Source organism: Curtobacterium sp. MCBD17_030, assembly GCF_003224255.1.
Lineage (GTDB): Bacteria > Actinomycetota > Actinomycetes > Actinomycetales > Microbacteriaceae > Curtobacterium.
This window is the reverse complement of the sequence record NZ_QKLI01000001.1, coordinates 1-461,373: the sequence shown is the minus strand read 5'-3', so window position 1 is coordinate 461,373 and position 461,373 is coordinate 1. Positions and strand designations below refer to the sequence as shown.

The following is a 461,373-nucleotide window of genomic DNA, read 5'->3' as shown; positions in this document are numbered from 1 at the left end:
CCTGGTGATGCTCGCGACCACGGTGAGCGCGACGACGGTCACCGCGGTGCCGGCCCTCGCAGCGGCGAGTCCGAAGGTGTCCGTGTCGTGGAAGAACAGCGCCGTGACGGCCACCGGCTTCCGTTCCACGGTCGGTGTCACGAACGGGTCCGGTGCCACCTGGCGTGGATGGACGATCGAGTTCGCGTAGGCGTCCGACGCGCGGACGTTCCGCGACGTCCGCAAGGTCTCGAGCGCGAAGGGGTCGCTCACGGTCGCCGGGGTGACGGCACGACCGGACATCGCCAAGGGTGCGACGGCGTCCTTCCGGATCGACTCGCGGAAGGTCGCGAAGGCGACGACGGTGCCGACCTCGTGCACGGTCATCGGAGCGGCCCTGCCGTGCTCGGTCAACGGTGGAGTGGCGACGCCGGGCAAGCCCCCGGCAACGCCGACACCGACACCGACGCCCACGCCGGCGTCAGCACCGACGCCCGCTCCCACGCCGAAGCCGGCCACCGGGCGGGACGGCACGGTCGCGGTCGGTTGGCTGGACAACGCCACCTGGACGACCGGCAGCCAGTCCTCGGTCAGCGTGACGAACCGGACCGCTCTGCGTCTGGCTCCGTGGCGGATCCGGTTCACCTACGCCGCCACCGTCGACACGATCTGGGACGCCACCGCGAGTGCCACGACCGGCGGCTTCATCGCGTCCGCCCCGTCCTACGCCCGCTCGCTCGACGCCGGAGCTGCAACGTCGTTCGGGCTCACCTCGAAGACCGCAGGCGGCGCCGGTGTCGTCCCGACCGGGTGCACCGTGCTCGACCTGCCCACCGGCACGGACGTCGCCTGCACGGTGAGCGGCGGCCCGTCCGGCACGCCGGCCACGAGCACCCCCGCGCCTGCGCCGATCGCGGTCCCGGCACCCCTGACACAGCCCCGTGCCGGTCGGACCCTGATCGCCCCGTACGTCGACCTCGGGCTGTGGCCGACCGCCGACCTGCGGGCCTTCGCGGCGCAGACCGGCATGCGTGCCTTCACGCTGGCGTTCGTCGTGTCGGACAACGGCGGCAGCGCCTGCACGCCGGCCTGGGCCGGCTTCGACGCCTACCGGATCGGCGGCCCGCAGGACTTCCATGCGAACATCGCCGCGTTCCAGGCGAGCGGCGGCCAGGTCGTGGTGTCGTTCGGCGGCGCGGTGAACAGCGAGCTCGCCCTGCGGTGCACCGACCCGGTGAAGCTGCAGGCCGCCTACCAGCAGGTCGTCGACCGGTTCGGCGTCGACCGGATCGACCTCGACATCGAGGGCACGGCGCTCGGCGACACGGCGGCCAACCAGCGCCGTGCGACGGCGATCGCCGGGGTCGTCGCCGCGCAGGCCGCGAAGGGACGCCACCTCGACGTCTCGCTCACCCTGCCGGTGATGCCGACCGGACTCCTCGGCGAGGGCGTCGCCGCCGTCCGGGGGCTCGCCGTCGCCGGTGTCCGTCCGGTCGCCGTGAACCTCATGGCGATGGACTACGGACAGGGGGCCCAGCCGATGGGTGCGGCCGCGGAGTCCGCCGCCCTGGCGACCGCGAGCCAGCTCGCCACGATCCCCGCCTACGCCGCGCTCAGCGCTCCGGCCCGACTGTCGATGATCGGCATCACCCCGATGGTCGGTCTGAACGACACCGGCGAGGTCTTCACCCGCACGGATGCCCAGGACCTGGCGGCCTGGTCTGTGGCGAACGGCATCGAGGTGCTGTCCTACTGGGAGGCCACCCGCGACCAGCCCTGCGACCCGTCCATCGGCGCCTACATGTGCTCCGGGGTCCGGGACGCGCAGTGGTCGTTCGCGCATGCGGTGGTCACCGGCGCGACACGCTGAGCAGGCGGAGCGGCACCGACAGCGGCGGCACGCGGCCCGTCACCACGGCGGCACGCGGCCCGTCACCGCAACGCGTCGGCGAGTTCCTCGAGCAGGAACGCGATCGAGGCCGCCCCGTCCAGCAGCATCTGCACCTCGATGCTCTCGTCACTCGAGTGCCAGTGGTCCTCCGGCAGCCCCGTCCCGATGAACAGCACCGGAGCGTCGAGCACCCGTCCGAGCAGTTCCGCGGGTCCGCCGCCGGCATTCCCCATCCGTCCCGCGGTCTCGGTGCCGTGCCCCCGTTCCATCGCTCGGACCAGGGCCTCGGCGGCCGGACCGGACGGTGTGACGTAGGGGTCCTGGCCGGACTCCTCCGGGATGTCGAGTTCGTAGGTCACCCCGTCCGGCATCTGCTCAGCGACGAAGGCCCGCAACTGCTCGGCGACACGGGCGACGTGCTGACCGGGGACCGTCCGGATGCTGATCTCCGCGGTGGCCTCGCTGGGGATGACGGCCCGGGGGAACCCGGTGGGGTCGCCGGCGAGCAGCGTCAGGACCTCGATCGACGGGCGCGCCCAGAGTCGCTCCTCGATCGTGTGTCCGGGCTCGCCGACGACGCTCCGGGTCTCGGTCCGCTCGAGCCACACGTCGGTGTCGAAGTCCAGGTCACGCAGCTCCTGCTGCCGCTCCTCGGTGAGCTCGTCGACGTCGTCGAGGAACCCCGGGATGGCGATGCGACCCTCGTCGTCGTGCATCGCCGCGAGCACCGAGACGAGCGCGTGCACCGGGTTGGGCGCCGGACCGGACACCGCCCCACTGTGCACGTCTCGAGCCGGGCCGGTAACGGTCAGGGTGGCTCCGGTCATGCCGCGCATCGAGGTGACGACCGCCGGGTTGCCGCTCTTCCACTGCAGCGTGTCCGAGAAGACGACGACGTCGCAAGCGAACCGCTCCGGGTCGCTCTCGAGCAGCGCGGCGAAGTGCGACGACCCGAGCTCTTCCTCGCCCTCGACGAGGTACTTGAGGTTCACCGCCGGCTGGCCGTCGTCCCGGGTCCCCAGGTGTGCCCGCAGCGCCCAGAGGTGTGCGATGACCTGCCCCTTCGCATCCGACGCGCCGCGGCCGTACAGTCGGCCGTCGCGGAGCACGGGTGCGAACGGCGCCGTCTCCATCCACTCCTCGGGCTTCGCGTGCCGGACGTCGTGGTGGCTGTAGACCAGGACGGTCGGCAGCGACGGGTCGACCAGCCACTCGCCGTACACCGCGGGCGACGGTCCGGCCCGCAGCACCTCGGTCCGGAGTCCCACCTCGCGCATCGCGCCGGCGAGCCACCGCGCGGAGCGCTCGACGTCGAGCGCCCGCTCCGGTTGCGAGGCGACGGACGGGATCCGCACCCACTCCGACAACTGGTCGATGATCGTGTCCTGCGCGGCCTGGAGGCTCGTGGTGACGTCCGCCTCGCCGCTGTCCGTTCCGTGTTCCACCAGTCCGACCGTAGGGACCGGACGGTCGGAGGCAACTCCGGATCCGCGCACACAGGACTTCGTCCGGAGGTCCGCTCAGTCGATCGGGCGGCGCAGCGTCACGATGCCGTCGTGGAGCGGCTCCGTCTCCCACCTCGCCGCGGCGGTGCCCGCAGCCAGGTCGCACCGGACGTGCAGCAGGTGCGGTGTCTCCACGAACCGGACGTCGATCGACACGACGTCACCGGAGCGTCCGCCGCTGGTCGCCGTCGAACCGGAGACCGCCCACGTGCCGTCGCGGACCGGGGCCGTGACCTCGCCGGAGGCGTCGCGGAGGGTGAGTACCCACCCGCGCTCGGCGTCCTGGGTCAGGTGCAGGGCCTCCAGTCCGGCTCCGACGCCCGTCGACCCGGACGCGGCGGAGAAGGCGCCCTCGGGCAGCGCGCCGAGCACGCCGAGCGCGTCACCGGCGAGCGGGGGGAGTGCGAGCCGGGCGAGTCGCTCGCCCAGGGCCGCGTCGGCAGTCTCGGCCCCCTGCCGGTCGATCGCCGGCAACAGGTGTTCCCACACCGCGTCGAGGACGGCCTGCATGTCGGGGCTCTGGCCGGTCATCACCACCACGACGTCGTGTTCGGGCAGGACGACGCAGAACTGGCCGTAGGCGCCGTCGCCGCGGAAGCCGTGCCGCGCCATCCAGAACTGGAACCCGTAGCCCGCCGACCAGTCCGGGTTCTCCTCGTCGGGGTTGGCGACCCGGACGCTGGTGGCCTGGTCGACCCAGTCCTCGTCGAGCAGACGCTGCCCGTCCCACACCCCGCGCTGCAGGTACAGCTGGCCGAGTGCGGCGACCGCGTCGGTGGTCGTGTAGCCGCCGCTGTACCCGAGTTCCGCGCCGGAGTCGTCTCGCCGCCACGCGAAGTCGTCGATGCCGAGCGGCGCGAACAGCCTCGGACGCAGGTACTCGAGGAGCGATGTCCCGCTGATCCGCCGGACGATCTCGCCGAGGGTGTACGTGCACGGCTGGTTGTAGGCGAAGACGCTGCCGGGCTCCTCGTCGGGCGGGAGGAGCAGGAACCCGCGGACGGTGTTCGTCGGGTCGATCGCCTCCGCCCGGTCGATGGTCTCGGTGCGGTGTCCGCTCGCCATCGCCAGCAGGTGCCGGACCCGCATCCGCCGGGTGCGCTCGTCGGTCACCTCGGCGTCGAGCTCGGGGAAGTGGCTGACGACCGTGTCGTCCAGGTCGATCAGCCCCGCGCGCACGGCGATGCCGACGGCTGCGGCGGTGAAGCTCTTGCTCAGCGAGTAGAGCAGGTGCGCCCGGTCGGCGGCGAACGGGGCCCACCAGCCCTCAGCCGCGACCTCGCCGTGCCGGAGGACCATGAGGCTGTGCGGCTCGACGCCGTCCGCGCCCTCCAGCGCGGAGACCAGGCGGTCGAGCCCGGTCGCGTCGATGCCGAGGGCGGACGGGGAGTTGCGTCGGAACGTCGTCGTCACGGAGCAGACCCTAGTCCGGTCGTCGCTGGCGACGTCCGGCGCGCCCGACATCCGGACAGGAGGCCCGGATCACGCCGGTCGTCGGGTACAGTGGTCGCTGTTGGTCACCCCGGTGGGCAGCGTGCGGATGTGGCGCAGTGGTAGCGCATCACCTTGCCAAGGTGAGGGTCGCGAGTTCGAATCTCGTCATCCGCTCGGAACGCAGAACCAGAACCCCTCGGCCGATCGGTCGGGGGGTTCTGTCGTCGGTGGGCGACGAGCACGTCAGTGGCGACGAGCACGTCAGCGGGCGCAGGGTTCGGGTCCCCGCGCCCGCCGGCGTGGAGGCACCGTCGCCTCGTCGTGGCCCCCGGATGGGTGGTCCGGACGCGGGCCCGGGGATCTCTTCGGAGCAGCAGGGCCAGCGGGAGGGTCCCGCTGGCGGGTCGTGCGGCTTCCCGCACGATCCGCCGCCCATCGGCCTGTCGACTTGCGCGGCGGGCTCAGGCTGTCGCGACGGCTCTCGTGCCCGGCATGCCGACCCACAGCGACGCGCCGGCGTCGACGACGGTCACGAGCACCGTGTCGCACCCACGGCAGCGGGCGACACTCCCCATCGCCGTCCGATGGACCCGGGTCACCGCCAGGAGGCCCGTGGTCCCGCAGCCCGAACAGCGCAACCGGGCGGACGTCGCGTCGCCCCCGAGCACCTCGGCGAGGTCCCCGGCCAGGGCGTTGCCGTCGACGAGCGTCATCACGAGCCTCCGAACCGTTCCGCACGCACCTCGGTGGTGTCGTGGCCGAGTTCACCGAGCCACCGCAGCACCTGTTCGACGAAGGGTGTCGAGCCGCACACGTACACCAGGGCCCCGGCCTCGGGCGGCAGGACCGCCGACGCCAACCGCTCCCGGGTCAGTCGTCCGGCCGGGGTCGTCACGCCGTCCGGCACCCGGCGGCTGTAGACGATGTCGAGGACGAACGGTGCGTGCTCGGCCGCGGTCACCGCTGCTTCCAGTTCCTGCCGGAAGAAGACGTCCTCCGGGGTCCGGACGGCGTAGAGCATCCGGAACGGTGACGGATCGCCGGCGGTTGCGTGCGCGGTGACCATCGGCAGGAGCGGCACGATGCCCGACCCACCGGCGATCAGCTGCACCGGGCGCGGCTCGGACGCCGCGGGGCCCGGACGCCAGACGAACCACCCGCCGAGGGGCCCGTGCACCTCGAGCGCGTCCCCGACCTCGACGGCGTCGACCAGGAACGGGGACACCTCGCCGTCCTCGACCCGGTCCACCGCGAGCGTGACCCGCGGGTCGTCGCCGGAGGAAGCGATCGAGTAGGACCGGGTGGCCTGGTAGCCGTCCTCCGCCGTGAGCCGCAGGTCCAGGTGCTGCCCGGGGTCGTTGCCCGGCCAGGTCGGCACGTCCAGCACCAGGCGTCGGGCGTTCGGCGTCTCCGGGGACACCGACGCCACCGTGGCGGCGTGCCAGGCGGGACGCCGGAGCGGGCGGACGGGGGCGACACCGGGCCCGGCCGGTGCGGCACCGGGCCGGTCCGGCCGGGCGGACGGGGGACGGGCCTCCAGGCCGGGGGTACCGTCGGCGGTGGAGAGGCTCACCAGTACCGCTCTTCCTTCCACGGGTCGCCGTGCATGTTGTAGCCGGCGTTCTCCCAGAACCCGGGCTCGTCCTCGGCGTGCATCACGATGCCGCGGACCCACTTCGCGCTCTTCCAGAAGTACAGGTGCGGGACGAGCAGCCGTGCGGGGCCGCCGTGCTCGGGGGTGAGGGGTTCGCCGTCCGCCTCGAACGCGATCCACGCCTGCCCCTCGAGCAGCTCGTCGAGCGGCACGTTCGTGGTGTAGCCGCCGAAGCTGTGCACCATGCAGAAGTCGAGCGACGTCTCGATGTCGGCGAACAGCTTGTCGAGGGGTACCCCGCGCCAGGCCATGCCGAGCTTCGTCCAGTGCGTGACGCAGTGGATGTCGACGGTGATGTCCTCCAGCCCGAGTGCTCGGACCTCGTCCCACGTCCACGAGTGCAGGCCGGACTCGGTGCGGATCGAGAAGCTCCACTCGGAGGGCTCGATCTCGGGTGTGGCGCCGGCGGAGAGCACGGGCCAGTCGTGCACCAGGGTCTGCCCGGGCGGGATCTTGCTGTCGTCGGCGTCGCGGCGGCGTCCGCCGAACCCGCGGGTGAAGGTGGCCATGTCACTCCTCGTCGGTGTCGCCTCCCATCTTGGCCCGAGCGGGCCTCCCGCGTGTGACGGTCGTGTGACGAGCGTGCTGGTTCCGAACCGTCGGACTGGCGGTCGGCTGGGATGCCCCCTATCGTTCACCGGAACGATTACAGGAGGGGTCACCCCGAATGCAGACCATCGTCCGATCAGACCGCGGCCGCCCCGAGGCCGCTCACCAGGGGCCCAGCCGACGGACCGTCCTCGCCGGCGCCGCAGGGCTCGCCGGCCTCGGCCTGCTCACGCTCACCGGGTGCAGTTCCGGCGCGGGTGCCACCACCATCCCGGAGCAGGCGGCGACCGGCGTCACCCGTCGCGGCGGCCGCCTGCGCATCGCGCGGCCTGCCGCTTCGGCTGCCGAGACCCTCGACTCCGCGAGCTCCCTCTCCGCCTACGAGTACCTCGGCGCGCTCTACAACCGCCTGGTCAAGCTCGACGAGTCCGGCCAGACCGTCCCCGACCTGGCCCACGAGTGGTCGGGCAACGCCGACGGCACCGTCTGGACGTTCCACCTGCGCCGCGGGGTCCGGTTCCACGACGGCTCCCGCTTCACCGCGGACGACGCCATCGCGAGCATCCTCCACATCCTCGACGAGACGACCGCGTCACCGCAGGCCGGGGTGCTCGGCGAGGTGATGGACTCGAAGTCCATGCGTGCGGTCGACCCGTACACGCTGCGCTTCGAACTGACGAAACCGAACGCCGAGTTCCCGTCGCTCCTGACGGCGTACCAGTGCTACATCGTGCCGGCGGCGGCCATCGAGACGATCGGTCGCACCGGCATCGGCACGGGACCATTCCAGCTCTCGTCCTTCACACCGGCGGGTGCCGGCAGCATCGAGGCTTTCGACGACCACTTCGCCGGCCGCCCGGCCCTCGACGGCATCGACTTCTTCTCGATCCAGGACACCACCGCGCGGGTGAACGCCCTGCTCGCGGGCCAGATCGACCTGATCTCGCAGACGAACCTCGACTTCGCGACCGCCCGGGTCGTCGCCGCATCCCAGCGTGCCACCGTCGCCCGGGTCGTGAACGCGCAGTGGTACACGATGCCGATGCTCGCGACGAGCGACGAGTTCTCCGACCCGCTGGTGCGACAGGCCATGAAGCTGGCGTACGACCCGAGGAAGATCGTCGACACCGCCGTCCAGGGCACGGGGGCGCCCGGCTGGGACAACCCGGTCCCGCCGCAGCTTGCCGCGTTCCTCGACGAACCGCGCGAGGTCGACCCGGACAAGGCCAGGAGCCTGCTCAAGCGGGCCGGCCACGAGCGGTTCCAGGCTGCCATCCACACGTCGGCCTACGAGTCGGTCTTCACGCCCCTGGCCGTCGCCTACCGCGACCAGGTCAAGGCCGCCGGCATCGACCTGACCGTCAAGAACGCGTCGGCGGACTCCTACTACACGCAGATCTGGATGCAGAAGCCCCTCATGGTGAGCTACTTCTTCACCGGGCGGCCGATCGACCAGCTGCTCAACCAGATCTTCCGCTCCGGCTCGTCGTACAACGAGAGCGCGTGGTCGAACCCGACGTTCGACGCCCTGCTCGACGACGCCCGTGCCGAGATGGACGACGCCAAGCGGCTGACGCTCTACCAGGACGCGCAGCGGCTCGTCGTCCGGGACGGGGCGGACATGACCCCGATGTTCGGCGACCGCCTGGTCGGGCTGTCCCGGGACGTCGTCAACTACGCGGAGTTCGGCTTCGAGTTCGACTACCTGAAGATCGGACTGGCCCGATGAACGTCCTCCTCCCCGTGCTCCGGCGTATCGGCATCGCCCTGCTGACGGTGGTCCTGGCGTCCCTGTTCGTGTTCCTCGCCGTGCAGGCCCTGCCCGGCGACGTGGCCCAGCAGCTCCTCGGGCAGAACGCCACCCCTGAGGCCGTCAAGCAGCTCCGCCAGACGCTCGGGCTCGACCAGAACGTGTGGCTCCGCTACGGCCAGTGGCTCGTCGGTGCGGTGCACGGTGACTTCGGCACCTCCCTCGTCGGCGGGGAGCCCGTCGGACCGACGCTCTTCACCGCGTTCCGCAACAGCATGCTCATCGCAGTGCCCGCGATGCTCGTCGGCGTGACGGTCTCGCTCACGCTCGGGGTCCTCGCCGGCGTGCGCCGCGGGCGTCCGACCGACCGGGTCGTCTCGATCGTCAGCCTGGTCGTGATGAGCGTCCCCGAGTTCATGGTCGCGACGGTGCTCGTGCTGTTGTTCGCGATCGGCATCCCGCTGTTCCCGGCCGTGGTCCTGCGCGGCAGCGACGCCACCGTGGGGGAGCTGCTGCCGACGATCTGGCTGCCGATCATCGTGCTCACCCTGGCGATGGCGGCCTACATCGTGCGCACCGCCCGGTCCTCGACCATCGACGTGATGGCGTCCGAGTTCGTGACGACCGCTGAGCTCAAGGGCCTGACCATGCGCCGGGTGGTGTGGAAGCACGCCGTGCCGAGCGCGCTGCTCCCGACGCTCACCGTCGTCGCGCTCAACGTCGCGTGGCTGCTCGGCGGCGTGGTGGTCGTGGAGAACGTCTTCAACTACCCGGGGATGGGCAAGCTCATGCTCGAGTCCGTCTTCAACCGGGACCTGCCGACGATCGAGGCGATCGCGCTCCTCAGCGCCGTGGTCTACGTCGTCTGCAACCTCGCCGCGGACCTGGTGGCGCTCGCGCTCGACCCACGGCTGCGCACCCGGCAGCGCCGGACCCGCGTCCGACCACCGGCACGACGACGCGCACCCGTCCAGCCGTCGGCAGCCGTCGACGCACCCGAAGGGAAGGTCTCCGCATGACCGCCGTCGCCCCGCGCTCCCGGAGCGTCATCGGCGCCGCCGTCGCGCCGCTCCGCAGTTCGACCGCCCTCGCCGTCGGCCTCGGGCTCATCGCGCTCCACCTCGTGCTCGCCCTCCTCGCCCCCGTGATCGGCGTGCACGACCCCGTCGCCACGGACTCCGCGAACGTGCTCGCCGGCCCCGAGTGGACCCACTGGCTCGGCACCGACCAGTACGGCCGGGACATCCTGTCCCGCACGCTGAACGGGGGCCGGTACGCACTGCTCGTGACCTTCCTGGCGACGACCATCGCCGTCGCGGTCGGGACCGTGCTCGGCGCAGTGACCGCGTACGCCGACAACTGGTTCGACGAGGTCGTGATGCGGGTCGTCGACGCGCTGCTGAGCGTGCCGTCGATCCTGGCCCTGCTCGTCGTGGTGACCGTCTTCGACGCCGGACTGTGGGTCATCGTCCTCGCCGTCACCGTCGTGTACGCGCCAGCCGTCACCCGGGTCGTCCGCGGTGCCGCCCGCACCGTGATCACGCAGGACTACGTCACCGCGGCCCGCGCCCGCGGCGAGACGCCGCTGTCGATCGTGTTCCGCGAGATCCTGCCGAACGTGCTCGACGTCGTGCTCGTCGAGTACGCGATGCGGGCGTCGTGGATCGTGCTCCTGGTGGCGTCGCTGTCCTTCCTCGGGTTCGGCGCGAACCCGCCGACGCCGGACTGGGGCCTCATGGTGCAGGAGAACCGCACCGCACTGACCGTCGTGCCGCTCGGCACGCTGGCGCCCATCGTGGCGTTGGCGACGCTGGTGATCGGCCTGAACCTCGCCGCGGACGGCCTGAGCAAGTCGCTCGGCGTCGACCGTGCAACGCAGGGAGCGACCCGCGCATGAGCCCGACCACCCCGACCGCCGGCACCCCTACCACCGGCAACCCGACCGGCACCGCCCCCGCCGTGCGGGTCGAGGACCTCGCGATCTCGTACGCAGCGGGACGCACCGAGGTCCCCGTCGTCCGCGGCGTCTCCTTCACCATCGCAGCCGGCCGGACCCTCGGCCTGGTCGGCGAGTCCGGCAGCGGCAAGTCCACGGTCGCCCGGACCCTCCTCGCACACCTGCGCACCGGGTCCCGCATCGTGCGGGGCTCCGTCGTCGTCGCCGGGCAGGACGTCTTCGCCCTGTCGCCGTCCGCCACCCGGGCGCTCCGTGGCGGGACGGCCTCGGTCGTCGCCCAGAACGCCGGCCAGGCCCTGACGCCGTCGATGCGCGTCGGCGCACAGATCCGCGAGGCCCTCCGCGCCCACGGTGAGCCGGACTCCCCGGAGCGCCTCGCCGAACTCGTCCGGCTCGTCCGGCTGCCCGACCCGGACACGATCGTCCGGCGCTACCCGCACCAGCTCTCCGGCGGCCAGCAGCAGCGCGTCGCGATCGCCATGGCCGTCGCCGCCCGCCCCCGCGTGCTCGTGCTCGACGAACCGACGACCGCGCTCGACGTCGTCACGCAGGCGGCCGTCCTGGACCTCGTCGCCGACCTCGGCCGCGAGCTCGGCATGGCCGTCCTGCTCGTCAGCCACGACCTCGGCGTGGTCTCGGCGATGGCCGACGAGATCGCCGTGATGCGTGACGGCGAGGTCGTCGAGCACCGCGACACCGCGGCGCTCTTCGCCGACCCGCGCCACGAGTACACGCGCGCCCTGTTGGCAGCGGTCCCCGACGGTGGGGCCCGCTCTGGGCCCACGCCGCCGGTTCCGGACCGGCGCGCCAGCGGCGGGTCGACCGAGCCGGTGGGGGGAGGCCCGGATCACCACGACCGCCCGGCCACCGTCCCGGAGACGGTCACCGCCGCGCCTGCGCGCACCGAGCCTCCCGGCCGGCCCGTCGTGACCGCGCGCGACCTGGTCGTCCGGTACGGACGCGGCCTGCCGGCCGCGGTCGACGGGGTGTCCTTCGAGATCGGCGCCCACGAGACGCTCGCCGTCGTCGGCGAGTCGGGCAGCGGCAAGTCCACGCTCGCGACGGCGATGGCGGGTCTGGTGCCGGCCGAGTCCGGCACCTTCACCTACGCCGACGGGACCGCGACCGGGGACCTGCGCGAGCCCGTCGCGGCTCGGTCCCCGGAACTGCGCCGCGCCGTGCAGCTCGTGTTCCAGAACGCCGACACCTCGCTCAACCCCCGACGGACGGTCGGCGCGGCGATCGCCCGCCCGCTCCGGCTGTTCACCGGGTCGTCCTCCCGCGCCCGGGTGGCCGACCTGCTGACCCAGGTCGGACTCGGTCCGGAGTTCGCGGGCCGCCTGCCGGCGCAGCTCTCGGGCGGCCAGCGGCAGCGTGTCGGCATCGCCAGGGCGCTGGCCGCGGGTCCCCGACTCGTGATCGCCGACGAGATCACCACCGCGCTCGACGTGCAGGTACAGGCCGGCATCCTCGCGCTCCTGGCCGACCTGCAGCGCGAGAACGGTCTGAGCTGCCTGTTCATCAGCCACGACCTCGCCGTGGTCCGCGGCGTCGCCGACCGCGTCGCCGTGATGACCGGCGGACGGATCGTCGAGATCGGACCGACCGAGCGGGTCTTCACCGGCCCGAACCACCCGTACACGCGGACCCTGCTCGCCGCGACGCTCGAACCCGGTGTCACCGACCTGCCGGACGTCGACGACGGGGTGCAGCACTGGGTGCACGCCGACGGCTGGACCGACCACGGGGACGGGCACCGGATCCGGAACTGGGAGGACGCATGACCGACGGCACGTTCACGGCGATCGGGGTGCCGGTCGGACTGCCCGACGGCGTCGAGGTCCGCGACGAGTGGATCCCGATGCCGGACGGCGTGCGGTTGCACACCCGCATCTGGGCTCCTGCCGCCGCCGGCCCGGACGCCCCCGTCCCGGTGCTGCTCGAGTACCTGCCGTACCGGCTCGACGACTGGACGGCGCCGCGGGACTCCGAGCGGCACCCCTGGTTCGCCGCGCACGGGTACGCCTCGGTCCGTGTCGACATCCGCGGGACCGGCTCCTCCGACGGGTTCTTCGACGACGAGTACAGCGAGCAGGAACTCCGTGACGGCGAGGCCGTGATCGCCTGGCTGGCCGCGCAGGAGTGGTCGACCGGGGCCGTCGGCATGTTCGGCATCTCGTGGGGCGGGTTCAACGCGCTGCAGCTCGCGGCCCGTGCCCCGGCGGCCCTCAAGGCGATCGTCACGGTGTGCTCGACGGACGACCGGTACGACAACGACGTGCACTACGTCGGCGGGGCCGTGCTCGGCATCGACATGGCCGCGTGGGGGGCGACGATGTTCGCGTTCAACTCCCGGCCGCCGCGGCCCGAGGTGGTCGGCGGGTCCTGGGTGGAGCAGTGGCGGCAGCGCCTGGCGTCGAACCGACCGATGACCCCGGTGTGGCTGGCCCACCAGGAGCGTGACGACTACTGGCGGCACGGCAGCGCGGCCGAGGAGTACGGCTCGATCAGCGCCGCGGTGCTCGCCGTCGGCGGCTGGGCAGACCCGTACCGGGACGCCGTGCTCCGGCTGGTGGAGCACGTCGGCGCCCCCGTGAAGGGCATCGTCGGGCCGTGGTCGCACCAGTACCCGGACCGCGGGCTCGCACCCGGGCCGTCGATCGGGTTCCTGCAGGAGTCGCTCCGGTGGTGGGATCGGTGGCTGCGCGGGGTCGACACCGGCGTCGAGCGCGAGCCGGCCCTCCGCGCGTGGATCAACGACCCCGAGCCGCCGGCGACGTACTACGCCGCGCGGACCGGGCGCTGGGTCGGCGCGACGTCGTGGCCCTCCCCGGACACCGACCCGCGCGTGCTGCCGCTCGACCGGTGCCGCGGCGGAGCCGACGGCGTCGTCGTCGTCGCCTCCCCACAGGAGACCGGGGTCGACGCCGGGCGGTTCTTCCCCTTCGGGAACGCGACGGACCTGCCGCCGGACCAGCGTGCCGAGGACGGACGTTCGGTGTGCTTCGACCTGCCCGTCGAGGAGTCGTTCGACCTGCTCGGCAACGTCCTGGTCGACCTGTCCGTCGTCAGCGACCAGGCGCGCGCGACGGTCACCGTCCGGCTCTGCGACGTCGCACCGGACGGCAGTTCGACCCTCGTCACCCGCGGGGTGCTCAACGCGGCGCGGCGGGACGGCATGGACCGGTCCGATCCGCTCGTCCCGGGCACGCCGGCGACGCTGCCGGTCCGGCTCGTGTCCACCGGCCACCGGTTCGTCGCCGGACACCGCCTGCGGCTCGCCGTGTCGACCTCCTACTGGCCGTGGGTGTGGCCGCACGGCACGACGGCGACGGTGGTCCTCGACCCCGCCGCGAGCACGGTCACGCTGCCGGTCTGGACCCGCAGTGACGATGACGGGGTCGGCTTCGAGGCACCCCAGCGCTCCACGCCGCTCGCGATCGCCCGGGTCGCACCGTCGGAGCCGCTCCCGCAGCGGACCGTCACGCACGACGTGGAGACCGGGGAGTGGGCGCTCGACGTCGACCCCGGGTACGGCGGTGGACGCGTCTACCCGGACGGTCTCGTGTTCCGCGAGGACGCGCGGGAGACCTACCGCATCCGGACCGACGACCCGACCTCGGCCAGCGCCCGGTCCCGCTGGTCGATCGGCCTCGAGCAGGCGTCGTGGGCCGCCCGGCTCGAGACGACCTCGAGCGTCACGGCGTCGGCCGACGCGTTCCACGTCGTGAACACCGTCCGCGCCTGGGCCCGCGACGGCGACCGAGACGCACCTGAGGAGCTCGTTGCCGAACACACCTTCCGCGACGACGTGCCGAGGACGTCCGCGTGAGCGGAGGCGGTACGACGAAGCCCCGGCAGCGTCCGGAGGTGCGGCGGGCGATGATCGTCGCGGCCGCGCGGACCGTCATCGTCCGGAAGGGCCTGGGCGCGACCGGTCTCCGGGACATCGCTGCCGAGGCCGACGTGTCGGTCGGGACGGTGACTTACCACTTCGGTAGCGTCGCGGAGATCCTCAACGAGGTCGTCGTGCTCGAGACGGAGCGGTTCTACGGCGTGATCGTCGCGGCTGCCGACGCCGAGGCGGACGTGGTCACGGCCCTCCGGATGCTCGTCGCGCCGCTGTTCGACGACAGCGAGGAGGTCCGGCAGCACTGGCGGATCTGGTCGGACTACTGGACGGCGGTGGCACGCCGACCCGAGGTCGCCGAGGAGTACGCCCAGCGCATCCGCGTCTGGGAGTCGTGTCTCGTGCGCATCATCCGCCGCGGGGTGGCGGACGGCACGTTCCGCTCCGGCACGACCGGACCCGGGGCTGAGCCGATCGACGCGTCGGTCGTCGCCCTGAAGCTCGCCGCCTACAGCGACGGCGTCGCCACGCAGCTCGCGCAGAACGCGCCGGGACTCACGAACGCGGTGGCACTGCAGTGGATGTGGCAGTTCCTGATGGCGGAGCTCGGCGTGGCGGTCCGGAGGTTGCTCGACGGCGACACGGCGGCGGACCCCGCCTGACCGGAAGGGACGCCGTCGGGGCCGCGCAGACGCCGTCAGGGTCGTTGCTGGACCTGCTCGTGCGGGAACTCGTCGGCGAACACGACGTCGGGAGCGTCGACGGAGCGGTCCGTCACCGTCGTCGGCGCCTCGAGGTGCACGGCCCCGGACGGCACGATGCCGGCGCCGCCGAAGCGCTCCATCACCCGCCATTGCGCGACCACGTCCTCGCCCGCGTGCCCGATCGGCAGGGTCTCCCAGAACCCGAAGCCGCCGACCGCCTCGAGCGCTGCCCGGTCGTACAGCGCACAGGCGCCGACCCACGCGACCCGGTAGGGCAGCCAGCCGCCCGGCTCGACGTCGAGCTCGGCAGCGACGTGGGCCAGGTTCGCGGCGTTGTGCAGGGACCAGCGGTCGAAGCCGGGCGTCCCGCGACGCACCACCTCGGGAACGACGGGGCCGTCCCAGACCGCGAACGGAGCGGTCTCGTGCGGGCGGCGGTCCTCGAGGTACGACAGGCCCTGGACGGCGCTCCCGACGAAGCCGGTGCCGAGCGAGCGCAGGGCGTCGAGCATCCGGTGCACGGACCCGGGTTCCAGCCAGACGTCGTCGTCGAGGAACAGGACGGCGTCCGCGGTGGCGTTGGCGAGCAGGAAGTGCCGGTGCTCAGCGAGGCCGCGCCGCTCCGGGTGGGTGAGCAGCGTGACGGGCCGGCCCTGGGCCTCCAGGACGCGGAGCATCGCGGCGACCGCCGGCTGTGCGACGGCGTCGCCCGTCGCGGACTGGTCGCTGAGCACGAGGCGGAAGGCGACGTCGGTCTGGGCGGCCAGGCCGGCCAGGGTCACGGCGAGTTCGGCGGTGCGCCCGACCGTCGGGACGAGGACGTCGACGTCGACGGGGGCGCTCTCCACCGCCGGGTCCGCGGTCGGTCGACCCCACTCGCCGGACCACCGTGCGCCGCGCGTCATGCGTCCCCCGACACGGCGGTCGGGTCTCCCGTCGCCGCTCCGGCGCCGGTGCCGGTGCCGGCCGCGGTCTCGCGGATCCGGCGGACGACCGCGCTCGTGGAGTGCTCGGCGACGTAGTCGACCATGACGACCTCGCCACCGTGCGCGCGGACCACCTCGGTCTCGCTGAGCATCTCGGGGGAGTAGTCACCGCCCTTGACGTAGACGTCGGGGCGGATCCGCTCGATGAGCGGGATCGGGGTGTCGGTCGCGAACACCGTCACCAGGTCGACGCAGGCCAGGGCGGCGAGCACACCGGCACGGTCCTCAGCCGTGTTGATCGGACGCTCCGGTCCCTTCAGGCGACGGACCGAGTCGTCGTCGTTCAGCGCCACCACGAGCAGGTCGCCGAGCTCGCTCGCCTGCCGCAGGTACGTCGTGTGCCCACGGTGGACGACGTCGAAGCACCCGTTCGTGAAGACGATGCGACGACCGGCGCGCCGGGCCTCCTCGACCGCGTCGGCGAGCTGGTCGTGGTCGACGACGGTCTCGGCGGGAGCCGACACCGACGCCACCAGGGCCTCGGCGGTGCACACGGAGGTGCCGGCTTCGCGCACGACCACGTCGGCTGCTGCCTGAGCGAACGAGACGGCCTCGCGCACGGGGGTGCCGACCGCGAGGGCGACCGAGGCCGCGGCGCAGAACGTGTCGCCGGCACCGGAGGCCTGCTGCTCGGAAGCCGGGGTCGCGCGGGTGCGGTGCACGTCGGTGGCCGGGGCCGTGGTGTCCTCGAGCAGGACCGTGCCGTTGCGGTCCAGCGTCACGACGGCGTTCCGCGCACCGGTGACCGTGAGGACCTCTTCCCGAGCGGCGACGACGGTCTCGGCACGTCCGGCACCCTGGCCGAGGTCGCGGCCGAGCAGTGCGGCGGCCTCGCCGGCGTTCGGCGTGACGAGGTCCGGCTGCAGGGCACGCCAGCGCCCGAGGTCGTGCGCGTCGACGACCACGGTGGTCGGTCGGTCCCGCTCGAGGACGGGGACGATCGCGGCGGCGTCGACGCCGAGGTCGTAGTCGCAGACCACGACGGCGTCCGCGGCGGCGGCTCCGTCGACTCCGGCGATGGTGTCGGGGGTGCCCGGGATGCGTCCCTGTACCGCCGCTGCCGTCGCCTCGGCGAGCAGGGCCGTGTCCGCCGCACTCGGCGGCCCGGCCAGGTCGTCGACCCGGACGACCACACGGTCCCCACCGACGATCCGGTCCTTGCTCGTCGTCGTCGCGCCCGGCACCGCGACCAGCCAGCGGGTGTCGACGCCGGCGGCCTCCAGGCGGTCCCGCAGGACCCGGCCGGTCTCGTCGTCGCCGATCAGGGCGACCATCCGGACGTCGGCACCCAGGGCCCGGGCGTTGACCGCGGTGTTCGCCGCGCCTCCCGGGACGGCGATCGTCTCGGTGACGCGGACCACGGGGGCCGGGGCTTCGCGGGAGACCCGCTCGGCTGCGCCGACCGTCCAGCGGTCCAGGATGACGTCCCCGACGACCACGACGACCGGCTGGCGCGCGGCGATCGTGTCGACGACGCGGCGGACCATGCGGACGTCGGCGGTCATCGGACGTCCTCGGCCGTCGCGGTGTCGGTGCCGTGGCTGCCGGCGGTGGACGGGTCGACGGCCGTGCCGGTGCCGGTGCTCGCGGCGGCCGAGCTCGTCGTGCGTCGCGGGGCGGCCTCGAGGTGCACGACCGTGGTCGTCGTCATCTCGTCGAGCAGGTGCGGGCCGTAGCCGAAACCGGAGCCCGACGCGCCGCGCGGCTCCGCGCTGCCGCCGGGTGCGCCGCCGAACACGGCGTTGACCTTCACGGTGCCGACCGGCAGTTCGGCCGCGGCCTGCAGCGCGGTCGCGGTGTCGGCGGTCAGGACGGTCGCGGCCAGGCCGTAGCGGTCCTCCGCGGCGAGGCGCAGCCCCTCGGCCATGTCCTCGACGACGCGGATCGGGGCGATCGGGCCGAACGTCTCCTCGGTGAGGACGAGCATGTCGTCGGTGCAGCCGGTGAGCACCGTCGCCGGGTAGAAGGTGCCCGTGCCCGCGGGGACCGCCCCGCCGGTCAGGACCTGCGCGCCGGCGGCGACGGCCTGGTCGACGTGCTGCTGGACGGTCGCACGGAGGCGCTCGTCCACCAGGGGGCCGAAGTCCGCCGCCGCGGCCGCGGTCTTGCGCTCGGCAGCACGTACCAGGGCAGCGGTGAACTCCTCGGCGATGTCGCGGTGCACGTAGACGCGCTCGACGCTCGTGCAGATCTGCCCGGTGTTCGCGAAGGCCCCGAGGGCGACCTGGTCGGCTGCCCAGACGGGGTCGATGTCGGCGTCCACGACGGCGGCGTCGTTGCCGCCGTTCTCGCGGATGACGTGCGCGCGGGTGCGGAGCGCGGCCTCGGCCAGACGGTCGCCTGTCGCCGTCGAACCGACGTGGGCGTAGACGGCGATGCCGTCCTCGGCCAGGAGCTGCTCACCGGTCGTGGCGTCACCGTCGACGCCGATGAGCACGCCGTCGGGAAGCTCGGCGGCGAGCAGGCGGTTGAGCAGTGAAATGGTGCCCGGGCTCCGCTCGCTGCCCTTGTGGACGACGGTGTTGCCGGCGGCGATCGCGGCGCCGAGGATCCCGCACGCGACGGCCACCGGGTCGTTCCACGGGGTCAGGGCGAGGACGACGCCCCGGGGGTGCGGGACGGCGAAGTCGGCGGCACCGTGGTTGCCGCGCAGGGCTTCGCCGCGGTGCAGGGGGCCGAGCTCGGCGTACTGGATGAGCGTGTTGATGCCGGCCTCGACTCCGCCGAGGGCGTCGCCCGGGACCTTGCCGGTCTCGCGGGTGTTCATCGCGGCGAGCTCGTCGGCGTGGTCACGGAGCCGTTCGGCCGCTGCCCGGAGGAGCGCCCCACGCTCACCGGGAGCCGTCCGGGCCCATCCGGTCGCCGCTGCCCGCGCACGCGCGACCGCGTCCCGCACCTCGTCCGCCGTGCTCCGGCGGGTCTCCGAGGCCACCTCGCCGGTCACGGGATCGAGCACCGTGATCGTGTCCGCGGACGAGTCGTCCGACGACGGAGCGGTGGTGGTGGGGGCATCGAGCGTCATGTGCGTCCTTCTCGTGGTGGTCCGGTCACGTACACCGGGGTTCCCCACGCTGCACTCCTCCTGCTGGACGCGCCCACGGGTCGCGCCGTGGTGTCCACGGGACGCAGCTGGTCCGCGGTCTCGGCACCTGCACCGGCTCCGGTCGGTAGGAACGAAGGGACGCGCGACGGGACACCGGGCAGCGTCGGACGACGAGGAGGACGACAGGCGTGGTGCAGATCGGACGTGGCGGCGATCGCTTCGAGGGGGTCCGCGAGATCGCGGTGCTCCGGGGCGGGGGACTCGGCGACCTCATGTTCGCCATGCCGGCGATCGAGGCCCTGGCCGCCGCGTACCCGGAGGCGCGTATCACCCTGCTCGGCACCCCGATGGCCCGGGTGCTGCTCGCCGGCCGTTCCGACGTCGTGCACGCCGTCGAGGAGTTGCCCGTGTCGCCGGGCGTCCGGGACGGCGGCGACGACGCCCCGGACACAGAGGACTTCTTCGCCCGCCTGCACGGCCGGTTCGACCTGGCGGTGCAGCTGCACGGCGGTGGCCGGAACTCGAACCCGTTCCTGCTCCGCCTGGGCGCCGCGCACTCGATCGGCACCGCCACCGAGGACGCCACCCCCACGGAGCGCTGGGTCCGCTACGTCTACTACCAGCACGAGGTGCTCCGCGCGCTCGAGGTCGTCGGGCTCGCCGGTGCCGAACCCGTCACGCTCGACCCGCGCCTCTCCGTGACGGACGACGAGCGGGCCGCGGTCCGGCAGCGCCTCGGCGTCACCGGCCGACTCGTCGCGATGCACCCCGGTGCCACCGACCCCCGCCGGCGCTGGAGCCCGGAGCGGTTCGCTGCCGTCGCGGTCGCCCGACTCGAGGCCGGCGACGACGTCGTCCTCGTCGGGGACGACTCGGACCGGCCGGCCGCGACCACCATTCGGGCGTCGGTGTCCGAGGCGGTCGGGCCCGAGGCTGCCGCCCGCCTGCACGACCTCACCGGCACCCTGCCGCTGCCGGAACTGCCCGCCGTGCTCGGTGCCGCCGACGTCATGGTCGGCGACGACTCCGGTCCGCGGCACCTCGCCGTCGCGGTCGGCACCCCGACCGTCGGCGTCTTCTGGTTCGGCAACGTCATCAACGCCGGGCCGCTCGACCGCGGACGGCACCGGGTCCTGATGAGCTTCGTCACCCGGTGCCCGGTGTGCGACGTCGACGTCACGCAGGTGGGGTGGAGCGCCGAGCGGTGCGAGCACGACCCGTCGTTCGTCGACGAGATCACCCCGGACCGGGTCCTGGCGGACGTCGAGGACCTGCTCGCCACCAACTGACGGCGGTGGGCCGGTCCGTCGGGGCCGGTGTGGGCCTCCCGAGGTCGCACGACGTGCCGCGCGCCCCTCGCCGAGGGTGCACGATCGGCTGCCGGTAGGCCGTCCGGGCAGCAGCTCGTGCGACCTCGGCGGCGGGCTGGCGGGCGGCGGCACGGCGCGACCGCAGACGGACGGGAGGCCCGGTACCAGCTGGTACCGGGCCTCCCGTCCGTCAGGCGCATGCGCCGGTCGTGTGCACGGCTCAGGGCCAGCTGGGCTCAGTCGCCGGCATGATCGACAGCTCGCGGATCTCGCACCCGGCCGGCTGCGAGAGGGCGAAGATGATCGAGTTCGCGACGTACTCCGGTTCGATGAGCTGTGCGTCCGGACCCGGCTTGTACTGCTCGGTCCGGTCCGCGAAGAAGTTGGTGCGCATGCCGGCGGGGATCACGTTGGTGACGCCGACGCGGCCGGCGGTCTCCGCGGCGAGGGCCTGCGAGAACCCGCGGACGCCGAACTTCGACGCCGAGTAGGCGGTGCCGTGGCCGACGCCGCGCAGGGCGAGCGACGACGAGATAGTGACGACCCGGCCGTGCGTCGCCTCGAGCGCAGGCAGTGCGGCGCGCACGGTCGACGCGGTGCCGATCAGGTTGACGCCGACGATCTTCTCCCAGTTGCCCGACGAGATGGCGTCGATCGGAGCGGGTGTGTCGATCCCCGCCGCGGTCACGACGGCGTCCAGGCCACCGTGGCGCTCGACCGCTTCGGTGACAGCACGTTCGACGGCGTCGGTGTCCGAGACGTCCACGGCGACGGCGTCGACGCCCTCGGGGACGGCGTCGATGCGCAGGTCGAGGACGATCGGGGTGCCGCCGGCCTCGGTGACGGCGGCCACGACGGCTGCGCCGAGTCCGGAGGCGCCGCCCGTGACGAGGACGCGGCCGATGGGGGTGGTGGGGACGGGCATGGATGTCCTTTGCTGTGGTGGGGCAGATGGAGAGCGGTGGGGCTCAGCCGACACGTTCGATCGCGGCGGCGAGCCGGGTGGTGGAGCGGCCTGGGTGGAACGGCACGGTGACGACCCGTCCACCCCACTCGGCGAGGGTCACGGACTCGGGCAGTTCGTCCGCGGTGTAGTCGCCGCCCTTCGCCCAGACGTCCGGGCGGAAGCGACGGAGCGCCTCGTCGGGGGTGGACTCGTCGAACACGACGACGGCGTCGACGCAGTCCAGTGCGAGGAGGAGTTCGACTCGGTCGTCCTGGCCCATGATCGGCCGGTCCGGGCCCTTGAGCCCCCGGACCGAATCGTCCGAGTTCAGGCACACGACCAGGCAGTCGCCGAGTGCCCGCGCTGCCGACAGGGTGCGCGCGTGTCCAGCGTGCAGCAGGTCGAAGCAGCCGCCGGTCGCGACGACGACGCCGCCGGAGGCACGGACCTCGTGGACGACACGCAGTGCGTCCCGGTCCGCACCGGGCACGGCGATCGGTGCCGGTGGCGCGCCCTCGACGAGCGAGGCGACGCCACCGGCGGCGAGGTACGCGGACGCGGCCTCGACCCCGGCCGTGACGGCGTCGGCGATCTCCGCTCCGTCGGCGAGGGCGACGGCGACCCCGGCAGCGAGCCGGTCGCCGGCACCGCAGGGGTCGCCGGCCGTGACGGACGGAGCGGGGACGAACCGGGAGTCGGCGCCGCGGGGCGTGCGGCTGCCGACCAGTGCCCCGCGGTCGCCCATCGTGACGGCGACGGCGCGGACGTCCCAACGGGCGACGAGGTCCGCGGCGGCGTCCGTCGCGAAGGCGACCCCGCTGCCGACGATGCCGGTGAACCGGTGCGCCTCGCTGGCGTTCGGCGTGACGACGGTGGTGCCGGCGACGGGGGTGGCGCCCTTCGGGTGCGGGTCCCAGACGACGGGCGTGTGCCCGACGACCGCAGCGAGCGCGGCACGCATCTCGGCCGCCTCGGTGAGCCCGCGTCCGTAGTCGGCGACGATGACCGCGTCGGCGCCGTCGAGGGCGTCGCGCATGGCGGGCGTCACGGCGGGGACCGGCGGGGTGTCGCAGCCCTCGTCGATCCGGACCAGGGCGTGCTCGCCGACGCGGACCCGGGTCTTCACCGGGGTCGGCGCGCCGGAGGGGCCGTCGACGATGCGGACGCCGGGGAGCAACGACCGGAGCTGGTCCGCGTGGGCGTCGTCACCGAGCACGGTGACCAGCGAGACGTCGTGACCGTCCTTCGCGAGCATGGTCGCGACGAGACCGGCACCACCGGCGCGGCGCTGGTCCGAGCGGACGTCGACGACGGGGACCGGCGCGTCCGGGCTGAGACGATCGCTGGTGCCGCTGACGTCGACGTCGAGCAGCGTGTCGCCGACGACGACGATGCGGAGTCGACGGTCGGTCATCGGGTGCCTCCTCGGCGGAGCGCGGGCTCCATGGCCCGGCAGAGGGCGTGCACGAGGACGAGCTGCGCCTCCTGCACGTTGGCGGACGGGCCGTCGATGGCGATGACGTCGTCCACTGCGCTGGCGAGCGGGTTCGGCAGCGCACCGGTCATCGCGATCGACCGCGCTCCGGCGTCCCGGGCGGCTGCCGCGGCGGCGAGCAGGTTCGGGCTCTTGCCGCTGGTGCTGAGGAGGACGACGACGTCACCGGCGCGGGCGTGTGCGCGGACCTGACGGGCGAAGACCTGCTCGAAGCCGTAGTCGTTCCCGATCGCGGTGACGGCGGAGGTCTCGGCGTGCAGCGAGATCGCCGAGTACGCGGGTCGGTCACCGTCGAAGCGGCCGGTGAGCTCGGAGGTCAGGTGCTGCGCTTCGGCCGCCGAACCGCCGTTGCCCGCGGCGAGCAGGCGACGCCCGGCCACCAGACGGGCGGCGATGTCGTCCGCCCAAGCGGCGATGTGGTCGCTGTGGTCGACGAGGGACGCGATGACGGGCACGGACGCCGCGATGTGCTCGAGCACCGCGCGGGTGCTGGTCGAGGCGTCGCTGGGCGGGGCGTCGACGGTTGGGGTCTCGGTCGTGCCGATCCCGGTCTGCTCGATGGTCATCGGGCGTTCCTCTCGGTGATGGGGAGCGCGGCCTCGGCCAGCGCGTCCTCGGCGGGTCGGACGGCGTCCGGGATGCGGGTGGTGGGTGCGGTGCCGATGCCGCCGACCGGACGGACGGGACGGACCCGACCGCCGGCGACGAGCCGTTCGTAGACGCGCTCGGTGTCGGTGGCGACCTTCTGCCACGTGTACCGGGACTCGGCGCGGCGGCGACCGGCGCGGCCGTAGGCGGCACGGCGCTCGGGGTCATCGAGCAGGCCGCCGAGGGCTGCGGCGAGGCCGTCCTCGTCACGGGGTTCGACGTGCAGCCCGGTGGCGTCCTCGACGACCGTGTCGATGAGCCCACCGACGCGGGAGGCGACCACCGGCACGCCGCAGGCCATCGCCTCGAGCGGGACGATGCCGAACGGCTCGTACCAGGGCGCGCAGACGACGACGTCGGCGCTGCGGTACACCGAGCCCATCGCCTCCTGGGCGAGCTGCCCGCGGAACGAGACGTGGTCGCGGATGCCGAGGTCGCGGGCCAGCGCGTCGAGGCGCTGGTACTCGGGGTCGTCCGGCAGGTCGGCACCGGCCGTGCCGGCACCGCCGACGATGACGAGTTCGACGTCTCGACCGGCCGCGACGAGCTGGGCGACGGCCGCGATCGTGGTGCCGACGCCCTTCCGCTGCACGAGGCGGGAGGCGGTGAGCACCCGGAAGGTGCGCCCACGTTCCTCGACGGGGCCGTCCGGTCGGAACAGCTCGACGTCGACGCCACACGGGACGACGGAGATGGACCGCAGCGGCACGCCGAGGCTCTTCAGCTCGAACGCCTCGTCGGAGCACGTGGCGACGACCTGGTCGGCGCTCCGGCCGACGGCGGGCTCGAGCCACTCGCGTTCGACGGGGCTGGTGTCCGCGGCACCCTGGTGTCGACGCTTGACGACGCCGAGGGCGTGGAAGGTCTGCACGACGGGGATCCGCGTGCCTCCGGTGCGCACCTGCACCTGGCCCACGGCGTCGATGGTCGCCTGGCCGGACATCCAGAAGTGGCCGTGCACGACGTCGGGCCGGTCGACGAACCACTCCGACGCCAGGACCTGCGCGAACGTGCCCATGTAGGGGAGCAGGTCGTCCTTCGGGACGTGCCGGGCCGGTCCCGCGTCGACGTGGACGACGTCGACGCCCGGTCGGAGCGGCACGCGCACCGGCAGCGACGCGTCGTCGCGCCGCGTGTAGACGGTCACGGTGTGGCCTCGGTCGGCCAGTGCAGCGGAGAGCGCGGCGACGTGGACGTTCTGTCCACCGGCGTCCACCCCGCCGAGGGTCGCGAGCGGACTCGCGTGTTCCGAGACCATGGCGATCTTCATCAGATGCTCCTTCCCTGCGGTGCCGCAGCCCCCGCACCGACGGTCGTGGCTCCGGTCCGGGACCGGTGTCGTGACCGCACGTCGTCCAGCAGCTCGTCCCAGTCCGCCAGGAACCGGGGCAGCGCGTGGCGCGCGAGCACGGCCTCCCGGGCGACGAGGCCGCGTCGGCGAGCCTCGTCCGGGTCGTCGACCAGCGTCCGGGAGACCCGCACCAGCTCCTCGACGTCCGTCCCGATCGCGCCGGCCTCGGCGGGCACGGTTCGTGCGGCGTCGGTGGTGGCGAGGACCAGCACCGGCATCGCCATGTGCATCGACTCGATGAGCGAGAGCCCGAGCGAAGTCCACCGGTTGGCGTGGACGTAGGCCCGGCGACGGGCGAGGGCCGCGTGCATCGGGTCGGGCTTGACGTCGCCCATCCCGACGAGCAGGTCACCGTGGCCGAGGTCGTCGAGCTTCTCGGTGCCCATCCCGAACACGTCGACCGGTGCCACCGCGCCGAAGCGGGGGAGCAGGTCGGTGCCCACGACGCGGTTGCGTCGGACGGGTTCGTTGATGACGGCGCCGAACCGCTCGAGCTCACCGGTGTACAGCGGACCGGGGTCGACGACGCCGTGCTCGACGACGGTGGTGCGGGTCGAGCCGCAGTCCCACATCAGGGCGTTCCAGTGCGTGACGTGCGCGATGGTCACGTCGTCGCGGTCCCGGAACGGGTGCAGGCTGTTCGGCACGTCGACACGCGGGGCGTTGTGCTCCACGAAGACGACGGGCACGTCGCGCCCGCCGAGCAGGTCGCGGGCGACCTCGAGCTCCTCCGGTCGCTGCAGGACGACCAGGTCGACCTCGGCGTCGGCGACGTCCTCGGGCGCGATCTCGACGGCGTTCGTGCCCCAGCTCCGGCCACCGCGACCGAGGCCCCAGCCGTCACGGGCGGGGGTCGTGGGGATGAGGTACTCGTGCGGGCCGCGGACGAAGGCGTCCATCCAGCCGCCGTGCACGTGCCACACGAGGATCCGCATGCACTGCCTTTCGGTCGCTGTCGATCAGGAGGAGGAGGAGCAGAAGGAGAAGCAGTGCCGCACGCTACGCACGGGTCTCTGGTGCTGCTCGCAGGGAGTCGTCGTTCGTCCGCAGAGCGCATCCGACGAGCCGTTCGTGGGCCGCGAGCACGTCGTCGACGGTGACTCGGGCCAGGCATGGGTGTCCCGGGACGGGGCACTCGCGGGCCCGTGAGAGCCGGCAGGGCGCGTCCTGGTCGCCGAGCAGTTCCACGTGTTCGGCGTACGGCGCCCACTTCACGGCCGGCACGACGGGCGAGAACAGCGAGACGATCCGGGCACCGACGGCAGCGGCGAGGTGCGCCGGGCCGGTGTTGCCGACGACGACGACCTCGGCCCCGGCCAGGACCGTGGCGAGCACCGCGGGGGTGGTGCGACCGCCGAGGTCGATGCCGGTGGTGCCGGCCACCTCCGCGGTGAGGTCCTTCTCGCCGGGCGAACCGGTCACCACGACGGGGACACCGAGTCGGTCGTAGGCGGCCACGAGCTCGCGGTGGGCGGAGGGCGGCCAGGAGCGGGCCTCCACACTGGCGCCGGGGTGCACGACGACGTACCGGTCGAGTGCCGCCACCTCGTCGGGCAACACCGCGTCGTCGTCGTGCCGCACCCGGAGCCGACCGTCGTCGCCGTCGGGGAGCACGAAGCCCGCGGCCGCCACGATGCGCAGCGCCCGTTCGGGTTCGGGGACGTCCTCGGGCAGGTCCTCACCGGGCCGCAGTCGGACGTCGAGCAGCGAGCCGGGGTGGTCGACCGAGGCACCGGACACCCGGCGGACCCCGGCGAGCCGCAGGAGCATCGCGAGCGGCAGCGGCGACTGGTGGAAGGACGTCAGGACGACCGCCTCGTCGGGTCGCTCCTCGGCGACGAGCGCGCGGAACTCGGCGAGGACGGCGTCGTCGAGCGGCCGGACGGTCTCGGTGACCCAGGGCGCCGCCCAGACCCGGAGCGAGTCGACGCCGGGCAGCAGTGCGCCGGCGGGGGAGCCCTGCGGACCACACAGCAGCGTGACGTGGTCCGCCCCGGCGGCGACGGCTCGGACGGCGGGGCCGGCGACCAGCACGTCCCCGAACGAGTCGAGCCGCGCGACGAGCACACGGCGACCGCTCGGCCCGCTCACGAGGCCCCTCCCGCGGCCCGTGCGAGCACCAGGGCCACGGCCTCCTCGATCGAGCCGGCGACGGTGGTGGCGGCCTCGACCTCGGCGGGCATGGTGCGGTCGGTCGGCACGAGGATCCCCTGGGCACCCGCAGCCACGGCAGCACCGACGTCGGCACCGATGTCCCCGATCACGACCAGGTCGGCGGCGTCGAGCCCGAGCCGGTCCGCCGCGGCGAGCACCATGCCCGGTCGCGGCTTCCGGCAGGCGCAGTCATCGCCGCGGTCGTGCGGGCAGACCTCCCACACGTCGAAGGGCCCGACGAGTTCGTCGACGCGGGCGTTCGTCGCGTCGACCTGGTCCCGGGTCGCCAGGCCCTTCGCGATCGCGGACTGGTTGGTGACGACACCGACGGCGAGGCCGGCGGCGCGGGCCGCGGCGACCGCGTCGGCCGCACCCGCCACGGGCACGACCCGTTCCGGATCGGCGTTGTAGGGAACGTCCACCACCAGGGTGTCGTCGCGGTCGAAGAGCACGCCGCGGAGCGGACGGTCGGAGAGAGCCACACCCCTTCTCTACCGGCACGGCGGCGCTCGTGCCCAACCGGTGCCGGAACCGTGGCGAGCCGTGGCGCGCGGTGGACAGGGTGCTGCCTCCCGCGGACGGGACGGTCTCGTCCCGGTAGCGTCGGTCCACGTGACCGCCGTACCCACCCTGCCCCCGTCCGACGGCCGCCCCGAGCTCGTCGTGCTCCGGGCGATCAAGCTCGGCGACCTGCTCGTCGCCGTGCCCGCGCTGCACGCCCTCCGCCGGGCCTTCCCGGGGCACCGCATCACCCTCGCCACGACCGCCTGGCTCGCCCCGGTCGTCGAGCTCGTCACCGACGTCGACGTCCACCTCGCCCAGCACGGCCTGGACCACCCGATCCACGTGCCGACCGGCGTCGTCGACGTCGCCGTGAACCTGCACGGTGCCGGACCTGAGTCGGGCGACCTCATCGACGCGCTGCAGGCGCGTCGCGTGATCGGCCACGGCGCCCCCGACGGTCCGGAGTGGCGGCACGACGTCCACGAACGCGTCCGGTGGGCGGGTCTCATGACCGCCCACGGCATGCCCGCCGACCCGGACGACGTGTCGATCGCGGTCCCGGCCGTCCCCGCTGTCGTGCGTGGTGCCGCGGTCGTGCACGTCGGCGCCTTCCACGGCGCCCGACACTGGCCAGTCGACCGGTTCGCCGACGTGGTCCGCGGACTCGTCGCCCGCGGGCACCACGTGGTCCTGACGGGAGGCGCGGACGACGTCGAGCGCGCGCTGGCCGTCGCCGAGCTGGCCGGGCTCGACGACTCGGCGGTCCTCGCCGGACGTCTGGACCTGCAGCCGTTCGCCGCCGTCGTGGCCGCCGCGAGCCTCCTGGTCACCGTCGACACGGGAGCGGCGCACCTGGCCTCCGCCTACCGGATCCCCTCGGTCGTGCTCTTCGGCCCGGCGCCACCCGAGGCCTGGGGGCCGCCCTCCTCGGGCCCGCACGTGGTGCTCACCGACGCGTCCGTCCGCCGCGGCGACGTCTTCGCCGAGGACCCGGACCCGGCCATCCTCGCCGTCAGCGCGGACGACGTCCTCGCTGCGGTCGACGGACTGCGCGTGACGCCCGCCGTCACCGCACCCAGCGCCGATCGGTAGCGTCGATCCGACGGCACGGACGGTCCGGCCGTCGAAGGGAGCCGCCGTGTTCGAAGCAGCCAACATCCGGGACTGGATCGGCCTGCCGGTCGTCGACGCCCAAGAGGACAAGATCGGCAACCTCGAGAGCATCTACTACGACACCGCGACGCAGCAGCCGGCCTTCGGGGCGGTGACCACGGGCGTCGTGGGCAAGAAGCTCGTGTTCGTGCCGCTCGTCGGCGCCACCGTCGCGCCGAAGCACCTGCTCGTGACGTTCGACAAGAAGACCGTGAAGGACGCGCCCTCGATCGCGACCGACGGCGAGCTCGACGCGGCGACCGAGCCGGAGCTCTTCCAGCACTACGGCCTCGACTACCAGGTCGGCGTCGGCGGCGAGCGTCGTCTCGGGCGGCGCTGAGTCCTGTCCACCGGACCGGCGTCGTTCCAGGGAGGGTCGAGCGTGACCGGCTAGCCTGGTCCGCTCGACCCTGACCCGAACCTCCCGGAGCCCACCCTGCGCCGTCCGTCCCGTGCCCGCGAGCGCGCCACCCGTGTGGTGCACACGCTCGTGGTGTCCGTCGTGCTCACGGGTGTGGCCCTGGTGGGTGGGCCGGGGTCTGCGCTCGTCCCGCAGGCCGCGGTCGCCGCGCCGCAGTGGCCGGTCCCGCAGCCCTTCCCGGCGACCGAGGACCCGCCCGAGACACTGACGGACCTGCCGCCGGGCAGCGAGTACGTCGCACTCGGCGACTCGTACTCGGCCGGGTACGGGCTGGCGAACCCGACGGGTCTGCCGGTCGGTGCCTGCGCGCAGTCCGGCCGGGACTACCCGCACCGCATCGCAGCACGGTTCGGGCTCGCCCTGACGGATGTCACGTGCGCGGGAGCGACCAGCGAGGACGTCCGGGAGCGCACGCAGTGGCGTGGCGCACCGCCGCAGATCGAGGCCCTGTCCGATTCCACCCGGCTCGTCACCCTGACCATCGGTGGCAACGACGCCGACCTGTTCGGCACCGCTGCATCGTGCATGGCGCTGTCGGCCTCCGGGCCGGTCTTCTCCGGCAAGAACGCGCCGTCGTGCCGGAGCACGCTCGACGTCGACGGGGTCGACACCCTCCGGGCGAAGATCGAGAGCCGCGTCGCCCTGGGCATCGCGGAGACGCTGGCGGACATCCGTCGGGCGGCTCCGAACGCCACGGTCCTCCTGGTCGGGTACCCGGCGATCTTCCCGGATGCCGATCACACCCCGGAACGCGGGTGCTTCCGGCCTGCCGTCGACCTCGGCACCCTCGCCGGTCGGTTCCCTTCGGACACGTACCCCTTCACCGACACCGACGTCCGGTGGCTGCACGGGATCCAGGAGCAGCTCGACGAGGTCGGGCAGTCCGCCGCCCGCGCCGCCGGGGTCCGCTTCGTCGACGTCTTCGACACGACCCAGGCCCACTCGGCCTGCGCCCGATCCGGCGCGTACGTGTCGGGGGTCTCGCTCGACTCGTTCGGCGGGTTCAGCAGCATCGACCTCGAGCCCGGAGCGCTGCACCCGAACACCGCCGGTGTCCGGTACCTGACCGGCCGGCTCGACGCGGAACTCCGCGAGCTCCTCGGCTGACGTCCTGCTGCTGCAGGACGGGTCGCGGCGCCGTCGGGCATCTCAGGCGCGCAGGACCTCGGCGAGGCGGTCCATCAGCGTCGGCACCGTCGACAGGACCGCGATGTGGCCGTCGTCCGGACGCTCCTCGTACGCCGCCCCGGGCATCGCCTCGGCCAGCGCTCGGCCGTGCGCCACCGGGACGACCCGGTCCCGCCTGCCGTGCACCAGGAACGTCGGCACCGTGACCGCCGACAGGGCGAACCCCCAGTCCGTCACGAACGCCACGTCGTCGTCGACCCCGCCCTGGAGGCCCGACCCGCCCGCCGCCGTCGCGTCCTTCCCCAGTGCGGCCCAGTCACCGTCGAGGGCGGCCCAGTCGGTGTCGACGAACTGGGACGGGTCGAAGGCGGCGGAGGCTGCCCAGGTGATGCGGGCCTGGCGTCCGGCGGTGGCGGCGCGGAGGCCGCCGTCGTCCGCCATGCCGTCCCACCAGGTGGGCGAGTCGTCGAAGGGAGCGGGCGAGGCGAGGGTCGCGACCGCGGCGACCCGGTCCGGCAGGAGGGCCGCAGTGGCGAGGGCGTGCGGTCCGCCGCCGGAGCCACCGAGCGCGGCGACGCGGTCGATGCCGAGGGCGTCGAGCACCTGCTCGAGGTCGTGTGCGCCGTCGGCGACCCGCCGACCCGGCAGCGGGTCGGCCCCGCCGTACCCGGGGCGGGTGACGGCGACCAGGCGCAGGCCGCGGTCGGTGGCGGCGCTCCGCAGCGGTTCGAAGAGCACACCGGTGTGGGGAGACTCGTGGTGCCAGACGAGCGTCGGCCGGCCGCCGTCGACGCCGTGGTCGGGAGCGGTGTCGTCGACCAGGACGGAACGGCCGTCGCCGAGCTCGATGGTCTGCATGCGCGCGAGGGTAGTCTCCGACCGTGCCCCCTCGCTCTGCCGGACTGCTGCTGCACCGCGGCACCGGCCCGTCGCTCGAGGTCTTCGTCGCTCACATGGGCGGCCCGTTCTGGCGTCGACGTCCGCGCGCGTGGTCGATCCCGAAGGGGGAGATCGAGGCGGGGGAGGACACGCAGGCGACGGCCCTCCGCGAGTTCGGCGAGGAGATCGGCATCCCCGCCCCCGACGGCACACCGGAACTGCTCGGCGACTTCCGGCAGGCGTCCGGCAAGGTCGTGACGGTGTGGACGCTCGACGCACCGGACTTCGTGGTCGAGGTCGTCCGGAGCAACACCGTGTCGCTGGAGCTGCCCCGCGGATCGGGCCGTTTCGTCGAGGTTCCCGAGGTCGACGATGCCCGCTGGGTGCCGCTCGCCGAGGCGCGGGGACTCGTCGCCGCCGGTCAGGTGGCCGCGCTCGACGCCCTGGCGTACCGGGGCTGAGCGCTGCCGGCTACCGCTCGCGGACGGTCCGAACCGACCCCGTGGCGATCTGGATGGACGCGGTCGCGGCACGGTGCACCGTGGCGACGGACCCGGTGACGGTCTGGATCGCCCGGCTGACGGTCGGGATCGAGCTCGTGACGACGGCGAGCGACGACGTCAGCACGTGGATCGACGACGTGCTGAGGTGCGGCTGCGTCGTGGCGTGCACCGGGAAGCCGCGCTTGGCGAAGGCCACGACGGAGAGCCCCGCGACCAGGACCAGCGCGCCCGCGAACGGCAGCGTCTGCAGTCCGGACAGGCCGAGCACCTGACCGCCGATCGCGGCGCCGCCGGCGATGCCGATGTTCGAGGCCCCGTTGACCAGGGCACCTGCGATCTCCGGACTGACCCCACCGGTGCGGATGGCGGCGGCCATGAACAGCGTGCCGGTCGTGCCGTTCGCCGCCATCCAGACGCCGGCGACGACCATCGTGCCGACCAGGGATCCGTGCGCGAACGGCATCACGACGAACGCGGCGGCCATCGCGGCGATCGCGGCGATCAGCGTCTGGCGGGGAGCCCGGTCGACGAACACCCCGGCCAGCCAGAGGCCGATCACGCCGGTGCCGCCGAGGACGAGCAGGGCGCCCGAGACCATGCCGACGTCGAGTCCGGCGTCGATGACGTAGGGACCGATGTACGTGTAGACGACGTAGTGTCCGGCGAAGAGCAGCAGGTCGGCGACGACGACCGACAGCAGTCCGGTGCGCGCCCAGGCCTTCGGCGAGCCGACGTGCGGCGACGCGGCTCCGCGGACGGCGGGCAGGCACACCGCGGCCACGACGGCGAGCAGTGCGGCGCACGCCGCGACGCCACCGACGGCAGGGCGCCACCCGACGGACTGCCCGACGCCGGTGGCGAGGGGAACGCCGATCACGAAGCCGAGTGAGCTGCCGGAGTAGACGAACGCGATGGCGCGGCCGGCGAGCCGGGGCGGAACGATCCGCGTGGCGTAGGCCGAGGCGACCGAGAAGAACAGGGCGTGCGCGATGCCGCCGACGACCCGTCCGGCGCAGACCACGGCGAAGGACGGGGCCAGGGCGACGAGCGCGTTCGACACCGTGTAGCCGACGAGGGTCGCGACGAGGACCGTCTTCCGGGGGAGCTTCGCGGTGAGCGAGGTCAGGGGGAGTGCGAGCAGGGCGACGGCCGCCGCGTACACCGTGATGACGATGCCCATGGTGGACTCGGTGACGCCGAGGTCCTCGCTCATGGTGCCGAGCAGGCCGACCGGCATCAGTTCGGTGGTGATGGCGAAGAACGTGGCGAGGCCGAGGACGGCGATCCCGATCACCGACGACGTCGTGACGGTGATCGGCGTCGTGTGCGGCTGGACGGTTCGGTTGCTGGTGGTGGACACGGCGGCTGACCTCCTCGAGGACGTGCGAGGAGCGCGCGGGAACGACGGGGTGTTCGACCGGTCGGGGCGCGCTCGCGGGTGGTGGGCGGGGATGTGGAGATGTGGTTCTGGCCACTCCACGGCGAGTGCGCTCCACCCAGTGTTGCACGGCCCGCGTCGATCACGCGAGGACCCCCAGGTCGTTCTCGCGATGCTCTCAGGAGCGCTCCAATGCCCGGCCTCTCGGGGGGTTGGGGGGGGGGGGGGAGCGGAGCGTGCCCGCGGATCAGTACAGCGGCGCGGGCGAGCTCGTCACGGTGCCACGGACCGCGCCGCCCACGACCCGCAGCCAGAGCGTGCCGCTCGACGAGGTGTCGGACAGCGAGACCGCCCCGTGCAGGGCGTCGTCCCGGGGGTAGCAGGCGCTCGTGCCCTGCCGCCGGTCGGCCGTCGCCACGAGGCAGATCGTCGAGCTGTCCCGTCCGACGCCGGCCCAGACGTTCCAGGGCGTTGCTGCGTCATCGCCCGCCAGTGACCGGTTCGTGAACACGAGTCGGGTGGTGTGCAGCGACACCGGCGCGTCGATCCCGCCGGGCAGTTGGTCGGCGTAGGTCTGCGGCAGGTCGAGCATCTGCTCGAGCGTCACCGTCCCCGCTGCGGGCGTCGTCACCGTGGTCGCCGGCTCGGCGGTGCTGCGGGTCCCGATCGACAGGCCGACGCCCGTCCCCGCGACCAGGCCGATCACGACGGCGGCGCCCCCGAGCGCCCACAGCACGGTCCGGTCGGTCCGCCGGACCCGCCCGAACACCACCCGGGCGCGGCGGGCGAGGCCGCCGGCCGGGAGGCCCGCCCCGCGACGTCCGTCGGCGGTCGCCCCGGACGGCTGGTCGCGCTCGACACCGTCGGTCACCGACGACGGGGCGTCTCCGGCGTCGCCGGTGTCGTCTCCGGGCTCCGTCCTCCCGGTCGGGTGGACGTCGGGCCCGGCGGTCCGGATCGTCGGCGCGACGTCCGGGGTGGTCGCGACGTCCGGGGCGGGGGCAGCCTCGGGAACGACCGGTGCCGCGCTCGGAACGCCCGGTGCAGCAGCCGCGACGACCTGCGCACCAGGACGACGACCCCGACGCGGCCCCGCGGCGGGGGCGACGGTCGTGACGGGCCGTCTGCGTGCCTCCCGGTCGAGGTCCGCCAGCGCGATGCGGGCGCGCGCCGCGTCCGCCGGGGTCGACCCTGCGCCCCAGGCGATGTGTTCGAGACGCGCTCGTGCTGCCGCGTCGTCGTCGGTCCGGCTCATGCGCGCTCCTCGTCGTCACGCCTGCTGTCATGCTGCCACCGGTACGGCGACGGCGCGCACCCAGACCTGGGGGAGTACGCCCGAGGGATGACCGATGCGCAGAACGACCAGGCCGCCGACCAGACAGACCCCGCCGTCCCCGCCGACGCCACCGGTTCGACACCGCAGGACGTCGACGAGGAGACGCTCGAACCGCTGAGCCACGACACGCAGTCCGGCGAGGCCGACTACGTCGCGACGAGCCCGGGTGGCAGCGGCACCGAGCGGCACGTCCCGCTGCCGGAGGAGGAGCAGGGCCGCGACACCGAGTACGACCCGGTCGACCAGGGGCCGCAGCAGGAGGGCCAGGGCGGCTAGAGCCGACCGGGCCGCCGGGGCGGCCGCGGCAGGGCGGCCGGTCCGACCGCGCCCACGCCCGCTACCGGAGCACCCGCCGCAGCACCGCCCGCTCGCCGAGCGTCCACACCGCACTCGTCAGGACGTACAGGGCGGCGGCCAGGGGCGCGATCGCGGCGAACCCGACCGAGACGAACGGCACCCACCGGGCGATCCCGGTCATCGCCGCCGTGCCGGGCAGACCCGGATCGACCGGGCCGGCCGGGGGGACCGGGTTCCAGTGGAGTTGGGCCCGCCGGGTCAGCTCGACGACGACCGCCAGGGCGAGGAGCAGCAGGAGCACCACCCAGGCGTGGACCCACAGCGGCGACGTGACGACCGCCACCGCGGACTGTGCCAAGGGGATGCCGGCCAGGGTGGCCCGCAGCAGGGTGTTCACGGTGCCGTCGATGCTCGCGTGGGTGAACAGCGTGTACAGCAGCGACACGACCGGCGCCTGTGCGAGCACCGGCAGGCACCCGGCGAGTGGCGACACCCGTTCGCTCGTGTACAGCTCCTGCAGGGATCGCTGGAACCGGGCGGTGTCCTGCCCCGCCCGTCGGCGGAGCTCCGCGATCCGGGGTGCCAGACGACGCCGATCCCGTTCGGCGCGCACCTGCAGGACGGCGAGGGGGACGAGGAGCACCCGGACGGCCACGGTCAGCAGGACCACGGCGAGCGTCGCGGCGGCCGTCCCGGCGACGGGGGTGAGCAGGTCGGTGAGGCTGGTGACGAGTGCGGAACCGGCGCGCAGCAGTGTGCTGAGGCCGGGCAGGGTGGTGATGTCCATGACGGAGGTCCTTCGATCGGAGGGTCGGGAGCGTCTGCGGCCCCGACACCGATCGGTGTCAGACCGCCGGGGCGGCTCCCGGTGCCCGCGGTCGCGGGTGCCCGTCGGCGTCGGGGTCGCTCCAGGCGATCCGGGTCACGAGGTCCGGCGTCGTCCGGGAGGCCCGCGGTGCGCCCGGAGCGCCGACTCCCGTCAGGACCGCGACCAGTCGGAGGACGAGCAGTGCCGCGGCGAGCGCGGCGACCGCGGTCACGGTGATGCCGACCGCGCCGAGCCCGAGTGCGGCGGCGGTCAGCGCCGGCAGCGAGCCGAGTGCCGCGGGGTCGAGGCCGTGCACGGCGGAGAGCCCGCGGAGCAACACCTCGATGACGGTCATGGTGCGGCTCAGCGTAGCGCCCGCGTGGCTCCGAGGCCGTGACGGTCGACCGGGGCAGGATCGGGGCATGAGCGCAGCTTCCCCGAGCACCCCGGCGACGCTCGCGCTGGAGCGGGCGGGCGTGCCGTTCACGCCGCACGTCTACGAGCACCACGAGAGCGCGACGAACTTCGGGGAAGAGGCTGCCGCGGCGCTCGGGCTCCGCGAGGAGCAGGTGTTCAAGACGCTCGTCGTGTCGGTCGACGGCGACCTGGCCGTGGCGATCGTTCCGGTGGCCGACCGTCTGGACCTCAAGGCGATCGCGGCGGCGGTCGGCGGCAAGAAGGCCTCGCTCGCTGACCCGTCCCTGGCAGAGCGGCGGACCGGGTACGTCGTCGGTGGCATCAGTCCCGTCGGGCAGAAGACGCGCCTGCGCACGGTGCTCGACGCCTCGGCGTCCGAGCACCCGACGATCTTCGTGTCCGGGGGTCGCCGCGGCTTCGACATCGAGTTGTCGCCGGCGGACCTGGTGCGGGTCACGGATGCGAGCACGGCGCCCATCGCCCGGAGTTGAGTCGATCCGCCGCAAGTTCTTCCTCTGACCGGGAATGAGCACGGTCCCCCTGCGTTGCATTGAGCCGAAGGCACTCAAGTTCCTCAGGAGGTCCCTTTGCCACAGACGTTCGGCCCGACCGGCGGCAACGACTCGTTCGACGAGTTCCTCGCACGACTGCTCGCGGCCTCACAGAACCCCGGCCAGTCCCAGCGGTCCATGCCGTTCGGACGACCGGTCGACATCACGCGGCTCCTCAGCCGTCGTACCCACGAGCTGCTCCAGCAGACGGCGACCTACGCGGTCGAGCAGGGGCAGCACGAGATCGACGCCCTGCACGTCCTGCACGTGCTCGTCGGCACCGAGCCCTTCGCGGCCGTCCTGCGCTCTGCGGGCGCCGACCCGGAGCGCTTCGCCGCCGAGGTCGAGCAGCGCCTGCCGATGCCCTCGGGCGAGGCGGTCGAGGGCCGTCCCGCACTGACCTCGTCCGCGCAGCGGATCCTGCTCGAGGCCACTCAGGCGGCCCGCGGGTTCGGCAGCACGTACACGGACCCCGAGCACGTCTTCTTCGCGCTCGTCACGGACCAGGACACGGTCGCGGGCCAGTTGCTCGCGAGCGCCGGTGTCACCCCGCAGGTGATGCAGTCCTACGCACAAGAGGCGGCCGAGGCCGCACGAGAGGGGCGTCCCATGCCCGGCACCACCGCCCAGCAGGACCAGCAGTCGGAGACCCCGACGCTGGACCAGTACGGCACCGACCTCACCGCCCGCGCCCGCGAGGGTCGCATCGACCCGGTGATCGGCCGAGCCGACGAGATCGAGCAGGCGGTCGAGATCCTGCTCCGCCGCACCAAGAACAACCCCGTCCTCATCGGTGAGCCCGGCGTCGGCAAGACCGCCATCGTCGAGGGTCTCGCCCAGCGCATCGTCGAGGGCGACGTCCCGGCCCTGCTGCAGGGCAAGCGCGTCGTCGCACTCGACCTGCCCGGCATGCTCGCCGGCACCCGCTACCGCGGTGACTTCGAGGAGCGTCTGACGAAGGCCATGGACGAGATCGCCGCGCACTCGGAGGAGCTCATCGTGTTCGTCGACGAACTCCACACCGTCGTCGGTGCCGGTGGCGGTGGCGAGGGCGGGTCGATGGACGCCGGGAACATCCTCAAGCCGCGTCTGGCCCGGGGCGACCTGCACCTGGTAGGCGCGACGACGCTGAACGAGTACCGCCGGATCGAGAAGGACGCGGCGCTCGAGCGCCGCTTCCAGCCGGTCACGGTGGGGGAGCCCAGCGTGGAGGACGCCGTCGCGATCCTCACCGGCCTCAGCCCCCGCTACGCCGAGCACCACGGCGTGACCTACGCCGACGACGCCATCCGCGCCGCCGTCGAACTCTCCCACCGCTACGTCACCGACCGGCACCTGCCGGACAAGGCGATCGACCTCATCGACCAGGCCGGTGCCCGCCGCCGTCTCGCCCGCTCGGGCGACGTCGACGTCGACACGCTCCGTACCCAGGTCGCCGAACTCACGGCCCGGAAGGACCGCGCCGTCGCCGAGGAACAGTACGAAGAGGCGTCCGACCTCCGCGACGAGATCGCCGGACTGGAGGCCCGCATCGCCGCCGCCACCACCGGTGGCGTCGCCGCCGCCACCCGTCCGCAGCCGGTCGACGACGTGATCACCGAGGCGGACATCGCCGCCGTGGTGTCGCGTGCCACCGGCATCCCGGTGAGCCGCCTCGGCTCCGCCGACAAGACCCGACTCGCCGCCCTGGAATCGGAACTGCACGACCGTGTGGTCGGTCAGGACGACGCCGTGCGCGCGATCGCGAAGGCGGTCCGGCGCAGCCGGACCGGCATGGGCGACCCCCGTCGTCCGGTCGGCAGCTTCCTGTTCCTCGGTCCGACCGGCGTCGGCAAGACCGAACTCGCCAAGGCGCTGGCCTCGTCACTGTTCGGTGACGAGTCGGCGATGCTCCGCTTCGACATGAGCGAGTTCGGCGAGCGCCACACGGTCTCGCGGCTGGTCGGTGCCCCTCCGGGGTACGTCGGCTACGACGAGGCCGGACAGCTGACCGAGCGTGTCCGTCGGAACCCGTACTCGGTGATCCTGCTCGACGAGGTCGAGAAGGCACACCCGGACGTGTTCAACCTGCTGCTGCAGGTGCTCGACGACGGACGGCTCACCGACGGTCAGGGCCGGACGGTCGACTTCCGGAACACGGTCGTCATCATGACCTCGAACATCGGATCCGAGTTCTTGGCGTCCCGCTCGGGTGCGCTCGGCTTCTCGGTGGCGGCCGACGGCGGCACCGACCCGTTCGGCTACCAGGAGGACGACCTGCGCAAGCGGGTGATGGGCAAGCTCCGCGAATCGATGCGACCGGAGTTCATCAACCGCATCGACGAGATCGTGCTCTTCCGCAAGCTCGAGCGCGGACAGCTGCGGTCGATCGTGTCGCTGCTCCTGCAGGACACCGCGTTCCGTCTGGCCGCGCAGGGCATGGTCCTGTCGGTCTCCGACGCGGCCACCGACTGGCTCGCCGAGCACGGGTACGAGCCCGAGTACGGCGCCCGTCCGCTCCGCCGGCTGATCCAACGCGAGGTCGACGACCGGATCGCGGAGCTCGTGGTCGACGGGTCGGTCGACGAGGGTGACACCGTCCGGGTCGACGTCGTCGACGGGGCGCTCGTCGCACTGGTCGGCACGCCCGCCACGGTCTGATCCGATCCCGGTCCTGACGGCCCGGTCCCCATGCGGGGGCCGGGCCGTTCGTCGTCCCGACCGTTCGTCGTCCGGGCCGTTCGTCGTCCGGGTCGTTCGTCGTCCGGCGGGGTGCGCCTCCCGGCCGGTGTCGACTACTGCCGCGCGTCGGCGACCAGGTCGACCGCGTACGCCGCGAACCACGAACCCGCGGCAGGCCCGCCGTTGCACGTCCCGTCGCTCGCCCCGGGCGTCTTGACCCAGAGCAGTGCGTCCAGTGCCGTCGTGCCGCCGGTCGCGTGCGGTACCCGGCCGAGACCGGCACCCGGCGGGTTGCACCACGACCCGGACCACCCGCGGCCATTGCGCGAGGTGTCGATGACGTAGTGCGACCCACCCGTCAGGGCACTCACGCGGTCGGCGTAGGCCCGCTCCCCGTCCACCCCGTAGAAGTTCGACACGTTCGTGAAGAACCCGCGTGCGTCCGCGACCCCGGCCTCCCGCAGGTACGAGGCCTGCAGTGCCGGCGTGTTCCAGTTCTCGTTGCCGCCGTCGAGGTAGGTCGGAACGCCGGCGGCCGTGAACGCACGGACGGCGGACGCGATCAGCCCGGGTCGTGTGTCACGCTCACTCGTGCACGTCGCGAGGTGCGAGAGCGAATCCGGCTCGACGAGCACGACCGCCCGGTGCCCGCGGAGGTCGGCGGCGATCTGCTGGTTCCACGCCGTGTAGTCGGCGGCACCGAGCCCGCCGGCGGAGTGACCGCCGCAGTCCCGGTTCGGCACCGCGTAGGTCACGAACACCGGGGTGGTCCCGGCCTTCTCGGCGACGGCCAGGTTGCGAGCGACGACCCGGTCGAGCAGGCCGCCGGTGTACCACTCACCGAGCCAGGTCGCGATCGGTCGGGCGGCGATCGTGCGGGCAGCGGCCGCCTCGGTGGTCCGCCCCTCGGCGGCGAGCTTCGCCGCGGCCAGGGCGGGCTGGCTGTCCGGCTGCACGGTGAGGCCGCCCGCGAAGACCTCGGTCGTGGCCGCGGTCCTGATGGTGGCGCTGGTGAGCGGTGGCACGGCGGCGACGGCTCCGTCCGAAGTGCGCAGTGCGATCGTCCCGGTGATCGTGGCCGTCGCGATGAGCACGGCTGCGACGCGTGCTCGGATCCTGGTGTGCATCGGTTCCCCTCCGAGGTCGGGGGGACGCCCTGCACGTCCGTACCGCCGACCGTGGACCACCGGAACCCGTGCTGCGCGTGGCGGTCGATCTCCAGAACGAGGGGTTGACCCGGGCGCGAGCGCCGTGCTCGTCCGGTGGTGCGGGCGGGTCGGAGCTGGCTCAGGTGTTCCACCATGCAATTCCGCACGAGAATTCCGGAAAGGGTTGCGCGTCACTCGCGGACATGGATAGTGTTCACTCGTCGCGAACGCCCGAACGGATGTGTTCCGATGAATGCAGAGCAGTACTGATTCAGATCGGTACTGATTCAGATCGGTACCGATTCAGAGCAGTACCGATTCAGAGCAGTACCGCAGAGACCTCGCCGAAAGGGGGCCGACAATGATCACCATGCAGACGCCGTACCGTGCAGTCCGTGGAACCACCGGTCCCGTCCTCGGTTCCTGCTGATCGGTCTCCCTCGCCCCAGCACGGCGCTGAGCCCAGCGCCGTGCTGGTCTCGTTCCGTGCTGAGTCCTGGCGGGCCCTGAGCCTGAGCCTGAGCCGGGACTCCGACCGGGCCTGAGCCTCGGCGCGCTGGAGCCCGGCTGGTGCGCTGGACCGCGAGCGGTGCTGGTCCGGCCGTGGCGCGCCTCCGGCTCGGCAGCAGGTCCGGCACTCGTGCACGACCGTCCCGGCCGGGTCGCACTCTTTCCGACAATGCGTCCGGAATGCCCTGACGACATTCTGCGAGGTCGCACTGTCGCGCCTTCCGGGACATCGCCACGGTGTTCTCCGGTCGATTCGTCGACCCTTTCTCGAGCACTCGAATCCATTCTCCGAACAGGAATCCACCATGTCATCGAAGACCCTCCTCCGACCCGTGCGGCCGCCGACGGGACGACCCCACCGGGTGTCGTTGCCGGACCGGATCGCCCTCCGGATCGGACTCGCCCTCATCGTGTGGAGCCGTCGCACCCGGCGGCAGCCGCACGAGGTCGACCCGGCCGACGAGCTCCGCCGGCACCGCGAAGAACAGGCCCGCCTGCGCCGAGAAGCCGAGTGGGTGATGCTCGGCGCCGCCATGCACATGTGGCGGTGACGGACGTGGGCAGCCGTCGCGACCAGCGCCGGACGGGAGGCACGGCACCAGCCGGTGGCGAGCCTCCCGTCCGGCGCCACCCGTGCAAGCGCGCCGGACGGCGGGACGCTGCCAGCCCCGTACGGTTGAGTGCATGACCGACTCCGCGGCTGCTCTCGTCGAGCGCCTCACCACGATCGTCCCCGACTTCCCGAAGCCGGGCGTGCTCTTCCGCGACGTGACGCCGGTGTTCGCCGACCCGATCGCCTTCGGCCGCGTCTGCGAGGCCCTCGCTGCGCCGTTCGCGGTGGGTGCCGGTTTCGAAGCCGTCGCCGGGATCGAGGCCCGCGGGTTCGCCCTGGCCGGCGGCATCGCCGCCCAGCACCAGGTCGGCGTGCTCACCGTGCGCAAGGCCGGCAAGCTGCCCGGCGAGGTCCTCAGCGAGCAGTACGCGCTCGAGTACGGCGAGGCCGAACTCGAACTCCGCCCGGGCCAGCTCGAGCCCGGCACCCGCGTGCTCGTCGTCGACGACGTCCTGGCCACCGGCGGCACCGCGGCCGCGACGGTGACCCTGCTCGAGCGTGCCGGGTACCAGGCGATCGGGTTCGCCGCGCTGCTCGAACTCGACGGGCTGTCCGGCCGGGAGCGCCTCGAGCCGCGCCTGCCCGTGACCACGCTCGGCCGCGTGCCCGCCTGACCCGGCCCGCCACTACCATCGACGTACCACCAGACCGAGGGAGCCCCACCATCGTGACCGAGTCAGTCGCCGCAGCATCCGCCGAGCCCGCCGACCTGCCCCAGGCACCCGAGCCCCGCACCGCGACGACCACCACGACGGGGACTGAGCTCTTCGACGGCGTCCGCGGTGTCGTCGCCATCCGTGTCGACGGAGTGCTCAAGGACCTCGCCGCCGACGTCCAGGCGGGGGAGACCGCCGAGCCGGTGACGCTCGACGAGCAGGACGGCCTCGACATCCTCCGCCACTCGGCCGCGCACGTGCTCGCGCAGGCGGTGCAGCAGATCAACCCGGACGCCAAGCTCGGCATCGGTCCGCCCGTCACCGACGGTTTCTACTACGACTTCGACGTCGCCGAACCCTTCACGCCGGAGGACCTCAAGGCGATCGAGAAGGGCATGGACCGCATCGTCAAGCAGGCCCAGCGCTTCCGTCGCCGGGTCGTCACCGACGATGAAGCCCGCGAGCTCATGACGGGGGAGCCCTACAAGCAGGAGCTGATCGGCCTGAAGGGTGCCGCGTCAGAAGGCGACTCCGGTGAGAGCGTCGAGGTCGGCGCCGGTGAACTCACCGTCTACGAGAACGTCGACCCGAAGTCCGGCGACGTCGTCTGGCAGGACCTCTGCCGTGGCCCGCACGTCCCGCACACCCGCTGGATCGGCAACGCCGCCAAGCTCATGCGCGTCGCCGCGGCGTACTGGCGCGGCTCGGAGAAGAACCCGCAGCTGCAGCGGGTCTACGGCACCGCGTGGCCGGACAAGGACCAGCTCAAGGCGTACCTCGTGCGTCTCGAAGAGGCAGCGAAGCGCGACCACCGCAAGCTCGGCGCCGAACTCGACCTCTTCTCGTTCCCGGATGAGATCGGTTCCGGCCTGGCGATCTTCCACCCGAAGGGCGGCATCATCCGCCGCGAGATGGAGGACTACTCGCGTCGTCGGCACGAGCAGGAGGGCTACTCGTTCGTGTACACGCCGCACATCACCAAGGGCGACCTGTTCGAGCAGTCCGGGCACCTCGGGTGGTACAAGGACGGCATGTTCCCGCCCATGCACATGGACGAGGCCCGCGACGAGGACGGCAACGTCACCCGCCAGGGCGCGGACTACTACCTCAAGCCGATGAACTGCCCGATGCACATCCTGGCGTACCGGTCGCAGGCCCGGTCGTACCGCGACCTGCCGCTGCGCATGTTCGAGTTCGGCACGGTCTACCGCAACGAGAAGTCCGGCGTCATCCACGGCCTCACCCGGGTTCGCGGGCTGACCCAGGACGACGCGCACATCTTCACCACGCAGGAGAAGATGAAGGAGGAGCTGACCACGACCCTCCAGTTCGTGCTGTCGCTGCTCCGTGACTACGGCCTGGACGACTTCTACCTCGAGCTCTCCACGAAGGACCCGGAGAAGTACGTCGGCGACGACGAGGTCTGGGAGGTCGCGACGAACACCCTGCGCGAGGTCGCCGAGGAGTCCGGGCTCGAACTCGTCGCCGACCCCGCAGGCGCGGCCTTCTACGGCCCGAAGATCTCGGTGCAGGCCCGTGACGCCATCGGCCGCACCTGGCAGATGTCGACCGTCCAGCTCGACTTCAACCTGCCGGAGCGCTTCGGCATCGAGTACGCCGCCGCCGACGGCACCCGGCAGCGCCCGGTGATGATCCACCGCGCCCTGTTCGGGTCCATCGAGCGGTTCTTCGGCGTCCTCACCGAGCACTACGCCGGGGCCTTCCCCGCCTGGCTCTCGCCGGTCCAGGTCGTCGCGATCCCCGTTGCCGAGGAGTACGGCGACTACCTCGACGAGGTCGTCGCGAAGCTCCGCGCGAAGGGCGTCCGCGCCGAGGTCGACCACTCCGACGACCGCATGCAGAAGAAGATCCGCACGCACACCAAGGCGAAGGTGCCGTTCCAGCTCATCGCGGGTGGGGACGACCGCGACGCCGGGGCCGTGAGCTTCCGCTTCCGGGACGGCCGTCAGGACAACGGCGTGCCCGTGGACGAAGCGGTGGAGCGCATCACGACCGCCATCCGCGACCGCGTGCAGGTCTGATGACCGGCCCGCTCGACGACGAGGGCGACCCGCTGGTGATCCGGGACGCCGCCACCCAGGCGGCGGTCCCGGACGCCTTCCAGCGCCTGTGGAACCCGCACCGGATGGCCTACATCGACGCCGGTCGCGCGGGCGAGGGCCGCGGACACCGTGACGACTGCCCGTTCTGCGAGGCGCCGCGGAAGTCCGACGAGGACGCCCTCATCGTCGCGCGCGGCGAGCACGCGTACGTCCTGCTGAACCTGTACCCGTACAACAACGGACACCTGCTGGTCTGCCCGTACCGACACGTCCCGCTGTACGACGAGACGACGCCGGAGGAGCTGCAGGAGATCGGCGAGCTGACCCAGACGGCGATGCGGGTCCTCCGGCGGGTCTCGCACTGCGACGGCTTCAACATCGGCATGAACCAGGGCGAGGTCGCCGGAGCCGGGGTCGCCGCGCACCTGCACCAGCACCTGGTCCCGCGGTGGGAGTCGGACTCGAACTTCTTCCCGATCATCGCCCGCACCAAGTCGATGTCGCAGATGCTCGGAGACACCCGGGTGCTCATCGCGGACGCTTGGGGCGAACAGCGCTGACGCCTGCTCCGCACTAAGATGGGGGGATCATGAGCGACAGCACCCCCAGCACCGTCAACGCCACTTCGACCACCGGGTCCTCGCGCGTCAAGCGCGGTCTCGCGGAGATGCTCAAGGGCGGCGTCATCATGGACGTGATCGACGCCGACCAGGCACGCATCGCCGAGGAAGCCGGCGCCACCGCCGTCATGGCCCTCGAGCGCGTCCCCGCCGACATCCGCGCCCAGGGTGGTGTCGCCCGCATGTCCGACCCGTCGATGATCGAGGAGATCATCGCCGCCGTGTCGATCCCGGTCATGGCGAAGGCCCGCATCGGGCACTTCGTCGAGGCCCAGGTGCTGCAGGAGCTCGGTGTCGACTACATCGACGAGTCCGAGGTCCTCTCGCCGGCCGACTACGTGAACCACATCGACAAGTGGGGCTTCACGACCCCCTTCGTCTGCGGCGCCACCAACCTCGGCGAAGCCCTCCGTCGCATCACCGAGGGTGCGGCGATGATCCGCTCCAAGGGCGAAGCGGGCACCGGTGACGTGTCCGAGGCCACGCGCCACATCCGCACCATCTCGAAGGAGATCGCGGCGCTGCGGAACCTCAAGGAGGACGAGCTCTACGTCGCCGCCAAGGAACTGCAGGCGCCGTACGACGTGGTGAAGGAAGTCGCCCAGACCGGCGCACTGCCCGTCGTGCTCTTCACCGCCGGTGGTGTCGCCACCCCCGCGGACGCCGCGATGATGATGCAGCTCGGCGCGGACGGCGTGTTCGTCGGCTCCGGCATCTTCAAGTCGGGCGACCCCGCGAAGCGTGCCGCCGCGATCGTCAAGGCCGTCACCTTCCACGACGACCCCAAGGTCATCGCCGAGGTCTCCCGTGGTCTGGGTGAGGCGATGGTCGGCATCAACGTCGCCGACGTCCCAGCACCGCACCGCCTCGCCGAGCGTGGCTGGTAAGGCCGCCCCCCGGATCGGCGTCCTCGCACTGCAGGGCGACTTCCGCGAACACATCGCCTCGCTCACCGAGCTCGGTGCGGACGTCGTCCCGCTCCGCCGCCCGGAGGAGATCGACGCCCTCGACGGTGTCGTGATCCCCGGCGGCGAGTCGAGCGTGATGGACAAGCTCTCCCGCGCGTTCGGCGTCGCCGAGCCCCTGCGTGACGCCATCCGTGCCGGACTCCCGACCTACGGCACGTGCGCGGGCATGATCATGCTCAGTTCGCGGATCACCGACGGCATCGCGGGGCAGCACACGCTCGACGTCCTCGACACCACGGTGCGGCGCAACGCGTTCGGCAACCAGAACGACTCGTTCGAGATCGACATCCCGATGCCCGACCTCGGTGCCGACCCGGTGCACGCGGTGTTCATCCGCGCGCCGGTCGTCGAGCAGCACGGGTCCGGCGTCGACGTCATCGGTGCGCTGCCCGACGGCCAGGTGGTGGCCGTGCAGCAGGGCAACGTGCTCGCGAGTGCGTTCCACCCCGAGGTCGCGGGCGAGGACCGGTTCCACCGTCGCTTCCTCGACATCGTCCGCCGCGCCTGACGCGGGCTCCGTGGCGCGCCGGTACCGCCCGTGTGGGCCCAGCCGGTAAACTGTCGGAGACTTTCCGCACGACGCAAGGAGAACCGTGTCCGGGCATTCCAAGTGGGCGACGACGAAGCACAAGAAGGCCGTCATCGACGGTCGCCGTGCGAAGTCGTTCGCCAAGCTCATCAAGAACATCGAAGTCGCCGCGAAGATGGGCGGGGCCGACATGTCGGGCAACCCGACCCTCGTGGACGCGGTCCAGAAGGCCAAGAAGACCTCGGTCCCGAACGACAACATCGACCGCGCCATCAAGCGCGGCGCCGGCCTGACCGGTGAGTCGATCGAGTACACGACCATCATGTACGAGGGCTACGGGCCGAACGGCGTCGCGCTCCTGGTGGAGTGCCTCACCGACAACAAGAACCGTGCCGCGGCCGAGGTCCGGACGGCGATGAGCCGCAACGGCGGCACCATGGCCGACCCGGGCAGCGTCGCGTACAACTTCAACCGCAAGGGTGTCATCTCGGTCACCAAGACCGACGACCTGACCGAGGACGACGTGATGACGGCCGTGCTCGACGCCGGCGTCGAGGACGTCATCGACCAGGGCGGCGGCTTCGAGGTCATCACCGAGGCGAGTGACCTCGTCGAGGCCCGGACCGCCCTGCAGGCTGCCGGCATCGACTACGACGCCGCGGACGCCGAGTTCGTGCCGAACCTCAAGGTCGAGGTCGACGCGGACACCGCCCGCAAGGTGTTCAAGCTCATCGACGCGCTCGAGGACAGCGACGACGTCCAGAACGTCTACGCCAACTTCGACGTGCCGGCGGACGTCCAGGCCGAACTCGACGAAGACGAGGACTGATCACGGCCAGGTCCGGCGCGGCGCTCCGGGTCCTCGGGGTCGACCCCGGGCTCACCCGCTGCGGCGTCGGCGTGGTCGAGGTCACGCCGGATCGCCGGGCGCGGCTGGTGCACGTGACGGTCGTGCGGACCCCCGCCGACATGGCGCTGGAACTGCGACTGCTTGCGATCGCCGAGGGCATCGCCGAACAGATCGACGCACACCGTCCGGACGCGGTGGCGGTCGAGCGTGTCTTCGCGCAGGCGAACGTCCGCACCGTGATGGGGACGGCGCAGGCGTCGGGCCTGGCCCTGCACGCGGCCGCCGCGCGCGGGCTGCCGGTCGGTCTGCACACCCCGTCCGAGGTGAAGGCCGCCATCACCGGCTACGGCAACGCGGACAAGCGGCAGGTCCAGGCGATGGTCGCCCGGGTCCTCGGGCTCGCCGAGGCGCCGAAGCCCGCCGACGCCGCCGACGCGCTCGCCCTGGCCGTCTGTCATGCCTGGAGGCTCGGCTCGCCCGACGCCGTCAGCTCCGGTCCGTCGACGCTCACCCCGGCACAGCGGGCCTGGCGGGACGCGCAGGCCGGTGCGGCCGGACGCAGTGCCGCGTCGCCCCTCGTGCGGAGCGGCGGCGCGAGGACGTCCCCGGCCCGCCCTAGGCTCGGGGCATGATCGCGAGTCTCCGGGGCACCTGCATCGACGTCGCCGGATCGACCGCCGTGGTGGAGGTCGGGGGAGTCGGGTACGCCGTCACGGTCACGCCCGCGCACGCCCTGACCATGCGCCATGGATCCGAGGTCTTCGTCCGGACGGCCCTGATCGTGCGCGACGACGCCTTCGAGCTGTTCGGCTTCGAGTCGACCGATGCACTGCGCGTCTTCGACCTGCTCCGGAGTGTCTCCGGCGTCGGCCCGAAGTCGGCACTCGGGGTCCTCGGGCAGATGACCGCGGCCCAGGTCGCGAACGCCGTCGCGAACGACGACGACGGGGCGTTCCGCAAGGTCTCCGGCATCGGACCGAAGACGGCCAAGCTGATCATCGTCGCCCTCGCCGGCAAGCTCGCCGCATTCGAGGCGCCCACGACCACGGCAGCGGCCGCCGCAGCCGTGGCCCACCCCGCGTCCGAGGACGTCGTCACCGCGCTCGTCGGTCTCGGTTGGCGCGAGGACGCTGCCCGCAGTGCCGTCGACGATGCCGTCGCGAACGAACCCGGGGTCGAGCAGATGGGCACCCAGGCGCTGCTCCGCGCCGCACTCGGGACCCTCCGACCCACCGGTGCCGGACGGTGAGCGGCGGGATCACCGCCGCCGACGCGCAGTCGCCGGAGGAGCTGGCGTTCGAAGGGGCGTTGCGGCCGAAGTCGCTCGACGAGTTCGTCGGACAGCGCAAGGTCCGTGGGCAGCTCGACCTGCTGCTCAAGGCCGCGGCGATGCAGGACCGGACGCCGGACCACATCCTGATGGCCGGGCCTCCCGGACTCGGCAAGACCACGCTCGCGATGATCGTCGCCCACGAGTCGGCGCGGCCGCTGCGGATGTCGAGCGGACCGGCGATCCAGCACGCCGGCGACCTCGCCGCGGTGCTGTCGTCCCTGATGCCCGGTGACGTCCTGTTCATCGACGAGATCCACCGGATGGCGCGCTCGGCCGAGGAGATGCTCTACCTGGCGATGGAGGACTTCCGCATCGACGTGATGGTGGGCAAGGGCGCCGGGGCGACGAGCATCCCGCTCGATCTCGCGCCGTTCACCCTCGTCGGGGCGACCACCCGTGCCGGGCTCCTGCCGAACCCGCTCCGCGACCGGTTCGGCTTCACCGCACACCTCGAGTTCTACGAGCGTGACGAACTCGAACAGGTCCTGATCCGTGCCGCGCACCTGCTCGAGCTCGACTTCGACCGGTACGCCCTGCGGGAGATCGCCGGGCGTTCCCGGGGTACCCCACGCATCGCGAACCGCCTGCTCCGTCGTGTCCGGGACTATGCCCTGGTGCACGGCACCCGCGACGGCATGGCTGCCGTCCAGGGGGCACTGGAGCTCTACGACGTCGACGAGTACGGCCTCGACCGGCTGGACCGCGCGGTGCTCGAGACGATGCTCACCCGCTTCGACGGCGGACCCGTCGGTCTGAACACCCTCGCGGTGTCCGTGGGCGAGGAGTCCGAGACCATCGAGTCGGTCGTGGAGCCGTTCCTCGTGCGGATCGGTCTGGTCACCCGGACCCCCCGCGGGCGCATCGCGACGCCGCAGGCCTGGCGACACTTCGGTCTGACACCCGGCCAGGCGGCCGCGCAGCCCGGTCTCTTCGGCGCCGACGATGCGTGAAGTACTGCACATGTGCGTGCTCTAGACTGCTCGCGCCCGAAACAGCTCGACCGACCGAAGGCTCCCATGGACCAGTACTTCCTCATCATCATCGTCGTGGCGTTCGCGGCCTTCATGTTCTACAGCAGCCGCAAGCGCAAGAAGCAGCAGACGGAGACGGCCAGCCAGATGGTCCCGGGCGCACGCGTCATGCTGTCCTTCGGCCTGTACGGCACGCTCGTGTCGGTCGATGACGAGAAGGTCACGGCGGACGTCGAGATCGCACCCGGCACCGTCATCACGGTGCACCGCCAGACGCTGTCCCGCGTCGTCCCGGAAGAGACCCCGGAGGCCGTGGACACGACCGTCACGACCGAGACGGAGTCGGACTCCCACGTCACCGAACTCAACGGCGAGCCGATCTACGGCGAGCGTGTCGAGGACGTCGACATCACGAAGCGCAAGACCGAAGACTGACCTCCGACGCCGCCGGCTGACCGGCGGTGCGACACCATGAGCCCCGTGCGTTGCGACGTGCGGGGCTCACGACAGAAAGACGAGACGACCGGTGGCACGATCGACACCCGTCAAGAAGGCGCTCCGCTCGCTCACCTGGTTGGTGATCCTCATCGCGGTCCTCGCGGGGTTGAACACCGCCGCATCGGTCCTCGCGAGCACCACCAAGGACGCCTCCGACAAGTGGTACGCCGGCGCGAGCTGGCTCCCCGAGCTGGCACTCGACCTGCAGGGTGGCACGCAGATCACCCTCGCGGCGCAGAGCACCGAGGGCTCGGCAGTCACCTCGCAGCAGCTGCAGCAGGCGGTGAACATCATCCGCCAGCGCATCGACGCCACCGGTGTCTCGGAGTCCGAGATCAACACCCAGGGCGCGAACAACATCGTCGTCTCGATCCCGGGTAAGCCGGACCAGCAGACGATCCAGCGCATCGAGGCCGCGGCGAAACTGACCTTCCGGCCGGTGCTCTACACCGAAGCAGCGTCGGACAGCGCCGTGGGGGACTCCGGCTCGGGGTCGTCCGCCTCGCCGACGCCGTACTCGCCGCCCGCATCGCTGCAGGCGACGCCGAGCGCGAAGCCGACGAACGGCAGTGACCTGGCCTGGGTGACGCCCAAGCTGCAGGACCTCTACACGAACTACAAGTGCACGGCTCCGGACGACGTCACGTCGGCTCCGGATGACGAGCCCCTGGTCACGTGCGACAACGACGGTGCGGCGAAGTACATCCTCGGCCCGGTCGAGGTGTCGGGTGCCGACATCAGCAACGCCACGTCGGGTCTCGCGTCGAACTCGCAGGGCACGACGACCGGCGAGTGGGCCGTCAACCTGTCCTTCAACGGGGCCGGCACGAAGGACTTCGGCTCGGTCACGAACCGCCTGGTCAAGCTCGCTCAGCCGCAGAACCAGTTCGCGATCGTCCTCGACGGCACCGTCATCACGGCACCGACGACGAACTCCGCGATCACCAACGGCAAGGCGCAGATCACCGGCAACTTCACCGCAGACTCGTCGAAGACCCTCGCCGACCAGCTGAAGTACGGCGCGCTGCCGATCAACTTCCAGGTCCAGTCGAACGAGGTCATCTCCTCGACGCTCGGCACCGCGCAGCTGGTCGGTGGCCTCGTCGCCGGTCTCATCGGTCTGATCCTCGTGGTCATCTACTCGGTCATCCAGTACCGGTCCCTGGCGTTCGTCACCGTCCTGTCGCTCGGTGTCGCCGCAGCGCTCACCTACCTGGTGATCGCGATCATGTCGTGGCGCGTCGACTACCGACTGTCGTTGGCGGGAGTCGCGGGTCTGATCGTGGCGATCGGCATCACGGCGGACTCGTTCATCGTGTACTTCGAGCGCATCCGGGACGAACTCCGTGACGGCCGAGCCCTCGAGAGCGCGGTCGAGTCCGGTTGGAAGCGTGCACTCCGCACGATCCTGGCGTCCGACTCGGTGAACTTCCTCGCCGCCGTGACCCTCTACGTGCTCGCGGTCAGCGACGTGAAGGGATTCGCGTTCACGCTGCTCCTCACCACCCTGATCGACGTCGTCGTGGTCGCGCTCTTCACGCACCCGATGATGCAGCTCATCGCCCGGACGCGTTTCTTCGGCGAAGGGCACCGCTTCAGCGGGCTCGACCCGGCAGCACTCGGTGCGGTGTACCGCGGCCGAGCGCAGTTCCGGGCCCCGATCGTGGACGGCAAGCGGCAGCGCAGTGCGCGTGAAGCCGCCCGCCGCCAGACCATCGCCGAGCGCAAGGCCGCCGGCACCGACAACGGCACGGGCAACGGCACCGGCAACGGGAAGGACAGCTGATGGCGAGCTTCAGCCAGTTCGGCAGCGACCTCTACACGGGCAAGCGGTCCTACGACATCGTCGGACGCCGGAAGACCTGGTACGTCATCGCGGTCGTGTGCATCGTGCTCTCACTCGCGATCCCGTGGCTGCGCGGCGGGTACCAGCTCGGCATCGAGTTCACCGGCGGCTCCGAGTTCACCATCTCCGACGCGAAGTCGACGGACCAGGGCCTCGCGACCGAGACGGTCGAACGCGTCGTCCCGGACGTCATCCCGCGCGTCTCGCAGCTCGGCCAGCACGGCATCCGCGTGCAGACCGGTCAGCTGACGACCGCCCAGACCGACGAGATCGCCTCCGAGCTCGCTTCGGCGTACGGGGTGCCGGACGACAAGGTCGCCGCGACCTTCATCGGTGCGACGTGGGGTGCCGACGTCCTGGCACAGGCGATCCGCGGTCTCGTGATCTTCCTGGCCCTGGCAGCAGTGTTCATGGCGCTGTACTTCCGCACCTGGAAGATGTCGCTCGCGGCGATGACCGCACTGATCCACGACCTCCTCATCACTGCGGGCGTCTACGGCATCGTCGGACTCGAGGTCACGCCGGCTGCGGTGATCGGCTTCCTCACCATCCTCGGGTACTCGCTGTACGACACCGTGGTGGTGTTCGACAAGGTGCGCGAGAACACGAGCATCGAGTCGATCCGCACGTTCAAGCAGTCGGTCAACCTGGCCGTGAACCAGACGCTGGTCCGGTCGATCAACACCTCGATCGTCGCGCTCCTGCCCGTGGCGGCGATCCTGTTCATCGGGTCGTACGTGCTCGGTGCCGGAACGCTCCGGGACATCTCGCTGGCGCTGTTCATCGGCATCATCGTCGGGACGTACTCCACGATCTTCCTGGCCTCGCCGATGTACGCGCACCTCCGTGAGAAGGAGCCGAAGATCGTCGCGGCCGACGCGAAGAAGCAGCAGGCGGCCGCGAAGAAGCGTCCGGTCGAGGCCGGGGCGGAGGTCTGATGGCCGCCGCCGAGGTCGACCTCACCGAGGCGCTGGCGCGCCTGGAGGCCGGCGCACCGCTGATCGACGTGCGCGAGCAGTCCGAGTGGGACGAGGTGCATGCACCGCAGGCGACGCTGTTGCCGATGTCGGAGCTGCAGGCCCGTTGGGCCGAGGTCCCCGTCGACGACGAGCACCCCGCCGTGGTCGTGTGCCACAGCGGGTACCGCTCGGCGCAGGTGGTCGCGGCGCTCGAGCGCGCCGGCGTCCCCGCCGTCAGCCTGTCCGGCGGCATGGTCGCCTGGGAGCAGTCCGGCGCCCCGGTTGTCCGGCCCGGCACGGCCGCCGCCGCTGACGGCGAACGTGGTCACGAGCACTGACACGACACGCGTAGTGTTGTCGGATCGAGTCCCGGGAGGCGCAGCATGACCGACACGCGTGAGTCCTCGCAGCCGGATGCCGGCGCAGCCTCCCGGTCCGGCGGTGCTCCCGAGTCCAGCGGTGCGTCTCGGCCCGGCGACGGCTCGCGGCCGGGATCGGCACCGCGGCCGTCCAGTCCACCGCTCGGTGCGAACACGACGGGGAACCTCGGTTCACTCCGCTCCCTGTTGCCGCGGCTGTTCTCCCGCGCACAGCCCGCGGGTGCCGTCGACACCCTGATCCGCACCGTCCGGTCGCACCACCCCAAGGCGGACACGACGCTCATCGAGCGCGCGTACTCCGTCGCCGAACGCGCGCACGACGGGCAGAAGCGGAAGTCGGGCGAGCCGTACATCACCCACCCGGTGGCCGTGGCGCAGATCCTCGCCGACCTCGGCATCGGCACGATCACGATCGCGGCCGCGCTGCTGCACGACACGGTGGAGGACACCGACTACCAGCTGGACCAGTTGCGCGAGGACTTCGGCGACGAGATCGCGATGCTCGTCGACGGCGTCACGAAGCTCGACAAGGTCAAGTACGGCGACAGCGCCCAGGCCGAGACCGTCCGCAAGATGGTGATCGCGATGTCGAAGGACATCCGGGTACTCGTCATCAAGCTCGCCGACCGCCTGCACAACGCCCGCACGTGGGGTTTCGTGGAGTCCGCCTCCGCGTCGCGCAAGGCGAAGGAGACGCTCGAGATCTACGCGCCGCTCGCGCACCGCCTCGGCATCCAGATGATCAAGCTGGAGCTCGAGGACCTGTCCTTCGCCGTGCTCCACCCGAAGCTCTACGTCGAGATCGACAGCCTGGTCAAGGAGCGGCAGCCCAAGCGCGAGCAGTTCGTGCAGAGCGTCACCGGGACCCTCAAGAAGGACCTGAAGGCCGCCAAGATCCGGGGCGACGTCATGGGCCGCCCGAAGCAGTACTACTCGATCTACCAGAAGATGATCGTGCGGGGGCGCGAGTTCGACGAGATCTACGACCTGGTCGGCATCCGCGTCCTCGTCCCAACAGTCCGCGACTGCTACGCGATGCTCGGTGCGGTGCACGCGCGGTGGACGCCGCTGCCCGGTCGCTTCAAGGACTACATCGCGACGCCGAAGTTCAACCTGTACCAGTCGCTGCACACGACGGTCCTCGGGCCGCAGGGCCGCGCGGTCGAGATCCAGATCCGTACGCACGAGATGCACCAGCGTGCCGAGTTCGGTGTCGCCGCGCACTGGAAGTACAAGCAGCGCGTCACCGGGCGCGACGCCGAGAGCTCGAGCCAGTCCGACCAGGACATGGCGTGGCTCGCGCACATCACCGACTGGCAGGCAGAGACCAGCGACCCGGCCGAGTTCCTCGACTCGCTGCGGTACGAGATCGGTGCGAAGGAGACCTACGTCTTCACCCCACAGGGCAAGGTCATCGGCCTGCCCGCCGGGGCCACCCCGGTCGACTTCGCCTACGCCGTGCACACCGAGATCGGGCACCGCACGATGGGCGCCAAGGTCAACGGCCGGCTGGTGCCCCTCGAGAGCGCGCTGTCGAGCGGTGACGTCGTCGAGATCTTCACGTCGAAGAACCCCGACTCCGGGCCGAGCCAGGACTGGCTGACCTTCGTCCGCAGTCCGCGAGCGCGGAACAAGATCAAGCAGTGGTTCACGAAGGAACGTCGCGAAGAGGCGATCGAGCAGGGTCGTGACGCGATCGCGCGGGCGATGCGGAAGCAGAACCTGCCGCTGCAGCGCATCATGAGCCAGGACACCATCTCCGAGGTGGCGTCGGCGATGCGGTACGACGACGTCGCTGCGCTCTACGCGGCTGTCGGCGAGGGCCACGTCTCCAGTCAGTCGGTCATCGAGAAGGCGCTCGGCAGCATCCAGACGGAGACCGAGACCGACGAGCCGGAACTCTCGTTCCCGCGTCACGTCACGAGCCGACAGCTGCGCAACAGCGACAGCGGCGTGCTCGTCCGCGGTGCGCCGGACATCCTCGTCAAGCTCGCGAAGTGCTGTACTCCTGTGCCGGGCGACCAGATCGTGGGCTTCATCACCCGCGGCCAGGGCGTCTCGGTGCACCAGGCGTCGTGCACGAACGTCAAGTCGCTGATGAACGAGCCGGACCGGATGATCGAGGTCGAGTGGGCCCCGTCGTCCAAGTCGGTGTTCCTCGTGCAGATCCAGATCGAGGCGCTCGACCGCTCCGGCCTGCTCAGCGACGTCACCCGGGTGCTCACCGACCACCACGTGAACATCCTGTCGGCCACCGTGTCGACGTCGTCCGATCGCCTGGCACTGTCGCGGTTCGTGTTCGAGATGGGCGACACCACGCACCTCGACCGCGTGTTGAACGCCGTCCGTCGCATCGATGCCGTGTACGACGTGTACCGGGTCAGCGCGGGCTGACCCGGGCAGTGCCGGTCAGGCCGGGCAGTGCCGGTCAGGCCGGGCTCCGATCGGTCCGGTCGAACCCGGTGTCGCGGAACCGCCGCTGCGCCTGCCGTCCCATCGGCGCCCGTTCCGCCCGCTCGAGGCAGCGTCCGACGGACGACGGGTCGAGGTTCGCGGCGACCACCAGTCCGCGGAGGGCTTCGGCGTCCCGCATGCCGAACCGACGTCGGACCCGGAGCAGGTCGAGGGCGGTCGCCTCGGGCGTGAGCACCCGCACCCCGGCGCACGTGGTGACGTCGTCGTCGTCCAGAGCGATCTCGCGCACGGTCGTCCATGCACCACGCCGACGGAACCGTTCGTCGGCGGGGACGCAGCCGTCGTGGGGGACGGGCGGGCGGGAGCACCCGCCCCAGATCCACGCGGCGCTCAGGCCGCCGGCGACGACCCGCGGATCGCCGACGCTCCACCCGTACGAGGCGGCACGGAGGGCAGCGTCCTGTGGTTCGGCGACCGACGCCCAGCAGGCGCCGACCGCGACGAGGTCACCGGCGAGGACGGCGGCGTGCAGTTCCGCCGCTGGCCAGTCGTCCGTGGTGACGAGGCGGGAGGAGGGCACGAGCACATGATCCCGTACCGGGCGTCACCGGGGACGCGGGTGTGGACAAGCGGTGGACCGGCTCGGGACCGGCGTCAGCGCAGGACGTCGGCCCGGTGCACGAGCGCCGCCGCGCCGATGAGCGGGCCGTCCTGCGACAGCCCGGTGGGCACGATCCGCACCTTCGTCACGAACGGGAACTCGACCCGCTCCGCCACCGCCTGTCGGGCGTACTCGAACAGGTCAGGGGAGACGTGTGAGAAACCGCCACCGATCGCCACGACCTCCAGGTCGACCAGGCTCGTCGCGGCCGCGATGGCCTGACCGAGCGCGCGACCGCTCCGCTTGACCGCGGCCACGGCGACCTCGTCCCCGGCCGCGTAGGCGGCCGCGAGCTCTTCGCCGGTGCTGCCGGCGAACCCCTGACGACGCGCCCAAGCGACGGTCTTCGGGCCGCTGGCGACAGCCTCCAGGCAGCCGGTGCCACCGCAGGCGCAGGGGTCCTCGTACCCACCGCACTCGACGTGTCCGATGTGGCCGGCGTTGCCGGTCGGCCCGCTCACGGTCCGACCGTGCAGGATGAGCCCGCCACCGACGCCGGTGGAGACGATCATGCCCATCACGTGGTCAGAGCCCTGCGCGGCACCGACCCAGTGCTCGGCGAGCGTGATCGCGAGCCCGTCCATGCGCAGCGTCACCGGGACGCCATGCGGCACGTGGGCGGCGACGCGGTCGCGGAGCGGGTAGCCGCGCCAGACCGGCATGTTCAGCGGGGAGACCAGGCCGTTCTCCTCGTCGACCGGGCCGGCCGAGCCGATCCCGACGCCGACCAGGGTCGCGTCGTCCGGCAGGCTGGCGAGGGCCGCGACGACGACCTCGTCGACCGCGGCCTGCAGCTCCTCGGACGTGCGCCCGGGGCCGGTCGGGCTGCGGTGCCGGGTGGCGGGCAGGACGACGCCCTGGTCGGTGACCAGCGCGGCCTCGACCTTCGTGCCGCCGAGGTCGACGGCGAGGGCCAGGTTCGAGGACTCGGACGAGGTCGTGGTGCTGGACATGCGCACTCCGGTGTGGCGGTCGGGAGGCCCGGCAGCGGTCCGGGACGTGTCGTCACGTCCGGACGCGGCCGGCCAGGTGAGGTCGGTCGGGGGAGAGGGGCTCAGTAGGACGAGGTGTCGTCGCCGCGATCCGAGGCCGCACCGGTGGCGACGCGGTGCGCGACCTCGTCGAGGATGCGAGCGGAGGCGCTGGTGCCGATACGGTTCGCGCCGGCCCGGACCATCTCGAGCAGGGTGTCGAGGCCGCGGACGCCGCCGGAGGCCTTCACACCGGTGTCGGGACCAACGGTCTCGCGCATCAGACGGATGTGCTCGGCGGTCGCGCCACCACCGGCGAAGCCGGTCGAGGTCTTGACGAACGCGGCACCACCGGCGACGGCGGCACGGCTGGCGGCGACGATCTCGTCGTCGGTGAGGTACGCGGTCTCGAGGATGACCTTGACGACGGTGTCCCCGGCGGCATCGACGACGGCGCGGACGTCACGCTCGACGCGCTGCCAGTCACCGGACTTCGCGGCGCCGATGTCCTGCACCATGTCGAGCTCGAAGGCCCCGTCGGCGAGGGCCTGCAGCGACTCGGCGACCTTGGCCGCGGTCGAGGTGGTGCCGTGCGGGAAGCCGATCACGGTGCCGACGCCCACCCCGGTGCCCTGCAGGCGCTCGACGGCGTGCAGGACGTCACCCGGACGGACGCACACGCTGAACACGCGGTGCGCGGCGGCCTCGTCGAGCTGCGCATCGACCTCGGCGCGGCTCAGCTCGGGCTTGAGGACCGCGTGGTCGATGAGTCGACGCACGGCATCAGCAGTGACGGCTTCGGTGTTGTCGGGGAGCGCTGCGTTGTCCACCCGGCAAGCCTACAAGCAGGCGTGAGGCGTACCGTGCGGAGCATGCGCGTCCTCGTCACCGGGGCCACCGGGTACATCGGTGGTCGACTGGTCCCCAGACTCCTCGATGCCGGGCACGACGTCCGGGTGCTCGTCCGCAACCCACGGAAGCTCCAGGACGTCCCCTGGGCGGACCGGGTGACCGTCGCCGAGGGGGACCTGCAGGATGCCGACGCCGTCGCCGGCGCCGTCGACGGGATCGAGGCGGTCTACTACCTCGCCCACGCCATGGGAGCGGACGGCGACTTCGAGCAGGCCGAGCGCGACGCCGCCCAGACCATGGCCCGTGTCGGTCACGAGGCCGGAGTGCAGCGGTTCGTGTACCTCGGCGGTCTGCACCCGGACGGCGACCTCAGCAAGCACCTGCGCAGCCGGAAAGAGGTCGGGGAGATCCTCCTCGGCTCCGGTGTGCCGACCGTCGCGCTGCAGGCCGGCGTCGTCATCGGTTCAGGCAGCACGTCGTTCGAGATGATCCGTCACCTGACGGACGTCCTGCCGTGGATGCCCGCGCCGCGCTGGGTGCGGAACCACATCCAGCCCATCGCCGTTCGCGACGTCCTCTACTACCTGGTCGAAGCACTCACGATCCCCGCCGACGTCAACCGCGCGTTCGACATCGGCGGGCCGGACGTGCTCCGGTACGGGCAGATGCTCAACGGCTACGCGGTCGAGGCGAAGCTGCCGCAGCGGCCGATCACGGTCCTCCCGGTCCTCACCCCGCGACTGGCGGCGCACTGGTTCAACGTCGTGACGCCGATCCCGCGGAAGCTCGCGACCCCGATCATCGAGTCGCTGCAGTTCGAGTGCGTCCAGCGCGAACACGACATCGACGACGTCATCCCGCCGCCGGAGGGCGGACTCACCTCGTACCGCCGAGCGGTCCGGCTCGCGCTGGCGAAGATGCGCAAGGGCGACGTCGAGACGAGCTGGCGGAACGCGACGCTCTCGAGCGGGTCGGCCGATCCGCTGCCGAGCGACCCGGACTGGGCAGGCCACACCGTCTACGTCGACGACCGCAAGCGGCACTCGTCCGCCCCGCCGGAGGCCGTGTGGAGCGTCGTCGAGTCGATCGGGGGCGAGAACGGGTGGTACTCCTTCCCGCTCGCCTGGGTCGCGCGCGGTTGGCTCGACAAGATCGCCGGTGGCGTCGGCCTGAACCGCGGCCGTCGCGACCCGAAGCGTCTCGAGCAGGGTGACGCGCTGGACTGGTGGCGCGTCGAGCGGCTGGTACGCGGTCGGTACCTGCGCCTCCGGGCCGAGTTCAAGTCGCCGGGCCGCGCCTGGCTCGAGATGACCGTCACCCCGTCGGACGACGGCGGCAGCGACTACCACCAGCGAGCGATCTACTTCCCCCAGGGCCTTGCCGGGCGGCTCTACTGGTACGGCATCCTGCCGTTCCACGGGGTGATCTTCCCCGGCATGGTCGAGCGGATCACCGCCCGGGCGGAACGGGAGGCGCACCGCACGGACTCGACGCAGCGCAACTCCACGTACCAGAATGACGACGCGCAGCCAGCGCACGAGGAGGCGGCATGAGTGACGACGGCACGGACGGCGGCAGCACGGGCGGCGACCGCTCGGACGGCGGCGGTGTCCTGTTCCTGGGTGACAGCATCACCGCGGGCGGCGCATGGGAGCAGTGGCTGCCGGACGAACGGACGATCAACCTCGGCGTCGACGGCGACACCACCGATGGCGTCCTGGCACGCCTGGACGAGGTCGTGCAGGCCGCACCCGAGGTCATCGTCCTCCTGATCGGCACGAACGACTTCGGCCACCACCGTGCCAGCGCCGAGCACGTCGTGCGGAACGTCGAGTCCGCCCTGGTGAGCCTCCGTCGTGCGCTGCCGGGCGTCCGACTGCTGCTGGTGTCGATCCTTCCGCGGCAGGCCGAGTACACGCAGAAGATCGAGCAGGCGAACCGGCACCTCCGCCAGTTCGTCGCCACCTGCCACGCCCAGTACCTCGACGTCTGGCCTGCCCTGGCCGACGGGGACCACCTCGACGAGCGGTTCACCGACGACGGGTTGCACCTCGACGAGGACGGGTACCGCGCCTACGTCGCCGAGCTCGTTCCGGCGCTCGAGCGTGTCCGTGAGTTGCCGCCGATGTCCCGGCCGATCTCGCTGGCGGACCTGCGCGACGCCCAGGACCGATGACGGGACGGAAGGGACGGCCGGCGATCGGGTCCTCGCAGCAGGCGACCTCGTCTCCGAAGGCGTCGTCGCGGCAGGCGTCGTCGCAGTCCAGGGCTGCTCGCCCGTCTCCCGGCGCCACTCGCAGGAGCGGGTCGGACCGCGACGGACGGACCCTGCCGGACTTCACCCGGCCGGCCCTCGCACCGTCGCTCCTCGCGGCCGTGGTGCTCCTGGCCTGCGTGGCGTTCCTCGACTCCTCGGCGTTCGTGTTCGCGCGATGGGGCGTCACGGTGCTGGCACTCATCGTCCTGGTGTTCGCGATCCGCGGACGCGTCTGGTGGGCGGCAGTCCTCACGGCCGCCGTCGCCGTCTGCTGGAACCCCGTCGTGGTGCTCCCGATCGCGGGGCAGCTGTGGGCGGCGCTGCAGCTCGTGGCGGCGGCGCTCTTCATCGTCGTCGGGATCGCGGTCAAGGTCCCGCGCTCGGCGGACTGACGCCGCGCCTCCCGGTAAGATCGCACATGCTGTGCATCGAGTACGGCGGCGTGACCTGGAAGGCATGGATGAGCAACGAGACCGAGCCGGTGACCGAGAGTCCTCTGCTGACCCCTCGACCGTCCTCCGGCGGTCTCGACCGTCCTGACGTCGTCCTCCGCAAGGGACGCCTCACTCTCATCAACGGGCACCTCACGCCCCAGCAGTCGATGATCGAGGACCTGCTGTTCCTCGACGACGCCCTCACCGCCGGCGACGTCGACCACCTGCTCATCCGCGGGAACGACCAGCGTCCGGTCATCGCCGTCGACGAGCGCGACCGCCAGCGGGCCGAGAGTGCCGTGATGGACGCCGCCGCCGGCGAGCCGTTCTACGCGAAGCCGCCGGGCAAGGCCGCCCTGCTCGTCGTCGACGACGGCTTCGGAGCGGCCGACGAGCCCGTCCTCCGCCTGTTCCGTCCGCGCCTCGAGCCGATGGGCCGCCTGCGGTACGGCGCCGAGACGAGCGTGCAGCTCGAGTTCTGGCGTGTCACCGAGACCGAGGTCCTGGCACCCGTCGAGAACGCCCTGATGCGACGCAGCCTGCCGATCGAGGAGTTCGTCCTCGTCGACATCGAGCGCTACGGACGCGGCTGGTCGACCGTCGAGCACATGTTCGACGACCACGTCTCCGACATCCGGTTCCCCATCGACATCGTCTTCTCGTGGGTGGACGGCAACGCGATCGAGTACCAGCGCGCCCGTCAGGCCGCGCAGGCGAACGCCGTCCTGGGGGAGGGCGACGACGCCCCTGCCCGCTTCCGGCAGATCAACGAACTGAAGTACGCGCTCCGGTCGGTCCACATCTTCGCGCCCTGGATCCGGCGCATCTACATCGCGACCGACTCTCCGGCTCCCGAGTGGCTGGCTGACCACCCGAAGGTGCGCATCGTCCGCAGCGAGGAGTTCTTCGCCGACCCCTCGGTCCTGCCGACCCACAACTCGCAGGCCGTCGAGGCGCAGCTGCACCACATCCCGGGGCTCAGCGAGCACTTCATCTACTCGAACGACGACATGTTCTTCGGGCGCCAGGTCGACCCGTCGATGTTCTTCAGCCCGGGATCGGTGACGAAGTTCATCCTCGCGACCACCCGGATCGGGCTCGGGACGAACAACCCGGCACGCAGCGGGTTCGAGAACTCGGCACGGGTGAACCGGAAGCTCCTGCAGCAGCGGTTCGGCGCGGTCACCACGCGACACCTGGAGCATGCCGCCACGCCGCTGCGGAAGAGCATCATGACCGAGATGGAGCACGAGTTCGCGGCGGAGTTCGCCGCGACCGCCGGCTCCCGGTTCCGTGCGGCGGACAACATCTCCGTGACGAACTCGCTCTACCATTACTACGCGCTGCTCACGGGACGGGCGATCATCCAGGAGAACGCGACCGTCGGGTACATCGACACGACGATGGAAGCGGGGCTCCGGGAGCTCGACGAGCTGTTGAAGAAGCGGAACGTCGACATGTTCTGCCTGAACGACGGCAGCTTCCCGGAGGTGAGCGACGAGGAGCGTACCGAGCGGGTCACCGACTTCCTCGAGCGCTACCTCCCCTTCCCGGCCCCGTGGGAGCGACCGGGCGCTTAGGACGCGCCAGCGGCCTTCCCGGTCGCTCCGGGCGAGCCTGCGAGCACGGCGCCGGAGCCCAGCCACTTCCTGAGGGGCGCTCCGGGCGAGCCTGCGAGCACGGCCGGACCCCCGCCATCCCCGGAGCGTCGCTCCGGGCGAGCCTGCGAGCACGGCGCCGGACCCCAGCCATCTCCTGAGTCGTGCTCAGGGCGAGCACGGGGCCGGGGCCCAGCAATCTCGTGGGCCCGCTCCGTGCACGGCCTCCAGGCGCCCACCCACGCCCTCACCGGTGGATCGGGGACACCGGTACCGAGTCGAGGGTGAACACCGGCATGGAGGCCGTGACGGGCGCCGGCTCGACGGCTGTCGGGATGACGACCCCGGCAGCAGCGAGGCGCGCTTCGACCTCGACGGAGGACACGGCTTCGCCGACCGTCGCGTAGGTGCCGATCGGGACGACCGAGTGCACGACCTGGTGTCCGTAGACGTGCATGAGGTTGAACGACTGGGCGCCGTCCCGTCCACGGGTGCCGCCCTGGAACTCGTTGAGGTCCTGCGTGTAGCAGGTGGCGCTCGCGACGGAAACGGGGATGCCCGCGAACACGGCGCTCGTCGAGTAGTGCAGGTGCCCGGCGATGATGGTCAGGATGTCGCTGCCCTCGACCACTTCGGCGAGAGCCGGCTGGTCGCGGAGCTCCACGAGGACGGTGAGGTCCTGGACACTCGGGACGGGCGGGTGGTGCATCGCGAGGATCGTGCCGTGCGGTGCTGCTTCGGAGAGGACCTCGGCGAGCCAGTCGAGCTGTTCCGGGGAGACCTCGCCGTGGTGGTGTCCGGGGACGCTCGTGTCGAGGGTGATGATGCGGAGACCGTTGACGTCGTAGACGAAGTCGACGGGACGGTCGGTGGGCTGCAAGCCGAAGAGCTCTTGCCGGAAGGCGCCGCGTTCGTCGTGGTTGCCCATGGCCCAGATGACCTGGGCGCCGAGGCGTTCGGCGGCGGGTTCGATGATGTCTCGGACCTTGACGTAGGCACCTGGTTCCCCCTTGTCCGCGACGTCGCCCGTGATGATGATCGCTTCGGGGCGTGCTCCGGAGGCTTCGATCTCGGCGATGATCTGGCCGAGCCGTGCGGTGGAGTCGACGGCTCCGTACAGCGCGCCGTCGCCGGCGATGAGGTGGGTGTCGCTGAGGTGGAGCAGGAAGTGGTTCGGCCTGGGGTGTTCGGCCGTCCGGGCGTCCATCGGTCTCTTCTTCCGTTGGCAGCGGGTGCGTGGTGCAACACAGTGCCACACCGTCCTCGACGATTCCAGCACCCACGTCTGAACGCCCCGTGAACCGGGGCGGCGTGTCCGATGTCCGCGGGGTGATGCGAACGCGAACACCCCCCGACCACGAAGTGGACGAGGGGTGTTCGCGTTCTTGCCGAGGAGTGTTACCGAGGAGACTAGTGCGACCCGGCACCGACCTGTGGGGCCTGGTGGGTCCCCTCCAGGTCGGGACCGTGGTGCGCGGCGTGCGCGGCTTCGAGCTCGTTCTTCGACACCGGCTCGATGCGGTCTTCGAAGAAGAAGCGGGAGGCGCGTGCACGAGCCTTCTGCAGCGAGGTGATGCGACCACGGGAGTCCGGGCGGATCATCAGCGGCTTGTAGTCGTTGAACTCCAGCAGACGCCAGCGCTCGTACTCGTCGAGCTGCTCGTGCACCTCGATGTACTCACCGTGCGGCAGTCGGACGATGCGGCCCGACTCGTACCCGTGCAGGACGATCTCGCGGTCCTTCTTCTGCAGTGCGAGGCAGACACGCTTGGTGATCCAGAAGGCCACGAACGGACCGAGGACCGTCGTTGCCTGGAGCACGTGGATCACGTGGTTGATCGACACCATGAAGTGGGTCGCGATGAGGTCGGACGACGCCGCGGTGAACAGCGCACCGTAGAGCGTGATGCCGGCGACGCCGAGAGCGGTCCGGGTCGGGGCATTGCGCGGGCGGTCGGCGATGTGGTGCTCCCGCTCGTCTCCTGTGACCCAGGCCTCGATGAACGGGTACACGAAGATCGCGATGATCAGACCCATGAGGATCGCGATCGGAACGAGGATGTTGAACGAGATCGTGTAGCTGAACCAGTTGACCTCCCAGTGCGGCGGCACCAGACGGAGCGCACCGTCCGCGAAGCCGATGTACCAGTCGGGCTGGGTACCGGCGGACACGGGGGAGGGGTCGTACGGGCCGTAGTTCCAGATCGGGTTGATCGTGAAGAACGACGCGATGGCGGCCAGGATGCCGGCGACGATGAAGAAGAAGCCACCGGCCTTCGCGGCGAACGCCGGCAGGATCGGGACGCCCACGACGTTGTCGTTGGTCTTGCCCGGGCCCGCGTACTGGGTGTGCTTGTTGATCACGACGAGCACGAGGTGGACACCGAGCACTGCGACGAGGATCGCCGGCAGCAGCAGGATGTGCAGCGTGTAGAGACGGCCGACGATGTCGGTGCCGGGGAACTCGCCGCCGAAGAGCAGGTAGGCGATCCAGACACCGATGACCGGCACACCCTCGATCATGCCGACGATGATGCGCAGACCGTTGCCGGACAGCAGGTCGTCGGGGAGCGAGTACCCGGTGAAGCCCTCGGCCATGGCGAGGACCCAGAGCACGAAGCCGAAGACCCAGTTGAGCTCACGCGGCTTGCGGAACGCGCCGGTGAAGAAGACGCGCGCCATGTGGAGCATGACGGAGGCCACGAACAGCAGGGCCGCCCAGTGGTGGATCTGTCGGACGAACAGGCCGCCGCGGATCTCGAAGGAGATGTTGAGCGTGGACTGCAGAGCGGCCGACATCTCGACGCCCTTGAGCGGGACGTAGGGACCGTTGTAGACGACCTCGGTCATCGACGCCTGGAAGAAGAACGTCAGGAAGGTCCCGGAGAGCAGGACGACGACGAAGCTGTAGAGCGCCACCTCACCGAGCATGAAGCTCCAGTGGTCGGGGAAGATCTTGCGACCGACCTCCTTCACCAGTCCGGAGATGCTCGTGCGCTCGTCGATGTAGTTCGCGGTGTAGTTGATCAGGCGCGAACCACGGTCAGGAGCCGGCTTGTTCGCCGACTCGGTGGTGGGGGTGGTGGTCGTTGTGCTGCTCATGAGCGGGCACGCTCCCAGAAGGACGGGCCGACCGGCTCGTGGAAGTCGCTCTGTGCGACCAGGTAGCCGTCGTCATCGACCGAGATCGGAAGTTGGGGAAGGGGGCGGGCCGCCGGTCCGAAGATGACCTCGCAGTTGTTCGAGACATCGAAGGTGGACTGGTGGCACGGGCACAGCAAGTGGTGCGTCTGCTGCTCGTAGAGCGCGACCGGGCATCCGACGTGGGTGCAGATCTTGGAGTAGGCGACGATGCCGTCGTAGCCCCAGTTCTCGTGGCCCTTGGCCGGGTTGAGGTCCTTCGGGTCCAGGCGCATCAGCAGGACTGCCGCCTTGGCCTTCTCTTCGAGCATGTGCTCGGAGTCGAGCATGCCCTCGGGGATGACGTGGAAGACCGAACCGATGGTGACATCGGACGCCTTGATCGGCAGACCCGTCGGGTCCTTGGTGAGGCGGAGGCCCGACTTCCAGAAGGTGTGACGGAGCAGCTCGTTCGGGTCTTCCTTCGGCGCGAGGTCGCGCACCAGGACGATGCCGGGCAGGGGGAAGGCCACCAGGGCACCGATGAGTGAGTTCCGGATCAGCTTGCGACGGCTGAACCCGGACTCCTTGTCGGCGAGCTGGAACGCTTCGACCGCCTTGGCGCGGGTCGCGTCGGAGCCGCGCGTGGTGTGGCGCATCTCGGTGATCTCGCGGTCGGAGACGAGCGTCTTCGACCAGTAGACGGCACCGATGCCCAGCGCGAGCAGGGCGAGCGTGATGGCGAGCCCGAGGAAGAGGTTCGCGGTGCGGACCGAGCCGAAGTCGTCGGAGTCGATCGGGAAGGCGATGTACGCCGCGATCGAAAGGACGCTCGCGACGATCGACACGTAGAAGAACGTGGCGACCTGGCGCTCGGCCAGACGCTGCTTCTTCGGGTCGACGTCCGTACGGCGGCCACGGTGCGGCGGCTCACCCGGGTTCTCGAACGGGTCGTGCGGCAGGACCGCGGTCCCGACCGGCTGGTTCGCGTCGTGCCTCTCGACAGCCGAGGACGAGTTCAGTGCCTCGTCGTCGTGCTCTGCCATGGTGTTCCCTTCAGTGTCGTGCGACACGGACGATCAGTTGGTCTTCGCGGTCAGCCAGACGGTCATCGCGACGACCGCGCCGAGTCCGAAGATCCAGATGAACAGACCCTCGGCGACCGGGCCGAGGTCTCCCAGGGCGAAACCGCCGGGAGACTTGTTGTCCTGCACGTACTTCAGGTACGTGATGACGTCGGCCTTCTGGTCCGGGGTCAGGTTCAGGTCGTTGAACACCGGCATGTTCTGCGGGCCGGTGAGCATCGCCTCGTAGATGTGCTTGCCGGACACGTCGCGCAGGTTCGGTGCGTACTTGCCCTCGGTCAGCGCGCCACCGGCACCGGCGACGTTGTGGCACATCGCGCAGTTGATGCGGAAGAGCTCGGCACCTTCGGCAGCGTCACCCTCTGCGCCGTCGGTGAGCTTCGACGACGGGACCGACGGGCCCGGGCCGAGGGAGGCGACGTAGGCCGCCATGGCGTCGACCTGCTGGTCCGTGAACTGCTCGGGCTTCTCTTCACCCTGCGGGCCCTGGGCGGCGAGCGGCATGCGGCCGGTCCCGACCTGGAAGTCGACCGCTGCCGAGCCGACACCGATGAGGGACGGGCCTTCGCTGGTGCCCTGTGCCGACAGCCCGTGGCACGTGGCGCAGTTCGACGCGAAGAGCTTCTGACCCTCGTTGACCTGGGACTGGCTGGATGCGGCAAGCGTGGTGTTGGTGCTGTCGTCGGCGTTGGCCGACGTGCTGAACAGTGCGTACGCACCACCGGTCGTCATGAGGGCGACGGCGAGCAGGGACACGGTCGCCAGGGGGGAGCGACGGCCCTTCTTGTTCTTCTTCGATGTGTTGAACATGCTGTGGGGCTGCCTGATTCTCACTTGAGGAGGTAGATGACGGCGAAGAGACCGATCCACACGACGTCGACGAAGTGCCAGTAGTACGACACCACGATCGCGGTGGTGGCTTCCTTGTGCCCGAAGTTCTTCGCGGCGAACCCACGCCCGAGCGTGAGGAGGAAGGCGATGAGACCGCCGGTCACGTGCAGACCGTGGAAGCCGGTGGTCATGTAGAACGCGGAGCCGTAGGCGCTCGAGGAGAGCGTCATGCCCTCGTGCCAGAGGTTGGCGTACTCGAAGATCTGCCCACAGACGAAGATCGCGCCCATGCAGTAGGTGACGAAGAACCACTCCGTCATGCCCCAGTCCTTGGGGTTCCAGCTGGTCCGGTGCACCTGGAACCGCTCGGCGGCGAAGACCGCGAACTGGCAGGCGAAGCTCGACAGCACCAGGACGATGGTGTTCACCGATGCGAACGGCACCTCGAGCTTGGCGCTCTCGGTTGCCCAGAGCTCGGGGGAGGTGCTTCGCAGCGTGAAGTAGATCGCGAACAGGCCGGCGAAGAACATGACCTCGCTGCCCAGCCACACGATCGTCCCCACGGCAACGGGGTTCGGCCTGTTCAGGACCGGACCGCTGACGGATCTGGAGAGAGGGGTGCTTGTCACGTCTTCCATTATGGCGGAAACCCCCGACAGTGTTTTCGCAGGCAACTGGCGGGTCCTCCAGAATCAGTACGATCGAGCCATGTCTGACGCACTCTCCTGGCCCTCGGTGATCAGCGCGCTCATGGCGCGCGAGGACCTCTCGATCAGGCAGTCCACATGGGCCATGGAGCAGATCGTGCAGGGCAAGGCGACCTCCGCCCAGATCGCCGCCTTCGCCGTGGCCCTCCGCGCGAAGGGCGAGACGGTCGACGAGGTCGTCGGTTTCCGGGACGCGATCCTCGACGCCGCCGTGCCGCTCGACGTCGACCCGATGGCCCTCGACATCGTCGGGACGGGCGGGGACGTCGTCGGCACCGTCAACATCTCGACCATGGCCGCGATCGTCATCGCCGCGGCGGGTGTGCCCGTCGTCAAGCACGGCAACCGGGCGAGCTCGTCCAAGTCCGGGTCGAGTGACGTGCTCGCCGCCCTCGGCCTCGACCTCACGATGGACGCCGCGCGTGTCGCCGAGACGTTCCGGCGTGTCGGTCTGACCTTCGCGTTCGCCAGCGCGTTCCACCCCGGATTCGCCCACGCAGGCCCGGTACGCCGCGAGATCGGCGTACCGACGGTGTTCAACTTCCTCGGCCCGCTGGTCAACCCGGCGCGCTGCGAGGCGAACGCCGTGGGCGTGGCGCAGCTCGAACTCGTGCCGATCATCACCGGCGTGTTCCAGACCCGGGGTGCGACCGCGCTCGTGTTCCGCGGCGACGACGGACTCGACGAACTCACCACCACCGGCCACAGCCACATCTGGGAGGTGTCCGGCGGGCGGATCACCGAGCACGACCTGGACCCGCGCGACCTGGGCATCGCCCGGGCCCGGATCGAGGACCTGCTCGGCGGCGAGCCGGCGGAGAACGCGGCGATCGTCCGGACGGTGCTGGCCGGCGAGACCGGACCGGTGCGCGACATCGTCCTGCTGAACGCGGCGGCCGGCCTGGTGTCCTTCCGTCTCGCGCAGGACCCGACCGAGGCCGACCGTCCGATCCTGCAGCGCTTCCGCGAGCAGCTGGTCGTCGCGTCGGGTTCGATCGACTCCGGCGCCGCCACGCGCAAACTGGACGAGTGGGTCGGCGTGGCCCCCGCCTCCGGCCCGGCCTGAGACGCCGGCGCCGACGCGGGACGCCGCCGAGTACCCGAGACGCCGAGGCGTCTCGGCAGGAGGCGCACACGCACGCACACGCAACGACGGGAGGCCCGTACCGGTTCTGCGGAACCGGTACGGCCTCCCGTCTGGAGCGGTCAGGCGACCCGCGTCAGCGGACGTCCTCGTCGACCCAGTCGAAGGTCTTCGTGACGGCCTTCTTCCAGAGGCGGAGGGTGCGCTCACGCTCGGCGGCGTCGAGCTGGGGCTCCCAGCGCTTGTCCTCCTGCCAGTTGGCGCGGAGCTCGTCGAGGTTGGCCCAGAACCCGACGGCCAGGCCGGCGGCGTAGGCGGCCCCGAGCGCCGTGGTCTCGGCGACCACCGGGCGGACCACGGGGACGTCGAGGATGTCGGCCTGGAACTGCATGAGCGCGTCGTTGGCGGTCATGCCGCCGTCGACCTTGAGCTCCGTGAGCTCGACGCCGGAGTCGGCGTTGACGGCGTCCAGGACCTCGCGGGTCTGGAGTGCCGTCGCCTCGAGGGCCGCACGGGCGATGTGCCCCTTGTTGACGTACCGGGTGAGGCCGACGAGCGCGCCGCGGGCGTCCGGACGCCAGTACGGCGCGAAGAGCCCCGAGAAGGCCGGGACGAAGTAGACGCCGCCGTTGTCCTCGACCGTGGTGGCGAGGGTCTCGACCTCGGGCGCGCTGCCGATGATGCCGAGGTTGTCGCGGAGCCACTGGATGAGCGAGCCGGTGACGGCGATGGAACCCTCGAGCGCGTAGTGCGTCTCCTGGTCGCCGAGCTTGTACCCGACGGTGGTGAGCAGCCCGTTCTCCGAGCGGACGATGTCCGTGCCCGTGTTGAAGATGAGGAAGTTACCGGTGCCGTAGGTGTTCTTCGACTCGCCCTGGTCGAACGCCGCCTGGCCGAAGGTCGCCGCCTGCTGGTCACCCAGGATGCCGGCGATCGGGACCTCGCGGAGGAGGCTCGAGGACTCGACGTGGCCGTAGACCTCGGAGGAGCTGACGATCTCCGGGAGCATCGACTTGGGCACACCGAAGTCAGCGAGGATGTCGTCGCGCCACTGCAGCGTCTCGAGGTCCATGAACAGGGTGCGCGAGGCGTTCGTGACGTCGGTCTTGTGGACGCCGCCGTCCGTGCCACCGGTCAGGTTCCAGAGGACCCAGGTGTCGGTGGTGCCGAAGAGCAGGTCGCCGGCCTCGGCCTTCGCACGGGCACCCTCGACGTTCTCGAGGATCCAGGCGATCTTCGTGCCGGAGAAGTACGTCGCCAGGGGCAGGCCGACGATGGCCTTGTAGCGGTCGGTGTCACCGTCGGCGAGCTTGTCGACGATGGACTGGGTGCGGGTGTCCTGCCAGACGATGGCGTTGTAGACCGCCTTGCCGGTGGTGCGGTCCCACACGACCGCGGTCTCGCGCTGGTTCGTGATGCCGACCGCTGCGACGTCGTGGCGGGTGATGTCGGCACGGGACAGGGCCTGGCCGATGACCTCACGGGTGTTGTCCCAGATCTCCGCCGGGTCGTGCTCGACCCAACCGGCGCGCGGGAAGATCTGCTCGTGTTCCTTCTGACCGACGGAGACGATCGACCCGGAGTGGTCGAAGACGATCGCTCGCGTGCTGGTCGTGCCCTGGTCGATGGCGACGATGTAGTCAGCCATTGGTGCTCCTTACGACGGTGTTCGGTGCTGCGGTCGGGACGGGTCGACCCGGCCGCGGGGGTTCGGGTGGTGCAGCGCGGGGCGGCCGCGCGGGTGGTGGGACGCGGCCGCCACGAGGGAGGTGCAGCGTGGCGGCCGCGTCGGTGGTGCAGAGGTGCTGGTGGTCCGGTGACTACGCCATCGGGAGCAGCGCGCCGGAGAGGATCGCGGCGAGTGCGCCACCGACGAGCGGGCCGACGACCGGGACCCAGGCGTAGGACCAGTCGCTGGTGCCCTTGCCCTTGATCGGCAGGAGGGCGTGCGCGATGCGCGGGCCGAGGTCACGTGCCGGGTTGATCGCGTAGCCGGTGGGGCCACCGAGCGAGACACCGATCGCGATCACGAGGAACGCGACCGGGATGGCGCCGAGTTCGGACGGGGTCTTGCCGTTCGTGAAGGCGAGGACCACGAACACGAGGACGAAGGTGCCGATGATCTCGGTCACCAGGTTCCACCCGTAGTTGCGGATCGCGGGGCCGGTGGAGAAGACGCCGAGCTTCGCCGCGGCGTCGGGCTCCTCGTCGAAGTGCTGCTTGTAGGCGAGCCAGACGATGACGGCACCGATGATCGCGCCGATGAGCTGCGCGAGCCAGAAGAGGAACATCTCGCCGACCGAGATGTTGCCGATGATGGCCTGCGCGAGGCTGACCGCCGGGTTCAGCTGTCCACCGGACTTGTACGACACGGTGACGCCGGCGAAGACCGCGAAGCCCCAACCGATCGTGACCATGAGGAAGCCTGCGCCGAAGCCCTTGGACTTCGTGAGCGAGACCGCGGCGACCACGCCGCCACCCAGGATGATGAGCATCGCCGTGCCGACGAGCTCAGACAGGAATTTGACGCCGATGTCGTCCACCGGTACCTCCGATTTGCTGTGGTCGGGGGCCCCGGCTGAGCACCGGCACTCCCCGTCGAGTGATTGAGCCCGAGCATAGTGCTGGGAATTTCCGGAGGGCGATGGACTCGAACCGCAATCCCGCGAAAGTGAACGGACGTGCACGGGTCCTGGATGCCGAGAGTCGCGGCGACCGGGTCGGAGGGTAGGGCCGGTGCACGAACGTGCACAACGGCGGCACACGTGCCCGCAACTGCCCCTGGTGAGGACACCTCACGGCGGTACAGTGAGCCGAACTCCGGACGACGTCGGCGGTGTGCAGGCGATGGACCCGTGCCGGACATCCGTGTCGTACCCGTGGCACGACCTCGTCACACTCCCGGAGGCGCAGCATGAAGAAGCTCATCAACGACCCGCAGGACGTCGTCATCGAGACCGTCCGGGGGTTCGCCCTCGCCCACGCCGAGCACGTCGTGCTCGTCGAGGACCCGGTCCACCTGTACCGCCGTGACGCCCCGGTGTCGGGCAAGGTCGGCATCGTGAGTGGTGGCGGCAGCGGACACGAGCCCCTGCACGCCGGCTTCGTCGGGTACGGCATGCTCGACGCCGCCGTCCCGGGCCCCGTGTTCACCAGCCCGACGCCCGACCCGATCGTGGCCGCCACCAAGGCCGTCGACGGGGGAGCGGGCGTCCTCCACATCGTGAAGAACTACACCGGGGACGTCCTGAACTTCGAGACCGCCGCCGAACTCGCCGCGATGGACGACGTCCGGGTCGAGAGCGTCGTGGTGGACGACGACGTCGCCGTGCAGGACTCGCTCTTCACCGCCGGTCGTCGCGGGGTCGCCGGCACCGTCGTGGTGGAGAAGTGCGCGGGTGCCGCCGCCGAACGTGGCGACGACCTGGACGCCGTCGCGGCCGTGGCCCGCCACGTCAACGAGGTGACGCGGTCCATGGGGCTCGCGCTGGCCTCCGGCACCGTCCCGCACGCCGGGGAGCCGTCCTTCACGCTGGCCGACGACGAAGCCGAGCTGGGCATCGGCATCCACGGCGAGCCCGGTCGGGAGCGGATCCCGATGGCACCGGCCGACGAACTGGTCGACCGGGTGCTCGAGCCGATCCTGACCGACCTGCACGCACCGGCCGGGGCGCAACTGCTCCTGCTCGTCAACGGTATGGGCGGGACGCCGCAGTCCGAGCTCTACATCGCCTACCGACGGGCCGCCGAGGTCCTCTCGGACCGCGGCTACACCGTCGCGCGTAGCCTGGTCGGCAACTACGTCACCTCCCTCGAGATGCAGGGGTTCTCGCTGACCGTCACGGTGCTCGACGAGGACCTCACGGCACTCTGGGACGCGCCGGTGGAGACGCCGTCGCTCCGCTGGGGACGCTGACACCGCACGACGACTCCGCTCACGACGCCGACCCCCCGGTCGGCCGCACGAAGGGACACACCTTGTCGCTCGACACCGCCTGGGCCATCGACTGGGTCCGCCGCACCGCCGCCACCATCGACGAGCACCGGGCGGAGCTGATCACGCTCGACCGCGAGATCGGCGACGGCGACCACGGTGAGAACCTCGACCGGGGGTTCCGCGCGGTGGTCGTCGCGCTCGACGACGCGGATCTCGAGACCCCGGGTGCGGTGTTCAAGCTCGTCGCGACGAAGCTCATCTCCACCGTGGGCGGCGCGGCCGGTCCGCTGTTCGGTACGGCGTACCTCAAGGCGGCCCAGGCAGCAGGCGACGCCACCGAGCTCGACGCCGACACGCTGGTCGCCGTCCTGACCGCCGCCCGCGACGGCGTCGTCTCCCGCGGCAAGGCCGAGGTCGGCGACAAGACGATGATCGACGCGTGGACGCCGGCCGTCGACGCCGCAGCCGCAGCCGCCGCCGCGGGGGAGACGCCGCAACGGGTGCTCGCGGCCGCGGCCGACGCCGCAGCGAACGGTGCCGAATCGACCGACGAGCTGGTCGCCCGGAAGGGCCGCGCGAGCTACCTCGGCGACCGCGCGGTCGGGCACCGTGACCCCGGGGCCCAGTCGAGCGCCTACGTCCTCCGTGCCGCCGTGGACGCGGCATGAGCGTCGGCATCCTGGTCGTCTCGCACAGCGCCGCCGTCGCGCAGGGCACGGTGGACATCGCACGACAGATGGCCGGCGACGTGCAACTCCTCGCGGCCGGGGGGACCGAGGAGGGCGGCATCGGCACCTCGTTCGAGGCGATCACCGCCGGCATCGAACAGCTCGCCGGGACCGACGGCGTCGTCGTGCTGTGCGACCTCGGGTCGGCCTACCTGACGACGGACACAGCGCTCGACTTCCTGGACGACGAGTTGCGTGCCCGCGTGCACGTCTCGGACGCCCCGCTCGTCGAGGGGACCGTCGCGGCGGCCGTCGCCGCCCAGACCGGGGGCGACGTCGACGCGGTCCTCGCGGCCGCTGCGAGCGCATCCGGGACCACGGTCGGGACCGGCGCCGGTGCGGACGACGCGGCCACGGGCCTCCCGGGAGGCACGCCGCCCGTCTCCGACGCCGGTGCGGCCGACGGGACCAACGTGACCGCCATCGTCGAGCTCGTCAACGCGTCGGGCCTGCACGCCCGTCCCGCTGCGGAGTTCGTGAAGACGGCCGCGAAGCACGACGCCTCGGTCCGGGTGAACGGGGTTGACGCGAAGAGCCTGCTCGCGATCATGGCGCTCGCGCTGCCGAAGGGCGCGACGGTGACGATCGAGGCGTCCGGCCCCGACGCCCGCGACGCGGTCGACGCCCTGGCGGACCTGGTCCGTTCCGGCTTCGGCGAGTAGTCCCTCCCGCAACACGCACAGTCGGCGGATCCTCGCAGCGGTACTGCTCGCGCGGGGCCGCCGACGTTGCGTTCCGCGGGAGGTCAGACGCGCTGGAGGCCCGTGACCCGAAGCAGGTCGAGTCGCGAGGCGTCGTCACTGCCGGGCACCACGGTGTAGACGACGATCCGCAGGTCGCTGCCCGGCACGGAGAGGGTGTCGCAGTCGACCTCGATCGGGCCGACCGGGGTCTGCAGGGTCTTCCGGCTGGTCCGGTGCTCGGCGATCCGCGCCTCGCCCCAGCGCCGTTCGAACTCGGGACTCGCCGACCGCAGGTCCCGCACCAGCTCGGCGAGGCGCCGGTCGTCCGGGTAGCGGCCGAAGGCAGTGCGGAGGTCGGCGGCGAGGTCGGACGCGAACGCCTCGGCGTGGTCGTCGTCGAACTCCACGCCGGCGTGCCCGTCGGTGAAGAACTGCCAGACGAGGTTCACGGAACGACCCTGCCACCGGTCGCCGTCCCCCGTCGCTGCAGCCCACAGGTCGTTGCGGTACAGCAGGTCGTGGCTGGCGGTGAAGACGGCGAGTGGCACGTCCGTCAACCGGTCGACGATCCGCTGAACTCCCGGTGTGATGTGCCGGGGGACGAGCCCGCGCGTCGGGGGAGCGGCACCGGCGACGCGGAACAGGTGGTCGCGCTCCTGCTCGGTCAGGCGGAGCGCGGTGGCCAGAGCGGCGAGCAGCTGCGGTGACGGGTTCGTCGCGCGGCCCTGTTCGAGCCGCACGACGTAGTCGACGCTGACCCCGGCGAGGGCGGCCAGTTCCTCACGTCGGAGGCCCGCGGTGCGTCGTCCGGGGCCAGCGGGCAGGCCGACCTCGGCTGGGGTGACCCGGTCGCGCCAGGACCGCAGGACGTCGGCGAACTCGCTCATGCACACATCCTCGCGCGCTTCGGCCAGCGGACCGTGGTACTGCCAGTCCCAGGGTCCGTGGGACAGCACGTCGAGCGGGGCCTGGGGGACGGCGCGCGGAGCGAGCACGATGGTCCCCATGACCACCACACTCATCACCGGGGCGAACCGCAGCCTCGGACTCGAGACCACCCGCCGCCTCATCGAGGCCGGCCACACCGTCTACGCCGGCGTCCGGAACCCGGAGGACGCCGACGCCGTGCGTGAGCTCGGCGCCACCGTCGTCCGCCTCGACGTCACCGACCAGTCCAGCATCGATGATGCCCTCGCCTCGATCCCCGCGCTCGACGTGCTCGTCAACAACGCCGGCGTCCTGGGCACCTCGTTCGGCGTGGACGACCTGACGGCGGAGGCGATGGCGTCCGTCCTCGACGCCAACGTCACCGGCATCGTCCGGGTCACGCAGGCGGCACTGCCGCTGCTGCGCGCCTCGGAGAACCCCGTCATCGTCAACGTCGCGTCCGGTGTCGGCTGGCCGCGGTTCCTCAGCACGCCGGGCCACGACGAGTTCCACGTGCCGAGCATCCCGTACGCGGCGTCGAAGGCCGCGGTGATCACGCTCACGGTGCAGTACGCGAAGAACCTGCCCGGGTTCCGCGTGAACGTCAGCGACCCGGGCTACACCGCGACGGACTTCAACGGGCACTCCGGCCACCAGACGGTGACCGAGGGGACCGACGCCACGGTCATGCTCGCGCTCCTCGGCCCCGACGGGCCGACGGGGGAGTTCCACAACCGGCACGGGCGCGTCGACTACTGACGTGTCCTGCTGGTGCTGACGAGACCGGTCGGTCCTGACGTGACCGGCTGGCGGGCGTGCCGACTGACGGACGGGAGGCCCGTGGCGACACCGCCACGGGCCTCCCGTCCGTCAGGGCGTCGGTCAGGGCATCAGCACGGCCAGTGGGACGGCCGCTGGAACCCGTCGTCCAGGCGGGTGCGCGCGTCGCCGCGGGCGGCGTTCACCTGCATCTGCGTCAGGTACACGGCTCCGCGGAGGTCGGCTCCGGAGAGGTCGGTGTCACGGAGGTCCGCACCGATGCACTCGCACCGGCGCAGGTCCGCGCCGGTGAGGTCGGCGCCGATGAGGAGCGCACCGCGGAGGCTCGCGCCGCGCAGGTCCGCCTGCCGCAGGTCGACGCCGAGCAGGTCCGCACCGGGACCGACGCGCACGCGCCCGACCCGGCGGTCGTCGCCGGCTCGGGCGACGCTGCCTCGGACATCGCCGGCACCGACCCGGGCGTGCCGGCTGGCGGTGAGGAGGAGCGGTCGAGCTGCGTCGTACTCGGCGTCCACGTCCACGTCCAGCAATGTGCGCGGGTCGGCGTCGCTCAGGTCCCGGACCCGGTCGAACCGTTGCGTCAGCTCGGCAGCCGCATGTGGGTCGCGCGTGATGGTGATCGCCTCGTCCAGGTAGCGGAGCAGCTCGTGGAGTCGGCGGACGACCGGGAAGACGGCGAACATGGCGTCCCGGGTCGCCGTGTCGTCCCGCCAGGAGCGGCCCGCGAAGGTGTGGCGGGACACCTTCTGCCCGGCACCCGAGCAGTCGAAGACCGTGCAGCCGCGGAACCCCTCGACCCGCAAGCGTGGGTGAATCGTGCAGCCGTCGGCGGCGTCGAGGTTCCCGCACGGGTCGCCGGCGTCCTTGTCGACCGGGAAGTCGACCGACCGGGTGAACGCCAGCGCGACGCAGCACAGGCCGAAGCAGTTGGCGCAGTCGGCCCCGAGGTCCTCGCGGCGGCCGAGGGTGACCCGGGTGCGTGTCGTCATCGCCGACGAGGCTAGCCCAGCGCTCGGTCGCGCTCACCCACCGGTGCAGTGGTAGCGACGGCTCTCGGTGCGGTCCGGGTCGGCGCGGACGTCGAGGACCGCGGGAGTGCACTCCTGATCGACCGCGGCGCTCCGCCCCACCCGCTCCTTCTAGTTGACATAATACGCATTATCGGCGCACTGCTCGAGGTGCCCGAACGGCTGTGCGGGACGGCTCACATCGGCTGCGCACAACGGAAGCCCACCGGAACCGCGGCATCCGACGGTTCCGGCCGGCTTCGGTTGTGCGGCGCCCTGGCGGAACTGGCCCTGTTCGTGGTGCCCGGGAACGAACCGGCGCTCCGGGCGTAGCGGCGGTCGGGCTCAGCCGGTCGGACCCCGACCCGGAGCACCCGGAGTACGTGCGTCTCACCGGTCGCTTGTCCGGCACGATGGACGTATGACCGAAGCGCCCGAACGTGACGAGCACGACCCTCGCGACCAACACGACCAGCACGACCAGCCCGACCAGCACGTCCCCCGCCCCGCCGTCCTGTTCGTCTGCGTGCACAACGCCGGCCGGTCGCAGATGGCAGCGGGCTTCCTCCGCGCGATCGCCGGTGACCGCATCGACGTCTTCTCCGCCGGCTCCGAGCCCGCCGACCGGGTGAACGAGGTCGCGGTGGCCGCCATGCACGAGGTCGGGATCGACATCGTGGGCCGGACCCCGACTGTCCTCACCACCGAGGCCGTCCGTCACGCCGACGTCGTCGTGACCATGGGCTGCGGCGACGCCTGCCCCGTCTTCCCCGGCAAGCGGTACGAGGACTGGGAGCTCACCGACCCGGCCGGCCTGCCGCTCGAGGCCGTCCGTCCGATCCGCGACGACGTCCGCGGACACGTCGAACGCCTGGTGTCGACACTCGTCTGAGTGCCGTCACCAGGCGTCCGGCGTGGTGTGCGAGCGCGCTCGCGTCAGTTCGACGAGTCGTCGGACGTGGTCGGGACGTCCGAGCTGTCGATCTCGAGGGCTGCCTGCTCCCCGCCCTGCTCGCCGACGGTGGACTGCTCCGTGTCGGGCTGCTCGGGCTCTGCCTGCGTGGTCTCTTCTGCCGGATCCGGCTGGCTGTACGTCATGGCCGCGACGCTACGCCGGAGACCGGTCACTGCTCGCAGGGACCGTGACGGTCGACGGACGGGAGGACCGTGGCGGCCTGGCCACGGGCCTCCCGTCCGACCACAGGGTGACGATCAGTCGCGGTGGCGACGCACCAGGTCCGGCAGCTCGGCGGGCTCGTACGACTCGTCCGTCGCGTCGAGTTCGTCGGCGGTCCACCAGCGCGACGCCAGGATGTCCACCCGTTCGTCATCGGTCCATCCCGTATCCGACAGCTCGAACCCCGGGGTCCGCACCACGTAGAACTCGGCGTGCCCGCGGTCGTGGTCGGCCTGGTCCCAGCCGACGGTGAAGTCCCACGACCACACCGGCTCGCCCGGGTCGGTGATCTCGATGCCGGTCTCCTCGCGGAGCTCGCGGATCGCCGCGTCCCGGTGGGACTCCCCCGGGTCGACGCCGCCACCGGGCGTGATCCACCGGTGTGCGCCGTCGGACGACGGTGCCTTCGTGTCCATCAGGAACACGCGGCCCGCCGGGTCGAGCAACAGGATGCGGGAGGTCCGGCGCAGGCCGGGTGAGGCGGTCACGGTGTCAGGCCGTGAAGGAGCTGACGTCGCCGACGAGCTTCGTGTGGTCGGCAGGGATCGGTTCGACCGCGGCGAGGGCGATCTCGGCGGCGAACTCGGAGACGCTGTAGAGCTTGCCGACCGCGTCCCGACGACCCTCGATCGCGCCCGGGTTCAACCGGTTCAGCAGGGTCGCCGTGATGGTGCCCTCGATCATGTCGCCGGAGACGGTGACGAACTCGATGCCCGCGGCCTCGAGCTGGGGCAGGAGCTCGCGGAGGGCGAGCTCGCCGGCGCGCTTGCTCTTCGCGACCGGGACGTACTCGGGCATGGTCTCGGCGGTCTCGACGAAGTGCGCCTGGTGGCTCGTGACGAAGACCACGCGGGAGCCCGACGGCATGTGCGGCACGGCCGTCTGGAGCATGTCGACCTGGGCGTCGCGGTTCAGGCGGAGCGCGTAGTCCTCGCCCATGCCGGACTCCATGCCACCGGAGGCGTTGAGCACGAGCAGGTCGATGCCACCCCACTCGGCGACGACCGCGTCGACCATGGCCTGAACGGAGTCGTGATCCGTGAGGTCGGCCTGCAGTGCCAGGGCCGATCCCCCGGCGGCGGCGACCTTCTCGACGATCTGCTCGGCGCGACGGGCCTTGTTGCGGTAGTTGACGACGACCTTCGCACCGGCCTCGGCCAGGTACCCGACCGTGTCCGCACCGATGCCGCGAGAGGACCCGGTGACGAGGGCGCGCGTGCCGTCGAGGGATCCGGGGGCGAGGGGGCTGCTCACAGTGGTGACTCCTGTCGTCGGGCGGCGCCGGTCCTGGTCGTCCCGGGCGGCATCGAGCCTAGCAAGGGGCCCGCGCCACGTCGGCGCGTCAGTGGTGGCTGATACGTTGGACGCAACAGGACCGGACGTCGCGATGCTGCGGATGCCGTGCGCGATGCAAGGGGAGGGAGATCGCGTGAACGTCTCGGAATGGACCCAGGTGATCGTGTGGATCGCCCTGGTGCTCGTGTTGGGAGTGGTCGAGGTCTTCACGCTCGACTTCATCTTCCTCATGCTCGCGGCCGGTGCCGCCGGCGGGTTGATCGCCGCACTGCTCGGCGCCCCGTGGTGGCTCAGCGCCATCATCGCCGCGGTGCTCGCGCTGCTGCTGCTCGCCGTCGTCCGCCCCCGCGTGCTCCAGGCGCTGAACCGTGGTGCCGACCCGCACCGCACCGGCGTCGAGGGCCTGGTCGGCATGGCCGGCACGGTCGCCCTCGCGTTCACGCCGTCCGCCCCCGGCCAGGTCCGCCTGGCCAACGGTGAGACCTGGAGTGCCCGCTTCGCACCCGGCGCCGTCGACCGCACGCCACCGCTCGGCACGCGCGTGGTCGTCGAGTCCATCGAAGGTTCCACCGCCGTCGTCCGCATCGAACAGAAGGCAGCCCAATGACGCTCTCCACCGGGACGGTCGTGCTCATCGTCCTGATCGTGGTCATCGTGATCTTCGTGATCACGGTCCTCGCGAAGGCCATCCGGATCGTTCCCCAGGCCACGGCCGGTGTCGTGGAACGGCTCGGGAAGTACCACAAGACCCTCACGCCCGGGCTGAACCTGCTGGTGCCGTTCATCGACCGACTCCGCCCGCTCATCGACATGCGTGAACAGGTCGTCTCGTTCCCGCCGCAGCCGGTCATCACCGAGGACAACCTGGTCGTCTCGATCGACACGGTCGTCTACTTCCAGGTGACCGACGCCCGCGCGGCGACGTACGAGATCGCGAACTACCTCGGTGCCGTCGAGCAGCTCACCACGACCACCCTGCGCAACGTCGTCGGTGGTCTGAACCTCGAAGAGGCGCTGACCAGCCGCGACAACATCAACGGCCAGCTCCGCGTCGTGCTCGACGAAGCGACCGGCAAGTGGGGCATCCGCGTCGGCCGCGTGGAGCTGAAGGCCATCGAGCCGCCCGTGTCGATCGTCGACGCCATGGAACAGCAGCTGCGCGCCGAGCGGAACCGTCGTGCGGCGATCCTGCAGGCCGAGGGCACCAAGCAGTCGCAGATCCTCGAGGCCGAGGGGCAGCGGCAGGCCGCGATCCTCGGTGCCGAAGGTGATGCGAAGGCCCAGGTCCTCCGGGCCGAGGGTGAAGCGCAGGCCATCGCCACGGTGTTCGACGCCATCCACCAGGGCGACCCGGACGAGAAGCTGCTGTCGTACCAGTACCTGCAGATGCTCCCGAAGATCGCCGAGGGCAACTCGAACAAGCTGTGGATGATCCCGAGCGAGTTCACCGAGGCGCTGTCCGGCATCGCCAAGGGCTTCAGCGCCCAGCGGACCGGTTCCGGCGGGTCGGCTGCCGGCGGCGCTGCCGGATCGGACTTCCTGTCCCGCATCTCGAAGCTCGCCGACGAGAGCCTCGCGAACACCCAGGCGCGGGACGGCGCCGGACGCTCCGGCTCCCCCGCGGCCGACGCCTCGGTCGCGGACATCGTGCCGCCGTCGGAGCTCGACGACCGCCTGGCCCAGTCGGACCGCAGCGTGGACGAGCGCCTCTCCGCCGCCGACCAGGAGGCCGACACGGCGTTCGGCACCCACCGGACGCGCGACTGACCCCGTCCGCCGCCGGACACGACGACGGCCCGCTCCCCTGCTGGGGGGCGGGCCGTTCTTTGTTCGGGTGCTGCGCCGCTCTGGTCTAGGCGCCGCGACGGGCTCGGAGGACCTGGAGACGTTCCTCCAGCAGTTCCTCGAGCTCCTCGCGGGAGCGCCGTTCGAGCAGCATGTCCCAGTGGGTCCGCGGTGCCTTGACGTCCTCTGCAGCGATGTCGACGGGCTTGCCGTCCTCGCCGAGCAGACGCCCTTCCCAGCCGCTTCGCGGGTCCGACCACACCGGCGGGACCTCCGCGTCGGCGGAGAACACCACGTCGAAGGTCTCGCCCGATGCCGCCTGGTAGACGGCGCGCTTCCGTTCGGAGAGCTCGACACCGTCCTCGCTCTGGAGGCTCTGGCTCCCGAGCCGCATGCCTCGGAGACTCCGATCAGCCATGTCCGACTCCTCTCGCTCGTTCCCCCGGTCCAACCCACACCACCCGGGTTTCGTTCCGAGGGCGCTGCATTCACAGTCGCTTCCCAGTGCGCAGGATCCGACGGGCACCCGTCGGACGGCGTCAGCCGTGCCGGCGTCGCCAAGGAGCGCAGGCCAGCAGCACGAGCAGTCCACCGAGTGACAGCACGAGCGTGACGTCCCTGGAGGCGACCGTGGCGGGCGTCGTCGAGGTGCCCAGCGGGACGTCGGTCACCATCGAGGTCGCCGTGTACGCGGGCACCCGGTCGATGGTGCGCCCGTCCGGGTCGATCACCTGCGACGCCCCGACGGTCGAGGTGTTCACGAGCGAGCGCCCGGTCTCGACGGCCCGCATCCGCGCGATCTCGAGCTGCTGCAGGTTCTCGTCGGTCCCGTCGAAGTCCGCGTTGTTCGTCTGCGCCAGGATGACCTGCGCTCCCCCACGTGCCAGGTCGGCGGTCAGTCCGTCGTCGACGACGTCGAAGCAGATCATCACACCCGCACGGATGCCGGCGACCGGCAGCACGTTCGGCTTCGTCCCGGGTGTGTAGTCGCGCTGCAGCAGGCCGATGAGCGAGGGCGCGAGCTTCGAGTAGAACCAACGGTCGGGCACGTACTCGCCGAACGGCACCGGGCGCTTCTTGTCGTAGGAGGCCTGCCAGCCGTCCGCGCCCCAGACGAACGAGGTGTTGTGGAGCACGCCCGACGACGTCTGCGTCACGGCCCCGGCGACGAGGGGTGCGCCGACGCTCTGCACGACCGCGTCCAGGGCCCCGGCGATGACCGGTTCCCGGCGCGGGTCGTACTCGGCGGCCGCCTCGGGCCAGACGACCAGGTCCACGCCCCGGGCGTCGACGTCGGTCGCGGCGACCTGTGACCGCAACACGTCACCCGGCTGCGCGCGGTCGAAGTACCCCGCGGGGCCGTTGCCCTGCACGGACTCGACGCGCACTGTCCCGTCGACGGCCGTCGGCCACGCGGGCACGGCCAGCACCGCGGCCACGAGCAGTCCCGCCGTCGCGATCCGCATCGGCAGCCGGACACCGCCGACCAGTCCGAGCGAGACCACCACGGCGACGCAGTACACGACGACGAAGCTCAGTCCGAGCACGCCGACGTACGCGGCGAGGTGTGTGAACGGACCCTGCGACTGCGACAGACCGACGCGTCCCCACGCGAAGCCGCCGTACGGCCAGCTGCCCGAGAACCACTCGCGTCCGGTCCAGAGCGCTGCCACCACTGCCGGGAGGCCCCACACCCGCCCGGCGGTCGAGGGCACCACGCGCGCGACCCAGCGGTAGGCCAGTGCGATCGCCACCGTGCCGACGGCGAAGAGCGCCGCCTCGAGCAGCGCCAGCGCGAACCAGGGCACCGGTCCGAGGTAGCGGCCCGCCCACGAGATCGCGGGCACCCAGAACGTCGCTCCGGCGAGCAGTCCGAGCCAGGCCGCCCGACGAGCGCGCTGTCCCATCGCCGCGAGCAGGAGGCACGCCACGGCCGGGTAGGCCAGGAACCACCAGCCGGGCGACGGGAACGACAGGGCGAAGAGGAGCCCCCCGATCACCGACAGCGGCAGCGCCTGGCCGAGCGGCAGCGCCGCGAACACCGACGTCGACTCCGCGACGACGGGCGTCGTCGTCCGGGTCGCACGGCGGACGTCCGCATGTGCCGGGCGCACGGCTGTCACGGGGACCGACACTGGGCCTCCCGTCAGACCGTCGCGTACGCGACGATGCCGCGGCGGACCGCGTCGGTGGCGCGTCGGGCGGTCTGCGCGAGGTCCGGGTCGCCGGCGTTCCGGATCTGGTCGAGGAGGTCGATGACCTGCTTCGACCAACGCACGAAGTCCCCTGCGGCCAGGTCGAGCGAGCGCAGGACGTCGTCGAGCGGCGAACCCGACGCCCAGCGGAACATGCCGAGCGCGATCGCCGGGGTCGGCGGCTCGGATCCGGCCAGCCGGGCGTCCCGCTCGACGTCATCCAGGCGGGACCAGATCGTCAGCGTCTCGTCGAGCGCCGGCCGGAACGCCCCACGCGGGACGGCGTGCTCGGTGCCCGGAGCGTCCTCGCGACGCGGCTGGTAGACGATCGTCGCCGCCATGCCGGCGAGCTGCGCGGGGGTGAGGTCCTTCCAGACCCCGGCCTCCAGGCACTCGGCGACCAACAGGTCCCGGTCGCCGTAGATGCGCTGCAGTCGGCGGCCACCGGCGGCCACGGTCACGTCGCCCTGCTCGTCCTGCACCAGGTAACCGAGGGCGAGGAGCACGTCGGTGACGCGGTCGAACGTCGTCGCGACCGCACCCGTGCGGGAGCGGATCTGCTGCACGAGCTTGTCGTTGGTGCGCTTGAGCTTGTACCAGCGCTCGGCCCAGCGGGCATGCGCCTCCCGGTCGGGGCAGGCGTGACAGGGGTGCCGCTGGAGCTGGCGGCGGACCTCGCTGATCGCTGCCTGACGCTCCTGGCGGGCACCGTGCGACGCCTCGCGACCACCGGGCACGTTGGTGCGCTCGAGGTCCGAGAGTCGCCGACGCAGCGCCGCGTACTCGGTGAAGTCACCGAGGTGGCACTGCATGGCGTCCTGGTAGCCGTCCAGGGACTCCTGCTGCGACCGCACCTTGCGCGCCAGGTCGACGACCGAACGGTCCGCCTGGAACTGTGCGAACGAGGTCTCGAGGACCTCGCGGGTGCGGTCCCGACCGAACTGCTCGATCAGGTTCACGGCCATGTTGTAGGTCGGCTTGAACGACGAGTTCAGCGGGTAGGTGCGACGGCTCGCCAGCGACGCGACGGCCTGCGGCTCGAGCCCGTCCGTCCACTGCACGACCGAGTGCCCCTCGACGTCGATGCCGCGGCGACCCGCGCGACCGGTGAGCTGCGTGTACTCCCCCGGCGTGATCGGGACCCGGGCCTCGCCGTTGAACTTCTCGAGCTTCTCCAGCACGACGGTGCGCGCGGGCATGTTGACCCCGAGCGCGAGGGTCTCGGTGGCGAAGACGACCTTCACCAGCTTGCGTTGGAAGAGGTCCTCCACGACCTCCTTGAAGGCGGGCAGCAGGCCGGCGTGGTGCGCGGCGACACCGCGCTCCAGGCCCTCCAGCCACTCCCAGTACCCGAGCACGGCCAGGTCCTCGTCGAGCAGGGTGCGGCAGTGGTACTCGGCCGTCTCGCGGATCTCCCGGCGCTCGTCGGCCGTCGTCAGGGACAGCCCGGAGCGGACGACGTGGCGGACGCCCTGGTCGCAGCCGTTCCGGCTGAAGACGAAGAAGATCGCCGGCAGCAGCATGCGCTCGTCCAGCATCTTCGCGATCTGTTCGCGGTGTGCCTTCTCAGTACGCGGACCCCGACGCTCCGGGAACCCGCCGCGGCCACCGCGTCGACCCCGCGGACCACCGGACCCCCGGGAGGCGCTGCCCACCAGACGGAGCAGCTCCGGGTTGACCCGGTTGGTCGCGGCGGCACCCGACGAGTCGAACAGGTCGACCATCTTGTTGCCGACGAGGACGTGCTGGTCGAGCGGGACCGGACGGTCCTCGGAGACGATGACGTCGGTGTCGCCGCGGACCGTCTGCAGCCAGTCACCGAACTCCTCGGCATTGCTGACCGTGGCAGACAGCGAGACCAGCCGGACCTCGGTCGGCAGGTGCAGGATGACCTCTTCCCACACCGCGCCGCGGAACCGGTCGGCCAGGTAGTGCACCTCGTCGAGCACGACCCACGCAAGGTCGTCGAGCAGGTCGGAGTCCGCGTAGATCATGTTCCGCAGGACCTCGGTCGTCATCACGACGACGCGGGCCCGGGGGTTGACGTTCGTGTCACCGGTGAGCAGGCCGACCTCGGTCTCCCCGTAAGCCTGGACGAGCTCGGCGTACTTCTGGTTGCTCAACGCCTTCATCGGCGTCGTGTAGAACACCTTCGCCGTCGGCTGCCGCATCGCCAACCAGATGGCGAACTCGGCGATGATCGTCTTGCCGGCACCGGTCGGCGCTGCGACCAGGACGCTCCGGCCCTGGTCGACGGAGTCGCACGCCGCGAACTGGAACGGGTCGAGGTCGAAGCGCAGGTCGGTGCGGAACAGCTCGAGGTTCCGGGACCGGGAGCGGACCTTCGCGGCGGCGAACCGCTCGGCGGGGCTGAGGCTGGTCTCGGTCACAGGCCGTACTCCTCGTCGAGCTTCGCCTGGCGCTTCGCCACGCGGCGGTCGTGGATCCACGTGACCAGGCAGGCCGCGAAGTAGAGCACGACCATCGGGATCGCCAGGATGAACATCGACAGGATGTCCGCCGACGGGGTCACCAGTGCGGTGAAGATCAGGATGAGGACGATCGCGACCCGCCACGAGCGGACGATCGCCGCCGCCGACAGGACGCCGACGAAGTTCAGCAGCACCAGGAAGACCGGCAGCACGAAGGCGATGCCGACCGCGACGATGAGCTTGATGACGAAGTCGTAGTAGGCCTTCGCATCGACGATCGAGGTGTCCTGTGCGGAGACGAAGCTGCCGAGGATCCCGACCACGTGCGGCAGGACGTACCAGCCGAACGCGCAACCGGCGAAGAACAGGGGGATCGCGGTGCCGAGGAAGCCCCACACGTACTGCTTCTCGCGGCGGACCAGGGCCGGGACGATGAACGCCCAGATCTGGTAGAGCCACACCGGGCTCGCGATGACGACGCCGATCGTGATCGCGATCTGCAGCCGGAGGTCGAAGGCGCCGGTGATCATCGGGAAGTTCAGCTCGGCAGTGTGCCCACCGACCCGGGCGAGCTGCGTCACCGGGGCACGGAGCGAATCGAGCACGAAGGGGGTGAGGAACCAACCGCCGATCGCGCCCACCAGCACCGCGACGACCGCCTTGAAGAGACGGTTGCGCAGCTCGATCAGGTGCTGCCCGAGGGACATGCGGCCTTCGGGCTCCTTCGGCCGGCGCCCTTGCCGCTTCTCTCGCCCGCTCGCGGTCGTCGAAGCCATGGTCCGATCCTACGGCAGCGGTCTCTCAGTGCACGTCGAGAGCGGCGGCGGCGAAGTCGTGGACGGCCTGCCGGGCGGCCGGCGGGTCGAGCACCACGGCACGGCCCGGCAAGCCGGCGACCAGACGGACCACTCCGTCGAACCCGGCCGAGGCCGCGAGCCGGATGCGCACCCGTCCGTCGTCGTCCGGCGCGTCCGCGGTGTCCGCGAGGAAGTCGGCCACCAGCGGCAGCGACGACCCGTCGAGCTCCACCGTCACGATGACGTCCTGGGCGCTCTGCTGGAACAGCGTGTCCGGCAGGACCACGTCGTCGATGGTCCGTTCCGCGGGACGGCCGTCGACGCGCACGCCGGACATCCGGTCCAGTCGGAAGGTCCGGATCGCGGCACGGTCGAGGTCCCAGGCGCGCAGGTACCAGTCCGCGTCGATCGACTCCACCCGGAGCGGGTCGACCCGGCGTGTGCTGCCCTGCGTCCGCGGTCCGGCGTACTCGAACTGCAGACCGCGACGGCCCGACATGGCCTCCCTGATCACCGTGAGGGCGGCGTCGTGCAGGTCCTGGCCGACGGCGACGTTGCCCGCCACACCGCCGGCGCCACGGGACAGCTTCGCCATCAGGGCACGGATCGCGTCCTTGTCCGCGGCCTCGGGCAGCGCCGACAGGTACTGCAGCCCGGCGATGAGCGCCGAGGCCTCGCGGGCGGACAACCGCGGGGCGTCGTCGATCGCCACCAGGTTCGTCAGGACGATCATGTCGTTCTGGTCGAAGTCGTCCCACGCGATGTCGAACAGGTCACCGTGCTGGTACTGCATGGTCTCGCCGGGGACACCGGAGACCGCGATGAGCTCGACGGCACGGCGGATCCGGGACTCCGGGACGCCGAAGTGCCGTGCCGCCTCGGACACGGAGACGCGCTCGCGGTCGATCAGGTACGGCACGAGGGCCAGCAGGAACGCCAGTTTGTCCTGCGCCTGCAGCGGTTGGGCGTCAGCCATGTGTCGCTCCGTCGTTCCCCGTGGTCGCGCCCGCGACGCCGCTGTCCGGTGCACCGGTGTGGTCCTCGACGAGCACGCGGAGCCGGTCGACCACACGCTGCCGCAGGTCCTCGGGTTCGACGACGCGGACCTCGGGCCCGAAGGCCGCCAGTTCCTCGGCCAGGATCTGCGGGTCGACGTGGTGGATCACGAGTTCACCCTCGGTGGTCGAGGTCGTGTCCCGGCGTCGGGTCAGTCGTCGCTCAGCATCGGAGCCCGGGACGACGTGCACGGTCGCCGTGCGCTCGGCCCAGACGCGGTCGAGGCCCGCCAGAGCCCGCTCCCCGGCGTCGGCCGGCGCCGGGTGCTGCCCGACCTCGTACTGGGTGACCGGCCCGACGATCCGGGCGAGCAGGTAGTTCTTCTCGGAGCGGGTCGCGAACTCGTGCGCGGCGAGCATCCACCGGCCGCCGTGCTGCACGAGCGCGAGCGGGGCGAGTTCGCGCACCTGCGCCTCGTGGTGCCCCGGTGTGATGTACGAGAACCGGACGGCCGCCGCCCGGTCGAGGGCCGAACGCAGCGGCTCGAAGGCAGCGTCCCGGGTGCGCAGCCGCGGAGCGTACGCACCGATGGCAGAGGCGCCGTCACCGGCGTCGTGCTCCGACCCGTCGTCGTCGGACCCGGCGGAACGGACCTTCAGCAGACCGCGGCGGGAGTCGGCGGACAGTGCGCCCTCGCGCCAGGCCATCGCGGCCAGGGAGAGCAGCGCGGACTCGTCCGGGGTGAACCGGACGTCCAGAGGCAGGTCGTACTCGCCCTTCGGGATGCGGTAGCGCAGCGTCTGGTTGTTACCGGCGGCGCCCGGGGTCTCGATCGTCTCGAGCGGGATGCCGAGCTCGCGGACGTCGTCCTTGTCGCGCTCGAACTGTCGCTCGAGCGAGGCGTTGTCCCCGCCGGCGCTGTACCGCTGCCGGTAGCCCTGCACGTTCGCGAGGATCTCGGACTTCGTCAGCCCGGACTCCGTCGACAGCAGCGCGAGGACCAGGCTGAACAGCCGTTCCTCAGCGGGCACACGGGGAGCACGAGTGGTGGGCACGTGCCGATCCTACGCAGCCTGTGGTGCGGGTCAGCGCGGCATCACGCCGAGCACGTCGATGACGTACGCGTACGCGGCACCCTGCTCGTGCACGATCGCCAGTACCTGGTCACCCACGTGGCGGCGGAGCAGGGCGTTCCGGATGCCGTCGACGACCTGCCCCTTCGCCAGCGGCAGCGGCTGGGAGCCCGAGCCGTCGGTCCAGCTGGAGCCCGCGACGGTCGAGTCGGCCGTGCTGCTCCCCCAGGTGACGGCGGTGTACTTCACCACGGCGGTGTCCTTCGCCGTGAGGGTCGCACCGTCGCCCTTGCGGAGCAGGTGCTGCTCGTCCTGCTTCGGGGCGGACCACGACGGGATCGTGATGCCGGGCGCGCCGTCGGGTGCGAGCACGACGGCAGGCATGCCGTCGCCCGCGAGCTGTGGCGTGCCCGTGGCGCGGGCGTCGAAGGCCCGCTTGACGTCGACGACGAAGACCGCGGCGTCCTCGGCCTTCGACCCCGAGCGACCCCGGTCCGCAGCGGTGCCGGAGAGCGCGGACTTCGGCAGTGCCACGGCCAGGCGGTCGCCCACCTGGGCGCACTCGAGCGCCTCGCCGAGCGCGCCGCCGTTGGTGGAGCCCGCCGTCAACGGCGCGGTGCTGCCGGTGTAGCCGCTGGTCTGGGCCACCGCCCCGGTGGCACCGTCGACGAGCGTGTACTCGAGCACCACGGGGGTGCCGTCGCCGATCGTGCGGCCCTCGCCCTGGCGGAGCACGGAGACCTGCGTGCCGCGGACGGTCAGACCGGCCGGCACGGTGACCTTCGGCTCGGAACCGAAGGCGCCCTTCGCCGACACGGCCTGGGACGCGGCGCCGGACGGGGCGCACGTGCTGGCCGATCCCGCACCGGGCGTGGCGCACGCGGTCAGCGACGCGAGGAGTCCGATGGTGACGACGAGTGCGGGGATGGTGCGCACGGATCCTCTTTCCGGTCGATGCAGGACGGGCACGGGGGGAAGCCTACCGGTCGCCGTCGGAGGGACCGGACGCCCCGACGACGGCTGCCGTGGCCTCGGACGCTGCCGCGACGGCGGCCTCGGACGCCGCTTCGGCAGCCGCGACCTTCCGCGCCTGGGCCGCAGCCTGACGGGCGACCTTCCGGAGCTTCTTGTCGCTTGCAGCGCGTTCGCCGACGGCGCCGGGGGTCCAGGCCTCGACGTCCTCGTCGGAGAACTCCGCCTTGCCGGCTCGACGCTTCAGGTTCGGCAGGACGACACCGTCGGCCAGTCGACGGGCCGTGATGAGGAAGCCGGTGTGCGCCACCATGCGGTGGTCGGGTCGGACTGCGAGACCCTCCACGTGCCAGGTGCGCACCAGGGTCTCGCTCGACTGCGGGTCGGTGAAGCGTCCGGTGTCGCGGAGCGCCTCGGCCGTGCGGGAGAGCTGCGTCACCGTGGCGACGTAGCAGACGATGAGACCACCGGGCGCGAGGGCGTCGGCCGCCTCGTCGACGCACTCCCAGGGCGCGAGCATGTCGAGCACGACGCGGTCGATGCTCTGCGGCTCGACGGCCCGCGGCAGTTCCTCGACCAGGTCGCCGACGGTGACCGACCAGTTGTCGGGGACGGCTCCGAGGAACGTTCCCACGTTGCCACGGGCGATCGCCGCGAACTCCTCACGTCGCTCGAAGGACTGCAGGCTGCCGCTCGGGCCGATGGCGCGGAGGAGCCAGAGCGACAGTGCGCCCGACCCGACGCCGGCCTCGACCACGCGGGCACCGGGGAAGACGTCCGCGAAGGCGACGATCTGTGCCGCGTCCTTCGGGTAGACGATCGCTGCACCGCGCGGCATTGACATGACGTAGTCGTTGAGGAGCGGGCGGAGGGCCAGGTACTCGTCGCCCGTGCTGGCCCGGATGACCGAGCCGTCCGGCTGGCCGATGACGTCGTCGTGCGCGAGCATGCCGCGGTGCGTGTGGTAGACCACGCCGGGCTCGAGCGAGAGCGTCGTGAGCTTGCCCTTCGGCCCGGTCAGCTGCACCCGGTCGCCAGCGCGGAACGGACCGCGGGGCGGGGTGTGCGGGGCACCGCCGGCGGTGTGCGGCAGCTCGACATCCGGAGCAGCAGCGGCGTCGTGCACGGTGGTGTCGTCGCTCATCGCGCGTCCCCTTCGATGGCGGGGGCCGACGTCGGGACGGAGGTCGGGCCTCCCTGGCGTTCGGCTGCCCGCGCGCTGAGCGCCGGGCCGGTGAGTTCGAGCAGGCGGTCGACGTCGACGCCGCTCAGCGTGGTGAGGTGGACGTCGCTCGCGCCCTCGGCGATCGGGACGATGTGCTCCACCGCCACGGTGACGGCGCCCGAGGCCCGGGCGGAGGCGACGCCCGTGGCCGAGTCCTCGATCGCGACGCAGGCGGTGGGTTCGACCCCGAGCTGTGCGGCGGCGGTCAGGTACGCGTCCGGGTGCGGCTTCGGACGGTCGACGTCGTCACCGGCCACGACGACCCGGAAACCGCGGGCACCGAACGCCTCGGCAGTCACGAGCGCCATCGTGCGACGGGACATCGTCACGAGGGCCGTCGGGATGCCGCGGTCGTGCAGTTCCTCGACGAGTTCACGGGCGCCGGGACGCCAGGGCAGGTCGTCGCCGTGCAGCCGCTCGACCACGAAGTCGGTCATCCACTGGACGATCTCCTCGACCTCCAGGTCGACGCCCTTGTCGCGGAGGATCTCCCCCGACCGCTCCAGGCCGCTGCCGACGAGCGACAGACCGTCCTGGTGGGTCCACTCGGCGCCGTAGCGGGCGGTGAGCACGACCTGCGACTCCTGCCAGATCGGCTCGGTGTCGATGATCGTGCCGTCCATGTCCCACAGCACGGCTGCGGGCAGCACCGATGCGGGCTGGGCGGGGGTGGGGGGTTGCGCGGTCACGGGCGACGAGTCTACCGGCGGCGCGGTCGGTGGACGGCGGCCTGTGGAGAGCGGGACTATCGTGGATGCCTGATCGTGTCCGGTCGGCACGCGCGTGAGCGCGGCGGACCACTCCACCACCAGGAGGCCCTGCCGTGCCACAGCACTCCCCCTTCAGTGACGGACGGCTCCTCGTCGTCGCGTTCGAGGGCTGGAACGACGCGGGAGAGGCCGCGAGCGGTCTCGCCCGACGCATCGTCGACTCGCTCGAGCTCGACGAACTGCGCGAGATCGACGGGGAACGCTACGTCGACTACCAGTTCAACCGGCCCGAGGTCGGTTTCGACGACGACGGCGAACGCGGAGTGCAGTGGCCCCGCATCGTCCTGCACGGCCCCAGCGCCGAGGGCCGCCCGGTGATCGGGGCGACCGGTGCCCCGACCGAACGCGACGTGTTCGTCCTCGTCGGCCCCGAACCGTCGCGCACGTGGCGCGGCTTCTGCGCCGAGGTCATCGACCTGGCCGACGTCTACTCGATCGACGCCGTCGTGTTCGTCGGCGCGATGCTCGCCGACGTGCCGCACACCCGTCCGATCTCGGTCTTCGTGTCGAGTGAGAACGCCGGCGTCCGGGCCGCGTTCGACGTGGACAAGTCGACGTACGAGGGGCCCACCGGCATCCTCGGGGTCCTCGCCGACTCGATGGACAAGGCCGGGCTCACGACGCTCTCGCTGTGGGCGTCGGTCCCGCACTACGTGCACAACGCACCCTCCCCCAAGGCCACGCTGTCGCTCCTCGACAAGATGGAGGAGCTCACCGACGTCACCGTGCCCCGCGGCACGCTGCTCGACGACGCCGCGCAGTGGGAGGAGGGCATCGACGCCCTCGCCTCGGACGACGAGGACATGGCGTCGTACATCGGGCAGCTCGAGCAGGCGCGTGACACCGTCGACTCCCCGGAGGCGTCGGGGGACGCCATCGCGCAGGAGTTCGAGCAGTACCTCCGGCGTCGCGAGCACAAGGACGGCAAGGACGGCAACGGGGCGGCCGGCGAGGGGCCGTGGCGTCCGCCGCAGCCGCCGCAGTAGGCGCGAGACCCTGACGGACGGGAGGCCCGGGACCAGCTGGTCCCGGGCCTCCCGTCCGTCAGGTGCGTGCGACAGGAACGCGACCCCGCTCGCCGAGACGGCGCGACTCGCCGCCCGCCGGTCACCGAGGTGCCGGGACACCCGCACCCCGGGCCCCGGGGCACCGGCGTGTCGGCACCTCGGCGAAGCGGGTGGGCTTGCGCGCACGCGGCACCGCGCCGCCGCTTCAGCCGATGCGGATGCCGAGGAGCGCGTCGACCAGGTCGACGAGCTCGGGCGTCGCCGCCGTGCCGGCCGCGATCGCGGTGTCGACGACGGCGACGGCGCCCGGCGTGTCGAGGTCGTCCGCGACGCGGGCTCGGAGGCGGCCGATCACCTGGTCGGCGTCGTCCTGCTCGCCGCGACCGTCCGCAGCCCAGGCGTCCCAGGACGCCAGCCGGCGCTCGGCGTCCTCGAGGTCGCCGTCGAACCACTCCCAGTCGTCCGAGTAGCGGTGCGACAGCAGCGCCAAGCGGATCGCCCGCGGATCGGCGCCGGCGTCCAGCAGACCGCGGACCGTGACCAGGTTGCCGAGCGACTTCGAGATCTTCGTGCCCTGGTAGGCGACCATGCCGGTGTGCACGAACGCGTTCGCGAGCGGCTGCTGGGCGAGGGCTGCGGCGTGCCCGGCGCTCATCTCGTGGTGCGGGAAGACCAGGTCGCTGCCGCCGCCCTGCACGCTGATCGGCAGCCCGAGGCGGTCGCCCGCGATGACGCTGCACTCGATGTGCCAGCCGGGGCGCCCGGGGCCGATCTCGGTGTCCCAGCTCGGCTCGCCCTGTCGCTCGGCACGCCACAGGAGCGGGTCGAGGGGGTCGCGCTTGCCGGGGCGGTCGGGGTCGCCGCCGCGTTCGGCGGAGAGGGCGAGCATGGTGTCGCGGTCCAGACGACTCTCGTCGCCGAGCGTCCACACGTCGTTCGCCCGGTTCACGTCGAAGTACAGGTCCTCGCCGTCGGAATCGGGCGTGGGCACGGTGTAGGCGGCGCCGGTCTCCTCGAGGTAGGCGACGGCCTCGGCGACGCGGTCGACCTCGTCCGTGACGGCCACGTAGTCGTCCGGCGGCAGGACGCGGAGGGCCTCCATGTCGCGGCGGAACAGGTCGATCTGGGACGCGGCGAGCTCCCGCCAGTCGACGCCGTCGCGAGTCGCGCGCTCGAGCAGCGGGTCGTCGACGTCGGTGGTGTTCTGGGCGTACTGCACCTGCAGGCCGGCGTCGCGCCAGACCCGGCCGAGCGTGTCGAACGCCAGGTAGGTGGCGGCATGGCCCAGGTGCGTGGCGTCGTAGGGCGTGATGCCACAGACGTACAGCGCCGCCCGGTCGGCACCGCGCGTCGGGTCGACGGGCTTGCCGGTGGCGGTGTCGTGGACGACCGGGCGGGGACCGGCGCCGGGGACCTCCGGGACGGACGGTGCCGACCAGGCCCTCATGCCTGCACCACCCCGAGCGAGAGCAGCACGATGAGGACGATGCCGAGCAGGATCCGGTAGACGACGAAGGGCATGAAGCTCCGCTTGCTGATGTAGTTCATGAAGGCGGCGATCACGACGAAGCCGACGACGAACGCCACCACGGTCGCGATGAGCGTGTCCGCCAGGCCGAACGGTGCGCCGGTGTCACCGAGGCTCGTCGCTGCCTCGTACAGGCCGGACAGGAACACCGCGGGGATCGCCAGGAGGAACGCGAACCGCGCCGCGGCCGGCCGCGTGTACCCGAGGGCGAGCCCCATCGACACGGTGGCTCCGGAGCGGGAGACACCCGGCACGAGCGCCAGGACCTGTGCCAGGCCGATCAGGATGCCGCCGGTGAAGGTCATCTGCTCGATCGGACGGACCTTGCGGCCGACGCGGTCCAGCACGCCCAGGACGACCCCGAAGACGATGAGGACGATGGCGACGATCCACAGCGACCGGAACGTGGTCTCGATGGTGTCCTGCAGGAGCAGCCCGATGACGCCGATCGGGATCGTGCCGATGATGACGAGCCATCCGACGCGGACGTCCGGGTCGTTCCGTGGCACCTTGCCGGCCAGGGCGCCGAACCACTTCCGGACGATCCGGACGATGTCCTTCCAGAAGTAGATGAGCACGGCGGTCTCGGTGCCGAGCTGCGTCACCGCCGTGAAGGCCGCGCCGGGGTCCTGTGCGTCGGGCAGGAACAACCCGACGATGCGCAGGTGGGCGCTGGAGGAGACCGGCAGGAACTCCGTCAGCCCCTGGACGAAGCCGAGGAAGATCGCTTCGAAGATGTGCACGTGTGCGGCCTTTCGCCGGTGCTGGACTCGGTTGTGCCGTCACCGACGACGACCATGCACGGTATCAGTAGGTCGCGAACAGGTCCCCGAGGACGCGGCGGCCGAACGCCAACGACTCGAGCGGGACGCGCTCGTCGACGCCGTGGAACATCGCGGGGAAGTCGACGCCGGCCGGCAGCTGCAGCGGCACGAAGCCGTACCCGGCGATGCCCAGTCGCGAGAGCGCCTTGTTGTCGGTACCGCCGGACAGCAGGTACGGCAGCACCGGAGCGCCCGGGTCGTGACGCTCGAGGACGTCCCGGACGGCGTCGACGAGCGGGCCGCCGAAGTCCTGCTCGAGCCCGACGTCCTGGTGCGTCATCGTGACCTCGACGTCGTCGCCGGCCAGTTCGCGAACCCGGGCCAGGACCGCGTCCTCGTCACCGGGCAGGCAGCGGATGTCGACGAGCGCGGTGGCCTGGTCGGGGATCACGTTGTGCTTGTACCCGGCGCTCAGGACGGTCGGGTTCGTCGTCGTGTGCAGGGCGGCGTGGATGAAGCGGGCGGCCGACCCGGTGGCGAGCGCGACCTCGTCCGGTCCGGTGGCGACCGGGTCGACGCCCAGGAACCGGGCCACCTCGGCGACCATCGCTGTGGTCGTGTCGGACAGCCGGACCGGCCACTCCTCGCTGCCGATCCGGGCGACGGCGGCGGCGATCGTGGTGACCGCGTTGTCCTTGATGACGTGCGAGCCGTGTGCCGCCGTCCCCCGCGCGGTGAGCTTCACCCACATCAGGGCCTTCTCGCCGGTCTGCAGCAGGTACGCGCGCCGGTCACCGACCGTGATCGAGTAGCCACCGACCTCGCTGATCGCCGCGCTGGCGCCGTCGAAGACCTCGGGGTGGGTGTCGACCACGTGGTGGGCGCCGAGGATGCCGCCCGCCTCCTCGTCGGCGAAGTACGCGATCACCAGGTCCCGCTCCGGGGCGCCCCGCTGCTCGATGACGTCCGACAGCGCGGTGAGCATCATCGCGTCCATGTTCTTCATGTCCACGGCGCCGCGGCCCCAGAGGGACCCGTCGCGCACCTCGCCCCCGAACGGGTCGACGGACCAGTTCGCCGGGTCGGCGGGGACGACGTCGAGGTGTCCGTGCACGACGAGTGCCGGTTTGCTGCGGTCACGGCCGGGCACGCGGGCGACGACGCTGACGCGGTCCGGTTCGGACTCGAACAGCTGCGGCGCGAGCCCGAGCTCCTGCAGCGCGGACTCGACGTAGTGCGCCGCCTCGGTCTCACCGCGCGACTTCCCCTCACCCCAGTTCGTCGTGTCGATCCGGATCAGGTCCCGCGCGATCGCCGCGGTGCGTTCCAGCTCGGACGTCATGGTCCAACGCTACCGGCGAAGCCGCTCCGACTGCGCCGCGCCCGGGATGCGCGACCGTGTTCAGCGCGCGTTCACACCCGTGCTAGTGTCTTCTCTCGGCAGGAACGCCGGGGAAACCCGGTTGAACGGCCCGGTGCGAGCATCATGTGCAACGCATCACACCCAGTCCGGGTGGCGGAATTGGTAGACGCGCTAGCTTGAGGTGCTAGTGCCCGTATTAGGGCGTAGGGGTTCAAGTCCCCTCTCGGACACGCAGTACCCGCTCTTCGGAGCACGTACTCGAACACTTGTGTTGAGACAAGCGGCGAACGGCCCTCCTTCGGGAGGGCCGTTCGTTTTGGTGCGCCCGTGATTTTGGTGCGCGTGACGGGGGCTCTGCGTTCTCCGGCCGCGACGTCACGGACGGGAGGCCCGTCACCACGTGGGCTCGCGCCTCCCGTCCGTCCCGTACGCCCTCACGGACACTGGGCCTCACGGACCAGCTCGTCAGCGCCGCGCGCGCCGCACCACCCACACGGCCACGCCGCCGATGAGCAGGTAGGGCCACATGGTGACGACCGGGTCGAGCACCCCGTGCCGCCAGTCGCTCCGGGTCGACCCGAGTCGTGCACCGATCGGACTGTCGGCCTGCTCCGCGGCGATGCCGGTCTCGCGGATCAACCGGTCCGGCCGCCCACGCAGCGCGTCCGTCACGCGGTGGGTGGCCACGTCGAGCCGGTCGCCGACGACGAGCAGCATCCAGTGCGCCAGGCGCCCCTCGCTGAACCGCCGGTACGCGTACCGCTTGACGATCCCGGCGGGACCGGCGAGCGGCTGCGCGGTCCCGAACACGGGCGTGACGTGGGCGTGCTCGATCGACCGCTCGCGTCCCTCGGCTCCGGCCTGCTGCTCGGGACGCTCCCAGTGGGCGTTGGTGGCGGAGCCGGCCTCGCGGGACAGTTTCGGCACGCTCGGCCGGTCGGCCAGGTCCAGGTCGCTCCCCCACCCCGGGATCCGTGCCCGGAGCTCGTCCGCGGACGGCAGGTCCCGGGGCTTGTCCGCCACGTAGGCGATGTGGTCGTCTGCGTTGCTCATGCTCTGCTCTCCGTTCCCGGTCCCGCTCACGGCACGATCACCGGCTTGATGCACCCGTCGAGCTTCGACGAGAACAGGTGGTAGGCCTCACCGATGTGCTCGAGCGGGATCCGGTGCGTGATGACGTCGCTCGGTTTGAGGTGCCCGGCCTGGATGTGCTCCAGCAAGCGTGGCCACTGACGCTTCACCGGCGCCTGGTTCATGTGGATCGTGACGCCCTTGTTCATCGCGTCGCCGAACTTCACGAGGTTCGGGATGGGCCCGTAGGCGCCCATCGCCGACACGGTGCCGCCCTTCCGGACGCCGTCGATCGCCCAGTTCAGCGCGACCGGCGACCCGCCCTGCATCTTCAGCTTCGCGCTCGAGACGTGCATCAGGAAGTTGCCGTCCGCTTCGGCACCGACCGCGTCGATGACGCTGTCCGCTCCGAGGAAGTCCGTCTGCTTCTTGATCTCGACGACGACGTCGTCCACCTCGGCGAAGTTGATCGTCTCGGCCTGGGCGAACTCGCGCGCCTTGGCCAGGCGGTACTCGAGCTGGTCGATGACGATCACCCGTCCGGCACCCATGAACCACGCCGACTTCGCTGCGTACAGCCCGACCGGTCCGGCACCGAGCACCACGACGGTGTCGCCCTCCCGGATCGAGGCGAGCTGCGCTCCGAAGTACCCCGTGCCCAGGGCGTCCGTCATCATCAGCGCGTCCTCCGGGTCGAGCCAGTCCGGGATCACCTGCGGGCCGACGTCGGCGAACGGCACCCGGACGCGTTCCGCCTGGCCGCCGTCGTAGCCGCCGGTGGTGTGCGAGTAGCCGAAGATGCCGCCGACCGCGGTGGCGTTCGGGTTCACGTTGTGGCAGTTCGTGAAGAGACCGCGGGCGCAGAACCAGCAGGTGCCGCAGGAGATGTGGAACGGCACCATCACCCGGTCTCCCACGTTCAGGGTCTCCACGGACGACCCGACTTGTTCGACGACCCCGATGAACTCGTGGCCGAAGGTGTGGCCGACGCGGGTGTCGGGCATCATGCCGTGGTACAGGTGCAGGTCCGACCCGCAGATCGCCGCCCGTTCGACGCGGATCACGGCGTCGTTCGGGTGCTCGATGCGGGGGTCCGGCTTGTCCTCGACGCGGACCCGGTAGGGGCCGCGGTAGGTCATGGCGCGCATGGCGCTCCTCTCGGTCGTGCCGTCCACGCTGACGGTCGGCGGATGGGAGGAGGTCCAGGGTCGCGTTCCCTGTCCCAGCCGGTAGCAGCGCACACCAGGACCGGTGGCGGACCGACGGGAGGCCCGGTACCAGCTGGTACCGGGCCTCCCGTCGGCAGGCAGTCGCGTCGCGACGCGTGCGCTAGCTCTTCGCCGCGTCGACGAAGGTGCGACGCGGGTCGGTCTCCTTGATGAGGGAGGTCGCGTCGCGGCCGGACACCGCACCGGTGACCCAGCCGATCACGATGCGCGCCTTGCGGTTCAGCGTCGGCATCGCGTACACGTGGTACGCCCGGTGCGCGAGCCAGGCCAGCAGGTTCGTCATCTTGATGCCCTTGATGTTCGCCGCACCCTTGGCGACACCGTACGAGGCGACCGTGCCGATCGACGGGTGGCGGTACTCCTCGAGCGGCTTGCCGGTGATCGACGCCACGATGTTGTCGGCGACGACGACGGCCTGACGGACGGCGTTCTGGGCGTTCGGCGGGTAGTAGGCCGGCTGCTTCTCGGCGGTCAGGTCGGGGACCTGGGCGACGTCTCCGAGGCCCCAGACACCGGGGACGACCTCGTGGGTGTCCTCGGACTCGACCTGGAGCTTCGCGTTGGCGGCGAGGTGCCCCTTCGGGCCGCGCGGAAGGTCGGTGGCGTCGAGGAGCGGGTTCGGCTTGACGCCGGCGGTCCAGACGAGCAGGCCGGTGGCGAACTCGTCGCCGTCGGACAGCTTGACGACGCCGCCCTCGCAGCTCGGCATGGTCGTCTTCAGGCGGACGTCGATGCCGCGGGCCCGGAGGGACTCGAGGGTCCACTTCGACAGCTCCGGCCCGACCTCGGGCGCGACGCGGTCGAGGGCGTCGATGAGCACCCAGCGGGGCTGCTCGCCGGCGAGGGACGGGTAGGTGGCGATCGCGGCCTGCGAGACGTCGAACAGCTCACCGATCGCCTCGACGCCGGTGTAGCCACCGCCGATGAAGATGCTGGTGAGGAGACGACGACGCTCGTCCTCGTCGCGGGTGGCGGCGGCCTTCGCGATGTTGTCGAGGAGCTTCGCACGCACGTACGCGGCTTCCTCGACGGTCTTGAAGCCGACGCCGACCTCATCGAGGCCCGGGGTCGGGAAGGTGCGGGTGACCGAACCGAGCGCGACGACGAGGTGGTCGTAGCCGAGGGTGCGGTCGTCGCCGCCGGCCGTGGCGACCGCGACGGTCTTGTCGGCCGAGGAGATGCCGGTCACCTTGCCCTGGATGACCCGGGTCTTGCGGAGCGCGCGTCGGAGTTCGACGGTGACGTCCTTGGGGGCGATGTGACCGCCGGCGACCTCGGGCAGGAACGGCAGGTACGTGTAGTACGTGTTCTGGTCCACGAGGGTGATGCGCATCGGCACCGTGGCGGCGTGCTTCTGCAGCTGCTTGACGGCGGTGTAGCCGGCCGAGCCGCCGCCGAGGACGAGGACGTGAGGGATGGAGTCTGCCATTCCTCCGGTCTACCCGATCCTGCCCGTCCCCGTCACCAGCGCCGCACCTGTCCGGGCGATCCGTACCGGATCCTGGTCACTTCCTGCCGTCCCGGAGGCGCCACCAGGCGGTCTCGGCGATCTCCCGGCCGGTGTAGACGCCGTACTGGGTGCGGCGGGACTCGTGCAGCGAGAACCGCCGGAGCCGGTAGCCGCCGCCGAACCGGTCGATGATCGCCTCGGGTGAGGAGTCCGCGTCGCGCTTGACGTACCAGGTGCGGTCGTCGTCGACGGGCTCGATCACGCGCGGACCGTCTTCACCGACGACCGCCGATGCGGGACCGCAGGATGTCGATGCGCTTCTGGATCTGCTCGATGCTCGCCTGCGCCACGGCGGGTCCCCCGCTGATCCGACGGAGTTCGGCGTGGATCGACCCGTGCGGCTCGTTCGCGTGCCGGGACCAGATCGAGACGAGGCGCTGGAGTTCGGAGCGCTGCTCCTTGATGGTCATGTACATCGGCCGGTTCTCCGGCTCCGGCGCCTTCGGCAGCCCGTCCTTCACCACGCGCCCCTTGGACCGCTTCGCCTGGGTCGCCTGGCGGGCACGGAGCAGGTCCCGCACCTGGTCGGGTTCGAGCAGCCCCGGGATGCCGATGAAGTCGAGTTCCTCGAGCGACCCGACCTCGCCCCCGGTGCCGAACTCACCGCCGTCGTAGAGCACCCGGTCGAAGGACGCCTGCGAGTCGAGCGCCTCGAACGGCTGCATGTCGAGCAGGCTCTCGGAGGCACGTTCGTCTTTGTTGGCCTCGGCGACCATGGCGTCTTCGGGGTTGTACATGCCGTCCTCGGCGTCCTTCGGACGGTCGAGTGCGTGGTCCCGCTCCAGCTCGAGGGTGGCGGCGAGGGCCATCAGGCCGGGCACGCTCGGCAGGAACACCGACGCGGTCTCACCACGACGACGGGCGCGGACGAACCGGCCGATGACCTGGGCGAAGAACAGCGGTGTGCTCGCACTCGTCGCGTACACGCCGACGCACAGACGCGGGACGTCGACGCCTTCGGAGACCATGCGGACGGCGACCATCCAGCGCGAGGTGTCCTCGGCGAAGGACTGGATGCGGCTGGAACCGGCGGCCTCGTCGGAGAGCACGACGGTGGGGCGCTCCCCGGTGATCCGCTGCAGGATGCGCGCGTAGGCCCGGGCGGTGGTCGTGTCGGTCGCGATGACCAGCCCACCGGCGTCGGGGACACCGCGGCGCACCTCGGTGAGGCGTTTGTCGGCGGCCGAGAGCACGGCGGGCATCCACTCGCCCTCGGGCGACAGGGCGGTCCGCCAGGCCTGCGCGGTGATGTCCTTCGTGACGGCTTCGCCGAGGGACGCCGACATCTCGTCGCCCATCCGGGTCTTCCAGCGCATCTGGCCGGCGTACGCCATGAACAGCACGGGTCGGACGACGCCGTCCTTGAGCGCGCGGCCGTAGCCGTAGTTGTAGTCGGAGATCGAGGTGCGGATGCCCTGCTCGTCGGGGGCGTACTGCACGAACGGGATCGGTGCAGTGTCGGAACGGAACGGGGTGCCGGAGAGCGAGAGGCGCCGGGTGGCCTTCGAGAACGCGAGCCGGATGCCGTCACCCCAGGTGAGGGCGTCGCCGCCGTGGTGCACCTCGTCGAGGACGACCAGGGTCTTGCCGCCGGCGGTGATCCGTTCGTGCACCTCGGGGTTCATGCCGACCTGGGCGTAGGTGATCGCGACGCCCTGGTAGTGCCGACCGAACATGCCGTCGCCGTTCTTGAACATCGGGTCGAGTCGGATGTTCACGCGGTCGGCGGCGTCGGCCCACTGCCGCTTGAGGTGCTCGGTCGGTGCGACGACGACGAGCCGGTCGACGGTGCCGCGGGCGAGCAGCTCGGTCGCCAGCCGCAGCGCAAAGGTCGTCTTGCCCGCGCCCGGGGTGGCCGCTGCGAGGAAGTCGCGCGGTTCCTTCTCGAAGTACTTCGTCAACGCCTCGACCTGCCAGGCACGGAGCTTCGAGGCGGTGCCCCATGCGGCTCGTTCCGGGAACGCCGGGGAGAGGTGCTCGGCGGCCGCGTTGCCCGCGACCTCGGCGATGGCGGCCGGTTCGGTCGGAGCCGGCTGGCTCGGGGCGGTCCCGTTCGCCGACGGCCCGTCCATCGGGAGTTCGGCGGGTTCCTGGTGCTCGATGTTCTCCGCTGCGCTCACTCCACCCGAGTGTACCGGCACGCTCAGTCCTGTCGGGCGTGCGGGGCACGCTGCTCGGGCGTCGCGCGGACGAGCGAGGCGGGTCGCAGCACGCCGGCGCCGAAGCGTGCGGTGACGGCGTCGACGGTGGTCTCGGTCTCGCGCCACGGCGCGTCGTCGTCCCACAGGGCGTTGCTCGCGGCTGCCGGCACCAGGTTCTCGCCGCGGACGCCGATCAGTCGGATGCGGTTGCCCGGCCGGTGCAGGACGTCGTACAGCTCGACGGCTTCGCGGTGGATCCGCTTGGCGACGTCGCTGGGTTCGGCGAGCGTGCGGGACCGGGTGAGCGTGGTGAAGTCGGTGTACCGGACCTTCAGCGCGACCGTGCGCGCCTGCACCTCGGCGCGGCGGAGCCGGACCGCGACCTTCTCGGCCAGGCGCAGCAGTTCCCGGGCGACGTCGTCGCGTTCGGTGAGGTCGCGGCCGAAGGTGACCTCGTGCCCGATCGACTTCTCGCCCACCCCGGCCTCGACGGTGCGCGGGTCGCGGCCCCACGCGAGGTCGTGCAGCCGCTGCCCGCCGGACGGTCCGAGCAGGGCCACGAGCGACGGCAGCGGCGTGGTGGCGAGGTCGCGGACGGTGTGGATCCCCCGGCGCTCGAGGGTCTCCTGCGTCTTGCCGCCGACGCCCCAGAGCGCGGAGACGGGCTGCGGGTGCAGGAACTCGATCGTGTACGCGTGCGGGACGACGAGCAAGCCGTCGGGCTTGGCGCGGCTGGACGCCAGCTTCGCCACGAACTTCGTGGACGCGGCACCGACCGAGCAGTGCAACCCGGTCTCGGCGAACACGGTCCGTCGGATCTCGGTGCCGATCTGCCACGGCGTGCCGTAGAGCCGGAGCGCACCGGCCACGTCGAGGAACGCCTCGTCGATCCCGAGGCGCTCGACCCGCGGCGTGAACCGGTCGAAGATCCGCATGACCTGGGCGGAGCGCGCGCTGTACTTCTCGAAGTGCGGCTCGACGATCACCGCCGCCGGGCACCGACGTTTCGCCACGGCCATCGGCATCGCGGAGTTGATGCCGTACCTGCGCGCCTCGTACGTGGCGGCCGTGACGACCGAGCGGTCCGAGTCGTGGCCGACGATGACCGGCAGACCGACCAGGTCGGGGCGGTCGAGCAGTTCGACGGAGGCGAAGAAGGCGTCCATGTCGACGTGCAGGACCGTCGCCGTGGCGTCGTCGACCGGCGCGTCGGTGACGAGTCGGTTCCGTCCGTCCTGCTTGCTCACCGGGTCATGCTCGCACGGACCGGCGACACCCGGACCGACGGCGCCCGCGACACCGGACCCCGCGCGACCGGGCCCGACTCAGCGGGGCAGCGGCCCGAACTCCGCCGCCGCGATCGTCCGCATCGCCGAGTCCCGCGTCGACGGGTGGTACTGGCCGGCGCGGACGTCCCGGGCCAGGCGGGCGAGTTCGTCCGACGCCCGGAACGCCGATCCGCCGACGACCCGCAGCGCCTCGTCCACCACGGACTGCGCCGTGTCCACCGCACGGGCCTTCGTGCCGACGAGCAGCGGGAACCACCGGTCGTGCTCGACGAGCTCGTCGGCGTCCCGGGCGAGCGCGTCGACCTGCAGCGCGATGGCGTCGGTCGCACTGCGCATCGCGGCGACCGCGCGCCGGACGTCCGGGTCGGCCGAGCGCCGCGTCCCGTCCATGGCGACCCGCTCGGCGACCCGCTCGACCGCCAGGGTGACGGCGCGCGAGGCGATCCCCACGTACACCGACGCCACGAGCAGTTCGAAGGCGGCGAAGATCCCGAACACGAGCGGGTCCGCCACCGGACCGACCGGCAGCACCCGGACGATGCGCTCCGCCGGCACGTGCAGCCCCTCGAGGATCGTCGTCCGGCTCTGCGTCGCCCGCATGCCGAGCGTGTCCCAGTCGTCCAGGTGCCGGACCCCGTCGTCGGCACGGACCGCGAAACCGTGCACGAGCCGCGGTTCGGTGCCCGAGGTGTCCTTCCCGAACACGCTCAGCAGGTCCCACGCGGGTGCGAGCGAGGTCGACACCTTCGTGCCGGTGAACCGGTACCCGCCCGCGCCGTCCGGCTCGGCTGTCGTCAGCGAGTCGAAGAGGACGGCGTCGTTGCCCGGCTCGCTCACCCCGAAGGCGAGCAGCCGGTCCGCCGCCGCTGCGTCCGTGACGGTCTGGAGGAACGTCCCACCCCGGACGGACACGCTGCGCGCCGCCTGCACCCAGACCTGGTGCATGCCGAGCCCGAGTGCCGTCGCCGGTGCGGCGGTCGCGAGGGTCCGCTGGACCGCAGCGGTCTCGCGGAGACCCAGCCCCGAGCCTCCGTCCCGGATCGGCACCCCGATCCGGAGGTACCCCGCCTGCCGGAGCTCCGCCAGGTCCTCCGCGCAGAAGGCGTTGTCGGTGTCGTAGCCGGGGGCGCGTGCGGCGATGCGTGCCAGGAGGTCGTCCGGAACGGTCCAGGGACGTCGCTTGCCGGGAGTGGACTCGGTCATGGGACGAGAGTACGGTCGCCTGTCGTGTCAGACGAGCATCCCTGGACCCGGTACGTCGCGATCGGTGACTCCTTCACCGAGGGGATCGGTGACCCGGACCCGCACTCGGTCGGCGGTCACCGCGGCTGGGCCGACCGCGTGGCCGAGACCCTGGCCGACCGCACCGACGAGGACTTCGGCTACGCCAACCTCGCCGTTCGTGGACGTCTGCTCGGGCAGATCGTCGACGAGCAGGCCGAGGCCGCCGTCGCCCTCGCTCCGGACCTGATCACCGTGTCGGCGGGCGGCAACGACATCATCCGACCGGGCTCCGACCCGGACGCCCTGGCGGAGCGCTACGACCGGATGATCGCGACCCTCCGTCGTGACGGTGCGACCGTGGTGCTGTTCACCGGCCCCGACGTCGGCATGACGCCGGTCCTCGGCATGGTGCGCGGCAAGACCGCCATCTACAACGAGCACCTGCAGGCCATCGCGCTGAAGCACGGGGCGCTCGTCACGAACCTCTGGGCGCTCCGGGTGCTGCGGGACCCGCGGATGTGGGCCGCCGACCGTCTGCACCACTCCCCGCTGGGACACGCCACCGTCGCCGCCGCCGTGCTCGACACGCTCGGCGTCGCCCACGAACTCGGCGCCGCGGTCCCCGAGCCGCTCGCCGCTCGGCCCTGGCGGGAGGCCCGCGTCGAGGACCTCGGCTGGGCGAAGGAGTACCTCGTGCCGTGGGTGGTCCGACGCGTCCGTGGGACGTCGTCGGGCGACGGCATCACGGCCAAGCGGACCTCGCTGCAGCCCGTGGCACCGCGCGACTGAACGCTGCCCCAGGCCAGGCCAGGTCAGGTCATGTCAGCCGGCGAGTGAACGGTCGAGCTCGACACCGCGGAACGGGTTCGACCACCGCCACCAGACTCCCGGGTCCTCGATGGACCGGTCGAGCTCGAGCGGAACCGTCACCGGGTCGTGGTGCGACACCGCGAACCGCACCGACCCGACCCGCTCCCCCGCCGACCCGAACGTCAGCGGTTCCAGCGTCGTCTTCGCGGTCACGTCGGTCCGTCCCCAGACCAGGAGCGATGCGGCCCGGCTCGCCGTCGCGTCGACCTCTTCCTGCCAGGGCGCCTGGTACGTGCCGAAGGTCTGCCCGGCGTTCGTCAGGGTGATGGTGTGGAAGTCGTCCGCCACCGAGTGCAGCAGCTTCCGCACGTCGCCGTCGAGCGAGTCGTGGTCCACCCCGCCGAGCATCGCCCCGATCACCGTCACGGTGCGGCCACCGCGCTGGTACGTCGCCGCGAAGAGCAGGCACGCTCCGGCCTCGTCGAGCGTGCCGGTCTTGATGCCCTCGACGCCGTCCATGCCGAGCAGCTTGTTCGAGTTCTCGATGTCGCCGACGCCCGGCACCGTCGCCGTGGCGGTCCCGACGACCTCCTTGACGAGCGGGTCCGCCAACGCCAGCCTGCCGAGGTCGACCAGGTCCGTCGCGGTGCTCTGGTTCCGGGGGTCCAGGCCGGTCGGCTCCACGATCGTGGTGTCGTCCAAGCCGTGGCCGTCGAGCCAGGTCGCCGCGGCCTTCCGGTAGCCGTCCATCGACCCGAACGCCCAGAGCGCCAGCGAGCCGGCGTAGTTGTTCGCCGACTTCATCAGCATCACCTGGAACGCCCGGTACTCGGACAGCCGCAGGTTCGTCGGGAGCGGCGCCACCTCACCGTTCTGCGCCGCGTACTGGCCGTACAGCGCCTCCATCTGGGGCGTGAACCGCACGTCCGGGCCCTGGTCACCGGGCTGCAGCGGCTTCTCCTCGAGCACGACCAGAGCCGTGACGACCTTCGAGATGCTCGCGATCGAGCGGGCCTTCCGGTCCCCGCTGGTGGTCAGGCTCTCCGGGAAGCCGTCAGCCTCGACCGCCGTCGCACCGTAGTCCGGGAACCGGACGTCCGCGGCGCTCGCGGTCGGCGGCCGGTACGTCGCCGTGCTGGCCGTCGCGGGTGCGAACGGCACGACCGCGGCGGCCACCAGGAAGGCGACGACGAGCAGGAGCACCGCGACGACGACAACCGTCACGGGCCTCCGGATCGCGGAGCGGGGGCGGCGGACGACGTTCGGCACGAGACCGGATCGTACTGGAGGCCCGGGGCGGGTCCCTGGGTCTGGTGCGGCTCGTCGCGGGGCCGGAGTGGGCCTCCCGGCACTGTGCCGTCCTGCTCTGGAGGAGCGCGTCGGTGTGGCTAGACTCCTGCCGGGCGCAGCGGTGCGCCCGGCAGCCAGAGGGGGCAGCAGCATGACGAGTCGGTACCGGGGGCGTCTGACGGCGCTCCTCGCAGGGGTGGCCGCAGTCGTCGCGCTCACCGGGTGTTCGATGGCGGACCAGGCTGTGCCGCCGGCTCCGGCGACGACCGAGCCGACCCTCAGCGCCCAGGCGCGGGCCGACATCGCCGCCGCACAGGCACAGGCCGACGCGGCACACGCGACCGCCGCGCCGACCGCCGTGGCGACCGACACCATCCGGACGTGGCCCGCGCTCGACCACGGCACGCGCCCCCACGCCACCGGTCCGGCCAGCAAGACCGCTGCCGGCGTCTACACCTACACGGTGCAGCCGGACGACGTCGTCTCCGTCATCGCCCTGCGGTTCGGACTGTGCAACGCGGACCTCACGTACCCCGCGTCGGACACCGGTGTGCTGACGCCCGGGGAGGTCCTCACGCTCGAACGCCGCATGACACAGGACGGCGTGAGCCAGCAGGACGCCGACGCCGAGCACTCGGGCTGGCGCTGCAACTACCCCGGCTGACCGCCAGGGCGACGGACGACCGCAGGGAACGCCCGCTCGCCGTCTACGCCTTCTCGTCGACCAGCGCGACGAACCGGCTGCCGACACCCTCGACCTCGTGCCGCACGAAGCCCGCCGTCGGCTCAGGAGCCTGGTACGGCGCGTGGTAGTCGCACATCAGGTGGTCCCAGTCGGGCCACCACTTCTTCGGCCGCGCCTCTTCCCAGTAGCCGCACACGACGCACTCCAGGCGCACCCAGACCTTCTTCGCACCCGTGCGGTTCGCCCGCGACTGCACCAGCCAGGCGGGCGGGTCCTGCTCGATCGCTGTCAGTTCAGCCTCGCTGAGGCGCGACGGGATCCCGTGGTGGGTCGCCATCTCGAGGGGGATGTCGAGGCGGACGGCGGCGTCGCGTCGGGAGAGCATCCGGCAAGCCTAAAGGAGGGGATCAGCGTGCACGTTGCGCGTGCGCGACCGCCCACAGGCCGACGGCGCTCGCCGCGGCCACGTTGAGTGAGTCGACGCCGTGGTGCATGGGGATCCGCACCGTGGTGTCGGCCGCCGCGACCGCGGCCGGAGTGAGGCCCTGTCCCTCGGTGCCCATGACCAGGGCGACCCGCTCCGGCACGTCGGCGACGAACTCCTCCAGGTCGACGGAGCGGTCGGTGAGTGCCATCGCGGCGACGTGGAAGCCCTGCGCGCGGAGGTCCTCCCCAGCGGCCGGCCACTCCCCGATCCGCGTCCAGGGGACCTGCAGCACGGTGCCCATGCTCACCCGGACACTCCGTCGGTAGAGCGGGTCGGCGCAGCGTGGGCTCACCAAGACCGCGTCCGCACCGAGACCGGCGACGCTGCGGAAGACGGCCCCGACGTTCGTGTGGTCGACGATGTCCTCGAGGACGACGACGAGCCGGGCGTCACGCACGACGTCGGCCACCGAGGGGAGCTCCGGACGGTGCATCGCCGCGATCGCGCCGCGGTGCATCCGGAAGCCGGTGAGCTCCTCGAGCAGCGCGTCCGATCCGACGAAGACCGGCCCGTCGTGCTCGGCGACCAGCGGCAACACACTGTCCAACCACTTCTCCTGCACCAGGACACTCCGCGGCACGTGCCCGGCACGGACGGCGCGCTCGATGACGGTGTTCGACTCGGCGATGTACAGCCCACCCTCGGGCTCCGTCACGCGGCGGAGTGCCACGTCGGTGAGCCGGGCGAAGTCGTCCAGGCGCGGGTCGTCGAGGGAGTCGATGCGGACGGGGTGCACGGTGCTCGTTCCGGTCGGGAGGATCGTGGTCTGGTCGCGGACGTCGGCCCGGGGAAGGACCGGGGACGCTCGGCGGTTGAGGGTACCGTGGACACGATGGCGACGAGCGACGGCACAGCGACCGACGGCACGGTGACGGACGGCACGGCGACCGACGAGACCGTCACCGACGTCGACCGAGCGGTCGCGGTCCTCCGCGGCAAGCGCATCGCCGTCCTGACGGGTGCAGGTGTCAGCACCGACTCCGGCATCCCCGACTACCGCGGCGCGGGACGTGTCGTCCGGAAGCCGATGACCTTCCAGGAGTTCCTCTCAGACCCTGCGAAGCGCCAGCGCTACTGGGCGGGCTCGCACCTGGGGTGGCGGACGTTCGCCGCTGCCCGGCCGAACGACGGACACCGGGCTCTGGCCGCCCTCGAGTCCGCCGGGGTCGTCAGCGGCATCGTCACCCAGAACGTCGACGGCCTGCACCTGCGAGCCGGGTCCCGTCGGGTCGTCGAGATCCACGGCTCGATGGACCGCGCCGTCTGTCTGACCTGCGGGCAGGTGTTCTCCCGCGCCGACCTGGCAGCCGTGCTGGACCGCGAGAACCCATGGATCGACGAACCGGGTTCGGTGCAGCTGCAGCCGGACGGCGACGTGGAGATCAGCGACGTCCAGCGGTTCCGGGTGCCCGACTGCACCGTGTGCGGCGGCGTCCTGAAGCCCGACGTGGTGTTCTTCGGCGAGTTCGTCCCCGCCGAGAAGTTCCGCGAGGCCGTGTCGATCGTGGCCGAGGCGGACGCGTTGCTCGTCGTCGGCTCCTCGCTGACCGTGAACTCCGGCGTCCGCCTGCTCGACCACGCGACCCGGCGGAAACACCCGGTCGTGATCGTGAACCGCGGCGTGACCCGCAGCGACCGTCGTGCCGCGGTGAAGATCGACGCCGGCACGACCGAGACCCTCGTCGAACTGGCGGCGCGGCTGTCCGCGTCTGCGATGATCGACGGGTGACGACGCTCCTCTACCTGGTCCGCCACGGCGAGACCGACTGGAACCGGCAACGACGCATCCAGGGTTCGACGGACGTGCCGCTCAACGACACCGGCCGCCGACAGGCCGCCGAGACCGCTGCGCTGCTCACCCGCCGCCGGTTCGACGCGGTCGTCTCGTCGCCGCTGTCCCGGGCGCTCGAGACGGGCACGATCATCGCCACGCGCCTCGGCCTCCCCGAGCCGTCGACGTACGACGGGCTGCGGGAACGCTCCTACGGCGACGCCGAAGGGCTCACACACCCGGAGATCGAGTCCCGCTGGCCGCACGACGCGGTGCCCGGTCGCGAATCCCGGGCGGCGCTGCTCGACCGCGTCACCGAGACGCTCGCCGAGATCGCCGTCCGCTTCGACGCCGGCTCGGTCGTCGTCGCGACCCACGGCGCGGTCATCCGGACCGTGGTCGACGCGGCCGCTCCGGGCACCATCGAGCGGTCGACCGTACCGATCCGGAACGGTTCGGTGCACTCGTTCCGCTGGGACCCGGAGCGCTTCCGTGCGGAACTCGTCCGCTCCGACGACCCGATCGAGGATGTCTCGGACGCCCCGGGTCGCTACGCCTTCGAGTACCAGAACCCGCTCGAACGCCGGAACTGACCCGGGTCAGATGCCCGAACCGCCCGTGTAGCCGGTCCCACCCGCGGTCCGGGCGGCCTGCGCCTCGGCCACCCGCAGGTCGTGGCCATCCGGACCGCTGCCGTGCAGGACGCCGGCGTCCGGCAGGTCGCGGAGCAGACGCGCTCGGCGGCGGTCGGCGACCGCCATCCCGACGGCGATCGCCACGATGACGACGCCGACGGCGATGAGTGTGAAGAGCATGGTCCCCCCCGTCCGACGGGAGGCCCGTGCCCCCGTCGAACTCCACCGTAGCGTGACCGAGAGCACACGCCCAGTGCGCGGACTACGCTCCGGTGGACGACGCGGCCCGACGCTCGGGCCGCCCGCTGCGAGGTGACGTTGTGAGCGCTGGTGGACGGCACACCGACCCTCCTCGCGGCCGCGATCCGTGGGATGACGACGACGACCTCGACACGGCGTTCGGACCGGACACGGCGTCGATCCGCTCCCGCTCCCGTCCCGAGCGGGTCCGGGCTGGAACGGCGATCGTCCTCGGCGTCATCGGCGTCGCGGTGGTCCTCGTCGTGGTGCTCGGCGTGATCCTGTCCGGCGTGCAACGCGGCGTCGGGGGCGTGTTCCCGCAGCCCGAGGCCGACCGGGCGCGGTTCGTGGCGGCAGCGTCGGCGCTGCCCGGGGTGACGGCCGTCGAGCGAGCCCGCAGTGAGAAGACCTCGTTCGCGGGCTACGACGTGACCGCGCTCGTGCGTGCCGATCCGGCGCTCGGTGCCGACGACCGCCGCGCACTCGTCTCGGCCGTGAGCGCCGCTGCGGCCGATGCCTCGGGTTCCGGCGTCCGCATCTGGGCCGACGTCGACTTCGGATCGCAGCAGGTCGGGGTGTCGGACTCCGAGGATGCCAGCCAGCGACGACTGCGGATGGCCGGACAGCTCGACGCGATCGGTGGCGTGGTCGGCGTCAGCTGCACGTTCGCAGCCGGCTCCGACGGGCGCTCCGACGAGCCTGCGGCGCAGCAGGTGACGGTCCGGTCAGCGGGTACGGGCACCGGGTTCGACGCGGTCGCGGCTGCCGCCGAGCAGGTGGGCGACGACGTCTTCCCGGGCGTGCAGGTCCGGACCGTCCAGCCCTGAGGTCCGGACGGCGACCCCGTCAGCGGCGGTGGGCAGCTCGGTCCGAGACGGCGCGCTCGACGGCACGGACGACCTGCTCGGCGGAGTCCTGCCAGCGGAACCGGGCCGCCTGCGCGACCGACGCCTGCGAGGCGGCGCTCCAGCGGGCCTCCAGCCGGCGGACGGCAGCCGCGACGGCAGAGGGCGACGAGGGGTCGAAGTACTCGGCCACCTCGCCCCCGATCTCCCGGAAGATCGGGATGTCGCTGACGACGACCGGTGTCCCGACACCCATCGACTCCACCAGCGGGATCCCGAAGCCCTCGTCGTACGAGGCGGTCGCCAGGGCCGTGGCGGACCGGAGCACCGACCGGTACTCCTCGTCGCTCGCGCCGTCGTGGAAGACCACGGCGCCGGCCGGCGCGAGACGGCCGATGCGCGCCCGGTCGGCGTCCGACACGCGCGACATGCAGTGCAGGGTCCAGTCCGGCCCGAGCAGGGGCAGGGCGGCCGCCAGCGTCTCGACGTTCTTGTACGGCATGAACGAGCCCATGTAGACGAGCGACTTCTGCCGGGGAGCGTCGGCGTCCCGGGGCTCGGCCGGGTCCGCGGCGTTGTACGCGACCGTCACGGGACGATCGGTCAGCCGGTGCTCCCGGATCAGCCCGGCGGTCGTCTCCGAGACCGTCACGACCCCGTCCGCGCCGTTGAGCAGCATCCGCTGGGGCCACCAGGCCAGGTGGAACGCACGCCAGCCGAGGCGCAACGGCCACGAGAACTCCCGCGGAGGTGTGCGGTTCCGGTAGTAGATGAGGTCGTGGAGCGTGAGCACCAGGGCGTACCGGCGGCCACGGGAACCCATCGTCTGCATCGGCGAGAACACCGCGTCGAGGCCCAGGCGGTTGACCCGCCGCGCCACCAGCGGCTCCCCCGCCTCGGTCGGCGCCGGGACGAGTTCCCACGGCAGGTGTGACGGGAGTGATCCGAGCTGCCGTTCGTCGGACACGAGCAGCACGTGGTCGTGTCGGTCCGGCAGGTGCGCGGCGACGCCCGCCGTGAAGCGGCTGATCCCGTCATGGCGGCCGATGCGGACGTAGCGGCAGTCGATGCCGATCCGGAGGCGGGTCACGAGGTCTGCATCCGTCGGAGGACCGCGCTCGCGGCCGCGGCGGGCGTCTCGTAGTGCACCAGGTGGCCGACGCCGGGGACGACGACGAGTTCCGCGTCGGCGAGGCGCTCCGCCAGGGCACGCTGCTCCGGGACGGCCGTGATGTCGTCGTGCTCGGCGGCGACCAGCAGGACCGGCACCGGGATCCGGTCGGCGAACTGGGCGACGTCGTGCGTCACGGACGTCCGGAACGCCTCCATGACGCTGGTGCGGTTCGCGAAGGCCGAGAAGTAGCGGTCGTGCTGGTCGTGCACCCACCGCCGGAGCGCCGGCCGGCGCGACTTCAGCATCGCGATGCTCATCGCCCGGACGATCGCCCGGTTCCGCAGGAGCCCGAGTCCGAGCGGGCGCGGCAACCAGGCGCCGAGACGGTAGTACGCGATGGCGATGCCGGTGCCGACCGCCCGGGGACCCTGCAGCGCGGGCGCCGCGATCGGGTTCACCAGGACGAGCAGCCGGGTGTCGAGCCCGGCGGCGGCCGCAGCCGACACGACGATCGACCCGAAGGAGTGTCCGAGGACGACGGTGTCACGGTCGAGCCCGAGTGCCGTCCGGAAGCCCTCGAGCCAGTGGACGTAGCCGTCGAGGTCGGAGGTCGGGAGCGGGTCGGACACGCCGAACCCGGGCAGGTCCGGCACGATCACCCGGACGCCGGTCGGGTGTCCGGACACCAGGTGCGCGGCGATCGACTCGAGTCCGTGGTGGTCGCCGCGGAACCCGTGCACCGCGAGGACGGTCGCCGGGGCGGTCCCGGCGTCGGCGGGGCCGTACTCCCAGAAGTGCGTGGTCCGGTCCGCCACCAGGACCGAGCGGTGCACGACGGGGGTGGCAGCCATCAGCGACTGGTACGGGGACAGCACGGGCGGTTCCATCCGCGTCAGTCTAGGGAACGTCCCCGGCGACGTGGTGTGCGCGTCGGGGGTCGCCCGGCTAGCGTGTCCGGGGCGGCCCTCCTGCTCTGGAGGCCGCCACGACCTCCGAGGAGCACGGTGTCCTTCACAGCCCCGATCCAGCAGCCCGGACTGACCCTCGACCCGCTCTGGTACAAGCGTTCGGTCTTCTACGAGTGCATGATCCGCTCGTTCGTCGACTCCAACGGCGACGGCACCGGAGACCTGCAGGGCCTGATCAGTCGGCTCGACTACCTGCAGTGGCTCGGCGTCGACGCCCTCTGGCTGCCGCCGTTCTTCCGTTCACCGCTGCGCGACGGTGGCTACGACATCTCCGACTACAAGGCGATCCTGCCCGAGTTCGGCACCCTCGACGAGTTCCGCGAACTCGTCACGAAGGCGCACGAGCGCAACATGCGCATCGTCATCGACATGGTCATCAACCACACGAGCGACCAGCACGAGTGGTTCCAGCAGTCGCGCGAGGACCCGAACGGCCCCTACGGCGACTTCTACGTCTGGCGGGACACCGACGAGGAGTACTCCAACATCCGCGTCATCTTCGTCGACACGGAAGAGTCCAACTGGACCTTCGACCCGGTCCGACGGCAGTTCTTCTTCCACCGGTTCTTCTCCCACCAGCCGGACCTCAACTACGAGAACCCGGCCGTGGTCGAGGCCGTGTACGACGTCGTCCGGCACTGGCTGGACCTCGGCGTCGACGGCCTGCGGCTGGATGCGATCCCGTACCTGTTCCAGTCGGAGGAGGGCAACGGCGAGGGCGAGCCGGAGACGCACGAGTGGATCAAGAAGCTCCGCACGATGATCGACGACGAGTACCCGGGTCGCGTGCTCATCGCGGAGGCGAACCAGTGGCCCCGGGAGACCGCTGCGTTCCTCGGCACCGACGAGGAACCCGAGTGTCACATGGCCTTCGACTTCCCGGTGATGCCGCGCATCTTCTACTCGTTGCGGGCCCAGCACGCCAAGGAGCTCCAGGCGATCCTCTCCGAGACGCTCGACGTGCCGGAGACCGCGGCCTGGGGTGTGTTCCTCCGCAACCACGACGAACTCACCCTCGAGATGGTGAGCGAGGAGTACCGGCAGGCGATGTACGGCTGGTACGGCTACGACCCGCGGATGCGGTCGAACATCGGCATCCGGCGACGGCTCGCACCGTTGCTGGACAACTCGCGCGCCGAACTCGAGCTCGTGCACGCGCTGTTGTTCTCGCTCCCCGGCTCGCCGTTCCTGTACTACGGCGACGAGATCGGGATGGGCGACAACATCTGGCTGCCGGACCGCGACTCGTCCCGCACGCCGATGCAGTGGACCCCGGACCGCAACGCCGGGTTCTCGTCCGCCGACCCGGGCAAGCTCTTCCTGCCCGTCGTGCAGTCCCTGGTGTTCAACTACGCCCAGGTGAACGTCGAGGCCCAGCTGGCGCAGTCGCGCTCCCTGCTGCACTGGATCCGCAACGTCATCCACGTGCGGAAGGCGCACCCGGTGTTCGGCATGGGGTCGATCGCCGTGCAGCAGACCTCGAACGACAGCGTGCTGGCGTTCGTCCGGTCCTGGGCGGGCTCCGGCTCGGACCAGCAGTTCGGGCCGAGCGCCGAGGACGTGCTCTGCGTGTTCTCGTTCGCGCACAACCCGACCTCGGTGACGATCACCGCGCCCGAGTACGCGGGCCGGCCGCTGGTCGACCTCTTCGGTGGCGGCGCGTTCCCGTCCTTCGACGCCGAGGGCACCGTGACGCTGACGCTCGGCACGCAAGCGTTCTACTGGCTGCACGTCGGTCGGGGTGCGGAGAACACGAGCGCGCCTCGCGGGGCTGTCGGTGCCGTTGGCTAGCCTGACCGCGTGACCTCCCCCGCTGCCGCGCTCGACCCGGCGACCCGGCCCCCGCAGGACCTGACCACCCGACCGTGGTGGCACGCGCTCGGGGTGTTCGACCTCGAGACGACCGGGATCGACGTCGAGACCGCGCGGATCGTCAGCGCACACGTCGGCCTCATCGACATGACCGGCCGCTCCATCGTCGAGGGCAGCTGGCTCGCCGACCCCGGCGTCGAGATCCCCGAGCAGGCCGCGGCGGTGCACGGCATCACGACCGAACGCGCCCGTGCCGACGGACGCCCGGCCGGCGAGGTCGTGGCCGAGATCGTCGCCGCGGTCGAGGCCGTGTTCGCGCGCGGCATCCCGCTGGTGATCTACAACGCCCCCTACGACCTGACGCTGCTCGACCGGGAGGCCAAGCGCCACGGGATCGCCTCCCCCGTGATCGGCAACGTGGTCGACCCGTTGGTGATGGACAAGGCGCTCGACACCTACCGGAAGGGCAAGCGGACGCTCGAGGTGGCGTCGCAGCTCTACGGCGTGCAGCTCGACGACGCGCACGACGCCGGTGCCGACGCGATCGCCGCCGGTCGGGTCGCGCAGGCGATCGCCGCCAAGTACCCCGACGAACTCGGCATCAGTGCCGAAGAACTGCACCGCAAGCAGGTGACGTGGTGCTCCGAGCAGGCTGCGTCGTTCCAGGAGTACATGCGGGGCAAGCGCGACCCCTCGTTCACCGCCGACGGCCGCTGGCCCCGACGGCACTCGGCCCCGAGCATGTAGCATTCCGAGAGGGGGAGGGCCGGATCGCGCCGTCCCCTCGACGACCGCACTGCAGGCACCGCCTGCACCGCTCAAGGGGAGATCCGCGCACGTGTTCCTGAAGACCTTCGGGTGGTCCCTGGCCATCACCGTGCTCGCACTGGCCATCGCGCTGGTCTACGGCGGATGGAGCGCGGTCATCATCACCGCGATCCTCGGCGTGCTCGAGATCAGCCTCAGCTTCGACAACGCGGTCGTCAACGCCCGCATCCTCGAGCGGATGAACCCGTTCTGGCAGAAGATGTTCCTGACGGTGGGCATCGTCATCGCCGTCTTCGGCATGCGCGTGCTCTTCCCGCTGCTCATCGTCGGCGTCACGGCGTCGCTGAACCCGGTCGAGGCCGTGCAGCTCGCGCTCGAGAAGGGGCCGATCGACGAGCCCGGCACGTACGCGTACCTGCTCCACGAAGCGCACCCGCAGATCGCGGCCTTCGGCGGCATGTTCCTGCTGATGATCTTCCTGGACTTCATGTTCGAGGAGCGCGACATCCTCTGGCTGCGCTGGCTCGAGCGCCCGTTGCTCTTCATCGGCAAGCTCCCGATGGTCAACGTCATCGTCGCCCTCGTGCTGCTGGCCGTCGCGGGCACCACCGCCGGCGAGCACCAGTCGACGGTCCTCATCGCGGGCATCGCCGGCCTCGTCACGTACTTCCTGGTCACCGGACTCGGCGGGCTGTTCGACGTCGACGACCCGGAGGACGACGGCAACTCGTTCGAGAGCACCGGCGAGATGGTCGCCGAGGCGAACCGCATCAGCAACAAGCGCCGCGTCGGCAACGTCGCCGGCAAGGCCGCGTTCCTGCTGTTCCTCTACCTCGAGGTCATCGACGCGTCGTTCTCGTTCGACGGGGTCATCGGCGCCTTCGCGATCACCGCCGACCCGATCATCATCGCGCTCGGTCTGGGCCTGATCGGTGCCCTGTTCGTGCGTTCTCTCACCGTCTTCCTGGTCCGACAGGGCACGCTGGACGAGTTCGAGTACCTCGACCACGGGGCGCACTGGGCGATCGGTGCTCTCGCGGCGATCCTGCTCGTCACGATCACCACCGAGGTGAACGAGGTCGTCACCGGCCTCATCGGCGTCGTCTTCATCCTCGCCGCGTTCATCTCCTCGGTGGTCCGCAACAAGCGCAAGGCCGGCGACCACGAGCCGGCAGACGACCACGCAGCCGTCGCCTCCTGACGGTCGCGACGACTGCACCACCGACGAAGGGTTCACCGCAATGGGTCTCAGCCTCCAGAAGGGCCAGGCGCTCTCGCTCACGAAGACCGACGGCAGCGCACTGACGCGCGTCCGTCTCGGTCTCGGGTGGGACGCCGTGGCGACGAAGCGCGGCCTGTTCGGCGGCAAGAAGTCCGCGGACGTCGACCTCGACGCCTCGGCGGTCTTCTTCGGCGCCGACGGCCAGCCCGTCGACTACGTCTGGTTCAACCAGCTCCGCAGCAAGGACGGCTCGGCGCAGCACACCGGTGACAACCTCACCGGTGAGGGCGACGGCGACGACGAGGTCATCCGCATCGACCTCAGCGCGGTGCACGGCGCCGTGCAGCAGATCGTCTTCGTCATCAGCAGCTACAGCCGGCAGACGTTCGACAACGTGCAGAACGCGTTCTGCCGGGTGGTCGACGACTCGACCGCCGGTGCGCCCGAGGTCGCCCGCTACCAGCTGACCGACTCCGGCCAGCACACCGCGATGGTGATGGCGAAGGTGTCCCGCACCGGAGCAGGATGGACCTTCACGGCGATCGGCGAACGTGCCGACGGCCGGACGGTGCAGGACCTGGTCGGTCCCGCGGCCGCCGCGCTCTGACGGCACCCCACCAGACGGAAGGACGACCGATGGCGACCCTCTCGCTCTCGAAGGGCAACAACCTCTCCCTGACCAAGACCGACCCGGGGCTACGACGCGCCATGATCGGCCTCGGCTGGGATCCGCGGACGACGGCCGGCGAGCAGTTCGACCTCGACGCCTCGGCCCTGCTCGTCGGTGCGAACGGCAAGGTCCGCTCGAACGACGACTTCATCTTCTACAACCAGCTGCAGTCCGTCGACGGTTCGGTCGTCCACCAGGGTGACAACCGCACCGGCGAGGGTGACGGCGACGACGAGCAGATCCTCATCGACCTCGACCTGGTCTCCGCCGACGTCGCCCGGGTGGTCATCGTCGTCACCATCGACCAGGCCGACGCCCGCCACCAGAACTTCGGGCAGGTGCGTGGCGCCTTCTGCCGGGTCGTCAACGACGAGACCGGCAACGAGGTCGTCCGCTTCGACCTCACCGAGGACGCCGCGTCGGAGACCGGCATGATCTTCGCCGAGATCTACCGGTACGACGGCGAGTGGAAGTTCCGCGCGGTCGGCCAGGGCTACGCGACCGGCCTCCGCGGCGTCGCGACCGACTACGGCGTCGTCCTCGACTGACGGTCAGACGACCTCCCTCCCCCACAACCGAAAGGACCCGATCATGGCCGGACTCTCCCTCAGCAAGGGCGGCAACCTCTCCCTCACGAAGACGAGCCCCGGGCTCACCGTGGCCACCGTCGGCCTCGGCTGGGACCCGCGCACCACGGCCGGCGAGGCGTTCGACCTCGACGCATCGGCGCTCCTGGTCGGTCCCGACGGCAAGGTGCGCTCGGACGCCGACTTCATCTTCTACAACCAGCCCAAGAGCGCCGACGGATCCGTCGAGCACAAGGGCGACAACCGCACCGGTCAGGGCGACGGTGACGACGAGCAGATCGCCATCGACCTGCAGAGCCTGCCGGCCGACGTGGACCGTGTCGTCGTCGTGGTCTCGATCGACCAGGGCGAGGCTCGTCGGCAGAACTTCGGCCAGGTCCGCAGCGCGTACTCCCGTGTGCTCGACCAGGACGGCGCCGAGATCGTCCGCTTCGACCTCTCCGAGGACGCCGCCCCCGAGACCGCGATGATCTTCTCGGAGATCTACCGCAGCGGCGCCGAGTGGAAGTTCCGCGCGGTCGGCCAGGGCTACCAGTCCGGTCTCGCCGGCGTCGCGACGGACTTCGGCGTCAATCTCAGCTGACCCAGCGCCACCAGCAGCACCCAGCAGTCCCCAGCAGCGCCCAGCAGCACCCAGCAGTTCCACCTCGTCACAGGAGACCACCGATGCCCGGACCGCTCGCTCCGCCGGAGCCCACCGACCCGTCGCAGGACGCCCTCGTCCTGCGTGCTGCCGACGCTGCCGAGGTCGTCACCCCGGACGACGCTCCGGGCATGGTGCCGGTGGACGCGGACCGGCAGGCGCAGATCGCGGCCCAGGCCCGGGAGTTCGTCGACGAGGTCGCCCGGCTCGACCCGCGGTCCCCCGCGTTCACCGAGAAGGTCGACGGCATCAACGCGATCGCCGGGTCCGAGATCGCACGGTCCGGCGGGTTCTCCTCGCGCATGCTCGAGCGCTCCCAGTCGTCGGTCGCCGGCGCCAAGCGGACCGGGGACGGCACGCAGGTCAAGGTCGCCACCACGCTCGGCGACCTGCGGTCCACGGTCGAGGACCTGACGCCCAACGCGGCCGACCTCAGCACCGGCCGGAAGATCCTCGGCATGATCCCGGGCGGCAACAAGCTGGCGAAGTACTTCCAGCGCTACGAGTCCGCGCAGACCCAGCTCGACCACATCATCAAGTCCCTGATGGCCGGGCAGGACGAGCTCCGCAAGGACAACGCGACGCTCGCCGACGAGAAGGTCCAGCTGTGGGAGACCATGCAGCAGCTGAGCGAGTACGCGGTGTTCGCGAAGGCCCTGGACGCCGCGACGGTCACCAAGATCGAGAGCCTGCGGAACGGCGGCCGCGTCGACGAAGCGCAGAAGCTCGAGTCCGACGTGCTGTTCCCGGTGCGGCAGCGCCACCAGGACATCCTGACCCAGCTGGCCGTGTCGGTGCAGGGCTACCTGGCGATGGACCTGGTCCGGAAGAACAACACGGAGCTCATCAAGGGTGTGGAGCGCGCCCGCACCACGACGATCGCGGCGCTCCGGACGGCCGTCGTCGTGGCCCAGGCACTGGCGAACCAGAAGATGGTCCTCGACCAGATCGACGCGGTGAACAACACCACGAACGCGATGATCCTGCAGACCAGCGAGATGCTGCGTGACCAGACCACGCGGATCCACGAGCAGGCGACGAACTCCGGTGTCAGCGTCGAGACCCTGCAGAAGGCGTTCGACAACGTGTTCCAGACGATGGACGCGATCGACTCGTTCCGCTCGCAGGCGGCACAGAACATGTCCTCGACGGTGTCGGCGCTCGAGTCCGGCATCCAGCGCGCCAAGCCGTACCTGGAGCGCGCCCGCCAGACCGACGACGACCCCCGGTCGGTCACGCGATGACCCCTGCGGTCGGCTGCCGTGCGTGATCGCCTGCGCGCGCTGTTCGGCCGCGACGACGACGACCAGGACCGACGGGTGCCCGACCCGGACGCCGAGACGCCGTCGTCGGCCGCAGCTGCTGCTGCGGCCCGCATCGACGTCCGGGGTTCGGGTGGCGCGGCCGACGACGCTGCAGCCGCGGCCGGGCTCGACGACCTCCGGACCATCGTGCGCGCGGCCGGAGCCGATCTGCCGACCGTCGTTTCCTCGCGCGTCCGACACGTCGAGGACCTCCTCCGGGAGGCCGCCGGCACCGTCATCGCGCGTGGCGCCTCGACCGAGCAGCGGTACCTCTTCCAGGCCATCGTGAACGACTACCTGCCCACGCCCGTCCGGACGTACCGCTCGCTGCCCGCGGCGGACCGCACCCCGGAGAGCGCCGCCACGGCGACCCTCGCCGGCCAACTCGACGTCGTCGCGGAGACGGTGGAGGACATGCACGAACAGATCAGGAGCGGTGCCATCGCCGAACTCTCCTCGCACGGCCGGTTCCTGCGGGACCGACTGGGCGACGGCGACGAGGGCCTGCGCCTCCGCGGAGCCGACTCGTGACCGGGCAGCTCGTCCCGGGAGCGAACGCTGCGCTGACGGCCGAGAACCCCGGCCTCACCGCGGTCGTCGTCGGCATCCACTGGGACCAGATCGCCAGCCGCGGGCCCTCGGCCGAGCTCGTCCCGGTGGCGATCGTCTGCGGCCCGGACGGGCACGTCCTCTCCGACGAGGACCTCGTCTTCTTCAACCAGATCGAGAGCGCCGACGCGTCCGTCCGGTACCTGGCCGAGTCCGACCAGGAGGAGATCGACGTCGACTTCGCCTCGATCCCCGACGCCGTCGACAAGATCGTCTTCGCGGTCTACCTCGACCCTGACCCGCGGTCCCCGAAGGACCTCGGCTCGGTCCGGTCGATGTCGGTCCGCGTCTGCGCGCCCGACGGTCGCGAACTCGTCGCGTTCCCGCTGCCGTCGGAGCGGAACCACCTGATCGACGCGGTGATCCTCGGCGAGCTCTACCGCCACCGGTCGGAGTGGAAGTTCCGCGCCGTCGGCCAGGGGTACACGACGGGTCTGACCGGCCTCCGCACCGACCACGGCATCGGCCGCGCGCGATGACGACGGGGCACCCGTTCCTCCGCCGTCGCGTCCGTCCGACCCCGCCCGGCCAGGAGGCCCGCCCGACCGCCGCCACGTCCGGCACCGCCACCACGTCGGGCACCCCCGCCACGTCGGGCACCACCGCCACGCCCGGCGTGCCGCTCCGTCGCCCGACCCCGCCCGCCGGACCGCCCGTGGCATCGGTACCGGCCGCGCCCGCCAGCTCCGGCGGCGGGCTGAGCCTGTCCTCCGGGCGGCAGCCCGCACCGTCGGCGGTCCGGACGCCGGCCCAGCGCAGCTCGACCGCACCGTCGGCCTCCGCGGCCGAACCCGGCGCGACCCCGCCCCGTTCCGACCGTGTCGCACGCCGACTGCGGGAACGGGCCTCCCGGATCCGACCGTTCCCCGCACCAGACCCCCGCGACGTCCGCGTGCTCGGACCCGAGGACCCGGTGGTCCGCATCGACCGCCGCCGCTCCGCCGTCGGAGCACTCCGGATCACCGGTTCGACGAGTGCTGCGTGGGAGTCGGTCGACCACGTGGTCGGCGCGGCGACCGCTGACGGCGCGACCGCCGGGCGCGCCGTGACGACCCGTGGCAACCGCCCCCTGGTCGGCTACGACGGCTCCGACGTCCTGGTCGCCCTCCGCCACGTCCGCGAACTGCGGCGGGCACTCGTGATGGGCCGCGGGTCGGACCGTCTCGTCGTCGCCCTGCACGACGGCACCACCCTGGCGGTCGACCCCGGCGACGCCGACACCACCACGATCCTGGCGCTCTCCGTCATCGACGGTGAACTCGAGCTCCGCGCCGAGCCGTTCCCCCGGGCCACCCACGACGGTGACGTGTTCGCCGCGTTCGGGTTCGTCCTGTCCGCCCCGACCGTCGGAGTCTGATCCGTGCGCCACTTCGCCAACATCGCCGATCAGGAACCGCTCTTCCTCCGACCACCCGAGGACGTGACGCGGGACAGCCCGCAGGACCTCCGCGCGGTGGCACTCGGGGCGACCCTGTACACGCCGGGGGTCCGTCCGGACCTGGTGCGTGACGTCCGTCGGCAGACGGAGCTCGGCGCGGGGTCGATCGTCCTCTGCCTGGAGGACTCCGTCGCCGACGACGACCTGCCCACGGCCGAGGCGAACGTCGAGGCCGCGCTGCGGATCCTCGCGGAGGACCTCGACCCGGCGATGCTGCCACAGCTGTTCCTCCGGGTCCGGACGCCGGAGCACTTCGCACGGCTGCTCGACCGCTTCGGCAGTCGAGCGCTCGACGTCCTGGCCGGGATCGTCCTGCCGAAGTTCGAGGACCCCGACGGTGCCGGCGCAGCGTGGTTCGCGGTCCTCGACGCCGCGAACGAGGGGCGGGCACCCGGCCGCCGTCTGCTCGTGATGCCGATCCTCGAGTCCCCCGCGATCATGCACCGTGAGTCGCGCACCGAGGCCCTGGCCGACGTCCACGACCTGCTGCTCGAACGACGGGACGACGTCCTGGCGGTGCGCATCGGGGCGACGGACCTCTCGAGCGTGTACGGCCTCCGGCGTCCCTCGCACCTGACCGTGTACGACGTGCAGGTGTTGGCGTCCGTGATCGGCGACGTGGTCAACGTCCTCGGTCGGGCGAGGGACGGCTTCGTGGTCGCCGGGCCGGTGTGGGAGCACTACCCCGACTCCGACCGGGTGTTCCGCACGCAGTTGCGCACCACGCCGTTCCAGGAGGCCGGGGACCTGGCGCTCCGCCGGCAGCTGCTCCTCGAGGGCTTCGACGGGCTCCTCCGCGAGGTCACCCTCGACCGCGCGAACGGCCTGACCGGCAAGACGGTCATCCACCCGCGCCACGTGCCCCTCGTCCACGCGATGTCGGTGGTCAGTGACGAGGAGTTCTCCGACGCGTCCGACGTGCTCGCGAACGCCACGGGCGGGGTCGCCGCCTCCCGCTACGGCAACAAGATGAACGAGATGAAACCGCACCACGCCTGGGCGGAGCGCACCATGCTCCGCGCCCGGGCGTTCGGTGTGGCGGCCCCGGACGTGACCTACGTCGACCTGCTCGAGCGGAGCCTCCCGTGACCACGACCACCTCGACGACCGCGACGACGGAGGCCGCCCTGCCGAGCCCGGACGAGCTCGGCGTGGTCCTGACCGACGCGCCGATCGTGCCCACTGCACCCGGCGTGCCGCTGGCGTCGCTCGTCCGGCTCGCACTCCGTCGGAACCCCAGACGGGCGCATCTGCTCGTGTCCACCGTGCTCGCGAAGCACGTCCCGACCGTGCCCGCGGTCGCGCTCCTCGCCGGTGAGGCGCTCGGCGCCCGGGTCGCCGACGTCCTGGACGGCGGCGCGCGGCTCGACGCCGGAGCCGCCGCGCGCCTCCGGGCCGTCCTCGACCGGCAGCAGGCGACCGACACCGCGACGGATGCGGGCGACGGGTCCGACGCCCTGCACCGAGCCGCAACGACGCTCCGCACCGACCTGGCCGCGGTCCGGCCGACCCTGCCCGACGTCCTCGTCCTCGGGTTCGCGGAGACCGCGACCGCCCTCGGCGCGACGGTCGCCGAGGCCCTCGGTGCCGGGTACCTGCACTCGACGCGCCACGACCCGCCCGGGGCGACGCCGGCCGCCGGCTTCGACGAGGCGCACTCGCACGCCACGGCGCACCGCCTGCTGCCCGCGGAGGACGACTGGCTGCCGGCCGACGGCACCGTGGTCCTGGTCGACGACGAGCTGAGCACCGGAGCGACGGCCCGCGCCACGATCCGCGCCCTGCACGCCGTCGCACCGCAGCGACAGTGGGTCGTCGCCGCGCTCGTCGACCTCCGCTCCGACGCGGACGTCGCCGCCACCGAAGCCCTCGCGACCGAGCTCGGCGCGCCCGTCGCGGTCGTCGCCCTCGGACGCGGCCGCGTCTCCCTCCCGGACGGCCTCACCGACACGGCAGCGGAGCTCGTCGCCTCGGCCGCGGCGCCCCTCACCACGACGACGCCGGACAGCACGACGTCACCCGACGGCACGACGTCACCGGACGGCACGACGGCGCTCGACAGCGGACCGACCGCGGACGGGAGGCCCGCACCAGGCCCGGCACGCGCCTCCCGTCCCGACGCGGTCACCGTCGTCGCCGCCCCGCCGACCGTCGTCGACCGCACCGGGACGCCCGCCGCACGCGTCCGCACCCCGCGGACCGACGTCGAGGGCATCGCGGCCGACCTCGCCCGGGTCCTGACCGACACGTCCGGCCGGGTGCCGGACCGGGTCCTGGTCCTCGGGACCGAGGAGCACATGGCGACGCCGCTCGCCGTCGCGGACGCACTCCGCCGCCGGACGACGGCGGACGTCCGGTCCTCGACGAGCACCCGCTCCCCCGTCGCGGTGTTCGACGCCCCGACCTGGCCGATCCGGTCCGGCATCCGGCACCGGTCCCACGACGTCACGGTCGACGGTCCCGGCGAGCGGTACGCGTACAACGTGCACGGCTTCGACGCGGTCGTCGTCGTCCCCGAACCGGGGACCGAACGGGCGACGCTCGAGGGACCCGGCGGCCTGCTCGACGTCCTGGCCACCGTGATGCCCCGGGTGCTGCTCGTGGACAGCGCCCTCGAATCCGCCAGTGCTGCCGCGTCCTCGCCTCGTCCGCTCACCGGGCCGTCCTTCGGGTCGTACGAGCCGGACGAGGTGACCTGGCTGCTGCAGGACCTCGCCGACGCCGCCCTCGAGGCCGACACCGCCGACCGGGAACGCGCCATCCAGCTCGAGGGCGCCAACTACGCGGAGTCGCTCCCCGTCGAGTACGTGCCGTCGGAGTCCTACGAGGAGCTGTACCGGGAGGCCCTCGCGCGGTCGGCGGATCGGATCGCGGAGGCGGTCGGGATCGTCACGGACCTGGTCCTCCGCGACCGACCGGACGCGGTGCTCGTCTCCCTCGCCCGCGCGGGAACGCCCGTCGGCATCCTCATGCGCCGCTGGGCCGAGCAGCAGCGCGGGATCCGGCTGCAGCACTACACGGCGAGCATCGTCCGCGGGGTCGGCATCGACGAGACGGCCCTGCGCTGGCTCGCCGCGCACCACGACGCGACGCAGGTCGTCTTCGTCGACGGATGGACGGGCAAGGGCGCCATCACGCGGGAGCTGACCGACGCGCTCGACCGGTTCGCGGCCTCCGACGGCGTGCGCTTCGGCGACGGACTCGCGGTCCTCGCCGACCCGGCCGGCTGCACCCCGCTGCACGGCACCCGCGACGACTACCTGGTGCCGTCGGCATGCCTCAACTCGACCGTGTCCGGGCTGGTGTCCCGCACGGTGTTCAACCGAGCGTGGACGCCGGCGGGCACCCTGCACGGTGCGAAGCAGTACCGGGAGCTCGGTCCCCGCGACCACTCCCGCTCGTTCGTCGCCACCATCGCCGACCGGTTCAGCGCCGTCCGTCCCCGCGTCGATGCTGCCGTGGCAGCCGACGGCGGACCGGCGTCACGGGCCGTCGACTGGCGGGGCATGCGGACGGTCGAGGCGATCGGTGCCGAGTACGGCATCACCGACCTGCACCTGGTCAAGCCGGGGGTCGGCGAGACCACCCGGGTGCTGCTCCGCCGCGTGCCGTGGCAGGTCCTGGTGCGCGACCCGGAGGACGTCGACATCGCGCACGTCGTCGCGCTGGCCCGTGAGCGTGGCGTGCCCGTCGTGACCCGCCCCGAGCTGTCCTACAGCTGCGTGGGGCTCATCCACCCGCTCGGCAGTCGGGTGTCGGACACCGGGACCGCTGACGGCACCACCGGGAGCGTCGCGTGAGCGCGCTCGTCGGGTTCGACCTCGACCGCACCGTCGTCTACTCCGCCGCCGCGCTCATGCTCGACGGCCCTGACGAGGACGCACCCTCACTCGTCGTCACCGAGGTGTACCAGGGCCTGCCGCTGTCGTTCATGACGCGCACGGCGGAGCGTGCACTCGCGGCGCTGGCCGAGACGTCCGTCGTCGTCCCGGTGACCACCCGCACGGTCGCACAGTTCCAGCGGATCCGTCTGCCGCTGCCGACGACCGGCTGGGCCGTCACGACGAACGGCGCGGTCGTGCTGCACGACGGCACACCGGACGAGTCCTGGACCGCAACGCTCCGCGAGGAGATCGCGGTGACGTCGGCACCGCTCCCCGAGGTCGAGCACCGCCTGGCCACCGCTCTGCCCGAGGGCGCCGTCCTCCGCACCCGGCGCGCCGAGGACCTCTTCGTGTACGCCATCGTCGAGCGGGCCGAACTGCCCGATGCCGCTGTGGAGGGCTTCGCGGCCGAACTCGCCGACCTCGGCTGGCGGGTGTCGGTGCAGGGGCGGAAGCTCTACGCGGTCCCGGTGCCGATCCGGAAGGAACGGGCCCTGGCGGCCGTCGCAGAGCGCACCGGAGCGACCCGCACGGTCGCCGCGGGCGACTCGCTGCTCGACCGGGAGATGCTGGCCTGGGCGGACGTCGCGATCCGCCCGGCCCACGGCGAGCTGCACGCGGTGGGGTGGACGGCACCGAACCTCGTCGTCACGCAGGCGCGCGGGGTCATGGCCGGTGAGGAGCTCGTCGGGCTCGCAGCCGCCGCCACGGTCCAGACGACGACCTGACCGGACGCAGAACGGGCGGTCCTCCCACAGGAGGACCGCCCGTTCGAACTCCCAGAGGGAGCAGAGCTGCTTACTTGCTGAAGCCCTTGAAGCGCTGGTTGAACTTCTCGACGCGGCCGGCCGAGTCGAGGATGCGCTGCTTGCCCGTGTAGAACGGGTGCGAGGCGGACGAGATCTCGACGTCGATGACCGGGTAGGTCGCACCGTCGAGCTCGATGGTCTTGTCGCTGTTCGCGGTCGAACGCGTCAGGAACGTCTCACCGGAAGCCAGGTCGCGGAACACGATGGCGCGGTACTCGGGGTGGGTTTCGGTCTTCATGGGGATTCCTCGGTGGATCGCGATGACGGAAGATGGGAAGTCGTGTGGCCTACGCCAGCGGACCACGTTACCAGACCACGGCCCTGATCGGGAGCGTCCGGAGCCGTGTCGCGGCCGGCCGGAGTCGGGCCCCGGCGGATCAGACGGCGCGGGCGGTCCAGCGACCGGCGTCCTGGGACACCGTGAGTTCGACACCGAACGCCGCGGAGAGCGTCTCCGCGGTCAGGACCTCGGCGATCGGACCGGCGGACTGCACGTGGCCGTCGGCGAGGACGAGCGCGTGGGTGAAGCCAGCCGGGATCTCCTCGACGTGGTGGGTGACGATGACGATCGCCGGCGAGTCCTGGCTCTGCGCGTAGCCGCCGAGCGTCCGCACCAGACTCTCGCGGGCGCCCAGGTCGAGCGACGCTGCCGGCTCGTCGAGGAACAGCACCTCGGGGTCGGTCATCACCGCACGGGCGATCTGGACCCGCTTCTGCTCGCCGTCGCTGAGCTCCCCGAAGCTGCGCTCGGTGAAGGCACCGAGGCCCCACTCCTCGAGCACGCGCTGGGCACGGCGGACGTCGAGCTCCTCGTACTCCTCGTTCCACCGGCCGGTGACCGAGTACGCGGCCGTCAGGACCACGTCGATGACCTTCTCGGTCATCGGGATGCGACGCGCCAGGGCGGTCGACGCGAAGCCGATCCGGGGGCGGAGTTCGAACAGGTCGGCGCCGCCGAGACCGGTCCCGAGGACCTCGACGTCGCCGGAGGTCGGGAAGGTCTGCGCACCCGCGACCTGCAGCAGCGTGGTCTTGCCGGCACCGTTCGCGCCGAGCACCACCCAGCGCTCGTCGTCCTGCACCTCCCACGAGATCCCGTCGAGGATGGTGGACCCGTCACGGACCACGGAGACGTCTGACAAGCGCACGACCGAGGGCATGCCGCCAGCCTAGACGAGCACGGTCGGCTCCCCCATCAGCGCCGCGCGCCCGGCTGTCCAGGGGCGACGGACGGAAGGCCCGGTGCCGGTCTCGGGGACCGGCACCGGGCCTCCAGGCCGTCAGTCGGCGCGACGCGGTCAGCGCCCGGCGAGCACCTCGTCGTACACGGCGCGGGTCTTCGTGGCGATGGCGCCCCAGGTGAACTCGCTCTCGACGCGGAGCCGGCCGGCGCGGCCCATCAGCTTGGCGAGCCCGAGGTCGTCGAGCACCTCGTTGAGGGTCGCGGCGAGGTCGGCGACGTACCGGTCCGGGTCCGTGGGGGTACCCGTGCCGTCGGTCGCCTGGTCGATCGGGACGATGCGGCCGGTCAGGCCGTCGGCGACAACCTCGGGGATCCCGCCGGTCTTCGTGCCGACGACCGGGATCCCGCAGGCCATGGCCTCGAGGTTCACGATGCCGAGCGGCTCGTAGATCGACGGGCAGACGAACACGGTCGCGCTCGACAGGACGTGCACGATCTCGCGGTGCTCGAGCATCCGGTCGATCCAGATCACGCCGTTCCGACGGGTCCGGAGGTCTTCGACCAGCCCCGTGACCTCGGCGAGGATCTCGGGTGTGTCGGGCGCGCCGGCGCAGAGCACGACCTGGACGTCCTCAGGCAGCGACGCCACCGCGCGGAGCAGGTAGGGCAGGCCCTTCTGGCGGGTGATGCGACCGACGAAGACCACGCTGGGGCGGTCCGGGTCGATGCCGAGCGCGCGGACGGCGTCGTCGTCGCGGTCGGGAGCCCAGTCGTCGATGTCGATGCCGTTGTAGACGACCTTCACGCGGGACGGATCGATCGACGGGTACGAGCGGAGGATGTCCGCACGCATCGCCTTCGACACCGCGACGACACCGTCCGCGTTCGTGAACGCCTCGCGTTCCATCCAGCTGGACAGGCGGTACCCGCCGCCGAGCTGCTCGGCCTTCCACGGACGGAGCGGCTCGAGGCTGTGTGCCGTGACGACGTGCGGGATGCCGTGCGTCAGCTGCGCCAGGCGTCCGGCCGAGTTCGCGTACCAGGTGTGCGAGTGCACGAGGTCGGCACCCTCGACGTCGGCCGCGATCTGCACGTCGGTGCCGAGCGCCTGCAGCGCGCCGTTGGCCTGTTCGAGGCCCGCCGGGGTGCGGTAGGCCCACACGCCCTGTTCGTCACGGAACCCGCCGAACGCCCGGACGCGCACGTCGGTGTCGGTCCCCGACCGCAGCGCCGCGGTCAGCTGGGCAACATGGACTCCGGCACCGCCGTAGACCTCCGGCGGATACTCCCTGGTCAGTAGATCGACTCGCACGGGTTCAAGGTAACGGTTTCCCAGTGCTGACGCCTACTGTGAGCGACATGGCAACGAAGAAGGTATTCGGCATCGTCCTGGCCGGCGGCGAGGGCAAACGACTCATGCCGCTCACCGCGGACCGCGCGAAGCCGGCCGTGCCGTTCGGTGGGAACTTCCGCCTCGTGGACTTCGCGCTGTCGAACCTGGTCAACTCCGGGCTCCAGCGCATCGTCGTCCTGACGCAGTACAAGTCACACTCACTCGACCGGCACGTCTCCCAGACCTGGCGCATGGAGGGGCTGCTCGGCTCCTACGTCGCCTCCGTCCCCGCACAGCAGCGGCTCGGCAAGCGGTGGTTCGCCGGCTCCGCCGACGCGATCCTGCAGTCCCTGAACCTGATGCGGGACGAGCGGCCCGACATCGTCGTCGTGGTCGGCGCCGACCACGTGTACCGCATGGACTTCTCCCAGATGGTGGAAGCGCACATCGCCTCCGGACGCAGCGCCACCGTCGCGGCGATCCGCCAGCCGATCGAGCTCGCGGACCAGTTCGGCGTCATCAAGGTCGACGACGCGGACCCGACGCGGATCGAGGCGTTCCTCGAGAAGCCGAAGGACGCCACCGGTCTGCCGGACTCGCCGAACGAGGTCCTGGCATCCATGGGCAACTACGTCTTCGACGCCGACGCCCTGGTCGACGCGGTGCTCCGAGACGGCCAGATCGAGTCGTCCGACCACGACATGGGCGGCGACATCATCCCGGACTTCGTCGCACGCGGCGACGCCGGTGTGTACGACCTGCAGCGCAACGAGGTGCCCGGGTCCAACGACCGTGACAAGTACTACTGGCGCGACGTGGGCACGATCGACTCGTTCTTCGACGCGCACATGGACCTCATCGCCCCGGTCCCGGTCTTCAACCTGTACAACCAGGACTGGCCGATCTTCAACCAGCAGACGAACCTGCCCCCGGCGAAGTTCGTGCGCGACGCCAACGGCAACACCGGCGCGACCGTGGACTCCATCGTCTCGCTCGGCTGCCTGCTCTCCGGCGCCCAGGTCGAGCGCAGCGTCATCGGCCCCTGGGCGACGATCGACTCGCAGGCGAAGGTCCTGGACTCGATCGTCTTCGAGCGCGCGACCATCGGTGCCGGCGCGATCGTGAACCGGGCCATCCTCGACAAGGACGTCGTCCTCGCACCGGGTGCGCACGTCGGCGTCGACCGTGAAGCCGACGAGGCCCGCGGGTTCACCGTCACCGACTCGGGCATCACCGTCGTCGGGAAGGGCGTGCGCGTCGAGGCCTGAGCGAGCAGCCTCCGCACGTCGCGTCAGCACGACGTCACGGGGCACCCGACCCCGCTACCGTGGTCGTGTGCCCCGTTTCCTCGTCGTCCTCGATGCCGACTCGACCCTGCTCGAGGACGAGGTCATCGAGCTCCTGGCCGACGCGGCAGGGACCCGGCCACAGGTCCAGGCGGTGACGGAGCGTGCCATGCGCGGCGAGATCGACTTCGCCGAGAGCCTCCGGGCGCGGGTCGCCACGTTGGCGGGCCTCCCGGTCGACACGTTCACCCGTGCGCAGCAAGCCGTCCACGTCACCCGCGGAGCCGACGAGTTGGTGCGCCGGGTACACGCCGCTGGCGGCACGGTCGGCGTCGTGTCGGGGGGCTTCCACGAGGTGCTCGACCCCTTCGCGGCCGGTCTCGCGCTCGACCACTGCCGGGCGAACCGCCTCGACACGCAGGACGGCGTGCTCACCGGGCGTGTCGCGGGCGCGGTCGTCGACGCGCAGGCCAAGGCGGACACGCTCCGGACCTGGGCCGCGGCGGACGGGGTCCCGCTCGCCCGCACGGTCGCCGTCGGTGACGGCGCGAACGACCTCGCGATGATGGCGATCGCCGGTCTCGCCGTCGCGTTCGACGCCAAGCCCCGGGTGCGGGCGGAGGCGGACGTCGCCGTCGTCGACCGCGACCTGTCCGTCGTGCTGGCGGCCCTCGGCCTGCGCGGCTGACTCCCGCCGCCACTCCGGCGGCTCAGCTGCTCAGTGGCCCATGCCCAGGCCGCCGTCGACCGGGATGACCCCGCCGGAGATGTAGCCCGCGCCGTCGCCGGCCAGGAACAGCGTGGCGTCCGCGACGTCGTCGACGCTGCCGTACCGTGCCGCGGGGATCGCCTTCTTGAACTCGGCCTGCAGCTCGTCCGAGAGCGCCGCCGTCATGTCGGTCTGGATGAAGCCCGGTGCGACGACGTTCGCGGTGATGCCGCGGGAGCCGAGCTCGCGCGTGATGGACCGGGCCATCCCGACCAGCGCGGCCTTCGACGACGCGTAGTTGACCTGGCCGATCTGCCCGTACGCCCCGACGACGCTCGACATCAGGACGATGCGGCCGAACTTCGCCTTCATCATCCCCTTGGTCGCGCGCTTGACCACCCGGAAGGTGCCCGTCAGGTTGGTGTCGATGACGCTCGTGAAGTCGTCCTCGGACATCCGGAGCAGCAGCTGGTCGTTCGTGATGCCGGCGTTGGCGACCAGGACCTCGATCGGCCCGAGCGCTGCCTCGACCTCGGTGAAGGCGCGGTCCACCGAGGCGGTGTCGGTGATGTCGGCCTGCACGGTGAGCGCGCCCTCGGGGCCGCCCTGACCGCTGCGCGACGTGACGGCGACCCGGTGCCCGGCTGCGACGAACCGTGCGGCCAGCGCGTGGCCGATGCCGCGGTTGCCGCCGGTGATGAGGACGGTACGGGGGGTGGTCATGGTCGCTCCGTTCGCTGGTGGTCGCTGGCGTGCCAGGACCCGCGGGTCCGGACACGCCCGGACGAGCCTACCGGTGCGCATCCCCCGGCGGCCGGTCTCCGCACCACCGGCCGGATGTCGGTACCCGGGCGTAAACTGGAGGTCGGCAGACGGAGACCCACCGCATGAACCGCAAGAACCAGCAGAACCCGAGCGGCCCGCGCATCCAGCTCCAGCGTTCCGCGCCGGAACACGTGATCGCAGAGCCGATGTCGGCCCAGAACATCACGACGCTCCCGGACAACCCGGAGATCGACCGTGCGCACCGGCTCTCTCGCTACGTGTGGCAGATGGCCTTCCGCGTGGTGTGCTTCGTCGCGGCCGTACTCATCTGGAGCGCATGGCACTCCTGGATCGCTGTCCTGCCCATCGTCGCCGCCGCCGTCGTCCCCTGGGTCGCGGTCGTGCTGGCGAACGCAGGCAACCGCACCGGTGGCGACGTGGTCCGACCGGGTGGCGCCATCGAGCTGTACGACGCCGTCGACCCGCACCTCCGTGACGAGCAGGAAGAGGCCCGAGCCCAGGCCTACCGTGCCGAGCAGGAGCGTCTGCGCGACCAGGCCCAGCGCGCCCAGGAGGACTGGCAGCGCAACGGCGACCGCTCGCGTGTCTGGTCGCCCCGGAACGGCGGCCGCCGCTGATGGGATCGACCTTCGACCTGTTCACCGAACCCGGCGCGACGCCGGTGTGTTCGCGGGCCGGTTGCTCGTCGACGGCATCGTGGCGGGTGAACTGGCGGAACCCCCGCATCCACGCGGAGGACCGGGTGAAGATCTGGGCCGCCTGCGACGACCACTGCGACTTCCTCGCCGATTACCTGCGGTCGCGCTCGTTCCCCGTGCGCGTGACCGGCATCGACGACGACGTGGAGGACCTCGACGACACCACCGCGCGCGTCGCGGGTGACGGGCGATGACCGAGGGCTTCGACCCCGGCTCCCGGTACGGCCGGCGCCACGCGGCCCGGATCCGCCGGGCGGGCAACGACGCGACGACCGACGTCGCCACTGCGGACGATCAGGGCGATCAGGGCGATCGCCCCTCCGAGCCCTTCGTCGGCTGGCACTTCGTCCGCAGCCGTCGGTGGCTCGGCTACTTCGCGATCGCCGTGGCGTTCGCGGTCGTCTGCGCGCTGTTCGGCATGTGGCAATGGGACCGTCGGAACGAGGCCGTCCGCCAGAACGACCAGATCGCTGCGAACTACGACCACGCTCCCATCCCGATCGACCAGGTGCTCCCCCGCTCCGCGACGTGGAGCAACGACCTGACCTGGCTTCGCGCGAGCGTCACCGGCCGGTACGACACCGACCACCAGCTCCTCGTCCGCAACCGCGTGCACAACGGGCAGCCGGGGTTCGAGGTACTCACTCCCCTGGTCACTGCCGAGGGTCGCGCCTTCGTCGTCGACCGCGGTTGGGTGCCCACCGGCAACGAGCAGGACGCGCCGGACAGCATCCCGACTCCCCCGACGGGGACCGTCACCGTCGTCGTGCGTCTGCAGCAGTCCGAGCCACGCATCCCCGGCCGCACCGACCCGGCGAACACCGATCAGGTGCAGTCCGTCACGCTGCCCGACGTCGCCGACAAGGCCGGCCATCCGATCTGGACCGGCGCGTACGGCCAGCTCGACAGCGAGACGCCCGCTCCGTCGGAGCGGGCGCCCCTCGGCTGGGACCGCCCGAGCGCCGACACCGGCCTGCACCTCAGCTACTTCATCCAGTGGTTCCTGTTCGCCGTCGGGGGCTTCGGCTTCCTGGCGTACGTGATGGTGCAGGAGTACCGGAACCTCAACCAGGACGACCCGGAAGAGCGCGAGCGGGCCTTGGACCGGCAGCGCCGCAAGGACGCGAAGCCGAAGTCCGACGCCGAGATCGAGGACGAACTGCTCACGTCCGGTCGCTGACGGGCTGACCGGACCGACGGGAGGCCCGTGGCGACGTGGCCACGGGCCTCCCGTCCGTCTGTGTCCCGGTTCCGCATCCGCGGGCCGCGCTCACGTCATGCGAGCTCGATGAGCTCCGCGTAGTCCTTGTTCCAGTGGTCCTCGGTGCCGTCCGGCAGGAGCAGCACGCGCTCCGGGTTCAGCGCCTCGACCGCACCGGCGTCGTGGGACACGAGGACGACCGCGCCCTCGAAGCCCGCCAGCGCATTGAGGATCTCCTCACGCGATGCCGGGTCCAGGTTGTTCGTGGGCTCGTCGAGCAGCAGCACGTTCGCACCCGAGACGACGATCATCGCGAGCGACAGGCGCGTCTTCTCACCGCCGGAGAGCACGCCGGCCTTCTTGTAGCCGTCGTCGCCGGTGAACAGGAACGAGCCCAGGACGCGGCGCGCCTCGGTCTCGTTGAGGTCCGTCGACGCCGAGACCATGTTCTCGATCACCGTGCGGTTGACGTCGATGTTCTCGTGCTCCTGCGCGTAGTACCCGATCCGCAGACCGTGCCCGGGCAGGATCTCGCCGGTGTCAGGTGCGTCCGCGCCGGCGAGGATGCGGAGCAGCGTCGTCTTGCCCGCACCGTTGAAGCCCAGGATGACCACGCGAGAACCGCGGTCGATCGCCAGGTCGACGCCCGCGAAGATCTCGAGCGACCCGTAGGACTTCGACAGTCCCTCCGCCATCAGCGGCGTGCGACCACAGGGAGCCGGGGTGGGGAAGCGGATCTTCGCGACCCGATCGGCGACGCGCTCGTCCTCGAGGCCCGCGAGCAGCTTGTCGGCGCGCGCCACCATCTGATGGGCCGCAGCCGCCTTCGACGCCTTCGCGCCGAACCGAGCAGCCTGGTCCTTGAGCGTCGCGGCCTTCTTCTCGGCACCGGCCCGCTCCTTGCGACGGCGCTCCTCGTCGGCCGCACGCTGCCGCTGGTAGAGCTTCCAGCCCATGTTGTAGATGTCGATCGCCTGGCGGTTCGCGTCCAGGTAGAAGACCCGGTTGACAACCTCGTCGACGAGTTCCACGTCGTGGGAGATCACGATCACGCCGCCCGGGTAGGTCTTGAGGTGCTCGCGCAACCACACGACGGAGTCCGCGTCGAGGTGGTTCGTCGGTTCGTCGAGGATCATCGTGTCCGCATCGGAGAACAGGATGCGCGCGAGCTCGATGCGGCGCCGCTGCCCACCGGACAGCGTCTTCAGCTGCTGATCGAGGATGCGGTCCGGCAGCTTGAGGTTCGACGCGATCGACGCTGCCTCCGCCTCGGCGGCGTAGCCGCCCAGGGCGTTGAACTCGTCGTCGAGCCGCGAGTAGCGCTTCATCGCCTTCTCGGCGACGGCCGGGTCCGTGCTGGCCATGTCGAGCGTGGCCTTGCGGATGCCGTCGACGAGCTCGCCGAGGCCGCGGGCGTCCAGGATGCGCTTGCGCGCGGTGTCCTCGGGGTTGCCCGAACGGGGGTCCTGCGGCAGGTAGCCGATCTCACCCGACCGCTCGATCTTGCCGTCGGTCGGGGCAGCTTCACCCGCCAGGGCCTTGGTCATGGTGGTCTTCCCCGCGCCGTTGCGGCCGACGAGGCCGATCTTGTCACCCCGCTCGACGCGGAAGGACACGTTCTCCATCAGGAGGCGAGCCCCGACGCGGATCTCGAGGTCGTGCACGGCAAGCACAGTGGTGGTCCAATCAGTTGGTGGAAGTGCACAACGGTGTGTGCGGGAGGTGCACCGCTACGCTGACGGGACCGATGGTCCGAAGAGGACCAGCAGTCCATTCTAGGAGAATCCATGACGAACGCCACCGGGTTCGCTCCCCGCGCAGTCCTCGCCGACCGTCTGCGCACGCACGGTCTCGCCACCGACGCCGCCCTGATCGCCGGCGGCGCGCTGTTCACCGCCGTCCTGGCGCAGGTCCAGGTGCCGATGTGGCCGGTCCCCGTGACCGGTCAGACGCTCGCCGTCGTGCTCGTCGGCGCGACCCTCGGTGCCCGCCGAGGTGTCCTGTCGATGCTCGTCTACGCGGTCGTCGGACTGGCCGGCGCGCCGTTCTTCGCCGACGCGCAGGGCGGCCTGCAGGCCCTCGCCCTGCCGAGCTTCGGGTACGTCATCGGCTTCATCCCGGCCGCCGGGCTCGTCGGGTGGCTCGCGCGTCGCAACTGGGACCGCAAGGTCGGGCGCGCGGCGGTGGCGATGCTGCTCGCGAGCGCGATCCCCTTCGTCACCGGCCTGCCGTACCTCGCCGTCGCCCTCGGCGCCCTCGGGGCCCCGAACGACCTCCAGTCGGTCCTCGCGGCGGGCCTGTACCCGTTCGTCGTCGGCGGCGTCGCGAAGGCGCTCATCGCGGCCGGCGTGCTGCCCCTGGCGTGGAAGGCGCTCGGCCGCCGCTGAGCGCACTCCGCACCACGCACGGACGGGAGGCCCGGTACCAGCTGGTACCGGGCCTCCCGTCCGTCTCGGGCTCTCGTGGCTAGATCGAGAAGCCGAGTGCGCGCATCATCTCGCGACCGTCGTCGGTGATCCGCTCCGGACCCCACGGCGGCATCCAGACCCAGTTGATGCGGAACGCGTCGACGATCCCGTCCAGCGCGTTCGCGGTGTCGTTCTCGATGACGTCGGTCAACGGGCAGCCGGCGCTCGTCAAGGTCATGCTGATGATCAGCGCACTCGCCTCGTCGTCCCAGGCCAGGTCGTAGATGAGGCCGAGGTCGACGATGTTGACGCCGAGCTCCGGGTCCTGCACCTCTTTCAGGCCCTCGACGACCTCGTCGAACTTCTGCGGTGCCAGTGTGGTGATCATCGTCACTCCGCCGGTGCGGCAGCGGCGGCCTGCACGTAGCGGTCGTAGCCCTCGTTCTCGAGGCGCTCCGCCAGTTCGGGGCCACCCTGCTCGGCGATCTTGCCCGCGACGAACACGTGGACGAAGTCCGGGCGGATGTAGCGGAGGATGCGCGTGTAGTGCGTGATGAGCAGCACCCCGAGGCCCGTCGCGCCCTTGGCACGATTGACACCCTCGGACACGATCTTCAGCGCGTCGACGTCCAAGCCGGAGTCGGTCTCGTCCAGGACGGCGAACTTCGGCTTGAGCAGCTCGAGCTGCATGATCTCGTGGCGCTTCTTCTCGCCACCGGAGAAGCCCTCGTTGACGTTGCGCTCGGCGAAGGCCGGGTCCATCTTGAGGTCCGCCATCGAGGTGCGGAGTTCCTTGATCCAGCCACGGAGGGCCGGAGCCTCGCCGTCGATCGCGGTCTTGGCGGTGCGGAGGAAGTTCGACACCGTGACACCGGGGATCTCGACCGGGTACTGCATGGCGAGGAACATGCCCGCGCGGGCACGCTCGTCGACGCTCATCGCCAGGACGTCCTGGCCGTCGAGGGTGATCGAGCCGCCGGTGACGTGGTAGCGCGGGTGACCGGCGATGGTGTACGCCAGGGTCGACTTGCCCGAGCCGTTCGGACCCATGATCGCGTGGATCTCGCCCTCGTTGATCGTCAGGTCGACGCCCTTGAGGATCTCCTTGACGCCCTGGTCGGTGTCGATGGCGACCTGCAGGTCACGGATTTCGAGAGTGGACATTGCGTTCCTTCGGTTGCAGCTGTGGTGCGGCGTCAGCCGCGGGAAGAGTGTGGGGTGGCGCTCAGTCGACCGGGACCGGCTCGTGCACGTCGACGTAGACGTCGCCGTCACGGACCTCGACCCGGAAGACCGGCACCGGCTCGTACGCCGGGAAGTTCTTCGGCTTGCCGGTCGTCAGCGAGAACTGCGACCCGTGCGCCCAGCACTCCAGCGAGTCGCCCTCGACGAAGCCCTCGGACAGCGAGATGTCGCCGTGCGTGCAGGTGTCACCGATGGCATGCACGGTGCCGGCCGAGTCCTTCACGATCGCGACGGCGGTGCCGTCGACGACCGCACGCATCGGGCTGTCCACCGCGATGTCGCTCTCGGCGCAGACCTTCTCGGCCATCAGGCGTCGACCCCGGCGGCAACAGACCCGGCGGCAGCAGCCTCGGCGGCGGGCGCGGCGAGGACCGTCCGGCCCTCCATGAGCTCCTGCTCGACGGCGGCGATGAGACGCTCCTCGAGCTCGGGCGCGCCGATCTTCTGGATCACCTCGACCAGGAAGCCCAGGACGACGAGACGACGTGCCTCTTCCTCCGGGATGCCGCGGGCCTGCAGGTAGAAGAGCTGCTCGTCGTCGAAGCGACCGGTGGCGCTGGCGTGGCCGGCACCGGTGATGTCGCCCGTCTCGATCTCGAGGTTCGGGATGCTGTCGGCGCGCGTGCCGTCGGTCAGGACCAGGTTGCGGTTCTGCTCGTACGAGTCCGTGCCGGGAGCCGAACGTCCGATGAGGACGTCGCCGATCCACACCGTGTGCGCACCCTGGCCCTGCAACGCGCCCTTGTAGTTGACCCGGCTGCGGGTGTTCGGCGCGTCGTGGTCGACGTAGACCTGCTGCTCGATGTACTGGCCGGCGTCGGCGAAGTAGACGCCGTACATCTCGACGTCGCCGCCCTGCGCACCGAGGTGCGTGGACGGGTTGACGCGGATGACGTCACCGCCGAGCGAGACCACGACGTGCTTGAGGAAGGCATCGCGGCCGACCTCGGCGAAGTGCGTCGAGACGTGCACCGCGTCGTCGTCCCAGTCCTGGACCGAGACGACGGTGAGTCGTGCGCCGTCGCGGACGACGACCTCGACGTTCTCGCTGAGGAGCGCCGTGCCACGGTTGTCGATGACGACGATGCCCTGCGCCTGCGGCTCGGCCGTGATGACCGTGTGCGCCGCGCGCGCCCGCGAGCCGAAGTCGGAGCGGGTCACCGTGATGAACTCGTGCTCGTCGGTGCCCTTCACGGTGATCGCCAGGACGGCGTCACGCGCGCTCCAGGCGGCCGCGGCCGCCCGGTCCTCCGGCAGTCCGGCGCCGCCGACGCGGGGGTCGTCGCTACGACCCCACTCGACGTCGGCGCCCGCGGACTGGGTCGCGAGGAAGGGGTACGCCGAGCCGTCCAGCGGGCCGTCGAGCAGCGGCTGGATCTTGGCGAGCGGGGCGAACTTCCAGTTGACCTCTCGGCCGGTGACGACGGGGAAGGCGTCGACGTCGCCCGAGCGGAACCGCTCGGAACGCGTCTGCACCGGCACCTTGGTGTCCCAGCCGCCGTCGGAGTGCGCCCGGGCGCCGTGCTGGTCCGTACCGCCCGACGAGAGCGTGCTCGCGGGCTCCGTCGGCTGGTCGATGTGGGGAGGAGGGGTGGTGCTGGACATCTAGCCGACGGATCCTTCCATGCTCATCTCGATGAGCTTGTTGAGTTCGAGTGCGTACTCCATCGGGAGCTCGCGGGCGATGGGTTCGATGAAACCGCGCACGATCATCGCCATGGCCTCGTCCTCGGCCATGCCGCGGGACATGAGGTAGAACAGCTGCTCCTCGCTGACGCGGGAGACGGTGGCCTCGTGGCCGAGCTGCACGTCGTCGACACGGATGTCGATCGCCGGGTAGGTGTCGCTCCGCGAGACGGTGTCGACGAGCAGCGCGTCACAGCGGACCGTGTTGGCCGAGTGGTGTGCGCCCGGGTCGACCCGGACCTCACCGCGGTACCCGGCACGACCGCCACCACGGGCGATCGACTTCGAGACGATCGACGACGTCGTGTACGGCGCCATGTGGATCATCTTCGCGCCGGCGTCCTGGTGCTGGCCGGGGCCGGCGAAGGCGACGGACAGGGTCTCGCCCTTGGCGTGCTCACCGGCGAGGTAGATGGACGGGTACTTCATCGTGACCTTGGACCCGATGTTGCCGTCGATCCACTCCATGGTCGCGCCCTCGTGGGCGATCGCACGCTTCGTGACGAGGTTGTAGACGTTGTTCGACCAGTTCTGGATCGTCGTGTAGCGGACGCGGGCGTTCTTCTTCACGATGATCTCGACGACGGCCGAGTGCAGGGAGTCCGACTTGTAGATCGGGGCGGTGCAGCCCTCGATGTAGTGGATGTACGAGTCCTCGTCCGCGATGATCAGCGTCCGCTCGAACTGGCCCATGTTCTCCGTGTTGATGCGGAAGTAGGCCTGCAGCGGGATCTCGACGTGGACCCCCTTCGGGACGTAGACGAACGAGCCGCCGGACCACACGGCCGTGTTCAGCGCAGCGAACTTGTTGTCGCCGGCCGGGATCACGGTGCCGAAGTACTCCTCGAACAGCTCCGGGTGCTCGCGCAGCGCCGTGTCGGTGTCCATGAAGATGACGCCCTGCTGCTCCAGGTCCTCGCGGATCTGGTGGTAGACGACCTCGGACTCGTACTGCGCGGCGACGCCGGCGACGAGGCGCTGACGCTCGGCCTCCGGGATGCCCAGGCGCTCGTACGTGGTGCGGATGTCCTCGGGGAGGTCCTCCCACGACTCGGCCTGCTTCTCGGTCGACTTCACGAAGTACTTGATGTTGTCGAAGTCGATGTCCGACAGGTCGGCGCCCCACGAGGGCATCGGCTTGCGGTCGAAGAGCTTCAGCGCCTTCAGCCGGTTGGCACGCATCCACTCGGGTTCACCCTTGCGGCCGGAGATGTCGGTGACGACCTCTTCCGACAGGCCACGGCGCGCAGAGGCGCCGGCCGCGTCGGAGTCGGCCCAGCCGAATTCGTACTGGCCGAGCCCTTCGAGTTCTGGACGGTCGATGAGCACGTCGGACATGGTCTCCTCGTTTCCTTCTCGCAACAGCGTCTCCGGTACAACCCGGTGGTGTCGGACACCATTCCACCGCAGGCCGCCGACACGGCGGTCCATGGTGTTGCTGCCTCGCAACGTCGATGCTTCCACGCAGTCGCGGGACCGATCGGCGATCACGGCTCATTCGGAGCCGGCGCCTGCCTAGACTTGACTGCTGCTGAACCCTCGAATCCTACAGGTCCAGGGCCCGGAACAACAGGAAGGCACCACCCTCGTGACTCGCGTCGGCCCCACCGTCGAGCAGGACGTCCGGACTCCGACCACCTGGTGGTCACTCCCCCGCACCGTCGACCCGCGCGTCGTGGTCCTCGCCTGGGCGTCCTTCGTCGTCGAGGTCGTGCTCATCGGCACCGGTGGGCTGGTCCGCCTGACCGCCTCCGGCCTCGGCTGCCCCACCTGGCCGAAGTGCACCACCGACTCGCTCGTGTCCACGCCCGAGATGGGCATCCACGGCGTCATCGAGTTCGGCAACCGCCTCCTCACCTTCGTGCTGGTCGTCGTCGCGATCGCGATGTTCCTGGCGGTCGTCCGGATGCGGAAGACCCGGCCGGAGCTGTTCTGGCTGGCGTTCGCCCAGGGCGCGGCGATCCCCGTCCAGGCCGTCATCGGCGGCGTGTCGGTCATCTCCGGCCTCAACCCGTTCGTCGTCGGACTGCACTTCGTCGTCTCCGCCGTCCTGACGAGCATCACCGCCGCACTCGTCTACCGCTCGGTGAACGGCCCGCGTGTCCGCGACCGCATCGTGCCCCGCTGGTACTTCGCCGTCGTCCGCAGCACCGTGGTCGCCGTCGCCGTCACCGTCCTGGTCGGCATCCTCACCACCGGCAGCGGTCCGCACGCCGGCGCGAGCGAGCGGGTGGACGGCGGCGCCGTGCACCGGACGGGCTTCGACACGCAGCTCATGGAGCACCTGCACGCGATCCCCGCTTACGCGACCTTCGCCCTGACGCTCGTGCTCGTCATCGGAGCGGTCCGCCTCGGCATCTCCAGCAGGAGCGCGCTGCTGTTGCTCGTCGTCGAGTTCGTCCAGATCGCGGTCGGGCTCACCCAGGCCCGCACCGGCCTGCCCGTCGGCCTGGTGGGCACCCACATGGTGCTCGCCGGCCTGCTCGTCGCGGCGGTGACCGCGGTGGTGCTCTCCACCCGCTCGAGTGCCGGTCGGGACGCCGTCCGGGCCTGACCCGGCTCGGCCCCACCGCGGCTGCGGGCCGGCCACCTCCCTCGTCACGGCAGCCGTCCGCGAGTGGCGATCCGTGCCTCCCGGACGGCCGCGGACCCGGTCCTGGCCCCGGACGCAACACGTCTGCGTGCACCTTCGGCCGAACGGTCGCTTCCGCGCAGGAGTCCGCCGGCACCGCGCCCCGCACGCCGCTGCCGTCTGGCCACGGGCGCGAAAGCGACAGATGAGCGCGGCCACGTTGCGGTGAACTGTCGCCCGCCGCGCCCGCCCCCGAAACGACGACGGGCCCGACCTCCGAGGAGGCCGGGCCCGTGGTCACACCGGGTGGATCAGATCGTGAACGTGAACACCTGCGGGAGCAGCGGATCGATGCCGACCGCGATGAACAGCAGCGTCAGGTACGTGATCGAGCTGCGGAACACGCGCATCGGGTGCACCTGCTCCATGTGCTGGATCGCCCGGTTGTAGAGCAGGTGCGACTCGACGACGAACCAGATGCCGCCAGCGAGTGCGACCACCGTGTACAGCGGGCCCATGTTCGCGACCGGGACGAGCAGCAGCGAGCAGACCAGGGTCGCCCAGGCGTAGAGCACGACCTGCAGCCCGACGACGGTCCGCCCGCGCACGACGGCCAGCATCGGCACGTCGGCGGCGTCGTAGTCGTCGCGGTACTTCATCGACAGCGGCCAGTAGTGCGGCGGCGTCCAGAGGAAGATCACCATGAAGAGGACGACCGGCGCCCAGGTCAGCGAGCCGGTGACGGCCGCCCACCCGATGAGGACCGGCATGCACCCCGCAGAGCCGCCCCAGACGATGTTCTGCGGGGTCCGGCGCTTGAGCCAGAGCGTGTAGACGAACACGTAGATGAGGATCGCGGCGACGCTCAACGCAGCCGCCAACCAGTTCACGAAGACGACGAGGACCGCGGTCGACACGATGCCGAGGATCCACGAGAACACCAGCGCTTCGCGGTCCGAGAGCTCACCGGTCACCAGCGGACGTGTGCTCGTGCGCTTCATCAGGCGGTCGATGTCGCGGTCGATGTAGCAGTTGAACGCGGACGCCGAGCCGGCCGACATCGCGCCACCGAGCATCGTCCAGAACACGAGCCACAGGTCGGGCACGCCGCGCTCGGCGAGGAACATCGTGGGCGCGGTGGTGACGAGCAGGAGCTCCATCACGCGCGGCTTGGTGAGCGAGACGTACGCCCGGACCTTGCGGGACAGCATCGACCGACGAACGGTGTCTGGCCTGGTCACGGTGGCAGTCGGCAAGGGAACCTCAGTCTGTTTCGCTGCAGCTCGCACGCTCGGGAGGACGTCACCGTCGGCGTCCGGGCGCGCGTGTCCGCGGAATGGTCGCGGATCACGATCAGTTTACGCGATCGAGGGCACCACGACGATGTCCGGCCGCATCGCAGCGGGTCCGGGACACGCCCGGACGGCGACCGGCCACCGAACGGCCACCGAGGCCCGTCGGTCACCTGGGCACCTTCTGAGTGCCGGTTCACTATGCTGGAGAGGCCCTCCCGCAGCGTGCCCCGAAGACGTCGGCCGCGATCGAGCCGGTCGGCCGCCGGCAACGGCGCCGCGACGGAGCCCCGGGTGGGCACCATGTCCGTGCGATGGCACGAGCCCTCGCACATGTCGCATCAATGAAGGGTCAACATCCAAGTGGCTGAATTCACCTGGGACGCCATCGACCGGAAGGCCGTCGACACGGCCCGCGTCCTCGCCGCCGACTCTGTCGAGGCGGCCGGCAACGGTCACCCCGGCACCGCGATGAGCCTCGCGCCGCTGGCTCACCTCCTCTTCCAGAAGGTGATGCGTCGCGACCCGAGCGACTCCACGTGGATCGGCCGCGACCGCTTCATCCTGTCGGCGGGTCACGCATCGATCCTGCAGTACGTGCAGTTCTACCTGCACGGGTACGGCCTCGAGCTCGACGACCTCCAGCACCTCCGCAAGTGGGGCTCCAAGACGCCGGGTCACCCGGAGTACGGCCACACTGACGGTGTCGAGATCACCACCGGACCGCTCGGCCAGGGCCTCGCGTCCGCGGTCGGCTTCGCCTACGCGCAGCGCTTCGAGCGCGGCCTGTTCGACCCGGAGACCCCGGCCAGTCAGTCGCCGTTCGACCACTACACCTACGTGATCGCCGGTGACGGTGACATGCAGGAAGGCGTCACGAACGAGGCCGGTTCGCTCGCAGGTCGCCAGCAGCTCGGCAACCTCATCGCCTTCTACGACTCGAACCAGATCTCGATCGAGGACGACACCGACATCGCGTTCTCCGAGGACGTCCACGCCCGCTACGAGGCGCTCGGCTGGCATGTCCAGGTCGTCGACTGGAAGAAGACCGGCGAGTACCACGAGGACGCCGAAGCACTCTTCGCCGCCGTCGAGGCCGCCAAGCAGGTCCACGACAAGCCGTCGCTGATCGTCATCAAGACGATCATCGGCTGGCCGTCGCCCACCAAGCAGAACTCCGGCAAGATCCACGGCTCGGCCCTCGGTGCCGACGAGCTCAAGGGCCTGAAGGAGGTCCTCGGCTTCGACACCGAGAAGACCTTCGACGTCGACCCCGAGGTCCTCGACTACACCCGTGGCGCGATCGCCAAGGGCCAGGCCGAGCACGCCGAGTGGCAGAAGACCTTCGACGCGTGGGCCGCGGCCAACGCCGACAAGAAGGCACTGTTCGACCGGGTGCAGGCGAAGCAGCTGCCCGAGGGCCTCGAAGCCGCCCTCCCGGTGTTCAGCACCGAGAAGGCCGTCTCGACCCGCGCCGCCTCCGGCAAGGTCATCAACGCCATCGCGCCGCTGATGCCCGAGTTCTGGGGTGGCTCCGCCGACCTCGCCGAGTCGAACCTCACCACGATCGAGGACGGCAAGTCCTTCGGTCCGGCCGAGGCCTCGACGAAGACCTGGACGACGGACCCGTTCGGCCGCGTGCTGCACTTCGGCATCCGCGAGCACGCCATGGGCTCGATCCTGAACGGCATCGTCCTGCACGGCAACACCCGCCCCTTCGGCGGCACCTTCCTGATCTTCAGCGACTACATGCGTCCGGCAGTCCGTCTCGCCGCCCTCATGAAGGCGCCCGCGATCTACGTCTGGACGCACGACTCCATCGCCCTCGGCGAGGACGGCCCCACGCACCAGCCGATCGAGCAGATCACCGCCCTCCGTGCGATCCCGGGTCTCGACGTCGTCCGCCCCGCGGACGCCAACGAGGTCGCGTACGCCTGGCTCGAGATGCTCAAGCACCAGGACCGCCCGGCCGGCATCGCGCTCAGCCGCCAGAACCTGCCCGTCTTCGAGCGTGGCGACGGTGACGCCTCGGGCGAGGTCTTCGCCTCGGCGAAGAACGTCGCCAAGGGTGCGTACGTCCTCGCCGAAGCGCCGAACGGCACTCCGGACGTCATCCTCATCGGCACCGGCTCCGAGGTCCAGATCGCGGTCGACGCCCGTGAGCAGCTGAAGAGCGAGGGCATCAACGCCCGCGTCGTGTCCGCCCCGTCGCTCGAGTGGTTCTTCGAGCAGGACGAGGCGTACCGCGAGTCGGTCCTGCCGAAGGCCGTCAAGGCCCGTGTCTCGGTCGAGGCCGGGATCGCGATGAGCTGGCGCGACATCGTCGGCGACGCCGGCCGCAGCGTGTCGATCGAGCACTTCGGTGCCTCGGCCGACTACCAGAAGCTGTTCGAGGAGTTCGGCTTCACCACCGAGCACGTCATCTCGGCTGCCAAGGAATCGATCGCAGCAGCGTCCTGACCCACCGGGCCGGGTCCGGACATCCGGGCCCGGCCCTTCCGCACGGGAGGCCCGTGGCGGTCCCGCCACGTCCCTCCCGTGCCGGGGGCTCGACCCCCGCACAGACCACGGCTCCCCGGAGCCGACGAACGAAAACGAAGCAGAGAAGAAGCGAATGACTGACACCACCCCCACCGAAGCCCTCTCCGCCGTCGGCGTGAGCATCTGGCTCGACGACCTGTCCCGTGAGCTGCTGGAGACCGGCCGTCTCGAGAACCTCATCGCGGACCGCAACGTCGTCGGCGTGACCACGAACCCGACGATCTTCGCCTCGGCCCTCGCCAAGGGCGAGCGCTACGACGCGCAGGTCAAGGAGCTCGCCGCTGCGGGCACCGACGTCACGAACGCGATCTTCGAGATCACCACGCGCGACGTCGCCGACGCGTCCGACATCTTCGCCCCGATCTACGCCTCGTCCAACGGCTTCGACGGCCGCGTCTCCATCGAGGTCGAGCCGGGTCTCGCGCACGACACCGCGAAGACCATCGAGCAGGCGAAGTTCCTGTTCGACAAGGTCGGCAAGGAGAACGTCCTCATCAAGATCCCGGCGACCGTCGACGGGCTCGAGGCCATCACCGAGGTCATCGGCGCCGGCATCTCGGTCAACGTCACCCTGATCTTCTCGCTCGAGCGCTACCGCGCCGTCATCGACGCCTACCTCGGTGGCCTCGAGAAGGCCAAGGCCGCCGGCCACGACCTCTCGAAGATCCACTCGGTCGCGTCGTTCTTCGTCTCGCGCGTCGACTCCGAGATCGACAAGCGTCTCGACGCCGTCGGCTCGGACGAGGCGACCGCGCTCAAGTCGAAGGCCGGCATCGCCAACGCGCAGCTCGCCTACCAGGTGTGGACCCAGGCGTTCGCGACCGAGCGTGCCCTCGGCCTCCTCGAGTCCGGCGCGAACACGCAGCGCCCGCTCTGGGCCTCGACCGGTGTCAAGGACCCGTCGCTGCCCGACACCCTCTACGTGACCGAGCTCGCGGCCCCGAACACCGTCAACACGATGCCGGGCAAGACCCTCGAGGCCACGTTCGACCACGGTCAGATCCACGGCGATGCCATCGCCGGGACCTTCGACGACGCGAACCAGGTCATGGACCAGCTCGCCGCCGTCGGCATCGACTACGACGACGTCGTCGACCTCCTCGAGAAGGAGGCCGTCGAGAAGTTCAACGTCTCGTGGGGCGAGCTCGTCGACACCGTCAAGACGGCCCTCGAGAACGCCAAGTAAGAGTGACCGTCTCCATCGCCGCCAGCGGTGACGCGGCGCGGGCCATCGACACGGTGGTCCCGCGCCTCGTCACCGACCTGGTGGCGTCCGGGATCACGGCCCAGGACGCCGCGCTGTGGGGTCCTGCAGCCGAAGCCGAGGCGTCGAACCGCCTCGGCTGGGTCGAGGCCGTCTCGGTCTCGCGCCCGCTCGTCGCCGAGGTCGTGGCACTCCGCGACCAGCTGCACGAGCAGGGCGTCGACCGGGTGGTCCTCGCGGGCATGGGCGGATCGTCGCTCGCGCCGGAGGTCATCGCCCGGACCGCCGGCGTGCCACTGGTGGTGCTCGACTCCACCGATCCCGCGCAGGTCCGGGCCGCGCTCACCGACCTCGAGCGCACCGTGCTCGTCGTGTCGTCGAAGTCGGGCTCCACGCTCGAGACCGACTCGCAGCGCCGGGTGTTCGAGCAGGCGTTCCAGGACGCCGGCATCGACCCCGCCGGGCGGATCGTCGTCGTGACGGACCCGGGCTCCACGCTCGAGTCCGCGGCGCAGCAGGCCGGGTACCGCGCCTTCACCGCCGATCCGACCGTCGGCGGCCGCTACTCCGCACTGACCGCCTTCGGGCTGGTCCCGGCCGGGCTGGCCGGCGCCGACATCGCGGAGCTCCTCGACGAAGCCGACGCCATCAGTGTGCTGCTCGCCGTCGACACCGACGAGAACCCCGGCCTCGTGCTGGGCGCGGTCCTCGGCGGGACCGCTCCGCTGCGCGACAAGATCGCCATCGTCGCGGACGGCACCCACATCCTCGGCTTCGGTGACTGGGTCGAACAGCTCATCGCCGAGTCGACCGGCAAGGACGGCACGGGGCTGCTCCCCGTCGTCCTCGACGTCGACGCCCCAGAACTCGGCGCGGGTCTGCCCGACCTCCAGGTCGTGCGGCTCGTCGGGTCCCGCGAGGACGAGCGCCACGTCGCCGACGGCGAGCTGGAGATCACCGGCACGCTCGGTGGTCAGTTCCTCGTCTGGGAGTACGCGGTCGCGGTCGCCGGGCGGCTGCTCGGCATCAACCCCTTCGACCAGCCCGACGTGGAGGCCGCCAAGGTCGCCGCCCGCACGCTGCTCGACGGTCCTGCGTCACCGGACGTCACGCCGGCCTTCGAGGAGCACGGCATCGCCGTGTCCGCGACGGGTGGAGTCGACGTCGGGACGACGCTCGCCGAGGCCGTGTCGGGCCTCCTGGCCGGTCTCGGTGCCGACGGCTACGTGGCCGTCCACGCCTACGTGGACCGCGCCGCCGGTGCCGGCCTGGTGTCGCTCCGCGACCAGCTGGCCGCTCGCACCGGTCGGCCCGTCACCTTCGGCTTCGGGCCCCGGTTCCTGCACTCCACGGGCCAGTACCACAAGGGCGGCCCCGCGAACGGAGTGTTCCTGCAGATCGTCTCCGACGAGCAGGACGACCTCGCCGTCCCCGGCCGCCCGTTCACGTTCGGCCGGCTCATCCGAGCCCAGGCAGCCGGTGACGCGAGTGTCCTCGCCGAGCACGGCCGCCCGGTGCTGACCCTGTCGACGCGGGACGTCCCCGCGGCGGTGGCGGTCATCGCGGCTGCACTCACCACCTGATTCAAAGGAGTTCACCGACATGTCACCGGTGGCGATCACCCCGGAGCACAATCCGCTCCGGTTGCCCGCGGACCGTCGACTGAACCGGATCGCGGGTCCCAGCACCCTCATCATCTTCGGGGTGACGGGAGACCTCTCCCGGAAGAAGCTGATGCCCGCGGTCTACGACCTCGCGAACCGGGGGCTCCTGCCCCCGGGATTCGCGCTGGTCGGGTTCGCTCGGCGCGACTGGGAGGACCAGGACTTCTCCCAACTCGTCCACGATGCCGTCAAGGAGCACTCGCGGACCCCCTTCGACGAGGACGTCTGGCGTCAGCTCGAACAGGGCATCCGCTTCGTCCAGGGATCGTTCGACGACCCGGAGGCGTTCCGGCTGCTCAAGGAGACCGTCGACACGCTCGACGCCGAACGTGGGACGCTCGGCAACCACGCCTTCTACCTCTCCATCCCGCCGAAGATGTTCCCCGTGGTCACGGAGCAGCTCAAGGTCTCGGGCCTCACCGAGAAGCGCGACGGCTCCTGGAGCCGCGTCGTGGTCGAGAAGCCGTTCGGCTCCGACCTCCGCACCGCACGTGAGCTGAACGCCATCGTCGAGAGCGTCTTCGCTCCCGACGACGTGTTCCGCATCGACCACTACCTCGGCAAGGAGACCGTCCAGAACCTCCTGACGCTGCGGTTCGCGAACCAGATGTACGAACCCATCTGGAACTCGAACTACGTCGACCACGTGCAGATCACGATGGCCGAGGACATCGGCGTCGCCGGACGAGCCGCGTACTACGACGGGATCGGCGCGGCGCGCGACGTCATCCAGAACCACCTCCTGCAGCTCCTCGCCCTCACGGCGATGGAGGAGCCCGTCTCGTTCAAGGCCGGACACCTCCGTGCCGAGAAGGAGAAGGTGCTCTCCGCGGTCCGCCTGCCCGAGGACCTGTCCACGGCGACCAGCCGCGGGCAGTACGCCGGTGGGTGGCAGGGCGGCGAGAAGGTGCTCGGGTTCCTCGAGGAAGCGGGCATGAACCCCGAGTCCACGACCGAGACCTTCGCGGCCATCCGTCTCGACATCGCGACCCGCCGCTGGCAGGGCGTCCCGTTCTACCTGCGTGCCGGCAAGCGACTCGGTCGTCGGGTGACCGAGATCGCGATCGTGTTCAAGCGCGTGCCCGAGGACGTCTTCGGCATCGAGCAGTCCCCGCTCGGCCAGAACGCCCTCGTGATCCGCGTGCAGCCGGACGAGGGCGTCACGCTCCGCTTCGGTTCGAAGGTCCCGGGCGTCGGGACGCAGGTCCGCGACGTGACGATGGACTTCGGCTACGGCCACGCGTTCACCGAGGCCTCTCCCGAGGCCTACGAACGGCTCATCCTCGACGTGCTCCTCGGTGACCCGCCGCTGTTCCCGCGGCACCAGGAGGTCGAGTTGTCCTGGAAGATCCTCGACCCGATCGAGGAGTTCTGGCGGACTCAGGGCCAGCCCGAACAGTACCGTCCCGGCACCTGGGGCCCGGCTTCGGCCGACGAGCTCCTGGCCCGCGACGGTCGGACCTGGAGGCGTCCATGAAGATCGACCTGCCGAACACCACGGTCTCGAAGATCCAGAAGACCCTGGTGCACATCCGCGAAGAGGGCGGCGCCGTCGCCCTGGGCCGCGTCCTCACCCTCATAGTCTCGACCGCCCTCGGTCGCGAGGAAGAGGCGATCGAGGCCGCGAACCAGGCGTCCCGCGAGCACCCGATGCGCGTCGTCATCGTGTCGAAGAACGAGGGGGACGTCGCGTCCCCCGGCCGGCTCGACGCGCAGATCCGCGTGGGTAGCGACGCCGGAGCCAGCGAGGTCATCGTCCTCCGTGCCTACGGCGAGACCGCGGCGGACGAGGAGAGCCTGGTCACCGGGCTGCTGCTGCCCGACGCGCCCGTCGTGGCCTGGTGGCCGGAAGCCGCGCCGGAGAAGCCCTCGGCGTCCCCGCTCGGCCGGATCGCCCAGCGTCGCATCACGGACGCAGCCGCTCAGAAGGACCCGAACGCGGCGATCATGGCGCTGGCCGACTCCTACGCACCGGGTGACACCGACTTCGCGTGGACCCGCCTGACCCTCTGGCGGAACCAGCTCGCCGCCGCGCTCGACCAGCCGCCGTTCGAGCCGATCACCGCGGTGGAGGTCTCGGGCGCGTTCGACAGCCCGTCGACCGTCCTGCTCGCGGCCTGGCTCGGACTGCAGCTCAAGGTCCCGGTGGAGGTCACCACCTCGCCCCGGGCGACCGGTTCGAGCGGCATCCACGGCGTCAAGCTGATCCGCGAGTCCGGGACCATCGAACTCGAGCGGTCCCTGGTCGACGTGGCGACGCTGTCGATGCCCGGTCAGCCGACGCACGACCTGTCCCTGCCCCGTCGGAACCTCCGCGACTGCCTGGCCGAGGAACTCCGTAGACTCGACCCGGACGTCCTCTTCGGAGACGTCGTCAAGCACGGGGTGGCCAAGCTCCGCGAACGCATCGCGGGCTGAACCACCACGGTCCGGCCGCCCGTCCTCCCCCACCCGCACGGTGGACGGTCGGACGGCCGGCCGGACCGGCCCGCGGGCACACCGACCGCACACGAACACAGGAGTCACGTGACCAACGAACGGCGGGTGCTCGTGCACCCCGACAAGCAGGCCCTCGGCGCCTCCGTCGCCGCACGCTTCATCACGAAGATCATCGACGTCCTCGACGAGCAGGGGCGAGCCGACATCGCGATCAGCGGGGGCTCCGTCTCCACTCTCGTCCTGGCTGCGATCGGTCAGTCGCAGGCGAAGCAGAGCGTCGACTGGTCGAAGGTCCACGTCTGGTGGGTCGACGAGCGCTGGGTGCCGGAGGGGGACGCGGACCGCAACATCACCGGCACGCAGACGGACTTCCTGGACCACGTGAGCATCCCGCCGGAGAACATCCACCCGATGGCTCCGTCGGACGCCGGCATCAGCATCGACGAGGCCGCCGAGCAGTACGAGCGCGAACTCCTCGCCGCTGCCCCGGACTCCGCCGAGACCCCCCGGTTCGACATCACCCTGCTCGGCGTCGGACCGGACGGCCACACCGCTTCGCTGTTCCCGGAGTTCCCGCAGCTGCGCATCACCGACCGCAAGGTCGTCCCGGTCGACGACTCCCCCAAGCCGCCGGCACAGCGCCTGACGCTCACGTACCCGGTGATCAACGCCTCGCAGCGCGTCTGGGTCATCCTGTCCGGAGCCGAGAAGGCGTCGGTCCTCGGGCTGGCACTCGCGGGCGCTTCGGTCGACGAGGTCCCCGTCGGCGGCGTGCGTGGTCGGAAGCGCACCGTCTTCTTCGTCGACCAGGACGCCGCACGCGACGTCCCGGAGAACCTCATTGCGTCGACGTACTGACGCACGGGGCGCGTGACGCGCCTGCACACGGACGGGAGGCCCGGTACCAGCTGGTACCGGGCCTCCCGTCCGTCGTCCGCTCCCGGACCGTCACGGCGATGACAGAGAAGGCCCCCGCGCCGATCGGTGCGGGGGCCTTCTCTGTACCCGGTGGTGGTCTACTTGGCTGCGGTCCCGCGGCGCTGGCGCAGCTGCTGGAGCGCGTCCTCGAGGAGCTGCGCTGCCTCTTCCTCGGTGCGACGCTCCTTCACGTACGCGAGGTGCGTCTTGTACGGCTCGGTCTTGGCGACCTGCGGCGGGTTCTCCTTGTCACGACCGGCCGGCAGACCCGTTGACGGCGAGTCGACCGTCTCCGGGATCTCGTCGTCGGGCAGGTTCGCGGCGAAGTACCGGACGACCTCGTTGCCCATCGCGTCCCAGTAGGAGATGGCCACACGCTCGGCCTGGACCCCACGGTCCTGTTCGCCCATCGGGCCCGCGCCGACGCGCGACCCGCGGATTGCGCTTCCTCCGGATGCCATGTCAGCTCCCTGCCGTGAACTTGTTGATGAGACCGAGCACGATGATGCTGGAGATCCAGAGGAGCCCGAGGATCACCGTGATGCGGTTCAGGTTGCGCTCGGCGACGCCAGATGCCCCGAGGTTGCTCGTCACACCACCGCCGAACATGTCGGAGAGACCGCCACCGCGGCCCTTGTGCAGGAGGATGAGGAGCGTGAGCAGGAGGCTCGTGATCGCGAGCAGGACCTGCAGCACGACGGAGAGTATCGCCACGACGTACCTTTCGTGTCAGTCAGCCATCCGAGTATACCGGTCACGCGGAGCGCGGTCGGGACCCGGACGTGCTGGGCGGTTCGGGAGGGGCACAGCACGAGGCGCGACGGGCGATGCCCGTCGCGCCTCGGCGGTGCTGGTCTAGAGACCGACGTGCTGCTGGAACCGCGCGATCGCGGCGAACTCCTGCACGTCGAGGGACGCGCCGCCGACGAGGGCGCCGTCGACGTCGGGCTCGCGGAGGAAGCCGGCGATGTTGCCCGACTTGACCGAACCGCCGTACAGCACCCGCGTGTCGGCAGCGGCCTGGTCACCCCAGGCGGCGGCGATCCCGCGGCGCAACGCTGCACATTCGTCCTGCGCCTGCTCTGCGGTCGCTGCCTGGCCGGAACCGATGGCCCACACCGGCTCGTACGCGACGACGATCTCGGACGGCTGCACGGAGCCGAGGACGACCTGGAGCTGCTCGACCGGCACGACGCCGGCCCCGCGCTGCTCCCGCTGCTCGCCGGTCTCGCCGACGCAGACGACCGGCACGAGACCGTGCTTCAGGGCAGCGGCCGTCTTGGCAGCCACGACCTCGTCCGTCTCACCGTGCATGGTGCGACGTTCGGAGTGCCCGACGATGACGTACTTCGCGTCGAGTGCCGCGAGGAAGGCGCCCGAGACGTCACCGGTGTAGGCGCCCGAGTCGTACTGCGAGAGGTCCTGGGCACCGAACGCCAGCGGCAGCTTGTCCGCCGAGATCAGGGTCTGCACGCTTCGCAGGTCGGTGAACGGCGGGAACACCGCGACCTCGACGTCCGCGTGGTCGTGCCGGGCGTCCTTGAGGGTCCACGCGAGCTTCTGGACGGTCGCGATGGCCTGGAGGTGGTCAAGGTTCATCTTCCAGTTCCCCGCGATGAGCGGCGTGCGGCTCATGCGGACCACCCCAGTGCTTCGAGACCCGGCAGCGACTTGCCCTCGAGGAACTCGAGGCTCGCTCCACCACCGGTGGAGATGTGGCCGAACTGGTCGTCCGTGAACCCGAGCGACCGGACCGCGGCGGCGGAGTCGCCACCGCCGACCACACCGAGACCGTCGACCTCGGTCAGCGCCTGGGCGACCGTCTTCGTGCCGGCGGCGAAGGCCGGGAACTCGAACACGCCCATCGGGCCGTTCCAGAAGACCGTCTTCGACGCGGAGACCGCTGCCACGAACCGCTCGGCCGTCTCCGGTCCGATGTCCAGGCCGATGCCGTCCGTGCCGAACGACGACGACTCGATGGCGTCCGCGGCGACCGTCACGTGCTCGGCGTCCGCGGCGAACCCGGAGGCCACCACGACGTCGGTCGGCAGGTCGATGGTCACGCCGAGCTCGGTCGCCCGCGAGAGGTACTCGCGGACCGTGTCGAGCTGGTCCTGCTCGAGCAACGACTTCGCCACGCCGTGGCCCTGGGCCGCGAGGAAGGTGAAGAGCATCCCGCCACCGATGCAGATCGTGTCGACCCGAGGCAGGAGGTGGTCGATGACACCGAGCTTGTCGCTGACCTTCGAACCACCGAGCACGACGGTGTACGGCCGCTCCGGGTCCTTCGTCAGCCGCTCGAGCACGGTCAGTTCCTGCTCGATGAGCTGACCGGCAGCGCTGGGGAGCGCCGACGCCAGCTCGTAGACGGAGGCCTGCTTGCGGTGCACGACACCGAAGCCGTCGGAGACGAAGGCGTCCCCGAGTGCGGCGATGCGCTCCGCGAAGGCGGTCCGCTCGGCGCCGTCCTTCGAGGTCTCCTCCGGGTTGAAGCGGAGGTTCTCGAGCAGCAGGACGTCACCGTCCTCGAGGGCCTCGGCAGCCGCGGTCGCGTCGTCGCCGACCGTCTCGTCGACGAAGGCGACCGGCTTGCCGAGCAGCTCGGACAGGCGCTGGGCGACGGGCGCGAGTGAGTACTCGGGCTTCCGTTCGCCGTCGGGCCGGCCGAGGTGGGACACCACGACCACGCGCGCACCGGCGGTGATCAGGGTGTTCAGGGTGGTGAGCGACGCCCGCACGCGGCCGTCGTCCGTGATCGTGCCGTCCTTGAGCGGGACGTTCAGGTCACAGCGGACGACGACACGCTTGCCGGCGAGGTCGCCGAGGTCCTCGAGGGTGCGGAGAGCCATCAGGTCAGAGCTTCTCGCCCACGAACTCGGTCAGGTCGACCAGGCGGTTCGAGTAGCCCCACTCGTTGTCGTACCACGAGGTGATCTTGACGAGGTTGCCCATGACCTTGGTCAGGCCGGAGTCGTAGATCGAGGAGTGCGGGTCCGTGGTGATGTCGGTCGACACCAGCGGGTCCTCGCTGTAGAGCAGGATGCCCTTCAGCGGACCCTCGGCGGCGGCCTTGTACGCCGCGTTGATCTCGTCGACGGTGACGTCGGCCTTGGTCTCGAGCGTGAGGTCCGTGATCGATCCGGTCGGGACCGGGACGCGGAGCGCGAAGCCGTCGAGCTTGCCGGCGAGCTCCGGCAGGACCAGGCCGATGGCCTTCGCTGCACCGGTGGAGGTCGGGACGATGTTCAGCGCGGCCGCACGGGCACGACGCGGGTCCTTGTGCGGGCCGTCCTGCAGGTTCTGGTCGGCGGTGTACGCGTGCACGGTGGTCATGAGACCGCGCTCGATGCCGAACGCGTCGTGGAACACCTTGGCGAGCGGCGCGAGGCTGTTCGTGGTGCACGAGGCGTTCGAGATGATGTGGTGGTTCGCGGCGTCGTAGGTGTCCTCGTTCACGCCGAGGACGATCGTGACGTCGTCACCGGTCGCCGGGGCGGAGATGATGACCTTCTTGGCACCGGCGTCGATGTGCTTCTGCGCATCGGCGGCCTTCGTGAAGAAGCCGGTCGACTCGATGACGATGTCGACACCCAGCTCACCCCAGGGCAGGTTGGCGGGGTCGCGCTCGGCGAGGACCTTGATGGCCTTGCCGTCGACGACGATGTTGTCGCCGTCGAGCTCGACGGAGACGCCGAGCTTGCCGGTGATCGAGTCGTACTTGAGCAGGTTCGCGAGGGACGCGTTGTCGGTGAGGTCGTTCACCGCCACGATCTCGAGGTCGCTGCCCTTGGCCAGAGCGGCGCGGAAGAAGTTACGGCCGATCCGGCCGAAGCCGTTGATGCCGATCTTGACGGTCAATGGATCTCCTGTTGGGTGTGGAGCGCCTCGGGAGACGCTGCTTTTTCGGAGTGTGGAGGCGTCGTCGCGGACGACGGCCGACCCACGCACGGGGACGATGGGCCCCGTGACGTCGCCGTACCGACCCTAGCAGTCGGACCCCCGCGGACGGCCTGCATGACGCCGTCCTGGGGACGGGGCGGGTGCGGCGGCCACGGGGGTCCGACGGTGGGTCAGCTGACTGCCCGGCCCGGGCTGCGGTCAGGCGCCCTCGAGCTCTTCCGGGACGCTCGCCTCGGTGCCCGGGATGCCGAGGTCGCTGGCACGCTTGTCAGCCATCGCGAGCAGTCGGCGGATGCGCCCGGCGATGGCGTCCTTCGTCATGGGCGGGTCCGCGTGCTGGCCGAGCTCGTCGAGCGAGGCGTCGCGGTGTTCGAGGCGCAGGGCACCGGCGTACTGCAGGTGGTCGGGCACCTCGTCGCCGAGGATCTCCAGCGCCCGCTCGACCCGGGCGCACGCGGCCACGGCGGCCTGCGCGGAACGGCGGAGGTTCGCGTCATCGAAGTTGACCAGGCGGTTGGCGGTGGCCCGGACCTCCCGGCGCTGGCGCATCTCCTCCCAGTCGGCGGTGGTGCGGGCGGCGCCCATGGCCGTGAGCATCTGACCGATCGCCTCGCCGTCACGGATCACGACGCGGTGCACCCCGCGGACCTCACGGCCCTTCGCGGCGATCCCGAGGCGGGAGGCTGCACCGACGAGCGCCATCGCGGCCTCGTTGCCCGGGCAGGTGACCTCGAGCGCGGCGGCACGGCCCGGGTCGGTCAGGGTGCCGGAGGCCAGGAACGCCCCGCGCCAGATGGCGGCGAGGTCCTCGCGGTTGCCGGTGGTCAGCCGGTTCGGGAGGCCCCGCACCGGACGACGACGGGCGTCCATCAGGCCGGTCTGGCGGGCGAGCGTCTCGCCCGCCTCGAGCACACGCACCAGGTAGCGGGTGCCGCGACGGGACGACGCGGTCGAGCCGACGGAGGCCTCACTGCGGACGCCGTAGAGCTCGGCCAGGTCCTTGCGGACCCGGTGCACGATGATCCGGGTGTCGAGCTCGACCTCGACCGCGATGCGGCCGGAGATGACGTGCAGGCCCCCGGCGAAGCGCAGGACGGTCGCGAGTTCGGCGGCGCGGACCGTGTTCCGGTTGACGACGACCCTGGCCAGCTCGTCCTTCACCTCGGCAGTCAACGGCACGGCATCATTCCTTACGTTCTTCGGGGTGGGGTTCTGCGGTCCCGGGGCGCACACGTGTGGAGGCGGCCGGTGGGACGGTCACTCCCGGCCGAGATCTCGGTTCTTCACACGCACGGCGACGTTGGGCATCCCGCGGAGGAGGCTCGCCAACTCGGCGACGATGGCGACCGAACGGTGCTTGCCGCCGGTACAGCCGATGGCGATCGTAGCGTGTCTTTTGTTCTCGCGCTGGTACCCCTCGAACACGGGCTCGAGGACCGAGGCGTAGCGGTCGACGAACGGACGGGCTCCGGACTGCTCCATGACGTAGTCGGAGACGGGCTTGTCGAGCCCCGTGTGCGGCCGCAGTTCCGGCACCCAGTAGGGGTTCGGGATGAAGCGCACGTCGGCCACCATGTCGGCGTCGGCGGGCAGGCCGTACTTGAACCCGAAGCTCATCAGCGTCACCTGGACTCCGACGAACCGGTCCTCTGCGAACTTCTCGGTCACCGAGTTCGCGAGTTGGTGGATGTTCAGGTCGGACGTGTCGATGATCAGGTCGGATGCCTCGCGGAGGCCGAGCAACCGAGTGCGCTCCCGTGCGATGCCGTCGAGCAGCGTGTCCTCGCCCTGCAGCGGGTGCGGCCGGCGCACCTGCTCGAAGCGCCGCACCAGGACCTGGTCGGTGGCCTCGAGGAACAGCACCCGGACGCGGGCGCTCGTGCTCTCGCGAAGCGACTGCACGGCACGCTCGGGATCGGTGAAGAACCGGCCGCCGCGGACGTCGACGACGGTGGCGATCTTCGGGATCGACTCCCCCGCTCGGTCCGCCAGGTCGGTGAGCGGCCCCAGCATCTGCGTCGGCAGGTTGTCGACGACGTACCAGCCGAGGTCCTCCAGCGCCTTGCCGACCGTCGACCGCCCCGCGCCGGACATGCCCGTCACGATGAGGACGTCGTGCTGTTGCTGCGAGGTGGTGTCGGTCATCTGCGAAGGGGCTCCATCGTGGTCTGGCCGGGCGGGTCGCCCGTCGTCGCCGTGCGCGGTGCGCTCGGCAGGGGTCGGCCCGCGGACCCTCGGGCTGCACGCCCCGGGTCCGCGTCCAGGCTACCGTCCGGCCGGGAGGCCCGTGCCGGGGTCACACAGGCCGGTGCGGACCGTCCGGGGTCGGCTCGGGCACACGCACCGGGCCTGCCGGCGCGGGAGCACTGACGGGCTCGGGCGGCTCTGGCGCACTGGTCAGTCCAGGTGCACCGGTCGGTCCAGGTGCACTGGCCGACTCTGGCGCACTGGCCGGCACCGTCGTGAGCTTCCGGACCACCGCGGCCGCGGTCGCCGGTCCGACGCCCGGGACCTCGGCGACCTCTTCCGGCGTCGCCTGCCGGAGCCGGGCGACGGACCCGAAGTGCTTGAGCAGCGCCGAGACGCGGTTCGGTCCGAGCCCGGGGATCTCGGACAGCTGCGAGCGCACGTCACGCTTCCGACGTGTACGCTGGTGCGTGATCGCGAACCGGTGTGCCTCGTCACGGAGGCGCTGGATGAGGAAGAGCGCCTCGGAGTTGCGCGGCAGGATCACCGGGAAGTCGTCGTCCGGCAGCCAGAGCTCCTCGAGGCGCTTCGCGATGCCGACCAGGGCGATGTCCCGGACCCCGGCCTCGTCGAGCGCACGCTTCGCCGCCGCGACCTGGGGCTGCCCGCCGTCGACGACGAGCAGCTGCGGCCGGTACGCGAACCGCTTCGAGGGCTTCGATCCCTCGACAACGCCGTCCCCCGTCACGTCCGGGACGTCGGGTACTGCCGCGTCCTCGTCGAGCCGCGCCAGGCGCCGTGTGAGCACCTGGTACATGCTGTCGGTGTCGTCGGTGGTCTCGGCGATCGTGTAGCGGCGGTACTGGTCCTTGCGGGGCAGGCCGTCCTCGAACACGACCATCGAGGCGACGACGTTCGTGCCCTGCAGGTGCGAGATGTCGTAGCACTCCATCCGCAGTGGTGCCTCGCTCATGCCGAGGGCCTCTTGGATGTCGGCCAGGGCTGCGGCCCGCGTGGTGTAGTCGGCCGAGCGCTTGGTCTTGTAGAGCATCAGCGCCTGCTGGGCGTTCTGTGACGCGGTCCGGGCCAGTCCGGCCCGGTCACCGCGCTGCGCCGTGCTGAGCTTCGTGCCACGACCCCCACGGCGGTCGCTGAGCCACTGCTGCAGCGCGTCGGCGTCGTCCGGCAGCACGGGCACGACGACCTCACGCGGCGGGCCGTCGTTCGCGACGCCCGGGGTGGGGTCTGCGCTCGCCTGCGTGAGCAGGGCACCGTCGGCACCGGTCGAGAGCCCGTCGTCGGCGTACACGCCCTGCACGATCTGCTCGACGAGGTCGCCGGTGCTGATGTCGAGCTCCTTGTCGACCACCCAGCCGCGCACACCGCGGATGCGGCCGCCACGGACCGAGAACAGCTGCACGGCCGCGGCCAGTTCGTCCTCGGCGATGCCGAAGAGGTCGAGGTCGACCGAGTCCTTGAGCACGACGGCGGACTTCTCGAGGACCGCTTCGAGCGCCTCGACCTGGTCACGGAAGCGCGCGGCCTGCTCGTACTGCATGGCGTCCGCCGACGCGGCCATCCGCTGCCGGAGCTGCGTGATGACGCGTCGGTCGTAGCTGCCCATGAAGCGGACGAACTCCTCGACGAGCGCGCGGTGCTCCTCGATGGTCACGCGCTGGGAGCACGGGCCGCCGCACTTGCCGATCTGCCCCGGGAAGCAGGGCTTGCCGGTCTGCATGGCCCGCTTGTACGAGGACTCCGAGCACGTGCGGATCGGGAAGACCTTGATCATCAGGTCGATCGTGTCGTGCACCGCCCAGATCTTCGGGTACGGCCCGAAGTACTTGGCGCCCTTGATCTTGCGGTTCCGGGTCACCATCACGCGGGGCGCCTCGTCCGCCATCGTGATCGCCATGTACGGGTACGACTTGTCGTCCCGGAACTTGACGTTGAACGGCGGATCGAACTCCTTGATCCACGTGTACTCGAGCTGCAGCGCCTCGATCTCGGATCCGACGGTGGTCCACTCGACGCTCTTGGCCGTCAGGACCATCCGCCGGGTGCGCTCGTGCAGGGTCGGCAGCGGCGCGAAGTAGTTGCTCAGGCGGGCGCGGAGGTTCTTCGCCTTGCCGACGTAGAGCACCCGACCGTTGCCGTCGCGCCATCGGTAGACGCCCGGGTCGGTCGGGATCTCACCCGCCTTCGGCCGCCAGGGGACGGTGTCGGCCACCTAGCGAGCACCTGCCTTCTGTGCACCTGCTCGACGCGCGCCGACCGACCGCTCCTTGCCCACGCGGGCGTCCTGCGCCTCGAGGATCTCGCGGAGGAAGACACCGGTGTGGCTCTCCGGGACGTCGGCGACGTGCTCCGGGGTGCCGGTCGCGAGGACCGTGCCACCACCCGAACCGCCTTCGGGACCCATGTCGATGAGCCAGTCGGCGGACTTGATGACGTCGAGGTTGTGCTCGATCGTGATGACGGTGTTGCCCTTGTCGACCAGCGACTGCAGCACGAGCAGCAGCTTCCGGACGTCCTCGAAGTGCAGACCCGTGGTCGGCTCGTCGAGCACGTACACGGTGCGGCCGTTCGAGCGACGCTGCAGCTCGGTCGCGAGCTTGACGCGCTGCGCCTCGCCACCCGACAGGGTCGTCGCGCTCTGGCCGAGTCGGACGTAGCCGAGGCCGACGTCGACCAGGGTCGCCATGTACCGGTGGATCGCGGAGATCGGCTCGAAGAACTCGGCCGCCTCGCTGATCGGCATGTCCAGGACCTCGGAGATGCTCTTGCCCTTGTAGTGGACCTGCAGCGTCTCGCGGTTGTACCGGGCGCCGCCACAGACCTCGCACGCGACGTAGACGTCGGGCAGGAAGTTCATCTCGATCTTGATCGTGCCGTCGCCAGAGCAGTTCTCACAGCGCCCGCCCTTGACGTTGAAGCTGAAGCGACCGGGCTGGTAGCCACGGGTCTTGGCCTCTTGCGTCTCGGCGAAGAGCTGACGGATGCGGTCGAAGACGCCGGTGTACGTCGCCGGGTTCGAGCGCGGGGTGCGGCCGATCGGTGCCTGGTCGACGTGCACGACCTTGTCGAGCTGGTCGAGGCCCTTCACGCGGGTGTGCTTGCCGGCGATGTGTCGGGCACCGTTGAGCTGGTTGGCGAGCACCTTGTAGAGGATGTCGTTCACCAGCGTCGACTTGCCCGAACCGCTCACGCCGGTGACCGCCGTGAACACCCCGAGCGGGAAGTCGACGTCCACGTCCTTGAGGTTGTTCGCCCGCGCACCCTGCACGCTGATGACGCGCTTGCGGTTCACCTTCCGGCGCTCCGACGGCATCTCGATCGCCCGACGTCCGGCCAGGTAGTCACCCGTGATCGACTCGCGGTTCTCGATCATGTCCGCGTAGGAGCCCGAGTGCACGACGTTGCCGCCGTTGACGCCCGCGCCCGGTCCGATGTCGACGACCCAGTCAGCGGTGCGGATGGTGTCCTCGTCGTGCTCGACGACGATGAGGGTGTTCCCGAGGTCCTTGAGCTTGACCAGGGTGTCGATGAGCCGGCGGTTGTCGCGCTGGTGCAGACCGATGCTCGGCTCGTCGAGCACGTAGAGTACGCCGGTCAGGCCGGAACCGATCTGCGTCGCCAGACGGATGCGCTGCGCCTCGCCGCCGGAGAGCCCGCCTGCTCCGCGCGCGAGCGTCAGGTAGTTGAGGCCGACCTCGAGCAGGAACTCGAGACGCGCCCGGATCTCCCGCAGGACGGCCGCGGCGATGTGCGCCTCGCGATCCGTGAGGGCGATGTCCGCCATGAACGCGTAGGCCTGGTCCAGGGCCATGCTCGTGACGTCGGCGATGCTGCGACCGTCGACGGTCACGCCGAGCACCTCGGGCTTCAGGCGGGTGCCGTCGCACACCGGGCAGGGCACCTCGCGCAGGTAGCCCTGGAAGCGCTGGCGCTGCGAGTCGGTCTCGGCCTCGGCGAACTTCCGCTCGATGTAGGGCATGACGCCCTCGAACCCACTCGTGTACCGCATCTCGCGGCCGAAGCGGTTCCGCCAGGACACCGAGACCTCGAAGTCCTTGCCCGTCAGGATCGCCGCCTGCACCGACGACGGCAGCTGGCTCCACGGGGTGTCCATGCGGAACCCGAGCTCCTTGCCCAGACCGGCGAGCAGCTTCTCGAAGTAGGAGTACAGGCCGCTGGTGCCGGTCCAGGGCAGCAGCACGCCGTCCTTCAGCGAGGCTTCGGGGTCGCCGAGCACCAGGTCCGGGTCGACGGACATCCGGGTACCGAGGCCCGAGCACTCCGGGCAGGCGCCGAACGGGGCGTTGAACGAGAAGGTCCGCGGCTCGATCTCGGTCAGGGCCAGCGGGTGGTTGTTCGGGCACGACAGGTTCTCGGAGTAGGTCCGGACGGCGCCGGGGCCCTCGTGGTCCACGAGGTCGATCGCCACGGTGCCGTTCGTCAGGCGCAGGGCGGTCTCGAGCGAGTCCGTCAGGCGTCCGAGGATGTCGTCACTGGCGACCAGGCGGTCGACGATGACGGAGATGTCGTGCTTGACCTGCTTCTTCAGCGTCGGCGGGCTGCTCAGCTGGATCCGCTCGCCGTCGACGATGGCGCGCGAGTAGCCGGAGGCCGCGAGCTCCTGGAAGAGGTCGACGAACTCGCCCTTCTTCTTCGACACGATCGGCGCGAGCACCTGGAAACGGGTGCCGCTCTCCTGCGTCATCAGCTGGTCGGCGATCTGCTGCACGCTCTGCTTGCTGATCACTTCACCACAGACGGGGCAGTGCGGGATGCCGATGCGCGCCCAGAGCAGACGCATGTAGTCGTAGACCTCGGTGATGGTGCCCACCGTGGAACGCGGGTTGCGGTTCGTCGACTTCTGGTCGATCGACACCGCCGGCGACAGGCCCTCGATGAAGTCGACGTCGGGGCGGTCGACCTGGCCGAGGAACTGGCGGGCGTACGCCGACAGGGACTCGACGTAGCGCCGCTGGCCCTCGGCGAAGATCGTGTCGAACGCGAGCGAGGACTTCCCCGAGCCGGACAGCCCGGTGAACACGACGAGCGAGTCGCGCGGGATCTCGAGGTCGACGTCTCGGAGGTTGTGCACGCGCGCACCACGGACGCTGAGCGTCGACGTGTCGTGCGGGGCCGTCCCGCCGGGCAGGTGCAGGTCCGACGGCTCGTCGAAGTCGTCCGGGCCGGACATGGCGGTTCCGCGGTCAGAGGTGATGGTCATCGCAGACGATTCTACGAAGCCGGTCCGACAAACGCCCGCTGAGCCGGCTCAGCCGAGTGCGTCGAGAGCGAACGTGACGCCGGAAGCCGTCTCGCTGGCGGCCCAGAGTCGCGCGGCCTCGTGGCGGTCGTGCGCCCGGGGTTCCGCCGGGACGACCGTCGCCCGACCGCGGAGCTGGAACCAGCCGTCCGGTCCCCAGTACTCGCCGGACCGGACGTCGTCGCCCACCGAGGCGTGGACGAGCGGGACCGCGCCCGCGTCCTTCCCCTGCGCGACGAAGCGCTGCCCGGGCCCGATCCACGCGGGTTCGGGTCGCGACCGGCCGACTGCCAGGGTGCCGGTGACGGCCTCCTGCGTCAGGGAGTCGAGGGCGAGGCCCGGGTGCGCCACGACGCTGGACACCGGGGACCCTGCGTCTGCCAGACGCTGGGCCAACTCGAACCCGAACAGCATCACCGCGAGCTTGCTGCGCGCGTACTGCCGGTAGCCGTTGTAGTGCCCGGCACCGAGCGGGTCGTGCCGGTCGAGCGTCACCCAGCGGTGCGAGATGGATCCGAGGTGGACGACCCGACCGCCGGTGTCCCGGAGCAGCGGGAGCACCAGGCCCGTCCAGGCGAAGTGCCCGAGGTGGTTCGTCCCCATCTGCAGTTCGTGGCCCTGCGCCGTGGACCGACGCTCGCGAGACCCGACGACCCCGGCGTTGTTGAGCACCGCGTGCACCGGCCCGAGCGTTCCCAGCGCTGCCGCAGCCGCGCGCACCGAGTCGAGGTCCGCCAGGTCGAGGTGCACGTGCTCGAGCTGCGCGTCGGGCACCACCGAGCGGATGCTGCGCTCGGCAGCCGCGGCCTTGCCGGAGTCGCGCGTCGCCAGGACCACCCGGTGTCCGCCCACGGCGAGCTGTTCGGCCGCCTGGTACCCGAGCCCCGCACTGGCGCCGGTGACGACGACCGTGCGAGGTCCGGCCGGGGCGCCGGGATCAGACGACATGTCCGGCCGACTCCATCTGGCGCAGCGCCTTCTTGAGGTCCTGGACCTCGTCGCGGAGTCGTGCTGCGAGCTCGAACTTCAGCTCGGCGGCCGCCTGCAGCATCTGGTCGTTGAGGTCGGCGATCGTCGCTTCGAGTTGCGTCGCACCCTCGCCGGCGATGCCCTCGCGGCGGAGCGACGGGGTCGGGGCACGACGACCGTCACGGACGCCACCACCGCGGCGCTCCAGGAGTTCGCGGGTGTCGTCGCTCTCGCGGTTGAGGACCTCGGTGATGTCCGCGATCTTCTTGCGCAGCGGCTGCGGGTCGATGCCGTGCTCGAGGTTGTACGCCACCTGCTTCTCGCGGCGGCGGTCGGTCTCCTCGATGGCCTGCTTCATCGAGTCGGTCATCTTGTCGGCGTACATGAGCACCTGGCCCGACACGTTGCGCGCTGCACGACCGATCGTCTGGATGAGCGACGTCGACGAGCGCAGGAAGCCCTCCTTGTCCGCGTCGAGGATCGCGACGAGCGAGACCTCGGGCAGGTCGAGGCCTTCGCGGAGCAGGTTGATCCCGATGAGCACGTCGTAGACCCCCTGGCGCAGCTCCGTGAGGAGTTCCACACGCTTCAGGGTGTCGACGTCCGAGTGCAGGTACCGCACCCGGACCCCGGCGTTGCCGAGGAAGTCGGTGAGCTCTTCGGCCATGCGCTTCGTCAGCGTGGTGACGAGCACGCGCTCGTTCTTCTCGGAGCGCTGCTTGATCTCCTCGAGCAGGTCGTCGATCTGACCGTCGCTCGGCTTGATGATGATCTCGGGGTCGACGAGGCCAGTCGGGCGGATGATCTGCTCGACGACGCTGTCCGTGATGCCGAGCTCGTACTTGCCGGGCGTCGCCGACAGGAAGACCTTCTGCCCGACGCGGTCGAGGAACTCCTCCCACTTCAGCGGGCGGTTGTCCATCGCGCTCGGCAGACGGAAGCCGTGCTCCACCAGGGTGCGCTTCCGGGAGGCGTCGCCCTCGTACATCGCACCGATCTGCGGCACGGTGACGTGCGACTCGTCGATGACGAGGAGGAAGTCGTCCGGGAAGTAGTCGATCAGGCAGTGCGGTGCTTCGCCCGGCCCACGGCCTTCCATGTGCCGCGAGTAGTTCTCGATGCCCGAGCAGAACCCGATCTGCTCCATCATCTCGATGTCGAACGTGGTGCGCATCCGCAGCCGCTGGGCTTCGAGCAGCTTGCCCTGACCTTCGAGCTCGGCGAGCCGTTCGGCCAGTTCTTCCTTGATCGAGCTGATCGCGCGGTGCATGACGTCGGTGTCCGCCACGTAGTGGGACGCCGGGAAGATCGAGACCGCGGGCAGGTCGTCGATCACGTTGCCCGTCAGCGGGTGCAGCGAGGAGAGCGCTTCGATCTCGTCGCCGAACATCTCGATGCGGATCGCGTGCTCTTCGTACATCGGGATGATCTCGAGCGTGTCGCCGCGGACCCGGAAGGTGCCGCGCGCGAAGTCGACGTCGTTGCGCTGGTACTGCATGCTGACGAACTTGCGGACGAGCTGGTCACGGGAGATGTTCTGCCCGATGTGGAGCGCGACCGAGGCGTTCATGTACTGCTCCGGCGTGCCGAGGCCGTAGATGCAGGACACGGTCGACACCACGACGGTGTCGCGCCGGCTGAGCAGCGAGTTCGTCGTCGAGTGGCGCAGTCGTTCCACCTCGGCGTTGACGGACGAGTCCTTCTCGATGAAGGTGTCCGTCTGCGGGACGTAGGCCTCTGGCTGGTAGTAGTCGTAGTACGAGACGAAGTACTCGATCGCGTTGTTCGGCATCAGCCCGCGGAACTCGTTCGCGAGCTGCGCCGCCAACGTCTTGTTGTGCGCGAGCACCAGCGTCGGCCGCTGCACCTGCTCGATGAGCCAGGCCGTCGTCGCCGACTTGCCGGTACCGGTCGCGCCGAGCAGCACCACGTCGGTCTCACCCGCGTTGATGCGCCCGGCGAGTTCGGCGATCGCCGCGGGCTGGTCACCGCTCGGCGAGTACTCGCTGATGACCTCGAAGGGTCGGATGGCACGCGTGGGCTCGATGGCAACTCCCATGGCCTCAACAGTAGGCGCGGCCCCCGACATCCACGTGCTCTGCTCGCCCTGGGCGTACTGTCTCCCGATAGCGCACTCAGAGGTCCCTGATCGAATCCGGTCGTAGCCTCCGATCCGTTCAGCAACCCGACCGAAGAGGCCCCATGACCACGGCCCCCGCTGCAGCACCGGCGAAGGGCACCCCGTTCCGCGGACGCATCCGCGGACGGGTGCTGCTGCTCCTCTGCTGCATGTACGCCATCTCGTACATCGACCGTACGAACATCTCCACCGCCCTCCCCCACATCACCGACGAGTTCGGGCTGACCGAGACGGCCGCCGGCTTCATCGTGTCCGCCTTCTCGTTGCCGTACGCCCTGCTCCAGGTGTTCGGCGGCACGATCAGCGAGAAGTTCGGGCCGAGACGGGCCCTCTTCGTGATCACCGTGGTCTGGGGAGTCGCGACGCTGTGGACCGGGCTGTCGCTGGGGTTCTGGACGCTGTTCGCGGCACGCCTGCTCCTCGGCCTCAGTGAAGCAGCCGCGTTCCCGTCCGCCACCCAGGCGATGAGTCGGTGGATCCCGCGGGACCGGAACGGCTTCGCCCAGGGCGTGGTGCACTCCGCCGCCCGGCTCGGCAACGCCCTCGCGCCGTTGCTCGTCGCCTACTTCATCGCGATCAGCGGCTGGCGCCTGGCGTTCTTCGCCACCGCCGTGCTGTCCGTGGCCTGGGGCATCGCCTGGTTCTTCCTCTTCCGGGACCGTCCGGAGGACGCCCACGGGATCACGAAGGCCGAACTCGCCGAGCTGCCACCCGTCGAGACCCGGGCCACGCGTCCGCCGGTCCCCTGGCGCGCCCTGGCGAAGCAGATCCTGCCGGTGTCCTTCGTCGACTTCGGGTACGGGTGGACACTCTGGGTGTTCCTCACCTGGATCCCGACGTTCCTGAGCGACCAGTACGACCTCGAGATCAATGCCTTCGCATGGTTCACGACCGCGGTCCTCCTGGCCGGTGTGGTCGGTGACACGGTCGGCGGGATGCTCAGCGACCGGATCATCCACCGGGGCGGGGACTCCCGTCAGGCCCGTCGTCTGGTGCTGGTGATCGGCCTCTGTGGATCCCTGGTCTGCCTGCTGCCGCTCGTCGTGGTCGGGCAGAGCCTGACGGTGGCGACGGTGTCGCTCGCGCTGTCGTTCTTCTTCCTCGAGCTCTGCAACGCGAACCTGTGGGCCATCCCGATGGACGTGGCGCCGCAGTGGTCCGGCACCGCCTCGGGCTTCATGAACACCGGGTTCGGTGTGGCCGGCGTCGTCTCGCCCATCGTGTTCGGGTTCCTCATCGACACCTCCGGCTGGCAGCTGCCGTTCGGGATCTCGTGTGCGCTCCTCGCCGGTGCGGCGGTCGTGGCGTGGGTGATGAAGCCGCAGCGGCTCACCGTGACCGACGGCGTGCTCGAGGTGGGCGTCCCCGCAGTCGAGCGCGACGCGACGCACTAGCGATCGAGCGGCGGACCCGCCGGCGCAGCCGTCGGTCGGTCAGCGTCCCGTCGGACCTGTGGCGGGCCTCCAGGCCGGGAGGCCCGCGACCGTCCGTCCTGACCGGACCGCCGTCAGCCCCTCGCCCGTGCCCGGCGCGCCCGCGACGGCCGTCCGGTCAGCGGCACGCTGAGCGGCGTCCACCGGAACGCCTCGGTCACCGCGACCGACAGCACCAGCACGAGCACGTACGTGACGAGTGTCAGCCACGGCTTCGGCACCGCGCTCTCGAGCCAGCTGTCGCCGTACAGCAGGATCCAGATCATGAACGGGTGGCTGAGGAAGATCCCGAAGGACCGGTCCGATCCGTAGTCGACGACCCGCGCCAGCGCCGAGCCGGCCCGACGGCGGTCCGCCCAGGCCGCACCGATCGCCAGGAAGCCGACGAAGACCGCCGTGCTCCAGAGGACCTGGACGGGCTGCAGCGGGGTGCCGGCGGCGTACAGGGACTGGCCGAGCCCGACCTGCAGCCACCACACGCCCAGGGTGAGCGCCCCGGTGCCGGCGAAGGCCCAGAGGACGGCCCGCCGGTGCTCCCGGATGAACCGGAGGAACGGGTCCGCGTGGTCGGCCGCCACCGCCCCGGAGACGATGAAGAACACGTACGAGAAGAAGAACTGCTTCTGGTAGCCGTGCAACCAGTCGATGGAGTGCGGCCAGTACTTGTACGCGGCGAAGACGGCGAGCTGCAGCAGGAAGGCGACGACGAGCACGGCGACGTGGTGGCGCCGGGTGACCCGGACGAGCCAGATGATCACCGGCAGCAGCAGGTAGACCTGCATCGTCACGAGCAGGAAGTACAGGTGGTACCAGGACGTCCCGGTGACGATCCCCTCGGCGTACGTCGTCACCAGGGCCGGCACGTCACCCCGCGTCGTGGAGCTGAGGAGCCACGACGCGGTGACGTACACGGACGACCACGCCAGGTAGGGCACGCCGACGAGCAGGAACCGGCGTGGCCAGAACTGCGCCAGCGGGCGCGGGCGGAGCGACCAGCTGTAGACCAGCACGAACGCCGTGAGCGAGAAGAACACCAGGCGGGTGAAGTGCAGCAGGCCGAGCAGGGCGTTCAGTGGGACGTCGTCGGACGCGATGGTGTGGCTCGTGGTGTGCACGCCGATGACGCACGCGAAGGTGAGGATGCGGAGGACGTCGACCTCGTACAGGTGCCGCGGCTTGCCGGAGGCAGTCCGGGTGGGGGTCTGCACGCCCGGCGTGGTGGTGGCGGCGCTCACCGCGACTCGGTCATCGCTCGGACGCGGGCGCGCTGCACCTTGCCCGTCGGGGCCCGGGGCAGGTCGAGGACGACGGTGATCTCGGACGGACGACGGAACCGGGTCAGGGCGGACTCGGCGAGGGCCCGCAGGTCCTCGACGAGCCCGTCGGTGTCGGTGTCGGGCTGGGGGATGACGTACGCCACCGGCACCGCCCCGAGGACCTCGTCCGGCCGGCCGACGACGACTGCCTCGAGCACGCGCGGGTCCCGGAGCAGGACGTCCTCGACCTCGGACGGGTAGACCTTCTCACCGCCACGGTTGATGACGTCGTCGGACCGGCCGGCCAGCGAGACCCAGCCGTCGACGGCGATGGAGCCGAGGTCGCCCGTCGCGAGCCAGCCGTCAGCGTCGAACCGGTCGGCCGCCCGACCGCCGAGGTAGGAGCGCACGATGCCCGGACCGCGCACCCACAGGGCACCGACCTCGCCCGCGGGCAGGAGCGCGCCGTCCTCGCCGCGGACCTGGACCTCGGACCCGACGGGCAGCCCGACTGTGCCCGGTCGGGGCGGCGCGTCGAGCGGCGTGGCGGTGATCTGGCTGGCGCCCTCCGTCATCCCCCAGCTCACCACGAGCGGCAGGTCACCGAGCGCGGCCCGCACCGGGTCGGGCAGCGGCGCAGAGGCGCTCCGCACGAACCGCAGGCTCGCCGGCGGCCGCAGGGGGCCGGTCTTGGCGAGGACGGCCAGGACCGCGGGCACGGCGTTCAGCCACGTCACGCGGCGGGCCTCGAGCAGTTCCCAGAACCCGGTGCGTCGGAACCGGCGGTCGAGCACCAGGGTCGCCCCGGCGACCAGTGTCGCGAGGAGACCGACCACCTCGGCGTTGACGTGGAACAGCGGCAGCGAGTTGAACCCGCGGTCCCGCTCGGTCAGGCCGTTGTGCCGGGCGATCGCGTGCGCCACGAACCGGAGCTGCGACTCCGGCAGCTCGACGCCCTTCGGCGTCCCGGTCGAGCCGGAGGTGAACAGCACGACCGAGCCCTCGCCGGGGCCGTCGATGGGTGCGTCCGGCACGTCGCCGTCCCGGACCCCGACCGGGAGGCCCGTGGCCGCGTCCACCCGGGCCGACGGGGCTCCGGGGACACTCGCCGCTCCGGCCTCCGCACCAGGGTCAGGGTCTCGGTCCGACACGACCATCGCGGCCCCGCCCAGGAGCGCCGCCAGCCGAGCGGGTTCGGAGGCCGGCTGCCCGGTGTCGACGGGGACCGACCGACGGCCGGAGGCGACGGCCGCGAGGTGCACGGCGGCGAACGCGATCGGGTCCCCCACGTCGACGAGGACGCCGCCGGAGGGCGGGACGCCGATGGCGTCGAACGTCCGCGACCAGGCCGTCACGGCGGCGTCGAGACCGCCGTACGTCAGCGTCCGGTCGGAGCGGGCGTCCTCGAGGTAGACGTGGTCCGGGGTGCGCTCGGCGCGCTGCCGGATGAGCGCGGCCAGGGTCGTCGCGTCGCTGTGTCCGTCGATGTGTCCGTCGTCTGGCTCGTCGATGGTGACCGCCGTGCGGTCGGGGGTGGGGCGTTCGCCGTCGTGGTGCACCGCCTCATCGTATTTCCGCTGGCTATGACCGTCCGGAGGGAACGGCAGGAGTCGGGAACCGGTGCAGCATCCACTGCCAGATCCGGAGCATCCGCGGGTCGCCGTGCTCGTCGAGCGGGGTCGAGTCCTTGATGATCCGCGAGTGCGCCCAGCGCGGGTCGCCCACCGGCAGGTCGGTGAGGATCGCGTGCGGGTCGGCGGCGGGCGGCGGTGGCGCGGTGTCGGTCCGCCACGGGCCGTCGGTACCGGCCGGCCCCTCGGTCCCACGAGCGCCGTCGAGTCCCATCGCCGACCACGACCCGGTGATGCGCGGGCCGAACTCGTCGCGGACGTCGTCGAGCGCGTACATCCGGCTCGCCGGGGTCTGACCGGGGTGGTCCATCCACGCTGCGTGCACCGGGCCGACGGACTCCACCGGCGACGAGAACATCAGTGCACCGAGCACCGGCCGGATGTGGGCGATGTACGCGGCCTCGCCCCCGCCCTGTGAATGCCCGGCGACGACGATGTCCTGCCACCGGATGTCCTCGTCGGCCTGGACGAACCGCCCCCATCCCCCGGCGGGGTCGACGTCGTCGAGGTGTGCGACGGCGTCCCGGAACCGCGACACGATCGAGCCCGCCGGGCTGACGTCGCTGAACGTCGAACCGCGGGTGCCGTCGAACCGGTTCCGCTGCACCTGCCCGTAGCACCGCGCGTCGGCCTCGCACGTGCCGGACAGGGTCCTGCCGAGGTTCCAGTAGTCGAGCCCGAGCACGTGGTACCCGTCGTCCAGCGCCGTCGTGAGGAACCGCTGGTAGTCGGCCGGCTTCGCGCGGGTGGCCGGCAGGAAGAGCAGCAGCGGACCGTTCGGCGAGGTCCGGGCCGCGAAGTCGTCGCGGTTCGGGGCCAGGCGCTCCCCGTCGATCGCGCCGAGCCGGAAGCGGTGGAAGTCGCCGTGCGGTGCCTCGCCCGGCTCGAGCGTCCGGTGCGGTTGTCCGGGACGACCGCCCTCCGCCACACGCTGACCACCGAGGACGTTCGCCCCGACCAGCGCGGCGAGCCCCATGGCTACGAGGACGAGGACCGCCACGACGAGCAGCCGGTGGTGCGTCCTCATCGGACGAGGCGCGCCCATACCTCGTCGGCCGACCGGATCGTCTGCTCGAGCGTGCCGGTGGCGTCGACCACGTGGTCGGCCAGGGCGAGTCGGTCCGCGTCGGAGGCCTGTGCCGCCACTCGGCGTTCCGCGTCGTCGCGGCGCATCCCCCGGTGCTCGACCAGGCGCCCGATCCGCACCGCGGCAGGGGCGTCCACGACCACGACGGCGTCGAACCGCAGCGGCCGCGTCCCCTGTGCCTCGGCGAGGAGCGGCACGTCGTAGACGACGACGGCATCCGGGTCGGCTGCCTCGGCAGCGTCGAAGCGCTGCTGCGCCAGCCGCCAGACCTCCGGGTGGGTGATGGCCTCCAGGGCTTTGCGCGCCTCCGGGTCGGCGAACACGACGGCACCGAGCGCGGGACGGTCGAGGCTGCCGTCGGGGGCGATCACCGCGTCGCCGAAGCGTTCCCGCACCGCCTGCAACCCCGGGCTGCCGGGTGCCACGGCGTCCCGCGCGAGCCGGTCGGCATCGACCACGACCGCGCCGTGATCCGCGAACCGCCGGGAGACCGTCGACTTGCCCGCGGCGATGCCGCCCGTGAGTCCGATGATGCGCACGGGGACAGCGTCGCACGGCCTGCTCCACGAATGCTCCCAGCGACGCACGCCGAGCGCTCCGGCACGACGCCGAAGAGCCCGGCCCCGGCCGTCCCCGGGGGACGATCAGGACCGGGCTCCCGGTCGATGCGACGGATGATCAGCTCACCCGGTCACATCCGTTCAGCTGTTGCTGAGCTTCTCGCGCAGCGCGGCGAGGGACGCGTCGTCGGCGAGGGTGCCGGCTCCGGTCGTCTCGCTCGTGAACGTCGAAGCGGCGGCCGGGAGGTCGAAGCCACCCTGCGCCTCCTCGGTGAGGGACTTGGCGACCTGGGCCTTGTGGGCCTCCCAACGCGCCTGGGCGGCCGCGTACTGGCCCTCCCACTCGGTGCGCTGGGTGTCGTAGCCCTCGAGCCACTCGTTGGTCTCCGGGTCGAAGCCCTCGGGGTACTTGTAGTCACCCTTGTCGTCGTACTCGGTCGGCATGCCGTAGAGCGCCGGGTCGAACTCGGTGCTCTCCGGGTCGACGCCCTCGTTGGCCTGCTTGAGGCTGAGCGAGATGCGGCGACGGTCGAGGTCGATGTCGATGATCTTGACGAACACCTCGTCGCCCACGGACACGACCTGCTCGGCGAGCTCGACGTGCTTGTTCGAGAGCTCCGAGATGTGCACCAGGCCCTCGATGCCGTCCGCGACACGGACGAAGGCACCGAACGGCACGAGCTTCGTGACCTTGCCCGGCGCGATCTGACCGATCGCGTGGGTGCGGGCGAAGACCTGCCACGGGTCTTCCTGCGTGGCCTTGAGCGAGAGCGACACGCGCTCGCGGTCCAGGTCCACCTCGAGGATCTCGACGGTGACTTCCTGACCGACCTCGACGACCTCGCTGGCGTGCTCGATGTGCTTCCAGCTGAGCTCGGAGACGTGGACGAGACCGTCGACACCACCGAGGTCGACGAACGCACCGAAGTTGACGATCGACGAGACGACGCCCTTGCGGACCTGGCCCTTGTGGAGGTTGTTCAGGAAGGTGGTGCGCGACTCGGACTGCGTCTGCTCGAGCAGGGCGCGACGCGAGAGGACCACGTTGTTGCGGTTCTTGTCGAGTTCGAGGATCTTCGCCTCGAGCTCCTGACCGAGGTACGGCGTCAGGTCGCGGACACGGCGGAGCTCGATGAGCGATGCCGGGAGGAAGCCGCGGAGGCCGATGTCGACGATCAGACCGCCCTTGACGACCTCGATGACCGTGCCGGTCACGACGCCGTCGGACTCCTTGATCTTCTCGACGTCGCCCCATGCACGCTCGTACTGTGCACGCTTCTTCGACAGGATCAGGCGGCCTTCCTTGTCCTCCTTCTGGAGGACCAGGGCCTCGACCTCGTCACCGACGTTGACGACCTCGTTGGGGTCGACGTCGTGCTTGATCGAGAGCTCGCGCGAGGGGATGACACCCTCGGTCTTGTAACCGACGTCGAGGAGGACCTCGTCGCGGTCGATCTTCACGACGGTGCCGGAGATGAGGTCTCCGTCGTTGAAGAACTTCAGGGTCTTCTCGACCTCGGCCAGGAAGTCATCAGCCGAGCCGATGTCGTTGATGGCGACCTGCTTGGGAGCCTTGGTCGTGGTGGTTGTCATGTAGAGATTGCTCCGAACGGACATGAGTCGGGCCGTGGCGGCGAGGGAGCGACCCCCGGTCCGCGTGCCGGTCGAGCGACCGGTGCGAGCCACCATGGCGATGAGTGTTGTTGGCGCGGATTGCGCCGCACAAGTCTATCCAGCAGGCGGGACGCCCACAACCGGGCGTGTCCGCTCAGCCGACCAGCGCACTCCGCAGGGTGTCGAGGCCGACGCCGCCGAGCGCGAGGGCGCGGTGGTGGAAGGCCTTGAGGTCGAACGACGAACCCTCACGGGCCGCCACGTCGTCGCGGATCGACTCCCAGACGCGCTGCCCGACCTTGTACGACGGCGCCTGTCCCGGCCACCCGAAGTACCGCGCCACCTCGAACTGCACGAACGCCGGGTCCATGTTGACGTTCCGCCCCATGAAGTCGAGGGCGTACTCCCACGTCCAACCGCCGCCGTCCGGGTTGGTCTTCTGCAGGTGCACGCCGATGTCGAGCACCACGCGGGCGGCCCGCATCCGCTGCCCGTCGAGCATGCCCAGGCGGTCGCCGTCGTCGTCCAGGAACCCGAGCTGCTCCATGAGCCGCTCGGCGTACAGCGCCCAGCCCTCGACGTGGCCGGACGGCCCGGCGAGCTGCCGACGCCAGGTGTTGAGCTCGCCGCGGTTGTAGACCGCCTGGCTGATCTGCAGGTGGTGGCCCGGGACACCCTCGTGGTAGACGGTGGTCTTCTCGCGCCAGGTGCCGAACTCGGTGACACCCTGCGGGACGGACCACCACATGCGGCCGGCACGCGAGAAGTCGTCGGACGGGCCGGTGTAGTAGATCCCGCCCTCCTGCGTCGGGGCGATCCGGCACTCCAGGCGCTTGATCGGGTCCGCGATGTCGAAGTAGCGACCGTCCATCGCCCGGATCGACTCGTCGCTGGTCTCCTGCATCCAGGCCCGGAGCGCATCGGTGCCGTGCAGCACCCGCGCCGGGTCAGCGTCCAGGACCTCGATCGCGCGGGCGACACTCGCACCGGACTCGATGCGGTCGGCGATGCGCTCCTGCTCGTCGCGCATCCGGGCGAGCTCCTCGATGCCCCACTCGTACGTCTCGTCGAGGTCGACGACGGCGCCGAGGAACCGGCGGGAGTGCAGCGTGTAGTCGTCCCGGCCGACGGCGTCCACCGGGGTCGAGAGCGGCAGCACGTCGTGCTCCAGGAACGCACCGAAGGACCGGTAGGCGGCCGCGGCGACCTCGGCTCCCCGGGTCAACTCGGCGCGCAACCGGTCGGGGACGGGAGCGCCGCCCTCGAGCACGGCACCGTCGGCGAGCTGCCGGAAGAACCCGTCGGGCGCGCCGTTGCGGGCGGCCTGCTCCGCGATGAGCTCGACCTGGCGCTTCGCCGCGGTGACGCCCTCGCGCGTGCCCTCCAGCAGGGTCTCGCGGTAGCCCTCCAGCGCGTCGGGCAGCGACTGCAGGCGGCCGGCGACGTCCTGCCAGTCCTCCGCCGTCGCGGTCGGCATCAGGTCGAAGACGTCACGGAGCGACTGCGCCGGGCTCTGGATGACGTTGAGGTCGCGCAGGTGCAGCTTCCGCTCGTACGACTCGACGGTCAGGTCGAGCTCGGCACCGAGGTCGGTCTTCGTCACACGGTCGACGTCGTCGCGAGCGTCGGCGGCATCGAGCGCGCGGCGTGCCGTGCGAGCGGCGTCGGCGAGGGCCGCAGCACCGGCCGGCGAGGTGTCGCCGTACCCGTCGGTGCGACCCGGCACACCGATGTACGTGGCGACGGTCGGGTCGAGGTCCACGAGCGTGGTGACCCACTGCTCGGCGACCTGGTCGACGGCGGACGGCTGACGGACGGGACGGTCATCGCTCATGTCCCAGACACTACCCACCAGCCCGACCCTACCCACCAGCACGGAGTGAGCGGCGGGACGGACGGGAGGCGCGCCTCCCGTCCGTCCCGCCGCTCACCCGGGTGCGATCGCGCTCAGTGCGCCGCCGCCGCCCAGTTCGTGCCGAGCCCGACCGACACGTCGAGCGGGACGGTCAGTTCGGCTGCGCCGCCCATGCGGGTGCGGAGGATCTCCTCGACCCGGTCCTGCTCCCCCGGCGCGATCTCGAGGATCAGTTCGTCGTGCACCTGCAGCAGCAGTCTCGAACCGAGGCCACCGTCGCGCAGGTCCGCGTCGACACCGAGCATCGCGATCTTCATGATGTCCGCCGCGGACCCCTGGATCGGAGCGTTCAGCGCCGCGCGCTCGGCGTTCTCGCGGAGCACCCGGTTCGGGCTCTTCAGGTCCGGGAACGGACGGCGGCGACCGAAGATCGTCTCGGTGTAGCCGTCTTCGCGGGCCTGCTCCACGACGTTCCGGAGGTAGTCGCGCACCGCGCCGAAGCGGGCGAAGTACTCCGTCATCAGCGTGCGGGCTTCACTCTGCTCGATGCGGAGCTGCTTCGACAGGCCGAAGGCGCTGAGGCCGTACGCCAGGCCGTAGGACATCGCCTTGACCTTGGTGCGCATCTCCGGGCTGACGTCGGACGGCTCCACGCCGAAGACCCGGGCGCCGACGAAGCGGTGCAGGTCCTCGCCCTCGTTGAACGCCTGGATGAGTCCCGCGTCTCCCGACAGGTGGGCCATGATCCGCATCTCGATCTGCGAGTAGTCCGCGGTGAGGAGCGTCGTGTACGGCTCGGCGACCGCGAAGGCCGACCGGATCCGGCGACCGACGGCGGTCTTCACCGGGATGTTCTGCAGGTTCGGGTCGGTGGAGGACACGCGCCCGGTGCTCGTGCCGGTCTGCTCGTACCGGGTGTGGATGCGGCCGTCGACCACGGCGGCGTCGAGGGTGTCGACGATCTGGCGGAGCTTCGTCGCGTCGCGGTGCTGCAGCAGCAGGCCGAGGAACGGGTGCGGGTGCTGCTCCTGCAGGTCGGTGAGGCTCGCGGCGTCGGTCGAGAAGCCCGTCTTGGTCTTGCGGGTCTTCGGCATCGCGAGCTCGGTGAACAGGACCTCCTGCAGCTGCTTCGGCGACCCGAGGTTGACCTCGTGCCCGATCTCGGCGAAGGCCTGCTGGGCGAGGTCCGCGGCGCGCTCCCCGAGCTCGTGCGAGAGCCCGGTGAGCACCGGGCGGTCGATGCCGACACCGGTGGTCTCCATGCGCGCGAGCACGGACGTCAGCGGCAGCTCGATGTCGTCGAGCACCGTGAGCGAACCCGGGTCGACGCGGGAGCGGAGTGCCGTGGTGACCCGGAGGACGTACCAGGCGTGCACCCCGACGTTCACCGGGTCGGTCTCCGGCACGAGCTGGTTCGGGTCCGCCGTCGGCAGTTCCTCACCGAGCTCCTGGTAGACGAGGTCGGCCAGGGGCTGACCCTGCTTGCCCGGGTTCGCCAGCCATCCGGTGATGCGGGCGTCGCCGGCGATGCCCGCGACGGTGAAGCCTGCCGTCCCGAGCGCCTTGATCGCGGCCTTGGCGTCGTGGAAGTGCTTCGGGGCGTCCGAGGCGAACCACGCGGCGAGCTGTTCGTAGTCCTGCGCCCCGCTGCCACCGGGGACCAGGACGGCGTCGTCGTGGGTGGCGATGCCGATCGCGCTGAGACGACCGTCGATGACCTCGACCGCGACGCCGAAACCGTTCTCGGCGTCCGCGGCGTTCTTCCGCTCGAGCCAGTAGCCGAGTTCCTCGTCGATCAGGGTCTTGACCGGGGGCGGTGTCGGCCCGGCGTCCTCGACGCTGCCGTCGGTCGTCGACGGTTCGGTCGGTTCGCCGCTGCCGACGACCTTGAACACCCGGTCGAGCAGGGTCCGGAACTGCAGCGTGGCGAAGAGCTCGCGCACCGCGGCTTCGTCGAGCGGGCGGAGGGCGACGTCCGCCGGGCCGACCGGCAGTTCGACGTCGGTGACGAGGCGGTTCAACCGACGGTTCCGGATCGCCCGGTCACGCTGCTCGCGGAGGTTGTTGCCGACGACCCCCTTGATCTCGTCGGCGTGTTCGAGCACCCCGTCGAGCGAGCCGTACTGCGTGACCCACTTCACCGCGGTCTTCTCGCCGACCTTGTCGATACCGATCAGGTTGTCGCTGGTCTCCCCCACCAGGGCCGCGATGTCCGGGTACTGGTGCGGCTCGATGCCGTACCGCTCGTAGACCTTGTCGCGGTCGTAGCGCGTGAGTTCGGACACACCGCGGACCGACGGGTACAGCAGTGTGACGTCGTCGTTCACGAGCTGGATCGAGTCGCGGTCGCCGGACACCACGTAGACCTGGAATCCCTGGTCAGCACCCTGCTTGGAGAGGGTCGCGAGGATGTCGTCCGCCTCGAAGTCCTCCTTCGTGACGGTCGTGATGCCCATCGCCTCGAGCGCCTGCTGCAGGAGCGGGATCTGGCCCTTGAACTCGGCCGGGGTCTCCGACCGGGTGCCCTTGTACTCGGCGTACTCGCGCGTGCGGAACGAGAACCGGGAGATGTCGAACGCGACCGCCAGGTGCGTCGGCTTCTCGCGCTGCAGCAGCATGAGCAGCATCGAGATGAACCCGTGGATGGCGTTCGTGTGCTGCCCCTCGCGGTTCACGAAGCTGTCGACCGGCAGGGCGTAGAAGGCCCGGAAGGCGAGCGAGTGGCCGTCGATGACCATGAGGGTAGGCTTTGCGGAGTCCGACACCCGGACAGCCTACCGACGGCCCCCGACAGGGTGCGGCCGCGGTCCGGGCGGAACGACCACGCGGAAGGCCGACGCGACGTGACCGACGAACAGACCGTCCGGGGATCCGACGAGGGCGTCGCGGAGTACCTCGCGCGCGGCGCCGGGCAGCTCGCCGAGAAGATGGGCATGGAGTTCACCGAGCTCTCCGCCGAGCGGTCGGTCGCCAGCATCCCCGTCGAGGGCAACCGACAACCCGCGGGCCTGCTGCACGGTGGCGCCTACGTCGTCCTGGCCGAGAGCCTCGGGTCGATGGCGGCGAACATCCACGCCGGTGCCGGTCGCTACGCGGTCGGCATCGAGCTCAGCGCGTCGCACACGCGGAGCGCGACGAGCGGCCGGGTCACCGGCACCTGCACCGCGATCCACCTCGGCGGCACGCTCACCACGCACGAGGTCGTCCTGACCGACGACGAGGGCCGGCGCTGCTCGACCGTGCGCATCACGAACATCATCCGCGACGCCCGCTGACGCTCGGGTGGGCCTCGGGCGCTGCACCTCGAGCTCCGGAGCTGGTCCGCCAGGGCTCAGGCCTCTGGCGGACGCTGCAGCAGGAGCGGGGTGTCCCCGAACCCGAGCCGCCGGTAGAGCGTCTCGCCGTCGACGCTCGAGTGCACCGACGTCCGCTCCACCCCGGCGTCGTCGGCGAGCTCCAGCAGTGCCGTGACCAGTCGTCTCGCGACACCCCGGCCGCGCAGGTCCGGGTGCACGTAGACGGTCTGCACGTCACCGGTCACCCGACGCTCCGGTCGGTCCGGCGTCGGCGGTCGCTCCGTCAGGGCCAGCCAGCCCATCCCGAGCACGACGCCGTCCCGCTCCGCGACCACGCACCGGTGGCTGTCCGGGTGCGCGGCCGCGAAGGCCGTCGTCGCGTCGCGGTACCGCGCGGCCGACACCGCGGGCGTCGCACAACCCTCGTCGACGCTCCACCGCCAGCGCAGGTCGGCCACCGTCGGCAGGTCGGCCGGTCGGGAGGCCCGGATCACCACGTCGTCCATGCCCTCACCCTGCCACGTGGCACGGCGGAACCGGCATGTCCGCGCCGACGCCTACTTCTTCGCGCTGAGCTGCTCGATGATCGCCTTGGCGACGTCGTGCATGGTCAGCCGGCGGTCCATCGACGCCTTCTGGATCCAACGGAACGCCTCGGGCTCGGTCAGGCCCATCTTCTCGTTGAGCAGGCCCTTGGCCCGGTCCACGAGCTTGCGGGTCTCGAAGCGCTCGACGAGGTCCGCGACCTCTGCCTCGAGCGTGATGATCTGCTGGTAGCGCGAGAGGGCGATCTCGATCGCGGGGAGCAGGTCGTTCGGGGTGAAGGGCTTCACGACGTACGCCAGCGCGCCGGCTTCGGTCGCTCGCTCGACGAGCTCCTTCTGGCTGAACGCCGTGAGGAGGACGACCGGAGCGATGTGGTTCTTCGACAGCCGCTCAGCTGCGGAGATGCCGTCGAGCTGCGGCATCTTGACGTCCATGATGACGAGGTCGGGGCGCAGGTCGGTCGCGAGCTGCACCGCGGTCTCGCCGTCGCCGGCTTCACCGACCACGTCGAACCCGTTGTCGCGCAGGATCTCGACGATGTCGAGGCGGATGAGCGACTCGTCCTCGGCGACGACGACGCGACGGGGTGCGGCTGCGGTTGCTTCTGTGTCACTCACGACGGAGAGCCTACTAGACGCTCGATCCGACCGCGGCAACCCGCCCGACGGAGCTCCGGTACTCGGAGCTCCGGTACTTGTACGAGTGGCGGGACTCGAACCCGCACGCCAGAGGCAGAGCATTTTGAGTGCCCCGTGTCTACCATTCCACCACACTCGCGAGCCGTGCCAGCGTAGCAGTCGCGCCCGCCGACGCAGGTTCCGGCCAGGCCCCGGCACACCGCGACGCGGGTGGCCCGGTCACGGTACGGTCGGAGGTCCGGCTGACCTGTCAGGGAGGAGCCCCGTGGACTCTCGTGCCGTCCGCACGTTCCGCGCGTTCGTCGTCGTCACCGCGGTCGTCGCGATGATCGCCGGCGTCGTCGCCGTCGTCTGGCCGCGACCGACGCTCGTGCTCGTCGCGCTGCTGTTCGGGGTCTACCTGGTCGTCGCGGGGGCGATGCGGGTGTTCGCCGCGGCGCGCGGGTACGGCACGCCGGCCGTGTGGCGCTGGACCTCGGGCGTGGTCGGCACCCTCGTCGGCATCGCCGGGCTCGTCACGCTCCTCGACCCCGCGGTGCCGCTCGTCGTGTACGCGGTCCTGGCCGGGGTCGGCTTCCTGGTCGAGGGCGTCGCGGCGCTCGTCGGGGCCCTCGTCGGGCACCCCGGCTCCTCGCGGGCGCCGACCGTCGTGAGCGGTGTGCTCTCGGTGCTCTGCGGTGCCGCCGTGTTGCTCGCACCCACGACAGCACTCGAGGTGTTCACGGTCCTGGCCGGCATCGCGCTCGTCGGGGTCGGCAGCGCGGCGCTGCTCCTCCTGCCGGCCCGCGCGGCCGCCCGCCGTTGACCGGCCGCTGACGGCCGCTGACGGCCGCTAGCCGCTGCTCGTCCCGAACAGCAGACCGAGCAGGTACGTCACGGCGGCGGCGCCGAAGCCGATGCCGAGCTGCCGCAGGGCGCGCCGCAGTGGCGAAGCACCACTCAGCACACCCACCACCGCGCCGGTGCCGAGCAGGGCGAGGCCGACCAGGGCTGCCGCCAGGCCGATTGCGGGCCAGCCCTCGAGCCCGAACAGGTAGGGCAGCACCGGGATCACCGCACCCGACGCGAAGAAGCAGAAGCTCGAGAGCGCCGCGCTCGTCCCGGTGCCGATCGCCTCGTGGTCGTCCCCGTCTTCGGTGACGCTCGGTCGGGGCAGGGCCGACCGCGACCGGACGACGGGCACGCCGCCCGTGGTCGGGGCGACGAGCAGCGAGGCGATGACCTCGTCGGCGTGCGCGGCCGCCTCGTCCTCGCTCATCCCCCGCGCCCGGTACACCAGCGCCAGTTCGTTCACGTCGACGTCCAGGTCCGCGACCGCGTGCTGCGCCTCCGGGTGCGGTGCCGAGGCTTCGAGCAGCTCCCGCTGCGACCGCACCGACACGTACTCCCCCGCGCCCATCGACAGCGCCCCGGCGAGCAGGCCGGCGATGCCGCTGAGCAGGACGAAGTGCCGGTCCGCTCCGGAGGCACTGATGCCGATGATGAGCGCCAGGTTCGACACGAGGCCGTCGTTCGCCCCGAAGACCGCGGCGCGGAACGTCCCCGACAGACGCATCCGGCCACGGTTCGCGAGCCCCCGCACCACTTCGCCGTGGATCCGCTCGTCGGCGGCCATCGTCGCGGTGGCGTCGGCGTCGTCCGCGTACGGCGAGCGGTCCTCGGCCCGCTGCATGAGTGCGAGGACGAACACCGACCCGAACCGCTTCGCCAGGGCGGCGAGGACACGGGTCCGCAGGCTGCCTGCGAGCGGACGGCCGACGTCGTCGCCGAGCAGGTCGCGCCAGTGCTGTTCGTGTCGGCCCTCGGCCTCGGCGAGGGCTGTCAGGATCTCGCGCTCCTCGCCGATCCGCCGCGTGGCCAGGTTCCGGTAGACGGCCGCCTCGGCACGCTCGTCCGCCAGGTAGCGGCGCCACCGCTGCACGTCGGGGCGGGAGCGCGTCGGGCCGTCGGACGGTGCGCTGTCCGACGGTGGGCGGTCGGACTGGAGGCTCGGGTCACCCATGCGACGCTCCTCGCGTTCTCGGTCAGTCGGGACGGGACCACGCTACCGACGCGGCCGGCGTCGAGGACGCACCACGGGCCTCCCGGCCACCTGACCAGCCGAGCGGCACACGACGCGAGGCCGCCACCCGGTCCGGGTGACGGCCTCTCGTCGGATCGGTCCGGGTTCAGTCGCGGACGTACGCCGGCGCGGCCTCGGCGTGCGCGTCTCCGACGCGGTGCACCCGGAGGTCGTTCGTCGAGCCCTCGAGTCCGGGAGGGGAACCCGCCGTGACGATGACACGGTCGCCGGGGATGGCGAGACCGTTGCCGATGAGGACGTCGTCGACCTGCGAGAAGAGCTCGTCGGTGTGCGTCTTCCGGTCGACGAGGAAGGAGCGCACGCCCCAGGTCAGCGCCAGGCGGCGACGGGTCGCCTCGTTCGGCGTGAACGCGATGATCGGCAGGCCGTGGCGGAGGCGCGACATGCGACGCGCGGAGTCACCCGACTCGGTGAACACGCAGAGGTACGACGCCTCGGTGAACTCGGCGATCTCGACGGCCGCGAGGGTGATCGCACCACCGAGGGTGCGCGGCTTGGTCCCGAGGGGCGCGATGCGCTCCAGGCCGTGGTCCTCGGTCGACTCGACGATGCGGGCCATCGTGCGGACCGTCTCGACCGGGTACTCGCCGACACTGGTCTCGCCGGAGAGCATGACCGCGTCGGCACCGTCGAGGACGGCGTTCGCGACGTCGGAGGTCTCGGCGCGGGTCGGGATCGGGGACGAGATCATCGACTCGAGCATCTGCGTCGCGACGATGACCGGCTTCGCCATCCGGCGGGACAGCTCGACCGCGCGCTTCTGCACGATCGGGACCGCCTCGAGCGGCAGCTCGACGCCGAGGTCACCCCGGGCGACCATGATGCTGTCGAAGGCGTCGATGATCTCCTCGAGCGCGTCGACGGCCTGGGGCTTCTCGACCTTCGCGATCACGGGGAGACGCTTGCCCTCTTCGTCCATGATCTCGTGGGCGCGCACGACGTCCGAGGCGTTCCGGACGAACGAGAGCGCGATGAGGTCGGCGCCCTGGCGGATGCCCCAGCGCAGGTCGGCCTCGTCCTTCTCGCTCAGTGCGGGGACGTTCACCGCCACCCCGGGCAGGTTGATGCCCTTGTTGTTCGAGACGGTGCCGCCGACGACGACCTCGGTACGGACGCGCACGCCGTCGGTGTCGAGGACGCGCAGGCGGACCCGACCGTCGTCGATGAGCAGCGGGTCGCCGGGCTTGACGTCCTGCGGCAGGCCCTTGAAGGTCGTGCCACAGACGTCCTTCGTGCCGGGGACGTCCTCGGTCGTGATGGTGAACTCGTCGCCGACGGCCAGCTCGTGCGGGCCGTCCGCGAACTTCGCGAGACGGATCTTCGGACCCTGCAGGTCGACGAGGATCGCGACCGGCTTGCCGAGCTCCTCGGCGGCACGACGGACGTTCTCGTAGTTGGCCTCGTGCACGCTGTAGTCACCGTGGCTGAGGTTCAGGCGGGCCACGTCGACCCCGGCCTGGATGATCTGCTTGACGACCTCGTAGTCGGCGGTTGCAGGTCCGAGCGTCGAAACGATCTTTGCGCGTCTCAATGGATTCCTTCGTGTGGTGGTGTGGCTTCGGGAACGACGAGAGGCCACCAGCACCCTATCGAGTGCGGGTGGCCTCTCGTCTACGGGGAGGGGACCATCAGACCGAGATCGCCCGGTCCGTCGCTTTGACCGGGGACGGCAGGATCGTCGAACCCTCGAGGTACTCGTCGACCTTCGCGGCAGCGGCGCGGCCCTCGGCGATCGCCCAGACGATCAGGGACTGACCGCGACCGGCGTCACCGGCGACGAACACCCCCGGCTCGTTGGTCGTGTAGTCGGCCTGACGGGCGACCACGCCGGAGACGCTCGTCGGCAGGCCCAGCTGCGGCTCGATCGTGTCGGTCTCGGGACCGGTGAAGCCCAGCGCGATGAGCACCAGGTCCGCCGGGATCTCCCGCTCGGTACCGGCCTTGGGGACGCGACGTCCGTCGAGGTACTCGGTCTCGGCCACGCGGAGTGCGCGGACCTCGCCGGCCTCGTTCGGCAGGAACTCCACCGTCGAGGCGAGGAACTGTCGCTCCCCGCCCTCCTCGTGCGCGCTCGTGACCTCGAACACGGTCGCGAACATCGGCCAGGGCTGCTCCGACGGACGCTCCAGCGGCGGCTGCTTGCCGATCGCCAGGTTCGTGACACTGAGCGCTCCCTGCCGGTGTGCGGTGCCGATGCAGTCCGCGCCGGTGTCACCGCCACCGATCACGACGACGTGCTTGCCCTCGGCCGTGATCTGGTTGTCGACGACCGTGCCGGCGTTGGCCCGGTTCTGCTGGACGAGGTAGTCCATGGCGAAGTGCACGCCGGAGAGGTCGCGTCCCGGGATCGGCAGGTCACGCGGCACGGTGGCGCCGGTCGCGACGACGACCGCGTCGTAGCGGGACTTCAGGTCGTCCCACGTGATGTCCCGGCCGATCTCGACACCGGCGCGGAAGCGCGTGCCCTCGGCCTGCATCTGGGCGAGGCGGGCGTCGATCTGCCGCTTCTCCATCTTGAAGTCGGGGATCCCGTAGCGGAGGAGACCACCGATGCGGTCGTCACGCTCGTAGACGGCGACGGTGTGGCCGGCACGGGTCAGCTGCTGCGCGGCGGCGAGGCCGGCAGGGCCGGACCCGACGACCGCGACGGTCTTGCCCGTCAGGCGCTCCGGCGGGTGCGGGGTGACCCACCCCTTCTGGTACGCCTCGTCGATGATCGAGACCTCGACCTGCTTGATCGTCACCGGCGGTTGGTTGATCCCCAGCACGCAGGACGACTCGCACGGGGCCGGGCAGAGCCGACCGGTGAACTCGGGGAAGTTGTTCGTCGCGTGGAGCCGCTCGATGGCCTGACGGCCCTCGCCGCGCCACATGAGGTCGTTCCACTCCGGGATCAGGTTGCCGAGCGGGCAGCCCTGGTGACAGAACGGCACGCCGCAGTCCATGCAGCGGCCAGCCTGTCGCTTCAGCGCGCCGGACTCCTGCTGCTCGTAGACCTCTTTCCAGTCCATCAGCCGGACGGGCACGGGGCGGCGGGGCGGCAGTTCACGTTCCTGGACCTTCAGGAACCCCTTGGGGTCAGCCACGGGTCACCTCCTGGGTGAGGGTGCGGGTCGAGCGGGTGCGGGTCGAGCGGATGGCGGGGTCGCCGATGTGGATGTCGTCAGCCACCGGTGACCTCCAGGATGCGGTTCCAGACGACGGTGCCGTCCGGGTCGAGGCCCTCGTCGACGGCCTGACGACGCGTCTCGAGCACGGCCGCGTAGTCACGCGGCAGCACCTTGACGAACTCGGAGAGGTCGCCGGAGTCGAGCAGCCCCGCAGCGATCGTCGAACCGGTCTCGTCGGCGTGCCGTCGGAGCAGGTCGGTGACGATCTCGACGTCGGCGCTGTCGAGCGGCTCCAGCCGGAGCTCCCCCGAGGCCAGCGCGTCGGTGTTGACGAGTTCGCGACGGAGGCCGCGGACGTACGCCGTGCCTCCGGACATGCCGGCACCGAGGTTCCGGCCGGTCTCGCCGAGGATGAGCGCGAGGCCGCCGGTCATGTACTCGAGCGCGTGGTCGCCCACACCCTCGACCACCGCGGTCGCACCCGAGTTGCGGACCAGGAAGCGCTCGCCCACGATGCCGCGGATGAACATGCTGCCCTGGGTCGCGCCGTAGCCGATGACGTTGCCGGCGATGACGTTCTCCGCCGGGTCGAACCCGGCGTCCTCGGCCGGACGGACGACGATCTCGCCGCCGGACAGCCCCTTGCCGACGTAGTCGTTGCTGTCGCCGACCAGGCGGAGCGTGATGCCGGCCGGCATGAACGCGCCGAGCGACTGTCCGGCCGACCCGCGGAGGGTGATGTCGATCGAGCCGGTCGGCAGCCCGTTCTCGCCGTGGCGCAGCGTGACCTCGTGGCCGAGCATCGTGCCGACCGCGCGCTCCGTGTTGCGGATCGGCAGGTCGAGCGACAGCGTGCCGCCGTGCTCGAGCACGTCGGACGCCTCGGCGATGAGCCGGACGTCGAAGTGCTGCTCGAGTTCGTGGTCCTGGGCGCGGCGACGGCTGCGCGGCTCGTCGGGGGCGAACTCCGGTCCCTTGAGCACGGGCCCGAGGTCGAGACCCGACGCCTTCCAGTGCTCGACCGCACGGTCCACGTCGAGGGCGTCGGCGTGACCGATCGCCTCGTCGAGGCTCCGGAACCCGAGCTCGGCGAGGAGCTCGCGGACCTCCTGTGCGACGAACTCGAAGAAGTTCACGACGAACTCCGGCTTGCCGGAGAAGCGCTTGCGGAGCTCCGGGTTCTGCGTGGCGACGCCCACCGGGCAGGTGTCGAGGTGGCAGACGCGCATCAGGATGCATCCCTCGACGACCAACGGAGCGGTCGCGAAGCCGTACTCCTCGGCGCCGAGCAGTGCGGCCACGACGACGTCGCGCCCGGTCTTCATCTGCCCGTCGACCTGCACCGTGACGCGGTCGCGCATGCCGTTGAGCATGAGCGTCTGCTGCGTCTCAGCGAGACCGATCTCCCACGGGGTGCCGGCGTGCTTCAGTGAGTTCAGCGGGCTGGCGCCGGTGCCGCCGTCGTGGCCCGAGACGAGCACGACGTCGGCCAGGGCCTTCGTCACGCCGGCCGCGACCGCACCGATGCCGGACTGGCTGACGAGCTTGACGTGCACGCGCGCCGAGGGGTTGGCCCGCTTCACGTCGAAGATCAGCTGCTTGAGGTCCTCGATCGAGTAGATGTCGTGGTGCGGCGGCGGCGAGATGAGGCCGACACCGGCGGTCGCGTGCCGGGTCCGGGCGACCCACGGGTACACCTTCTGCGGGGGCAGCTGGCCGCCCTCGCCGGGCTTGGCACCCTGCGCCATCTTCAGCTGGATGTCGGTGGCGTGCGTGAGGTACATGCTCGTCACGCCGAACCGGCCGGAGGCGACCTGCTTGATCGCGCTGCGGCGCTCCGGGTCGAGCAGGCGCTCGACGTCCTCGCCGCCCTCTCCGGTGTTCGACCGTGCGCCGAGACGGTTCATCGCGATCGCGAGCGTCTCGTGCGCCTCCTGCGAGATCGACCCGTAGGACATCGCACCGGTGTTGAACCGTTTGACGATCTCTGCGATCGGCTCGACCTCGTCGAGGGGCACCGGGGTGCGGTCGCCCGTGGTGAAGCCGAACAGGCCGCGCAGCGTCATCAGCTGTTCGGACTGGTCGTCGACCGCCTTCGAGTACTCGCGGAACACGTCGTACCGGCGGGCACGGGTCGCGTGCTGCAGGCGGAAGACGGTGTCCGGGTTGAACAGGTGCGGCGGTCCTTCGCGGCGCCACTGGTACTCGCCGCCGGTCTGCAGGCGCTCGTGTGAGAGCACCGCACCGTCCTGCGGGTACGCCTGCGCGTGCCGCTCGGCGTTCTCCGCCGCGATCACGTCGACATCGACACCGCCGAGGATCGACGAGGTCCCGGTGAAGTACCGGTCGACGAACTCCTGGCTGAGGCCGACCGCCTCGAACGCCTGGGCACCGGCGTAGCTGGACACCGTCGAGATGCCCATCTTCGACATGATCTTCAGGACGCCCTTGCCCAGCGCCTTGATGACGTTCTTGACGGCCTGCTCCGGCGTGAGACCGGTGATCATTCCCGACCGTACGAGGTTCTCGCAGGTCTCCATGGCGAGGTACGGGTTGATCGCCGAGGCGCCGTACCCGATCAGGGTCGCCACGTGGTGCACCTCGCGCACGTCGCCGGCCTCGACGATCAGGCCGACCTTCATGCGCTGCTCGGTGCGGATCAGGTGGTGGTGCACCGCGGCGAGCAGCAGGAGGCTCGGGATCGGCGCACTCTCGGCGTTGCCGTCGCGGTCCGAGAGCACGATGAACTGCTTGCCCGACTCGATGGCCGCGTCGACCTCGTCACAGACGGCCTGGAGGCGCTGCTCCATCGCCGTCTCGCCGGCGTCGACCCGGTAGAGCCCGCGGATCGTCACGGTGAGGTGCCGGCCCGAGGCCGTCTCGAAGTGCTGGATCTTCGCCAACTCGTCGTTGTCGATCACCGGGAAGTCGAGCACGATCTGCTTCGCGTGCTCGGGCCCGGCGCTCAGCAGGTTGCGCTCGGGACCGAGCCCGAGGCCCATCGACGTGATGACCTGCTCACGGATCGAGTCGAGCGGCGGGTTCGTGACCTGTGCGAACTGCTGCGTGAAGTAGTCGAAGAGCAGGCGCGGACGCTGCGACAGCACTGCGATCGGTGTGTCGGAGCCCATCGCGCCGAGCGGCTCCGCCCCGGTCTGCGCCATCGGACGCAGCAGGATGCGGACCTCTTCCTCGGTGTAGCCGAAGGCACGCTGACGACGGGTCACCGACGCCGGGGTGTGCACGATGTGCTCGCGGTCCGGCAGGTCGTTGAGGTTGATGCGCCCGGACTCGAGCCACTCGGCCCAGGGGCCGGACGTCGCCAGGTCGTGCTTGACCTCGTCGTCCTCGATGATGCGGCCGTTCTCGGTGTCGACCAGGAACATCCGGCCCGGACGCAGACGGCCCTTCCGGACGACCTTCGAGGCGGGCACGTCGATGACGCCCGTCTCGCTGCCCATCACGATGAGGCCGTCGTCGGTGACCAGGAACCGTCCCGGACGCAGGCCGTTGCGGTCGAGCGTGGCGCCGACGAGCGTGCCGTCGGTGAAGGTGATCGCCGCCGGGCCGTCCCACGGCTCCATGAGCATCGAGTGGTACTCGTAGAACGCCCGGAGCTCGGGGTCCATGTCGGTCTGGTTCTCCCAGGCCTCCGGCACCATCATCGACATCGCGTGCGGCAGGGACCGGCCGGTCAGCGTGAGGAGTTCGAGGACCTCGTCGAACGAGGCCGAGTCACTCGCCCCCGGGCTGACGATCGGCAGCAGCGGGCCCATGTCGCCGAGCAGTTCGCTCTCGAGTTGCGACTGGCGGGCGCGCATCCAGTTGCGGTTGCCGCGCACGGTGTTGATCTCGCCGTTGTGCGCGAGCGAACGGAACGGCTGGGCGAGCGGCCACGACGGGAAGGTGTTCGTGGAGTACCGCGAGTGCACGATCGCCAGACGGGACGCGAAGCGCTCGTCGCTGAGGTCGGGGTAGAACGGCTCGAGCTGGAGCGTCGTGACCATGCCCTTGTAGACCATGGTGCGGCTCGACAGCGACATGAAGTAGAGCTCGCTGCCCTGCTCCGCACGCTTGCGCAGGCGGAACGCCTGGCGGTCGAGTTCGATGCCGGAGCGCAGTGCACCCTGCTCGTCGTGGTGGGTGGACGCGACGAAGACCTGCTCGAAGGCGGGCATGGCGGCGCGGGCGAGGGTGCCGAGCACCTCGGGACGGACCGGCACCTCGCGCCAGCCGAGGACGCGGAGCCCCTCGGCAGTGGCGAGCTGCTCGACCGTGGCCTTCACGTCGGCACGGGCGTCGGCGTCGAGCGGCAGGTAGGCCGTGCCGACGGCGTACTGACCGGTGTCCGGCAGGTCGAAGTCGACGACGTCGCGGAGGAAGGCGTCGGGAACCTGGCAGAGGATGCCCGCGCCGTCACCGGTACCGGCGTCCGAGCCGACGGCACCGCGGTGCTCGAGGTTGCGGAGCGCACCGAGGGCGGCGTCGACGATGTCGTGCCCGGCCGTCCCGCGGAGCGTCGCGACCATGGCCAGGCCACAGGCGTCCTTCTCGTTCGCCGGGTCGTACATGCCGGCGGCATCGGGGATCGCGGAGAACCGTCGGTGCGGCGAGCGGAGCCCGGTCCGTGACGACGGGTCGTTCGCGCCGTTCGGGACTGCAGAGGGCTGGGGTGGCAGGAGCGCCATGGGGAACCGTCCTCACGAGGAAGTGGAACAGGGACAGCGATGGCCCGGTGGTGCGTTCCGCCCGAGCGGGCGGGACTGGTGCCCGTGCTCGCCGTCAGGCTGTGCCCTGACGGCGTGCGAGGAGTGGAGTCCGCTTGTGGCGGACGGCAAGCGCGGTGTGGTGCTGCGTTCGGGAGAGGCTGGGGACCTCAGTGTCGGTCGGCGACGACGGCGACCGGCTCCGGATCGGCGACACCGGTCGTGGTGTCGTGCTCCGAGTAGGTGTCGTCCGAGTCTACATCGGACTTCGAGCGCGGCTCGCGACCCGGCAGGTACGGGCTCGGTTCCTTGCCGACGTGTCGTCGGGACTGGATCGCGAAGATGATGATGCCGAGCAGGATCGCGGCGAAGGACATCCAGACGTTGGTGCGGATGCCGGCGAAGGTCTCGCTCGTGTCGACGCGGATGGACTCGAGCACCGACCGGCCGACGCCGTACCAGATCAGGTAGAGCGCCATGACGCGGCCCCACTGCAGGCGGAGCCGGCGGTCGATGAGCAGGATCAGCACGGCGCCCACGACGTTCCAGATGATCTCGTAGAGGAACGTGGGGTGGAACAGCACGCCTTCCGGCAGCCCCTTCGGGTAGGCCGGGTTCGTCGCTTCGATCTGCAGACCCCACGGCAGGTTCGTCGGCATGCCGAAGAGCTCGTGGTTGAAGTAGTTGCCGAGACGACCCGCGGCCTGGGCGAGCAGCACACCGGGAGCGGCGGCGTCGATGAAGGCCGAGAAGCGGAGGCCCGCCATGCGGCAGCCGATCCACGCGCCGACCGACCCGAGGATCAGCGCGCCGAAGATGGCGAGACCGCCCTCCCAGATGTAGAAGATCGAGAGCGGGTCGATGCCGGGACCGAAGTAGTCGCTGACGTGGGTGAAGACGTGGAACAGGCGACCGCCGATGATGCCGGCCGGCACCGCCCAGATCGCGATGTCGATGATGATCCACCGCTCGGCACCACGGGCGTTGAGCCGGCTGTTCGTGAGCAGCACGCAGATGACGATCCCGATGAGGATGCAGATCGCGTACGCGTGGATCCGGAAGTCGAGCGGCAGGGTCAGACCGGACACGCTGTGCAGCCAGGCGGTGAGGTCGAAGTACTGCCAGGCCGTGCTCGGGCTCGGGATGCTCAGGAGGGGCATGTGCGACTGTCGCCTTTCACGTGTGGAGCTGGGCAGTCGATGGGGCTGGCCCCTTGCCCTGCGGGCTGGTCGGCCCGGATCACTGTAGCGCGGGTCAGCGCCGCGCTGCGCCGGACGACAGGTCGGCGGCGCGGTCCGCGACCCCGGTCACGCCGAGGTCGGCGAGTGCACGGACGAACGCCGAGCCGATGATGGCACCGTCCGCGTACTCGAGCACCTCGGCGACCTGGTCGGCGGTGGAGATGCCGAGACCGACGCAGGTGCGCTGGACGCCGGCGTCCCGCAGGCGGGAGACCACCGTGCGGGCGGCGGTGTCGACGCCCAGCCGGGCGCCGGTGACGCCCATGGTCGAGACGGCGTAGACGAACCCACGGCTGCGGTCCACGGCCTGGCGCATCCGGACGTCCGTCGAGGACGGTGCCGCGAGGAACACCCGGTCGAGACCGGTGCGCTCGGACGCGTCGATCCACTGCTGGCCCTCGTCCGGGATCAGGTCCGGCGTGATCAGGCCGGCGGCACCCGCTGTGACCAGGTCGTCGGCGAAGCGGTCGACGCCGTAGCGCAGGACCGGGTTCCAGTAGGTCATCACCAGGACCGGCACGTCGACCCGCTCGGTGATCGCGTTGACGGCGTCGAACACCTGCGCGACCTTGAAGCCGTTGGCCAGGCTCTCCTCCGCGGCGCGCTGGATCACCGGGCCGTCCATCACCGGGTCGGAGTACGGCAGACCCAGCTCGATGACGTCGACGCCGTTCTCGGCGAGGGCGACCGCCGCGTCCACGCTCGTCTGCAGGTCCGGGTAGCCGGCGGGCAGGTAGCCGATGACGGCTCCGGCTCGCTCGGCGTTCGCGCGGTCGATGGTCGCGGCGACGGTCTTGTTCGTGCTCACGACTGCACCGCTGTCTCGTCGAGGATGCCGAAGTAGCGGCTGGCCGAAGCCACGTCCTTGTCGCCGCGGCCGGAGAGGTTCACGAGGATGACGCCCTCGGGTCCGAGTTCCTTGCCGAGCTTCATCGCCCCGGCGAGGGCGTGCGAGGACTCGATCGCGGGGATGATGCCCTCGGTCCGGCTCATCAGCCGGAAGGCCTCCATCGCCTCGGTGTCGGTGATCGGCTCGTACTGCGCACGGCCGATCGACGCCAGGTACGCGTGCTCCGGACCGACGCTCGGGTAGTCGAGCCCGGCCGAGATGCTGTGGCTCTCGATGGTCTGGCCGTCCTCGTCCTGCATCAGGTACGACTTCGCGCCCTGCAGCACGCCTTCGCGCCCCAGGGTGATGCTGGCGGCGTGGCGACCGGTCTCGACACCGTCGCCGCCCGCTTCGAACCCGTGCAGCCGGACCGATTCGTCGTCGAGGAACGCCTCGAAGATGCCCATGGCGTTCGACCCGCCGCCGACGCACGCGGCGACGGCGTCGGGCAGGCGACCGACGCGGTCCAGGACCTGCTGCCGAGCCTCTTCACCGATCACCTTGTGGAACTGGCGCACCATCTCCGGGAAGGGGTGCGGACCGGCGACCGTGCCGAGGAGGTAGTGCGTGGAGTCGACGTTGGCGACCCAGTCGCGGAGGGCGTCGTTGATGGCGTCCTTCAGCGTGCGCGATCCGGTCTCCACCGGGATGACCTCGGCGCCGAGCAGGCGCATCCGGGCGACGTTGAGGGCCTGTCGCTCGGTGTCGACGGCGCCCATGTACACGACGCAGTCCATCCCGAACAGGGCCGCCGCCGTCGCGGTGGCGACGCCGTGCTGGCCGGCACCGGTCTCCGCGATCAGCCGCGTCTTGCCGAGCCGGCGGGCGACGAGCGCCTGACCGAGCACGTTGTTGATCTTGTGCGACCCGGTGTGGTTGAGGTCCTCGCGCTTGAGGATGATCCGGGCACCACCGGCGTGCTTCGCGAACCGCGGCACCTCGGTGATGATCGACGGCCGTCCGGTGTAGTCGCGCTGGAGGGTGTCGAGTTCCTCGCGGAAGGACGGGTCCGCCCAGGCCGAACGGAACGCGGTCTCGAGTTCGTCGAGCGCCAGCACGAGCGACTCGGGGACGAACCGCCCACCGAAGTCGCCGAAGTAGGGGCCTTGCAGGTCACGGAGTGAGGTCACGGTGGTGCTCCTGGGTGTCCGGCGTGCACCGGACGGGTTGTCAGCCGTCGATGAACGACGCGAGCGTGGCGGCGGGGTCGGCGCCGGTGACCAGCGCCTCCCCGACGAGGACGACGTCGGCACCGGCGGACCGGTAGTGGGCCACGTCGGCGGGGGTCTTCACGGCGGACTCGGCCACGCGGACGACCCCGTCCGGGATCCGGTCGGCCAAGGACCCGAAGAGGTGGCGGTCGAGCGAGAAGTCGGTCAGGTCGCGGGCGTTCACACCCAGGATCCGTGCGCCGGCGTCGAGGCCACGCGCGACCTCGTCCGCGGAATGCGCCTCGACAAGGACGCGCATGCCGAGTTCTTCGGCGAGGATGTGGAGCTGCACGAGCGTGGACTGGTCGAGGGCCGCGACGATGAGCAGGACGATGTCCGCTCCGGCCGCACGCGCTTCGACGACCTGGTACGGGTCGGCGATGAAGTCCTTGCGGAGCACGGGGATGCCGACACGGGCCTTGACCGCCTCGAGGTCGGCGAGCGTGCCGAGGAACTTCCGGCCCTCGGTCAGGACGCTGATCGCGGAGGCTCCGCCGCGCTCGTACTCGGCGGCGAGGGCAGCCGGGTCCGCGATCGGGGCCATCGACCCACGGGACGGACTCGCACGCTTGACCTCGGCGAGGACCTTCACCCGGTCACCCGGGGCCAGGAACTGCAGCGCGTCGAGCGGCGAGGCGACCCGGTCGAGGTCGCGTTCGACGTCCGCGTACGGGCGGTCGAGTCGACGAGCAGCGGCGTCCTCGAGCGCACCGGCGACGAGGCCCTGCAGCAGGTCGACCCCGGGCACCGGAGGAACGCGCACGGTGTCGGTGGGCTCAGCCGACACGGGCTCAGCCGCCGTGGTGCTTGGTGACGTACTTCGGACCGTTGACGCCGTAGCCGGCCTTGCCCATCGCGAAGCCCACGATGAGACCGATCACGACGACGGCAGCGGACGCCCACACGCCCCAGGCGATGTCGAACCAGAAGCAGAGCGTCCCGGCCGCGAAGCCGATCAGCATGATGACGACGGCCGTCCAGGCCGCCGGCGAGTGGCCTTCGCCGAGTTCTGCGGGCTCAGTGTTGCTCACGGTGCTCCTCGTGGTCGCTGGCGCCACCGGTCGGGCGGCGCTCCGTCGATCCTACCGTGTCCGGGGTGTCGGACTGCCCCGCGACGGCGTCCCCCGCGGTCGGGTCGACGCCCGCGCTGAGGTCGTCCCAGTCGACGACCGCGTCGCGTACGACGGGTCGGCGCGGAGCACCGTCGACGGACGCGGGACCGCCACTGGCCCCGGCCGCGGAGGCCGCTCCGGGCGTGGCGGCATCGCCGTACCTGCGGCTCGGACCGGGCCAGGACCGCTGCAGGAAGAGCACCGCGACGCCGAGCAGCGACGCGAGGACCCCGCCGATGATCCCGATGACCGGCCAGACACCGACGTCGACGCCGGTGACGACCTGCCGGACGGCGCCGATGTCGCTGACTCCGGCGACCGAACCGATGGCGCTCCGCGCGGCGGCGACCGGATCGGACAGTGCCGTGACGCCGGTGACGACGACGGCCACCCCGAGCAGGACCTGCACCACGGCGAGCACGACGCGGACGACACGGCCGGCGATCGTCATCGCGAGGAACAGGGCGAGGCTGGCGATCGCGACTGCGGTGTACTGCGGTACGACGGTGGCTCCGTCCGCGTCCACGGTCTTCACGACGGCCGCGGTGTGGTCGAGGTGCACGGTGAACCAGGTCTGCGTCCACGACAGCATCACGAGTCCGGCGACCAGGAGCCCGAGGACGACGACGAGCGGTCGGGAGCGCTTCACGGGGCGACCCCGGTCATCCGGTTGGCGGTCGCGACGGCACGCAGCGGCGCGGCGGCCTTGTTGACCGACTCGAGGTGTTCGCTCATCGGGTCCGAGTCGGCGACGAGCCCGGCACCGGCCTGCACCCGTGCGACCCCGTCCTGGATCAGGGCGGTGCGGATCGCGATGGCGACGTCGGCGTCCCCTGCGAAGTCGAAGTACCCGACGACCCCCGCGTACGCCCCGCGCTTCGCGGGTTCGAGCTCGTCGATGATCTGCAGCGCGCGCGGCTTCGGCGCACCCGAGAGCGTGCCGGCCGGGAAGGTCGCCCGGAACACGTCGATGGCCGACATCCCCGGGCGGATCGCCCCCTCGACGCTGGAGACCAGGTGCATGATGTGGCTGAACCGCTCGACCGTCATGAACTCCGTCACGGCGACGGTCCCCGGCTCGCACACCTTCTGCAGGTCGTTGCGGGCGAGGTCCACCAGCATCAGGTGCTCGGCGCGCTCCTTCGGGTCCTGCAGCAGCTCGTCGCCGAGGCGCACGTCCTCTTCGGTCGTGGCACCGCGCGGCCGGGAGCCGGCGATCGGGTGCGTCATCGCGCGACCGTCCTGCACCTTCACCAGGGCCTCCGGCGACGCTCCCACGATCCAGAACGGCCGGGCGTCGGTGCCCGCGAGCGACAGGAAGTACATGTACGGGCTGGGGTTCAACGTGCGGAGGACCCGGTAGACGTCGAGGGGGTCGGCCGTGACCTCCTGGTCGAACCGCTGCGAGATGACGACCTGGAAGACGTCGCCGTCGCGGATGAACTGTTTCGACCGCTCGATGGCGGCCGCGTACTCCTCCGGAGTGGACCGGGAGCGTGCGGTCGGTTCGGCGATGTCGAACGCCTCGGCGACGGTCGCGATGCTCGGCTGCACGAGGTCGGCCTGCATCCGGTCGAGCCGGGCCTGCGCGTCCGACCACAGGGTGTCGGCATCGTCCGTGCCGTCGTTCAGCGCCGTCGCGACCAGGAGCACCAGTCCGGTGCGGTGGTCGAGGGCGGCGAGTTCGGCGACGAACGACAGCGCCTGTCCGGGCACGTCGAAGTCGGCGGGCGGCGCGTCGGGCAGGTGTTCGAGCTGGCGGACCGCTTCCCACCCGATGAAGCCGACGGTGCCGCCGACGAGGGGCGGCATGCCCGGCACGCGGGGCGTCGCCCAGCGCTCGTGCAGCCGGGCGAGGACCTCCAGCGGCTGCCCGTCGAGCGAGCCGACGGCCCGTTCGGCCGACATGCCGGTGTCGATCCAGGCGGCGCGGTCGCCCTCCTGGGTCAGGACGCCGAAGCTGCGGACACCGACGAACGACCAGCGCGACCAGAGGCCGCCCTGTCCGGCGGACTCCAGGAGGAACGACCCGGCGCGACCGTCGGCGAGCTTCCGGTAGACCCCGACCGGCGTCTCACTGTCGGCGAAGAGCGCGCGGACGACGGGCACGACACGGTGGCCGTCGCGGACGAGTCCGTCGAAGTCGTCGCGGAGCGTGGTGCGGGGCGAGTCGCTCATCGAGCCGCCCCGTCCGCAGCCGCGGTGTCGGGCGCCGAGGCGGTCACCGGCTCGAGCGGGTCGACGTCGAAGCACCGGTGGGCACCCGTGTGGCACGCGGCTCCGACCTGCTGCACCGTGACGAGGAGCGTGTCGTCGTCGCAGTCCAGGGCGGCGGCACGGACGTACTGGGCGTGGCCCGACGAGTCCCCCTTGCGCCAGTACTCGCTCCGGGACCGCGACCAGAAGGTCACCCGGCCCTCCGTCAGGGTGCGGCGGAGGGCTTCACGGTCCATGTAGCCGAGCATGAGGACGTCCTTCGACGATTCCTCCTGCACGATGGCGGGGAGCAGTCCGTCCGTACCGAAGCGCGCGCGGTCGAGGACCGCTTCGGTGCTGGTGCTGGTGCTGTCGGTCATGAGGGCACCAGCCTACGGCCCTGCCCGGCGCGCTCGCTGCGGACGGACACGCCGGACGGGAGGCCCGAGCCGGCTCGCCGGGACGGCGTCAGCGGACGACGTGGCCGGTCGCGCGGAGCGCCCCCTTGACGTCGCCGACGGTCATCTCACCGCGGTGGAACACGCTCGCCGCGAGGACCGCGTCGGCACCGGCGTCGACGGCGGGGGCGAAGTGCTCGACGCGCCCCGCGCCTCCCGAGGCGATGACCGGCACCGTGGAGACCGGACGGACCGCGGCGACGAGGTCGAGGTCGAAGCCGTTCTTCGTGCCGTCGGCGTCGATGGAGTTGACGAGGAGCTCCCCCGCGCCGCGCTCGACGGCCTCGCGCGCCCAGGCGATCGCGTCGATGTCGGTCTCGGTGCGACCGCCGTGCGTGGTGACCACGAAACCGGACGGCATCCGGTCGGAGCGCTTGACGTCGAGCGACAGGACGACCGCCTGGGCACCGAACCGGTCGGCGATCTCGGACACCAGCTCCGGGCGGGCGATCGCGGCACTGTTGACGCCGATCTTGTCCGCGCCGCACTGCTGTAGGCGAGAGACGTCGTCGACGGTGCGGACCCCACCGCCGACGGTGAGCGGGATGAAGACCTGCTCGGCGGTGCGGGTGACGGTGTCCCACATCGTGGCGCGGTTCTCGACCGTCGCGCCGACGTCGAGGAACGTCAACTCGTCGGCGCCCTGCTCGTAGTACCGCGCGGCGAGCTCGACGGGGTCCCCGGCGTCCTGCAGGTCGAGGAAGTTGACGCCCTTGACGACCCGGCCGCCGGAGACGTCGAGGCACGGGATGACACGGACCGAGACCCCGCCGAGTGCTGCGCCCGGTGCGGTCGCGTCGGGTGCGCCGGTCACAGGCGTGCGGCGTGGATCGGGCTGACGAGGATCGCCCGGGCGCCGAGGTCGTACAGCGCGTCCATGATGAGGTTGGCGTCGTCGCGCGGGATCATCACGCGGACGGCCGACCAGGCGCGGTCGTGCAACGGCGAGACCGTCGGCGACTCGATGCCCGAGGCGATCGCGGTCGCCTGCTCGAGCAGGTCGGACGGGATGTCGTAGTCGAGCATGACGTAGCCGCGGGCCACCAGGACGCCCTGCAGCCGGCGCCGGAGCACGTCGATGCCGGAGATGGTCTCGTCGGTGGTGATGAGCACCGCGGTGGACTCCAGGATGACCGGGCCGAAGATCTCGAGCCCGGCGGCGCGGAGTGTGCTGCCGGTCGAGACGACGTCCGCCACCGCGTCGGCGACCCCGAGCCGGACGGCGCTCTCGACAGCGCCGTCGAGCTTCACGAGGGTCGCGGTGACGCCGTGTTGTGCGAGGAACTCGCCGACGAGGCCGGGGTAGCTCGTGGCGACGCGGACACCCTCGAGGTCCTGCAGCACGCTGTACCGGCCCGGGGCGCCGGCGAAGCGGAAGGTGGAGTCCGCGAACCCGAGCGCGTCGACCTCGTGCGCGGTCGACCCCGAGTCGAGCAGCAGGTCGCGGCCGGTGATCCCGACGTCGAGTGCGCCCGAGCCGACGTAGGTGGCGATGTCCCGCGGACGGAGGAAGAAGAACTCCACCCCGTTGCGCTCGTCGATGAGGTGCAGCGCCTTCGGGTCACGGCGGCCGGCGTACCCGGCCTCCCGCAGCATCTCGGAGGCGGTCTCGGACAGTGAGCCCTTGTTGGGCACGGCGATGCGGAGCATCAGGTCTGCTTCCTGGAGGAGGGGTCGGTGACGGATCTGCGGTGCGCGGGGTGACGCGCTCCCTACAGATGTCGCCAGACGTCCGCCGGGGTCAGGCCCTTCGCGATCATGAGGACCTGCAGGTGGTACACGAGCTGCGAGATCTCTTCCGAGGTGCGCTCGTCGCCCTCGTACTCGGCCGCCATCCAGACCTCGGCGGCTTCCTCCACGATCTTCTTGCCGATCTGGTGCACGCCGGCATCCAGTTCGGCGACGGTGCCGGAGCCGTCCGGGCGCGTGCGCGCCTTCTCGGTCAGCTCCGCGAACAGGTCGTCGAACGTCTTCACGTTCCCAGGCTACCGGTCTGCGAGCGCACGCTGTGCCGCCGCCCGGAGATCGGTGATGCGGGCGGCGGGCTCGCCGCCGTAGACCGCGGAGCCGGCGACCAGGGTGTCCGCGCCGCTCCGGACCGCCTCCGGCACCGTGTCGACCGCGATGCCACCGTCGACCTCGAGCCAGACGTCGAGCCCCGACGCGTCCACCGCGGCGCGTGCGTCGGCGAGCTTCGGCATCACCGAGGTCATGAACGCCTGACCACCGAACCCGGGCTCGACGGTCATCAGCAGGATCATGTCGTAGGCGTCGAGGTGGTGCAGCACCCGGGTGATCGGGGTGCCGGGCTTCACGGCGACCGCGGCGCGGGCCCCGTTCGACCGGATGGCGGCAGCGGTGGCGACGGGGTCGGTCGCGGCCTCGACGTGGAAGGTGACGCTGGACGCACCGGTCTCGGCGTACTTCGGCGCCTCGGTGTCGGCGTCGGTGATCATGAGGTGCACGTCGAGGGGCACGGGCGACACCTGCTGCAGGCGCTGGACGATCGGCAGGCCGAGCGTCAGGTTCGGCACGAAGTGGTTGTCCATCACGTCGACGTGCACCATGTCGGCGGTCTCGATGCGCTGGAGCTCGCGCTCGAGGTTCGCGAAGTCGGCGGACAGGATGCTCGGCGAGATGCGGATCGTCACCCGTCGAGCCTACCGGCCCGGACCCGGCCGGCCACCGAGCCGACAGCCCGTCAGGCGGTCCGGCGGAACAGTGCGATGAACATCGCGTCGGTACCGATCCGGTGCGGCCAGAGCTGCACGGTCCGGCCGTCCGCGACCTGCGGGTCACGCGCGGCGACCGAGCGGACCACGGATGCGGTGTCGAGCTGCTCGAGCAGGTCCCCGTGCCGACGCATCAGGGCGTCGACCTGGCCGCGCGTCTCGGCCAGGTGCGGCGAGCACGTCACGTACGCCAGGGTGCCGCCCGGTGCGAGCACGCGGACCGCGGCCTCGAGCAGCTCCTCCTGCAGGACGGCCAGTTCGGCGACGTCCTCCGGCTGCTTCCGCCAGCGGGCCTCCGGACGGCGACGCAGCGCGCCGAGGCCGGTGCACGGGGCGTCGAGCAGGACGCGGTCGTACGTGACACCCGAGCCGTCGTGCCCGTAGCGGCGACCGTCGCCCTCGACCACGGTGACGGTGTCACGGAAGTCGCGGAGTGCCTCCCGGACGAGTCCCACCCGGGCCGGGACGAGCTCGTTGGCGGTGAGGGTCGCACCAGCCTGTGCGGCCTCGGCGGCCAGGAGTGCGGCCTTGCCACCCGGGCCTGCGCAGAGGTCGAGCCAGCGTTCGCCGGCCCGTACCTCGGACGAACGGGACAGCGCGAGGGCCGCGAGTTGCGAGCCCTCGTCCTGGACGCGGAGCCGGCCGGCGGCGACGCCGGGGACGCGGGCCGGGTCACCGGTGACGCCGCGGATCCCGACGGGCGAGACCGGCAGGTCGGGAGCGGCCGGGGCGGGCTCTTGCGCCGCGTCGGCCTGGTCGGCCTCGGCCTCGGCCACGTCGGCTGCGGCGTCGTCGCCCGGACCGACGGGAGGCACGTCCCCCGTCTCGTCGTCGTCCGCCGCCACGCGGGCGGTCGCCTGCTCGACGTCCTCGGCCGACGCGACACCGGGCAACGCCGCGAGCTGGACCCGCGGTGCCTCGTTGTCGGCGGCGAGGAGCGCGACGAGTTCGTCACGGGACCGCTCCGCGGCCAGGGCGTCCCGGAGTGCCGACACGACCCACACCGGGTGCGACCAGCGCGTCGCGAGGAGTGCGTCCCCGCCGAGGCCCGCCGTCACCAGGGCGTCCCACTCCTCCGGCGTCTTGCCGGCGACCTTGCGCATCACGGCGTTGACGAAGCCGGTGGCACGGGTGACGCCGACCTCGCGGGCGAGCTCGACCGTCGCGGAGACCGCCGCGTGGGTCGGGGTGCGCATGCCGAGCAGCTGGTGCACCCCGAGGCGCATGACGTCGAGCACGTCGGCTTCGATGAGGTCCGCCCGACGTCCGGACGCCACCGCGACCACCACGTCGTAGCGGCCGATCATCCGGATCGTGCCGTAGGTGAGCTCGGTGGCGAAACCGGCGTCCCGCGCGCTGAGCCCGGCTCGTCGGATGCGCGTCGGCAGGAGCAGGTTCGCGTACGCGTCGTCGACCTGGACGGCACGGAGGACGTCGAACGCGACCCGCCGGGCGCTCATCTGCCGGGGCTCGCGGGGTCGACCGCCGGGGCGCCCGCCCGGGCGCCCGACACCGCTGCCGCCGCCGCGGCCACCGCGCTGCGCTCCGCGTGACCGTGCCTGTTCCGCGCTCATGCGAGCACCTTCCCGTCGAGCGGTCCGAGCCCTCGGGCCCAGGCCGCGGCGTCCATCGCCTTCTTGCCGGCCGGCTGCACCTCGGTCAGCACGAGCGGTTCGTCCGCCGTCCCGACCAGCAGGGCACCGTCCACGAGCCGGAGCGCACCCGGCGCGAGGTGCGGGGCGGAGTCCTCCGGGCCTCCCGGCCGGCCACCGACTGCACCGTACCGGCGCGCCCGCAGCAGCTTCACCCGGGTCTCGCCGAGGTGTGCGAACGCACCAGGCTCCGGGGTGACGCCACGGAGCCTGGCGTGCACCGCGGCCGCCGGGGCGGCGAAGTCGGTCCGGCCGTCCTCGAGGGTGAGCTTCGGGGCCCACGTCGGAGCGCCGACCTGCTCGGTGGCGACGGCGGTGCCCGCGGCCATGGCGTCGACGACCCGCACGACGACGTCGGCACCGGTCACCGCCATCGCGCTGAGGACCTCGCCGGAGGTGGCCTCCGGGTCGATCGTGAACGGCTCGGCCGCGAAGACCGGGCCCGCGTCCAGGGCCGCGACCAGCTGGAACACCGTCGCGGCCGTGGTCGTCGCACCGGCCATCACGGCACGCTGCACGGGGGCGGCACCGCGGTACGCCGGCAGGTCGGAGAAGTGCAGGTTGACCCAGCCGAGCCGCGGGGCGTCGAGGGCTGGGCGACGGAGGAGTGCGCCGTACGCGACGATCACACCGAGGCCGACGTCGAGCGCCGCGATCCGGGCCGTCACCTCGTCGTCCACACGGGAGGCCTCGATCACCGGCAGCCCGAGCTCCGCCGCTGCCTGCGCGACCGGCGTGGGCGTCAGCACGCGCTTCCGGCCCTGCGGCGTCGGCGGGCGGGTCAACACCGCCGCGATCTCGTGGTCGGACGCCGCCAGAGCACGGAGGGTGGGGACCGCGGCAGCGGGACTGCCGGCGACGACGAGACGCATCGGACCAGTCTCCCACGAGCCGCGGCCGCGCCCGGGCGGACGCCGTCCGCGCCGGGCCTGGGGACGCGCTGAGGCGTGCCTGCCTACGGTCGCTGGCATCTCGACGGAAGGACCACCATGACCACCGACGCACTGCCGCTGCCGGACTTCGACCACCTGCCGCTCGGCAACCTCGCCGAGCACGTCCGCCCGCTCGACCGCGACCAGCTGCAGACCCTGCTCGAGCACGAGCGGGCCCACGGGAACCGGCTGCCGGTCGTGGAGGTGCTGACCTCCCGGATCGCCGCACTCGAAGCCGGGGCCGAACCGACCGGCTCGGTGCCCGAGCACCTCCCGGAGGTCCAGCAGGGCACCGGCGGTTCCCCCGCCGTCACCCCGGCCACGTCCGGGCCGGTCATCAACCCGCCGTCACACGGCGACCCGACCAACCCGGCCCAGCCCCGCTGATCCGCGGACCCGGCTCGCCGGCGTCGTGCCGGACGAGCTGTGCCCTCGCCTCCGGACAGCGCGGAGACCGACGGGTACGTTCACAGGCGATTCCCTGAAAGGAACGAACATGTCAGACCGACTCTCCACCCCCGCTCCCACGAGCTTCGCCGAGACGCCCGTCCAGAAGGGCGCGCTCGTCGTCGGCATCGTCTTCCTGCTCGTCGGCCTGGCGGGCTTCATCCCCGGCCTGACCACCGGTGACCTCGGTGGTGCCGGCAACGACTCGATGGGCATGCTGCTCGGCATCTTCCAGGTGTCGGTCCTGCACAACATCGTCCACCTGCTCTTCGGCATCGTCGGCGTCCTGGCGGCCCGACGCGCCAGTGGTTCCCGGCTCTACCTGGTCATCGGCGGCATCGTCTACTTCGTGCTCTGGATCTACGGCCTGTTCACCGCGAACAGCGACAGCGCCGCGAACTTCGTGCCGCTGAACTCGGCGGACAACTGGCTGCACCTGGTCCTCGCGATCGGCATGGTCGCCCTCGGCGTCGTGCTCTCGCGCGGCCGCCGTGCACCGGTCGGCGCGGAGCGGACCGCGCGCTGACCCGGATCGGTGACCTCGGTCGGTGACCTCGGTCGGTGACCTCGGTCGGCGACATGACGGGAGGCCCGTGGCGGGATCGCCACGGGCCTCCCGTCATGTCCGGGCTCGGCTCTGCAGCGACCGGTTCAGACCTCGGAGAACGGCTCGGCGTCGTCCATCCGGACGCGGAGGGCCGGAGCCGCGCGACGCTTCGCCCCGCCCTTGACCACCCGGCGCGTCGACGACCGGCGGATCACCTCGGCCTTGAGGGTCGCCGCCACCTCTGTCCCGTGGCCGTAGGGGAAGCGCACGATCGCGCGGACCGTCCCCGGCGTCGGGTCGTCGACGGGGACCGGTCCGAGGACCGGGCCCACCGGCGCGTCGCCGAGCGCCTCGATCGCGCCGGTCACCGCCTCGTCCGTCCCGGTCAGCGTGGCGACCCGCACCGCCGGCGGGAAGAACAGCTCACGCCGGTCGGTGAGTTCGTCGTGGGCGGGCACGTCGAGCCGCCAGAGTGCCATCGCGTTCGCGAGCTTGCCGCCGATGCCGACGAGGTACACCGGCGCTCCGGGAGCGCCCTTCGCCGCGGCGTTCGCCCAGATCCGGAGGACGTCCTCCTGGACTCGCAGTCCCTCGCGCGCCAGCATCCGTTCGCCGTCCAGGAGCAGTACGCAGGCGTAGCCGCCGGCGACGTCCGGTTCGGCGCCGCGGGTCGCGACGACGACCGCGGGACGGGCCGGTACCTCGTCGATCGGGCGCGATCCGTCGGCCACCACGATCCGGGTGTTCGGGAAGGCGCGGCCGAGTTCGTCGGCGGTGCGCTGGGCACCCTGGCCGACGGGCTTGAGCTTCCCGTTGCCACAGGTCGGGCAGCGGTACCCGGCCGCGAGCGCGCCGCAGAACCGACACTGCGGGGTGGACCCGGCGTGCGGACTGCCGAGTGGACCACCGCACACCCGGCAGTGGGCGCGCTCCCCGCACTCGGTGCAGACCAGGCCGGTCCCGAAGCCGGGGTTCGACACCTGCACGAGCACGGGTCCGTCGTGACTGGCCTCGCGGGCGGCCCGCCAGGCACTGCTCGGGATGCGGGCCTGTGCGGCGTACCCGTCGGCGTTGGTCTGGTGGGCCGTCGGGACGACCTTCGGCACACGGGCGCGGTGCGGACCGATCTCCTGCAACCATCCGAGCTCGACGAGCCGCTGCACGTCGGTGCTCCGCGCGTGCGACACCATCAGGAGCGCGGCCCCGGACTGGGCGGTCCGTACCAGCGCGACGTCACGGGTGTGCACGTACGGCGCGCGCTGCTCGGCGAAGGACGGGTCGCCGTCGTCCCAGAGGGCGATGAGGCCGAGGTCCGACGCCGGTGCGTACACGGCGGCACGATTCCCGATCGCGACGACCGGGTGCGTCCGGGCGGTGAGGAGTGCCCGGGCGCGCTGCCCGTTGGTCTGCTTCGCGTCGAACCGCACCACCCGCTCGGCGGGCACGAGGACGAGCAGGGCGCGCTCGAGGTCCGTGACGTCGCGGAAGTCGGGCACGGCGATGACGGCCGACCGCTCCCCCGCCAGGGTGTGTGCGGCGGCCTGCGCCAGGGTCGCGGCCCAGCCGGGCACCCAGGCGGGAGCAGGCCCGTCGGCGTCGTCGGCCGGGATCGCTCGGGCCGGGGCGGCGAGCAGGACCGGGTGCGGGATCGCACCGACGGCCGCGCGTCCGCCGGCGTCCATCACCGCCTCGACGACCGCGTCGCCGTACCCGTCGACCGGGACCGCCGTCACGCGGGGCGGCACGTGGTCCGGGTCACGAGCGAGCCAGGCCTTCTCCGGCCGGACCTGCCGCGTCGGCACCGCGAGGCGCAGCACGTCGCTGGCGACCCCGGCGGCACGGTCGGCCACGGCGCGGGCCAGCTCCCAGACCTCCGGCGCGAGCACCGGCACCGGGCTGACGAGCTCCTCGACGGCACTCAGCTCGCCCGGGAAGTCGTTCTCCGGCGAGAGGGCGTCGTCGGCCACGACCTCCACCACGTAGGCGTCGGTCATCCGGGCGCCGGAGCGCAACGGCACCCGGACCCGGACCCCCGGCACGCAGTCGTCCTCGATCTCGGCCGGGACCCGGTAGTCGAACAGACGGTCGAGTTGCGGGAGCGGTGAGTCGAGGACGACACGCGCGACGTTGGCCACGAAGGGCCTCAGACGGTGACGGAGACGAGTCCTGCCGCGGTGCGGAGCTCCTCGACGCGGTCGAGCTGCTCCCAGGTGAAGCCGGGCAGTTCGCGACCGAAGTGCCCGTAGGTCGCGGTCTGCGCGTACTTCGGGGTCAGCAGGTCGAGGTCACGGATGATCGCGGCCGGTCGCAGGTCGAACACCTTCGTGATCGCGGCTTCGATCGTCGCGTCGTCGACGTGGCCGGTGCCGAAGGACTCGACGTACAGGCCGACGGGCTTGGCCCGACCGATCGCGTAGGCGACCTGGACCTCGAGGCGGTCGGCGAGACCCGCCGCGACGGCGTTCTTCGCGACCCAGCGCAGGGCGTAGGCGGCCGAGCGGTCGACCTTGGACGGGTCCTTGCCGCTGAACGCGCCGCCGCCGTGCCGGGAGGCCCCGCCGTAGGTGTCGACGATGACCTTGCGCCCGGTGAGTCCGGCGTCGCCCTGCGGGCCGCCGATCTCGAAGCGTCCGGTCGGGTTCACGATCACGTCGACGTGCGACGAGTCGAGCTCCACCAGGTCGAGCACCGGGCGGATGACGTGCTCGGTGATGTCCGCGGTCAGCTGCTCGAGCGAGACGCTCGGCGCGTGCTGGGTCGACAGGACCACGGTCTCGACGGTCTTCGGCGTGACGCCGTCGTACCCGACCGTGACCTGGGTCTTGCCGTCCGGGCGCAGGTACGGCAGCTCGCCGGACTTGCGGACCGCGGCGAGCTTCTCGGCCAGGCGGTGCGCGAGCCAGATGGCGACGGGCATGTACTCCGGCGTCTCGTTCGTCGCGAAGCCGAACATGATGCCCTGGTCACCGGCGCCCTGGCGGTCGAGCGGGTCCGTGCCGGCACCCGAGCGGGTGTCGAGGGACTCGTCGACACCCTGGGCGATGTCCGGGGACTGCGCGCCGATCGAGATCTCGACGCCGCAGGTGCGACCGTCGAAGCTCACGTCGGACGAGTTGTACCCGATGCCGGTGATGACGTCGCGGACGAGCTGCGGGATCTCGACGTAGCCCGAGGTCGTGACCTCTCCCGCGACGTGCACGAGCCCGGTCGTCACCATCGTCTCGACGGCGACCCGTGCGTTCGGGTCGACCGTGAGCAGGGCGTCCAGGATCGCGTCCGAGATCTGGTCGCAGATCTTGTCGGGGTGGCCTTCGGTCACCGATTCCGACGTGAACAGGCGGAGCGCACTCACCGGGATCAGGCGGAGGGCTGCTGCTGCTTGGTGACGGTCAGCTTGTCCTCGTTGATCTCGTGGAGCGCGACCGAGAGCGGCTTGTCGTCGATCGTCGAGTCGACGAGCGGGCCGACGTTGTCGAAGAGCGAGCCTTCGTGCAGGTCGGCGTAGTAGTCGTTGATCTGGCGAGCGCGCTTCGAAGCGAAGATCACGAGCGCGTACTTCGACTCGACCTTGCTGAGCAGGTCGTCGATGGGCGGGTCGATGATGCCCTGGGGGTTGGCCATGGGGTTGCTCCTCGTCGTCGGTGCACCGGTCAGGGCGCAGAGAACAAGTCTACGACCTCGCGTGCCGCCGTGCTGACATCGGAGTTCACGATCCGCACGTCGAACTCGTCCTGGGCCGCGAGCTCCACCTTCGCGGTCTCGAGTCGGCGGGTCTGCTCCTCGGGCGTCTCGGTGCCGCGGCCGATGAGCCGACGGACGAGTTCGTCCCACGTCGGCGGCAGCAGGAACACCAGGACGGCCTCGGGCATCGCGTCCCGCACCTGGCGGGCGCCCTGCAGGTCGATCTCGAGCATGACCTTCTCGCCGGCGTCGAGCGCGCGGTCGATCGGCGGGCGCGGGGTGCCGTACCGGTAGGAGTTGTGCACGGTCGCGTACTCGAGCAGCTCGCGGTCGCGGATCATCCGGTCGAACTCGGCGTCGTCCACGAAGTAGTAGTGCACGCCGTCGACCTCGCCCGGGCGGGGCTTCCGGGTCGTCGCGGAGACGCTGAGGTTCACCTCGGGGTACTGCTCACGGATGTACGCGCTGACCGTGCCCTTGCCGACCGCGGTGGGTCCGGCGAGCACGACGAGCTTCGACGCCGCGCGCTTGCGTCCGCGCTGGGCGAGCCAGTCCGCCAGTTCGGTCCGCTGCCGGCTGCCGAGTCCCCCGAGGCGCTTCGACGGGGCGATCCGCAGCGCACCCATCACGGCCTCCGCCCGGGCCGGTCCGACACCGGGCAGACTCGTGAGCAGGTCACGGACGCGGAGCGAGCGTTCGGCCGCGGTGGTCGCGACGACGGACTCGTCCTCAGACCAGGCGGAACGGGCGACCTCGAGCGGCGACCGCTCGCCGGTGGCGATCGCCGACTTGACCGCGGCGCGTGCGCGTCGTGCGGCGACGGCGGCCTTCGCGGCCGCGACCCGGTCGACCTCCGGCGGGTTGCGGTGCGCCGGCAGGGCCGAGCGGCCGGGATCGGTGTCGTCGGACCGGACGTCCGCCTGCTCGTCGCTCACGCCGCCGTCCCCAGCGCGCGTGCGATCCGGTCGGCACGGTCGGCGACGAGTGCGGCGACACCGTTCGGCCCGTCGCCGAGCAGCCCGCGGGACTCGCTCACGAGGACCTGCTCCGCCCGGCTGCCGTACAGCGCGCGGAGGTCCTGGATCCGGGCCCCCTGCGCACCGAAGCCGGGTGCGAGGACCGGGGCGGTGCCGATCTCGTCGGCCGTGATGCCGAAGTCGTCGAGGTCGAGGGTCGCGCCGAGGACCAGCCCGACGTCCCCCAGGGGCTGGTCGGCGCTCGTCCGGTTGTCGTCTGCCACGTCCACGACGATACCGGCCGCCACGGTCCGGCCGGCACGCGGGCCCTCGGCGAGCACCGCTGTCTGCAGCACACGCGCCTCCGGGTTGCTCGTCGCGGCGAGGACGAACACGCCCGCACCGTTCTCGCGGGCGACGGCGACGGTCCCGGACAGCGAGCCGTACCCGAGGTACGGCGACACCGTCATCGCGTCCGCCGTGAACGGGCCGTCACGGTCCAGCCACGCCAGGGCGTAGTCGTCGCCGGTCGAACCGATGTCGCCGCGTTTGACGTCCGCGACGACCAGGAGGCCCGCATCACGCGCGCGACCGATCGTCGCCTCGAGCGCTCGGTACCCGGGCACCCCCGCCGCCTCGAAGAACGCGATCTGCGGCTTCACGACAGCCGCTCGCCCCGCGGCGGCGTCGACCAGGGCGGCGCCGAAGGCGGTGAGACCGGCCTCGTCGCGGCCGAGCCCCCACGCCGCCAGGGTGGCGGCGTGGGGGTCGATCCCGACGCAGAGCGCCGACCGCGACTCGATGGCGGCCGCGAGCCGGACGCCGAACGGGGTCGGGCCTCCGTGCAGACCTGGGGTCACCAGCCCGCCCGCTCGAGCGCGTAGTCCTGCAGGCTCCGGACACTGTGCGGCGTCCCGATCGTCTCGATCGCCGCGACGGCGGCGCCGAGCTGCGAGATCGTCGTGAACAGCGGCTTGTCCGCCGCCACGGTGGCCGCGCGGATCTCGTACCCGTCCGCGCGACCGGCGGCACCGCTCGGGGTGTTGATGACGATGTCGACCTCGTTGCGGGCGAGCAGGTCGACGACGCTCTCCTGCCCCTGGCTGTACTTGCCGACGGTGCCGACCAGGATGCCGTTGCGGCGGAGCACCTCGGCGGTGCCCTCGGTGGCGATGATCGTGAAGCCCAGCTGCTGCAGGCGGTGCACCGGCAGGACGATGGCGCGCTTGTCGGTGTCCGCGACGCTCACGAACACGGTGCCGCTGGTGGGCAGACCACCGTAGGCGGCCTCCTGGCTCTTGAGGAACGCCCGCGGGAAGTCGCGGTCGATGCCCATGACCTCTCCGGTGGAGCGCATCTCGGGGCTGAGCACCGAGTCGACGACCTGACCCTCGCGGGTGCGGAAGCGACGGAAGGGCAGCACGGCCTCCTTCACGGCGATCGGGGCCTCCATCGGGACGAAGGCGCCGTCGCGTGCCGGCAGCAGTCCCTCGGCGACCAGGCCGTCGACACTCGTGCCGGTCATGATGCGTGCCGCGGCCTTGGCCAGTGCGATGCCGAGCGCCTTCGAGACGAACGGGACCGTGCGGCTGGCGCGGGGGTTCGCCTCGAGGACGTAGAGCACCCCGGCGGCGATGGCGAACTGCACGTTGAGGAGTCCGCGGACGCCGACCCCGCGCGCGATCTTCTCGGTCGCGTCGACGACGGCCTGGATCTCGGCGCGGCCGAGGCCGACCGGGGGCAGGGTGCAGGACGAGTCGCCGGAGTGGATGCCGGCCTCTTCGATGTGCTCCATGATGCCGCCGACGTAGAGCCGCTCGCCGTCGTAGAGCGCGTCGATGTCGATCTCGACCGCGTCATCGAGGAACCGGTCCACGAGCAGCGGCAGGTCCGGGCCGATGATCGCCTGGTCGGCCATCCGGTCGAAGTAGTCGGCGAGGGTGGCGGAGTCGTAGACGATCTCCATGCCGCGGCCGCCGAGCACGAAGGACGGACGGACGAGCACCGGGTAGCCGATGCCCTCGGCGACCGCGGTGGCGCTGGCCAGGTCGTGGGCGGTGCCGTTCTTCGGCGCGAGCAGGCCTGCTTCGTCGAGGATGCGCGAGAACGCCCCACGCTCCTCCGCCAGGTCGATCGCGTCCGGCGTGGTGCCGAGGATCGGGATGCCCGCGGCCTCGAGGGGCTTCGCCAGGCCCAGTGCGGTCTGGCCGCCGAGCTGCACGACGACGCCCACCACCTGGCCGGACGCCTGCTCGGCCTCGATGACCTCGAGCACGTCCTCCACCGTGAGCGGCTCGAAGTAGAGCCGGTCCGAGGTGTCGTAGTCGGTCGAGACCGTCTCCGGGTTGCAGTTGATCATGATCGTCTCGAACCCGGCGTCGCTCAGCGCGAAGGACGCGTGCACGCAGGAGTAGTCGAACTCGACGCCCTGGCCGATGCGGTTCGGACCGGAGCCCAGGATGACGACCTTCTTGCGGTCGCTCGGGGCGACCTCGGTCTCGGTGTCGTAGGACGAGTAGTGGTACGGCGTCAGGGCGGGGAACTCGCCGGCGCAGGTGTCGACCGTCTTGAACACCGGGCGGATGCCGAGCGCGTGTCGCTGGTCGCGCGCCTCCTGCTCGGAGACCCCGCGGAGCGCCGCGATCTGCGCGTCGCTGAAGCCGTGCTCCTTGGCCCACCGGACGGTGTCCGCGTCCAGGGTCTCGGCGGCACGGACCTCGTCCGCGACCTCGTTGATGAGCACGATCTGGTCGATGAACCACGGGTCGATCTTCGTGGCCTCGAAGACCTCTGCCGCGGTGGCGCCAGCGACGAGGGCCTGCTGCACCGTGACGATGCGGCCGTCGGTCGGGACCGAGGACTTCTCGAGCAGGGCGGCCTTGTCGAGCTGGTCGGCCGGCACGTCCCAGTGGAAGCTCGACCCGCGCTTCTCGAGCGAGCGGAGCGACTTCTGCAGCGCGGTGGCGTAGTTGCGGCCGATCGCCATCGCCTCGCCGACGCTCTTCATCGTGGTGGTGAGCGTGGCGTCGGCGGCCGGGAACTTCTCGAACGCGAAGCGCGGGGTCTTCACGACGACGTAGTCGAGCGTCGGCTCGAAGCTCGCCGGAGTGACGCGGGTGATGTCGTTCTGGATCTCGTCCAGGCGGTACCCGATGGCCAGCTTCGCGGCGATCTTGGCGATCGGGAAGCCCGTCGCCTTCGACGCGAGCGCCGAGGAGCGGGAGACGCGCGGGTTCATCTCGATGACGATCAGACGGCCGTTCGCCGGGTCGACCGCGAACTGGATGTTGCACCCGCCGGTGTCGACCCCGACGCGGCGGATGATGTCGATGCCGATGTTCCGCATGTTCTGGTACTCGCGGTCGGTCAGCGTCAGCGCCGGGGCGACGGTGATCGAGTCGCCGGTGTGCACGCCGACCGGGTCGACGTTCTCGATCGAGCAGACGACGACGGTGTTGTCGGCGTTGTCCCGCATCAGCTCGAGCTCGTACTCCTTCCACCCCAGGATCGACTCCTCGAGCAGGACCTCGGTCGTCGGGCTGGACTGCAGACCGTCGCCGACGAAGCGCACGAGTTCCGACTCGTCGTAGGCGAAGCCGGAGCCGAGACCGCCCATCGTGAAGGACGGGCGGACCACGAGCGGGTAGCCGAGGTCCTTCGCGAACTCCTTCGCCTCCTCCAGGGTGTGCGCGATGTGGCTGCGGGCGACGTCGGCACCGGACTCGAGGACGAGCTCCTTGAAGAGCTGCCGGTCCTCACCGCGCTGGATGGCGTCGACCTTCGCGCCGATGAGCTCGACGCCGTACTTCTCGAGGATGCCTGCTTCGTCGAGGGAGATCGCGGCGTTCAGCGCGGTCTGTCCGCCCAGGGTCGGCAGGACGGCGTCCGGCTGCTCGATGCGGATGATCTCCTCGAGCGACGCGTTCGTGATCGGCTCGATGTAGGTCGCGTCGGCGAAGTCCGGGTCGGTCATGATCGTCGCCGGGTTCGGGTTCACCAGGATGACGCGGACGCCCTCCGCGCGGAGGACGCGGCAGGCCTGCGTGCCCGAGTAGTCGAACTCGGCGGCCTGCCCGATCACGATCGGGCCGGAGCCGATGACCAGGACGGAGCTGATGTCGGTGCGCTTGGGCATCAGTTGCCCTCCTTCGTGATGTCGGCGGCAGGCGTGGTGGCGTCGGTGGTGGCCGCGTCGAGCGGCGCTCCCTGCCGTCGGGCGAGCACCATGTCCCGGAAGCGGTCGAAGAGGTACATGCTGTCGTGCGGTCCGGCGGCGGCCTCGGGGTGGTACTGCACGCTGAACGCGGGGATGTCGAGCGCCCGGAGGCCCTCCACGACGTTGTCGTTCAGTGAGTAGTGCGAGACCTCGACACGACCGAAGCCGACCGGGGACTCGAGGACCTCACCGACGGGCGCGTCGACCGCGAAGCCGTGGTTCTGGCTCGTGATCTCGACCTTGCCGGTCGTCGTGTCGAGCACCGGCTGGTTGATGCCGCGGTGACCGAACGGCAGCTTGTACGTGCCGAAGCCCAGGGCACGGCCGAGCAGCTGGTTGCCGAAGCAGATCCCGAAGAACGGCCGGCCGTCGCGGAGGCTCTCCTGCAGCAGGGACACCTGCGCGTCGGACGCCGACGGGTCGCCGGGGCCGTTCGAGTAGAAGAGCGCGTCGGGGTCGAGTTCGCGGAGCCGCTCGACCGTGACGTCCTGCGGCAGCACGTGCACCTCGAAGCCGCGCTCCGACAGGTAACGGGTCGTCGACGACTTCACGCCGAGGTCGAGGACGGCCAGCGTGCCGATCCGCTCGCCGACCGGCTCGACGACGTACTCCTCGGCCGTGGAGACCTCGGCGGAGAGGTTCTTCCCCGCCATGCCGGCCTGCTCGGTGACGATCCGGAGCTGCTCGTCGGCGTCGAGCGTGGCATCCGCCCCGCTGAACACGCCGCCCTTCATGGCACCCGCGTCGCGGATGCGACGGGTGAGGGCGCGGGTGTCGATCCCGGAGATCCCGACGATGCCGTCGCGCACCAAGTGCTCGTCGAGCGACGCGTCCGCGCGGTGGTTCGACACCACGCGGCTCGGGTCGCGCACGACGTACCCCGCGACCCAGATGCGCCGGGACTCGGGGTCCTCGTCGTTGACACCGGTGTTGCCGATGTGCGGCGCGGTCTGCACCACGATCTGCCCGGCGTAGGAGGGGTCGGTGAGCGTCTCCTGGTAGCCGGTCATGCCGGTCGCGAAGACCACCTCGCCGAGCGTGCGCCCACGGGCGCCGTAGGCCCAGCCGTCGTACCGGGTGCCGTCTTCGAGGACCAGTACGGCCCGTTCGCGTGTCATGAGTTCGTCCCTTCGCCCGCAGTGTGCGGGGAGTCGTTCGTCGTCGCCAGTCCCTGCAGGGCGGTGAGCGCTTCCGCGTCGCCCTCCGGGAACCGGAAGTAGGTGTCGAGGTCCGTCGCAGCTGCGGCGCCGGTCGCCGTCCATTGCAGTCGGACCAGTCCCCCGGGCTCGACCACTCGGTCGATCGCCCACGTGGCCCGGTCGGCACCGCGGACGGCGCTCCGGGCGATCCACCGGTCGTCCACGCCGGCGTGGTGCAGCACGACGCCGGTCGCGTGCACGGTCACGCCGCCGCGGCCGCGGAAGCCGAGTCCGCCGGCGGTGATCCGTTCGAGCGGTTGGTCCGCTCGGGTCGTCGCGACGGTGAACCCGTCCCACGACCCGGCCGCCGGACCACGGTCGGCCGGCACCGGGACGGGAGGCACGGCCTCCGCCTGCCGTCGGCTCCGCGTCCGCCACGTGCGCGCCATCGCGACGTACAGCGCGGCCACCGCGAGCAGGATGACCCCGCCGAGCAGCCAGCGCGCCGTGTCACCGCTCATGCCGTCGCCACCCGTGCCGCTGCAGCCCGGGCCGCGACGGTGTCGGCGTCGACGAGCTGCCCGTCGAGCACCGTCGGCTCGCCGTGGTGGAAGGTCGCGACGACCCGGCCGGGCAGCCGCATCCCGACGTACGGCGAGTTCTGCGACTGCCCGTGCAGGTCGGCCACCGAGAACTCGCGGCCCGCCGCGGGGTCGTAGAGGGTGATCTCGGCCGGCGCACCCGCGGCGATCGCGTGGCCGTGGCCCGTGACCTGGCCGATCCGGGCCGGCGCGCTCGACAGCACACGGGCGACGTCGGCCCAGTCCAGTCGGCCGTCCTCGACCACGGCGGCGTGCACCACGCTCAACGCGGACTCGAGCCCGACCATGCCGTTCGCGGCGGCGGGCCACTCGCAGTGCTTGGCCTCGGCGGGGTGCGGGGCGTGGTCGGTCGCGACGATGTCGATCGTGCCGTCGGCCAGGGCGGCGCGGAGTGCCTCGACGTCCTCGCGGCGGCGGAGCGGCGGGTTCACCTTGTACCGGGCGTCGTAGCCCGGGGTGCCGTCGTGCCCGGCGATCAGGTCCTCCGTGAGCAGCAGGTGGTGCGGTGTGACCTCGGCCGTGACGTCGATGCCGCGGGACTTGGCCCAGCGGATCACCTCGACGCTGCCGGCGGTCGAGACGTGGCAGACGTGCAGCCGAGCTCCGACGTGGTCTGCGAGCAGGACGTCTCGCGCGATGATCGACTCCTCCGCCACGGCCGGCCAGCCCGCCAGACCGAGTTCGGACGACAGTCGGCCCTCGTTCATCTGCGCGCCGACCGTCAGACGGGGCTCCTGCGCGTGCTGTGCGAGCACGCCGCCGAAGCCCTTGATGTACTCGAGCGCCCGGCGCATCAGCAGCGGGTCGGCGACGCACGAGCCGTCGTCCGAGAACACCCGGACCTTCGCGCGTGAGGTCGCCATGGCACCGATCTCGGACAGGTGCGTGCCCTGCAGCCCCTGCGAGACGGCACCGATCGGACGGACCGTGACGTACCCGGCGTCGTCCCCGAGCGCCTGCACCTGCTCGACGACCCCGGCGGTGTCCGCGACCGGCGAGGAGTTCGCCATCGCGTTCACGGCCGTGAAACCGCCGGCGGCCGCGGCCCGCGAGCCGGAGAGGACGGTCTCGGACTCCTCGTGCCCGGGTTCCCGGAGGTGGGTGTGCAGGTCGACCAGGCCCGGCAGGGCGAGCAGCCCGTCGGCGTCGACCACCGTCGCACCAGCCGCGTCGAGACCGGACCCGACCGCGGTGACGAGCCGTCCCTCCAGGCGGATGTCGGCACGCGAGCCGTCGACCAGCTGCGCGCCACGGATGAGGTGTGCGGTCATGCGACGGTCTCCTTCTGGTGGTCACCGGTGAGGGCGAGGTAGAGCACGGCCATCCGGACCGAGACGCCGTTCGCGACCTGTTCCACCACGGTCGAGCGAGCGTCGTCCGCGGCGACCCCGGCGATCTCGAGGCCCCGGTTCATCGGTCCGGGGTGCATCACGAGCGTCCGCTCGGGCAGCCGGGCGAACCGCGCGGCGGTCAGCCCGAAGTGCCGCGTGTACTCACGCGGGTTCGGGAAGAAGGCGTCGTCCATCCGCTCCTGCTGGATCCGGAGGGTCATCACGACGTCCGGGTCCTCGGCCAGTGCGGCGTCGAGGTCGTGGTGCACGGCGGCGCCGAAGGGACGGTCGACCGCCGGCAGCAGTGTCGGCGGGGCGGCGAAGGTGACGTGTGCACCGAGCGTCCGGAGCAGCCAGGCGTTGCTCCGGGCGACGCGGCTGTGCAGCACGTCGCCCACGATGAGCACCCGGACCCCGTCGAGCCCCTGCCCGCGGCTGTCGGTGCCGTGCAGACGGCGGCGCATCGTGAAGGCGTCGAGGAGCGCCTGCGTGGGGTGCTCGTGGGTGCCGTCACCCGCGTTGACGACGGGCACGTCGATCCAGTCCGCCTCGGCGAGCACGCGCGGAGCGCCGGAGGCCCCGTGGCGGATGACGATGCCGTCGATGCCCATGGCGTCGAGGGTCTGCACGGTGTCCTTGAGGGACTCGCCCTTCGAGACGCTGGAGCCCTTCGCGGCGAAGTTGATGACGTCCGCGGACAGCCGCTTGGCGGCGGCCTCGAACGAGATGCGCGTGCGGGTCGAGTCCTCGAAGAAGAGGTTCACGATCGTCCGACCGCGGAGCGCCGGGAGCTTCCGGACCTCTCGTGTGTTGACCTCGGCCATCTCCTCGGCGACGTCGAGGATCCCGATGGCGTCGTCGCGTGACAGGTCGGCGGTGGAGAGCAGGTGCCTCACGACGCACCACCCTGTTCGGTACCGCCCTGTTCGATGACGACGTCGTCGACACCGTCCGTCTCGGTCAGGTGCAGCGTGACCCGTTCGTCGCCCGCCGTCGGCAGGTTCTTGCCGACGTGGTCGGCGCGGATCGGCAGTTCGCGGTGGCCGCGGTCGACGAGCACCGCCAGGCGCACGGCGCGGGGCCGCCCGATGCCCTGCAGCGCGTCGAGTGCTGCCCGGACCGTCCGGCCGGAGTACAGCACGTCGTCGACCAGGACGACGACCCTGCCGTCGACGCCGCCGGCCGGGATCACCGTCGGGTGTGGCGCACGACCGATGCCCCGGCGCAGGTCGTCCCGGTACATCGTGACGTCGAGTGCGCCGACCCGCTCACTGCCGATCCCCGCGGCGGCGGACTCCCACCCGGGCTCGATGTCGGCGAGGATGCGACCGAGGCGCTCGGCGAGGACGGCCCCACGGGTCGGGATGCCGAGCAGCACGAGTTCCGAGCCACCGTGGTTGGCCTCGAGGATCTCGTGCGCGATGCGCGTCAGAGCACGCGTGATGTCGGGTTGCTGCAGGACCGTTCTGGTACCCACGCCGACCTCCTTCCCCGCCTCTCTGGACGGCTCCCGTCTCTCTGGACGGCTTCAAGGATGCTGACGGCTTCGAGCCTAGCGGGACTCCTGGTCCTCCGCGACAGTCCGACCGGACGGTCCGCGGCCGCTCGCGACGGCGCCGAGGACACCGTTCACGAAGCCGGCCGAGTCGTCCGTGGAGAGCGACTGCGCGAGCTCGACGGCTTCGGCGATCGCGACCGCGTCGGGGACCTCCGGGTTGAACCGCAGCTCCCAGACCCCCATGCGCAGGATGCAGCGGTCGAGCACCGGCATGCGGGCGATCGACCAGCCCTGCGCGTGGTCGGCGATCACGCCGTCGATCTCGTACCGGGCTTCGTCGATGCCCGTGACGATCTGCCGCGCGTAGTCCCAGCTGGAGGCACGCTCCGGCTGGTCGAGGTGGCGGACCGTCTCGGTCGCCAGGACGTCCGCGATCGGCAGCTCGCGCACCTCGGCCACGTAGAGCATGTCGAGGGCGCGCTTCCGCGCCTTGGAACGAGCACTCATCCGGTCAGCGCCTAGTCGTTGACGCGGCCGAGGTAGTTGCCGTCACGCGTGTCGACCTTGACCTTCGTGCCGCTCTCGAGGAACAGCGGGACCTGGATCTGGTAGCCCGTGACGATCGTCGCCGGCTTGGTGCCGCCGGAGGAGCGGTCACCCTGCAGGCCCGGCTCGGTCTCGATCGTGGTGACGATCGAGGTCGGGAGCTCGACGTAGAGCGGGTTGCCCTCGTTCATCGCGATGGTGACCTGCGCGGACTCGAGCAGGAAGTTGCGCGCGTCACCGACGACGGCCGCCGGGACGTTGACCTGGTCGTAGGTGTCCTGGTCCATGAAGACGTACGAGTCGCCGTCCTCGTAGAGGTACTGGAAGTCGCGACGGTCCACCACGGCGGTCTCGATCTTCGCGCCGGCGTTGAAGGTGCGGTCGACGACCTTGCCGGAGACGACCTGCTTGAGCTTGGTGCGCACGAAGGCGCCGCCCTTGCCCGGCTTCACGTGCTGGAACTCGACGACCGACCAGAGCTGCCCGTCGATGATGAGAACGGCGCCGTTCTTGATGTCAGTGGTACTCGCCATTGGTCTTCCGTTCGATGGTGTTGTGAAGGAGTCCGGGCTCGTGGAGCCCCGGACGAGTGTAGCGGACGGGCTACTGCCGTCGGCGCGCGAGCCAGGCGTCGATCGCTGCCCAGGCGAGCAGGACGACGCAGGTGCCGCCGAGCAGGGCGCCGGCCACGAGCGTGCTGATCACCGCGGTCGGTCGCGCGGGCGTCGCCAGGTACACCACGGCCAGGAGGCCCGACCCGGCTCCCAGGAGCACGAGCAGCACCCGACGGATCATGCCCGACACCGTCTGCCTGTCCCGTCGATCGCTGAGCAGGCGGATGTTCACCGACAGGCGGCCGGCCTCGACCGCCTCGGTGATCTTGTCGATGCGTCGTGGGAGCCGACGTGCCGAGGTGACGAGGCCGAACAGTTCGCGCACCAGCACGTTCCGGATCGCGGCCGGACGGAGCTGGTCGCGGATCTGCTCCGCAGCCAGGCCGCGCGACTCCTCGAGCAGGTCGAACGACGGGGTCAGCGTGCGGAGCGTGCCCTCGAAGATCGCCAGGGCCCGGGCCGCCGCCACGAAGTCCGCCGGCGCACGGAGCCGGTACCGCCCGAACACCGCGACGGCGTCGTCGACCGTCTCGACCCCGATCCGTGCGCCCGGACCGAGCTCCTCCGCGACGAAACGGGCCATGTCCCGACGGAAGTCGGACTCGTCCTCGGCGTTGCGGACCGGGGCCATCCGGAGCACCGCGTCGGCGATGCGCGAGGTGTCGTCCTGCAGGTAGGCGGCGAGGAGTTCCTGGACCGTGTCCCGGAGACCCGGGTCGAGCCTCCCGACCGAGCCGAAGTCGATGAGGGCGGGCCGACCGTCGGGTAGCACCAGGACGTTCCCCGGGTGCAGGTCCGCGTGGTAGACCCCGTCGAAGACGACCTGGCGCAGGAACGACCGCAGGATCGCCCGCATCGGCTCGTCGAGGTCACGGTCGGAGCGCTCTGCTCGGATGGCGCTGAGCGTGTCCCCCTCGAGGAACTCCATCACGAGCACGCGACGGCTCGACAGGTCGCGGTACGGCTCCGGGAACCGGACCTCGTCGGGTCGGGCGCTGCGGGCCTGGGCGGCGCGGAGGGACTCGAGGTTGCGGAGCTCGGCCGAGAAGTCCACCTGGCGGATCAGGTCCGCACCGTACTGCTCGGCGACCTGCACCACCCCGAGCTGACGAGCCTGGGCGGAGGTCCGGGTGAGGAACCGCACGACGCGGAGCGCGATGTCGACGTCCCGCCGGACGGCTGCGTCGATGCCGGGGCGCTGGACCTTCACGGCCACCGCGGTGCCGTCGGTGAGCCGGGCGCGGTGCACCTGCGCGATCGAGGCCGCGGCGACCGGTTCCGAGTCGAACGACGCGAACACCTCGGACACCGGCGCGCCGAGTTCGGCCTCGAGCAACGCCGCGACCTCGACCGGGTCCGCGGGACGGACGCCCCGCTGCAGGTGCGCGAGACCCTCGGTCCACTCCTCGGGCAGCAGGTCGTCGCGGGTCGACAGGAGCTGGCCCATCTTCACGAAACCGCCGCCCGCTTCCTCGAGTGCCCGGCGCAGGTGGTCCGCCTGGTCACGGCGCAGGTCGGCGGTGGCCGGGTCCCGGGAGAAGTCCAACCGACGGAACGGCAGCAGCGCGTGCCGACGGGCGATCCCGAGCACCTCGGTGAAACGGCGGCCGCGGCTGCGGAGACCCGAGGGCTCCTGGCGCTGCTGGGTGGAGAAGTCGCTGAGGCGGGGCGGGTTCGGCACGCCGTCAGTCTGCTCCGCGGGCCTGGGGCCGACCGGGGTACAGCTCTTAGGCACCCACCTCTTGGTAGGCGGTGAAGAGCAGGTGGTCCTCCGGTCCCTCGAGCGTCACCGGCTTGCCGACGGCATCGAGGATGATGAACCGGAGCATGCCGGCGCGGGCCTTCTTGTCGCGGCGCATCGTCGCCAGGAGGCTCTGCCACCGGCCGAGCGGGTAGGTCGTCGGGAGCGACAGCGAATCCAGGATCGAGCGGTGCCGGTCGACCGTGGCGTCGTCCAGGTGCCCGGTGAGGCGTGCCAGCTCGGCGGCGAACACCATGCCGACCGCCACCGCTGCACCGTGTCGCCACTGGTACCGCTCGGCGTGCTCGATGGCGTGGCCGAGGGTGTGCCCGTAGTTGAGCACCTCGCGGCGGCCCTGCTCGGTGAAGTCCTCGGACACGACCTGGGCCTTCAGCTCGATCGCGAGTTCGACCACGCGGCGGAACTCCGGCGTCGTCGGGTCGGTCACGCGGTCGACGTCCGCCTCGATCACGTCGAGGATCTCCGGCACGGCGATGAACCCGGCCTTCACGATCTCGGCGAAGCCCGCCAGGATCTCGTTCCGTGGCAGGGTGCGGAGCAGGTCCAGGTCACCGACCACGGCGCGCGGGGCGGCGAAGGCCCCGACCAGGTTCTTGCCCTCGTTCGTGTTGATGCCGGTCTTGCCACCGACGCTCGCGTCGACCAGCCCGAGGACCGTCGTCGGCATCGACAGGTACGGCACACCGCGCAGCCAGGTGGCGGCGACGAAGCCGGCGAGGTCGGTGACGGCACCGCCGCCGAGGCCGATCACGGCGTCGGTGCGGGTGAAGTCCGACTGCCCCATGACCTGCCAGCAGAACGAGGCGACCTCGATCCGCTTCGCGGCCTCGGCGTCGGGCACCTCGGCGATGAGGGCCTCGAGCCCCGCGCCGACGAGCAGCTGACGGAGGTCCTCGGCGCGGGCACCCAGGGTCGGGGCGTGCACGATGAGGACCTTCGCCACTCGCGGACCGAGCAGGGCGGGGACCGACGCGAGCAGGCCGTTGCCGACCGCGACGACGTAGCCGTCCTGGCCGCCGACGCGGATCTCGGTGGTGCCCTCGGGCAGGGTCGACTCGGTCACGGTGCTCCTTCGTCGGAGGTGGGGGGAGGTGGGGTGTGGGTGCCGGCGGGTGCGCTGTCGCGGACCCAGGTGACGACGTCGTCGGCGACCCGGGACATGGGTCGGCGCGAGGTGTCGAACACCACGTGGGCGAGCTCGGCGTACGTCGCCGCCCGCTCGTCCAGGATCGCCTGCCAGGCGTCGATGCCACCCGAGGCGATGAGCGGGCGGTCACTACCGGCGATCCGCGCGGCGACCGCCTCGGCCGTGACGGTGAGGAGCACGACGTGCGCGCCCGCCATCGCGGCGCGGGTCTCCGGGTGCATGACCGCTCCCCCGCCGACCGAGACGACGCCGCCGATCTGCATGGCGCGACGGACCGCCGCGGCCTCGAGTTCCCGGAAGGCCGGCTCGCCGCGTTCGGCGAAGAGCTGCGGGATCGGACCGTGTTCGCGTGCGATCACCCGGTCGGTGTCGGTGAACGGCACGCCCAGGGCCTTCGCGACCCGGCGCCCGACGCTCGACTTGCCGGCACCCATCGGCCCGATGACGACGACGGGCGGGACCGCGGCCCCGGCCTGGACTGCCCCGGGCGGGACGTCGGCCCCGGTCACCAGGCGGGGGTCTGCGCGGACGACTCGGTGCGACGCGTCCGGAGCGTGTCCGGGATCGCGGCGAGGTAGCCCTCGAGGTTGCGCTTGGTCTCGGCGACGCTGTCCCCACCGAACTTCTCGAGCACGGCGTCGGCGAGCACGAGTGCCACCATCGCCTCTGCCACGACCCCGGATGCCGGCACCGCGCAGACGTCCGAGCGCTGGTGGTGTGCGGCCGCGTCCTCGCCGGTGGCGACGTCGATGGTCTGCAGGGCGTGCGGCACGGTGGCGATCGGCTTCATCGCGGCACGGACGCGGAGCACGGTGCCCGTGGACATGCCGCCCTCGGTCCCGCCGGCGCGGTCGGTCCTCCGGACGATCTCGCCGTCCTCGCGCTGGAGTTCGTCGTGGGCGGCTGAGCCACGTCGGGCCGCGGTCGCGAAGCCGTCCCCGACCTCGACGCCCTTGATCGCCTGGATCCCCATGATCGCCGCCGCCAGTCGGGCGTCGAGACGACGGTCCCACTGCACGTGCGAGCCGAGCCCCGGTGGGACGCCGTAGAACAGGACCTCGACGACGCCGCCCAGGGTGTCGCCGTCCTTCTTGGCCGCCTCGACCTCGGTCACCATGCGCTCGGAGGTCGCGGGGTCGAAGCAGCGCAGCTGGTCGTCGTCGAGGCGGTCGACGTCCTCGGGCACGGGCAGTGCGGCGTCGTCCGGCACCCGGACGGTCCCGACCTGCAGGGTGTGCGCCACCGAGGTCATGCCGAGTTCGGCGAGGAAGGACTTCGCGACGGCGCCGAGGGCGACCCGCGCGGCGGTCTCACGGGCGGACGCGCGCTCGAGGATCGGCCGGGCCTCGTCGAAGCCGTACTTCTGCATGCCGACCAGGTCGGCGTGCCCGGGCCGCGGACGGGTCAACGGTGCACCTCGGCCACGCGACGCGTCGGTCTGCTCGACGGGCTCGGGGTTCATCACCTCGACCCACTTCGGCCACTCGGTGTTCCCGATGCGGATCGCGATGGGGCTGCCCATCGAGAGGCCGTGTCGGACGCCGCCGGACAGGTGGAGCTCGTCCTGCTCGAACTTCATGCGCGAGCCACGCCCGTAGCCGAGCTTGCGGCGCGCGAGGTCGGCGCGGATGGACTCGTACGACACCGGGACGCCGGCCGGGAGGCCTTCCATCATGGCGATCAGTTCGGGTCCGTGGGACTCACCAGCGGTCAACCAACGAAGCATGACGACATCCTCCCACAGCGACGGGCGGCGGCCGGTGTACCGCGAGGTGCACCGACCGCCGCCCGTCGCGCGAGGTCCTGCTGGTGGTCCGACCGACTACTGGTAGGCGGGGTGGGCGCGCAGCCAGGCCTGGAAACGCTGCACGGCCTGCTCGTGCTGCGCGAGCGTGTCCGAGAACACGGTCTCACCGCTCTCGAGGTCGACCGTCACGAAGTAGTGCCAGTTGCCGGTCGCCATCTTCGTCACCGCGTTGATGGCGAGGTCGCCCGGGTTGGAGATCGGTGCGGGCGGCAGCCCCTCGTGCTGGTAGGTGTTGTACGGGTTGGACCGGTCCGCACGTTCGGCGTCCGTCGTCGTCACACGGTGCGTGTTGCCCGTGCCGTACGCCACCGTCGCGTCGGACTGCAGGAGCATGCCGTCGTCGAGTCGGTTCTGGAAGACCCGCGCGACCTTCGGGTAGTCGGCTGCGAGGCCGGCTTCCTTCTGCACGAGCGACGCGAAGACGACGACGCGCTCCTGATCTGCGGCGGCGACACCGGCGGTCTCCAGGTGCTGCTTCATGGTGTCGACCATGGTCTGGAAGTACTGCTTCGCCGTCCACTTCGGGTTGATCGGGTAGGTGGCGGGGAACAGCCAGCCCTCGAGCGTGGTGACACCCGACGGCAGGCCGTACGCGGAGACGTCCTCGGCTGCAGCCTCGACGTCGGCCTTGCTCAGCCCGGCCTTCGAGACCATGCCGGCCTCGATGTCCTGCAGCGCCGTGCCCTCGGGGATCACGATCGACGGGTCCTCGACCCGGTTGGCCTTGTCCTGCAGAGCCGTCAGCGCGGCCTTCGAGCTCATCTTCTTCTTCAGCGAGTACGAGCCGGGCTGGAACTGCACGTTCGGCGACGAGAGCAGGAGCTGGTAGAAGACCTTCGAGGTCTTCACCACACCGCTCCGCTGCAGCGTCGCGGCGACGTCCTCACCGATGTCGCCGTCCTTGATCGTGATCGTCACCTTCGAGGTGCCGTCGCCGGTGTAGTCGTCGCTCTCCTGCGACCCCGAGATCGCGCTGGCGATGGCCTGGATCTTCGGTGCCGCGAAGTTGTAGGCGACCGCACCGCCAGCGACCACGATCGCCACGATGACGATCCCGGCGATGAGGGGCCCCTTGCGTCGCGGCGGACGCTCGTCGCGCGGCGGCCGGGAGACTCCCCCACGTCCGCCACGTCGCCCGCCACCGTCGCCACCACGGCCACTTTCGCCGCCGGTGCCACCGGCACCACTCGTGCTCGCCAGGGCGTCGCCGTCCACGGGGTCGCCGTCCGGGTCGTCGCCGACCCGCCCAGTGCCGTCCGGGAGAGGCGATCCGACGTCGACCCCCTGCCAGGTGCCGCGTCGTCGGGGCTGCTGCCCGTGGTCCTCGTCGACGCCGTCGGCCGGGCCTCCGTCGGCCGGGCTTCCGTCGGCCGGTGCCGCGGTGCCGGGCACCGGACCGCTGTGCAGCGAGCCACCGAGGAGGGCGTGCACGTCGGGGTGGACGTCGTCACCTGCGGGAGCGGCGCCGACGCCGGGACGGGGGGCGGGCCTCCCGGCAGCGTCGGGACGCTGGTCGCCGTCGTCGTCGGGTCGGTACGCGGTCGGATCGACGGCATCGTCGGCCGATGCCGATGCCGATGCAGCTGCTGCGGCTCGTGCACGCGCAGCACGGGCTTCCCGACGCGACAGCGGCGGGTCGTCCGTGGGCGTCTCGGTGGGTCCCTCGCCTCGGCGGGTCCCCGTGCGGTCACGGCGTCCGGCGTCGCTGCCGGTCGCGATGATCGCGTTCCAGTCCAGATCGTCTGCCAACGGTCCTCGGTCTCTCGGTCGGGAACCCCGCGCGGCTCCGGTCCGCTGGGGCGGGTCCGGGAGGGCAGCTGTCAGGGGAGTTCGGCCCCGGGTGGGGCGCCGGCTGCGCGCTCGTGGTCGAGCGCATGTTGCAGAATGATAACAGCGGCCGCTTGGTCGATCACGGCCCGCGACTTCTTCGTGTTCTTCCCCGCCTGGTGGAGCCCGCGCTGCGCTGTGACCGTCGAGAGTCGCTCGTCGACGAGCCGGACCGGCCGGTGCGCCGCGATCCGGGCGGCGAAGTCCCGGGCGTCGGTCGTGGAGGGGGTGTCCCCACCGGACATCGAGAGCGGGAGTCCGACGACGATCTCGAGGACGTCGTACTCCTCCGCGATCGCCAGGATCCGCCGGAGGTCGGCCGAGTCGTCCCGACGGACGGTCTCGACCGGGGTGGCGAGGAGCCCGTCGCGGTCACACACCGCCACCCCGATCCGGGCGCGGCCGACGTCGATGCCGAGCCGGCGCCCGGAGCGGACCGTCACCGTCAGGCCGCGATGCGGTCGGACACGGCGCGGAGGGCCGCGGGAAGCGCCGACGCGTCGGTGCCACCGCCCTGCGCGAGGTCCGGCTTGCCGCCGCCACCACCGCCGAGGACACCGGCGGCCTCCTTGGCGAGCGGCCCCGCCTGGACACCGGCGGAACGGGCGGCGTCGTTGGTCGCGACGATGACGACCGGCTTGCCGCCGATGACGGCACCGAGCACGACCACGGCGGCGTCGGAGCCGATCTGACCCCGGACACCGGTGGCGAGGGCACGGAGGTCGTCGCCGGAGGAGAGCCCGTCGACCACCTGGGCGACGAGCGCCACGGCACCCACGCGCTCGGCGGTCCGGGCGATCGCCGGCACGCGCTGCTGCAGGTTCGCCGACTCGAACTCGGCGATGCGCTTCTGGGCCGTCTTCAGGTCCTCGAGCAGCGACTGCACACGGCCCGGGAGGTCGTCACGCGGCGCCTTGAGTGCGCTCGAGAGCTGGGACACGATGGTCCGCTCGACGGCGAGCTCGCGGAAGCCCTCGAGGCCGACGAGGGCCTCGACACGGCGGTTGGTCGACCCGACGCTGGACTCGCCGACGAGGTTGACGAGGCCGACCTGGGAGCTGGAGGCCACGTGGATGCCACCGCAGAGTTCCCGGGACCACGGGCCGCCGATGTCGACCATGCGGACCTCGGCGCCGTACTTCTCGCCGAACAGCGCCTGGGCCCCGAGGGCCTTGGCGTCGTCGATGGGCAGGATGCGCGTGGAGACCTCGAGGTCGGAGCGGATCGCGGTGTTCACGACCTCCTCGATCTCGGAGCGGGTCTCGAGCGACACCGGCTGGCTCCACGAGAAGTCGAGGCGCATGTAGCCGGCCTTGTTGTACGAGCCGGCCTGCAGTGCCTCCGGGCCGAGGACGTCGCGGAGCGCCGCGTTCACCAGGTGCGTGGCCGAGTGGGCCTGGGTCGCACCACGGCGGTACTCGGCGTCGACCAGGGTCGTCGCCGGGTCACCGACACCGACCTCGCCGGAGCGCACCTGGACGGTGTGGCTCCAGAGGCCGGACACCGGGCGCTGCACGTCGAGCACCTCGAGGTCGAAGCCGTTGCCGACGATCGCCCCCTGGTCAGCGTCCTGGCCACCGGACTCGGCGTAGAGAGAGGTCTCGCCGAGGATGACCTCGGCGATGTCGCCGACGACCGCACGGTCGACGCTCCGGCCGTCGACGATCAGACCGAGGATCCGGCTCTCGGCCTGCAGGGCGTCGTAGCCGAGGAAGACGGTCTCCCCCGCGGCACGGAACGCGCTGTAGACGCTGAGGTCGGCGAGGGCGGTCTTCTTGCTCTTCGCATCGGCCTTGGCACGCGAGCGCTGCTCGGACATCAGCGTCTCGAACGCGGAACGGTCGACGTGGACGCCCGCCTCCTCGGCCATCTCCATGGTCAGGTCGATCGGGAAGCCGAACGTGTCGTGCAGCAGGAAGGCGGTGTCCCCGCCGATCGACGGACGGCCGTCCTGCTTGGCGCGGTCGACGGCGACGTCGAGGATCGTCGTGCCCTGCGCGAGCGTGCGGAGGAACGTCTCCTCTTCCGCGTAGGCGATCCGGGCGATGCGGTCGTACTGCTCGCCGACCTCGGGGTAGGCGTCGCGCATGGCGTCGCGCGACGCCGGGAACAGCTGGGGGAAGGTCGCACCCTCGACCCCGAGCAGCCGCATCGCGCGCACGGTGCGACGGAGCAGGCGACGGAGGATGTAGCCACGACCCTCGTTGGACGGCGAAACACCGTCGGTGATGAGCATGAGCGCCGAACGGACGTGGTCCGCGATGACGCGCATCCGGACGTCGTCCTCGTGGTCGGCGCCGTAGCGACGGCCCGAGACCTCGGCGGCCTTGTCGAGGACCGGGCGGACCTGGTCGATCTCGTACATGTTGTCGACGCCCTGCTTGATGAAGGCGACGCGCTCGAGCCCCATGCCGGTGTCGATGTTCTTGTTCGGCAGCTCGCCGGTGATCTCGAAGTCGTACTTCGACCGCACGTCGGCGATCTGGTACTGCATGAACACCAGGTTCCAGATCTCGACGTAGCGGTCGTCGTCGGTCGCGGGACCGCCGTCGACGCCGTACGCCGGGCCACGGTCGAAGAAGATCTCCGAGCAGGGGCCGGCCGGACCAGGCTGCCCCGTCGACCAGTAGTTCGTGTCCTTGCCGAGGCGCTGGATGCGGTCGTCCGGCAGCGTCGAGTGCCGCTTCCAGAACTCGATCGCCTCGTCGTCCTCTTCGTAGACGGTGACCCAGAGGTCGTCCGCCGAGAAGCCGAGCCCGCCGTCGGACTCCGGGTCGGTCAGGAACTCCCAGGCGTACTGGATCGCCTGCTCCTTGAAGTAGTCGCCGAACGAGAAGTTGCCGTTCATCTGGAAGAACGTGCCGTGCCGCGGGGTCTTGCCGACCTCTTCGATGTCGTTGGTGCGGATGCACTTCTGGACGCTCGTGGCGCGGGGGTACGGCGCCGGGATGAGCCCGGTCAGGTACGGGATGAACGGCACCATGCCGGCCACCGTGAACAGCAGCGACGGGTCGTCCGAGACGAGCGACGCGGACGGGACGACGGTGTGGCCGCGGTCACCGAAGAACTGGAGCCAACGACGGCGGATCTCTGCGGTCTGCATGGTGCTTCCTGTAGGGCATGTGGCGGGGACGGGAGGCTCGGAGCGAGTCAGGTGGGACGGTGCGGCAGGCGGACCCAGCGTCCGGAACGGGGCTGCGTCAGTCCGTGTGGGCGGTCGGGCGCAGCTCGGCTCCGCGTAAGCGGTACCCCTCCGCCACCGCGCCCGTGAAGGCCTTCGCGCGGGCGTCGACCTGGGCGAGGAGGTGTGCGGCGGACGGCGTCCGGCTGACGCGCTGCGCGGCGACGAAACCGATCACCACGCCGACGGCGACGAAGAACAGCTGCTTCACGATGCCTCCCTCTCGGGCACGCCGGGGCGTGCGTCCGACAAGCGTAGCGCGGGCACGAAGAACGGCGGGCCGCCCTCCGAGGAGGACGACCCGCCGTTCACACAGGCGCTGGGATCAGCGGGCTGCGTAGTACTCGACGACGAGCTGCACTTCGCAGGTCACGGGGACCTCGGCGCGCTTCGGGCGACGGACCAGGCGGGCCTGGAGCTTGTCGATCTCGACCTCGAGGTAGCCCGGGACCTTCGGGAGGACTTCCTGGTGGCCACCGGCAGCGGCGACCTGGAAGGGCTCGAGCGACTCGGAGCGCTGCTTGACGTGGATCAGCTGGCCCTCCTTGACGCGGAAGGAGGGGCGGTCGACGAGCTTGCCGTCGACCAGGATGTGGCGGTGCACGATCAGCTGGCGGGCCTGCGAGGTCGTGCGGGCGAAGCCGGCGCGGAGCACGAGGGCGTCCAGACGCGTCTCGAGGGTCTCGACGAGGTTCTCACCGGTCAGACCGGCCGCCTTGCGGGACTCTTCGAAGACGATGCGGAGCTGCTTCTCGCGGATGCCGTACTGGGCGCGCAGACGCTGCTTCTCACGGAGGCGCACCGCGTAGTCGCTGTCCTGACGACGGCGGGTACGACCGTGCTCACCGGGGCCGTAGGGGCGCTTCTCGAGGTAACGGGCCGCCTTCGGCGTCAGCGGGATGCCGAGCGCGCGAGACAGGCGGGTCTTGCTGCGGGTGCGTGACTTGGTAGACACAGGGTCCTTTTCTCTGTACTGAACTGAAGGTGTCACGGGTCTCGGAGCGCGCACGCGCCGACGGACCCCGTGACGGGATCCAGAGGGATGAGCCTGTGGGATCGGGCGGCTACAGCCCGAACCTCTGCCCCCGTGCCGGTCAGGTCCGTTCAGGACGTGTCCGACACTGTGTCCTCGACGCAGCCGCACGCGAGGACCAGGACGTAGGCCCGTCAACGATAGCAGCATCCGGTCCCGATGTGGCCCTCACGGCGCCCGCGCGTCGCGCCCGGGGGTCAGTCGCCGCGGATGATCCCGCGGAGTCGGTCGAGCCGCGGGCCGATCTCGCGCTCGAAGCCGTTGCCGGTCGGGGTGTAGTACTCCGTGCCGTCCAGCGCGTCGGGCAGGTACTGCTGCGTCGCGACCCCGTGCTCGGCGTCGTGCGAGTAGATGTACCCCTTGCCGTGCCCGAGCCGCTTCGCGCCGGCGTAGTGCGCGTCGCGGAGGTGGTTCGGCACGACGCCCATCCGGCCGGCCTTGACGTCGGCGACGGCCTGGTTGACGCCGTTGTACGCCGCGTTCGACTTCGGCGCGGTCGCCAGGTAGACGACGGCCTCGGCGAGCGGGATCCGACCCTCGGGCATGCCGATCAACTGCACGGCCTGCGCGGCGGCGACGGCGATCGGCAACGCCTGCGGGTCCGCCATGCCGATGTCCTCGGACGCCGAGATGATGATCCGTCGGGCGATGAACCGAGGGTCCTCACCGGCCTCGATCATCCGCGCCAGGTAGTGCAGCGCCGCGTCGACGTCACTCCCCCGCACCGACTTGATGAAGGCGCTGATCACGTCGTAGTGCTCGTCGCCCTGTCGGTCGTACCGGAGGAGTGCGCGGTCCACCGCCGCGGCGACCGTGTCGGCGTCGACGACCGGAGCGGTGCCGGCCGCACGCTCGTCGTCGTCCTGGGCCGCCACGGCGGACGCCGCCGCTGCCTCGAGCGCGGTGAGGGCCCGGCGGGCGTCACCGGAGGCCAGACGGACGATCGCAGCCCGCGCTTCGTCGCCGAGGACCACCGCACCACGCAGGCCCCTGGCGTCCTCGACCGCGCGGTCGACCAGCATGCCGAGGTCGGCGTCGGTCAGCGGCTTGAGCGTGAGGAGCAGCGAGCGCGAGAGCAGCGGCGAGATGACCGAGAAGGACGGGTTCTCGGTGGTCGCGGCGATGAGGATCACCCAGCCGTTCTCGACCCCGGGCAGCAGGGCGTCCTGCTGCGCCTTGCTGAACCGGTGGATCTCGTCGAGGAACAGGACCGTCGTCGCCCCGTAGAGGTCCCGGTGCGTCAGGGCCTTCTCCATGACCTCCCGCACGTCCTTGACACCGGCGGTCACCGCGGACAGCTCCACGAACTCGCGGCCGGACTGCCGGGCGATCGCCTGCGCCAGGGTCGTCTTGCCGGTGCCGGGCGGTCCCCACAGGATCACCGAGACGCCGCCTGGGCTCTCCCGTGAGCCGGTCGCCAGCTGCACGAGCGGTGACCCGCGTCCGAGGAGGTGCTGCTGACCGGCCACCTCGTCGAGACTGGTCGGACGCATGCGGACGGCCAGCGGTACCGAACCCTGGGCCAACCCGGTCCGGCCACCCGTCGTGGGCGCGTTCATCCCCGACCGGTCAGTTGCCATGCGTCGATCGTAAGCGCCAGCACCGACGGGCCGGTGACGGGCGAACCGGTACGCTCGTCGGACACCGCGACGAGAGGTCAGAAGAGCACCGTGGCACCGAAGAACCAGAGCCGTGAAGCCCGCGAGCGTCTCCGTCTCTACCAGGCCAGACAGGGCCTCCACGAGCGTCAGCGTCGACGTCGTGTCCGTGACAACGTCATCGGGGCCGGTGCCCTCGTCCTCGTCGCCGCCCTCGCCACCGGGTCACAGCTGGTGCACGCGTCGACGCAGGATGACGACCGCGCCTCCGCTCCGGCCAGCGCGACCTCCACGGCCACCCCGACGCCTTCGGCCAGCGCGACCGCCGGCAACACCGGCGACGTGCCGAGCAAGCGCATCGCACAGGGCACGACGTGGACCGGCACGCTCACGCTGAACAAGGACATCCGCCTGGGCATCGAACTCGACGGGGCGAAGGCCCCGCAGGCCGCGAGCGTCGAGATCGACCTCATCCGCAAGCAGTTCTACGAGGGCACGAAGTGCCACCGCCTGGCCGACAGCACCGGCTTCCACTTCCTGCAGTGCGGATCGGCGAACGGCGACGGCACGGGCGACGCCGGGTTCCAGTACGGACCGCTCGAGAACGTGCCGAGCGACGGCACCTACGCGAAGGGCACGATCGCCATCGCCCGCGGCGCGACGCCCGCGTCCCAGACGACGCAGTTCTTCATCGTGACGGACGACACCACGCTCGACCCGTCGACGGGCGGCTACACGGTGGTCGGCAAGGTGACCAGCGGGCTGTCGGACCTCGTGTCGAAGGTGACGTCGAAGGGCATCGCCGACGCGGGTTCCGACGGGTCCGGTGAGCCCGAGGTCGCCACCGAGATCACCGGCGCGACCATCGCGGAGCAGAAGTAGTCCACAGCGAAAGCGCACACGCCCGTCGTACGGCGCGGCGGTGCAATAGGCTGACGACCTGACCGTGCCGACGGTGACGTCGGTGATGCACGACCACGATCGAGGCGAGACCTGTGGCATCTGACGAAGCAACGACCTGGGGCCGGGTTGACGAGAACGGGACGGTCTACGTCCGGTACGAGGACTCGGAGCGGGTCGTGGGTGAGTACCCCGACGCCTCCGCGGAAGAGGCGCTGGCCTACTTCGCCCGCAAGTACGCGGACCTCGAAGGCCAGGTGAAGATCGCGGAGCAGCGCGTCAAGGGCGGCGCGTCCGCCAACGACGTCGCCCGGACCGTCGAGCACCTGCGCAGCCTGGTGGCCGAAGCCCGCGTCGTCGGCGACATCAAGTCGCTCGAGGACCGCATCGGCGCCCTGACCGACCAGGTGGGCTCGCTCACCAAGGAGCAGGCCGCCCAGGCGCAGGCCGCCCTGACCGAGGCGCTGGCTCACCGCACCGCCCTGGTGGAAGAGGCCGAGGCACTCGCCGCGGTGGACCCCGCCCGTGCGCAGTGGAAGCAGGTGACCGCGCAGCTCGACGACGTGTTCGCCCGGTGGCAGCAGCACCAACACGACGGGCCCCGGATCCCGAAGAACGACGCGAACGACCTCTGGAAGCGGTTCCGCACCGCCCGCTCCACGGTCGACCAGCACCGTCGGGCCTTCTACTCGGAGCTCGACTCGCAGCACCGCGACGCCCGGGCACGCAAGCAGGAGCTGGTCCAGCAGGCCGAGGCGCTCGCTCCCCGCGGTTCCGACGCCATCCCGGCCTACCGGGAGCTGCTCGACGAGTGGAAGAACGCCGGCCGCGCCGGCAAACGCCACGACGACACGCTCTGGGCCCGTTTCAAGGCGGCCGGAGACGTCCTCTTCGAACAGCGCCACGCCGAGAACACGGCCGAGAACGAGGAGTACTCGGCCAACCTCGAGGCGAAGCTGGCACTCCTGACCGAGGCCGAGCCGATCCTGCAGATCAAGGACCGGATCGCCGCGCGCAAGGCCCTCACCGACGTGCAGCGCCGCTGGGACGAGATCGGACGGGTCCCCCGCGCCGACGTCCGTCGCGTCGAGGACCGCATCCGTGCGGTCGAGGACCACGTGCGCAGCCTCGAGGACAGCCACTGGAAGCAGTCCGACCCGGAGCGCAAGGCCCGTCAGACGGGTCTGGCCAGCCAGCTCGAGGACGCGATCGCCAAACTGCAGTCGGAGCTCGCCGACGCGCAGGCGACCGGCGACGCCCGCAAGATCAAGGACGCGCAGGAAGCGCTCGACGCCCGCAAGATCTGGCTCGACGCGCTCGGCGGCTGAGCACGAGCTGCACCCACGAACGCCCCGCGACCAGATCGGTCGCGGGGCGTTCGCGTTGCGCTCGAGTGGATCAGACGGAGCCGACCAGGCGCTGAGGGTCAGGCGGAGACGGGCATCCCGAGGAGCAGTCGGATGTCCAGATCGTCCTGTCGCATCTGGGCGGCGAGTTCGTCCATGCCGCGGAAGGCGACCATGCCCCGGACGTAGGCGACGAACAACACCGAGATCGTCTCGTCGTACAGGTCGAGGTCGACGTCGAGCAGGTGCGCCTCGATCTGCTTCGCCGGGACTCCCTCGAACGTCGGGTTGTTGCCGACCGACACCGCGGCCGGGTACGTCACACCGTCGTGCAGCACCCGGGCGGCGTACACGCCGTCAGCGGGCACGAAGCCCTCGCAGGCCGGCGCGAGGTTCGCCGTCGGGTACCCCATCGCCCGGCCGCGCTGGTTGCCGTGCACGACGACGCTCCGGACGGCGTGCTCACGACCGAGCAGACGAGCGGCCTCGGCGACCCGACCGACGGACAGGAGTTCGCGGATCCAGGTCGACGACACGCGGCGCTCCCCCACCGACCGGACGTCGTCGGCCAGGTCCACGTCGTCGATGAGCTCGACCTGGAAGCCGTGCCGTTCGCCGAGCTGTCGGAGCAGGGTGACGTCCCCGGCACCGCGGGCACCGAACCGGAAGTCGCTGCCGACGAAGACGAGCTTCGCGTGCAGGGTGTCGACGAGGATCTCGGACACGAACGCCTCGGCCGGCTTCGCCTGGAGCGCTGAGTCGAACCGCAGCAGCAGCGTCGTGTCGACACCGACCGCGTCGAGGAGTTCGCGCCGCTGGGCCGTGCTGGTCAGCGCCGGCGGCACACGCAGAGGGTCGATGACGTTGAGGGGGTGCTGGTCGAACGTGACCACCGTCGAGACGAGACCGCGGGCCCGTGCGGCGTCCTCGAGGTGGGCGATGACGGCGCGGTGGCCGACGTGGACACCGTCGAACTTGCCGATGGTGACCGCGCTCGGACCGAAGTCGTCGGGGACGTCGGCGACGTCGTCGTAGAAGTGCATGCGCAGGTCCTCCGTCCTCACTCTGCCGACGCCACGGACGCGGTGGCCCGGTGGTGCTTGCGGAGCCACCAGAGTCCGGCGATCGGCAGCACGAGCGGGGCGAAGGCGTAGCCGAGGCCGTAGTACGACCAGATCGTGTCGTCCGGGAACAGCTGCCGGTCGAGCAGCGAGAGCGTGCCGATCACGAGCACGCCGGTCATCTCGAAGACGATCGTCACGCAGGCGACCCGGTACCAGGCGCGGCCCGGCACGATGAGGGCGACCATGGCGACGATGTACACGACTGCGGCGATGGCGCTGAGCGTGTACGAGAACGGCGCGAAGGAGAACTTCTCCGCGATCTGCACGACGCTCCGGCCCGTCGCGGCCAGGGCGAGGATGCCGTAGACGGCGATCAGGACCCGTCCGACACCGCTCGCCAGGGTCGACGTGCGACGGCCCCGGGCCGGGCGGTCGGTTCCTGCGGGGGACTTGATCACCATTGCACCGATCCTACCGACCGTCGCAGCGTCGCGAGCACGGGGAGCGGACCGCGGACGACGTCACCGGGGACGTCCGGACAGGAGGGCCGGCGTCAGTTCAGCGCGAACCAGATCTGGTACATCCGGTACACCATGACCGCTGCGGTGAAGGCCCCGGCGCCGAGCACGACGGTGCTCCAGCGCGTCCGGTCGACGAGCGCCCAGACGATCGTCGCCGGCGGGACCAGGACCACCGACACCGCGTAGACCCAGAACTCGAGCATGTTGCCCTGCGGCGGGTTCCCGACCGCCGGGGCGACGAGCGAGACCACCAGCTGCGCGAGGAGCAGCAGTTCGACGAGCGCGAGCCCGCCGACGGTGTAGTCGTTCGGCTTCCGTCCGATCAGGCCGAGCACGACCGCGGCCAGCCCGATGACGCACGCGATGCCGAACTGCACCCACATGAACCACTCGATCACGTGTTCGCTCCTGTCGCGGTCGGGAAGTTCGTGATGACCCGGAGCTGTCCACGCCGGACGGCGACGAGGCCGACGAGCCGGTCGGCACCTGTGGCGATCGCCGCGACCGGGCCGTCGGTGTCGGGGTGGTCCGCAGTGATCCGCTTGCCGTCCCCGAGGTCCTTCGCCTGGGCACCGTCGAGCTGCACGACCGGGAACAGGCGACGGGCGACGTCGGTCGGTCGGGCGAGGGCGGCGCGGACGTCGACGGCGTCGTCTTCGAGGTCGACGGCGTCCTCGACCGCGAACGGGCCGACGACGGTCCGACGGAGTGCGGTGAGGTGGGCGCCGGTGCCGAGGGCGGCGCCGACGTCACGCGCGAGCGCACGGATGTAGGTACCGGACGAGCACGAGACGACGACGTCGAGGTCGATCACGGCGACGTCGGCCCCGTCCACGGAGACGACACGGTCGGCTCGGCCCCGCACGTCGAACCGGTCGACGGTCACACGTCGGGCCTTCAGCGTGACCGCCTCACCCTTGCGCGCCAGGTCGTAGGCACGTCGGCCGTCGACCTTGATCGCGCTGACCGTCGACGGCACCTGGTCGATCGGACCGCGGAGCGCCGCCACAGCGGCTTCGATCGCGTCGTCGCTCACCGTGCCCGCGGGGGCACCGTGGGCCGTGATCGGGTCACCGTCGGCGTCGTCCGAATCGGTGCCGACACCGAGTCGGATGGTGGCCGTGTAGGTCTTGCCGAGGCCGACGAGGTGCGTCAGGAGGCGTGTCGACGGGCCGACGCCGAGGATCAGGAGCCCGGTCGCCATCGGGTCCAGGGTCCCGGCATGACCGATCTTCTTGAGGTCCAGGCGTCGTCGGGCGATCGAGACCACGCGGTGGCTCGAGATGCCCTGCGGCTTGTCGACGAGGAGGATGCCGTCTGGAGGGATCACGAGCACCGGACGAGACTAGCAGCGGGACGGTCGCGCAGCGCCGATCAGCAGGCGTCGTTCCACTCGCGCCGGGGGTGCTCCGGATCCGTGACGTCGAGCACCGCGGAGGCGGCGATCTTCACGTCGGCCCGCCGCTCGAGCCGACCGGTCTCCTGCTCCACCCACAGGGACCACCGCCACAGGGTGCGGGTGCTCGGAGCGAGGAGCCCCTGGCCGTGGACGACGAGCACGCCCTCCCCCGCCCCGGTCGTGCGGAACGGGGTCACCAGATCGTCCCGCAGCGTGTCCGCGTGGGTGGACGGGGCAGCCGCAGCCATGGCCTGGACGCCGCGCTGCTCGAAGCCGGCGACGAGCGCCGCCGCGACGTGCTCGAGGTCGGTCCCGTCCTGCCCGTCGACGGCGATGACCGTCCGGTTCGTCCCGACCTGCGCGATCACCTCGCTCGCGATCGCGGCCATGGTGTCGATCTCCTGCGGTGCCCAGCGTGCCATGCCACCACCGTAGGCTGTCGTGGTGAACGTGGGCAGAGCCTCCAGTCCGTCCGTGGACGACGCGACGATCCACCGGGCTGCGGCGATCTCGTCCCCCTTGTTGGCCTGGTACCGCCGGGAGGCCCGTGACCTGCCCTGGCGTCGTGTCGGCTTCCCTGCCTGGGGCACCCTGGTCAGCGAGATCATGCTCCAGCAGACGCAGGTCGCGCGGGTCGTCCCCCGACTGGAGGCATGGCTCACCCGGTGGCCGACCCCCGCGGACCTCGCGGCGTCGCCCCCGGCGGACGCGGTGCGTGCCTGGGACCGGCTCGGCTACCCGAGACGGGCCCTCGCCCTGCACGCGGCCGCGACGGTCATCGCCGAGCGGCACGGCAACGTCGTCCCCCGGGACGTCGACGATCTCCTGGCCCTCCCCGGGATCGGGGACTACACCGCCCGTGCGGTCGCGGTGTTCGCGTACGGCGACCGGCACCCCGTCGTCGACGTCAACGTCCGGCGTGTCCTGGCACGTGCCGTCCTCGGCCAGGGCGAACCCGGGCCGGCGAAGGCCAAGCAGGACCTGCCGCTGATGGAGGCGACCCTGCCCGCCGACCGCGACGACGCCGCGGCGACGAACGCCGCGGTGATGGAGCTCGGAGCCCTCGTGTGCGTCGCGCGGTCCCCCGCCTGCGACGCCTGCCCGATCGCGGACCGCTGCGCCTGGCGAGCGGCCGGGTACCCGGAGCACGACGGACCGCGCGCGCCGAAGCAGTCCCGGTTCGCCGGGAGCGACCGACAGGTCCGCGGGATGATCATGGCCGAACTGCGGGCGAGCGACGTCCCCGTCACGCCGACGGAGATCGCGATGGTGTGGCCGGATGCCGGTCAGCGGGACCGGGCGCTCGCGTCCTTGCTGCATGACGGACTCGCCGAGGGCGACGACCTCGAGGGCTACCGGCTGCCGCGCGGCTGATCCCCCGGCGCCTCCGGCCTCGCACAAACGCGAGCACCTGCCACACGAGAGAGCCTGCCACGCCAGAGCACCTGCCAGGCCAGAGCGCCTGCCACTCCGAGCGCCTGACACGCCAGAGCGCCCGCCACCGGGGTGGTGGCGGGCGCTCTCGTGGTCGATCGGGTGTCAGACGCGAGCGTCGGGCCCGGACGGCGCTGTGCCGTCCACGTCCTCGTCCTCGTCCTCGTCCTCGTCCTCGTCCTCGTCCTCGTCGTGCTTGTACGGGTCCGCATCGCCGGCGTAGGTCGCACCGACCGCCGCCTGCTGGACCTGCAGGTCACGCATCTGGGCCTGCGCGAGCAGGTCCTCGAGGTGCGCCGACGTGTCCGGCAGGGCGTCGGCGATGAACTCCAGCGACGGGGTGAGCCGCGCCGTGATGTTCTTGCCGACCTCGGTCCGGAGCATGCCGGTCGCGGCCTTCAGCGCCGCGGCGGAGTCCGCCCGCTCCTCGTCGGAGCCGTACACGGTGTAGAAGATCGACGCGTGCTGCAGGTCCCCCGTCACTCGGACGTCGGTGATCGTGACGAAGCCGAGCCGCGGGTCGCGCAGGCCCTTGTCGAGTCGACGGGCGACGACTTCCTTGATGCGGTCCGCCATCTTGCGGGCACGCTGCGGGTCAGCCATGGGTTCCTCCTTGCGGAACGGGGTGAGGCCCCGCCTCTCCGGTTCGGGAGAGGCGGGGCCCAGGGTACTCAGTGCGATCAGTCGCGCGGCTTCTCGACGAGCTCGGTGGTCTCGATCTCGTCGCCGTTCTGGATGTCGTTGAACTTGCCCAGACCGATACCGGCTTCGAAGTCCGTGCGGACCTCGGTGACGTCGTCCTTGAAGCGGCGCAGGGACTCGATGGCGAGTCCGTCTGCGATCACGACGCCGTCACGGATGACGCGCGCCTTGGCGTTGCGCGTGATCGTGCCGGACCGGACGATGACACCGGCGATGTTGCCGAACTTGGAGGAACGGAACACCTCGCGGATCTCCGCCACACCCGACTGGACCTCTTCGTACTCGGGCTTCAGCATGCCCTTGAGCGAGTTCTCGATGTCCTCGAGTGCGTTGTAGATGACCGAGTAGAAGCGGACGTCGATGCCTTCACGGGCAGCACGCTCGCGGGCCTTGACGTCCGGACGGACGTTGAAGCCGACGACGATCGCGTTGTCGATCGTGGCGAGGTCGATGTCCGACTCCGTGATCGCACCCACACCGCGGTGCAGGATGCGCAGCTGGACGCTGTCGTCCACCTCGATGTCGAGGAGCGACTGCTCGAGTGCCTCGACGGCACCGGAGACGTCACCCTTGATGATGAGGTTGAGCGAGTCGACCTTGCCCTCTTCGAGTGCGCGGGTGAAGTCCTCGAGCGAGATGCGCTTGCGGGCCTTGGCCAGCTGGGCGTTGCGCTGCGCGGCTTCACGCTTCTCGGCGATCTGACGGGCGGTGCGGTCGTCCTCGGTGACGAGGAACGTGTCACCGGCGCGGGGCACCGACGACAGACCCTGCACCTGGACCGGACGGGCGGGCGTCGCGGCCTCGACCAGGTTGCCGTTCTCGTCGGCCATCGCACGGACACGGCCGTACGCCGTGCCGGCGACGATCGCGTCACCGACGTGCAGCGTGCCGGACTGGATGAGGACGGTGGCGACTGCACCACGGCCCTTGTCGAGCCGTGCTTCGATCGCGACGCCTCGGGCGTCCTTGTCGGGGTTCGCACGCAGGTCGAGACCGGCGTCCGCGGTCAGCAGCACCGCGTCCAGGAGGTCCTGGATGCCGATGTTCTGACGGGCGGACACGTCGACGAACATGACGTCGCCGCCGTACTCCTCGGCCACCAGGTTGTACTCGGTGAGCTGCTGACGGACCTTGGCCGGGTTCGCCCCGTCCTTGTCGATCTTGTTCACCGCGACCACGATCGGCACACCGGCCGACTGGGCGTGGTTCAGCGCCTCGATCGTCTGCGGCATGATGCCGTCGTCCGCCGCGACCACCAGGATCGCGATGTCCGTCACCTGTGCACCACGAGCACGCATGGCCGTGAAGGCCTCGTGACCCGGGGTGTCGATGAAGGTGATCGGGCGTTCGATGCCCTCGTGCTCGGTGACGATCTGGTACGCACCGATGTGCTGCGTGATGCCGCCGGCTTCGCCCTCGACGACCTTGGAGTTCCGGATCGCGTCGAGCAGTCGGGTCTTACCGTGGTCGACGTGACCCATGACGGTGACGACCGGGGGACGCTGCTGCAGGACGGAGTCGTCCTCGTCGGCGTACTCGGCGTCGATGTCGATGTCGAAGCCCTCGAGGAGCTCCTTGTCCTCGTCCTCGGGCGAGACGACCTGGATCTTGTAGCCCAGCTCCTCGCCGAGGACCTCGAAGGTCGCCTCGTCCAGGGACTCGGTCGCGGTCGCCATCTCACCGAGGTGGAACAGCACCGTCACCAGGTTGCCGGGGCTCGCGTCGATCTTGTCCGCGAAGTCCGAGATGCTCGCACCGCGACGGAGTCGGATGACCGTGTTGCCGTCACCACGCGGGACCTGCACGCCGCCGAGGGACGGTGCCTGCCGCATCTCGTACTCGGCGCGCTTCGTCCGCTTCGACTTGCGGGCACGGCTCTTGCCGCCACCACGACCGAACGCACCAGCGGTACCACCACCGGGGCCACGACCACGGCCGCCACCACCTGCGGGGCGCGGGCCGGTGAACGCGGGACGGGCGAAGCCGCCACCTGCGCCGGCACCGGCACCACCGGGTCGGCTGAAGCCACCACCGGGGCCACCACGGCCGCCGCCACCCTGGCCCGGGCGCTGCCCGAAGCCGTTCGGACGGTTGTTCTGGCCGGGACCACCGGGGCGCGGAGCACCCGGACGGGGAGCACCGGGACGCGGCGGCTGAGGACGCGGGATGCCGTTGCCGGCACCGGCGGCCGGACGCTGGCCCATGCCCTGGTTGGAGGCGAAGGGGTTGTTGCCGGGGCGCGGCGGACGTGCGCCCATGCCCTGGCTCGACGCGTAGGGGTTGTTGCCGGGACGGGCTCCGGGCTTCGGCCCACCGGGCTTCGGGGCGGAACCGGAACCGGACGGCTTGGTGCCGCCGGGCTTCACGGCGTCGCTGGGACCGGAGTCCTGCTGGTCGCCGTCGGTCTGCTGCGCAGCTGCCTGCTGCTCAGCGGCCTTCTGCTCGGCCGCGGCCTTGCGTGCCGCCTCTGCCTCGGCCTGCCGCTGCGCGACGGACTTCGGGGCGGCGGGAGTCGGCGCGCCGTCGACTGCCTGGGCCGCGGGTGCTTCCTCGACGACGGGCTCGGGTGCCGGGGTGGGGCGCTTCGGGCCGGGCTTGGGGCCGCCGGGCTTCGGGGCACCGGAACGCGGTGCCGCGGGAGCCTTGGCGGCGGGGGTCGTCGGAGCGGACGACGCGGACGCGCCCTCCGCCTGCAGTGCTGCACGGAGCTTCCGTGCGACGGGGGGTTCGATGCTCGAGCTCGGGCCCTTGACGAATTCGCCGAGTTCCTTGAGCTTCTCCATTGCGGTCTTGCTGTCGACGCCGAGCTCGCTTGCGATCTCGTGTACGCGTGGTTTCGCCACTGTTCTCCTTCACGGGTCCCACCCCGTCAAGGGGCAGGACTCAATGGTTGACGGGTCTCATTTCGAGCCGCTCATCAGTTGTCCATAAGCCGTTCAGCCTGTTCTGTCATGTCCTGGCGCTCGGGAGCTGTGCTGTTCGGGCCATCGGGCCCCAGCCCAGCGAGGTACTCGCGCACCGCGGACGTGTCGGGATCACGCTCCAGCCGGAGCGCACGGCGGAATGTCCTGCGCTTGACGGCCAGTTCGTACGCTTCGACGGTCGGTGTGAGCCATGCACCCCGGCCCGGCATGACTGCCTTCGGATCCGCTACCACGGAGCCATCGCTGCGAGCGACGACACGGAGGAGGGAGGATCGGGTTGCACGACGACGACTGCCGATGCACGTTCTGACGGCGTCCACTCTACTCCTTGACTCCGACGACCGCGATCCGGCGCGCCCGAGGCCTCTCGCCACGAGCGAACCGGACCGCTCCGATGGGGGTGCTGCTCAGTCGTCACCGTCGAGGATCGAGTCCGGCTGGATGTCGATCCGGGCGCCGGTCAGCTTCGCGGCGAGGCGGGCGTTCTGCCCCTCCTTGCCGATCGCGAGCGACAGCTGGTAGTCCGGCACGAGTGCGCGGACGGCCTTCGTCGAGGCGTCGAGCACGAACGCGCTCGTGACCTTCGCGGGCGACAGGGCACTGGCGACGAAGGTGGAGAGGTCAGAGGACCAGTCCACGATGTCGATCTTCTCGGCGCCGAGCTCGTTCGTCACCGCACGCACGCGGGCGCCGAGTTCGCCGATGCAGGCACCCTTGGCGTTCACGCCGGGCTCGTTCGCCTTGACCGCCATCTTGGTGCGATGCCCGGCTTCACGCGCCAGCGAGGTGATCTCGACGACACCGGAGGCGATCTCCGGGACCTCGAGGGCGAACAGCTTCCGGACCAGGCCCGGGTGCGTCCGCGACACGGTGATCTGCGGCCCCTTGTGGCCACGACCCACGCTCGTCACGTAGACGCGCAGGCGGGTGCCGTGCGCGTAGGTCTCCCCCGGTACCTGCTCTTCGGGCGGCAGGATCGCCTCGACGGTGCCGAGGTCGACCATCACCATCTTCGGGTTCGGTCCCTGCTGCACGATGCCGGCGACGATGTCGCCTTCCTTGCCGCGGAACTCGCCGAGGATCTTGTCGTCGCCGATGTCGCGCAGACGCTGGTTGATCACCTGCTTGGCGGCGAACGCCGCGATCCGGCCGAAGTCGCTCGGCTGATCGACGGACTCGCCGATGACGTTGTCGTCCTCGTCGCGCTCGGGCACGAACACGGACACTTCGCCGGACTTGCGGTCCAGCTCGACCCGGGCCTGGGCGTCGACGGGTTCGTCGTTCTCAGCACGGTGCTTCTGGTAAGCGGTCAGGATGGCAGATTCGATGATCTGGACGAGCTCGTCGAACGGGATCTCCCGCTCACGCTCCATGAGTCGCAGGACTGCGAGGTCGATCTTCACCGAGGTGCCTCCGTATTCAGATGAGTCACTCCCGCGGATGGAACCGCGCGGAAGCCGTCGTCGATCGTACCGCAGGAATGGCGGAGGCCCGTGGCGGATCCGCCACGGGCCTCGCTTCGGACGCCGGTGTGTCAGATCGCTCGGACCGCCTCGAGCAGTTCCGCGACCGGCAGGTCACGACGCTCACCGGTCGCCCGGTTCCAGAGCTCGACGACGCCGTCGGCAGCGCCGCGACCCGCGACGACGACGACCGGCATGCCGAGCAGTTCCGCGTCCCGGAGCTTGACGCCCGGCGACACCTTCGGCCGGTCGTCGTAGACCACGTCGAAGCGCTCGCCCTCGAGTTGCGCGACGATCGACTCCGCCAGGTCGTACGCGGTGGCGTCCCGCCCGGTGGCCACCACGTGCACGTCGAACGGGGCGACGTGCTTCGGCCAGGCCAGGCCCTTCTCGTCGTTGTGCGCCTCGGCCAGGATCGCCAGGATGCGGGTCACGCCGATGCCGTACGAGCCCATCGTCACGGTCGCGAGCTTGCCGTTCTCGTCCTGCACCTTCAGTCCGAGCGCCTCGGCGTACTTCCGGCCGAGCTGGAACACGTGACCGATCTCCATGCCCCGAGCGGTCTCGAGCGGACCGGAGCCGTCGGGCGCGGGGTCACCGGCACGGACGTCGGACACCTCGGCGACGCCGTCGGCGACGAAGTCCCTCCCGGCCACCAGGCCGGAGACGTGGACGCCACGCTCGTTGGCACCGGTGACCCACGAGGTGCCGTCCACCACGCGCGGGTCCACGAAGTAGCGCAGACCGGTCGCGCTGTCGGCGCCGAGGACCTGCGGGCCGATGTAGCCCTTGACCAGGCCACGGTGCTTGCGGAAGTCGTCGTCGCCCGCGGCTTCGACCTCGGCCGGAGCGAAGGCGACCTCGGCGCGCTTGAGGTCGACGTCGCGGTCGCCGGGCAGGCCGACCACCACGATCTCTCGGGTGCCGTCGAGGTGCGTCAGTGCCAGGACGACGTTCTTCAGCGTGTCCGCCGCCGTCCACGGGGCGCCGTCGCGCGGGGCGACCGCGTTGGCGTGCGCCACGAGCGACTCGATCGTCGGCGTGTCCGACGCCGGCAGCAGCACGGGCTCCGGCAGGCCGTCGACCGGCTTCGCGTCGGGCACCGGGGTGACGTACGCCTCGACGTTGGCCGCGTAGCCGCCGGCACTCCGCACGAAGGTGTCCTCGCCGACCGCGATCGAGTGCAGGAACTCCTCGGACTTCGAGCCGCCCATGGCGCCGGCGTCGGCCTTGACGATGACGTACTCGAGGCCCAGGCGCGCGAAGATCCGCTCGTAGGCGTCGCGCATCACCTGGTAGCTGCGCTCGAGACCAGCGTCGGAGACGTCGAACGAGTAGGCGTCCTTCATCGTGAACTCACGGCCGCGCAGCAGCCCGGCGCGCGGACGCGCTTCGTCGCGGTACTTGTCCTGGATCTGGAAGAGCGTGACGGGGAGGTCCTTGTAGGACGAGTACAGGTCCTTCACGAGGAGCGCGAACATCTCTTCGTGGGTGGGCGCGAGCAGGTAGTCGGAGCCCTTGCGGTCCTGCAGGCGGAACATGCCGTCGCCGTACTCGGTCCAGCGGTTCGTGGCCTCGTAGGGCTCGCGCGGCAGGAGCGCGGGCAGCAGGACCTCCTGCGCACCGGCCGCGACCATCTCGTCGCGGATGATGCCCTCGATCTTCGCGCGGACGCGGAGTCCGAGCGGCAGCCAGGCGAAGATGCCCGGCGACTGGCGGCGGACGTAGCCGGCGCGGACGAGCAGCTTGTGACTCGTCACCTCCGCGTCGGAGGGGTCGTCGCGGAGCGTGCGGAGGAAGAGATGAGAGAGCCGTGTGACCACTCCGTCAGCCTAGCGGCGCGCGGTCACGACGCGACCCGCCTGTGGACGGCGGGGCCGCGGCGCCGGACCTGTGGCGGAACGGACGGGAGGCCCGTGGCGGTGTCGCCACGGGCCTCCCGTCCGGCAGTCGGCCGCGAACCGCGACCGCGCGGCTGCTAGGGAGTGACGACCAGCGGCTTGCCGGTGCCGGCGGCGGGACCCATCTCGTCGGCGAGACGGTTCGCCTCCTCGATGAGGGTCTGGACGATCTCGGCCTCGGGCACCGTCTTGATGACCTGGCCCTTCACGAAGATCTGGCCCTTGCCGTTGCCCGAGGCGACGCCGAGGTCGGCCTCACGAGCCTCGCCCGGGCCGTTCACGACGCAGCCCATGACGGCGACACGCAGCGGCACGGTCATGCCCTCGAGACCCGAGGTGACGTCGTTCGCCAGCTGGTAGACGTCGACCTGCGCGCGGCCGCAGCTCGGGCAGGAGACGATCTCGAGCTTGCGCTCGCGGAGGTTCAGCGACTGCAGGATCTGCAGGCCGACCTTCACCTCCTGGGCGGGCGGAGCCGAGAGGGACACACGGATGGTGTCGCCGATGCCCTCGCCGAGCAGGATGCCGAACGCGGTCGCGCTCTTGATCGTGCCCTGGAACTCCGGGCCCGCCTCGGTCACGCCGAGGTGCAGCGGCCAGTCGCCGCGCTCGGCGAGCTGGCGGTACGCCTTGACCATGATGACGGGGTCGTTGTGCTTGACCGAGATCTTGAAGTCGTGGAAGTCGTGCTCCTCGAACAAGGACGCTTCCCACACGGCCGACTCGACGAGCGCCTCGGGCGTGGCCTTGCCGTACTTCTGCATCAGGCTGGGCTCCAGCGAACCGGCGTTCACGCCGATGCGCAGGGACACGCCCGCGGCCTTCGCGGCGGCCGCGATGGCGCCGACCTGGTCGTCGAACTTCCGGATGTTGCCCGGGTTCACGCGAACCGCGGCGCAGCCGGCGTCGATGGCCTGGAAGACGTACTTCGGCTGGAAGTGGATGTCCGCGATCACCGGGATCTGGGACTTCTTGGCGATGATCGGCAGCGCGTCGGCGTCGTCCTGGCTCGGCACGGCGACACGGACGATGTCGCAGCCCGACGCGGTCAGCTCGGCGATCTGCTGCAGGGTCGCGTTGATGTTCGTGGTCGGCGTCGTGGTCATCGACTGCACCGACACGGGGGCGTCGCCACCGACCAGGACCTTGCCGACCCGGATCTGCCGGGACTTGCGACGAGGGGCCAGGGTTTCGGGGGCCTTCGGCATTCCGAGGTTCACTGCGGGCACGTCCCGAACTCTACGCGCTCGTCTGGACAGCGCGGTCCGCCGGGACTCAGGCTGGGTCGGCGGCAGCGGCCGTGTGCGCTGCCCGGGTCAGCGTCAGAGCGTGTCGACGACGGTGACGAGCGGGGCGTACAGCCGCATCGCGTCGAGTGCCCGGGCGTGGTCGACGTCGCTCGCGCCGGCACACGCGTCGGCCACCACGGTGACCCGGACGCCCGCATCCGCGGCCGCCAGGGCGGTCGAGAGGACGCAGCAGTCCGTGGAGACCCCGGTGAGCACCAGGTGGCGTCGCTCCGGCCCGGCTCCGGTGTCGGTGTCGGTGTCGGTGTCGGTATCGGTGTCGGTGACGGCCTGGAGGCTCGTCCCCCACTTCCCGAAGGTCGGCTCGGTGACGACGGGGACGGACGACGTCGTGACCCCGCCCGGCGTCCCCGTCGCCGCCAGCGCGGCGAACGGCTCGGTGAGTGCGTACAGCTCGTCGTCGTCCGGGACGAGCGCGAACGGCCAGTCGCGGTAGTACGGCACCCAGGCGCCTGTCGGCTCCGCGGGCGCGACGAACCGGGTGACGACGGTGCGACCCGCGAAGCGCGGCAGGAGCCGCTCGATCGCGGCCGAGGCCTCGGCGAACCGCGGTGCCGCCCACGGGCTGTCGCCGGTGAAGACCCGCTGCATGTCGATGACGACGAGCCAGGCGTTCGCCGTGTCCACCGCCACGTCCGCTGCGGTCACGGGCGGAGCTCGGCATCCGGCACGCGCGACACCGGCTCGGTGACCGGCAGCGCCTCCTGCCGACGGACGGCGCGGCCGCCGGACAGCAGCGTGCCGAGGAACCCGACGACGAGCGCCACGAGGACCCCGAGGTTGGCGTACGCCCAGGGCCCGGTCACCCCGCCGAGACCGAACGGTCCCAGCAGGAAGCCCTGCCAGTGCACGAGTTCCGCCCCCGGCGTCGAGTTCGTCACGAGCCCCCACCCGAGCACCGAACCGATGACCACCAGCGCGATGGCGGACCACCGGACGCTGCCGTAGCGACCCCGCGGGGTGTCGAGCTCGCCCTCGGCGTAGGCGCGTCGACGGAGCAGGACGTCCGCGACGAACACCCCGCACCATGCGGCGATCGGGACGCCGAGGGTGATGAGGAACGCCTGGAACGGACCGATGAAGTCCGTCGCGAAGAACACCACGAAGACCGCCCCGGCGACCATGAGCACGCCGTCGACACCGGCGGCCACCGGTCGCGGGATCCTGACCCCCGCGCTGAGGAGCGCGAGCCCCGAGGAGTAGATGTCGAGGACGGCTCCGCCCACGAGCCCGAGGATCGCGACCACCGCGAACGGTACGAGGAACCAGGTCGGCATCACCGTCACCAGGGCACCGATCGGGTCCGCCGAGATCGCTGCGTGCAGTTCCTCCGAGGACCCGGCGAGCATCACCCCGATGACGACGAGGACTGCGGGCGCCAGGGCACCGCCGAAGGTCGTCCACCCGACGACCCCGCCGGTGGAGGACGATCGCGGCAGGTAGCGCGAGTAGTCCGCCGCCGCGTTCACCCAGCCGAGACCGAAGCCCGTCATGACGAGGACCAGGGCACCGATGACGTTCTGCGCGCTCCCCGCCGGCAGGGCGGCCAGCGTGCCGAAGTCGATCGAGGGGAGCGCGAGCACCACGTAGACGATCGTCAGCACGCCGGTGACGACGGTGATCCAGGTCTGCATCCGCATGATCACGTCGAAGCCCGCGATGCCGGCCCCGACCACGAGCGCCGCGACGACGACCAGGGCGACGAGCTTCGTCAGCACCCCGTCGTCCCAGCCGAGCGCCTGGAACACCGTCGAGGTCGCGAGCACGGCGAGGGCGGCCAGCGCGGTCTCCCACCCGACGGTGAGGACCCAGCTGAGGAAGGACGGCAACCGGTTGCCGTGCACGCCGAACGCGGCACGACTGAGGACCATCGTCGGGGCGGAGCCCCGCTTGCCGGCGATCGCGACCACGCCGCACAGCAGGAACGAGAAGACGACGCCGATCACCGAGACCACGGTCGCCTGCGCCAGCGAGATCCCGAAGTCCAGGACGAACGACCCGTACGCCAGGCCGAGCACGGAGATGTTGGCGGCGAACCACGGCCAGAACAGCCCGCGCGGACGGCCCTTCCGCTCCGACTCGGTGATGACGTCGATGCCCTGCCGCTCGACGGCGCGGGTCTGGTCGGCGATCGGCCGCTGCGGGGCCGTCGGCTCTGCACTCATGGGGTGAGCGTAGTGGGCGCCGGCGGCCTCGTCGTTCCCGGCTCCCCGGAGCGGTCGACGCTGCGCGAGGAGGTCGCCGCTGCGCGAGGAGGTCGCCGCTACCCGAAGAGGTCGACCGGTCGGACGATGTCGGCGTAGATGAGGAGCGCGCTCATGCCGGCCAGCAGCACGACGACGACCATCGTCAGCGGCATCGTCTTCGCCAGGTCGATCGGACCAGGGTCGGCCTTGCCGAACAGGCGGAAGGTCCGGCGTTTCACGGCCTCCCAGAGCGCACCCGCGATGTGGCCGCCGTCGAGCGGCAGGAGCGGCACCATGTTGAGCACGAACAGGCCGATGTTCAACGACGCCAGCAGGCCGAGGATCGTGTAGACCTTGTCGACCACGGGGACGCCGCTCATCGACGAGACCGTCCCGATCGCCCGACCGACACCGACGACCGACACCGGGCTGTCCTGCGACCGGGCCTGCGAACCGAAGGCCGCGTTCCACACCGCGACCAGGCGCTGCGGCAGGTCGATGATGAGGTGTGCGGATGCGCCGATCTGTGCGCCCGTCGCGGGCAGGACCGCCGCCGGGGACTGCCGGACCAGGGTCTGCCCGATGCTCACTCCCACCACGCCGACGCGCTGGGTCTTCGTCGTGCCGTCGCTGTTCTCCGCGACCGTCCCGTCTGCGTCGTAGACGTCGCGGGTGGCCAGCACCGGCGTGACCCGCAGCGTGCGCTCGGTGCCGTCGCGTTCGACGACGACCGGGACGGCCTTGCCGGCGGACCGCTGGAAGGTGTCAGAGACCTGGGTGATGGTGGGGTTCGGCACGCCGCCGACGGACAGGACGACGTCGCCGGAGCGGAGGCCGGCCTGCTTCGCAGGCGACACGGCGTCACCGTCCGTGCACGTCGTGCGCGCACTGGTCGGCAGGACGCAGTCGACACTCGACGTGAACGTCGTGGTCGGGGCACCGAACCCGACGAGCAGGATGCCGAACAGCACGACGCCGATCACCAGGTTCATCGCCGGTCCGGCGACCATCACGATGATCCGCTTCCACGGCGTCAACCGGTAGAACGCGCGGGAGTCGTCACCGCCGGACTCCGCGATCTGCTCGGCGCTGGCCGCCCGAGCGTCCTGCACGAAGGCCGAGTACATGCCGGTGTTCGTGATCTCGCGTCCGGAGGCACGGGGCTTGAGCATCCCGACCATCGAGATGTAGCCGCCGAGCAGGATCGGCCGCAGGCCGTACTCGGTCTCGCCGCGCCGGAAGGACCAGATCGTCTTGCCGAATCCGAGCGAGTACTGGGTCACCTTCACCTTGAAGAGCTTCGCGAAGGCCAGGTGGCCGAGTTCGTGGAGGCCGATCGACACCAGCAGACCGATGACGAAGACGACGACGCCGAGGACGAAGAGCAGGACGGTTCCGACGGTCACCGGCAAAGAGTACGGGACGCTGGCCATGACGGAGCCGTACGCGGGCTGGGTGGTGATGTGAGCCTCCAGAGCGGTGCCGCCCGGGAGGCACGGATCACGTCGTGCGCGACAGGATCCGGTCCGCCGTCCGCCGTGCCCACCGCTCCGCGGCGAGCACGCCGTCGAGCGACCGCTCCCCCGCGGTGTGCTCGTCGACGACCCGTGCCACCGTGTCGACGATGTCGAGGAACCCGATCGCGCCCGCATGGAACGCGGCGACGGCCTGCTCGTTGGCGGCGTTGAAGACCGCCGGGAACGTGGCGCCGAGGACACCGACGCGCTTGGCGAGGTCGACGGCGCCGAAGGCCCGGGTGTCCAGCGGTTCGAAGGTCCAGGTGCTCGCGGTCGTCCAGTCGAGGGGGACGCCGACGTGCGGCACACGGTCCGGCCACGCCATCCCGAGCGCGATCGGCAGGCGCATGTCCGGCGGCGACGCCTGCGCGATCGTCGAACCGTCGACGAACTCGACCATCGAGTGCACGATCGACTGCGCGTGCACGGTGACGTCGATGCGGTCGTAGGGCACGCCGAACAGCAGGTGCGCCTCGATGACCTCGAGTCCCTTGTTGACGAGCGTTGCGGAGTTCGTCGTGACCACGAGGCCCATGTCCCACGTCGGGTGTGCCAACGCCTGCGTCGGCGTGACGTCGGCGAGCTCGGCGCGGGTCCGCCCGCGGAAGGGGCCACCGCTGGCGGTCAGGACCAGGCGTCGCACCTCGGCATCGCTGCCCGACCGGAGCGCCTGCGCGATCGCGGAGTGCTCGCTGTCCACGGGGACGATCTGCCCCGGAGCGGCCGCTGCCTGCACGAGCGGACCGCCGACGATCAGACTCTCCTTGTTGGCCAGCGCCAGTGTCGCGCCCGTCTCGAGGACCGCGAGGGTCGGGCCGAGTCCCACCGAACCGGTGATGCCGTTGAGGACGACGTCCGCCTCGACGCTCCGGACCAACCGCTCGGCGTCGGCGGCCCCGAGGGCGGTCTCGCGGACCCCGAACCGGGCGGCCTGCTCCGCGAGGGCACCGGCGTTGCTGCCCGCCGTCAGGCCGACGACCTCGAAACGTTCGGGATTCCGTTCGATGACGTCGAGCGCCTGGGTCCCGATCGATCCGGTGCTGCCGAGGAGGACGACGCGGCGGCGGGGGGTTCTGGGGCTCATGGGGGAAACCTACCGGGAGCAGGCGGATGCCGACCGTTCCGCCTGGAACATCAGATACCACTAGCGTGGTGATCTCCATCACCGACGAAGGAGACCCCATGACCAAGCAGTTCCTCGCCTCCACGGCCGTGCTCGTCGCCGTCACCGCGGCGACGTTCGGACCGACGCCCGCGTCCGCCCAGGAGTCAGGCGACCCCTACGCGGCGGTCGACGCACGCCTTGCGACACTCGAGGGCACCCGGTCACCCGCGGAGCTGAACCGCATCTTGACGGGCGGCGGCGCCGTCCAGGCACTGGTCGACAACGAGTCGGGCGACGTCGTAGCGGCGTTCCGAGCGACGACGCGCACCTTGACCCCGGTCTCGCCGGGGTGCACGACGACGAGCGCGTGCATGACCACGTCGGCTGGGCTCCCCTACGGCCTCGCCGGCAGCGGCACCCGGACGGGCAGCTGGAAGAAGATCGTCCGAGTGGCAGCGGGTGATCGCCGAACCAGTTATGCGGCGTCGAACGGCGCCGCGTACAACTACAGCGCCGGCGTGAGCATCGCGTGGAAGAACCCGGTGACCGTGGTGAAGGTGTCTCGCTGACACGACGTCCATGACGAAAGCGGGTGGTGCGCCGACACGCACCACCCGCCTTGTCTCTCGGGACCAGGACGGACCTGGTCGGGCCGTCAGCCCTTCGCCAGCAGGTCGACCACGAACACCAGCGTGGCGTTGGCCGGGATGCCGGAGCCCTCGCGCGGGTTGGCACCGTAGCCGTCTTCCGGGGTCACGACGATCAGGACCTGGGAGCCGATCTTCTGGCCGACCAGACCCTTCACGAAGCCGGGGATCAGACCGCTGTTCGAGATCGTGAAGGTCGTCGGGGAACCCTTCGACCACGAGGAGTCGAACTCCTTACCGCCCTTGTAGAGCACGCCCTTGTACTGGACGAGCGCGGTGTCGCCGTCCTTGATCGTGTCGCCGTCGCCCTGTTTGATGACCTCGGCAGTGGTCTTCGTCGGAGCGGCCGTGTCGGGGATCGTGATCGTCGGCTCGCCGTCGGCGGCGTCCTTGACGGTCGGCAGTTTCGGGTCCTGGTCCTGCGGCGTACCGGTCGACTTGGTCGGGGTCTGCTCGACGACGTCCGCGACGACGACGATGGAGCCGCTCGTGTTGAAGCCGAGTGCCGCCGCCTGACCGACCACGGCGACGCGGTCACCGACCTTCGCACACGACAGGATGGCGCCGAAGCCGGTGCCACCGACGGAGAGGACCTGCGGGTTGCCCTGGTCGAACCCGACCGTGACGAGGTTCTTCGCGTCCTTCGCGTTGTAGGCGCTGTAAGCGACCTGCACGAAGTCACCCTCGGCGAGGGAAGCGCCTGTGCCCTTCACGACCCGGGTGGCCTGCGGCGGATCAGCCGTCAGGCCCTTGTCGAACGTGACCTTCGGTGCCGCCGAGCCACCGACCGCTCCGGTGGCCTCCACGGAGCCCGAGGCCTTGCCGGGCTTCGGGCACGAGGTGATCGGCGTCGGGGTCGAACTCGGGGCGGAGGTGGCTGATGCCGAGGGGTCCGACGAGCCGGAGCCGGAGCAGGCCGCGAGGCCGAGGATCACGGCGGGCACGAGGGCGAGGGGGAGCAGACGGAGACGCTTCACGCGTCTCATCCTGCCGCACCCACTGATGCGTCGGCTCCGAGTACCAGGATCTCGGCCTCGTGATGGACCGGGAACGCGACGGAGCGGGCGATGAAGCAGAGGCGGTTCGCCTCGGCGTGCGCCGCGCGGGCATCCTCGACGCGGTCGTCCTCGCGGATCGTGACGACGGGGCGCAGGACCGTCCCCGTCAACTCGCCGGAACCGTCGCGGTGCACGTCGAGGCTCGCCGTGGCTCGGTCCTGGTAGCCGACCACCGTGATGCCGAGGGTCGAGGCGACGTACAGGTAGCTGAGCATGTGGCACTGGCTCAGTGCCGCCAGGAGCATCTCCTCCGGGTTCCACCGGTCTCGGTCACCACGGAAGGTCGGGTCGGCACTGCCGAGGACGTCGGGCTTGCCCAGAGCGGTGACCACGTGGTCTCGGCCGTAGTCGCGGTACCCGCTCGTGCCGGTCCCCCGGTCGCCGGTCCAGCGCACGGACACCTCGTAGGAGTGGTCGGTCATCGGCGGTCCCTTCGTCGCGGTGCGCGGTCCGTTGGTCGGTAGGCTCGCGGGATGCGCGCGGCTCCCAGCACCGACCGTCATCCTCTCACCGTCGACGGGTCCGTCGAGCTGGCGGTCCTCGACCGTTCCGGCTTCGACGAGAGTCGGCACATCGGGGCCGGAGTGGTCGTGGCTGCCGACGGCACGGTCATCGACGCGGTCGGTGACGCCGCGGCGAGCATCTACCCTCGCTCGACGATGAAGCCGTTCCAGGCGCTGGCGATCCGCCGTGCCGGGGCGCTCTTCGCTGGGGACGAGCTCGTGATGACGACCGCGAGTCACGCCGGGACCCCGTCCCACCAGTCACTGGCGCTGCGCATGCTCGAACGCTTCGACCACCGCGAGGACGACCTCGGGTGCCCACCGGACCTGCCCTTCGACCGGGAGACCGCGCGCGGCATGGACGGTCCGCGACGTCTGGCGATGAACTGCTCCGGCAAGCACGCCGGGATGCTCGCTGCCTGCCGCGTGCACGGATGGGACGCGGCGACGTACCTGGACATCGACCACCCGCTCCAGCGCGCGGTGCGCAGCACCGTCGAGGACGTGACCGGCGAGGTCGTCGACGTCGTCGGTACCGACGGGTGCGGCGCGCCGGTGTTCCCGCTCACGCTCACCGGCCTGGCGCGCGGCATCGCGGGTGTGGTGGCCAGCGCGGACGACGACACGGCAGCGCTGACCGACGCGGTGCTGGCGAACGCGTGGGCGATCGACGGCGTGGGCCGGGCGAACACCGTGACGATCGAGCGGCTCGGCGTCCTGGCCAAGCTCGGCGCCGAGGGCGTGATGGTGATGGGGGTGCCGCAGGGACCCGCCGTCGCGGTCAAGGTGCTCGACGGTTCGCTCCGCGCCGGCACGCTGGCGGCGCTGACGCTCCTCGTGCGCAACGGACTCGTCGACGCCGCGGCCGCGGACGAGGTCCTCGCCACGACCGGCGAACGGGTGCTCGGCGGCGGCGTGCCCGTCGGCGCGGTCCGCGTCGGCTCGGGTTTGCGCTGAACCGGGATCCACGCTGCGTCGTCCGCCGGGTCAGGGGTGCGGGGGACGTCGTGACGGTCCGGGATGACGAGCAGCGGCAGCGTCGGGGTCACCGCGACACCCACGGCTTCCGCCGAACCGTCGGACAGTCGACGCCGGAGGCGGCACCCGTACCGCGTGACGTCGACGACGGCGGTCCACCGACGTGGTGACGTCGCCGTGCTCGGGACCAGGACGACCGATGCCCGACGGCGGCCGTCCGGGTCCAGGAGCGCAGCCGCTGCGGTCCCCTCGGGCATGCCGCTGCGCACGACGCGCCTGCCGAGGACACCGACGTCGGCGCTGACGCGCAGCGACGCCGAGCCGGCGAACGGGTCGACGAGTTCCCGGTCGAAGCGCCGACGGCGGAGCTGGTCGAGCTGGTCGACCAGGCCGGTGAAGACGGCCCGGGCGAGCGCGCCGGTGCCGCACACGACGATCCCGTCCGTGGGGTCGACCCGGACGAGCGCCCCGCTGCTCGTGCGACCGACGACGACGCAGCCATCCCCTGCGTCGTCCTCCACTCGACCGTCGGGCAGGTCCTCGTCCCGTGCTGGGCCGGGACTCGCGACGGCCTCTTCACGGGCACCGACGGACTCGCCGCGCTCGGCACCGGCACCGGCACCGGGCGGGACGACGACCACCGGAGGCTCACCGTCGTGTCCTCGAGACCGCACCGAGAGCCCGACGAGCGTGCACACCGCCGCCGCGCAGCACAGGGCCGGCACACTGCCGATCGGCACGACCAGCGTCCCGGCGAGGATGAGGACCGCCACCGTCACGGCCACGCGACGTGCTCCACGAGGTTCCATGTCCCCCATCCCAGCGCGAACACGCACCCGCCAGCGGTCACCGACCAGGACTGTGGAGAACCGGCGGGCGAACGCGTCACTGTGGAGAGGCCGCCGCGGACGTCACTGCAGCAGGAAGAACTGCTCCCCCACGTCCACACGAGCACCACGCTCGACCCGGTACCGGCGCCCCGGCTCGCAGCGGCGGATCGACCCGTCGATGTGCCGGACCACCGTGCCGTTGCCCGAGTAGCGGTCGGACACCCAGAGGTCGTCACCGTCGCGCCCGAGTTCCAGGTGCGTCTTCGACACGGACTTGCCGGGGTCGCGGATGGTCAGCAGGTCGTCGAACCGTTCACCGGCCTCCGGGCGCGGCAGCCGCCCGAGGAGCGCCGACCCGTGGACGCCGAGCCGCTCGCCGGTGCTGAAGTGCAGCAGGAACGGGGCGTGATCGGCGGTACGGGACACGATGCGCGTCTCTTCGACGTCCTCGTCCTCGTCCGCGTCGAACACCGGGTCGACCGGCGCTCCGCCGTCCGCAGCCTCGTCCGGGAGTCGGACAGGGGGCAGGGGTGCAGCAACCGGCGGCTGCCGGGGTGCGACGGGCGGGAGCGGCGCCGCGGAGGGGATGGGGGCCTCCTGGTCGACCGTGAGGTCGCTGCTGTCGCTGTCGCTGTGCGCCGGATCGGAGTCCTGCGCGTCGGCGAGAGCACCACCAGCGTCGTCGACGACGGGCTCGCCGGCCGCGGTCTCGACCGGGTCGTGCTGATCGGCAGCAGGTCCGTCCACCACGGTCTCGTCAGGAACGGGCTCGTCGGCGACGGGCTCGTCGGCGACGGGCTCATCGGCGACGGGCTCATCGGCGACGGGCTCGTCGACGACGGGCTCGTGGGTGCTGGGGGCACCCGCACCGTCGCGGTCCTCGGTCAGCTCGTGCGCGTCGGAGACTGCGCTACGGAGGGCGTCCTCGTCAGCGGCCCAGTCCGGCCGGGTGAGCGGCAGGGGCATCACGGGACCGGTGAACGCCGCGGTGACGGCGGGTCGGACGGATCCGCACTCCTCGCAGAAGATGTCGTCGGGCTCGAGAGCGTGCCCGCACACGTGGCAGGTCGCACTCTGGCTCCCCGGCGCCACGAGCGGAGCGGGGCGGGGCGCGCGCCGCTCGAGGACCGGCTGGAACGCCGCGGTGTCACCGGGCCGGGGAGCGTCGTCGGCCTCGCCGGCACTCGATCCGTCAGCATCGTCCGAGGACGTCTGCGTGGCCGCGACCGCAGCCGAGGGGGCACGACCGACCCACCAGGAGGGTCCGGCCGGCGGAGCAGCCGTGGTCGTCTGCGGTTCCCAGACCGGGACGTCAGCAGAGGGACCGGCTGAGTCCGCGGCGTCCGTCCCCAGGGGGGCCCAGGCGGCGGTGCGCTGGACCTCCGGGTCGTCCTGCGGAGCGACGGCCTCGGAGGGGAAGGCGTCGGGATCGAGTGTCGGCTCCGTGGGCGTCTCTGCACCGGCGGGGCGTCCGGTCCAGTCGCCGAGACCGGTGCCGGCACCGTGCACGTGGCTGGGGGCACCGCGCGGCGTCAGGTCGGGGCGCGGAGTGATGGAGCCGGACGACGCGTCGGGGGCGTCACCGGCACCAGCACCAACCGAGCCGGCCGCTGCCGGCGCGGGACGCGCACGATCGGCGCCGGTCAGCCAGGCGCGGGTCGCGGGGTCGAGCGTCGACTCCGGGAGCCAGGCGTCGTCGCCGGTCTCGGGCACGCGGCCGTGCGCGTCGGGTTGCTGCAGCGGTGGCGGGGTCGCACGGTCGGCGGCTTCGACGGGTGCAGTGCGGCGAGCTGCCGAGGTCGTGACGGCTCGTCCGCACTCACCGCAGAAGATCGCTCCGTCCGGGAGCGCCGATCCGCAGTGTTCGCATCTGATCACAGGGTGCCTCTGTCCTCGTCCGGCCGTCCGCGAGGTGCCTCCGGCCTCGGGACATCGTAGTCACCGCCGATCGGAGCACTCTCCGACCGCTCCCGACGGCGACGTGGCACTGCCCCTCACCGCCGGAACGACCGCCGGAAGGACCGCAGCGACGTCGCCGCGCGGAACCGGTCGCGCCGACCGCGCCCAGCGCGCAGGGCGGCGATCGCCCCGTCCGCCGCCGCCCAGGTCCGGTCGGCGACGGCGTCGTCGACGTCGCTCGGACCGAAGACGGCCGCATCGGCGTCGGCTGCGATGACCGCGCCGGCCTCGCCGGGTGCGGCTGCACCGACCTCGCGGCGGGTCGCCGACGGGGTGACGTCGTGTCCGCCGTCGAGCAGGGCGTCCCGGTACTCGTCCCAGGCGCCGACCACGCGCGTCCGGGGCTCCGGTGCTCGTCTCCGCCGTCGACGCCGGAGACGCTTGGCCAGCACGACGGTGGCGATCGGGAGCAGCACGAGTGCGAGGAGCCCGAGGACCCCGAGTGCCCACGGCAGCACGGCGAGCAGGATCTGCAACCACACCGGCTGCGTCGGCGGGGTGTCCCGGTCCGCCTGCGGCGGTGTCTGCTCGTCCTGGTCGAGCTGCTGGGCTGGCGGCGGCGGGACGACGGTCTCCGGCCGTGTCACGGGCTTCGGCGTCTGGTCGGACTGGTCCGGGATCTCGCGGACCGCCGGGTTCGGGTCGAGCATGACCCATCCCCACTGCGCCGTGTCGACCTCGATGCGTGCGGTGACGTCCGAACCGCGGAAGGTGGTCCGGCCGGTGGTCGCCCCGCTGGTCGTGTCCCGCGCACCGGAGTCGCCACCGGCCGTGAACCCCAGGACGACCCGCGCGGGGAAACCGATCTCCTGGGCCATGAGAGCAGCGGCGACGGCGTACTGCTCCTGGTCCCCCACCATCGGCACCGCGGTGAGGAGTTCCGCGATCCGGTCGGCGCCGTGTCCGCTCCGGCTCGGACGGTCGTCGCCGACGCCGTGACTGACGTAGCCGTTGCGCTGCAGTGCCTGCAGGGCCGCGAGCAACTGCGCCCCGTCGCTGGTGTCCGCGTCGCTGTCTGCCCGCACGGCGTCCTGCACCGCAGCGGGGACGTCACGCGGAGTCGGGACGACCGCATCACCCGGTCGTGCGTCGCGCAGTTCGTCTTCGGTCGGCTGGTCGGGGAGCACCGCCGACAGCGTGTACCGGGTGCGGTCGCTCACGCCGTCGACGACCGCTGCGGTGCCGGTGGAGCGGTTGTAGAAGAAGGCGGTCCGCTCGCGATCGGCGTCCGGGCCGCGGAACGACACCGACGTCAGTTCCCCGACCGTCGGCAGCCAGACGCCCCGGTACCCGTCCACGGTCACCACGACCCGGACGGCGGTCCCCCGGACGTCACGTGTGTCCACCGCGGTCGGGACGCGCTCGAACGAGCCGGATGCCGCGTCGCCGTCCGGCCCACCGACGCGGTAGACGACGCCGTCGTAGCTGTCGAGGGTGGCGATCCGCATGAACCCGCCGGCGGGCAGTCCGGTGACGGTGAGCTGCGGCTGCTCGGCCCGACCGCGTTCCTCGTAGGCGCGGAACCCGCTCAGCGGGCTGACCTGGTCTCGCGGGTCGAAGGGCTTGACGACGCCGCTCCGCGCGACCGTACGGGTGCCGGCAGGCGGTGCCACGAAGCCGAGTCCGGTCGCGACGACCGCCGCCGCGGCGATCGTGGCCGTGCCGACCAGCGCAGGCCGGACGACGGCACGGGCGATCCGGATGCGGGTACCGGTGGTCGCCGCGACGGTCGCCGCACGGCGGAGGTGCCGGACGGTCAACGCCCACACGAGCGCGATCCCCGCCAGCAGGACCCCGAGCCAGACGGAGGTCTCGAGCCGGGTCGGACCGAAGACCGTGCCGGTCACGAAGAGCGCCAGCGCCGGCAGGCTGGCCAGTTCCGGACGGGAGGCACGGGTCGCGATGCTCACGCCGACGACCGTCACGAGGAGCACGGACACGAAGTACGGCACGAGGAGCGCCTCGTAGGACCCGACCGGCAGGCTGATGGTCAGGAGCTGCCGCCACCCGAGGGCGACGCCGCTGAACAGGTCCACCAGCCCGGGCACCGTCGGGAGCGGACCGTCGGCCGCACCGGGCACAGCAGCGGGCACCCCCGTCGCCGCGAACCCGACGACGGTCGCGATCGACACGACCGCGGCCGGGAGGCGCATCCCCGCTCCCAGGAGCGCCATCACCGAACCGACCACCACCGCGGTGGCCCCCGCGGACACCATGCTGGCGTCACGGTGGATCGGCCACCAAGCCGTACTCGCGAGCGCCACGAGGAGCCAGACGGCCAGGGTGCCCGCGACGAGACGCAGCGGTGCCGCGCGACGTCGTCGGGCTGCGCGCGCGCCGGAACGAGGACCGGAGCGGGCCACGGGAGGACGCGGGGACCGGCGCTCGTCGGCCGTCACACGGAGACCGATCGCTGCAGTGCGTGGCGGAGGTCCTCGAGGTACCCCACGGTCATGATCGTCAGGCCACCGACGCGCACCGACCGGGGCACGGCCTCCGGCTCGCAGACGACGGCGACGACCTCGACCCCGATCGGGAACCGGGTCGCCGCGAGGCGGAGGGCCGGCACGCCGACGGTCGACCCGACGACCAGGAACGCGACCGAGATCCCGGGGGTGTCGCGCCCGACGATGCGCGCGACCTCGGCGACCGGCAGGCAGGCGTCCGCCAGTCCGACCCGGGCGAACGCGTCGAGCAACCGGGTCGGCGTGACGGTCGGCATCGGGTGCACGGCACGGACGGCGCGCTTGGCGAACTCCGGGGTCCGTTCCGAGACCACCACCGTGACCTCACGGCCATCCCGGACGGCGCGGGTGCCGAGCGACGCGGCCACGCTGACCGCGAGCTCGAACTCGTCGTCGTCGGCGAACTCCGCGCGGGCGACGCCGAGCGCGACGACCAGGTGCGAACGTCGGGTGTCCTCGAACTGTCGCACCATGAACGCGCCGGTCTTCGCCGTCGACTTCCAGTGGATCGTCCGCGGGTCGTCGCCCGGCATGTACTCGCGGATCGCGTGGAACGCGATGTCCGCGGGTGAGAGGTCGGTGGTCGCCTGCCCCTCGAGGTCGCGGACCAGCCCGGTGCTCGTCGACGGGATCGCGATCGTCCGCGGGTGCACGATGACCTGCTCACGCGTGGTCCACACGACCTCCCGGCGGACCAGGCCGACCGGGTCCGCACGGACACCCGTCACCGGGCCCACGTCGAGGACCCCTCGGCGGACGGTCGGGACCGCGACGTGCTGCTCGAAGGTGCCTCGCGGCGGTACCGCGGGGATCGTGACGTCGACGAGTCCGACCCCGACCGGCACCTCGACCGTCGTCGGGACGGTCGGCAGGCGCGTGGGGTTCTCGGCGGTGATCGTCACCCCGGCGTCGGCCCCGACGACCACGCGGTGCTGCGGTGGGGTCATCCGGATGAGCAGCCGGGACCGGCCGAGGAGCGCGATCGCCGCCACCACCACCAGGACCGCCCCCGCCCACCCGACGACGACGACCTCGCGGAGCCCGCAACGGTACCCCGCGACGAACGCGACGATCGTCAGGACGACTGCGGTCCATCCGAGGCCCGTCACGACGGAGGCGACGTCGTCCCGGACACGGATGACGAGCCTCCCGGCCGTACGCCACGCGCGGACCACACCGACCACGGCGTCAGCGGCGACGTCCTCGCGGTCACCGACCAGACGGGTCCGGACGTTGGTGGGTCCGGCGACCGTCCGGGCGCCCTCCTGGGTGGCCGCCCGACGCGACCGTGTCGCGAGGGGCCGCCGGGAACGCGTCCCGGTGGGACGGTGGTCCGTCACCGCGGGACCCGGTCGGCCGGTGGTGGCGTGTCGACGAGCAGCTGCGCGACGACGCTCGAGGCACTGACGCCGTCGAACTCGGCCTCCGGATCGAGCACCATGCGGTGCGCGAGGACCGGCTCGGCGAGTGCCTTCACGTCGTCGGGCGTGACGTAGTGCCGACCGTTGACGGCGGCGAGGACGCGGCTCGCGCGCATCAGGCCCATCGCTCCGCGCACACTGACGCCGAGTCGGACCTCGGTCGCGCCACGGGTGCCGTCCACCAGGCGCGCGACGTAGTCGGCGATCACCGGGTCCACGTGCACGGTACGGGCGAGAGCGGCCATCTCGGTGACCGTCGCCGCGGGCACCACGCTCGCGACGGGGACCGCTGCGGACGGCGCCGCGGACGTCTCGAGGATCCGGACGGTCGCCGCATGGTCCGGGTAACCGATGGACGTCTTCATGAGGAACCGGTCGAGCTGCGCCTCGGGCAGGCGGTAGGTGCCGGCCTGCTCGATCGGGTTCTGTGTGGCGACGACCATGAACGGCTGCGCCAGCCGGTGGGTGACGCCGTCCACGGTGACGGCGGACTCCTCCATCGCCTCGAGCAGCGCCGACTGGGTCTTCGGGCTCGCGCGGTTGATCTCGTCGGCCAGGACGATGTTCGCGAACACCGGACCACGGTGGAACTCGAACGCCTGCGCACGCTGGTCGTACACGCTGATGCCGCTGATGTCGCCGGGCAGCAGGTCCGGGGTGAACTGGACACGGTTCGTCGACCCCTGCACGCTCTGGGCGAGGGCGCGCGCCAGGCTGGTCTTGCCGGTCCCGGGGACGTCCTCGAGCAGCAGGTGCCCCTCGCTGAGCATCGCGGTGACGGCGAGGCGGATCACGAACGTCTTCCCGAGGAGCACCTGCTCGACGTTGGTCACGATGCGGCCGGCGACGTCGGCGAACCAGGTGGCCTGCTCCGGGGTCATGCTCATGCGGGTGTCGTTCCTTCGGTGGTGGGGACGGCGTCGGCGGTGCTGGCGGTGCTGGCGGTGCTGGCGGTCCTGGCGGTGCTGGCGGTCCTGGCGGTGCTGGCGGTGCTGGCGGTCACGATGTCGGCTCGGAGGGGTCGCCAGCACCGGGTGCGGGGTCAGCCGGAGGGTCCGCCGGTGGGTCGGCGGGCGGTGGGTCCGCCGCTGCGACGGGTGACGTCGGCGAGGACCTGCCGGTGGTGGCCGAGAGCCTGGGGTCGGCGTCCAGCTGCACCGTGACCAGGATCCGGACGGCCCGAGCGCCAGCTGGTGCTGTCGGGGCCGTGCTGCCGGGTTGCCAGGTGTCCGTGTCCTGTGGCGTGATCGCGACCGTGCCGTCGGCGTCGCTGTACCACCGGGCCGTGTACGACGTCACACTCACCCCGCTGCCGACGGTCGGACCGCTGACCACGATCTGCTGCCCCTCCTGCGCGCCGTCCACCGAGCTCGACGTGTCGAAAGCGACACCCGCCGCAGACCACGAGCCGTCCTCGCCGGTGCAGAAGGCATCGCCGGGCGCCCCGCACGCCTGGAGCGTGAGGGTGGCCGGGGCGTTCCGCGCGCCGGTCCCGGGCACCCCGGTCCAGGCCTGGCCGGGCTGGAGCGAGACGACCGATGTGCCGGTCTGGAGGCGGTAGTGGTCGACCTCCGCACTCGGGGCGGTGACCCGGAGGTCGGACTGCGTGGCGGTCGACCCGGAGACGATCGCGACGGCCGGGGCAGCGGTGCCGCCCGGCGTCTCGTAGGCGACCGCGCTGGCGGAGGCGACGTTGCAGAACAGGCCGTTGTCGGACACCACCGCGTACCGGACGCCACCGCCGCCGACACCCGCGTCGGTCGTCCCGGATTCCGCGCCGAGCGACGTCTGGCCCGACAGGGTGTCGCAGCTCGGGCTGCTCCCCGGTGCGACCCGGTACACCCGGTAGGTCGGACCGGAACCCCCGGCACCGTCCGCGGGCGACCAGGTGATCGTCACCGTCGACCTGCCCTGGTCGTCCGGCTGGTCACCGGTGACGGCCCGGACGTCCTGCGGCGCGCCGGGGGTCCCGACAGCGGTTCCGGACGCCGTCGCGCTGTTCCACTGCACGACCGTGCCGTCCCGGGCCGCGTCGTTGCGGGGCGAGACGGTCACGACGTAGACCGCGCCGCTCGTCGCGCCGCTGAACGACGTGGTCGTCGCGGTGCCCGTCCGTCTCGTGTCGCTGAGACCAGGGCCGGCGATCGTCACGACGTGGTCGTCGACGGCGCTGCCCGTGGCGGGTCGGGGCACCGCGTTCCACGAGACGTCGAGCTGCCCGGGGTTCGTCCGGTCAGGCACGACCGAGAGCCCGGTCGGTGCCGTCGGGACGAAGTCGGCGCTCATCGTGGCGGACTGCGGCGAGGGCTGCGAACTGCCGAGTTCGTTCTCGGCCAGGACGCTGAACCGGTAGGACGCGGTCGGGTCCAGCCCGGTGACGGTGCAGACGGTGGCGGTGCCGCAGTCCTTCGTGACGCCGCCGGTCCCGGTCACGCGGTAGCCGGTGATCGGTGCGTTGTTCGCACGGGGGGTGGACCAGTTCAGCGTGACCTGCCCACCGGCCTCGGTGCCGGTCCGGGTCGGGGTACCCGGCGCGTCCGGGACGTCCTGCACCGAGATCGTCACGTCGCCCCACGCGGATCGGTCGGTGTCCCCCGTCGCGTCGACGACCCGGTACTGCAGGTGTGTGTCGAGCGGCTTCGCGTCCGCGGCGACGCTCACCCGGAGGCGCGACCGGTCGGCACTCGGGGTGATGGTCACGCCCGCGGGGATGCCGCCGGCGAGACCGCGGATGTCGACGACCCGCAACGGCTGCCCCGGGAAGGGGTTCGTCTGTCGGTCGTTGGCGAGCACGTCGACCGTGGTCGACGTGCCTCGTCGTACGACCGCGCTGTCCGGCCCGGGCTGCACCAGCGGTCGGGTCGACGCGACGACCTCGATGGTGATGCGGCCCGACCGCCCCTGGTTCGTCGAGTCGGCGACACCGACGCCGACCGTGGACCGCTCGCCCGGTGACGCCGCGTCGTCGACCACGACGGCCAGGCGCTGCCCGGAGATCGTCGCCGTCGTGCCGTTGCCCGGTCGCTCGACCACGGACCACCGCAGCTCCGGCAGGTCAGCCGGGTACGGGTAGTCGGTCAGCTTGGTGAGGTCGAGCACGCGCTGGTCGCCGGGCTGCATCTCGAGGGTCGTCCCCGTGAGCGCTGGCGGCTGGTTCGAGCGCGGCGTCACGGTGATCGGCAGCACGAGGGTCGCGACGCGCCCGGTCCCGCCGTTCGCCGCCGACCCGTCCGTCACCTCGAACGAGATCGACGCCTTGCCGAAGTAGAGCTTCGACGAGGTGAACTGCAGCGTCGAGTCGTCGACCACCAGGGAACCACCGTCGGCGTGCGTCGCCTTCACGGCCCCGCGGTCGGTGATGGCCGCGGTCTTGCCGTTCGCGGTCACGACGTATCGGGACAGCGGGATCCGGACCGTCGACTCACTCCGGACGGAGACGGCGGGAGCGGTCCGGTCGAGTTGCGGGAGCGCGTCGTCAGTGCCCGGGACGTGGACGAAGCCGTAGGACACCACGTCCGGGTGGTCGCGTCGTGCGACCGCGAACGGGATCACCTGCGACGTGTCCGAGACGCGGACGACGAGGCGGTCGTCACCTGTGACCGACGCGGTGCCGTGGTAGCCGTCGACCACGCCGACCCGGAGGTCCGCGTCCGTGCCCTCGGCGAAGAAGACGTTCCGGAGGACGTCGACGGTGACGGTCTGCCGGCCGAGCACGTCCTGGAGGTCGAGCACGGTGTCGTCGACCTCGGGGCGCAGTGGGATTGCGTCCTCGTCGACCGTCACGGTGACGAACGCGGTGCTGGTCGCACCCTGGTCGTCGGCGACGGTGTACGCCACCGCGAAGTCGCCGCGCCGGGCGGACGGCGGCGGGGTCACCTGGACGGTCTGGCCACCGACGACCCGCGCGCGGACGTCCGGCGCGGTGGGCTCCACCGCGGTGACGGTGAGGCGACCGCCCTCGGGGTCGGAGTCGTTCTGCAGCACCCGGACGGACACGGATCCGCCGGGCCGGATGGTGACGCGGTCGGCCTCGGCGACGGGACGGCCGGCCGCGTCGGCACGCGGGGCGATGCCGACGCGGACCGTGCCCGTGGCGCGGGCCCCGAGGGCATCGACCACGGTGTAGGTGAACTCGTCCGTCCCCGCTGAGTAGTCACCCGCTTCGTAGGTGAGCGAATCGGCGGCGACGTCCACCACCGAGCCCTTCTCCGGGTTCGATGCCACGCCGACGAGTTGCACGGAGTCGCCGTCCGGGTCGATCCCGCTCAGGGGCACCGAGACGCGCACGGACTGACCGGCGACCACGCGCGCGGTCACCGTCTGCGGGACGGGTGCGCCGTTCGTCGCACGGTCGCGGTCGCGGACGGACACCGAGACGGTCGCGTCAGCGATCTGCCCGTCCGGTCCGGCGACCCGGTACGCCGCCGTGTAGGTGCCCGGGGTGTTCGGCGCGAGGTAGCGCAGGTGGTCGCCGGAGACGAACAGCAGACCGGCACCACGAGGGAGGTCCTGGACGAGGTCGGGCAGCAGCGAGACAGCGCCTCCCTCCGGCTGGGTGTCATTGGCGAGGACGTCGATGTCGGTGACGGCACCGACCCGGACGGTCGCCGTGTCCGGCTGGGCGACGGGCGGCTGGATGCGGTCCGGCTCGGGGATCTCGACGACCGTGATCGTGCCCGTGGCCGTCGCGAGTCCGTTCGACACCGAGTAGCCGAAGGACACCGGGCCGTCGAGCGGTGCGGTGAGGCTGACCCGGACGATGTGCTGGTCGACCACGTCGGCCTGGACGCCGGAACCGCTCGGCGGCCCGTCCAGTCCGGTGACGAGGAGGACGCCGCCGGCCGGGTCGAAGTCGGTCGCCGTCACGTCGGTGTCCTTCGACGAGAGCGTGGTGACGAAGACGGTCTTCGGCGTCGTCACCGGCGCGGCCGAGGCGTCGGGCGGCGCGAGCACGGTGATCCGCACCACGCCGCTGGCCGTCTTGGTGCCGTCCGAGACGGTGTACTCGAGCTGCCAGTCCCCCGGCGTCCGCGCTTCGACGCGCACGGTCCCGCTGTCGTAGCTCGGCGTCACCGTCAGGCCCGGCGCTGACGACACGCTCGTGAGGGTGACGGCACCGTTGCCCCCGCGGACGTGGTCGAGCGGTTCCACCGTGAACGGCTTGTCGGCGTACCCGCTCACGGGGAAGCCCTGGGCGCGCAGCGGCACGTCGCCCTGCGCCGCCACCGTCACCGTGACCGGACCGCGACCGGTGTCCCGGCCGTCGCTGACGGTGACCTGCTGGACCCGGTCGCCGGTGCGACCGCTGTCGTTGCGGTAGTCGAGCAGGCCGTCCGGCGTGGTCGAGGTGTGGTCGCCCTCGGACGGGTCGGCCGACTCGAGGTACACCGGGTCGCCGTCCGGGTCGATCCAGTCGCCGAGGACGTTCGTCGAGACGTGCCCGCCCCGGACGACGTCGGCCCGGGTCGCGCGGACCTGCCGGGGCGGCTCGTTCTCGGACTCCGGCCTGACGGTCACCCGGACGGTCGCCGTCGCGGACCCCCCGTTGCCGTCGGTGATCGTGTACGGGAACGTCACGACCCCGGTGGCCGCGCCGGGCAGGGAGACCTGCAGCTGTTGGCCGTCGGTGACGATCGTGACGCGCGCCGCCGGGTCGTCGACGTCGCCGACGTCGCTGACGACCAGCGGGTCGCCGTTCGGGTCGTGGTCGTTGAGCAGGACCGGGAGGGTCGTGGTGCGGCCCGGACGAGCGCCGAGGTCGTCGTCGACCGCGACGGGCGGGGCCTGCTCCTTCTCGACCTCCGGGTCGTCGTCCGACGCCCGCTCCTGCTGCCGGTCGTCCTGCTCGTCGACGAGCTGCGCCCAGTTGTCGATGAGCTGGCCGCTGCGGCCGACGGCCCAGGAGCGCCCGGTCTCCGGGTCGTTGGCCACCACGGTCCGCCCGTTGTGGACCACCTGGAGCGCCGCGCCGCCCGGCACCCGGTCGAGGTCCTGCACGGCACGACCGTCGCAGGTGTCGATCGCTTGCCCGCCGCTCCACGCTCCGAACGTGCACCCGTCGTCGGTCCATGGTCGGGCAGCGCGTCCGGACACGGCGAGGGCGGACTGCTGGACGGCGCCGGAAGCGGACACACGGACGAGGCCCGCAGTGCCCGCGACCGTGACGTCGTCGCCGGTGCTGGCCGACTGCTGCAACGCCGGTGCCGAGCCGACGCGGTCCCCCAGGTCGACGGTCCGTCCGTCGATCGAGAGCACGCCGTCGGTGCGGTCGAGGACGGCGATGTGGTCACCGACGGTCGCGACCTGGAAGGCGTGCGTACGGTCCATCCGGACGGATGAGCGGCGTTCGACGGTCGGGGTCGAACCCAGGGCGACGAGCGAGGCGGTGCCGGTCCGCGGCGAGTACACCGCGACGTGGTCGGCCGACGCGTCGAACACGGCATCGGCACCCAGGGTCAGTTGCGGGTCCGTCGAGGCGTCGAACTCGTCGAGGGAGTCCGCGGGTGTGGACCAGAGGCCGCCGGTGTCCGCGTTGCCGATGACGGCGGTGTCCCCGGCGAACAGGACGGTCGGCGAACCCGTGGGCAGCGTGACGGCGTCGCCCAGGGTGGCATCCGCGACGTCGACCCGCGCCACCGTGCCCTTCGTCTGGTCGACCGCGTAGACCGTCGATCCGTGCTGCAGCACGGAAGTGGCGTCCGAGGAGGTCTCCACCGCGGTGTTCAGTTCGAGCACCTGTGGATTGACGCGGCCCACCGCACCGTACTGCGCCGACGGCACCCAGACCGTGCCGTCGCCGAGGTCGACGCGCTGTGCGTGGTAGCCGTTCGACACGAGCGCCGTCCCGGCGACGACCGCCCCGACGACGACGGCCACCGCGGTCGTCACGGTCGCGGAACGTCGGGCAGCGAGCAACCGCCGGATCACCGGGCCCCGCCGATCGTGCCACACCGCTCGACGCTGTCCGCCCCGGTGCGGCCGTCACGGTTCACCGCGACCCGGATGCACTGCTCGACGCCGGGTCGGCCGGTCGCGACGAACGTCGTCCCGGTCTGCTGGCTCGTCACACCGTCGGTCGTCACGACGAAGGTGTCGCCCTGCTGGAGGCCCGGATCGGTCCAGCGGAACGTCACGGCGGACGCACCGGCGGTGGCGCTGACGTCCGACACGACGGGTACGGCGTCATCACCGCCGCGGGTGAGGACGGCCACGGTGGTCACGGCCAGCGCCACCACCACGACCGAGGAGAGGACCGTCGCCCAGACCAGAGCAGACCGCGATCCGCGGCGTCCGCGCGCGGTCGAGGCGGACCGGTGGACGGTCCCGACACTCTCTGACGCGCTCGCCACCGCGCCGCCGCGCAGGGTGGAGCGGGTCCGACGACGACGGCCCGACCGCGCTCCGACCCCGCTGCCACCCGCACCGACCGCCGCGATGACGGTCCGTTCGCCGGGGCGCGACGGTGTGGCGACCGCCCAGGCCTCGACCGCGACCTCGGCCGGGGTCTGCGGGAGACCGAGTTCGGCCTCGACCTGCTGGAACCCACGCACGAGTTCCATGACCGTCGAAGGTCGGTCCCGCGGACGCCGCGAGAGCGCGGCGCCGAGGACTCGTTCGAGTGTCGGTGGCACGTCGGGACGCCCGGTGGGCAGCGGTCCGCCCTTGTCGATCCGCGCCATGAGGTCGGCGGCGCCGTTCTTGCCGCCGGGCACCTCGAACGGACTACGCCCGGCCAGGAGCGAGTACACGGTCGCTGCGAGCGAGTAGACCTCGGACTGGATCGTGCCGCGCGACTCGTCGCCGAGCACTTCCGGTGCCGACCACGGGATCGACATGCCGACGGGCTCGTCGGCGTCGGCCCCTCCCAGGGTCGCGGCGATCCCGAAGTCCGACAGCACCGGGTTGCCGTAGGCCGTGAGCAGGATGTTCGACGGCTTCACGTCACGGTGCAGCACGCCGTCGCGGTGTGCGGTCTCGAGCGCCGAGCCGATCCGCACGCCGACCGAGAGGACCTGCGACACCGGGACCGGTTCGTGACGGTAGCGCTCGCTGATCGACGCCGAGCAGAGCTCCATCACGAGGTACGGGCGGCCGTCCGCGGCGACGCTCGCCTGGAACACGGTGAGGATCGAGGGGTGGGTGCTGAGACGTGCCATCAGGTTCGCCTCGGCCTGGAACATCTGGCGGACGCGGTCGTCCACGACCTCGTCGAGCAGGACCTTGACCGCGACCTGGCGTCGGGGCATGTCCTGCTCGTAGAGGAACACGTCGGCGAAGCCACCGGAGCCGAGCACGTGCACCGGACTGAAGCCCGGGAGCACGGGAGGGCTCGACGGCAGTCTGCGGGCCATGGACGCTCCTTCCCGGCTGAGTGGCGTGGTCACGACGGCGTTGCGGGATTCTACCGGGCCTGGTCGTCCAGACCCGTTCGCAGCACGTCCCGTCGAGGTCAGTGACGCGGGAGGGTGTCCTCGATGTCGTCGGGCACCGCCGGGGCCTCGTCGACCTGCAGCACGACGACCGTGACGTTGTCCCGACCGCCGGCGATGACGGCGTCGCCCACGAGCCGCTCCGCGAGCTCCTGCGGGTCGTCGACCTTCGCAGCGATGCGCGAGATGCCGACGTCGCCGATCTCCTTCGTCAGGCCGTCCGAGCAGACCACGTAGCGGTCGCCGGTCCGGAGCGGGATGGTCCACCAGTCCGGCTCCGGCGGCTCGCCGAACCCGACGGCCCGGGTGATGACGTTGCTGTCCGGGTGGGACTCGGCGTCCTCGGCCCGGAGGACACCGGCGTCCACCATCTCCTGCACCACCGAGTGGTCGATCGTCAGTCGCTTCAACGGTGCTCCCGCATCGCTGCGGTACGTGCGCGAGTCACCGACGTTGAACACGAGTGCCGAGGGCTGTCCGTGCGTCGCGACCAGCGCCACGCCGGTGACGGTCGTGCCTGCCCCGATGGCGTTGCCGCCCGCTGCCCGCTCGATGTCGGCGGTGGCGAGCAGCAGTGCCCGCTGGATGGTCTGCCGCGAAGCGAACGGTTCGGTGGTGGAGTCGCCGAGGCGGCGCACGACCGCGTCGGACGCCCGGTCACCCGCCAGGTGACCACCCATGCCGTCCGCCACCACGAAGTAGGGGGCGTCGACGATGTAGCTGTCCTCGTTGTGGTCACGGCGGCGTCCGACGTCGGTCGCGGCCCCCCACGACAAGGTCAGCGTCGCACCGTTGCCGTCGGGCAGGTCGATGGCGTGGGAGGAGGCAGCACGGCCGAGTTCGGTCACGGTTCAGGGTCGCTCTCTGGGGGTTCGGGACGGACCGGTGGTGGACGGTGGAGACAAGAGGGGTCCGGACGACTCGCGACCGCCGGGAGGGACGGACCGCAGGTACGGCGACAGCACCTCGATGGTGGCGCCGTCCCCGATGTCGACAACCGTACCGGTCAGCACGACCATCGAGGCACCCGAGGGCATCCGGTGCGGCGGGGCGCCGGGAGCGCGGACGACCGTACCGTTCGTGGCGTGCAGGTCGTCGACGACGGCGGTGGACCCGGCGGCGTGGAACAGGACGTGGGAGGAGGAGACCACTCCGCCCGGCGAGGGCACGGTCACGAGTTCCGGCACCGAGCCCTGGACGACCCGCGGGGGCCCGGGCCGCCGGCCGACGACGACGGGACGATCCAGGCGGTACACCCGTGCCCCGATCCGGATCGAGGGGACGGCCGTCGGGAAGTCGGCCTCCTGGTCCGGGCGAGACGACGCCGGAGTCCGATGACGCCCGGGACGAACGAGGGTGTCGTCGAGCGGACCCGGAGCGGTGGTCGCCCGACGCCGGTCCGACGCACGCAGCACGGTGTCGTCGAGCTGGTCCTCGTCGTCCTGCACGTGCGGCTCCTCCGGTCGGCACCACAACCGTAGACGATGCGGTGCACCCGGTCTCATCCACGCCACGCCGCCCGGATGCCCAGCGTGCAACCGCGGAGCACCAGTTGCGCGAGCGGGTCGTCAGCGCGCAGGTCGAGCGCGTACCGCGCCCGCGTCTCGGCACGGAGCTCCGCGCCCAGCGCCCACGCGCACCACGCGCCGAGACCGAGTGCTCCCCCGACGCCGACCACGGACTGTCCGGAGTCGCGTTCCCCGGACCACTGACGCCAGGCGTCCACACAACGGTCGCCGGCCCGTCGCACCCGGTCGCGGTCGGGCTCCGGACCGGATCCGAGCAGCGCCGAGGGCATCGGGTCGGTGAACGGATCGTGCCCGCTGATGCCGATCGGGTCGTCGGCGTCCGGGTCGGCCAGAAACCCGAGGAGCGCCACGCGGGTCGACAGCGCGCCGCACGCCGTCGTGAGCGCGATGCCGCCCGCCGTGGTCAGCGGGCCCGGTGCGACGAGGGCGCGAGCAGCGCTCGGCAGCGTGACGGCAGCGGCGATCTCGTGACTGTGGCGAGGGGAAGTCGGGGTCGTGGGTCCGGTCGTGGTGTCTGTGGTTCGCATGCAGGCGAGCCTGACGTGGGTCGGGCCTCCAGGACGGCTGCTCCAGCGACCCGTGGACTGCCCACCGTCGTGACCGCCCTGTGGAGGAACGGACGTCAGACCGCCACGGGCTCGAGACTCTCGGCGACCAGGTCCCAGCCGTTCCCGTCCTGCTCGATGACGACTCCGTGCGCGGCAGCCCAGGCGGCGAGTTCCACCATGGAGGAAACCGACACCCCGGTCCGCCCGAGCAGCGAGACGAGCCGCCCCTTCGCCGTCTTGTTCCAGTGGTTCAGCGCCTTGCGTCGACCGTCCCCAGCGACGCTGACCACGCGCAGGGGCACGCTGTCCGGCACCGGCGCGAGCGCCCGGTAGCCCTCCGACCGGAGGTCGAGGACCAGCCCCGGCGGACGGGTCGCCAGCGCCGCTCCCGCCGGAACAGACCAGTGGGACGCAAGCCGGATCCCGGGCAGCCGGGAATCGTGCGACAGCCGGTACGCGGGGATGGGGTCCCCCGCGCCCACGGGTCCGAACATCGCGGACTGCACCACGACGTGACGATCCCACCAGGCGCGCGTCGCCGCGTCCGCCGTCAGGGCGTCCAGCGGGTCGTAGAGCACGCCGGTGTACCGCTCGACGGCCGGCATGGTGGGGCTGGTCTCGAGGACCAGGTTGCGGAGCCGCTCAGCGACCGACTTCGGCCCGAGCTTCAACGCCGTCCGCGCGGAGGTCTCCTCGGAACTGACTGAGCGGGCCGCGGTGATCACCGCGGCCCGCTCAGTGGCCAGTTCCGGGAACGAGAGCGCACCCAGATCGAGGGTGCGCTCCGTGTCCCCGCCCTCCCGCTTCGTCTCGGACGGCGGGAGGAGGACGGTCAGTCCGGTCAGGACGCCAGCGCGGCCTGCCGCGCCACGATCGTCACCGTGTCGTGCTCGACGGAGAGGAAGCCGTCCTCCGCGTCGACCGCGACGGTGGAGCCATCGGCCCGCGTGATGCGGACCTGACCCTGCGCGAGGATCGCGAGCATCGGCTCGTGTCCCGCGAGGATGCCGATCTGGCCCTCGGTCGTGCGTGCGACGACCATGGTGGTGTCGCCCGACCAGACCTCGCGGTCAGCCGAGACGACGCTCACGGTGAGACCCGCCATCTCAGCGGTTCTCCTTCTGGATCTGAGCCCACTTCTCTTCCACGTCGTTGATGCCACCGACGTTGAAGAACGCCTGCGTCGCGACGTGGTCGAACTCGCCGTCGGCGATGGCGCGGAAGGACTCGATGGTGTCCTTGAGGGGCACCGTGGAGCCCTCGACACCGGTGAACTTCTTCGCCATGTAGGTGTTCTGGGACAGGAACTGCTGGATGCGACGGGCGCGCTCCACCGTGATCTTGTCCTCTTCGGAGAGCTCGTCGACACCGAGGATGGCGATGATCTCCTGCAGCTCCTTGTTCTTCTGGAGGATCTGCTTGACGCGCGTGGCGGTCTCGTAGTGGTCGGCGCCCAGGTACCGGGGGTCCATGATCCGCGACGTGGAGGTCAGCGGGTCGATGGCCGGGTAGAGACCCTGCGACGCGATCTCGCGGGAGAGCTCCGTGGTGGCGTCGAGGTGGGCGAACGTGGTCGCCGGCGCCGGGTCGGTGTAGTCGTCAGCCGGCACGTAGATCGCCTGCAACGAGGTGATCGAGTGGCCACGCGTCGAGGTGATGCGCTCCTGGAGCACACCCATCTCGTCAGCGAGGTTCGGCTGGTAGCCCACCGCGGACGGCATGCGACCCAGCAGCGTGGAGACCTCGGAACCGGCCTGCGTGAAACGGAAGATGTTGTCGATGAAGAGCAGGACGTCCTGCTTCTGCACGTCGCGGAAGTACTCCGCCATCGTCAGCGCCGACAGGGCGACACGGAGGCGCGTCCCCGGCGGCTCGTCCATCTGGCCGAACACGAGGGCCGTCTTGTCGAAGACCCCCGCCTCTTCCATTTCACCGATGAGGTCGTTGCCCTCACGGGTGCGCTCACCGACACCGGCGAACACCGAGACGCCGCCGTGGTCCTGCGCGACGCGCTGGATCATCTCCTGGATGAGGACGGTCTTGCCCACGCCCGCACCACCGAAGAGGCCGATCTTGCCACCCTGCACGTACGGGGTGAGGAGGTCGATCGACTTGATGCCGGTCTCGAACATCGAGGTCTTGGACTCGAGCTGGTCGAAGGCCGGGGCCTTGCGGTGGATCGGCCAGCGCTCGGTGATCTCGATCTTCTCGTCCGAGTTCAGGACGTTGCCGAGGACGTCGAAGACCTTGCCCTTGGTGACGTCGCCGACGGGGACCGAGATCGGAGCGCCCGAGTCACGGACTTCCTGACCACGGACGAGGCCGTCGGTCGGCTTCAGGGAGATGGCACGGACGAGGTCGTCGCCGAGGTGCTGCGCGACCTCGAGGCCGATCTCCTGCGACGACTCACCGATGGTGATGGTCGTGAACAGGAGGTTGTACATCTCCGGGATCGCGTCATGCGGGAACTCGATGTCGACGACGGGACCCGTGACACGGGCGATCCGGCCGACACCGGGCGCCGACGACGTCTCGACCGCGGTGGTTGCGGTGTCGGTCATGGCTGGTGCCTTCCTGGGGTGGGTGTCTGTCCGCGCACGCGGCGGACTACTTCTTCTTCGACGAGAGGGCGTCGGCGCCGCCGACGATCTCGGAGATCTGCTGCGTGATCTCGGCCTGTCGCGCGTTGTTCGCGAGACGGGTGAAGTCACGGATCAGGGAGTCGGCGTTGTCGCTCGCCGCCTTCATGGCCTTCTGACGGGCGGCGTGCTCGGAAGCAGCCGACTGCAGCATGGCGTTGAAGATGCGGCTCTCGATGTAGACCGGGAGCAGCGAGTCGAGCACCGCGTCGGCGTCCGGCTCGAACTCGTAGAGCGGGAGCGGCTCGTCGCCCTGGGGCTCGTCCACTCCGTCCACGACCTCGAGCGGCAGCAGGCGGACGACCTGCGGCTCCTGCGTGGCGAGGCTGAGGAACCGGTTGAAAACGATGTGGATCTCGTCCACGCCGCCCTCTGCGGTGTCCTGCAGGAACTTCGCCACGACGGCGTCGCCGATCTCCTTGGCGGTCGAGAACTCCGGCTGGTCGGTGTTGCCGACCCACTGCTGCTCCGACGCGCGCTCACGGAACGTGAAGTACCCGACGGACTTGCGCCCGACCAGGTAGTACACGATGTCCTTGCCCTCACTGCGGAGCAGGGAGGCGAGCTCCTCGCCCTGCTTCAGGACGTTGGTGCTGAACGCGCCGTTGAGACCGCGGTCCGAGGTGAACAGCACCACGGCCGCGCGGGTGGAAGTCGTCGGCTCGGTGGTCAGCACGTGGTCGACGTTCGAGAACGTCGCCACGGCCGACACGGCCCGGGTCACCGCACGGGAGTACGGACCGGACGCGGCCATGCGGGCTTGCGCCTTCTGGATCCGCGACGCCGAGATCAGTTCCATGGCGCGCGTGACCTTCTTCGTGGTCTTCGCGGACTTGATCCGCTGACGGTAGACCCGGACCTGCGCTGCCATCTAGCGACGACCCTTGACGATCTGCTCCTGGTCGACGTCCTCGGAGTCCGCGGCGTCGAACTGCTCCGAGCCGAGCGTCTTGCCGTCGCTCGTCTGGAAGCTCTTCGTGAACTCGTCGATCTGCTTCGACATCTCGGCGACGGTGTCGTCGCTGAGCTGGTTCGTCTCGCGCAGGGTCGTGAGCACGTCGGAGTTGCGACGCAGGTGGTCGAGCAGCTCAGACTCGAAGCGCAGCACGTCCGGCACGGGGACCGTGTCGAGCTTGCCGTTGGTGCCGGCCCAGATCGAGACGACCTGCTCCTCCACCGGGTACGGCGAGTACTGCGGCTGCTTGAGCAGCTCGGTCAGGCGGGCACCACGGTCGAGCTGACGACGCGACGCCTGGTCGAGGTCGGACGCGAACATCGCGAACGCCTCGAGCGAGCGGTACTGCGCCAGTTCGAGCTTCAGCGTGCCGGAGACCTTCTTGATCGACTTCACCTGGGCGTCACCACCGACGCGGGACACCGAGATGCCGACGTCGACAGCCGGACGCTGGTTCGCGTTGAAGAGGTCCGACTGCAGGAAGATCTGGCCGTCGGTGATCGAGATCACGTTGGTCGGGATGTACGCCGAGACGTCGTTCGCCTTGGTCTCGATGATCGGGAGGCCCGTCATCGATCCGGCGCCGAGCTCGTCGGACAGCTTCGCACAACGCTCCAGCAGACGGGAGTGCAGGTAGAAGACGTCACCCGGGTAGGCCTCGCGCCCCGGCGGTCGACGCAGGAGGAGCGACACCGCACGGTAGGCCTCGGCCTGCTTCGACAGGTCGTCGAAGATGATCAGGACGTGCTTGCCCTGGTACATCCAGTGCTGGCCGATGGCCGAGCCCGTGTAGGGGGCCAGGTACTTGAAGCCGGCCGGGTCAGAGGCCGGAGCGGCGACGATGGTCGTGTACTCCATCGCGCCGGCGTCCTCGAGCGCACCCTTGACGGAGGCGATCGTGGAGCCCTTCTGACCGATGGCGACGTAGATGCAGCGGACCTGCTTGTTCTCGTCGCCGGAGTCCCAGTTGGCCTTCTGGTTGATGATCGTGTCGATGGCGATGGCCGTCTTGCCGGTCTGGCGGTCACCGATGATCAGCTGACGCTGGCCGCGGCCGACGGGGATCATCGCGTCGATCGCCTTGATGCCGGTCTGCATCGGCTCGTGGACCGACTTGCGGGACATGACGCCCGGCGCCTGCAGCTCGAGGGCACGACGACCCTCGGCGGCGATCTCGCCGAGACCGTCGATCGGGGCGCCGAGCGGGTCGACCACCCGGCCGAGGAACGCGTCGCCGACCGGGGCCGAGAGGACCTCACCCGTGCGGGTGACTTCCTGGCCCTCTTCGACGCCGGAGAACTCGCCGAGCACGATGGCACCGATCGAGTCCTCGTCGAGGTTCTGGGCGAGGCCGAGCGTGCCGTCCTGGAAGCGGATCAGCTCGTTGGCCATGACGCCGGGGAGGCCTTCGACGTGGGCGATGCCGTCACCGGCGTCGGTGACGTGCCCGACCTCGGCCGTGGAGGCCTTCGTCGGCTCGTAGTTCGAGACGAAGTCCTTCAGGGCATCACGGATCTCATCGGGGCTGATGGTGATGTCTGCCATGGGATTTTCCTTGTTGGTTTCCGGGGCCCTTCGGCTCCGAGAGGGTGATGCTGCCGGGCGGGGCAGTTCCCGTTGTGGACTTGGAGGGACGAGTCCGACCGTACGCTCAGCCGGCGAGTTGCAGACGGAGGTCTGCGAGCCGCGTCGCGACGGTGCCGTCGATGACGTCGCCGCCGACCTGCACGCGGACCCCGCCGATGACCGAGGGGTCGACGACGCGGTTCACGGTGATGTCCCGTCCGTAGCGCTGCGCGATCCCCCGGGCGACACGAGCCGCCTGGTCGTCGGACAGCGGCGTCGCCGTGATGACCGTGGCGACGAGCTTGTCCGCCTGGTCCGCGACGATCCGGGAGGCGTCACGCACGATCTCGCCGATGCGGCGGCCGCGGGGCTGCTGCACGAGGTTCGACACGATGGTGATCGTCTGCTGCGACACCTTGCCGGCCAGCAGACGCTCCGCGAGGGAGCCCTTCTGGTCGGCGCTGCCGAGCTTGGTCCCGAGCGCGAGCTCGAGTCCGGCGTCCGAACGGACCGCGGTCTCGAAGGCGAACAGCTCGGCCTCGATCGAGGTCGACTGGTCGGCCGTCGCGGCCACGGCGCGGACCGCTGCGTCCTCGATGCCGGCGAGCAGGTCACCCTGCGACGACCAGCGCGAACCGGCTACGGCGGCCAGGACGGCGCGCGTGGCGTCGCTCTGTCCGGCGAAGACCCGGTCGATGAGGACCTTCTTGCCCGCGGTGTCGGCTGTCGGGTCGGCGAGCAGGTTGAGCAGCTGCGGCGCCCGGGCGATCGCTCGCCCGGAGGCGAAGATCTGTGCTCCGACGCCCAGGTCGACGGCACTGCCGAGGTCGGCGAGCACCGCCCTGGTGGACGTCATCGCTTCACGGGTGGCGCTGCGCATGCTCAGTGCTCCGTTCCGGCCGACGTCTGGGCACCCTGCGACGACTCGAGGTCGGCGAGGAAGCGGTCGACGACGGCGGTCGCCTTGGCGTCGTCCTGGAGGGACTCGCCGATGACACCCGACGCGAGGCCGAGTGCGAGCGTGCCGACCTCGGAGCGGAGCGACTGGAGCGCGCTCTGGCGCTCTGCCTCGATCTGCGCCTGGGCGTTCGCGGTGATGCGTGCGGCGTCGGCGCTGGCCTGCTCGCGGACCTCGTTGCCGATCGCAGTGGCGTCGGCGCGGGCCTGCTCACGGATGCGCGATGCCTCGGCGCGCGCATCAGCCAGCTGCTTGTTGTACTCGTCGAGCGCAGCAGCGGCCTGTTCCTGGGCGGCTTCGGCCTTCTTGATGCCGCCTTCGATGGCCTCGGTGCGCTCATCGAGCATCTTCGTGATCCGCGGCGTGACGACACGCCACATCACGATGAAGATGATGACGAAGGCCACCGCGGACCACACGATGTCGTACACCGGTGGGATCAGCGGATTGTGGGTCTCCTCCGCCGCGATGATGAGTGCAGTCTGCATCGAGATGCCTTACTGGGCGGTGAAGATGAAGTACGTCGCGATGCCGATGAAGGCAAGGGCCTCGGTGAAGGCGATACCGATGTACATGAGGGTGGTGAGGCGACCCTGGAGTTCGGGCTGGCGGGCCACGGACTCGATGGTCTTGCCGACGACGATGCCGACGCCGATGGCCGGGCCGATCGCAGCGAGGCCGTAGCCAACCGTCGCGATGTTGCCGTTGATCTCCGCGAGAACGGTCGTTGCGTCCACGTGTTTTCCTTTCGAAGTGCGGGTCCGACGAGTGTCGGTCCCGTAGGGGGTCAGAAGGGTGTCAGTGCTCGTCAGCCAGCGCGAGCTGGATGTAGACGGCCGTCAGCAGCATGAAGACGTACGCCTGGAGCAAGCCGACGAGGACTTCGAAGAAGCTGAAGGCGATGCCGAACGCGAGCGTCCCGACACCGAACAACTTGAAGAGGCTCTCCGTGTCGAAGAAGAAGAACCAGGTCGCCGAGAAGAACAGGACGAGGAGCAGGTGCCCGACGACCATGTTCATCAGGAGTCGCAGCGTCAGCGTGATCGGACGGAGCACGAAGGTCGACACGATCTCGATCGGCGTCACGATGATGTACAGCGGCCACGGCACCCCGGGCGGGAAGAGCGAGTTCCGGAGGAACGTGCCCGGGTGCTTGCGGAGGCCGGCGTAGATGAACGCGACGTAGGCGACGATCGCGAGGATCATCGGCATCGCGATGCGGCTGGTACCGGCGATGTTCATGAACGGGACGAGTCCCGTGAGGTTCATGAACAGGACGCCGAAGAAGATCGTCGCGAGGAGCGGCAGGAAACGCTTGCCGTCCTTCTCACCCAGGTTGTCGAAGGTGTTCCGACGGACGACGTCGAAGGCGTACTCGATGAATGCCTGTCCACGGTTGGGGACCAGCTTGAGCGCGCGGGTTCCGGCGAACGCGAAGACGAGGAGCACGGCCACCGCGAAGAAGCGGATGAGGACGATGCGGTCCATCTCGAACGCAGTACCGGCGAAGAAGATCGGGTCCGGGAAGAACTCGTTGATCGACGGACCATGGAACTCGGCGGCCTTGCTGCTCCCCGCCGCGACGGGGTTACCCGCAGCGATGAGGGACAGGGGAAGAGCGTGGGATAGCAGCGCTGTCTCCTGTGTCGGGGCGCGCACGCATGGCACGCGGAGGTGGACTGATGTGGAGGCTTGCCCGTCCGAGCTCATGCTCCGGCAGCGGGCTCCCGAAGCCTATCAGGTGTGTGCGGCTTCTCGGGCTCTCAGGCAGCGGGGCCGTGATCCTCAGCGTCCGTTCGGTCTCCCGGCAGGCTGACGCCGATCGGGACGCGCGCCCGTGCGATGACGGTGACGTCGATCACGAGCGAACCGATCACCCCGATGATGATCGCGATCGCGAGGACGGGCGTGTTGACCCAGTCGCGGTCCTTGAGTGCCACGAGCACGACGATGAACAGGACGAACTTCACCAGGAAGGTGCCCATGATCGTGCCGAAGAAGGCGCCGGAGATCATCTGACCACCGGAGAACCGGATCGCCAGGAGCACGCTGACCGCGGTGAGCCCGCAGAACACGACGCTCATCACCGCACCGATCAGCCCGCCGGTCAGACCGGGGCCGCCCGCGACGAACCAGCCGACGACACCCCCGACGATGGCGAGGGCAGCGGCGAGGACCGCGCCCTGCAGGAGGATGCGGCGGAACACCGGCCGGACGTGGTCGAGGCCGTTCGGGGTGGTCACGAGGGGTCTCCAGAGATCGGGTGGGACGAGGGGCGGGTGGGTGCGTCACGAGTTGAGGCGGCGCGGTCCAACGGGTCGAGACTGGCGTCCACCGCTCCCCCGTTCCGGGCGGTCGTCTGCGCGGCGATCTCCACGCGCTTGCGTCCGAGCGGCGCGAACGTGGCGATGGCGCACACCGTGAAGCCGACGGCGACGAAGGCCGTGACCCACCACCAGTTGACGAAGAGGAACAGCAGGCAGCCGAACGCGACGGTCGCCGTCCACGCGTAGAAGACCAGCACCGCGTGGAAGTGCGAGTGCCCCATGTCCAGCAGGCGGTGGTGCAGGTGCTTCCGGTCGGCGGAGAAGGGTGACTTGCCGGCACTGACGCGCCGGACCACGGCGAGGGCGAAGTCCAGGATCGGCACGACGAGGATCGCGAAGGGCAGCAGGATCGGGATGAACGCCGGCAGCAGGTCGGTGCGGGTGCGCACGGCGGCCGGGTCGATGTTGCCCGTGATCGACACCGCACTGGTGGCCATCAGGAACCCGACGAGCAGTGCGCCGGCGTCACCCATGAACAGCTTCGCGGGGTGCCAGTTGAGCACGAGGAACCCGGCACAGGCACCGACCAGCACCGCGGTCAGCAGCGACGGCAGGTTGAAGAAGAACTCCGTCTCGACCACCACGCGGTTGATGAAGAACGTGTAGAGGAAGAACACCCCACCGGCGATGATCGCGACGCCGGCGACCAGACCGTCCAGGCCGTCGATGAAGTTGACCGCGTTCATCACCAGGACGACGGCGAGCACCGTGAAGATCAGGCTCATGTAGGACGAGCCGACGCCGAGCGTGTTGCCGATCGGCAGTGAGACGATCGCGACGCCCTGCCACGCGAGGATGCCGGCGGCGATGATCTGGCCCGCGAGCTTCGTCATCCAGTCGAGGTCCCAGATGTCGTCCGCGACACCGAGCACCACGATGATCGTCGCCCCGGCCAGGACGGCCAGCACCCGCCCCGGTTCCGCGAAGACGAGCCGGAAGTAGTCCTGCCCGGCGATCGCCGGGAAGAGGAACCACGCGCAGAGCAGCGACACGATCACGCCGAGGAACATCGCGATGCCGCCGAGTCTCGGCGTCGGAGTGCGGTGCACGTCCCGTTCGCGGACCTTCGGGTACCACCTGTACTTGACGCCGAGCTTCCAGACGAGCCAGCTCACCAGGAAGCTCACGACCGCCGAGATGACCCCCGCGAGCAGGTAGAACTTCACCGCACGAGGTCGTCCCCGACGACCCGCCTGATCTCGTCGTCGGAGATCACGCCGTGGCGCACGATCCGCAGGCCGTCGCCCGCGGCCAGGCCGGTGGCGTCGACGATCGTGGAGCCGGTCGAGGAGGCGGCGCCCTCGTGCACGGGGATCGCGCCTCCGTCGAGGTACACCGCGATGCTGTCGCCGAGCATCCGTTCGGCGTCGTCGATGTCCATCGCGGCGGGGTCACCGGTCGAGTTCGCGGACGACACTGCGAGCGGTCCCACTTCCTGGAGGAGCTCGAGGGCGATGCGCGAGTCCGGCATCCGGAGCGCCACGGTGCCGCGCGTCTCGCCGAGGTCCCAGTCGAGGGACGGCTGCGCGCGGAGGATGACGGTGAGACCGCCGGGCCAGAACTCGTCGACGAGTCGTCGCACCGCTTCGGGGACCTCGCTGGCGAGGGCGTCCATCGTCGCCACGCCCGGGATGAGCACGGGCGGTGGGGACTGCCGTGTCCGACCCTTCGCGTCCAGGAGGCGCTGCACGGCCTGCGCGCTGAACGCGTCCGCGGCGACGCCGTACACGGTGTCGGTGGGGACGACGACGAGTTCACCGCGACCGAGGGCGGCTCGGGCGAGCCGCATCCCGGTGAGGAGCCCGTCGGGGTCGGAGCAGTCGTATCGGGAAGCCATGACCTGCACGATGATAGTGCGCGAGGATGGGGGGCATCGTGAACGAGACGCCCGCGCCCCCACTCCTGTTCCTCTTCGACATGGACGACGTCCTCGTCCGCTACGACTGGAAGACCCGCATGGCCGGACTCTCCGAGCTGACGGGACACGACTTCGTCGAGCTCCGGCGCCGCTGGTGGGACACCGGCAGCGAGCAGCGCGCCGAGGCGGGGCACTTCGCGGACGGCGACGAGTACCTGGCCGCCTTCCAGGAGGCCATGGGCTGCGACGTCGACGAGGCCGAGTGGGCCCGGGTCCGCGGCGCCGCGATGACCGAGCTGCCCGACCGGCTCGAAGCGGTCCGGATCGCCAAGGAGCACGGCCGGGTGGCGCTCCTCACGAACAACGGTCCGTTGGCCGGACGCTGGCTGCACGAGTGGGTGCCGTCCCTGCCTCCGCTGTTCGGCGAACACCTGGACACGTCGAGCAGGTTCGGTGCGCGCAAGCCCGAGCAGGACGTCTTCCGGCGGGTGCTCGAGCACCACGGCGTCCCCGCCGAGCGGACGTTCTTCGCCGACGACATGCCGGAGAACGTCGCCGGCGCTCGGAGTGTCGGCATCACAGCCGTCCTGGTCGAGCACGACACCGACCTGCGGCACGCGGTCCGCACCTTCGTCGCGGCACACGAGACCACGCCCGTCCCGGCGAACGCCCAGCCGGCCCCCGCCTGACCGCCGACCGGGAGGCCCGACCCGCGTCCGCCTAGCGCGTGGCGGTGGTCGTGCGGTCGCGTCCGGTGAGGTCGACGTGCGTCTCCGGTGATCGGAAGCCGCGCGCGGCGAGGACCGCTCGGACCCCGGCACCCTGCTGTTCGGCGTGCTCGACCACGACGAGACCACCGGGGACGAGCAACCGCCACGCGGTCTCGGTCAGGGCGCGCACGGCGTCGAGGCCGTCGGGTCCGCCGTAGAGCGCGAGTGCCGGGTCGTGGTCGCGGACCTCGGGGTCGATCGGCACCGCGTCGTCCGGGACGTACGGGGGGTTCGACACGACGACCGAGACCTGTCCGTCGAGCTCCGGGAACGCATCGGCGAGGTCGCCCTCGACGAGTCGCACGGTGGCGCCGTGGGCGTCGACGTTGCGGCGGGTCCACGGCAGGGCCTCGGCCGACCGCTCGACGGCGTACACGACGGCGTTCGGGACCTCGGTGTCCATGGCGATGGCGATCGCACCGCTCCCGGCACCGAGGTCGACGGCGATCGGCTCGGGGACCGCGGTGGCGCGGAGCGCGTCGATGCCGAACTGCACGACCGACTCGGTCTCGGGTCGCGGCACGAACACCCCCGGTCCGACGGACAGGGTGAGCGCACGGAAGTGGGCTTCGCCGGTGACGTGCTGCAGTGGTTCGCGGGTGACACGACGCGCCACCGCGTGCCGGAAGCGTTCGACGTGCTCGGCGGCGATCGCTCCCCCGGTCAGCGCCCGGGCCTGCACCGCGCCACGGGAGGTGTCGGTCGCCCACGCCAGCAGCAGCTCGGCGTCGACCTGCGGCGTGGGCACACCCGCTGCCGACAGCGCCGCGACCGCCTCACGCAGGAGGCGGTCTGCGGCGAACGTCGGCTGCGGGAGGTCCACGCCGCTCAGGCGTCCTGGTCGCCGATGGCGGCCAGTCGAGCCTCTTCGTCCGCTGAGATGGCGGACTGGATGACCGGCTCGAGCGCTCCGTTCATGACGCGGTCGAGGTCGTACGCCTTGTAGCCGGTGCGGTGGTCCGCGATCCGGTTCTCCGGGAAGTTGTACGTCCGGATGCGCTCCGAACGGTCCATCCCGCGGATCTGCGACTTGCGCGCGTCCGACGCCAGGGCGTCGAGCTCCTCCTGCTGACGAGCGAGGATCCGGGCACGCAGGACGCGCATCCCCGCCTCTCGGTTCTGCAGCTGCGACTTCTCGTTCTGCATCGCGACCGTGATGCCCGTCGGGAGGTGCGTGATGCGCACCGCGGAGTCCGTCGTGTTGACGGACTGCCCACCCGGACCCGACGACCGGTACACGTCGATCTTCAGGTCGTTCTGGTTGATCTCGACCTCTTCGGGCTCGTCGACCTCGGGGAAGACGAGCACCCCGGTGGTCGAGGTGTGGATACGACCCTGCGACTCGGTCTGCGGCACCCGCTGCACACGGTGCACCCCGCCCTCGTACTTCAGGTGCGCCCACACGCCCTGGGACGGGTCCGTCGTGTTCGACTTGATCGCGACCTGGACGTCCTTGTACCCGCCGAGGTCGGACTCGGTGCGCTCGAGGAGCTCGACCTTCCAGCCCTTCCCCTCGGCGTAGTGCGAGTACATCCGGAGCAGGTCGGCCGCGAACAGCGCCGATTCCTCGCCGCCCTCGCCGCCCTTGATCTCCATGATCACGTCGCGGCCGTCGTCCGGGTCGCGCGGGATGAGGAGTCGGCGGAGCCGCTCCTGGCGTTCGGCCAGCTGCCCCTCGAGCCCGGGGACCTCTTCCGCGAACGCCTCGTCCTCACGCGCGAGTTCCCGGGCGGCGGCGAGGTCGTCCCCCGCCGCCTGCCAGGCTTCGTACGCGGCCTTGATCTGGCTGAGTTCGGCGTAGCGCCGGTTGACCTTCTTGGCCCGGGCCGGGTCGGCGTGGAGCGCGGGGTCCGACAGCTGCTGCGTCAGTTCCTCGTGTTCCGCCAGCAGCCCTGCCACCGACTCGAACACGCGTTACTCCTGGTGGCCGTTGCCGTGGTGACCGCTGGTCGCCGGCACCGACTTCTGGATCTGGACCAGGAACTCGACGTTCGACTGCGTCTCCCGGAGGTTCCGCAGCACCACGTCGAGCGCCTGCTGCGGGTCGAGCCCGGCGAGGGCACGACGGAGGCGCCACGTGATCGCGACCTCGTCGGCGGAGAGCAGCTGCTCCTCCCGACGGGTCCCGGAGGCGTTGATGTCGACGGCGGGGAAGATCCGCTTGTCGGCCAGGTGACGGTTGAGGCGGAGCTCCATGTTGCCGGTGCCCTTGAACTCCTCGAAGATCACCTCGTCCATCTTCGACCCGGTCTCGACGAGAGCGGTGGCGAGGATGGTCAGCGAGCCGCCGTTCTCGATGTTGCGGGCGGCGCCGAAGAAGCGCTTGACCGGGTAGAGCGCAGCCGAGTCCACGCCACCGGAGAGCACGCGGCCCGACGGCGGGGTGGCGAGGTTGTACGCGCGGCCCAGACGGGTGATGGAGTCGAGCAGCACGACGACGTCGTGGCCGAGCTCCACCAGGCGCTTGGCACGCTCGATGGCGAGCTCGGCGACCGTGGTGTGGTCCTCGGCGGGGCGGTCGAAGGTCGAGGCGATGACCTCGCCCTTCACCGTGCGCTGCATGTCGGTGACCTCTTCGGGACGCTCGTCCACCAGGACGACCATCAGGTGCGCCTCCGGGTTGTTCTTCGAGACGGCGTTCGCGATCGCCTGCAGGACGACGGTCTTGCCGGCCTTCGGCGGGGAGACGATCAGGCCGCGCTGGCCCTTGCCGATCGGCGACACGAGGTCGATGATCCGCGTCGACAGCTTCGCCGGCTCGGTCTCGAGGCGCAGACGCTCGTTCGGGTACAGCGGTGTGAGGTCCTGGAAGTCGACTCGGCCGGCGGCCTCGTCGGCGGTCTGACCGTTGATCGTGTCGATCTTGACCAGTGCGTTGTACTTCTGACGGCTCTGCTGCTCGTTGTCACGCGGCTGCTTGATCGCCCCGACGACGGCGTCGCCCTTGCGCAGGTGGTACTTCTTCACCTGGCCGAGGGAGACGTAGACGTCCTCCGGCCCCGGCAGGTAGCCCGTGGTGCGGACGAAGGCGTAGTTGTCGAGCACGTCGAGGATGCCGGCGATCGGGATGAGGACGTCGTCCTCGGTGACCTCGGGCTCGAACTCGTCGTTCTGGCCGCCGCGACCGCGCTTGCGGTCACGCTGCCGGCGGGTGCGCCCGTTCTCGGCTTCCTGCTCGGCGGCGCGCTGCTGCTCGCCACGCTGCTGGTCGCCACGCTGCTGCTCGCCGCGCTGCTGTTCCGGCTGCTTCTGGTCCTGCTGCTTCTGGTCGCGCTGCGCGTCGCGCTGGTCCTGCTGCTTCTGCTGGCCGTTCTGCTGCTTGCCGTTCTGCTGCTGGGCCGGCTTCTGCTCGGGCTCGGTCTGCTGCTGAGCGGGCTTCTGCTCGCCCTGGTCGGCCTGGTCGGCGTTCTGCCCGCGGCCACGACCGCGGCCACGGCTGCGTCGGCCACGACGGGCGCCGCCCTCGGTCTGGTCGCCCTGGTCGGCCTGGTCGTTCTGCTGGCCCTCGTCCTGGCGGGCGTCGTCCTGGACGGCGTCCTGGTCGCCCTGCTCGACGGCGTCTGCGACCGGGACCTGGGTCTCGGCGGTGGCACCGCGCGACTCCTGGGTGTCGGCCTGCTGCGCCTGACGGTCGCGGCCGCGACCACGACGCTGGCCGCTCTGGGCGGCTTCCTGGGCGTCCTTCTCGGCACGGACCTGGTCGAGACCGGCGAGGAGGTCCTCGGTGCCGGTGTGCCCGGCGTTGGTGTGCGAGACCGCAGCGGTCGGCTCGGCGGTGACCGTGCCTCCCGAGGTGACGCGGCGGCTGCGACGGCCGCGCGGTGCGGACTCGGCGGGGGCATCGGTGGTCTGCGCGGCCGGAGCCTGCGCGATGTCGACCTGCGTGGCGGGCACCTCGGCCGCTGCCGGTGCGACCTCGGCAGCCGGGGTGCCGGTGCCGGCACCGTCGAGGACCGGCGTCTCCGAGGCGGACGCCTCGGCCGGTCGCTTGTCCTCGATCGATGCGATCAGGTCGCCCTTGCGGAGCTTCGAGAGCCCGGTGATGCCGAGGGACGAGGCGATGCGCTGGAGCTCCGGGAGACGGAGCGTGCGCAGGTCAGTGGGGATCTCCACCGAGGTGGAGGTGGTGACGTCGGTCACGATGCTGTTGTTCCTTCCGACCGCAGAACGCGGAGAGTTTCCACCGGACCCGTGGCAGCGTGCAACGGCCGTCGTTCAGACGACGGACCGGGAACGGTGATCTGGCCAAGAACGGTGATCTGGAGAGAGTGCCCCACGCACCGGATCAGGCTGGCGGTCGACCGTGGATGGTCGAGGCCTGCGCGAGATCGGCTTCGAGCGTCGGGAGCGCTTTCACTGTAGCACCACCCAGATCGACGGCCAGCATGAGCGGGCGCCACGTGGATTCGGCGTGTCGCTCGACCAGTTCCGCGGCGTCGAGACGCTGAGCCGGATCACTGCCCATGACCAGGAGGCTCGGTCCGGCACCCGAGACGACGGCGGCCAGACCGTGCTGCCGGAGCAGGCCGATGAGGGCGTCGGTCTCCGGCATCGCACTCGCCCGGTAGGCCTGGTGGAGCCGGTCCTCGGTCGCGGCGAGGAGCAGTTCCGGGCTCTGGATGAGTGCCGCGACGAGCAGCGCCGACCGGGAGACGTTGAAGGCCGCGTCCTCGTGCGGCACCGTCATCGGCTGCAGGGAGCGAGCGAGCTTCGTCGAGAGCGTCGACGTCGGCACGAACACGACCGGCGAGACACCGCGGTGCACGAGCAGCCGCTTGTGTGCCGGACCGTCCGGGGTCATCCACGCGATCGTCAGGCCGCCGAACAGGGCCGGGGCGACGTTGTCCGGGTGACCCTCCATCTCGGTCGCGAGTGTGAGCAGGGTCGCGGCGTCCAGGTCGACCATGCCCTCGAGCAGGCCACGAGCCGCCATCAGCCCGGCGACGATCGCCGCTGCCGAGGACCCCATGCCGCGTCCGTGCGGGATGGCGTTCGTGGCGTACAGCTCGAGCCCCGGCTGCGCGACCCCGGCGTGCTCGAGGCCTCGGCGGACGGCCCGGACGACCAGGTTCGTGTCGTCCGTCGGGACCTCGCCCGCGCCGACACCGTCGATGGTGACGGTCGCGCCGGGTTCCGGACGGACGCGGACGACGACCTCGTCGTAGAGGGAGAGCGCGAGCCCGAGGGAGTCGAAGCCGGGTCCGAGGTTCGCCGACGTCGCCGGGACGCGCACACGCACCGCCCGTCCGGCCGGTACAGCATCGTGGGCGGTCATGCCCTCCCCCGGTCCGGACGAGCGGTCGGCGTTCACCGCGCGCTGACCAGTCCGAGCACGTCGGCGATCGCCGCGGTGTCGACGGGGACGCTCGTCGGAGCGACCTCGCCACCGTCCTGGGTGCGGAGTGCCCACTGCGGGTCCTTGAGGCCGTGACCGGTCACCGTGATGACGACCGTCGCCCCCTTCGGGATGACGCCTGCATCGGAGCGCTCGAGGAGCCCGGCCACGCCGATGGCCGAAGCGGGCTCGACGAAGACGCCGACCTCGGCCGACAGCAGGTGGTGCGCCGCCAGGATCGCCTCGTCCGAGATGGCGCCGAAGTAGCCGTCGGTCTCGTCACGGGCCTCCAGCGCGTACTTCCACGACGCCGGGTTGCCGATGCGAATGGCGGAGGCGATCGTCTCCGGGTGTCGGACGACCTCGCCGTGCACGATCGGGGCCGAGCCCGCCGCCTGGAAGCCGAACATGCGCGGCATCTTGGTGGAGCGGCCCGAGGCCACGTCCTCGCGGTAGCCGCGGGAGTACGCCGTGTAGTTGCCGGCGTTGCCGACCGGCAGGAAGTGGAAGTCCGGCGCGTCGCCGAGGACGTCGACGACCTCGAAGGCGGCGGTCTTCTGCCCCTCGATGCGGTCGTTGTTCACGGAGTTGACCAGGTGCACCGGGTAGTTGGCGGACAGGTCACGCGCGATGTCCAGGCAGTCGTCGAAGTTGCCCTGCACCTGCAGCAGCTGGGCGTCGTGGGCGACCGCCTGGCTGAGCTTGCCCATCGCGATCTTGCCCTCGGGCACGAGCACGGCGGCGGTGATCCCGGCGTGCGTCGCGTACGCGGCGGCCGAGGCGCTGGTGTTGCCGGTCGAGGCGCAGATCACGGCCTTCGCGCCGTGCTCGACGGCCTTCGAGATCGCCATCGTCATGCCGCGGTCCTTGAAGGAGCCGGTCGGGTTCATGCCCTCGTACTTCACGTACACGGTCGCGCCGGTGCGCTCGGAGAGTCGACGCGCCGGGATCAGCGGGGTCCCGCCCTCACCGAGCGTCACGATCGGGGTCGCGTCGGTCACGTCGAGTCGGTCGGCGTACTCGCGCAGGACTCCCTGCCACTGGTGGGCCATCAGGCTTCTCTCTCTGTCCGGTGGATCGGTGTGGATGGGTCTGTCGGGAGGCGTGTGCCGGCGTCAGGCGCCGACGAACCGCAGGACGCTGGTCACGTCCATGACGACGTCCTCGCCGCGGAGTGCGGCCACGGTGTCGGCCAGGTCGGCTTCGCGCGCCAGGTGCGTGCCGATGACGAGCGTCGCGGTCCCCTCGGTGGCGCCCGTGGTGGTCTGCTCGACGGTCTCGACACTGACGCCGTGGGCCGCGAGCACCCCGGCGACGGTCGAGAGCACTCCGGGTGCGTCCGACACGTGCAGGGAGATCTGGTAGCGGGTACGGACGGTCCCGATCGGGAACACCGGCAGCGCCGACCGCGTCGACTCGGCGACGCCCGGACCACCGATGACGTGCCGTCGCGCCGCGGACACCAGGTCGCCGAGGACCGCGGAGGCCGTCTCGACCCCGCCGGCTCCGGCACCGTAGAACATGAGGTCACCGGCGGCCTCGGCCTCGACGAACACCGCGTTCTTCGCGCCGTGGACGCTCGCCAGCGGGTGCGACTCCGGCACCAGTGCCGGGTAGACACGGGCGCTGACGCCTTCGCGGCCGTCGGCGTCAGTGAGGCGCTCGCACGTGGCGAGGATCTTCACGACGTAGCCGGCCTTGCGGGCGGCGCGGACCTGCTCGATCGTGACCGAGGTGATGCCCTCGCGGTGCACGGCGGCGAGCGGGACCGAGGTGTGGAACGCGATCGAGGCCAGGATCGCGGCCTTCTGCGCGGCGTCGTAGCCCTCGATGTCCGCGGTCGGGTCGGCCTCGGCGTACCCGAGTTCCGTCGCGGTGGCCAAGGCGTCCTCGAACGTCGCGCCCTCGCGGTCCATCAGGTCGAGGATGAAGTTCGTCGTGCCGTTGACGATGCCCATGATGCGCTCGATGCGGTCACCCGCGAGCGAGTCGTGCAGCGGTCGGATGATCGGGATCGCCCCGGCGACGGCGGCCTCGTAGTAGAGCTGCGCGCCGACCTGCTCGGCAGCGGCGAAGAGCTCCGGGCCATGAGTGGCGAGCAGCGCCTTGTTGCCGGTGACGACGTCCGCACCGGACTGCAGCGCCTGCAGCACGAGCGTGCGGGCGGGCTCGATCCCGCCGATGAGCTCGACGACGATGTCGGCGCCGAGGATGAGCGAACCGGCGTCCGTCGTGAACAGCTCCCGCGGCAGGTCGACGTCCCGCTGGGCGTCGACGTCGCGCACGGCGATCCCGACGAGTTCGAGGCCGGCGCCGGCACGCGTGGCGAGCTCCGGTCCGTGCTCGAGCAGGAGTCGTGCGACCTGGGAGCCGACCGAGCCGGCTCCGAGCAGTGCGACGCGGACGTTGCGGTATTCGATCATCTGGTGGGGGTCTCTCCGGGTCGGGTTCTCAGGCGTCCGTACCGGTGTCGGGTACCGGCACGACGCCCGTGTCGCGGGCGAGGAGGTCGTCGACGCTCTCGCCCCGCACGAGGATACGGGCTGCCCCGTCGGCGACTGCGACGACCGGCGGACGGCCGACGTGGTTGTAGTTGCTCGCGAGGCTCCAGCAGTAGGCACCGGTCGCGGCCACGGCGAGCAGGTCGTCGCGGTGCACGTCGCCGGGCAGGTACTCGTCGTGGACGACGACGTCACCGCTCTCGCAGTGTTTGCCCACCACCCGGGTGAGCACCGGGTCGGCGTCCGAGGTCCGCGCGAGCCGCGCCGTGTAGTCGGCACCGTAGAGCGCCGGCCGGACGTTGTCGCTCATCCCGCCGTCCACCGAGACGTAGGTGCGCGTCGCGGCGGATCCGTCCTCGGAGTCGACCGTGACGGGCTTGATCGTGCCGACGCGGTAGAGCGTGACGCCGGGCGGGCCGACGATGTACCGGCCGGGCTCCACCGCGATCTCGGGCACCGGGATGCCTCGGGACGAGCACTCGTCCGCGATGATCGCGGCCAGGGCGTCGGCGACGTCCTCGGGTTCGAGGGCGGAGTCGGCCTCGGTGTAGTCGATCCCCCAGCCACCGCCGAGGTTGAGCTCCGGCACCGGACCCGACTCGACGAGCGTGGCGTGCACGTCCATGAGCCGACGAGCGGCCTCGCGGAACCCGCTGTCGTCGAAGATCTGCGATCCGATGTGCGAGTGCAGCCCGACGAAGGCGAGCGAGGGCTCGGCCCGGACGGCGGTCGCCGCCTGCACCGCCTCGGACAGCGGGATGCCGAACTTCTGGTCCTCCCGCGCGGTGGCGAGGAACTCGTGTGTCGAGGCGTGCACGCCGCTGTTGATCCGGATGCGGACCCGCTGCGTCACCCCGGCGTCGGCGGCGATCCGGGCGACCCGGCCGATCTCCTCGTGGCTGTCGAGCACGATCGTGCCGAGGCCGACCGCGACGGCGCGCTCGATCTCGGCGTCCGACTTGTCGTTGCCGTGGAAGCCCATCCGTGCCGGGTCGACGCCCGCGGCCAGTCCGACGGCGAGTTCGCCCATCGTGCAGACGTCGAGCCGGAGGTCCGCGTCGGCCATCCAGCGCGCGACGTGCGTCGTCCAGAAGGCCTTCGCCGCGTAGTAGACGTGTGCCCGCGTCCCGATCCGGGTGAACGCGTCGGTGAAGGCGTCCCGCACGCGGACGGCACGCGACTGCACGTCACGCTCGTCGACGACGTAGAGAGGAGAACCGAAGCGCTCGACCAGCGCGTCAGCAGCGACTCCACCGATCGCGAGCATGCCCTCGTCGGTACGGGTCGCGGACGCGGGCCAGATCCGGTCCACCAGTTCGGAGGCGTCCGCCGGGTACCGCAGTCGCGGCGGCGCAAGGGGGTTCTCGCTCACGGGACCCGATCCTATCCGGCCGGGGCGTCCCTCCCGGCCATGTGACGCCGCCTGTGGACGGCCGTCGGACACGGCACCACGCGCCCGGTCAGCAGCGACCGGTGGTGCGGAGGCCCGCCTCGTTGAGGGGCAGTTCGTCGGCCGTGATCCGGACCGTCGCCGCCGCCGAGGTCACCCGGAGCGAGCGCACCCGGAGCTGCTCCGGCAGGAACTGCGCCGTGCACACCGGCACCGGGACGTCCGAGACGCCGGGGATGTCGTCGACGTCGAGCCCCAGCGAGGAGTTCGTGATCCGCACCGTCTTCGGCGTGATCGTCACCCCGCGCCCGTCGGACTGCGCCGTGACCGAACCGTCCGCCGCGTAGCCGATCCGGAAGCCGAGCACCGAGGCACTCCCCCGCAGCTCGACCCCACCGTTGATCAGGCGGACCCGCTCGAAGAGGGGCGAGTACTTCGCCAGGTCCTTCACCGCACCGGAAGCGAGCCGGACGGTGCCGTCGACGTCGTGCACCGCCCCCTTGCCGTCCACCGGCAGGTCGTGCGCCGTGACGTCGGCGGCGAGCGGGATGCCCTCCACCGTGAGTCGGTCCGACGTGATCCGGACGTCGTCGAGCGTGCCGCGGAGCAGCTGCGGGATGACGACCCCCGGCACGTGGGCGTCGACCGTTCCCGTCGTGCCGTCCGGCAGCGACTGCTCGACCTGCGACGCGACCGTCCGATCCACCACGCCGCGGAGCACGAACTCCGCCACCACGACGAGCACGGCGAGGACCACGAGGACGACGACCAGCACGATCGCGACCGTCCGGCCGCGGCGCTTCGGGCGTCGGCCCGCTGCCGGCGCTGCTGCGGTCGACACGACTACATCCGGTCGGGCGCGCTGACGCCGAGCAGCCCGAGACCGTTGCGGACGACCTGCCCGGTGGCGTCGTTCAGCCACAGGCGGGTGCGGTGCAGGTCGGTCACCGGCTCGTCGCCCAGCGGGGTGACGCGGCAGGAGTCGTACCAGCGGTGGTACAGCCCGGCGAGCTGCTCGATGAAGCGCGCGATGCGGTGCGGTTCGCGGAGCTCGGCGGCCTGACGCAGCACGCGCGGGTACTCGGCGAGGGCACCGAGGAGCGAGCTCTCCGACTCGTGCGTGAGCAGCGACGCGTCGAACACCGACCGGTCGACACCTGATGCCGCGGCGTTCCGCGCGACGGACTGCGTGCGGGCGTGGGCGTACTGCACGTAGAAGACGGGGTTGTCGTTCGTCCGCTTGGTGAGCAGGTCGAGGTCGATGTCGATCGCGGTGTCGCTCGCGAACCGGACGAGGGCGTACCGACCGGCGTCGACACCCACCGCGTCCACGAGGTCCTCCATCGTGACGACGGTGCCGTTGCGCTTCGACATCCGGAGCGGCTGGCCGTCCTTGAGCAGGTTCACCAGCTGACCGATGAGGATCTCGAGGTTCTTGCCCGGCTCGTCCCCGAACGCAGCGCACATCGCCATCATCCGACCGACGTAGCCGTGGTGGTCCGCGCCGAGCATGATCAGGTTGCGCTCGAAGCCGCGCTCGCGCTTGTCGAGGTAGTAGGCCAGGTCACCGGCGATGTACGCGGGCTCGCCGTCCGACTTGATGACCACACGGTCGCGGTCGTCGCCGAAGTCCGTGGTGCGGAGCCACAGTGCGCCGTCGGCCTCGTACATCCGGCCCTGCTCCTGCAGTCGGGCGATGGCGCGGTCGACGGCCTTCGACTCGTGCAGGGAGTTCTCGTGGAAGTAGACATCGAAGTCCACCCCGAAGTCGTGCAGGGAGCGCTTGATGTCCGTGAACATGAACTCGACGCCCTCGCGCCGGAACAGCTCCTGCGCCTCGTCGCGCGGCAGGTCCGTCACGTCGAGCCCCGGCTCGAGCGTCGCGAGCACCCGGGCCGAGATCTCGCCGATGTAGGCGCCGCCGTAGCCGTCCTCGGGCGTCGGCTCGCCGAGCGCGGACGCCAGCAGCGACCGGGCGAACCGGTCGATCTGGTTGCCGTGGTCGTTGAAGTAGTACTCGCGGGTGACCAGACCACCCTGCGCCTGGAACACGCGGGCCAGGCTGTCGCCCACCGCAGCCCAGCGGACCCCGCCCATGTGGATCGGGCCGGTCGGGTTCGCCGAGACGAACTCCAGGTCGATCCGCACCCCGTCGTACAGGTCACCGTGGCCGAAGGACTCGCCCTGGTCGACGACGGTGCGCGCGACCTCGCCCGCCGCGGCGGCCTCGAGCGTGATGTTGATGAAGCCCGGACCCGCGACGTCCACCGACGCCACACCGTCGAGCTCCGTCAGCTCGCCGGCGATCTCCGTGGCCAGCTCCCGCGGGTTCGTGCCCAGGCGCTTCGCGAGCTGCATCGCCGCGTTCGACGCCCAGTCGCCGTGCGCCCGGTTCTTCGGACGCTCCAGAGCCACGTGCGAGTCCTCGATCGTCACCGTGTCGGCAGCACCTCGTCGCTCGACGATGCCCGTGAGGATCGACAGGTACGCTTCGGAGAGTTCGGCAGGAGTCACGGCGGACGAGTCTACCGGGACACCCAGGCAGCACCCGGACCACGCCGGGCAGCATGCAGCAGGATGGTGCGTCATGACCTCCCGCAGCCTCCGGGCGATCAGCATCGCCGCCCTCGTGCTCCCCGCCGCCCTCGTCCTCGCCAGCTGCTCCGGTGGCGACGGCGACGGCGACGGCACGACCGCCTCCGCGTCGGCGACCGCCGGCGTCGTGGGACGACCCGTGACGCAGACCTGCGACGAGCTCGTGCCCGCCGACACGTTCAGCGTCTACGGGCAGCGGTTCGACCGCGTCCGGTCCCCGAAGCCGACGAAGGGCTCCCCCGTCGCTCAGATCGCCGCCCAGGACGGTCGGGTCTGCACCTGGCGGTCCACCACCGACGACAGCGTGACCGTGACCGTCGCCGTCGCCCACCTGCCGCAGGAGCAGCTGACGCAACTCGAGGACGCCCTCTTCGAACAGGGTGGTTCCGTCCCCACCTACACGGTCGAGGGCTACTTCAGCCTCGCCGGCAGGACCGGCCGCGCTGACGCCTTCGCCGACCGCTCCTGGATCCACACCTCGTCCTCCCTCTACACCGAACCCGGCACCGCGCAGCCCGTCGTCGACGCGGTCCGGGCAGCGGTCGCGCCCGACACCACGGCCCCGAGTGGGTCCCCGACGCCCTGATCGGACCGCCCGGCGGACCGCCGTCGGACGGGAGGCGCGGGGCGGGCCCGGCACGGGCCTCCCGTCCGGTGGGGCGTCCTGTCCGGAACGGCAGGCCGGAGGCCGGACACGCGTACGGGGGCGCGGTCCGGACCTGCTACGGTTGATGTCACCCCGGGCCCCCATAGCTCAGGGGATAGAGCACTGCCCTCCGGAGGCAGGGGCGGAGGTTCGAATCCTCCTGGGGGCACAGTGAAATTCCCGCGCAAGCTGTGGTCGACATCTCCGCGCAAGCTGACGTCCTCGCTGCGCTCGGTCGGCAGCGCGCGATGTCGGCTTCGCCGACTGATCCCCCGTGGTGACCCCGGTGGGTCGGCGCGCCTCGTCGTGGTGACTCCGACAGGTTCACGCACCTCGTCGTGACGACTCCGACAAGGGACGCGCCTCGTCGTGACGACTCCGACGTGTGAGCGTCACCGCTGTTTCCGAGGAGGACACCTCGGGGCCCTAGTATCACGCGGCGTGACGCACTCCACGCAGCGGGAACTCGACCGGGGCAGCCTCGCGGCACCCGCCCGGACCCTGCTCGACGTCCTCGCTGCCACCGCCGCGACGCACCCTGACGCCCTGGCCCTCGAGACGCCCGAGGGGCCGCTCGACTACCGCGCGCTCGTTGCCCTCGTGCACGAGGGCGCCGACGACCTGGCACGGCACGGCGTCCGCCGCGGCGACCGGGTCGGCATCCGCATCCCCTCCGGCGGCCGCGACCTCTCGCTCTCGATCCTCGCCGTCCTCGCCGCCGGTGCCGCCTACGTCCCCGTCGACGCCGACGACCCCGAGGAACGCGCGACCCTCGTCTTCGGTGAGGCCGGTGTCGTCGGCGTCATCGGGGCCGGCGGGGTGCTCCGCGACCGCGACGGCGCAGCCCTGCCGGTCACCGACCCCACGGCGAGCGCCGAACCCCCGACCACCGACGACGACGCGTGGGTCATCTTCACCTCCGGGTCCACGGGGGTGCCGAAGGGCGTCGCCGTCACCCACCGCTCCGCTGCCGCGTTCGTCGACGCCGAGGCGCGGATGTTCCTGCAGGCCGCTCCGATCGGTCCGGCGGACCGGGTGCTCGCCGGGCTCAGTGTCGCGTTCGACGCGTCGTGTGAGGAGATGTGGCTGGCCTGGGGGCACGGCGCCTGCCTGGTCCCGGCGCCCCGGTCGTTGGTGAAGAGCGGTGTGGACCTCGGGCCGTGGCTCATCGCGCACGGGATCACCGTCGTGTCGACGGTCCCGACGCTCGCGGCGCTGTGGCCGGACGACGCGTTGGAGTCCGTGCGTCTGGTGGTCTTCGGCGGTGAGGCGTGCCCGCCCGAGCTCGCCGCCCGCATCGCGTCGCGGGACCGGGAGGTCTGGAACACCTACGGACCGACCGAGGCCACGGTCGTCGCGTGCGGGGCCCTGCTCGACGGCAGCACCCCGATCCGGATCGGGCTGCCGCTCGACGGGTGGGACCTGGCCGTCGTGGACGCCGAGGGGCAGCGGGTCGCGCCGGGGCAGGTGGGTGAGCTCGTCATCGGGGGTGTCGGGCTCGGCCGTTACCTCGACCCGGCGAAGGACGCGGAGAAGTACGCGCCGTTCCCGACCCTCGGGTGGGCGCGGGCGTACCGGTCCGGCGACCTGGTCCGCTACGACCCGGAGGGGCTCGTCTTCCAGGGTCGTGCGGACGACCAGGTGAAGCTCGGTGGGCGGCGCATCGAACTCGGCGAGATCGACGCCGCGCTCCAGGCGCTCGACGGAGTCGCGGGTGGTGCTGCCGTGGTGCAGCGGACCCCCGCCGGCAACCAGGTGCTCGTCGGGTACGTGGCCCCGGTCGCCGGCACGTCCATCGACACGGCCGCGGCGAACGAGCGACTGCGACAGGAGCTGCCCGCCGCGCTCGTGCCGCTCCTGGCCGTGGTCGCCGTCCTGCCGACGCGCACGTCGGGCAAGGTCGACCGGGCGGCCCTCCCCTGGCCGCTCGAGGGTGTGACCGGCACCGACCTGCCGCCGACCGTCGCGTGGATCGCCGAACGGTGGTCCGCGATCCTCGGCGTGCCCGTCGCGGACGTCGACGACGATTTCTTCGCGCACGGTGGCGGCTCGTTGACCGCTGCGCAGCTGGTCTCCGCGATCCGCGAGCGGTACCCGACGACGACCGTCGCCGACGTGTACGACCATCCCCGCATCGGTGCACTGGCGGACGCGCTGGACGAGTCCGGTCCGGTCGCCGCGGTCCGCCGTGACGTCGTGCCGGTCCCGCCCGCGACCGGTGCGCTGCTGACCCTCCTCGGGCTGCCGCTCCAGGTGCTCCGCGGACTGCGGCTGCTCAGCTGGACGGCGCTGGTCGCACAGGTCCTGCACGCCACGACCATGCCGTTCCTACCCGTGCTGCCCTGGCCGGCGCTCGTGGTCGGTCTCCTGCTGTTCGTCAGCCCCGCGGGCAAGATGACGCTCACGGTCGTCGCGGCCCGTCTGCTGCTGGCCGGCGTCCGTCCGGGCGACCATCCCCGTGGTGGGTCGGTGCACGTGCGGGTCTGGCTCGCCGAGCGGATCGCCGAGGCGGTGGACGGTCCCTCCACGGCGGGCGCGCCGTGGATCAGCTACTACGCCCGCGCACTCGGCGCGACCGTCGGTCGCGGCGTCGACCTGCACACGCTGCCGCCCGTGACCGGCATGCTCACGATCGGCAAGCGGGCCTCGGTCGAACCCGAGGTGGACCTCGCCGGGCACTGGGTGGACGGCGACGTCTTCCGGCTCGGCCGGGTGCACATCGGAGCGGACGCGGTCGTGCACAGCCGCTCGACGCTGATGCCCGGCGCCCACGTCGGTGACGGCGCCGAGGTCGAGGCCGGTTCCGCCGTCGCCGGGCCCGTCCCCGACGGCGAACGGTGGGCTGGTTCTCCCGCCGGACGCGTCGGCTCGGCACGTCACGGCCGGGAGGCGCGCCCCGCCTCCCCGAAGCGTTGGCTGCTCGCGTACGGGGTCGGCTCCGTCGCCGTCGCCGGGCTCCCCGTGGTCGGGGTCGCCGCCGGGCTCGCCGTCGTCGCCGCGGTGGTCGGGCGTCCGGACTCGCTCGGCGCCGTGGTGGGTCCGGCCTTGGTCGCCGTCCCGCTCGGCACGGTCGTCGCCGGCGTCGTGTACGCGGGGCTCGTCGTCGCCGCGGTCCGGCTCCTCGGACTCGGACTGGTCGAGGGACGACACCCGGTGCGTTCCCGGACCGGTTGGCAGGTGTGGAGCATCGAGCGGATCCTCGACGCCGCCCGGACGCTGCTGTTCCCGCTGTACGCGAGCCTCGTCACGCCGCTGTGGCTCCGGCTGCTCGGTGCGCAGGTCGGTCGGGACACCGAGATCTCCACCGTGCTGCTCATCCCCGCGCTGACGCAGATCGCTTCGGGTGCGTTCCTGGCCGACGACACGATGGTCGCCACGTACGAACTCGGCGGTGGACGGGTGAAGATCGGCCGCTCGAAGGTCGGACGTCGGGCGTTCCTCGGCAACTCGGGCATGACCGGTGCCGGTCGCTCGGTCCCCCGCGAGGCACTCGTCGCGGTGCTCTCGGCCGTGCCGAAGAAGGCCAAGCGCGGGTCGTCCTGGCTCGGCAGCCCGCCGGTCCGCCTGCGCCGGGCCGCCGCGCAGTTCGACGAGGAGCGCACCTTCCGGCCGCCGACCCGCCTCAAGGTCGCCCGCGGCGCGTGGGAGCTGCTGCGTCTGCTCGCCCCGATGGTGTCCGCCGCCATCGCCCTCGGCGTCGCGTTGACGCTCCTGGCGTCCTGGAGCACCGTCGGCATCGGGTGGACGGTGCTGCTCGCCGGCCCGGTGCTCATCGTCGCCGGAGCGGTGGCCGCGGCCGTGTCGACCCTGGCGAAGTGGGCCTTCGTCGGTCGGATCACCGCGACCGAGCACCCGCTGTGGTCTTCGTTCGTCTGGCGCAACGAGGTGCAGGACACCTTCGTCGAGACCGTCGCCCGTCCCTGGTTCGCCGAGCAGGCCATCGGCACGCCCGCCCTGTCCGTCTGGCTGCGGAGTCTCGGCGCGACGATCGGCCGCGGCGTGTGGTGCGAGACGTACTGGCTGCCCGAGGCGGACCTCGTCACGATCGGCGACGGCGCGACGGTCGCCCGCGGCACCGTCGTCCAGACCCACCTGTTCCACGACCGCGTCATGCAGCTCGACGCCGTCACCCTCGACGCGGGGTCGACGCTCGGCCCCCACGGCGTCGTCCTGCCCGCCGCCGGCATCGGCGCGGGTGCGACCGTCGGACCGGCGAGCCTCGTCATGCGCGGCGAGCAGGTCCCCGCCGGGACGCTCTGGGCCGGCAACCCGATCGCGCCGTGGGGACGCCCGCCGTGGCGTGACGCCCCCGGGGCCGTGACAGACTGACCGGCACCGTGAAGCAGACCGACCCCGCCGCCGACCCGTACACCCCGCACAGCGGCGACCGACGCTGGTCGAGCCGCCACCACGACCTGCACCTCGACTACCGCGTCGCCACGAACCGCCTGGACGCGACCGCGACCCTCACGGCGGTGGCGAACGAAGCGCTCGACCGGGTCCTGCTCGACCTGCACGGGCTGTCCGTCGACCGGGTCGACGTCGACGGTGTCCGCGCGAAGAAGGTCTCCGTCGGCACCCACAAGACGACCGTCACGCCCGCGACGCCGATCGCCGCCGGAGCCGAGTTCACCGTGCACGTCCGCTACCGCGGCGCACCCCGACCGCTCCGGAGCCCCTGGGGCACGCTCGGGTGGGAGGAGCTGACCGACGGCGTGATCGTCGCCAGCCAGCCGATCGGTGCGCCGTCGTGGTTCCCCTGCAACGACCGGCCCGACGACAAGGCGACCTACCGGATCGAGCTCACCTGCGAAGCCGGGTACGACGTCGTCGCGAACGGGGCACTGCTCGGCCGTGACCGCACCGCACGCGGCAGCCGGTGGACCTTCGCCGTCACCGAGCCGATGGCGTCGTACCTCGCCACGGTGCAGATCGGCCGCTACCGCACGACGACGATCCGCGGCGGCGACGTCCCGGTCACGCTGCACCACCCGGCCGACCTGACCGCGGCGGTGAAGACCGACTTCGGCCGGGTGCCGGACATGATCGCCCTGTTCACCGACCGCTTCGGCCCGTACCCGTTCGCGGAGTACGGCGTCGTGGTCACCGACGACGAGCTCGAGATCCCGCTCGAGGCACACGGCCTGGCCGTCTTCGGCCGGAACCACGTCGACGGCGAACACGGGACCGACCGGCTGATCGCCCACGAACTCGCCCACCAGTGGTTCGGGAACTCGGTCACCCTCGGGCAGTGGCGGGACATCTGGCTGCACGAGGGCTTCGCCTGCTACGCCGAGTGGCTCTGGTCCGAGCACCGCGGCGATGCCTCGGCGGACGTGCTCGCCGCCGAGCACCGGGCCGGCCTGCTCGACCAGCCGCAGGACCTGGTGGTCACCGACCCGGGCGCTCGGGACATGTTCGACGACCGCGTCTACAAGCGAGGGGCGATCGCCCTGCACGCCCTCCGTCGGACGATCGGTGACCAGGCCTTCACCGCCGGGCTCCGGACCATCACCGAACGGCACCGCCACGGAACGGTCGCGACGACCGACGTCGTCGGGGCGTTCGCCGCGGCGGCCGACAGGACGCCCGGAGACGTGCTGCTCGCCATCGGGCCGTGGATCGACGAGCCCGGGGTGCCGGAGCTGCCCTAGTCGCGGGGCCGCGTCTCCCCCGCGAGCATCCGGGCCAGGACCGCGTACAACTCCTCGGGGTCACGGGCGAGCATCTGCTTGACCAACGCCGTCTGCTCGTCCACCACGACCTCGAACACGCCGCGCTCCACCCCGTCGAGGGTCGCGCGCGCCACGTCCGCCGGGTCGGTCTTGGCCAGCGGGACTCCCGCCGCCATGTCCGTGTCGGCGATGCCGAGGTGCACGGACATCACCGATGTCCCCTGTCCGGCCAGCTCGTGGCGCAACGCGTTGCCCATGTTCCACAGGGCAGCCTTCGACACCGCGTAGGCGGAGGCGCCCGGCATGGCCAGCCAGGAGGCGCCCGAGGCGATGTTCACGATGCTCCCACCACCGTTCGCGGACAGGACGGGTGCGAACGCCCGGATCACGGACAGGGTGCCCCAGACGTTCGTGTCCATGTCGGCGTGCGCCGCGTCCAGATCACCCAGCAGGGTCGCCGTGGTGGCGATCCCGGCGTTGTTGATCAACAGGTCGACGTCGGTCGCGACAGCGGCGGCGGCTGCGACGGACGCCGGGGAGGTGATGTCGAGGGCGAGCGGCTCGACGCCCTCGAGGTCGATGAGTTCAGGCCGGCGGGCGGTGGCGTACACCGTGGCCCCGCGTGCGACCAGCTGGGCGGCGAGGTGGCGTCCGATCCCGCGGTTCGCGCCGGTGACGAGGGCAGTGGCTCCAGAGATGTTCATGCCGCTACGGTAGAACCTGACATCAGCGTGAGGATCAAGCCCGGGAGTCGAGGATGCGGATCGGTGCACTCGCGGAACAGGCCGGCGTCAGCGTGCGGTCGCTGCGGTACTACGAGGAACAAGGCCTCCTCGCGTCCGAGCGGACCGCAGGAGGACACCGGGAGTACCGCGAGTCCGACGTCACGCGTGTGCGCTTCATGCAGATGCTCTACGCAGCGGGCATGCCGAGCCGCCGGATCATCGAACTCCTGCCCTTCCTCGACACCGGGGTCGCCACGTCGACGATGCTCGACCACTTCGACGAGGAGAGCGATCGCATCCGACGCCAGATCGAGGACCTCACCGCTACCCACGATCGCCTCGCGCGCCTCCGCGGCATCGCCGCGGAGTCAGTCGCGGGACGGCCGCCGGAGGAGTGTCGCTCCTCAGCGAACGCCGCCGCCGCCTGATGGCCGGGGTCGTTCCCGGGCGCTGAGCGCCACCACTCGATGGGCATTCTCTCGGTCGGTGACCAGCCCGACGCGTCGGTCCTGGACCGTGACCGGAGCGCTGCCTGCCGCGACGGCGAGCACGAGGTCGTCGTCGAGCCGGAGGACCGTCACCGGCTGCACGAGGCCGTCGAAGCGGGCGGTGTGCCCGCTGGGCTCGGGCGTGATGCACCCGAGCACCGCGTCGACCTCGGTCGGGTCGACGCGGAGGCCCCGACCGTCCTGTTTCAAGACGGCCTCCTTCACGGCCCAGCACGCGGTGAGGTGGACGGCGGCGGACCCGGACCGTTCGGCCCGCTGACGCTCCCCCGGCGTGAAGGCGTCGAGCTCGGCGGCGGTGACGCGGGAGGGGCGTTCGACGTCGACGCCGATCCCGCTCGGGACGATCGTGTCGGGGCTCGTCGTGCTCGGGACGGCGGCCAGTGCGAGGACGCCCGTCGTCCGCGACAGGCTCACGCGGATGTCGTGACCGTCCACGACGGCTGCCGGACGGCCGTGGTCGGCCGCCCCACAGTGCGCGCACCGACGCACGACACGCACCAGCGCCTCGGCGGTGTCGGTGACGTCCGCGACGAACGCGACCAGGGCCTCCCGGTCGGCGGCGCGTGTCCCACGTCCGGTCAGGACGCGGACGACGACACCGTCCGACACGGAGCCCTTCAGGCGTGCGTGAGGGCGATGAGTGCGACGTTCATCGTCGCGTACTTGCCTTCGGACCGGGTGGCCTGGCGGACGCGGCCACGGAGGACCTCGTACCGGCCGTCGCTCTCGCGGACGAACCCGATCACACCGCTCAGCGGTGTCGACACGCGGTGGTACCCGTCCTCCAGTGGGACGACTTCTGCGGTGGTCGCTCGCTCCATTGCTGGACCCCTTCCTCGTTGACGTGGACTCACCATACCCCGTTTCGGGGGACACGCCTCCCGGATCGTCCGCATCCGGCTCGGAGCCACGGAGGCGAGACGGGGTACAGGTCGACGCCTCCTGACCGAGTTGTCCACAGCCCGGGCCGGTCCAGCGGGTGCCTGGATAGACTCCGGGCGACGGCCACGGACCAGGTCGACAGGACCACGGAAAGAGGACGGATGCGCGCGGTCGGAAGCAGGACGGACCCCGGTTCGGCGAGGGTGACGCGGCTGCTGTCGGGGATCGTCTCGGCGGTGGCCGCGGTGGCGCTCGTCGTGCTCCCCGCAGCGGGAGCGCAGGCCACGGCACCGGTCGACATCGGCAGCGCCTACGTCGTCGACGACGCCGGCGCACTGACCGACGCGCAGCAGGCCGACGTCGAGCAGGCCGTGCAGGAGCTCTACCAGGACACGCAGACGCAGCTCTACGTGGTCTTCGTCCCGTCGTTCACCGACCCGACCGACCACACGGCATGGGGCGCGGCGACGCTGCAGCGGAACCAGATCGAGACGGACGGCATCCTGCTGTCCGTCGCGGTCGACGAGCGGAACTACGACGTCCAGCAGACGAACGAGACCGCCATCAGCTCCGGCGACGTCGAGACCGCGGTCGACTCGGACCTGCTCCCCCGGCTGAAGCAGGGGCAGTGGGCCGCCGCCGCGACCGCGTTCGCCGCCGGACTCCAGCAGAGCCAGCAGCCCGCCGACCTGACCTGGCTGTGGATCCTGCTCGGCCTCGCCGTGCTCGCCGCCGTCGTCGCGGTCCTGGTGATCCGTACCCGCACCAGGCGCCGCACGGCCGCGGCACGCGAGCAGCAGGAGCAGACCCTCGCCGAGCTCGAACGCCGAGCCGGTGGCGCCCTCGTTACGATCGACGACGAGATCCGCACCGCCGAGCAGGAGGTCGGGTTCGCCGCGGCCCAGTTCGGCGACGACGCCGCGAAGCCGTTCGCCGACACCGTCGCGATCGCCAGACGCGAGGTCCGCAAGGCCTTCGCCCTCCAACAGCAGCTCGACGACGAGGTCCCGGACAGCGCCCAGCAGCGCGTCGACTGGTCGAACCAGATCATCGCGACGTGCGAGCAGGCCCACGCGGCGATCGAGTCCCAGACCGAGGCGTTCGACCAGCTCCGGGCGCTCGAGGAGACGGTGGACACCGCCTCCGCCGAACTCACGACGTCGCTCACCGCGGCTCCCGCCGCCATCGACGCAGCCCGTGCCGCTCTCGAGCGCGTCCGGAGCGCCTACACCGGCCGGACCCTCGCGACCGTGGCCGACAACGTCGACCAGGCAGGCGAGGTCCTGCGGTACGCCGACGAGCGCGCCGCCGCAGCCCGGACGGCCCTCGCCGCCGGTGACCGTGGCGGAGCGGTCGTCGCCGTCCGCGACGGCCAGCACGCACTGGCTCAGGTGCAGCAGCTCACCGGTGCCGTGACCGCGGCCGAGACCACCTTCGCCGACGCCGCGAGCCGCGCCGAGGCCATGCGCGCCGACATCGAGGGGGACCTCGCCGCCGCCGGCACCCTCACCACCGGTGGTGCAGACCTGGCCGCCGCCGTGGCGCGGGCGCAGCGGGTCCTCCGCGCCGACGTCGACCCCCGCGACCCGGTCGGCGCCGTCGACGCACTGACCAAGGCGAACACCGACATCGACGCGGCCCTCGCCAGCGCCCGCACCGCCGAGGAGCAGCACCGCCGCGCGACCCAGGCCCTCGACGCCGCACTGCGGGACGCCCGGAGCCGGATCACCCAGGCCCGCCAGTACGTCACCGTGCACCGCGGTGGTGTCGGCTCGACCGCGCGCACCCGTCTGTCCGAGGCCGAACGCGCGCTCGACGACGCCCTCGACCTCGCTGTGACCGACCCACAGCGTGCGCTGCAGGCGGCCCGTGCGGCCGAGCAGTACGCGGCCGCGGCCGTCGACGAGGCGAACAACGACATGGGCGGATGGCCCGGTGCCGGCGGGGGCATGGGTGGCGGCCGCGGTGGCGCACAGCTCGGCGGACTCGTCACCGGCATCGTCCTCGGCGGTCTGCTCGGCGGGCGTGGCGGCAGCTACGGTGGCGGCAGCTTCGGCGGCGGCGGCGGCTTCGGCGGCGGCGGCTTCGGTGGTGGCGGCGGCGGGGGCGGCGGCTTCTCCGGCGGCGGCCGGTTCTGACCAGACCTCTCGACCAACCAGCAGTCCATCCACGAAAGGGAACCAGCAATGGCAAAGCAGTCCATCTTCGGCCGCATCTCCACACTCGTCCGGGCGAACATCAACCAGCTGATCGACAACGCCGAGGACCCGCAGCTGATGCTCGACCAGCTCGTCCGCGACTACTCGAACAACATCGCGGACGCCAAGAGCGCCATCGCGCAGACGATCGGGAACCTCCGCCTGCTCGAGCAGGACAACGAGGAGGACGTCCGCGCCGCGCAGGAGTGGGGTCAGAAGGCCGCGAACGCCTCCGCCGCTGCCGACCGGTACCGCGCCGAGGGCAAGGCCTCGGATGCCGACAAGTTCGACAACCTCGCGAAGATCGCGATCGGCAAGCAGATCGCCGCTGAACAAGAGGTTCAGGACAACGCCGCACCACTCGCCACGCAGAACGAGCAGGTCGAGAAGCTCAAGCAGGGTCTCGCCGGCATGGAGCAGAAGCTCGAGGAGCTCCGGTCGAAGCGGAACACCCTCGTCGCCCGTGCCAAGACCGCCGAGGCGCAGTCGAAGGTCAACGACGCCCTGGGCAACATCGACATCACCGACCCGACGAGTGACCTGGCCCGCTTCGAGGAGAAGGTCCGCCGTGAAGAGGCGAAGGTCATCGGTCAGCAGGAGCTGCAGGCCTCCAGTCTCGACGCACAGTTCGAGAGCCTCGAGGACGTCGGCCGTGACGCCGAGGTCGAAGCCCGTCTCGCCGCCCTGAAGTCCGGCGGCCCGACGGTCTGACCCCGACGGGCCGGCACACGCACGACGACTGCTCCGGACGACGTCGGACCCGCCTGACAGACTGACAGGATGCGCTTCATCGTGGTCGGTCAGTGGCAGGGTTCGGCGTCGTCGCGCGCCATGCGGCTCGCGGATGGAGCAGCCGCCGTCGCAGCGGACCTCCCCCGCACGGCGACCACCACGATCGACGTGCCGACCGGTGCCGGCGACCGCCTCGACACCGCGGTCGCGCGGTACACCTCGGTGCTCACGGTCTCCGGCTCCGTCGCCGCGGAGGCGGCTGTCGCCACCGAAGCCGTCCTCGTGATCGGCGGCGACGGGTCCAGCGTGCTCGGCGCCTCCGTCCTGGTCGGGGCGGACACGGCCGTGGTGCGCCTCTCCGGGTCGAGCGGGTTCCGGGCGTTGAACCGCGCCCAGCCGGTCGCGGCCGAGACGGCCGCGCTGCGCCTCCTGGTCGACAGGCCGTCGGATCTGTTCCCGGACCTGCCGGTCGTCCCGGCGTCGTCGGTGGTGGTCGCGGGCACGCGCGGCACCGAGCCCGCCGAGGCGGCCGCTCTGGACCGGGCCGGGATCACCCACCTCGACGTGGACGCGGCGACCCCGGACACCGTCCGTGCCGCGGTCGAGCGCACCGGTGCCGGCAGCGTGTTCGTGCACGTCGACCTCGACGTCCTCGACCCCTCGCAGGTCGACGGGCTGCTCGAACCGGTCCCCTTCGGCATCGACGGCGCAGCCCTCGTCGCCCTGGTCCAGGCGGCCGCGGACGGACGACGGCTCGTCGGAGCAGCCCTGACCGGGTTCGCCCCGGTCGACCCGAGCCGTGCCGTCGAGGACCTGGGCGTGATCCTGCGGGTCGTCGGCGCCCTGACCACCGCGGCGCGCGCGGCCTGACGCACCCGTCGGGTCCGGTTCTCCACCGGGCGCACCGCTCCCGGCCGATGACCGCCCGGCGAAGGCTACGCTCGGCCACATGACGGACTACGACCTCATCGTGATCGGAGCCGGCGCTGTCGGCGAGAACGTGGCGGACTACGCCCACAAGCGCGGCCTGACGGTCGCCGTGGTGGAAGCCGAACTCGTCGGCGGTGAGTGCTCCTACTGGGCCTGCATGCCGTCCAAGGCACTGCTCCGCAGCAGCCACGCGGTCGCCGCCGCCAAGCGCGTGGCTGGCGCGGCGGAAGCCGTGACCGGTGACGTCGACGCGGCCGCCGTGCTCGCACGCCGCAACTCGTTCACGAGCAACTGGGACGACGCATCGCAGGTGCAGTGGCTCGAGTCCGCCGACATCGCACTGATCCGGGGCCGTGCCGTGATCACCGGCGAGAAGACCATCGAGGTCGACGGCACCACGTACACCGCACACGCCGTCGCCCTGGTCACCGGTTCGGTGCACACCCTGCCGCCGGTCCCGGGTCTGGCCGAGGCGAAGCCGTGGGGCACGCGGGAGGGCACCAGTGTGCAGGAGGTCCCGGAGAGCCTGCTCGTCATCGGTGGCGGCGTCGCCGGTTCCGAGCTGGCGACCGCCTGGGCAGCCCTCGGCGCGAAGGTGACGCTGGCCGCCCGCCACGGTCTCCTCGGCGGCATGGAGCCCTTCGCGGGCGAACTCGTCGCCGACGGCATGCGGGAGCTGGGCATCGACGTCCGCACCGGTGTGAACCCGACCCGCGTCGACCGCGACGAGCACGGGCTGGTCACCACCACCTTCGACGACGGCACGACCCTCGTCACGAGCGAGGTCCTCGCCGCGACCGGCCGCGCGCCCGGCACCGAGCACCTCGGGCTCTCCTCCGTCGGGCTGACCGACGGCGAGTGGCTCGACGTCGACGACACCATGCTCGTCACCGGCACCGACTGGCTGTACGCCGTCGGCGACGTCAACCACCGAGCGCTCCTCACCCACCAGGGCAAGTACCAGGCCCGCGCAGCCGGCGAGGTCATCGCGGCACGGGTCCAGGGCCGTCCGGTGCACGCCGAGCCGTGGGGCGCGCACGTCGCCACCGCGGACCACGCCGCGGTCCCGCAGGTCACCTTCACCGACCCCGAGGTCGCGAGCGTCGGCCTCACCGAGGAGCAGGCGCGTCAGCAGGGCATCGACGTCCGCGCGGTCGAGTACGACCTGGGCAGCGTCGCCGGCTCGGCACTGCAGGCGGACGGGTACACCGGCCGGGCGAAGATGGTCGTCGACGAGTCCCGCGGGGTCGTCGTCGGGGTCACCTTCGTCGGGCAGGACGTCGCCGAGATGCTGCACGCCGCCACCTTCGCGGTCGTGGGCGAGGTCCCGGTCGACCGGCTCTGGCACGCGGTCCCGGCGTACCCGACCATGAACGAGATCTGGCTGCGCCTGCTCGAGACCTACGGCCGCCCCGAGTAGCCGATGCGGAACCCGTTCGTCGACTCGCCGGTGTCCCGCGCGGGATGGCTCTTCGCGACCGCCGTGGGCCTGGCGATCGGGTTGCCGCTGTCGTCCGGACCCGTGCGGGTCGTCGACGGCTTGATCGTCTGCCGGGGACTGCCGCGCTGGGTCTTCCGGCGCGGTGGGACCTGCGTCGGCTCGGTCTACCTGACGCGGGACAACGACGGCGACCGGGTCCTGCGGCACGAGCGTGTGCACGTCGACCAGTGGCGCCGCTACGGCATGCTCATGCCCCTCCTCTACGGGATCTCCGGGCGGGACCCGCTCCGCAACCGCTTCGAGGTCGAGGCCGGGTTGGAGGACGGCGGCTACCGCTGACCCGCGTTGCCCGCGCTCGGCACCCGGCTCGGCTGGCGCCGCCTGGCGCCCGGCGCCCGGCGCCCGGCCCCCGGAGCCCGGCGCCGCCCGGCCACGCACAACAGCAACCGGCTCGAACCACGGGATCCCCCGGTTCGAGCCGGTTTCCGTTGTGCGGCGCCGTTCTGCGCCGCCGATCCGATCGAGCGCCCGGCAGAGGACAACCGGGCATCGTCCTCGCGCCGAACGGTCACGACAACGGATCCGCCGTTCGGTCACGTTCGGTCGTTCCGCGGCGCTGAGAACGACGATGTGGGACCACTCGACGGACCCGAGCCGGGCGCGGCAGCCCGTCTCAGCGCACGCGGCGGCCCGGCTCAGCGCACGCGGCGGCCCGGCTCAGCGCACGCGGCAGCCCGGGTCAGCGCGCGCGGCAGCCGGGCCCGACGCACGGCAGCCCGGCAGCCCGGCAGCCCGGCTCAGCGCACGCGGCGGCCCGGCCCGACGCACGCGTCAACCCGACTCAGCGCGAGCGGCGCGGGACGACCAGCGGCGTCCCGGTCTCCGGATCCGGCACGACCACGCACGGCAGCCCGAAGACGTCCGCGACGAGTTCCTCGGTGACGACGGACTCCGGCGTCCCCTGCGCGACGATCACGCCGTCCCGCATCGCGATCATGTGCGTGGCGTAGCGGGCCGCCTGGTTGAGGTCGTGCAGCACCGCGACGACCGTGCGCCCGGCGGCGTGCAGCGTGGACGCCAGTTCGAGCACGTCGTACTGGTGCGCGATGTCGAGGAACGTCGTCGGCTCGTCGAGCAGCACGATGTCGGTCTGCTGCGCGAGCACCATCGCGATCCACACCCGCTGCCGCTGCCCGCCGGAGAGTTCGTCGACGCCACGGTCGGCGAGCCCCAGGATGTCGGTCTGCGCCAGGGCCGCCTGCACGACCTGTCGATCGGTCCCGCTGGAGGGGTGCAGCAGGTCCTGGTGGGGGAACCGTCCGCGCGCCACGAGGTCCCGCGCGGTGATGCCGTCCGGGGCGATCGGCGTCTGCGGCAGCATCGCGACCCGCCGGGCGACGGCCTTCGGGCGGTACGACGTGATCGGCCGACCGTCCAGGTACACGGTGCCGGCCGAGGGCTTGAGCGTCCGGGCCAGGGCCTTGAGCAGCGTCGACTTGCCGCACGCGTTCGGCCCGACGATGACGGTCAGTTCGCCGTCCGGGACGTCCACGTCGAGGTCCTGCACGACGACCCGGTCGTCGTACCCGAGCCGGAGACCCCGGGCTCCGAGCGCGGTGACCGGTGCCTCCGGCGTGAGGACGGTCGCCGGACGACCGGCAGGACTCAACACTCCGCCTTGCCGTGCCGCCAGTACCCCATGAACGCGACCTGCTTCCGGTCCAGGCCGATGCTCCGCACGAGGTGACGACGGAGCTCCTTGACGCAGCCGGCCTCCCCCGCGATCCAGGCGTACACGGGCAGGTCGTCGTCCTCACGCGGGACGTCCCAGAGCACCTGCTCGTCGACGTCCACGTCGACGAGTTCGGCCGTGGCCGCAGCGCGTCGGTCGGCGACGAGCGGGTCCGGTGCCACGGTCGAGGCCCAGGCGTGCACGTGGTCCGTCATCCGGGCCCCGTGCGAGGCGCCGTTGCGGGCGATCCAGCGGACCTCGACCCCGGCGGGCGCCGTCACCGGCAGCCGGTCGGCGTCGGTCGGGACCTCGATGAAGACGTGTCCGACGGCGCTGACGTCGAGGGCTTCGAGGATGGCGCAGATCGCGGGCGCGGCGGTCTCGTCCCCGGCGAGCAGGATCCGGTTCGCGGACCCGGGCGAGAACTCGGCAGCGCCGGACGGCAGGTCGGCCGGCGATTCCGGGACGCTCGGCCCGACGATCCGCAGTTCGTCACCGACGCGGCACGCGGACACCCACCGCGATGCGGGGCCGGCGTCCCCGTGGGCGACGAAGTCGATGTCGAGCTCGTGGGCGTCGGGCCGGAACGAGCGGACCGTGTAGGTGCGGATCGGGTTCCGGGTCGCGTCCGGCAGGGCACGCCACGCGGCGAACCAGTCCTGGCCCTCGGGCAGGTCCGAGAACCCGTGGCCCTCGAGCGGCAGGAGCACCTTGATGCGCTGGTCGAGACCGACGGCGGAGAAGTCAGCGAGCTCGTCACCCGTCAGCGTCACCCGGACGAAGTGCGGGGTGAGCGACGTGACGGCGGCCACACGGACGGAGAAGACACGGTACCGGGCTGCCACACCTCGAGTATGGCATGCCTAACCTAACGAAGAAAGGGCGCGAGGCACTGCGACACTGGTCGGGTGTCCGAGCACGATGACGAATTCGCCGACGTCCCCGCCCTGGCAGCTGCGAGCGGCGTGACCGAGCCGCTCCGCGCCTCCCGTCAGGAGGTCCCGACCGACGACGGTGGGGCGGTCTCCGCGATCCGCTGGTCGCGCACCAGCCCGCCGGCAGTCGGACGGGAGGCGCGGATCACCTACCTGCACGGGCTCGGCATCGACGCACACAGCTTCGATCAGACCGCGGTCGCGATCGACCAGCCGGCCGTCGCGCTCGACCTGCCCGGGCACGGCCGCTCGGCCTGGCGGGAGGACGCGGACTACGCGGCGACCGCAACGGCGCCGACCGTCCTCGCCGCCCTGGACACCCTGGACGTGCCGCCCGGGCTGGTCGTCGGCCACTCACTCGGCGCGATCCTGTCCGCGCGGCTCGCCGCCCTCGCACCCGAGCGGGTCACCGGTCTCGTGCTCGTCGACATGTCGCCGGACTTCGCGCAGCGGGCCGTCGACCGGATCGCCCGGGCGCTGGAGTCCGAGGAGCCGTTCGCGAGCCTCGACGAGGTCGTCGAACGGGCGATGGCGGCCCGCGTCGGTGGGGACGAAGCGACGCTCCTCCGCGAAGCGCGGCACTCCACCCGGGTCGGCGCGGACGGACGACTCGTGCGGCGGCACCACTTCCCGCACCTCGGCGGTCGCACGTCGTCCGTCGGGCGGTTCGCGGACGCGTGGCCGGACCTCGAGCAGCTCGACGTCCCGCTGCTGCTCGTCCGCGGCGACCGGGGGTACGTCTCCCCCAAGCTGCACCAGGCGTTCGCCCAGCGGCTGCCGGACGCCACGATCGTGACGGTGGAGTCGCGGCATTCCGTGCAGACGCAGGCGCCGCTCGCCCTCGCGGACGCGATCCGGGAATGGGCGACGGCTCACGGCTTGTTGGATGGCGTCGAAGAACCCCCCGAGACTTCGTCCGAGACCTGACACCGCCGGTGCCCGGCCGCCCGGTAGCCTCGTGCGAGCGTCGCTGACGACCGTCGTCGCGCCGCCCTCGTCCCGGCCCTCGTGGGTCTGGCTCCGGGAAGGAACCCAGCATGCGTCCGCTCCACCGCACCGCCCTGGCCGCGGCAGCCCTCGCCGTCGCGACCTCGGTCGCCCTGACCGGCTGCTCCGGCGGCTCCGACGACACCCGGGGCGGCGCCGACGGGACGGTCCGGGTCGGCCTGGTGCTCGAACCGACCAGCCTCGACATCCGCACCCAGTCCGGCAACGCGCTCGATCAGGTGCTCATCGACAACGTCTACCAGGGGCTCGTCGGACGGACCGCGGACGGGAAGGTCCGCGACGTGCTGGCGTCCTCGCACGAGGTGTCCGACGACGGCCTGACCTACACGTTCACGCTGCGCGACGGTGCGACCTTCCAGGACGGCGAGCCGGTCACCGCGAAGGACGTCGTCTGGTCGTTCGAGGACGTCAAGGCGCACGAGTCGTACGTCGACGCGGACGACCTCGCCGCGGTGGAGACCGTGGCCGCCACCGGGGACGACACCGTCACACTGACCCTCTCGAAGCCGGACTCGGACCTGCTCTGGAACCTCACCGGCCGCGCGGGCCTGGTCCTCGAGCAGGCGGCCGACAACGACCGGACGAAGACCGCCAACGGCACCGGGCCGTTCGAGGTCGCCAGCTGGAAGCAGGGCGACTCGCTCACCTTCCGCCGGAACCCGGACTACTGGGGAGCGAAGGCGAAGGTGGCGAAGGTCGTCTTCCGGTACATCACCGACCCGTCGACGGCCGTCAACGCGATGGCCGGCGGGGACCTCGACGTCGAGACCGCGGTCGACGGCACACTGAAGAGCCAGCTGCAGGACACCTCCGGCGTCACACTGCACACCGGCAAGACGACCGACAAGTACACGCTCGCGTTCAACGACCAGAAGGCACCCTTCGACGACGTCCGCGTCCGCAGGGCGATCCGGCAGGCCATCGACCCGAAAGCCGTGATCAAGGCCATCGGCGGCGGCGGCGTGGAGCAGGGCGGCCCGATCCCCGCGCTCGACCCCGGCTACCAGGACCTGACCGACATCGACGCGTACGACCCCGCCGCGGCGAAGAAGCTCCTGCGGCAGGCCGGCGTCACGAAGCCGACGCTCACCCTGACCTACGCCAACGTGTACCCCACGGCGATCGGCGATGTCCTGACCTCCGAGCTCGCTGAGGTCGGCATCACGCTCAAGGTGCAGCGCGTCGACTTCGCGACTTGGCTCGATTCGGTGTTCGAGAAGAAGGACTTCGACCTCAGCATGGTGAACCACACCGAGGCGCGGGACTTCGGCAACTGGGCGAACCCGGACTACTACTTCGGGTACGACAACCCGGAGGTCCAGCGGCTCTACGCGGCCTCGCTGGTGACCACCGACCAGGCCGAGAAGGTGCGCGCCCTGCAGCAGGCGGCGAAGATCGTCAGCGAGGACGCCGCAGCCGAGTGGCTCTACACGGCGACCACCACGACGGCGGTCCGCGACGGGGTCACCGGCTTCCCGTTCGACAGCACCACGACTCGCTTGGACCTGGCGGACCTCGCCGTCTCGTAGCATCGGAGTCGTGACCCGATTCCTCGTCGGGCGGGTGCTCCTGCTCGCCGTCGGACTGCTCGTGGCGAGCCTGATCGTCTTCGCGACGCTCCGCGTGCTCCCCGGTGACGTCGCGCAGGTCGTCGCGGGCGCCGAGGCGACGCCCGCCCAGGTCGCCGCGCTCCGCGAGCAGCTCGGGCTCGACCGGCCCGTTGTGCTGCAGTACCTCGACTGGATCGGCGGCCTGTTCCGCGGTGACCTCGGCGACTCGCTGGTCACCCGTGGCCCGGTCGCTCCGGAGATCGCGCAGAAGCTCGCGGTGACGCTGCCGCTCGCCGGCATGTCCCTCGCGGCAGCGCTGGTGATCGGCGTCCCGCTCGGCGTCCTCGCCGCGGTGCTCCGGCGCCGACCCGGCGGCGCGGTCATCTCCGCCGTCGCGCAGGCCGTCGCCGCGATCCCGGTCGTCTGGGCCGGCATGCTGCTCGTCGCCCTGTTCGCCGTGACGCTGCACTGGCTGCCCGTGCAGGGCTTCCCGCTCGACGGCTGGGACACGCCGGGCCGGGCGTTCGCGGCGCTCGTCCTGCCCGCGCTGACCATCGGCGCGGTCGAGGGAGCCGTCATCCTCCGCTTCACCCGGTCCGCGACGCTGTCCGTCCTCGACGCCGACCACGTCCGCACCGCGGCGGCCGTCGGCTTGACGAAGAACCGGGCGCTCCTCCGCCACGGCCTGCCGAGCGTCGCGCTGACCGTGCTCGCCGTTCTCGGTGTGCAGATCGCCGGGCTGCTGGTCGGAGCCGTCGTCGTCGAGCAGCTGTTCTCGCTGCCCGGGGTCGGCCGCATGCTCGTCACCGACGTCGGCCGGCGCGACATCACGAAGGTGCAGTCCGAGCTCCTCGTGCTCACCGGTCTCGTGCTGCTGGTCGGGTTCGCCGTCGACGTGCTGCACCGCGTGCTCGACCCGAGGCAGCGCGAGGCCTCGTCGTGAGCGCGCTCGGCCGGCTGCTCCGGACCCCGACCGGACTGTTCGCCGTCGTCGTCCTCGGGCTGCTCGTCGTCCTGGCCGCGGTGTCGCTCGTCTGGACGCCCGAGGACCCGTTCCGCACCGACCCGTTCCACCAGTGGGAGCGCCCGAGCGCCGCGCACTGGTTCGGCACCGACGGGGTCGGCCGCGACATCGCCAGCTACCTGCTCGCCGGCACCCGGACCACGCTCCTCGTCGCGGTCGGCGCCGGGGTCATCGCCAGCGTCGTCGGCATCGTCCTCACCGCGATCGGCTCCCTCACCGCCCGCTGGGTCCGCGAGGCCACGGCGGTGCTCCTCGACGTCCTGGTCGCCTTCCCCACCCTCCTCACCGCGATGCTCCTCACCGCCGTGTACGGCGGGTCGCTCGGCGTCGTCGTGGTGTCCGTCGGGCTGGCGTTCGGCGTCACCATCGCCCGGGTCGCCCGCGGCGAGATCCGGCGCATCGCCCGGAGCGACTACGTCGTCGCAGCCCGCGCGTCCGGGGTCGGCCCGCTCGGTGTGCTGTTCCGCCACCTGGTGCCGAACGCGGCGCCGCTGTTCACCGTGCAGCTGTCGCTCGCGATGGCGACCGCGGTCCTCGCCGAGGCCGGGCTGTCCTACCTCGGCTACGGCGCCGACGCGGGCACGGCGTCCTGGGGGCGCCTGCTGTCCGACCTGCAGACGTACATCGGGGTGCACCCGTGGAGTGCGACCTGGCCGGGTGCGGCGATCGCGCTCGTGGTGATGGCGCTGTCCCTGCTCGGCGACGCGGTCCGGGACGCCACCGACCCTCGGCTGACGACAAGTCGGCGGGGGCCGGACGCGGCTCCCGCACCCGGCACCGCAGTGGGCACGCCCGACACACCCGACACCCGCGGCACGACCGGCACGGTCAGCGGAACGGAGGGCATCGCATGAGCACCGGAACGGCGACGACCGGCCTCGAGGTCCGCGGCCTGACGGTCCGGATCGCGGGGCGGACGGTGCTCGACGACGTGACGTTCACCGTGCCTCCTGGCCGTCGCGTCGGCGTGATCGGCGCGTCCGGGTCGGGCAAGTCGATGACCTCACTCGCCCTGATGGGCCTGGAACCCGCCGGTGCGACCGTCACCGGCAGCATCCGCCTGGACGGACGGGAGCTCGTCGGCCTGCCCGACCGCGAGCGTGCACGCACCCGCGGCGCGGCGATCGGGATGGTGTTCCAGGAGCCGGGGACCGCCCTCGACCCGCTCCGGCGCGTCGGCAGGCAGATCGTCGAGCCGCTCCGGCTGCACCGGGGTCTCGACCGGCGCGCCGCCGCCGAGGCCGCCGTCGGACTCGCCCGGGACGTCGGTCTGCCCGACCCGGAACTGCTGCTCCGGCAGTACCCGCACCAGCTGTCCGGCGGGCAGCGGCAGCGGATCTGCATCGCGATGGCGATGGCGGGCGAGCCCGCGTTCCTCGTCACCGACGAGCCGACCACGGCCCTCGACGTGACCACGCAGGCGCGGATCCTCGACCTGTTCGAGTCGCTCACGGCCTCCAGGGGGACGGGGATGCTGTTCGTGACGCACGACCTGGCGGTTCTGTCGCGGATCGCGGACACGGCGGTCGTCCTGGAGGCCGGACGTGTCGTCGAGCACGGCCGCGTCGCCGACCTGCTCGCCACGCCCGGGCACCCCGCCACACTCGCGCTCGTCGAGGCAGCCCGCGCCACCGCCAGGAGGACCTCGTGACGGAGCCCGACACCGCCGCTCCGGCCCTCGCCGGCGCGGACCTCAGCCGCACGTACCGGCTTCCCCGACGTGGCCCCTTCGAGCCCGGCGCGGTCCGCACCGCCTTGGACGGCGTCGACCTCATCGTCCCGTCCGGCGCACGGCTCGGGATCGTCGGTGAGTCCGGGTCCGGCAAGTCGACGCTCGTCCGCCTCCTCGCCGGGCTGGAGGCCCCCACCACCGGCACGGTCCACGCTTCTGGCCGCCCTGTGGACGCGCGGGCATCGGCCGCGTCCTCGCGCTGGTTCCGGCGCGAGACCGGCATCGTGTTCCAGGACCCGGTCGCCTCGCTCGACCCGCGGATGCGCGTCGGTGCGATCGTAACCGAACCGCTCCGGGCACTCCGTGTCGCCGGCGACCACCGCGCGATGGTCGCGGCGGTCCTGGAACGGGTGGACCTGCCCGCCGACGCCGCCGACCGGTACCCGCACGAGTTCTCCGGCGGGCAGCGCCAGCGGATCGCGATCGCCCGGGCGGTGGTGCACCGACCGCGGATCCTGTTCGGGGACGAGCCGATGAGCGCCCTCGACGTGGTGGTCCGTGCCCGCGTGATCGACCTGTTCCGCTCGTTCGTGGACGACCTCGGGGCGACACTCGTGCTCGTCTCGCACGACATCGGGGTCGTGCAGCGCCTGTGCGACACCGTCGCGGTGATGTCGGCGGGGCGGATAGTGGAGCACGGCCCGGTGTCCCTGCTCGACGCGCCGACGCACGAGGTCACCCGGGCCCTGGTCGCGGCCGCGCCGACGCTGCCGTAGGCGCGTGGGAGGCGCGTGGGAGGCGCACGAGTGTGGTCCGTCGAGGTTCCAGAAGACCGGCACCTCGACGCGCGAGATGCCGCAATCGCGGCATCTCGGCGGAGAGCATGCGGCAAGTCGTGACCACTCGACGGCCGGGCCGGAGCGCGCCTCCGGCAGCAGCGCCCGCGCTACCAGCCAGCCGGGTGCCGCCGCTGCCAGCGCAGTCGGCGCTCGAGCTGCGCCCCGATCGCCAGGAGCACCCGCTCACCCCCCGGGCGCCCGATGAGCTGCACGCCCATCGGCAGCCCCGCGCCGTCCGGGTGCCCCTCGCCCGTGACCCCGACGGGCAACGAGATCGCGGGCAACCCCGACACGTTCGCCATCGACGTCCAGGGTGAGTACGCGCACTGGCGACGGAAGTCCTCCTCCGGGTCGTCGCCGTACCAGCCGAGCGGTCTCGGGGTCATGGCGAGCGTCGGGCTGAGGACGGCGTCGAAGCGGTCGAACGCGCGGATCAGGGCGACCGAGAACGCGTCGAGCCCGGCCATCGCGTCGAGCACCTGCGTGCCAGTGAGGGCCCGACCGCGCTCGACCAGCCAGGCGACGAGGGGCGTCAGGGCGCGCAGGTCGATGCCGGGGATCCGGGCGATGCCGGCGCCGGAGGACTCCCACGCCACCTGGAACGACTCGGCGTACGGGACGCGCGGCATCGCCACCTCCTCGACCCCGTGCCCGACCTCGCCGAGCACACGGACGGCGGTGTCCACGGCCTCCCGCGCGGCCGGGTCGACCACCACGTCGACGAAGTCGTCCCACGGCGAGCCGTCGAGCAGGCCGACGACGAAGCGCCCCTCACCGCGGACGGCGGCCGCGGTGAACGGCCCCTCGCCGACGTGGGGCGCCACGAGCGCGTACGGCTGCCGCTCCGGCACCCCGGTCGGAGCCACGAGTGCGTCGAGCAGCATCCCGGCGTCGGCGACGGTCCGGGTGAGCGGCCCGGCGACAGCGAGTCCGCCCAGCCCGGAACGCCCGGGCATCGACGGCACCCGACCACGACTCGGCTTGAGTCCGACCAGGCCGGTGGCCGCGGCCGGGATCCGCACCGAGCCTCCGCCGTCCGACCCGACGGCCGCCGGCAGCAGCCCGGCCGCGACGGCGACGGCGGCGCCGCTCGACGACCCGCCCGGGGCACGCGCGGTGTCGTACGGGTTGCGGGTGGTGCCGAAGCGCGTCTCGGAGGAGGACGACATGCCGAACTCGGGCGTCGCCGTCTTGCCCAGGCTGATCGCCCCGGCGTCGTCCAGGGCGGTGACGAGCGGATGGTCGACCGTCGCCGGGTCACCCGGCAGGGCGAGCGTCCCGGACCGGGTGGGGACGCCGCGCCGGTCCGTCAGGTCCTTGTCTCCGGACGGGAGGCCCCACAGCGGTCGCGACGTCGGCACCAGGTCGCCGAGGTGGTCGGCCCGGGCACGCGCGGCCTCGGCGGTGACGGTCACGAGCGCGCCGAGCTCCGGGTCGAGCCGCTCGATGCGGGCGAGGTAGTGGTCGGTGACCTCGCGGGCGGTGGTGTCACCGCGGCGGATCCAGTCCCAGAGTTCCTGCGCGGACAGGTGGTGGAGTTCGAACACGGACCGAGCCTAGGCCGACGTGTCGCTCCCCGGCCCTTGACCGACCGCCTCGATGAGACCAGGCTCGGCGCATGGACCACGGCGGAGTGCTCAGTGCGGATGCGCCCGACCCGGAGATCGCGCGCCGGGCCGCGGCCCGCTCGCTGGGGTTCGGCATCGCCGGGCTCGTCGCACAGCGGCATCTCGAGGACTTCGGTTCCGTCGGCGTGCAGACGGGCGAGTCCGACGGCATCCGCGACAGCGCGACCGTGTCGCGGCAGTACACGCTCTGGCGGAACCCGGAGGACCACGACGACCCGGTGAACCTGGCGACGATGGACGACGAGCGGCGACGGTCCCTGGAGGAGGTCCCGCCCTGGCCACGCCCGGATTGGCTCGTCGCCACGGTCGAGCGGATGCGGTACCCGATGCTGTGGGAGGCGGTCCAGACCCACTGGAGCCGGCGCGGTACCAGCCGCCCGTCACCTGCCGAGACCCTCGTGCAGCACGTGCAGTACGTCCTCGTCAACGGGTACCGCGAGGAACTCGCCCTCCCGGAGTCCACCGAGGACCCCTGGCCCACCCTGGTCGACGAACGGAGCGTCCAGTCCGGACACCCCGTCCTGGTCGACGGCGTCGAGCGCCCCGGGCTGCTCCTCGACACGGACCCCTTCGTGCTCGGCCTGGCGACCGAGCTCGACGACGGGCGACTCCTGACGGCGGTGCTCCCCCGCGACGAGCTGCCCCTGCTCACCGTCGCATTCGACTCGGCCGCACCGCTCGACTGACGGGAGGCGCGGGGCGGCCCGGCACCGCGCCTCCCGTCCCGGTCCGTGGCGGCCCCGGCGAGGTGGGACGATGTGGGGATGACCGCCACGCTCGTCGCCAAGGGGCTCGCCGGCGGCTACGCCGCCCGCACGCTGTTCGACTCCCTCGACCTCACGGTCGCACCCGGTGACGTGATCGGCGTCGTCGGCGTCAACGGCGCGGGCAAGTCCACGCTGCTCCGTCTGCTGGCCGGGGTCGACGAGCCGCTCGCCGGGACCGTGTCCCTGTCCCCGACGGATGCGTTCGTCGGCTGGCTGCCGCAGGAGCACGAGCGGGTGCCCGGTGAGACCGTCGCCGGGTACGTCGCCCGCCGGACCGGGTGCGCGGACGCGGCGGCGGAGATGGACACGACGGCGCTGGCCCTCGGCGAGCCGGACGCCGGGGGCGCCGCAGCGGACCGGTACTCGGTCGCCCTCGAACGGTGGCTGGCCTCGGGTGCCGCGGACCTGGACGAGCGGATGCCGGTGGTGCTCGCCGACCTCGGCCTGACCCTCGACGCACCCGACGGCTCGGTCACGGCGGACTCGCTGATGACCTCGCTGTCCGGCGGACAGGCGGCCCGGGTGGGGTTGGCGGCGCTGCTGCTCTCGCGGTTCGACATCGTGCTGCTCGACGAGCCGACGAACGACCTGGACCTCGACGGGCTGGACCGGCTCGAGGAGTTCGTGCGCGGCCTGCGCGGCGGCGTCGTCCTGGTCAGCCACGACCGCGAGTTCCTGGCCCGCTCGGTGACGGCGGTCCTGGAACTCGACCTGGCGCAGTCGTCGAACCGGCTGTTCGGCGGTGGCTACGACGCGTACCTCGAGGAACGCGAGATCGCCCGTCAGCACAAGCGCGACGCGTACGACGAGTTCGCGTCCACCAAGGCCGACCTGGTCTCACGGGCTCGGACGCAGCGCGAGTGGTCGAGCCAGGGCGTGCGGAACGCGATGAAGAAAGCGCCGGACAACGACAAGATCCGCCGCAAGGCCGCCAGCGAGTCGAGCGAGAAGCAGGCGCAGAAGGTCCGGCAGATGGAGTCGCGGATCGCCCGGCTGGACGAGGTCGAGGAGCCGCGCAAGGAGTGGCAGCTCGAGTTCACGATCGGCCAGGCGCCGCGGTCCTCGGCCGTCGTCGCGACCCTGTCGAACGCCAGCTACGAGCAGGGCGACTTCACCCTCGGCCCGGTGTCGCTGCAGGTGAACGGCGGCGACCGGATCGGCATCACGGGCCCGAACGGCGCCGGCAAGTCGACGCTGCTGCGGGCGCTGCTCGGCCGGCAGGAACCGACGAGTGGCACGGCGTCGATCGGGTCGAGCGTGGCGGTCGGCGAGGTCGACCAGGCCCGGTCGCTGTTCACCGGGTCCGAGCCTCTGGCCGCCGTGTTCGAGGGACTGGTCCCCGAGATGAACACCGCGGACGTCCGCACCCTGCTCGCGAAGTTCGGGCTGAAGGCCGACCATGTCGGACGGGCCGCCGGTGAGCTCTCGCCGGGCGAACGGACTCGGGCCGGCCTGGCGCTCCTCCAGGCTCGCGGGGTGAACGTGCTCGTGCTGGACGAGCCGACGAACCACCTGGACCTCGTCGCGATCGAGCAGCTCGAGCAGGCGCTCGAGTCCTACGAAGGCACGCTGCTGCTGGTCACCCACGACCGGCGGATGCTCGACACCGTGCAGCTCGACCGGCAGTGGCGGGTCGAGGCCGGGCGGGTCACCGAGGTCTGATCCGGGAGGTCGGCGCGCTCCGTCCCGCCCCGCCCGATGTCGTCCGGTGGGACGGGGTCAGTGGCCGCCGCCGCGGTGGAACGGGCAGCCGCCGGATCCGGACGCCCGCGATCGGCCGCCGGCGACATCACCCGGGGACCGGGAGGCCCGGACCCGGCCACCGGACGCGGGCTTGGTGGGCAGGCGGCGACGGTCGACGTCGAGCCCCTCGTCGAGGACGCTCAAACGCGGGTCGCTCAGGGTCGCGACCGAAGAGGCGAGTGCGACGATCGCGAGCTTCTCCCCCGGGCACCGATGGCCGGTCGCGACGTCGCCGCCACCGTGCGGGACGAACGTCTCGATCGCCTCGTAGTCGTCGACGCCGAGGAACCGATCCGGGTCGAAGCGGTCGGCGTCGGGCCACGAACGGTCGTCGGTGTCGGTGCCGAGGAGGTCGAGCAGGACCCGGCCGCCGCTCGCGAGTCGTTCGCCGCCGATGTCGAGGTCCTCGGTCGCCCACCCGGGCAGCATCGGCACGAACGGCGCCGTCCGGCGGATCTCCTGCGCGAAGGCGGTCGCGAGGGGCCCGCCGGCGAGCGAGCGTCGGGTGACGGACTCCTCGGCGATCCGGGCACGCCACTCCGGCCGGTCGTGCAGTTCCTTCGCGGCGAACGCGACGAACCGGGCGACCGCGATGAGCGGACGGATGCTGTTCTGGAGCTCCACGCCGGCGGTCACCGCGGGCAGCAGGACGCCGGAGCGGTCACGGTGCCACGCCCACTCGTACAGCGCCGTGCCCTCAGCCGGGTCGAGATCGCCGTCCCGGACTGCCCGGACCAGGCGTTCCGCGTGTCGGTTCGACCACCACCGGTTCCGGACGGCGAGCAGGTACTCGGGCGAGTACGGCACACCGAACCCGTCGACGATCTGCGCGAGGCGTGCTGCCCACCGGGTCTTCGCGGCCGGCGTGCCGGGCAGACCCGCCCACCGCATGCCGGCACGGCCGAACACACCGACGGCGGCGTCGTAGGCGGACCGCTGCCCGCCGCCGAGCCACTCGTCGAGTTCCCGGTGCCACTCCTCGGCGATGAGCGGGGTGAGGCGGGCGACCTGCTCGTCCTCGTACGCGACGTCGACGAAGGTCGCCTTGCGGTGCCGGTGCTCGGCGCCGTCGAGGCTGTGCACGGACCCGTCGCCGAACAGCGTCTGCTGAACGATCGCCGGCATCGCACCGTGTCGGGCGACCCGGTCGCTGTAGAACAACTCGACACCCTCGGCACCGCGGACCAGCAGCGCGTCACGGAGCAGGAAGCGCATCGGCACCGCCCTGGCACCGTCGGCCGCCCGGCGCCAGACGTGGGCGCCGAAGCCGTAGCCGCGGGTGAGCAGGGACGGGGAGTCGTCGACAGGCATGCCCCCATGCTGCCGACGTCCGCCCGTCCGCCCTCTCAAGCGGGGCGGTCCCGTCAGGCCGTCCGGAACCCCAGCAGCTCGAGCACCTCGGCGGACTCCTCCTCCGGTGAGCGGTCGGCGGTGACGGTGAGATGCGCCTCGTCCGGCTGCGGCGGCTCGAGGGTCGCCAGCTGCGATGCGAGCAGGGACGCCGGCATGAAGTGCCCGGACCGCGAGGACATCCGCTCCTCGAGCAGGGCCCGGTCCGCGGCGACGTGCACGAAGACCACCCCGGAGGCCCGCAGCACGTCCCGGTACGACCGCTTCAGTGCCGAGCAGGTCACCACCCCGTTCGTCCCGGCGTCGAGGTGGCCGCGGATCCAGCCGGCGACGACGTCGAGCCACGGCCAGCGGTCCTCGTCCGTCAAGGGTGTGCCGGCGTGCATCTTCGCGACGTTCGCCTCGGGGTGCATGCTGTCCCCCTCCGCGAACTCCCACCCGAGCTCGTCGGCGACCATCGCCGCGACGGTGGACTTGCCGGAACCGGAGACGCCCATCACCACGAGCACCCGGGAGTCCAGCGTCCGGGACTCCGAGCGGGGCTGCCGTCCGTCCGACTGCCCGCTCATCTGATGAAGATCCCGGCGACGAGCACGCCGACCAGACCGATGACCGAGATCAGGCACTCGAGCACCGACCACGACTTGAAGGTCTGTCCCACCGAGGTGTTGAGGTACCCCTTCACCAACCAGAACCCGGCGTCGTTGACGTGCGACAGGAACACCGACCCGGCGCCGATCGCGAGCACGAGCAGTGACGTCATCGGCGACGACAGGTCGTGGGCGATCGGGGCCATGATGCCCGCGGCCGTGACGGTCGCGACGGTGGCGGACCCGGTGGCGACGCGGACGAGCGCGGCGACCACCCAGGCGACGAGGAGCACCGAGACGCCGGAGTCCTTGACCGCGTCGGCGATCACGCCGCCGATGCCCGTGTCGATGAGCACCTGCTTGAAGCCACCGCCGGCACCGACGATGAGGAGCACCCCGGCGACCGGTGGCAGCGCGCTCTCGAGCGACTTCGCGACCGCGGACCGGTCCATGCCGCCGCCGATCGCGAAGAAGACCATCGCGTAGACGGTCGCGATGCCGATCGCGATCATCGGCGTCCCGAGGAAGTCGAGCACGCCCACCCAGGCACCACGCGCGTCCGGGGCCGTGGCCTCGCGGATCGCCTGCGCGAGCATGAGCACGACGGGCAGCAGGATGCCGACCAGCGCGACGGCGAACGACGGGCTGCGTGGCTCGCTGATCACCCGCGTGAAGTCGCTCTTGCCGTGGGGCAGGGACGCGGTGTCCTCCGAGGCGGGGGTGCGGCGGGCCTCCCGGCCGGAGTGCGCGGGGTCCTCGCCCCGTGCGCCGAAGATGTCCGGCACCGGGACGTCGACCCAGCGCGCCGCGAAGCGGGCGAAGACCGGGCCGGCCAGGACGATGACGGGGATCGCGAGCACGATGCCGAACGCCAGCGTCGTGCCGAGGTCCGCACCGACCGTCGAGACGGCGACCAGCGGACCGGGATGCGGCGGGACGAACGCGTGCATCGTGGAGAGCCCGGCGAGGGCCGGGATCGCGATCTTCATGATCGGGACGGAGCTGCGCCTCGCGACCAGGACGATGATCGGGATGAGCAGGACCAGGCCGACCTCGAAGAACATCGGCAGGCCGATCAGCGCACCGATCAGTGCCATCGTCCAGGGCAGCGCCGCGGCCGAGGACCGCCGGACCAGGGTGTCGACGACCCGGTCAGCGGCGCCGGAGTCGACGAGGAGCTTGCCGAACATCGAGCCGAGGCCGACGAGGATCCCGACGCTCGTCATGGTCGCGCCGAAGCCGTCCCCGAAGCTCGCCACCGCCTTCTCCGGGGCGAGCCCGGCACCGATGCCGACGCCGAGCGCACCGATCGTCAGGGCGACGAAGGGGTGCACCTTGAGCCAGGTGATGAGGGCGATGATCACCACGATGCCGATGAGCGCAGCGATGACGAGTTGCGGGATCGAACCGGACGGGTCGACCGTCTCGGTGCCCGCGGCGAGCACGTGGCCCGGCGGGAGCGAGCTCACGCCGAGCGGGCTGGCCGCGGTGGTCTGGAGGTGAGGCATCTGTGCCCCTTCCTGGAGCAGCTCCTGCGCTGCTGCCGTCCTGCTGCTGGTGCCGGGTGGACCGGGGTGCTGATCCCAGCCGCGGTCGCCGGTGCAATAATCTGATTAATCAGACTACATCGTCGTCGTCCGCGCGCCACCCGGACTCAGGCGCAGTCTGCCGCTGCAATGGTCACCGCGTCACACATCCGCGTGACGAGGTCCGACGAGGAGGAACGATGCCGACACCCGGCGGCCTGCACGCCCACGTGCTCGACACGCTCGGTCAGCGCATCGTCGACGGCACCCTCGTCCCCGGCACCGTGCTCCGCCCGGACGACGTCGTCGCCGAGTTCGGCGTCTCGCGGTCCGTCGTCCGCGAGGCACTGCGTGTCCTGCAGTCCCTCGGGCTGGTCGAACCACGACAGCGCGTCGGGACACAGGTGCAGCCCGCGACCCGGTGGGAGCTGCTGTCCCCGTCGGTGATCCGCTGGCGGGGCACCTCCGGGGCGTACTTCACCCAGCAGCGCGAACTCCTGGACCTCCGGCTGGGCATCGAGCCGGTCGCCGCAGGCCTCACCGCGGAACACGGCGGGGCGGCGGCCGACGCCGTCCTCACCGCCGCGCAGGAGATGGTCGCCGCAGCGTCCGCGGGTGACGGGCGCGCCTACCTCGACGCCGACGTCCGCTTCCACCGCGCGCTGCTCACCGGCTCCGGCAACGCGGTCTTCGCCCACTTCGCGGGCACCGTCGAGGCGCTGCTGCGCACCCGGACGAGCGAGCCGCGGGACACGATCACCGGGTGGACGGCGGGGGCGGCGGCCCGGCACGACGCCGTCGGTCGGGCGGTCGTCGGCCGGGACGCCCGGGTCGCCTCCGCCGCGGCCGCCGACCTGGTGCGCACCACCCGGGACGAGTTCGTCGCCGAAGCAGGTTGACGACGGGTCCGGACGGGGTCTCGTTCGGCGGTCGACGTCAGTCGCGCGGACCGAACAGCGGCTTGCGGGTGCTCCGCAGGCGCAACCGCATCGTGACCGTGCCGAGCCACCGGTCGTACTTGTAGCCGACGCGGCCCATCCGTCCGACCTCCTCGAAGCCGAGCCGCTCGTGCAGCCGGATCGACGCGTCTGCGGACCGGTCGGCGATCACGGCGATCACCTCCCGCACGCCGACGGTCCGACAGGCTTCGAGCAGCGCCTCCATCAGCGCCCGGCCGAGGCCCTTGCCGCCCGCCGCGGCGCCGAGGTAGATGGAGTCCTCGACCACCCGGTTCGACCGGTCGCGGATGTTCCACGGCTCGACGAGCGCGTACCCCAGCACCTGTCCGGACGGGTTCTCCGCGACCAGGAACGGCAGCTTGCGACGCTGGACCTCGTCGAACCGCTTCTTCCACGCCGCGAAGGTGAACGCGGCCGCGTCGAAGGTCACGGACGAGTTGCGCACGTAGTGCGTGTGGATCTCGCGGACCTCGGGCAGGTCCGCGGCCGTGACGGGACGGATCGCGTACGCGAACGCCGGCTCGACCGGCGCCGGGGCACGCAGGTGGCGCGGCAGGACGCGCCGCTGCTGGTATTCCTCCTCGAGCACGACACGAGCCTACGGGAGGCCCGTCACGCCTCCGTCGGCAGTGTCCACTCGACGGGGTCGGCCCCCTGGGCGACGAGCAGGTCGTTCACGGCCGAGAACGGGCGGCTGCCGAAGAACCCGCGGGAGGCGCTGAGCGGGCTGGGGTGGGCCGACGCCACGACCGGGGTGTCACCGAGCAGCGGTCGGACCGACGCGGCCTGCGCACCCCAGAGCACGGCGACGAGCGGACGGTCGCGGGCGACGAGCGCCTCGACCGCCCGCTCGGTCACCCGTTCCCAGCCCTTGCCGCGGTGGCTGGCGGGTTCGCCGACGCCCACCGTCAGCACGCGGTTGAGCAGCAGCACGCCCTGGTCCGACCAGGCGCGGAGGTCACCGTGCGGCGGCGGCGTGACGCCGAGGTCGTCGTGGAGTTCGCGGTAGACGTTCTGCAGGCTGCGCGGGACCGGCCGCACGTGCGGGTCGACGGTGAAGGACAGCCCGATCGGGTGTCCGGGCGTCGGGTACGGGTCCTGGCCGACGACGAGCACCTTCACCCGGTCGAACGGCTCCTCGAAGGCGCGGAGCACGGCGGGACCGGCGGGCAGGTACGGACGACCGGCCTCGGTCTCGGCACGGAGCCAGGCGCCGATGCGGTGGACGTCGTCCTCGACGGGCGCGAGCGCTGCCGCCCAGCCCGGGTCGACCAGGTCGGCGAGGGGCTTCGGCTGCACGCTCAGGCGCCCATGGTGGCGACCGAGACGGACTCGTCGCCCGCCACCACCCGCCAGACGCTCCCCGTGCCCCGGACCTCGAGGGCGCCTTCGCCGACGACCAGCGTGGTGTCCTCGTCGACGGCCAGGCCCGCGGTGACGAACTCGGCCTCGGCGGCCGCGACCAGGCGGGCGAGGGTGCCGGCCTGGACCGCGTGGACGTCGATGGTCAGGTCGACGAGCCCGAGCCCTTCGCGGAGCTCGACCTCGTCGAGCCCCTCGGACGCGGCCTCGGGACACACCTCGACGCCGCCGATGCGGAAGCCGCCGACCAGGGCGCGGTCCGCGGCGATCATCGCGCCGGCGGAGTAGCCGAGGTAGGGCAGCCCGTCGGAGACGAGCAGGCGGATCTGGTCGACGAGCGGAGCGACGGCGTCCAGGTAGTCGGGGGTACGACCGCCGCCCACGACGAGGGCGTCGACGTCGCTGAGGACCGTGGTCTCGAAGACCGCGCCCGCCGCGACCTCGGTCACCAGCACCTCGGCGGCACGGGACCCTCCGAGGACCTCGGCGATGTCCGCGGTCGACGACGGCGAGGCCCCGTCCGCGGAGGCGACGGAGAGCAGTGCGATGCGCGGGACGGTCCGTCCCACGGCGGCCGAGCGGGCGGTGGCCTCGGCGGTGAAGGCCGCGGCGGCATCCGCGGCGACGAAGGGGCCGCCGCCGACGAGGTGGATGCTCACGACTCGGCCGTCACCGGTGCGAGGGCGCTCCACGGGAATGTGATCCAGCCGTCGACACGACGCCACACGTGGTCCGGCTCGAGGACGGTGCCGGGCTTCGAGTACAGGCAGGCGCTGCGGACGTCGGCGCCGGCGCTGCGGATGATGTCGACCACCAGGGCCAGGGTGCGTCCGGAGTCGGACACGTCGTCGACGACCAGGACCCGCTTGCCGGCGAGGCTCGGTGCGTCGAGGGCCGGAGCGAGCACGACCGGCTCCTCCAGGCGCTGCTCCACGTCCGTGTAGAACTCGACGTTGATCGAGCCGCACTGCTTGGTGCCGAGGGCGTAGGCGACGGCACCGGCGATGATGAGCCCACCACGGGCGACGGCCACGACGACCTCGGGCTCGAAGCCGGCGGACAGGACGTCCTTCGCGAGCAGCCGGGCTGCGTCGCCGAACTCGAGCCAGCCGAGCACCTCCGGTCCGCTCGTCACGGTCACGGTCGACGAGGCGGGAGACTCCGCGGGTTCGCTGCTGATCGGCATCCGCCCACGGTACCGGCAGGGATGCTCCGCCCGCGACCCGTGATCGCCGCCCGGGCGCTGCGGGCCCCGCGCCGTGGCCCGGCCGCTACGCCTTCGGGGTCAGCGGCCCGCGGGCGAGCTTGTGCTGCGCCGACTGCGCGACCGGCCGGACGGTCACCAGGTCCAGGTTGACGTGGGCCGGCAGTTCGACGGCGTGCACGATCGCCTCGGCCACGTCGTCGGCGACCAGTGGTGCCTCCACCCCGTCGTAGACCGCCGCGGCCGCGTCGCTGTCGCCGCCGAACCGCACCAGTGCGAACTCGTCGGTCTTCACCATGCCCGGCGCGATCTCGACGACCCGGATCGGTTCGCCGTTCAACTCGAGTCGGAGCACGCCGACCAGGGCGTGCTCGGCGTGCTTCGCGGCGACGTACCCGCCGCCGTTCTCGTAGGCGACGAAGCCCGCCGTGCTCGTCACGGTCACGACGTCCGCGCCGCCGGTCTCGCCGGCACGACGACGGAGTGCCGGCAGGAGGGCAGCGGTGACGCGCTTCGTGCCGAGGACGTTCACCTCGAACATCGCCCGCCAGTCGTCGACGTCGCTGTGCTCGACCGAGGCCGACCCGAACGCTCCCCCGGCGTTGTTGACGAGCACGTCCGCGCCGCCGAGCTCGTCCACCCGTGCGGCGAGCGCCGCGACGTCGGCGGAGTCCGTGACGTCGACGACCAGGGTGTCCGCGCCGGTCTCCGCGGCGAGCGCCTCGAGCCGGTCGGCTCGGCGGGCGACGGCGAGGACGTCCCACCCGTGTCGGCGGAACAGGCGGACGGTGGCGGCGCCGATGCCCGAGCTGGCTCCGGTGACGACGGCTCGACGTGTGGTCACGATGCTCCTCGCGGGTCGGGGACGGTGGGCGGCCCGGGGCAACGCTACCGACACCGGGGCAGCCGTCGGACGGTAACGTGCGGAGGATGACGACGGACGCCGCCCCTCCCGCGCCCTCTGCCCCGGCGGGCGCGCTCGACCCGGGTCGGATCCGGCGGCGGATCCCGATGTGGGACACGGCGCGCTTCCTGGCGGTGACGCTGGTGGTGATCGGGCACGCGATCCAGCGGCAGACCACGGGCAGTGAGCACGCGTTGGCGCTGTACACGTTCATCTACGCGTTCCACATGCCGGCGTTCGGGGTGATCAGCGGGTACTTCTCGTCGGCGGACACCCCGACGGCGAAGCGGATGCGGCGGACGTTCACGGACATCGTGGTGCCGTACATCATCATGCAGACGATCTGGACCGTGGTGCAGGCGGTGGTGGAGGGTGGCAAGGAGTTCAACCCGACGAAGCCGACGTGGACGCTCTGGTTCCTGTTGGCGTTGGGGATCTTCCGGCTGATCCTGCCGTACCTGGCGCAGCTGCGGGCACCGCTGGTGTGGGCGGTGGTGCTGAGCATCGGCGTCGGGTACTTCGACAACGTGGACTCGACGCTGTCCCTCGGCCGGGCGATCAGCCTGCTGCCGTTCTTCCTGCTCGGCTGGCAGGTGAAGCAGTGGGGGCTGTTCGACCGCTGGTACGAGGCTTCCCGGCGGACGGTGGTCCGCGTGCGGGTCCTCGCGGGTGTGGTGTTCCTGGCGTGGGCGGTGTCGTGCGCGCTGTGGATCCCGCAGTTCAAGGAGTTCGACCTGCACCACTGGTTCTTCTACGACGACTCGTACTCGGGACTCGGCGAGGACGCGTGGTGGGCCGGCGGGGTCCGTTTCGCGCTGATGCTGTTGGCGACGCTGTTGACGGCGTCGTTCCTGGTCCTCGTGCCGCGGCGGACGGTCTGGTTGACGCGGTTCGGTGCGGCGACGATGTACGTGTACCTGCTGCACACGTTCCTGCTCTACCCGATCCGCGAGTCGGGGGTGCTGGCGGGTGAGCACTCGGCGTGGCCGTTCGTGCTGCTGATGGTGCTGGTGGCGTGTGCGGTGAGCCTGTTCCTGGCACAGCCGTTCGTGCGGCGCGGGATGCGGTGGCTGCTCGAGCCGAAGGTCGACTGGTTGTTCCGCCGGGACCCGGCCTGAACGCGCTCAGATCCCGTCGAGGGACCGGCGCAGCTGCTGTTGGGCGGTGCCGAGGTCGCGGTAGTCCCCCACCCAGCGGCTGTGCGCGTCCGTGACGAGGTACCCGTGGCGGTGCCGGTCGACCTGTCCGGCGAGGACTCCGTCGACGCGGGCCAGCCAGAAGCCGTCCTCGGGGCTGGTCCACTGCACCGCGCGTGGGCCGCTCACCGGATGCCCTGTCGTTGCAGCCACAGCTCGAGGACCGCGAGGAGCCAGAGCACGGTCCCCCCGGCGCGGGTCCGGTGGCGGCGCGGGTCGGCGAGGAGTGCGTCGACGGCGGTGGCGCGGACGAGGCCGCGGTCCCGTGCCTCGGGTGCGAGCAGGGCGTCCCGCGCGACCGTGACGACGTCGTCGTCGAGGTTGCGGACGCCCGGCACCGGGAAGGAGCCCTTGGGCCGATCGACGACCTCCGGTGGGAGCAGGCGTCGGCCGATGGACTTCAGGACCCCCTTGCCGCCGTCGGCGGTCTTGAGTGCGGGCGGGCACGCGGCCACGAGTGCGACGAGGTCCTGGTCGAGGAACGGGACACGGGCCTCCAGACCGGAGGCCATGGTCATGCTGTCGACGCGTTTCACCGGGTCGTCGACCATGAGCAGGTGCGTGTCGAGCCGGAGGACCGCGTCGAGGGCGGTCTCGGCGCCAGGTGCGCCGAGGTGTTCCTGCAGGAGCAGGTGGCTGACGTCCGTGGCCGGAAGGGCGCCGGGTGCGAGGAGGGTGCGGGCGCTCGCGGCGGGGTCCACGAACGCGCCTGTGAACGCGGCGAGCGCGCCACCGCGTCGGACGTCCATCGCCGGGCGGTGGTAGGCGTAGCCGGCGAAGACCTCGTCGGCGCCCTGTCCGGACTGCACGACCCGCTCGGTCTCGGCGACGCGCTGGGACAGCAGGTGGAAGGCCGCGACGTCCTGGGTGGCCATCGGTTCCGGCATCGCGCCGACGGAGTCGACGAGTGCCGCGGGCAGGTCGGTGGCGGGGACGTGGATCCGGGTGTGGTCGGTGGCGAAGCGGTCGGCGACCAGGTCGGACCACGCGAACTCGTCGCCGTCCTCGCCGCCGGCGCCGTCGAAGCCGATGCTGTAGGTGCCCGTGGTGCCGCCGGCTTCGTCGGCGAGCATCGCGACCAGGAGGCTCGAGTCCAGTCCGCCGGACAGCAGGACCCCGACGGGGACGTCGGCGACGAGCCGCCTGCGGACGGCGGTGCGGAGGCTCTCCTCGATCGCGTCCTCCCAGTCACGGTCGCTCCAGTGGGCGCGTGCCGGGTCGCGTTCGTAGGCGGGTGACCAGAAGAGCCGGTCCTCGGTGGTGCCGGTGGTGTCGATGGTGCGGACGGTGGCGGCGGGGAGCTTCTGCACGCCGCGGAGGAGTGTGCGGGGTGCCGGCACGATGGAGTGCCAACTGAAGTAGTGGTGCAGTGCGACGGGGTCGAGGGCGGTGTCGACGTCCCCGCCGGCGAGGAGTGCCGGCAGGGTGGAGGCGATGCGGAGGCCGCCCTCCACCTCGGCGAAGTAGAGCGGTTTGACGCCGAGCCGGTCGCGGGCGATGACGACCCGGTGTCGGTCGCGATCGACGATGACGACGGCGAACATGCCCACGAGGTGGTCGACGAAGCGCTCACCCCAGCGGGCGTAGGCGGCGAGGATGACCTCGCTGTCGCTGGTGGTGCGGAACGGGTAGTCGGCGGCGAGTTCGCCGCGCAGTTCACGGTGGTTGTAGACGCACCCGTTGAAGACCATCGCGACGTCCTGCACGCCGGACTCCATCGGCTGCGCGGCACGGTCGGTGCGGTCGATGACGCTGAGCCGTCGGTGTCCGAGCACCGCCCAGCCGCCGTCCCAGAGTCCCCCGCCGTCCGGGCCGCGGTCCTGCATGCACGTCGTCATCCGTCGGACCGCGTCGATGTCCGCCCGTCCCCCGTCGAACCGCAGTTCGGCAGCCAGTCCACACATGTCGTGCCTTTCGTCCCGGCGGCCCACGGAACGCCGGGACGACAGGGCGGGAGGTCAGACGGGGACCGTTGCCGCGTGTGCCGGACACGGGCAGCGGCCCGGGGACCGGGTCAGCCGCGGAGCGTGTCGCTCGGGCGTTCCCCGAACCGCTCGGCGTAGTACCCGGCGAAGCGTCCGAGGTGCACGAACCCGAGCTGTCGGGCGACGGTGGCGACGCTGACCTCGCCGGGTCGGGCGTCGGCGAGGAGGGTGCGTGCTCGACGGAGTCTTGCCTCGCGCAGGGCCTCGAGCGGCGTGGGCAGGTCGTTCCGCCCGAAGGCCTGCTGGAGTCCGCGTTGGCTGAGGCCGGCGGCTGCGGCGAGGTCGGCCGTCGTGATCGGCTCGGTCAGGTGGGCTTCGATGTAGTCGAGCGCGCGGACGACGTTCGCCGGGTGGCCGGGGAAGCGTGGGAAGGCCGGGGCGGGCGCGAAGGCGTCGAGGACCCGGCGGCTCACCGCGTCCACCAGGCGTGCCCGGGTGAGGCGGTCGGCGCTCGGGTCGAGGAGGACCGGGGTCGACGCGGCGAGCGTGCGCTGCAGTGCGGCGAGTCCCTCGGGGTCCGGCGTCTGGGCGAACCGGAGCGGTTCCGCGTGCTCGCCGCTCCGTGCCAGGTGGAGCGCTTCGAGGGCCGGGCCGTCGATGTCGATCGTGTGCAGCGTGATGCTCGGCGGGGCCTCGATGGTGAAGGGGCGGCCGGTCGGGTAGACGGCGGGGGTGCCGGCGCTGACGACGAGTTCGGTGTCGGTGCCGCCGTCGATGGCCAGTTCGCCGTCGTGCGCCCAGGTGACGAGGTAGCGGCCCTGGGGCTCGATCCGGCCCCAGCGGCGAGCGCTGAGTGCCGAGCTGCGCAGGCGGAGACGCTCGTCGCCGACGGCACGCAGCCGGTACCCGAACGGCCGGTCCTCGTCCTGGGTGAGCCGCACGGCGTGCGCGTCGTGCACGCGCTCGTAGAAGTGGGTGGCCTCGTCGATGTCCCGGCCGGCCACGTCGTGCCGTCTGACGTGCGAGCGTCCGGGCTGCTCGGGCGGGTTCAGGGAGGGCATGACGGCGACACTGTAGGTCACGCGCCTTCCCTGTCGCGACACGAGCGGACCCGTCGTCCACTTCCCGCCGTGCCCGGACGTCCGTCCCCCTCGGCACTGCGCGTTACGTCCGACGACTCCCCCGCTGGTGCGCGCCCGGTCATCTGCGTAGCGTGACGGGCGACGGAAGAGGAGCCCCGATGACCACGAACGACGCAGCCGCCTGGCGGTTCGAGACCACGCAGGTGCACGCGGGTGCCGCACCGGACCCGACCACGGGTGCCCGTGCGACGCCGATCTACAAGACGACCTCGTACGTGTTCGAGAACTCGGACCACGCCCGCGACCTGTTCGCGCTGGCGCAGCCGGGCAACATCTACTCGCGGATCATGAACCCGACCAACGACGTCGTGGAGCAGCGGATCGCCGCGCTCGAGGGCGGCACCGGGGCGTTGCTCGTGTCGAGCGGCCAGGCGGCGGAGACCTACGCGGTGCTCAACATCGCGGGTGCCGGTGACCACATCGTGTCGTCGTCGTCGATCTACGGCGGCACCTACAACCTCTTCAAGTACACGCTGGCGAAGCTCGGCATCGAGACGACGTTCGTCGAGGACCAGGACGACCCGGAGGAGTGGCGTCGCGCGGTCCGTCCGAACACGAAGCTGTTCTTCGCCGAGACCATCGGCAACCCGCGCATCAACGTGCTCGACATCGAGACCGTCGCGGGCGTCGCGCACGAGTCCGGTGTGCCCCTGATCGTCGACAACACGATCGCGACGCCGTACCTGATCCGTCCGTTCGAGCACGGCGCGGACATCGTGGTGCACTCGGCGACGAAGTTCCTCGGCGGGCACGGCACCGTCATCGGCGGGATCATCGTCGACGGCGGGACGTTCGCGTGGTCCGAGCACGCCGAGCGGTTCCCGGAGTTCAGCACCCCGGACCCGTCGTACCACGGGGCGGTGTTCTCGCAGGCCGTCGGTGACGCGCTGGCGTACATCGTCAAGGCCCGCGTGCAACTGCTCCGCGACCTCGGTGCGTCGAACTCGGCGGACACCGCGTTCGCGCTCCTGCAGGGCATCGAGACGCTGAGCCTGCGGATGGAACGGCACGTCTCCAACGCGCAGGAGATCGCGGAGTGGCTCGACCGGCACCCGGACGTCGCGACGGTGGCGTACGCGGGGCTGCCGACGAGCCCGTGGTACCCGGCGGCGACGAAGTACGCGCCCCGTGGTGTCGGCGCCGTGCTGTCCTTCGAACTGAAGGGCGGCGTCGACGCGGGTCGTGCCCTGGTCGACGAGTTGCAGCTGTTCTCGCACCTGGCGAACATCGGCGACGTCCGCTCGCTCGTGATCCACCCGGCGTCCACCACCCACTCGCAGCTGACCCCCGAGCAGCAGCTCACCACCGGGGTCACGCCGGGCCTGGTGCGCCTGTCGGTGGGCATCGAGAACGTCGAGGACCTCAAGGCCGACCTCGAGGCCGGGCTCGCCGCGGCCCGCGCCGTCGCCCAGGCGGGCCTGCGCGCCTGACCCGTGCCGCGCCTCCCGGCTGAGGCACCCACGGGACGCAACGTGGGCGGCTCCTCGCAGCGGTGTTCCGTTGCGGGAAGCCGCCCACGTTGCGTCCCGCGAGGCCGCGACGCGCCGGACGTGACGTAACACGGCGGCGGCGAGCCGCGCCTCCAGGGAGGATGGACGCACGATGGACTGGCAGACGACCCCCGAGGACTCCGTGCCGTCCACCCTGGTGCCCGGCGCCGAACTCGGCACCCTCGGCAAGCCGCCGGTCACCGGTGCGTGGCGGCCGGGCGACCCGACCGGCGCACGGCGCTTCGAGGCGCTCGGCGAGCAGTTCGTCCGCGGCGGCCGGATCCCGTCGGTCCGCGTCGCGTACGAGACCTGGGGAACGCTCTCCCCCGCGAAGGACAACGTCGTCCTGGTGTTCCACGCCCTGACCGGCGACTCGCACGTCGCGGGCCCGCCGGGACCGGGTCACCGCACGGCGGGCTGGTGGGGTGACGTCGTCGGACCCGGCCGCGCCATCGACACCGACCGCTGGTTCGTCGTCGCGCCGAACATGCTCGGCGGTTGCCAGGGCACCACCGGCCCGTCCTCGGTCGCACCCGACGGCGTCGAGTGGGGCTCCCGGTTCCCGTTCGTCACGATCCGCGACCAGGTCGCCACGCAGCTGCGGTTGGCCGACCGACTCGGCATCGAGCGCTTCGCCGCCGTCGTCGGTGGGTCGATGGGCGGCATGCACGCCCTGGAGGCCGCCGTCACCGCCCCCGAACGCGTCGCCCGGCTCGCGGTCCTGGCGAGCACCGCGCAGACCACCGCGGACCAGATCGCCGCGAACTCCCTGCAGCGTGCCGCGATCCAGATGGACCCGGGGTTCGCCGGCGGCGACCACCACGACGCCGAACCCGGCGAGGGCCCGCACCGGGGCCTGGCGCTGGCGCGGCGGATGGCGATGATGACCTACCGGGCCTCGGACGAGCTCAACGGCCGGTTCGCCCGCTCGTGGCAGAGCGACGTCTCCCCGCTCGGCGACGACGGACGGTTCTCGGTGGAGAGCTACCTCGACTTCCACGGCAACAAGTTCACCCGACGGTTCGACGCGGCGTCCTACGTCGCCCTCACGCACGCGATGGACTCGCACGACGTCGGTGCCGGCCGCGGCGGAGTGGCTGCGGCGCTCGCCCGGGTGAGCGCTCGGACGCTCGTCGTCGGCATCTCCAGCGACCGGCTCTTCCCCGTCGAGGACCAGCACCGGATCGCCGCCGGAGTGCCCGACACGCTGGACGGCGACCGCGCCGCGGTGATCACGAGCGAGTTCGGTCACGACGGTTTCCTCATCGAACACGAGGCCGTCGGGGCGCACCTGCGGCGACTGCTCGACTGATCGGGGTGCATCGGTGTCCCCGGAAGACGGGACACCCGCAGACCGATCCGTCGACCCCCGCGCGCCGAAGACCCCACTACGGGTGTCGCCCGTGGAATGATGCAGAGTGCACGGTCTCGACCAGTGCTCGGTTTCCCAAGACCAACCAGCTTCCCGAACCAGGAACAGCCAGGACCAACGATGGAACTCCTCGCGCAGGAACGCGACCGCCTCCTCCGGTCGACGACCCGTGTCGTGGGCGTCGTCTGCGCGCTCGTCAGCGTCGTGGGCGTGGCCACGTCCCTCGCCGTCCCCGTGGCACAGCTCGTCCTCGGACTCGGCTGCATCGCCGTGATGGTCGGGGCGCTCCTCGCGTTCGGCGCCAACGGTTCGACCTGGTGGACGGCCACCACCGTCGTCGCCGGTCTCGGCGCCGTGACGATCCTCACCACGGCCGTGACGGCGGACGACCGCGGCGTGATCGCCAGCGCACTCGTCCCGCTGGCCGGCGGTGGACTCGCCTCCCTGCTCATGGCGCAGCGCGGACACCGGGTCGGACTCGGCCTCGCAGCCGGTGCCGGAGTCGTCTCCCTCGGGCTGATGAGCTGGGCCAGCGGCGCCGTCCTCAGCGCCCCGGTCAGCGGCGTGCTCCTCGGCTGGGTCCTCGTCGCCGTCGTCGCCGTCTGGATCAGCCGCAGCATCCCGCGCGTGGCTCGTCGCATCTACAGCATCGGCACCGCCCACCGCGCCGAACGCCAGGCCAGCGAGACCGAGGCGCAGCGACGACAGGGCGCCCGACTGCTGCACGACACCGTGCTCGCCACCCTCACCCTGCTGGCACACTCCGGCGTCGGCGTCTCCGAGCACGCGATGCGGGAGCAGGCCGCCGAGGACGCACGGCTCCTCCGCCACCTCCGCCTCGGCGCGACCCCGCAACCGCAGCAGTCCGGCGACTACTCCCTCACCCGGACCGAGGAGTCGCCGCTCGGCCAGACCCTCGAGTCCGTCAAGCAGCGCTTCGGCCGCATGGGTCTCGAGGTCGCCTGGCACGGCACCGGGCAGGTCCTGCTGCCGAAGCACGTGCTCGACGCGTTCCTGCTCGCGCTCGGCGAGTGCCTGGAGAACGTCCGACGCCACGCCGGCGTCCCCGAGGCGCACGTCACGATCGTGCACGACGAGGCGATGGTCCGCGCGATGGTCACCGACTCCGGCGTCGGCTTCGAACTCGACACCGTCAGCGCTGAACGGCTCGGCTTCAAGGAGAGCGTCGTGAACCGCCTCCGCGAGGTCGGCGGCGACGCCCGCCTGTTCTCGGCACCGGGCGCCGGCACCACCGTCGTCCTGGAGGCGCCCCGATGAGCGGCGTCCCGGAGGACACCATCACCCACGGACTGCCCGGCGAGCAGACCGCACCCCGCACCCGCCGGGAGGCCCGCGAACGCTACCGGGGCACCGAACGACGACAGGCGCGCGGTCTGCCCTCCACCTCGACCGGTGCCCGCTCGCTCCGACAGGCAGCCCAGCCCGGTGCCTCGCTCGGTGCCGGCCACCTCGGGCTCGGTGCCGCCGTGCTCACCGGACTCGAGGCGCTCGGTGGGATCGTCTTCTTCCTCGTGCACTGGGACGACTACACCAACCCGTGGCTGACCGCGGCCGCCTGGGCGCTGTTCGTCGTCGCCGCGAGCTGCGTGCTCGCCACGGTCCTCACGTACGGGGAACGACTCACCGGTGTCGCCTTCGGGCTGATCTGCGTCGTGCTCGCCTGCATCGTCACGCTCGACTTCATCGGGATGTGGGACCAGCACGACGTCGGCCACACCGCCACCGCGTCGATGGCGGCCGGGTTCGCGCTGCTGCCGATCACGACCCTCCGGCCCGCCCGTGAGGTCATCGCCGCGATCGTCGGCCTCGGCCTGGCGTTCGCCGTCTACGCCGTGGTGTCCACCCCGCTGACGACCGAGACCCTGCCCGGCATCGTCACCATGCTCGCGGTCACCGTCGTCCCGCCGTCCGTGGCGCTGTTCGTCGTGCACCGCTTCCGGCAGCTCGTGCAGCGCGAACTCGACCGGGTGCTCGTGCAGAGCAACGTCGGCGCCCCCCAGTTCGCCGTCGGGATGCTCGCCTCGGACGAACTCGCCCGCCTGGACCTCGCCGCCGAGAAGCTGCTCGACGCCGTCGCGAACGGCTCCGACCCGTTGCCGCTGTCCGACGCATCGGCCTCCGTCGCCGCGTCCCTCGCCACCGAGCTCCGCCTGCACCTGATCGAGGGCCGCCGCGAGACCTGGCTGTACCACGCGATCACGGAGTCCGACAACCTCGGCCGCTCCGTCGCCGTCACCGACCCGAGCGCCCTCGCGGGGCACCTGACCCCCGCCCAGCGCGACGGCCTGCTCCAGGCGCTGTGGCAGATGGTCGGCGACGGCCGCGCCCAGCAGCCCGGCGTGCCCGTCGTCTCGGTCACCCTCGGTCCCGTCGGCAGCGACGGCCACCCGGTCACCGACGACACCATGGACGTCCCGGTCGTCATCGAGTCGCGCGGAGTCCCCCGCCGTCGTCTCGGCCCGGCCGCGTGGACGGCCCTGCAGCGCATCGGGCCCTACACCGACAGCGTCCGCGACGGCGTGCTGCACGTCACGGCGCATTGCGTCGTCAACCGGCACCCGCAGATGTGACGCACCACGAGCCTCCCGGCAGCGACGCCGGCACGCAGCGAGTGCCGCTACCGGACAACATGGCCAGCCTCCCCGAACCCGGTCGCCGATCCTCCTAGGATCAGCAGGCCCGGGACGGACCCACCAGAAAGGACCATCGCGCATGGCGACTCCAGCAGAACCGATCAGACTCGCTCTCGTCGACGACCACCGGATGCTGCTCAGCGCCCTGACCGAGTGGATCCGGAACGCAGCCGATGACATCGCGATGGTCACCGCGGTCACCACCTGGCCGGAGCTGCTCACCAGTCCGGCCTTCCCCGTCGACGTCGTGCTGCTCGACCTGGACCTGAAGGACTCCATCCCGGTGTCCCTGAAGATCTCGACGCTGAAGACCGCCGGCGTGAAGACGGTCGTGATGAGCACGTACTCCGAGCCGAACGTGGTTCGTGAGGCCCTCGGTGCCGGAGCCCTCGGCTACCTCGTCAAGAGCGAGGACGCGGCGATGATCGTCGAGGCGATCCGTGCGGCGCAGCGCGGCGAGCAGTACGTCTCCGCCGAACTCGACCTGGCGATCAACAGTGGGGACGTCGGCGGCGTGCCGAAGCTCAGCGCCCAGGAGCGTCGTGTGATGGCGCTCTACGGCGGTGGCGAGCCCGTGAAGAGCGTGGCCTACCAGCTCGGCATCTCCGAGGAGACCGCGAAGAGCTACCTGAAGCGCATCCGCGAGAAGTACCGCGTCGCCGGGTTCGACGTCGGCACGAAGGTGGCGCTCCGGAAGCGGGCGATCACCGACGGCATCATCGTCCAGGACGGTTCCCCACACGGGTTGTAGGGGCCGGGTCGCCGGGCGAGCGGGCGGGCTCCACCGCGAGGTGCCGCAATTTGGGCATCTCACGCGTCGAGATGCCACGATGCGCGCACCGCGGCGGAGCGCACGCGGCCAGTTACGGCATGTGGCGATACGGCGAGGGTCGGTCAGCGCGCGCGGACACTGCTGTCCGTGAGACCCACCCGGCGCCGCGAGGTGCCGCGAGGTGCCGTCAGTGCGAGGACACGGACTCGCGGATCGGGCCGGTGCTGGCTCCCGCCGTCCGGACCGCCGCTGCGCGTCGGTTCGTTCGGTTCTCGACCGCGTAGCTGATCACCGCGACGAGGACACCGAGCAGCGCCAGACCGATGCCGAGCCAGCCCGGGGCGACGAAGCCGAAGCCGGCCGCGATGACCGCGCCGCCGAGCGCAGCGCCGAGCGAGTTGCCCAGGTTGAAGGCGGAGTGGTTGAGCGCTGCCGCGATGGTGCGGGCGTCACCGGCGACGTCCATCAGTCGGGACTGCACCGCCGGCGGGATCGCGGACGAGGTCGCACCGAGCAGGAACGCCCCGATGAACAGGCCGACGACCCACTGTGCGGTGAGGACCGTCACGAGCAGCGCGCCGATCAGGGCGAACAGCCCGACGAAGATGGTGGCCTTGACGCTGTGGTCCGCCAGGAATCCACCGAGCAAACCGCCGACGACCATGCCGAGCCCGACGACGACCAGCACGAGCGGCACCGAGGACTCCGACAACCCGGTCACGTTCTGCACCAGCGGCGAGATGTACGAGTAGACGGCGAAGAAGCCGCCGAAGCCGACCGCTCCCAGGCTCATCACGATCCAGACCTGCGGCACCCGGAAGGCCCGGAGCTCCCGCCCGATGGTCGCGTGCACGTCCCGACCGCTGCGCGGCACGAACACCGACACGGCGAGGAACGTCAGCGCGAACAGCGCGGCGACGACCCCGTAGGCGGTCCGCCAGCTGGCGACCTGACCGATCCAGGTGACCGCGGGGACACCGACGACGTTGGCGACCGACAGGCCGAGGAGCACGAGGGCGATGCCCTTGCCGCGCTTCCCCGGTCCCATGATGTCGCCGGCGACGATCGAGGCGATGCCGAAGTACGCACCGTGCGGGAGTCCGGCGACGAACCGGGCGACGAGGACCAGGCCGAACGAGGGCAGGACCGCGCTCGCGACCGTCGCGACGACGAACCCGACCAGCAGCACCATGAGCAGGCCCTTGCGCGGGAACCTGGCGGACATCGCCGCGATCGTCGGTGCACCGACCACGACCCCCAGGGCGTACGCGCTGACGATCCAACCGGCGTGGGCGACCCCGCCCTCCGGGTCGGCGGCGTACTGGCCGGGCAGCAGCGCCTCGGCGATGTTCGGCAGCAGGCCCATCGCGACGAACTCGGTGGTCCCGATGGCGAAGCCACCCAGCGCGAGAGCGAGGATGGCGAGCGTACGACGTGCCGGCGTGAGCTGGGACATGGGACCTGTTCTCGTGCGCGAGCACGGTGGGTACGAGCACGTGGGATCGGGTGCCGGATCAGTGTAGACCGCTCCAACACGGCGGCGAAAGACGAGTGGCCGAATCGATTCGACCGACATGCCGACACTGTCGCCGACTGGACGATGGAACGCGGCCGCGCCGACCGGGATTCCCGATCGGCGCGAAGGTCCCGTCACGACGAGCTGTCGGTGCTGGTACTGGTACTGGTACTGAGCGTCACCGCGGCCGGAGGTTGGCGAGCAGTCGGGCGAGCTCGTCCAGGTCGCGGGTGGGCCACTCCGCCAGGTTGGTGCGGAACTCGTCTCGCGCTCCGCTGCGGATCCTTTCCATCCTGGCGACGGCGTCATCGGTGGGGCTGATCACGACCGCGCGGCGATCCGCCGGGTCCTGACCCCTCGAGACCAGACCGAGCGACTCGAGTTGCCGGAGCTGCCTGCTGAGCACGCTCTTGTCGAACCCCAACGACTCCGCCAGCTCCCCCGCGCCGAGCGGACCGCGGCTGACGAGCTCCTGCAGCGTCCGGAAGCCGGACGGTTGCAGTGCCGGGTCGACGTCCGCTGCCTGCTGCCGGAGGCGCGCGCGGTACGCGCTGAACAGCGCCGCGAACTGGCGCTCCAGCACTCCGACGCGGACCTCCAGGCCGTCCGGGAACCCGTCGTCACCTGCGGTGGGCGGAGTCCCGGACGACGTCATCTCACGAGTTTCGAGCACGTGTCCCGGCGGAACCCTGGGAACCACCGGCCTCGATGACCGGGTGCGATCCGGTGACGGTACCGATGCCGGCGAAGTCCTCGGCGGACCCGGCCAGCGGCCCCTGGTCCGTGGAGCGCTCGGCGACGGTCTTCGTGGTCAGCGGCACGTTCGGCATGAAGACGATCGCCAGGACGAGCAGGACCGCGATCGGTGCCGCGATCAGGAACACGTCGGCGACCCCCTGCCCGTACGCCGACTCGATGATCTGGCGGACGCCCGACGGCAGCTTGCTCACGGCCGGGATGCTGCCAGAGGACAGCTCCTTCGCCACGGCCGCGCCCTTGGCGCCGAGCGCCGCGATGGCCTTGCCGAGTTCGGCCTGCTTGTCGCCGAGCAGGTCGGTGACGCGGTTGCCGAGAACGGTCCCGAGCACCGACACCCCGAGCGCACCACCGAGCGAGCGGAAGAACGCGACACCGGCAGAGGCCGCACCGATGTTCCGCGGCTCCGTCGTGTTCTGCACCACGAGGACGAGGTTCTGCATCACGAGACCGACGCCGGAACCCATCACGAACATGTACACGGCCACGACGAGGTAGGGGGTGTCGTACTCGATCGTCCCCATGAGGGCGAGACCCACCACGAGCGCGATCGACCCGATCAGCATGATCGGCTTCCACTTGCCGGTCTTCGTCACGAGACTGCCGCCGACGGTGGAGGCGATGAGCAGTCCGCCGATCATCGGGATCGTCAGCAGGCCGGACTGCGTCGGAGTGGCCCCGCGAGCCAGCTGCATGTACTGCGCCAGGTAGACCGTGGCGCCGAACATCGCGATGCCCACGGCGATCGACCCGATCACGGACATCGAGAAGGTCCGGCTCCGGAACAGCGTCATCGGGAGGATCGGCTCCGTCGCGCGGAGCTCGATGAACACCGTCGCGACGAGCAGGACGACTGCGCCGATCACCATGACGGCCGACGTCGGCGACACCCAGTCGAAGTTCTTCCCCGCCAGGGTGATCCAGATCAGCAGGAGCGAGACACCACCGGCGATCGTCGCGATGCCCAGGTAGTCGATCGACACCTTGCGCTTCGGCATCGCGCGGAGCTTCAGGGTGAGCTGCAGCAGGATGATCGCCGCGACCGCGAACGGGACTCCGACGAAGAAGTTCCACCGCCACCCGAGGCTGTCGGTCAGCAAGCCACCGAAGAGCGGTCCGCCGACGGTGCCGACGGCCATGACCGCACCGAAGTACCCGCCGTAGCGACCGCGCTCGCGGGGACTGATGATGTCGGCCAGGATGATCTGGCTCAGCGCGGTCAGGCCACCGGCACCGAGACCCTGCAGGACGCGGAACGTGATGAGCGTCCCGGGGTTCTGCGAGAAGCCGGCCAGGGCCGACCCGAGGACGAAGACCACCAGCGACAGCTGGATGAGCAGCTTCCGGTTGAAGAGGTCGGCGAGCTTGCCCCACACCGGGGTCGACACGGTCGTCGCCAGGAGTGTCGAGGTGACGACCCACGTGTAGGCACTCTCACCGCCGCCGAGGTCGCCGATGATCCGCGGCAGCGACGTGCTGACGACGGTCGAGGCGAGGATCGCGACGAACATGCCGAGCAGCAGACCGGACAGCGCTTCGAGCACCTGCCGTTGCGTCATCGCTGGTGCGTCGGATGAAGGCCCGTGGGCGGCCTCGGGTTCGGCTTGTGACATCTGGACTCCTCAGAACTCTCCGGCATGCCACGCTGCACCCGTTACTTGACCAGCGTCAATCATTGCACATGATTGACCGAAGTCAACGAACCGAGCGGCCGACATGAAGCGACCCCGGCGGTGGGTCACCGTCGGGGTCGGGGTCCGCTGAGGATCAGCGCTCGGCGTCGAGATCACTCACGGTTCAGGCTGCTCGCTGCTCCGGTGCGCGGGTGGCGATGCGCGCCTCCGGCAGTTCGTCGCGGTGCACCCAACCGGTGCCGCACTCGGTGCAGCTCGCCCAAGCGTGCTGTTCGTCATCGGAGACGTCGATCACGACCGAGGGGAGGTCGCAGTCCGGGCACCAACCGTCGTGCATCATGAGCGGGCTCCTTCCGTCGCGGGTGCCGGCGCTCGTGCGCCGGCCGATGCATCCAGCACACACCCGACCGCTGACATCGCTGGAACGTGGGCGGCGTGTCGCGCTGAGACCGCGCCGTCCGAGGGCACTCAGTGCTCGGGACCGTTCGAGGCCGAGGCGAGCGCCGCCTCGAGCCGCTCGAGCTTCCCGTCGATCTCCCCCGTGTGCCCGGGCCGGATGTCTGCCTTGAGCACGAGCGAGACCCGCGTCCCGAACGGCGCGACGGCGTCGGTGGCGGCCTTGACCACGGCGAACACCTCGTCCCACTCCCCCTCGAGCTCGGTGAACATCGACGAGGTGCGGTTCGGCAAGCCGGACTCACGGACGACCCGCACGGCTGCGGCGACGGCGTCGTGGACGGAGCCGTCCTCGGCTGCGGCGGGCCCACCGGACGGGGCGATGGAGAAGGCGACGATCATGCCCCCATCCTGCCCCGCCACGCGTCAACGCGCGACGTGGTCCGCTTGCGTCGCGTCGGCGGCCCGACGGGAGGCGCGTGGCTCGATCCCCTGCCGCCACAGCCGGACGAGCACGACGACCGCCCAGACCAGCACGGCGACCTCGAGGGCGTTCCGCACCGACAGGACGACGAGGATCCACGGCTGCACGGCGAGCACCTGGTCGTAGTAGCCCGGGTAGACGAGCTGCGTGAGGAAGGCCATCGGCAGCATCGCGGCGGCGACCGGCAGGAACCGCCAGGCACTCCCCCGTCCGGCGGCGAGCCCCCAGACCACCGGAACCGCGAACCACCCGATGTACTGCGGCGACCCGACCTTGTTCGTCGCGATGAGCGCCGCGACGAACAGCAGCGCCAGCACCGGGGCGACCTGGGTGCGGCGGGCCCCGGTCCGGACGGCGAGCAGCGCGAGCACGACGCCGACGACCACGACGGCCGCCATCAGCGGGGTGGAGAGTGCCGCGGCGACCGTCGTGCCGGCACCGGAGACCTCGAAGGTCAGGATCTCCCGGTCGTAGAAGACCGCAGCGCCGGGCACGTGGGCGGCGGCGGCCCAGAGGAACGGGGTGGCGAGCGGCGCCTCGATCTGCAGCCCACGACCGGTCTGTTCGCCGATGAACGAGAGCAGGTGCGTCGCACCGCCGAACAGCACGTCGACCAGGACGACGAGCCCGGTGACGGTGAACGCACCGGCGACGACCTCGACGCGACGCCCGCGGCGGAGGACGAACAGCACCCCGACCAGGGCGGCCGGCCACACCTTGATCCAAGCCGCGACGGTGAACACCGCGGAGGCGATCCCGGGTCGTGCGGCGACGAATGCCACGCCGACCAGTGCGACCGCGGTGGCGACGGTGTCGATCCGTCCGAGGCCGATCGGACCGAGGGCCAGCAGGAACACCAGCCACCACCAGACCACCCGGACGCCGAACGCCCGGAAGCGCCAGAGGACCGCGGCCGCGACCGCGTTCAACAGCACCATGAGCAGCAGCCATCCGGTGCCGATCGACGCGGTGCCGCCGAGGGCCGCGGCCGCCATCGGCACGATCGCCAGGATCGGGTACACCCACGCCGAGTCGATGCCGACCCAGAAGTGCGACGCCTGCCCCGACTCGATCCACCGTCGGTAGGTGATGGTGACGTCACCGATCGGCTGGTTCGGCACGACGAGCGTCAGGTACCAGAGGACCAGGTGCACCGTGACGAACGCCACCCCGAAGACGACGATCTCGGGCCACGGGTTCCTGCGCACCGGACGAGCGTACCGACCGGGCACAGATCCTCAGCCGATCCCGAGAGTGACGTGTCACCGTCCTCGGGTGACCTCCGCTCCGAACCGCCCGTCCCCCCGCCCCCGGCGCCGCCTCGTGGTCGTGCTCGTCGTGCTCGTCGTCGTCGCCGTGGTCGCGGTGGTCGCCGTCGCGATCGGCACCCGCGCGTACACCTCCGGTGAGAACGCCAAGGCGTCAGCGACACCGACGGTCGCCGCCAGCCGTGCTCCTTCCACGCTCGACGCGCAGGACCTGTCCGGCACCTGGACGGTCGGCGACGGGTCCGAGGCCGGCTACCGCGTCCACGAGGTCCTCAACGGATCGGACGTCACCGTCACCGGCCGCACGTCCGAGGTCACCGGGACAGCGACCGTCGACGGCACCACGATCAGCGCGGCGACGATCACCGTGCAGGTCGGCACCATCGCGACCGACTCGGCCCAGCGCGACTCGTACTTCCGCGACTCGGCCCTCGACACGCAGGCGTTCCCGACGGCGACGTTCACCCTGACCGAGCCGGTGTCCGACGCCGTCCCGACCGGCAGCGGCACGACCGAGGTCCGCGCGACCGGCACCCTCGAGTTGCACGGCGTCACCAAGCCGGTGACGGCGACGCTGCAGGTCGGACTCAGCGGCGACGGCGTCGACGTCTCGGGCACGGTCCCGATCACGTTCTCCGACTACTCGGTGCAGGCGCCGAACCTGGGCTTCGTGAAGGTCGACGACGCGGGGGCGGTCGAGTTCCTCGTGCACGCCTCGCCGTCGTCCTGACCGGTGACCGGGCGGGTCACGGCGCGACCGGCTGACAGTCGGGAGGCACGGCACCGGCCCGCCGGCGCGCCTCCCGTCCGACGGGCCGTCCCGCGGCCCCGTCAGTCGACCTGCGCGTCGCCCGTCACCGCGAGGTCGCGCACCACCCCGGGCAGCTGCTCGATGAGCGAGGTCATCGGGAACGGCCCACCACGCGAGGCCCGACGGGCAGCGACCCCGTGCACGACCGCTGCCGCCGCCGCCAGGTGCGCGAGGTCCTCCGGTCCGACCTCGGACGTGCCGGCGCGGGCGGCGACGAGCGCGCCGAGCACCCCGCCGAGCACGTCCCCGGCCCCCGCTGCCGCAAGCCAGGGGGTCGCCGACGACGCGACCAGCCGGACCCCGCCGTCGGGCGTGACGACGTGCGTGTCGGCGCCCTTGAGGAGCACAACGCTCCCGGTCCGTTCGGCGGCACGGAGTGCTGAGCCGCGTGGGTCGCCCTCGACCTCGTCCCGGGACACGCCAAGGAGCGACGCGAGTTCCCCGGCGTGCGGGGTGAGCACCGCGAGCGGGCCGAGGTCGACGAGCGGGATCGCCCCCGCGTCGACGACGACCGGCACACCGTCGTCGGAGGCGTGCGTGAAACCGGCGCGGGTCGTCTCGTCGAGCTCGTCGAGGGAACCGGCGGAGGTGCCCGACCCGAGGAGCCACGCCTGGACGCGACCGACGCCGGCGACGATCTCGGGCCGACGGGCGAGCACGAAGTCGGTGGCCCGCTCCGGGCCGACGTAGCGGACCATGCCGAGGCCGGTGTGCACGGCGGCGTCGACCCCCATCACGGCCGCACCCGGGTACTGCGCGGACCCGGTGGCGACGCCGAGGACCCCGCGTCGGTACTTCGAGGTGTCGCCGGTGGGGACGGTGATCCAGCGGGCGGCGTCGACGGGTCGGACGGAGACGAAGTCGTTCATCGTGCCCACGGTACGGTGACGGGCATGAGCCTGTCCCTGCCTGGTCGTGTCGTCGTCTTCGACTACGGCGAGGTGATCAGCCGGACCCCGCACGCCGCCCGTGCCGCACTGCTCGACGCGACCGGGCTCGACGCCGACACGCTGTTCCCGGTGTACCAGGAGCTCCGACACGACCTGGACCGCGGCGACCTGACGGTGCTGGAGTACTGGCGCGCGATCGCCGAGCGCATCGGTCGCACCTGGTCGGTGACCGAGGTGCACCGGCTGTGGGCGCTCGACTTCACCGGCTGGTTCGAGGTCGACCCCGAGGTCCTGGCCCTCGTCGAGGAGCTCCACGACGGCGGCACCCGGCTGGCGCTGCTCTCGAACGCGGGCTTCGACTTCGGCGACCCGTACCGACGCTCGCCGATGGGCTCGCTGTTCGAGGTAGTCGTGGTGAGCGCGGAGGAACACGTCCTGAAGCCGGACGCCTCGATCTACCGCGAGACCTGCACACGTCTGGGCATCGAGCCGAGTGCCATGGTCTTCGTCGACAACCGCGCGGAGAACGCCGCCGGCGCAGACGCCGTCGGCGCGGTGGGGGTGCACTTCACCTCGGCCGCCGGGTTGCGCCGGTCGCTCGAGGAGCTCGCGGCCAGCATCTGACGGGAGGCACGGCTCACCTCCTGACGCCTTCTCGCTTCCTCCGAGGAAGCGCCCGGTACCATCGAGGCATTGTGGACGACCCTCCTAGTTCTGACCATCACATGCCCGCCGCTCACACAGTGAGCTGCCCGACTCCGAGGTGTGCCTCGTGAGCCCCGTCGACATCGTCATGCTGATCGGCGGCATCCTGCTGACGCTCGGCACCGGCGTCTTCGTCGCCTCCGAGTTCGCGCTCGTGAACCTCGACCGCGCCGACGTCGAAGCCCGCCGAGACCGCGGTGAGACCGGTCTCAGCACCGTCATCGGTGCGCTCAAGGTCACCTCGACGCACCTGTCCAGCGCGCAGCTCGGCATCACGCTGACGACGCTGCTCACCGGCTACCTGCTCGAGCCGTCGATCGCCACGCTGCTCGAAGCGCCGTTCCTCGCGATGAACCTCGCCGAGGGCGTCGTCGAGACCGTGGGCTCGATCGTGGCGCTCGTCATCGCGACCCTGCTGTCGATGATCCTCGGCGAACTCGTGCCGAAGAACTTCGCGCTCGCCCTGCCGCTGCAGACCGCACGCCTGGTCGTGCCCCTGCAGGTCGGCTTCACGACGGTGTGCAAGCCCGCCGTCGCCCTGCTCAACGGCACCGCGAACGCCGTCCTCCGCGCGATCGGCATCGAACCGCAGGAGGAGCTCTCCGGCGCCCGCAGTGCCGAGGAGCTCACGTCACTGCTCCGCCGGTCCGCGTCCGAGGGCTCGCTCGAACAGGACACCGCAACGCTGCTCGAGCGCACGCTGTCCTTCTCCGAGCTCAACGCCAGCGACGTGATGACGCCGCGTCCGCGCCTGTCGACGATCCGCGTGTCCGACAGCGCCGAGGCGGTCATCGCCCTGGCGCGCAAGACCGGTTTCAGCCGCTTCCCCGTCATCGAGGAGGACGCGGACGACGTCGTCGGGCTCGTGCACGTCAAGCAGGCCGTCTCGGTCCCGCGTGAGAAGCGCGCCGAGGTGCCGGTCGGCGCCCTGATGACCGACGCCGAACGAGTGCCGGAGACCATGCCCGGCGACACCCTGCTCACCGAGGTCCGAGGTCGCGGCTACCAGATGGTCATCGTCGTCGACGAGTACGGCGGGACCGCCGGCGTCGTCACGCTCGAGGACCTGGTCGAGGAGATCGTCGGCGAGGTGTCCGACGAGCACGACCGGGCGCGCATCGACGTCGTCCGGAGCCGCGGCTGGCTGACCTTCCCGGGGCTGCTGCGCCCCGACGAGCTGGAGGACCGCGCGAGCGTCACCGTCCCCGAGGACGGCCCCTACGAGACCGTCGGCGGGTTCCTCATGCAGGAGCTCGGACGCCTGCCCGTGGTGGGTGACGAGGTCGCCATCGACTCCGGCGTCTTCCGCATCGAGCGGTTGGACGGCCGGCGCATCGACCGGATCCGGTACACGCCGAACCCGGTCGGCGAGGACACCCTGGGCAGCAGCGCCGGCAACGGCAACGGCAACGGCAACGGCACCACCACGACGGACCAGGAGGCCACCCGATGAGTTCCGACTGGTGGGGCATCTTCTGGCTGTTCGTGCTGCTCGGCGGCAACGCGTTCTTCGTCGCAGCCGAGTTCGCCGTGATCTCGGCCCGCCGCTCGCAGATCGAGCCGCGTGCGGAGCAGGGGTCGCGAGCCGCACAGATGACACTGTGGGCGATGGAGCACGCCACCCGGATGCTCGCGACCACACAGCTCGGCATCACGGTCTGCTCGCTGCTGATCCTCAACGTCTCCGAGCCGGCGATCCACCACCTGCTCGAGGTCCCGCTGCACCTGACGGGCTGGAGCGGCGAGGTCATCGGCGTCATCGCGTTCGTCTTCACGCTGCTGCTCGTGTCGTTCCTGCACGTGGTCTTCGGCGAGATGGTCCCGAAGAACATCTCGTTCTCGATGCCGGACCGGGCGGCGCTGCTGCTCGTCCCGACGCTCTGGTACATCGGCCACGGCCTGCACTGGGTCGTCGTCGGGCTCAACGAGGTCGCGAACGCGGTGCTGCGCCTGTTCAAGGTGGAGCCCAAGGACGAGGCCGTCAGCGCGTACACGGTGGAAGAGGTGCAGACCATCGTCGAGCAGTCCCGACGCGAGGGCACCCTCGCCGACGACTCCGGCACACTTCGGATGGCGTTCGAGTTCACCGAGAAGAAGGTCAAGGACGTCGCCGTGCCGATGTCCGGGCTCGTCACCCTCCACGAGGACGCGACGCCCGCCGACGTCGAACGGGCCGTCGCCCAGCGCGGCTTCTCGCGGTACGTCCTGGTCGACGACGCGGGCGACCCGACCGGGTACGTGCACGTCAAGGACGTCATCGACCTGCGGCCGGACGAGTTCGACGACCCGGTGCCGCCGAAGCGCATCCGCCAGCTCATCTCGCTCTACACGGAGATGGACCTGGAGGACGCGCTCGCGACGATGCGCGGGGCCGGACGCCACGTGGCGCGGGCCTTCGACGCGGACGGCCGGACGACGGGCGTGCTGTTCCTCGAGGACATCCTCGAGGAACTCATCGGCACCGTCGAGGACGCGACCCGGCGTCGCTGACCCGACGTCGTGATTCCACTCGTGGCAGCGTCAGTCGTGTCCCGGTCATCGGCGCTGGACTGTCGCTTCCGCGGTGAGGACGGCCGAGCCCGCCGCTGACGCGACGCCCTCACGGACGGGAGGCCCGGTACCAGCTGGTACCGGGCCTCCCGTCCGTCGGTGCTCCCCTACCAGCTGACGGGCAGGGGCTTGCCCTCCTCGTAACCGGCGGCGGACTGGATGCCGACCAGGGCACGGTCGGCGAACTCGGGCAGGCTCGTCGCGCCGGCGTAGGTGGCGGAGCTGCGGAGGCCCGTCGTGATCATGTCCAGCAGGTCCTCGACGCTCGGCCGCTCGGGATCGAGGTAGATCGTCGAGGACGAGATGCCCTCCGCGAAGAGCGCCTTGCGCGCCCGCTCGTACGGGTCGAGGCGCTCGAAGCGCTCCCGCACCGCCTTGGCGGACGCCATCCCCCAGCTCTCCTTGTACGCGCGTCCGGCGTCGTCGCGGCGGAGCACGCCGGGTGCCTCGAGTGTGCCGGCGAACCACGAGCCGATCATCACGGCCGACGCACCCGCGGCCAGGGCCAGCGCGACGTCGCGGGGGTAGCGGACGCCACCGTCGGCCCAGACGTGCGCGCCGAGCGAACGCGCGGCGGCGGCGGTCTCGAGGACGGCGGAGAACTGCGGACGACCGACCGCCGTCATCATGCGCGTGGTGCACATCGCCCCGGGACCGACCCCGACCTTGATGATGGACGCACCCGCGGCGACGAGGTGGGCCACGGCGTCGGCGGTGACGACGTTGCCGGCGACGAGCGGGATGCCGAGGTCGAGCGCGGACACCGCGCGCAGCGCGCGGATCATGCCCTCCTGGTGACCGTGCGCGGTGTCCAGGACCAGGACGTCGACACCGGCGTCCGCCAGCGCTGCGGCCTTCGCGGCGACGTCGCCGGTGATGCCGACGGCCGCGGCGACACGCAGTCGGCCGGAGGCGTCGACCGCGGGCCGGTAGATGTCGGAGCGGATGGCGCTCGTCGGGCTGACGGTGCCGACGACCTTGCCGTGTCGCATCACCGGCGCGAAGTCGACGCCGGCCGCGGTGAGCACGTCGTACACATGGCGGGAGGACCCGGCGTCCTCGGCGTCGATCGCGGTCGTCGCGCCGTGCAGCAGGTCGCCGAGGACCGCGTCCGCACCGGCGGTGGCGAGACGGGTCGCGGGCACGCAGCCGAGGTACTCCCCCGCCTCGTCGCGGACCACGACACCACGGCCGGCGACGGGCAGCAGCTGCTCGAGCGCCTCGGCGACGGTGGTGTCGGCGCCCAGGTCGAGCGCGGAGTCGAACGCGACCGGCTGTGCCTTCACCCAGCGGATCGCCGCGTCGAGGTCCTGCAGGTGCATGTCCTGCGGCAGCACGCCGAGGCCGCCCCGCCGAGCGAGGGTCGCGGCCAGTCGCGGACCGGTCACGGAGTTCATGTTCGCGCTGACGATCGGGATCGTCGCGCCGGTGCCGTCGTTCGTGGCCAGGTCCACGTCGAAGCGGCTCGTCACGCTCGACCGGCTGGGGACGAGGAAGACGTCGGAGTAGGTCAGGTCGTGGGTCGGCCGCGTCTCGTAGAACCTCATGACGGCCACTGTACGGCGGCCTGCGGAGGGCCGCCGGGGAGCGCCACGCGGACCGGGTCTGGAGGCTCGACTCACCCGCCGTCTCCCACCTCACGGCCACGGATGAGCGGCTAGGGTTGACGGCGTGCGGGACAGGGTTGCCCTGCACGACACACACGAGCATCAATCGACGGAGAGTGGGCGATCGGCTGTGTCGAGCCATCTGACCGGAACTGACGAGACCGCGGGCGAATTCGGCGCGAACGAGTGGCTGGTGGACGAGCTCTACGAGCAGTTCGTCGCCGACAAGAGCAGCGTCGACGAGTCCTGGTGGCCGGTCCTCGAGAGCTACCACCGCGCCCAGTTCAGCAGCACCGCCTCCACCACCTCGACCGACTCGACCGCCGCGACCGACTCGACCGCCGAAGCCCCCGCGCAGGCCGCTGCCGCCGCAGACGCCCCCGCCGAGCAGCCCTCCGCCGTCGCCGGGCCGTCCAGCACACAGCAGCCCGCGACCGGTGAGGCGAAGACCCCGCTCCAGGCCCGGACCACCTCGCGCCAGCCGACGCCGCCGCCCATCCCGGCCGAGGCGAACGACTCCGCCGACGAGCACGAGGAGACCCACGAGGACGTCGCCACCCCGCTGCGCGGCATGGCGAAGACCCTGGCGTCGAACATGGACGCCTCGCTGACCGTCCCGACCGCGACCAGCGTCCGGACGATCCCGGCGAAGCTGATGATCGACAACCGGATCGTCATCAACAACCACCTGCGCCGGGCCCGCGGCGGCAAGATCTCCTTCACGCACCTGATCGGCTGGGCCATGGTCCAGACGCTCAAGGAGTTCCCGAGCCAGAACGTCTCCTACGAGGAGCGCGACGGCAAGCCGTTCCTCGTCACCCCCGCGCACGTCAACCTCGGCATCGCGATCGACGTCCCGAAGAAGGACGGCACGCGCTCCCTGCTCGTCCCGAGCATCAAGCGGGCCGAGACCCTGACGTTCGGGCAGTTCCTCTCCGTCTACGAGGACGTCGTCAAGCGCGCCCGGGACAACAAGCTGACCCCGTCGGACTTCCAGGGCACGACGATCTCCCTGACGAACCCCGGCGGCATCGGCACCGAGCACTCCGTCCCGCGCCTGACCAAGGGCCAGGGCTGCATCGTCGGCGCCGGAGCGCTCGAGTACCCGGCGCAGTTCCAGGGCTCGGCACCGAAGACGCTGGTCGAGCTCGGCGTCGGCAAGACCATCACGCTGACCAGCACGTACGACCACCGCGTCATCCAGGGCGCCGGCTCCGGCGAGTTCCTCAAGAAGGTGCACGAGCGGCTGATCGGTCAGCACGGCTTCTACGACGACATCTTCGCCGCGCTCCGGATCCCGTACAAGCCGATCCAGTGGGCGAACGACATCAACGTCGACCTGGCGCACCGGGTGAACAAGACCGCACGCGTGCAGGAGCTCATCAACAGCTACCGCGTCCGCGGGCACCTGATGGCCGACATCGACCCGCTCGAGTACCGGCAACGCACGCACCCCGACCTCGAGATCGAGAGCCACGGGCTGACCTTCTGGGACCTCGACCGGGAGTTCGTCACGGGCGGGCTCGCCGGCACGACGACCGCCCCCCTGCGCGACGTCCTCGGGATCCTCCGCGACGCCTACTGCCGCACCGTCGGCATCGAGTACATGCACATCCAGGACCCGGAGCAGCGCCGCTGGGTGCAGGAGCGCATCGAGGTGCCCTACTCGAAGCCGTCGAAGGACGAGCAGTTGCGTGTCCTCGGCAAGCTCAACGAGGCCGAGGCGTTCGAGACCTTCCTGCAGACCAAGTACGTCGGCCAGAAGCGCTTCTCGCTCGAGGGCGGCGAGTCGACAATCGCCTTCCTCGACACCCTGATCCAGAACGCCGCCGGCGCCGGCCTCGACGAGGTCGCGATCGGGATGGCGCACCGCGGCCGCCTCAACGTCCTGACGAACATCGCCGGCAAGACGTACGGCCAGATCTTCCGTGAGTTCGAGGGCACCCAGCTGCCCGGCACCGTCTCCGGGCAGGGCTCGGGTGACGTCAAGTACCACGTGGGCACCGAGGGCGTGTTCCGCGCGTCCGACGGCACGGCCATCCCGGTGACGATCGCGGCGAACCCGTCCCACCTGGAGGCCGTCGACGGCGTGCTCGAGGGCATCGTCCGGGCCAAGCAGGACCGGAAGCCGGCGGGGACGTTCGGCACGCTGCCGGTGCTCGTGCACGGCGACGCGGCCATGGCCGGACAGGGCGTGGTCGTCGAGACGCTGCAGATGTCGCAGCTGCGCGGCTACCGCACCGGCGGCACCGTGCACCTGGTCATCAACAACCAGGTCGGCTTCACCACCCCGCCCGAGTCCGCGCGCACGTCCGTCTACTCGACGGACGTGGCGAAGACCATCCAGGCACCGGTCTTCCACGTGAACGGCGACGACCCGGAGGCCGTGTCCCGCGTCGCCGACCTGGCGTTCGCGTACCGCGAGGAGTTCCACCGCGACGTGGTGATCGACCTGGTCTGCTACCGCCGCCGCGGCCACAACGAGGGCGACGACCCCTCGATGACGCAGCCGCTGATGTACAACCTCATCGAGGCGAAGCGCTCCGTCCGCACGCTGTACACCGAGGCCCTCGTCGGCCGCGGCGACATCACGCAGCAGGAGTACGACGACGCGCACCGCGACTTCCAGGACCGCCTCGAGCGTGCGTTCGCCGAGACGCACGAGGCACAGACCGGAACCATGCCGATGGTCTCGGTCGACGACTCCGGTGCCGTGAACGGTCTCGAGCGTCCGACCTCCCAGCGTGACGACTCCGAACTCGAGGTGCGCGAGACGGCGATCTCGCAGGAGCTCGTCGAACTCATCGGCGACGCGCACGGCAACCCGCCGTCGGGCTTCTCGATCCACCCGAAGCTGCAGCAGCTGCTCACGAAGCGCCGCGAGATGACGCGTGCCGGCGGCGTCGACTGGGCGATGGCCGAACTCATGGCGATCGGTTCGGTCCTGGTCGAGGGCAAGCCCGTGCGGTTCGCCGGACAGGACGCCCGCCGTGGCACGTTCGTGCAGCGTCAGGCGGTCTTCCACGACCGCACGAACGGTCAGGAGTGGCTGCCGCTCGCCAACCTGACCGAGGACCAGGCACGCTTCTTCATCTACGACTCGCTCCTCAGCGAGTACGCGGCGATGGCGTTCGAGTACGGGTACTCGGTCGAGCGCCCAGAGGCCCTGGTGCTGTGGGAGGCGCAGTTCGGCGACTTCGCGAACGGTGCCCAGACCGTGATCGACGAGTTCATCTCCTCGGCGGAGCAGAAGTGGGGCCAGCGCTCCGGCCTGGTGCTGCTGCTCCCCCACGGCTACGAGGGTCAGGGACCGGACCACTCCTCCGGCCGCATCGAGCGCTACCTGCAGCTCTGCGCGCAGGACAACATGGTGGTGGCTCGCCCGTCGACCCCGGCGTCGTACTTCCACCTGCTCCGCCGACAGGCGTGGGCGAAGCCGCAGAAGCCGCTCGTGGTGTTCTCCCCGAAGGCGATGCTCCGCCTGCGCCAGGCGACGAGCGCCGTCGCCGACTTCACGTCCGGCTCGTTCCAGGAGGTGCTGGACGACGACCGCCTGCAGTCGCACGGCATCGACCGTCGTTCGGTGCGCCGCGTCGTCCTGCACTCGGGCAAGATCCACCACGACCTGCGGACCGAGGCCGAGAAGCGCGGCACGACCGACGTCGCACTCGTCCGGCTCGAGCAGCTCGCCCCGCTGCCGCTCGACCGGATCCTCGAGGTGCTCGCGAGCTACCCGGAGGCCGAAGTCGTCTTCGCGCAGGAGGAGCCCGAGAACCAGGGCGCCTGGCCGTTCGTGTGCATGAACCTCTCGCCGCACCTCGACGGTCGGCCGCTGTCCGTCTCGTCCCGTTCCGCGAGCGCGGCCCCGGCCACCGGTTCGTCGAAGCGCAGTGCGCAGGAGGCCGCCGACGTCATCGACCGCGCGCTGCGGTAGCCCTTCGCACACCCGCACGTACAACGCGCCCCGTTCCGACGGGGCGCGTTGTTCGTTGTCGGGGCGGGTCGGAGCGCAGGACAGGCGGATGCTACGGGGATCCCGTTTCGGGCGTGTGTCCAGATCGTGCACGATAACGCGCACGCTTTTGCTCTTGTCTGCGCGATTCCGTGCAGCAACACTGACTGGTGCACCGCCGCTTCCACCGGAAGCGTCCCATCTCTCCCAGTGACGTGAACGAGCAAGGACGACGACAGATGACATCGATGACCCGAGTGCCTCCCGCTCGCGACCGGATGACGGGGTACGTGTACATCGCGATCGCCGTCAGCACCCTGGGCGGACTCCTCTTCGGCTACGACATCGGTGTCTCCGGTGGCGCGGGCGGCTTCGTCGCAGGCGACTTCCACCTCGGCAGCTTCCTCGAAGGCGCGGTCGTCAGCGGATCGACACTCGGTGGGGCCATCGGCGCGCTGGCCGGCGGCCCGCTCGCCGACCGGTTCGGACGCCGGTGGACGCTCCTGCTCTCCGGGGTCCTCTTCAGCCTGGGGGCGTTGGTCTCAGCGGTCGCTCCGGACCTGTCGGTCCTGATGGCCGGGCGGATCGTCGTCGGTGTGGGTGTCGGCGCGGCCTCGGTCCTGGTGCCCGTGTACATCGCCGAGCTCGCACCGGCCCGTCTCCGCGGAGCGCTCGTGGCAGGCTTCCAGCTGCTCACCACCCTCGGGATCCTGGTCGGCTACGGCATCAACGCTGCCCTGGCATCGACGGAGGCATGGCGATGGTCGCTCGGTCTGGCCTCGGTGCCCGGCGTGCTGCTCGCGTTCGGCGTCCTGCTCATCCCGGAGTCTCCGCGGTGGCTCATCGTCCAGGGGCGCCGGGAAGCGGCACTGCAGGTCCTCCGACGCATCCGTGGACGCGATGACGTGTCACACGAGGTGGCGGAGATCGAGGCGGTCGACAACGAGGACGAGTCGGCCCAGCGCGGCCGCTGGCGTGACCTGTTCCGCGGGTGGGTCCGCCCGATGGTCGTCATCGGCATCCTGGTGGCCTTCTTCGCGAACGGCTGCGGGATCAACCTCATCGTCTACTTCGCCCCGCAGATCCTGCAGTCCATCGGGATGGGCGCGTCGGCGTCACTCCTCGCCACCGTGGGTCTCGGCGTGGTCAACGTCGTCTTCACCGGCGTCGGGATGGCACTCGTGGACCGTGTCGGCCGCCGACCCATGCTGCTGATCGGATCGATCGGCATGACCGGGTCGCTCGGTGCCCTCGCCGTGCTGCTCGCCCTCCCCGCGAGCGGCAGCACCGCAGCACTCTCCCTCGTCTGCCTGGCGGTCTACATCGTCGTGTACGCCGTCAGCCCAGGCCTCGTCGCCTACGTGGTGATCTCCGAGATCTTCCCGCTGCACGTCCGTGCCAAGGCGACGGCAGCCGCCACGTTCGTGATCTTCGTCACGAACCTGCTCATCGGACTGTTCTCGCTGCCGCTGCTCGACTCCATCGGCGCACCGGCGACGATGTCGATCTTCGCCGTGATCTGCCTGGTGTTCGTCGGCTTCTGCTTCCGCATGCCGGAGACGAAGGGGCGGACGCTCGAAGAGCTCGAGGAGCACTTCCGCGCGGGTTCCGTCCGGACCGGCGCCGATGACGAGAGCCACGTCAGAGCATGACTACGATCGAAGCACCTGCACACCACTCCTGGGGGTCGCCGATGCCGCAGACGCCGGCCGAGCGCCGTCAGGCGATCCTCGACCGGGTGCGCGACAGCGGGTACGTCAGAGCAGTCGACCTGACGTCAGCGCTGCACGTGGACTCGTCGACGATCCGTCGCGACATGGAACGCCTGGAACGGGCTGGCCTCATCCGGCGGTTGCACGGCGGCGCGCTCCCCGCGGACCCGGCCGACACGATCGACACGCCCTACGAGGTACGGCGTTCGCAGCACCTCGCCGAGAAGACCGCGATCGGTGTGACCGCGGCGGGCCTCGTGCGTGACGGTCAGTCCGTCCTGATCGACAACGGCTCCACGGCTTTCCAGGTCGCTGCAGCGCTCGGCGACCACCGGGACCTGACGGTCGTCACGAACGACCTGATGGTCGCGATGTGCCTGCGGAGCCAGGGAGTCCACCAGGTGCACGTCACCGGCGGGCTGCTGCTCGACACGGTGTTCACCCTGGTCGGCCCCGTGGCGACACAAGCGGTCGAGGGCCTGCACGTGGACTGGGCGTTCCTGGGTGCCGAAGGCGTCGATCCCGACGCGGGCATCACGAACATCAACGTCGTCGAGCTCCCCCTGAAACGCGCGATGATCGCCGCCGCGCGGAACATCGCGGTCGTCGCGGACAGCTCGAAACTCGGCCGGCGCTCGCTCGCGACCGTGTGCGCACTCGACGACGTGGATGCCGTGATCACCGATGACGGCATCCCGGTCGAGGACCGCGCCGCGTACGGCGACGTGCTCCGCTGCGTCCCGGTCCCCCGCTGACGCAGCGACCTCGCGGCACACCGCACCACCTCACCCATCTCAGAGACAACGAGGGAACCACCATGTCCAACGGCCCCGCCGAGACCTCCTCCTACATCGACGACATCCTGGAGCAGCCCGCGGCGCTCCACCGGCAGGCGGACGCTCCGCTGCCCGAGGCACTCCGCGACGTCGACCTCCGCGACCACGACCGGATCATCCTGACCGGGATGGGGTCGTCCGACTACGCCGCCGTCCCGATCGAACGTGCGCTCGCTTCCGCCGGCCTGCCGGTCGTCCGGATCGACGCCGGTCAACTCCTGGACGTCCCCCAGCGCGTCACGAACCGGACGCTGGTGTGGGCGACGTCCCAGTCAGGGCGGAGCGGCGAGGTCGCCGCCCTCGCGGACGTGCTCACCGGGTCCAGCAAGCCAGCGCTGACCATCGCCACGACCGACGACACGTCGAGTCCGCTCGCCGCGATGGCCGACATCGTGCTCGAACTGCACAGCGGCCCGGAAGCCACCGTCAGCACGAAGAGCTACCTCAACACCCTCGCAGCACAGCACCGCGCCCTCGCACGCATGACCGGCGGATCGGTCGACGACGTCGACGCGGACGTCCGCAGGATCGCCGACGAGGTCTCGGCCCTGTTGACCGAGTGGCCGAACGCCGACACGTTCGCACAGCAGGCCTGGGAGGCACCCCGCGCTCGCTTCGCCTACATCGGCATCGGGGACGACGCGGCGACGGCACTCACCGGCGCCCTCATCACGAAGGAGTCGAGCAAGGTCCCGGTGGAGGGCTTCGTCGGCGGCGCCTTCCGCCACGGCCCGTACGAACTGGCCGGCCCGGGGCTGACCGCGGTGCTGTTCGGCCAGGGTGCGGAGGCAGACCCCTTCCTGCCCGGGCTCGCCGGAGACCTCGTCCGCTCCGGTGCCACCGTCCTGACCGTCGGGCCTCGGGCGTACCCCGGGACCGAGCTGCTCGCCACCCCGGACCGGGACAGCGCGCTCTCCCGACTCACCGTCGGGTCGGTCCGCACCCAGCTGCTCACCCTCGCATTCGCGAAGGCCACCGGTGAGGTCGCCGGGCGCTTCCGCTTCGGCCAGAAAGTGACGGCCGCCCTGTGAACGTCCCGCGCCCCTGCCGTGTCGGGGTCGACCTGGGCGGTACCGGATCCCGCGCCATCGGCGTGGTCGACCGCGAGATCGTCAAGGCGCTCGACGTCCCCACCGCAGAGCTCGGTGCCGGGACAGAGGCGGAACGCGTCGATCGACTGGCTCGACTCATCGAGGACGTGGTGCCCGCGGGCGCAGAACTCACCGCGGTCGGGATCGGGGCAAGCGGACCCGTCGACGTCGTCACTGGCGTGGTCCACAACGGAGCGACGTTGCCCTGGTTCTCCGGTTTCCCCCTCGTCGCACGGCTCGAAGCCCGTCTGCGCGTGCCCGTCGGCATCGACAACGACGCAGTCGCCGCGGCGTTCGGTGAACGCGGCGGCGGTGCCGGGGAGCAGTCCGACCGGCTCCTCATGGTGACGCTCGGCACCGGCGTCGGTGTCGCCATGCTCGTCGACGGGCGCCCGGTCCGCGGCGCGGACGGCGCTCACCCGGAGGGCGGCCACATCCCGATCAGCAGTGCCCCTGAGCGCTGCTACTGCGGCCTCACCGGTTGCTTCGAGCAGGCTGCCTCGCGCACCACGTTGCAGCGCCGCCTCAGCGAGGCGATGCGCGGCAAGCCCATCGAGCGAGGGTTGATCGGCGAAGCGATGACGCGAGCACAGGACGACGACCGGGTGCGTGCGGTGTTCCACGAGTACGCGGTTTCCGTCGGGCGCGGGCTCGCGGCGCTGCACACGCTCTGGCAACCGCGGGTCACGGTGCTCGGAGGCAGCGCAGCGGTCTGTCTGCCGCTCATCCGCGATGACGTCCTCACGGCACTCGACCGGTCCGAGGACTACCGGGTGGACGTCGACCTGCGCGCGGCCACTCTCGGCGACAACGCCGGTGCCATCGGCGCGGCGCTCGCGATCGCGCCCGGCTCGGCGTAGACCGGCGGCGGGCAACGCGCTCTCGCGGAAGGTGCGCGTCGTCTGCGTGCCGGCGCTACCCGATCTTCGTGTACCGAACGCCGGCCTCGTGGTACCCGCGGCGCTGGTAGAAGCGGTGCGCGTTGTCGGTCGCAGCGGCACTGACGGCAGACAGCCGCCGCGCGCCCTGCTCGGCCGCCCACGTCTCGAACGTGCCGAGGAGTGCGGAACCGGTGCCGTGCCTCCTGAACGTGGGATCGACGACCAGCAGCAGGAGCTGCGCGGTCGGCTCGTCACCGGCGTAGGTCCACGTGACCTGCGCGCCAGCGACCGCGATCGGACGACCGTCGTCGCCACGGACCACCCAGGTTCGGTGGCCGGCCTCGGCGGTGAGCCGGTCGAGACGGGCCTGCATCGCGGCGGGCTCGACCCGGTGGCCGAGCAGGCGCAGCAGATCGGTCACCGCGGCGACGTCGGGTTCGGTCCAGGTGCTGATCGGCTCGGCGTCGGTCATGTCCGCACCCTACCCGTTCACGCCGCCGTCACCGCGGGTGTGACGACCCCGGCCGCGCTGGACCGGGCGTCAGTGGGCCGACTGCACCGCGCGGAGCCGGGCGAGGACCTCGTCGCGGAGTTGCTCCGGAGCGGTCTCGCGGCAGGCGCGCTTGACGGTCTCCATGAGCACCACGCCGACGCGGTGTTCCGTGAGGCAGTCCTCGCAGCCGTCCATGTGCTCGCGGATGTCCGCAGCGTCTTCGTGTCGCAGCTCGTCGTGGAGGAACTCCTCGAGTTCCGCCTTCGCCTTCGAGCAGTCACACCCGCTCATCGTCCGTCCTTCCGGGTCGTGCGGGTGCCGGCCGTCGTGGCCGCCCGCGTGCCTGCACCTCGGCCTCGTCCGCGCATCGTCGCCGTCGACGCTGCGTCCGGGACGACACCGGTCTCACGTGCGTGGTCGGCCAGCAGTCCGCGGAGCAGCCGGCGGCCACGGTGGAGGCGGCTCATGACCGTCCCCACGGGGGTCTTCATGATGTCGGCGATCTCCTGGTAGGAGAACCCTTCGACGTCGGCGAAGTAGACGGCCATCCGGAAGTCCTCCGGGATGGCCTGCAGCGCGTCCTTCACGGCGGAGGACGGCAGGTGGTCGATGGCGTCGGCCTCGGCGGAGCGCGCCGAGATCGACTGGGTCACGCTCTCCGCGCCGCCCAGCTGCCAGTCCTCGAGCTCGTCGATCGTGCCCTGGTACGGGTTCCGCTGGTTCTTGCGGTACGTGTTGATGAACGTGTTCGTCAGGATCCGGTAGAGCCACGCCTTGAGGTTCGTGCCCTGGCGGAACTGTCGGAAGGCGGCGAACGCCTTCACGAAGGTCTCCTGCACGAGGTCGGAGGCGTCGGCCGGGTTGCGCGTCATCCGCATCGCCGCACCGTAGAGCTGGTCCATGAACGGCAGCGCCTGGTCCTCGAACAGACGACGCAGCTCGTGCTCGGACACGGTCTTCGCGTCGACGGGCTCGGGCGCTGCGTCGACGGTCCCTGCGTCCGAGCCGAGTCCGGCGAGGTCTTCGTCCTCGACGGCGTCGAGCTGCGCCTCGGTCTCGTCGACCAGGTCGTCCGGTGCGTGCTGCGGTTCGTCGGTCGTCATCGCCCGCCAGTCTAGGCGGACGGTGGTGTCCGGGCCATGTGGCTCGGCGAGCGTCGTGACGACCCGAGGCAGCAGTGCTGTGTCGGCCGTTCGTGACGGTGCGAGTGCGATCACCGTGCTCCTCCCGATGGGTTCAGTAGTCTTGTGAACCGATGGCAGCCACGACGCATTCCCACCCCTGGACCGCCCCGGTCGCGCGCGGCCCGCTGGCCGGCGACGTCGCTCTGCCCGGCTCGAAGTCGCTGACGAACCGGGAGCTCGTCCTCGCCGCCCTGGCCGACGGCCCGTCGACGATCCACCTGCCACTGCACTCGCGGGACTCGTCGCTGATGACGACCGCGCTCCGGCAGCTCGGCGTCGGGATCGACGAGGTCCGCCCCGCGGCCGGCGACCCGGAGAACCCGTACGGTCCCGACCTGCGGGTCACGCCCGGACCGATGCACGGCGACGTCCGGGTGGACTGCGGTCTCGCGGGCACCGTGATGCGCTTCCTGCCGCCGCTCGCCGCCCTGGCCGAGGGACCGGTCACGATCGACGGCGACCCCTACGCCCGGAAGCGTCCGATGGCCGCGGTGGTCCAGGCCCTGGTCGACCTCGGGGTGCAGGTCACCGACGACGGCGGCGGCGCGATGCCCTTCACCTTCGTCGGCACCGGCGCGGTCCGGGGCGGCGCGCTCGACATCGACGCGTCGGCGTCGTCCCAGTTCGTCTCCGGGCTGCTGCTCTCCGCGCCGCGTTTCACCGAGGGACTGCACCTCCGGCACACCGGCGAGCGACTGCCGAGCCTGCCGCACATCGCCATGACGGTCGAGGTCCTCCGCGCCCGCGGCGTGCAGGTCGACGAGCCGTCGGTCGGGGAGTGGGTCGTGCACCCCGGGCCGATCGCAGCGCGTGACGTCACGATCGAACCGGACCTCTCGAACGCGGCCCCCTTCGCCGTCGCCGCCCTCGTCGCCGGAGGCACGGTCCGGATCCGGACCTGGCCGACCGAGACGACGCAGGTCGGTGCCGACCTCGAGACGCTCCTGCCGCTGTGGGGCGCGACCGTGACGCGGGACGGTGACGACCTGGTGTTCGACGGCGGCGTCGGGATCCGGGGTGGGGCCTCCGTACCGGGCGTCGATCTGGACCTGACCCGCGGCGGCGAACTGGCCCCCGCGCTGGTCGCGCTCGCGGCCCTGGCCGACGGACCGAGCGAGGTCTCGGGCATCGGCCACCTGCGGGGCCACGAGACGGACCGGCTGGCCGCGCTCGCGGCGGACGTCAACGGTCTCGGAGGCGCGGTGACGGAACGACCGGAGGGCCTGCGGATCGAGCCGGCACGGCTCCACGGCGGCGACTGGGCCGCGTACGAGGACCACCGCATGGCCACCGCCGGAGCCGTCGTCGGCCTGGTGACTGCGGACGTGACCGTCGACGACATCGGCTCGACCGCGAAGACGCTGCCGCAGTTCCCCGAGCTGTGGGCCGACCTGCTGGCGACGAGCACCGCGCGGACGAGCGAAGGGGATCCGGCATGAGCTGGTGGGACGAGACCGACGGCGGCACCGACGAGGACGAGCCGTACGGCCAGTACGACGAGTCCAGCGTCCGTGTCCGCCCGAACCCGAAGGGCAACCGGCCGCGCACCAAGACCCGACCCTCGTACGACGACGCCCCGACCGGCTGGGTGACGAACGTCGACCGCGGTCGGTTCGGCGTCCTGGTGACCAGCGAGGACGGCGAGCACGTCGTCACCGCGACGAAGGCACGCGAGCTGGGTCGGAAGTCCGTCGTGACCGGTGACCACGTCTCGCTCGCGGGCAACGTCTCGGGTGACGAGGGCTCCCTGGCCCGCATCGTCCGGGTGGCCGAGCGCACCTCGCTGCTCCGACGCAGCGCCGACGACTCCGACGAGGTCGAGCGCGTCATCGTCGCGAACGCCGACCAGATGCTCATCGTCGTCGCCGCGGCCGACCCGGAGCCCCGGACCCGGCTCATCGACCGGTACCTGGTGGCGGCGTTCGACGCGGGGCTCGACCCGATCCTCTGCATCACGAAGACGGACCTCGCCGACCCGACGTCGTTCCTGGCGCACTTCGCCTGCCTCGACCTGCGCATCGTGACGAGCCGCGCGGACGACGTGCCGTTCGAGGCGTTGCACGAGCTGCTCGACGGCAAGGTCACCGTCACCGTCGGGCACTCCGGCGTCGGCAAGTCGACGCTCGTGAACGCCCTGACCGGGTCGACGCGGGCGATCGGCGTCGTGAACTCCGTCACCGGTCGTGGGCGGCACACGTCGTCGTCCTCGATCGCACTGCGGGTGCGGGACGGCGGCTGGATCATCGACACTCCGGGCGTCCGGTCGTTCGGTCTGGGCCACGTGCAGCCGGAGAACGTGTTCCGCGCGTTCGCCTCGCATGCGGTGACCGTGCAGGACTCCCCCGACGGCATCCCGCTCGACCAGGCGCACGACTGGGAGATCGTCGACCGGGTACAGAGCGGCGAACTCGGGACGACCGGCGTCGAGCGCCTCGACTCGTTCCGGGCCCTGCTGACGGGCATGGGCGCCGAGGACCCGGGCACGGCGTAGATCCCGCGCCGCCCCCTCGACTTCGCGTCGAGGGGGGCGTAGTCTCGCTCCTCGTGTCCGAAGTTGCAAAGTACAACTACGCGTCCCCGAACGCGTCGTCCTCCCCCACCGCTCCCACCGTGCACGGCCATGCGGCCCCACGCCCACCGCACCGCTCCCCCGGCGTGCTGCGCCCGCAGGGCCTCGGGCAGGTGCTGCGCTCGTTCGGCTCGCACATCCTCGTCCCGCTCTTCCTCGCGGTCGGGATGACCCTGGCCTACCTGGGTGCCTTCCACGCCCCCACCCCGCACGACCTCCCGGTCGGGATCGTCGGCACGACCCCGACCACGCAGGTCTTCGCGCAGACGGTGACCGACCAGTCCGACGGTGCCCTCGTCGCGCACGTCGTCGACGACAGCCGGGCCGCCGAGCAGCAGGTCCGGGACCGGGAGCTCGCCGCGGTCTACGCCCCGAGCGACGTCGACGCGACGCTCTACGTCTCGACCGCCGCCAGCGAGACCACGGCCTCGGCTGCGGAGGAGGTGTTCGTGCCGATCGCGTTCGAGCAACACCTGCCGTTCCACGTCGTCGACGTCGTCCCGACCGGTGCCGAGGACACCACCGGTCAGGGCCTGTTCTTCCTGCTGGTCGGCCTGAGCGTCGGCGGGTACTCGTCAGCGATCGCCGTCGCCGCCTTCGCCACGCGCCTGCGCCCGGTGTGGACCGCCGTCGTCGGACTCGTCACCGCGGGGGTCGTCGCGGGCATCGGCATCGTCGTCGCCGGCCCGGTGTACGGCGTGCTGACCACCCACCAGTGGCAGGTGTTCCTGTTCGCCTGGCTGTACGACGCGGTCGTCATCGCGCTCGGCGTCGGCCTGCACCCGCTCATCGGCCGGTGGACCACCCCGGTGCTGACGATGCTGTTCGTGATGCTCAACTTCACGTCCTCGGGCGGGATCTTCCAGCCGGCGTTCCAGCCCGGGTTCTTCGCGGGCCTCAACACCTTCTGGAGCGGTGCGGCCTGGCTGCAGGCCGCACAGGACCTGCAGTACTTCGCCGGCGCCTCGCTCGGTCGGAGCGGCCTGGTCCTGGGACTCTGGCTCGTCACCGCCGTGCTGCTCTGCGTCCTCGTCCACGGGCTCGTCGCCCGCCGGACCCGGATCGGCCGCGAGCGTGCGGTCACCCGGCTGGAGGAGGAAGAGGTCGTCGCGGCCTGACCGCCGCTACGCTCGGGTCGTGGACCTCAGCGCCGACCTGGACTTCGCCCGTTCCCTCGCCGACACCGCCGACGCGATCAGCCTGGACCGCTTCCGCGCCGCGGACCTGCACGTCACCGAGAAGGCCGACCACACCGCGGTCACCGACGCCGACCAGGCCGTCGAACGGGTGCTGCGCGATCGACTCACCGCGGAGCGACCGGACGACGCGTTCCTCGGCGAGGAGACCACGGCGGACAGCGGTGCCGAGGCCGTCAGTGCGGGTCATCGCCAATGGGTGGTCGACCCGATCGACGGCACCGCGAACTACCTGCGGGGTGTGCCGGTGTGGGCGACCCTGATCGCACTGGCGGTGGACGGACGTCCGGTCCTCGGCGTGGTGAGCGCCCCGGCGCTCGGCAGGCGCTGGTGGGCCGCCGAGGGTCTCGGCGCGCACTCGCTCGAGGGGCCGCTGCAGGTGTCGGGTGTCCGCACACTCGAGGACGCCAGCCTCAGCTACAACTCCCTGCAGCAGTGGGACGACGACGACCGGCTCGACTCCCTCGTGGCGCTGTCCCGGAAGGTCTGGCGCACCCGGGCCTACGGCGACATGTGGTCGTACATGATGGTCGCCGAGGGGGTACTCGACGTCGCGGGCGAGCCGGACCTCAAGCCGTGGGACATGGCGGCCCTCGTGCCCATCGTGGAGGAGGCCGGCGGGCGCTTCACCTCGCTCGACGGCGACCCGGGGCCGTGGCACGGCAGCGCCCTGGCCTCGAACGGCCTGGTCCACGACGCGGTCGTCGAGGTCGTCCGCCGCGACTGACGGACGGGAGGCCCGACCCGCTCAGTCCTGTCGGCGCGGCTCCGCGACGCGCCCGGCCGACCCCGTCCCGTCGTCCGCCCGCTCGTCGGAGGCGGGGCGGGCCTCCCCGCCGTCCCGCCGCGCGGCACGACGGCGGACCAGCAGGTCGGCGACCGCCAGCACGAGCGCCAGCGCGATGAGCGACACCGTGAAGGTCGTGCCACTGCGGAACGCGTCGTGGTACGCCTCGAGCCGGCCGCCGGACCCCGACCCGGCGGACTCGCTCCGGACGATCCCGTAGAAGATGCTCGTCGCCACCGCGGTGCCGATCGCCGTCCCGACGCGCTGCCCGAGCTGCTGCATCGAGCCGGCGACGCCGGACTGCTCGACCGGGACCTCGGCGAGCGTCAGGGTCTGGTTCGGCGAGACGACGAACCCGCCTCCGAGGCCGCCGACCAGGAACGCCCCGGCCATCGCCCACGGCGTGACCTCCGGCGGGGTGAGGACCGCGGCGAGCATGAGCAGCACGAAGCCGACGACGACGGCCCCGAGCCCGGCGACGACGAGTGCCCGACCGATGCGGTTCACGAGCCGGCCGCCGACGTAGGAGCCGACGGCGCTCGTGATCGCGAACGGGATGCTCACCATGCCGGCGAACACCGGGGCGAGCCCGAGACCCTCCTGCAGGTACAGCGTCACCATGAGGAACGACGCGGGCAGGGCCGCGAAGTAGACGGCGACGATCGCCAGGCCGTTCCGGTAGGACGAACGGCGGAACAGCTCGAAGTGGACGACCGGCGACTTCCCCCGGCGTTTGTACCCCTGTTCCCACAGCACGAACCCGACCAGGAAGACCGCGAAGACCACCAGCCAGAGCCACCGGGCGGCGGATCCACCGCCGCCGGACGTGGTCACGAACGGCAGCATCAACGCGATGATCGCGACTCCGAGCAGCAGGATCCCGACGATGTCGAGCTCGCGGTCCGCTGCCTTCCCTTGCGACCCGCGCGGGAGCAGCCGCCAGGCGAAGACCAGCGCGACGAGGCCGAGCGGCACGTTCATCCAGAACAGCAGCCGCCATCCGTCCTGCTCGCCGCCGAGCGCGATGAGCCCGCCGCCGATGGTCGGGCCGAGCGCTGTGGACACCCCGATGACCGCGCCGAACAGGCCGAAGGCCCGGCCGCGCTCCTCGCCGCGGAACAGCTGCTGGACCAGGCCGATCACCTGCGGCATCTGCGTCCCGGCGGCGAAGCCCTGCAGGATCCGGGTGACCGTGAGCACCTCGATCGTCGGTGCGAGCGCACAGAGCAGACTCGAGACGGTGAAGGCGACGAGCCCGATGACGAACAGCCGGCGTCGGTTGGTCAGGTCACCCAGACGTCCCGCCGGCACCAGGGCCAGCCCGAACGCGAGCGCGTACCCGGCGACGATGAGCTGCAGTGCTGAACTCGTGGCGTGCAGGGACTCCTCGATGGAGGGCAGCCCCACGTTGACCTTCGACAGGTCCAGGATCGTCAGCGCCGCCACCGCGACGCACACCCCGAACGCCCTCCATCGTTGCCGGTCCGACGTCCGGTCGCTCGTCTGTTCGCCCGTTCGGTCACTCATCGACCCGTTCGTACCCGGGACGTGCTCCGGGCAGACCCACGGTTCTGTACCCCGACCCGTATCACGGCGTCCGGACGGGGGTCCGCGGGTCCCCCCGGACTGGGGGCACGCGGATCGAGACCTTTCCCTGACGGACCGCTCAGCACGACCGATGAGGGGTTACCGTTCTCACGACGGAAGTCCAGGTGGATGCAACGGGATCCCTAGTCCCAGCGTGCACCGGACCACCGTCATTCGTCCGAAGACCCTAACCCGAGGGGTGATCAAGACGATGACATCATCGTTCCCGAGCGGAACCGAGCCCACCCAGGCTCGTCATCCGCGATCTGTCCACACGTCGACCCTGCCAGCGAAACGGGTCACCCACCCGTCGTCCGCCGGCACCACCCACCGCGGAGCCACCCACTCCGCTGCGGGCTCCCACGTCGCCGGCTTCCCCGCCGGCGCGTCTCGCTCCCCCGTGCCCGTCACTGGCCCTGGCGCCGGAGGCCGGTGAGTCCTGATGGAACTCACCGGTCGACGCACTGAGGTCGACCGGATCACGACCCTCGCCGTACTCCCTCGGGAGTCCGCGCTGGTCGTCGTCGGCGATCCCGGCTCCGGACGCACGAGCGTCCTCGACGTGGCCAGCAGCCGCGTCTCCCTCCCCGTCGTCCGCATCGGCGTGAACGGCAGCGAATCCCGCTGGCCGCTCGGTGGTGTGACGACGCTCTTCAGCGCACTCGACGACCCTCGGGCCGCCGCACACGTCACCCGGATCCTCGGCACCGTGCGCGACGCGGACCCCGCGCAGGTCATCGTCGTGGCGCACGAACTCCTCGACACGCTGCGCACCCTCCAGATGGCGCCGACCCTGGTCCTCATCGACGACCTCGACCGGATGGACGAGGCGAGCCAGACCCTCATCGCGTTCCTCGCCGGTCGACTCGTCGGCACGTCCCTGCGTGTCGTCGCCACGGTGACCAGCGTGCCGCCCGACAGCCCGCTCGCGGCCCTGCCGGCGCTGCGCCTGGAGGCCCTGCACCCGGACGAGGCGCTGCTGCTCGCCCGTGAGATGGCCGCCGACGACGCGAACGACGGCGTGCTGGCGGTCATCGCGGAGCAGACCGCCGGCAACCCCGGCGTGCTCCGCGAACAGCTCGGCATGCTTCGCCGTGAGCAGCTGCTCGGCGCGGAGCCCCTCGTGCTGCCGCTGCGCCCGACGCCGACCACGGACCGCGTCGCAGCGCCCGTGTTCGCGGCGGTCGCAGGACGCGATCTGGACGTCCTGGCCCGCCTCGCCCTGGTGCCGGTCACGAAGGCCGCCGGTCCGGAGTGGGACCGCGACGTCGTCGAGGACCTCGCGTCCGTCGGCCTCGTCACGGTCCGCGGTCAGTCGATCTCGGTCCGTTCCCCGCTCGTGCGTTCCTTCCTGCACTGGCGGATGACGGCCCGCGACCGTCGGGCAGCCCACGCCGAGCTCGCCGTGTCCGCCGCGACCCACGATCCGCGTTCGGCGTCGTGGCACCGGAGCTTCACGGACGACGTCCCGGACGCCGTCGCCCTGCTGCACGCCGCCCTGGCGTACGCGGCAGACGGCGACTCCGGTGCCGCCGTGATGCTCACCGAGCGCGCCCTGCACGTCGGCGCCCGTTCCGAGAGCGAGCACCTGGCGCTCCTCGCGGTCGCCGAGGTCCTGCTCGCACACCGGCTCCTCGGCTACGCGGCCCGGTACCTCGCCGTGATCGCTCCGTTCCGGTCCCGCCTCGACGACGTGCGCCGCCTCCGGCTGCACTACTCGGTGCAGTACCTCAACGGCGAAGCCGTGGAGGCCGACGAGCTCCTCCTCCCCGCCGACGCGAGCGACGCCGACGAGGCGGAGGCCGTCACGGGGCTCCTGGCCTTGGTCGCCAGCTTCCGGGCCGAGGCCTGGGAACTGGAGCACGCCCGTGACCTGCTGCACCGCGCGGAACCGTTCGAGTCGGCACTGCCTGCCGGAACGGAGCAGATCCTGCAGGCCGCTCGGCAGATGGTCGCCGCGGTCGACGGGCACCTGCCACCGGACCGGGACCTGCACGACGGACTCGCGATGACCAGCCTGCTGGCCCTCTCCGACCCGGCACTGCTCCTCCTCGCCCATGCGCTCAGCCTGTCCGAGCGGTACCGCAGCGCCCGCCGCGTGTTCGCGCTGGTCCTCGCCCGCTCCTCGCACACCGCACCGGTGTGGGTCGAGGCCTCCCGGTACCTGACCGCCGAGAACGAGGTGCGCTCGGGCAACTTCCGGCTCGCCCTCCGTGCGATCGACGCCTGGGAGACCGGGTCGAGCGTCGTCGAGCGACTGCGGGAGCCCTCGCGGGCGATCGCGATCGCCTGGCGGCACTTCCTCGAGGGACGCCCGATGGCGAGCCTCGAGGTGCTCGACCGGTGCCTGGCGCTCCGCTCGACGAGCGGGCTCTGGGGCGCGACGGCGAAGTTGCACGCGTTCCGCGGTCGGGTCCTGCTGTTCGAGGGCCGCGCTGAAGAGGCCGCCGTGGCACTCGAGACCGCCGACGCGATCGGACGGACCGTCCGGAACCCGACGGTGCTCCGGCACCTCGGGGACCTGATCGAGTCCTACGTCCGGCTCGGACGGACCGACGACGCGCGGACCATGACGGCCCGGCTCGCCGCCGACCACCGGGCACACCCGTCGCGTTGGGGCGCCCTCGTCCTGGCCCGGAGCCTGGCGCTCGTCAGCGACGACACCACCCGGGACGCCGCACGCCACCGTGCGCTCGAGTTGTTCGAGCCCACGGATTCGCAGTTCGAACGAGCCAGGACCCTCGCGGCACTCGCCTCGACGGGCACCGGTCCGGACCGTGCGCGACTCGGTGCCGCATCGGCGGCGGCGTACGAGGCAGCGGGGCTCCGTCGTCCGCTCGTCACGCCGCAGGGCGTCGCCGCGATGCCGCCGGCGGTCGGCTCGTCCGCGCTCCGGCAGTCGCAGTACGACTCGACGCCGTCGCCGACGACGCCGCGGAGCGCGCCGGACGGCACGCCGGTGCTGACCCTGCTCACGGCCGAGGAGCAGGCTGTGGTCCAGAAGGTCACGGAGGGCTACCGGAACCGCGAGATCGCCTCGTCCCTGTACATGTCGCAGCGGACGGTCGAGCTCCGGCTCACGCAGATCTACCGGAAGGTGGGGGCGCGCTCACGCTCACACCTGGTGGCGCTGCTGGGGTAGCCGCGACGGCACACAGGACGGGAGGCCCGGTACCAGCTGGTACCGGGCCTCCCGTCCGTCATGGTGCCGACTGGGTCGCCGGGTCCGGTCGTCGTACGGTCAGACGGTCGCCGCGCGGCGCGTCGGGCTGTGCCACACGCCGCTCGAGCCACCGCGGAACGCGAGGACGAGTGCGCGCAGGCACAGGTACGAGTCGAGCACCCGGAGGAGCGGGAACGTCAGCCCGTACAGGACGTACACGCCCCGACGTGACACCACCGCGACGACGATCGTGAGCAGGTAGTCGGGCAGCAGCACGCCGATCACGATCCCGGTGACCGGGTCGACGGCGAGCACCGCGTCCGGGAAGCCGGCGCCCATCCCGAGGGCCACCAGGATCGCGGCGGTCCCGGCGAGCGCCACCGCGGGCAGCAGCAGGAGCATCATCAGGCTCGACGTCAGGAGCTCGAGGACGAACAGTCCGGTGGCGAGCCCGAAGCGGCGGAGGCCGAACCGGTGGCGCCGGAGGGTCTGCCAGAAGCCGAGGTTCCAGCGACGGACCTGCTTGGCGTAGTCACGGAGGGTGTCGGGGTCCTGCGTGTAGGCGACGGCGGCGCCGGGGCGGAAGGCGACACGACCGAGGTCCTTCGCGTGCACCTCGAACGTCATGTTGAAGTCCTCGATGGCCAGCCCCTCGGCCGTGATGTCGATGTCGCGGAGGATCCGGGTGCGGTACATCGAGGCGAAGCCGGGGACGATGGCGACGACGTTCGCGGCGGGGGCGGCCTGGCCGAACTTCTGCAGGTACTGGACGGCGACGTAGACGCGTTCGCGGTAGGCGACGAGCAGGCGACCGAAGACGGTGGGGGCTCGGGGCTCCAGGATGGTGGTGGCACGTCCGGCGACGGCGACGACGTCGGGTGCGGAGAACTCGGGAAGTCCGGTGCTGAAGTAGTCGGTGGACAGGTGTGTGTCCGCGTCGAGCAGCATCATCACCTCGAATCGTTCGGGGATCGCGAAGTGCTCGATGGCGGCGGCGATCGCCCCGGCCTTGCCGCGGTTCGGCTGCAGGTCGTACACCTGCGCGCCGGCGGCACGGGCGATCTCGACGGTGCGGTCCGAGGACCCGTCGGAGACGACGAGGATCTGCTCGGGCGGCAGGTGTTCGGCGGCGGAGCGGATGGTCCGTTCGATGACGAGTTCCTCGTTGTGCGCGGCGACGAGGACGGCGACGTCCCCGGTCGTCGGTGGGCGGTAGCCGCGCGGGACAGGTGCCGGCATGCCGCGGCGGCGGGCGCGGCGACCGCGGCCGTCGGCGCCGATGCGGTGGAGGCGGGCGGTGACCACGCGGGTCGCGCCGACCGTGGTCCAGAGGATCGTGTTGACGCCGAGGACGAGCACGAGGGCGACGACGAACGTGAGCATGGGGCGACGCTAAGCCGCGCGGAGTGGGCCGCGCACCGCATTCCCGCAGCCGTGGCCGCATGCGGTTGCGGGAGTCCGCATGCGGTGCCGCAGTCGCCGCCACGGTGCTGCGGAGCACCGCAAGACCGGTCCGGGGGCGTTGCCGGAGGGGCGCTCGACCCGTGATGGTGGCAACGCACCGACCGTCGGCCCCGTCATCGGGGCAGGACCGCGTACCCGAGATCGGTACCCGACCGGCCGCACCCGGACCGCCGTCGTCCGTCCCCGCCTGATCCGGGGACGGACGACGGCCCGGACGAGGCCCACCTGATCCCGCGGTCCACCCGACGGCGGTCGGTGCCTGCCGGGACGACCCTCCCGGTTGTGTCCCGACCCGAGGGGAACCCGCATGTCCATCGCACCATCGCCGTCCGACGCCCTGTCGGTCCGCACGTCGCCGGTCGCTCCGGCGACGTCGGCCGTCCCGACGTCCCCGGACGTCCCCGCTTCCCTGCACCGCATCGTGCCGGGCACCGACGGCACCACCGCCGCTGGCGGTACCCGTGGTTTCGAGTTCGACGTGGCGATCGTGGGCCTCGGCTACGTCGGGCTGCCGACCGCCCTGGCGTACCACCACTCGGGCACCTCGGTGATCGGCGTGGACGTGTCGCAGCGTCGCCTGGAGACGATCCGGTCCCGCGGCGCCGACCTGCTCGAGGACGACCGGGTGCGTCTGGAGTCGGCGTTCCTGGCGGACGACTTCGTCCTCACCGACGACCCCTCGATGCTGGCACGTGCCGCGGCCGTGATCGTGTGCGTGCCGACGCCCGTCGACGAGTACCTGGTGCCGGACCTCACGATCCTCCGCGGCGCCGCGGCGACGGTCGTCGAGCACGCCGTCCCCGGGCAGCTCCTCATGCTGACGAGCACCACCTACGTCGGGTGCACCGACGACCTGCTCGTGCAACCCCTCACCGAGCGCGGGCTGCTGCCGGGCAAGGACGTGTTCGTCGCGTTCAGCCCGGAGCGCATCGACCCGGGCAACGCCTCGGTCGCGCACGAGGACGTCCCCCGCGTCCTCGGCGCCGCGACGCCGGAGTGTGCGGAGATCGCGGACGAGATGCTCGGCCGCTACGCCCGGGTGCACCGCGTGCCCTCGCTCGCCGCGGCGGAGATGACGAAGCTCCTCGAGAACACGTTCCGCGCCGTGAACATCGCGTTGGCGAACGAGTTCTCGGACATCTGCCGCACGATGGGCATCGACGTGGCGGACGTCGTCGACGCCGCGGCGACGAAGCCGTACGGGTTCATGGCGTTCATGCCGGGTCCGGGTGTCGGCGGACACTGCATCCCGTGCGACCCGCACTACCTGCTCTGGCAGCTCAAGGCGGACCGGCAGGCCGCGCCGATGATCACCCAGGCGATGGCCGAGATCGCGGCTCGTCCGGGTCGGGTCGTCGACCGCGCCCGTGAGGTCCTCTCGGACGCCGGCCGTGGTCTCCGCGGCGCGCGGGTGCTCGTCGTCGGCATCGCGTACAAGCGCGACGTCGCCGACCTCCGCGAGTCCCCCGCGCTCGAGATCCTCGAGGGCCTGATCGCCGCCGGTGCCGACGTCGGGTTCGCCGACCACCGCTTCGACTCCGTCCGCCTGCACGACGGCACCGTCCTCGACGACGTCGTCGACGAGGCCGCCTTCGGCGCGGACGTCGTGCTCCTGCACACCCGGCACAGTGACGCCGACCTGTCCTGGATCACCGGCGAGCAGCTCGTGATCGACACCACCTACCGGGCTGCGGACCTCACCGGCCGCATCCTCCTCTGAAAGGGAACGCCATGAAGTCCATCGTCACCGGAGGCGCCGGGTTCATCGGCAGCCACCTCGTCGAACGCCTGCTCACCGACGGCGACGACGTCGTCGTGCTCGACGACTTCTCCACCGGTCGTGCCGACAACCTGGCCGCCGTGGCCGGACACGACCGGCTGCGCGTCGTCGAGGGCAGCATCCTCGACCGTGCGCTCGTCACCGAACTGGTCGCCGGGTCGGACCGGGTGTTCCACCTGGCCGCCGCGGTCGGCGTGAAGCTCATCGTGGACCACCCGCTGCAGGGGCTCCGCACGAACATCCACGGCAGCGAGAACGTCCTGGACGCCTGTGTCGCCGCCGGCGCCAAGCTGCTCCTCGTCTCGACGAGCGAGATCTACGGCAAGAACACCGCCGACGCGCTGCACGAGACCGCCGACCGCGTCCTCGGTTCGCCGCTCGTGGCCCGATGGACGTACGCCGCGGCGAAGGGCATCGACGAGGCCTTCGCGCACGCCTACTTCAAGGAGTACGGCCTGCGCGTCGCCATCGCCCGTCCGTTCAACACGGTCGGCCCACGCCAGACCGGCCGCTACGGCATGGTCGTCCCGAACCTGGTCGGCCAGGCCGTCCGCGGCGAACCGCTGACCGTCTACGGCGACGGCGTCCAGTCGCGCTGCTTCTCCTTCGTCGGCGACGTGGTCCCCGCGATGGTCGCGCTCATCGAGCACGAGGAGGCCTACGGCGAGGCGTTCAACCTCGGCGGCGAGCGCGAGATCAGCATCGCCGAACTCGCGGAGCTCGTCATCGACATCACGGGCTCGGACAGCCGGATCACCTACGTCCCCTACGACGAGGCGTACGGCGAGGGCTACGAGGACATGCGTCGTCGTGTCCCGGACAACACCCGCGCGAAGGCCGCCGTCGGGTTCGCCCCGGTGACCCCTCTGGAGGCCGTGGTCCGGTTGGTCGCCGAGGACGTCCGGACCCGGACGGCCGACTCCTCCGCCGACGCCGACGCCGCCGCGGCCAGCGCGCCGGCGGGTGCGACGGCGGTGGTCTGAACATGTGCGGCATCATCGCGGCACGGGTGGCGGACGATGCCGCCCCGTACCTCCTGGACGGCCTGGAGCGCCTGGAGTACCGCGGGTACGACTCGGCCGGCATCGCCGTGCGTACCAGCACCGGCGGCACCGAGACGATCCGTTCGGTGTCCAGGGTCGGCGACCTGCGCACGTTGGTCGCCGCCCGTTCCGGAGACCCGTTCACGGGGATCGGCATCGGACACACCCGCTGGGCGACGCACGGCGCCGTCCGTGAGACGAACGCGCACCCGCACGCCGACTGCTCCGGCCGGATCAGCGTCGTGCACAACGGCATCATCGAGAACGGGGACCTGCTCCGCGGGCAGCTGAGCGCCCAGGGGCACGTGTTCGTGTCCGAGGTCGACTCGGAGGTCATCACGCACCTGGTCGAGCGTGCCCTGGCGGTCGACCCGGACCTGATGCTCGCGGTGCAGATCGCGACCGCACAGCTCGAGGGGTCCTGGGCCATCGTGGTCCTCGACGCACGGGACGGCCGGATGGTCGTCGCGGCCGACCGGTCCCCGCTCGTGGTGGCCCGTGCCACCCGCGGTGACTTCGTCGCGAGCGACATCGGAGCGATCGCCACCTGGGCCGAGACCTTCGTCGCACTCCGTGACGGTGACGTCGTCGAGCTCGGCGAGAGTTGGACCTGGTCGTCCCGCGGGGAGGTCGTGGCGGTGCCGTTCGCGACGCCGTCGCCGTTCGCCGCCGAGGCACTCGAGCTCGGCGACCACACCGACCACATGGCGAAGGAGATCGAGGAGCAGCCCACCGTCGTGGCGGAGATCCTCGACCGCATCGCCGGTCGTGTGGTCGACGGGAGCATGTGGCGCAGCCTCGGGCTCGCGCCGTTCGAGCGCGTCGCGGTGGTCGCGTGCGGCACGTCGTTGAACGCCGGGCAGGTCATCTCGACCGCGCTCCGCGGGCTCGGCGGCGTCCCCACCGACACCGTCGTCGCGAGCGAGGCCGACCAGGCCGTCCTGACACCGGGCACGCTGGTCGTCGCGATCAGCCAGTCCGGTGAGACCGCGGACGTGCTTCGTGCACTCGACCGGTTCGCGGACCGGTACCAGGTGCTCGCGCTGACGAACAACCTGCACTCCTCGCTCGCCCGACGAGCCGACGCGGTGCTCGACTGCCACGCCGGGCCCGAGATCGGCGTCGCCGCGACGAAGACGTTCACGGCGCAGGTCGTCGTCGGCGTCTCGGCGATGATCTCGGCGCTCGTGGCGTCCGACCGCATCGACCGGTCGCGGGCACTGGCGCTCGTCGGCGACATGCAGCGGCTCCCCGGCCTCCTCGCCGGTGCGGCCGAAGCGTCGCTCGACCGGATCCCGCTGCTCGTCTCGAGCGTGCGGGACGCTTCCGGGTTCCTGTTCCTGGGACGTGGGGCGGGCCTCCCGTTCGCCGCCGAGGGTGCACTGAAGCTCAAGGAGCTCTCCTACCGGTGGGCCGAGGCCTACCCGGCCGGTGAGCTGAAGCACGGTCCGCTCGCACTCGTCACCGACGGCACCCCCGTGGTCGTCGTCGACAACGGCGAGCACAAGATCCAGGCGAACGTCGCCGAGGTCCGAGCCCGCGGCGGTTTCGTCATCACCATCGGTGGCGTCGGCGCCGACGTGCCCGCACTCGGCCGCGACGCCGGCCGGCTGGTCTCGCGACGGACCGACGTGACCGACCAGGGCATGTCGCTCTGGGGGCCGCTCGAGTCCGTGGTCCCCCTCCAGATGCTCGCCCGCGAGCTCGCGCTGCAACTCGGTTGCGACGTGGACAAGCCCCGCAACCTCGCGAAGTCGGTGACGGTCGAATGACCAAGGACCAGTCGTTCAACCGCCTGACGGTGATCCTCGCCGTCCTGGCGACGGTGGCGATCGTCGTCACCGGCCTCCTCGGGGCAGCCCCGGCACGCGCTGCGACGGCCACGAAGCCCGTCACGGTCAGCCTGACCTTCGACGACGGCGACGCCGACCAGATGCTGGCTGCGCAGGCGCTGCAGCAGAACGGCCTGACCGGCACGTTCTACATCATCACGGGCTACCTCAACGCCCCCGGCTACATGCAGCAGTCGGACCTGGCGACCCTCGCAGCGGCCGGCAACGAGATCGGCGGGCACAGCGTCACCCACCCCGACATGTCCGCGCTGTCCCAGGCCGAGGCGCAGCGGCAGGCCTGCCAGTCCCGTGCCACGCTGTCGTCATGGGGCTACACGGTCCGGAGCTTCGCCTACCCGTTCGCGGAGTCGACCACGAAGACGCGTGACGCCGTCCGCGCCTGCGGGTACACCAGTGCGCGTGGCCTCGGGGACGTCCGGACACCGTACGACTGCGCCGGCTGCGTCACGACGGAGACCCTGCCGCCGCGGAACGCCATGCTGACCCGGGCACCGAGCCAGGTCGAGGCGAACTGGACCCTGGCCGACCTGCAGCAGCAGGTCACCCAGGCGAAGACCGACAAGGGCGGCTGGGTGCAGCTCACCTTCCACCACATCAGCGACGACACCTCGCTCGACCCGACGACCTCGCCGGCACTGTTCGCACAGTTCGCCCAGTGGCTCGCCGCCTACTCCGCGGACCCCGCGAACGCCACCACCGTGAAGACGGTCGGCGACGCCGTCGGCACCCCGGTGCAGCCGGTCGTGCAGTCCCCGGTCCCGGGACCCGCAGCCCCCGGTGTCAACGCGGTGCAGAACCCGTCCTTCCAGACGACCTCCACCACCAGCCCGAGCGGGCAGAAGTGCTGGCAGTACGGCGGGTACGGCTTGAACACGGCAGCGTTCAGCACCGTCACCCCGGGCCGCACCGGCACCACCACCAAGGCGACGTCGCTCACCGTGAGCGACCACGTCGACGGTGACGCCAAGTGGTTGCCGACGTTCGACCTCGGTGACTGTGCCCCCACCGTGGTCGCCGGCCACACGTACTCGCTCCGCGAGTACTACAAGTCGAACACCGTCACGCAGTTCACCGTCTACCTGCGCGACTCGACGACCGGCTCCTGGCACTACTGGACGTCGAGCCCCTGGTACGCCTCGGCCTCGACATGGACGCAGGCGGTGTGGACGACGGACCAGATCCCGGCCGGGTTCGACGGGATCAGCTTCGGCCTGAACCTGTTCTCGAACGGCACGCTGACAACCGACGACGTCGCCGCGTACGACACCGTCGGCGCCCCGCCACTCGCGACCACCACCACCACGACGAACAGCGCGACCACGAAGGCGAAGGCGAGCAGCAGCGTGAGCCGGATCGCCCCGGCCGTGGACGCCCTGACCGTCCGGTCCCGTGCGGTCCTGGGGCAGCTCGACACGTCGGGCATGCCCGGCCAGCTCGACACCCCGTCCACGCCTGCCGGATCGGCAACCGCCGCATCGTCGGCGCTGCCCGGCACGATCGCCCGGTGACGTGAGCACGACACCGGAGCCCCGACCCCGGGAGACCCGCACCCGCGGCTCCCGGGGCCGCGGTGCGCGTCCGCGCACGGCCGCGGCACTCGTCGGGACGCTCGCGCTCGCCGCGGTGCTCGCTGGCTGCGGCAGTCCCTCCGGCGGCGGCACGGTGGCCCGCACCTACCCGTGGCACACCAGGATCGTCTCCACCACCTTCTGGGTCGGCGAGGTCTTCGACCCGGACGCCGACGACGGCAGCCAGGTCTACTCCACCTACGACGACGACTGGCAGGGCAGCTACGGCGGCTGCGACGGTGCCATCGTCGAGCGTGTTTGCCAGACCGAACGACGCCGAGCCGCGAACGGGTACTTCCCGACGCACATGAAGCCGAAGGAGAACCCGTTCTACCTCGACGTCCCGTACGACGACGTCAACGACCGCACCGGGTTCCGCGACCGCGACCGGGTCGTCCCCTGGGCGGGCGACCCCGCCTACCGGAAGCACCGCGGCGACGACGGCTTCAGCTACCTCAAGAACCGGTGGGTGCAGCTGAGCAAGGACGGGCGGACCTGCTACGGCCAGGTCCAGGACGCCGGCCCGGGCACCTACCACGACAGCGCCTACGTCTTCGGCCCCGGCAACGAGCGACCGGTCAACAAGCGGTACAACGGTGCCGGGGTCGACGTCTCCCCCGCGCTGAACGGCTGTCTCGGGTACGCCGAGCTCGACGGCGAGGACGACCGGGTCAGCTGGCGGTTCGTCGAGGCCGACGAGGTCCCGAACGGACCGTGGCGCCGCATCGTCACGACCAGCCAGGTGTCGCAGTGAGCGCACCTGCGACGAGCACACTCCCGAGAGGTCTGCTCCCAGTGAACCGCTGAGGACGGTCTGCGACGATGTCGGCTTGACCTCCCTGCCCGCATCCGCCGTCTTCGGTGCCCTGCTCATCGGCGCCGTGCTCCCCCTCGTGCCGTTCCTCGGTCGGGTCGCCCGCCTGGCCGCGACGATCGTGCACGAGGTCGGGCACTGCGTCGTCGTCGTCCCCTTCGGCGGCCGCATCCGACGCATCGACCTGCACCCGGACGGCTCCGGGGAGGCCTGGGTCCAACTCGGACGGGTCCCCGACGGCCTCCGCTGGCTGGTGCGGCTGCTCAACCTCTTCGCCGGCTACAGCGCGCCGATCTGGGCCGGCGTGCTGCTCGTCACCGGCGCCGTCGTCGGTTCGCCGTGGCTGCCCGTCGCCGTGCTCGGCGTCGTCGGCCTGGTCGCCCTGCTGTTCGTCCGGAACTGGTTCGGGTTGCTCGTGGTGATCGGGTTCGACGCGCTCGCCGTCTGGGTCGCCGTCCGCCCGTCGGACCTCACCCTCCTCGTGGTGGCGGCCCTCGGTGCCGCGCTCCTCGTCGACGGGCTCCGCTCGCTCGTGCAGGTCGTCCGGTGGCTCCTCACCGGGTCGCGGGTGCAGACCGACTTCCACATCGCAGCGGCCGAGATGCACCTGCCCGCGGTCGTCTGGTTCGTGCTGTTCCTCGCCGTGAACGGGATCGCGGTGTGGGCTGCCCGCGGGCCGCTGCTCGCCGTCGGCGACACCGTCCTCACCGGCGTCCGAGCCCTCCTCGGCACCTAGCGGGCACGACGGAGGCCAGGACCTGCGACCCACTGGGACGTCGGCTTCCTGGCGGCCGTTCCCGTGGACAGCACGGTGACGGTCGGCGCCGAGAGCGACGACGTCCGGTGGTTCCCGGTCGACGCACTGCCCGCACCGCCCGCGCCCGGGTTCGCCGGACGACTCGCGGTCGTGCCGCGCGTCGCCGCCGGACGGACGGCGGCCGCACCGCTTCCCGCTCCGTAACCCGACGCCGCAATCGGCCCGCGACCACGCCGGGCCTGCGAGAGTACGGCGACGACCGGACGCGCGAGCGGCCGGACGACCCGGCACGGAGGTGGACGCATGACGGACGAACGACCCGGTTTCGCGACCGAGCAGGTGCACGGCGGCTTCATGCCCGACACCGCCCACGGGGCACGGGTGCCCGCGATCCACATGTCTTCCGGCTTCCTGTTCGACGACGCCGCCCAGGCCCGCGACCGGTTCACCGGGACCGACGACGGCTACACCTACACCCGGCTCGGCAACCCGACGAACGCCGACGTCGAGCGGCGTGTCGCCCTCCTCGAGCGGGGCGCCGACGCGATCCTCGTGAGCAGCGGTCAGGCGGCCGCGACGGTCGCGTTCCTCGGGCTCCTCGCCGCCGGGGACCACGTCGTCAGCGCCGCGAGCATCTACGAGGGCACCCGCGGCCTGCTGTTGCAGAACCTCGGCCGGCTCGGCATCCAGGTCGACTTCGTCACCGACGCACGAGACCTCCAGGCCTGGGCCGCAGCCGTCCGGCCCGAGACCAAGCTGTTCTTCGCCGAGTCGATCCCGAACCCGAAGAACGACGTGCTCGACATCACCGGCGTCGCCGAGGTGGCCCATCGCGCCGGTGTCCCGCTCGTCGTCGACAACACCCTCGCGACGCCGTACCTCGTGCAGCCCGTCGAGCACGGAGCCGACATCGTCATCCACTCCGCCTCCAAGTTCCTCTCCGGGCACGGGGCCGGCCTCGGCGGGGTCGTCGTGGACGGCGGCCGGTTCGACTGGACCGCGAACCCGGAGCGCTGGCCGCACCTCACCCAGCCCGACCGTGCCCTCGGCGGCGCCAGCTACGTCGACCGTGCCGGCACCGGTGCCTTCCTCGCCTACGCGCGCGACGTCGTCGCCTCTCGCATCGGACCGACCCCCTCGCCGTTCAACGCCTTCCTCCTCCGCCAGGGCATCGAGACGCTGTCGCTCCGCGTCGAGCGGCACGTGGCGAACGCGCTGACGGTCGCGACCTGGCTGGAGGCGCAGCCCGAGGTGACGAGTGTCGACCACGCGGGTCTGGCCTCCAGTCCGTACCACGACCTCGCCCAGCGCTACCTGCCGCGCGGAGCCGGTTCCGTCTTCGCGTTCACGCTCGCCGGCGGCGAGCCGGCCGCGCACGCGTTCATCGACGCGGTCGAGCTGTTCAGCCGGATGACCCACCTGGGCGACGTGCGGTCGCTGGTGCTGCACCCGGCGACGACGACGCACGCCGGGCGCACGGCCGCCGAGCGGGCGGCGCAGGGCATCGACGACGGGCTCGTGCGCCTGTCGATCGGCATCGAGGACGCCACCGACCTGCTCCGCGACCTCGAGCGTGGGTTCGCCGCGGTGCGCGCGGTCACGACGGACGGTCGGGTCGTCGGCCGGGAGGGGCACCCCGCGACCGGCACGGCGGTCACCGTCCTCGACGGGGCCCACTGATGGCGAGGATGCAGCACGTCGGGTACTTCTTCTCGCGCGGCTTCGGCCCGCAGGCATGGGGTCGAGCGGACTGGCACTGGGGCCACGACTGGACCAGACCGGAGATGTACCAGCAGGCCGTCCGTGCCCTCGAGGACGCCGGCCTCGACCTGGTCATCGCCGAGGACGCGATCTCGCTCGGCAACCCGACGACCCTCGACCTGCGGATCCGGCAGGCGTACGGCGGGCCGAAGCACGACCCGCTGCTGCTCGCGCCGTGGCTGTTCGCCGCGACACGGCACATCGGAATCGCCCCGACCGTGAACGCCGGCGTCACCCCGCCGTACCTGGCAGCCCGACAGCTGGCGACGCTCGCGCACCTGTCGTCGGACCGGCTCGGCGTCAACGTCGTCACCGACGTCGGCAGCGCTCGGCACGCCGGTCTCGAACCGCTGCCGCACGACGCCGCCTACGACCGCGCCGAGGAGTGGATCGGCCTGCTCCGTCGGCTCTGGCACTCGTGGGGGTCGGGACACCTGCAGTCCGAGTCGGACTGGCACTTCGCCGACGGGTCCGAACTCGACGCCTTCACCCACGAGGGCCGGTACTTCCGGACCGCGGGGCCGCTGAACGCCCTGCCGCTCGAGTCCGACCCGGTCGTGGTCTCCCCCGGTGGCTCCGGCCGCGGACTCGGCTTCGCGGGCGCGCACTCCGACGTGCAGCTCGCGCTCGCTCCCCTGTCGGCCGCTGCGGTCGCCGCCTACCGGACGAAGGTGCACGCCGCCGCCGCCGAGGTCGGACGCCGACCGGAGGACCTGCGCGTCCTGTTCGTGCTCAAGCCCGTCGTGGTTTCTTCACCGGAGGAGGCCGACCGCATCGTAGAAGCATCCCGGCACCCGACCGACGAGGACCTACGCACGGTCGCGCTCGCGTGGTCGAGCGACTCCGAGACCGACCTGCTCGCCCTCGACCTCGACGCGCCGATCCCCGCCGGCACCTTCGCCGACCACGTCTCGGCCGGAACCGTCCGGGGGCTCCTCGGGGACACCCCGGACGCACCCCTGCGCGAACTGCTCACGCGGAAGGCCCGCCTCGGCCGGGTCGCGGACCGCTCGGGCTTCGTCGGGACGGCGGAGGAGTTCGCGGACTTCATCGAGGAGCTCGGGTCGGACGCCGACAACGACGGGGTGATCCTGTCCGGTGACCTGCACCCGGCGCAGGTGTACCGGACGCTCGGCGACCTGGTGCCGGTGCTCCGCCAGCGCGGGATCCTCCGTCGCGAGTACGGCGCGGGCGGCCTACGGCAGAACCTGTTCGACTTCTGACTTCCGCACGACGCAACCCCGGCGTCGGGACGGCACGTCACAGCGTTGCGTCCTGACGCCGGGGTTGCGTCTTGCGAAGCTACTTCTTCTTCTTGCCGTCCTTCTTCTTGCTGTCCTTCTTCTTGCCGTCCTTCTTCTTGCTGTCCTTCTTCTTGCCGTCCTTCTTCTTGCCGTCCTTCTTCTTGCTGTCCTTCTCGGCGGACGGCTTCTCCGGCTGCAGCGGGGCGGGCTCGGACGCAGCGGCCGACTCGACACCGTCGACCGGCTCGACGACGACGGCCGAACCGGTGTCCACGAGCACGTCGACCGCCTGTTCGCTGACGACCGGTGCCAGGGCGTCCTCGACCCGCTCGACCAGGACCTCGGCACCGGACTCGGCGAGCCGCAGCAGCGCCTGCGCAGCGCGCAGTCGCGTCGTCGACTTCCGTGCCGACGCATCCGCCCGGGCACCCTCCAGGAACGTCCGGAGCGCACGCTCGGGCACCGACCGTCCACGTGGAGCGGAACGGTCCAGGCGGTCCAGCTCCCCCGCGATCCCGGCGACGTCGTCCTCGACGTGCTCGTGCCGGACCGACTCGAGCAACGCCGCGACCGCAGCCGCCGCACGTTCGACACCCGGAGTGTGCTGGTCCATCACGACGAGCATCTCGAACACCGCGCCGTAGGACATGGTCTCGAGACGCACCGGCTCGGCACCACGACCGCGCAGCACCAGCCGCGCGTCGGGCGTCGGCAGCCAAGCGACCACGGCCGCGACGGAGGCGACCGACCCCACGATGCGCTCGTACTCGGCCAGGCCCAGACGGCCCTGCTCCCGCAGACGGACTCGGATCGCGATCTCCTGCACGGTGTACCTCTCGTTCGGGACGGCGCCGACGGGGTGCGGCGCCGTGTCCCGGAGCGTAGCCCTCGCACCCGGCAGGACAGGATCGGACCCGTGCCGACACCGGTCCGGACATGCCGAAGGCCCTGCACCGTCCGGGAACGGTGCAGGGCCTTCGATGGCAACTCACGTGACAGCGGTCCGACGATCGGCAGGTGGTGGAGATGGGGGGAATCGAACCCCCGTCCATCGCTGCAATTCGACGTCTTCTACGGGCGTATCCGGATGTTCGTTCTGCTCGGCCCCGTCCGTTGCTACCGGCTTCTCGGACGACAGGCCCAGTCTCAGTGCAAGTCCCGCACGGCCCTGAGGCGCAACCGTGCAGCAAGTCCTCTGGATGACGCCGGAACTCAGGTTAGAAGACGATCACCTGGCCGACGGACTTCATGTGCTGGGCTGCTTACGCAGCGAGAGCGAAGTCAGTGCGCTTGGAATTGGCACTTGTTGTTTTCCACGGATCGTTGACGAGATGACCGTGGGTCCTCGGCCCGCTTCCCGTCGGCACACAGGCAATGTCGAAACCGATCATCCCCATGCGGGCCGTCGTGCGAACCGCTGTCACGCTGTTGAGTTGCCAAGCCTGGTGCCCGGACGAACCGGGCCAGGCAGCTGTTCAGTCTAGCGACTGAACGCGTCCCATGCTAGTCGAGCTGGCTGGTCACTCGCCGAGACGGTTGCGGGAGCGCATGGCCCGCTCGGCCTCGCGCTTGTCGGTCTTCTCGCGCAGGGCCTGGCGCTTGTCGAACTCGCGCTTGCCCTTCGCGACCGCGATCTCGACCTTGGCCCGACCGTCGTGGAAGTAGATCTTCATCGGCACGAGCGTGTAGCCACCCTGTGCCGTCTTGTGCGAGATCTTCACGATCTCCTGCTTGTGGAGCAGCAGCTTCCGCTTCCGACGGGGAGCATGGTTGTTCCACGTCCCCTCGGTGTACTCGGGAATGTGCACGGCGTCGAGCCACGCCTCCCCCGCGTCGACGAACGCGTACCCGTCGACGAGCGACGCCCGACCCTCGCGCAGCGACTTCACCTCGGTCCCGCTGAGCACCATGCCGGCCTCGTACGTGTCCTCGATGAGGTAGTCGTGGCGCGCACGACGGTTCGTCGCGACGACCTTCTCCCCGCGTTCCTTCGCCATGCCCGGCTCCTCTTCGTTCGGTGTGTCCGCGCTGCGCGCGAGCCGCCCAGCATATCGAACGCCGGGAGGCCCGCGCACCTTCCCGGGATCTCCCCGGTCTCGGTGTGCGGGCCTCCGACGTGACGACCTGTGTGATGGCCGGTGCTCGACTCAGACCTTCAGGTACCGACGGATCGCGATGGAGGCAGAGACAGCCGCCAGGACGACACCGATCACGATGACCGCCGGGACGACGACCGCCGCGTCATCCATCCCGATGAACGCCGTCCCGGAGAACCGCTTCGTCAGGTAGTTGCGGACGAAGAACCAGACCACGGCCGTGATCGCACCACCCGCGAGCACGGCTCCGACCGCGGCGGCGATCACCCCCTCGAGCACGAACGGCGTCTGGATGAACCGGTTCGAGGCTCCCACCAGCCGCATGATGCCGAGTTCCCGTCGTCTCGAGAACGCCGACAACCGGATCGTGGTGGCGATCAGGAGGACCGCCGCGACGAGCATCAGCCCCGCGATGCCGATCGCCGTGTACGACGAGGCGTTGAGCAGGTTGAAGATCGGCTGCAGGTACCCGCGCTGGTCGACGACGCTCTGCACGCCCGCGACCTTGGACAGGCTCTCGACCAGGACGTCGGCCTGCGACGGGTTCTTCAGGTTCACCCAGAACGTCTCGTTGAGGTACTCGGGCTTGACGAACTCCGTGGCGGGCGAGTCCTTGAACTGCTGCTTGAACCGTGTGTACGCGTCCTGCTGGTCCTCGAAGTACGCCTTCTCGATGTACGGCTTCAGCGTGGACGACTCGAGCTGCTGCTTGATCTGGGCACGCTGGTCGTCGGTCGCCTTCGCCCCGGTGCAGTTGCCCGTGGTGTCGGTGTCGGTGCAGAGGTAGACCGCGACCTGGGCCCGGTCGTACCAGTAGCCCTTCATCTGGTTGATCTGCATCTGGAGCAGGATCGCGGTGCCGACGAAGGTCAGCGAGATGAAGGTCACCAGGACGACGGAGACGACCATCGAGGCGTTCCGACGGAGGCCGGAACCGACCTCGGCCATGACGAGTCCGAGCCTCATCGGATGAGCCCCGGGATGGTCTGGATGCCGGTCGTGTTCGAGACGCCGCCACGCTGGATGGGCAGGGCCTGGGTCTGGTAGCCGCCGGCCTGCTCGTCACGGAGGACCGTGCCGCCGGAGAGCTCGATGACCCGCCGCTGCATCTGGTTCACGATGCTCGCGTCGTGCGTCGCCATCAGGATCGTCGTGCCTCCTTGGTTGATGCGTTCGAGCAGCGCCATGATGCCCGCCGACGTCGTCGGGTCGAGGTTGCCGGTCGGTTCGTCGGCCAGCAGGACGGCGGGCTTGTTCACGACGGCGCGGGCGATCGCCACGCGCTGCTGCTCGCCGCCGGAGAGCTCGTGCGGCATGCGGGTCGCCTTCCCGGAGAGCCCGACGAGCTTGAGCACGTCGGTGACGGACTCGCTGATGAAGCCCTTGCTCTTGCCGATCACCTGCAGCGAGAACGCGACGTTGTCGAAGACGTTCTTGTTCGGCAGCAGTCGGAAGTCCTGGAACACGACGCCGAGGTTGCGGCGGAAGTACGGGACCTTGCGGGACGAGAGCGCGCCGAGACGCTGTCCGAGGACGTGGATCTGCCCGCGGGAGGGCTTCTCCTCCTTGAGGACGAGCCGGAGGAAGCTCGACTTCCCGGAGCCGGACGCACCGACGAGGAAGACGAACTCACCCTTGAGGATCTCGAGGGTGACGTTGTCGAGAGCGGGACTCGGGTTGCCCGAGTACACCTTGGTGACCTGGTCGAATTTGATCATGACCGGATCAGGGTAGGTCGCGAACCGGTGTTCCCGCTCCAGGCGCGCGGCTCAGGACCCGCGGGGTCGCTCAGATCGGTGCCGGATCGGGCTCAGTCCTCGTCGGGACGCTTGCGCCACCGGATGCCCGCGTTGATGAAGCCGTCCAGGTCACCGTCGAAGACCGCCGACGGGTTGTTGACCTCGTACTCGGTGCGCAGGTCCTTGACCATCTGGTACGGCGCCAGGACGTAGTTGCGGATCTGGTCGCCCCAGCTGGCGGTGATCGTGCCGGCCAGTTCCTTCTTCTTCGCGCTCTCCTCTTCCTTCTTCAGGAGCAGGAGGCGCGACTGCAGTACGCGCATGGCGGCGGCACGGTTCTGGATCTGCGACTTCTCGTTCTGCATCGAGACGACGGTGCCGGTCGGCAGGTGGGTCAGGCGCACGGCGGAGTCGGTCGTGTTGACGGACTGCCCACCGGGGCCGGAGGAGCGGAACACGTCGACACGGATGTCGTTCTCGGGGATGTCGATGACCGCGGTCTCCGGCATCAGCGGGATGACCTCCACCGCGGCGAAGGACGTCTGGCGCTTGCCCGCGGCACCGAACGGCGACATCCGGACCAGGCGGTGCGTGCCGGCCTCGACCGACAGCGTGCCGAACGCGTGCGGGCCGTCGACCTCGAACGTGGCGGACTTGATGCCGGCCTCTTCCGCGTAGGAGGTGTCCATCACGGTGACCTTCTGGTCGTGCTGCTCGGCGTAGCGCAGGTACATGCGCATGAGCATCTCGGCGAAGTCCGCCGCGTCGACCCCACCGGCACCGGCACGGATCGTGATCACGGCCGGACGGTCGTCGTACTCGCCGTCGAGGAGCGTCTGGACCTCGAGCTCGCCCATGGTCTTCGTGATGGCCTTGAGTTCCTCGGCCGCCTCGTCGGCGGACTCCTGGTCCTCGGCCTCGTTCGCCATCTGGACCAGGACCTCGAGGTCGTCGAGGCGCTGTGCGGTGGCGGTGAGCTTCTTCAGCTCGGACTGTCGGTGCGCGAGCGCGCTGGTGACCTGCTGCGCATGGTCGGTGTCGTCCCAGAGGTCGGGCGCACCGGCCTGCTCGCTGAGTTCGGCGATCTCACGCTCCAGCCGATCGACGTCGACCACGGAGCGGATGTTCCCGAAGGTCACTCGGAGGGCGTTGACCTGCTCGCTGATGTCCAGTTCGACCATGGTCCCCGATCCTACCGGCCGGGCGTCCGGCTCGACGCCGGAGTCAGTGCCCGAGCGAGGGCTCCCGGCGCGCCAGACCCGCCGCACCGGCGCGCTCGACGGCGCCCGGCAGCGCCCGGAGGAAGGCGTCGACGTCCTGCTCGGTCGAGGTGCGCCCGAGGGTGATCCGGAGTGCACCGCGGGCGTCGTCCTCACCGAGGCCCATCGCGAGCAGCACGTGCGAGGCCTCCGGCACCCCGGCCTGACAGGCCGACCCGGTGGACACGGCGACCCCGGCCGCATCGAGCAGGAACAGCAACGAGTCCCCCTCGCAACCCGGGAACGTGAAGTGCGCGTTGTTCGGCAGCCGGTCGACCGGGTCCCCCATCAGCACCGCGGACGGCACCGCGGCCCGGACCCCGTCGACCAACCGGTCCCGCAGGTGCCGGACGTCGGCGTGCGGTGCGGCGGCGGCGACCCCGAAGGCCGCGGCGCCGGGGGCGTCCTGGGTGCCGCTCCGCACCTGGCGCTGCTGGCCGCCGCCGTGGATGAGCGGTTCGACGACCGCGCGCCGACCGAGCACGAGTGCGCCGACCCCGACCGGACCGCCGATCTTGTGCGCCGAGACGCTCAACGCATCGAGACCGGAGGCGGCGAAGTCCACCGGGACCTGCCCGTAGGCGGCGACCGCGTCGCTGTGCACCGGGACGCCGACCGCGTGCGCGAGCGCCACGATCCGCTCGACGGGCTGCATGGTGCCGACCTCGTTGTTCGCCCACAAGAACGTGACCAGGGCGACGTCGTCGGCTGAGGCGAGTCGGGCCTCCAGTCCGGCCAGGTCGACGCGACCCTGCGCGTCCAGCGGGACGACGTCGACGACGGCTCCCTCGTGGCGCTCCAGCCAGTCGACCGTGTCCACGGTGGCGTGGTGCTCCCCCGCCGGCACCACGATGCGGGGGCGCCGACGGTCGCGCTGCCGCGCCCAGAACAGCCCCTTCACCGCGAGGTTGATGCTCTCGGTCCCGCCCGAGGTGAAGACGACCTCCACCGGGTCGGCGCCGAGCGACGCGGCGACACGGGCACGGCCGTCCTCGAGCAACATCCGGGCGTGCTGGCCGGCACTGTGGATCGACGACGGGTTGCCGACCGTCGCCATCGCGTCGGTGAACGCGGCGAGCGCCGCGGGCAGGATCGGCGTCGTCGCGGCGTGGTCGAGGTAGACGGGCACGGGGTACCCCTTTCTGGAGCGTTTTCAGGATACCCGGTCGGCCTCGTACCCTGGGGGCGTGTACGAGACCGCGACCGAGACCACGCCCGGCTTCCGGGTCGACGACGGCGACCCCCGGATGACGGTGCGGTCCGCCTCGGCGACCGCGGTGACCGTGGTCGTCGACGGCCGGGGCGCCTTCCCCCTGGCACGCCAGGGCGACACCGACGAGTGGAGCGCCAGCACGCCCGGCGTGCGGGTCGGGGACACGTACCACCTGCTCGTGGACGGACCGTCGGGGCCGCGGCACGAGTTCGACGTGACGCGCCCGCTCCTCGACCCGTACGCACGCGGGATCGTCGCGACCGGCACCGACGAAGACGCCGGCGCCGACGGCACCCGCTGGACCAGCGTCGTCGTCGACGGCGACTTCGACTGGGGCGGCGTCACGAAGCCCGTCGTCCCCCTCGACCGGGCCGTCGTCTACGAGGCGAACGTCCGGACCTTCACGAGCGCGAACCCGGCGGTCCCCGAGGAGCTCCGCGGCACGTACGCCGGCATCGCGCACGAGAGCACCATCGCCCACCTGCAGCGCATCGGCGTGACGACGCTGGAGCTCCTGCCCGTGCAGGCGTTCGACACCGAGCGCTGGCTGCGCGAGGCCGGGCGCGAGAACGCGTGGGGCTACAACACGCTCGGCTTCTTCGCCCCGCACGGTGGCCACGCCTCCGCCGGGGCCCGGGCCGCGGGTGCCGACGGGGTGCTCCGCGAGTTCAAGGGCATGGTCCGACTGCTGCACGAGGCGGGGATCCAGGTGGTCCTCGACGTCGTCTACAACCACACCGCGGAAGAGGGTCTCGGCGGCCCCACGACCTCACTCCGCGGCATCGACGGTGCCGGCCGCTACCGCTGGTCGGACACGGACACCTACTACGACACGACGGGCTGCGGCAACACCCTCGACACCTCGGTGACGGCGACCGCCGACCTGGTCCTCGACAGCCTGCGGTACTGGGCGCGCGAGGTCCAGGTCGACGGCTTCCGCTTCGACCTGATGGCGTCGCTGGCCCGCGACGCCGACCACGTGTTCGACCCCGAGCACCCGCTGCTCGAGCGGATCCGGAACCACCCCGACCTGCAGGACACGCTCGTCATCGCGGAACCGTGGGACGTCGGGCCGGACGGGTGGCGTACCGGTTCCTTCGGTGCCCGCACCCTCGAGTGGAACGACGGGTTCCGCGACACGGTCCGGAAGTTCTGGCTCGAGGACATCGCCGACGAACGCCGCCGCGGTGCCCCGGACGCCGGGATCGGGGCGCTCGCCGGGGCCCTCACCGGTTCCCGCCACCTGTTCGGGGCGGAGCGCGGCCCGCTGTCCGGCGTCAACTTCGTGACCGCCCACGACGGCTTCACCCTGCACGACCTGGTGTCCTTCGACGCGAAGCACAACGAGGCGAACGGCGAGGAGAACCGCGACGGCTCGAACGACAACCGTTCGTTCAACCACGGCATCGAGGGCGACACGGCGGATCGGGGCGTCCGTGCAGCGCGCGGGCGGTCGATGCGGAACCTGATGGCGACCGTGCTGCTCTCCGCCGGCGTGCCGATGATCACCGCGGGTGACGAGCGCAGCCGGACCCAGAACGGCAACAACAACGCCTACGTCGTCTCCGACGACCTGACACCGGTCGACTGGTCGGACGACGAGGACGCCGAGTCCATGACCGAGGCGATGGCCGCCCTGACCCGGCTCCGTGCGGCGCACCCGGCACTCCGTCCGTCGCGCTTCGGCGTCCCCGGGCAGACCACCCCCTCGGCGTCGCGGATGACCTGGTACGGCCCGGACGGGCAGGCGATGACGGCCGAGGGCTGGGACCAGCCCATCCACCGTGCCCTGCAGTACTTCGTCGAGTCGACGCCGGAGCACGAGCCCTACGACCGCGTGCTGGTGGTCGTGCACGGCAGTGGACGGACCCGCGACCTGACGCTGCCGACGCGCGAGGACGTCTTCGCGTACCGGCTGGCCTGGTCCAGCGAGAAGCACCGCGACCACGACCGACACCGCCCCGCCGGCACCGTGTTCACGGCCTACGGCCCCGGCATCCACGTCTTCGAGGTCGTCTGACGGTCGGCCGGCTCGGCACCGGGTCGGGAGGCGCGACACGCTTCCCGGGGAACACGGACGGCCCAGCCGGGTAGCGTCTGCTCCGTGGCCTCCGTAGACCGACCCCGGCGTCCGAAGATCGGGCGCATCCCGATCACCGAACTCGCCCCGACGACGCCGAACGGCTTCCCGGGCAAGGGCTTCGACGGGGAGGTGATCACGTTCGGTGCGACCGTCTTCCGGGAGGGGCACGGCATCATCGGCGCGGACCTCGTCCTCGTCCGGCCCCTCGGCCAGAAGCCCGAGACGACGCAGGCGGTCGCCCAGCAGACCCCCGCACCGGCGGCGCTGCAGCCCGTGGAGCGCACCCTCCGCGTCCCGCTCACGCTGGTCGCCGCGGGCACCGATCGCTACGAGGCGACCGTGCAGGTCGAGGGCACCGGTGTCTGGGAGTGGCACGTCGAGGCGTACTCCGACGACTGGGCGACCTGGGTGCACGGTGCCCGACTGAAGATCGCCGCTGGCGTCGACACCGAGGCGACCCTGCTCGACGGTGCCGCACTGCTCGACCGTCAGGGCTCCGCCGTGGCCGCCCGTGCCGCGGCTCGCCTGCGGGACACCGACCTCGACGCGGCCGAACGCCTGGCCGCCGTGGACGACCCGCGCGTCATCGCCGAGATCGACGAGACACCGATCGACTCGCTGCGCACGAGCTCCGCCCTGCAGCTGCTCGACGTCGAGCGCACCCGTGCCGGTGTCGGCGCCTGGTACGAGTTCTTCCCCCGCAGCGAGGGCGCCAAGCGCAACCCGGACGGCTCGTGGAAGAGCGGCGACTTCCGGACCGCGGCCCGCCGTCTGCCCGCCGTCGCCCGCATGGGCTTCGAGATCGTCTACCTGCCGCCGATCCACCCGATCGGCCGGACCGCCCGCAAGGGCCCGAACAACACGTTGACCGCCGGACCGGGCGACCCGGGCAGCCCCTGGGCGATCGGCGGGCCGGAGGGTGGCCACGACGCCATCCACCCGGACCTCGGCACCGAGGACGACTTCCGCGCCTTCGTCGAGACCGCGAAGAACACCGGCATGGAGGTCGCACTCGACTTCGCTCTGCAGTGCTCCCCCGACCACCCCTGGGTCACCGAGCACCCGGAGTGGTTCACGGTCCGCGCCGACGGCTCCATCGCCACGGCCGAGAACCCGCCGAAGCGGTACCAGGACATCTACCCGATCCAGTTCGACACCGACCCCGAGGGGCTGGTCGCCGAGGTGCTCCGGGTCCTGCGCCACTGGATCGCGTTCGGCATCAAGGTGTTCCGCGTCGACAACCCGCACACCAAGCCGCTGTGGTTCTGGGAGCGCGTGATCCGTGAGGTCCGCGACGAGCACTCGGACGTCGTGTTCCTCGCCGAGGCGTTCACCCGCCCGGCGATGATGCGCGCTCTGGCCGAGACCGGTTTCCAGCAGTCGTACTCGTACTTCACCTGGCGGAACACGAAGGAGGAGATCGAGACGTACTTCGACGAGCTCTCCCACGAGACGAGCGCCTACCTGCGCCCGAACCTCTTCGTGAACACGCCGGACATCCTCACCGAGTTCCTGCAGTACGGCGGCCGTGCCGGCTACAAGGTGCGCGCCGCCCTCGCCGCGACCGGCGCCCCGACGTGGGGCATGTACGCCGGGTACGAGCTCTTCGAGGACGTCGCCCGCCCGGGCTCCGAGGAGAACATCGACAATGAGAAGTATGAGTACAAGCCCCGTGACTTCGCACTCGCCGAGGCGGAGGGCGCGAGCCTCGCCCCCTACGTGACGATGCTCAACCGTCTGCGGTCGGCGCACCCTGCGCTCCGGCAGCTGCGGAACACCACCGTGCACAGTGCCGAGGACGACGCCATCGTCGTGTACTCCAAGCACCTGCCCGGCCGGTTCACCCGGTCCGGTCGGGACGACACGGTGATCGTCGTGGCGAACGTCGACCCGCACTCCGCTCGTGAGACGACCGTGCACCTCGACCTCACCGCCCTCGGGCTCGAGCCCGGCACCGAGTTCGACGTCCGCGACGTCGTGACCGGTGCCCGCTGGACCTGGGGCTCCTCGAACTACGTGCGCCTGGATGCCTTCCAGGAGCCCGTGCACCTGCTCGTCGTGGAAGGACCGCACCGATGACCGATCCCAACAGCACCGGGCAGAACAGCGCAGCACTGGACGGCGCACCACAGCCGCCCCGTGGACCGGGCCTGCCGCCGGTCCCGCCGCCGCCGCCCGCGATCCCCCGTCAGGTCGTCCGCACCGAGCCGAACACCTCGGCACCGGGTGAGGACCTCCCGGGCGTTCCGGCCGCCGCACCCGAGACACCCTCACGCGACGTGCCGGAGTCGGCCACCCTCGCCGGCGGAGTGACGACGGACGCACCGGACGAGACGGAGGCGACCGCCGCCTCCCGGACGGACGGCGCGCCCGCCACGTCCCCCAGCACCACCGCCGCCACGACGGAACCGGTACCCGGTCCCGTCGACGAGTGGATCCGCCAGCAGGTCGCCGAGGGCCGGTGGTCCCAGCCGCACGACGTGCTCGGCCCGCACCCGGTCGACGGTGGCACGAGCGTCCGCGTGGTCCGCCACCTGGCGACCGCGGTCCGCATCGTCCGACCGGACGGCGACGACGTCGAACTCCGTCATGAGGGCGAGGGCGTCTGGGCCGGCGCGACCCGCGGCGAGCTCGGCCGCTACCGCGTCGAGGCCGACTACGAGGACGACGAGACCTGGACCACCGACGACGCGTACCGGTTCCCGCCGACGCTCGGCGAGCTCGACCTGCACCTGTTCGGCGAGGGCCGCGACGAGCAGCTCTGGCACCACCTCGGTGCGCACGTCCAGACCGTGGACGGCGTCGACGGCGTGGCGTTCGCCGTGTGGGCTCCGCGTGCCACCGCGGTCCGCGTGATCGGCGACTTCGAGGGCTGGGAGGGCCGCACCACCGCGATGCGCCGTCTGAACGACCTCGGCGTGTGGGAGTTGTTCTGGCCCGGTGCCCTCGAGGGGCAGCGCTACAAGTTCCAGATCCTCACCGACAGCGGTTGGGTGGAGCGGGCCGACCCGTTCGCCCGCCGGACCGAGGTCCCGCCGCTCACCGCCTCCGTGATCACGAGCGCACACCACACCTGGTCGGAGGGTGACGAGCGGTGGATGGCCGCGCGTGCCACCACGACCACCCACGACGCACCGATGAGCGTCTACGAGGTGCACCTCGGCTCGTGGCGTCCGGGGTTGAGCTACCGCGAGGTCGCGGACGACCTCATCGGGCACGTCCAGTACACGGGCTTCACCCATGTCCAGTTCCTGCCGCTCGCCGAGCACCCGTTCGGCGGGTCGTGGGGCTACCAGGTCACCGGCTACTACTCACCGACGGCACGGTTCGGCTCCCCCGACGACCTGCGGTACCTCATCGACCGACTGCACTCGGCCGGCATCGGCGTGATCATGGACTGGGTCCCCGGCCACTTCCCGAAGGACGAGTGGGCGCTGGCGAAGTTCGACGGCTACGCGCTGTTCGAACACCCGGACCCCCGCCGCGGCGAGCAGCTCGACTGGGGAACCTACGTGTTCGACTTCGGGCAGCCGCAGGTGCGCAACTTCCTCGTCGCCAACGCGCTGTACTGGCTCGAGGAGTTCCACATCGACGGCCTCCGGGTCGACGCGGTGGCCTCGATGCTGTACCTCGACTACTCCCGCACCGAGTGGCTGCCGAACATCCACGGCGGCCGCGAGAACCTCGAGGCGATCTCGCTCCTGCAGGAGACGAACGCGACCGCCTACAAGCGCTACCCCGGCATCGTGATGATCGCCGAGGAGTCGACCTCGTGGCCCGGCGTCACCCGGCCGACGAGCGCCGGCGGGCTCGGCTTCGGGCAGAAGTGGAACATGGGCTGGATGCACGACACGCTGCAGTACGTCGAGCGTGACCCGGCCTTCCGCTCGTACCACCACGACGAGATCACGTTCTCGTTCGTCTACGCGTTCAGCGAGCAGTTCACCCTGCCGATCAGCCACGACGAGGTCGTGCACGGCAAGGGCTCGCTCTACGGCAAGATGCCCGGCGACGAGTGGCAGAAGCTGGCCAACGTGCGCGCCTACCTGGCGTTCATGTGGGCGCACCCCGGCAAGCAGCTGCTCTTCATGGGCCAGGAGTTCGCGCAGCCCTCGGAGTGGAGCGAGGCGAACGGCCTCGACTGGTGGCTCCTCGACGACCCGGGCCACCGCGGCGTGCAGGACCTGGTCGCCGAGCTGAACCGCGTCTACAAGGAGAACCCGGCGCTCTGGACGTTCGACGCCAGCGCGGAGGGCTTCGAGTGGCTCGAGAGCGGTGACGCGCCGCACTCGACGCTCGGGTTCCTCCGCAAGGCGGGTGACGAGAAGCTGGCGGTCTTCGTCAACTTCTCCGGCGTCCCCGTCGAGCACCGCTTCGGGCTGCCGACGGCGGGCACCTGGAACGAGGTGCTCAACACCGATGCGTCGGCGTACGGCGGTTCTGGTGTCGGCAACCTCGGCTCGGTCGAGGCCGAGGACGTCCCGTGGGCGGGCCGCCCCGCCTCCGCGAACCTGGTCGTGCCGCCGCTCGGCGCGGTCTGGCTGCGACTGGCCGAGTAACGCACACCTCCCCCGCGGGGGCACACGGAACGGACGGGAGGCCCGGTACCAGCTGGTACCGGGCCTCCCGTCTGTCCTGTGTCGCGTCGAGCGCGCCGCGGCTCAGTAGAGCGCGTTGGCGAGTCGCCGTCGCGCCGCGACGACGCGCGGGTCCTCGGCACCGATCAGCTCGAAGTACTCGACCAGCCGCACGCGGAGGGCTTCACGGTCCTCACCGAAGACCGTCGGGACGAGGTCGAGGAGACGTCCGAAGGCGTCCTCGACGTGCCCTCCGCTGATGTCGAGGTCGGCGACCGCGAGCTGCGCCGCCACGTCCGACGGACCGGCGCCGGCTGCTGCCCGGATCTCGTCCGCCGTCTTGCCGGCGAGACGGTCGAGCAGCGAGACCTGCGCCAGACCGGCGACGGCCATCTGGTCGTGCGGATCCTGCAGGATCGCGGTGCGGTACTCGCTGATCGCGGTGGCGTAGTCGCCGGCCTCGATCGCGTCGTACGCGGCCTGGTGGTGCGGCGGCAGCGGCTCCGGTTCCGGCTCGCCCTGCTCGGCGTCGTCCGCCTCGATCGCGCCGTCGACCTGGACCCGGCCGGCGATGCCGTTCTGCTCCGCCGCCTGCAGGACCTGCTCGAACACGTCGCGGACGTCAGCCTCGGGCAGTGCGCCGACGAAGAGCCCGAGCGGGCGGCCACCGATCACCGCGGCGACCGTCGGGATCGACTGCGCCTGGAACGCCTGGACGAGCTGCGGGTTGGTGTCCGCGTCGACCTTGGCGAGGACGACGCGACCCGCGTACTCCTCGGTCAGTCGTTCGAGGACCGGCGAGAGCTGCTTGCACGGGCCGCACCACTCGGCCCAGATGTCGACGATGACCGGGACGACGGTGGAGAGCTGGACGATGTCCTGGAAGCTCTGATCCGTGACGTCCATCACGAGGGACGGGACGCTCAGTACGCCGTCACCAGCGGCTCCGGCTGCCTGAGCACCGGCGGCAGGCCCGCTCGGGGCTGCCGCGGCCGGGACACCGGGGCCCTGCGGCGGACGCTGCGCCCGGTCGACGAGGGACGAAAGGTCGACCGCTCCACGCAAGCTGGACGGGGTCGGGGGGACGTTGGTCATTGCACCTCACTCGCTGCGATCAGGCCCTGAGTGAACCCGAGGAGTTCTATCTTGTCGTCCGAGCCCACGGGGGGCACGGAGAAGAGCAACTGGACGCCGTACGTGGCCGTCACGCCCTTGGTGCTGGAGTCCACACCCGACAGCGCCTTGACAGCACCCTCGGGGTTGACCTCGGCACCGTCCGCCGTCGGGGTGACCTTCTCGACCTCGTTGAGGTCGACGGACACGAGCGCACCGGCGGTGTTCGTCGCGAGGGCCAGGGCGGTGTCCTCGGGCACCTCGGACGAGTACTCGATCTTCGCGGTGTCCGGCAGCCCCTTCGCCTTCTCGTCCTTGTAGGACTTGCCGATGCGCGATCGCAGGTCGTCCCCGTCGCTGTCGAACAGGTCGGCCGACTCGCTCTCGGTGTCCTTCGAGAGGATGTCGCCGTACGCCGCGGCGACGGCGTTCGGCGCCAGCGCCAGGAGCTTCGTGTCCGGAGCGAGCTGAGCGGCACCGACGGAGGTCGGCGCGAGCGACGGCAACTGTGCATCGGCCTCGAGCGAGACCGCGTACTCGACCTTGTAGTCGGAACGGGCGTCCTGCTGCACGAGGGTCAGCGCCTGCGGGGCCGTCTTCTTGTCGGTGCAGTCCGCGGCGACCACGGCGAACACGGTCCGCGGCCAGGTGTCGGTCTGCTGCGGCAGCGCGACGCACACGTCGTCGGCGTCCACGGCGGGCAGGGCCTGCGCCTTGTCGTCACTGTCGCGGATGGTGTAGTTCGCCTTGCGGATCTCGAGCGCCGGACCGGTGAAGCGGGTGGCGGCGAGGTCGGCGTCCTTGTCGGCGTCGGCCTTCTCGGCGACCTCCGCCACGCGGGACACGATGCGGCCGATCTGCTGCTTCGTCGCGGCGGTCGAGGTGTCCGCGGCAGCGGCACCGGTCGCCGTGGCGGTCGGTGTCGGGGTGACGTCCGCGCCACCGCCGGTCGGCCAGTACTCCGAGGAGCAGCCGCTCAGCACGAGTGCACCGGCGACGAGGACCGGCACGGCGATGATCGCGCGGCGACCACGTCGGCTGCGGGCCGGCACCTGGGCTCCGGCCGCGGCGGCTCGACGGGAGGCACGCACGCGCGGCGGGCGCCCGCCCCCGCTCCGACGACGCGGGCCACGGGACCGGCGCTGGTGCAGGAAGGCCCAGACGAGCAGCACCAGGCCGCCGAGCACGAAGACCCCTCCGGCGGTCAGCAGCGGACCCACGGAGGGCGTGGCGGTGTCGCGCGGCCACGTCACGGAGATGTCCGAGGGTGCGGCGTCCGAGCCGTCGCCCATCACCACGAGCGACACGTCGGCCGGCAGCCGGACGGTGAACTGACGGGCATCGTCGTACTCCTGGTACCAGAGGTCGCTGCCCTTCGGGTCGGGCAGGTCGGAGCCGGATCCGGTGGTGCGGGACTGCAGGGAGGCGTCCTCGGCGTCGTAGCGGAGGGTGGTGTGTTCGGCGTCACCGATCCACGCGTCGACGTCCGACGTCTTGCCGTAGGCGGCGAACACCTTGCCGGAGCCCGAGACGTTGACGCGCTGGTAGCCGGGGTTCGCGTTGAGGACGCTGCCGGGCAGCACGGTCACGGGAGCGGCGTTCGTCCCGCTCGTCGCCGCGACGATCGAGGTGGGTGGCGCGAACACGGTCCGCTGCCCGACTCCCAGGCCGACGAGGAGCACCCCGATGACGAAGCTGACGATCGCCAGGACGAATCGCACGGATCTCTCTCCCTCCGCGCCGGGGTGGGTGGATCGGCGCAGGACAACGGCCCAGGGTACCCAGGACAGCTGGGAGGCGCATCCCCGGGTCCGCCGCATGCCTCAGGAGCCGACGCGGACGCACCACTACAATCGGGGTCCGGACTGCACGGGGTGGTCCGGGACGACCACAGGGAGCGACACGTGGCGAACGACGAGGCAGAGTTCGGGACCGAGCTGCGGGGCTACCGCAAGGACGAGGTCGAACGGGCTCTGAACGACCTCCGCCGCGAACTGATCAAGTCGAACACCGACCGGGCCGAGGCGGCGAAGGAGATCCGTCTCCTGCAGTCCCGTGTCTCGGACCTGCAGGGCGAGCTCGACGAGGCCGGCACCCCCACCTACAGCGGCCTCGGCACCCGGCTCGAGTCCACCCTCCGCGTCGCGGAGGAGCAGTCCACCCGACTGATCAGCCAGGCCGACATCGACGCCCAGCGGCTCCGCGCCACCAGCCGCACCGAGGCCGAGCGCACCCTGCGCGAAGCCCGCGACGAAGCCCAGGTCACGCTCGAGGACGCCCGCACCCGTGCGACCAACGAGCTCTCCCGCGCCCGTGCCGAGTCCGCCGACACCGTCGAGCGCGCCCGCTCCGAGGCCGGCATCCTCGTGCAGGACGCCCGCAACGAAGCCGCCGCCATCCGTGGAGCCGCCGTCACCGAGGCCGCCGAGGTCCGCTCGGTCGCCATCCGCGAGACCAACGCCCTCCGCGCCCAGGTCGAGCACGAGGTCGCCGAACTCCGCGAGGTCGCCCAGCGTGAGTCCGCCGATGCCCGTCGTGCCGCCGCCGACCTCGACCGCGAGACCGAGCACCGCCGCAGCGTCTTCGAGGCCGACCAGGCCCGTCGCCTCGAGGACCTCGACCGCGAGGAGCGCACCCGCCGTGAGCAGCTGGAACGCACGCTGACCGAAGCCCGCACAGCATGGGAGCGCGAGCACGGTGAGGCGCGCCGCGCCCTCGAACTCGAACTCGAGACCCGTCGGGCGGAACTGGCCGCGGAGGTCGACCAGCGCCGGGCCGGACTCGCCGCCGAGATCGACGACCGTCGGAGTGCCCTCGACGAGGAGCTGGCCGCCGCCCGCGCCGAGTGGGACCGCGAGCTCGCCGTCGCCCGAACCGACTTCGAGCAGGAGATCGCGGCCGCGCGTGCCCAGCTCCGGGTCGACTCCGAGCAGACCGCGGCCGAGAACGCCCGCCGGGTGCAGGAGACCACCGACCGGATCGAGCGCGAGACCGCCGAGCACGTCGCCCGCATCGAACGTGAGCGCGCCGCCGCCACCGCCGAGGCCGAGCGCGCCGCCCGGGAACACGAGAACGAACTCGCCGCCCGTCGGGAACGCGAGCACGCCGAGGTCGACACCGAGATCGCCGACCGTCGCACGGCGGAACTCGACGACCTGTTGGCCGAGCGCACCGCCCTCCGCCAGGAGATCGACACGGCCCGCGCCGGTCTCGCCCAGGAACGCGACGAGGTGCGTGCCGAGATCGCCCGCGAACGTGACGACGCCCGCGCGGCCCTCGAGACCGAACTCGCCGCGCGCCGCGACGACGCCGAGCAGGAGTACCTCGACCGGCACCGTGCCACGGTCACCGAGACGCAGAAGTACCTGGATGAGGCGAACCTCCAGCTCGCCGAGGCCACCCGCCGCGCCACCACGGCACGTGAGACCGCCGACCGCCTCGAGCGGGAAGCCACGGACCTCGCCCGCCGACAGGAGACCGCCGCGCAGGAGCACGCCGCCGACCTGGTGCGCGAGGCACAGGAGCGTGCGCACCGCCTCGTCGCAGACGCCGAGGACCGGACCGCCGAGCTCTTGGCCGATGCGGAGGACCGGCTCGGGGCGATCCGGACCGAGCGGGAAGCCGTGGCGGGGTACCTGGAGAACCTCCGTGGCGTCCTGAGCCATGCAGCTGGCGTCATCGACGAGCAGGCGCCGGCGCAGGGCGACCGGTCGGACTCCGACGAGCGGGACGACAGGGTCCGCTGACGACGCCGTCCGCGGCGTCGGCCCCGTCCTCGGACGGGGCCGGGCTACGGGCGCTGGTCGTCCGCGGGCCAGTGGGTCGGCAGCGGAGCGCTGCCCGGGACGACGAGATCGGCGATCGCGTCAAGGACGATCCGCACGTACTTCTCCCCCACCCACAGGTGCTTCGCCCCCGCAACGGGAACGACCCGGACCGTCGGGGCGATCGCGAACCGTCGGGCTGCCTCGTCGGGCTGCAGGAAGTCGTCGTGCTCGGGGACGAGGGCGACCACCGGCACCTCGACCGCGGCCCAACGCGCGAGTTCCTCGTCGGAGGTCCGGTGCAACGGCGGCGACAGCAGGACCACACCGGCGACGTGCCCCGCCTCGACGTGCTCGAGGGCGTGCTTGAGGACGACCTCCGTGCCGAACGACCAGCCGACCAACCACGGCGTCGGCAGCCGCCGCTCGTCGACGTCGTGCACGGCGGCACGGAGGTCGAACCCCTCGGACACGCCGTCGCCGAAGACACCCTCCGAGGTACCGCGGGGCGAGGTCACCGATCGGAAGTTGAAGCGCAGCACCGCGATGTCGGCCAGCGCGGGCAGGCGCGCGGCGGCCTTCTTCAGGACGTGTGAGTCCATGAAGCCCTGCGCAGTCGGCAGCGGGTGCAGGGCAACGACGGTTCCCCGCGCGGGCCGGTCGAGCGGTTCTGCCAACTCGCCGACGAGGGTCAGGTGGTCGTCGGTGACGAGCTCGATGTCGGTACGAGTGGCGGGAAGGACCGTGCCGGACCGGATCTCGGCGCTGTCTGCGGTGGGTGCAGGCTCGGACGTCATGCGATGCTCCAGCAGTGGTGGTGCCAGTGCCGCCGCGCTGCCAGGTCGGCTGCGTCGCCGAGGACGCCGTCCGCACGCCAGACCACGACGTGTGCGACGCCGGGCTCGATCGTCAGGCCGCAGCCCGGGCAGAGGTACTCCTTCTGCGCAGACGCTGCCGAGATCGGCTGGACCGACCACTCGCGACCACGCCGGTGTTCGGTGCGCCGCCAGCCGTTGAGCATGCGGTTGAAGCCGGAGTCCTCCGGCTCGACGTCATGACCACGACCGCGAGGGCTCCGCGGCCGGTTGCTCCGCGGCACCCCGATCGCCGATCAGTACCAGTTGTACGAGACGCTGTGCGCCCAGGCGCCACAGGGAGTGCCGTAGACACCGGTGATGTAGTTGAGACCCCAGGTGATCTGCGTGGCCGGGTTGGTCTGCCAGTCGGCACCGGCGGATGCCATCTTGCTGCCCGGCAGCGACTGCGGGATGCCGTACGCGCCACTCGGGTTGTAGGCGTTGACCCGCCAGCCGGACTCCTTGTTCCACAGGGAGACGAGGCAGCTGTACTGGTCGTTGCCCCAACCGCGAGCGGCGACCATCTGCTGGCCGATGGCCTGGGCGCTGCCCGGGTCCGGCGTGGCCACGGGCGCGACCGGCGTGCTGGCGACCGGCTTCTGGGCGGACGTCGACGTCGTCGCCGCGTCAGTGTCGGTCGCGTCGGTGTCCGGCGACGCGGTGGGGCTCGGCGTCGGTACCGGCTTCGGCGCCGGCTTGGTCACGTCGAAGCCGTCACGCGCTGCGTCGAAGTCGCCGTACGTGCCGTGCGCCGAGAACTGCTGCGGCACCGAGATCGGTGCCGGTGCCAGCACGGGCGCGGCCGACGCGGCGTCCGTCTGCATCGGGTTGAAGAGCGACCCGCCGACGAAGGCAGACACCGCGAAGAAGGAGAGCACGGGGATCGTCGAGCGCTGCCGGACGAAGCCCCCGAAGGACCGCGGCGCCGACGGCTTGACCGGGGCGACCGCGCGGCTGCGTGCACGACGCACGACACGCGGTGCGGTGAGGGTCGGCGCGACGGCGGTACGGGCCGCGGAGGCGTCCGAGACACGGTTCGCCGCAACGGACACCGGCGCGATGACGGGAGCGACGTGCTGCTGCGCCTGTGGTGCGTTCACCGGACGGGCGACCGAGGTCTCCGTCGTGCGGATTCGGTTCTTCGCCGCTCGGCGCTCACTGACGATCGCGAGATCGTCCGGTGCGCGGGTTCCGCGGTCGGATCGGTTGTCTGCCGTGTGCCTGCCCATGAGTGTGTCCAGGATAACGGAACGATCACGGAAAGCGAAGCACCTGACCCAGGTGAGTCGGTCCGGTGCGGACGGGAGGCCCGGTGCAGGTCCTCGAGGCGGCCTCAGCGAACGGCGAGCATGACCTCGATGACGGCGTCGAGCAGTGCGTCGACCTGCGCTTCGCGGTACCCGCCGTGCTTCGGACGGAACACGACGGATCGCACCTCGGTCAGGCTCAGCGGCTTGCCGTCCTTGAAGTACCCGTGCAGCCGACGGGAGAACGCGTCGACGTCCTTCGGGTGGTACCCGGTCGTCAGGAAGTTGACCCGCTGGAACCGCTGCGCGTCGGGACGTCCCAGTCGCGCGACGACGTCCGAGGCCTTCCCCCGCGCCTCCGCGTACCAGGCCTTCTGGCCGACGTCCGCGATCTCGCGCTCACGCTCACGGGCGGCGAAGGCGTCCTCCAGTCGCTCGAGCGCGGCGTCGACGTGCACGGTCGAGTAGCCGCCCTTCTTCATCGAGAAGGCCGTCGCACGGATCTTGGCGGCCTCGATCCCCGGGGCGCTGTCGTTGGCGGTGTACGCGCGACGAGCGTCTTCGAGGAAGTGATCGACCTCGTCGGAGTCGTAGCCGAGGACCGAGCGGGGGGCAGTCGGGAACGTCGATGGCACGGCGCCATTGTGCCAGGCTCCGACCAGTGCGCCACCTGGACGCGCGGGGCCGTCCGCTCAGGAGGAGCGACGGGGCGAGCAGACCGTCAGTGGTTGACGACGAGGTACATCAGGTACGCGATGGCCGCGGACGGCAGGATGCTGTCGATCCGGTCGAGCAGTCCCCCGTGGCCGGGCAGGAACGACGAGATGTCCTTGATGCCCAGGTCTCGCTTGATCATCGACTCGGTGAGGTCGCCGAGGGTGGCGGACCCGGAGATCAACACCCCGAGGATGATCCCGGTCCACCAGGGCAGACCGAGCATGAGCCAGGTGACCAGGATGCCGACGACGATGCTCGCACCGACCGAGCCGCCGAAGCCCTCCCAGGTCTTCTTCGGGCTGATCCGCGGAGCCATCGGGTGCTTGCCGAGGTTGATGCCGGTGGCGTACGCCCCGGTGTCCACGGCGACGACCACGAGGATGAACCCGACGACCCAGAGCTGCCCCTGTTCCTGCGCCGACAGCAGCACCACGCAGGCGCCGAGCAGGGTCACGTACGCCTGGACGAACAGGCCGTTCGTCAGGTCCCGCGCCACGCTCGCCGCCGGCGGCTTCGTGCGCGACACCGCGACCTCGACGAGACGCCAGAGCGAGATGAACACCACACCGCCGAGCAGCGTGAACAGCGCCCAGATCTGCCCGCCCAGGAACGCCGCCGGCACCGTGGCGATCGCGACCGCGACGCTCGGGATCCGGGGGACGTCACGACCGGCGAACCGCATCGCGCTCGCCAGTTCGTAGACGCCGAGCCCGAGCAGGAACGCGGCCACGACCATGAACGACGGCGTGTACAGCAGCAGCGACCCGAGCATGACCACCGCGAACGCCAGGGCGATCGCGATGGCTGCCGGCAGGTTCCGCCCGGTCCGCGCCGTCAGTGCCTCGTTCCGCGCACCGAACTCCGCTCGGCGCTGACGGATCTGCGCCTCGAAGTCGTTCCGGGCCGCCCTCGCCCGCGCGTCGAAGTCCTGTCGGAACCCCGACGTGCGGCGGTCATCAGATGTGGGGCGGTCGTCGCCCTGGTCGGGACGGCGCATCAGACCTCGAGGAGTTCGGCTTCCTTCTTCTTCAGCGCCTCGTCGATCTGGTCGACGTGCTTCTTCGTCAGGACGTCGAGCTCCTTGTCGCTGCGGGCGATGTCGTCGTCGGACACCTCGCCCTTCAGCGCGTCGAGGTCGTCCTTCGCCTTGCGGCGGATGTTGCGCAGGACGACCTTGTGGTCCTCACCCTTGCTCTTGACGATCTTCACGAACTCCTTGCGGCGCTCGGCCGAGAGCTCGGGGATCGTCACGCGGACGATCTCGCCGTCGTTGGTCGGGCTCGCACCGAGGTTCGGGAAGGTCGCGATGGCACGTTCGATCTCCTTGAGCGCCGTCTTGTCGTACGGCGTCACGATGAGCGTGCGGGCTTCCGGCGTCTGCAGGGACGCGAGCTGCGCGAGGGGGGTCGGGGACCCGTAGTACTCGACCGGGATCTTCTGGAAGAGCGCGGCGTTGATGCGTCCGGTGCGCACGGTGCCGAAGTCGTCCTTCGCCACGTCGACGGCCTTCGCCATCTTCTCGGTCGCATCGGTCATGACGTCACTGATCACGGTGGTTCTCCTTCGGTACGGGTCGAGTCTAGTCAGTCGGCGGCGGTGCGCCGGTCAGTTGCTGACGACGGTGCCGATGCGCTCGCCCTGGATCGCGGCGCGGACGTTGCCCTCGCCCTCCATGCCGAAGACGTGCATCGGCATGCCGTTGTCCATGCAGAGCGAGAACGCCGTTGCGTCGACGACCTTGAGGCCCTTGAGCAGCGCGTCCTGGTAGGTGACGTGGTGCAACTTCTCGGCGGTCGGGTCCTTCTTGGGGTCCGCGGAGTACACGCCGTCGACGCCGTTCTTGGCCACGAGCACCTCGTCGGCACCGATCTCGAGCGCACGCTGCGCCGCGACGGTGTCGGTCGAGAAGTACGGCAGGCCCGCGCCCGCGCCGAAGATGACCACACGGCCCTTCTCGAGGTGACGCTCGGCACGCCGCGGGATGTACTGCTCGGCAACCTGGGTCATGCTGATCGCCGACTGCACGCGCGTGGCGGCGCCGGCCTGCTCGAGGAAGTCCTGCAGCGCGAGGGCGTTCATGACGGTGCCGAGCATCCCCATGTAGTCGGCGCGACCGCGGTCCATGCCGCGCTGCGACAGCTCGGCGCCGCGGAAGAAGTTGCCACCGCCGACGACGATCGCGACCTCGACCTCTCGGGCGGCGCTGGCGATCTGCTTCGCGATGGTGCTGATGACGTCCGGGTTGACGCCCAGGGATCCGGCACCGAACGCCTCTCCCGACAGCTTCAGCAGGACTCGTCGGCGTCCGGTCTTCTCGTCGGTCATGTCGGGGCACCCTTCGTCGTGGTCTCGTGGAAATGTACTCGGTGCGCGGGGGCGCACGACAACGGGGCCAGGAACCGGTTGGTTCCTGGCCCCGTCATGGGTTCGTTACGCGCCGACCTTGACGCGGGCGAAGCCCTGGATCGTGATGCCGGCGTTCTCGGCGGCCTTCGCGACGGAGATCTTGTTGTCCTTCGCGTAGTCCTGGTCGAGGAGCGAGATGCCCTTGATGAAGGCGTTGACGCGGCCCTCGACGATCTTCGGGAGCGCAGCCTCGGGCTTGCCCTCTTCGCGCGTGATCGCCTCGACGGTCGCGCGCTCCTTCTGGATGGCCTCGGTCGGGACCTCGGCGCGCGTCAGGTACGACGGGTTCGCGAACGCGACGTGCTGCGCGATCGAACGCGCCTCGGCGGCGTTGTCACCCTCGTACGCGACGACGACGGCGATCTGCGGCGGCAGGTCCTGGCTCGTCTTGTGCAGGTAGATCTCGAAGGCCGAGCCCTCGACACGGCGGACCGTGCGGACCTCGAGCTTCTCGCCGAGTGCGGCGGCGTTCTCGTTGACGACCTCGAGCACCGTCTTGCCGTCGAGCGGCGCGGCGTTCGCGGAGGCGACGTCGGTGGCCCCGGCAGCGGCGACCGCTCCGAGCACCTTGTCGGCCAGGGTCGTGAACTTCTCGTTCTTGGCGACGAAGTCGGTCTCGCTGGCGAGCTCGACGACGGTGGCGGCACCGTTGTCGGCCGATGCCACGACGACACCTTCCGAGGTCGCACGGTCGTCGCGCTTGGCGACCGCCTTCGCGCCCTTGATGCGGAGCAGTTCGACGGCCTTGTCGTAGTCGCCGTCAGCCTCGACGAGGGCGTTCTTGGCGTCCATCATGCCGGCGCCGAGGTCCTCGCGGAGCTTCTTCACGTCAGCAGCGGTGAAGTTTGCCATTGCCTGGAGTCCTTTCTGGACTGTGCGTGTGTGGAGAGTGGGGAGCGGAGCAGGGGCGCCGGACCGGTGACGGTCCGGCGCCCCGGGTGCTCACTCGGCGGGGGTGGCCTCCGCAGCGGCGGCGGCCTCGGCCGTCGGCTCGGCGTTCTTGTCGGCGTCGGCGATCGGCTCGCCGATCTCCTTCGCCGCGGCCTGTGCGTCGGCGTCGTTCTCCTGGACGGTCGCGCCCTCCGGAGCGGCGTCGGCGGCCGGGGTCGCGCTGTCGCCACCGAGGAGCTCCTGCTCCCACTCGGCGAGCGGCTCGGCGGCTGCGTCGTCGTCGCCACCGTTGTGACGGGCCTTCAGACCCTCGGCCGCCGCGTCGGCGACGATGCGGGTGAGGAGACCGACGGAGCGGATCGCGTCGTCGTTGCCCGGGATCGGGTACGTGATCTCGTCCGGGTCGCAGTTGGTGTCGAGGATGCCGATGATCGGGATCCCGAGCTTCTGCGCCTCGTCGACGGCGAGGTGCTCCTTCTTGGTGTCGACGATCCAGAGCGCGCTCGGGGTCCGCGTGAGGTTGCGGATACCACCGAGGGTCTTGTGGAGCTTGTCCAGCTCGCGCTTCTTGATGAGGAGCTCCTTCTTGGTGAAGCCCTTCGTCGTGTCGTCGAAGTCGATCTCCTCGAGCTCCTTCATGCGCGCGAGGCGCTTGGAGACCGTCTGGAAGTTCGTGAGCAGACCGCCGAGCCAACGCTGGTTGACGTACGGCTGGCCGACGCGGGTCGCCTGCTCGGCGATGGAGCCCTGCGCCTGCTTCTTGGTGCCCACGAAGAGGATCGTGCCACCGTGCGAGACCGTCTCCTTGACGAAGTCGTACGCGCGGTCGATGAAGGCCAGCGACTGCTGCAGGTCGATGATGTGGATGCCGGAGCGCTCAGCGAGGATGAATCGCTTCACCTTCGGGTTCCACCGACGGGTCTGGTGTCCGAAGTGGACGCCGCTGTCGAGCAGCTGGCGGATGGTGACGACGGCCATGTGCCGTCCTCCTTCTGTCTTCTCGGCGCACGGCATGACCGTGCACCTGGTGCGGTTGTGTCGACCACGACCGGAGGTCATGGTCCCTGGTGCCCTGACACACAGCCGCCCGCTCGCGAGAGCGGGACCGATGACCGTGTGTACTGCGTGGACACGCGAAGTCAGCGCGCTCGGCGCGCTGCTGGGGAAATGCTAACAGAAGGGAGGCCCGGATCACGCGAGCCGAGCGGCTGACCTGATCCGGGCCTCCCGGACGGGGACGGAGCGGATCAGGACTTGGCGCTCACGGCGTCGCCCTCGGCGCTGATGCCCATCTCCTCGAGGGAGCGGCCCTTCGTCTCGGGGATCTTCGCGATGACGAAGAAGAGCGAGAGCAGGGCGAACAGCGCGTAGATGCCGTACGTGACCGTGAGGTTGAAGCCGGAGAGCACCGGGAACGAGATCGTGACGATGAAGTTCGCGATCCAGTTGGCGGCCGAGCCGACGCCGAGCGCTGTGGCTCGGATGCGGTTCGGGAACATCTCACCGAGCAGGACCCACATGAGCGGACCCCAGGTGGCGCCGAACGACACGACGAACAGGTTCGCGAAGACCAGCGCGATGACGCCCCACGCTCCGGGGAGCTGCGGTTCGCCGTTCACGATCGAGGCCTGCGAGAAGGCGATCGCCACCATCGTCAACGACACGAACATGCCCGCGGAACCCGCGATGAGCAGCGGCTTCCGACCGACCTTGTCGACCAGGAAGATCGCGATGAAGGTGACGGCGACGTTGACCACCGAGGTGATCGTCGAGATGAGGAAGGACTGCTCCTCCTTGAACCCGACCGCCTGCCAGAGCGTCGTCGAGTAGTAGAAGATCACGTTGATGCCGACGAACTGCTGCAGCACGGCCAGGATGATGCCGACCCAGACGATCGGCTGGAGCCCGAAGCGGTTGCCCCGGATGGAGCCCTTCTTCTCGTTGGCTTCCTTCTTGATGCCGTCCTGGATCTCCTCCAGGCTCGTGTTCACCGTGTCGCGCGGGACGATCTTGCCCATCACCTCGCGCGCGTCGTCGCTCCGGCCCTTCGTGAGCAGGTAGCGCGGCGACTCCGGCAGGGTGATCGCGAGGACGCCGTAGACGATCGACGGGATCACACCGACCAGGAACATCCAGCGCCAGGCGGCGAGGCCCAGGACCTCTGAGGACGCACTGCCAGCGGTCACGGCGAACAGCTGGTCGGAGAGCAGCGCGGCGAAGATGCCGAGCGTGATGGCGAGCTGCTGGAACGACGCCAGACGCCCGCGGATGGCCTTCGGTGAGACCTCGGAGATGTACGCCGGTGCGATGACCGAGGCGGTGCCGATGCCGAGGCCACCGACGAGGCGCCAGATGACGAGGTCCCAGGTCGCGAATGCGAACGCGCTGCCGATCGAGGACACGAAGAACAGGACGGCGGCCCAGAACATGATCTTGGTGCGGCCGAAGCGGTCGGCGAGGCGGCCGGCGAAGTAGGCGCCGAAGGCGCAGCCGATGAGGGCCGAGGCGACCGCGAAGCCGCTGGCGGCGTCGGAGAGGTCGAACTCACCCTTGATCGCGTCGACGGCACCGTTGATCACGGATGAGTCGAAGCCGAAGAGGAAGCCACCGACCGCCGCCGCGATGGCGAACAGTGTGACCTTCCCCTTGAACGCACGGTCGTCGCCGTGTCCGGTGGTCGTGGTCGACACGATGCTCCTGGGTTCCCGCCGCCGTGCCGGGTGCTGCACGGTGCCCCGGCGGTCGGCTGGATCGCCGTCCGAGCGGCGTTGCGGTGTCCGGAGCGGCCCCGACAGTACCCCTTCCGCGACTGCTCAGCACATCAGGTGTGGTGCAGTCCGACCTGTCCTGCACCGGACGGGAGGCCCGGGTCGCCCTCCACAGACCGCGTCCGGTCGGCCCCGTGGCCGCGTCGGACGCGGGAACGTGGACGCGCAGGTCGGGATGCGGGAAGGGCGGAAGCGGGAGGACGGGATGCGGGAGGTCGGGATGCGACGGTGCGAGGCGGCATGGCAGGTGGGGGTCCGTGCGGGTCCGGTGCCTCCGGGGAGGGCCGTGCTGGTGGTACTGGCGGTGCTGGTGACAGCGGTGCTGATCGTCCTGCTGGTGCTCGTCGCCGGCACCGGCGCCGCATCGGACCCGGCGCAGCACGCGGCCCCCGGGTCACCGGCACCGTGGTCGTGGCCGACGACGACCCGGGTCGTCCTCCGGCCGTGGGACGCTCCCGCCACCGACTACGGGCCGGGCCACCGCGGGCTCGACGTCCCGGCCCCACCCGGCACCCCGGCGACGGCACCAGCGGACGGCATGGTGGCGTTCGCCGGGCAGGTCGGCGGACGGACGGTCGTCACGATCGACCACGGCGGCGGGCTGGTGAGCACACTCGACCCGGTCGAGCCGTCGGTGTCAGCGGGGACGCTCGTCCGTCGGGGCGATCGAGTCGGGACGGTCGGCGCCGGGCACTGCCCGCTGACGACGTCGTGCCTGCACCTCGGTGCCCGGGTCGACGGCGCGTACGTCGACCCGTTGCCGCTGCTGCCGAGCCCCGCGTGGCCGGTGCTGCTGCCGGACCGTCAGGCGCGGGGGTGAGCGGTGCGGTAGACCTCGCGGAGCCGGGCCGACGAGACGTGGGTGTAGATCTGCGTCGTGCCGAGGCTCGCGTGCCCGAGGAGCTCTTGCACCGCACGGAGGTCCGCTCCCCCGTCGAGCAGATGCGTCGCCGCGGTGTGCCGGAAGGTGTGCGGTCCGCTCGGGCCCTCACCGGGCAGCGCCTCGAGGAGCCGGGCGGCGACACGGTAGGCGCTCCGGGTGCCGAGTCGGGCCCCCCGGTCGCCGAGGAACAGGGCGGTGCCCGCCGGACCGGCTGCGTGTGAGGCTCCGACCGCGCCCGCGGCTCCGGCTGCCGCTGCGGCGAGCACCGGGCGTCCGCGGTCGAGCCACGCTTCGAGGGCGTCGTGTGCCGGGACACCGAACGGCACGACCCGCTCCTTGCCGCCCTTGCCCAGCACGCGGACGGTCAGCCGGGTCCGGTCGACGTCCCCGAGGTCGAGCCCCACGAGTTCGCTCACCCGGATGCCGGCGGCGTAGAGCAGTTCGACGACGGCGCGGTCGCGGAGCGCTGCCGGATCGTCATCCGCGGCACGGACGGCGAGCCCGTCGAGCATCGAGCGCACCTGGTCCTGCGCGACGACCCGGGGCAGGTGCGCAGCGCCCTTCGGAGCCCGGAGCCGGACGCCCGGGTCCACCGTCAGGACACCGGTCTCGCTCGCCCACCGGGTGAAGGCCCGGACCGAAGCGCTGCGTCGGGCGATCGTCGACCGCGCGAGGCCGCGTTCCGTCGCTGCCCAGAGCCAGTCCCGGAGCACCTCGAGCGTGAGACCCGCCGCCGAGACGACCTGGCGCTCGGCCGCGAACGCCACGAGGTCGTCGAGGTCGGCGCGGTACGCCCGGACGGTCTGCTCGCTGAGGCCCCGACCGTGCCGACAGTGGTCCAGGAACACCCGGACGACGTCGCCGAGCATGCCGCGCTGTCGCTCCCGGTCGCCCTCGGTGTCCCGCATGACGCCAGGGTAGGCGCGCCGGGCGGGCTCGCGCATCGACGCGCCCGCGCCGAACTCGTCCCGCCGCCCGCGTCACGAGGTCGTCCATCCACCGGGGCCGTGCTGCACCAGACCCTGCAGCTCCGCCAGCGCCAGGGCGTCCGTGGTGTCGACGAGGGACAACCCCGATCGCCGAGCCACCTCGTCCGCCGGTGTCGGCCGACGCGGAGCGAGGGCGTCGACCACGCGGAGCACCTCCGGGTCGATCCGCGCGCCCGCGATCGGGACCTCGGCCCCGGCGACGATCCGGTCCCCGGAGCACAGGCGCACCGCCGTCTCCGCCGGGTCGCGGGGCTGCACCACGAGCTCGGCACGCCGGTCCGCGATCAGTCGGTGACATCCGACCGACGCGGACGACGAGTACGGGCCGGGCACGGCGAACACCGGCCGTCCGAGCTGTCCGGCGTGGTTCGCGGTGTTGAGCGCCCCGGATCGGGCTCCGGCCTCGACGATCACGGTCGTGGTCGCGAGGGCCGCGATCAACCGGTTGCGGGCGAGGAACCGCCAGCGCGAGGGTCGGGTCCCCGGCGGACACTCGGCGAGCAGGGCGCCGTGCTCGGCGACAGCCCGCAGCATCGCCGTGTTCGCGGCCGGGTAGAGCTGGTCGATCCCGCCGGCGAGCACAGCGACCGTCGGCGCTCCGGCGGCCATCGCGACCCGGTGTGCGACGGCGTCGATGCCGTGGGCACCTCCGGACACGATCACGCAGCCGACGTCGGCCGCGGCGGACGTGATCTCGGCCGCTGCCTCGGCGCCGAGGACCGTGTTCGCCCGGGACCCGACGACCGCCACCGAGGGCCGTTCGGCGGTGCACGGTGCACCGCGTCGCCAGAGGACGAGGGGGGCGTGCGGTCCGAGGTCGTCGACGCCCGCGGGCCAGTCCGGGTCGCCGGGGACGACGAGCGCGCACCCGATGACGGACGCTGCCGACAGCACGGCGTCGACGTCGAGCCGCAGGAGCCGTGGCCGCCACCGGGCGATCGCCGGGACGAGCGCCGCGGCCGCCGACTCGACCAGCCGGTCGCGGACCTCGTCCTCGTCGCAGGCTCCGACAGCGGAGCCCACGGAGTCCACGGAGTCCACGGAGCCCCGGGCTCCCGCATCCGTGCCGGTACCCACACCCGCGCCAGCAACAGCACCGGCACCAGCACCGGCACCGGCACCGGCACCGACCAGCAGCTCCGCCAACTCTGCAGGCCCGGAGTCGAGGGCAGCGAGGGCGGCCCGGATCGACCGGCCAGCCCCGAGTCGCGCGACGAGTTGTCCTGCATCGGCGTCCCCCGGTTCGACGACGGTCGACCACGCAACACGGGCGAGGACCTCGTCGCGCTCGCCGGACCGATGGGCCGAGGCGCCCCGGAGCCGGTCGAGGGCGGCATCCCGATCCCGCTGCGACCGCGAGTCCGCAACGCCGCTCACAGCGCGGTCCGCAACGCCAGCGCCCGTTCGACGTGCCGCCGCTCCGGTCGGTCGTCCCCGTCGAGGTCGGCCATCGTCCACGCCAGCCGCATCACCCGGTCCCACCCCCGCATGGTCAACGTCCCGAGGTCGAGCCCCCGGTCGAGCAGGTCCGTCGCACCGGGGGCCGCGCGGCCGTCTTCGCGCAACCACGACCCGGTCACCTCAGCGTTCCGGGTCCAGCCGGTCCCCCGCAACCGGTCCCCCATCCGGCTCCGGGCGTCGAGCACAACCCCTCGCGCGGCGGTGGTGGTCGGCGTCGCTCCCTCGTCGGCCCGGAGCATGCCGGTCGTCACCCGCGGGACCGCGACGCGGATGTCGATCCGGTCGAGCAGCGGTCCGGAGAGCCGCCCCAGGTAGCGGCGGACCGCACTCGGCACGCACGAGCAGGCGGCGCCGCCGGTGGACCCGGCGTTGCCGCACGGGCACGGGTTCGCGGCCAACACGAGTTGGCAGCGCGCGGGGAACTCCGCCGACCCTCCTGCACGGTGGACCGTGATGCGTCCGGCTTCTAGCGGCTGTCGGAGCGCGTCGAGCACGGCCCGTGGGAACTCGGTGGCCTCGTCGAGGAACAGCACGCCGCGGGTGGCTCGCGACACCGCACCGGGCCGGAGCTGCCCGGTCCCCCCGCCGATCAGGGCGGCGGCCGAGGCGGAGTGGTGCGGGGCCTCCCACGGCGGTCGCAGTGTCCACGAGCGCTCCCCGTGGCCGGCGACGGAGCGGACTGCCGCGACCTCGAGCGCGGCGTCCGGGTCCAGGTCGGGCAGCAGGGCCGGAAGCCGTTCGGCGAGCATCGTCTTGCCGGCGCCCGGTGGTCCCAGCAGCAGCACGTGATGCCCGCCGGCCGCCGCGGCGATGACCGCACGCACGCCGATCGCGTTGCCGACCACGTCCGCGAGCTCCAGCGACGGGAGCGTGTCGTCCGGGACTGGTGGCGGCAGGACGGGGTCGGCGAAGCCCGCCGGCAGGTCGGCCCCCGCGTCGATCGCCGCCGAGCGGAGCGAGTCCACTGCGGTGAGCGCGATGTCCGGCACGACCCGCGCCTCGGTGAGGTTGCCCACCGGCAGTACGACACGTTCGATCCCGGCGGCGCGCGCGGCCAGGACCACCGGGATGATCCCCGGCACTGGTCGCACCCGCCCGTCCAGTCCGAGTTCCCCGACGTAGACCACACGGCGGTCGGCCCCGGGAGCGGTACCGGCGGCGGCGAGGACGGCCATCGCGATCGCCAGATCGAACCCGGACCCGCGCTTCGGAACGCTCGCCGGGGTGAGGTTGACCGTGATCCGCCGTGAGGGCAGCGGGCAGTCCGCCATCGCGGCTGCCGACCGCACTCGTTCGCGGGCTTCCCCGAGCGAGGTGTCCGGCAACCCGATGATGCTGAACGCGGGCAGCTGGCTGGTGAGGTGCGCCTCCACCTCGACGAGGCTGCCCTGCACCCCGACCAGCGCGACCGCCGAGGTCCGTCCGATGTCGCTCACCCGAGTGCCTCGACGTGTTCGATCGCCACGTGGTCCGCGACCATGGTCACGGCGATGCAGTCGATCCGGATCGCTCGCGCCGTCTGGTCGCGGTGCGCGTGGAACCATGCGGGGACGAGCTGTCGGATCCGTGCGAGCTTGCGAGGCGTCACGGCCTCGAACGGGTGTCCGGCGCTCTGCCCGGTACGGCTCTTCACCTCGATGAAGACGATCGTGTCGTCCTCTCGCGCAACGATGTCCACTTCTCCGCGCGCACATCGCCAGTTCCGGTCGATGATCGAGAACCCGTGGCGCTCGAGCCATTCCACGGCGTGGTCTTCTCCGGCATTGCCCGTCGCACGGCGCGGATCAGCACCGGGACGGCAGCGGTCGGCATCCGGTCGGTCTGCACGCTTCGTCATGGACCAACGATGAACCGGGTCAGGAATCGATCGAGTCGGCACCGCAAATCTGTGGACAGAGGAGCGGAACGACCGTCCTGTGCAGGAACAATTGCATGGACATGTCGCGCACCATGACAAAAGCCGGACAATCCCTCACGGAATGTCCGGCTCCTGCCGTGACCAGCGACCCAACGCCGGTCGGATGCTCAGTGAGCGGCTGCGTACGCTTCCTGCACCTGCGTCGAGATACGACCACGAGAAGAAACCTCGTACCCGTTCTCCTTCGCCCACTCCCGGATCTTGCCGAGTTCCTCGGAGTTCCCGCGCTTCGGGGCCGACGGGCTCTTGCCCGTTGAACCGGTGCGACGACCAGCGGTCTTGCGGGCCGCGGCGATGTAGTCCGAGATCGCATCCCGGAACTTGTCGACGTTGTCGTTCGACAAGTCGATCTCGTACGACGAACCGTCGAACGCGAACTCGACCGTGCGGCCATCGCCAGCGGCGATCGGCGAATCGTCGAGATCGTCGACGAGCTGGACAGTGACCTTCTGCGCCATTTCTCACTCCTTCAGAGTCGGGATTGCAACTCAGAGTATCGCAGCACAATGCCGAAGGGTCACATTCCCCGGCGAGCCCTACTCGTCGAGTGCGAGTTCCTTCGGGAGTTCGAGTTCACGCGCAGTGAGTTCTTCGACGTTCACGTCCTTGAACGTCAACACCCGGACCGACTTCACGAAGCGGTCGGATCGGTAGACGTCCCAGACCCACACGTCGTTCATCGTCAATTCGAAGTAGAAGTCATGCTCGGTGTCCCGGCGGACGAGTTCGACCTCGTTCGCCAGGTAGAACCGCCGCTCGGTCTCGACCACGTACCGGAACTGCCCCACGACGTCGCGGTACTCGCGGTACAGGGCCAGTTCGACCTCGCGGTCGTAGTCGTCGAATTCTTCGTCATCCATGGCCCGCCCAGTCTAGAGCGACCACGGCCTCCTGACCGCCCGACCGTGCAGAACCGCGCGAGCACGCACGACCCGCACCCGTCGGCACAGGAGCACCGTCACGCTCAGCCGCCGACCGCGCCCAGTTCCTCGAACCCGTCGAGCGCGACACTCGACGCCGCATGCAACCAGGTCTTCCGGTGCAGCTCGTGCGGGCCGACCGCGCGGATGGCGTCGTAGTGCGCACTCGACCCGTAGCCCTTGTTCGAGGCCCACGCGTAGTGCGGCGCCTCGTCGTGGGCCGCGATCATCAGGTCGTCGCGCGCGACCTTGGCCACGACGGACGCCGCTGCGACGGAAGCACAGTCACGGTCGGCCTTCACACGCACCTGGACGTCGAGCGACCGGTGTTCGGCCGGCAGCGCACGGGTGAGCCAGTCGAACGACCCGTCGAGGACGACCACGGCACCCTCGAGCGGGACGCCGTCCTGCACGAGCGCCCCGATCGCACTGGCTCCGGCCAGACCGAGCGCGGCGACGATGCCCTGCTCGTCGACGACCTGGGCCGACGCCATCCCGACCGCGGTCCGCGCCCAGCGTGTCACCACTGGGACCAGCGCCTCCCGCCGGGCCTGGCTGAGCAGCTTGGAATCGGCGAGGCCCTGCGGCACCCGTCGTACGTCGAGCGTGACGGCGGCGACGCCGACCCCGACCGGACCGGCGATCGCTCCCCTGCCGACCTCGTCGACGCCGATGACGGTGACCCGTCCCGCGGCGAGGAGCGACTTCTCGAGCCGGAGCGAGGGCCGGACCTGGCTCACTCGTCCCGCTCCTCCACGCCGGCGAAGACCTCGGGGTGGTCGTCGAGCCAGGTCCAGCGGTTGGTCGGCCACGAGATCACGAAAGCCCGACCGGTGACGTCGGACAGTGGCACGAACCCCTTCGACGGGGTGTCGCCGTTGTACCGGGAGTCACGCGAGTTGTTGCGGTTGTCGCCCATCACCCAGATGGTGCCCTTCGGCACGGTGACCGAGAAGTCGGTCTGCGACGCACGGGTGTCGCCCGCAGGCAGCTTGAGGTACGGCTCGGTGAGCGGGACCCCGTTGACGGACATCTGCCCGAGGTCGTTGCAGCAGCTCACGGTGTCGCCCGGCAGCCCGATGACCCGCTTGATGAGGTGGTCATCGCTGTCGCCGGTGCCCAGTCCGACCTGCGTGAGCAGCCAGTCGGCCGCCTTGCCGATCGAGGTCGTCGGCTGGACGTTCGGCAGGGTCTCTCCGGTGAGCCACCCGCCCGGGTCCTTGAACACGACGACGTCTCCGCGCTGCAGCTTGACGGCCCCGGGGACCAGTTCGTTGACGATCACGCGGTCGTTGACCTGCAGCGTGTTCTGCATCGACTCGGACGGGATGTAGAACGACCGGATCAGGAACGTCTTGACCAGGAAGGAGACCAGGAGGGCCGCGATGAAGATGATGACGAGGTCCCGCAGGAAGGTCAGGACCCCGTTGCGCGGCTTCTTCGCCGTTCGGGGCCGACGGGCTCCACCCTCTGTCGTGTCCGTCATTTCCGCTCTCGTCGACCTGTTCCCGGCACTGCTCCCGAGATGGTTCTGCCCCGGTGGCGACGGACTCCAGGAACGAACGAGCCCCCCGCCGATGCACAACCGTACATGGGCGAGGGGCTCGCAGAGGAACCGGCTTCCCGGCGCTCCCTGTGAAGGCGATCAGTTGTCGCGCTTCTCCTTGATCTTGCGGCGGGCCGCCTTGCCGCGGAGTTCGCGGAGGTAGTAGAGCTTCGCGCGACGGACGTCACCGCGGGTGACGATCTCGACGTGGTCGATGATCGGGGAGTGCACGGGGAACATGCGCTCGACGCCGACCTGGAAGCTCACCTTGCGGACCGTGAAGGTCTCGCCGATGCCGTGGCCCTGGCGGCCGATGACGACGCCCTGGAATACCTGGACACGCGAGCGCGTGCCTTCGACGATGTTGACGTGGACCTTGACGGTGTCGCCGGGGCGGAAGTCAGGGTGGTCGGTGCGCAGGGCACCGGCGGTCACGTGGTCGAGGAGCTGCATGATGGTGTCACTTCCTGCGGACGCACACGGGTCGCCGCGGATCGATTTCGGAAAGAACGAGACGTGCCCGGTGTCGGCGACTCCCCCGTGGCAGAGTCCAGCCAGGGCACGATCGATCATCATGCCACAACAAGTGCACTGCGGCCAACCGGCAGGATGGTCCCATGATCGAACTCCGCACCCCCGCCGAACTCGACGGACTGCGCGTCGCGGGCCGCTTCGTCGCCGACGTCCTGGACGCCCTGCTCGAGACCGTGGACGTCGGTGTGAACCTGCTCGACCTGGACCGCGTCGCCGCGCGCATGATCGCCGAGCGCGGCGCGGAGAGCTGCTACGTCGACTACCACCCGTCGTTCGGCAAGTCGCCCTTCGGCAAGAACCTCTGCACCTCGGTGAACGACGCCGCCCTGCACGGTCTGCCGTACGACCTCGTGCTGCAGGACGGCGACCTGGTCAGCCTGGACTTCGCGGCGAGCGTCGACGGCTGGGTGGCGGACTCCGCCGTCACGGTCCAGGTCGGCACCCCGCGCGACGAGGACCAGCGACTCATCGCGACCGTCGAGCAGTGCCTGGCCGCGGGCATCGCGCAGGCGGCACCCGGCAACAAGCTCGGTGACGTCTCGGCCGCGATCGGTTCGGTCGCCCGCGGTGCCGGCTACGACGTGAACCTGCAGTTCGGTGGCCACGGCGTCGGACACACCATGCACGGCGACCCGCACGTCCCGAACGACGGGCGGCCCGGCCGCGGCCTGAAGCTCCGCCCCGGCCTGGTCGTCGCCATCGAACCCTGGCTCATGCGGGGCACGGACGAGCTCTACCAGGACGAGGACGGCTGGACCCTCCGCAGCGTCGACGGCTCGCGCGCGGCGCACGTCGAGCACACGGTCGCGGTGACCGAGCAGGGCCCCGAGGTCCTGACGCTCCGTCGCGCCCAGCGCGACGCCTGACCCGGGACCACAGACGTCACGGGAGGCCCGTCACCAGCTGGTGACGGGCCTCCCGTGGTGTCCGTGGTCGGTGCGCGACCCGCTCAGTCCGGCAGCAGGTCCGGCCGGACGCGTCGCGTCCGTTCCACCTGCTGGTCGTGCCGCCACGCGGCGACCCGGCCGTGGTGCCCGCTGAGCAGGACGTCGGGTACGTCGAGACCACGCCAGGACGCCGGCTTCGTGTACGAGGGGTACTCGAGCAGGCCGTCCTCGTGGGACTCCTCGACCAGGGACTCGGGGTTGCCGACCACACCGGGGACCAGCCGGCCGACGGCCTCGATCATGGCCATCGCCGCGACCTCACCGCCGTTCAGGACGTAGTCCCCGAGCGAGAGCTCGACGACGGTGCTGCGGGTCGCGGCCCACTCGAACACCCGGGCGTCGATCCCCTCGTACCGTCCGCAGGCGAAGACGAGGTGCTCGTGCTCGGCGAGGGACCGCGCGATGGTCTGGCGGAACGGCGCGCCCGCGGGCGTCGGGACGACGAGGGTGGAGGAGCCGTCGGACCGCAGGATCGAGGACAGCGCCTCGGCCCACGGTTCGGGCTTCATGACCATGCCGGCGCCGCCGCCGTACGGGGTGTCGTCGACCGTCCGGTGGCGGTCGGTCGTCCACGACCGCAGGTCGTGGACGTGCAGGTCGAGCAGGCCGCCCTGCCGTGCCTTGCCGAGCAGGGAGACGTCGAGCACCCCGAAGAACTCCGGGAAGATCGTGACGATGTCGATCCGCACGGATCAGTCCTCGGTGTCGGGAGCCGGCGCTTCGGGAGCCGGCTCGGACGGCGTCACCGTCTCGGGACGGCTCAGGTCCTCGGGGTCCTCGAACAGACCCGTCGGGGGCGTCACCGTGACGGTGCCGGCTTCCAGGTCGACCGCGGGGACGATCGCCGCGACGAAGGGCACGAGGACCTCTCCGCGGGACTCGGTGTCCACCGCGAGCAGGTCCTGGGCCGGCATGTGGTCGACCCGAGCGACGGTGCCGACCTGCACGCCGTCGCGGAGCACCTTCAGGCCGACCAGCTGGTGGTCGTACCAGGCGTCGTCCTCGCCGGTCTCTTCCTCGGTGTCCTGCTCGACCCAGAGGATGGCGCGCGCGAGGGTCTCGGCGGCGCTCCGGTCGGCGATGCCCTCGAAGAAGGCGACCGGGTGCGAGTTGTACCAGCGCAACTCATCGAGCGCGATGGTCTTCCCCGACCAGGGAGAGTCGTCGGGGACCTGGAGCGTGAAGACCGCTCCCGGCGTGAACCGACGATCCGGGTCGTCGGTGTAGAGCTCGAGCTTGATGCCGCCCTTGAGCCCGTGCGCCTTCGTGATGCGACCCACCCGGAGCTGGGTCGTCTCCCTAGGAATCGCTGTCCACCACGTCGACCCGCACGCGCTTGCCGTCGGCCAGGGCCGTGACGAGCGTGCGGAGCGCCTTCGCAGTGCGACCGGCGCGACCGATCACGCGGCCGAGGTCCTCGGGGTGCACACGCACCTCGAGGACCTCGCCACGCGCAGAGGTGGAGCTGGCGACGCGCACGTCGTCAGGGTGATCGACGATCCCCTTGACGAGGTGCGTCAGCGCGGATTCGAGCAAGGACTACGCCTCGGTCGTCTCGTCGGCGGTCTCGGCTGCGGCCGGAGCGGCGGGGGCCGTCTTCTCCGACTTGGGCTTGAGGACGGCCTTCTTGGAGCTGTCGACCGTGAAGGCCGGCTTCGGCTCGCGGACCTTGACCTTGGACTCGGTGTCCTTCTCGCCCTTGAACTTGGCCCAGTCACCGGTCAGCTTGAGGAGCGCGGCGACCTGCTCGGTCGGCTGCGCACCGACGCTGAGCCAGTACTGCGCACGCTCGGACTGCACCTCGATGAACGAGGGCTCCTCGGTGGGGTGGTACTTGCCGATCTCCTCGATCACGCGACCGTCGCGCTTGGTGCGCGAGTCGGCGACGACGATGCGGTAGTAGGGCGCTCGGATCTTGCCGAGGCGCTTGAGACGGATCTTGACAGCCACAATGACTCCTGTTGCGTACGTGTTGTGGTTGAACCGGAACCGCGGGCGTGGGGGCACACACGGTGGAAGCTCGATGAGATCGTGATCCGCTGGATAGAGGGTCGAGCGGACACGATTCGACCGTTCATTCTTGCAGATTCCGGAGCGGGAAGCGAGCCACGTCTCGCGGCGCGTCGGCGGACCGCTACGGCGCCAGGCGTCGGACGGCCTCGAGGGCCTCGCTCGTGGCCCGGACCGCATCGACGCTGCGGGCGTCCCGTGCTCCGCCGACGACCGCGTACGGGACGTCTGCGGCCTGGAGGCCCGTGGCCAACTCGTCCCGCGCCTCCTGTCCGGCACACACCACGACGACGTCGGCCGGCACCGCGACGTCGTTGCCGGACTCGTCCCGGATCCAGAGCCGGCCGGGCTCGATCCGCAGGTACTCCTGCACCCCGCCGACCATGCGGACCCCGGCGTCCCGGAGCCGTCCGAGCGCGACCCAGCGTGAGGTGAGGCCGATCCCCTGCCCGAACTTCCCGGTCCGGCGGAGCACCGTGACCTGGGACCCGGGCCGCACGGTACGGTGCGCGGTGGGCTGGCGCTGCGGCCGGTCCCCGACGAGTTCGTCGGAGACCGGCACCTGCCAGCGCGCGCCGAACTCGGTGGCGCGGACCGCCTCGTCCGGGGACTCGGTGAGGAACGCCGCGGTGTCGACGCCGATCCCGCCGCCGCCGATCACCGCGACCGTCCCGTCGGGCACGCCGTCGCGGAGGGCCTGCTCGTAGGTCAGGACGTGCGGCAGGTCCGCTCCGGGGAGGTCGACCACGCGCGGGGTCACCCCCGACGCGAGCACGACGGCGTCGCTGTCCCCGAGGTCCGTCAGGGTGGCGGCGCGACCCAGGTGGATCGTCGCGCCCCGTTCCACCAGTTCGGCGCGCGCGGCCTGCACGGGGCCGGCGTAGTCCTCTTTCCCCGGGATCTCGGCGGCGAGTCCGAACTGTCCGCCGAGGACGTCCGACGCTTCCCAGAGCCGGACGTCGTGTCCACGCCGAGCAGCGTCGACGGCGGCGGCGAGCCCAGCCGGTCCCCCGCCGACGACGTCCACACGCTTCGGCGCGGTCGTCGGACGGAGCGGGAACTGCACCTCGCGCGCGGCCCGCGGGTTCACCAGGCACGACACCGGCGCGCCGACGACGGACCGGTCGAGGCACGCCTGGTTGCACCCGATGCAGGTGTTCACGAGGTCGAACCGTCCGGCCAGGGAGCGTTCGACGAGCCCCGCGTCGGCGAGGAACGGCCGGGCGAGCGCCACCGCGTCGATCCGACCGTCGGCGAGGACCGCTTCGCCGTCACGCAGGTCCGTCATCCGGTTCGACGCGATCACCCGCACCTCCGGGTGGTCGGAGGCCCGGACCACGTCCGCGATCCGCGCCGCCTGCTCGATCCACGCGCCGTGTGGCACGGACGCCTGGATCGTCGGGGTCCGCGACTCGTGCCAGCCGATGCCGACCGAGATCGCGTCGAGTCCGAGCGGCAGCAGTTCGCGCACCAGGGCGTCGACGTCCGCGTCGGTGGAGGACCCCGGCATCAAGTCGGCGCCGGAGAGTCGGACCGTGACGGCGAGGTCGGGCACCGCGGCGCGGACGGCCCGGACGACCTCGACCGCGAAACGACGCCGACGCTCGGGGGTCCCGCCCCACTCGTCGTCGCGCAGGTTCGTCAGCGGCGACTGGAACTGGTTGACGAGGTACCCCTCGGAGGCCATGATCTCGACGCCGTCGAAGCCGATCGCCGCGGCGGTCCGGGCGGCCGTCGCGAAGTCCTCGATCGTCCGCCGGACCTCGTCCGCGGTCAGTTCCTCCGGCAGCACGCCCCGCGCGGCCGCCCAGGGCAGCGCCGAGGGGGCCACGGCGCGCTGCGGTCGACCGGAGCGGTCCGTCAGACCGCCGACGAGCGCGTAGCGGCCGGCATGGAACAACTGCGCCAGGACGGTGCCGCCCTCGTCGTGCACGGCCGCGACCGCCCGGCGGAAGCGTTCGTCCGCACCGCCGACCCCGAACACGGCGAAGTCCGGGCCGCCGCGGGCCTCGTCGCTCACCGCGATCCCCCCGGTGATGATGCACGCGGCACCGCCGGCAGCACGCTCCCGGTAGAACTCGGCCATCGCGACCCCGCCGTCGTCCAGGACCTCGAGTCCGGTGTGCATCGACCCCATCACCACCCGGTTGGACAGGTGCAGGGGGCCGAGCGTCCAGGGCGAGGCCACGGTGCGGAGCTCGGCGGGCACGTCGGCAACGGGCGGAACGACAGCGGTCACGCAACGAACACTAGGCGAACGTGCCCGCTCACCGGCAGACCGGACACGCCGGGCTCTCCGTCGTTCCCGCGGGGCGGACGGGCAGGATGGCCCCATGGACATCCGGTTCTCCGAATCCGCCCCGTCGACGATCGGCGTCGAGTGGGAGTTGCCCCTCGTCGACCGTGCGACGGGTGACCTCACACCGCGCGCCCCGGCGGTGCTCGCCGCCGTCCGGGAACGCCTGGACGATCCGGACCGGGTGACGGAGGAGCTCCTCACGAACACGGTCGAGGTCGTCACCGACGTGCACCGCAGCGTCGGTGGCGCCACCCGCGAGCTCTCCGGGATCATCGGCCAGGTCATCGACGCCGCCGAGCCCCTCGGTGCGCAGGTGATGTGCTCCGGCACCCACCCGTTCGCCGTGTGGGACCAGCAGGAGATCACGCCGGACAGCGAGCACTACACGGAACTCATCGACCGCACCCGCTGGTGGGGTCGGCAGATGCTCATCTGGGGCGTGCACGTGCACGTCGGCATCGACGACCGTGACAAGGCCGTCCCGATCATGAACGCGATGCTCGGCTACGTCCCGCACCTGCAGGCGTTCACGGCCTCGAGCCCGTTCTGGGCGGGGACCGACACCGGGTACGCCTCGAACCGGGCCCTGATGTTCCAGCAGCTGCCCACCGGTGGGCTCCCGCCGCAGCTCGGGGCGTGGGCGAACTTCGAGGAGGTCGTCGGCGACCTCGTGCACACCGGCGTCATCGACGGCGTGAAGGACCTGCGGTGGGACATCCGTCCCTCGCCGGGCTGGGGCACGCTCGAGAACCGCGTCTCGGACGGCATCTCCACGCTCCACGAGGTCGGCGCGGTCACGGCCCTCGTGCAGTGCCTGGTCACCGAGAGCTCGGACCGGATCGACGCCGGCGAGACCCTGCAGGCGATGCAGCCCTGGTTCGTCCGCGAGAACAAGTGGCGTGCGGCCCGCTACGGCATGGATGCCGAGATCATCACGAACGTCGCCGGCGACGAACGGCTGGTCACCGACGAGGTCCACGACCTGGTCACCCGCCTGGACCCGATCGCCGAACGGCTCGGCTGTCAGGAGGAACTGCACCACCTCGACACGATGATCGAGCGCGGTGCTTCGTACCAGCGTCAGTTGGCGGTCGCTCAGGCGAACGGCGGAGACCTCCGCGCGGTCGTCCAGCACCTGGTCGGCGAACTCCGCGACTCGCTCTGAACCGTCGCGACGCGACCACGGACGGACGGGAGGCCCGGTACCAGCTGGTACCCCTCACTCGCAGGCTCGGTCGGCGCGCCCCGCGTGCCGCTGGCGCGTCACGCTGAGCGGGGCGCGCCCGTCCGTCAGGTGGTCGGGTCAGCGTCCGAGGAACTTCTGCAACGAGGCGAGCTCTTCCTCGGATGGCACCCCACCGTTCTTGCCGGCGCCCATGCCGAGCCCGAGGCCCGCGCCCTTCGGCGCCTGCTGCGGCGCGGGGGCGGTACCGGAGGCGAGCGCAGCGCGCTTCGCCGGGTTGCCGACCTTCTTCTTCTTGCCCTGCGGCTGCTGCTTCTTGCCGCCGTGCATGCCCGGGATCGGGCCCATGCCGGGCATCTGCGGCACCCCGCCACGGGCGACGGTCTTCATCATCTTCGCGGCCTGCTCGAAGCGGTTCACGAGCGCGTTGACCTCGGTCACCGTGGAGCCGGCACCGCGCGCGATCCGCAGGCGCCGGGACCCGTTGAGGAGCTTCGGCAGTTCGCGCTCCTGCGGGGTCATCGACTGGATGATCGCCTCGGTACGCACGATCTCGCGCTCGTCGAAGTTGTCGAGCGCTTCCCGCATGCCCTTCGCGCCGGGGAGCATGCCGAGCATGCCCTTGATCGAACCGGCCTTCCGCAGCTGCTGCATCTGCTGCAGGAAGTCGTTCAGCGTGAAGTTGTCGGTCGCGATCTTCTCGGCGACCGCACGGGCCTCGTCCTCGTCGAAGGCGGACTGCGCCTGCTCGATGAGGGACAGGATGTCACCGAGGTCGAGGATCCGGCTCGCCATCCGGTCCGGGTGGAACGGCTCGAAGTCGTCGAGGCCTTCACCCGTGGACGCGAACATGATCGGACGCCCGGTGATCGAGGCGACCGACAGGGCTGCACCACCGCGGGCGTCACCGTCGAGCTTGGACAGGACGACGCCGGTGAAGTCGACGCCCTCCTGGAAGGCGCGGGCCGTCGTGACGGCATCCTGACCGATCATCGCGTCGATGACGAAGAGGACCTCGTCCGGGTCGACGGCCTTGCGGATGTTCGCGGCCTGCTTCATGAGCTCCGCGTCGACACCGAGGCGACCGGCGGTGTCCACGATGACGGTGTCGTACTGCTGGTCGACCGCGGCCTTGATCGCGTTCTTGGCGACCTTGACCGGGTCGCCGACGCCGTTGCCGGGCTCCGGGGCGAAGACGTGCACGCCGGCCTGCTCGCCGACGACCTGCAGCTGCTGCACCGCGTTCGGACGCTGGAGGTCCGCCGCGACGAGCATCGGGGTGTGGCCGTCCTTCTTGAGCCACTTGCCGAGCTTGCCCGCCAGGGTCGTCTTGCCGGCGCCCTGCAGGCCGGCGAGCATGATGACCGTCGGCGGACGCTTGGCGAACTCCAGGCGTCGCTGCTGCCCGCCGAGGATGCCGACGAGTTCCTCGTTGACGATCTGGACGACCTGCTGCGCCGGGTTGAGCGCCTTGTTGACCTCGTCCGAGAGCGCCCGCTCGCGCACCGAGGCGGTGAAGGACTTCACGACCTCCAGCGCGACGTCCGCGTCGAGCAGCGCCCGCCGGATCTCGCGGACGGTGCCGTCCACGTCGGACGGCGTCAGCCGTCCCTTGCTCCGCAGGTTGCGGAAGGTCTCGGTGAGCCGATCGGAGAGTGAACCGAATTGCGCCATGATCCGACCATCCTACCGTCCGTGGCATGCGGCCCGGGAGGCGCGGCAAGCCGTCGACCGGTCCGGCCCCGCCGCAGACGGACGGGAGGCTCCCCACCAGCTGGTGGGGAGCCTCCCGTCCGTCGTCGTGCCGTGCGTCAGACGCGCGAACCGCCACCGCGGACGCGGCGGAGGATCCAGCCGATGACGGCGAGGACGATGAGCACCAGGCCGATGAACAGCAGGACCTTCAGCGCGGCGCTGACGATGCCGGTCACCAGCAGGACGACGCCGACGATCAAGGCGATGATGAGCAGTGCAGGCATGTGGGGGTTCCTCTCCCGGTCGGTCACGTACCAGGCGGACGGTACACGCCCACCGTGCCCGACGACCGGGGCAGGCTGCCTCGAGGGGCGCGGAGGCTCAGCCGACGAGGTTCTGCACGAAGACGTGCGGGGTGAAGCCCGTGAGGTCGTTGATGCCCTCGCCCTGCCCGATGAGCTTGATCGGGATGCCCGTCTTCTCCTGCACGCTGAGCACGAACCCGGCCTTCGCCGACCCGTCGAGCTTCGTGATGACGAGACCGGTCACGCCGGCGCCCTCGATGAAGGCCTGCGCCTGCGCCAGGCCGTTCTGGCCGGTCGTCGCGTCGAGGACGAGCAGGACCTCGGCGATCTCGGTCTGCTTCTCGACGACGCGCTTGATCTTGCCGAGCTCGTCCATCAACCCGGCCTTGGTGTGCAGTCGGCCGGCGGTGTCGATGACGACGATCTCGATGCCCTGCCGGATCGCCTGCTCGACGGTCTGGTACGCGACCGAGGCCGGGTCCTGCCCGGGCTGCGAGGGCCGGACGACGTCGACGCCGGCGCGCTGGGCCCACGTCGCGACCTGCTCGACGGCCGCGGCTCGGAACGTGTCGGCCGCGCCGACCAGGACCGTGCGGTCGTAGGTGCGGAGGAACTTCGCGAACTTGCCGATGGTCGTGGTCTTGCCGACGCCGTTCACCCCGACGACGAGCACCACGGCCGGTCGGGCGCTGAGCTTCAGCGTGGTGTCGAGCTTCGACAGGCGCTCTTCGAGGACCTCGCGGAGCATGCGGTTGAGGTCGGCGGGGTCGGTGGTGCCGTACCGGTCGACCCGGGCGCGGAGGTCCTCGATGATCTCCTCGGAGATGTCCGGACCGAAGTCGGCGCCGATGAGTGCGGTCTCCAGGTCCTCCCACGTCGTCTCGTCGATGGTCTTCCGCTGGAAGAGACCCCGGAGCCGGGAGGACAGTGACCAACTACTCGCCATGTTCCCAGCTTAGAGGGGCCCGGGTGAGCGCGACCTTCGGTAGTGTCGGAGACGCGAAGGGGAGTATTCCCTCTCGGCGACCCCGTCAGTACGGCCCGGAACGACCCGGACCCGGGGCGTCGGTCGCGGCCCAGCTCGGAACCGACCTCGTCGGACACCGGACAGGACCGCGGCGGAAGAGACCTTCAGGCTCTGGCGTACCCGTTTTCCGGACCACTTCCGTGGTCGGAGCTCGTCGATGGACGATGTGGTGCGCCCCTGACCTGGAGGTTCCAGTGGACGTTCCCCTGTACGTGTGGCTCATCACGATCGCAGGCATCCTCGCCTTGCTCGTGTTCGACTTCTTCTCGCACGTGCGCACCCCGCACGTGCCGCACATCCGCGAATCGGCCTTCTGGTCCGTGGTCTACATCGCGCTCGCCATCCTGTTCGGCGTCGGCGTCTGGGTGTTCGGCGGCGGACAGGCCGGCGGTGAGTACTTCGCCGGGTGGTTGACCGAGAAGGCGTTGTCCGTCGACAACCTCTTCGTCTTCCTCATCATCATGACGACCTTCGCGGTGCCGAAGGAGTTCCAACAGAAGGTCCTGCTGGTGGGTGTCGCGATCGCCCTCGTCGCCCGCGGTGTCTTCATCGCCCTCGGCGTCACGATCATCGAGAACTTCTCGTGGGTCTTCTACCTGTTCGGTCTCCTGCTGTTCTGGCTCGCCTGGTCGCAGGCGAAGGGGGGCGACGAGCACGGTGCTGAGGACGGCGACTCGAAGCTCATCCGCCTGCTCCGCCGCGTCATCCCGACCTCGGACCACTTCGACGGCGACCGCATGACCACGCGGGTGAACGGCAAGCGCCTCTTCACCCCGATGCTCCTCGTGATGGTCTCGATCGGCCTGACGGACGTGCTCTTCGCGCTCGACTCGATCCCCGCGATCTTCGGGCTCACGCAGGACGCGTTCATCGTGTTCACCGCGAACGCGTTCTCGCTGCTCGGGCTGCGCCAGCTGTACTTCCTCATCGCCGGGCTGCTCGAACGCCTCATCTACCTCGGTCAGGGTCTCGCCGTCATCCTCGCCTTCATCGGCGTGAAGCTCGTCTTCCACGCGCTGCACGTCAACGAGGTGCCGTTCATCAACGGCGGCCAGCACGTCGAGTGGGCGCCGGAGATCCCGATCTGGTTCTCGCTCGGGTTCATCCTGCTGACGATCACCGTGGCCACGGTGGCGAGCCTCGTGGTGTCGAAGCGCCGTCAGCAGCGCGGCCTCACCCCGACGGGCGACAAGCCGGTCGAGGCCGACGTGAAGTAGGCGTCCGCACCGCACGACGGGAGGCCCGGTACCAGCTGGTACCGGGCCTCCCGTCCGTCGTGGGTCAGGCGGTCAGGCGGTCAGGCGGTCACGCGGTCAGGCGACCGCCGGCTCCGACCTCGGCTCCGTGCCCGGCTCCGGTCGCTGCACCCGCTGGCCGACGACCGCCGAGACGCCGTCCTGCCGCATCGACACCCCGTAGAGCGCGTCCGCGATCTCCATGGTTCGTTTCTGGTGCGTGATGACGATGAGCTGCGACGCCTCGCGCAGGCGGCCGAACACGGTCAGCAGACGGCCGAGGTTGGCGTCGTCGAGGGCCGCTTCGACTTCGTCCATGATGTAGAACGGGCTCGGCCGGGCGGTGAAGATCGCCACGAGGAGCGCCACCGCAGCCAGGGACCGCTCACCACCGGACAGCAGCGTCAACCGGTCGATCTTCTTGCCGGCGGGCTTCACCTGCACGTCGATGCCCGTGGTCAGCATGTCGTCGGGGTTCGTCAGCGAGATCGAGCCCGATCCGCCCGGGAACAGGATCGGGAACACGACGTCGAACGCGGCCCGGGTGTCCTCGAACGCCGACGCGAAGATCGTCTGCATTTTGCCATCGAGTTCCTCGATGATCGTGAGCAGGTCGGTGCGCGTCTGCTGCAGGTCCTCGAGCTGCTCGGACAGGAACGCGTGCCGCTGCTCGAGTGCCTGGAACTCCTCGAGCGCCAGCGGGTTCACCTTGCCGAGCCGCCCGAGGTCGCGTTCGGCGGCAGCGAGCCGGCGTTCCTGCTCCTCGCGGACGTAGGGGGTCGTCGGGACGTCCGCCGGGTCGACGTGGGGCGCCTCGAACTCCGGGAGCGCGGCGCCACCGGGCAGGGTCGACTCGGCGTCGACGAGCGCGGTGTCGGCGTCGGCCTCCGTGTCCGGGGCGGCTTCCGAGTCCTCGGCCTCGGCCTGCGCTCCGGCCGCCGCAGCCGCACGGGCAGCCTCTCGGTGGCGTCGTGCCAGGACACGGGGGTCCACCAACACGTCGACCGGCACGGGCACGTCCGGCCCGTACTCGGCGACCAGGACGGACTCCCCCAACCCGAGCTCGCTCTGCGCCCGGTCCAGGACCCCGGTGACGTGCAGCCGCTTCTCGTAGATCTCCATCTCGAGGGAGTGCACGCCGTCCGTGAGGGTCTGCAGCCGGTCGCGCAGCTCGCGCTCCTCGTTCCGGATCGTCTGCAGTTCGGAGTTGCGACGGGAGCGCTCGGACTCCTCGGTCGCGAGCTGCACCCGCGCCTCGGCGAGCGACCGGTCGACGGCGGCCAGCACGACCGGCAGGTCCGCGAGCACCCCTTCGGCCGACGCGATCTGGGCGCGGCGGATGACCGCGAGCCGCGCCGCTTCCTCCGCCGCGGCCCGCTCGGCCTCGAGCTGCCGTTCCAGCTGGTCGGCACGTCGGCGCTCGGCGCGCGCCCGTTCCCGGGCGGTCTCGACCTGCAGCCGGTGCTCGATCTCCGCGGCCCGGGCGGCGTCCACCGCGTCCTGCGCCGCCGGCCGTGCCGAGGCGTCGACGACCGGCCTCGGCCGGTCGGTGAAGTGCCGGAGCGCCGCTTCCGCCTCTGCCAGCGCCGCCTCGGTCACGGCCGTCGTGCCGTCGGTCTCGGCCAGCGCGGCCCGCAGACGCTCGACCTCGGCGGCCGTGTTCTCCGCGCGGGCCCGGGCCGACGCACTGGCCCGGTCGTACTCGGCACTCGCGCGGGCGTGTTCACGCGTGGCACGGTCGGCCTCGTCCACGGCACGTCGCGCCGCCTCGACCGCCGTGCGCGCGGCCTGGAGGCCCGTGGCCGCGTCCTCCGCCTCCGTCACGACCGTCCGTCGTCGCGTCACGGCGGCGTCCCGGTCGGCGACGAGCTCGATGCGGGAGGTGGTCCGTGCCCCGCCCCCGGTCACCCGGGCAGCACGGACCAGGTCACCGGACCGCGTCACGACGATGGAGTCCGGGGCGGCGGCGAGCACGGCCTCCAGGTCGACGTCGTCGGTGTCCGCGACCAGCGTGTCGGCCAGCAGGGCGGTGAGGGCCGGCGGTCCGTCCACCAGGTCGAGTGCCCGCCGGACGGACGACGGCAGCACGGCCGGCAGTCGGGACCCGGAGCCGGCGACGTCGGCGACGACCACGTCGATGCGGCCGAGGTCGGCGGACCGGGCGTGCTCGACGGCGCCGAGTGCGCCTGCGCGGTCGTCAGCGAGGACGGCGTCGGCCAACCCGTCGAGCGCCGTCGCGACGGCCGCCTCGAACCCGGGCGTGACGGTGAGGCGGTCGGCAAGACGACCGACGATGCCGTCGCGGCCGGCGTCGATGACCGCCTGGGACCCGTCGCGCACGTCGATCGACAGCGCCAGGGCCGCGATCCGGGCGTCGAGCGCGTCCCGTTCCCGCTCGAGCGCGTGCAGGCGATCACGGTGGCCGTCACGGTCACCCTGGGCGTGGTCCAGCTGCTCGCGCGCGGCGGTGAGCGTCGCGGACAGGGCGTCCTCGTCCGTGTCGAGGGAGGGGTCACGGCCGACGTCCTCGAGCGCAGTGGCCGCCTCCTCGGCGCGGGCGACGGCCTCGGTCAGCGAACGCTCCCGACGCTCTCGGTCGCCCGCCGCCGCGGAGCGCTTCGACCGGGCGACCTCGACCGCACTGGCCAGACGCTGCCCGTCGAGGTCGTGCTGCGCGACGAGGGCGGCCTGCGCGGCGATCTGCTCGTCGAGGGCGTCGAGCGCGGCACGGGCGGCACGGACCTGGTCGCCGACCCTCGTCGTGCCGCCCTGCATGTCGCGGGCCCGCTCGTCGAGCCGGTCGGCCTCGGCGCGGACACCGGCGACCCGCTCCGGGGTGATCGTCGGACCCTGCTGCGGCGCCTCGGCCTGCTGCGCCAGGAACATCAGGCGCTGGTTGGCCAGCATCGACAGGCTGCGGAGGCGCTCCTGGACGCTCTCGAGCCGGTGCACCACGGTCCGGGCGCGGTCCACGTCGTCGCCGACCATGCTCGCCTCCACCTGCTGCTGACGCTGCCGGATCTGGTCGAGCCGCTCCTGCAGGACGCCTCGTTCGGACTTCCGACCGGTCTCGACCGCCAGGTGGTCACGGAGTTCGCGGCGGAGGCGCACCACGTCGTCCGCCAGGAGCCGCGCCTTGGCGTCGCGTGCGACCGCCGCGACGGACTGCGCCTTGCGGGCCACCTCGGCCTGACGACCGAGCGGCTTGAGCTGGCGACGGATCTCCCCCGCCAGGTCGGACAGCCGGGTGAGGTTGGTCTGCATCGCCTCCAGCTTGCGGAGCGTCTTCTCCTTGCGGCGACGGTGCTTGAGGATGCCCGCGGCCTCCTCGATGAAGCCGCGTCGGTCCTCCGGGGTGGCGTGCAGCACCTTGTCCAGCTGACCCTGCCCGACGATGACGTGCATCTCGCGGCCGAGGCCGGTGTCACTCAGCAGCTCCTGCACGTCGAGCAGCCGGCAGTTCTCGCCGTTGATGGCGTACTCACTGCCGCCGTTGCGGAACAGCGTGCGGGAGATCGTCACCTCGGCGTACTCGATCGGCAGCAGACCGTCCGCGTTGTCGATCGTCAGCGTGACCTGTGCCCGACCGAGCGGCCCGCGGGTGGCGGTCCCGGCGAAGATGACGTCCTCCATCTTGCCGCCGCGCAGGGTCTTCGCGCCCTGCTCCCCCATCACCCAGGCCAGAGCGTCGACCACGTTCGACTTGCCGGAACCGTTCGGACCGACGATGCACGTGACGCCGGGCTCGAAGGCGAAGGTGGTCGGCTGCGCGAAGGACTTGAACCCCTTGATGGTCAGGCTCTTCAGGTACATGCGGTCTCCGGGTCCTCGGCTGGCGTCAGGTTAACGCAGCCGCGCCCGGGGTCTCGGTTGGCACACGGGGCAACGGTGGCTGGAGCGGTTCATCCACGGCTCACGCACGATCGGCGTCCCGCACCGCGGGCACGGCTCGCCCTGCTGCCCGTACACCGCCAGGCGCTGCGAGAAGTAGCCGGACTGCCCGTTCACGTTGACGTACTGGGCGTCGAAGCTCGTGCCGCCGTCCTCGAGCGCACGCCGCAGCACCGCCCGGACCTCGTCGAGGAGCCCTCGGAGGGTGGCTCGTGGCAGCCGGCCGGCGGGGCGGTCGAAGTGGAGCTTCGCGGCCCACAGCGACTCGTCCGCGTAGATGTTCCCGATGCCGCTGATGACGCCCTGGTCGAGGAGGACCCGTTTGATGCCGCTCGAGCGCTTCCGTGCGGCGGCGAGGAACCGGTCGTCGTCGAATGCGGGGTCGAGCGGGTCGCGGGCGATGTGTGACACCTGGAACGGGATCCGGCGACGCCAGGCCGCGTCCGGGTCGGTCGTGTCCACGGCACCGGCGAGCCCCGCGGGAGCGCCGTCGATCGTCGGCAGCATGCGGTCGATCGCCATCGACCCGAAGGTGCGCTGGTCGACGAACTCGAGCTGCACGGGAGCTTCCGGAGCGCCGTCGCGGTCCGTGCCGGGAGGCTGCACGTCGAGGACGATGCGCCGGTGTCGGGCTGCGGGCCGGTCGCGGCCGAGGAGGATCTGGCCGCTCATGCCGAGGTGTGCGACGAGAGCCTCGGGGGGCCGGGCTGCGGGGTGCTGGGCTGCGGGGTGTCCGGCGCCGGTGCGGGCGGCTCCGGGGCGCTCGGCCTCGGGGTCGTCCTCGAGCGGGAACCACATGAACTTGCCGCGGCGGACTGCGGCGGCGATCGTCCGGCCGGTCAGCCGGTGCGCGAAGTCCTCGGCCGGGCCGTCGTGCCGGGTCAGGGCGCGCTCGTCGAGCACCTGCACGTCCAGCACCCGAGCGCCGGTCACCGCGGGTTCGAGGCCGGCGCGGACGACCTCGACCTCGGGGAGTTCGGGCACCTGGTCAGGCTCCGGCGGTCCGACCGGACAGTCGCGTCCAGGCGTCCAGCGCGGCCGACATCTCGGCGGTCTTCTTGCTCGTCCCGGTACCGGTGGCGATGTCCTCGCCCTGCAGCACGACGGTGGCGTGGAAGGTCTTGTCGTGGTCCGGGCCCGCCTCGGTGATCCGGTAGGCCGGGTTGCCGAGGGTCAGCGCGGACGCCAGCTCTTGCAGGCTCGTCTTCGGGTCCATCGCCGCACCGAACCGCGCGGGGTCGACGAGCAGCGGCGCCACGAGACGCAGCACCAGGTCCGTCGCGGAGTCCGCACCCGCGGACAGGTAGGTCGCACCGATCACGGCTTCGACGGTGTCGGCGAGGATCGAGGACTTGTCCCGACCGCCCGTCTGCTCCTCGCCCTTGCCGAGCCGGAGGTACGCGCCGAGGCCGATGAGTCGGCCGATCTCCGCCAGGGCGACCGTCGACACGAGGCTTGCACGCCGCTTGGCGAGCTCACCCTCGTCGAGCTCCGGGTAGTCCCGGAAGAGCTTGACGGTCACGGCCTGGCCGAGGATGGAATCGCCGAGGAACTCCAGCCGCTCGTTGTGCCGGATCCCGCCGTGCTCGTACGCGTACGAGCGGTGGGTCAGCGCGAGCTGGAGGAGCTCGAGGTCCACAGGGACCCCGAGGAGGTCACGAAGACGAACGACGTCCGGCCCCACGGGGCTGGACCCCGCGGCGCCGGACGTCGCAGTCATGAGTGCGGTCCGATCAGACGTCGGCGACCTTGCGGCCCTTGTACTCCATGTACAGAGGGGTGCCGGCGGAGTCCTCGACGACCTTCGCACGGTGCGGGAGGCTGTAGACGACCTTGCCGTTCTCGATCGTCTTCACGAGCTGGACCGGTGCGGCCTTCCACTGCGATCGACGGGCGTGCGTGTTCGCACGGGACTGCTTGCGCTTGGGGACGGCCATGGTGGTTCTCTTTCGCTTGGTCGGTGGTCAGTCGCGGATGGTGGCGGTCACTCGGCCTGGTCGGCCGGCGTCCGCTCCTCGTCCGCGGTGGTCTGGTCAGCGTCGTGGTGCCCGCTGGTGTTCTGGTGCTCGTTGCTGTCGTCGTGCTCGTCGTTGTCGTCGGGCTCGTCGTTGTCGAACTGGATCCCGCCGAGCGCGGCCCAACGGGGATCGGCGGCCGACGGAGCCGGCTGTTCGCCGACGTCTGCCAGACGCTCACCCGTCACCGGGTCGAGTCCTGGGCAGTCCGGTCGGCAGACCGGGGTGAACGGCAGCGACAGCACCACCGCGTCTCGGACCACCGGTTCACAATCCACGTGGTCGTCGTGAACCTGGTAGTCGAATTCCTCCGAGGCATCATACGCGAACACTTCGGCGAATTCGACATCGACGGGCTCGCTGATGTCGATGAGGCAGCGCGAGCACTCCCCCGTCGCTTCAGCCCGGGCGTGTCCGGAGACCAGGATGCCCTCGTGCAGACCCTCGAGCTTCACGTCGAGGTGCATCTGGTCGCCCTCACGCACGGCGATCAGACCGGCACCGAGCGTGCTCGGCACGACGATGTCGACCGAGACCTCGCGCATGTCGCCCGCCCGTTGCGCAAGGTCACGCACACGCAGGGCATAGGGGCTGTTCACGGAGGAATACACGATCAACCAGCCTAGCGCGCCCGAGCCGAGGAGTCGAGCGCCCGACGCGTGTCGCGGACCGTGGCGAGGGTCGTCGACGGCGGCGCGGTGTCAGTGCCGGTCGTCGAGCGCTCGCGCCACGACCCGGGGCACGTACGGCGTGACGTCCCCGCCCAGGCCGGAGACCTGCCGGATGAGCGAGCTCGACACGTGCGAACGGGCGGCGTCCGGCAGCAGGAACACCGTCTCGACACCGGCGAGGTGGCGGTTCATGATCGCCATCGGCGTCTCGTACGCCACGTCCTCGCCGGAGCGCACGCCCTTCACCAGGATCTTCGACCCGACCTGTCGGCAGTAGTCGACGAGCAGCCCCGACGTCCACTCCCCGACCACGACGGTGCCGGGCACGCCGACCTCGGTCAGGGACTCCTCGATGAGCCGCACGCGGTCGCCGGCGTCGAACAGTGCGGACTTCTTGTCGGGGTTGTGCACGACGAGCACGTGCACCTCGTCGAACAACTCGGCGGCACGGGCGATGACGTCCAGGTGCCCCAGCGTCACGGGGTCGAAGGAACCGGGCACGACGGCGATCTTCGTCATGCAGGCGACCATACCGGCGCCCGGTCCTGGCCGGCTCGGCCCTGGCCGCCACGGTGCTTGCGAGCAGCGGTCAGTTCTTGCCGAGGAACGCCGCGTCGGACTCGTCGAGGCGTCGTGCGAGGGCGTCCCGCAGCGCCGGGCTCCCGCTGAGGTCCGGGTCGTGCTCCAGGAGCCGCTCGGCCTCTTCCCGGGCGTCGATGATCACGTCGGCGTGCTGCACCACCCGCAGCAGGGTCAGCGACGACCGGCCGCCGGACTGCCGTTCGCCGAGCACGTCGCCCTCGCGGCGGAGCTCCAGGTCCACCCGGGCAAGTTCGAACCCGTCATCGGAAGCGGCGACCGCGTCCACACGCTCACGCGAGACCGTCTCGGCCTCGGCGTGGGTGACGAGCAGGCAGACGCCGGCGTACTGCCCGCGGCCGATGCGTCCGCGGAGCTGGTGCAGCTGCGAGACGCCGAACCGGTCGGCGTCGAGCACCGCCATCATCGATGCGTTCGGGACGTCCACGCCGACCTCGATCACCGTGGTGGCGACGAGGACGTCGACGGACCCGTCGGCGAAGGACGTCATCACCCGGTCCTTCTCATCAGCCGTCATCCGCCCGTGCAGCACCTCGATCCGTCGACCCTCGAGCACCGGCATCGCACGCATCCGTTCGGCGGTCGCCAGGACCGTCGCGGGCTTCCGGGCCGGTGTGCCGTCCGGGTCGCCGCCGTCGGCGGCCGGCTCGGGGGCGCCGTCGTCTTCACCGTGGGCGTCGTCGATCGCCGGGCAGACGACGAACGCCTGCCGGCCGTCGGCCAGCTCCTCGGCCATCCGTGTCCAGATCCGGGACTCCCACCCCGGGTGCTCCGCCAGTCCGACCGTGAAGGTCTCCACCCCGGCGCGACCGGAGGGCATCCCCTGGATGGTCGAGACGTCGAGGTCGCCGAACACCGTCATCGCCACCGTTCGCGGGATCGGCGTCGCGGTGAGCACCAGCACGTGCGGCGGGGTCGCGCCCTTCGTCCGCAGGGCTTCGCGCTGCTCGACGCCGAAACGGTGCTGCTCGTCGACGACGACCAGACCGAGCTCGGCGAAGTCCACGCGGTCACCGAGCAGCGCGTGCGTCCCGACGACGAGCCGGGACCCGCCCGAGGCCGCCGCCAGCAGTGCACGTCGGCGTTCGTCGGTGGACTGCGAACCGGTCAGGATCACCGGTCGGAGCTCCGCGGCGAGGTCGGGGCCCAGGAACTTCACGATCGACCGGAGGTGCTGCGCCGCCAGGACCTCCGTCGGGGCGATCAGGGCGGACTGGCCGCCCGACTCGGCGACGGTGAGCATCGCCCGGATCGCGACGAGGGTCTTGCCCGAACCGACCTCGCCCTGCACCAGTCGGTGCATCGGCCAGGTGCCCGCCATGTCCTGCGCGATCTCCGCACCGACCGCCCGCTGGTCGTCGGTGAGCGTGAACGGCAGGGTCGCGTCGAACCGCTCGAGGATCCCGCCCGGTGCGGCCGTCCGTGACACCGAGGCCGTCGCGCGGGCCGCGATCCGGCGCTGGACCAGCGCGGTCTGCAGCACGAAGGCCTCGCGGTAGCGCAGGGCGTCCTGGGCGCGCTTGAAGTCCGCCACCTTCTCGGGCCGGTGCAGCATCTCGAGTGCCTTCCGGAACGGCACCAGGTCGAGACGGGTGCGCACCGAGGCGGGGATCGGGTCGGCGACGTCCGGCAGGGTGTCGAGCACGATCCCCATCGCCTTCGCGATCTGCCACGACGACAGCGACGCGGTCGCCGGGTAGATCGGGATCGGCTGTCGCGACCACCGGATCGCCTCTTCCGACTCGGGGTCCGCCGTGGCCCGCGGGTCGTCGCGGTCGAACAACTCGTAGTCCGGGTGCGCCAGCTGCCGAGCGCCGCGGTAGTCGCCCACCTTGCCGGCGAACACCCCGCGGGCGCCGGGGACGAGGTCCTTCGTGCGCCACCCCTGGTTGAAGAACGTCAGCGTCAACAGGCCCTTGCCGTCCCCGATCTTCGCCTCGAGGATCGAGCCGCGCCGCGCCCGCATCGTGCGCTCGCGGACCTCGACCACCTCGGCCACGATCGTCACCGGCTCGCCGATGGCCAGCGAGTCCAGGGCGGTCAACGCGCCGCGCTCGGCGTACCGCCGGGGGGCGTGCTCCAGGAACTCGCCGACCGTGCGGTGCCCGAAGGCCTTCTCGATCGCCTTCGCGGTCCGCCCGCCGAGGACGTTCGCCAGCTTCACGTCGAGCGGTGCCGTGCCCCACTGCACGTCAGGGGTCGGCACGTCGGCGGGGCCGTCGGGGGTCGTCGGAGCGGTGTCGGCGCGGGAGGTGACCACACGCCAACGGTACCCGGGACGACCGACCCGTCACGGGCCTCCCGGACGCCTGTGGAGAACACCGGAGGGCTGCTGACGGCCCGCTACGGTGACTACATGACCCGCATCATCGCCGGTGCCGCCGGCTCCACGACGCTCCGGGTGCCGAAGTCCGGCACCCGGCCGACGAGCGACCGCGTGCGCGAAGCGCTCTTCTCGTCGCTGGAGGCGCGCGGGCTGATCGACGACACCTCGGTTGCCGACCTCTACGCCGGGACCGGTGCCCTCGGGCTCGAAGCGGCGTCACGAGGTGCGGTGGAGGTGTCCCTCGTCGACCGGGCGGCGCCCGCCGCGGCCGCCTGCCGCGACAACGCCAAGGCGGTGCAGAAGCGTGTCCCCGGCGTCCGCATCGCCGTGCACGCGCAGCCCGCGCTCGGGTACCTGCGGACCACGGCGAAGACCTTCGACCTGGTGTTCATCGACCCGCCGTACGAGGTCCCGGAGTCCGAGCTCACCGACGTCCTCGACGCGCTGGTGTCCCGGCTGACGGCCGAGGCGGTCGTCGTCGTCGAGCGGGGCACGCGGTCGTCGGAACCGACGTGGCCGGCCGGGCTGACGCCGTTCAGCAAACGGTCATGGGGCGACACCGTCGCGTGGGAGGCCGTTGCCGACTCCGCCGGCTGATCCGCGCCGACCGCCTACTGCGCAGTCGGGCGCGCGGCCGTCAGCCCGCCGCGCCGTCCCAGTCGGCGTAGGGGTCCCAGCCCGTCGTGGGGACCGGCTCCCCACCGCGCACGAGGTCGACACCGTGGCCCCTGTCACCGCCGTGGTCGTCGTCCGCGACTCGAGCGCGGACGAGTCCGATCCGTCGGAACCCGCCCGGGAGGCCCGCCCCCGCCGGGAAGGTCGCCAACAGTCCGTGGTCCTCACCGCCGCGCAGCGCGACCGGGTCCAGCGCCGGCTCGACGTCGAGTTCCAGCGTCACCCCGCTCGCGCGGGCCAGCCGGCCGGCGTCGATCGCCAGGCCGTCCGAGAGGTCGAGCATCGCGGTCGCACCGGCGGCGGCGGCGAGCGGTCCGTCGGTGATCGGCGGGACCGGACGGCGCTGCCGGGCGACGTCAGGATCAGCGTCCGCACCGTTCGCCCGCACCCGACCGGCGTCCGGCTCACCTGCGTCGTCGACCCCGTCGCGGAACAGACGGGCGAGTCCTCGGGCAGCGGGCCCGAGTTCGCCCGAGACCGCGAGCACGTCGCCGGGGCGGGCGCCCGAGCGGACGACCGGGGCGCGTCCGCCGAGGTCGCCGAACGCGGTCACGGTCAACGAGAACGTCGCCGAGGTCGACAGGTCGCCGCCGACGACACCGATGCCCGGAGCGAGCGTCTCGATCGCGAGCCGGAACCCGTCGGCGATGCCCTCGAGCACCGTCACCGGCGTCTCCTGCGGGGCGGCGATGGCGACGACGAGGCCCGAGGGTGCCGCGCCCATCGCGGCCACGTCGGACAGGTTCGTGGCGGCGGCCTTCCAGCCGACGTCCTCGGGTGAGGACCACGCCCACCGGAAGTCCGGACCGTGCACCATCATGTCCGTCGTCACGACGAACCGACCGTCGGGAGCGGCGACCACCGCGCAGTCGTCCCCGGGGCCGAGCAGCGGCGAACCGGGCGGCAGACGCCGGGTCACGCGGTCGAGCACCGCCAGTTCACCGAGCGCTCCCACCGTCTCCGCCGGGGTGCCGGGGCTGTGCTCGTGCGTCGCGTCCACACGAGAACGGTAGCCTGGACGTCGATGGACACCGCACCCCGCCGCCCCCGGAACGCCCGCCGTCGGCTGGGTAGCGCGTTGGGCGGTGTGGCCCTCGCCGCCGCCGTCGTGGTGGGACTCACCGGCTGCACGAACGCGGTCGCCATGCAGGCCGCGCCCTCCGCGAACGCCGCCGCCTGCGCCGGTGCGCAGGTCCGGCTGCCCGCCACCCTGAACGGGACGCTCCCGCTGCGCAACACCTCCGCGCAGGCGACCGCCGCGTGGGGCTCCCCCGCCGCGGTGCTCTACCACTGCGGCGTGGCCGTGCCGACGGTCTCCGACCTGCCGTGCTTCGCACAGGGCTCGGTCGACTGGATCCGCGACGCCCGGGGGCAGAACGTGGTCTACACGACGTTCGGGCGCTCCCCCGCGGTGCAGGTCGTCATCGACACGAAGCGGGCCACGCCGGATGCCCTGCAGGACCTGGGCGACGCCGTGTCGACGCTGCCGGAGGACGGGCACCGCTGCCTCGACCCGCAGGACGTCGGCTAGGACGCTCAGCACCCTGGCACGGCCGACGTCCCGCCCCGCCGAGATCCCTGTAGCCGACGTCCCGGCAGCCGACGTCCCAGAGCGTCAGCGGACCGCGATGCGTCCCAGCTCGATGAGCTCGGCGACCAGCTCCGGGTAGGCCAGGCCCGACGCCGCCCAGCAGCGCGGGTACATCGAGAACGGCGTGAAGCCCGGCATCGTGTTGACCTCGTTGACCACGAAGCCGTCGTCCGTCAGGAAGCAGTCCACGCGGGCCAGTCCCGCGCCACCGATCGCCTCGAACGCACGGGCGCCGATCGACCGGATCTCGTCGGTCTCGGACTCGCTCAGCGGGGCCGGGCAGAGCAGCTGCTCGTCGCCGCCCAGGTACTTGGCGGTGAAGTCGTAGAAGCCGTCCGCAGCGACGACGATCTCACCCGGCAGGCTCGTGCGCGGGGTGCCGTCACGGCCCTCCAGGACGGCGACCTCGACCTCCCGACCGATCACCCGGGGCTCGACGATGACCTTGCTGTCGTGCTCGAACGCCAGGTCCATCGCGGCCCCGAGCTGTGCGGGGTCGTCGACGCGTGAGACACCCATGCTCGACCCCGCACGGGCGGGCTTCACGAAGAGCGGGAACCCGTGCGCGGCGACCGACTCGGCGACGTCGACGGGGTCCGACTGCCACTGTCGGCGGAGCACGGTCGTCCAGGGCGCGACCCGCAGTCCGGCGTGTTCGAGGACGGCCTTCGCGACGTGCTTGTCCATCGCCAGGGCACTGGCGAGCACGCCGTCGCCGACGTACGGCAGGCCGGCGGTCTCCAGGAGGCCCTGGATCGTGCCGTCCTCACCGAACGGGCCGTGCAGGATCGGGAACACCACGTCGACCGACCCGAGGGACTCCACCGACCCGTCGGGCAGCTCGACGAACAGCTCCCGGGAGTCGCCGGAGACCGGGAAGCGGACGCGGGTGCCGTTGTCCGGCACCGTCGGCAGCTCCTGGCCGAGCAGCGCCCAGTCCGACGGGTCGTCGGGCTGCAGGGTGAACGCGCCGTCCTTGGTGATGCCGATCGGCAGCAGGTCGTACCGGTCGCGGTCGACGACGTCCATGATCCCGCCCGCGGTGACGCAGCTGATCTCGTGCTCGCTCGATCGCCCACCGAACAGCACGGCTACGGTGGTCCGCTCGGCGTCGGTCGACACCGTGGGCACGGCTGCGTCGATCGGTTCGGGTGCGGGCGCGGTGCTGCTCATGGACGCTCCAAGCGGTGGGTACCGGGACCGGTCACTCGCCCTGGGGCTCGTCGGTCTCCGTGAGGTGCGGCGCGATGTTGCGCGGATCGAGCCTACCGGCGAGGACTTCGCCGACCTGCCCGACGATGGGCATGTCGACACCGTTCGCCCGGGCCAGTTCGAGGATCGGCGCGACCGAGGCCAGGCCCTCCGCGGTCTGGTTCATCTGACGGACGACCTCGTCGAAGCGGTACCCCTGCCCGAGCAGCCGGCCCGCGGTGTTGTTCCGCGAGAGCGGCGACTGGCACGTGGCGATGAGGTCACCGAGGCCCGCGAGCCCGGACAGCGTCGACGGCTGCGCGCCGAGGGACACCGCGAACTCGGTCATCTCGGCGAGACCGCGGGTGATGATCGAGGCCTTGGTGTTCTCGCCGTAGCCGACGCCGTCGACGATGCCGATGGCGACCGCGATGAGGTTCTTGAGGACCCCGCCGAACTCGGTGCCGATGACGTCCGTGTTGATGAACGAGCGGAAGTAGGGGTTCGTCGCGACCGCGGCGACGGCGGTCGCGGTGTCCACGCTCGAGGACGAGACCACGGCGGCGGTCGGCTGTCGGCGGGCGATCTCGAGCGCCAGGTTCGGCCCGCTGGCCACGGCGATGCGGTCCTGGTCGATGCCGAGCCCCTCGAGGAGCACCTCGCTCATCCGCAGCCCGCTGGCCTTCTCGACGCCCTTCATCAGGCTGACGACCGGCACGTCGGCCGGCAGGAGCTCCCGGATCGCGGCGAGGTTCGAGCGGAGGGTCTGCGACGGCACCGAGACGTACACCTGCTCGGCGCCGGCGAGCACTGCGGCGAGGGACGTCGAGGCGGTCAGGGTCCGCGGCAGGTTGATGCCGGGCAGGTACTCCGAGTTCCGCTTCGTCTCGGTGATCTCCCGTGCGATCTCGGGTCGCCGGGCCCAGAGGACGGTCTCGGCGCCGCCCTCGGCGAGCACCTTCGCGAACGTGGTGCCCCAGCTGCCCGCGCCGATGACGGCCACGCGTGGTTTGTCCGTCGACTGCATGACGACGCGGATCGCGGCGGTGTCGACGGCGCCACGTGCGGCGACGGAGGGGTCCGGGCGGTCGTCGTGCGGTCGGAGACCGGGGGCGGTCCCCCGGGCGGCTGCGTCACTCAAACTTGCCGGTCTCCTTCTGGCGGTTGGCGCTCGGGTCCCAGCGCTGCTCCGGAGCACGCTCACCACGGAGCTGCTCGACGAGCTTGGTGATCTCGGCCATCAGCGCGTCGGTGACCTGCTGCAGGAGCGCCTGGTCGATCGGCTTGCCGCGGTACGCGGACAGGTCCATCGGCTCGCCGAACAGGATGTCGACGTTCGCCTTCCGGAACAGGTTGAGGCGCTTGGAGTACCGCGGCAGGATCCGCTGCGTGCCCCAGTGGGCCATCGGGATGAGCGGCACGTCGTTCTCGAGCGCGATCCGTGCCGCGCCGGTCTTGCCGCGCATCGGCCACAGGTCCGGGTCACGGGTGAGCGTGCCCTCCGGGTAGACGATGACCGCCCCGCCGTTCCGGACGAGTCCGCCACCGCCCTGCAGTGGGTTGCTGGAGCGGGTCCGCCCGGAGCGTTCGACGGGGATCTGTCCCATGCCGGACATCAGCTTGCCGACGACGGGCACGTCGAAGATCGACGCCTTCGCCAGGAACAGCGGTGGTCGGCGGCTCACCCAGACGGCGGTGCCGACCACCAGCGGGTCGATGTTCGTGTAGTGGTTCGGCGCGAGCACGAACGCCCCGTCCGCCGGCAGGCGGTTCGGGCCGTGCCAGCGGTACGCCGCGACCGCACGGAACAGCGGGATCACGAAGACCGAGGTGATCCGGAACGCGACGTTCAGGTCACCACGCTTCCAGCGCCTCCCGGGGTTCGGGAGGCCCGTGGTGACCTGCTCCACCGCACCGGCGCGGGCGTCGGCCGGCTCGGCGCTCATTCCGCGAAGTCGAAGTCCGCGCCGAGCTTGCGGAGCTTCGGGATGAAGTGCTCGTAGCCACGGCTGATGATGCCGACGTTCGTGATCCGCGACTCACCCTCGGCGGTCAGCGCCGCGATGAGGTGGCTGAAGCCACCGCGGAGGTCGGGGACACGGACGTTCGCACCGTGCAGCTTCGTCGGGCCGGTGATGACCGCGGCCTGCTCGAAGGGACGACGGGCGACACGGCGGTCGTGACCCGGCAGGCCCTCCTTGTGCACGACGATGTCGGCACCCATCTCGTTGAGCGCGTCGGTGAAGCCGAAGCGGTTCTCGTAGACGGTCTCGTGCACGACGCTCTGACCCTCGGCCTGCGTGAGCGCGACGACGAGGGGCTGCTGCCAGTCGGTCATGAAGCCGGGGTGCACGTCGGTCTCGATGACGACGGGCTTGAGGACGTCCAGCTCGCGGTAGAACCGGATGCCGTCCTCCTGGATGTCGAACCCGCCGCCGACCTTCCGGAAGACGTTGAGGAACGTCATGAGCTCCTGCTGCTTGGCACCCTCGACGAAGATGTCGCCGTTGGTGGCCAGCGCGGCGGAGGCCCAGCTCGCGGCCTCGTTGCGGTCGTTGATCGCACGGTGCGTGTACCCGCGGAGCGACTTGACGCCCTCGATGAAGATCGTGCGGCTGGGCTCGACCGTGACGATCGCACCCATCTTCTGCAGGATCGCGATGAGGTCCATGATCTCGGGCTCGATCGCGGCGTTCCGCAGCTCGGTGGTGCCCTCGGCGAGCACGGACGAGAGCAGGACCTGCTCGGTCGCGCCGACGCTCGGGTAGGGCAGCTCGATGTTCGCGCCCTTGAGACCGTTCGGGGCCGTGATGTGGATGCCCGAGACCTGCTTGTCGACGACGGCACCCATGGCACGGAGTGCGTCGAGGTGGAAGTCGATCGGACGGTCGCCGATGCGGCAGCCCCCGAGGTCGGGGATGAACGCCTCGCCCAGCTTGTGCAGCAGCGGGCCGCAGAAGAGGATCGGGATCCGGCTCGACCCGGCGTGCGCGTCGATCTCGGCGAAGTGCGCCGTCTCGACCCGCGACGGGTCGAGGATGAGCTCGCCCCGTGCGGGGTCGGTCACGCGCACACCGTGCACCTCGAGCAGGCCGCGGACGACCTTGACGTCGGAGATGTCCGGGACGTCCTTGAGGATCGACGGGGTGTCACCGAGGAGCGCCGCGACCATGGCCTTGGTCGCGAGGTTCTTCGCACCACGGACCTCGATGCGTCCCACGAGGGGCTTGCCCCCGCGGATGACGATCTCGTCCGACTTGAGACCGACGCGCGCCCCTGCAGCTGCTGCGTCCTGTACGAGAGAGTTCACTACTTCACCGGCAATGTCTTCGGCCGCCAACTGGAGCGGCAGTGTTCGAACTCCGTGATCGAGGTCTCGTCACGGAGGGTGAGCCCGATGTCGTCGAGCCCTTCCATCAACCGCCAACGAGTGTAAGCGTCGATCTCGAAAGCCACGTCCACGTCGCCGATCGACACGCGCTGTGTCGCGAGGTCGACCGTTGCCTCGATCCCCGGCTGGGCTTCGATCGCCGCCCACATCCGCTCGATCTCGGGCTCCGACACCATCGCGGTGACCAGTCCCTGCTTGCCGGCGTTGCCTTTGAAGATGTCCGCGAAACGGGGTGACACGACCACGCGGAAGCCGAAGTCACGGAGGGCCCAGACCGCGTGCTCGCGGGACGAACCGGTGCCGAAGTCCGGTCCGGCGACCAGCACGCGGGCGCCCTGGTACGCGGGCTGGTTGAGCACGAACTCGGGGTCCTGGCGCCAGCCCGAGAACAGGGCGTCCTCGAACCCGGTCTTCGTGACCCGCTTCAGGTACACGGCGGGGATGATCTGGTCGGTGTCGACGTTCGACCGCTTCAGCGGTGCGGCGATCCCGGTGACGGTGCCGATCTTGTCCATCAGTGGTTCCCTCCAGCGGTCGCCGGCACGGCCAGGCGAGCGTCGTCGTCTTCCAGGTCCCACGGGCTCGACAGCGTCCCGCGGACGGCGGTCGCGGCGGCGACCAGCGGCGAGACCAGGTGGGTCCGTCCGCCCTTGCCCTGCCGACCCTCGAAGTTGCGGTTCGAGGTGGAGGCGCAGCGCTCCCCCGGCGCGAGCTGGTCGGGGTTCATGCCGAGACACATCGAGCAGCCGGCGAACCGCCACTCGGCGCCGAAGTCGGTGAACACCTTGTCGAGCCCCTCGGCCTCGGCCTCGAGCCGGACCCGTGCGGAGCCGGGGACGACCATGACGCGGACGCCCGGCGCCTTCTCGCGGCCCTGGATCACGGACGCGAAGGCCCGGAGGTCCTCGATGCGGGAGTTCGTGCAGGAACCCATGAAGACCGCGTCGACCGCGATGTCCTTCATCGGCGTGCCCGCCTGGATGTCCATGTACTCGAGCGCACGGGACGCGGCGGCGCGGTCGTTCGGGTCCGCGTAGTCCGCAGGGTCCGGCACGGACTCGGACAGCGAGACACCCTGACCGGGGTTGGTGCCCCACGTGACGAAGGGCTCGAGCGTGTCGGCGTCGATGAAGACCTCGGCGTCGAACACGGCGTCGTCGTCCGTCGCCAGGGTCTCCCAGTACGCCACGGCGTCGTCCCAGTCGGAGCCGGTCGGCGCGTGGTCGCGGCCCTGCACGTAGTCGTAGGTGGTCTGGTCGGGAGCGACCATGCCGGCGCGGGCACCCGCTTCGATCGACATGTTGCAGATCGTCATCCGGCCCTCCATCGAGAGCGCCCGGATGGCCGAGCCGCGGTACTCGAGCACGTAGCCCTGGCCGCCACCGGTGCCGATCTGCGCGATCACGGCGAGGATGACGTCCTTCGCGGTGACGCCCGGGCGCAGCGTGCCCTCGACCGTGACGGCCATCGTCTTGAAGGGCTTCAGCGGCAGGGTCTGCGTGGCCAGGACGTGCTCGACCTCGCTGGTGCCGATGCCGAACGCCATCGCGCCGAAGGCACCGTGGGTCGAGGTGTGCGAGTCCCCACAGACGACCGTGATGCCGGGCATCGTCAGTCCGAGCTGCGGACCGACGACGTGCACGATGCCCTGCTCCTTGTCGCCGAGCGAGTGCAGGCGGACACCGAACTCCTCGCAGTTGCGGCGGAGGGTCTCGATCTGGGTGCGGCTCGTCGGGTCCGCGATCGGGCGGTCGATGGCGAGCGTCGGGGTGTTGTGGTCCTCGGTCGCGATCGTCAGGTCGAGCCGCCGCACCGGGCGGCCGGCCTGCCGCAGGCCGTCGAACGCCTGCGGGCTCGTGACCTCGTGCACGAGGTGGAGGTCGATGTACAGGAGGTCGGGGTTGCCGTCCTCTCCCTTGACGACGACGTGGTCGTCCCACACCTTCTCGGCGAGCGTCCTGCCCATGCCCGTGCCTCCTCGTTCGCGTTCCGATGCCGCTGTCACGGCACCGTGCAAGCACTCTAGCAGCTTGGTATACCAATCGCAGGCTCCCGCCGGGCGGCCCATCCCTCCTCGACGACACCCGTCGCGGTGAGAGGATGGCCTGGACATGACGACAGCTCCGCACTCGACCCGCACCACCAACCTCGAGGGCGCGGCCCGCGCCGCGATCGCGGGCGGCGTCCCGCTCGCGCTGCTCATCGGACTCGGGCTGCCGCAGTACGCCGCGTTCGCGATGTTCGCCGGCTTCACCGCGATCTTCGGCGCGACCGAGCCCTACCGGCAGCGTGCCGTGACCACCGGGGTCGCCGGCGCCCTGCAGGTCGTGTGCATGGCCGCGGGCATCGCGGTGTCACTCCTCGGAGCGCCGCTGTGGTTGCAGGGCGCGGGGCTCGTCCTGGTGCTCGTCGTCGCGGTCGCCACGCTCAGCGCACTCCGGACCATCCCCGCGCAGCCGATCTTCCCGGTCTTCGCGTTCGTCGTGTCCGCCCTCGTCCCGGTGCGCACGGGCGACCTGCCGCTCGTCGCCACGATCATCCTCGGCTCGGTCGTCTGGGCGTGGCTGGTCGCGATGTCCGGAGCCGCCTTCCGTCGCGTCCTGCACCCGCACGCGCCGCACCGGTTCCGTCCGCTCGCCGCCCGGAAGCACCGGTCCCTCGCGGTCCTCGGCACCTCGGCGCTCTGGGAGACCATCGCGCTCAACGTCCTCGGCGCGCTCGTCGCCGGCGCCGTCGCCGAGGTCCTGCCCGGTCTCGGACACCCCTACTGGGCGGTGATCGCCGTGGTGTCGACGCTGCCCGCGCTCCGGCAGCGCCACACGGTCTCCCGCGCCGTGCAGCGTGTCGTCGGCACCGTCGGCGGCACCGTCGTCGCGGTCGGCATCCTGCTGCTCGAGCCCTCGGCCTGGTGCATCGTCGTGATCGCCGTGGTCGGGCAGTTCATGGCGGAGGTCTTCGTCGCCCGGAACTACGCCGTCTGTCTGCTCTTCCTCACGCCCCTCGCCCTCGCGGTGTCGTGGCTGAGCCTCCCCGAGGCGCCCGGGCTCCTCGCCCTCGACCGGATCGGGCAGACACTGCTGGGGGTCGTCGTCAGCATCGCCCTGCTCCTCGTGGGGCGGGTCGTCGAGCGACGGCGCGGTCGCGCGCTGGGCGCGACCAGCAGCATCCGGACCGTCTGAGGGACGCGCGCGGTGCGGACGAGCCGCAGCGGGCCTCCCGTCCGGATCGCGCGTGCCAGCCGGGAAGCCCGCCCCTGTCGGCCGCGTCCGGCACCCTGGATGCATGGACGAGACCTACACACTGCTCCCGACGGCCCCGCCGCTCGACGACTACCTGCGCCTGCGTCGCGACTCCGGCTTGACGCCCGTCACCGCGGAGCAGGGCGCACCGGCCGTCGTCGGCGCCTGGTCGGCTTGTCACGTCGTCGACGGAGCGGGCACGCCCGTCGCGATGGGACGGGTGATCGGCGACGGCGGGTGGTACTTCCACGTCGTCGACATCGCCACCGACCCGACACACCAGCGCCAGGGGCTCGGTCGAGCCGTGGTGGAGTGGCTCCTGGCCGACATCGGCGACCGCGCGCCCGCAGGGGCGTACGTCTCGCTCATCGGTGACCCGCCCGGACAGCGGCTGTACCGGTCGCTCGGGTTCGACGACGTGGCGCCGAGCCTCGGCATGGCGATGGTGCTCGGCGCCGGGGGCTGAACCGACCCTCAGGACGGCGTGATGTTCCAGGCGTCGATGACCGGTCGACCGTGCTCGTACCCGAGCGTGCTGACCGTGGCCGTGCCGAGCTTCAGCACCGCGCCGTCCTGCGGAGCCAGCCGGATCCACGCGGCGCCGAGTGCACGCAGCACGTGCCCGTGCGCGACGAAGATGGCGTCCTGCCCCTCGGCCAGGACGGGTCGGGCGCGGTTGATCACGCGCTCGACGCGGACGCGTACCTCGGCGGCGTTCTCACCGGGTGTGTCGCCGGCCGGGACCCCGTCGGTCCAGAGGTCCCACGGCCCGTGCCGCTGGACCTTGATCTGCGGCGTCGTCAGCCCCTCGTACGCGCCGTAGTCCCACTCGTACAGGTCCTCGTCGAGTTCCGGGTCGACGCCGACGATGCGGGCGGTCTCGCGGGCGCGGGCGAGCGGACTGGAGAGTGCCAGCGCGAAGTCACGGTCCGCCAGGAACCGACCGGCGCGCTCGGCCTGGGCCACACCGTTCTCCGTCAGCGGGATGTCGGTGCGGCCGGTGTGCTGCCCGCTCTTCGACCACTCCGTCTCTCCGTGGCGGACGAGGACGAGTTCGCCGGGGCGTTCCGAGGTCATGGGTTCCTTCCGAGCTGGAGGCCGAGCGCAGCGGCGCCGACCGAGACGACGAGCATCCCGAGGCCGTTCAGGACGGCGAGCCGGGTCTTGCCGGATCGGAGGAGCTGCACGGTCTCGACGCTCGCCGTCGAGAACGTCGTGTACCCACCCATCATGCCCGTCCCCACCACAGCGACCATCGGGGCAGCGATCGCACCGGACTCCCCGAGGCCCGTCACGAACCCGAGGACGAGTGATCCGGTGACGTTGATCAGCAGCGTGCCGATGGGGAAACGCGTCACCCGGGCCTTGAGGAACCCGTCGAGGACGAACCGGAGCGCTGCGCCGACACCGCCGCCGACCGCGACGAGCAGGAGGGTGAGGGCGGTCATCGCGCTGCTCGCTTCGTGAGCGCGCCCGCGACCGCGAGCCCGGCGACCACCGCCGCGAGCCCGAGCACGACCGACAGCAGCGCGTACCCGCTGCCGGCAGCCCAGCGTCCGACGTCGAGCAGCCGTGCGGTGTCGTCGGCCAGCGTGCTGTACGTCGTGAACCCGCCGAGCACACCGGTGCCGACGAACAGCCGCAGTGCCCGACGTCGTCCGACGTCCGGCCCCCGGCGGGCGAGGGCGTCGAGCAGCAGGCCGAGGCAGAACGCGCCGACGACGTTGATCGCGAGGACCGTCCAGCTGATGCCGTCGACGGCCGGCAGCGCCTGGGCGAGCACGGCCCGGACCGCGGTGCCGATCGCGCCGCCGAGCGCCACGAGGGCGATGAGGGACCAGCGGGTGTGTGGCGGACGGACGGACGGAGGTCGTTCGGTCATCCGTCGCTCTCCTGTTCCACGTCACGCTGCACCCCGGCCGCGGCGGTCCTGCCCCGCGAGACTCCGAGGGAACGACGAAGGCCCCCACCCGGTCGGGTGAGGGCCTTCGAGCGTGGTGACCCCAGCGGGATTCGAACCCGCGTTACCGCCGTGAGAGGGCAGCGTACTAGGCCGCTATACGATGGGGCCGCGGCGATGTCCCGGATCGGGACGCGTGTCGGTTCGGCTTGTCACTCGTGGTGACCCCAGCGGGATTCGAACCCGCGTTACCGCCGTGAGAGGGCGGCGTACTAGGCCACTGTACGATGGGGCCGTTCCGACAACTCGACAAGTATGGCACAGGGTGTGAGCGAGCGCCAAAACGCCCGGGTCCGCGCCGGTGTGTCGCCATGCCGACCAGGGCACACGGAGGGTCGGCATACGGTGGGTCGATGACGGTGCGCATCGGCCTGTCCGGCTGGCAGTACGACTCGTGGCGTGGCGACTTCTACCCCGCCGCGCTCGCCAAGCGGCGCTGGCTCGAGCACGTCGGCACGCACTTCCCGACGGTCGAGGTCAACGGCTCCTTCTACTCGCTGCAGCGTCCGTCGCGGTACCGGGCCTGGCGTGCAGCGGTCTCCGAGGACTTCCGCTTCGCGCTGAAGGGCGGCAGGTACCTGACGCACATGCTCCGGCTGCGGAACGTCGACACGGCGCTGGCGAACTTCTTCGCCTCCGGGCCGCTGGAGCTCGGTCCGACCCTCGGTCCGGTGCTCTGGCAACTTCCCGAGCACGTCGTCCCGACGCCTGACGTGCTCGACGCTTTCCTCGCCCTGCTGCCCGCCACCCACGGCGAGGCCGCCGCCCTCGCCGCCGGGCACGACGCGAAGGTCGTCGAGCCGTCGACCACGGCGGAGGACCCGGCACTGCCGGTCCACCACGTGCTGGAGGTCCGCTCCCCCGACGCCACCACCCCAGACCACCTCGCCGTCCTCCGCACACACCGCACCGCGCTCGTCGATTCGCACGCGGGCGACTTCCCCCGCCTGGTCCACGACACCGACGCGCCGCTCCGCGTACCTCCGGCTCCACGGCGCGCCGCACACGTACCACGACGGCTACGGCCGGGAGGCCCTGCTCACCTGGGCGGACACGGTCCGGCACCACGTCACCGCCGGACGCGACGTCTGGGTCTACTTCGACAACGACGCGGAACGCCACGCCCCGTGGGACGCACTCGAGCTCGGCGGACTGCTCGGGCTACCGACCCTCAGACGGTGAACGACTCCCCCGGTGCGAGCACGACGACCTCGCCCGCGGGCTCGACGACCTGCCGGATCCGGTCCGTGTGCCCCGCGAACCCGATGTCGGACAGCGTGGCCTCGTGGATCGGGATCGCCCGTCGTGGGGCGACGGCGAGCAGGTGGTCCATCAGCTCACCGATCTTCAGCCAGGGCGCCCCGACCGGTGCCGCGAACACCTCCACGGGTGCTCCGGGGTCGATGTAGGCGTCACCCGGGTGGAACAGCGTGCTGTTGACGAACACCCCGGTGTTGTCGACAACCGGCACGGACGAGTGGATCAGCTGGTGCCGCGTGCCGTGGAACGACAGGGTGAAGGCCCCGACGGTCCGGGTGTCACCATCCGTCACGACGTCCACCTCGACGGCCGCCGCCAGCGCCGACGCGACCCCGGCCGGGCCGAACACCGGGATGCCCGGGTTCCGGTCCAGGATCCGGTCGAGCTGCTCGGCCGTGCCGTGGTCCGGGTGCTCGTGGGTCACGACGACGGCGACGACACCGCTCACCTCGACCGGGCGCGTGTAGGCGCCGGGGTCGATGACCAGGCGGTCGCCGTCCTGCTCGACGACGAGACAGGCGTGCTCGAGCTTCGTGACCAGCATTCGACCGAGGCTACGCCGGCCACCCCGACGCCGACCAGCCGAAGCCGACCCCCGGATGCCGGTCACGGGACGCCCGCCACCGGTTGCTCGATGCGGGACGCTCGCCCGCCGGGCGACCCGGTCACCGGCACGGCCGCGTGGTCGTCTGCCGCACCACCAGCCGCACGGCGGACGGCGCGAGGGGCCCCGGGGACGCACCCTGGGCCTCCAGGACGACCGCCCGTGCGGCCACGCGACCCTGCGCCTCCGGGTCCTGCGCGACCGTCGTGAGGCCGAGGACCTCGCCGTACTCGTGCCCGTCGACGCCGGTGACGGACACGTCCCGCGGCACGTCGAGCCCGAGCCGGTGTGCGGCGACCACGACGCCGAGCGCCATCTCGTCCGAGGCGCAGACCACCGCGGTCGGCCGGTCCGGGGCCGCGACGTCGAGCAGCGCGGTCCCCGCCGCGACCCCGCCGGCGAACGAGAACCGACCGTCGGCGTACCAGTCGCGACGGACCGCGGCACCAGCGCGCGCCATGGCCTCGGTGAACCCGTCCCGGCGTCGGTGGGGCACGGCGACGCTGAGGCCGGCCTCGTCCTGCCCGCCGACGTAGGCGACCTCGCGGTGTCCCAGTCCGGTGAGGTGGACGACCGCCAGGGCAGCCACCTCGTGGTCGTCGACACCGACGTTCCGTAGGTCGTGCGCCGGCCCGCCGATCACGATCGTCGGCAGCTCGCTGACCTGCAGCTCGCGACGTTCGGTCTCGTCGAGGACCAGCGACATCAGCACCAGCGCATCGACGCGCTGTCGCAGCATCGCGCGCCGGAACGCCCGATGCCGATCACCCCCCGGTCCGCCGAGGTTGTAGAGGACGAGGTCGTAGCCGGCGGCTCGGAGTTCAGCGTCGACGCCGCCCAGGGCCTTGGCCGTGAACCAGCGGTCGATCACTGGCAGGACGACACCGACTGCGCGCTGGCGACCGGTGGCCAGGCCCGCCGCCGCCGAGCTCGGGACGTACCCGAGCTCGTCGGCGACCCGGCGGACCTGGTCGATCGTCGTCCCTGCCACCGTCGGCAGACCGCGGAGCGCTCGCGAGACCGTCGCCTTCGACAGCCCGGTCGCCTGCGCGATCTCCTGGATCCCCACGGGATCGTCCCGGGAGGCCCGTCAGCGCCCGGCCGCGCGCGTCGCGACCGCCGGCTGGTCCGGCTGGGCAGCGGTGTCGGTCCGCCGGAGCACCCGTCGTCGCCACCGGTCCAGGAAGACGATGGCCACGACGGTCCCGAGCAGCGTGAGGGCCCACCCGAGCGCGGGCCGCCCGGTGAGCTCGCAGAAGACGGTGACGCCGAAGAACAGCAGCCCGAAGCACCCGACGAACCCGATGGCCTCCTCGATCCGTGACGTGGGCCGGAGCGGTGCGCGCTGTGCCACGGTCAGCCCTTCACGCCACCGGCGGTGAGACCGGCCACGATGCGTCGCTGGAACACGAGCACCAGGATGACGAGCGGGATCGTGACGATCGTGCCCGCCGCCATCACCGCGGTGTACGGCTCCTGGTGCGGCTGCGACCCGGCGAAGGACGCGATCGCGACCGTGACCGGCTGGGTGGCGTCGCTCGAGAGCTGGGACGAGATGAGGTACTCGTTCCAGGACGAGATGAACGCCAGGATCGCGGTCGTGAACACGGCCGGTGCGGCCAGCGGCAGGATGATCCGTCGGAACGCCTGGACGCGGGTGCAACCGTCGATGCGGGCGGCCTCCTCGAGGTCCCACGGCATCTCCCGGAAGAACGACGCCAGCGTGTAGACCGTCAGTGGCAGCACGAACGAGATGCTCGGCAGGATCAGCGCCTGGTAGCTGCCCATCCACCCGATGTCGGTGAACAGCTGGAACAGCGGCGAGATCAGCGCGACGCCCGGGAACATCGACGCGGCGAGGATCGCGCCGGCGATCAGGGACTTGCCGCGGAACTCGAGCCGGGCCAGCGCGTAGGCGGCGGTCGTGCCGACGAGCAGGGCGATGATCGTGACGACGGCACCGATGAACACACTGTTGAGCAGCGCGCGTCCGAGGTGGTTGCCGAGCGCCGTCGAGAACGCCGTCGCGTAGTTGTCGAGCGTCACATGGGTGAAGAACGGCGTCGGGTCGAACGTGTAGCCGACGTCGCGGAAGGACGTGACGATCATCCAGTAGAACGGCAGGAGGCACCACAAGGCGATGACGGCGGCCTGGATGCCGGTGCGGAGCTTCGGCCCCGCGTGGCGCTTCACCCGGACATCGCCGCGTGCGCCAGCACGTTCGGCGGGAATGTGGAGACGGTCTGCTGCGAGGGTCACTTGAGCTCGCCCTTCTGCTGTGCTGCCTGGGTCTGCACGACGTTCGCGCCGAGGAACCGGACGAAGATGAACGCGACGACGAAGATGACCACGAACGTGATGGTGGACAGTGCCGAGGCGGAGTTGAAGCCCTGCCGGATCTGGTCGACGACCAGCACGGACAGCGAGACGGTGGCGTTCCCGGAACCACCACCACCACCGGTCATGATCGCGATGAGGTCGTAGATCCGGAGGGCGTCGAGCACGCGGAACAGGATCGCGACCATCAGCGCCGGCTTCACGAGCGGCAGGGTGATGTTGACGAACCGCTGCATGGTCGAGGCGCCGTCCATCTTCCCGGCCTCGTAGACCTCGTCCGGGATCAGCTGCAACCCGGCGAGGATGAGCAGCGCCATGAACGGCGTGGTCTTCCAGGTGTCGGCGATGATGATGGCGAAGCGGGAGGCCCACTCGTCGGAGAACCAGAGGACCTGGTGGCCGATGACGTGGTTGAGCACACCGTTCGCGTCGAAGATGAAGTACCAGAGCTTCGCGGTGACGGCGGTCGGGATGGCCCACGGGATGAGGATCGCGGCACGGACGAGGGCGCGGCCCTTGAAGTCGCGGTTCATGATGATGGCCATCCAGAGCCCGATGACGGTCTCGAGCGCCACGGTCACGACCGTGAAGAAGAACGTGTTGCCGAACGCCGTCCAGAACTGGGAGCCGAGGTTGCCGGGCGGGCAGGCGGCGGTGCCGCACTGCTGTCCGAGCCAGTGCACGTAGTTCGTGACGCCGGCGAAGCCGCCCTCGACGAACAGGCCGGTGGCCTTGTCCAGTCCCTGGTCGAGTTGGAACGACTGGATGACCGCACTGACGACCGGGTAGCCGATGACGATCGCCAGGAGCACGAGCGTGGGGCCGATGAGGTACACGGCCCACCGACCGTGGTCGGCGTTGAGCCCGCCCTTGCGCCGCTTCGGCGGCTCCATCCCCTGGGGTTCGGGGATCGCTGCGGGGATCTCGGTTGCTGCTGACACGTCACGGCCTCCTTGCCGGTGTCGGGAACGCACAGAGGGAGGACGGGAGGACCGTGGTCGCGTGACCACGACCCTCCCGTCAGCGGGCGGCCTGAGCCGCCCTCGGTGTCAGTTGCCGCCGTCGGTCGCCGACGTGAGGGCCGCCTGCATGTCCTGCATGGCGGCGTCGACGGACTTGGACCCCTTGAGCGCGGCGTAGGTGTTGTCCTGGATCGCCTTGGTCACGGCCGGGTAGAACGGCGTCACCGGACGCGGCTCCGCGGACTTGATCGACTCGAGGAGCGTCGGGAGGTACGGCAGCTTCGCCGTGAGCTCCTCGTCCGTGTACAGGTCACCGACGACCGGGGCGAGCGAGCCCTGGGTCGCGAAGAACTTCTGCGTGTCGTTGGAGATGAGGAACTCGAGGAAGTCGTGCGCGGTGGCCTTGTGCTTCGAGTAGACGCTGATCGCGGCGTTGTGACCACCGAGGGTCGAGGCGCCGACGCCGTCGGCCCCCGGGATCGGGGCGATGCCGAAGGTGTCCTTCACCTTGCTGGAGCCGTCGGTCTTCGCGAGGCTGTACACGTACGGCCAGTTGCGCAGGAACAGGAGCTTGCCGTCCTCGAACGCCTGACGGCCCTGCTCCTCCTGGTAGGTGATCGCTTCCTTCGGGATGTTGCCGTTCTCGAAGGCGTCGACGAGCTTCTGCAGGCCGGCCTTCGCGTCGGAGGTGTCGACGTCCGGCTTGCCGCTGCCGTTGAGGACCGCGCCGCCCGCGCCGTTGATCGCCTCGGAGGCGTTGACGGTCAGCCCCTCGTACTTCGCGAACTGCCCCGCGTAGCAGCCGATGCCGGCGTCCTTCGCGATCGAGCAGTCCTGCATCATCTCGTCCCACGTCGTCGGCGGGGTCTTCACGAGGTCCTTGCGGTAGTACAGCAGGGCGCCGTCGGAGGTCTGTGGTGCCGCGTAGAGCGTGTCGTTGTACGTCGCGGTCTTGACCGTCGACGGCAGGAGCTTCGACGTGTCGATCGCCATGTCGCCGGTGAGCGGCGTGAGCCAGCTCTTCGCGGCGAACTCGGCGGTCCACACCACGTCGACGTCGACCACGTCGTAGTTGTCGTCCTTCGCCTGGAAGTGCTGCACCAGGTCGTCGTGCTGCTGGTCTGCCTGGTCGGACTGCTCCTTGAAGGTGACCTTCTCGTCCGGGTGGGCCTTGTTCCACTTGGCGATCAGCGGGCGGACGACGTTCGAGTTGTCCTTGCCCTGCACGTAGGTGATCGGCCCGCGGCTGTCCTGGCCGCCCTTCGCGTCGTCCGAGGCCGAACTCCCGCTCGAGCAGCTCGCGAGCAGCAGGCCGACGACCGCGATCCCTGCGATCGAGGCCACGCGGCCCTTCGCACGTGTGTTCTTCACAGCGTTGTCTCCTCATCGAGATCACCAGGAGCGTCGCCGGACCGTGCCCGGCGACGCTGCACTGGAGCAGGCGACGCTGCCTGCTGAGCGAGGACGCTACGCCCCGGACGGGGGTCGTGCAACCGGTTGCACCAGCACCGTGACCGGAGCGTTACACAGCCGTCGAAGTGCTCCAGCCACCTGCGGCTGCCGGCGCATCAGGCGCCTGTCGGCGGCAGGGTCTCCTGCGCCAGGTGCGCCTGCTGGGCACGCTCGCTGTCGGCGATGAAGCGCTCGGCACCCTCACGGGGCATCGAGGACTGGCCGCCGCAGTACGCGCACTGCAGCACGTACCGTCCGTGCCCGAACGGGAACACCGGCACGAAGAACAGCGTGAACCAGGTCCGCAGTCGGTGCAGGCGCTGCGCTGCGGTCGACCCGCAGAGGGTGCAGGCGAAGAACAGCACCCCGGCGAGGGCGGAACGTGTGCGGCTGCCGAAGATGATCATGGGGCCCCCTGCTCGTGGCGCGCCCGAACGGTGTCCGGGCGTGGCGGCGCGGTGTCCACCCTCGTCCGACGACGATAGCCCACAGTCGGGGAGCCGGAGCCGGTGCGCGCGACCCCGAGCGGGCCGCCCCGAGACGACGAAAGCCCCCGGTCTCCCGGGGGCTTTCGTGTGTCCAACTGCTGGGGTACCTGGACTCGAACCAAGAACGACGGTACCAGAAACCGCTGTGTTGCCAATTACACCATACCCCAAAGGCCTTGCAGCCCTGCGCCCCGTTGTCCGGGGCACGATCAACTACTGTACAGCATCCCGGAGGTCTCCGAGACCACCGACCAGGTCACGGTGCACGGCCGCCGCGGTCGACGCACCGTGTCCGGCCGCGACGATGAGCTGCTCGGGCCCCGGCGGGGTGACGTCCCCGACCGCGTACAGTCCGGGGAGGTTCGACCGACCGAGCCGGTCCACCCGCACGAAGCCCAGCTCGTCGCGGTCGAGGTCCGCGTCGACCCAGTCCAGGTCCGCGTGCCACTCCGGCCGGACGAAGGCACCCGAACGCGGTACCACGTCCCCGTCCGCCAGCCGCACCCCGGTCATGCCGCTCCGGTCCCCCACCAGGTCCGCCACCGGACGCTCGTCGATGCCGATGCCGGCCGCGGCCAGGCGTGCCCGGCCGGTCTCGGACAGCGGAGCCACCCCGTTCGTGAAGACGACGAGGTCGTCGGTCCACGACCCGACGAGCAGAGCGCGGTCGACGACGTCCTCGGTCTCACCGATGAACGCCAGCGGCGCTCCGGCCTTGTCGTACCCGTCGCACTCCACGCAGCTGTGGACATCGGTGCCGTAGAACGCCCGGAGCGACGGCAGCGCGGGGAACGACTCACGGAGGCCCGTGGCGATCACCACGGCGCGGGCGGTGGCCGCCACCTCGGCGCCACGCCAGGTGCCGTGCACGTTCCAGGCGCCGTCGGTTTGCCAGACCCGGTCGACGACGGCCTGCGTGACCGTCGCCTCCGGGTACCCGGCGACCTCGTCCCGCCCGAGCTTCCGCAGCTCGAGGGGCGAGATGCCGTCCCGCGTGATGAACCCGTGCGACCGGAGGGTCGCGGCGTTCCGCGGGCGGTTCGCGTCGAGGAGCAGCACCGTGCGTCTCGCGCGCACCAGGTTCAGCGCAGCGCTGAGCCCCGCGGGACCCGCGCCGATGACGACGACGTCGACCACGGACGTCAGCGTGCCGCGAGGGAACGGAGCCGCGCGAGCGTGGACTGCTTGCCGAGGATCTCCATCGACTCGAAGAGCGGCGGGCTGATCCGACGACCGGACACCGCCACGCGCAGCGGACCGAACGCCACCCGGGGCTTCAGCTCGAGGCCGTCGATGAGCGCCGTCCGGAGCGACTGCTCGATGGCGGCCGTCGACCAGTCGTCGAGCTGCTCGAGAGCGGTGATGCCGGCCTGGAGGACCGGGGCCGGGTCGCCCTTGAGGGATCCGAGGGCGTCGTCCTCGACCACCAGGTCGTCGTCGGAGGTGAACAGGAAGCCGAGCATCGCGGGTGCCTCGCTGAGCAGCTGCATGCGCTCCTGGACCAGCGGGGCCGCGAGCTCGAGCACGCGCTCCTGCTCGGCCGTAGCCGGCTCGTCGAGGAACTCCGTGAGGTAGGGCTGGAGCCGGCCGCGGAAGTCGGCGGGATCGAGCAGGCGGATGTGGTCGCCGTTGATCGACTCGGCCTTCTTGTGGTCGAAGCGCGCCGGGTTCGGGTTCACGTCCGTGACCTCGAACGCCGCGATCATCTCGGCGATCGAGAAGACGTCGCGGTCGGGGCCGATCGACCACCCGAGCAGCGCCAGGTAGTTCACGAGTCCTTCGGGCACCATGCCGTTCGACCGGTGGTGGAACAGGTTCGACTCGGGATCCCGCTTCGAGAGCTTCTTGTTGCCCTCCCCCATCACGTACGGCAGGTGGCCGAACTGCGGGATGAACCGAGCGAGACCGATCTCGTGGAGCGCCTCGTACAGCGCGATCTGCCGCGGCGTCGACGACAGCAGGTCCTCGCCACGGAGGACGTGGGTGATCCCCATCAGAGCGTCGTCGAGGGGGTTCGTGAACGTGTAGAGCGGCTTGCCGTTCGGACGCACCACGACGAAGTCCGGGAAGGACCCCTGTGGGAAGGTGATGTCACCGCGGACCAGGTCCTGGAAGCTGAGATCGCGGTCCGGTACGCGCAGGCGCAGCGCCGGCGCGCGGCCCTCGTCCCGGAACGCCTGGCGCTGGGCGTCCGTGAGGTCGCGCTCGTGGTTGTCGTAGCCCTGCTTCGGGTCACGACCGTTCGCGAGGTTGCGGGCTTCCATCTCCTCCGGAGTGACGTACGACTCGTAGACGTGCCCCGCTGCGGTGAGCTGCGCGATGCCGTCCGCGTAGATGTCGGCCCGCTCGGACTGACGGTACGGGCCGTGGGGTCCGCCGACCTCGACGCCCTCGTCCCAGTCCAGCTGCAGCCAGCGCAGTGCCTCGATGATCTGCGCGTAGGACTCCTCGCTGTCCCGGGCGGCGTCGGTGTCCTCGATGCGGAACACGAGCTTGCCACCCGTGTGGCGGGCGTAGGCCCAGTTGAACAGGGCGGTGCGGACCAGGCCGACGTGCGGCGTCCCGGTGGGCGACGGGCAGAACCGGACGCGGACGTCGGAACCGGTGGCAGAAGAGAATGGCGCTGTCATGACGCCCTGATCCTACCGCGACCGCCCGCCCGACTGGCGGGCGGCAATGGACAGCAGGGTGGAATGCAGAAAACCCCTGACATGGGGAGCGGATGCTCCCCGTGTCAGGGGTTTTCATGAAAAGAAGTCCGGCGGCGTCCTACTCTCCCACAAGGTCCCCCTTGCAGTACCATCGGCGCTGAGAGGCTTAGCTTCCGGGTTCGGAATGTGACCGGGCGTTTCCCTCTCGCTATGACCACCGGAACACCATCGACCCGATCAATTCCGGATCAAACAGGTTCCAGCCATCCCCCACCAACGGGTTGGTGCCTGCAACCCGAAAACGGATTATCGACACCCCACACCGGTGGGGTAGCTGAACTATTCAGTTTGATTCCCGATCGTCTGTCGGGAACCACAAAGTGGACGCGAGCCCCGACCCCCGAAAGGGCCAGGAAA

417 protein-coding genes, 7 tRNA genes, 1 rRNA gene, 1 other RNA gene and 3 pseudogenes (1 of these 429 only partly in view) are annotated in these 461,373 nt (G+C 71.3%); 150 read left to right on the top strand and 279 right to left on the bottom strand.

Features of this window, described 5'->3' with window-relative positions; all coding sequences use genetic code 11:
• Both DEI89_RS02110 and DEI89_RS02105 read left to right on the top strand, forming a co-directional pair.
• On the top strand, window positions 1-190 hold the 3' portion of the coding sequence (locus DEI89_RS02110; protein WP_110902352.1) for a hypothetical protein. The gene continues 47 nt to the left of window position 1, outside the view; 190 of the gene's 237 nt are visible here — the last part of the coding sequence; the start codon falls outside the window, past its left edge; its stop codon occupies window positions 188-190.
• A gap of 72 nt (window positions 191-262) precedes the next feature.
• Window positions 263-1,849 carry a cellulose binding domain-containing protein gene (locus DEI89_RS02105; RefSeq protein ID WP_110902351.1) on the top strand — a complete coding sequence of 529 codons (1,587 nt, stop codon included), beginning with the start codon at window positions 263-265 and terminating at the stop codon, window positions 1,847-1,849.
• A gap of 62 nt (window positions 1,850-1,911) precedes the next feature.
• On the opposite strand, the gene DEI89_RS02100 is transcribed toward DEI89_RS02105, so the two are convergent.
• Together DEI89_RS02100 and DEI89_RS02095 are read right to left on the bottom strand one after the other, a co-directional pair.
• Complete coding sequence (locus DEI89_RS02100; protein WP_110902350.1) at window positions 1,912-3,315, bottom strand: M20/M25/M40 family metallo-hydrolase; 1,404 nt, start codon at window positions 3,313-3,315, stop codon at window positions 1,912-1,914.
• Between the two features lie 75 nt (window positions 3,316-3,390).
• A complete protein-coding gene (locus DEI89_RS02095) occupies window positions 3,391-4,788 on the bottom strand; it encodes a serine hydrolase (RefSeq protein ID WP_258368633.1) in 1,398 nt (465 codons plus the stop codon).
• Between the two features lie 123 nt (window positions 4,789-4,911).
• On the opposite strand from DEI89_RS02095, the gene DEI89_RS02090 reads away from it, so the two are divergent.
• A tRNA-Gly gene (locus tag DEI89_RS02090) sits at window positions 4,912-4,983 on the top strand.
• Between the two features lie 287 nt (window positions 4,984-5,270).
• On the opposite strand, the gene DEI89_RS02085 is transcribed toward DEI89_RS02090, so the two are convergent.
• From DEI89_RS02085 to DEI89_RS02075, 3 genes are read right to left on the bottom strand one after another with little or no spacing between them, the layout of a single operon-like run.
• Window positions 5,271-5,522 (bottom strand): DUF6510 family protein, encoded by a 252-nt coding sequence (locus DEI89_RS02085; protein WP_110902348.1) that lies wholly within the window; start codon window positions 5,520-5,522, stop codon window positions 5,271-5,273.
• Window positions 5,522-6,382 carry a ferredoxin reductase gene (locus DEI89_RS02080; protein WP_309146503.1) on the bottom strand — a complete coding sequence of 287 codons (861 nt, stop codon included), beginning with the start codon at window positions 6,380-6,382 and terminating at the stop codon, window positions 5,522-5,524. The genes DEI89_RS02085 and DEI89_RS02080 overlap by 1 nt, the downstream gene beginning before the upstream one ends.
• Window positions 6,379-6,972 carry a molybdopterin-dependent oxidoreductase gene (locus DEI89_RS02075; RefSeq protein ID WP_110902347.1) on the bottom strand — a complete coding sequence of 198 codons (594 nt, stop codon included), beginning with the start codon at window positions 6,970-6,972 and terminating at the stop codon, window positions 6,379-6,381. The genes DEI89_RS02080 and DEI89_RS02075 overlap by 4 nt, the downstream gene beginning before the upstream one ends.
• 158 nt (window positions 6,973-7,130) lie before the next feature.
• On the opposite strand from DEI89_RS02075, the gene DEI89_RS02070 reads away from it, so the two are divergent.
• From DEI89_RS02070 to DEI89_RS02045, 6 genes are read left to right on the top strand one after another with little or no spacing between them, the layout of a single operon-like run.
• The gene (locus DEI89_RS02070) at window positions 7,131-8,741 is read left to right on the top strand and encodes an ABC transporter substrate-binding protein (RefSeq protein ID WP_110902346.1); all 1,611 of its coding nucleotides are present in this window, start codon (window positions 7,131-7,133) and stop codon (window positions 8,739-8,741) included.
• A complete protein-coding gene (locus tag DEI89_RS02065; RefSeq protein WP_110902345.1) occupies window positions 8,738-9,781 on the top strand; it encodes an ABC transporter permease in 1,044 nt (347 codons plus the stop codon). Before DEI89_RS02070 ends, DEI89_RS02065 begins: the two co-directional genes overlap by 4 nt.
• Window positions 9,778-10,659: an ABC transporter permease gene (locus tag DEI89_RS02060; RefSeq protein ID WP_110902344.1), complete on the top strand. Its 882-nt coding sequence runs from the start codon at window positions 9,778-9,780 to the stop codon at window positions 10,657-10,659. The genes DEI89_RS02065 and DEI89_RS02060 overlap by 4 nt, the downstream gene beginning before the upstream one ends.
• On the top strand, window positions 10,656-12,503 hold the full coding sequence (locus DEI89_RS02055; RefSeq protein ID WP_110902343.1) for an ABC transporter ATP-binding protein: 1,848 nt from the start codon (window positions 10,656-10,658) through the stop codon (window positions 12,501-12,503). The genes DEI89_RS02060 and DEI89_RS02055 overlap by 4 nt, the downstream gene beginning before the upstream one ends.
• The gene (locus DEI89_RS02050) at window positions 12,500-14,551 is read left to right on the top strand and encodes a CocE/NonD family hydrolase (protein ID WP_110902342.1); all 2,052 of its coding nucleotides are present in this window, start codon (window positions 12,500-12,502) and stop codon (window positions 14,549-14,551) included. The genes DEI89_RS02055 and DEI89_RS02050 overlap by 4 nt, the downstream gene beginning before the upstream one ends.
• Window positions 14,548-15,231, top strand: coding sequence for a TetR/AcrR family transcriptional regulator (locus DEI89_RS02045; RefSeq protein ID WP_258368629.1), 684 nt, complete (start codon window positions 14,548-14,550; stop codon window positions 15,229-15,231). The genes DEI89_RS02050 and DEI89_RS02045 overlap by 4 nt, the downstream gene beginning before the upstream one ends.
• Window positions 15,232-15,266: 35 nt before the next feature.
• Here the strand turns inward: DEI89_RS02045 and DEI89_RS02040 are convergent, their stop codons facing one another.
• The 3 genes from DEI89_RS02040 to DEI89_RS02030 are packed head-to-tail and all read right to left on the bottom strand — an operon-like array spanning window position 15,267 to window position 19,281.
• On the bottom strand, window positions 15,267-16,178 hold the full coding sequence (locus DEI89_RS02040) for a glycosyltransferase (protein WP_110902340.1): 912 nt from the start codon (window positions 16,176-16,178) through the stop codon (window positions 15,267-15,269).
• Window positions 16,175-17,764: a D-glycero-beta-D-manno-heptose 1-phosphate adenylyltransferase gene (gene rfaE2, locus DEI89_RS02035; protein WP_110902339.1), complete on the bottom strand. Its 1,590-nt coding sequence runs from the start codon at window positions 17,762-17,764 to the stop codon at window positions 16,175-16,177. The genes DEI89_RS02040 and rfaE2 overlap by 4 nt, the downstream gene beginning before the upstream one ends.
• Window positions 17,761-19,281: an aldehyde dehydrogenase gene (locus DEI89_RS02030; RefSeq protein WP_110902338.1), complete on the bottom strand. Its 1,521-nt coding sequence runs from the start codon at window positions 19,279-19,281 to the stop codon at window positions 17,761-17,763. Before DEI89_RS02030 ends, rfaE2 begins: the two co-directional genes overlap by 4 nt.
• A 209-nt stretch (window positions 19,282-19,490) precedes the next feature.
• On the opposite strand from DEI89_RS02030, the gene DEI89_RS02025 reads away from it, so the two are divergent.
• Complete coding sequence (locus tag DEI89_RS02025; protein ID WP_110902337.1) at window positions 19,491-20,591, top strand: glycosyltransferase family 9 protein; 1,101 nt, start codon at window positions 19,491-19,493, stop codon at window positions 20,589-20,591.
• 241 nt (window positions 20,592-20,832) lie between these two features.
• Here the strand turns inward: DEI89_RS02025 and DEI89_RS02020 are convergent, their stop codons facing one another.
• The 7 genes from DEI89_RS02020 to DEI89_RS01990 form a co-directional block, all read right to left on the bottom strand.
• The gene (locus DEI89_RS02020; protein WP_110902336.1) at window positions 20,833-21,537 is read right to left on the bottom strand and encodes an SDR family oxidoreductase; all 705 of its coding nucleotides are present in this window, start codon (window positions 21,535-21,537) and stop codon (window positions 20,833-20,835) included.
• Window positions 21,538-21,580: 43 nt separating this feature from the next.
• Entirely contained in the window at window positions 21,581-22,972 is a 1,392-nt protein-coding gene (locus DEI89_RS02015) for a PfkB family carbohydrate kinase (RefSeq protein ID WP_110902335.1), read from the bottom strand.
• Window positions 22,969-23,619: an SIS domain-containing protein gene (locus tag DEI89_RS02010; RefSeq protein WP_110902334.1), complete on the bottom strand. Its 651-nt coding sequence runs from the start codon at window positions 23,617-23,619 to the stop codon at window positions 22,969-22,971. The genes DEI89_RS02015 and DEI89_RS02010 overlap by 4 nt, the downstream gene beginning before the upstream one ends.
• Entirely contained in the window at window positions 23,616-24,971 is a 1,356-nt protein-coding gene (locus DEI89_RS02005; protein WP_110902333.1) for a glycosyltransferase, read from the bottom strand. The genes DEI89_RS02010 and DEI89_RS02005 overlap by 4 nt, the downstream gene beginning before the upstream one ends.
• Window positions 24,971-25,987, bottom strand: a complete 1,017-nt coding sequence (locus DEI89_RS02000; RefSeq protein WP_258366059.1) for a glycosyltransferase family 1 protein — start codon at window positions 25,985-25,987, stop codon at window positions 24,971-24,973. Before DEI89_RS02000 ends, DEI89_RS02005 begins: the two co-directional genes overlap by 1 nt.
• A 64-nt stretch (window positions 25,988-26,051) precedes the next feature.
• Window positions 26,052-27,143, bottom strand: coding sequence for a glycosyltransferase family 9 protein (locus DEI89_RS01995; protein WP_110902332.1), 1,092 nt, complete (start codon window positions 27,141-27,143; stop codon window positions 26,052-26,054).
• Window positions 27,140-27,688 (bottom strand): HAD-IIIA family hydrolase, encoded by a 549-nt coding sequence (locus DEI89_RS01990; RefSeq protein ID WP_110902331.1) that lies wholly within the window; start codon window positions 27,686-27,688, stop codon window positions 27,140-27,142. The genes DEI89_RS01995 and DEI89_RS01990 overlap by 4 nt, the downstream gene beginning before the upstream one ends.
• Before the next feature lie 130 nt (window positions 27,689-27,818).
• Between DEI89_RS01990 and DEI89_RS01985 the strand changes: the two genes are divergently transcribed.
• The 3 genes from DEI89_RS01985 to DEI89_RS01975 all read left to right on the top strand — a co-directional run bounded on the left by DEI89_RS01985 (window position 27,819) and on the right by DEI89_RS01975 (window position 30,390).
• Window positions 27,819-28,802 (top strand): glycosyltransferase family 9 protein, encoded by a 984-nt coding sequence (locus DEI89_RS01985; protein WP_110902508.1) that lies wholly within the window; start codon window positions 27,819-27,821, stop codon window positions 28,800-28,802.
• A gap of 46 nt (window positions 28,803-28,848) precedes the next feature.
• Entirely contained in the window at window positions 28,849-29,202 is a 354-nt protein-coding gene (locus DEI89_RS01980; RefSeq protein ID WP_110902330.1) for a PRC-barrel domain-containing protein, read from the top strand.
• A 153-nt stretch (window positions 29,203-29,355) separates the two neighbouring features.
• On the top strand, window positions 29,356-30,390 hold the full coding sequence (locus DEI89_RS01975; RefSeq protein ID WP_181421456.1) for an SGNH/GDSL hydrolase family protein: 1,035 nt from the start codon (window positions 29,356-29,358) through the stop codon (window positions 30,388-30,390).
• 42 nt (window positions 30,391-30,432) lie between these two features.
• Here the strand turns inward: DEI89_RS01975 and DEI89_RS01970 are convergent, their stop codons facing one another.
• On the bottom strand, window positions 30,433-31,269 hold the full coding sequence (locus tag DEI89_RS01970) for an alpha/beta hydrolase (protein ID WP_110902328.1): 837 nt from the start codon (window positions 31,267-31,269) through the stop codon (window positions 30,433-30,435).
• Window positions 31,270-31,292: 23 nt separating this feature from the next.
• Here DEI89_RS01970 and DEI89_RS01965 point away from each other — a divergent pair, with 23 nt between their 5' ends.
• Window positions 31,293-31,751 (top strand): NUDIX domain-containing protein, encoded by a 459-nt coding sequence (locus DEI89_RS01965; RefSeq protein WP_110902327.1) that lies wholly within the window; start codon window positions 31,293-31,295, stop codon window positions 31,749-31,751.
• A gap of 10 nt (window positions 31,752-31,761) precedes the next feature.
• Here the strand turns inward: DEI89_RS01965 and DEI89_RS01960 are convergent, their stop codons facing one another.
• Together DEI89_RS01960 and DEI89_RS01955 are read right to left on the bottom strand one after the other, a co-directional pair.
• Entirely contained in the window at window positions 31,762-33,153 is a 1,392-nt protein-coding gene (locus tag DEI89_RS01960; protein WP_110902326.1) for an MFS transporter, read from the bottom strand.
• Window positions 33,154-33,418: 265 nt separating this feature from the next.
• Window positions 33,419-34,426 (bottom strand): hypothetical protein, encoded by a 1,008-nt coding sequence (locus DEI89_RS01955; RefSeq protein ID WP_110902325.1) that lies wholly within the window; start codon window positions 34,424-34,426, stop codon window positions 33,419-33,421.
• 87 nt (window positions 34,427-34,513) lie between these two features.
• Here DEI89_RS01955 and DEI89_RS01950 point away from each other — a divergent pair, with 87 nt between their 5' ends.
• A complete protein-coding gene (locus DEI89_RS01950) occupies window positions 34,514-34,783 on the top strand; it encodes a hypothetical protein (RefSeq protein WP_110902324.1) in 270 nt (89 codons plus the stop codon).
• Between the two features lie 61 nt (window positions 34,784-34,844).
• Here DEI89_RS01950 and DEI89_RS01945 read toward each other — a convergent pair whose 3' ends face one another.
• Window positions 34,845-35,591: a membrane protein insertase YidC gene (locus tag DEI89_RS01945; protein WP_110902323.1), complete on the bottom strand. Its 747-nt coding sequence runs from the start codon at window positions 35,589-35,591 to the stop codon at window positions 34,845-34,847.
• Between the two features lie 58 nt (window positions 35,592-35,649).
• Complete coding sequence (locus tag DEI89_RS01940; RefSeq protein ID WP_110902322.1) at window positions 35,650-35,967, bottom strand: DUF6412 domain-containing protein; 318 nt, start codon at window positions 35,965-35,967, stop codon at window positions 35,650-35,652.
• A 67-nt stretch (window positions 35,968-36,034) separates the two neighbouring features.
• Here DEI89_RS01940 and ybaK point away from each other — a divergent pair, with 67 nt between their 5' ends.
• The gene (gene ybaK / locus DEI89_RS01935) at window positions 36,035-36,520 is read left to right on the top strand and encodes a Cys-tRNA(Pro) deacylase (protein ID WP_110902321.1); all 486 of its coding nucleotides are present in this window, start codon (window positions 36,035-36,037) and stop codon (window positions 36,518-36,520) included.
• Window positions 36,521-36,616: 96 nt separating this feature from the next.
• Complete coding sequence (locus DEI89_RS01930; protein ID WP_110902320.1) at window positions 36,617-39,220, top strand: ATP-dependent Clp protease ATP-binding subunit; 2,604 nt, start codon at window positions 36,617-36,619, stop codon at window positions 39,218-39,220.
• A gap of 134 nt (window positions 39,221-39,354) precedes the next feature.
• Here the strand turns inward: DEI89_RS01930 and DEI89_RS01925 are convergent, their stop codons facing one another.
• Entirely contained in the window at window positions 39,355-40,368 is a 1,014-nt protein-coding gene (locus DEI89_RS01925; RefSeq protein WP_110902319.1) for a glycoside hydrolase family 6 protein, read from the bottom strand.
• Window positions 40,369-41,204: 836 nt separating this feature from the next.
• Between DEI89_RS01925 and DEI89_RS01920 the strand changes: the two genes are divergently transcribed.
• From DEI89_RS01920 to DEI89_RS01850, 15 genes are all read left to right on the top strand, one after another.
• Window positions 41,205-41,450: a hypothetical protein gene (locus DEI89_RS01920; RefSeq protein ID WP_110902318.1), complete on the top strand. Its 246-nt coding sequence runs from the start codon at window positions 41,205-41,207 to the stop codon at window positions 41,448-41,450.
• A 133-nt stretch (window positions 41,451-41,583) separates the two neighbouring features.
• Window positions 41,584-42,126, top strand: a complete 543-nt coding sequence (locus tag DEI89_RS01915) for an adenine phosphoribosyltransferase (RefSeq protein ID WP_110902317.1) — start codon at window positions 41,584-41,586, stop codon at window positions 42,124-42,126.
• Between the two features lie 95 nt (window positions 42,127-42,221).
• Window positions 42,222-44,210, top strand: a complete 1,989-nt coding sequence (gene thrS / locus DEI89_RS01910) for a threonine--tRNA ligase (protein ID WP_110902507.1) — start codon at window positions 42,222-42,224, stop codon at window positions 44,208-44,210.
• Window positions 44,210-44,791, top strand: coding sequence for an HIT domain-containing protein (locus tag DEI89_RS01905; protein WP_110902316.1), 582 nt, complete (start codon window positions 44,210-44,212; stop codon window positions 44,789-44,791). The genes thrS and DEI89_RS01905 overlap by 1 nt, the downstream gene beginning before the upstream one ends.
• Before the next feature lie 29 nt (window positions 44,792-44,820).
• Window positions 44,821-45,738, top strand: coding sequence for a pyridoxal 5'-phosphate synthase lyase subunit PdxS (gene pdxS / locus DEI89_RS01900; protein WP_110902315.1), 918 nt, complete (start codon window positions 44,821-44,823; stop codon window positions 45,736-45,738).
• A complete protein-coding gene (pdxT, locus tag DEI89_RS01895) occupies window positions 45,728-46,327 on the top strand; it encodes a pyridoxal 5'-phosphate synthase glutaminase subunit PdxT (protein WP_110902314.1) in 600 nt (199 codons plus the stop codon). Before pdxS ends, pdxT begins: the two co-directional genes overlap by 11 nt.
• 85 nt (window positions 46,328-46,412) lie before the next feature.
• Window positions 46,413-47,177 (top strand): YebC/PmpR family DNA-binding transcriptional regulator, encoded by a 765-nt coding sequence (locus DEI89_RS01890; RefSeq protein ID WP_110902313.1) that lies wholly within the window; start codon window positions 46,413-46,415, stop codon window positions 47,175-47,177.
• Between the two features lie 71 nt (window positions 47,178-47,248).
• Entirely contained in the window at window positions 47,249-47,830 is a 582-nt protein-coding gene (locus DEI89_RS01885) for a crossover junction endodeoxyribonuclease RuvC (RefSeq protein WP_284157247.1), read from the top strand.
• Window positions 47,827-48,447, top strand: a complete 621-nt coding sequence (ruvA, locus tag DEI89_RS01880) for a Holliday junction branch migration protein RuvA (protein WP_110902311.1) — start codon at window positions 47,827-47,829, stop codon at window positions 48,445-48,447. The genes DEI89_RS01885 and ruvA overlap by 4 nt, the downstream gene beginning before the upstream one ends.
• Entirely contained in the window at window positions 48,444-49,481 is a 1,038-nt protein-coding gene (ruvB, locus tag DEI89_RS01875) for a Holliday junction branch migration DNA helicase RuvB (RefSeq protein ID WP_110902310.1), read from the top strand. Before ruvA ends, ruvB begins: the two co-directional genes overlap by 4 nt.
• A gap of 66 nt (window positions 49,482-49,547) precedes the next feature.
• Window positions 49,548-49,937: a preprotein translocase subunit YajC gene (yajC, locus tag DEI89_RS01870; protein WP_110902309.1), complete on the top strand. Its 390-nt coding sequence runs from the start codon at window positions 49,548-49,550 to the stop codon at window positions 49,935-49,937.
• 91 nt (window positions 49,938-50,028) lie between these two features.
• Window positions 50,029-51,786, top strand: a complete 1,758-nt coding sequence (gene secD / locus DEI89_RS01865) for a protein translocase subunit SecD (RefSeq protein ID WP_110902308.1) — start codon at window positions 50,029-50,031, stop codon at window positions 51,784-51,786.
• Window positions 51,786-52,784 (top strand): protein translocase subunit SecF, encoded by a 999-nt coding sequence (secF, locus tag DEI89_RS01860; protein WP_110902307.1) that lies wholly within the window; start codon window positions 51,786-51,788, stop codon window positions 52,782-52,784. The genes secD and secF overlap by 1 nt, the downstream gene beginning before the upstream one ends.
• On the top strand, window positions 52,784-53,143 hold the full coding sequence (locus DEI89_RS01855) for a rhodanese-like domain-containing protein (RefSeq protein WP_110902306.1): 360 nt from the start codon (window positions 52,784-52,786) through the stop codon (window positions 53,141-53,143). Before secF ends, DEI89_RS01855 begins: the two co-directional genes overlap by 1 nt.
• A 45-nt stretch (window positions 53,144-53,188) precedes the next feature.
• Entirely contained in the window at window positions 53,189-55,579 is a 2,391-nt protein-coding gene (locus DEI89_RS01850) for a bifunctional (p)ppGpp synthetase/guanosine-3',5'-bis(diphosphate) 3'-pyrophosphohydrolase (protein ID WP_258366061.1), read from the top strand.
• 34 nt (window positions 55,580-55,613) lie between these two features.
• Here DEI89_RS01850 and DEI89_RS01845 read toward each other — a convergent pair whose 3' ends face one another.
• The 3 genes from DEI89_RS01845 to deoC form a co-directional block, all read right to left on the bottom strand.
• Window positions 55,614-56,180, bottom strand: coding sequence for a type IV toxin-antitoxin system AbiEi family antitoxin (locus tag DEI89_RS01845; protein WP_181421455.1), 567 nt, complete (start codon window positions 56,178-56,180; stop codon window positions 55,614-55,616).
• Window positions 56,181-56,254: 74 nt separating this feature from the next.
• Complete coding sequence (locus DEI89_RS01840) at window positions 56,255-57,214, bottom strand: ROK family protein (RefSeq protein ID WP_110902304.1); 960 nt, start codon at window positions 57,212-57,214, stop codon at window positions 56,255-56,257.
• 101 nt (window positions 57,215-57,315) lie between these two features.
• A complete protein-coding gene (deoC, locus tag DEI89_RS01835) occupies window positions 57,316-58,062 on the bottom strand; it encodes a deoxyribose-phosphate aldolase (protein ID WP_258368622.1) in 747 nt (248 codons plus the stop codon).
• 42 nt (window positions 58,063-58,104) lie between these two features.
• Between deoC and DEI89_RS01830 the strand changes: the two genes are divergently transcribed.
• From DEI89_RS01830 to DEI89_RS01815, 4 genes are read left to right on the top strand one after another with little or no spacing between them, the layout of a single operon-like run.
• On the top strand, window positions 58,105-59,637 hold the full coding sequence (locus tag DEI89_RS01830) for an SDR family oxidoreductase (RefSeq protein WP_110902303.1): 1,533 nt from the start codon (window positions 58,105-58,107) through the stop codon (window positions 59,635-59,637).
• Window positions 59,634-60,260 (top strand): GDSL-type esterase/lipase family protein, encoded by a 627-nt coding sequence (locus DEI89_RS01825; RefSeq protein WP_110902302.1) that lies wholly within the window; start codon window positions 59,634-59,636, stop codon window positions 60,258-60,260. Before DEI89_RS01830 ends, DEI89_RS01825 begins: the two co-directional genes overlap by 4 nt.
• Window positions 60,257-60,733 (top strand): DUF6804 family protein, encoded by a 477-nt coding sequence (locus DEI89_RS01820; RefSeq protein ID WP_181421454.1) that lies wholly within the window; start codon window positions 60,257-60,259, stop codon window positions 60,731-60,733. Before DEI89_RS01825 ends, DEI89_RS01820 begins: the two co-directional genes overlap by 4 nt.
• 26 nt (window positions 60,734-60,759) lie before the next feature.
• Window positions 60,760-62,355 (top strand): stealth conserved region 3 domain-containing protein, encoded by a 1,596-nt coding sequence (locus tag DEI89_RS01815; RefSeq protein ID WP_258368621.1) that lies wholly within the window; start codon window positions 60,760-60,762, stop codon window positions 62,353-62,355.
• 265 nt (window positions 62,356-62,620) lie between these two features.
• Here DEI89_RS01815 and DEI89_RS01810 read toward each other — a convergent pair whose 3' ends face one another.
• The 5 genes from DEI89_RS01810 to DEI89_RS01790 all read right to left on the bottom strand — a co-directional run bounded on the left by DEI89_RS01810 (window position 62,621) and on the right by DEI89_RS01790 (window position 68,047).
• On the bottom strand, window positions 62,621-63,580 hold the full coding sequence (locus tag DEI89_RS01810) for a phosphodiesterase (protein ID WP_110902301.1): 960 nt from the start codon (window positions 63,578-63,580) through the stop codon (window positions 62,621-62,623).
• A 203-nt stretch (window positions 63,581-63,783) separates the two neighbouring features.
• The gene (locus DEI89_RS01805) at window positions 63,784-65,475 is read right to left on the bottom strand and encodes a cytochrome bc complex cytochrome b subunit (RefSeq protein ID WP_110902300.1); all 1,692 of its coding nucleotides are present in this window, start codon (window positions 65,473-65,475) and stop codon (window positions 63,784-63,786) included.
• Window positions 65,472-66,539 carry a ubiquinol-cytochrome c reductase iron-sulfur subunit gene (locus tag DEI89_RS01800; RefSeq protein ID WP_110902299.1) on the bottom strand — a complete coding sequence of 356 codons (1,068 nt, stop codon included), beginning with the start codon at window positions 66,537-66,539 and terminating at the stop codon, window positions 65,472-65,474. The genes DEI89_RS01805 and DEI89_RS01800 overlap by 4 nt, the downstream gene beginning before the upstream one ends.
• A gap of 33 nt (window positions 66,540-66,572) precedes the next feature.
• Window positions 66,573-67,388 carry a cytochrome c gene (locus tag DEI89_RS01795; protein ID WP_110902298.1) on the bottom strand — a complete coding sequence of 272 codons (816 nt, stop codon included), beginning with the start codon at window positions 67,386-67,388 and terminating at the stop codon, window positions 66,573-66,575.
• A 20-nt stretch (window positions 67,389-67,408) separates the two neighbouring features.
• A complete protein-coding gene (locus DEI89_RS01790) occupies window positions 67,409-68,047 on the bottom strand; it encodes a heme-copper oxidase subunit III (RefSeq protein WP_110902297.1) in 639 nt (212 codons plus the stop codon).
• A gap of 70 nt (window positions 68,048-68,117) precedes the next feature.
• On the opposite strand from DEI89_RS01790, the gene trpD reads away from it, so the two are divergent.
• Window positions 68,118-69,182 carry an anthranilate phosphoribosyltransferase gene (trpD, locus tag DEI89_RS01785; protein ID WP_110902296.1) on the top strand — a complete coding sequence of 355 codons (1,065 nt, stop codon included), beginning with the start codon at window positions 68,118-68,120 and terminating at the stop codon, window positions 69,180-69,182.
• A 154-nt stretch (window positions 69,183-69,336) separates the two neighbouring features.
• Here trpD and glpK read toward each other — a convergent pair whose 3' ends face one another.
• Together glpK and DEI89_RS01775 are read right to left on the bottom strand one after the other, a co-directional pair.
• Window positions 69,337-70,848: a glycerol kinase GlpK gene (gene glpK / locus DEI89_RS01780; protein ID WP_110902295.1), complete on the bottom strand. Its 1,512-nt coding sequence runs from the start codon at window positions 70,846-70,848 to the stop codon at window positions 69,337-69,339.
• 172 nt (window positions 70,849-71,020) lie between these two features.
• Window positions 71,021-71,695 (bottom strand): MIP/aquaporin family protein, encoded by a 675-nt coding sequence (locus DEI89_RS01775; protein ID WP_375334544.1) that lies wholly within the window; start codon window positions 71,693-71,695, stop codon window positions 71,021-71,023.
• Window positions 71,696-72,114: 419 nt separating this feature from the next.
• On the opposite strand from DEI89_RS01775, the gene dhaK reads away from it, so the two are divergent.
• The 3 genes from dhaK to dhaM all read left to right on the top strand — a co-directional run bounded on the left by dhaK (window position 72,115) and on the right by dhaM (window position 74,527).
• Window positions 72,115-73,116, top strand: coding sequence for a dihydroxyacetone kinase subunit DhaK (gene dhaK / locus DEI89_RS01770; RefSeq protein WP_110902293.1), 1,002 nt, complete (start codon window positions 72,115-72,117; stop codon window positions 73,114-73,116).
• Window positions 73,117-73,178: 62 nt separating this feature from the next.
• Window positions 73,179-73,805, top strand: a complete 627-nt coding sequence (dhaL, locus tag DEI89_RS01765) for a dihydroxyacetone kinase subunit DhaL (protein ID WP_110902292.1) — start codon at window positions 73,179-73,181, stop codon at window positions 73,803-73,805.
• Window positions 73,802-74,527 carry a dihydroxyacetone kinase phosphoryl donor subunit DhaM gene (gene dhaM / locus DEI89_RS01760; protein WP_110902291.1) on the top strand — a complete coding sequence of 242 codons (726 nt, stop codon included), beginning with the start codon at window positions 73,802-73,804 and terminating at the stop codon, window positions 74,525-74,527. The genes dhaL and dhaM overlap by 4 nt, the downstream gene beginning before the upstream one ends.
• Before the next feature lie 83 nt (window positions 74,528-74,610).
• On the opposite strand, the gene DEI89_RS01755 is transcribed toward dhaM, so the two are convergent.
• On the bottom strand, window positions 74,611-75,555 hold the full coding sequence (locus DEI89_RS01755) for a helix-turn-helix domain-containing protein (protein WP_375537604.1): 945 nt from the start codon (window positions 75,553-75,555) through the stop codon (window positions 74,611-74,613).
• On the opposite strand from DEI89_RS01755, the gene DEI89_RS01750 reads away from it, so the two are divergent.
• Window positions 75,554-76,234 (top strand): SDR family NAD(P)-dependent oxidoreductase, encoded by a 681-nt coding sequence (locus DEI89_RS01750; protein ID WP_110902290.1) that lies wholly within the window; start codon window positions 75,554-75,556, stop codon window positions 76,232-76,234. The genes DEI89_RS01755 and DEI89_RS01750 overlap by 2 nt on opposite strands.
• A gap of 131 nt (window positions 76,235-76,365) precedes the next feature.
• Here DEI89_RS01750 and DEI89_RS01745 read toward each other — a convergent pair whose 3' ends face one another.
• Entirely contained in the window at window positions 76,366-77,244 is an 879-nt protein-coding gene (locus DEI89_RS01745; protein ID WP_110902289.1) for a pentapeptide repeat-containing protein, read from the bottom strand.
• A 439-nt stretch (window positions 77,245-77,683) separates the two neighbouring features.
• On the opposite strand from DEI89_RS01745, the gene DEI89_RS01740 reads away from it, so the two are divergent.
• A complete protein-coding gene (locus DEI89_RS01740; protein ID WP_110902288.1) occupies window positions 77,684-78,154 on the top strand; it encodes an arsenate reductase ArsC in 471 nt (156 codons plus the stop codon).
• 44 nt (window positions 78,155-78,198) lie between these two features.
• Here the strand turns inward: DEI89_RS01740 and DEI89_RS17540 are convergent, their stop codons facing one another.
• From DEI89_RS17540 to DEI89_RS01725, 3 genes are all read right to left on the bottom strand, one after another.
• The gene (locus tag DEI89_RS17540; protein WP_181421453.1) at window positions 78,199-78,360 is read right to left on the bottom strand and encodes a hypothetical protein; all 162 of its coding nucleotides are present in this window, start codon (window positions 78,358-78,360) and stop codon (window positions 78,199-78,201) included.
• A gap of 114 nt (window positions 78,361-78,474) precedes the next feature.
• Window positions 78,475-78,927, bottom strand: a complete 453-nt coding sequence (locus tag DEI89_RS01730; RefSeq protein WP_110902286.1) for an NUDIX hydrolase — start codon at window positions 78,925-78,927, stop codon at window positions 78,475-78,477.
• A 4-nt stretch (window positions 78,928-78,931) separates the two neighbouring features.
• Window positions 78,932-79,693, bottom strand: coding sequence for an SDR family oxidoreductase (locus DEI89_RS01725; protein ID WP_110902285.1), 762 nt, complete (start codon window positions 79,691-79,693; stop codon window positions 78,932-78,934).
• Between the two features lie 175 nt (window positions 79,694-79,868).
• Here DEI89_RS01725 and DEI89_RS01720 point away from each other — a divergent pair, with 175 nt between their 5' ends.
• Both DEI89_RS01720 and DEI89_RS01715 read left to right on the top strand, forming a co-directional pair.
• Complete coding sequence (locus DEI89_RS01720; RefSeq protein ID WP_258366064.1) at window positions 79,869-80,342, top strand: NfeD family protein; 474 nt, start codon at window positions 79,869-79,871, stop codon at window positions 80,340-80,342.
• Complete coding sequence (locus tag DEI89_RS01715; RefSeq protein ID WP_110902284.1) at window positions 80,339-81,502, top strand: SPFH domain-containing protein; 1,164 nt, start codon at window positions 80,339-80,341, stop codon at window positions 81,500-81,502. Before DEI89_RS01720 ends, DEI89_RS01715 begins: the two co-directional genes overlap by 4 nt.
• 85 nt (window positions 81,503-81,587) lie before the next feature.
• Here the strand turns inward: DEI89_RS01715 and DEI89_RS01710 are convergent, their stop codons facing one another.
• The 9 genes from DEI89_RS01710 to DEI89_RS01670 all read right to left on the bottom strand — a co-directional run bounded on the left by DEI89_RS01710 (window position 81,588) and on the right by DEI89_RS01670 (window position 91,899).
• Window positions 81,588-81,938, bottom strand: coding sequence for an RNA polymerase-binding protein RbpA (locus DEI89_RS01710; protein ID WP_110902283.1), 351 nt, complete (start codon window positions 81,936-81,938; stop codon window positions 81,588-81,590).
• Window positions 81,939-82,059: 121 nt separating this feature from the next.
• Window positions 82,060-83,634: an apolipoprotein N-acyltransferase gene (gene lnt / locus DEI89_RS01705; protein WP_258368617.1), complete on the bottom strand. Its 1,575-nt coding sequence runs from the start codon at window positions 83,632-83,634 to the stop codon at window positions 82,060-82,062.
• Between the two features lie 32 nt (window positions 83,635-83,666).
• On the bottom strand, window positions 83,667-86,105 hold the full coding sequence (locus DEI89_RS01700; RefSeq protein WP_110902282.1) for an RNA helicase: 2,439 nt from the start codon (window positions 86,103-86,105) through the stop codon (window positions 83,667-83,669).
• Window positions 86,102-86,854, bottom strand: coding sequence for a twin-arginine translocase subunit TatC (gene tatC / locus DEI89_RS01695; RefSeq protein ID WP_110902281.1), 753 nt, complete (start codon window positions 86,852-86,854; stop codon window positions 86,102-86,104). Before tatC ends, DEI89_RS01700 begins: the two co-directional genes overlap by 4 nt.
• Before the next feature lie 94 nt (window positions 86,855-86,948).
• On the bottom strand, window positions 86,949-87,920 hold the full coding sequence (locus DEI89_RS01690) for a YafY family protein (protein WP_110902280.1): 972 nt from the start codon (window positions 87,918-87,920) through the stop codon (window positions 86,949-86,951).
• A complete protein-coding gene (locus DEI89_RS01685; RefSeq protein WP_110902279.1) occupies window positions 87,913-88,995 on the bottom strand; it encodes a YafY family protein in 1,083 nt (360 codons plus the stop codon). Before DEI89_RS01685 ends, DEI89_RS01690 begins: the two co-directional genes overlap by 8 nt.
• Window positions 88,996-89,025: 30 nt before the next feature.
• The gene (locus DEI89_RS01680; RefSeq protein ID WP_110902278.1) at window positions 89,026-89,949 is read right to left on the bottom strand and encodes an FKBP-type peptidyl-prolyl cis-trans isomerase; all 924 of its coding nucleotides are present in this window, start codon (window positions 89,947-89,949) and stop codon (window positions 89,026-89,028) included.
• Between the two features lie 43 nt (window positions 89,950-89,992).
• The gene (locus DEI89_RS01675) at window positions 89,993-91,129 is read right to left on the bottom strand and encodes a tRNA (adenine-N1)-methyltransferase (RefSeq protein ID WP_110902277.1); all 1,137 of its coding nucleotides are present in this window, start codon (window positions 91,127-91,129) and stop codon (window positions 89,993-89,995) included.
• The gene (locus DEI89_RS01670; protein ID WP_258366434.1) at window positions 91,126-91,899 is read right to left on the bottom strand and encodes an HAD family phosphatase; all 774 of its coding nucleotides are present in this window, start codon (window positions 91,897-91,899) and stop codon (window positions 91,126-91,128) included. Before DEI89_RS01670 ends, DEI89_RS01675 begins: the two co-directional genes overlap by 4 nt.
• 134 nt (window positions 91,900-92,033) lie before the next feature.
• Between DEI89_RS01670 and DEI89_RS01665 the strand changes: the two genes are divergently transcribed.
• On the top strand, window positions 92,034-92,966 hold the full coding sequence (locus DEI89_RS01665) for a proteasome assembly chaperone family protein (protein ID WP_110902276.1): 933 nt from the start codon (window positions 92,034-92,036) through the stop codon (window positions 92,964-92,966).
• A gap of 226 nt (window positions 92,967-93,192) precedes the next feature.
• Here the strand turns inward: DEI89_RS01665 and mshC are convergent, their stop codons facing one another.
• The 3 genes from mshC to DEI89_RS01650 all read right to left on the bottom strand — a co-directional run bounded on the left by mshC (window position 93,193) and on the right by DEI89_RS01650 (window position 96,621).
• A complete protein-coding gene (mshC, locus tag DEI89_RS01660; RefSeq protein WP_110902275.1) occupies window positions 93,193-94,434 on the bottom strand; it encodes a cysteine--1-D-myo-inosityl 2-amino-2-deoxy-alpha-D-glucopyranoside ligase in 1,242 nt (413 codons plus the stop codon).
• Complete coding sequence (locus DEI89_RS01655) at window positions 94,431-95,258, bottom strand: undecaprenyl-diphosphate phosphatase (protein ID WP_110902274.1); 828 nt, start codon at window positions 95,256-95,258, stop codon at window positions 94,431-94,433. The genes mshC and DEI89_RS01655 overlap by 4 nt, the downstream gene beginning before the upstream one ends.
• Window positions 95,259-95,322: 64 nt before the next feature.
• The gene (locus DEI89_RS01650) at window positions 95,323-96,621 is read right to left on the bottom strand and encodes a M20/M25/M40 family metallo-hydrolase (protein ID WP_110902273.1); all 1,299 of its coding nucleotides are present in this window, start codon (window positions 96,619-96,621) and stop codon (window positions 95,323-95,325) included.
• A 165-nt stretch (window positions 96,622-96,786) separates the two neighbouring features.
• Between DEI89_RS01650 and DEI89_RS01645 the strand changes: the two genes are divergently transcribed.
• Window positions 96,787-96,872, top strand: a tRNA-Leu gene (locus DEI89_RS01645).
• A gap of 235 nt (window positions 96,873-97,107) precedes the next feature.
• Here the strand turns inward: DEI89_RS01645 and DEI89_RS01640 are convergent.
• From DEI89_RS01640 to DEI89_RS01610, 7 genes are all read right to left on the bottom strand, one after another.
• Window positions 97,108-97,695 carry a hypothetical protein gene (locus tag DEI89_RS01640; protein WP_220033180.1) on the bottom strand — a complete coding sequence of 196 codons (588 nt, stop codon included), beginning with the start codon at window positions 97,693-97,695 and terminating at the stop codon, window positions 97,108-97,110.
• A gap of 26 nt (window positions 97,696-97,721) precedes the next feature.
• A complete protein-coding gene (locus DEI89_RS01635; protein ID WP_110902272.1) occupies window positions 97,722-98,861 on the bottom strand; it encodes a zinc-dependent alcohol dehydrogenase in 1,140 nt (379 codons plus the stop codon).
• A 181-nt stretch (window positions 98,862-99,042) separates the two neighbouring features.
• Window positions 99,043-100,371 carry an NAD(P)/FAD-dependent oxidoreductase gene (locus DEI89_RS01630; RefSeq protein WP_110902271.1) on the bottom strand — a complete coding sequence of 443 codons (1,329 nt, stop codon included), beginning with the start codon at window positions 100,369-100,371 and terminating at the stop codon, window positions 99,043-99,045.
• A 76-nt stretch (window positions 100,372-100,447) separates the two neighbouring features.
• Window positions 100,448-100,654 (bottom strand): hypothetical protein, encoded by a 207-nt coding sequence (locus tag DEI89_RS01625; protein WP_110902270.1) that lies wholly within the window; start codon window positions 100,652-100,654, stop codon window positions 100,448-100,450.
• Between the two features lie 13 nt (window positions 100,655-100,667).
• The gene (locus DEI89_RS01620) at window positions 100,668-102,524 is read right to left on the bottom strand and encodes a DEAD/DEAH box helicase (protein WP_258368655.1); all 1,857 of its coding nucleotides are present in this window, start codon (window positions 102,522-102,524) and stop codon (window positions 100,668-100,670) included.
• A gap of 71 nt (window positions 102,525-102,595) precedes the next feature.
• Window positions 102,596-103,840: a DNA polymerase IV gene (dinB, locus tag DEI89_RS01615; protein ID WP_110902269.1), complete on the bottom strand. Its 1,245-nt coding sequence runs from the start codon at window positions 103,838-103,840 to the stop codon at window positions 102,596-102,598.
• A gap of 78 nt (window positions 103,841-103,918) precedes the next feature.
• Window positions 103,919-105,085, bottom strand: coding sequence for an acyl-CoA dehydrogenase family protein (locus DEI89_RS01610; protein WP_110902268.1), 1,167 nt, complete (start codon window positions 105,083-105,085; stop codon window positions 103,919-103,921).
• Window positions 105,086-105,109: 24 nt separating this feature from the next.
• Here DEI89_RS01610 and DEI89_RS01605 point away from each other — a divergent pair, with 24 nt between their 5' ends.
• The gene (locus tag DEI89_RS01605; RefSeq protein WP_110902267.1) at window positions 105,110-105,895 is read left to right on the top strand and encodes an SGNH/GDSL hydrolase family protein; all 786 of its coding nucleotides are present in this window, start codon (window positions 105,110-105,112) and stop codon (window positions 105,893-105,895) included.
• A 33-nt stretch (window positions 105,896-105,928) separates the two neighbouring features.
• Here the strand turns inward: DEI89_RS01605 and DEI89_RS01600 are convergent, their stop codons facing one another.
• Window positions 105,929-107,185 carry a D-alanyl-D-alanine carboxypeptidase family protein gene (locus DEI89_RS01600; RefSeq protein ID WP_181421452.1) on the bottom strand — a complete coding sequence of 419 codons (1,257 nt, stop codon included), beginning with the start codon at window positions 107,183-107,185 and terminating at the stop codon, window positions 105,929-105,931.
• Between the two features lie 172 nt (window positions 107,186-107,357).
• Between DEI89_RS01600 and DEI89_RS17535 the strand changes: the two genes are divergently transcribed.
• Window positions 107,358-107,870, top strand: coding sequence for a LysM peptidoglycan-binding domain-containing protein (locus tag DEI89_RS17535; RefSeq protein ID WP_181421451.1), 513 nt, complete (start codon window positions 107,358-107,360; stop codon window positions 107,868-107,870).
• Window positions 107,871-107,913: 43 nt separating this feature from the next.
• Here the strand turns inward: DEI89_RS17535 and DEI89_RS01590 are convergent, their stop codons facing one another.
• Window positions 107,914-108,276, bottom strand: coding sequence for a hypothetical protein (locus DEI89_RS01590; RefSeq protein ID WP_110902264.1), 363 nt, complete (start codon window positions 108,274-108,276; stop codon window positions 107,914-107,916).
• Window positions 108,277-108,298: 22 nt separating this feature from the next.
• Window positions 108,299-109,114 (bottom strand): RNA methyltransferase, encoded by an 816-nt coding sequence (locus DEI89_RS01585; protein WP_110902263.1) that lies wholly within the window; start codon window positions 109,112-109,114, stop codon window positions 108,299-108,301.
• Between the two features lie 96 nt (window positions 109,115-109,210).
• On the opposite strand from DEI89_RS01585, the gene DEI89_RS01580 reads away from it, so the two are divergent.
• A complete protein-coding gene (locus DEI89_RS01580; RefSeq protein ID WP_110902496.1) occupies window positions 109,211-110,107 on the top strand; it encodes an NAD-dependent protein deacetylase in 897 nt (298 codons plus the stop codon).
• Window positions 110,104-110,742 carry a histidine phosphatase family protein gene (locus DEI89_RS01575; protein ID WP_110902262.1) on the top strand — a complete coding sequence of 213 codons (639 nt, stop codon included), beginning with the start codon at window positions 110,104-110,106 and terminating at the stop codon, window positions 110,740-110,742. The genes DEI89_RS01580 and DEI89_RS01575 overlap by 4 nt, the downstream gene beginning before the upstream one ends.
• A 6-nt stretch (window positions 110,743-110,748) precedes the next feature.
• On the opposite strand, the gene DEI89_RS01570 is transcribed toward DEI89_RS01575, so the two are convergent.
• On the bottom strand, window positions 110,749-110,964 hold the full coding sequence (locus DEI89_RS01570) for a hypothetical protein (RefSeq protein ID WP_110902261.1): 216 nt from the start codon (window positions 110,962-110,964) through the stop codon (window positions 110,749-110,751).
• Window positions 110,965-111,104: 140 nt separating this feature from the next.
• On the opposite strand from DEI89_RS01570, the gene DEI89_RS01565 reads away from it, so the two are divergent.
• Entirely contained in the window at window positions 111,105-111,851 is a 747-nt protein-coding gene (locus DEI89_RS01565) for a hypothetical protein (RefSeq protein ID WP_110902260.1), read from the top strand.
• A gap of 19 nt (window positions 111,852-111,870) precedes the next feature.
• On the opposite strand, the gene DEI89_RS01560 is transcribed toward DEI89_RS01565, so the two are convergent.
• Together DEI89_RS01560 and DEI89_RS01555 are read right to left on the bottom strand one after the other, a co-directional pair.
• On the bottom strand, window positions 111,871-112,959 hold the full coding sequence (locus DEI89_RS01560) for a glycosyltransferase family 1 protein (RefSeq protein ID WP_110902259.1): 1,089 nt from the start codon (window positions 112,957-112,959) through the stop codon (window positions 111,871-111,873).
• Window positions 112,956-113,870: an alpha/beta fold hydrolase gene (locus DEI89_RS01555; RefSeq protein ID WP_110902258.1), complete on the bottom strand. Its 915-nt coding sequence runs from the start codon at window positions 113,868-113,870 to the stop codon at window positions 112,956-112,958. The genes DEI89_RS01560 and DEI89_RS01555 overlap by 4 nt, the downstream gene beginning before the upstream one ends.
• A gap of 117 nt (window positions 113,871-113,987) precedes the next feature.
• On the opposite strand from DEI89_RS01555, the gene treS reads away from it, so the two are divergent.
• The 13 genes from treS (at window position 113,988) to DEI89_RS01490 (ending at window position 127,616) form a co-directional block, all read left to right on the top strand.
• Window positions 113,988-115,742: a maltose alpha-D-glucosyltransferase gene (gene treS, locus DEI89_RS01550; protein ID WP_110902257.1), complete on the top strand. Its 1,755-nt coding sequence runs from the start codon at window positions 113,988-113,990 to the stop codon at window positions 115,740-115,742.
• Between the two features lie 9 nt (window positions 115,743-115,751).
• Window positions 115,752-116,510, top strand: a complete 759-nt coding sequence (locus DEI89_RS01545) for a 3'-5' exonuclease (RefSeq protein ID WP_375334541.1) — start codon at window positions 115,752-115,754, stop codon at window positions 116,508-116,510.
• A gap of 91 nt (window positions 116,511-116,601) precedes the next feature.
• Window positions 116,602-117,732, top strand: a complete 1,131-nt coding sequence (locus DEI89_RS01540) for a DUF475 domain-containing protein (protein WP_110902256.1) — start codon at window positions 116,602-116,604, stop codon at window positions 117,730-117,732.
• Between the two features lie 40 nt (window positions 117,733-117,772).
• Window positions 117,773-118,360 (top strand): TerD family protein, encoded by a 588-nt coding sequence (locus DEI89_RS01535; RefSeq protein WP_110902255.1) that lies wholly within the window; start codon window positions 117,773-117,775, stop codon window positions 118,358-118,360.
• Between the two features lie 29 nt (window positions 118,361-118,389).
• Window positions 118,390-118,971, top strand: coding sequence for a TerD family protein (locus tag DEI89_RS01530; protein ID WP_110902254.1), 582 nt, complete (start codon window positions 118,390-118,392; stop codon window positions 118,969-118,971).
• 43 nt (window positions 118,972-119,014) lie between these two features.
• A complete protein-coding gene (locus DEI89_RS01525; protein ID WP_110902253.1) occupies window positions 119,015-119,593 on the top strand; it encodes a TerD family protein in 579 nt (192 codons plus the stop codon).
• Window positions 119,594-119,676: 83 nt separating this feature from the next.
• A complete protein-coding gene (locus DEI89_RS01520) occupies window positions 119,677-120,897 on the top strand; it encodes a toxic anion resistance protein (RefSeq protein ID WP_110902252.1) in 1,221 nt (406 codons plus the stop codon).
• An 18-nt stretch (window positions 120,898-120,915) separates the two neighbouring features.
• Entirely contained in the window at window positions 120,916-121,488 is a 573-nt protein-coding gene (locus DEI89_RS01515; RefSeq protein ID WP_110902251.1) for a hypothetical protein, read from the top strand.
• Window positions 121,485-122,045: a TerD family protein gene (locus DEI89_RS01510; protein ID WP_110902250.1), complete on the top strand. Its 561-nt coding sequence runs from the start codon at window positions 121,485-121,487 to the stop codon at window positions 122,043-122,045. Before DEI89_RS01515 ends, DEI89_RS01510 begins: the two co-directional genes overlap by 4 nt.
• Entirely contained in the window at window positions 122,042-122,923 is an 882-nt protein-coding gene (locus DEI89_RS01505; protein ID WP_110902249.1) for a hypothetical protein, read from the top strand. Before DEI89_RS01510 ends, DEI89_RS01505 begins: the two co-directional genes overlap by 4 nt.
• Window positions 122,924-122,926: 3 nt before the next feature.
• Window positions 122,927-124,093, top strand: coding sequence for an HpcH/HpaI aldolase/citrate lyase family protein (locus DEI89_RS01500; RefSeq protein WP_110902248.1), 1,167 nt, complete (start codon window positions 122,927-122,929; stop codon window positions 124,091-124,093).
• Window positions 124,090-126,804: a phosphoribosyltransferase gene (locus tag DEI89_RS01495; RefSeq protein WP_258368611.1), complete on the top strand. Its 2,715-nt coding sequence runs from the start codon at window positions 124,090-124,092 to the stop codon at window positions 126,802-126,804. Before DEI89_RS01500 ends, DEI89_RS01495 begins: the two co-directional genes overlap by 4 nt.
• Entirely contained in the window at window positions 126,801-127,616 is an 816-nt protein-coding gene (locus DEI89_RS01490) for an HAD family hydrolase (RefSeq protein ID WP_110902247.1), read from the top strand. The genes DEI89_RS01495 and DEI89_RS01490 overlap by 4 nt, the downstream gene beginning before the upstream one ends.
• 70 nt (window positions 127,617-127,686) lie before the next feature.
• Here the strand turns inward: DEI89_RS01490 and DEI89_RS01485 are convergent, their stop codons facing one another.
• The 3 genes from DEI89_RS01485 to glgA all read right to left on the bottom strand — a co-directional run bounded on the left by DEI89_RS01485 (window position 127,687) and on the right by glgA (window position 130,192).
• A complete protein-coding gene (locus DEI89_RS01485) occupies window positions 127,687-127,935 on the bottom strand; it encodes a type B 50S ribosomal protein L31 (RefSeq protein ID WP_071275272.1) in 249 nt (82 codons plus the stop codon).
• A gap of 139 nt (window positions 127,936-128,074) precedes the next feature.
• Window positions 128,075-128,857, bottom strand: coding sequence for an ABC transporter ATP-binding protein (locus tag DEI89_RS01480; protein ID WP_110902246.1), 783 nt, complete (start codon window positions 128,855-128,857; stop codon window positions 128,075-128,077).
• A gap of 138 nt (window positions 128,858-128,995) precedes the next feature.
• Window positions 128,996-130,192, bottom strand: a complete 1,197-nt coding sequence (gene glgA, locus DEI89_RS01475; protein WP_110902245.1) for a glycogen synthase — start codon at window positions 130,190-130,192, stop codon at window positions 128,996-128,998.
• Window positions 130,193-130,239: 47 nt separating this feature from the next.
• Here glgA and glgC point away from each other — a divergent pair, with 47 nt between their 5' ends.
• Together glgC and serB are read left to right on the top strand one after the other, a co-directional pair.
• A complete protein-coding gene (gene glgC, locus DEI89_RS01470; protein ID WP_110902493.1) occupies window positions 130,240-131,481 on the top strand; it encodes a glucose-1-phosphate adenylyltransferase in 1,242 nt (413 codons plus the stop codon).
• Window positions 131,482-131,548: 67 nt separating this feature from the next.
• Window positions 131,549-132,187 (top strand): phosphoserine phosphatase SerB, encoded by a 639-nt coding sequence (serB, locus tag DEI89_RS01465; RefSeq protein ID WP_110902244.1) that lies wholly within the window; start codon window positions 131,549-131,551, stop codon window positions 132,185-132,187.
• A 30-nt stretch (window positions 132,188-132,217) separates the two neighbouring features.
• Here the strand turns inward: serB and fabG are convergent, their stop codons facing one another.
• Window positions 132,218-132,931 (bottom strand): 3-oxoacyl-ACP reductase FabG, encoded by a 714-nt coding sequence (gene fabG, locus DEI89_RS01460; protein ID WP_110902243.1) that lies wholly within the window; start codon window positions 132,929-132,931, stop codon window positions 132,218-132,220.
• A 164-nt stretch (window positions 132,932-133,095) separates the two neighbouring features.
• Between fabG and DEI89_RS01455 the strand changes: the two genes are divergently transcribed.
• The 3 genes from DEI89_RS01455 to DEI89_RS01445 are packed head-to-tail and all read left to right on the top strand — an operon-like array spanning window position 133,096 to window position 134,872.
• The gene (locus DEI89_RS01455) at window positions 133,096-133,611 is read left to right on the top strand and encodes a DUF3099 domain-containing protein (protein ID WP_220033158.1); all 516 of its coding nucleotides are present in this window, start codon (window positions 133,096-133,098) and stop codon (window positions 133,609-133,611) included.
• Entirely contained in the window at window positions 133,611-133,886 is a 276-nt protein-coding gene (locus DEI89_RS01450) for a hypothetical protein (RefSeq protein ID WP_110902242.1), read from the top strand. Before DEI89_RS01455 ends, DEI89_RS01450 begins: the two co-directional genes overlap by 1 nt.
• On the top strand, window positions 133,883-134,872 hold the full coding sequence (locus DEI89_RS01445; RefSeq protein WP_110902241.1) for an SURF1 family protein: 990 nt from the start codon (window positions 133,883-133,885) through the stop codon (window positions 134,870-134,872). Before DEI89_RS01450 ends, DEI89_RS01445 begins: the two co-directional genes overlap by 4 nt.
• 95 nt (window positions 134,873-134,967) lie before the next feature.
• Here the strand turns inward: DEI89_RS01445 and DEI89_RS01440 are convergent, their stop codons facing one another.
• The gene (locus tag DEI89_RS01440; RefSeq protein WP_110902240.1) at window positions 134,968-136,566 is read right to left on the bottom strand and encodes an ABC-F family ATP-binding cassette domain-containing protein; all 1,599 of its coding nucleotides are present in this window, start codon (window positions 136,564-136,566) and stop codon (window positions 134,968-134,970) included.
• Between the two features lie 114 nt (window positions 136,567-136,680).
• Here DEI89_RS01440 and DEI89_RS01435 point away from each other — a divergent pair, with 114 nt between their 5' ends.
• Entirely contained in the window at window positions 136,681-137,280 is a 600-nt protein-coding gene (locus tag DEI89_RS01435) for a biotin transporter BioY (protein ID WP_110902239.1), read from the top strand.
• Window positions 137,281-137,359: 79 nt separating this feature from the next.
• On the opposite strand, the gene DEI89_RS01430 is transcribed toward DEI89_RS01435, so the two are convergent.
• From DEI89_RS01430 to sufB, 5 genes are all read right to left on the bottom strand, one after another.
• Entirely contained in the window at window positions 137,360-137,689 is a 330-nt protein-coding gene (locus DEI89_RS01430; RefSeq protein WP_110902238.1) for a metal-sulfur cluster assembly factor, read from the bottom strand.
• A 2-nt stretch (window positions 137,690-137,691) separates the two neighbouring features.
• Window positions 137,692-138,465 carry a Fe-S cluster assembly ATPase SufC gene (gene sufC / locus DEI89_RS01425; RefSeq protein WP_110902237.1) on the bottom strand — a complete coding sequence of 258 codons (774 nt, stop codon included), beginning with the start codon at window positions 138,463-138,465 and terminating at the stop codon, window positions 137,692-137,694.
• A gap of 61 nt (window positions 138,466-138,526) precedes the next feature.
• A complete protein-coding gene (locus tag DEI89_RS01420; protein ID WP_375537759.1) occupies window positions 138,527-138,853 on the bottom strand; it encodes a non-heme iron oxygenase ferredoxin subunit in 327 nt (108 codons plus the stop codon).
• Window positions 138,853-140,151: a Fe-S cluster assembly protein SufD gene (sufD, locus tag DEI89_RS01415; RefSeq protein ID WP_110902236.1), complete on the bottom strand. Its 1,299-nt coding sequence runs from the start codon at window positions 140,149-140,151 to the stop codon at window positions 138,853-138,855. The genes DEI89_RS01420 and sufD overlap by 1 nt, the downstream gene beginning before the upstream one ends.
• On the bottom strand, window positions 140,152-141,570 hold the full coding sequence (gene sufB, locus DEI89_RS01410; protein WP_110902235.1) for a Fe-S cluster assembly protein SufB: 1,419 nt from the start codon (window positions 141,568-141,570) through the stop codon (window positions 140,152-140,154). It lies immediately after the preceding gene.
• Between the two features lie 250 nt (window positions 141,571-141,820).
• Between sufB and DEI89_RS01405 the strand changes: the two genes are divergently transcribed.
• A complete protein-coding gene (locus DEI89_RS01405; protein WP_110902234.1) occupies window positions 141,821-142,786 on the top strand; it encodes a heme A synthase in 966 nt (321 codons plus the stop codon).
• 329 nt (window positions 142,787-143,115) lie between these two features.
• Here the strand turns inward: DEI89_RS01405 and DEI89_RS01400 are convergent, their stop codons facing one another.
• The gene (locus tag DEI89_RS01400; RefSeq protein ID WP_181421450.1) at window positions 143,116-144,045 is read right to left on the bottom strand and encodes a heme o synthase; all 930 of its coding nucleotides are present in this window, start codon (window positions 144,043-144,045) and stop codon (window positions 143,116-143,118) included.
• 414 nt (window positions 144,046-144,459) lie between these two features.
• Here DEI89_RS01400 and tkt point away from each other — a divergent pair, with 414 nt between their 5' ends.
• The 6 genes from tkt (at window position 144,460) to pgl (ending at window position 152,802) form a co-directional block, all read left to right on the top strand.
• Window positions 144,460-146,556, top strand: coding sequence for a transketolase (gene tkt / locus DEI89_RS01395; protein ID WP_110902232.1), 2,097 nt, complete (start codon window positions 144,460-144,462; stop codon window positions 146,554-146,556).
• A gap of 154 nt (window positions 146,557-146,710) precedes the next feature.
• Window positions 146,711-147,823 (top strand): transaldolase, encoded by a 1,113-nt coding sequence (gene tal / locus DEI89_RS01390; RefSeq protein WP_110902231.1) that lies wholly within the window; start codon window positions 146,711-146,713, stop codon window positions 147,821-147,823.
• 2 nt (window positions 147,824-147,825) lie between these two features.
• The gene (locus DEI89_RS01385; RefSeq protein WP_110902230.1) at window positions 147,826-149,424 is read left to right on the top strand and encodes a glucose-6-phosphate isomerase; all 1,599 of its coding nucleotides are present in this window, start codon (window positions 147,826-147,828) and stop codon (window positions 149,422-149,424) included.
• A gap of 19 nt (window positions 149,425-149,443) precedes the next feature.
• Window positions 149,444-150,982 carry a glucose-6-phosphate dehydrogenase gene (gene zwf / locus DEI89_RS01380; RefSeq protein ID WP_110902229.1) on the top strand — a complete coding sequence of 513 codons (1,539 nt, stop codon included), beginning with the start codon at window positions 149,444-149,446 and terminating at the stop codon, window positions 150,980-150,982.
• Window positions 150,979-151,923 carry a glucose-6-phosphate dehydrogenase assembly protein OpcA gene (locus DEI89_RS01375; protein ID WP_110902228.1) on the top strand — a complete coding sequence of 315 codons (945 nt, stop codon included), beginning with the start codon at window positions 150,979-150,981 and terminating at the stop codon, window positions 151,921-151,923. Before zwf ends, DEI89_RS01375 begins: the two co-directional genes overlap by 4 nt.
• A gap of 108 nt (window positions 151,924-152,031) precedes the next feature.
• Window positions 152,032-152,802: a 6-phosphogluconolactonase gene (pgl, locus tag DEI89_RS01370; RefSeq protein ID WP_110902227.1), complete on the top strand. Its 771-nt coding sequence runs from the start codon at window positions 152,032-152,034 to the stop codon at window positions 152,800-152,802.
• A gap of 158 nt (window positions 152,803-152,960) precedes the next feature.
• On the opposite strand, the gene DEI89_RS01365 is transcribed toward pgl, so the two are convergent.
• The 11 genes from DEI89_RS01365 to uvrB form a co-directional block, all read right to left on the bottom strand.
• A complete protein-coding gene (locus DEI89_RS01365; RefSeq protein WP_110902226.1) occupies window positions 152,961-153,323 on the bottom strand; it encodes an RNA polymerase-binding protein RbpA in 363 nt (120 codons plus the stop codon).
• 1 nt (window position 153,324) lies between these two features.
• Entirely contained in the window at window positions 153,325-153,576 is a 252-nt protein-coding gene (gene secG / locus DEI89_RS01360; protein WP_110825023.1) for a preprotein translocase subunit SecG, read from the bottom strand.
• Between the two features lie 141 nt (window positions 153,577-153,717).
• Window positions 153,718-154,497 (bottom strand): triose-phosphate isomerase, encoded by a 780-nt coding sequence (tpiA, locus tag DEI89_RS01355; protein WP_110902490.1) that lies wholly within the window; start codon window positions 154,495-154,497, stop codon window positions 153,718-153,720.
• Complete coding sequence (locus DEI89_RS01350; protein WP_110902225.1) at window positions 154,494-155,711, bottom strand: phosphoglycerate kinase; 1,218 nt, start codon at window positions 155,709-155,711, stop codon at window positions 154,494-154,496. Before DEI89_RS01350 ends, tpiA begins: the two co-directional genes overlap by 4 nt.
• Window positions 155,712-155,715: 4 nt before the next feature.
• Complete coding sequence (gap, locus tag DEI89_RS01345) at window positions 155,716-156,720, bottom strand: type I glyceraldehyde-3-phosphate dehydrogenase (protein ID WP_110902224.1); 1,005 nt, start codon at window positions 156,718-156,720, stop codon at window positions 155,716-155,718.
• A 240-nt stretch (window positions 156,721-156,960) separates the two neighbouring features.
• Window positions 156,961-157,941, bottom strand: coding sequence for a DNA-binding protein WhiA (gene whiA / locus DEI89_RS01340; protein WP_110902223.1), 981 nt, complete (start codon window positions 157,939-157,941; stop codon window positions 156,961-156,963).
• Between the two features lie 78 nt (window positions 157,942-158,019).
• Complete coding sequence (gene rapZ / locus DEI89_RS01335) at window positions 158,020-158,907, bottom strand: RNase adapter RapZ (protein WP_110902222.1); 888 nt, start codon at window positions 158,905-158,907, stop codon at window positions 158,020-158,022.
• A gap of 151 nt (window positions 158,908-159,058) precedes the next feature.
• Window positions 159,059-161,179, bottom strand: a complete 2,121-nt coding sequence (uvrC, locus tag DEI89_RS01330; RefSeq protein ID WP_110902221.1) for an excinuclease ABC subunit UvrC — start codon at window positions 161,177-161,179, stop codon at window positions 159,059-159,061.
• A complete protein-coding gene (gene uvrA, locus DEI89_RS01325; protein ID WP_258366068.1) occupies window positions 161,180-164,188 on the bottom strand; it encodes an excinuclease ABC subunit UvrA in 3,009 nt (1,002 codons plus the stop codon).
• Between the two features lie 48 nt (window positions 164,189-164,236).
• Window positions 164,237-165,175 (bottom strand): SDR family NAD(P)-dependent oxidoreductase, encoded by a 939-nt coding sequence (locus tag DEI89_RS01320; protein WP_110902220.1) that lies wholly within the window; start codon window positions 165,173-165,175, stop codon window positions 164,237-164,239.
• Window positions 165,165-167,255 carry an excinuclease ABC subunit UvrB gene (uvrB, locus tag DEI89_RS01315; protein ID WP_181421449.1) on the bottom strand — a complete coding sequence of 697 codons (2,091 nt, stop codon included), beginning with the start codon at window positions 167,253-167,255 and terminating at the stop codon, window positions 165,165-165,167. The genes DEI89_RS01320 and uvrB overlap by 11 nt, the downstream gene beginning before the upstream one ends.
• 143 nt (window positions 167,256-167,398) lie before the next feature.
• Between uvrB and DEI89_RS01310 the strand changes: the two genes are divergently transcribed.
• The gene (locus DEI89_RS01310; protein ID WP_110902219.1) at window positions 167,399-168,730 is read left to right on the top strand and encodes an MFS transporter; all 1,332 of its coding nucleotides are present in this window, start codon (window positions 167,399-167,401) and stop codon (window positions 168,728-168,730) included.
• A gap of 113 nt (window positions 168,731-168,843) precedes the next feature.
• On the opposite strand, the gene DEI89_RS01305 is transcribed toward DEI89_RS01310, so the two are convergent.
• The 7 genes from DEI89_RS01305 to polA form a co-directional block, all read right to left on the bottom strand.
• Window positions 168,844-170,004 (bottom strand): acyltransferase, encoded by a 1,161-nt coding sequence (locus tag DEI89_RS01305; RefSeq protein WP_110902218.1) that lies wholly within the window; start codon window positions 170,002-170,004, stop codon window positions 168,844-168,846.
• Window positions 170,001-171,584, bottom strand: a complete 1,584-nt coding sequence (locus DEI89_RS01300) for a class I adenylate-forming enzyme family protein (RefSeq protein ID WP_181421448.1) — start codon at window positions 171,582-171,584, stop codon at window positions 170,001-170,003. Before DEI89_RS01300 ends, DEI89_RS01305 begins: the two co-directional genes overlap by 4 nt.
• 22 nt (window positions 171,585-171,606) lie before the next feature.
• Entirely contained in the window at window positions 171,607-172,683 is a 1,077-nt protein-coding gene (locus DEI89_RS17530; RefSeq protein WP_181421447.1) for a hypothetical protein, read from the bottom strand.
• Window positions 172,680-173,282: a dephospho-CoA kinase gene (gene coaE / locus DEI89_RS01295; protein ID WP_110902216.1), complete on the bottom strand. Its 603-nt coding sequence runs from the start codon at window positions 173,280-173,282 to the stop codon at window positions 172,680-172,682. The genes DEI89_RS17530 and coaE overlap by 4 nt, the downstream gene beginning before the upstream one ends.
• 162 nt (window positions 173,283-173,444) lie before the next feature.
• On the bottom strand, window positions 173,445-174,896 hold the full coding sequence (gene rpsA, locus DEI89_RS01290) for a 30S ribosomal protein S1 (RefSeq protein ID WP_110902487.1): 1,452 nt from the start codon (window positions 174,894-174,896) through the stop codon (window positions 173,445-173,447).
• A gap of 175 nt (window positions 174,897-175,071) precedes the next feature.
• A complete protein-coding gene (locus tag DEI89_RS01285) occupies window positions 175,072-176,751 on the bottom strand; it encodes a DUF885 domain-containing protein (protein WP_110902215.1) in 1,680 nt (559 codons plus the stop codon).
• 113 nt (window positions 176,752-176,864) lie between these two features.
• Window positions 176,865-179,537 (bottom strand): DNA polymerase I, encoded by a 2,673-nt coding sequence (gene polA / locus DEI89_RS01280; RefSeq protein WP_110902214.1) that lies wholly within the window; start codon window positions 179,535-179,537, stop codon window positions 176,865-176,867.
• 162 nt (window positions 179,538-179,699) lie between these two features.
• Here polA and DEI89_RS01275 point away from each other — a divergent pair, with 162 nt between their 5' ends.
• The gene (locus DEI89_RS01275; RefSeq protein WP_110902486.1) at window positions 179,700-180,047 is read left to right on the top strand and encodes a PaaI family thioesterase; all 348 of its coding nucleotides are present in this window, start codon (window positions 179,700-179,702) and stop codon (window positions 180,045-180,047) included.
• Window positions 180,048-180,103: 56 nt separating this feature from the next.
• Here DEI89_RS01275 and DEI89_RS01270 read toward each other — a convergent pair whose 3' ends face one another.
• From DEI89_RS01270 to DEI89_RS01260, 3 genes are all read right to left on the bottom strand, one after another.
• On the bottom strand, window positions 180,104-180,574 hold the full coding sequence (locus DEI89_RS01270) for a GNAT family N-acetyltransferase (RefSeq protein ID WP_110902213.1): 471 nt from the start codon (window positions 180,572-180,574) through the stop codon (window positions 180,104-180,106).
• Window positions 180,575-180,625: 51 nt separating this feature from the next.
• A complete protein-coding gene (locus DEI89_RS01265; RefSeq protein ID WP_110902212.1) occupies window positions 180,626-181,231 on the bottom strand; it encodes an ANTAR domain-containing response regulator in 606 nt (201 codons plus the stop codon).
• A gap of 80 nt (window positions 181,232-181,311) precedes the next feature.
• Window positions 181,312-181,391 (bottom strand) — tRNA-Leu (locus DEI89_RS01260).
• 126 nt (window positions 181,392-181,517) lie between these two features.
• Between DEI89_RS01260 and DEI89_RS01255 the strand changes: the two genes are divergently transcribed.
• The gene (locus tag DEI89_RS01255; RefSeq protein WP_110902211.1) at window positions 181,518-182,057 is read left to right on the top strand and encodes an HdeD family acid-resistance protein; all 540 of its coding nucleotides are present in this window, start codon (window positions 181,518-181,520) and stop codon (window positions 182,055-182,057) included.
• 27 nt (window positions 182,058-182,084) lie between these two features.
• On the opposite strand, the gene DEI89_RS01250 is transcribed toward DEI89_RS01255, so the two are convergent.
• From DEI89_RS01250 to DEI89_RS01165, 18 genes are all read right to left on the bottom strand, one after another.
• Entirely contained in the window at window positions 182,085-183,254 is a 1,170-nt protein-coding gene (locus DEI89_RS01250) for a VIT1/CCC1 transporter family protein (protein WP_110902210.1), read from the bottom strand.
• Between the two features lie 166 nt (window positions 183,255-183,420).
• Complete coding sequence (gene pyk / locus DEI89_RS01245) at window positions 183,421-184,866, bottom strand: pyruvate kinase (protein WP_110902209.1); 1,446 nt, start codon at window positions 184,864-184,866, stop codon at window positions 183,421-183,423.
• A 97-nt stretch (window positions 184,867-184,963) separates the two neighbouring features.
• Window positions 184,964-186,421: a glutamate synthase subunit beta gene (locus tag DEI89_RS01240; protein WP_110902208.1), complete on the bottom strand. Its 1,458-nt coding sequence runs from the start codon at window positions 186,419-186,421 to the stop codon at window positions 184,964-184,966.
• Between the two features lie 77 nt (window positions 186,422-186,498).
• Window positions 186,499-191,016 carry a glutamate synthase large subunit gene (gene gltB / locus DEI89_RS01235; RefSeq protein ID WP_110902485.1) on the bottom strand — a complete coding sequence of 1,506 codons (4,518 nt, stop codon included), beginning with the start codon at window positions 191,014-191,016 and terminating at the stop codon, window positions 186,499-186,501.
• Between the two features lie 305 nt (window positions 191,017-191,321).
• Window positions 191,322-192,311: a prolipoprotein diacylglyceryl transferase gene (lgt, locus tag DEI89_RS01230; protein ID WP_110902207.1), complete on the bottom strand. Its 990-nt coding sequence runs from the start codon at window positions 192,309-192,311 to the stop codon at window positions 191,322-191,324.
• A 94-nt stretch (window positions 192,312-192,405) separates the two neighbouring features.
• A complete protein-coding gene (gene trpA / locus DEI89_RS01225; RefSeq protein WP_110902206.1) occupies window positions 192,406-193,200 on the bottom strand; it encodes a tryptophan synthase subunit alpha in 795 nt (264 codons plus the stop codon).
• Window positions 193,197-194,411, bottom strand: coding sequence for a tryptophan synthase subunit beta (gene trpB / locus DEI89_RS01220; protein ID WP_110902205.1), 1,215 nt, complete (start codon window positions 194,409-194,411; stop codon window positions 193,197-193,199). The genes trpA and trpB overlap by 4 nt, the downstream gene beginning before the upstream one ends.
• 40 nt (window positions 194,412-194,451) lie before the next feature.
• Window positions 194,452-195,225 carry an indole-3-glycerol phosphate synthase TrpC gene (gene trpC, locus DEI89_RS01215; protein WP_110902484.1) on the bottom strand — a complete coding sequence of 258 codons (774 nt, stop codon included), beginning with the start codon at window positions 195,223-195,225 and terminating at the stop codon, window positions 194,452-194,454.
• 58 nt (window positions 195,226-195,283) lie between these two features.
• Entirely contained in the window at window positions 195,284-195,523 is a 240-nt protein-coding gene (locus DEI89_RS01210) for a DUF6704 family protein (RefSeq protein WP_110902204.1), read from the bottom strand.
• A complete protein-coding gene (locus tag DEI89_RS01205) occupies window positions 195,510-196,253 on the bottom strand; it encodes a Trp biosynthesis-associated membrane protein (RefSeq protein WP_110902203.1) in 744 nt (247 codons plus the stop codon). Before DEI89_RS01205 ends, DEI89_RS01210 begins: the two co-directional genes overlap by 14 nt.
• Window positions 196,250-197,782: an anthranilate synthase component I gene (locus DEI89_RS01200; protein ID WP_110902202.1), complete on the bottom strand. Its 1,533-nt coding sequence runs from the start codon at window positions 197,780-197,782 to the stop codon at window positions 196,250-196,252. Before DEI89_RS01200 ends, DEI89_RS01205 begins: the two co-directional genes overlap by 4 nt.
• Window positions 197,779-198,180 carry a phosphoribosyl-AMP cyclohydrolase gene (gene hisI, locus DEI89_RS01195; protein ID WP_110902201.1) on the bottom strand — a complete coding sequence of 134 codons (402 nt, stop codon included), beginning with the start codon at window positions 198,178-198,180 and terminating at the stop codon, window positions 197,779-197,781. Before hisI ends, DEI89_RS01200 begins: the two co-directional genes overlap by 4 nt.
• 88 nt (window positions 198,181-198,268) lie before the next feature.
• Window positions 198,269-199,072 (bottom strand): imidazole glycerol phosphate synthase subunit HisF, encoded by an 804-nt coding sequence (gene hisF / locus DEI89_RS01190; protein WP_110902200.1) that lies wholly within the window; start codon window positions 199,070-199,072, stop codon window positions 198,269-198,271.
• Entirely contained in the window at window positions 199,069-199,908 is an 840-nt protein-coding gene (hisG, locus tag DEI89_RS01185; protein ID WP_110902199.1) for an ATP phosphoribosyltransferase, read from the bottom strand. The genes hisF and hisG overlap by 4 nt, the downstream gene beginning before the upstream one ends.
• A gap of 62 nt (window positions 199,909-199,970) precedes the next feature.
• Window positions 199,971-200,234 (bottom strand): phosphoribosyl-ATP diphosphatase, encoded by a 264-nt coding sequence (locus DEI89_RS01180; protein ID WP_110902198.1) that lies wholly within the window; start codon window positions 200,232-200,234, stop codon window positions 199,971-199,973.
• A gap of 9 nt (window positions 200,235-200,243) precedes the next feature.
• Window positions 200,244-200,909 (bottom strand): ribulose-phosphate 3-epimerase, encoded by a 666-nt coding sequence (gene rpe, locus DEI89_RS01175; RefSeq protein ID WP_110902197.1) that lies wholly within the window; start codon window positions 200,907-200,909, stop codon window positions 200,244-200,246.
• A gap of 50 nt (window positions 200,910-200,959) precedes the next feature.
• Window positions 200,960-202,564, bottom strand: coding sequence for an RsmB/NOP family class I SAM-dependent RNA methyltransferase (locus DEI89_RS01170; protein WP_110902196.1), 1,605 nt, complete (start codon window positions 202,562-202,564; stop codon window positions 200,960-200,962).
• Window positions 202,561-203,514 (bottom strand): methionyl-tRNA formyltransferase, encoded by a 954-nt coding sequence (locus tag DEI89_RS01165; protein WP_110902195.1) that lies wholly within the window; start codon window positions 203,512-203,514, stop codon window positions 202,561-202,563. Before DEI89_RS01165 ends, DEI89_RS01170 begins: the two co-directional genes overlap by 4 nt.
• A gap of 117 nt (window positions 203,515-203,631) precedes the next feature.
• On the opposite strand from DEI89_RS01165, the gene DEI89_RS01160 reads away from it, so the two are divergent.
• Together DEI89_RS01160 and DEI89_RS01155 are read left to right on the top strand one after the other, a co-directional pair.
• A complete protein-coding gene (locus DEI89_RS01160) occupies window positions 203,632-203,961 on the top strand; it encodes a hypothetical protein (RefSeq protein WP_110902194.1) in 330 nt (109 codons plus the stop codon).
• Window positions 203,962-204,070: 109 nt separating this feature from the next.
• Window positions 204,071-204,547 carry a DUF4383 domain-containing protein gene (locus DEI89_RS01155; RefSeq protein ID WP_110902193.1) on the top strand — a complete coding sequence of 159 codons (477 nt, stop codon included), beginning with the start codon at window positions 204,071-204,073 and terminating at the stop codon, window positions 204,545-204,547.
• A gap of 125 nt (window positions 204,548-204,672) precedes the next feature.
• Here the strand turns inward: DEI89_RS01155 and DEI89_RS01150 are convergent, their stop codons facing one another.
• The 23 genes from DEI89_RS01150 to DEI89_RS01040 all read right to left on the bottom strand — a co-directional run bounded on the left by DEI89_RS01150 (window position 204,673) and on the right by DEI89_RS01040 (window position 231,488).
• Window positions 204,673-206,703, bottom strand: a complete 2,031-nt coding sequence (locus DEI89_RS01150; protein ID WP_110902192.1) for a primosomal protein N' — start codon at window positions 206,701-206,703, stop codon at window positions 204,673-204,675.
• Between the two features lie 8 nt (window positions 206,704-206,711).
• Window positions 206,712-207,920 carry a methionine adenosyltransferase gene (gene metK, locus DEI89_RS01145; RefSeq protein ID WP_110902191.1) on the bottom strand — a complete coding sequence of 403 codons (1,209 nt, stop codon included), beginning with the start codon at window positions 207,918-207,920 and terminating at the stop codon, window positions 206,712-206,714.
• Between the two features lie 5 nt (window positions 207,921-207,925).
• The gene (rpoZ, locus tag DEI89_RS01140; protein ID WP_110902190.1) at window positions 207,926-208,189 is read right to left on the bottom strand and encodes a DNA-directed RNA polymerase subunit omega; all 264 of its coding nucleotides are present in this window, start codon (window positions 208,187-208,189) and stop codon (window positions 207,926-207,928) included.
• 29 nt (window positions 208,190-208,218) lie between these two features.
• The gene (gmk, locus tag DEI89_RS01135) at window positions 208,219-209,127 is read right to left on the bottom strand and encodes a guanylate kinase (RefSeq protein ID WP_110902482.1); all 909 of its coding nucleotides are present in this window, start codon (window positions 209,125-209,127) and stop codon (window positions 208,219-208,221) included.
• A gap of 53 nt (window positions 209,128-209,180) precedes the next feature.
• Window positions 209,181-210,065 (bottom strand): orotidine-5'-phosphate decarboxylase, encoded by an 885-nt coding sequence (gene pyrF / locus DEI89_RS01130; protein WP_258368601.1) that lies wholly within the window; start codon window positions 210,063-210,065, stop codon window positions 209,181-209,183.
• Window positions 210,062-213,340: a carbamoyl-phosphate synthase large subunit gene (gene carB, locus DEI89_RS01125; RefSeq protein ID WP_110902189.1), complete on the bottom strand. Its 3,279-nt coding sequence runs from the start codon at window positions 213,338-213,340 to the stop codon at window positions 210,062-210,064. The genes pyrF and carB overlap by 4 nt, the downstream gene beginning before the upstream one ends.
• Complete coding sequence (carA, locus tag DEI89_RS01120) at window positions 213,340-214,539, bottom strand: glutamine-hydrolyzing carbamoyl-phosphate synthase small subunit (RefSeq protein ID WP_110902188.1); 1,200 nt, start codon at window positions 214,537-214,539, stop codon at window positions 213,340-213,342. Before carA ends, carB begins: the two co-directional genes overlap by 1 nt.
• Window positions 214,536-215,081, bottom strand: a complete 546-nt coding sequence (locus DEI89_RS01115; protein WP_110902187.1) for a hypothetical protein — start codon at window positions 215,079-215,081, stop codon at window positions 214,536-214,538. The genes carA and DEI89_RS01115 overlap by 4 nt, the downstream gene beginning before the upstream one ends.
• Window positions 215,078-216,433 carry a dihydroorotase gene (locus tag DEI89_RS01110; protein ID WP_110902186.1) on the bottom strand — a complete coding sequence of 452 codons (1,356 nt, stop codon included), beginning with the start codon at window positions 216,431-216,433 and terminating at the stop codon, window positions 215,078-215,080. The genes DEI89_RS01115 and DEI89_RS01110 overlap by 4 nt, the downstream gene beginning before the upstream one ends.
• Window positions 216,430-217,389, bottom strand: a complete 960-nt coding sequence (locus tag DEI89_RS01105; RefSeq protein WP_110902185.1) for an aspartate carbamoyltransferase catalytic subunit — start codon at window positions 217,387-217,389, stop codon at window positions 216,430-216,432. The genes DEI89_RS01110 and DEI89_RS01105 overlap by 4 nt, the downstream gene beginning before the upstream one ends.
• Window positions 217,386-217,970: a bifunctional pyr operon transcriptional regulator/uracil phosphoribosyltransferase PyrR gene (gene pyrR, locus DEI89_RS01100; protein WP_110902184.1), complete on the bottom strand. Its 585-nt coding sequence runs from the start codon at window positions 217,968-217,970 to the stop codon at window positions 217,386-217,388. Before pyrR ends, DEI89_RS01105 begins: the two co-directional genes overlap by 4 nt.
• Before the next feature lie 75 nt (window positions 217,971-218,045).
• Window positions 218,046-218,498, bottom strand: coding sequence for a transcription antitermination factor NusB (gene nusB / locus DEI89_RS01095; protein ID WP_110902183.1), 453 nt, complete (start codon window positions 218,496-218,498; stop codon window positions 218,046-218,048).
• A gap of 11 nt (window positions 218,499-218,509) precedes the next feature.
• Window positions 218,510-219,070 carry an elongation factor P gene (gene efp, locus DEI89_RS01090; protein ID WP_110902182.1) on the bottom strand — a complete coding sequence of 187 codons (561 nt, stop codon included), beginning with the start codon at window positions 219,068-219,070 and terminating at the stop codon, window positions 218,510-218,512.
• A gap of 70 nt (window positions 219,071-219,140) precedes the next feature.
• Window positions 219,141-220,832, bottom strand: coding sequence for an AarF/ABC1/UbiB kinase family protein (locus DEI89_RS01085; protein WP_110902181.1), 1,692 nt, complete (start codon window positions 220,830-220,832; stop codon window positions 219,141-219,143).
• A 46-nt stretch (window positions 220,833-220,878) separates the two neighbouring features.
• Entirely contained in the window at window positions 220,879-221,976 is a 1,098-nt protein-coding gene (gene aroB, locus DEI89_RS01080) for a 3-dehydroquinate synthase (protein ID WP_375334685.1), read from the bottom strand.
• Window positions 221,973-222,494 (bottom strand): shikimate kinase, encoded by a 522-nt coding sequence (locus DEI89_RS01075; RefSeq protein WP_110902480.1) that lies wholly within the window; start codon window positions 222,492-222,494, stop codon window positions 221,973-221,975. Before DEI89_RS01075 ends, aroB begins: the two co-directional genes overlap by 4 nt.
• Window positions 222,495-222,565: 71 nt before the next feature.
• Complete coding sequence (gene aroC, locus DEI89_RS01070; RefSeq protein WP_110902180.1) at window positions 222,566-223,786, bottom strand: chorismate synthase; 1,221 nt, start codon at window positions 223,784-223,786, stop codon at window positions 222,566-222,568.
• A gap of 96 nt (window positions 223,787-223,882) precedes the next feature.
• Window positions 223,883-225,616 carry an endolytic transglycosylase MltG gene (mltG, locus tag DEI89_RS01065; protein WP_181421446.1) on the bottom strand — a complete coding sequence of 578 codons (1,734 nt, stop codon included), beginning with the start codon at window positions 225,614-225,616 and terminating at the stop codon, window positions 223,883-223,885.
• Between the two features lie 71 nt (window positions 225,617-225,687).
• Complete coding sequence (gene ruvX, locus DEI89_RS01060; RefSeq protein WP_110902178.1) at window positions 225,688-226,137, bottom strand: Holliday junction resolvase RuvX; 450 nt, start codon at window positions 226,135-226,137, stop codon at window positions 225,688-225,690.
• Window positions 226,138-226,139: 2 nt separating this feature from the next.
• Entirely contained in the window at window positions 226,140-228,797 is a 2,658-nt protein-coding gene (alaS, locus tag DEI89_RS01055) for an alanine--tRNA ligase (RefSeq protein ID WP_110902177.1), read from the bottom strand.
• A gap of 97 nt (window positions 228,798-228,894) precedes the next feature.
• Window positions 228,895-229,086 carry a hypothetical protein gene (locus DEI89_RS01050; protein WP_110902176.1) on the bottom strand — a complete coding sequence of 64 codons (192 nt, stop codon included), beginning with the start codon at window positions 229,084-229,086 and terminating at the stop codon, window positions 228,895-228,897.
• Between the two features lie 114 nt (window positions 229,087-229,200).
• Window positions 229,201-229,830: a 30S ribosomal protein S4 gene (rpsD, locus tag DEI89_RS01045; RefSeq protein ID WP_110902175.1), complete on the bottom strand. Its 630-nt coding sequence runs from the start codon at window positions 229,828-229,830 to the stop codon at window positions 229,201-229,203.
• 275 nt (window positions 229,831-230,105) lie between these two features.
• A complete protein-coding gene (locus DEI89_RS01040; RefSeq protein WP_375537605.1) occupies window positions 230,106-231,488 on the bottom strand; it encodes a replication-associated recombination protein A in 1,383 nt (460 codons plus the stop codon).
• A gap of 90 nt (window positions 231,489-231,578) precedes the next feature.
• On the opposite strand from DEI89_RS01040, the gene DEI89_RS01035 reads away from it, so the two are divergent.
• The gene (locus DEI89_RS01035; RefSeq protein WP_110902479.1) at window positions 231,579-232,388 is read left to right on the top strand and encodes a peptidylprolyl isomerase; all 810 of its coding nucleotides are present in this window, start codon (window positions 231,579-231,581) and stop codon (window positions 232,386-232,388) included.
• A 113-nt stretch (window positions 232,389-232,501) separates the two neighbouring features.
• Window positions 232,502-233,734, top strand: coding sequence for a DUF349 domain-containing protein (locus tag DEI89_RS01030; protein ID WP_110902173.1), 1,233 nt, complete (start codon window positions 232,502-232,504; stop codon window positions 233,732-233,734).
• A gap of 98 nt (window positions 233,735-233,832) precedes the next feature.
• Here the strand turns inward: DEI89_RS01030 and DEI89_RS01025 are convergent, their stop codons facing one another.
• The 5 genes from DEI89_RS01025 to DEI89_RS01005 form a co-directional block, all read right to left on the bottom strand.
• Window positions 233,833-234,795: a bifunctional riboflavin kinase/FAD synthetase gene (locus DEI89_RS01025; protein WP_110902172.1), complete on the bottom strand. Its 963-nt coding sequence runs from the start codon at window positions 234,793-234,795 to the stop codon at window positions 233,833-233,835.
• Between the two features lie 17 nt (window positions 234,796-234,812).
• Window positions 234,813-235,277, bottom strand: a complete 465-nt coding sequence (locus tag DEI89_RS01020) for a hypothetical protein (protein WP_110902171.1) — start codon at window positions 235,275-235,277, stop codon at window positions 234,813-234,815.
• A gap of 92 nt (window positions 235,278-235,369) precedes the next feature.
• On the bottom strand, window positions 235,370-235,735 hold the full coding sequence (locus DEI89_RS01015) for a hypothetical protein (RefSeq protein WP_110902170.1): 366 nt from the start codon (window positions 235,733-235,735) through the stop codon (window positions 235,370-235,372).
• A complete protein-coding gene (gene truB / locus DEI89_RS01010) occupies window positions 235,732-236,673 on the bottom strand; it encodes a tRNA pseudouridine(55) synthase TruB (protein WP_110902169.1) in 942 nt (313 codons plus the stop codon). Before truB ends, DEI89_RS01015 begins: the two co-directional genes overlap by 4 nt.
• Window positions 236,674-236,711: 38 nt before the next feature.
• Window positions 236,712-237,158, bottom strand: a complete 447-nt coding sequence (locus DEI89_RS01005) for a hypothetical protein (protein WP_110902168.1) — start codon at window positions 237,156-237,158, stop codon at window positions 236,712-236,714.
• A gap of 52 nt (window positions 237,159-237,210) precedes the next feature.
• On the opposite strand from DEI89_RS01005, the gene DEI89_RS01000 reads away from it, so the two are divergent.
• On the top strand, window positions 237,211-238,110 hold the full coding sequence (locus tag DEI89_RS01000) for an A/G-specific adenine glycosylase (RefSeq protein WP_375537758.1): 900 nt from the start codon (window positions 237,211-237,213) through the stop codon (window positions 238,108-238,110).
• Between the two features lie 165 nt (window positions 238,111-238,275).
• Here DEI89_RS01000 and rbfA read toward each other — a convergent pair whose 3' ends face one another.
• From rbfA to dxr, 10 genes are all read right to left on the bottom strand, one after another.
• Window positions 238,276-238,773, bottom strand: a complete 498-nt coding sequence (gene rbfA / locus DEI89_RS00995; RefSeq protein ID WP_110902167.1) for a 30S ribosome-binding factor RbfA — start codon at window positions 238,771-238,773, stop codon at window positions 238,276-238,278.
• 77 nt (window positions 238,774-238,850) lie between these two features.
• Window positions 238,851-241,715, bottom strand: a complete 2,865-nt coding sequence (infB, locus tag DEI89_RS00990; RefSeq protein WP_110902166.1) for a translation initiation factor IF-2 — start codon at window positions 241,713-241,715, stop codon at window positions 238,851-238,853.
• Window positions 241,716-241,789: 74 nt separating this feature from the next.
• Entirely contained in the window at window positions 241,790-242,116 is a 327-nt protein-coding gene (locus tag DEI89_RS00985) for a YlxR family protein (RefSeq protein WP_110902165.1), read from the bottom strand.
• A gap of 87 nt (window positions 242,117-242,203) precedes the next feature.
• Window positions 242,204-243,199 carry a transcription termination factor NusA gene (gene nusA / locus DEI89_RS00980; RefSeq protein ID WP_110902164.1) on the bottom strand — a complete coding sequence of 332 codons (996 nt, stop codon included), beginning with the start codon at window positions 243,197-243,199 and terminating at the stop codon, window positions 242,204-242,206.
• 131 nt (window positions 243,200-243,330) lie between these two features.
• Window positions 243,331-245,082, bottom strand: coding sequence for a proline--tRNA ligase (locus tag DEI89_RS00975; protein WP_110902163.1), 1,752 nt, complete (start codon window positions 245,080-245,082; stop codon window positions 243,331-243,333).
• 155 nt (window positions 245,083-245,237) lie between these two features.
• Window positions 245,238-246,368 carry a flavodoxin-dependent (E)-4-hydroxy-3-methylbut-2-enyl-diphosphate synthase gene (gene ispG, locus DEI89_RS00970; protein ID WP_110902162.1) on the bottom strand — a complete coding sequence of 377 codons (1,131 nt, stop codon included), beginning with the start codon at window positions 246,366-246,368 and terminating at the stop codon, window positions 245,238-245,240.
• Between the two features lie 114 nt (window positions 246,369-246,482).
• On the bottom strand, window positions 246,483-247,058 hold the full coding sequence (locus DEI89_RS00965; protein ID WP_110902477.1) for a cysteine hydrolase family protein: 576 nt from the start codon (window positions 247,056-247,058) through the stop codon (window positions 246,483-246,485).
• 53 nt (window positions 247,059-247,111) lie between these two features.
• Window positions 247,112-248,632, bottom strand: coding sequence for a cytosine permease (locus DEI89_RS00960; protein WP_110902161.1), 1,521 nt, complete (start codon window positions 248,630-248,632; stop codon window positions 247,112-247,114).
• A gap of 98 nt (window positions 248,633-248,730) precedes the next feature.
• Window positions 248,731-250,059: an RIP metalloprotease gene (locus DEI89_RS00955; protein WP_258366403.1), complete on the bottom strand. Its 1,329-nt coding sequence runs from the start codon at window positions 250,057-250,059 to the stop codon at window positions 248,731-248,733.
• A 94-nt stretch (window positions 250,060-250,153) separates the two neighbouring features.
• A complete protein-coding gene (dxr, locus tag DEI89_RS00950; RefSeq protein ID WP_110902159.1) occupies window positions 250,154-251,254 on the bottom strand; it encodes a 1-deoxy-D-xylulose-5-phosphate reductoisomerase in 1,101 nt (366 codons plus the stop codon).
• Between the two features lie 98 nt (window positions 251,255-251,352).
• On the opposite strand from dxr, the gene DEI89_RS00945 reads away from it, so the two are divergent.
• Window positions 251,353-251,844, top strand: coding sequence for a hypothetical protein (locus DEI89_RS00945; RefSeq protein WP_146236655.1), 492 nt, complete (start codon window positions 251,353-251,355; stop codon window positions 251,842-251,844).
• Between the two features lie 86 nt (window positions 251,845-251,930).
• On the opposite strand, the gene DEI89_RS00940 is transcribed toward DEI89_RS00945, so the two are convergent.
• The gene (locus DEI89_RS00940; protein WP_181421445.1) at window positions 251,931-252,899 is read right to left on the bottom strand and encodes an FKBP-type peptidyl-prolyl cis-trans isomerase; all 969 of its coding nucleotides are present in this window, start codon (window positions 252,897-252,899) and stop codon (window positions 251,931-251,933) included.
• Window positions 252,900-252,904: 5 nt separating this feature from the next.
• Entirely contained in the window at window positions 252,905-253,402 is a 498-nt protein-coding gene (locus DEI89_RS00935) for an OsmC family protein (RefSeq protein WP_110902476.1), read from the bottom strand.
• Window positions 253,403-253,453: 51 nt separating this feature from the next.
• Between DEI89_RS00935 and DEI89_RS00930 the strand changes: the two genes are divergently transcribed.
• Entirely contained in the window at window positions 253,454-254,440 is a 987-nt protein-coding gene (locus DEI89_RS00930; protein WP_110902156.1) for an asparaginase, read from the top strand.
• 932 nt (window positions 254,441-255,372) lie between these two features.
• On the opposite strand, the gene DEI89_RS00925 is transcribed toward DEI89_RS00930, so the two are convergent.
• The 22 genes and pseudogenes from DEI89_RS00925 to DEI89_RS00820 all read right to left on the bottom strand — a co-directional run bounded on the left by DEI89_RS00925 (window position 255,373) and on the right by DEI89_RS00820 (window position 281,924).
• Window positions 255,373-257,004, bottom strand: a complete 1,632-nt coding sequence (locus DEI89_RS00925; RefSeq protein WP_220034503.1) for an FHA domain-containing protein — start codon at window positions 257,002-257,004, stop codon at window positions 255,373-255,375.
• 96 nt (window positions 257,005-257,100) lie between these two features.
• Window positions 257,101-257,169 (bottom strand): annotated as a pseudogene (locus DEI89_RS18290) (zinc-ribbon domain-containing protein); the annotation flags it as partial.
• Window positions 257,170-257,285: 116 nt separating this feature from the next.
• Entirely contained in the window at window positions 257,286-259,613 is a 2,328-nt protein-coding gene (locus tag DEI89_RS00920) for a transglutaminase domain-containing protein (RefSeq protein WP_110902154.1), read from the bottom strand.
• 32 nt (window positions 259,614-259,645) lie between these two features.
• The gene (locus tag DEI89_RS00915; protein ID WP_110902153.1) at window positions 259,646-261,055 is read right to left on the bottom strand and encodes a DUF58 domain-containing protein; all 1,410 of its coding nucleotides are present in this window, start codon (window positions 261,053-261,055) and stop codon (window positions 259,646-259,648) included.
• Window positions 261,052-262,023, bottom strand: a complete 972-nt coding sequence (locus DEI89_RS00910) for a MoxR family ATPase (protein WP_110902152.1) — start codon at window positions 262,021-262,023, stop codon at window positions 261,052-261,054. Before DEI89_RS00910 ends, DEI89_RS00915 begins: the two co-directional genes overlap by 4 nt.
• A 112-nt stretch (window positions 262,024-262,135) precedes the next feature.
• Window positions 262,136-268,024, bottom strand: coding sequence for an Ig-like domain-containing protein (locus DEI89_RS00900; RefSeq protein ID WP_146236654.1), 5,889 nt, complete (start codon window positions 268,022-268,024; stop codon window positions 262,136-262,138).
• Window positions 268,025-268,059: 35 nt separating this feature from the next.
• The gene (locus DEI89_RS00895) at window positions 268,060-269,487 is read right to left on the bottom strand and encodes a serine/threonine-protein kinase (protein ID WP_110902150.1); all 1,428 of its coding nucleotides are present in this window, start codon (window positions 269,485-269,487) and stop codon (window positions 268,060-268,062) included.
• Between the two features lie 98 nt (window positions 269,488-269,585).
• Window positions 269,586-270,413, bottom strand: a complete 828-nt coding sequence (locus DEI89_RS00890) for a PP2C family serine/threonine-protein phosphatase (RefSeq protein ID WP_258368588.1) — start codon at window positions 270,411-270,413, stop codon at window positions 269,586-269,588.
• 3 nt (window positions 270,414-270,416) lie between these two features.
• A complete protein-coding gene (locus tag DEI89_RS00885) occupies window positions 270,417-271,013 on the bottom strand; it encodes a hypothetical protein (protein WP_110902149.1) in 597 nt (198 codons plus the stop codon).
• A gap of 53 nt (window positions 271,014-271,066) precedes the next feature.
• A complete protein-coding gene (locus DEI89_RS00880; RefSeq protein WP_110902148.1) occupies window positions 271,067-271,621 on the bottom strand; it encodes a hypothetical protein in 555 nt (184 codons plus the stop codon).
• 95 nt (window positions 271,622-271,716) lie between these two features.
• The gene (locus tag DEI89_RS00875) at window positions 271,717-272,478 is read right to left on the bottom strand and encodes a YaaA family protein (protein ID WP_110902147.1); all 762 of its coding nucleotides are present in this window, start codon (window positions 272,476-272,478) and stop codon (window positions 271,717-271,719) included.
• A gap of 5 nt (window positions 272,479-272,483) precedes the next feature.
• The gene (locus DEI89_RS00870; RefSeq protein WP_110902146.1) at window positions 272,484-272,747 is read right to left on the bottom strand and encodes a F0F1 ATP synthase subunit epsilon; all 264 of its coding nucleotides are present in this window, start codon (window positions 272,745-272,747) and stop codon (window positions 272,484-272,486) included.
• A 1-nt stretch (window position 272,748) separates the two neighbouring features.
• Window positions 272,749-274,203, bottom strand: coding sequence for a F0F1 ATP synthase subunit beta (gene atpD / locus DEI89_RS00865; protein ID WP_110902145.1), 1,455 nt, complete (start codon window positions 274,201-274,203; stop codon window positions 272,749-272,751).
• 46 nt (window positions 274,204-274,249) lie between these two features.
• Window positions 274,250-275,152 (bottom strand): F0F1 ATP synthase subunit gamma, encoded by a 903-nt coding sequence (locus tag DEI89_RS00860; protein WP_110902144.1) that lies wholly within the window; start codon window positions 275,150-275,152, stop codon window positions 274,250-274,252.
• Window positions 275,153-276,781: a F0F1 ATP synthase subunit alpha gene (gene atpA, locus DEI89_RS00855; RefSeq protein ID WP_110902143.1), complete on the bottom strand. Its 1,629-nt coding sequence runs from the start codon at window positions 276,779-276,781 to the stop codon at window positions 275,153-275,155.
• A gap of 106 nt (window positions 276,782-276,887) precedes the next feature.
• Window positions 276,888-277,682, bottom strand: a complete 795-nt coding sequence (locus DEI89_RS00850; RefSeq protein WP_110902142.1) for a F0F1 ATP synthase subunit delta — start codon at window positions 277,680-277,682, stop codon at window positions 276,888-276,890.
• Window positions 277,683-277,684: 2 nt separating this feature from the next.
• Window positions 277,685-278,248 carry a F0F1 ATP synthase subunit B gene (locus DEI89_RS00845; RefSeq protein WP_110902141.1) on the bottom strand — a complete coding sequence of 188 codons (564 nt, stop codon included), beginning with the start codon at window positions 278,246-278,248 and terminating at the stop codon, window positions 277,685-277,687.
• A 9-nt stretch (window positions 278,249-278,257) separates the two neighbouring features.
• Window positions 278,258-278,497: an ATP synthase F0 subunit C gene (gene atpE, locus DEI89_RS00840; protein ID WP_110825114.1), complete on the bottom strand. Its 240-nt coding sequence runs from the start codon at window positions 278,495-278,497 to the stop codon at window positions 278,258-278,260.
• 61 nt (window positions 278,498-278,558) lie between these two features.
• The gene (atpB, locus tag DEI89_RS00835; RefSeq protein WP_181421444.1) at window positions 278,559-279,419 is read right to left on the bottom strand and encodes a F0F1 ATP synthase subunit A; all 861 of its coding nucleotides are present in this window, start codon (window positions 279,417-279,419) and stop codon (window positions 278,559-278,561) included.
• Between the two features lie 104 nt (window positions 279,420-279,523).
• Entirely contained in the window at window positions 279,524-280,003 is a 480-nt protein-coding gene (locus tag DEI89_RS00830) for a hypothetical protein (RefSeq protein WP_110902140.1), read from the bottom strand.
• On the bottom strand, window positions 280,000-281,253 hold the full coding sequence (locus DEI89_RS00825; RefSeq protein WP_110902139.1) for an MraY family glycosyltransferase: 1,254 nt from the start codon (window positions 281,251-281,253) through the stop codon (window positions 280,000-280,002). The genes DEI89_RS00830 and DEI89_RS00825 overlap by 4 nt, the downstream gene beginning before the upstream one ends.
• Entirely contained in the window at window positions 281,250-281,924 is a 675-nt protein-coding gene (locus DEI89_RS00820) for an L-threonylcarbamoyladenylate synthase (protein WP_110902473.1), read from the bottom strand. The genes DEI89_RS00825 and DEI89_RS00820 overlap by 4 nt, the downstream gene beginning before the upstream one ends.
• 38 nt (window positions 281,925-281,962) lie before the next feature.
• On the opposite strand from DEI89_RS00820, the gene DEI89_RS00815 reads away from it, so the two are divergent.
• The gene (locus DEI89_RS00815) at window positions 281,963-282,634 is read left to right on the top strand and encodes an HAD family phosphatase (RefSeq protein WP_258368585.1); all 672 of its coding nucleotides are present in this window, start codon (window positions 281,963-281,965) and stop codon (window positions 282,632-282,634) included.
• A 31-nt stretch (window positions 282,635-282,665) separates the two neighbouring features.
• Here the strand turns inward: DEI89_RS00815 and prmC are convergent, their stop codons facing one another.
• The 9 genes from prmC to argS form a co-directional block, all read right to left on the bottom strand.
• Entirely contained in the window at window positions 282,666-283,538 is an 873-nt protein-coding gene (prmC, locus tag DEI89_RS00810; protein ID WP_110902137.1) for a peptide chain release factor N(5)-glutamine methyltransferase, read from the bottom strand.
• A gap of 5 nt (window positions 283,539-283,543) precedes the next feature.
• Window positions 283,544-284,626 (bottom strand): peptide chain release factor 1, encoded by a 1,083-nt coding sequence (gene prfA, locus DEI89_RS00805; RefSeq protein ID WP_110902136.1) that lies wholly within the window; start codon window positions 284,624-284,626, stop codon window positions 283,544-283,546.
• A gap of 3 nt (window positions 284,627-284,629) precedes the next feature.
• Window positions 284,630-286,855 carry a transcription termination factor Rho gene (rho, locus tag DEI89_RS00800; protein WP_110902135.1) on the bottom strand — a complete coding sequence of 742 codons (2,226 nt, stop codon included), beginning with the start codon at window positions 286,853-286,855 and terminating at the stop codon, window positions 284,630-284,632.
• Window positions 286,856-287,000: 145 nt separating this feature from the next.
• The gene (thrB, locus tag DEI89_RS00795; RefSeq protein WP_110902472.1) at window positions 287,001-287,990 is read right to left on the bottom strand and encodes a homoserine kinase; all 990 of its coding nucleotides are present in this window, start codon (window positions 287,988-287,990) and stop codon (window positions 287,001-287,003) included.
• A 32-nt stretch (window positions 287,991-288,022) separates the two neighbouring features.
• Entirely contained in the window at window positions 288,023-289,102 is a 1,080-nt protein-coding gene (thrC, locus tag DEI89_RS00790) for a threonine synthase (RefSeq protein ID WP_110902134.1), read from the bottom strand.
• Window positions 289,103-289,165: 63 nt separating this feature from the next.
• Window positions 289,166-290,473 carry a homoserine dehydrogenase gene (locus DEI89_RS00785; RefSeq protein WP_110902133.1) on the bottom strand — a complete coding sequence of 436 codons (1,308 nt, stop codon included), beginning with the start codon at window positions 290,471-290,473 and terminating at the stop codon, window positions 289,166-289,168.
• A 28-nt stretch (window positions 290,474-290,501) separates the two neighbouring features.
• Entirely contained in the window at window positions 290,502-291,923 is a 1,422-nt protein-coding gene (lysA, locus tag DEI89_RS00780) for a diaminopimelate decarboxylase (protein ID WP_110902132.1), read from the bottom strand.
• 88 nt (window positions 291,924-292,011) lie between these two features.
• A complete protein-coding gene (locus tag DEI89_RS17525; RefSeq protein WP_181421443.1) occupies window positions 292,012-292,782 on the bottom strand; it encodes an LmeA family phospholipid-binding protein in 771 nt (256 codons plus the stop codon).
• A gap of 2 nt (window positions 292,783-292,784) precedes the next feature.
• On the bottom strand, window positions 292,785-294,455 hold the full coding sequence (gene argS / locus DEI89_RS00770; RefSeq protein WP_110902131.1) for an arginine--tRNA ligase: 1,671 nt from the start codon (window positions 294,453-294,455) through the stop codon (window positions 292,785-292,787).
• Window positions 294,456-294,528: 73 nt separating this feature from the next.
• On the opposite strand from argS, the gene DEI89_RS00765 reads away from it, so the two are divergent.
• From DEI89_RS00765 to DEI89_RS00750, 4 genes are all read left to right on the top strand, one after another.
• The gene (locus DEI89_RS00765; protein ID WP_110902130.1) at window positions 294,529-295,122 is read left to right on the top strand and encodes a hypothetical protein; all 594 of its coding nucleotides are present in this window, start codon (window positions 294,529-294,531) and stop codon (window positions 295,120-295,122) included.
• A 157-nt stretch (window positions 295,123-295,279) separates the two neighbouring features.
• A tRNA-Arg gene (locus DEI89_RS00760) sits at window positions 295,280-295,351 on the top strand.
• A gap of 272 nt (window positions 295,352-295,623) precedes the next feature.
• Window positions 295,624-299,511 carry a Pls/PosA family non-ribosomal peptide synthetase gene (locus DEI89_RS00755; RefSeq protein WP_110902129.1) on the top strand — a complete coding sequence of 1,296 codons (3,888 nt, stop codon included), beginning with the start codon at window positions 295,624-295,626 and terminating at the stop codon, window positions 299,509-299,511.
• 8 nt (window positions 299,512-299,519) lie between these two features.
• On the top strand, window positions 299,520-300,836 hold the full coding sequence (locus DEI89_RS00750; protein WP_258368578.1) for a M1 family metallopeptidase: 1,317 nt from the start codon (window positions 299,520-299,522) through the stop codon (window positions 300,834-300,836).
• Here DEI89_RS00750 and DEI89_RS00745 read toward each other — a convergent pair.
• The gene (locus tag DEI89_RS00745; protein ID WP_110902127.1) at window positions 300,833-301,561 is read right to left on the bottom strand and encodes an SDR family oxidoreductase; all 729 of its coding nucleotides are present in this window, start codon (window positions 301,559-301,561) and stop codon (window positions 300,833-300,835) included. The two genes, DEI89_RS00750 and DEI89_RS00745, sit on opposite strands and share 4 nt — an antisense overlap.
• Before the next feature lie 53 nt (window positions 301,562-301,614).
• On the opposite strand from DEI89_RS00745, the gene DEI89_RS00740 reads away from it, so the two are divergent.
• Window positions 301,615-302,010 (top strand): MerR family transcriptional regulator, encoded by a 396-nt coding sequence (locus tag DEI89_RS00740; RefSeq protein WP_110902126.1) that lies wholly within the window; start codon window positions 301,615-301,617, stop codon window positions 302,008-302,010.
• On the opposite strand, the gene DEI89_RS17520 is transcribed toward DEI89_RS00740, so the two are convergent.
• Together DEI89_RS17520 and DEI89_RS17515 are read right to left on the bottom strand one after the other, a co-directional pair.
• Window positions 301,987-302,700: a 4'-phosphopantetheinyl transferase superfamily protein gene (locus DEI89_RS17520; protein ID WP_181421442.1), complete on the bottom strand. Its 714-nt coding sequence runs from the start codon at window positions 302,698-302,700 to the stop codon at window positions 301,987-301,989. The genes DEI89_RS00740 and DEI89_RS17520 overlap by 24 nt on opposite strands.
• An 8-nt stretch (window positions 302,701-302,708) precedes the next feature.
• Window positions 302,709-302,912, bottom strand: coding sequence for a hypothetical protein (locus DEI89_RS17515; protein ID WP_111043803.1), 204 nt, complete (start codon window positions 302,910-302,912; stop codon window positions 302,709-302,711).
• A gap of 222 nt (window positions 302,913-303,134) precedes the next feature.
• Between DEI89_RS17515 and DEI89_RS00730 the strand changes: the two genes are divergently transcribed.
• The 5 genes from DEI89_RS00730 (at window position 303,135) to DEI89_RS00710 (ending at window position 308,613) form a co-directional block, all read left to right on the top strand.
• Window positions 303,135-305,111, top strand: a complete 1,977-nt coding sequence (locus DEI89_RS00730; protein WP_110902124.1) for a TPM domain-containing protein — start codon at window positions 303,135-303,137, stop codon at window positions 305,109-305,111.
• Between the two features lie 48 nt (window positions 305,112-305,159).
• Complete coding sequence (locus tag DEI89_RS00725; RefSeq protein ID WP_110902123.1) at window positions 305,160-305,882, top strand: PspA/IM30 family protein; 723 nt, start codon at window positions 305,160-305,162, stop codon at window positions 305,880-305,882.
• Between the two features lie 69 nt (window positions 305,883-305,951).
• The gene (locus DEI89_RS00720; RefSeq protein ID WP_110902122.1) at window positions 305,952-306,773 is read left to right on the top strand and encodes an arginase family protein; all 822 of its coding nucleotides are present in this window, start codon (window positions 305,952-305,954) and stop codon (window positions 306,771-306,773) included.
• Window positions 306,774-306,852: 79 nt separating this feature from the next.
• Window positions 306,853-308,253: an NAD(P)/FAD-dependent oxidoreductase gene (locus DEI89_RS00715; RefSeq protein ID WP_110902121.1), complete on the top strand. Its 1,401-nt coding sequence runs from the start codon at window positions 306,853-306,855 to the stop codon at window positions 308,251-308,253.
• A gap of 3 nt (window positions 308,254-308,256) precedes the next feature.
• Window positions 308,257-308,613 carry a Fe-S oxidoreductase gene (locus DEI89_RS00710; protein ID WP_110902120.1) on the top strand — a complete coding sequence of 119 codons (357 nt, stop codon included), beginning with the start codon at window positions 308,257-308,259 and terminating at the stop codon, window positions 308,611-308,613.
• Between the two features lie 502 nt (window positions 308,614-309,115).
• Here the strand turns inward: DEI89_RS00710 and DEI89_RS00705 are convergent.
• On the bottom strand, window positions 309,116-309,943 hold the full coding sequence (locus DEI89_RS00705) for an ABC transporter ATP-binding protein (RefSeq protein WP_110902119.1): 828 nt from the start codon (window positions 309,941-309,943) through the stop codon (window positions 309,116-309,118).
• Window positions 309,940-310,851 (bottom strand): siderophore-interacting protein, encoded by a 912-nt coding sequence (locus DEI89_RS00700; protein ID WP_110902118.1) that lies wholly within the window; start codon window positions 310,849-310,851, stop codon window positions 309,940-309,942. The genes DEI89_RS00705 and DEI89_RS00700 overlap by 4 nt, the downstream gene beginning before the upstream one ends.
• A gap of 63 nt (window positions 310,852-310,914) precedes the next feature.
• On the opposite strand from DEI89_RS00700, the gene DEI89_RS00695 reads away from it, so the two are divergent.
• From DEI89_RS00695 to DEI89_RS00670, 6 genes are all read left to right on the top strand, one after another.
• Window positions 310,915-311,868 carry an alpha/beta fold hydrolase gene (locus DEI89_RS00695; RefSeq protein ID WP_110902117.1) on the top strand — a complete coding sequence of 318 codons (954 nt, stop codon included), beginning with the start codon at window positions 310,915-310,917 and terminating at the stop codon, window positions 311,866-311,868.
• A gap of 110 nt (window positions 311,869-311,978) precedes the next feature.
• Window positions 311,979-313,478, top strand: a complete 1,500-nt coding sequence (locus tag DEI89_RS00690; protein ID WP_110902116.1) for an ABC transporter substrate-binding protein — start codon at window positions 311,979-311,981, stop codon at window positions 313,476-313,478.
• 10 nt (window positions 313,479-313,488) lie between these two features.
• Window positions 313,489-314,442 carry an ABC transporter permease gene (locus tag DEI89_RS00685; RefSeq protein ID WP_110902115.1) on the top strand — a complete coding sequence of 318 codons (954 nt, stop codon included), beginning with the start codon at window positions 313,489-313,491 and terminating at the stop codon, window positions 314,440-314,442.
• Complete coding sequence (locus DEI89_RS00680) at window positions 314,439-315,377, top strand: ABC transporter permease (protein ID WP_258368576.1); 939 nt, start codon at window positions 314,439-314,441, stop codon at window positions 315,375-315,377. The genes DEI89_RS00685 and DEI89_RS00680 overlap by 4 nt, the downstream gene beginning before the upstream one ends.
• Window positions 315,374-316,174: an ABC transporter ATP-binding protein gene (locus DEI89_RS00675; RefSeq protein WP_110902114.1), complete on the top strand. Its 801-nt coding sequence runs from the start codon at window positions 315,374-315,376 to the stop codon at window positions 316,172-316,174. The genes DEI89_RS00680 and DEI89_RS00675 overlap by 4 nt, the downstream gene beginning before the upstream one ends.
• On the top strand, window positions 316,171-316,971 hold the full coding sequence (locus tag DEI89_RS00670) for an ABC transporter ATP-binding protein (RefSeq protein WP_110902113.1): 801 nt from the start codon (window positions 316,171-316,173) through the stop codon (window positions 316,969-316,971). Before DEI89_RS00675 ends, DEI89_RS00670 begins: the two co-directional genes overlap by 4 nt.
• A 170-nt stretch (window positions 316,972-317,141) precedes the next feature.
• Here the strand turns inward: DEI89_RS00670 and DEI89_RS00665 are convergent, their stop codons facing one another.
• Window positions 317,142-318,581 (bottom strand): amidase, encoded by a 1,440-nt coding sequence (locus DEI89_RS00665; RefSeq protein ID WP_110902112.1) that lies wholly within the window; start codon window positions 318,579-318,581, stop codon window positions 317,142-317,144.
• 71 nt (window positions 318,582-318,652) lie between these two features.
• Between DEI89_RS00665 and DEI89_RS00660 the strand changes: the two genes are divergently transcribed.
• Both DEI89_RS00660 and DEI89_RS00655 read left to right on the top strand, forming a co-directional pair.
• On the top strand, window positions 318,653-319,348 hold the full coding sequence (locus DEI89_RS00660) for a hypothetical protein (protein ID WP_110902111.1): 696 nt from the start codon (window positions 318,653-318,655) through the stop codon (window positions 319,346-319,348).
• A 78-nt stretch (window positions 319,349-319,426) separates the two neighbouring features.
• Window positions 319,427-321,091, top strand: coding sequence for an ABC-F family ATP-binding cassette domain-containing protein (locus DEI89_RS00655; protein ID WP_110902110.1), 1,665 nt, complete (start codon window positions 319,427-319,429; stop codon window positions 321,089-321,091).
• A 57-nt stretch (window positions 321,092-321,148) separates the two neighbouring features.
• On the opposite strand, the gene DEI89_RS00650 is transcribed toward DEI89_RS00655, so the two are convergent.
• The 3 genes from DEI89_RS00650 to DEI89_RS00640 are packed head-to-tail and all read right to left on the bottom strand — an operon-like array spanning window position 321,149 to window position 324,620.
• Entirely contained in the window at window positions 321,149-322,483 is a 1,335-nt protein-coding gene (locus DEI89_RS00650) for a cytochrome P450 (protein WP_110902109.1), read from the bottom strand.
• 53 nt (window positions 322,484-322,536) lie between these two features.
• Window positions 322,537-323,091 carry a gluconokinase gene (locus DEI89_RS00645; protein ID WP_110902108.1) on the bottom strand — a complete coding sequence of 185 codons (555 nt, stop codon included), beginning with the start codon at window positions 323,089-323,091 and terminating at the stop codon, window positions 322,537-322,539.
• Window positions 323,088-324,620, bottom strand: coding sequence for a GntP family permease (locus tag DEI89_RS00640; protein ID WP_110902107.1), 1,533 nt, complete (start codon window positions 324,618-324,620; stop codon window positions 323,088-323,090). Before DEI89_RS00640 ends, DEI89_RS00645 begins: the two co-directional genes overlap by 4 nt.
• Window positions 324,621-324,838: 218 nt before the next feature.
• On the opposite strand from DEI89_RS00640, the gene DEI89_RS00635 reads away from it, so the two are divergent.
• Window positions 324,839-325,537: a FadR/GntR family transcriptional regulator gene (locus tag DEI89_RS00635; protein ID WP_110902106.1), complete on the top strand. Its 699-nt coding sequence runs from the start codon at window positions 324,839-324,841 to the stop codon at window positions 325,535-325,537.
• Between the two features lie 37 nt (window positions 325,538-325,574).
• Here DEI89_RS00635 and DEI89_RS00630 read toward each other — a convergent pair whose 3' ends face one another.
• The 5 genes from DEI89_RS00630 to DEI89_RS00610 all read right to left on the bottom strand — a co-directional run bounded on the left by DEI89_RS00630 (window position 325,575) and on the right by DEI89_RS00610 (window position 329,007).
• Window positions 325,575-326,186 carry a GNAT family N-acetyltransferase gene (locus DEI89_RS00630; protein WP_110902105.1) on the bottom strand — a complete coding sequence of 204 codons (612 nt, stop codon included), beginning with the start codon at window positions 326,184-326,186 and terminating at the stop codon, window positions 325,575-325,577.
• A 23-nt stretch (window positions 326,187-326,209) separates the two neighbouring features.
• The gene (locus DEI89_RS00625) at window positions 326,210-326,896 is read right to left on the bottom strand and encodes a uracil-DNA glycosylase (protein WP_110902104.1); all 687 of its coding nucleotides are present in this window, start codon (window positions 326,894-326,896) and stop codon (window positions 326,210-326,212) included.
• A gap of 2 nt (window positions 326,897-326,898) precedes the next feature.
• Window positions 326,899-327,618: a Type 1 glutamine amidotransferase-like domain-containing protein gene (locus tag DEI89_RS00620; protein ID WP_181421441.1), complete on the bottom strand. Its 720-nt coding sequence runs from the start codon at window positions 327,616-327,618 to the stop codon at window positions 326,899-326,901.
• Window positions 327,615-328,145, bottom strand: coding sequence for a phosphoribosyltransferase (locus DEI89_RS00615; RefSeq protein WP_181421440.1), 531 nt, complete (start codon window positions 328,143-328,145; stop codon window positions 327,615-327,617). Before DEI89_RS00615 ends, DEI89_RS00620 begins: the two co-directional genes overlap by 4 nt.
• Before the next feature lie 85 nt (window positions 328,146-328,230).
• On the bottom strand, window positions 328,231-329,007 hold the full coding sequence (locus DEI89_RS00610; RefSeq protein WP_111194277.1) for an SDR family oxidoreductase: 777 nt from the start codon (window positions 329,005-329,007) through the stop codon (window positions 328,231-328,233).
• Window positions 329,008-329,093: 86 nt separating this feature from the next.
• Between DEI89_RS00610 and DEI89_RS00605 the strand changes: the two genes are divergently transcribed.
• A complete protein-coding gene (locus tag DEI89_RS00605) occupies window positions 329,094-330,185 on the top strand; it encodes an acyltransferase family protein (RefSeq protein WP_110902103.1) in 1,092 nt (363 codons plus the stop codon).
• Between the two features lie 6 nt (window positions 330,186-330,191).
• On the opposite strand, the gene DEI89_RS00600 is transcribed toward DEI89_RS00605, so the two are convergent.
• The 3 genes from DEI89_RS00600 to DEI89_RS00590 form a co-directional block, all read right to left on the bottom strand.
• The gene (locus tag DEI89_RS00600) at window positions 330,192-330,392 is read right to left on the bottom strand and encodes a hypothetical protein (protein ID WP_110902102.1); all 201 of its coding nucleotides are present in this window, start codon (window positions 330,390-330,392) and stop codon (window positions 330,192-330,194) included.
• Window positions 330,389-332,167 (bottom strand): N-acetylglutaminylglutamine amidotransferase, encoded by a 1,779-nt coding sequence (locus DEI89_RS00595; RefSeq protein WP_110902101.1) that lies wholly within the window; start codon window positions 332,165-332,167, stop codon window positions 330,389-330,391. Before DEI89_RS00595 ends, DEI89_RS00600 begins: the two co-directional genes overlap by 4 nt.
• Before the next feature lie 110 nt (window positions 332,168-332,277).
• On the bottom strand, window positions 332,278-333,270 hold the full coding sequence (locus DEI89_RS00590) for a helix-turn-helix domain-containing protein (protein WP_110902100.1): 993 nt from the start codon (window positions 333,268-333,270) through the stop codon (window positions 332,278-332,280).
• A 158-nt stretch (window positions 333,271-333,428) separates the two neighbouring features.
• Between DEI89_RS00590 and DEI89_RS00585 the strand changes: the two genes are divergently transcribed.
• The 5 genes from DEI89_RS00585 (at window position 333,429) to DEI89_RS00565 (ending at window position 339,597) form a co-directional block, all read left to right on the top strand.
• Window positions 333,429-334,760, top strand: a complete 1,332-nt coding sequence (locus DEI89_RS00585; protein WP_110902099.1) for a bifunctional o-acetylhomoserine/o-acetylserine sulfhydrylase — start codon at window positions 333,429-333,431, stop codon at window positions 334,758-334,760.
• Between the two features lie 172 nt (window positions 334,761-334,932).
• The gene (locus DEI89_RS00580) at window positions 334,933-336,132 is read left to right on the top strand and encodes a homoserine O-acetyltransferase (RefSeq protein ID WP_110902098.1); all 1,200 of its coding nucleotides are present in this window, start codon (window positions 334,933-334,935) and stop codon (window positions 336,130-336,132) included.
• Window positions 336,133-336,312: 180 nt separating this feature from the next.
• The gene (locus tag DEI89_RS00575; RefSeq protein ID WP_110902097.1) at window positions 336,313-337,470 is read left to right on the top strand and encodes a sensor histidine kinase; all 1,158 of its coding nucleotides are present in this window, start codon (window positions 336,313-336,315) and stop codon (window positions 337,468-337,470) included.
• Window positions 337,467-338,783, top strand: coding sequence for a hypothetical protein (locus DEI89_RS00570; protein WP_110902096.1), 1,317 nt, complete (start codon window positions 337,467-337,469; stop codon window positions 338,781-338,783). The genes DEI89_RS00575 and DEI89_RS00570 overlap by 4 nt, the downstream gene beginning before the upstream one ends.
• 142 nt (window positions 338,784-338,925) lie before the next feature.
• Window positions 338,926-339,597, top strand: coding sequence for a response regulator transcription factor (locus DEI89_RS00565; protein WP_110902095.1), 672 nt, complete (start codon window positions 338,926-338,928; stop codon window positions 339,595-339,597).
• Between the two features lie 208 nt (window positions 339,598-339,805).
• Here the strand turns inward: DEI89_RS00565 and DEI89_RS00560 are convergent, their stop codons facing one another.
• The 6 genes from DEI89_RS00560 to DEI89_RS00540 all read right to left on the bottom strand — a co-directional run bounded on the left by DEI89_RS00560 (window position 339,806) and on the right by DEI89_RS00540 (window position 345,612).
• Window positions 339,806-341,074 (bottom strand): MFS transporter, encoded by a 1,269-nt coding sequence (locus DEI89_RS00560; protein WP_110902094.1) that lies wholly within the window; start codon window positions 341,072-341,074, stop codon window positions 339,806-339,808.
• A 238-nt stretch (window positions 341,075-341,312) separates the two neighbouring features.
• Entirely contained in the window at window positions 341,313-341,789 is a 477-nt protein-coding gene (locus DEI89_RS00555; RefSeq protein WP_110902093.1) for a MarR family winged helix-turn-helix transcriptional regulator, read from the bottom strand.
• A gap of 1 nt (window position 341,790) precedes the next feature.
• Window positions 341,791-343,449, bottom strand: coding sequence for an MDR family MFS transporter (locus DEI89_RS00550; protein WP_110902092.1), 1,659 nt, complete (start codon window positions 343,447-343,449; stop codon window positions 341,791-341,793).
• 238 nt (window positions 343,450-343,687) lie between these two features.
• Window positions 343,688-343,864, bottom strand: coding sequence for a hypothetical protein (locus DEI89_RS17510; protein WP_181421439.1), 177 nt, complete (start codon window positions 343,862-343,864; stop codon window positions 343,688-343,690).
• A gap of 128 nt (window positions 343,865-343,992) precedes the next feature.
• A complete protein-coding gene (locus tag DEI89_RS00545) occupies window positions 343,993-344,322 on the bottom strand; it encodes a thiamine-binding protein (protein WP_110902091.1) in 330 nt (109 codons plus the stop codon).
• 24 nt (window positions 344,323-344,346) lie between these two features.
• Window positions 344,347-345,612: a glycosyltransferase family 87 protein gene (locus DEI89_RS00540; RefSeq protein WP_258368571.1), complete on the bottom strand. Its 1,266-nt coding sequence runs from the start codon at window positions 345,610-345,612 to the stop codon at window positions 344,347-344,349.
• A 67-nt stretch (window positions 345,613-345,679) separates the two neighbouring features.
• Between DEI89_RS00540 and DEI89_RS00535 the strand changes: the two genes are divergently transcribed.
• A complete protein-coding gene (locus tag DEI89_RS00535) occupies window positions 345,680-346,402 on the top strand; it encodes a YceI family protein (protein WP_258368569.1) in 723 nt (240 codons plus the stop codon).
• Window positions 346,403-346,503: 101 nt separating this feature from the next.
• On the opposite strand, the gene DEI89_RS00530 is transcribed toward DEI89_RS00535, so the two are convergent.
• The gene (locus DEI89_RS00530; RefSeq protein WP_110902468.1) at window positions 346,504-347,352 is read right to left on the bottom strand and encodes an ADP/ATP-dependent (S)-NAD(P)H-hydrate dehydratase; all 849 of its coding nucleotides are present in this window, start codon (window positions 347,350-347,352) and stop codon (window positions 346,504-346,506) included.
• 24 nt (window positions 347,353-347,376) lie between these two features.
• Here DEI89_RS00530 and DEI89_RS00525 point away from each other — a divergent pair, with 24 nt between their 5' ends.
• The 3 genes from DEI89_RS00525 to DEI89_RS00515 all read left to right on the top strand — a co-directional run bounded on the left by DEI89_RS00525 (window position 347,377) and on the right by DEI89_RS00515 (window position 350,568).
• Entirely contained in the window at window positions 347,377-347,997 is a 621-nt protein-coding gene (locus DEI89_RS00525) for an HAD family phosphatase (protein WP_110902088.1), read from the top strand.
• 169 nt (window positions 347,998-348,166) lie between these two features.
• Window positions 348,167-349,531, top strand: coding sequence for a hemolysin family protein (locus DEI89_RS00520; RefSeq protein ID WP_110902467.1), 1,365 nt, complete (start codon window positions 348,167-348,169; stop codon window positions 349,529-349,531).
• Window positions 349,528-350,568: a hemolysin family protein gene (locus tag DEI89_RS00515; protein WP_110902087.1), complete on the top strand. Its 1,041-nt coding sequence runs from the start codon at window positions 349,528-349,530 to the stop codon at window positions 350,566-350,568. The genes DEI89_RS00520 and DEI89_RS00515 overlap by 4 nt, the downstream gene beginning before the upstream one ends.
• A gap of 167 nt (window positions 350,569-350,735) precedes the next feature.
• Here the strand turns inward: DEI89_RS00515 and DEI89_RS00510 are convergent, their stop codons facing one another.
• A complete protein-coding gene (locus DEI89_RS00510; RefSeq protein ID WP_110902086.1) occupies window positions 350,736-352,175 on the bottom strand; it encodes a GuaB1 family IMP dehydrogenase-related protein in 1,440 nt (479 codons plus the stop codon).
• A gap of 190 nt (window positions 352,176-352,365) precedes the next feature.
• Between DEI89_RS00510 and DEI89_RS00505 the strand changes: the two genes are divergently transcribed.
• The 5 genes from DEI89_RS00505 to DEI89_RS00485 all read left to right on the top strand — a co-directional run bounded on the left by DEI89_RS00505 (window position 352,366) and on the right by DEI89_RS00485 (window position 360,686).
• The gene (locus DEI89_RS00505) at window positions 352,366-356,169 is read left to right on the top strand and encodes a multifunctional oxoglutarate decarboxylase/oxoglutarate dehydrogenase thiamine pyrophosphate-binding subunit/dihydrolipoyllysine-residue succinyltransferase subunit (RefSeq protein WP_181421437.1); all 3,804 of its coding nucleotides are present in this window, start codon (window positions 352,366-352,368) and stop codon (window positions 356,167-356,169) included.
• A 257-nt stretch (window positions 356,170-356,426) separates the two neighbouring features.
• Window positions 356,427-357,839, top strand: a complete 1,413-nt coding sequence (locus DEI89_RS00500) for a sugar porter family MFS transporter (RefSeq protein WP_220034501.1) — start codon at window positions 356,427-356,429, stop codon at window positions 357,837-357,839.
• A complete protein-coding gene (locus tag DEI89_RS00495; protein ID WP_220033163.1) occupies window positions 357,836-358,654 on the top strand; it encodes a DeoR/GlpR family DNA-binding transcription regulator in 819 nt (272 codons plus the stop codon). Before DEI89_RS00500 ends, DEI89_RS00495 begins: the two co-directional genes overlap by 4 nt.
• 62 nt (window positions 358,655-358,716) lie before the next feature.
• On the top strand, window positions 358,717-359,766 hold the full coding sequence (locus tag DEI89_RS00490; RefSeq protein ID WP_110902083.1) for an SIS domain-containing protein: 1,050 nt from the start codon (window positions 358,717-358,719) through the stop codon (window positions 359,764-359,766).
• Window positions 359,763-360,686 (top strand): ROK family protein, encoded by a 924-nt coding sequence (locus DEI89_RS00485; RefSeq protein WP_110902082.1) that lies wholly within the window; start codon window positions 359,763-359,765, stop codon window positions 360,684-360,686. The genes DEI89_RS00490 and DEI89_RS00485 overlap by 4 nt, the downstream gene beginning before the upstream one ends.
• Before the next feature lie 55 nt (window positions 360,687-360,741).
• On the opposite strand, the gene DEI89_RS00480 is transcribed toward DEI89_RS00485, so the two are convergent.
• The 3 genes from DEI89_RS00480 to DEI89_RS00470 all read right to left on the bottom strand — a co-directional run bounded on the left by DEI89_RS00480 (window position 360,742) and on the right by DEI89_RS00470 (window position 362,303).
• A complete protein-coding gene (locus DEI89_RS00480) occupies window positions 360,742-361,179 on the bottom strand; it encodes a GNAT family N-acetyltransferase (RefSeq protein WP_110902081.1) in 438 nt (145 codons plus the stop codon).
• A gap of 69 nt (window positions 361,180-361,248) precedes the next feature.
• On the bottom strand, window positions 361,249-361,491 hold the full coding sequence (locus DEI89_RS00475) for a zf-HC2 domain-containing protein (protein WP_110902080.1): 243 nt from the start codon (window positions 361,489-361,491) through the stop codon (window positions 361,249-361,251).
• Window positions 361,488-362,303: a sigma-70 family RNA polymerase sigma factor gene (locus tag DEI89_RS00470; protein ID WP_110902079.1), complete on the bottom strand. Its 816-nt coding sequence runs from the start codon at window positions 362,301-362,303 to the stop codon at window positions 361,488-361,490. The genes DEI89_RS00475 and DEI89_RS00470 overlap by 4 nt, the downstream gene beginning before the upstream one ends.
• A gap of 152 nt (window positions 362,304-362,455) precedes the next feature.
• Between DEI89_RS00470 and aroA the strand changes: the two genes are divergently transcribed.
• Genes aroA through DEI89_RS00450 form a run of 4 tightly spaced genes read left to right on the top strand, consistent with a single transcriptional unit; the run spans window position 362,456 to window position 366,876 of the window.
• Window positions 362,456-363,823 carry a 3-phosphoshikimate 1-carboxyvinyltransferase gene (gene aroA / locus DEI89_RS00465; RefSeq protein WP_110902078.1) on the top strand — a complete coding sequence of 456 codons (1,368 nt, stop codon included), beginning with the start codon at window positions 362,456-362,458 and terminating at the stop codon, window positions 363,821-363,823.
• Window positions 363,820-364,875 carry a ribosome small subunit-dependent GTPase A gene (rsgA, locus tag DEI89_RS00460; protein WP_110902077.1) on the top strand — a complete coding sequence of 352 codons (1,056 nt, stop codon included), beginning with the start codon at window positions 363,820-363,822 and terminating at the stop codon, window positions 364,873-364,875. The genes aroA and rsgA overlap by 4 nt, the downstream gene beginning before the upstream one ends.
• A 53-nt stretch (window positions 364,876-364,928) precedes the next feature.
• Window positions 364,929-366,071 (top strand): hypothetical protein, encoded by a 1,143-nt coding sequence (locus DEI89_RS00455; protein WP_146236650.1) that lies wholly within the window; start codon window positions 364,929-364,931, stop codon window positions 366,069-366,071.
• Window positions 366,072-366,090: 19 nt separating this feature from the next.
• Window positions 366,091-366,876, top strand: a complete 786-nt coding sequence (locus DEI89_RS00450; protein ID WP_110902075.1) for an inositol monophosphatase family protein — start codon at window positions 366,091-366,093, stop codon at window positions 366,874-366,876.
• 21 nt (window positions 366,877-366,897) lie between these two features.
• Here DEI89_RS00450 and DEI89_RS00445 read toward each other — a convergent pair whose 3' ends face one another.
• Window positions 366,898-368,463: an MFS transporter gene (locus DEI89_RS00445; RefSeq protein ID WP_110902074.1), complete on the bottom strand. Its 1,566-nt coding sequence runs from the start codon at window positions 368,461-368,463 to the stop codon at window positions 366,898-366,900.
• Window positions 368,464-368,965: 502 nt separating this feature from the next.
• Here DEI89_RS00445 and DEI89_RS00440 point away from each other — a divergent pair.
• On the top strand, window positions 368,966-371,665 hold the full coding sequence (locus DEI89_RS00440; protein ID WP_110902073.1) for a LuxR family transcriptional regulator: 2,700 nt from the start codon (window positions 368,966-368,968) through the stop codon (window positions 371,663-371,665).
• A 99-nt stretch (window positions 371,666-371,764) separates the two neighbouring features.
• Here the strand turns inward: DEI89_RS00440 and DEI89_RS00435 are convergent, their stop codons facing one another.
• Window positions 371,765-373,069, bottom strand: coding sequence for a glycosyltransferase family 2 protein (locus tag DEI89_RS00435; protein ID WP_110902072.1), 1,305 nt, complete (start codon window positions 373,067-373,069; stop codon window positions 371,765-371,767).
• 388 nt (window positions 373,070-373,457) lie between these two features.
• Between DEI89_RS00435 and DEI89_RS00430 the strand changes: the two genes are divergently transcribed.
• The 9 genes from DEI89_RS00430 to DEI89_RS00395 all read left to right on the top strand — a co-directional run bounded on the left by DEI89_RS00430 (window position 373,458) and on the right by DEI89_RS00395 (window position 383,949).
• Window positions 373,458-374,870, top strand: a complete 1,413-nt coding sequence (locus DEI89_RS00430; protein ID WP_110902071.1) for a nucleotide sugar dehydrogenase — start codon at window positions 373,458-373,460, stop codon at window positions 374,868-374,870.
• Window positions 374,871-374,881: 11 nt separating this feature from the next.
• On the top strand, window positions 374,882-375,913 hold the full coding sequence (locus DEI89_RS00425; protein ID WP_110902070.1) for an NAD-dependent epimerase/dehydratase family protein: 1,032 nt from the start codon (window positions 374,882-374,884) through the stop codon (window positions 375,911-375,913).
• Between the two features lie 2 nt (window positions 375,914-375,915).
• Entirely contained in the window at window positions 375,916-377,745 is a 1,830-nt protein-coding gene (glmS, locus tag DEI89_RS00420; RefSeq protein WP_110902069.1) for a glutamine--fructose-6-phosphate transaminase (isomerizing), read from the top strand.
• Window positions 377,742-379,334 carry a polysaccharide deacetylase family protein gene (locus DEI89_RS00415; RefSeq protein ID WP_110902068.1) on the top strand — a complete coding sequence of 531 codons (1,593 nt, stop codon included), beginning with the start codon at window positions 377,742-377,744 and terminating at the stop codon, window positions 379,332-379,334. Before glmS ends, DEI89_RS00415 begins: the two co-directional genes overlap by 4 nt.
• 1 nt (window position 379,335) lies before the next feature.
• Window positions 379,336-380,148 (top strand): hypothetical protein, encoded by an 813-nt coding sequence (locus DEI89_RS00410; protein WP_110902067.1) that lies wholly within the window; start codon window positions 379,336-379,338, stop codon window positions 380,146-380,148.
• 76 nt (window positions 380,149-380,224) lie between these two features.
• The gene (locus tag DEI89_RS00405) at window positions 380,225-380,944 is read left to right on the top strand and encodes a M50 family metallopeptidase (RefSeq protein ID WP_181421436.1); all 720 of its coding nucleotides are present in this window, start codon (window positions 380,225-380,227) and stop codon (window positions 380,942-380,944) included.
• A gap of 63 nt (window positions 380,945-381,007) precedes the next feature.
• The gene (locus DEI89_RS17505; RefSeq protein WP_181421435.1) at window positions 381,008-381,169 is read left to right on the top strand and encodes a hypothetical protein; all 162 of its coding nucleotides are present in this window, start codon (window positions 381,008-381,010) and stop codon (window positions 381,167-381,169) included.
• A 99-nt stretch (window positions 381,170-381,268) separates the two neighbouring features.
• Entirely contained in the window at window positions 381,269-382,645 is a 1,377-nt protein-coding gene (locus tag DEI89_RS00400; RefSeq protein ID WP_110902065.1) for an O-acetylhomoserine aminocarboxypropyltransferase/cysteine synthase family protein, read from the top strand.
• Window positions 382,645-383,949: an LLM class flavin-dependent oxidoreductase gene (locus DEI89_RS00395; RefSeq protein WP_110902064.1), complete on the top strand. Its 1,305-nt coding sequence runs from the start codon at window positions 382,645-382,647 to the stop codon at window positions 383,947-383,949. The genes DEI89_RS00400 and DEI89_RS00395 overlap by 1 nt, the downstream gene beginning before the upstream one ends.
• Before the next feature lie 79 nt (window positions 383,950-384,028).
• Here the strand turns inward: DEI89_RS00395 and DEI89_RS17500 are convergent, their stop codons facing one another.
• The 7 genes from DEI89_RS17500 to DEI89_RS00360 all read right to left on the bottom strand — a co-directional run bounded on the left by DEI89_RS17500 (window position 384,029) and on the right by DEI89_RS00360 (window position 390,193).
• The gene (locus tag DEI89_RS17500; protein ID WP_181421434.1) at window positions 384,029-384,796 is read right to left on the bottom strand and encodes a hypothetical protein; all 768 of its coding nucleotides are present in this window, start codon (window positions 384,794-384,796) and stop codon (window positions 384,029-384,031) included.
• A gap of 192 nt (window positions 384,797-384,988) precedes the next feature.
• Window positions 384,989-385,365: a transfer-messenger RNA gene (gene ssrA / locus DEI89_RS00385) on the bottom strand.
• A gap of 125 nt (window positions 385,366-385,490) precedes the next feature.
• Window positions 385,491-385,967, bottom strand: coding sequence for an SsrA-binding protein SmpB (smpB, locus tag DEI89_RS00380; RefSeq protein ID WP_110902063.1), 477 nt, complete (start codon window positions 385,965-385,967; stop codon window positions 385,491-385,493).
• A gap of 150 nt (window positions 385,968-386,117) precedes the next feature.
• Window positions 386,118-387,032: a permease-like cell division protein FtsX gene (ftsX, locus tag DEI89_RS00375; RefSeq protein ID WP_110902062.1), complete on the bottom strand. Its 915-nt coding sequence runs from the start codon at window positions 387,030-387,032 to the stop codon at window positions 386,118-386,120.
• Window positions 387,029-387,784, bottom strand: a complete 756-nt coding sequence (ftsE, locus tag DEI89_RS00370) for a cell division ATP-binding protein FtsE (RefSeq protein WP_110825177.1) — start codon at window positions 387,782-387,784, stop codon at window positions 387,029-387,031. Before ftsE ends, ftsX begins: the two co-directional genes overlap by 4 nt.
• Before the next feature lie 92 nt (window positions 387,785-387,876).
• Complete coding sequence (gene prfB / locus DEI89_RS00365; protein WP_110902061.1) at window positions 387,877-388,986, bottom strand: peptide chain release factor 2; 1,110 nt, start codon at window positions 388,984-388,986, stop codon at window positions 387,877-387,879.
• Window positions 388,987-389,029: 43 nt separating this feature from the next.
• A complete protein-coding gene (locus tag DEI89_RS00360; RefSeq protein WP_110902060.1) occupies window positions 389,030-390,193 on the bottom strand; it encodes a cysteine desulfurase family protein in 1,164 nt (387 codons plus the stop codon).
• A 58-nt stretch (window positions 390,194-390,251) separates the two neighbouring features.
• Between DEI89_RS00360 and DEI89_RS00355 the strand changes: the two genes are divergently transcribed.
• The 3 genes from DEI89_RS00355 (at window position 390,252) to glgB (ending at window position 396,919) form a co-directional block, all read left to right on the top strand.
• Window positions 390,252-392,297, top strand: coding sequence for a glycogen-debranching protein (locus DEI89_RS00355; protein ID WP_110902059.1), 2,046 nt, complete (start codon window positions 390,252-390,254; stop codon window positions 392,295-392,297).
• 84 nt (window positions 392,298-392,381) lie between these two features.
• Entirely contained in the window at window positions 392,382-394,439 is a 2,058-nt protein-coding gene (locus DEI89_RS00350) for a maltotransferase domain-containing protein (RefSeq protein ID WP_110902058.1), read from the top strand.
• Window positions 394,436-396,919 (top strand): 1,4-alpha-glucan branching protein GlgB, encoded by a 2,484-nt coding sequence (gene glgB / locus DEI89_RS00345; RefSeq protein ID WP_258366086.1) that lies wholly within the window; start codon window positions 394,436-394,438, stop codon window positions 396,917-396,919. Before DEI89_RS00350 ends, glgB begins: the two co-directional genes overlap by 4 nt.
• Before the next feature lie 102 nt (window positions 396,920-397,021).
• On the opposite strand, the gene DEI89_RS00340 is transcribed toward glgB, so the two are convergent.
• Both DEI89_RS00340 and DEI89_RS00335 read right to left on the bottom strand, forming a co-directional pair.
• Window positions 397,022-398,032 (bottom strand): tetratricopeptide repeat protein, encoded by a 1,011-nt coding sequence (locus DEI89_RS00340; protein ID WP_110902057.1) that lies wholly within the window; start codon window positions 398,030-398,032, stop codon window positions 397,022-397,024.
• Complete coding sequence (locus DEI89_RS00335; protein WP_110902056.1) at window positions 398,029-399,771, bottom strand: hypothetical protein; 1,743 nt, start codon at window positions 399,769-399,771, stop codon at window positions 398,029-398,031. The genes DEI89_RS00340 and DEI89_RS00335 overlap by 4 nt, the downstream gene beginning before the upstream one ends.
• 183 nt (window positions 399,772-399,954) lie before the next feature.
• Between DEI89_RS00335 and DEI89_RS00330 the strand changes: the two genes are divergently transcribed.
• Entirely contained in the window at window positions 399,955-401,796 is a 1,842-nt protein-coding gene (locus DEI89_RS00330; protein WP_181421433.1) for a hypothetical protein, read from the top strand.
• A 44-nt stretch (window positions 401,797-401,840) separates the two neighbouring features.
• Here the strand turns inward: DEI89_RS00330 and DEI89_RS00325 are convergent, their stop codons facing one another.
• The 10 genes from DEI89_RS00325 to DEI89_RS00280 form a co-directional block, all read right to left on the bottom strand.
• Complete coding sequence (locus DEI89_RS00325; protein ID WP_110902055.1) at window positions 401,841-402,611, bottom strand: alpha/beta hydrolase; 771 nt, start codon at window positions 402,609-402,611, stop codon at window positions 401,841-401,843.
• On the bottom strand, window positions 402,608-402,913 hold the full coding sequence (locus DEI89_RS00320) for a hypothetical protein (RefSeq protein ID WP_181421432.1): 306 nt from the start codon (window positions 402,911-402,913) through the stop codon (window positions 402,608-402,610). The genes DEI89_RS00325 and DEI89_RS00320 overlap by 4 nt, the downstream gene beginning before the upstream one ends.
• Before the next feature lie 12 nt (window positions 402,914-402,925).
• Complete coding sequence (locus DEI89_RS17995) at window positions 402,926-403,900, bottom strand: transglycosylase SLT domain-containing protein (RefSeq protein WP_258368559.1); 975 nt, start codon at window positions 403,898-403,900, stop codon at window positions 402,926-402,928.
• A 104-nt stretch (window positions 403,901-404,004) separates the two neighbouring features.
• The gene (locus DEI89_RS00310; protein ID WP_110902053.1) at window positions 404,005-404,553 is read right to left on the bottom strand and encodes a DivIVA domain-containing protein; all 549 of its coding nucleotides are present in this window, start codon (window positions 404,551-404,553) and stop codon (window positions 404,005-404,007) included.
• Window positions 404,554-404,639: 86 nt separating this feature from the next.
• On the bottom strand, window positions 404,640-405,632 hold the full coding sequence (locus DEI89_RS00305) for a phosphatidate cytidylyltransferase (RefSeq protein ID WP_110902052.1): 993 nt from the start codon (window positions 405,630-405,632) through the stop codon (window positions 404,640-404,642).
• Window positions 405,632-406,186 carry a ribosome recycling factor gene (frr, locus tag DEI89_RS00300; protein ID WP_110902051.1) on the bottom strand — a complete coding sequence of 185 codons (555 nt, stop codon included), beginning with the start codon at window positions 406,184-406,186 and terminating at the stop codon, window positions 405,632-405,634. Before frr ends, DEI89_RS00305 begins: the two co-directional genes overlap by 1 nt.
• Before the next feature lie 54 nt (window positions 406,187-406,240).
• Window positions 406,241-406,960 carry a UMP kinase gene (pyrH, locus tag DEI89_RS00295; protein WP_110902050.1) on the bottom strand — a complete coding sequence of 240 codons (720 nt, stop codon included), beginning with the start codon at window positions 406,958-406,960 and terminating at the stop codon, window positions 406,241-406,243.
• A 105-nt stretch (window positions 406,961-407,065) separates the two neighbouring features.
• Window positions 407,066-407,893 (bottom strand): translation elongation factor Ts, encoded by an 828-nt coding sequence (gene tsf, locus DEI89_RS00290; protein ID WP_110902049.1) that lies wholly within the window; start codon window positions 407,891-407,893, stop codon window positions 407,066-407,068.
• A 90-nt stretch (window positions 407,894-407,983) separates the two neighbouring features.
• Window positions 407,984-408,910, bottom strand: a complete 927-nt coding sequence (rpsB, locus tag DEI89_RS00285; protein WP_110902048.1) for a 30S ribosomal protein S2 — start codon at window positions 408,908-408,910, stop codon at window positions 407,984-407,986.
• 269 nt (window positions 408,911-409,179) lie between these two features.
• Window positions 409,180-410,622: a sugar porter family MFS transporter gene (locus tag DEI89_RS00280; RefSeq protein WP_258366090.1), complete on the bottom strand. Its 1,443-nt coding sequence runs from the start codon at window positions 410,620-410,622 to the stop codon at window positions 409,180-409,182.
• A 364-nt stretch (window positions 410,623-410,986) separates the two neighbouring features.
• Between DEI89_RS00280 and DEI89_RS17495 the strand changes: the two genes are divergently transcribed.
• Window positions 410,987-411,520 carry a murein hydrolase activator EnvC gene (locus DEI89_RS17495; RefSeq protein ID WP_181421431.1) on the top strand — a complete coding sequence of 178 codons (534 nt, stop codon included), beginning with the start codon at window positions 410,987-410,989 and terminating at the stop codon, window positions 411,518-411,520.
• On the opposite strand, the gene DEI89_RS00270 is transcribed toward DEI89_RS17495, so the two are convergent.
• The 9 genes from DEI89_RS00270 to rplS all read right to left on the bottom strand — a co-directional run bounded on the left by DEI89_RS00270 (window position 411,505) and on the right by rplS (window position 418,870).
• Window positions 411,505-412,491, bottom strand: coding sequence for a tyrosine recombinase XerC (locus DEI89_RS00270; RefSeq protein WP_375537757.1), 987 nt, complete (start codon window positions 412,489-412,491; stop codon window positions 411,505-411,507). The genes DEI89_RS17495 and DEI89_RS00270 overlap by 16 nt on opposite strands.
• Window positions 412,492-412,563: 72 nt before the next feature.
• Complete coding sequence (dprA, locus tag DEI89_RS00265) at window positions 412,564-413,949, bottom strand: DNA-processing protein DprA (RefSeq protein ID WP_110902046.1); 1,386 nt, start codon at window positions 413,947-413,949, stop codon at window positions 412,564-412,566.
• The gene (locus tag DEI89_RS00260) at window positions 413,946-415,469 is read right to left on the bottom strand and encodes a YifB family Mg chelatase-like AAA ATPase (RefSeq protein WP_258366412.1); all 1,524 of its coding nucleotides are present in this window, start codon (window positions 415,467-415,469) and stop codon (window positions 413,946-413,948) included. The genes dprA and DEI89_RS00260 overlap by 4 nt, the downstream gene beginning before the upstream one ends.
• Window positions 415,466-415,870 (bottom strand): YraN family protein, encoded by a 405-nt coding sequence (locus tag DEI89_RS00255; protein ID WP_110902044.1) that lies wholly within the window; start codon window positions 415,868-415,870, stop codon window positions 415,466-415,468. The genes DEI89_RS00260 and DEI89_RS00255 overlap by 4 nt, the downstream gene beginning before the upstream one ends.
• A 188-nt stretch (window positions 415,871-416,058) precedes the next feature.
• Entirely contained in the window at window positions 416,059-416,409 is a 351-nt protein-coding gene (locus DEI89_RS00250) for an Lsr2 family protein (protein ID WP_110902043.1), read from the bottom strand.
• Between the two features lie 78 nt (window positions 416,410-416,487).
• Window positions 416,488-416,811: a DUF2469 family protein gene (locus tag DEI89_RS00245; RefSeq protein WP_110826150.1), complete on the bottom strand. Its 324-nt coding sequence runs from the start codon at window positions 416,809-416,811 to the stop codon at window positions 416,488-416,490.
• Window positions 416,812-416,915: 104 nt separating this feature from the next.
• Complete coding sequence (locus DEI89_RS00240) at window positions 416,916-417,611, bottom strand: ribonuclease HII (protein ID WP_110902042.1); 696 nt, start codon at window positions 417,609-417,611, stop codon at window positions 416,916-416,918.
• A complete protein-coding gene (gene lepB, locus DEI89_RS00235; protein ID WP_110902041.1) occupies window positions 417,608-418,357 on the bottom strand; it encodes a signal peptidase I in 750 nt (249 codons plus the stop codon). Before lepB ends, DEI89_RS00240 begins: the two co-directional genes overlap by 4 nt.
• Before the next feature lie 159 nt (window positions 418,358-418,516).
• On the bottom strand, window positions 418,517-418,870 hold the full coding sequence (gene rplS / locus DEI89_RS00230) for a 50S ribosomal protein L19 (protein ID WP_110902040.1): 354 nt from the start codon (window positions 418,868-418,870) through the stop codon (window positions 418,517-418,519).
• Between the two features lie 164 nt (window positions 418,871-419,034).
• On the opposite strand from rplS, the gene map reads away from it, so the two are divergent.
• Window positions 419,035-419,817 carry a type I methionyl aminopeptidase gene (gene map / locus DEI89_RS00225; RefSeq protein WP_110902039.1) on the top strand — a complete coding sequence of 261 codons (783 nt, stop codon included), beginning with the start codon at window positions 419,035-419,037 and terminating at the stop codon, window positions 419,815-419,817.
• Window positions 419,818-419,900: 83 nt separating this feature from the next.
• On the opposite strand, the gene trmD is transcribed toward map, so the two are convergent.
• From trmD to DEI89_RS00200, 5 genes are all read right to left on the bottom strand, one after another.
• The gene (gene trmD, locus DEI89_RS00220; RefSeq protein ID WP_110902038.1) at window positions 419,901-420,587 is read right to left on the bottom strand and encodes a tRNA (guanosine(37)-N1)-methyltransferase TrmD; all 687 of its coding nucleotides are present in this window, start codon (window positions 420,585-420,587) and stop codon (window positions 419,901-419,903) included.
• Between the two features lie 3 nt (window positions 420,588-420,590).
• Window positions 420,591-421,178, bottom strand: coding sequence for a ribosome maturation factor RimM (gene rimM, locus DEI89_RS00215; protein WP_110902037.1), 588 nt, complete (start codon window positions 421,176-421,178; stop codon window positions 420,591-420,593).
• Window positions 421,179-421,197: 19 nt separating this feature from the next.
• Window positions 421,198-421,434 (bottom strand): RNA-binding protein, encoded by a 237-nt coding sequence (locus tag DEI89_RS00210; RefSeq protein WP_110826143.1) that lies wholly within the window; start codon window positions 421,432-421,434, stop codon window positions 421,198-421,200.
• Between the two features lie 3 nt (window positions 421,435-421,437).
• Entirely contained in the window at window positions 421,438-421,848 is a 411-nt protein-coding gene (gene rpsP, locus DEI89_RS00205; protein WP_110902036.1) for a 30S ribosomal protein S16, read from the bottom strand.
• A gap of 184 nt (window positions 421,849-422,032) precedes the next feature.
• The gene (locus DEI89_RS00200; RefSeq protein ID WP_181421430.1) at window positions 422,033-424,147 is read right to left on the bottom strand and encodes an FAD-dependent oxidoreductase; all 2,115 of its coding nucleotides are present in this window, start codon (window positions 424,145-424,147) and stop codon (window positions 422,033-422,035) included.
• A 94-nt stretch (window positions 424,148-424,241) separates the two neighbouring features.
• On the opposite strand from DEI89_RS00200, the gene DEI89_RS00195 reads away from it, so the two are divergent.
• Window positions 424,242-425,372 (top strand): glutamate--cysteine ligase, encoded by a 1,131-nt coding sequence (locus tag DEI89_RS00195; RefSeq protein WP_110902034.1) that lies wholly within the window; start codon window positions 424,242-424,244, stop codon window positions 425,370-425,372.
• A gap of 138 nt (window positions 425,373-425,510) precedes the next feature.
• Here DEI89_RS00195 and ffh read toward each other — a convergent pair whose 3' ends face one another.
• From ffh to ftsY, 3 genes are all read right to left on the bottom strand, one after another.
• Window positions 425,511-427,064 (bottom strand): signal recognition particle protein, encoded by a 1,554-nt coding sequence (gene ffh / locus DEI89_RS00190; protein ID WP_110902033.1) that lies wholly within the window; start codon window positions 427,062-427,064, stop codon window positions 425,511-425,513.
• 137 nt (window positions 427,065-427,201) lie between these two features.
• Window positions 427,202-427,369, bottom strand: a complete 168-nt coding sequence (locus DEI89_RS17490; RefSeq protein ID WP_181421429.1) for a hypothetical protein — start codon at window positions 427,367-427,369, stop codon at window positions 427,202-427,204.
• 97 nt (window positions 427,370-427,466) lie between these two features.
• A complete protein-coding gene (gene ftsY / locus DEI89_RS00185) occupies window positions 427,467-428,336 on the bottom strand; it encodes a signal recognition particle-docking protein FtsY (protein WP_110902032.1) in 870 nt (289 codons plus the stop codon).
• A 275-nt stretch (window positions 428,337-428,611) separates the two neighbouring features.
• On the opposite strand from ftsY, the gene DEI89_RS00180 reads away from it, so the two are divergent.
• Window positions 428,612-429,634, top strand: coding sequence for a TerC family protein (locus tag DEI89_RS00180; protein ID WP_110902031.1), 1,023 nt, complete (start codon window positions 428,612-428,614; stop codon window positions 429,632-429,634).
• A gap of 96 nt (window positions 429,635-429,730) precedes the next feature.
• Here the strand turns inward: DEI89_RS00180 and DEI89_RS00175 are convergent, their stop codons facing one another.
• The 7 genes from DEI89_RS00175 to DEI89_RS00145 all read right to left on the bottom strand — a co-directional run bounded on the left by DEI89_RS00175 (window position 429,731) and on the right by DEI89_RS00145 (window position 439,020).
• Complete coding sequence (locus DEI89_RS00175; RefSeq protein WP_110902030.1) at window positions 429,731-433,465, bottom strand: chromosome segregation SMC family protein; 3,735 nt, start codon at window positions 433,463-433,465, stop codon at window positions 429,731-429,733.
• 30 nt (window positions 433,466-433,495) lie between these two features.
• Complete coding sequence (mutM, locus tag DEI89_RS00170; RefSeq protein WP_110902029.1) at window positions 433,496-434,527, bottom strand: bifunctional DNA-formamidopyrimidine glycosylase/DNA-(apurinic or apyrimidinic site) lyase; 1,032 nt, start codon at window positions 434,525-434,527, stop codon at window positions 433,496-433,498.
• 4 nt (window positions 434,528-434,531) lie between these two features.
• Window positions 434,532-435,263, bottom strand: coding sequence for a ribonuclease III (gene rnc / locus DEI89_RS00165; RefSeq protein WP_110902028.1), 732 nt, complete (start codon window positions 435,261-435,263; stop codon window positions 434,532-434,534).
• Window positions 435,264-435,276: 13 nt separating this feature from the next.
• Window positions 435,277-435,480: a 50S ribosomal protein L32 gene (rpmF, locus tag DEI89_RS00160; RefSeq protein WP_110902027.1), complete on the bottom strand. Its 204-nt coding sequence runs from the start codon at window positions 435,478-435,480 to the stop codon at window positions 435,277-435,279.
• A gap of 47 nt (window positions 435,481-435,527) precedes the next feature.
• Window positions 435,528-436,169, bottom strand: a complete 642-nt coding sequence (locus DEI89_RS00155) for a DUF177 domain-containing protein (RefSeq protein WP_258366414.1) — start codon at window positions 436,167-436,169, stop codon at window positions 435,528-435,530.
• A 90-nt stretch (window positions 436,170-436,259) separates the two neighbouring features.
• A complete protein-coding gene (gene coaD, locus DEI89_RS00150) occupies window positions 436,260-436,748 on the bottom strand; it encodes a pantetheine-phosphate adenylyltransferase (RefSeq protein WP_110902462.1) in 489 nt (162 codons plus the stop codon).
• A gap of 70 nt (window positions 436,749-436,818) precedes the next feature.
• A complete protein-coding gene (locus DEI89_RS00145; protein ID WP_110902461.1) occupies window positions 436,819-439,020 on the bottom strand; it encodes an ATP-dependent DNA helicase RecG in 2,202 nt (733 codons plus the stop codon).
• Between the two features lie 165 nt (window positions 439,021-439,185).
• Between DEI89_RS00145 and DEI89_RS00140 the strand changes: the two genes are divergently transcribed.
• A complete protein-coding gene (locus DEI89_RS00140; protein ID WP_110902460.1) occupies window positions 439,186-439,752 on the top strand; it encodes an RsmD family RNA methyltransferase in 567 nt (188 codons plus the stop codon).
• Between the two features lie 40 nt (window positions 439,753-439,792).
• Here DEI89_RS00140 and thiL read toward each other — a convergent pair whose 3' ends face one another.
• Complete coding sequence (gene thiL, locus DEI89_RS00135; RefSeq protein WP_258368548.1) at window positions 439,793-440,830, bottom strand: thiamine-phosphate kinase; 1,038 nt, start codon at window positions 440,828-440,830, stop codon at window positions 439,793-439,795.
• A gap of 24 nt (window positions 440,831-440,854) precedes the next feature.
• Between thiL and DEI89_RS00130 the strand changes: the two genes are divergently transcribed.
• Entirely contained in the window at window positions 440,855-441,361 is a 507-nt protein-coding gene (locus tag DEI89_RS00130; RefSeq protein ID WP_146236648.1) for a DUF3515 family protein, read from the top strand.
• An 84-nt stretch (window positions 441,362-441,445) separates the two neighbouring features.
• On the opposite strand, the gene DEI89_RS00125 is transcribed toward DEI89_RS00130, so the two are convergent.
• From DEI89_RS00125 to leuC, 6 genes are all read right to left on the bottom strand, one after another.
• Window positions 441,446-442,594, bottom strand: a complete 1,149-nt coding sequence (locus DEI89_RS00125) for a D-alanine--D-alanine ligase family protein (RefSeq protein WP_110902024.1) — start codon at window positions 442,592-442,594, stop codon at window positions 441,446-441,448.
• Window positions 442,595-442,625: 31 nt separating this feature from the next.
• Window positions 442,626-443,639: an NAD(P)H-dependent glycerol-3-phosphate dehydrogenase gene (locus DEI89_RS00120; protein WP_110902458.1), complete on the bottom strand. Its 1,014-nt coding sequence runs from the start codon at window positions 443,637-443,639 to the stop codon at window positions 442,626-442,628.
• 106 nt (window positions 443,640-443,745) lie between these two features.
• A complete protein-coding gene (locus DEI89_RS00115; RefSeq protein WP_110902023.1) occupies window positions 443,746-444,558 on the bottom strand; it encodes a 1-acyl-sn-glycerol-3-phosphate acyltransferase in 813 nt (270 codons plus the stop codon).
• On the bottom strand, window positions 444,555-445,922 hold the full coding sequence (gene murA / locus DEI89_RS00110; protein ID WP_110902022.1) for a UDP-N-acetylglucosamine 1-carboxyvinyltransferase: 1,368 nt from the start codon (window positions 445,920-445,922) through the stop codon (window positions 444,555-444,557). Before murA ends, DEI89_RS00115 begins: the two co-directional genes overlap by 4 nt.
• Window positions 445,922-446,518 carry a 3-isopropylmalate dehydratase small subunit gene (gene leuD, locus DEI89_RS00105; protein WP_110902021.1) on the bottom strand — a complete coding sequence of 199 codons (597 nt, stop codon included), beginning with the start codon at window positions 446,516-446,518 and terminating at the stop codon, window positions 445,922-445,924. The genes murA and leuD overlap by 1 nt, the downstream gene beginning before the upstream one ends.
• Window positions 446,518-447,969, bottom strand: a complete 1,452-nt coding sequence (leuC, locus tag DEI89_RS00100) for a 3-isopropylmalate dehydratase large subunit (protein ID WP_110902020.1) — start codon at window positions 447,967-447,969, stop codon at window positions 446,518-446,520. Before leuC ends, leuD begins: the two co-directional genes overlap by 1 nt.
• Before the next feature lie 145 nt (window positions 447,970-448,114).
• Between leuC and DEI89_RS00095 the strand changes: the two genes are divergently transcribed.
• Window positions 448,115-449,182, top strand: a complete 1,068-nt coding sequence (locus tag DEI89_RS00095) for an FUSC family protein (protein ID WP_110902019.1) — start codon at window positions 448,115-448,117, stop codon at window positions 449,180-449,182.
• 103 nt (window positions 449,183-449,285) lie between these two features.
• Window positions 449,286-449,708, top strand: a complete 423-nt coding sequence (locus DEI89_RS00090; RefSeq protein WP_110902018.1) for a GNAT family N-acetyltransferase — start codon at window positions 449,286-449,288, stop codon at window positions 449,706-449,708.
• Window positions 449,709-449,716: 8 nt separating this feature from the next.
• Here DEI89_RS00090 and DEI89_RS00085 read toward each other — a convergent pair whose 3' ends face one another.
• The 5 genes from DEI89_RS00085 to DEI89_RS00065 form a co-directional block, all read right to left on the bottom strand.
• Window positions 449,717-450,319 carry a histidine phosphatase family protein gene (locus tag DEI89_RS00085; protein WP_110902017.1) on the bottom strand — a complete coding sequence of 201 codons (603 nt, stop codon included), beginning with the start codon at window positions 450,317-450,319 and terminating at the stop codon, window positions 449,717-449,719.
• On the bottom strand, window positions 450,316-450,690 hold the full coding sequence (gene crcB / locus DEI89_RS00080; RefSeq protein ID WP_110902016.1) for a fluoride efflux transporter CrcB: 375 nt from the start codon (window positions 450,688-450,690) through the stop codon (window positions 450,316-450,318). The genes DEI89_RS00085 and crcB overlap by 4 nt, the downstream gene beginning before the upstream one ends.
• Entirely contained in the window at window positions 450,687-451,124 is a 438-nt protein-coding gene (locus DEI89_RS00075) for a CrcB family protein (RefSeq protein WP_110902015.1), read from the bottom strand. The genes crcB and DEI89_RS00075 overlap by 4 nt, the downstream gene beginning before the upstream one ends.
• A gap of 113 nt (window positions 451,125-451,237) precedes the next feature.
• Window positions 451,238-451,313, bottom strand: a tRNA-Glu gene (locus DEI89_RS00070).
• A 48-nt stretch (window positions 451,314-451,361) separates the two neighbouring features.
• Window positions 451,362-451,437 (bottom strand) — tRNA-Glu (locus tag DEI89_RS00065).
• On the opposite strand from DEI89_RS00065, the pseudogene DEI89_RS17990 reads away from it, so the two are divergent.
• Together DEI89_RS17990 and DEI89_RS17985 are read left to right on the top strand one after the other, a co-directional pair.
• Window positions 451,430-452,098: pseudogene (locus tag DEI89_RS17990) on the top strand (DUF72 domain-containing protein); the annotation flags it as partial. The gene DEI89_RS00065 and the pseudogene DEI89_RS17990 overlap by 8 nt on opposite strands.
• Before the next feature lie 25 nt (window positions 452,099-452,123).
• A complete protein-coding gene (locus tag DEI89_RS17985; protein WP_258368654.1) occupies window positions 452,124-452,384 on the top strand; it encodes a DUF72 domain-containing protein in 261 nt (86 codons plus the stop codon).
• Here the strand turns inward: DEI89_RS17985 and DEI89_RS00055 are convergent.
• From DEI89_RS00055 to rrf, 12 genes and pseudogenes are all read right to left on the bottom strand, one after another.
• The gene (locus DEI89_RS00055; protein WP_110902014.1) at window positions 452,374-453,006 is read right to left on the bottom strand and encodes an MBL fold metallo-hydrolase; all 633 of its coding nucleotides are present in this window, start codon (window positions 453,004-453,006) and stop codon (window positions 452,374-452,376) included. The two genes, DEI89_RS17985 and DEI89_RS00055, sit on opposite strands and share 11 nt — an antisense overlap.
• 121 nt (window positions 453,007-453,127) lie before the next feature.
• The gene (locus tag DEI89_RS00050) at window positions 453,128-453,979 is read right to left on the bottom strand and encodes a LacI family DNA-binding transcriptional regulator (protein WP_258368653.1); all 852 of its coding nucleotides are present in this window, start codon (window positions 453,977-453,979) and stop codon (window positions 453,128-453,130) included.
• Window positions 453,980-454,006: 27 nt separating this feature from the next.
• Window positions 454,007-454,138, bottom strand: a pseudogene (locus DEI89_RS17980) (helix-turn-helix domain-containing protein); the annotation flags it as partial.
• 18 nt (window positions 454,139-454,156) lie between these two features.
• The gene (locus tag DEI89_RS00045; RefSeq protein WP_258368547.1) at window positions 454,157-454,420 is read right to left on the bottom strand and encodes a hypothetical protein; all 264 of its coding nucleotides are present in this window, start codon (window positions 454,418-454,420) and stop codon (window positions 454,157-454,159) included.
• A 2-nt stretch (window positions 454,421-454,422) separates the two neighbouring features.
• Entirely contained in the window at window positions 454,423-455,259 is an 837-nt protein-coding gene (locus DEI89_RS00040; protein WP_258366105.1) for a carbohydrate ABC transporter permease, read from the bottom strand.
• Window positions 455,260-455,321: 62 nt separating this feature from the next.
• Complete coding sequence (locus tag DEI89_RS00035) at window positions 455,322-456,296, bottom strand: carbohydrate ABC transporter permease (protein WP_110902011.1); 975 nt, start codon at window positions 456,294-456,296, stop codon at window positions 455,322-455,324.
• Between the two features lie 156 nt (window positions 456,297-456,452).
• Window positions 456,453-457,736 carry an ABC transporter substrate-binding protein gene (locus tag DEI89_RS00030; RefSeq protein WP_110902010.1) on the bottom strand — a complete coding sequence of 428 codons (1,284 nt, stop codon included), beginning with the start codon at window positions 457,734-457,736 and terminating at the stop codon, window positions 456,453-456,455.
• A gap of 197 nt (window positions 457,737-457,933) precedes the next feature.
• Window positions 457,934-458,224, bottom strand: coding sequence for a zinc ribbon domain-containing protein (locus DEI89_RS00025; protein ID WP_110902009.1), 291 nt, complete (start codon window positions 458,222-458,224; stop codon window positions 457,934-457,936).
• 179 nt (window positions 458,225-458,403) lie between these two features.
• A tRNA-Gln gene (locus DEI89_RS00020) sits at window positions 458,404-458,475 on the bottom strand.
• 43 nt (window positions 458,476-458,518) lie between these two features.
• The gene (locus DEI89_RS00015) at window positions 458,519-459,442 is read right to left on the bottom strand and encodes an NAD(P)/FAD-dependent oxidoreductase (protein ID WP_258368545.1); all 924 of its coding nucleotides are present in this window, start codon (window positions 459,440-459,442) and stop codon (window positions 458,519-458,521) included.
• A gap of 5 nt (window positions 459,443-459,447) precedes the next feature.
• A complete protein-coding gene (gltX, locus tag DEI89_RS00010) occupies window positions 459,448-460,935 on the bottom strand; it encodes a glutamate--tRNA ligase (RefSeq protein WP_110902008.1) in 1,488 nt (495 codons plus the stop codon).
• A 126-nt stretch (window positions 460,936-461,061) separates the two neighbouring features.
• Window positions 461,062-461,178: ribosomal RNA gene (gene rrf, locus DEI89_RS00005) — 5S ribosomal RNA — on the bottom strand.
• Window positions 461,179-461,373: the final 195 nt, after the last annotated feature.

Bases quoted from the DNA above. Each gene is read 5' to 3' on its own strand.
- DEI89_RS00545 (WP_110902091.1), bottom strand. From the start codon at position 344,322: ATGATCGTCGCCTTCTCCATCGCCCCGTCCGGTGGGCCCGCCGCAGCC.
- rplS (WP_110902040.1), bottom strand. From the start codon at position 418,870: ATGCAGCTCCTCGACCACGTGACCGCCGGTGCCCTGCGCACCGACCAC.
- DEI89_RS00255 (WP_110902044.1), bottom strand. From the start codon at position 415,870: ATGACGAAGCGTGCAGACCGACCGGATGCCGACCGCTGCCGTCCCGGT.
- DEI89_RS00085 (WP_110902017.1), bottom strand. From the start codon at position 450,319: ATGACCTCGGAACGCCCCGGCGAACTCGTCCTCGTCCGCCACGGAGAG.
- DEI89_RS01675 (WP_110902277.1), bottom strand. From the start codon at position 91,129: ATGAGCGACGACACCACCGTGCACGACGCCGCTGCTGCTCCGGATGTC.
- DEI89_RS00740 (WP_110902126.1), top strand. From the start codon at position 301,615: ATGCGGATCGGTGCACTCGCGGAACAGGCCGGCGTCAGCGTGCGGTCG.
- DEI89_RS00425 (WP_110902070.1), top strand. From the start codon at position 374,882: ATGAAGTCCATCGTCACCGGAGGCGCCGGGTTCATCGGCAGCCACCTC.
- dhaK (WP_110902293.1), top strand. From the start codon at position 72,115: ATGAAGAAGCTCATCAACGACCCGCAGGACGTCGTCATCGAGACCGTC.
- DEI89_RS01755 (WP_375537604.1), bottom strand. From the start codon at position 75,555: ATGGGGACCATCGTGCTCGCTCCGCGCGCCGTCCCCCAGGCCCCGCTC.
- DEI89_RS01955 (WP_110902325.1), bottom strand. From the start codon at position 34,426: ATGAGCCGGACCGACGACGACGCGGCAGCACGAGCGCGTCTCGAACAC.
- DEI89_RS01155 (WP_110902193.1), top strand. From the start codon at position 204,071: ATGTCAGACCGACTCTCCACCCCCGCTCCCACGAGCTTCGCCGAGACG.
- DEI89_RS01690 (WP_110902280.1), bottom strand. From the start codon at position 87,920: ATGGCTGACGCCCAACCGCTGCAGGCGCAGGACAAACTGGCGTTCCTG.
- tpiA (WP_110902490.1), bottom strand. From the start codon at position 154,497: ATGAGCCGCACGCCGCTCATCGCGGGGAACTGGAAGATGAACCTTGAC.
- DEI89_RS00560 (WP_110902094.1), bottom strand. From the start codon at position 341,074: ATGTCCCAGCTCACGCCGGCACGTCGTACGCTCGCCATCCTCGCTCTC.
- DEI89_RS01855 (WP_110902306.1), top strand. From the start codon at position 52,784: ATGGCCGCCGCCGAGGTCGACCTCACCGAGGCGCTGGCGCGCCTGGAG.
- lepB (WP_110902041.1), bottom strand. From the start codon at position 418,357: ATGACGGACACGACAGAGGGTGGAGCCCGTCGGCCCCGAACGGCGAAG.
- DEI89_RS00725 (WP_110902123.1), top strand. From the start codon at position 305,160: ATGGCAAAGCAGTCCATCTTCGGCCGCATCTCCACACTCGTCCGGGCG.
- DEI89_RS00245 (WP_110826150.1), bottom strand. From the start codon at position 416,811: ATGGATGACGAAGAATTCGACGACTACGACCGCGAGGTCGAACTGGCC.
- DEI89_RS00820 (WP_110902473.1), bottom strand. From the start codon at position 281,924: ATGGCTTCCCGATACGACTGCTCCGACCCCGACGGGCTCCTCACCGGG.
- DEI89_RS00435 (WP_110902072.1), bottom strand. From the start codon at position 373,069: ATGCTCACGTTCGTCGTCGCCCTCGTGCTCGTCCTCGGCGTCAACACG.
- DEI89_RS00910 (WP_110902152.1), bottom strand. From the start codon at position 262,023: ATGAGCATGACCCCGGAGCAGGCCACCTGGTTCGCCGACGTCGCCGGC.
- DEI89_RS00495 (WP_220033163.1), top strand. From the start codon at position 357,836: ATGACTACGATCGAAGCACCTGCACACCACTCCTGGGGGTCGCCGATG.
- DEI89_RS00870 (WP_110902146.1), bottom strand. From the start codon at position 272,747: ATGGCGGGTCTCACCGTGAGCGTCGTCTCGGCTGACCGCGAGGTCTGG.
- DEI89_RS01285 (WP_110902215.1), bottom strand. From the start codon at position 176,751: ATGAGCGATGACCGTCCCGTCCGTCAGCCGTCCGCCGTCGACCAGGTC.
- DEI89_RS00585 (WP_110902099.1), top strand. From the start codon at position 333,429: ATGACCACGAACGACGCAGCCGCCTGGCGGTTCGAGACCACGCAGGTG.
- DEI89_RS01480 (WP_110902246.1), bottom strand. From the start codon at position 128,857: ATGCCCTCGGTCGTGCGCTTGTCAGACGTCTCCGTGGTCCGTGACGGG.
- hisG (WP_110902199.1), bottom strand. From the start codon at position 199,908: ATGCTCCGCATCGCCGTGCCCAACAAGGGCTCACTGTCCGAGACCGCC.
- DEI89_RS00130 (WP_146236648.1), top strand. From the start codon at position 440,855: ATGGACACCGCACCCCGCCGCCCCCGGAACGCCCGCCGTCGGCTGGGT.
- glgC (WP_110902493.1), top strand. From the start codon at position 130,240: ATGGCAACGAAGAAGGTATTCGGCATCGTCCTGGCCGGCGGCGAGGGC.
- DEI89_RS00530 (WP_110902468.1), bottom strand. From the start codon at position 347,352: ATGAACGACTTCGTCTCCGTCCGACCCGTCGACGCCGCCCGCTGGATC.
- DEI89_RS00430 (WP_110902071.1), top strand. From the start codon at position 373,458: ATGTCCATCGCACCATCGCCGTCCGACGCCCTGTCGGTCCGCACGTCG.
- DEI89_RS00895 (WP_110902150.1), bottom strand. From the start codon at position 269,487: ATGGCCCGCAGACTGCCGTCGAGCCCTCCCGTGCTCCCGGGCTTCAGT.
- DEI89_RS01945 (WP_110902323.1), bottom strand. From the start codon at position 35,591: ATGGACATCACCACCCTGCCCGGCCTCAGCACACTGCTGCGCGCCGGT.
- DEI89_RS02020 (WP_110902336.1), bottom strand. From the start codon at position 21,537: ATGCCCGTCCCCACCACCCCCATCGGCCGCGTCCTCGTCACGGGCGGC.
- leuD (WP_110902021.1), bottom strand. From the start codon at position 446,518: ATGGACAAGATCGGCACCGTCACCGGGATCGCCGCACCGCTGAAGCGG.
- DEI89_RS01040 (WP_375537605.1), bottom strand. From the start codon at position 231,488: ATGGCAACTGACCGGTCGGGGATGAACGCGCCCACGACGGGTGGCCGG.
- DEI89_RS01905 (WP_110902316.1), top strand. From the start codon at position 44,210: ATGACCGGCCCGCTCGACGACGAGGGCGACCCGCTGGTGATCCGGGAC.
- coaD (WP_110902462.1), bottom strand. From the start codon at position 436,748: ATGACGAAGATCGCCGTCGTGCCCGGTTCCTTCGACCCCGTGACGCTG.
- hisI (WP_110902201.1), bottom strand. From the start codon at position 198,180: ATGACCGACAGCACCAGCACCAGCACCGAAGCGGTCCTCGACCGCGCG.
- DEI89_RS00655 (WP_110902110.1), top strand. From the start codon at position 319,427: ATGACCGCCACGCTCGTCGCCAAGGGGCTCGCCGGCGGCTACGCCGCC.
- carB (WP_110902189.1), bottom strand. From the start codon at position 213,340: ATGCCCAAGCGCACCGACATCAGCTCCGTCCTGGTCATCGGCTCCGGC.
- DEI89_RS01775 (WP_375334544.1), bottom strand. From the start codon at position 71,695: ATGCTCATCATCCTGGGTGGCGGCGTGGTCGCCGCGGTCTCGCTCACG.
- DEI89_RS01620 (WP_258368655.1), bottom strand. From the start codon at position 102,524: ATGGACGGGCCGTCGGCGAACGGGACCGCCCCGAGCCAGCCGGCTCCG.
- DEI89_RS00555 (WP_110902093.1), bottom strand. From the start codon at position 341,789: ATGACGTCGTCCGGGACTCCGCCCACCGCAGGTGACGACGGGTTCCCG.
- DEI89_RS01430 (WP_110902238.1), bottom strand. From the start codon at position 137,689: ATGATCACCACACTGGCACCGCAGAAGTTCGACGAGGTCGTCGAGGGC.
- DEI89_RS01520 (WP_110902252.1), top strand. From the start codon at position 119,677: ATGCCCGGACCGCTCGCTCCGCCGGAGCCCACCGACCCGTCGCAGGAC.
- DEI89_RS00930 (WP_110902156.1), top strand. From the start codon at position 253,454: ATGCGCGCGGCTCCCAGCACCGACCGTCATCCTCTCACCGTCGACGGG.
- DEI89_RS00490 (WP_110902083.1), top strand. From the start codon at position 358,717: ATGTCCAACGGCCCCGCCGAGACCTCCTCCTACATCGACGACATCCTG.
- DEI89_RS00860 (WP_110902144.1), bottom strand. From the start codon at position 275,152: ATGGCAGCGCAGGTCCGGGTCTACCGTCAGCGGATCAAGTCCGCGAAG.
- DEI89_RS01350 (WP_110902225.1), bottom strand. From the start codon at position 155,711: ATGGCTCTCCGCACCCTCGAGGACCTCGGCGACCTCGCCGGCAAGCGT.
- DEI89_RS01110 (WP_110902186.1), bottom strand. From the start codon at position 216,433: ATGACCGCACACCTCATCCGTGGCGCGCAGCTGGTCGACGGCTCGCGT.
- trpD (WP_110902296.1), top strand. From the start codon at position 68,118: ATGTCTGACGCACTCTCCTGGCCCTCGGTGATCAGCGCGCTCATGGCG.
- DEI89_RS01925 (WP_110902319.1), bottom strand. From the start codon at position 40,368: ATGCACACCAGGATCCGAGCACGCGTCGCAGCCGTGCTCATCGCGACG.
- DEI89_RS01450 (WP_110902242.1), top strand. From the start codon at position 133,611: ATGGGATCGACCTTCGACCTGTTCACCGAACCCGGCGCGACGCCGGTG.
- DEI89_RS01740 (WP_110902288.1), top strand. From the start codon at position 77,684: ATGACCGAAGCGCCCGAACGTGACGAGCACGACCCTCGCGACCAACAC.
- rpsB (WP_110902048.1), bottom strand. From the start codon at position 408,910: ATGGCCGTCGTCACCATCCGCCAGCTGCTCGACAGCGGCGTCCACTTC.
- glpK (WP_110902295.1), bottom strand. From the start codon at position 70,848: ATGGCTGACTACATCGTCGCCATCGACCAGGGCACGACCAGCACGCGA.
- DEI89_RS00500 (WP_220034501.1), top strand. From the start codon at position 356,427: ATGACATCGATGACCCGAGTGCCTCCCGCTCGCGACCGGATGACGGGG.
- glmS (WP_110902069.1), top strand. From the start codon at position 375,916: ATGTGCGGCATCATCGCGGCACGGGTGGCGGACGATGCCGCCCCGTAC.
- DEI89_RS17530 (WP_181421447.1), bottom strand. From the start codon at position 172,683: ATGAGGACGCACCACCGGCTGCTCGTCGTGGCGGTCCTCGTCCTCGTA.
- DEI89_RS00960 (WP_110902161.1), bottom strand. From the start codon at position 248,632: ATGAGTGCAGAGCCGACGGCCCCGCAGCGGCCGATCGCCGACCAGACC.
- DEI89_RS02005 (WP_110902333.1), bottom strand. From the start codon at position 24,971: ATGAAGATCGCCATGGTCTCGGAACACGCGAGTCCGCTCGCGACCCTC.
- rpsA (WP_110902487.1), bottom strand. From the start codon at position 174,896: ATGACAACCACCACGACCAAGGCTCCCAAGCAGGTCGCCATCAACGAC.
- fabG (WP_110902243.1), bottom strand. From the start codon at position 132,931: ATGACCACCCCCCGTACCGTCCTCATCACCGGCGGCAACCGCGGCATC.
- sufC (WP_110902237.1), bottom strand. From the start codon at position 138,465: ATGTCCACTCTCGAAATCCGTGACCTGCAGGTCGCCATCGACACCGAC.
- alaS (WP_110902177.1), bottom strand. From the start codon at position 228,797: ATGCAGACCGCAGAGATCCGCCGTCGTTGGCTCCAGTTCTTCGGTGAC.
- DEI89_RS02065 (WP_110902345.1), top strand. From the start codon at position 8,738: ATGAACGTCCTCCTCCCCGTGCTCCGGCGTATCGGCATCGCCCTGCTG.
- DEI89_RS00635 (WP_110902106.1), top strand. From the start codon at position 324,839: ATGCCGACACCCGGCGGCCTGCACGCCCACGTGCTCGACACGCTCGGT.
- DEI89_RS01025 (WP_110902172.1), bottom strand. From the start codon at position 234,795: ATGCACTTCTACGACGACGTCGCCGACGTCCCCGACGACTTCGGTCCG.
- DEI89_RS00710 (WP_110902120.1), top strand. From the start codon at position 308,257: ATGCGGAACCCGTTCGTCGACTCGCCGGTGTCCCGCGCGGGATGGCTC.
- DEI89_RS00270 (WP_375537757.1), bottom strand. From the start codon at position 412,491: ATGCGGGACACCGAGGGCGACCGGGAGCGACAGCGCGGCATGCTCGGC.
- ftsE (WP_110825177.1), bottom strand. From the start codon at position 387,784: ATGATCAAATTCGACCAGGTCACCAAGGTGTACTCGGGCAACCCGAGT.
- DEI89_RS00595 (WP_110902101.1), bottom strand. From the start codon at position 332,167: ATGTGTGGACTGGCTGCCGAACTGCGGTTCGACGGGGGACGGGCGGAC.
- dhaM (WP_110902291.1), top strand. From the start codon at position 73,802: ATGAGCGTCGGCATCCTGGTCGTCTCGCACAGCGCCGCCGTCGCGCAG.
- DEI89_RS00445 (WP_110902074.1), bottom strand. From the start codon at position 368,463: ATGAGTGACCGAACGGGCGAACAGACGAGCGACCGGACGTCGGACCGG.
- ybaK (WP_110902321.1), top strand. From the start codon at position 36,035: ATGAGCGCAGCTTCCCCGAGCACCCCGGCGACGCTCGCGCTGGAGCGG.
- ispG (WP_110902162.1), bottom strand. From the start codon at position 246,368: ATGCCGAAGGCCCCCGAAACCCTGGCCCCTCGTCGCAAGTCCCGGCAG.
- pyrH (WP_110902050.1), bottom strand. From the start codon at position 406,960: ATGACCGACGAGAAGACCGGACGCCGACGAGTCCTGCTGAAGCTGTCG.
- DEI89_RS01115 (WP_110902187.1), bottom strand. From the start codon at position 215,081: ATGAGCGGTGACACGGCGCGCTGGCTGCTCGGCGGGGTCATCCTGCTC.
- DEI89_RS00510 (WP_110902086.1), bottom strand. From the start codon at position 352,175: ATGAGGTTCTACGAGACGCGGCCGACCCACGACCTGACCTACTCCGAC.
- rnc (WP_110902028.1), bottom strand. From the start codon at position 435,263: ATGACTGCGACGTCCGGCGCCGCGGGGTCCAGCCCCGTGGGGCCGGAC.
- DEI89_RS01950 (WP_110902324.1), top strand. From the start codon at position 34,514: ATGACCGATGCGCAGAACGACCAGGCCGCCGACCAGACAGACCCCGCC.
- DEI89_RS17995 (WP_258368559.1), bottom strand. From the start codon at position 403,900: ATGGGCAGGCACACGGCAGACAACCGATCCGACCGCGGAACCCGCGCA.
- DEI89_RS17515 (WP_111043803.1), bottom strand. From the start codon at position 302,912: ATGGAGCGAGCGACCACCGCAGAAGTCGTCCCACTGGAGGACGGGTAC.
- DEI89_RS01455 (WP_220033158.1), top strand. From the start codon at position 133,096: ATGAACCGCAAGAACCAGCAGAACCCGAGCGGCCCGCGCATCCAGCTC.
- DEI89_RS17510 (WP_181421439.1), bottom strand. From the start codon at position 343,864: ATGATGCACGACGGTTGGTGCCCGGACTGCGACCTCCCCTCGGTCGTG.
- DEI89_RS01445 (WP_110902241.1), top strand. From the start codon at position 133,883: ATGACCGAGGGCTTCGACCCCGGCTCCCGGTACGGCCGGCGCCACGCG.
- ftsY (WP_110902032.1), bottom strand. From the start codon at position 428,336: ATGGCGAGTAGTTGGTCACTGTCCTCCCGGCTCCGGGGTCTCTTCCAG.
- rbfA (WP_110902167.1), bottom strand. From the start codon at position 238,773: ATGGCTGACCCGCAGCGTGCCCGCAAGATGGCGGACCGCATCAAGGAA.
- DEI89_RS02000 (WP_258366059.1), bottom strand. From the start codon at position 25,987: ATGCGGATCCTCGTGTGGCACGTGCACGGCGGCTGGATGGACGCCTTC.
- rpoZ (WP_110902190.1), bottom strand. From the start codon at position 208,189: ATGGCCAACCCCCAGGGCATCATCGACCCGCCCATCGACGACCTGCTC.
- ftsX (WP_110902062.1), bottom strand. From the start codon at position 387,032: ATGAGGCTCGGACTCGTCATGGCCGAGGTCGGTTCCGGCCTCCGTCGG.
- DEI89_RS01610 (WP_110902268.1), bottom strand. From the start codon at position 105,085: ATGACCGAGTCCACTCCCGGCAAGCGACGTCCCTGGACCGTTCCGGAC.
- lgt (WP_110902207.1), bottom strand. From the start codon at position 192,311: ATGCCCCTCCTGAGCATCCCGAGCCCGAGCACGGCCTGGCAGTACTTC.
- uvrB (WP_181421449.1), bottom strand. From the start codon at position 167,255: ATGGGAGTTGCCATCGAGCCCACGCGTGCCATCCGACCCTTCGAGGTC.
- DEI89_RS00730 (WP_110902124.1), top strand. From the start codon at position 303,135: ATGCGCGCGGTCGGAAGCAGGACGGACCCCGGTTCGGCGAGGGTGACG.
- crcB (WP_110902016.1), bottom strand. From the start codon at position 450,690: ATGACCGCCCTCACCCTCCTGCTCGTCGCGGTCGGCGGCGGTGTCGGC.
- DEI89_RS01525 (WP_110902253.1), top strand. From the start codon at position 119,015: ATGGCCGGACTCTCCCTCAGCAAGGGCGGCAACCTCTCCCTCACGAAG.
- DEI89_RS00250 (WP_110902043.1), bottom strand. From the start codon at position 416,409: ATGGCGCAGAAGGTCACTGTCCAGCTCGTCGACGATCTCGACGATTCG.
- DEI89_RS01630 (WP_110902271.1), bottom strand. From the start codon at position 100,371: ATGGCAGACTCCATCCCTCACGTCCTCGTCCTCGGCGGCGGCTCGGCC.
- tal (WP_110902231.1), top strand. From the start codon at position 146,711: ATGACTGACACCACCCCCACCGAAGCCCTCTCCGCCGTCGGCGTGAGC.
- thrB (WP_110902472.1), bottom strand. From the start codon at position 287,990: ATGACCGCCCACGATGCTGTACCGGCCGGACGGGCGGTGCGTGTGCGC.
- DEI89_RS00575 (WP_110902097.1), top strand. From the start codon at position 336,313: ATGGAACTCCTCGCGCAGGAACGCGACCGCCTCCTCCGGTCGACGACC.
- DEI89_RS00075 (WP_110902015.1), bottom strand. From the start codon at position 451,124: ATGACCGAACGACCTCCGTCCGTCCGTCCGCCACACACCCGCTGGTCC.
- DEI89_RS00325 (WP_110902055.1), bottom strand. From the start codon at position 402,611: ATGACGTCCGAGCCTGCACCCACCGCAGACAGCGCCGAGATCCGGTCC.
- DEI89_RS02015 (WP_110902335.1), bottom strand. From the start codon at position 22,972: ATGACCGACCGTCGACTCCGCATCGTCGTCGTCGGCGACACGCTGCTC.
- DEI89_RS01005 (WP_110902168.1), bottom strand. From the start codon at position 237,158: ATGGCACGCTGGGCACCGCAGGAGATCGACACCATGGCCGCGATCGCG.
- DEI89_RS01420 (WP_375537759.1), bottom strand. From the start codon at position 138,853: ATGGCCGAGAAGGTCTGCGCCGAGAGCGACATCGCGGTGGACAGCCCG.
- DEI89_RS01920 (WP_110902318.1), top strand. From the start codon at position 41,205: ATGTCATCGAAGACCCTCCTCCGACCCGTGCGGCCGCCGACGGGACGA.
- DEI89_RS01200 (WP_110902202.1), bottom strand. From the start codon at position 197,782: ATGAGCGACTCGCCCCGCACCACGCTCCGCGACGACTTCGACGGACTC.
- efp (WP_110902182.1), bottom strand. From the start codon at position 219,070: ATGGCGAGTACCACTGACATCAAGAACGGCGCCGTTCTCATCATCGAC.
- DEI89_RS02055 (WP_110902343.1), top strand. From the start codon at position 10,656: ATGAGCCCGACCACCCCGACCGCCGGCACCCCTACCACCGGCAACCCG.
- rsgA (WP_110902077.1), top strand. From the start codon at position 363,820: ATGAGCTGGTGGGACGAGACCGACGGCGGCACCGACGAGGACGAGCCG.
- DEI89_RS00640 (WP_110902107.1), bottom strand. From the start codon at position 324,620: ATGCCTCACCTCCAGACCACCGCGGCCAGCCCGCTCGGCGTGAGCTCG.
- DEI89_RS00175 (WP_110902030.1), bottom strand. From the start codon at position 433,465: ATGTACCTGAAGAGCCTGACCATCAAGGGGTTCAAGTCCTTCGCGCAG.
- DEI89_RS01590 (WP_110902264.1), bottom strand. From the start codon at position 108,276: ATGCTCTCCCGACGCGACGCCGCCGTCCGCCTCGACATCCCCCTCGAG.
- DEI89_RS00675 (WP_110902114.1), top strand. From the start codon at position 315,374: ATGAGCACCGGAACGGCGACGACCGGCCTCGAGGTCCGCGGCCTGACG.
- DEI89_RS01790 (WP_110902297.1), bottom strand. From the start codon at position 68,047: ATGGAAGACGTGACAAGCACCCCTCTCTCCAGATCCGTCAGCGGTCCG.
- DEI89_RS00440 (WP_110902073.1), top strand. From the start codon at position 368,966: ATGGAACTCACCGGTCGACGCACTGAGGTCGACCGGATCACGACCCTC.
- leuC (WP_110902020.1), bottom strand. From the start codon at position 447,969: ATGGGCAGGACGCTCGCCGAGAAGGTGTGGGACGACCACGTCGTCGTC.
- DEI89_RS00305 (WP_110902052.1), bottom strand. From the start codon at position 405,632: ATGCGCCGTCCCGACCAGGGCGACGACCGCCCCACATCTGATGACCGC.
- DEI89_RS00845 (WP_110902141.1), bottom strand. From the start codon at position 278,248: ATGCAGACTGCACTCATCATCGCGGCGGAGGAGACCCACAATCCGCTG.
- nusB (WP_110902183.1), bottom strand. From the start codon at position 218,498: ATGAGTGCTCGTTCCAAGGCGCGGAAGCGCGCCCTCGACATGCTCTAC.
- DEI89_RS00470 (WP_110902079.1), bottom strand. From the start codon at position 362,303: ATGACGACCGACGAACCGCAGCACGCACCGGACGACCTGGTCGACGAG.
- DEI89_RS00115 (WP_110902023.1), bottom strand. From the start codon at position 444,558: ATGAGCGCCGAGCCGGCCGACGCCCGCGCCGGTGCGGTGGAGCAGGTC.
- DEI89_RS01635 (WP_110902272.1), bottom strand. From the start codon at position 98,861: ATGCGCGCCATGACCTACCGCGGCCCCTACCGGGTCCGCGTCGAGGAC.
- DEI89_RS01850 (WP_258366061.1), top strand. From the start codon at position 53,189: ATGACCGACACGCGTGAGTCCTCGCAGCCGGATGCCGGCGCAGCCTCC.
- DEI89_RS00520 (WP_110902467.1), top strand. From the start codon at position 348,167: ATGCTGATCGGCGGCATCCTGCTGACGCTCGGCACCGGCGTCTTCGTC.
- DEI89_RS00570 (WP_110902096.1), top strand. From the start codon at position 337,467: ATGAGCGGCGTCCCGGAGGACACCATCACCCACGGACTGCCCGGCGAG.
- DEI89_RS02070 (WP_110902346.1), top strand. From the start codon at position 7,131: ATGCAGACCATCGTCCGATCAGACCGCGGCCGCCCCGAGGCCGCTCAC.
- DEI89_RS01165 (WP_110902195.1), bottom strand. From the start codon at position 203,514: ATGCGTCTCGTCGTCGCCGGCAGTCCCGCTGCCGCGGTCCCCACCCTC.
- DEI89_RS00515 (WP_110902087.1), top strand. From the start codon at position 349,528: ATGAGTTCCGACTGGTGGGGCATCTTCTGGCTGTTCGTGCTGCTCGGC.
- DEI89_RS01535 (WP_110902255.1), top strand. From the start codon at position 117,773: ATGGGTCTCAGCCTCCAGAAGGGCCAGGCGCTCTCGCTCACGAAGACC.
- DEI89_RS00645 (WP_110902108.1), bottom strand. From the start codon at position 323,091: ATGAGCGGGCAGTCGGACGGACGGCAGCCCCGCTCGGAGTCCCGGACG.
- DEI89_RS00120 (WP_110902458.1), bottom strand. From the start codon at position 443,639: ATGCAGTCGACGGACAAACCACGCGTGGCCGTCATCGGCGCGGGCAGC.
- DEI89_RS00850 (WP_110902142.1), bottom strand. From the start codon at position 277,682: ATGCGCAGCGCCACCCGTGAAGCGATGACGTCCACCAGGGCGGTGCTC.
- DEI89_RS01160 (WP_110902194.1), top strand. From the start codon at position 203,632: ATGACCACCGACGCACTGCCGCTGCCGGACTTCGACCACCTGCCGCTC.
- DEI89_RS01745 (WP_110902289.1), bottom strand. From the start codon at position 77,244: ATGACGACACGCACCCGGGTCACCCTCGGCCGCCGCGAGGACCTCGGG.
- DEI89_RS00935 (WP_110902476.1), bottom strand. From the start codon at position 253,402: ATGACCGACCACTCCTACGAGGTGTCCGTGCGCTGGACCGGCGACCGG.
- gltB (WP_110902485.1), bottom strand. From the start codon at position 191,016: ATGTACGACCCGGCGAACGAGAAGGACGCCTGTGGCCTGGCCATGGTC.
- DEI89_RS01650 (WP_110902273.1), bottom strand. From the start codon at position 96,621: ATGACGTCCGAGCTGGAACGCACCGCGGCGATCGCGCGGGACCTGATC.
- DEI89_RS01270 (WP_110902213.1), bottom strand. From the start codon at position 180,574: ATGGACGACGTGGTGATCCGGGCCTCCCGACCGGCCGACCTGCCGACG.
- ruvA (WP_110902311.1), top strand. From the start codon at position 47,827: ATGATCGCGAGTCTCCGGGGCACCTGCATCGACGTCGCCGGATCGACC.
- DEI89_RS01795 (WP_110902298.1), bottom strand. From the start codon at position 67,388: ATGTTCAACACATCGAAGAAGAACAAGAAGGGCCGTCGCTCCCCCCTG.
- DEI89_RS00615 (WP_181421440.1), bottom strand. From the start codon at position 328,145: ATGCCGATCAGCAGCGAACCCGCGGAGTCTCCCGCCTCGTCGACCGTG.
- glgB (WP_258366086.1), top strand. From the start codon at position 394,436: ATGACCGATCCCAACAGCACCGGGCAGAACAGCGCAGCACTGGACGGC.
- DEI89_RS01970 (WP_110902328.1), bottom strand. From the start codon at position 31,269: ATGCAGACCATCGAGCTCGGCGACGGCCGTTCCGTCCTGGTCGACGAC.
- DEI89_RS01320 (WP_110902220.1), bottom strand. From the start codon at position 165,175: ATGTCGTCTGATCCCGGCGCCCCGGCCGGACCTCGCACGGTCGTCGTC.
- atpA (WP_110902143.1), bottom strand. From the start codon at position 276,781: ATGGCAGACATCACCATCAGCCCCGATGAGATCCGTGATGCCCTGAAG.
- DEI89_RS01505 (WP_110902249.1), top strand. From the start codon at position 122,042: ATGACGACGGGGCACCCGTTCCTCCGCCGTCGCGTCCGTCCGACCCCG.
- DEI89_RS17490 (WP_181421429.1), bottom strand. From the start codon at position 427,369: ATGCCTGCACTGCTCATCATCGCCTTGATCGTCGGCGTCGTCCTGCTG.
- DEI89_RS00415 (WP_110902068.1), top strand. From the start codon at position 377,742: ATGACCAAGGACCAGTCGTTCAACCGCCTGACGGTGATCCTCGCCGTC.
- DEI89_RS00650 (WP_110902109.1), bottom strand. From the start codon at position 322,483: ATGCCTGTCGACGACTCCCCGTCCCTGCTCACCCGCGGCTACGGCTTC.
- DEI89_RS02050 (WP_110902342.1), top strand. From the start codon at position 12,500: ATGACCGACGGCACGTTCACGGCGATCGGGGTGCCGGTCGGACTGCCC.
- ffh (WP_110902033.1), bottom strand. From the start codon at position 427,064: ATGGCGCAATTCGGTTCACTCTCCGATCGGCTCACCGAGACCTTCCGC.
- DEI89_RS00480 (WP_110902081.1), bottom strand. From the start codon at position 361,179: ATGACCGACGCCGAGCCGATCAGCACCTGGACCGAACCCGACGTCGCC.
- aroA (WP_110902078.1), top strand. From the start codon at position 362,456: ATGGCAGCCACGACGCATTCCCACCCCTGGACCGCCCCGGTCGCGCGC.
- DEI89_RS01820 (WP_181421454.1), top strand. From the start codon at position 60,257: ATGACGGGACGGAAGGGACGGCCGGCGATCGGGTCCTCGCAGCAGGCG.
- DEI89_RS00660 (WP_110902111.1), top strand. From the start codon at position 318,653: ATGGACCACGGCGGAGTGCTCAGTGCGGATGCGCCCGACCCGGAGATC.
- DEI89_RS01915 (WP_110902317.1), top strand. From the start codon at position 41,584: ATGACCGACTCCGCGGCTGCTCTCGTCGAGCGCCTCACCACGATCGTC.
- DEI89_RS00035 (WP_110902011.1), bottom strand. From the start codon at position 456,296: ATGGAGCCGCCGAAGCGGCGCAAGGGCGGGCTCAACGCCGACCACGGT.
- rapZ (WP_110902222.1), bottom strand. From the start codon at position 158,907: ATGACCGACACCACCTCGCAGCAACAGCACGACGTCCTCATCGTGACG.
- tatC (WP_110902281.1), bottom strand. From the start codon at position 86,854: ATGTCCCTCGGGCAGCACCTGATCGAGCTGCGCAACCGTCTCTTCAAG.
- DEI89_RS01825 (WP_110902302.1), top strand. From the start codon at position 59,634: ATGAGTGACGACGGCACGGACGGCGGCAGCACGGGCGGCGACCGCTCG.
- DEI89_RS01580 (WP_110902496.1), top strand. From the start codon at position 109,211: ATGGCGACGAGCGACGGCACAGCGACCGACGGCACGGTGACGGACGGC.
- DEI89_RS01840 (WP_110902304.1), bottom strand. From the start codon at position 57,214: ATGTCCAGCACCACGACCTCGTCCGAGTCCTCGAACCTGGCCCTCGCC.
- yajC (WP_110902309.1), top strand. From the start codon at position 49,548: ATGGACCAGTACTTCCTCATCATCATCGTCGTGGCGTTCGCGGCCTTC.
- rpmF (WP_110902027.1), bottom strand. From the start codon at position 435,480: ATGGCCGTCCCCAAGCGCAAGCAGTCCCGTGCGAACACGCACGCCCGT.
- DEI89_RS00965 (WP_110902477.1), bottom strand. From the start codon at position 247,058: ATGCAGCGGGTCTTCACCGGCGACAGCCCGTGGGCGGCACCGCGGTTC.
- DEI89_RS00055 (WP_110902014.1), bottom strand. From the start codon at position 453,006: ATGCTGGTCACGAAGCTCGAGCACGCCTGTCTCGTCGTCGAGCAGGAC.
- DEI89_RS01940 (WP_110902322.1), bottom strand. From the start codon at position 35,967: ATGACCGTCATCGAGGTGTTGCTCCGCGGGCTCTCCGCCGTGCACGGC.
- DEI89_RS01020 (WP_110902171.1), bottom strand. From the start codon at position 235,277: ATGGTGATCAAGTCCCCCGCAGGAACCGACCGCCCGGCCCGGGGCCGT.
- DEI89_RS01435 (WP_110902239.1), top strand. From the start codon at position 136,681: ATGACGAACGCCACCGGGTTCGCTCCCCGCGCAGTCCTCGCCGACCGT.
- DEI89_RS01170 (WP_110902196.1), bottom strand. From the start codon at position 202,564: ATGAGCGCGGAACAGGCACGGTCACGCGGAGCGCAGCGCGGTGGCCGC.
- tsf (WP_110902049.1), bottom strand. From the start codon at position 407,893: ATGGCAAACTTCACCGCTGCTGACGTGAAGAAGCTCCGCGAGGACCTC.
- DEI89_RS01815 (WP_258368621.1), top strand. From the start codon at position 60,760: ATGCTGTGCATCGAGTACGGCGGCGTGACCTGGAAGGCATGGATGAGC.
- DEI89_RS00525 (WP_110902088.1), top strand. From the start codon at position 347,377: ATGAGCCTGTCCCTGCCTGGTCGTGTCGTCGTCTTCGACTACGGCGAG.
- map (WP_110902039.1), top strand. From the start codon at position 419,035: ATGATCGAACTCCGCACCCCCGCCGAACTCGACGGACTGCGCGTCGCG.
- DEI89_RS01715 (WP_110902284.1), top strand. From the start codon at position 80,339: ATGACGCTCTCCACCGGGACGGTCGTGCTCATCGTCCTGATCGTGGTC.
- DEI89_RS01810 (WP_110902301.1), bottom strand. From the start codon at position 63,580: ATGGACGCCCGGACGGCCGAACACCCCAGGCCGAACCACTTCCTGCTC.
- DEI89_RS01375 (WP_110902228.1), top strand. From the start codon at position 150,979: ATGAAGATCGACCTGCCGAACACCACGGTCTCGAAGATCCAGAAGACC.
- gltX (WP_110902008.1), bottom strand. From the start codon at position 460,935: ATGACAGCGCCATTCTCTTCTGCCACCGGTTCCGACGTCCGCGTCCGG.
- pdxS (WP_110902315.1), top strand. From the start codon at position 44,821: ATGAGCGACAGCACCCCCAGCACCGTCAACGCCACTTCGACCACCGGG.
- DEI89_RS01800 (WP_110902299.1), bottom strand. From the start codon at position 66,539: ATGGCAGAGCACGACGACGAGGCACTGAACTCGTCCTCGGCTGTCGAG.
- DEI89_RS00785 (WP_110902133.1), bottom strand. From the start codon at position 290,473: ATGATCGAATACCGCAACGTCCGCGTCGCACTGCTCGGAGCCGGCTCG.
- DEI89_RS00140 (WP_110902460.1), top strand. From the start codon at position 439,186: ATGACCCGCATCATCGCCGGTGCCGCCGGCTCCACGACGCTCCGGGTG.
- DEI89_RS01275 (WP_110902486.1), top strand. From the start codon at position 179,700: ATGGGCATGGAGTTCACCGAGCTCTCCGCCGAGCGGTCGGTCGCCAGC.
- smpB (WP_110902063.1), bottom strand. From the start codon at position 385,967: ATGGCGAAGGAACGCGGGGAGAAGGTCGTCGCGACGAACCGTCGTGCG.
- DEI89_RS00745 (WP_110902127.1), bottom strand. From the start codon at position 301,561: ATGAACATCTCTGGAGCCACTGCCCTCGTCACCGGCGCGAACCGCGGG.
- DEI89_RS01750 (WP_110902290.1), top strand. From the start codon at position 75,554: ATGACCACCACACTCATCACCGGGGCGAACCGCAGCCTCGGACTCGAG.
- carA (WP_110902188.1), bottom strand. From the start codon at position 214,539: ATGACACGCGAACGGGCCGTACTGGTCCTCGAAGACGGCACCCGGTAC.
- DEI89_RS00475 (WP_110902080.1), bottom strand. From the start codon at position 361,491: ATGAGCGGGTGTGACTGCTCGAAGGCGAAGGCGGAACTCGAGGAGTTC.
- DEI89_RS00395 (WP_110902064.1), top strand. From the start codon at position 382,645: ATGGCGAGGATGCAGCACGTCGGGTACTTCTTCTCGCGCGGCTTCGGC.
- DEI89_RS01570 (WP_110902261.1), bottom strand. From the start codon at position 110,964: ATGCTCTTCACACTCATCGCCGTCGGCGTCGTCATCGTGGCGATCGCC.
- atpD (WP_110902145.1), bottom strand. From the start codon at position 274,203: ATGACCGACACCGCAACCACCGCGGTCGAGACGTCGTCGGCGCCCGGT.
- DEI89_RS00690 (WP_110902116.1), top strand. From the start codon at position 311,979: ATGCGTCCGCTCCACCGCACCGCCCTGGCCGCGGCAGCCCTCGCCGTC.
- DEI89_RS02075 (WP_110902347.1), bottom strand. From the start codon at position 6,972: ATGGCCACCTTCACCCGCGGGTTCGGCGGACGCCGCCGCGACGCCGAC.
- DEI89_RS00025 (WP_110902009.1), bottom strand. From the start codon at position 458,224: ATGATCATCTTCGGCAGCCGCACACGTTCCGCCCTCGCCGGGGTGCTG.
- aroC (WP_110902180.1), bottom strand. From the start codon at position 223,786: ATGCTTCGTTGGTTGACCGCTGGTGAGTCCCACGGACCCGAACTGATC.
- DEI89_RS01555 (WP_110902258.1), bottom strand. From the start codon at position 113,870: ATGGAACCGCCCGTGCTGTCCCCGTACCAGTCGCTGATGGCTGCCACC.
- DEI89_RS17535 (WP_181421451.1), top strand. From the start codon at position 107,358: ATGACGAGTCGGTACCGGGGGCGTCTGACGGCGCTCCTCGCAGGGGTG.
- DEI89_RS02060 (WP_110902344.1), top strand. From the start codon at position 9,778: ATGACCGCCGTCGCCCCGCGCTCCCGGAGCGTCATCGGCGCCGCCGTC.
- DEI89_RS00765 (WP_110902130.1), top strand. From the start codon at position 294,529: ATGACCTCCCGCAGCCTCCGGGCGATCAGCATCGCCGCCCTCGTGCTC.
- DEI89_RS00720 (WP_110902122.1), top strand. From the start codon at position 305,952: ATGCGCTTCATCGTGGTCGGTCAGTGGCAGGGTTCGGCGTCGTCGCGC.
- DEI89_RS00580 (WP_110902098.1), top strand. From the start codon at position 334,933: ATGGACTGGCAGACGACCCCCGAGGACTCCGTGCCGTCCACCCTGGTG.
- DEI89_RS00195 (WP_110902034.1), top strand. From the start codon at position 424,242: ATGGACATCCGGTTCTCCGAATCCGCCCCGTCGACGATCGGCGTCGAG.
- DEI89_RS00715 (WP_110902121.1), top strand. From the start codon at position 306,853: ATGACGGACTACGACCTCATCGTGATCGGAGCCGGCGCTGTCGGCGAG.
- sufD (WP_110902236.1), bottom strand. From the start codon at position 140,151: ATGTCCAGCACCACCCCTCCTCCCCACATCGACCAGCCGACGGAGCCC.
- DEI89_RS00125 (WP_110902024.1), bottom strand. From the start codon at position 442,594: ATGAGCAGCACCGCGCCCGCACCCGAACCGATCGACGCAGCCGTGCCC.
- DEI89_RS01640 (WP_220033180.1), bottom strand. From the start codon at position 97,695: ATGAGCAACGCAGACGACCACATCGCCTACGTGGCGGACAAGCCCCGG.
- DEI89_RS01365 (WP_110902226.1), bottom strand. From the start codon at position 153,323: ATGGCATCCGGAGGAAGCGCAATCCGCGGGTCGCGCGTCGGCGCGGGC.
- mshC (WP_110902275.1), bottom strand. From the start codon at position 94,434: ATGAGGGCCTGGTCGGCACCGTCCGTCCCGGAGGTCCCCGGCGCCGGT.
- DEI89_RS00340 (WP_110902057.1), bottom strand. From the start codon at position 398,032: ATGACCAACGTCCCCCCGACCCCGTCCAGCTTGCGTGGAGCGGTCGAC.
- DEI89_RS00550 (WP_110902092.1), bottom strand. From the start codon at position 343,449: ATGACGCAACGGCAGGTGCTCGAAGCGCTGTCCGGTCTGCTGCTCGGC.
- prfB (WP_110902061.1), bottom strand. From the start codon at position 388,986: ATGGTCGAACTGGACATCAGCGAGCAGGTCAACGCCCTCCGAGTGACC.
- DEI89_RS02040 (WP_110902340.1), bottom strand. From the start codon at position 16,178: ATGACGCGCGGCGCACGGTGGTCCGGCGAGTGGGGTCGACCGACCGCG.
- DEI89_RS00565 (WP_110902095.1), top strand. From the start codon at position 338,926: ATGGCGACTCCAGCAGAACCGATCAGACTCGCTCTCGTCGACGACCAC.
- DEI89_RS00090 (WP_110902018.1), top strand. From the start codon at position 449,286: ATGGACGAGACCTACACACTGCTCCCGACGGCCCCGCCGCTCGACGAC.
- thrC (WP_110902134.1), bottom strand. From the start codon at position 289,102: ATGGCCCACCAGTGGCAGGGAGTCCTGCGCGAGTACGCCGACCGACTC.
- DEI89_RS01250 (WP_110902210.1), bottom strand. From the start codon at position 183,254: ATGGGTGACCCGAGCCTCCAGTCCGACCGCCCACCGTCGGACAGCGCA.
- DEI89_RS01075 (WP_110902480.1), bottom strand. From the start codon at position 222,494: ATGGGTGCCGGCAAGTCGAGCGTCGGGCGCCGGGTCGCGAAGGCCCTG.
- rfaE2 (WP_110902339.1), bottom strand. From the start codon at position 17,764: ATGACCGCCGACGTCCGCATGGTCCGCCGCGTCGTCGACACGATCGCC.
- DEI89_RS00400 (WP_110902065.1), top strand. From the start codon at position 381,269: ATGACGGACGAACGACCCGGTTTCGCGACCGAGCAGGTGCACGGCGGC.
- DEI89_RS01485 (WP_071275272.1), bottom strand. From the start codon at position 127,935: ATGAAGACCGAAACCCACCCCGAGTACCGCGCCATCGTGTTCCGCGAC.
- sufB (WP_110902235.1), bottom strand. From the start codon at position 141,570: ATGTCCGACGTGCTCATCGACCGTCCAGAACTCGAAGGGCTCGGCCAG.
- DEI89_RS00880 (WP_110902148.1), bottom strand. From the start codon at position 271,621: ATGCGAACCACAGACACCACGACCGGACCCACGACCCCGACTTCCCCT.
- zwf (WP_110902229.1), top strand. From the start codon at position 149,444: ATGTCACCGGTGGCGATCACCCCGGAGCACAATCCGCTCCGGTTGCCC.
- DEI89_RS00605 (WP_110902103.1), top strand. From the start codon at position 329,094: ATGACGACGGACGCCGCCCCTCCCGCGCCCTCTGCCCCGGCGGGCGCG.
- uvrA (WP_258366068.1), bottom strand. From the start codon at position 164,188: ATGACCATCACCTCTGACCGCGGAACCGCCATGTCCGGCCCGGACGAC.
- DEI89_RS01310 (WP_110902219.1), top strand. From the start codon at position 167,399: ATGACCACGGCCCCCGCTGCAGCACCGGCGAAGGGCACCCCGTTCCGC.
- DEI89_RS01530 (WP_110902254.1), top strand. From the start codon at position 118,390: ATGGCGACCCTCTCGCTCTCGAAGGGCAACAACCTCTCCCTGACCAAG.
- DEI89_RS02010 (WP_110902334.1), bottom strand. From the start codon at position 23,619: ATGACCATCGAGCAGACCGGGATCGGCACGACCGAGACCCCAACCGTC.
- dxr (WP_110902159.1), bottom strand. From the start codon at position 251,254: ATGAGCCCCAGAACCCCCCGCCGCCGCGTCGTCCTCCTCGGCAGCACC.
- DEI89_RS00095 (WP_110902019.1), top strand. From the start codon at position 448,115: ATGACGACAGCTCCGCACTCGACCCGCACCACCAACCTCGAGGGCGCG.
- DEI89_RS02030 (WP_110902338.1), bottom strand. From the start codon at position 19,281: ATGACGCTCGATGCCCCCACCACCACCGCTCCGTCGTCGGACGACTCG.
- DEI89_RS17540 (WP_181421453.1), bottom strand. From the start codon at position 78,360: ATGACGTACAGCCAGCCGGATCCGGCAGAAGAGACCACGCAGGCAGAG.
- DEI89_RS02085 (WP_110902348.1), bottom strand. From the start codon at position 5,522: ATGACGCTCGTCGACGGCAACGCCCTGGCCGGGGACCTCGCCGAGGTG.
- secF (WP_110902307.1), top strand. From the start codon at position 51,786: ATGGCGAGCTTCAGCCAGTTCGGCAGCGACCTCTACACGGGCAAGCGG.
- DEI89_RS00945 (WP_146236655.1), top strand. From the start codon at position 251,353: ATGACCAAGCAGTTCCTCGCCTCCACGGCCGTGCTCGTCGCCGTCACC.
- DEI89_RS01830 (WP_110902303.1), top strand. From the start codon at position 58,105: ATGCGCGTCCTCGTCACCGGGGCCACCGGGTACATCGGTGGTCGACTG.
- DEI89_RS01710 (WP_110902283.1), bottom strand. From the start codon at position 81,938: ATGGCTGATCGGAGTCTCCGAGGCATGCGGCTCGGGAGCCAGAGCCTC.
- DEI89_RS01805 (WP_110902300.1), bottom strand. From the start codon at position 65,475: ATGAGCAGCACAACGACCACCACCCCCACCACCGAGTCGGCGAACAAG.